At 63.4% G+C, this 381,154-nt stretch carries 332 protein-coding genes, 15 tRNA genes, 1 other RNA gene and 4 pseudogenes; 140 read left to right on the top strand and 212 right to left on the bottom strand.

The features are described 5' to 3' along the window. Nucleotides 1-485 precede the first annotated feature (485 nt). The 4 genes and pseudogenes from AC1RKI_RS18285 to AC1RKI_RS18270 form a co-directional block, all read right to left on the bottom strand. Complete coding sequence (locus AC1RKI_RS18285) at nucleotides 486-1,046, bottom strand: NADPH-dependent FMN reductase (RefSeq protein ID WP_061958088.1); 561 nt, start codon at nucleotides 1,044-1,046, stop codon at nucleotides 486-488. A 130-nt stretch (nucleotides 1,047-1,176) separates the two neighbouring features. Beyond that, the gene (locus AC1RKI_RS18280) at nucleotides 1,177-2,259 is read right to left on the bottom strand and encodes an enoyl-CoA hydratase/isomerase family protein (protein WP_492795121.1); all 1,083 of its coding nucleotides are present in this window, start codon (nucleotides 2,257-2,259) and stop codon (nucleotides 1,177-1,179) included. 82 nt (nucleotides 2,260-2,341) lie between these two features. Next, nucleotides 2,342-2,974 (bottom strand): methyl-accepting chemotaxis protein, encoded by a 633-nt coding sequence (locus AC1RKI_RS18275; protein WP_409364604.1) that lies wholly within the window; start codon nucleotides 2,972-2,974, stop codon nucleotides 2,342-2,344. Nucleotides 2,975-3,364: 390 nt separating this feature from the next. Continuing rightward, a pseudogene (locus AC1RKI_RS18270) lies at nucleotides 3,365-3,907 on the bottom strand (Tar ligand binding domain-containing protein); the annotation flags it as partial. Between the two features lie 217 nt (nucleotides 3,908-4,124). Between AC1RKI_RS18270 and AC1RKI_RS18265 the strand changes: the two are divergent. Beyond that, a complete protein-coding gene (locus AC1RKI_RS18265) occupies nucleotides 4,125-5,039 on the top strand; it encodes a sterol desaturase family protein (protein WP_492795119.1) in 915 nt (304 codons plus the stop codon). 87 nt (nucleotides 5,040-5,126) lie between these two features. Here the strand turns inward: AC1RKI_RS18265 and typA are convergent, their stop codons facing one another. After that, on the bottom strand, nucleotides 5,127-6,947 hold the full coding sequence (gene typA, locus AC1RKI_RS18260; RefSeq protein WP_061958085.1) for a translational GTPase TypA: 1,821 nt from the start codon (nucleotides 6,945-6,947) through the stop codon (nucleotides 5,127-5,129). Between the two features lie 195 nt (nucleotides 6,948-7,142). Here typA and AC1RKI_RS18255 point away from each other — a divergent pair, with 195 nt between their 5' ends. The 4 genes from AC1RKI_RS18255 (at nucleotide 7,143) to AC1RKI_RS18240 (ending at nucleotide 12,181) form a co-directional block, all read left to right on the top strand. Beyond that, on the top strand, nucleotides 7,143-7,658 hold the full coding sequence (locus tag AC1RKI_RS18255; protein WP_490714900.1) for a MarR family winged helix-turn-helix transcriptional regulator: 516 nt from the start codon (nucleotides 7,143-7,145) through the stop codon (nucleotides 7,656-7,658). A gap of 79 nt (nucleotides 7,659-7,737) precedes the next feature. Continuing rightward, nucleotides 7,738-9,267, top strand: a complete 1,530-nt coding sequence (locus tag AC1RKI_RS18250) for an AdeC/AdeK/OprM family multidrug efflux complex outer membrane factor (RefSeq protein WP_150982155.1) — start codon at nucleotides 7,738-7,740, stop codon at nucleotides 9,265-9,267. A 53-nt stretch (nucleotides 9,268-9,320) separates the two neighbouring features. After that, nucleotides 9,321-10,550 (top strand): HlyD family secretion protein, encoded by a 1,230-nt coding sequence (locus tag AC1RKI_RS18245; protein ID WP_061958082.1) that lies wholly within the window; start codon nucleotides 9,321-9,323, stop codon nucleotides 10,548-10,550. Between the two features lie 23 nt (nucleotides 10,551-10,573). Further along, nucleotides 10,574-12,181, top strand: coding sequence for a DHA2 family efflux MFS transporter permease subunit (locus AC1RKI_RS18240; RefSeq protein ID WP_490714902.1), 1,608 nt, complete (start codon nucleotides 10,574-10,576; stop codon nucleotides 12,179-12,181). Nucleotides 12,182-12,314: 133 nt separating this feature from the next. On the opposite strand, the gene truB is transcribed toward AC1RKI_RS18240, so the two are convergent. From truB to AC1RKI_RS18200, 8 genes are all read right to left on the bottom strand, one after another. Then, a complete protein-coding gene (gene truB / locus AC1RKI_RS18235) occupies nucleotides 12,315-13,259 on the bottom strand; it encodes a tRNA pseudouridine(55) synthase TruB (protein WP_492795115.1) in 945 nt (314 codons plus the stop codon). Nucleotides 13,260-13,318: 59 nt separating this feature from the next. Beyond that, nucleotides 13,319-13,690, bottom strand: a complete 372-nt coding sequence (gene rbfA / locus AC1RKI_RS18230) for a 30S ribosome-binding factor RbfA (RefSeq protein WP_061958079.1) — start codon at nucleotides 13,688-13,690, stop codon at nucleotides 13,319-13,321. A 63-nt stretch (nucleotides 13,691-13,753) separates the two neighbouring features. Further along, nucleotides 13,754-16,696: a translation initiation factor IF-2 gene (gene infB / locus AC1RKI_RS18225; protein ID WP_061958078.1), complete on the bottom strand. Its 2,943-nt coding sequence runs from the start codon at nucleotides 16,694-16,696 to the stop codon at nucleotides 13,754-13,756. A gap of 85 nt (nucleotides 16,697-16,781) precedes the next feature. Beyond that, entirely contained in the window at nucleotides 16,782-18,257 is a 1,476-nt protein-coding gene (gene nusA, locus AC1RKI_RS18220) for a transcription termination factor NusA (RefSeq protein WP_061958077.1), read from the bottom strand. Beyond that, nucleotides 18,254-18,742, bottom strand: coding sequence for a ribosome maturation factor RimP (gene rimP / locus AC1RKI_RS18215; protein WP_061958076.1), 489 nt, complete (start codon nucleotides 18,740-18,742; stop codon nucleotides 18,254-18,256). Before rimP ends, nusA begins: the two co-directional genes overlap by 4 nt. Nucleotides 18,743-19,067: 325 nt before the next feature. Then, the gene (gene rluB, locus AC1RKI_RS18210) at nucleotides 19,068-20,930 is read right to left on the bottom strand and encodes a 23S rRNA pseudouridine(2605) synthase RluB (protein ID WP_492795112.1); all 1,863 of its coding nucleotides are present in this window, start codon (nucleotides 20,928-20,930) and stop codon (nucleotides 19,068-19,070) included. 28 nt (nucleotides 20,931-20,958) lie between these two features. Beyond that, nucleotides 20,959-21,960 (bottom strand): SMC-Scp complex subunit ScpB, encoded by a 1,002-nt coding sequence (gene scpB, locus AC1RKI_RS18205; protein ID WP_227460132.1) that lies wholly within the window; start codon nucleotides 21,958-21,960, stop codon nucleotides 20,959-20,961. Between the two features lie 543 nt (nucleotides 21,961-22,503). Then, a complete protein-coding gene (locus AC1RKI_RS18200) occupies nucleotides 22,504-23,280 on the bottom strand; it encodes a sulfite exporter TauE/SafE family protein (protein WP_492795110.1) in 777 nt (258 codons plus the stop codon). Between the two features lie 83 nt (nucleotides 23,281-23,363). On the opposite strand from AC1RKI_RS18200, the gene fnr reads away from it, so the two are divergent. Continuing rightward, nucleotides 23,364-24,089 (top strand): fumarate/nitrate reduction transcriptional regulator Fnr, encoded by a 726-nt coding sequence (gene fnr / locus AC1RKI_RS18195; protein WP_061958072.1) that lies wholly within the window; start codon nucleotides 23,364-23,366, stop codon nucleotides 24,087-24,089. Between the two features lie 66 nt (nucleotides 24,090-24,155). Here fnr and AC1RKI_RS18190 read toward each other — a convergent pair whose 3' ends face one another. From AC1RKI_RS18190 to ugpB, 18 genes are all read right to left on the bottom strand, one after another. After that, nucleotides 24,156-24,401 carry a hypothetical protein gene (locus AC1RKI_RS18190; protein WP_061958071.1) on the bottom strand — a complete coding sequence of 82 codons (246 nt, stop codon included), beginning with the start codon at nucleotides 24,399-24,401 and terminating at the stop codon, nucleotides 24,156-24,158. Beyond that, nucleotides 24,398-24,610 carry a hypothetical protein gene (locus AC1RKI_RS18185; protein WP_061958094.1) on the bottom strand — a complete coding sequence of 71 codons (213 nt, stop codon included), beginning with the start codon at nucleotides 24,608-24,610 and terminating at the stop codon, nucleotides 24,398-24,400. Before AC1RKI_RS18185 ends, AC1RKI_RS18190 begins: the two co-directional genes overlap by 4 nt. A gap of 34 nt (nucleotides 24,611-24,644) precedes the next feature. Next, on the bottom strand, nucleotides 24,645-26,138 hold the full coding sequence (gene ccoG, locus AC1RKI_RS18180) for a cytochrome c oxidase accessory protein CcoG (RefSeq protein WP_492795108.1): 1,494 nt from the start codon (nucleotides 26,136-26,138) through the stop codon (nucleotides 24,645-24,647). A 60-nt stretch (nucleotides 26,139-26,198) separates the two neighbouring features. Further along, nucleotides 26,199-27,113, bottom strand: coding sequence for a cytochrome-c oxidase, cbb3-type subunit III (gene ccoP, locus AC1RKI_RS18175; protein WP_492795106.1), 915 nt, complete (start codon nucleotides 27,111-27,113; stop codon nucleotides 26,199-26,201). A gap of 2 nt (nucleotides 27,114-27,115) precedes the next feature. Beyond that, nucleotides 27,116-27,277 (bottom strand): cbb3-type cytochrome oxidase subunit 3, encoded by a 162-nt coding sequence (locus AC1RKI_RS18170; protein WP_492795104.1) that lies wholly within the window; start codon nucleotides 27,275-27,277, stop codon nucleotides 27,116-27,118. Between the two features lie 5 nt (nucleotides 27,278-27,282). Further along, complete coding sequence (ccoO, locus tag AC1RKI_RS18165) at nucleotides 27,283-27,984, bottom strand: cytochrome-c oxidase, cbb3-type subunit II (RefSeq protein ID WP_061958067.1); 702 nt, start codon at nucleotides 27,982-27,984, stop codon at nucleotides 27,283-27,285. 18 nt (nucleotides 27,985-28,002) lie between these two features. Continuing rightward, a complete protein-coding gene (gene ccoN / locus AC1RKI_RS18160; RefSeq protein ID WP_061958066.1) occupies nucleotides 28,003-29,451 on the bottom strand; it encodes a cytochrome-c oxidase, cbb3-type subunit I in 1,449 nt (482 codons plus the stop codon). A gap of 171 nt (nucleotides 29,452-29,622) precedes the next feature. Further along, nucleotides 29,623-29,778, bottom strand: coding sequence for a cbb3-type cytochrome oxidase assembly protein CcoS (gene ccoS / locus AC1RKI_RS18155; protein WP_492795102.1), 156 nt, complete (start codon nucleotides 29,776-29,778; stop codon nucleotides 29,623-29,625). Then, nucleotides 29,779-32,337: a heavy metal translocating P-type ATPase gene (locus tag AC1RKI_RS18150; RefSeq protein WP_150982150.1), complete on the bottom strand. Its 2,559-nt coding sequence runs from the start codon at nucleotides 32,335-32,337 to the stop codon at nucleotides 29,779-29,781. Between the two features lie 134 nt (nucleotides 32,338-32,471). Continuing rightward, nucleotides 32,472-33,569 (bottom strand): cell division protein ZapE, encoded by a 1,098-nt coding sequence (gene zapE, locus AC1RKI_RS18145; RefSeq protein WP_492795099.1) that lies wholly within the window; start codon nucleotides 33,567-33,569, stop codon nucleotides 32,472-32,474. A gap of 84 nt (nucleotides 33,570-33,653) precedes the next feature. Beyond that, on the bottom strand, nucleotides 33,654-35,078 hold the full coding sequence (lpdA, locus tag AC1RKI_RS18140; protein WP_227459253.1) for a dihydrolipoyl dehydrogenase: 1,425 nt from the start codon (nucleotides 35,076-35,078) through the stop codon (nucleotides 33,654-33,656). Between the two features lie 130 nt (nucleotides 35,079-35,208). After that, complete coding sequence (odhB, locus tag AC1RKI_RS18135; protein ID WP_150982147.1) at nucleotides 35,209-36,465, bottom strand: 2-oxoglutarate dehydrogenase complex dihydrolipoyllysine-residue succinyltransferase; 1,257 nt, start codon at nucleotides 36,463-36,465, stop codon at nucleotides 35,209-35,211. Nucleotides 36,466-36,559: 94 nt separating this feature from the next. Further along, nucleotides 36,560-39,412 (bottom strand): 2-oxoglutarate dehydrogenase E1 component, encoded by a 2,853-nt coding sequence (locus tag AC1RKI_RS18130; RefSeq protein WP_061958060.1) that lies wholly within the window; start codon nucleotides 39,410-39,412, stop codon nucleotides 36,560-36,562. Nucleotides 39,413-39,692: 280 nt separating this feature from the next. Further along, complete coding sequence (gene ugpQ / locus AC1RKI_RS18125) at nucleotides 39,693-40,445, bottom strand: glycerophosphodiester phosphodiesterase (protein ID WP_492795097.1); 753 nt, start codon at nucleotides 40,443-40,445, stop codon at nucleotides 39,693-39,695. Beyond that, nucleotides 40,442-41,554 carry a sn-glycerol-3-phosphate import ATP-binding protein UgpC gene (locus tag AC1RKI_RS18120; protein WP_061958058.1) on the bottom strand — a complete coding sequence of 371 codons (1,113 nt, stop codon included), beginning with the start codon at nucleotides 41,552-41,554 and terminating at the stop codon, nucleotides 40,442-40,444. The genes ugpQ and AC1RKI_RS18120 overlap by 4 nt, the downstream gene beginning before the upstream one ends. A 9-nt stretch (nucleotides 41,555-41,563) precedes the next feature. Next, nucleotides 41,564-42,412 (bottom strand): sn-glycerol-3-phosphate ABC transporter permease UgpE, encoded by an 849-nt coding sequence (gene ugpE, locus AC1RKI_RS18115; protein WP_061958057.1) that lies wholly within the window; start codon nucleotides 42,410-42,412, stop codon nucleotides 41,564-41,566. A gap of 14 nt (nucleotides 42,413-42,426) precedes the next feature. After that, a complete protein-coding gene (gene ugpA / locus AC1RKI_RS18110) occupies nucleotides 42,427-43,308 on the bottom strand; it encodes a sn-glycerol-3-phosphate ABC transporter permease UgpA (protein ID WP_061958056.1) in 882 nt (293 codons plus the stop codon). A gap of 87 nt (nucleotides 43,309-43,395) precedes the next feature. Continuing rightward, nucleotides 43,396-44,706 carry a sn-glycerol-3-phosphate ABC transporter substrate-binding protein UgpB gene (ugpB, locus tag AC1RKI_RS18105; protein WP_492795094.1) on the bottom strand — a complete coding sequence of 437 codons (1,311 nt, stop codon included), beginning with the start codon at nucleotides 44,704-44,706 and terminating at the stop codon, nucleotides 43,396-43,398. A gap of 204 nt (nucleotides 44,707-44,910) precedes the next feature. On the opposite strand from ugpB, the gene AC1RKI_RS18100 reads away from it, so the two are divergent. Next, on the top strand, nucleotides 44,911-45,714 hold the full coding sequence (locus tag AC1RKI_RS18100; protein WP_492795092.1) for an HAD-IIB family hydrolase: 804 nt from the start codon (nucleotides 44,911-44,913) through the stop codon (nucleotides 45,712-45,714). Between the two features lie 81 nt (nucleotides 45,715-45,795). Here AC1RKI_RS18100 and ntrC read toward each other — a convergent pair whose 3' ends face one another. The 4 genes from ntrC to AC1RKI_RS18080 form a co-directional block, all read right to left on the bottom strand. Next, nucleotides 45,796-47,352, bottom strand: coding sequence for a nitrogen regulation protein NR(I) (gene ntrC / locus AC1RKI_RS18095; RefSeq protein WP_061958053.1), 1,557 nt, complete (start codon nucleotides 47,350-47,352; stop codon nucleotides 45,796-45,798). An 82-nt stretch (nucleotides 47,353-47,434) separates the two neighbouring features. Next, nucleotides 47,435-48,598, bottom strand: a complete 1,164-nt coding sequence (glnL, locus tag AC1RKI_RS18090; protein ID WP_150982144.1) for a nitrogen regulation protein NR(II) — start codon at nucleotides 48,596-48,598, stop codon at nucleotides 47,435-47,437. A 6-nt stretch (nucleotides 48,599-48,604) separates the two neighbouring features. Continuing rightward, nucleotides 48,605-49,177, bottom strand: a complete 573-nt coding sequence (locus AC1RKI_RS18085) for a hypothetical protein (RefSeq protein ID WP_061958093.1) — start codon at nucleotides 49,175-49,177, stop codon at nucleotides 48,605-48,607. Between the two features lie 136 nt (nucleotides 49,178-49,313). Further along, nucleotides 49,314-50,729, bottom strand: coding sequence for a 3-hydroxylaminophenol mutase (locus tag AC1RKI_RS18080; RefSeq protein ID WP_061958051.1), 1,416 nt, complete (start codon nucleotides 50,727-50,729; stop codon nucleotides 49,314-49,316). Between the two features lie 525 nt (nucleotides 50,730-51,254). On the opposite strand from AC1RKI_RS18080, the gene AC1RKI_RS18075 reads away from it, so the two are divergent. Further along, nucleotides 51,255-51,719 carry a rhodanese-like domain-containing protein gene (locus AC1RKI_RS18075; protein ID WP_150982142.1) on the top strand — a complete coding sequence of 155 codons (465 nt, stop codon included), beginning with the start codon at nucleotides 51,255-51,257 and terminating at the stop codon, nucleotides 51,717-51,719. Nucleotides 51,720-51,796: 77 nt separating this feature from the next. On the opposite strand, the gene AC1RKI_RS18070 is transcribed toward AC1RKI_RS18075, so the two are convergent. The 6 genes from AC1RKI_RS18070 to hrpA all read right to left on the bottom strand — a co-directional run bounded on the left by AC1RKI_RS18070 (nucleotide 51,797) and on the right by hrpA (nucleotide 60,666). Continuing rightward, entirely contained in the window at nucleotides 51,797-52,597 is an 801-nt protein-coding gene (locus AC1RKI_RS18070) for a competence/damage-inducible protein A (protein WP_061958049.1), read from the bottom strand. Between the two features lie 22 nt (nucleotides 52,598-52,619). Beyond that, nucleotides 52,620-53,486: an EI24 domain-containing protein gene (locus tag AC1RKI_RS18065; RefSeq protein ID WP_061958048.1), complete on the bottom strand. Its 867-nt coding sequence runs from the start codon at nucleotides 53,484-53,486 to the stop codon at nucleotides 52,620-52,622. A gap of 67 nt (nucleotides 53,487-53,553) precedes the next feature. Next, nucleotides 53,554-54,549: a sterol desaturase family protein gene (locus tag AC1RKI_RS18060; protein ID WP_490714693.1), complete on the bottom strand. Its 996-nt coding sequence runs from the start codon at nucleotides 54,547-54,549 to the stop codon at nucleotides 53,554-53,556. Further along, on the bottom strand, nucleotides 54,549-55,409 hold the full coding sequence (locus AC1RKI_RS18055; RefSeq protein WP_492795089.1) for a polysaccharide deacetylase family protein: 861 nt from the start codon (nucleotides 55,407-55,409) through the stop codon (nucleotides 54,549-54,551). The genes AC1RKI_RS18060 and AC1RKI_RS18055 overlap by 1 nt, the downstream gene beginning before the upstream one ends. 7 nt (nucleotides 55,410-55,416) lie before the next feature. Beyond that, nucleotides 55,417-56,403, bottom strand: coding sequence for a YVTN family beta-propeller repeat protein (locus tag AC1RKI_RS18050; RefSeq protein WP_061958045.1), 987 nt, complete (start codon nucleotides 56,401-56,403; stop codon nucleotides 55,417-55,419). A 162-nt stretch (nucleotides 56,404-56,565) separates the two neighbouring features. Then, complete coding sequence (gene hrpA, locus AC1RKI_RS18045) at nucleotides 56,566-60,666, bottom strand: ATP-dependent RNA helicase HrpA (protein WP_492795087.1); 4,101 nt, start codon at nucleotides 60,664-60,666, stop codon at nucleotides 56,566-56,568. A gap of 23 nt (nucleotides 60,667-60,689) precedes the next feature. On the opposite strand from hrpA, the gene argA reads away from it, so the two are divergent. The 6 genes and pseudogenes from argA to AC1RKI_RS18015 all read left to right on the top strand — a co-directional run bounded on the left by argA (nucleotide 60,690) and on the right by AC1RKI_RS18015 (nucleotide 67,237). After that, entirely contained in the window at nucleotides 60,690-62,153 is a 1,464-nt protein-coding gene (gene argA / locus AC1RKI_RS18040; protein WP_150982709.1) for an amino-acid N-acetyltransferase, read from the top strand. 102 nt (nucleotides 62,154-62,255) lie between these two features. Continuing rightward, the gene (locus tag AC1RKI_RS18035; RefSeq protein WP_061959127.1) at nucleotides 62,256-62,531 is read left to right on the top strand and encodes an oxidative damage protection protein; all 276 of its coding nucleotides are present in this window, start codon (nucleotides 62,256-62,258) and stop codon (nucleotides 62,529-62,531) included. A 395-nt stretch (nucleotides 62,532-62,926) separates the two neighbouring features. Beyond that, nucleotides 62,927-63,582: pseudogene (gene narJ, locus AC1RKI_RS18030) on the top strand (nitrate reductase molybdenum cofactor assembly chaperone). A gap of 161 nt (nucleotides 63,583-63,743) precedes the next feature. Continuing rightward, on the top strand, nucleotides 63,744-64,916 hold the full coding sequence (locus AC1RKI_RS18025; RefSeq protein WP_150982707.1) for an NAD(P)H-dependent flavin oxidoreductase: 1,173 nt from the start codon (nucleotides 63,744-63,746) through the stop codon (nucleotides 64,914-64,916). Nucleotides 64,917-65,159: 243 nt separating this feature from the next. Then, nucleotides 65,160-66,584, top strand: coding sequence for a GAF domain-containing sensor histidine kinase (locus tag AC1RKI_RS18020; RefSeq protein ID WP_492795085.1), 1,425 nt, complete (start codon nucleotides 65,160-65,162; stop codon nucleotides 66,582-66,584). Then, nucleotides 66,581-67,237 (top strand): response regulator, encoded by a 657-nt coding sequence (locus tag AC1RKI_RS18015; protein WP_492795083.1) that lies wholly within the window; start codon nucleotides 66,581-66,583, stop codon nucleotides 67,235-67,237. Before AC1RKI_RS18020 ends, AC1RKI_RS18015 begins: the two co-directional genes overlap by 4 nt. A 38-nt stretch (nucleotides 67,238-67,275) precedes the next feature. Here AC1RKI_RS18015 and rpiA read toward each other — a convergent pair whose 3' ends face one another. Further along, complete coding sequence (gene rpiA / locus AC1RKI_RS18010) at nucleotides 67,276-67,962, bottom strand: ribose-5-phosphate isomerase RpiA (RefSeq protein WP_061959131.1); 687 nt, start codon at nucleotides 67,960-67,962, stop codon at nucleotides 67,276-67,278. Nucleotides 67,963-68,131: 169 nt separating this feature from the next. Here rpiA and tal point away from each other — a divergent pair, with 169 nt between their 5' ends. Further along, nucleotides 68,132-69,088, top strand: coding sequence for a transaldolase (gene tal / locus AC1RKI_RS18005; protein WP_490714689.1), 957 nt, complete (start codon nucleotides 68,132-68,134; stop codon nucleotides 69,086-69,088). Between the two features lie 85 nt (nucleotides 69,089-69,173). Here the strand turns inward: tal and AC1RKI_RS18000 are convergent, their stop codons facing one another. From AC1RKI_RS18000 to rnr, 3 genes are read right to left on the bottom strand one after another with little or no spacing between them, the layout of a single operon-like run. Continuing rightward, the gene (locus AC1RKI_RS18000; protein ID WP_490714699.1) at nucleotides 69,174-69,917 is read right to left on the bottom strand and encodes an SIR2 family NAD-dependent protein deacylase; all 744 of its coding nucleotides are present in this window, start codon (nucleotides 69,915-69,917) and stop codon (nucleotides 69,174-69,176) included. 2 nt (nucleotides 69,918-69,919) lie between these two features. After that, a complete protein-coding gene (rlmB, locus tag AC1RKI_RS17995) occupies nucleotides 69,920-70,663 on the bottom strand; it encodes a 23S rRNA (guanosine(2251)-2'-O)-methyltransferase RlmB (RefSeq protein WP_061959154.1) in 744 nt (247 codons plus the stop codon). A gap of 48 nt (nucleotides 70,664-70,711) precedes the next feature. Beyond that, the gene (rnr, locus tag AC1RKI_RS17990; RefSeq protein ID WP_492795081.1) at nucleotides 70,712-73,339 is read right to left on the bottom strand and encodes a ribonuclease R; all 2,628 of its coding nucleotides are present in this window, start codon (nucleotides 73,337-73,339) and stop codon (nucleotides 70,712-70,714) included. A gap of 69 nt (nucleotides 73,340-73,408) precedes the next feature. Between rnr and AC1RKI_RS17985 the strand changes: the two genes are divergently transcribed. The 3 genes from AC1RKI_RS17985 to AC1RKI_RS17975 all read left to right on the top strand — a co-directional run bounded on the left by AC1RKI_RS17985 (nucleotide 73,409) and on the right by AC1RKI_RS17975 (nucleotide 74,864). Then, nucleotides 73,409-73,495: transfer RNA gene (locus AC1RKI_RS17985), tRNA-Leu, on the top strand. 262 nt (nucleotides 73,496-73,757) lie between these two features. Beyond that, nucleotides 73,758-74,192: an Rrf2 family transcriptional regulator gene (locus AC1RKI_RS17980; RefSeq protein ID WP_150982699.1), complete on the top strand. Its 435-nt coding sequence runs from the start codon at nucleotides 73,758-73,760 to the stop codon at nucleotides 74,190-74,192. Between the two features lie 60 nt (nucleotides 74,193-74,252). Then, on the top strand, nucleotides 74,253-74,864 hold the full coding sequence (locus AC1RKI_RS17975; RefSeq protein WP_150982697.1) for an NAD(P)-dependent oxidoreductase: 612 nt from the start codon (nucleotides 74,253-74,255) through the stop codon (nucleotides 74,862-74,864). Nucleotides 74,865-74,950: 86 nt separating this feature from the next. Here the strand turns inward: AC1RKI_RS17975 and AC1RKI_RS17970 are convergent, their stop codons facing one another. The 16 genes from AC1RKI_RS17970 to ndk all read right to left on the bottom strand — a co-directional run bounded on the left by AC1RKI_RS17970 (nucleotide 74,951) and on the right by ndk (nucleotide 92,460). After that, nucleotides 74,951-75,520, bottom strand: coding sequence for a phosphoribosyltransferase (locus tag AC1RKI_RS17970; protein ID WP_061959136.1), 570 nt, complete (start codon nucleotides 75,518-75,520; stop codon nucleotides 74,951-74,953). Between the two features lie 137 nt (nucleotides 75,521-75,657). Beyond that, nucleotides 75,658-77,001, bottom strand: a complete 1,344-nt coding sequence (locus tag AC1RKI_RS17965) for an adenylosuccinate synthase (RefSeq protein WP_061959137.1) — start codon at nucleotides 76,999-77,001, stop codon at nucleotides 75,658-75,660. Between the two features lie 183 nt (nucleotides 77,002-77,184). Beyond that, nucleotides 77,185-78,336 carry an ATP phosphoribosyltransferase regulatory subunit gene (locus AC1RKI_RS17960; protein WP_492795078.1) on the bottom strand — a complete coding sequence of 384 codons (1,152 nt, stop codon included), beginning with the start codon at nucleotides 78,334-78,336 and terminating at the stop codon, nucleotides 77,185-77,187. Nucleotides 78,337-78,468: 132 nt separating this feature from the next. Beyond that, nucleotides 78,469-79,371, bottom strand: coding sequence for a protease modulator HflC (gene hflC, locus AC1RKI_RS17955; protein ID WP_061959139.1), 903 nt, complete (start codon nucleotides 79,369-79,371; stop codon nucleotides 78,469-78,471). Between the two features lie 11 nt (nucleotides 79,372-79,382). Further along, on the bottom strand, nucleotides 79,383-80,726 hold the full coding sequence (gene hflK, locus AC1RKI_RS17950; RefSeq protein ID WP_061959140.1) for an FtsH protease activity modulator HflK: 1,344 nt from the start codon (nucleotides 80,724-80,726) through the stop codon (nucleotides 79,383-79,385). A 107-nt stretch (nucleotides 80,727-80,833) separates the two neighbouring features. Then, on the bottom strand, nucleotides 80,834-82,102 hold the full coding sequence (hflX, locus tag AC1RKI_RS17945; protein ID WP_061959141.1) for a GTPase HflX: 1,269 nt from the start codon (nucleotides 82,100-82,102) through the stop codon (nucleotides 80,834-80,836). Nucleotides 82,103-82,350: 248 nt separating this feature from the next. After that, nucleotides 82,351-82,590 (bottom strand): RNA chaperone Hfq, encoded by a 240-nt coding sequence (gene hfq / locus AC1RKI_RS17940; protein WP_061959142.1) that lies wholly within the window; start codon nucleotides 82,588-82,590, stop codon nucleotides 82,351-82,353. A gap of 211 nt (nucleotides 82,591-82,801) precedes the next feature. Then, a complete protein-coding gene (gene der, locus AC1RKI_RS17935; RefSeq protein ID WP_061959143.1) occupies nucleotides 82,802-84,145 on the bottom strand; it encodes a ribosome biogenesis GTPase Der in 1,344 nt (447 codons plus the stop codon). A gap of 221 nt (nucleotides 84,146-84,366) precedes the next feature. Then, on the bottom strand, nucleotides 84,367-85,518 hold the full coding sequence (gene bamB / locus AC1RKI_RS17930) for an outer membrane protein assembly factor BamB (protein ID WP_061959144.1): 1,152 nt from the start codon (nucleotides 85,516-85,518) through the stop codon (nucleotides 84,367-84,369). A 41-nt stretch (nucleotides 85,519-85,559) separates the two neighbouring features. After that, nucleotides 85,560-86,189, bottom strand: a complete 630-nt coding sequence (locus AC1RKI_RS17925; RefSeq protein ID WP_061959145.1) for a YfgM family protein — start codon at nucleotides 86,187-86,189, stop codon at nucleotides 85,560-85,562. An 87-nt stretch (nucleotides 86,190-86,276) separates the two neighbouring features. Beyond that, entirely contained in the window at nucleotides 86,277-87,629 is a 1,353-nt protein-coding gene (hisS, locus tag AC1RKI_RS17920; RefSeq protein WP_492795073.1) for a histidine--tRNA ligase, read from the bottom strand. Between the two features lie 40 nt (nucleotides 87,630-87,669). Continuing rightward, a complete protein-coding gene (ispG, locus tag AC1RKI_RS17915; RefSeq protein ID WP_061959147.1) occupies nucleotides 87,670-88,962 on the bottom strand; it encodes a flavodoxin-dependent (E)-4-hydroxy-3-methylbut-2-enyl-diphosphate synthase in 1,293 nt (430 codons plus the stop codon). Nucleotides 88,963-89,012: 50 nt separating this feature from the next. Further along, nucleotides 89,013-90,059 carry a RodZ domain-containing protein gene (locus AC1RKI_RS17910; RefSeq protein ID WP_150982690.1) on the bottom strand — a complete coding sequence of 349 codons (1,047 nt, stop codon included), beginning with the start codon at nucleotides 90,057-90,059 and terminating at the stop codon, nucleotides 89,013-89,015. After that, on the bottom strand, nucleotides 90,052-90,831 hold the full coding sequence (pilW, locus tag AC1RKI_RS17905) for a type IV pilus biogenesis/stability protein PilW (protein ID WP_492795070.1): 780 nt from the start codon (nucleotides 90,829-90,831) through the stop codon (nucleotides 90,052-90,054). The genes AC1RKI_RS17910 and pilW overlap by 8 nt, the downstream gene beginning before the upstream one ends. Next, nucleotides 90,828-91,982 carry a dual-specificity RNA methyltransferase RlmN gene (gene rlmN / locus AC1RKI_RS17900; RefSeq protein ID WP_061959156.1) on the bottom strand — a complete coding sequence of 385 codons (1,155 nt, stop codon included), beginning with the start codon at nucleotides 91,980-91,982 and terminating at the stop codon, nucleotides 90,828-90,830. Before rlmN ends, pilW begins: the two co-directional genes overlap by 4 nt. 52 nt (nucleotides 91,983-92,034) lie before the next feature. After that, a complete protein-coding gene (ndk, locus tag AC1RKI_RS17895; protein WP_061959150.1) occupies nucleotides 92,035-92,460 on the bottom strand; it encodes a nucleoside-diphosphate kinase in 426 nt (141 codons plus the stop codon). Nucleotides 92,461-92,800: 340 nt separating this feature from the next. Here ndk and AC1RKI_RS17890 point away from each other — a divergent pair, with 340 nt between their 5' ends. Then, a complete protein-coding gene (locus tag AC1RKI_RS17890; protein WP_061959157.1) occupies nucleotides 92,801-93,508 on the top strand; it encodes a Bax inhibitor-1/YccA family protein in 708 nt (235 codons plus the stop codon). A 69-nt stretch (nucleotides 93,509-93,577) separates the two neighbouring features. Here the strand turns inward: AC1RKI_RS17890 and rlmD are convergent, their stop codons facing one another. Next, the gene (gene rlmD / locus AC1RKI_RS17885) at nucleotides 93,578-94,906 is read right to left on the bottom strand and encodes a 23S rRNA (uracil(1939)-C(5))-methyltransferase RlmD (RefSeq protein ID WP_338127432.1); all 1,329 of its coding nucleotides are present in this window, start codon (nucleotides 94,904-94,906) and stop codon (nucleotides 93,578-93,580) included. 180 nt (nucleotides 94,907-95,086) lie between these two features. On the opposite strand from rlmD, the gene AC1RKI_RS17880 reads away from it, so the two are divergent. Further along, entirely contained in the window at nucleotides 95,087-95,941 is an 855-nt protein-coding gene (locus tag AC1RKI_RS17880; protein ID WP_492795067.1) for an endonuclease/exonuclease/phosphatase family protein, read from the top strand. A gap of 16 nt (nucleotides 95,942-95,957) precedes the next feature. On the opposite strand, the gene AC1RKI_RS17875 is transcribed toward AC1RKI_RS17880, so the two are convergent. From AC1RKI_RS17875 to surE, 5 genes are all read right to left on the bottom strand, one after another. Further along, nucleotides 95,958-96,794: a 3'-5' exonuclease gene (locus AC1RKI_RS17875; protein WP_492795065.1), complete on the bottom strand. Its 837-nt coding sequence runs from the start codon at nucleotides 96,792-96,794 to the stop codon at nucleotides 95,958-95,960. After that, nucleotides 96,791-97,954, bottom strand: a complete 1,164-nt coding sequence (gene rpoS, locus AC1RKI_RS17870; RefSeq protein ID WP_061959152.1) for an RNA polymerase sigma factor RpoS — start codon at nucleotides 97,952-97,954, stop codon at nucleotides 96,791-96,793. The genes AC1RKI_RS17875 and rpoS overlap by 4 nt, the downstream gene beginning before the upstream one ends. Nucleotides 97,955-97,960: 6 nt before the next feature. After that, entirely contained in the window at nucleotides 97,961-98,845 is an 885-nt protein-coding gene (locus tag AC1RKI_RS17865) for a peptidoglycan DD-metalloendopeptidase family protein (RefSeq protein WP_061959153.1), read from the bottom strand. A gap of 8 nt (nucleotides 98,846-98,853) precedes the next feature. Beyond that, entirely contained in the window at nucleotides 98,854-99,756 is a 903-nt protein-coding gene (locus AC1RKI_RS17860; protein ID WP_222156502.1) for a protein-L-isoaspartate(D-aspartate) O-methyltransferase, read from the bottom strand. A 133-nt stretch (nucleotides 99,757-99,889) separates the two neighbouring features. Beyond that, nucleotides 99,890-100,642, bottom strand: a complete 753-nt coding sequence (surE, locus tag AC1RKI_RS17855; RefSeq protein WP_150982959.1) for a 5'/3'-nucleotidase SurE — start codon at nucleotides 100,640-100,642, stop codon at nucleotides 99,890-99,892. Nucleotides 100,643-100,871: 229 nt separating this feature from the next. Between surE and AC1RKI_RS17850 the strand changes: the two genes are divergently transcribed. After that, nucleotides 100,872-101,846, top strand: coding sequence for an NADPH:quinone oxidoreductase family protein (locus tag AC1RKI_RS17850; RefSeq protein WP_150982958.1), 975 nt, complete (start codon nucleotides 100,872-100,874; stop codon nucleotides 101,844-101,846). A gap of 105 nt (nucleotides 101,847-101,951) precedes the next feature. Here the strand turns inward: AC1RKI_RS17850 and AC1RKI_RS17845 are convergent, their stop codons facing one another. The 6 genes from AC1RKI_RS17845 to AC1RKI_RS17820 all read right to left on the bottom strand — a co-directional run bounded on the left by AC1RKI_RS17845 (nucleotide 101,952) and on the right by AC1RKI_RS17820 (nucleotide 108,135). Beyond that, a complete protein-coding gene (locus AC1RKI_RS17845) occupies nucleotides 101,952-102,743 on the bottom strand; it encodes an ABC transporter permease (RefSeq protein ID WP_150982908.1) in 792 nt (263 codons plus the stop codon). 30 nt (nucleotides 102,744-102,773) lie between these two features. Continuing rightward, nucleotides 102,774-103,586 carry an ABC transporter ATP-binding protein gene (locus AC1RKI_RS17840; RefSeq protein WP_061960100.1) on the bottom strand — a complete coding sequence of 271 codons (813 nt, stop codon included), beginning with the start codon at nucleotides 103,584-103,586 and terminating at the stop codon, nucleotides 102,774-102,776. Nucleotides 103,587-103,668: 82 nt separating this feature from the next. Next, nucleotides 103,669-104,712, bottom strand: a complete 1,044-nt coding sequence (locus AC1RKI_RS17835) for an ABC transporter substrate-binding protein (RefSeq protein ID WP_492795061.1) — start codon at nucleotides 104,710-104,712, stop codon at nucleotides 103,669-103,671. A 190-nt stretch (nucleotides 104,713-104,902) separates the two neighbouring features. Continuing rightward, nucleotides 104,903-105,883, bottom strand: coding sequence for a Bug family tripartite tricarboxylate transporter substrate binding protein (locus tag AC1RKI_RS17830; protein WP_061960102.1), 981 nt, complete (start codon nucleotides 105,881-105,883; stop codon nucleotides 104,903-104,905). 48 nt (nucleotides 105,884-105,931) lie between these two features. After that, the gene (locus tag AC1RKI_RS17825) at nucleotides 105,932-106,942 is read right to left on the bottom strand and encodes a hydroxymethylglutaryl-CoA lyase (RefSeq protein ID WP_492795060.1); all 1,011 of its coding nucleotides are present in this window, start codon (nucleotides 106,940-106,942) and stop codon (nucleotides 105,932-105,934) included. Next, nucleotides 106,939-108,135, bottom strand: coding sequence for a CaiB/BaiF CoA transferase family protein (locus AC1RKI_RS17820; RefSeq protein WP_061960104.1), 1,197 nt, complete (start codon nucleotides 108,133-108,135; stop codon nucleotides 106,939-106,941). The genes AC1RKI_RS17825 and AC1RKI_RS17820 overlap by 4 nt, the downstream gene beginning before the upstream one ends. A 273-nt stretch (nucleotides 108,136-108,408) precedes the next feature. Here AC1RKI_RS17820 and AC1RKI_RS17815 point away from each other — a divergent pair, with 273 nt between their 5' ends. Further along, complete coding sequence (locus AC1RKI_RS17815) at nucleotides 108,409-109,176, top strand: substrate-binding periplasmic protein (RefSeq protein WP_244785529.1); 768 nt, start codon at nucleotides 108,409-108,411, stop codon at nucleotides 109,174-109,176. Nucleotides 109,177-109,210: 34 nt separating this feature from the next. Then, nucleotides 109,211-110,545 (top strand): GGDEF domain-containing protein, encoded by a 1,335-nt coding sequence (locus AC1RKI_RS17810; RefSeq protein ID WP_084004319.1) that lies wholly within the window; start codon nucleotides 109,211-109,213, stop codon nucleotides 110,543-110,545. Nucleotides 110,546-110,566: 21 nt separating this feature from the next. On the opposite strand, the gene AC1RKI_RS17805 is transcribed toward AC1RKI_RS17810, so the two are convergent. From AC1RKI_RS17805 to AC1RKI_RS17775, 7 genes are all read right to left on the bottom strand, one after another. Further along, nucleotides 110,567-111,472 carry a LysR family transcriptional regulator gene (locus AC1RKI_RS17805; protein ID WP_061960107.1) on the bottom strand — a complete coding sequence of 302 codons (906 nt, stop codon included), beginning with the start codon at nucleotides 111,470-111,472 and terminating at the stop codon, nucleotides 110,567-110,569. 2 nt (nucleotides 111,473-111,474) lie between these two features. Then, nucleotides 111,475-112,089, bottom strand: coding sequence for a recombination mediator RecR (recR, locus tag AC1RKI_RS17800; protein ID WP_150982903.1), 615 nt, complete (start codon nucleotides 112,087-112,089; stop codon nucleotides 111,475-111,477). A 28-nt stretch (nucleotides 112,090-112,117) separates the two neighbouring features. Then, nucleotides 112,118-112,444, bottom strand: a complete 327-nt coding sequence (locus tag AC1RKI_RS17795) for a YbaB/EbfC family nucleoid-associated protein (RefSeq protein WP_061960109.1) — start codon at nucleotides 112,442-112,444, stop codon at nucleotides 112,118-112,120. Nucleotides 112,445-112,516: 72 nt separating this feature from the next. Further along, nucleotides 112,517-115,003, bottom strand: a complete 2,487-nt coding sequence (locus AC1RKI_RS17790; RefSeq protein ID WP_492795057.1) for a DNA polymerase III subunit gamma/tau — start codon at nucleotides 115,001-115,003, stop codon at nucleotides 112,517-112,519. A 60-nt stretch (nucleotides 115,004-115,063) separates the two neighbouring features. Further along, on the bottom strand, nucleotides 115,064-116,896 hold the full coding sequence (locus AC1RKI_RS17785) for an ABC transporter ATP-binding protein (RefSeq protein ID WP_490714676.1): 1,833 nt from the start codon (nucleotides 116,894-116,896) through the stop codon (nucleotides 115,064-115,066). Between the two features lie 111 nt (nucleotides 116,897-117,007). Next, the gene (locus tag AC1RKI_RS17780; RefSeq protein WP_492795054.1) at nucleotides 117,008-118,684 is read right to left on the bottom strand and encodes an L-lactate permease; all 1,677 of its coding nucleotides are present in this window, start codon (nucleotides 118,682-118,684) and stop codon (nucleotides 117,008-117,010) included. Between the two features lie 296 nt (nucleotides 118,685-118,980). Next, nucleotides 118,981-121,458 (bottom strand): adenosylcobalamin-dependent ribonucleoside-diphosphate reductase, encoded by a 2,478-nt coding sequence (locus AC1RKI_RS17775; RefSeq protein WP_492795052.1) that lies wholly within the window; start codon nucleotides 121,456-121,458, stop codon nucleotides 118,981-118,983. Between the two features lie 162 nt (nucleotides 121,459-121,620). On the opposite strand from AC1RKI_RS17775, the gene ffs reads away from it, so the two are divergent. Beyond that, nucleotides 121,621-121,719: signal recognition particle sRNA small type (gene ffs, locus AC1RKI_RS17770), an RNA gene on the top strand. A gap of 193 nt (nucleotides 121,720-121,912) precedes the next feature. On the opposite strand, the gene AC1RKI_RS17765 is transcribed toward ffs, so the two are convergent. The 3 genes from AC1RKI_RS17765 to AC1RKI_RS17755 are packed head-to-tail and all read right to left on the bottom strand — an operon-like array spanning nucleotide 121,913 to nucleotide 128,754. Then, complete coding sequence (locus AC1RKI_RS17765; protein ID WP_492795050.1) at nucleotides 121,913-125,485, bottom strand: UvrD-helicase domain-containing protein; 3,573 nt, start codon at nucleotides 125,483-125,485, stop codon at nucleotides 121,913-121,915. After that, nucleotides 125,482-128,394 carry a PD-(D/E)XK nuclease family protein gene (locus AC1RKI_RS17760; protein WP_492795048.1) on the bottom strand — a complete coding sequence of 971 codons (2,913 nt, stop codon included), beginning with the start codon at nucleotides 128,392-128,394 and terminating at the stop codon, nucleotides 125,482-125,484. Before AC1RKI_RS17760 ends, AC1RKI_RS17765 begins: the two co-directional genes overlap by 4 nt. 60 nt (nucleotides 128,395-128,454) lie before the next feature. Then, on the bottom strand, nucleotides 128,455-128,754 hold the full coding sequence (locus tag AC1RKI_RS17755) for a hypothetical protein (RefSeq protein ID WP_244785541.1): 300 nt from the start codon (nucleotides 128,752-128,754) through the stop codon (nucleotides 128,455-128,457). Nucleotides 128,755-129,215: 461 nt separating this feature from the next. On the opposite strand from AC1RKI_RS17755, the gene trxA reads away from it, so the two are divergent. From trxA to AC1RKI_RS17725, 6 genes are all read left to right on the top strand, one after another. Next, nucleotides 129,216-129,542, top strand: coding sequence for a thioredoxin TrxA (gene trxA / locus AC1RKI_RS17750; protein ID WP_061959701.1), 327 nt, complete (start codon nucleotides 129,216-129,218; stop codon nucleotides 129,540-129,542). 182 nt (nucleotides 129,543-129,724) lie between these two features. Continuing rightward, the gene (gene rho, locus AC1RKI_RS17745) at nucleotides 129,725-130,987 is read left to right on the top strand and encodes a transcription termination factor Rho (RefSeq protein WP_061959700.1); all 1,263 of its coding nucleotides are present in this window, start codon (nucleotides 129,725-129,727) and stop codon (nucleotides 130,985-130,987) included. A gap of 77 nt (nucleotides 130,988-131,064) precedes the next feature. Continuing rightward, on the top strand, nucleotides 131,065-131,931 hold the full coding sequence (locus AC1RKI_RS17740; protein WP_492795046.1) for a M90 family metallopeptidase: 867 nt from the start codon (nucleotides 131,065-131,067) through the stop codon (nucleotides 131,929-131,931). A 171-nt stretch (nucleotides 131,932-132,102) separates the two neighbouring features. Continuing rightward, complete coding sequence (locus tag AC1RKI_RS17735) at nucleotides 132,103-132,360, top strand: type B 50S ribosomal protein L31 (RefSeq protein WP_061959698.1); 258 nt, start codon at nucleotides 132,103-132,105, stop codon at nucleotides 132,358-132,360. Nucleotides 132,361-132,512: 152 nt separating this feature from the next. Further along, complete coding sequence (locus AC1RKI_RS17730; RefSeq protein WP_492795044.1) at nucleotides 132,513-134,300, top strand: ArnT family glycosyltransferase; 1,788 nt, start codon at nucleotides 132,513-132,515, stop codon at nucleotides 134,298-134,300. A gap of 88 nt (nucleotides 134,301-134,388) precedes the next feature. After that, nucleotides 134,389-135,747, top strand: coding sequence for an MATE family efflux transporter (locus AC1RKI_RS17725; RefSeq protein WP_227459230.1), 1,359 nt, complete (start codon nucleotides 134,389-134,391; stop codon nucleotides 135,745-135,747). Between the two features lie 271 nt (nucleotides 135,748-136,018). Here AC1RKI_RS17725 and AC1RKI_RS17720 read toward each other — a convergent pair. From AC1RKI_RS17720 to gltX, 7 genes are all read right to left on the bottom strand, one after another. Further along, nucleotides 136,019-136,095, bottom strand: a tRNA-Asp gene (locus tag AC1RKI_RS17720). 66 nt (nucleotides 136,096-136,161) lie between these two features. Continuing rightward, nucleotides 136,162-136,237, bottom strand: a tRNA-Glu gene (locus AC1RKI_RS17715). 110 nt (nucleotides 136,238-136,347) lie between these two features. Next, a tRNA-Ala gene (locus tag AC1RKI_RS17710) sits at nucleotides 136,348-136,423 on the bottom strand. Nucleotides 136,424-136,591: 168 nt separating this feature from the next. Next, nucleotides 136,592-136,668 (bottom strand) — tRNA-Asp (locus AC1RKI_RS17705). 66 nt (nucleotides 136,669-136,734) lie between these two features. Beyond that, nucleotides 136,735-136,810 (bottom strand) — tRNA-Glu (locus AC1RKI_RS17700). 8 nt (nucleotides 136,811-136,818) lie between these two features. After that, nucleotides 136,819-136,894: transfer RNA gene (locus AC1RKI_RS17695), tRNA-Ala, on the bottom strand. 206 nt (nucleotides 136,895-137,100) lie between these two features. Next, nucleotides 137,101-138,498 (bottom strand): glutamate--tRNA ligase, encoded by a 1,398-nt coding sequence (gene gltX, locus AC1RKI_RS17690; RefSeq protein ID WP_492795041.1) that lies wholly within the window; start codon nucleotides 138,496-138,498, stop codon nucleotides 137,101-137,103. 210 nt (nucleotides 138,499-138,708) lie between these two features. Between gltX and AC1RKI_RS17685 the strand changes: the two genes are divergently transcribed. Beyond that, entirely contained in the window at nucleotides 138,709-139,659 is a 951-nt protein-coding gene (locus AC1RKI_RS17685; RefSeq protein WP_492795039.1) for a patatin-like phospholipase family protein, read from the top strand. Between the two features lie 198 nt (nucleotides 139,660-139,857). Here the strand turns inward: AC1RKI_RS17685 and AC1RKI_RS17680 are convergent, their stop codons facing one another. The 5 genes from AC1RKI_RS17680 to AC1RKI_RS17660 form a co-directional block, all read right to left on the bottom strand. Further along, the gene (locus AC1RKI_RS17680) at nucleotides 139,858-140,538 is read right to left on the bottom strand and encodes a C40 family peptidase (RefSeq protein ID WP_061959273.1); all 681 of its coding nucleotides are present in this window, start codon (nucleotides 140,536-140,538) and stop codon (nucleotides 139,858-139,860) included. A gap of 336 nt (nucleotides 140,539-140,874) precedes the next feature. Beyond that, nucleotides 140,875-142,542: an ABC transporter ATP-binding protein gene (locus tag AC1RKI_RS17675; protein ID WP_150981060.1), complete on the bottom strand. Its 1,668-nt coding sequence runs from the start codon at nucleotides 142,540-142,542 to the stop codon at nucleotides 140,875-140,877. Further along, complete coding sequence (locus tag AC1RKI_RS17670; protein WP_227459227.1) at nucleotides 142,539-143,669, bottom strand: ABC transporter permease; 1,131 nt, start codon at nucleotides 143,667-143,669, stop codon at nucleotides 142,539-142,541. The genes AC1RKI_RS17675 and AC1RKI_RS17670 overlap by 4 nt, the downstream gene beginning before the upstream one ends. Further along, a complete protein-coding gene (locus AC1RKI_RS17665; RefSeq protein WP_061959270.1) occupies nucleotides 143,666-144,715 on the bottom strand; it encodes a microcin C ABC transporter permease YejB in 1,050 nt (349 codons plus the stop codon). Before AC1RKI_RS17665 ends, AC1RKI_RS17670 begins: the two co-directional genes overlap by 4 nt. Nucleotides 144,716-144,742: 27 nt before the next feature. Continuing rightward, on the bottom strand, nucleotides 144,743-146,629 hold the full coding sequence (locus AC1RKI_RS17660; protein ID WP_227459226.1) for an extracellular solute-binding protein: 1,887 nt from the start codon (nucleotides 146,627-146,629) through the stop codon (nucleotides 144,743-144,745). 211 nt (nucleotides 146,630-146,840) lie between these two features. On the opposite strand from AC1RKI_RS17660, the gene fabI reads away from it, so the two are divergent. Then, nucleotides 146,841-147,623, top strand: coding sequence for an enoyl-ACP reductase FabI (gene fabI, locus AC1RKI_RS17655; protein ID WP_061959268.1), 783 nt, complete (start codon nucleotides 146,841-146,843; stop codon nucleotides 147,621-147,623). Nucleotides 147,624-147,694: 71 nt separating this feature from the next. Here the strand turns inward: fabI and AC1RKI_RS17650 are convergent, their stop codons facing one another. Continuing rightward, entirely contained in the window at nucleotides 147,695-148,591 is an 897-nt protein-coding gene (locus AC1RKI_RS17650) for a LysR family transcriptional regulator (RefSeq protein ID WP_492795035.1), read from the bottom strand. Between the two features lie 101 nt (nucleotides 148,592-148,692). Between AC1RKI_RS17650 and AC1RKI_RS17645 the strand changes: the two genes are divergently transcribed. Both AC1RKI_RS17645 and AC1RKI_RS17640 read left to right on the top strand, forming a co-directional pair. Next, the gene (locus AC1RKI_RS17645; RefSeq protein WP_341249457.1) at nucleotides 148,693-150,666 is read left to right on the top strand and encodes an alkyl/aryl-sulfatase; all 1,974 of its coding nucleotides are present in this window, start codon (nucleotides 148,693-148,695) and stop codon (nucleotides 150,664-150,666) included. Between the two features lie 25 nt (nucleotides 150,667-150,691). Then, a complete protein-coding gene (locus tag AC1RKI_RS17640; RefSeq protein ID WP_492795033.1) occupies nucleotides 150,692-152,341 on the top strand; it encodes a GMC family oxidoreductase in 1,650 nt (549 codons plus the stop codon). A gap of 62 nt (nucleotides 152,342-152,403) precedes the next feature. Here the strand turns inward: AC1RKI_RS17640 and AC1RKI_RS17635 are convergent. Continuing rightward, a tRNA-Arg gene (locus tag AC1RKI_RS17635) sits at nucleotides 152,404-152,480 on the bottom strand. Between the two features lie 79 nt (nucleotides 152,481-152,559). Beyond that, nucleotides 152,560-153,807 carry a GGDEF domain-containing protein gene (locus AC1RKI_RS17630; RefSeq protein WP_492795031.1) on the bottom strand — a complete coding sequence of 416 codons (1,248 nt, stop codon included), beginning with the start codon at nucleotides 153,805-153,807 and terminating at the stop codon, nucleotides 152,560-152,562. A gap of 425 nt (nucleotides 153,808-154,232) precedes the next feature. On the opposite strand from AC1RKI_RS17630, the gene AC1RKI_RS17625 reads away from it, so the two are divergent. The 4 genes from AC1RKI_RS17625 (at nucleotide 154,233) to AC1RKI_RS17610 (ending at nucleotide 157,070) form a co-directional block, all read left to right on the top strand. Next, nucleotides 154,233-154,309 (top strand) — tRNA-Pro (locus tag AC1RKI_RS17625). 800 nt (nucleotides 154,310-155,109) lie between these two features. Then, on the top strand, nucleotides 155,110-155,331 hold the full coding sequence (gene infA / locus AC1RKI_RS17620; RefSeq protein ID WP_008641674.1) for a translation initiation factor IF-1: 222 nt from the start codon (nucleotides 155,110-155,112) through the stop codon (nucleotides 155,329-155,331). A gap of 178 nt (nucleotides 155,332-155,509) precedes the next feature. After that, nucleotides 155,510-155,986, top strand: coding sequence for a SixA phosphatase family protein (locus tag AC1RKI_RS17615; RefSeq protein ID WP_150981067.1), 477 nt, complete (start codon nucleotides 155,510-155,512; stop codon nucleotides 155,984-155,986). 241 nt (nucleotides 155,987-156,227) lie between these two features. Continuing rightward, nucleotides 156,228-157,070 (top strand): GNAT family N-acetyltransferase, encoded by an 843-nt coding sequence (locus tag AC1RKI_RS17610; RefSeq protein WP_084004202.1) that lies wholly within the window; start codon nucleotides 156,228-156,230, stop codon nucleotides 157,068-157,070. An 87-nt stretch (nucleotides 157,071-157,157) separates the two neighbouring features. On the opposite strand, the gene ppx is transcribed toward AC1RKI_RS17610, so the two are convergent. Further along, on the bottom strand, nucleotides 157,158-158,690 hold the full coding sequence (gene ppx / locus AC1RKI_RS17605; protein ID WP_061959278.1) for an exopolyphosphatase: 1,533 nt from the start codon (nucleotides 158,688-158,690) through the stop codon (nucleotides 157,158-157,160). A gap of 112 nt (nucleotides 158,691-158,802) precedes the next feature. On the opposite strand from ppx, the gene ppk1 reads away from it, so the two are divergent. After that, on the top strand, nucleotides 158,803-160,923 hold the full coding sequence (gene ppk1, locus AC1RKI_RS17600; protein WP_084004201.1) for a polyphosphate kinase 1: 2,121 nt from the start codon (nucleotides 158,803-158,805) through the stop codon (nucleotides 160,921-160,923). A 151-nt stretch (nucleotides 160,924-161,074) separates the two neighbouring features. On the opposite strand, the gene phoR is transcribed toward ppk1, so the two are convergent. From phoR to AC1RKI_RS17545, 11 genes are all read right to left on the bottom strand, one after another. Further along, nucleotides 161,075-162,430, bottom strand: a complete 1,356-nt coding sequence (phoR, locus tag AC1RKI_RS17595; protein ID WP_492795027.1) for a phosphate regulon sensor histidine kinase PhoR — start codon at nucleotides 162,428-162,430, stop codon at nucleotides 161,075-161,077. 131 nt (nucleotides 162,431-162,561) lie between these two features. Beyond that, complete coding sequence (gene phoB / locus AC1RKI_RS17590) at nucleotides 162,562-163,269, bottom strand: phosphate regulon transcriptional regulator PhoB (RefSeq protein WP_492795025.1); 708 nt, start codon at nucleotides 163,267-163,269, stop codon at nucleotides 162,562-162,564. A gap of 34 nt (nucleotides 163,270-163,303) precedes the next feature. Continuing rightward, on the bottom strand, nucleotides 163,304-164,008 hold the full coding sequence (gene phoU / locus AC1RKI_RS17585; RefSeq protein WP_061959260.1) for a phosphate signaling complex protein PhoU: 705 nt from the start codon (nucleotides 164,006-164,008) through the stop codon (nucleotides 163,304-163,306). A gap of 65 nt (nucleotides 164,009-164,073) precedes the next feature. Continuing rightward, complete coding sequence (gene pstB, locus AC1RKI_RS17580) at nucleotides 164,074-164,862, bottom strand: phosphate ABC transporter ATP-binding protein PstB (RefSeq protein ID WP_061959259.1); 789 nt, start codon at nucleotides 164,860-164,862, stop codon at nucleotides 164,074-164,076. A gap of 55 nt (nucleotides 164,863-164,917) precedes the next feature. Beyond that, nucleotides 164,918-165,817, bottom strand: coding sequence for a phosphate ABC transporter permease PstA (pstA, locus tag AC1RKI_RS17575; protein WP_061959258.1), 900 nt, complete (start codon nucleotides 165,815-165,817; stop codon nucleotides 164,918-164,920). Further along, complete coding sequence (gene pstC / locus AC1RKI_RS17570) at nucleotides 165,814-166,779, bottom strand: phosphate ABC transporter permease PstC (RefSeq protein WP_061959257.1); 966 nt, start codon at nucleotides 166,777-166,779, stop codon at nucleotides 165,814-165,816. Before pstC ends, pstA begins: the two co-directional genes overlap by 4 nt. A 116-nt stretch (nucleotides 166,780-166,895) precedes the next feature. After that, nucleotides 166,896-167,927 (bottom strand): phosphate ABC transporter substrate-binding protein PstS, encoded by a 1,032-nt coding sequence (pstS, locus tag AC1RKI_RS17565; RefSeq protein ID WP_061959256.1) that lies wholly within the window; start codon nucleotides 167,925-167,927, stop codon nucleotides 166,896-166,898. Between the two features lie 313 nt (nucleotides 167,928-168,240). After that, the gene (glmM, locus tag AC1RKI_RS17560) at nucleotides 168,241-169,587 is read right to left on the bottom strand and encodes a phosphoglucosamine mutase (RefSeq protein WP_061959255.1); all 1,347 of its coding nucleotides are present in this window, start codon (nucleotides 169,585-169,587) and stop codon (nucleotides 168,241-168,243) included. Nucleotide 169,588: 1 nt separating this feature from the next. Further along, nucleotides 169,589-170,458 carry a dihydropteroate synthase gene (gene folP / locus AC1RKI_RS17555; protein WP_492795021.1) on the bottom strand — a complete coding sequence of 290 codons (870 nt, stop codon included), beginning with the start codon at nucleotides 170,456-170,458 and terminating at the stop codon, nucleotides 169,589-169,591. Nucleotides 170,459-170,576: 118 nt separating this feature from the next. Next, nucleotides 170,577-172,478: an ATP-dependent zinc metalloprotease FtsH gene (gene ftsH / locus AC1RKI_RS17550; protein WP_150981073.1), complete on the bottom strand. Its 1,902-nt coding sequence runs from the start codon at nucleotides 172,476-172,478 to the stop codon at nucleotides 170,577-170,579. Between the two features lie 199 nt (nucleotides 172,479-172,677). Further along, entirely contained in the window at nucleotides 172,678-173,349 is a 672-nt protein-coding gene (locus AC1RKI_RS17545; protein ID WP_061960255.1) for an RlmE family RNA methyltransferase, read from the bottom strand. 144 nt (nucleotides 173,350-173,493) lie between these two features. Here AC1RKI_RS17545 and AC1RKI_RS17540 point away from each other — a divergent pair, with 144 nt between their 5' ends. Then, nucleotides 173,494-173,997 carry a YhbY family RNA-binding protein gene (locus tag AC1RKI_RS17540; protein WP_061960254.1) on the top strand — a complete coding sequence of 168 codons (504 nt, stop codon included), beginning with the start codon at nucleotides 173,494-173,496 and terminating at the stop codon, nucleotides 173,995-173,997. Nucleotides 173,998-174,068: 71 nt separating this feature from the next. On the opposite strand, the gene AC1RKI_RS17535 is transcribed toward AC1RKI_RS17540, so the two are convergent. From AC1RKI_RS17535 to gloB, 15 genes are all read right to left on the bottom strand, one after another. After that, entirely contained in the window at nucleotides 174,069-174,572 is a 504-nt protein-coding gene (locus AC1RKI_RS17535) for a DUF4149 domain-containing protein (RefSeq protein ID WP_492795018.1), read from the bottom strand. 11 nt (nucleotides 174,573-174,583) lie between these two features. Next, entirely contained in the window at nucleotides 174,584-175,060 is a 477-nt protein-coding gene (gene greA, locus AC1RKI_RS17530) for a transcription elongation factor GreA (protein ID WP_061960252.1), read from the bottom strand. Between the two features lie 231 nt (nucleotides 175,061-175,291). After that, nucleotides 175,292-178,540 (bottom strand): carbamoyl-phosphate synthase large subunit, encoded by a 3,249-nt coding sequence (carB, locus tag AC1RKI_RS17525; RefSeq protein WP_150981074.1) that lies wholly within the window; start codon nucleotides 178,538-178,540, stop codon nucleotides 175,292-175,294. A gap of 67 nt (nucleotides 178,541-178,607) precedes the next feature. Further along, on the bottom strand, nucleotides 178,608-179,288 hold the full coding sequence (gene leuE, locus AC1RKI_RS17520) for a leucine efflux protein LeuE (RefSeq protein ID WP_061958880.1): 681 nt from the start codon (nucleotides 179,286-179,288) through the stop codon (nucleotides 178,608-178,610). Nucleotides 179,289-179,323: 35 nt separating this feature from the next. Further along, complete coding sequence (carA, locus tag AC1RKI_RS17515; protein ID WP_150981075.1) at nucleotides 179,324-180,472, bottom strand: glutamine-hydrolyzing carbamoyl-phosphate synthase small subunit; 1,149 nt, start codon at nucleotides 180,470-180,472, stop codon at nucleotides 179,324-179,326. A gap of 363 nt (nucleotides 180,473-180,835) precedes the next feature. Further along, a complete protein-coding gene (locus AC1RKI_RS17510; protein WP_492795015.1) occupies nucleotides 180,836-181,249 on the bottom strand; it encodes a RidA family protein in 414 nt (137 codons plus the stop codon). Nucleotides 181,250-181,276: 27 nt separating this feature from the next. Continuing rightward, the gene (locus tag AC1RKI_RS17505; protein ID WP_227459217.1) at nucleotides 181,277-181,699 is read right to left on the bottom strand and encodes an acyl-CoA thioesterase; all 423 of its coding nucleotides are present in this window, start codon (nucleotides 181,697-181,699) and stop codon (nucleotides 181,277-181,279) included. Further along, on the bottom strand, nucleotides 181,696-183,363 hold the full coding sequence (locus tag AC1RKI_RS17500) for an AMP-binding protein (RefSeq protein WP_492795013.1): 1,668 nt from the start codon (nucleotides 183,361-183,363) through the stop codon (nucleotides 181,696-181,698). Before AC1RKI_RS17500 ends, AC1RKI_RS17505 begins: the two co-directional genes overlap by 4 nt. Nucleotides 183,364-183,389: 26 nt before the next feature. Further along, nucleotides 183,390-184,565 carry an acyl-CoA dehydrogenase family protein gene (locus AC1RKI_RS17495; protein ID WP_492795011.1) on the bottom strand — a complete coding sequence of 392 codons (1,176 nt, stop codon included), beginning with the start codon at nucleotides 184,563-184,565 and terminating at the stop codon, nucleotides 183,390-183,392. A gap of 9 nt (nucleotides 184,566-184,574) precedes the next feature. After that, the gene (locus AC1RKI_RS17490; protein WP_061958886.1) at nucleotides 184,575-185,426 is read right to left on the bottom strand and encodes an enoyl-CoA hydratase family protein; all 852 of its coding nucleotides are present in this window, start codon (nucleotides 185,424-185,426) and stop codon (nucleotides 184,575-184,577) included. 64 nt (nucleotides 185,427-185,490) lie between these two features. Next, nucleotides 185,491-186,285 (bottom strand): SDR family NAD(P)-dependent oxidoreductase, encoded by a 795-nt coding sequence (locus AC1RKI_RS17485; protein ID WP_341248663.1) that lies wholly within the window; start codon nucleotides 186,283-186,285, stop codon nucleotides 185,491-185,493. A gap of 2 nt (nucleotides 186,286-186,287) precedes the next feature. Further along, nucleotides 186,288-188,663, bottom strand: a complete 2,376-nt coding sequence (locus AC1RKI_RS17480; protein ID WP_492795009.1) for a bifunctional salicylyl-CoA 5-hydroxylase/oxidoreductase — start codon at nucleotides 188,661-188,663, stop codon at nucleotides 186,288-186,290. A 166-nt stretch (nucleotides 188,664-188,829) separates the two neighbouring features. Further along, entirely contained in the window at nucleotides 188,830-190,731 is a 1,902-nt protein-coding gene (locus tag AC1RKI_RS17475; protein WP_227459213.1) for a propionate--CoA ligase, read from the bottom strand. A 369-nt stretch (nucleotides 190,732-191,100) separates the two neighbouring features. Continuing rightward, nucleotides 191,101-192,798 carry a transglycosylase SLT domain-containing protein gene (locus AC1RKI_RS17470; protein WP_061958890.1) on the bottom strand — a complete coding sequence of 566 codons (1,698 nt, stop codon included), beginning with the start codon at nucleotides 192,796-192,798 and terminating at the stop codon, nucleotides 191,101-191,103. 185 nt (nucleotides 192,799-192,983) lie between these two features. Next, on the bottom strand, nucleotides 192,984-193,784 hold the full coding sequence (gloB, locus tag AC1RKI_RS17465) for a hydroxyacylglutathione hydrolase (protein WP_492795006.1): 801 nt from the start codon (nucleotides 193,782-193,784) through the stop codon (nucleotides 192,984-192,986). Between the two features lie 11 nt (nucleotides 193,785-193,795). Between gloB and AC1RKI_RS17460 the strand changes: the two genes are divergently transcribed. The 4 genes from AC1RKI_RS17460 to AC1RKI_RS17445 all read left to right on the top strand — a co-directional run bounded on the left by AC1RKI_RS17460 (nucleotide 193,796) and on the right by AC1RKI_RS17445 (nucleotide 196,051). Beyond that, nucleotides 193,796-194,596, top strand: a complete 801-nt coding sequence (locus AC1RKI_RS17460) for a class I SAM-dependent methyltransferase (protein ID WP_061958892.1) — start codon at nucleotides 193,796-193,798, stop codon at nucleotides 194,594-194,596. A 24-nt stretch (nucleotides 194,597-194,620) separates the two neighbouring features. Further along, nucleotides 194,621-195,058, top strand: coding sequence for a ribonuclease HI (rnhA, locus tag AC1RKI_RS17455; protein ID WP_061958893.1), 438 nt, complete (start codon nucleotides 194,621-194,623; stop codon nucleotides 195,056-195,058). Between the two features lie 64 nt (nucleotides 195,059-195,122). Beyond that, entirely contained in the window at nucleotides 195,123-195,848 is a 726-nt protein-coding gene (gene dnaQ, locus AC1RKI_RS17450) for a DNA polymerase III subunit epsilon (RefSeq protein ID WP_061958894.1), read from the top strand. 128 nt (nucleotides 195,849-195,976) lie between these two features. Next, nucleotides 195,977-196,051: transfer RNA gene (locus AC1RKI_RS17445), tRNA-Val, on the top strand. 505 nt (nucleotides 196,052-196,556) lie between these two features. On the opposite strand, the gene AC1RKI_RS17440 is transcribed toward AC1RKI_RS17445, so the two are convergent. The 5 genes from AC1RKI_RS17440 to AC1RKI_RS17420 all read right to left on the bottom strand — a co-directional run bounded on the left by AC1RKI_RS17440 (nucleotide 196,557) and on the right by AC1RKI_RS17420 (nucleotide 202,589). Beyond that, entirely contained in the window at nucleotides 196,557-197,504 is a 948-nt protein-coding gene (locus AC1RKI_RS17440) for a restriction endonuclease (protein WP_492795003.1), read from the bottom strand. Between the two features lie 752 nt (nucleotides 197,505-198,256). Further along, the gene (locus AC1RKI_RS17435) at nucleotides 198,257-198,652 is read right to left on the bottom strand and encodes a hypothetical protein (RefSeq protein ID WP_150981085.1); all 396 of its coding nucleotides are present in this window, start codon (nucleotides 198,650-198,652) and stop codon (nucleotides 198,257-198,259) included. Nucleotides 198,653-199,028: 376 nt separating this feature from the next. Then, a complete protein-coding gene (locus AC1RKI_RS17430; protein ID WP_492795001.1) occupies nucleotides 199,029-200,630 on the bottom strand; it encodes a rhodanese-related sulfurtransferase in 1,602 nt (533 codons plus the stop codon). Beyond that, nucleotides 200,627-201,250 carry a cysteine dioxygenase family protein gene (locus AC1RKI_RS17425; RefSeq protein ID WP_492794999.1) on the bottom strand — a complete coding sequence of 208 codons (624 nt, stop codon included), beginning with the start codon at nucleotides 201,248-201,250 and terminating at the stop codon, nucleotides 200,627-200,629. The genes AC1RKI_RS17430 and AC1RKI_RS17425 overlap by 4 nt, the downstream gene beginning before the upstream one ends. A 130-nt stretch (nucleotides 201,251-201,380) precedes the next feature. Next, nucleotides 201,381-202,589: an acyl-CoA dehydrogenase family protein gene (locus AC1RKI_RS17420; protein ID WP_492794997.1), complete on the bottom strand. Its 1,209-nt coding sequence runs from the start codon at nucleotides 202,587-202,589 to the stop codon at nucleotides 201,381-201,383. Between the two features lie 246 nt (nucleotides 202,590-202,835). On the opposite strand from AC1RKI_RS17420, the gene AC1RKI_RS17415 reads away from it, so the two are divergent. The 5 genes from AC1RKI_RS17415 to AC1RKI_RS17395 all read left to right on the top strand — a co-directional run bounded on the left by AC1RKI_RS17415 (nucleotide 202,836) and on the right by AC1RKI_RS17395 (nucleotide 208,085). Beyond that, nucleotides 202,836-203,927, top strand: a complete 1,092-nt coding sequence (locus AC1RKI_RS17415; protein WP_061958898.1) for an LLM class flavin-dependent oxidoreductase — start codon at nucleotides 202,836-202,838, stop codon at nucleotides 203,925-203,927. A 70-nt stretch (nucleotides 203,928-203,997) separates the two neighbouring features. Then, complete coding sequence (locus AC1RKI_RS17410) at nucleotides 203,998-205,011, top strand: ABC transporter substrate-binding protein (RefSeq protein WP_061958899.1); 1,014 nt, start codon at nucleotides 203,998-204,000, stop codon at nucleotides 205,009-205,011. A gap of 15 nt (nucleotides 205,012-205,026) precedes the next feature. Then, the gene (locus AC1RKI_RS17405) at nucleotides 205,027-206,070 is read left to right on the top strand and encodes an ABC transporter permease (RefSeq protein ID WP_061958900.1); all 1,044 of its coding nucleotides are present in this window, start codon (nucleotides 205,027-205,029) and stop codon (nucleotides 206,068-206,070) included. Next, nucleotides 206,064-206,888 carry an ABC transporter ATP-binding protein gene (locus AC1RKI_RS17400; protein WP_061958901.1) on the top strand — a complete coding sequence of 275 codons (825 nt, stop codon included), beginning with the start codon at nucleotides 206,064-206,066 and terminating at the stop codon, nucleotides 206,886-206,888. The genes AC1RKI_RS17405 and AC1RKI_RS17400 overlap by 7 nt, the downstream gene beginning before the upstream one ends. A gap of 3 nt (nucleotides 206,889-206,891) precedes the next feature. Then, on the top strand, nucleotides 206,892-208,085 hold the full coding sequence (locus AC1RKI_RS17395; protein ID WP_492794994.1) for a c-type cytochrome: 1,194 nt from the start codon (nucleotides 206,892-206,894) through the stop codon (nucleotides 208,083-208,085). 37 nt (nucleotides 208,086-208,122) lie between these two features. Here the strand turns inward: AC1RKI_RS17395 and waaC are convergent, their stop codons facing one another. Both waaC and AC1RKI_RS17385 read right to left on the bottom strand, forming a co-directional pair. Further along, nucleotides 208,123-209,148: a lipopolysaccharide heptosyltransferase I gene (gene waaC / locus AC1RKI_RS17390; protein WP_492794992.1), complete on the bottom strand. Its 1,026-nt coding sequence runs from the start codon at nucleotides 209,146-209,148 to the stop codon at nucleotides 208,123-208,125. Between the two features lie 181 nt (nucleotides 209,149-209,329). After that, nucleotides 209,330-209,935: a cysteine hydrolase family protein gene (locus AC1RKI_RS17385; RefSeq protein WP_492794991.1), complete on the bottom strand. Its 606-nt coding sequence runs from the start codon at nucleotides 209,933-209,935 to the stop codon at nucleotides 209,330-209,332. Nucleotides 209,936-210,023: 88 nt separating this feature from the next. On the opposite strand from AC1RKI_RS17385, the gene AC1RKI_RS17380 reads away from it, so the two are divergent. Continuing rightward, nucleotides 210,024-210,884: a LysR family transcriptional regulator gene (locus tag AC1RKI_RS17380; protein WP_061958904.1), complete on the top strand. Its 861-nt coding sequence runs from the start codon at nucleotides 210,024-210,026 to the stop codon at nucleotides 210,882-210,884. A gap of 285 nt (nucleotides 210,885-211,169) precedes the next feature. Further along, nucleotides 211,170-213,136 (top strand): annotated as a pseudogene (locus AC1RKI_RS17375) (sensor domain-containing diguanylate cyclase). A gap of 90 nt (nucleotides 213,137-213,226) precedes the next feature. Here AC1RKI_RS17375 and AC1RKI_RS17370 read toward each other — a convergent pair. The 6 genes from AC1RKI_RS17370 to AC1RKI_RS17345 all read right to left on the bottom strand — a co-directional run bounded on the left by AC1RKI_RS17370 (nucleotide 213,227) and on the right by AC1RKI_RS17345 (nucleotide 219,354). Further along, on the bottom strand, nucleotides 213,227-214,957 hold the full coding sequence (locus AC1RKI_RS17370; RefSeq protein WP_061958915.1) for an ABC transporter substrate-binding protein: 1,731 nt from the start codon (nucleotides 214,955-214,957) through the stop codon (nucleotides 213,227-213,229). Between the two features lie 133 nt (nucleotides 214,958-215,090). After that, nucleotides 215,091-215,399, bottom strand: a complete 309-nt coding sequence (locus AC1RKI_RS17365; protein WP_061958906.1) for a DUF2160 domain-containing protein — start codon at nucleotides 215,397-215,399, stop codon at nucleotides 215,091-215,093. Between the two features lie 30 nt (nucleotides 215,400-215,429). Further along, on the bottom strand, nucleotides 215,430-216,260 hold the full coding sequence (locus tag AC1RKI_RS17360) for a carbohydrate ABC transporter permease (protein WP_150981095.1): 831 nt from the start codon (nucleotides 216,258-216,260) through the stop codon (nucleotides 215,430-215,432). Beyond that, nucleotides 216,253-217,137 carry a carbohydrate ABC transporter permease gene (locus AC1RKI_RS17355; protein WP_061958908.1) on the bottom strand — a complete coding sequence of 295 codons (885 nt, stop codon included), beginning with the start codon at nucleotides 217,135-217,137 and terminating at the stop codon, nucleotides 216,253-216,255. The genes AC1RKI_RS17360 and AC1RKI_RS17355 overlap by 8 nt, the downstream gene beginning before the upstream one ends. Beyond that, complete coding sequence (locus AC1RKI_RS17350; protein ID WP_251165140.1) at nucleotides 217,134-218,234, bottom strand: ABC transporter ATP-binding protein; 1,101 nt, start codon at nucleotides 218,232-218,234, stop codon at nucleotides 217,134-217,136. Before AC1RKI_RS17350 ends, AC1RKI_RS17355 begins: the two co-directional genes overlap by 4 nt. A gap of 1 nt (nucleotide 218,235) precedes the next feature. Then, nucleotides 218,236-219,354 carry an ABC transporter ATP-binding protein gene (locus AC1RKI_RS17345; protein WP_061958916.1) on the bottom strand — a complete coding sequence of 373 codons (1,119 nt, stop codon included), beginning with the start codon at nucleotides 219,352-219,354 and terminating at the stop codon, nucleotides 218,236-218,238. 158 nt (nucleotides 219,355-219,512) lie between these two features. Here AC1RKI_RS17345 and AC1RKI_RS17340 point away from each other — a divergent pair, with 158 nt between their 5' ends. Further along, entirely contained in the window at nucleotides 219,513-220,283 is a 771-nt protein-coding gene (locus tag AC1RKI_RS17340; protein ID WP_227459200.1) for a DeoR/GlpR family DNA-binding transcription regulator, read from the top strand. A 79-nt stretch (nucleotides 220,284-220,362) separates the two neighbouring features. Here the strand turns inward: AC1RKI_RS17340 and purU are convergent, their stop codons facing one another. Both purU and AC1RKI_RS17330 read right to left on the bottom strand, forming a co-directional pair. Further along, the gene (gene purU / locus AC1RKI_RS17335; RefSeq protein ID WP_492794988.1) at nucleotides 220,363-221,229 is read right to left on the bottom strand and encodes a formyltetrahydrofolate deformylase; all 867 of its coding nucleotides are present in this window, start codon (nucleotides 221,227-221,229) and stop codon (nucleotides 220,363-220,365) included. 56 nt (nucleotides 221,230-221,285) lie between these two features. Next, a complete protein-coding gene (locus AC1RKI_RS17330) occupies nucleotides 221,286-222,155 on the bottom strand; it encodes an NUDIX hydrolase (protein WP_492794986.1) in 870 nt (289 codons plus the stop codon). 33 nt (nucleotides 222,156-222,188) lie between these two features. On the opposite strand from AC1RKI_RS17330, the gene glpK reads away from it, so the two are divergent. From glpK to AC1RKI_RS17315, 3 genes are all read left to right on the top strand, one after another. Then, nucleotides 222,189-223,721: a glycerol kinase GlpK gene (glpK, locus tag AC1RKI_RS17325; RefSeq protein ID WP_244785612.1), complete on the top strand. Its 1,533-nt coding sequence runs from the start codon at nucleotides 222,189-222,191 to the stop codon at nucleotides 223,719-223,721. A gap of 35 nt (nucleotides 223,722-223,756) precedes the next feature. Further along, entirely contained in the window at nucleotides 223,757-225,370 is a 1,614-nt protein-coding gene (locus AC1RKI_RS17320) for a glycerol-3-phosphate dehydrogenase/oxidase (protein ID WP_150981099.1), read from the top strand. A gap of 103 nt (nucleotides 225,371-225,473) precedes the next feature. Next, nucleotides 225,474-225,857, top strand: coding sequence for a hypothetical protein (locus AC1RKI_RS17315; RefSeq protein ID WP_061960205.1), 384 nt, complete (start codon nucleotides 225,474-225,476; stop codon nucleotides 225,855-225,857). An 81-nt stretch (nucleotides 225,858-225,938) separates the two neighbouring features. On the opposite strand, the gene AC1RKI_RS17310 is transcribed toward AC1RKI_RS17315, so the two are convergent. The 3 genes from AC1RKI_RS17310 to AC1RKI_RS17300 all read right to left on the bottom strand — a co-directional run bounded on the left by AC1RKI_RS17310 (nucleotide 225,939) and on the right by AC1RKI_RS17300 (nucleotide 227,012). Next, nucleotides 225,939-226,160 carry a hypothetical protein gene (locus AC1RKI_RS17310; RefSeq protein WP_061960197.1) on the bottom strand — a complete coding sequence of 74 codons (222 nt, stop codon included), beginning with the start codon at nucleotides 226,158-226,160 and terminating at the stop codon, nucleotides 225,939-225,941. A gap of 122 nt (nucleotides 226,161-226,282) precedes the next feature. Then, entirely contained in the window at nucleotides 226,283-226,714 is a 432-nt protein-coding gene (locus AC1RKI_RS17305; RefSeq protein ID WP_492794983.1) for a YXWGXW repeat-containing protein, read from the bottom strand. A gap of 94 nt (nucleotides 226,715-226,808) precedes the next feature. After that, nucleotides 226,809-227,012 (bottom strand): hypothetical protein, encoded by a 204-nt coding sequence (locus AC1RKI_RS17300; protein WP_061960199.1) that lies wholly within the window; start codon nucleotides 227,010-227,012, stop codon nucleotides 226,809-226,811. Nucleotides 227,013-227,389: 377 nt separating this feature from the next. On the opposite strand from AC1RKI_RS17300, the gene yfiR reads away from it, so the two are divergent. From yfiR to yfiB, 3 genes are read left to right on the top strand one after another with little or no spacing between them, the layout of a single operon-like run. Beyond that, nucleotides 227,390-227,887: a regulatory sequestration protein YfiR gene (yfiR, locus tag AC1RKI_RS17295; RefSeq protein ID WP_492794981.1), complete on the top strand. Its 498-nt coding sequence runs from the start codon at nucleotides 227,390-227,392 to the stop codon at nucleotides 227,885-227,887. Then, entirely contained in the window at nucleotides 227,884-229,164 is a 1,281-nt protein-coding gene (gene dgcN / locus AC1RKI_RS17290) for a diguanylate cyclase DgcN/YfiN (RefSeq protein ID WP_061960200.1), read from the top strand. The genes yfiR and dgcN overlap by 4 nt, the downstream gene beginning before the upstream one ends. A 22-nt stretch (nucleotides 229,165-229,186) precedes the next feature. Beyond that, nucleotides 229,187-229,696: an outer membrane lipoprotein YfiB gene (yfiB, locus tag AC1RKI_RS17285; RefSeq protein ID WP_099047674.1), complete on the top strand. Its 510-nt coding sequence runs from the start codon at nucleotides 229,187-229,189 to the stop codon at nucleotides 229,694-229,696. A gap of 43 nt (nucleotides 229,697-229,739) precedes the next feature. On the opposite strand, the gene AC1RKI_RS17280 is transcribed toward yfiB, so the two are convergent. The 3 genes from AC1RKI_RS17280 to AC1RKI_RS17270 form a co-directional block, all read right to left on the bottom strand. Continuing rightward, nucleotides 229,740-230,015, bottom strand: coding sequence for a hypothetical protein (locus AC1RKI_RS17280; RefSeq protein ID WP_061960202.1), 276 nt, complete (start codon nucleotides 230,013-230,015; stop codon nucleotides 229,740-229,742). Nucleotides 230,016-230,087: 72 nt separating this feature from the next. Then, on the bottom strand, nucleotides 230,088-230,936 hold the full coding sequence (locus tag AC1RKI_RS17275; protein ID WP_227459194.1) for a D-amino acid aminotransferase: 849 nt from the start codon (nucleotides 230,934-230,936) through the stop codon (nucleotides 230,088-230,090). A gap of 8 nt (nucleotides 230,937-230,944) precedes the next feature. Beyond that, entirely contained in the window at nucleotides 230,945-231,184 is a 240-nt protein-coding gene (locus AC1RKI_RS17270; RefSeq protein WP_492794978.1) for a hypothetical protein, read from the bottom strand. An 80-nt stretch (nucleotides 231,185-231,264) separates the two neighbouring features. On the opposite strand from AC1RKI_RS17270, the gene bcsB reads away from it, so the two are divergent. From bcsB to AC1RKI_RS17205, 13 genes are all read left to right on the top strand, one after another. After that, nucleotides 231,265-233,502 (top strand): cellulose biosynthesis cyclic di-GMP-binding regulatory protein BcsB, encoded by a 2,238-nt coding sequence (gene bcsB / locus AC1RKI_RS17265; protein WP_084004333.1) that lies wholly within the window; start codon nucleotides 231,265-231,267, stop codon nucleotides 233,500-233,502. Nucleotide 233,503: 1 nt separating this feature from the next. Then, nucleotides 233,504-234,679 (top strand): cellulose synthase complex periplasmic endoglucanase BcsZ, encoded by a 1,176-nt coding sequence (gene bcsZ, locus AC1RKI_RS17260; RefSeq protein WP_492794976.1) that lies wholly within the window; start codon nucleotides 233,504-233,506, stop codon nucleotides 234,677-234,679. Continuing rightward, on the top strand, nucleotides 234,661-238,455 hold the full coding sequence (locus AC1RKI_RS17255; RefSeq protein WP_492794974.1) for a cellulose synthase subunit BcsC-related outer membrane protein: 3,795 nt from the start codon (nucleotides 234,661-234,663) through the stop codon (nucleotides 238,453-238,455). Before bcsZ ends, AC1RKI_RS17255 begins: the two co-directional genes overlap by 19 nt. Before the next feature lie 14 nt (nucleotides 238,456-238,469). Next, nucleotides 238,470-240,257, top strand: coding sequence for a cellulose biosynthesis protein BcsE (gene bcsE / locus AC1RKI_RS17250; RefSeq protein WP_492794972.1), 1,788 nt, complete (start codon nucleotides 238,470-238,472; stop codon nucleotides 240,255-240,257). A 2-nt stretch (nucleotides 240,258-240,259) separates the two neighbouring features. Next, complete coding sequence (locus AC1RKI_RS17245; protein WP_150981107.1) at nucleotides 240,260-240,460, top strand: hypothetical protein; 201 nt, start codon at nucleotides 240,260-240,262, stop codon at nucleotides 240,458-240,460. Continuing rightward, nucleotides 240,457-241,236: a cellulose biosynthesis protein BcsQ gene (gene bcsQ, locus AC1RKI_RS17240; RefSeq protein ID WP_150981108.1), complete on the top strand. Its 780-nt coding sequence runs from the start codon at nucleotides 240,457-240,459 to the stop codon at nucleotides 241,234-241,236. Before AC1RKI_RS17245 ends, bcsQ begins: the two co-directional genes overlap by 4 nt. Continuing rightward, the gene (gene bcsA / locus AC1RKI_RS17235) at nucleotides 241,233-243,818 is read left to right on the top strand and encodes a UDP-forming cellulose synthase catalytic subunit (RefSeq protein ID WP_492794970.1); all 2,586 of its coding nucleotides are present in this window, start codon (nucleotides 241,233-241,235) and stop codon (nucleotides 243,816-243,818) included. Before bcsQ ends, bcsA begins: the two co-directional genes overlap by 4 nt. 31 nt (nucleotides 243,819-243,849) lie before the next feature. Then, nucleotides 243,850-245,412: a cellulose biosynthesis protein BcsG gene (bcsG, locus tag AC1RKI_RS17230; protein ID WP_061959755.1), complete on the top strand. Its 1,563-nt coding sequence runs from the start codon at nucleotides 243,850-243,852 to the stop codon at nucleotides 245,410-245,412. 8 nt (nucleotides 245,413-245,420) lie between these two features. Beyond that, nucleotides 245,421-245,669: a BcsR/BcsP family cellulose biosynthesis protein gene (gene bcsR, locus AC1RKI_RS17225; RefSeq protein WP_492794968.1), complete on the top strand. Its 249-nt coding sequence runs from the start codon at nucleotides 245,421-245,423 to the stop codon at nucleotides 245,667-245,669. A gap of 149 nt (nucleotides 245,670-245,818) precedes the next feature. Next, a complete protein-coding gene (locus AC1RKI_RS17220) occupies nucleotides 245,819-247,072 on the top strand; it encodes a SpoIIE family protein phosphatase (RefSeq protein ID WP_244785627.1) in 1,254 nt (417 codons plus the stop codon). A 32-nt stretch (nucleotides 247,073-247,104) separates the two neighbouring features. Beyond that, nucleotides 247,105-247,677 carry a SiaB family protein kinase gene (locus AC1RKI_RS17215; RefSeq protein ID WP_061959761.1) on the top strand — a complete coding sequence of 191 codons (573 nt, stop codon included), beginning with the start codon at nucleotides 247,105-247,107 and terminating at the stop codon, nucleotides 247,675-247,677. 24 nt (nucleotides 247,678-247,701) lie between these two features. Then, nucleotides 247,702-248,091, top strand: coding sequence for a DUF1987 domain-containing protein (locus tag AC1RKI_RS17210; protein ID WP_061959752.1), 390 nt, complete (start codon nucleotides 247,702-247,704; stop codon nucleotides 248,089-248,091). Between the two features lie 32 nt (nucleotides 248,092-248,123). Then, nucleotides 248,124-248,840, top strand: a complete 717-nt coding sequence (locus AC1RKI_RS17205) for a GGDEF domain-containing protein (protein ID WP_150981113.1) — start codon at nucleotides 248,124-248,126, stop codon at nucleotides 248,838-248,840. Here the strand turns inward: AC1RKI_RS17205 and AC1RKI_RS17200 are convergent. Together AC1RKI_RS17200 and AC1RKI_RS17195 are read right to left on the bottom strand one after the other, a co-directional pair. Beyond that, on the bottom strand, nucleotides 248,837-248,962 hold the full coding sequence (locus tag AC1RKI_RS17200; protein ID WP_263289587.1) for a hypothetical protein: 126 nt from the start codon (nucleotides 248,960-248,962) through the stop codon (nucleotides 248,837-248,839). The genes AC1RKI_RS17205 and AC1RKI_RS17200 overlap by 4 nt on opposite strands. Before the next feature lie 136 nt (nucleotides 248,963-249,098). Then, complete coding sequence (locus tag AC1RKI_RS17195; RefSeq protein ID WP_061959751.1) at nucleotides 249,099-249,302, bottom strand: hypothetical protein; 204 nt, start codon at nucleotides 249,300-249,302, stop codon at nucleotides 249,099-249,101. A 176-nt stretch (nucleotides 249,303-249,478) separates the two neighbouring features. Between AC1RKI_RS17195 and AC1RKI_RS17190 the strand changes: the two genes are divergently transcribed. Further along, a tRNA-Ser gene (locus AC1RKI_RS17190) sits at nucleotides 249,479-249,569 on the top strand. A gap of 125 nt (nucleotides 249,570-249,694) precedes the next feature. Continuing rightward, nucleotides 249,695-250,288: a hypothetical protein gene (locus AC1RKI_RS17185; RefSeq protein WP_492794964.1), complete on the top strand. Its 594-nt coding sequence runs from the start codon at nucleotides 249,695-249,697 to the stop codon at nucleotides 250,286-250,288. Nucleotides 250,289-250,295: 7 nt separating this feature from the next. On the opposite strand, the gene AC1RKI_RS17180 is transcribed toward AC1RKI_RS17185, so the two are convergent. After that, nucleotides 250,296-252,347: a VC_2705 family sodium/solute symporter gene (locus AC1RKI_RS17180; RefSeq protein ID WP_061959749.1), complete on the bottom strand. Its 2,052-nt coding sequence runs from the start codon at nucleotides 252,345-252,347 to the stop codon at nucleotides 250,296-250,298. Nucleotides 252,348-252,449: 102 nt separating this feature from the next. Then, on the bottom strand, nucleotides 252,450-254,432 hold the full coding sequence (gene acs / locus AC1RKI_RS17175; RefSeq protein WP_150981115.1) for an acetate--CoA ligase: 1,983 nt from the start codon (nucleotides 254,430-254,432) through the stop codon (nucleotides 252,450-252,452). Between the two features lie 295 nt (nucleotides 254,433-254,727). On the opposite strand from acs, the gene AC1RKI_RS17170 reads away from it, so the two are divergent. The 4 genes from AC1RKI_RS17170 (at nucleotide 254,728) to murI (ending at nucleotide 258,880) form a co-directional block, all read left to right on the top strand. Continuing rightward, nucleotides 254,728-255,651 (top strand): DMT family transporter, encoded by a 924-nt coding sequence (locus AC1RKI_RS17170; protein ID WP_492794962.1) that lies wholly within the window; start codon nucleotides 254,728-254,730, stop codon nucleotides 255,649-255,651. A 103-nt stretch (nucleotides 255,652-255,754) separates the two neighbouring features. Then, a complete protein-coding gene (locus tag AC1RKI_RS17165; RefSeq protein WP_492794960.1) occupies nucleotides 255,755-256,318 on the top strand; it encodes a TIGR00645 family protein in 564 nt (187 codons plus the stop codon). 139 nt (nucleotides 256,319-256,457) lie between these two features. Then, nucleotides 256,458-257,981: a fumarate hydratase gene (locus AC1RKI_RS17160; RefSeq protein WP_061959746.1), complete on the top strand. Its 1,524-nt coding sequence runs from the start codon at nucleotides 256,458-256,460 to the stop codon at nucleotides 257,979-257,981. Nucleotides 257,982-258,049: 68 nt separating this feature from the next. Further along, nucleotides 258,050-258,880: a glutamate racemase gene (gene murI / locus AC1RKI_RS17155; protein WP_150981118.1), complete on the top strand. Its 831-nt coding sequence runs from the start codon at nucleotides 258,050-258,052 to the stop codon at nucleotides 258,878-258,880. On the opposite strand, the gene AC1RKI_RS17150 is transcribed toward murI, so the two are convergent. Beyond that, nucleotides 258,870-261,185, bottom strand: a complete 2,316-nt coding sequence (locus AC1RKI_RS17150; RefSeq protein ID WP_227459186.1) for an AAA family ATPase — start codon at nucleotides 261,183-261,185, stop codon at nucleotides 258,870-258,872. The two genes, murI and AC1RKI_RS17150, sit on opposite strands and share 11 nt — an antisense overlap. Nucleotides 261,186-261,632: 447 nt before the next feature. Here AC1RKI_RS17150 and AC1RKI_RS17145 point away from each other — a divergent pair, with 447 nt between their 5' ends. The 4 genes from AC1RKI_RS17145 (at nucleotide 261,633) to AC1RKI_RS17130 (ending at nucleotide 264,106) form a co-directional block, all read left to right on the top strand. Further along, nucleotides 261,633-262,292, top strand: a complete 660-nt coding sequence (locus tag AC1RKI_RS17145; RefSeq protein ID WP_222156570.1) for an energy transducer TonB — start codon at nucleotides 261,633-261,635, stop codon at nucleotides 262,290-262,292. Nucleotides 262,293-262,345: 53 nt separating this feature from the next. Continuing rightward, on the top strand, nucleotides 262,346-263,080 hold the full coding sequence (locus tag AC1RKI_RS17140; protein ID WP_150982065.1) for a MotA/TolQ/ExbB proton channel family protein: 735 nt from the start codon (nucleotides 262,346-262,348) through the stop codon (nucleotides 263,078-263,080). A gap of 32 nt (nucleotides 263,081-263,112) precedes the next feature. Continuing rightward, nucleotides 263,113-263,526 carry an ExbD/TolR family protein gene (locus AC1RKI_RS17135; RefSeq protein WP_061957917.1) on the top strand — a complete coding sequence of 138 codons (414 nt, stop codon included), beginning with the start codon at nucleotides 263,113-263,115 and terminating at the stop codon, nucleotides 263,524-263,526. A gap of 256 nt (nucleotides 263,527-263,782) precedes the next feature. After that, entirely contained in the window at nucleotides 263,783-264,106 is a 324-nt protein-coding gene (locus tag AC1RKI_RS17130) for a hemin uptake protein HemP (protein WP_150982064.1), read from the top strand. 181 nt (nucleotides 264,107-264,287) lie between these two features. Here the strand turns inward: AC1RKI_RS17130 and AC1RKI_RS17125 are convergent, their stop codons facing one another. Both AC1RKI_RS17125 and AC1RKI_RS17120 read right to left on the bottom strand, forming a co-directional pair. Further along, nucleotides 264,288-264,695, bottom strand: coding sequence for a heme-binding protein (locus AC1RKI_RS17125; RefSeq protein ID WP_061957915.1), 408 nt, complete (start codon nucleotides 264,693-264,695; stop codon nucleotides 264,288-264,290). 221 nt (nucleotides 264,696-264,916) lie between these two features. Next, nucleotides 264,917-265,258 carry a hypothetical protein gene (locus tag AC1RKI_RS17120; protein WP_492919055.1) on the bottom strand — a complete coding sequence of 114 codons (342 nt, stop codon included), beginning with the start codon at nucleotides 265,256-265,258 and terminating at the stop codon, nucleotides 264,917-264,919. Between the two features lie 187 nt (nucleotides 265,259-265,445). On the opposite strand from AC1RKI_RS17120, the gene AC1RKI_RS17115 reads away from it, so the two are divergent. Next, nucleotides 265,446-265,532: transfer RNA gene (locus tag AC1RKI_RS17115), tRNA-Leu, on the top strand. A gap of 43 nt (nucleotides 265,533-265,575) precedes the next feature. Here the strand turns inward: AC1RKI_RS17115 and AC1RKI_RS17110 are convergent. Further along, the gene (locus AC1RKI_RS17110; RefSeq protein ID WP_150982063.1) at nucleotides 265,576-266,667 is read right to left on the bottom strand and encodes a YeiH family protein; all 1,092 of its coding nucleotides are present in this window, start codon (nucleotides 266,665-266,667) and stop codon (nucleotides 265,576-265,578) included. A 101-nt stretch (nucleotides 266,668-266,768) separates the two neighbouring features. On the opposite strand from AC1RKI_RS17110, the gene AC1RKI_RS17105 reads away from it, so the two are divergent. Continuing rightward, nucleotides 266,769-267,689: a LysR family transcriptional regulator gene (locus AC1RKI_RS17105; protein WP_150982062.1), complete on the top strand. Its 921-nt coding sequence runs from the start codon at nucleotides 266,769-266,771 to the stop codon at nucleotides 267,687-267,689. 14 nt (nucleotides 267,690-267,703) lie between these two features. Here AC1RKI_RS17105 and AC1RKI_RS17100 read toward each other — a convergent pair whose 3' ends face one another. The 5 genes from AC1RKI_RS17100 to AC1RKI_RS17080 all read right to left on the bottom strand — a co-directional run bounded on the left by AC1RKI_RS17100 (nucleotide 267,704) and on the right by AC1RKI_RS17080 (nucleotide 271,515). Then, nucleotides 267,704-268,945, bottom strand: a complete 1,242-nt coding sequence (locus AC1RKI_RS17100) for a cation:proton antiporter domain-containing protein (RefSeq protein ID WP_084004064.1) — start codon at nucleotides 268,943-268,945, stop codon at nucleotides 267,704-267,706. 392 nt (nucleotides 268,946-269,337) lie between these two features. Beyond that, nucleotides 269,338-269,411, bottom strand: a tRNA-Cys gene (locus AC1RKI_RS17095). A gap of 373 nt (nucleotides 269,412-269,784) precedes the next feature. Then, complete coding sequence (gene arsH, locus AC1RKI_RS17090; protein WP_011871430.1) at nucleotides 269,785-270,507, bottom strand: arsenical resistance protein ArsH; 723 nt, start codon at nucleotides 270,505-270,507, stop codon at nucleotides 269,785-269,787. Beyond that, the gene (arsC, locus tag AC1RKI_RS17085) at nucleotides 270,500-270,922 is read right to left on the bottom strand and encodes an arsenate reductase (glutaredoxin) (RefSeq protein ID WP_009876563.1); all 423 of its coding nucleotides are present in this window, start codon (nucleotides 270,920-270,922) and stop codon (nucleotides 270,500-270,502) included. Before arsC ends, arsH begins: the two co-directional genes overlap by 8 nt. Further along, the gene (locus tag AC1RKI_RS17080; RefSeq protein ID WP_017516107.1) at nucleotides 270,919-271,515 is read right to left on the bottom strand and encodes an MFS transporter; all 597 of its coding nucleotides are present in this window, start codon (nucleotides 271,513-271,515) and stop codon (nucleotides 270,919-270,921) included. The genes arsC and AC1RKI_RS17080 overlap by 4 nt, the downstream gene beginning before the upstream one ends. 11 nt (nucleotides 271,516-271,526) lie before the next feature. On the opposite strand from AC1RKI_RS17080, the pseudogene AC1RKI_RS17075 reads away from it, so the two are divergent. From AC1RKI_RS17075 to AC1RKI_RS16975, 21 genes and pseudogenes are all read left to right on the top strand, one after another. Then, nucleotides 271,527-272,348: pseudogene (locus tag AC1RKI_RS17075) on the top strand (STY4528 family pathogenicity island replication protein); the annotation flags it as partial. A 331-nt stretch (nucleotides 272,349-272,679) separates the two neighbouring features. Beyond that, nucleotides 272,680-273,459 carry a PFL_4669 family integrating conjugative element protein gene (locus tag AC1RKI_RS17070; RefSeq protein WP_011871436.1) on the top strand — a complete coding sequence of 260 codons (780 nt, stop codon included), beginning with the start codon at nucleotides 272,680-272,682 and terminating at the stop codon, nucleotides 273,457-273,459. Then, the gene (locus tag AC1RKI_RS17065; protein ID WP_011871437.1) at nucleotides 273,456-273,983 is read left to right on the top strand and encodes a DUF3158 family protein; all 528 of its coding nucleotides are present in this window, start codon (nucleotides 273,456-273,458) and stop codon (nucleotides 273,981-273,983) included. Before AC1RKI_RS17070 ends, AC1RKI_RS17065 begins: the two co-directional genes overlap by 4 nt. Nucleotides 273,984-274,056: 73 nt before the next feature. Next, nucleotides 274,057-274,497, top strand: coding sequence for a single-stranded DNA-binding protein (locus AC1RKI_RS17060; RefSeq protein ID WP_009876576.1), 441 nt, complete (start codon nucleotides 274,057-274,059; stop codon nucleotides 274,495-274,497). Nucleotides 274,498-274,776: 279 nt separating this feature from the next. Continuing rightward, complete coding sequence (locus AC1RKI_RS17055; protein WP_009876577.1) at nucleotides 274,777-276,798, top strand: DNA topoisomerase III; 2,022 nt, start codon at nucleotides 274,777-274,779, stop codon at nucleotides 276,796-276,798. Between the two features lie 922 nt (nucleotides 276,799-277,720). After that, the gene (locus AC1RKI_RS17050; protein WP_009876578.1) at nucleotides 277,721-277,933 is read left to right on the top strand and encodes a hypothetical protein; all 213 of its coding nucleotides are present in this window, start codon (nucleotides 277,721-277,723) and stop codon (nucleotides 277,931-277,933) included. 21 nt (nucleotides 277,934-277,954) lie between these two features. Next, nucleotides 277,955-278,347 (top strand): hypothetical protein, encoded by a 393-nt coding sequence (locus AC1RKI_RS17045; protein WP_009876579.1) that lies wholly within the window; start codon nucleotides 277,955-277,957, stop codon nucleotides 278,345-278,347. 214 nt (nucleotides 278,348-278,561) lie between these two features. Continuing rightward, nucleotides 278,562-279,299 carry a DUF5983 family protein gene (locus tag AC1RKI_RS17040; protein ID WP_009876580.1) on the top strand — a complete coding sequence of 246 codons (738 nt, stop codon included), beginning with the start codon at nucleotides 278,562-278,564 and terminating at the stop codon, nucleotides 279,297-279,299. A 96-nt stretch (nucleotides 279,300-279,395) separates the two neighbouring features. Beyond that, the gene (locus tag AC1RKI_RS17035) at nucleotides 279,396-279,674 is read left to right on the top strand and encodes a hypothetical protein (RefSeq protein ID WP_011871439.1); all 279 of its coding nucleotides are present in this window, start codon (nucleotides 279,396-279,398) and stop codon (nucleotides 279,672-279,674) included. 345 nt (nucleotides 279,675-280,019) lie between these two features. Then, the gene (locus AC1RKI_RS17030) at nucleotides 280,020-280,949 is read left to right on the top strand and encodes a DUF3577 domain-containing protein (protein WP_009876582.1); all 930 of its coding nucleotides are present in this window, start codon (nucleotides 280,020-280,022) and stop codon (nucleotides 280,947-280,949) included. Between the two features lie 152 nt (nucleotides 280,950-281,101). Then, entirely contained in the window at nucleotides 281,102-281,929 is an 828-nt protein-coding gene (locus AC1RKI_RS17025; RefSeq protein ID WP_492794949.1) for a DUF932 domain-containing protein, read from the top strand. A gap of 95 nt (nucleotides 281,930-282,024) precedes the next feature. Next, nucleotides 282,025-282,714: a DUF3275 family protein gene (locus tag AC1RKI_RS17020; RefSeq protein WP_009876584.1), complete on the top strand. Its 690-nt coding sequence runs from the start codon at nucleotides 282,025-282,027 to the stop codon at nucleotides 282,712-282,714. A 94-nt stretch (nucleotides 282,715-282,808) separates the two neighbouring features. Continuing rightward, nucleotides 282,809-283,150 carry a hypothetical protein gene (locus AC1RKI_RS17015; protein ID WP_011871442.1) on the top strand — a complete coding sequence of 114 codons (342 nt, stop codon included), beginning with the start codon at nucleotides 282,809-282,811 and terminating at the stop codon, nucleotides 283,148-283,150. A 104-nt stretch (nucleotides 283,151-283,254) separates the two neighbouring features. Next, complete coding sequence (locus AC1RKI_RS17010; RefSeq protein ID WP_009876585.1) at nucleotides 283,255-283,662, top strand: hypothetical protein; 408 nt, start codon at nucleotides 283,255-283,257, stop codon at nucleotides 283,660-283,662. A gap of 16 nt (nucleotides 283,663-283,678) precedes the next feature. Next, a complete protein-coding gene (locus tag AC1RKI_RS17005) occupies nucleotides 283,679-283,939 on the top strand; it encodes a hypothetical protein (RefSeq protein WP_009876586.1) in 261 nt (86 codons plus the stop codon). Between the two features lie 76 nt (nucleotides 283,940-284,015). Beyond that, entirely contained in the window at nucleotides 284,016-284,666 is a 651-nt protein-coding gene (locus AC1RKI_RS17000) for a hypothetical protein (RefSeq protein WP_009876587.1), read from the top strand. Between the two features lie 40 nt (nucleotides 284,667-284,706). Beyond that, nucleotides 284,707-285,840, top strand: a complete 1,134-nt coding sequence (locus tag AC1RKI_RS16995) for a DUF6094 domain-containing protein (RefSeq protein ID WP_254912368.1) — start codon at nucleotides 284,707-284,709, stop codon at nucleotides 285,838-285,840. 50 nt (nucleotides 285,841-285,890) lie between these two features. Further along, complete coding sequence (locus tag AC1RKI_RS16990) at nucleotides 285,891-286,211, top strand: hypothetical protein (protein WP_009876589.1); 321 nt, start codon at nucleotides 285,891-285,893, stop codon at nucleotides 286,209-286,211. 89 nt (nucleotides 286,212-286,300) lie between these two features. Continuing rightward, a complete protein-coding gene (locus tag AC1RKI_RS16985; protein WP_009876590.1) occupies nucleotides 286,301-286,606 on the top strand; it encodes a hypothetical protein in 306 nt (101 codons plus the stop codon). Between the two features lie 137 nt (nucleotides 286,607-286,743). After that, entirely contained in the window at nucleotides 286,744-289,023 is a 2,280-nt protein-coding gene (locus AC1RKI_RS16980; RefSeq protein WP_011871444.1) for a helicase-related protein, read from the top strand. Between the two features lie 138 nt (nucleotides 289,024-289,161). Beyond that, entirely contained in the window at nucleotides 289,162-289,941 is a 780-nt protein-coding gene (locus AC1RKI_RS16975) for a competence protein CoiA (protein ID WP_017514159.1), read from the top strand. A gap of 66 nt (nucleotides 289,942-290,007) precedes the next feature. Here the strand turns inward: AC1RKI_RS16975 and AC1RKI_RS16970 are convergent, their stop codons facing one another. Next, the gene (locus AC1RKI_RS16970) at nucleotides 290,008-291,822 is read right to left on the bottom strand and encodes an ATP-dependent helicase (RefSeq protein WP_020924957.1); all 1,815 of its coding nucleotides are present in this window, start codon (nucleotides 291,820-291,822) and stop codon (nucleotides 290,008-290,010) included. Next, nucleotides 291,809-293,572, bottom strand: coding sequence for an ATP-dependent nuclease (locus AC1RKI_RS16965; RefSeq protein WP_134315833.1), 1,764 nt, complete (start codon nucleotides 293,570-293,572; stop codon nucleotides 291,809-291,811). Before AC1RKI_RS16965 ends, AC1RKI_RS16970 begins: the two co-directional genes overlap by 14 nt. A 243-nt stretch (nucleotides 293,573-293,815) precedes the next feature. Here AC1RKI_RS16965 and pilL2 point away from each other — a divergent pair, with 243 nt between their 5' ends. From pilL2 to AC1RKI_RS16930, 7 genes are read left to right on the top strand one after another with little or no spacing between them, the layout of a single operon-like run. Continuing rightward, complete coding sequence (gene pilL2 / locus AC1RKI_RS16960) at nucleotides 293,816-294,415, top strand: PFGI-1 class ICE element type IV pilus protein PilL2 (RefSeq protein ID WP_020924956.1); 600 nt, start codon at nucleotides 293,816-293,818, stop codon at nucleotides 294,413-294,415. Beyond that, nucleotides 294,412-295,062 carry a hypothetical protein gene (locus AC1RKI_RS16955; RefSeq protein ID WP_009876593.1) on the top strand — a complete coding sequence of 217 codons (651 nt, stop codon included), beginning with the start codon at nucleotides 294,412-294,414 and terminating at the stop codon, nucleotides 295,060-295,062. The genes pilL2 and AC1RKI_RS16955 overlap by 4 nt, the downstream gene beginning before the upstream one ends. A 14-nt stretch (nucleotides 295,063-295,076) precedes the next feature. Next, the gene (locus tag AC1RKI_RS16950; protein WP_009876594.1) at nucleotides 295,077-295,802 is read left to right on the top strand and encodes a TIGR03759 family integrating conjugative element protein; all 726 of its coding nucleotides are present in this window, start codon (nucleotides 295,077-295,079) and stop codon (nucleotides 295,800-295,802) included. Continuing rightward, nucleotides 295,784-296,374, top strand: a complete 591-nt coding sequence (locus AC1RKI_RS16945) for a transglycosylase SLT domain-containing protein (protein WP_009876595.1) — start codon at nucleotides 295,784-295,786, stop codon at nucleotides 296,372-296,374. Before AC1RKI_RS16950 ends, AC1RKI_RS16945 begins: the two co-directional genes overlap by 19 nt. Next, the gene (locus AC1RKI_RS16940) at nucleotides 296,371-296,919 is read left to right on the top strand and encodes an integrating conjugative element protein (protein WP_009876596.1); all 549 of its coding nucleotides are present in this window, start codon (nucleotides 296,371-296,373) and stop codon (nucleotides 296,917-296,919) included. Before AC1RKI_RS16945 ends, AC1RKI_RS16940 begins: the two co-directional genes overlap by 4 nt. Before the next feature lie 4 nt (nucleotides 296,920-296,923). Beyond that, entirely contained in the window at nucleotides 296,924-299,110 is a 2,187-nt protein-coding gene (traD, locus tag AC1RKI_RS16935; protein WP_011871448.1) for a type IV conjugative transfer system coupling protein TraD, read from the top strand. Further along, entirely contained in the window at nucleotides 299,107-299,856 is a 750-nt protein-coding gene (locus AC1RKI_RS16930) for a TIGR03747 family integrating conjugative element membrane protein (protein WP_009876598.1), read from the top strand. The genes traD and AC1RKI_RS16930 overlap by 4 nt, the downstream gene beginning before the upstream one ends. 29 nt (nucleotides 299,857-299,885) lie before the next feature. Here the strand turns inward: AC1RKI_RS16930 and AC1RKI_RS16925 are convergent, their stop codons facing one another. From AC1RKI_RS16925 to AC1RKI_RS16915, 3 genes are all read right to left on the bottom strand, one after another. After that, nucleotides 299,886-302,510: an AAA family ATPase gene (locus tag AC1RKI_RS16925; RefSeq protein ID WP_492794941.1), complete on the bottom strand. Its 2,625-nt coding sequence runs from the start codon at nucleotides 302,508-302,510 to the stop codon at nucleotides 299,886-299,888. A 100-nt stretch (nucleotides 302,511-302,610) separates the two neighbouring features. Beyond that, nucleotides 302,611-303,663, bottom strand: coding sequence for a DUF3800 domain-containing protein (locus AC1RKI_RS16920; RefSeq protein ID WP_011871450.1), 1,053 nt, complete (start codon nucleotides 303,661-303,663; stop codon nucleotides 302,611-302,613). Between the two features lie 151 nt (nucleotides 303,664-303,814). Then, on the bottom strand, nucleotides 303,815-304,489 hold the full coding sequence (locus AC1RKI_RS16915) for a hypothetical protein (protein WP_011871451.1): 675 nt from the start codon (nucleotides 304,487-304,489) through the stop codon (nucleotides 303,815-303,817). Nucleotides 304,490-304,593: 104 nt separating this feature from the next. Between AC1RKI_RS16915 and AC1RKI_RS16910 the strand changes: the two genes are divergently transcribed. The 17 genes from AC1RKI_RS16910 to AC1RKI_RS16830 all read left to right on the top strand — a co-directional run bounded on the left by AC1RKI_RS16910 (nucleotide 304,594) and on the right by AC1RKI_RS16830 (nucleotide 319,667). Continuing rightward, nucleotides 304,594-305,496 carry a bacteriophage abortive infection AbiH family protein gene (locus AC1RKI_RS16910; protein ID WP_017514686.1) on the top strand — a complete coding sequence of 301 codons (903 nt, stop codon included), beginning with the start codon at nucleotides 304,594-304,596 and terminating at the stop codon, nucleotides 305,494-305,496. 136 nt (nucleotides 305,497-305,632) lie between these two features. Next, nucleotides 305,633-306,013: an integrative conjugative element protein, RAQPRD family gene (locus AC1RKI_RS16905; RefSeq protein ID WP_009876602.1), complete on the top strand. Its 381-nt coding sequence runs from the start codon at nucleotides 305,633-305,635 to the stop codon at nucleotides 306,011-306,013. Beyond that, nucleotides 306,010-306,243 (top strand): TIGR03758 family integrating conjugative element protein, encoded by a 234-nt coding sequence (locus AC1RKI_RS16900; RefSeq protein ID WP_009876603.1) that lies wholly within the window; start codon nucleotides 306,010-306,012, stop codon nucleotides 306,241-306,243. Before AC1RKI_RS16905 ends, AC1RKI_RS16900 begins: the two co-directional genes overlap by 4 nt. Before the next feature lie 16 nt (nucleotides 306,244-306,259). Continuing rightward, nucleotides 306,260-306,619 (top strand): TIGR03745 family integrating conjugative element membrane protein, encoded by a 360-nt coding sequence (locus tag AC1RKI_RS16895; protein ID WP_009876604.1) that lies wholly within the window; start codon nucleotides 306,260-306,262, stop codon nucleotides 306,617-306,619. 12 nt (nucleotides 306,620-306,631) lie between these two features. After that, nucleotides 306,632-307,042, top strand: coding sequence for a TIGR03750 family conjugal transfer protein (locus AC1RKI_RS16890; RefSeq protein ID WP_003158639.1), 411 nt, complete (start codon nucleotides 306,632-306,634; stop codon nucleotides 307,040-307,042). Then, nucleotides 307,039-307,728: a PFL_4703 family integrating conjugative element protein gene (locus AC1RKI_RS16885; RefSeq protein ID WP_009876605.1), complete on the top strand. Its 690-nt coding sequence runs from the start codon at nucleotides 307,039-307,041 to the stop codon at nucleotides 307,726-307,728. Before AC1RKI_RS16890 ends, AC1RKI_RS16885 begins: the two co-directional genes overlap by 4 nt. After that, nucleotides 307,725-308,642, top strand: coding sequence for a TIGR03749 family integrating conjugative element protein (locus AC1RKI_RS16880; protein WP_009876606.1), 918 nt, complete (start codon nucleotides 307,725-307,727; stop codon nucleotides 308,640-308,642). Before AC1RKI_RS16885 ends, AC1RKI_RS16880 begins: the two co-directional genes overlap by 4 nt. Then, entirely contained in the window at nucleotides 308,632-310,062 is a 1,431-nt protein-coding gene (locus AC1RKI_RS16875) for a TIGR03752 family integrating conjugative element protein (RefSeq protein WP_011871453.1), read from the top strand. Before AC1RKI_RS16880 ends, AC1RKI_RS16875 begins: the two co-directional genes overlap by 11 nt. Beyond that, the gene (locus tag AC1RKI_RS16870; protein ID WP_003158644.1) at nucleotides 310,043-310,483 is read left to right on the top strand and encodes a TIGR03751 family conjugal transfer lipoprotein; all 441 of its coding nucleotides are present in this window, start codon (nucleotides 310,043-310,045) and stop codon (nucleotides 310,481-310,483) included. The genes AC1RKI_RS16875 and AC1RKI_RS16870 overlap by 20 nt, the downstream gene beginning before the upstream one ends. Further along, the gene (locus AC1RKI_RS16865) at nucleotides 310,483-313,365 is read left to right on the top strand and encodes a conjugative transfer ATPase (RefSeq protein WP_009876609.1); all 2,883 of its coding nucleotides are present in this window, start codon (nucleotides 310,483-310,485) and stop codon (nucleotides 313,363-313,365) included. The genes AC1RKI_RS16870 and AC1RKI_RS16865 overlap by 1 nt, the downstream gene beginning before the upstream one ends. A 13-nt stretch (nucleotides 313,366-313,378) precedes the next feature. Next, complete coding sequence (locus tag AC1RKI_RS16860; protein ID WP_011871455.1) at nucleotides 313,379-314,143, top strand: DsbA family protein; 765 nt, start codon at nucleotides 313,379-313,381, stop codon at nucleotides 314,141-314,143. Between the two features lie 184 nt (nucleotides 314,144-314,327). After that, the gene (locus AC1RKI_RS16855; protein WP_009876611.1) at nucleotides 314,328-314,822 is read left to right on the top strand and encodes a JAB domain-containing protein; all 495 of its coding nucleotides are present in this window, start codon (nucleotides 314,328-314,330) and stop codon (nucleotides 314,820-314,822) included. A gap of 158 nt (nucleotides 314,823-314,980) precedes the next feature. Continuing rightward, the gene (locus AC1RKI_RS16850) at nucleotides 314,981-315,427 is read left to right on the top strand and encodes a TIGR03757 family integrating conjugative element protein (protein WP_011871456.1); all 447 of its coding nucleotides are present in this window, start codon (nucleotides 314,981-314,983) and stop codon (nucleotides 315,425-315,427) included. Next, on the top strand, nucleotides 315,424-316,371 hold the full coding sequence (locus AC1RKI_RS16845; protein WP_009876613.1) for a TIGR03756 family integrating conjugative element protein: 948 nt from the start codon (nucleotides 315,424-315,426) through the stop codon (nucleotides 316,369-316,371). The genes AC1RKI_RS16850 and AC1RKI_RS16845 overlap by 4 nt, the downstream gene beginning before the upstream one ends. Before the next feature lie 69 nt (nucleotides 316,372-316,440). Then, nucleotides 316,441-317,778 carry an integrating conjugative element protein gene (locus tag AC1RKI_RS16840; protein WP_009876614.1) on the top strand — a complete coding sequence of 446 codons (1,338 nt, stop codon included), beginning with the start codon at nucleotides 316,441-316,443 and terminating at the stop codon, nucleotides 317,776-317,778. Then, entirely contained in the window at nucleotides 317,775-318,134 is a 360-nt protein-coding gene (locus AC1RKI_RS16835) for a hypothetical protein (RefSeq protein WP_009876615.1), read from the top strand. The genes AC1RKI_RS16840 and AC1RKI_RS16835 overlap by 4 nt, the downstream gene beginning before the upstream one ends. Nucleotides 318,135-318,149: 15 nt before the next feature. Beyond that, nucleotides 318,150-319,667 (top strand): conjugal transfer protein TraG N-terminal domain-containing protein, encoded by a 1,518-nt coding sequence (locus tag AC1RKI_RS16830; RefSeq protein ID WP_011871458.1) that lies wholly within the window; start codon nucleotides 318,150-318,152, stop codon nucleotides 319,665-319,667. A 13-nt stretch (nucleotides 319,668-319,680) separates the two neighbouring features. Here the strand turns inward: AC1RKI_RS16830 and AC1RKI_RS16825 are convergent, their stop codons facing one another. From AC1RKI_RS16825 to AC1RKI_RS16815, 3 genes are read right to left on the bottom strand one after another with little or no spacing between them, the layout of a single operon-like run. Further along, nucleotides 319,681-320,058, bottom strand: coding sequence for a DUF3742 family protein (locus AC1RKI_RS16825; RefSeq protein ID WP_011871459.1), 378 nt, complete (start codon nucleotides 320,056-320,058; stop codon nucleotides 319,681-319,683). A 27-nt stretch (nucleotides 320,059-320,085) separates the two neighbouring features. Next, nucleotides 320,086-320,544, bottom strand: a complete 459-nt coding sequence (locus AC1RKI_RS16820; protein ID WP_009876618.1) for a type II toxin-antitoxin system YhaV family toxin — start codon at nucleotides 320,542-320,544, stop codon at nucleotides 320,086-320,088. Continuing rightward, nucleotides 320,544-320,861 carry a type II toxin-antitoxin system PrlF family antitoxin gene (locus AC1RKI_RS16815; protein WP_009876619.1) on the bottom strand — a complete coding sequence of 106 codons (318 nt, stop codon included), beginning with the start codon at nucleotides 320,859-320,861 and terminating at the stop codon, nucleotides 320,544-320,546. Before AC1RKI_RS16815 ends, AC1RKI_RS16820 begins: the two co-directional genes overlap by 1 nt. 305 nt (nucleotides 320,862-321,166) lie before the next feature. Here AC1RKI_RS16815 and mobH point away from each other — a divergent pair, with 305 nt between their 5' ends. Continuing rightward, nucleotides 321,167-323,011, top strand: coding sequence for a MobH family relaxase (gene mobH / locus AC1RKI_RS16810; protein WP_009876620.1), 1,845 nt, complete (start codon nucleotides 321,167-321,169; stop codon nucleotides 323,009-323,011). A gap of 80 nt (nucleotides 323,012-323,091) precedes the next feature. On the opposite strand, the gene AC1RKI_RS16805 is transcribed toward mobH, so the two are convergent. The 12 genes from AC1RKI_RS16805 to AC1RKI_RS16750 all read right to left on the bottom strand — a co-directional run bounded on the left by AC1RKI_RS16805 (nucleotide 323,092) and on the right by AC1RKI_RS16750 (nucleotide 336,857). Continuing rightward, entirely contained in the window at nucleotides 323,092-325,743 is a 2,652-nt protein-coding gene (locus AC1RKI_RS16805; RefSeq protein WP_020924950.1) for an excinuclease ABC subunit UvrA, read from the bottom strand. A gap of 25 nt (nucleotides 325,744-325,768) precedes the next feature. Further along, nucleotides 325,769-327,634, bottom strand: a complete 1,866-nt coding sequence (gene nhaA, locus AC1RKI_RS16800) for a Na+/H+ antiporter NhaA (RefSeq protein ID WP_011871462.1) — start codon at nucleotides 327,632-327,634, stop codon at nucleotides 325,769-325,771. 54 nt (nucleotides 327,635-327,688) lie between these two features. Continuing rightward, on the bottom strand, nucleotides 327,689-329,002 hold the full coding sequence (locus AC1RKI_RS16795; protein WP_023106336.1) for a replication-associated recombination protein A: 1,314 nt from the start codon (nucleotides 329,000-329,002) through the stop codon (nucleotides 327,689-327,691). 51 nt (nucleotides 329,003-329,053) lie between these two features. After that, nucleotides 329,054-330,361, bottom strand: coding sequence for an NAD(P)/FAD-dependent oxidoreductase (locus AC1RKI_RS16790; protein WP_011871464.1), 1,308 nt, complete (start codon nucleotides 330,359-330,361; stop codon nucleotides 329,054-329,056). 16 nt (nucleotides 330,362-330,377) lie between these two features. After that, nucleotides 330,378-331,208 carry an S-formylglutathione hydrolase gene (fghA, locus tag AC1RKI_RS16785; protein ID WP_011871465.1) on the bottom strand — a complete coding sequence of 277 codons (831 nt, stop codon included), beginning with the start codon at nucleotides 331,206-331,208 and terminating at the stop codon, nucleotides 330,378-330,380. A 58-nt stretch (nucleotides 331,209-331,266) separates the two neighbouring features. Continuing rightward, nucleotides 331,267-332,601 carry a DUF3422 family protein gene (locus AC1RKI_RS16780; RefSeq protein WP_023106334.1) on the bottom strand — a complete coding sequence of 445 codons (1,335 nt, stop codon included), beginning with the start codon at nucleotides 332,599-332,601 and terminating at the stop codon, nucleotides 331,267-331,269. A 182-nt stretch (nucleotides 332,602-332,783) separates the two neighbouring features. Then, on the bottom strand, nucleotides 332,784-333,182 hold the full coding sequence (locus AC1RKI_RS16775; RefSeq protein WP_017514589.1) for a VOC family protein: 399 nt from the start codon (nucleotides 333,180-333,182) through the stop codon (nucleotides 332,784-332,786). A 43-nt stretch (nucleotides 333,183-333,225) separates the two neighbouring features. Continuing rightward, nucleotides 333,226-334,335: an S-(hydroxymethyl)glutathione dehydrogenase/class III alcohol dehydrogenase gene (locus AC1RKI_RS16770; protein WP_007182549.1), complete on the bottom strand. Its 1,110-nt coding sequence runs from the start codon at nucleotides 334,333-334,335 to the stop codon at nucleotides 333,226-333,228. Between the two features lie 59 nt (nucleotides 334,336-334,394). Beyond that, entirely contained in the window at nucleotides 334,395-334,670 is a 276-nt protein-coding gene (frmR, locus tag AC1RKI_RS16765; protein WP_007182548.1) for a formaldehyde-responsive transcriptional repressor FrmR, read from the bottom strand. 282 nt (nucleotides 334,671-334,952) lie between these two features. Then, complete coding sequence (locus AC1RKI_RS16760) at nucleotides 334,953-335,843, bottom strand: carbon-nitrogen hydrolase family protein (protein WP_007182547.1); 891 nt, start codon at nucleotides 335,841-335,843, stop codon at nucleotides 334,953-334,955. Next, a complete protein-coding gene (locus AC1RKI_RS16755) occupies nucleotides 335,840-336,448 on the bottom strand; it encodes a GNAT family N-acetyltransferase (protein ID WP_007182546.1) in 609 nt (202 codons plus the stop codon). Before AC1RKI_RS16755 ends, AC1RKI_RS16760 begins: the two co-directional genes overlap by 4 nt. A gap of 1 nt (nucleotide 336,449) precedes the next feature. Further along, nucleotides 336,450-336,857 carry a ketosteroid isomerase-related protein gene (locus AC1RKI_RS16750; RefSeq protein ID WP_017514126.1) on the bottom strand — a complete coding sequence of 136 codons (408 nt, stop codon included), beginning with the start codon at nucleotides 336,855-336,857 and terminating at the stop codon, nucleotides 336,450-336,452. A 154-nt stretch (nucleotides 336,858-337,011) separates the two neighbouring features. Here AC1RKI_RS16750 and AC1RKI_RS16745 point away from each other — a divergent pair, with 154 nt between their 5' ends. Beyond that, nucleotides 337,012-337,917, top strand: coding sequence for a LysR family transcriptional regulator (locus AC1RKI_RS16745; protein ID WP_020924945.1), 906 nt, complete (start codon nucleotides 337,012-337,014; stop codon nucleotides 337,915-337,917). Between the two features lie 150 nt (nucleotides 337,918-338,067). Here AC1RKI_RS16745 and uvrB read toward each other — a convergent pair whose 3' ends face one another. Further along, complete coding sequence (gene uvrB, locus AC1RKI_RS16740) at nucleotides 338,068-340,044, bottom strand: excinuclease ABC subunit UvrB (protein ID WP_020924944.1); 1,977 nt, start codon at nucleotides 340,042-340,044, stop codon at nucleotides 338,068-338,070. A gap of 493 nt (nucleotides 340,045-340,537) precedes the next feature. Between uvrB and AC1RKI_RS16735 the strand changes: the two genes are divergently transcribed. Next, the gene (locus AC1RKI_RS16735) at nucleotides 340,538-341,809 is read left to right on the top strand and encodes an IS4-like element ISPa45 family transposase (RefSeq protein ID WP_020924943.1); all 1,272 of its coding nucleotides are present in this window, start codon (nucleotides 340,538-340,540) and stop codon (nucleotides 341,807-341,809) included. Nucleotides 341,810-342,066: 257 nt separating this feature from the next. Here the strand turns inward: AC1RKI_RS16735 and AC1RKI_RS16730 are convergent, their stop codons facing one another. Then, nucleotides 342,067-342,498 (bottom strand): DUF488 domain-containing protein, encoded by a 432-nt coding sequence (locus tag AC1RKI_RS16730; protein WP_023835768.1) that lies wholly within the window; start codon nucleotides 342,496-342,498, stop codon nucleotides 342,067-342,069. Between the two features lie 484 nt (nucleotides 342,499-342,982). Between AC1RKI_RS16730 and AC1RKI_RS16725 the strand changes: the two genes are divergently transcribed. The 3 genes from AC1RKI_RS16725 to AC1RKI_RS16715 all read left to right on the top strand — a co-directional run bounded on the left by AC1RKI_RS16725 (nucleotide 342,983) and on the right by AC1RKI_RS16715 (nucleotide 346,979). Then, complete coding sequence (locus tag AC1RKI_RS16725) at nucleotides 342,983-343,924, top strand: LysR family transcriptional regulator (protein ID WP_079456380.1); 942 nt, start codon at nucleotides 342,983-342,985, stop codon at nucleotides 343,922-343,924. Between the two features lie 514 nt (nucleotides 343,925-344,438). Further along, complete coding sequence (locus AC1RKI_RS16720) at nucleotides 344,439-345,605, top strand: glutathione-independent formaldehyde dehydrogenase (protein WP_020924942.1); 1,167 nt, start codon at nucleotides 344,439-344,441, stop codon at nucleotides 345,603-345,605. 483 nt (nucleotides 345,606-346,088) lie between these two features. Beyond that, nucleotides 346,089-346,979 (top strand): LysR family transcriptional regulator, encoded by an 891-nt coding sequence (locus AC1RKI_RS16715; protein WP_023103878.1) that lies wholly within the window; start codon nucleotides 346,089-346,091, stop codon nucleotides 346,977-346,979. 22 nt (nucleotides 346,980-347,001) lie between these two features. On the opposite strand, the gene AC1RKI_RS16710 is transcribed toward AC1RKI_RS16715, so the two are convergent. Continuing rightward, nucleotides 347,002-347,295 carry a helix-turn-helix domain-containing protein gene (locus AC1RKI_RS16710; protein WP_009459591.1) on the bottom strand — a complete coding sequence of 98 codons (294 nt, stop codon included), beginning with the start codon at nucleotides 347,293-347,295 and terminating at the stop codon, nucleotides 347,002-347,004. On the opposite strand from AC1RKI_RS16710, the gene AC1RKI_RS16705 reads away from it, so the two are divergent. Beyond that, nucleotides 347,253-348,068 carry a substrate-binding domain-containing protein gene (locus AC1RKI_RS16705; protein WP_017514781.1) on the top strand — a complete coding sequence of 272 codons (816 nt, stop codon included), beginning with the start codon at nucleotides 347,253-347,255 and terminating at the stop codon, nucleotides 348,066-348,068. The genes AC1RKI_RS16710 and AC1RKI_RS16705 overlap by 43 nt on opposite strands. A gap of 118 nt (nucleotides 348,069-348,186) precedes the next feature. Continuing rightward, nucleotides 348,187-349,155, top strand: coding sequence for a Dyp-type peroxidase (locus tag AC1RKI_RS16700; RefSeq protein WP_020924940.1), 969 nt, complete (start codon nucleotides 348,187-348,189; stop codon nucleotides 349,153-349,155). A 37-nt stretch (nucleotides 349,156-349,192) separates the two neighbouring features. On the opposite strand, the gene AC1RKI_RS16695 is transcribed toward AC1RKI_RS16700, so the two are convergent. The 5 genes from AC1RKI_RS16695 to uvrC all read right to left on the bottom strand — a co-directional run bounded on the left by AC1RKI_RS16695 (nucleotide 349,193) and on the right by uvrC (nucleotide 354,658). Continuing rightward, complete coding sequence (locus tag AC1RKI_RS16695; protein WP_009876631.1) at nucleotides 349,193-351,136, bottom strand: tyrosine-type recombinase/integrase; 1,944 nt, start codon at nucleotides 351,134-351,136, stop codon at nucleotides 349,193-349,195. 226 nt (nucleotides 351,137-351,362) lie between these two features. After that, nucleotides 351,363-351,438: transfer RNA gene (locus tag AC1RKI_RS16690), tRNA-Gly, on the bottom strand. 84 nt (nucleotides 351,439-351,522) lie between these two features. Next, nucleotides 351,523-351,598, bottom strand: a tRNA-Gly gene (locus AC1RKI_RS16685). Between the two features lie 180 nt (nucleotides 351,599-351,778). Next, a complete protein-coding gene (pgsA, locus tag AC1RKI_RS16680) occupies nucleotides 351,779-352,378 on the bottom strand; it encodes a CDP-diacylglycerol--glycerol-3-phosphate 3-phosphatidyltransferase (RefSeq protein ID WP_061957912.1) in 600 nt (199 codons plus the stop codon). A 135-nt stretch (nucleotides 352,379-352,513) separates the two neighbouring features. Beyond that, nucleotides 352,514-354,658 carry an excinuclease ABC subunit UvrC gene (gene uvrC, locus AC1RKI_RS16675; protein WP_492794910.1) on the bottom strand — a complete coding sequence of 715 codons (2,145 nt, stop codon included), beginning with the start codon at nucleotides 354,656-354,658 and terminating at the stop codon, nucleotides 352,514-352,516. Between the two features lie 108 nt (nucleotides 354,659-354,766). On the opposite strand from uvrC, the gene earP reads away from it, so the two are divergent. Beyond that, nucleotides 354,767-355,918, top strand: coding sequence for an elongation factor P maturation arginine rhamnosyltransferase EarP (earP, locus tag AC1RKI_RS16670; protein WP_492794908.1), 1,152 nt, complete (start codon nucleotides 354,767-354,769; stop codon nucleotides 355,916-355,918). 124 nt (nucleotides 355,919-356,042) lie between these two features. Next, the gene (gene efp, locus AC1RKI_RS16665) at nucleotides 356,043-356,603 is read left to right on the top strand and encodes an elongation factor P (protein WP_061957909.1); all 561 of its coding nucleotides are present in this window, start codon (nucleotides 356,043-356,045) and stop codon (nucleotides 356,601-356,603) included. Nucleotides 356,604-356,662: 59 nt separating this feature from the next. Here efp and nagZ read toward each other — a convergent pair whose 3' ends face one another. From nagZ to AC1RKI_RS16560, 21 genes are all read right to left on the bottom strand, one after another. Then, nucleotides 356,663-357,712, bottom strand: coding sequence for a beta-N-acetylhexosaminidase (gene nagZ, locus AC1RKI_RS16660; RefSeq protein ID WP_061957908.1), 1,050 nt, complete (start codon nucleotides 357,710-357,712; stop codon nucleotides 356,663-356,665). Continuing rightward, nucleotides 357,709-358,146, bottom strand: a complete 438-nt coding sequence (gene acpS, locus AC1RKI_RS16655; RefSeq protein ID WP_492794906.1) for a holo-ACP synthase — start codon at nucleotides 358,144-358,146, stop codon at nucleotides 357,709-357,711. The genes nagZ and acpS overlap by 4 nt, the downstream gene beginning before the upstream one ends. Next, nucleotides 358,143-358,925: a pyridoxine 5'-phosphate synthase gene (gene pdxJ / locus AC1RKI_RS16650; RefSeq protein WP_492794904.1), complete on the bottom strand. Its 783-nt coding sequence runs from the start codon at nucleotides 358,923-358,925 to the stop codon at nucleotides 358,143-358,145. The genes acpS and pdxJ overlap by 4 nt, the downstream gene beginning before the upstream one ends. 27 nt (nucleotides 358,926-358,952) lie before the next feature. Next, nucleotides 358,953-359,837: a DNA repair protein RecO gene (gene recO, locus AC1RKI_RS16645; RefSeq protein ID WP_061957919.1), complete on the bottom strand. Its 885-nt coding sequence runs from the start codon at nucleotides 359,835-359,837 to the stop codon at nucleotides 358,953-358,955. 5 nt (nucleotides 359,838-359,842) lie between these two features. Next, on the bottom strand, nucleotides 359,843-360,781 hold the full coding sequence (gene era, locus AC1RKI_RS16640; RefSeq protein ID WP_061957905.1) for a GTPase Era: 939 nt from the start codon (nucleotides 360,779-360,781) through the stop codon (nucleotides 359,843-359,845). Continuing rightward, nucleotides 360,778-361,548, bottom strand: coding sequence for a ribonuclease III (gene rnc / locus AC1RKI_RS16635; RefSeq protein WP_061957904.1), 771 nt, complete (start codon nucleotides 361,546-361,548; stop codon nucleotides 360,778-360,780). The genes era and rnc overlap by 4 nt, the downstream gene beginning before the upstream one ends. 4 nt (nucleotides 361,549-361,552) lie before the next feature. Continuing rightward, nucleotides 361,553-361,945: a DUF4845 domain-containing protein gene (locus tag AC1RKI_RS16630; protein ID WP_492794901.1), complete on the bottom strand. Its 393-nt coding sequence runs from the start codon at nucleotides 361,943-361,945 to the stop codon at nucleotides 361,553-361,555. Between the two features lie 55 nt (nucleotides 361,946-362,000). Further along, nucleotides 362,001-362,900, bottom strand: coding sequence for a signal peptidase I (lepB, locus tag AC1RKI_RS16625; RefSeq protein ID WP_061957902.1), 900 nt, complete (start codon nucleotides 362,898-362,900; stop codon nucleotides 362,001-362,003). 49 nt (nucleotides 362,901-362,949) lie between these two features. After that, nucleotides 362,950-364,743: a translation elongation factor 4 gene (gene lepA, locus AC1RKI_RS16620; RefSeq protein WP_492794898.1), complete on the bottom strand. Its 1,794-nt coding sequence runs from the start codon at nucleotides 364,741-364,743 to the stop codon at nucleotides 362,950-362,952. A gap of 249 nt (nucleotides 364,744-364,992) precedes the next feature. After that, a complete protein-coding gene (locus AC1RKI_RS16615; RefSeq protein ID WP_492794896.1) occupies nucleotides 364,993-366,480 on the bottom strand; it encodes a DegQ family serine endoprotease in 1,488 nt (495 codons plus the stop codon). Nucleotides 366,481-366,606: 126 nt separating this feature from the next. Further along, on the bottom strand, nucleotides 366,607-367,689 hold the full coding sequence (locus tag AC1RKI_RS16610; RefSeq protein WP_227459181.1) for a MucB/RseB C-terminal domain-containing protein: 1,083 nt from the start codon (nucleotides 367,687-367,689) through the stop codon (nucleotides 366,607-366,609). Nucleotides 367,690-367,697: 8 nt separating this feature from the next. Then, a complete protein-coding gene (locus AC1RKI_RS16605) occupies nucleotides 367,698-368,354 on the bottom strand; it encodes a sigma-E factor negative regulatory protein (protein WP_084004062.1) in 657 nt (218 codons plus the stop codon). Between the two features lie 106 nt (nucleotides 368,355-368,460). Then, nucleotides 368,461-369,060 (bottom strand): RNA polymerase sigma factor RpoE, encoded by a 600-nt coding sequence (gene rpoE, locus AC1RKI_RS16600; protein ID WP_061957898.1) that lies wholly within the window; start codon nucleotides 369,058-369,060, stop codon nucleotides 368,461-368,463. A gap of 255 nt (nucleotides 369,061-369,315) precedes the next feature. Continuing rightward, complete coding sequence (gene fabF, locus AC1RKI_RS16595) at nucleotides 369,316-370,548, bottom strand: beta-ketoacyl-ACP synthase II (RefSeq protein WP_061957897.1); 1,233 nt, start codon at nucleotides 370,546-370,548, stop codon at nucleotides 369,316-369,318. 205 nt (nucleotides 370,549-370,753) lie between these two features. Then, on the bottom strand, nucleotides 370,754-370,993 hold the full coding sequence (gene acpP, locus AC1RKI_RS16590) for an acyl carrier protein (RefSeq protein WP_008644813.1): 240 nt from the start codon (nucleotides 370,991-370,993) through the stop codon (nucleotides 370,754-370,756). Between the two features lie 169 nt (nucleotides 370,994-371,162). Next, on the bottom strand, nucleotides 371,163-371,915 hold the full coding sequence (gene fabG / locus AC1RKI_RS16585; protein ID WP_061957896.1) for a 3-oxoacyl-ACP reductase FabG: 753 nt from the start codon (nucleotides 371,913-371,915) through the stop codon (nucleotides 371,163-371,165). Nucleotides 371,916-371,934: 19 nt separating this feature from the next. Continuing rightward, nucleotides 371,935-372,870, bottom strand: a complete 936-nt coding sequence (fabD, locus tag AC1RKI_RS16580) for an ACP S-malonyltransferase (RefSeq protein ID WP_227459179.1) — start codon at nucleotides 372,868-372,870, stop codon at nucleotides 371,935-371,937. 73 nt (nucleotides 372,871-372,943) lie between these two features. Next, on the bottom strand, nucleotides 372,944-373,924 hold the full coding sequence (locus tag AC1RKI_RS16575; protein WP_492794891.1) for a beta-ketoacyl-ACP synthase III: 981 nt from the start codon (nucleotides 373,922-373,924) through the stop codon (nucleotides 372,944-372,946). A 77-nt stretch (nucleotides 373,925-374,001) separates the two neighbouring features. After that, complete coding sequence (gene plsX, locus AC1RKI_RS16570) at nucleotides 374,002-375,081, bottom strand: phosphate acyltransferase PlsX (protein WP_061957893.1); 1,080 nt, start codon at nucleotides 375,079-375,081, stop codon at nucleotides 374,002-374,004. A gap of 191 nt (nucleotides 375,082-375,272) precedes the next feature. Then, entirely contained in the window at nucleotides 375,273-375,452 is a 180-nt protein-coding gene (rpmF, locus tag AC1RKI_RS16565; protein WP_008644820.1) for a 50S ribosomal protein L32, read from the bottom strand. A 122-nt stretch (nucleotides 375,453-375,574) separates the two neighbouring features. Next, nucleotides 375,575-376,192, bottom strand: coding sequence for a YceD family protein (locus tag AC1RKI_RS16560; protein WP_251165257.1), 618 nt, complete (start codon nucleotides 376,190-376,192; stop codon nucleotides 375,575-375,577). Between the two features lie 157 nt (nucleotides 376,193-376,349). On the opposite strand from AC1RKI_RS16560, the gene AC1RKI_RS16555 reads away from it, so the two are divergent. Further along, nucleotides 376,350-376,949 carry a Maf-like protein gene (locus AC1RKI_RS16555; RefSeq protein ID WP_061957891.1) on the top strand — a complete coding sequence of 200 codons (600 nt, stop codon included), beginning with the start codon at nucleotides 376,350-376,352 and terminating at the stop codon, nucleotides 376,947-376,949. A gap of 3 nt (nucleotides 376,950-376,952) precedes the next feature. Further along, complete coding sequence (locus tag AC1RKI_RS16550; RefSeq protein ID WP_227459177.1) at nucleotides 376,953-377,684, top strand: SAM-dependent methyltransferase; 732 nt, start codon at nucleotides 376,953-376,955, stop codon at nucleotides 377,682-377,684. Between the two features lie 69 nt (nucleotides 377,685-377,753). Here AC1RKI_RS16550 and AC1RKI_RS16545 read toward each other — a convergent pair whose 3' ends face one another. Genes AC1RKI_RS16545 through AC1RKI_RS16530 form a run of 4 tightly spaced genes read right to left on the bottom strand, consistent with a single transcriptional unit; the run spans nucleotide 377,754 to nucleotide 381,054 of the window. Then, the gene (locus AC1RKI_RS16545) at nucleotides 377,754-378,920 is read right to left on the bottom strand and encodes a S49 family peptidase (RefSeq protein WP_222156574.1); all 1,167 of its coding nucleotides are present in this window, start codon (nucleotides 378,918-378,920) and stop codon (nucleotides 377,754-377,756) included. A gap of 39 nt (nucleotides 378,921-378,959) precedes the next feature. Then, entirely contained in the window at nucleotides 378,960-379,343 is a 384-nt protein-coding gene (locus AC1RKI_RS16540) for a Rieske (2Fe-2S) protein (RefSeq protein ID WP_150981836.1), read from the bottom strand. Continuing rightward, nucleotides 379,336-379,995, bottom strand: a complete 660-nt coding sequence (locus AC1RKI_RS16535) for an HAD-IA family hydrolase (protein WP_061957884.1) — start codon at nucleotides 379,993-379,995, stop codon at nucleotides 379,336-379,338. Before AC1RKI_RS16535 ends, AC1RKI_RS16540 begins: the two co-directional genes overlap by 8 nt. Before the next feature lie 57 nt (nucleotides 379,996-380,052). Further along, complete coding sequence (locus AC1RKI_RS16530) at nucleotides 380,053-381,054, bottom strand: RluA family pseudouridine synthase (protein WP_341248803.1); 1,002 nt, start codon at nucleotides 381,052-381,054, stop codon at nucleotides 380,053-380,055. Nucleotides 381,055-381,154: the final 100 nt, after the last annotated feature.

Here is a 381,154-nt window from a genome sequence, read left to right as displayed (position 1 = left end):
CTACGCGGGGAGCAACGTCTCCCCGCTTTGCCTTTCTGGGCTTGCCTGTACCGTTTTTAGTTCGTCCAATCCATCATCGGAGCAACCGAGATGCGGCGCGGATTTACAGTCATGCTGATGCAGATATGGCGTTTGGGTAGCAAGGGCGCGACGGGATCGCACGCGAAGAGCCCGAAGTATACGCGAGGTGAATATTCACCGCAGTGCAGCGGATACGCCACATGCATTTGTCGTTGGCAGAAATGCAAAGCGACGCCACGAAGGCGTCGCTTTGCTGACTTGCCGCTCGCAACTTAATGCATGAACAGCCAGATCAGGATGAGAACAAAGGCGGGTACGCCAAGAATCCAAGCGATGATATACGGCATGATGGGCCTCCTTGTCTGTAGTGGTGAGCGTGAGTTCACTATAGAAAGGAGGCGACGTCGCCGATGTCAGGCCCGTCCGCTTTGCATTGTAGGACGGGGCCGACGCGGATCTGCTGGCTAGCGTGCGGCGTTCTTCTCAACCCACGACGCGAATGTCGAGAGGTATTTGCCGAGAAAGCCTCTAGTGGATTCATTGGCGATGCCGCCCTGCTCGTCGAACAGTTTGTCGACGCCGCTGATGTATGCCTCAGGCTGCTGCAGCACAGGGATATTCAGGAAGACCAGCGACTGCCGCAAATGGTGGTTGGCGCCGAACCCGCCAATATTGCCAGGGGACGCGCTGATGACACCGCCGGGCTTGCCATCCCAGGCGCTCTGGCCATAAGGCCGGGAGCCGATGTCGATGGCATTCTTCAGCACGCCTGGCACAGAGCGGTTGTATTCCGGCGTCACGAACAACACGGCGTCCGCGCGCCGGATCCGGTCGCGGAATGCCGTCCATTCCGCGGGCGGATGATCGTCCTCATCCTGGCAATAGTGGGAAAGCTGGCGAATCTCGACGATATCGAGCTTGAGTTGTGGCGGCGCCATGGCTGCAAGAGCCTTGGCCAGTTTCAGGTTCAGGGATTCCTTGCGCAAACTTCCCACCAGTACGGCGACATCACGAGGATTGCTCATTACGGCTCCTTTCCTGTTCACACGATTTCGAAGTGAAGAACGACCAGCCCCGTATCCCGGCATCCGGAAAACCCAGGGCTAGACCAACCGTCACTCTACTCGACTTGCTTTGGCCGCGCCGATGCGAGCGTCAGCCGCCCAACTTGGTCAGCGGATGTTCTTCGCGCCGCCATTTGCTATCGAAAAATGCGCGCACTCGTGCTGGCGTCACGTCATCGAGCCGGGCGGGATTCCACTTGGGCTGATGGTCCTTGTCGATAACTAGCGCGCGGATGCCTTCAACGCCGTCGCCGTGGCGGAATACGTCATACATCATGTCGAGTTCCATGCGCAGCTCGTCTTCCAGCGTCATGGCGCGGGCGCGACGAATCTGCTCCAGCGTGACGCACAACATCAACGGCGAGCGACTGCGCAGCGTGGCGGCCGTCTGTGCGGCCCAGTCACCTTCGGTATCGCTGACAGCGGCCAGGATGTCGTGCATCGTCGGTCGCGCAAACAGCGTGTCGATGCGGTCCGCCTGTCGGGCGAGATTGCTTTCCGCGGGTACGATATCGGCGCGATGCGCATGCGTGGCATCGGCAATGTGCGCAAGTACAGCGTCGCTGCTTTCAAAGGACCGCGCCTGCATCGACGCAACGAGCTCGGCCAGAACATTGGACGGCAAGTAAGCATCCGCCAGTTGCGCAAAAATCGCGTCGGCCGCGCCGATAACAACGCCCGAAAGCCCCAGGTATTCGCCGATGCGCCCCGGTGTGCGCGCGAGGAACCAGCCTCCGCCGACATCGGGAAACAGGCCGATGTTGGTCTCCGGCATCGCCATCTTTGTTCGGTCGGTCACGATGCGCACCTTGGCCCCTTGCGAGATGCCCATGCCGCCGCCCATCACCACGCCGTCCATCAACGCTACGTAAGGTTTGCGATAACGATGGATCAGGAAGTTGAGCGCGTATTCCTCGACAAAGAACTGATCGAGCAGAGGGTCATTGGCGAGATAGGCCTGATGGAACCAGCGGATGTCGCCGCCGGCGCAAAAGGCCTTGCCCCCTGCGCCTGCCACCACCACGGCGTGTACGCCGGGGTCATTCTCCCAACCCTGCAGCGCTTCGGTCATCGCTCGAATCATGTCGAGCGACAGAGCGTTGAGGGCCTGCGGGCGCGTGAGTGTCAGATACGCCACGCCGCCGCGCAGTTGCGTCGATACAAACTCCGTCATTTCGGTCTCCGTTCTTGTGGGCACCGATTTTACGCCACCCATGAGGCCGGAATTCGACGACGGCGATCTTTTCAGAATCGGCTCATGCAAGACGGAATGCGGACATAAGAGACTTCATCCGCTGAGCCTGGTCCTCGAGCGAACCCGCCGCCGCCGCTGCCTGCTCGACAAGCGCGGCGTTCTGCTGCGTCATGCCGTCCATATGCGAGACCGCGACATTGACCTGTTCAATGCCACGCGATTGCTCATCGGAGGCCGCACTGATGCCGCCGATGATATCGGTTACGCGCCGCACCGCCTCGACAATATCCTGCATCGCCTGCCCAGCGTCATGGACCAGCGACGTCCCTTCGCGCGCGCTGCTCACGGATGCGCTGATCAGGGTGCGAATCTCGCGCGATGCGCCGGCGCACCGTTGCGACAGATCGCGCACATCGCCAGCCACCACGGCAAAGCCGCGCCCATGTTCACCCGCACGCGCGGCTTCCACGGCAGCGTTCAGTGCCAGGATATTGGTCTGGAACGCGATCTTCTCGATCACGTCGATGATGTCGACGATCTTGTTCGCGCCTGTATCGATCTGCAGCATCGTGGATTGCACGCGCGACACTGCGTCGTTGCCGCGTTCGGCCAGCGTGCGGGCGTCGATGGCCAGCGTACTGGCCTCGCGCGCACTGTCGGCATTGTGTCGCACCGTGCTCGTCAACTGCTCCATGCTCGACGCGGTCTCTTCTAGCGAGGCGGCCTGTTGCTCGGTGCGTTGCGACAGGTTGGCATTGCCGCTGGCAATCTGCTGGCTGGCCGCGGCGATCGAGTCGGCGCCGCCGCGCACTTCGCCCACCATGGCCGCCAGGCGCGCCTGCATGCGATCGAGCATCCCGAGCATACGACTCGTCTCGTTCTTCGCATGCTCGTCGGCATCCACCGACGCATCGCGACCCGAGGAGCCGAGATCGCCATCGGCCATGCGCGCGAAGCGGGCGATTGCGATATCGAGCGGCTTTACGATCGACGCACGCAGGCGCCAGGCCACCACGGTGCTGAACGCAATGCCCACGCAAAGCACGATAATCGACAGCGTCAACAGTGCGTCATAGCGATGTTGCGAGCTTTCGTAAACGCTCTTTGCGCTCGCCACCTGCAAGCGGGCGAGCTCGGTGTTGACCGCGGTAAATGCGATGTCCAGTTTCGGAATCGTCTCCATCACGGCCTTCATCATCGCGTCGCGATCCCCAGCGTGCAGCGCTGCGATCATTGGCGCCACGCCCTGGCTGAACAATGCCTTGCGCTTTTCAGACACATCGTCGGTCGCGCGCGTCTGCTCCGCGGTGCTCGGAATCGCCAGGTACGCCTGCCATGCCGCGTCGGACTGGCGCGCAAAACCCTGGGCCGTCGCAGCACGCGCCTTTGCGTCAGCGGGATCCGTAGCAAAGGCGGCCTGGTCCAGCAGCACGCGGACGAGCAATTGGTTCGATCGCGCTTCGGCCAGGTAAGTCGCCGCCGACAATTGCTGCTGATAAATCTGGCGCGTGGCATCGTTGCTGCGCGACATGCCGAACCATCCAACCATGCCGACAATCAGCAGCAACAAGTTGGTGACAATCGTAAGGAGCCACAAACGGGCGCCAATCGTGGTGTTGCGAAACATGGGGCGATCTCTCCGTGGTAATGGCGGCCACTCCTCCGTTAGCCGTCGCCCCAATGACGGCAAGCCGAGGGGCGTACTTGATCCCACCGCGGTGATAGTCTGTGCTGCATTTTCGTGATACCTCGCTGGCGCGCTGCATGCGCCACTCGTGTGGCGCCCGCGGCCGTATGGAGGAAAACTTCCATACGCTTTAACCGAAAATATGCACACTGGCGCCATGACGCTCCCCAGCCCTGCTCCTGACACTGACGGTTTCGACCCCGGCCTGATCCTGATGGCCTTCGCACCGGTATTCCTGCTGACGATTGCCTGGGAGGCGTGGTATTGGTCGCGGCGGGACCGCTCGGTGTACAGCTGGCGCGACACGCTTTCGAATGCGTCGCTGGCCATGATGCATCAGGCGTCGGATGCGTTCTTTCTTTGGCTGATGGTCCGCACGGTTTATACGTGGTGTTTCAACCATGGGCTGCGGCTGGTGCCGGAGACATGGTGGTCGTTCGGTCTACTGCTGCTACTGCAGGATTTTCTTTATTACTGGTTTCACCGGGCCAGTCATCGCGTCCGCTGGATGTGGGCGTCGCATGTGACTCACCATTCATCGGAGGGCATGAATTTCTCGACGGCGTTCCGGCAGAGCCTGACCTATCCGATATCCGGCATGTGGATTTTCTGGATCCCGCTCGCTTGGATCGGCTTTACACCAAACTGGGTCATCCTGGCGGTCGGCCTGAATCTGGCCTTTCAGTTCTTCGTCCACACACGGCTGGGACGCCGTTGGCCGCGCGTGGAAATGCTGGTGAATACGCCGAGTGTCCATCGTGTGCATCACGCGAAAAATGCGCAATATATCGATCGCAACTATGCAGGTGTGCTGACGATCTGGGATCGCTTGTTCGGCAGTTTTGTCCCGGAAACCGAGCCGTCGCAATACGGCATCACGCGCCAGATTCGCACGCACAATCCGCTGACGCTGACATTTCACGAATGGCGCGACATGTTTGCCGATGTACGGCGCGATCGGGATTTGCGGTATTTGTGGAAAGCGCCGGAATGGCGGAGCCCGGCATCGCGGTCCGTCGCAGCCGATCTGACTGCCATGCGAGCCAATCCATCCCATACCGGCGATCACTAAGCGGCTCCGCAGAAAACTCAAATACGGCAGGCAATAAAAAACCGCGTCACCAGGACGCGGTTTTTCATGCGGCGAGTTATTACAGCTTTACACCGCTTCGCGCGACGCGCGCTTGCGCTCGTGTTCCTTCAGATAACGCTTGCGCAGACGAATGCTCTTCGGCGTGATTTCAACCAGTTCATCGTCGGCGATAAATTCAACAGCGTATTCCAGCGACATCTGGATCGGCGGCACCAGGCGCACGGCTTCATCGGTACCCGATGCGCGCACGTTGGTCAGCTGCTTGCCCTTGATCGGGTTGACGACCAGATCATTATCGCGGCTGTGAATGCCGATGATCATGCCTTCGTAGAGCGCATCGCCCGGCTTCACGAACATGCGGCCGCGATCCTGCAGCTTCCACAGTGCATAGGCCACGGCGTCGCCATCATCCTGCGAGATCAGCACGCCATTGTGACGTTCGCCCAGGCCGCCCTCGCGCACCGGTGCGTAGTCGTCGAAGATATGGCTGATCAGGCCGGTACCGCGCGTCAGCGTCAGGAATTCGCCTTGGAAGCCAATCAGGCCCCGCGCCGGAATACGATATTCCAGACGCGTACGGCCCTTGCCGTCCGAAGCCATGTCGAGCAGTTCACCCTTGCGGCGGCCCAGCTCTTCCATCACCGAACCCTGGTGGCCGTCTTCGACGTCCACGGTCAGCAGTTCGTACGGCTCGTGCTTGACGCCGTCGATTTCCTTGAACACCACGCGCGGACGCGATACGGCCAGTTCGTAGCCCTCGCGGCGCATATTTTCCAGAAGAATCGTCAGGTGCAGTTCACCACGGCCCGAAACTTCGAAAATCGTGTCGTCGCCGGTGTCGGCCACGCGCAGCGCCACGTTCGACTTCAGCTCACGGTCCAGGCGCTCGCGCAGCTGGCGGCTGGTGACGAACTTCCCTTCGCGGCCGGCCAGCGGCGACGTGTTGACGCAGAAATTCATCGTCAGCGTCGGCTCGTCCACCTTCAGCATCGGCAGCGCGTCCTGGGCTTCCGGGGCGCATACGGTGCAGCCGATGCCTAGTTCCTCGATGCCGTTGATCAGCACGATGTCGCCAGCTTCCGCTTCGGAAACGATCTCGCGCTCCAGGCCGCTGAACTTCAGCACCTGGTTGATACGGCCCTTGATCGGATTGCCTTCCGGACCGAACTTGACCACCACGTCCTGCAGCGGCCGGGCGCGTCCGCGCGAAATGCGGCCAACGCCAATCTTGCCGACGTAGCTCGAATAGTCCAGCGAGATGATCTGCATCTGCAGCGGACCGTTCGGATCGTCGTTACGCACCGGCACCTTGTCCAGCACGGTTTCGAACAGCGGCTTCATGTCGCCGTCGCGCACGTCTTCGGTCAGGCCAGCGTAGCCATTCAGGCCCGAGGCGTAGATCACGGAGAAGTCGAGCTGGTCGTCATTCGCGCCGAGCTTGTCGAACAAGTCGAAAGTCTGGTTGATCACCCAGTCCGGACGTGCGCCCGGGCGGTCGATCTTGTTGATCACGACGATCGGCTTGAGGCCAAGAGCGAGCGCCTTGCGCGTCACGAAACGCGTCTGCGGCATCGGGCCTTCCACGGCGTCCACCAGCAGCAGCACGCCGTCGACCATCGACAGCACGCGCTCCACTTCGCCGCCGAAGTCGGCGTGGCCCGGCGTATCGACGATGTTGATGTGCGTGCCGTTGTATTCGACGGCACAGTTCTTCGCGAGGATCGTGATCCCGCGTTCCTTTTCCAGGTCGTTCGAGTCCATCACCCGTTCGGCGATCTGCTGGTTGTCGCGGAAGGTGCCTGCCTGGCGCAGGAGCTGGTCGACCAAGGTGGTCTTGCCATGATCGACGTGAGCGATGATGGCGATATTACGGATGGCGCGGGTCATTCGGCGTCCCCTGAAGGCGGAGCTATCGGAAAAAATAACCCGACATTCTAGCATGTTGCACCGCGGAACACCCTATCGCTCTTCAGCATAGATCAAGGAAAGTTGTTGCGATTCTTGCAATAACCAATTTCCGTGCTTGAACATCACTTATATCTCTGCTTATATTTGCCCAAGCAAAGATTGCAGTGACAAGAGATGACCTCAACGACACAAGACGCCGAGCCCGTTGATCTGTTCGACCCTGCCTCGTACGAAATCGGCAAGAGCGTCGGGTATCTGCTGGGTCGCGCCAAGAACACGCTTTCGCAGGGGGTTGAGCAGGAAGTCGGCAGCCTGGACATGACCCATGCGCAGGCTAGTTGCTTGATGATGCTCGCCAAGCACGAGGCGACGACCGCCACGGACCTGGCGCGCAACCTCAATACCGATGCCGGCTCGGTCACCCGCCTGCTCAGCCGCATGGAAAAACGCGGCCTGATCGAGCGCACACGCCGCGATGACGATCGGCGCGTGGTGGATCTGTCCATCACGGCCGAGGGCAACGCGATGGTCGAGAAACTGCCGGCGGCGTTCTGCAATGTGATGCGCCGCCACTTCGAAGGATTCACCGCCGAGGAAATCGAAGTGCTGCGCGACATGCTGCTGCGAATCATTGCCAATAACGGCGGCGCGGACGAAGCCGGCTGCCCGTTCGATCGCAACACGGGATAGCCGCGACCGCCGCCGAACAAGTACTACAACAGTCAGTTGCCGATTCCCGATTTCGCAAGACCGCGTCCCAGCTCACACCATGAACCCCGATTACTCATCCGCCACCAGTGCGCGCCGTCACGGTCCGTGGCGCCGCACCGGCAGCCTGGCCCTTACGCTAATGGCTACCGCCGTACTTGCCGGCTGCGCGGCGCTTGGCAATTCGCATAGCACGCAGTCCATGATGCCCGCCGAATCGGTGGCCTCGCCGCAGACTTTCGCCAACGAGCACGGACAGTGGCCGTCGCAGGACTGGGTCGACCAGTTCCGCGATCCGCAACTGCGCGCGCTTGTTGACGAAGCGGTCAAGGACAATCCCAATCTGCAGGTCGCCTTCGCGCGCCTCGAGGCGTCACGCGCCATGGCGGACGCCACGCGCGCGGCCCTGTATCCGAGCGTGGACTTCGAAGGCAGCCTGGTGCGCCAGCGCTTTTCTTCCACCGACCTGTTCGAAGGCACGCCGCTGGCCGGGTCGTGGCAAAACCAGTCGCGCCTGCAGTTCGGGTTGTCGTGGGACCTCGACTTCTGGGGCAAGAATCGCGACGCGCTGGAAGCCGCGCTGTCCGACGACCGGGCCATGGCGGCCGAAAGCCAGGCCGCCCGCCTGATGCTTACGACGTCGATCGCGCGCAGCTACAACCGTCTGGCCGCGCTTTACGCGCAGCGCGATGTCGCGGAGCGGGCCATCGCCCAGCGCCGCGATCTGACCGACCTGTCGCGCCAGCGACTCGCCGCCGGGCTCGATACGCAGGTGGAAACCACCCAGGCACGCGGCACCGTGGCGGCGGCGCAGACCGACCTGCAACGTGTCGACGAGGAAATCGCACTGGCACGTAACCAAATTGCCGCACTGCTTGGCAAGGGGCCCGATCGCGGCCTGCAACTGAGCAAGCCGACCCTGCTGGCCAACGCCACGCCGCAGTTGCCGGACGACCTGACGATCAGCCTGATCGCGCGCCGGCCGGACCTCGTCGCCGCGCGCTGGCGCGTGGAGGCCGCATCCAAGGACATCAGCGTTGCCAAGAAGGAATTCCTGCCCGATGTGACGCTGACCGCGTTCGCCGGCCTGGCGTCGCTCGATCCGGCGAATCTCCTGATGAGCGTCAGCCGCACCTTCGGCGTCGGCCCGACGCTCAAGCTGCCGATCTTCGAAGGCGGGCGGCTGCGCGCCAACCTGAAGGGCAAGTATGCGCAGTACGACATCGCCGCGGCCAGCTATAACCAGACGCTGGTCGATGCGCTGCGCGAAACGGCTGACACGGTGACCAGCATTCGCAGCGTCGACCAGCAGATCAAGACGCAGCGTGAAGCGCTGGAGTTGGCCGAGCATGCTTACTCGCTATCGACCATGCGATACAAGGCCGGCCTTGGCACGCAGCTGACGGTGCTCAACGCCGAGAGCAACGTGTTGCAGCAGCGCAGACTGGCCACCGACCTGCAGGCGCGCCGTCTCGATCTGCAGATGGGGCTCATGAAAGCCTTGGGCGGCGGATACCAGGAAACCGATACGGCCGCGCACCCGGACAGCAAACGGCAAGACATGGGCCAGACCCAGGGCGCCCAGGGCTGACAAGGCCGGGCACATCCACCAGACAAGACGAAAGAAACCGTAAGAGATTCGACATGAGCACCAACCAGCAAGCAGCCCCGGCGGCTGACAACAACGGCAAGCGCAAACGCCTGATCGTCATGCTGACCGCCGCGATCGTGGTGGCCGGCGTTGGCTACGGCCTCTACTGGGGCCTGTACGGCCGTCATTTCGAGAACACCGATGACGCTTATGTGGCCGGCAACGTGGTCCAGGTGACGCCTCTGGTCGGCGGGACCGTGGTCTCGATTGCCGCCGATGACACGCAACTCGTCACTGCTGGCCAGCCGCTGATCCAGCTCGATCGCGCGGACACGCAGGTCGCCATGGAACAAGCCGAGGCGCAACTCGCCCAGGCCGTGCGCGAGGTGCGCACGCTATATGTCAACAACGGCTCGCTGGCTGCCAACGTGGCGATGCGCGAAGCCGACGTCGCCAAGGCGCGCGACGACCTGCGCCGTCGTCAGGCCATCGCCGGATCGGGCGCGGTCTCGAACGAGGAAATCTCGCACGCGCAGACCGCGCTGAAGGCGGCCGAGTCGGCACTGGTCGCCGCGAAGGAGCAACTGGCGTCGAATCAGGTGTTGACCGACCAGACCACTGTCGAGAAGCATCCGAATGTGCAGCGCGCGGCGGCGAATCTGCGTTCCGCCTATCTCGCTTTCGTGCGCTCGACCATGCCGGCGCCTGTCACGGGCTACGTCGCCAAGCGTTCGGTGCAGGTCGGCCAGCGCGTGGCAGCCGGCACGCCGCTGATGGCCGTGGTTCCGCTCGATCAGGTCTGGGTCGACGCGAACTTCAAGGAAGTTCAGATCACCCACATGCGCATCGGCCAGCCCGTTGAACTCGAAGCCGATGTCTATGGATCGAAGGTCAAGTACACGGGCCATGTGGAAGGCTTCTCCGCCGGAACGGGCGCCGCGTTCTCGTTGCTGCCGGCACAGAACGCCACCGGGAACTGGATCAAGGTGGTGCAGCGCCTGCCGGTGCGCATCGCGCTGGACCCGCAGCAACTGAAGGACCATCCGCTGCGCGTGGGCCTGTCGATGAATGTCACGGTCGATGTGCGCAAGGAAGAAGGCGCGGCGCTGGCGACGGCCAATGCCGCCAAGCCGCTGCAGACCGACGTCTACGACAAGGTGGCGCAGGACGCCGATGCACTGATCGCCCGCATCATCGCGGTCAATAACGGCGGCCGCGTGGCAGCGCCGTCGGCCACGGGCGCATCCCGGCCCGCGGCAACGCCCAAGCCCGCCAACACCTGATGTGCACGACTGGCTGATCGCCCATGGCTAATTCCACTACCGCAACGCCGGACGCAGGCGCGGCGCCGACGCCCAAGCCGGCCCCCGCGCGCCCGGCCGCGCATCCGCCGCTGTCAGGCGGCAAGCTGATTCTGGGCACCATCGCGCTGTCGTTGGCGACGTTCATGAACGTGCTCGACTCGTCGATCGCAAACGTGTCGATTCCAGCCATTTCGGGCGACCTCGGGGTCTCGCCGAACCAGGGCACCTGGGTGATCACGTCGTTCGCCGTGGCCAATGCCATCTCGGTGCCGCTGACGGGCTGGTTGACAACGCGCTTCGGCGCGGTGCGGCTGTTCGTGCTGTCGATCCTGTTGTTCGTGATTTCGTCATGGCTCTGCGGCGTGGCGCCCAACCTCGAAACGCTGCTGGCGGCGCGCGTGCTGCAAGGCGCCGTGGCCGGCCCGATGATCCCGCTGTCGCAGTCGCTTCTGCTGGCCAGCTATCCAGCGGCCAAGAGTTCGATGGCACTGGCTTTATGGGGCATGACGACACTGGTCGCGCCGATCATGGGGCCGCTGCTGGGCGGCTGGATTTCGGACAACATGACGTGGCCGTGGATCTTCTACATCAACGTGCCAATCGGCATTCTCACGGCCTATGTCACTTGGGCGATCTACCGCGACCGCGAGACACCGATCAAGATCCTGCCGATCGACCGCATCGGCCTCGCGCTGCTGGTGATCTGGGTGGGGTCGATGCAGCTGATGCTGGACAAGGGCAAGGAGCTCGACTGGTTCCATTCGACCGTGATCGTTGCGCTCGCCGTGATCGCGATTGTCGGATTCCTGTTTTTCCTGGTGTGGGAGCTTTACGAAAAGCATCCGATCGTCGACATCCACCTGTTCAAGGGGCGCAACTTCGCGGCCGGGGTGGTGGCCATTTCGGTGGCGTACGGGCTGTTTTTCGGAAATCTGGTCATCCTGCCGCTGTGGCTGCAGACCATCATCGGCTATACCGCGACCGACGCCGGTCTGGTCACCGCGCCGGTGGGGATCTTCGCGATCATTCTGTCGCCTATCATCGGCCGCGTGTTGCCGAAGGTGGACGCCCGCTGGGTGGCGACCGCCGCGTTCATGACATTCGGCGTGGTCAGTTTCATGCGGGCCGGCTTCACCACAGGCGTGGATACACGTGCGTTGGTGATCCCCACGCTGATCCAGGGCGCCGCGATGGCGATGTTCTTCATTCCGCTGACGTCGATCATTCTGTCGGGACAGCCGCCGGAGAGAATTCCCGCGGCGTCAGGGTTGTCGAATTTCGTCCGGATCACGTTCGGCGCAATTGGCGCGTCGATCTCGACGACAATCTGGGAAAACCGCTCGGCGCTGCATCACGCGCAGTTGGTCGAGCAGATCAATCCTTACAACCCGGCATACCAGTCGCAGCTCGATCACCTGATGCAAATGGGCATGTCGAAAATGCAGGCGATCGGATTTATCGAGCGGAATATCTCGCAGCAGGCCTCGATGCTTGGCGCCAACGATATCTTCTGGATTTCCGGCGTGCTGTTTTTCGCGCTGATCGTCTTTGTCTGGTTGACCAAACGCGCCAAGGGCGGTGGTGGCGCCGACGCGGCCGGCGCTCATTGATTCACCACGAGGCAAAAAAGGGCATCGACGCGAGTCGATGCCCTTTTCTTTTGCCGATTCCGTGGATTTCAACGGCCGGCGATCTCCCGACGTGCGGCACGTGCATTCGCGCCGCTCGACCAACCTGCCTCGATCAGAGCCTGACCAATCGTTCCGGACGGAGCGCGCCATCCTTCATGCGCGCGACGCCGAGCAGTTGGCCTTCGTCGTAGACCCGCGCCAGCGATCCCTCTTCGGGCGCCTGGCCGGCAGGCAAGTCGCGACGCGCGATGCGTTGGCCTTGCAGAAAACGCGCGGCCGAAGCGGCGTCGAGATGCACGGGCACGCAGCGCTGCAGCAGCGCGTCGACGGGCGCCAGCAAGGATGGACGCAGGTCATCGGACTGCGCCTCGATCTGTTCGAGCGTGACAGCGCCGTCCAGCGTGAGATCGCCTACCCCGATGCGGCGCAGGCCTGTCAGGTGCGCCCCGCAGCCGAGCGCCTCGCCGATATCCTCGGCCAGCGTGCGGATATAGGTGCCTTTGCTGCACGTCACGCGCATCGTGAACGATGGCGTCGCGCCTTGCAAATCGGCGTCGAGCAGCGTGATCGCGTGGATCGTGACGCGGCGCGCCGCGCGCTCGATGGTCTGCCCTGCCCGTGCGTATTCGTACAACGGCTTGCCGTCTTTCTTCAGCGCCGAATACATCGGCGGCACTTGGTCGATTTCGCCCGTGAATCGCACGAGCGCGGCGTCTAGCGCGCTCTTATCGCACGTCACCGCACGCTGCGTAACGATATCGCCTTCCACATCGCCAGTGGTCGTGGTCGCGCCGAGCCGCACTACTGCCTCGTAGGTTTTGTCCGCGTCGAGCAGATCCTGCGAGAACTTGGTGGCCTCGCCAAAGCACAGCGGAAGCAGCCCGGTGGCCAGGGGATCGAGCGTGCCGGTGTGGCCCGCCTTGTTCGCACGCAGCAGACGCTTGGCGCGCACCAGCGCGTCGTTGGACGACAGCCCGAGCGGCTTGTCCAGCAGCAGCACGCCATGCACGTCACGGCGCGGCAGCCGGGGCGGACGTTGGGCTTGGGAATCAGTCATTGGGAAAAAAGAAAGCGAAGCCGGCCGCAGCGTGCCGGCTCGCGGAATGCACTGGAGACTTACTCGTCGTCCCTGGCGCGCGTTGAATTCGCTTCGTTGATCAGCTTCGACATCTCGATCGCACGTTCCACGGACGTATCGTGATGGAAATGCAGCGTCGGCACCGTATGGATATGCAGGCGCTTGAACAACAGGGAATGCAGATAACCGGCCTTTTCCCGAAGGATGGCGGCTGCCACCTCGGGCTCGGCGCCGAGCACCGTGAAATACACCTTGGCATGCGCGTAGTCCGGCGTCAGCGACACCGACTGCAGCGTCACCAGCCCCAGGCGCGGATCGCGAAGCTCGCGCTGGATCATTTCGGCCAGTTCCTTCTGGATCTGGTCCGACAGGCGGAGATTACGGGAGGAAATATTGCCTTTCTTGGCCATGCAAAATCGTCGTGAACCGAAGTGAAAACGGCAGGCTGGTGCCTGCCGTTTTTTCGTATCGCCTTACAGCGTACGTGCCACCTCGGTGATTTCGTACACCTCGAGTTGGTCGCCTTCCTGAACGTCGTTGAAGTTCTTGATCGACAAACCGCACTCGAAGCCCTGCTTGACTTCCTTGACGTCGTCCTTGAAGCGCTTGAGCGAATCGAGTTCTCCGTCGTGAATGACCACGTTGTTCCGCAGCACGCGTACCAGCGAGGTCCGCTTGACCATACCGTCGGTGACCATACAGCCGGCGACGGCGCCGATCTTCGGCACGCGGAACACCTGGCGAACTTCCACCTGACCGATGGTCGTCTCGCGCTTTTCAGGCGCCAGCATGCCCGACATCGCCGCCTTGATCTCGTCTACCGCATCGTAAATGATGTTGTAGTAGCGGATGTCGATACCGTTGTGCTCGGCGAGCTTGCGCGCACCGGCATCGGCGCGCACGTTGAAGCCGATGATCACAGCCTTGGAAGCCGTGGCCAGGTTGACATCGGATTCCGAGATGCCACCCACGCCACCGTGCACAATCTGCACACGCACTTCGGCGGTCGACAGCTTCTGCAGCGACTGCACCAGCGCTTCCTGGGAACCCTGCACGTCCGCTTTCACAATCAGCGGCAGCGTCTGGACTTCGCCTTCGGTCATCTGCTCGAGCATCGTTTCCAGCTTGGCCGCCTGCTGCTTGGCCAGCTTGACGTCGCGGAACTTGCCTTGACGGAACAGGGCGATTTCACGCGCCTTGCGCTCGTCCGGCAGCACCAGCACTTCTTCGCCAGCCGCAGGCACTTCCGACAGACCCTGGATTTCCACCGGGATCGACGGACCAGCTTCCTTCGCCGGCTTGCCGTTTTCGTCCAGCATGGCGCGAACGCGGCCATAGGCGCTGCCCGCCAGCACGACATCGCCGCGCTTGAGCGTACCGCTGCTGACCAGGATCGTCGCGATCGGGCCCTTGCCCTTGTCGAGCTGGGCTTCCACCACCAGACCCTTCGCCGGTGCATCGACCGGCGCCTTCAGTTCCAGCACTTCGGCCTGCAGCGATACCTGCTCGAGCAGTTCGTCGATACCGAGACCGGTCTTGGCCGACACCGGCACGAAAGGCGAATCGCCACCGTACTCTTCCGGCACGACCTGCTCGGCCACGAGTTCCTGCTTGACGCGGTCCGGGTTAGCTTCAGGCTTGTCGATCTTGTTGATCGCAACCACGATCGGCACACCGGCAGCCTTGGCGTGCGCGATGGCTTCCTTGGTCTGCGGCATCACGCCGTCGTCGGCGGCTACCACCAAAATGACGATGTCGGTCGCCTTGGCGCCCCGTGCACGCATTGCCGTGAAGGCCTCGTGACCCGGGGTGTCGAGGAACGTGATCACGCCGCGATCGGTTTCCACGTGGTAGGCGCCGATATGCTGCGTAATACCGCCGGCTTCGCCCGCAGCAACCTTGGTGCGGCGGATGTAGTCCAGCAGCGACGTCTTGCCGTGGTCGACGTGACCCATCACCGTCACCACCGGCGGACGCGGCAGCGCTTCGGCGTCCGAGTGGTCTTCACCATCGGTTACCAGCAACGCTTCCGGATCGTCCAGCTTGGCGGCGTACGCCTTGTGGCCCATTTCTTCCACCACGATCATGGCGGTTTCCTGGTCCAGCACTTGGTTGATCGTGACCATCTGGCCGAGCTTCATCATCTGTTTGATGACCTCGGATGCCTTCACGGCCATCTTGTGCGCCAGATCGGCCACCGAGATGGTTTCGGGCACGTGCACCTCGCGCACCACCGGTTCGGTAGGCGCCTGGAAGTTGCTGCGGCCGTCATCGGCATGCTGCTTGCCGCCACGGCCACGCGGGCCGCTGCGCCAGCCGCCGGTGCCGCCAGAAGAGTCGCCACGCGTCTTCAGACCGCCGCCCTTCTTGCCACGGGAGCTTTCGTCCTGCCACGTGCCGGTCTTGGCGCCCTTGCCGCCCTTCTTGTCGGCGGTCGCGGTGGTAGTGGTGGCGGCCGGAGCCGTCACAACCTTCTTGTCGTCCTTCTTCGCTTCGGTGGTCGCGCCGGCCGGCTTCACCGGCTTGTGCAGCGTACCGGTCTGCTCGGCCTTCTTTTCCTCGGCCTTGCGTTCCGACGGCGCCTTCAGCACGCGCGCCGGCGCATTCAGCATTTGCTGGATGGCGCGGGCTTCGGCTTCGGCGGCTTCACGGCGGCGACGCGCAGCGGCGTCCTGGTCGGCGCGCGCCTTGTCTGCGGCTGCCTTGGCGCTGTCCTGCTCGACGCGCGCCTTGTCGGCGGCTGCCTTGGCATCGTCGGCGTTCTTCTGCGCCTGAACACGTTCGGCGGCCAGACGCGTCTTGTCGTCCTCAGCCTTCTTGCGAGCGGTTTCCTCGGCGGCTTCGGCGGCGGCACGCGATGCGGCAGCCTCTTCTTCGGCCTTCTGAGCCAGCAGTTCGGCCTGGCGACGCTGCTCGGCTTCCAGCGCTTCCTGACGGGCGCGGCGCTCGGCTTCCTCGCGCTCGGCGGCCTCGCGGGCTGCCTGGGCTTCGGCTTCCTGACGGGCCAGCGCCTCGGCTTCCGCGCGGCGCTGTTCTTCGTCGCGGCGCGCCTGTTCGGCGGCGGCTTCCACCGATTCCTGCGTATCGGCGCCGTCGCCGTGTGAATCGGCCTCGTCACGCTTGATCAGGACGCGCTTCTTGCGCACTTCCACCTGCACCGTACGGGTCTTGCCCGTGGAATCGGATTGGCGGATTTCAGAGGTCTCGCGCTTGGTCAACGTAATTTTTTTGCGTGCGCTGTCGTCGGCCTGGCCGTGCGACCGCTTCAGGTAATCCAGCAGTCGGGTCTTGTCCGATTCGGTAATGATGTCTTCAGGCTTTGCCTTGCCCACCCCAGCTGCCTGCAATTGTTCCAGCAGTGCAGCAGGGCTGCGGCTCAGTTCTGCGGCCAGTTGGGCAACTGTTGTGCTTGCCATTCAAACCCTTTCAATGCTCGGTTTCTACGTCGGGACAATTTGTATGCGGAAAGCGCGCCAGGGTCGCGAAACCCCGGCGTGTCCCTCAGTTAAACCAATGTTCCCGTGCTTTCATGATCAGCGCCTTGGCGTCATCCTCGCTGACACCGGCCATCTCGACCAGTTCGTCGACGGCCAGTTCGGCCAGATCGTCGCGCGTGTGAATGTTGCCTTCGGCCAACTTGCCGATCAGCTCGGGGGTCAGGCCGTCGAGCGAACGCAGATCCTGCGACACCTCTTCCACCTTTTCTTCCCGGGCCAGTTCCATCGTCAGCAGCGCATCGCGGGCGCGATTGCGCAGCTCGGTGACGGTATCTTCGTCAAACGCCTCGATTTCCATCATTTCACTGATGGGTACGTAGGCCACTTCTTCCAGCGTGGAGAAACCCTCTTCAATCAGGATATCCGCCACTTCCTCGTCCACGTCCAGCTTGGCCATGAACAGCTTGCGCACGACTTCGCTTTCCTCGGCCTGTTTCTGCGCCGATTCTTCCTGCGTCATGATGTTGATCTGCCAGCCAGTCAGCTCCGACGCCAGGCGTACGTTCTGACCGCTGCGACCGATGGCGATGGCGAGGTTTTCCTCGTCGACCACCACGTCCATGCTGTGCTTTTCCTCGTCCACCACAATCGACTGCACCTGCGCCGGCGCCAGCGCGCCGATCACAAACTGCGCCGGATCTTCCGACCACAGCACGATATCTACGGCTTCGCCGCCGATTTCGTTGCGCACCGCGGTCACGCGCGTACCGCGCACACCGACGCACGTGCCGATCGGATCGATACGCTTGTCATGCGCGACCACGGCGATCTTGGCGCGCACGCCCGGATCACGAGCCGCCGCCTTGATCTCCAGCAGCCCTTGCTCCATCTCGGGCACTTCATTTTCGAACAGCTTGATCAGGAAGTCAGGCGCCGTACGCGACAGTTCGATCTGCGGGCCACGCGCAGCGCGGTCCACATTGAGGATATAGGCGCGTACGCGATCGCCGGTGCGCAGATTTTCCTTCGGAATGATCTGATCGCGCGCCAGCAGCGCTTCCACGCGGCCCGATTCCACGATGAGCCCCTTCTTGTCGGCGCGCTTGACCGTTCCGGTCATGATCTTCTCGCCGCGATCCAGGTAATCGTTAAGAATCTGCTCGCGTTCCGCGTCGCGGATGCGCTGCAGGATCACCTGCTTGGCGGCCTGCGCACCGATACGGCCAAATTCGACGGATTCGATCTGCTCTTCGATAAAGTCGTCGAGCTGGATGTCCGGATTCTGTTCACGCGCTTCGAACAGCAGAATCTGCTTGTCCGGTTCCTGCAGGCCTTGCTCGTCCGGGACGACAAGCCAACGGCGGAACGTTTCGTGCTCACCGGATTCGCGGTCGATATGGACGCGGATGTCCACGTCTTCCTCGAAACGTTTCTTGGTGGCCGAGGCAAGCGCTGCCTCCAGCGCACCGAACACCACATCCTTGTCGACGTTCTTCTCGCGCGCAAGCGCGTCGACGAGCAACAGAACTTCGCGGCTCATTGCTTGTTCCCTTTTCTTTGATTTCCCTTGAAGTCGATGACAGGCACCAGGCGTGCCTTATCGACGTCGGATATGGTGAATTCCAGCAGTGCCGGGCCATCCTTGCCCTCGAATTCCAGTCCGATCTTCTCGTCCCCGGCCTCGCCCGTGGGTTCGCGCAGAATACCGACGAAATTCTTCTGGCCATTGACTGGCAGACGCAACGTCACCCTGGCTTCATCGCCCGCGAAGCGGACAAAGTCGGCCAGCTTCTTGAGCGGCCGGTCCAGACCGGGCGACGACACCTCGAGGCGCTCGTAGTCGACGTTCTCGACAGTCAGCACGTGCGTGAGCTGGCGGCTGACCTTCTCGCAATCCTCAATGACGATGCCAGTTTCAGGCTGATCGATATAGACACGCAGAAGTCCGGCCGGGGCACGCTCAAGCTCAACCAACTCGTAGCCCATGCCGATAAGGGTGGTTTCGATCAAATCTGCCAGATGCACTGTAATCCCGAGTAGTGGCTTTCAATACCTTGGCAGGTACCGGACAACACAACGTTCTGAATCGTAGTTCCGAAACGACGACCTGTAGGCTGTCCCGCCTGCCCATCATCCTTGCCAGCGCTGCGCCATGTGACGCAATACAGCCGCAAGCACGAACGGGCGAACCAAAAAAAAATGGGCGCAATGCCCATCATTCGCCCATCCCAGCCAAGGATGATACTTTTGAATAGACTTTGATTATACGCGGATTATGTCCAAAAGGCAAAAGCCGCATGGGATCCGCGGTGGAGAGGCGCCGGCCAGCGGCGCCTCCGCGCCCACTTCGTCAGCGCTGACCGCCGCGGCCACCGCCGCGCGGCCGGCGATTGCTGCCACCGCCACCCTTAGAGGCCTTTGGCATCACATTTCCATTGACTTCGCCACCGCCGCCGCGACGCGGGCGATTTCCGCCCGCATTGCCGGCGTTGTTTCCCGCGCGGCCACCGCGGCCAAGGCCCGGGCCACGCATGCCGCCGGCACCGGCGCCGCCGCCAAACTTCGTCGTATGCGAAGTGAGCGGCGCAGGACCCGATGGGATATACCCCATCGAAGTCTGCATCGGATCCGGTTGACCGCGTCCGCCGCTGCCGCCGGCACCGCGATTGCCACCGTTCTTCTCAAAGCGCGGCAGACCGTCCATGCCGGTATGCATCGGCATCCCTGCAATCGCGGCTTGCGTGCGCTGTTTCCGTCCGCCCACCTTGGTGGCGCCCTTGCCGCCGGACTGCTCCGACTTGGCCGGCGACTTCAGGCCAATGGCGTTCATCAGCGTGCGGACCTCGGTGGCTTCCAGCTCCTGCCAGCGGCCGCGCTTCAATCCACGCGGCAGCAGGAATTGGCCGTAGCGGGTACGGATCAGACGCGACACCGTCAGCCCAACCGCCTCGAACATGCGCCGCACCTCACGGTTCCGGCCTTCAGTCAGCGCAACGTGATACCACTGGTTCACGCCCTCGCCGCCGCCGTCCGCAATTCGCAAGAAATTGGCCTCGCCGTCGTCGAGCTGAATGCCGTGCAGCAGGCGCTGGCGATCGGCCTCCGCCAGTTCGCCCAGCGTGCGCACCGCATATTCACGCTCGATGCCATAGCGCGGATGCATAAATCGATTGGCGATATCGCCGGAAGTGGTGAAGATCAACAGTCCTTCGGTATTGAAGTCCAGACGACCCACGGCCACCCACTTGCCGTTCTTGATGCGCGGCAGGTTGTCGAACACGGTCGGACGGCCTTCCGGATCCGACTGGCTGACAATTTCGCCCGACGGCTTGTGATACAGCAGCACGCGCGGCGGCTTTGTCGACACCTTGCGATGAATCAGCTTGCCATTCACGCGCACCTGATCGGTCGGCAGAATCCGTTGCCCGATATGCGCCGGCAGACCGTTGACGGACACCCGCCCTTGAAGGATCAGCTCCTCCATCTCGCGCCGCGATCCGAGACCACCTTCGGCCAGCACCTTGTGCAGCTTCGGTGCATCGTCGTCCGACGTCAGTTCGCGTACCGGCTTGACCTTGGTCCGCGGAACGACCATCTCTTCCTGGTCGAACTGCCCCGAAATTACGAAGCGGAACAGATCTTCGGCTCCGGCCGCCGACTTTGGCGCATTGCCAGTGCCCGCGGCCGACCGCGGCGACTTTTCGCCCCCGCGTTGCTCGGATTTGTCGTTTGGCCGGCTCTGGCCCGGTTGCGTCTTGCGCTGACCGCCCTTGTTGCGTTTGCCGGGTTGCTGGGCAGCGGGCCGGTTCTCGCCATCGACGAGTGCAGCCTTGCGTTGCGGCGGCTGGCGGCGCCTGCGCTGCCCACGGCCGTCCGCTTGCGTCTCGCCTGCAGCGACTTCAGGCGCGCTGGGCGCCTGTGCGCCAGCCTCGGCACCGGCTGCCGGCTTGCGGCGTCCGCGCTTGCGGGGTGCGCCGGCGGATGCCTCGACAGGCGCTTCGGCAGGCGCGACGTCGACAGCATCGCCCTGGCCCGGATCGCGCCCTTCACGATCCTTCGAACCCTGGCGGCGCGACGCCACCAGATTGCGCAAACCACGGCGAAGCCCCTTGCGGCGCGGCGCTCCATCGGCACCATTGCCAGCATCAGGGGTCGCGCCGGAGTCTCCCGGCACGTCCGGCTGGCGGACGTCTTGCTCAGCGGAATCAGACAAAGTATTCACTATCGATGTTGCATGTTGTTCAGTTGGACACGCGTTCGTCGTCTTCGGCCGGGAGCGGCATGTCAGCGCCCTGCCCTGAACCGTCGGAAACTTCCTCGTCGGAAGTTTCGGTGTCCACGTGGAATCCGTTGGCCTGGGCCAACGGCGCGTTCTCGGCGTGTCCGTTCAATTCGGGACCTTGCGAAACGCGATTGGTTTGTTCGTCCTGCCTGGCGCCGTGACTTTCGCTTTCGGCCGCAAACGGCCCGTGCGCCTGGGAATTCTCTGGCTGATCGACACGAGGTTCCGGGACGGCGCCATGCGAAACCGCGGCCTGCGCCGTGGCGCCCGGCGTATCATGGCCCTCCGCTGCCACGGCGACAGCATCGTCTTGGCCGTCCGCTTCCGGCTGTGTCGCAGGCTTGTCCGGTTCTGCGAACGTTTCCTCGTCGCCGACCGGAGGATTTGCCGTGGCTACATCCTCGAAATCGATGGCCTGCTGGTCGAGCAATGCCGCCTGCGCCTGTGCCTGCGCATCTTCCAGCGGAGGCAGTTCATCGAGTGACCGCAAGCCCAGATCGTCAAGAAACGCCTTGGTCGTTGCATACAACGCCGGGCGCCCGGGCACGTCCCGATGTCCGATCACCTCGATCCAGCTCCGGTCCTCGAGCTTTTTCACCACGTCGGTACTGACTGTGACACCGCGGATCTCCTCGATGTCGCCGCGCGTTACCGGCTGACGGTAGGCGATGATTGCCAGCGTCTCCATGACGGCCCGCGAGTACTTGGGCGGCTTCTCCGGGTTCAGTCGATCCAGGAACTCCCGCATTTCAGGGCGGCTCTGAAAGCGCCACCCGCTGGCCAACGCGACCAGTTCGACGCCGCGCCGCTGCCAGTCCTGGCGAAGTTCATCCAGCAGAACCCGAATGGTGTCTGCGCCAACATCGTCGGAAAATAGCCGCCTCAGATCGCCGACACGCAGCGGTTCCTGCGCACAGATCAGCGCGGTCTCGAGGACGATCTTCGCCTCTTGGGTATTCATGTGATTGCGTGCAGCCTGTCTTTGCACCTGCCCCGAACTATTCCCGGGGCAACGGAGATTGCAGATACAGCGAGGCCGAAGCCACCGCCATCTCATCGTGCAGCCGACGCGCCAGCTGGTTGCGGCGCCGTCGAGCTCCTCGTCTTTTGCATCGATTTGCCGGGTCTGTCCGGCAGGAAGATCGCCCAGACCAGCAGGCTTCGCTGGCCAACGGACCTCTTGCGTCGCGCCTTCTCCCTTCGAGGCGGACATTCGTCAGGGCAAGATGGCCAGGACGGCAAGAAACAACTGATATCGGCACAGGCAACTTTGCCTTGATCTAGCGTCGTTTTCCACATGAGCGCTGGCCGCTTGACCAGGTCATTCGAACCGGATGGGACTGTGGGAGTGGCTCCAGCATGTCCGACCCTGGGAGCCCTGAACTGGCACTCCGTGTAAGGAGCGCCGCTCGACGACGCCACGAGCATGGCGCGATGCGATACCGTGGTTCTCGCGATTGTATGGCATTCCTGCCCCACGCCGCAACCGGCTGTTGTGGCTGATTCAGAACACCAAGCAAAATCCGTGTTGTGCCAACATGTCAGGAAGCCACGCGGCGCGCACCATTCCCGCCAGTCCGAAGCCAATCACCACCAGCGCGGCCACGGTCCTGACGCCACGCTTGCGCAGGAGCTGACGAAGGGCGCCGGAAAGCCCCGAAATCACGAGCAGATTAGGCAATGTTCCGATACCGAACGCCGCCATGACAAGCGCTCCCGACACTGCATTTCCCGCAAGCAACGCAATACTAAGTGCGCTGTAGACCATGCCACACGGCACGATGCCCCAGGCCAGGCCCATGATCCATCGACGCACAAAAGGTGCCGCACCATTATTGGGGAGCGCCTGACGCGCCTCGCCGCGCCACGACCGGGCAAACGCCCGAACGACGACACCACTCCGTTGTGCGACTGCCGTGACAGTTCGCTCGATCCACGTCGCCGTGAGGGTGCGACCCAACAGCAAGAAAACACCTGTCAGCACAAGCAATGCACTGCCGCCCGCGTAAAGCCATCGCTGTAGTGGCAAAAAATCCTGCTTCCATATTACGCCGCCTACCGCCCCCATCAGCGCACCCAGCAACATATAGGTCGTAATTCGCCCAGCATGCATAACGCACAATTCAAACAGCCACGGTTGGCGTTTGCGATAGACGAGAACAGGCGCCTGCTGCTGCAGATTTTGTTCAGCAACAATAGCAATTCCTCCACACATGGCTGCGCAATGCATGCCACCGAGCAGAGCAATAAGGAAAACGCTTAAAAGCACACCAAATGGCAACTGTTCCTCGCTTCAGGGTCACCTGCATTGTAAAATGGCCTCATCGCGCGCCCGATACAAGCGCAGTCAAACGAGCACCTCAATTGCTTACTTCTATACCTGTCACCGAGATGTCACCCCGTTGCTCCACGTGTGCCATGGGTCAGCTTTGTTTGCCCGTCGGGATGTCGCACCAAGACCTGGCGAAGATGGATACGCTTGTGCAGGAGCGCGTGCGAGTCCACAAAGGCGAAACGCTCTACCGAATGGGCGAACCGCTCACCGCCGTCTACGCCATCCGATTCGGCACCCTGAAGACGCACGTCACAATGGAGGACGGGCGAACACAAATTACCGGCTTCCACCTGCCTGGCGAAGTCATCGGGCTGGACGGCCTCGGCGAAATGCAGCATGCGTCCGATGCCACCGCACTCGAAGACACTGAAGTCTGCGTCATCCGCTATGACGACCTGCAATCTTTGTCGAATCATTTGCCTTCGTTGCAGAATCAGTTTTTGCGGCTGATGAGCAAGGAAATAACGCAGGATCAAGTTATGCTGATAACGCTTGGTTCGATGCGCGCGGAGGAAAGACTGGCCGCTTTTCTGATCAACATGTCTGAACGCTTGTCTGCGCGCGGATATTCTTCTACCGAATTCGTGCTCCGCATGAGCCGCGAAGAGATTGGCAGCTACCTTGGCTTGAAACTGGAAACAGTCAGCCGACTGTTCTCCCGTTTTGCCGAAGCGGGCCTTATTCAAATTCGTCAACGACATGTAAAAATAGTCGACATTGCCGGGGTCAAGCAAGTCTACAGCCGATCGTGCTAGCGGCGATCACAAGAGACAAATAATAAGGGCCGCACCGAAATTCCGGTGCGGCCTAGTTTTTTTGACTTACTCGAGTTCATCCGTGTCACTTAAATTTACAGGCATGGTGTACAGGGTCAAGCCGCTCGACAACGCGCAAAACAACCACGCCACCAGGAAGCCGACCGTATATACCGCATGTCGCGACGCTTCCACCGGATGACCGAAGAAGTTCAGCTCTCCTGGGTCCACCACGGAAAAGACCACAGCGGTAGCGGCGCCCCCCATCAAGAACGCGGGCCATAACACCCACATGAGCCAGCGCAGTCTCATGGATTCCTCGCCCGCGTCGATGAAACGCGCTCGGCGTCAATTTTCTGCACAACCAGTCCATGGCGCGTGGCATCGCTAACTGGCACGTCGGCGTAAGTACTTGCCAGCCAAATCGTGATGCCGCACCCGACAATAGCCAACAGCGGACCGCTCATCAGGATCCAGGGCCATGGTTCCTTGTACCAGGGTTTCGCCTGTCTCGTAGTCATATCACTCTCCTCTTCGCGGCTTTGCATTCGAGCATTACAGATTGCGGGGGACAATAAAACTCGTGCTTTGCTTGATCTGCGACACGTCCCTGCCTTCGGCTTCTGCAGTGACCGTAACGCTAATCTTATGGGTGCCCTGTTTGGCATCGTCTATGGGCACGCGCACCCGTATCGGCAATAAGCGATTGGATGTGGGAGACAGCTCTTCGGCAGCATGATCGTACTCGACGACAAGACCCGAAAGTTCATCGCTCTGCGCACTCACACGAAATTGCATCGGCGCTTCCGTGGTATTGATCAACTGCAATCTATATACGTTTTCGATCCAGCGTCCCTCGACCTCTCTGCCCAGCGCACCCCGATCACGAATAATGTCAACCTTGAGCGGCTCACGCATGGCCAATGACCCGAGAAAGCCCGCGACGACCGCCAGCCACAGCACCGAATAGATGATCGTCCGCGGCCGGATCAAGCGTTTGCGCGCCTCCGATGTTGATAGCCCCTGGCGCATTGCATTCTCCGACGTATATCGGATAAGGCCACGCGGGTACGCCATCTTGTCCATGACCTGATTACAGGCGTCGACGCACGCTCCGCACCCAATGCACTCGTACTGCAAGCCGTCACGGATATCGATGCCGGTCGGACACACCTGTACGCAAATGCTGCAATTGACACAGTCGCCCAGCCCTTCCGCGCGATGGTCGACCTTCCGCGAGCGGCTGCCGCGCGGCTCGCCGCGGCCGACATCGTAGGTCACTACGTACGTGTCCCGATCCACCATCACACTTTGGAAGCGTGCATACGGACACATGTATTTACACACCTGTTCGCGCATGAACCCGGCATTGCCCCACGTCGCAAAGGCGTAGAAGAACATCCAGAATGCCTGCCAGGGGCCGATCGCGAAATGCAGAATATCGGCGCCCAGTTCCCGGATGGGAGCGAAGTATCCAATGAACGTGAAGCCAGTCCACAATGCAATCAGCACCCACAGCGAGTGCTTTGTCGCCTTGAGCCGGAATTTGCGCACGCTCCACGGATCGCCGTCGAGCCGAATACGAGCGATACGGTCGCCTTCGACACGCCGCTCGATCCACATGAACATTTCGGTGTAGACGGTCTGAGGACAGGCGTAGCCGCAGAACAAGCGTCCAGCGATTGCAGTAAACAAAAATAAGGCAAACGCGGAGATGACGAGCAGTACGGCAAGATAAATGACATCTTGCGGCCACAGTACCAAGCCAAAGATGTAGAACTTCCGCGCGCCAAGATCGAATAGTACTGCCTGCCGGTCATTCCATTGAAGCCACGGTATGCCGTAGTAGATGACCTGCGTAATGACGACAAGCCAGACGCGCCAACTGGAAAAAGCACCTGTAGTCGATCGCGGGTAAATTTTGCGTCGAACCTCGTACAGCGCTTCCTCTGCAGAATCGACGACGGAATTCGGGGGCGGCACAGGCCGCCATTCACCGGACTTGGTTGAATCTTGCAGGCCGGATTGGGATTCCAGGGGCGCGTTCATTTCTCAGCCCTTCAACTTTCGGGAGGGACAGGTCTGTTGACCTGTCCCGATGCGGTTTTGTTATTGCCCAGATGGCGCGTTGTTGGAAAGACCCCAGACATACGCGGTGAGCATCCGGATCCGCTCCGGCGTCAGGATTTCCTCGTGCGCGGGCATATGGCCGTTGTGCCCCTTCAGAATCGCTTCGACGATCGCCCCTTCCGAGCTGCCGTACAACCAGACGTTGTCGGAGAGGTTCGGCGCCCCAAGGGCCTGGTTCCCCTTGCCGCTAGCGCCATGGCAGGCTGCGCAAGTCGATTTGAACGTGCTTTCTCCACGCGCTGCGCGAATCGGATCGTATGCCAAGCCTGAGAGGGAACGCACATATTGCGCCGTATCGCCCGCGAGCTTCGCATCGATCGCGCCGGCAAGCGGCGGCATCATGCCGTTACGGCCTTTCGTGATCGTTTGCTGAATTGTGTCGGGCTCTCCGCCATACAACCAATCGTTGTCAGTGAGATTTGGAAATCCGCGACTACCGCGCGCATCGGAGCCATGGCACTGCGCGCAATAGTTCAGGAACAGCCGTTGCCCAATCTCACGCGCATCCGGATCCGCTGCAACGCTCTTGACATCCATTTTCATGTACCGGGCATAGATTTCTCGCTGCGCCTGCTCCGCGGCGTTGCGGTGGGCGGCGAGTTCACCTTGGGTGGAGAACTTCAACACACCGGCGTACGATCCAAGACCTGGATACAAAATGAGGTAAACCACGCTGAAAATGCAGGCCAGAAGGAACATCCACATCCACCAACGTGGAAGCGGGTTGTTAAGTTCTCGCAGATCTCCATCCCAGACGTGACCCGTATCGTCCGCCGCATTTACACTTTTCGGCAGCTTGCGTTGGGAGAACAGCAGCCACACACACCAGACAATCCCGATGAGCGCGATGGCCGCGATGTAATAGCCCCAGAAATCGGAAATGAAATCGCTCATGGTTACTGATTCCGGCTTGTATAGTTTGTTTCGTCGGGCAAGGAGAAGGGCAACATGGCCGATTCCTCGTTGGCAGCCTTCCGTCCTGCCGACCATGCCCACCAACAGATGCCGATAAATGTCAGCATCGATAGAATGGTGGCGCCAGCTGTCACGATTACCATGGCTCCTACTCCTTCGAAGATGCAGCGGGACCGGCGGCCTCGCTAGGGCTCGGGGGCGCGGCGCTAGCGGTACTTTCCAGCCGCACATTGCGGCGGTTCAGTCCCAACTCCTGCAGATAAGCCACCATTGCGTCCTCCTCGGTCTTGCCGGAGAGTTGCTCGGGCGCCTTTGCAATGTCCGCATCGCTATAAGGCACGCCGAGGCGCTGCAGCGCTCGCATGCGATCCTGGATCGAATTGGTTGGCAACGGTGTCTTTTCGAGCCACGGATACGAGGGCATCACAGATTCGGGAACGACGTCACGCGGATTGCGCAAATGAATGCGCTGCCAGTCGTCCGAATAGCGACCTCCTACCCGTGCGAGATCCGGCCCGGTCCGCTTCGATCCCCATAGGAACGGATGGTCATAGACCGATTCGCCCGCCGTCGAGAAATGGCCATAGCGCTCCGTTTCCGCCTGCAGCGTCCGCACCTGCTGCGAATGGCAGCCCACACAGCCTTCACGGATATAGATATCGCGCCCCATCAGCCTGAGCGGTGAATACGGCGTGATGCCAGGATCCGGCTGTGTTGTGGAATGCTGGAAGAACAACGGTACGATTTGTACGAGGCCAGCGATGCTGACCACGATGATCGTCGCAATGATCAGCCAGCCGACATTCTTTTCGAGCGTCTCGTGCCGAAAGAAACCTTGATTTTGAGCCATCGTTGTAGTCCTCGGCGATCAATGGGCAGATGCGGGCAAGCTTGCCGGAATCGGCGCATCCACTGCTGGCTTGCCGGCGATCGTGCGTGCGACGTTGTAGGCCATGATGAACATGCCCGCCAGGAAACAGAGGCCCCCCATCAGACGGATCAGGTAGAACGGGTACTTGGCCTTGACCGCCTCCACAAAGGCATAGGTCAGCGTGCCGTCGGGCTGGGTGGCACGCCACATCAGGCCTTCCATTACCCCGGCAATCCACATCGAAGCGATATAGAGGACGACGCCGATCGTGGCGATCCAGAAATGCCACTCGATCAAGCGGGTGCTGTACATCTGCTTTTCCCCGAACAGGCGAGGAATGAGGTAGTAAAGCGAACCGATCGAAATCATCGCGACCCACCCCAACGCACCCGAATGGACGTGGCCAATGGTCCAGTCCGTGTAGTGCGAGAGCGCATTGACCGTCTTAATCGACATCATCGACCCCTCGAACGTCGCCATGCCGTAGAACGAAAGCGCCACCACGAGGAATTTCAGAATCGGGTCGGTACGCAGCTTGTGCCAAGCGCCCGACATCGTCATGATGCCGTTGATCATGCCACCCCACGATGGGGCAAGCAGAATGAGCGAAAACACCATGCCCAGCGACTGCGCCCAATCGGGGAGTGCCGTGTATTGGAGATGGTGCGGACCCGCCCACATATAGGTGAAGTTCAGCGCCCAGAAATGGACGATCGAGAGGCGATACGAATAGATGGGGCGCTCGGCCTGCTTGGGAATGAAGTAGTACATCATCCCCAGAAAGCTGGTGGTCAGGAAGAAGCCCACTGCATTGTGGCCGTACCACCATTGAATCATGGCGTCCTGCACACCAGCGTAAGCGGAGTACGACTTCCACATCGACGCTGGCATTTCGATGTTGTTGACGATATGCAGGACCGCGATCGTAAGGATGTACGCACCAAAGAACCAGTTGGCGACGTAGATATGGCGCGTCTTGCGTTTGACGATCGTGCCGAAAAAGACGATCGCATAGGCGACCCATACGAGCGTGATGAGAATATCGATCGGCCATTCCAGCTCGGCGTATTCCTTCGACGTCGTGATCCCGAGCGGCAGCGTAATGGCTGCAGCGACGATAACGGCCTGCCATCCCCAGAAAGTAAAAGCAGCAAGCGGCCCGCAGAACAGACGCGCCTGGCAGGTGCGCTGCACAACGTAATAGGACGTCGCGAACAGCGCGCTTCCGCCAAACGCGAAAATCACCGCGTTGGTATGCAACGGCCGCAATCGGCCGAATGACAGCCACGGTGTATTGAAATTCAGATCTGGCCAGATCAGTTGTGCCGCAAGCAGAACGCCTACGGCCATGCCGACGATTCCCCAAACCACGGTCATGACGGCAAACTGCCGCACAACGCCGTAGTTGAAGGTGTCGACGCGTGACGACGCGGTGGAGACAGCCATTCAGACCCCCAAGCTAAGTAAGAATAAACCTATTGACCGTGTGACTTTAGAAAAACAACCACCAAGCCGTGTTGACCTCAGTCAATGTCAGCGCACCCCACTAGAACTGTTTGACTGCACTGTTGTCCTGGCAACAAAACCGCGACACCCCGCACAAAACAGATAGCGCTTTCAGCGATCCTGTGGCCTGTCGTTGTCAAGAAGAATGGCCTCTCCAGGGCGATCGAGATCGTCATACTGACCGGAATGCACGGCCCACCACAGCGCCGCAACAACGAATACAACCAGGATTAGACTCATCGGAACCAGCAGGAAAAGGGTTTCCACTCACGACTCCTCTACCCTGACTGGCTTGACACGCAGAAGCCGCCACGCGTTGGCCACGACCAGCAGGGATGACACGGACATGCCGATTCCCGCCATCCACGCCGTCACATGACCGGTAGCCGCGAGCGGGATCGCGATGACGTTGTAGGCAAATGCCCAGCCCAGGTTCTGCCGCATGACGCTGCGCGTGCGACACGCCAGATCGATAGATGCTGCAATCTCGGTGACGCCGCCGTGGATCAGCACTGCATCCGCGCCCGCCTGGGCCAGCGGCGCCCCGCTGCCAATGGCAATGGAAACCTGCGCTTGCGCCAGCAGGGGCGCGTCGTTGATACCGTCCCCCGCTGCCAGCACAATTGCCCCGCGCTTCTGCAACGCGGCCACGTAATCGCGTTTACCCTCCGGGGTCACCGCGCCCATTGCCGTCTCCATACCAAGCTGGCCAGCCCACCACCGCACTGTGGCCGGCGCATCCCCGGAGACGAGGTGGCAACGCACACCCAGGGAGGCCAGCGCCCGAAGCAGTGCACGGGTATGCGGGCGCTCCACATCCGCCAGATGAAAGCATGCGAGGCAACCATCAACGTCGGCTAGCCACACTTCCGTCGCACCGGGACGCAAGTCCGTGGCAACGGAGGCATCCTGAGCTGCCGCTAACTCAGCGACGAACTCGCGCCGGCCCAATCGCACACAACGTCCCTCAATTTCCGCTTCCAATCCCTGCCCCGGGTGGTTCCGCAGGTTCTTTACCGACAGTTCGTCGAAATCAGAACCTTCGATCGCAGCTGCAAATGCCCGCGCGATTGGGTGCTCGCCACCTCGCTCCATTGCGGCCGCAATACGGACACAATGCGATGCATCCAACCTCCCAAATGTCTCCGTGGAGACGAGGGCGAAGCGGCCTTCGGTCAACGTGCCGGTCTTGTCGAGCACGACGTCGGTAACCCGCGATAACGCTTCGAGCGCATGTGCCCGCGTCAATAGCACGCCACGTCGCGACAGTGAAGCGCCCGCCGCCGCCAGTGCCGCGGGCGTTGCAAGCGACAATGCGCAAGGACAACTCACGACCAGAACAGCTACCGTCACCATCAACGCCCGCGATGGGTCGATCCATAGCGTCCAGATCAAGCCTGTGAGAGCCGCCGTGACCAGCAGCGTGCCGACGAACCATCCCGCAACCCGGTCCGCCAACTGCGCCAGGCGAGGTTTTTCCGCCAGTGCGCGATCGAGAACCGAAACGATCTCAGCAAGACGTGTCTGCGCGCCGATTCGATCGACGCTGACCTCAAGAGGACTGACCGCGTTGAAACAGCCCGCGAGTACCTTTTCGCCAACCGCGCGCCTCACGGGTCTCGCCTCGCCTGTCAGCATCGATTCGTCGATTTCACTGGCGCCGGCGACGACCTCCCCGTCTGCCGGAATGATCTCGCCCGCCTTGATTCGAATCCGGTCACCGATTTTCAGTCGCGCCACCGGGATGCGCTCGCCGATACCGCCGGACTCGGCCAGGCGCTCGCAAGTCGCGGGCAACTGACGCGCCAGCATTTCTGCGCCACTGCGCGATGCCTGGCGCACCCGCAACTCCAGATACCGGGCCAGCAACAGGAAGGCGACGAACATCGTGACCGAGTCGAAATACACGTCTCCGGTCCCGCGTAACGTGCCGACCATGCTGGCGATGAAGCCAGCCGCAATGCCGATAGCTACCGGCACGTCCATGCCCATGTGAGCGCGGCGCAACGACCGCAGAGCCCCGGTGAAAATCGGCCACGCGGAATATAGGACCACCGGCAGCGTCAGCACGAAGCTCGCCCAACGCATCAGTTGAAGCTGATCGGGATCAATGGTGGCTTCATGCGTGTAGATCGGCCACGCGTACATCATCACCTGCATCATGCCGAGCATCGCCACCGCCATGCGCATCAGCAAACTGCGTCGTTCCCGGCGATCCTGCTGGTCACTGCGCGAAGCTTCGAACGGCCAGGCGACATAGCCGATGTCGGCAAGCGCGGACAGCAGTCCGGCGACACCGTGCGACGTATCCCGCCATTTCACGACCACGCGACGGGTGGCGACATTGGCGATCACCGATTCCACGCCATCAAGCTGGCTCAAATGCTGTTCGATCAGCCACGCGCATGCGGCGCATCTGATATTTTCGGGCGCCAGCGTAATTTCGGAGCGGCCATCGCCCAGCGGGCGAGTGAACTGTGCGCGGAGCTCGGGAGTGTCATAGGCGGCCCAGATAGGTTCCGCCTTGCGGCGATCATCAGCATCGATGGGTGCGGCGAAGCGGGCGGCCGAGCCATACAGATGGCCGAATCCAGCTGCATGCAAGGTAAGCGCCAGCGTCTGACAGCCACCGCAACAGAATCTTTGGGCACGGCCATCGATTTCGGCCACGAACGATGTGCCGGACTGCGTTGGTTGACCGCAGTGAAAGCAATGAATGGATGGATTCGACGCAGACGAGGGAGCGGTCCCAGCGCCCGGAGAATGGGCGATCGTGGCGACGGAGGACGGTGACGCGAGGGGGGGCGCGGTAGTTAGGGACGGCATGGCTCGCTTTTATTACCCAGTGGATACTAGATAACTCAGCCAGCCCTCGCCTTGATACAAATCAACTTTGGAGGAACCGCGTCAGAATCTCCGCGACAATCTCAAACAACTCGCGCCATAGCAAGACCCTTGAATCAGGTCAGCGAAGTGTCCATCACGCGCCGTTCTGATTCCAGATACTCGCGCGACTGCATCTCGATAATGCGCGACACAGTCCGATGGAATTCGTTGGCCATCTGGCCTTCCGTATAAAGCTCGTCCGCCGGCACTTCAGCCGACATCAACAGCTTGACCTTGTGGTCATAGAAGACATCGATCAGCCATGTGAAGCGCCGGGCTTCGGACGACATGCGCGGCGTCATTTTTGGTACATCGGACAGGATCACCGTGTGGAATTGCGAAGCAATTTCAAGGTAATCGTTCTGGGACCGTGGACCGCCGCACAGCGTCGCAAAGTCGAACCACACCACCCCGTTCGCCTTGCGCAATGCCTTAATTTCACGATGCTCGATATGCAGGATCGGCGACTCGTCAGCTGTGCCAGCAATCGAGACGAAAGCGTCGCGCAGCGCCGCACTTGCCTCGCGATTAAGAGGTGTGTGATAGGCCTGCACCTGCTCGAGCGCGCGCTTCCGGTAGTCGATGCCGGCGTCCACGTTCACGACGTCAAGCTTCTTCTGAAGCAGTTCGATTGCGGGCAGCACCCGGTCGCGATGCAACCCATCCGGATACAGCAAGTCTGGACGATAGTTCGAAGTCATCACAAACTGGACGCCATTGTCGAATAGCTGTTGCAGCAGTCTGTGCAGGATCATGGCATCTGCCACATCGCTGACGTGGAACTCGTCGAAGCAGATCAACCTGAATCGCCGCGCGATGCGTTTGGCGAGTTCGTCGAGAGGGTCGGGCCGGCCTCGCAGCTCTTCCAGCTCGCGATGCACCTCGCGCATGAATTCGTGGAAATGGAGCCTTGTCTTGCGCACCACGGGCACGCAGGAATAGAAACTGTCCATCAGGAACGACTTGCCGCGCCCCACTCCACCCCACATATACACGCCCTTGGGCACCTCAGGATGCACCAGCAGCTTTTTCAGCGTACTGTTGCGCCGGCTTTTGTAGGCCACCCACTCGTCATAGCACTGCTGCAGCCGCGCCACGGCACGCAATTGCGCCTCGTCGGACTGATAGCCGCGTTGTTTGAGTTCGTGCTCGTAAAACTCGGTGACATTCATGTCGAATTCGATCGGGGCTGCAAGTGAAAACGGCGCGCCGTTGATGGCGGCGCGCCGGTGCTCGCTAGATGGCGGGCAAATGCCTTACATGTTGAGCTGACGCTTGTCGACAGCCAATGCAGCTTCGCGCATGACTTCCGACATGGACGGGTGCGGATGGCAAACGCGACCAATGTCCTCGCTCGCTGCCTTGAACTCCATGGCAACCACGGCTTCGGCGATCAGGTCCGAAGCGTTGGCGGCCACAATATGCACACCGAGGATCTCATCGGTCTTGGCATCGGCCAGCATCTTGACGAAGCCGTCTGACGCGCCCATTCCCAGCGCACGGCCGTTGGCCATGAACGGGAATTGACCGGTCTTGTACTCGCGGCCCTCGGCCTTGAGTTGCTGTTCGGTCTTGCCGACCCAGGCGATTTCCGGGAACGTGTAGATAACCCAGGGAATCGTGTTGAAGTCGATATGCGGCTTCTGGCCGACGATGCGCTCGGCCACGGCCACGCCTTCGTCTTCAGCCTTGTGTGCCAGCATCGGGCCCCGCACCACGTCGCCAATCGCCCAGATGCCCGGCACCTTGGTCTGGCAATGATCGTCCACCTCGATGAAGCCGCGCTGGTCCACGCCCAGGCCAACCGCTTCCAGGCCCAGGTTGTCGGTGTTCGGCACCCGGCCGACCGACACGATCAGTCGATCGACTTCCAGCGTCTGGGCTTTGCCGTCCTTGTCCGTGAAGTTGACGGTGACGCTGTCCTTGCCGGTCTTGACTTCATCGACCTTGACGCCAAGGTTGAACTTCAGGCCCTGCTTGGTCAGCAGCTTCTGCGCTTCCTTGGCCACGCCTTCGTCGGCAGCACCCAGGAATGCGGGCAGCGCTTCGAGCACGGTCACGTCAGCGCCGAGGCGACGCCACACCGAACCCAGTTCCAGGCCGATGACGCCTGCGCCGATCACGCCCAGCTTCTTGGGCACGGAGGCAAACTTCAATGCGCCTTCGTTATCGCTGATCAGATTGTTGTCGACGGTAATACCGGGCAGATGGCGTGCCTTCGAGCCCGTGGCGATGATGACCTGCTTGGCCGTCAGCGTTTCGCCGTTCACTTCCACTTGGAAGCCGTCTGCCGTCTTACCCGAGAACTTGCCGTAGCCCTTGAACAGCGTGACCTTGTTCTTGCGGAACAGGAACTCGATACCCTTCGTCATCTTGCCGACGATATCGTCCTTGCGCTTGAGCATCTTGGCCACGTCGACCTTGACGTCGCCCACGGTGATACCGTGGTCGGCCAGGTGGTGCGTGGCGTTCTCGAACTCTTCCGAGGAAGCCAGCAGCGCCTTGGACGGAATGCAGCCTACGTTGAGGCAGGTGCCGCCCAGACGGGCTTCGCCCTTGGGATCGTCATAGGCATTGCCTTCCAGGCATGCCACGTTCAGGCCCAGCTGGGCCGCGCGAATGGCGGCGATATAGCCGCCGGGGCCGGCGCCGATCACCAGCACGTCGAATTGTTTGCTCATGAAATTTCTCTTTGGCTCGTCATGGCGGGCGTCCGGCGCTTGTGGCTCGGGACGCGGCCGACTCCCCGCGTGCACGCACGCGAGGAGGACGACAATCGAAAGACGGGATGTCTACTGAGGTCGGACCAGATTACAGGTCCAGCAGCAGGCGGGCCGGATCTTCCAGCGCTTCCTTCATTGCGACCAGGCCCAGAACGGCTTCGCGGCCGTCGATGATGCGGTGGTCATAGGACATGGCCAGGTAGTTCATCGGGCGGATCACGATCTGACCGTCTTCCACCACGGCACGGTCCTTCGTGGCGTGTACGCCAAGGATTGCCGACTGGGGCGGGTTGATGATCGGGGTCGACAGCATCGAACCGAAAGTACCGCCGTTCGAGATCGAGAACGTACCGCCGGTCAGCTCGTCCAGCGACAGCTTGCCGTCGCGGGCCTTGGCGCCAAATTCAGCGATCTTCTTCTCGATATCGGCCAGGCTCATCTGGTCGGCGTTGCGGAGGATAGGCACGACCAGGCCACGCGGCGAGCCAACGGCGATGCCGATGTCGAAGTAGCCGTGGTAGACGATGTCGTTGCCATCGACCGATGCGTTGATGATGGGGTACTTCTTCAGCGCATGGACCGCGGCCTTCACGAAGAACGACATGAAGCCGAGCTTCACGCCGTGTTCCTTCTCGAAGCGGTCCTTGTACTTGGCGCGCAGGTCCATCACCGGCTTCATGTTCACTTCGTTGAACGTGGTGAGGATGGCGTTGGTCGATTGCGACTGGATCAGACGTTCTGCGATGCGGGCACGCAGACGGCTCATCGGCACGCGCTCTTCCGGGCGGTCGCCCAGCGCGGCGAAATCGACCTGGGCAGCAACCTGCGGCAGTGCCGGCTTGGCCGGCGCGGGGGCCGGAGCAGCCTTGGCAGCCGGGGCCGGAGCCGAGCCAGCGGCCAGCACGTCGCCCTTGGTGATGCGGCCGTCCTTGCCAGTGCCAGCCACTTGCGAGGCCGACAGGCCACCTTCGGCCATCAGCTTGGCTGCCGACGGCATGGCGATTGCGCCGGCGGCGGCCGGAGCAGGAGCTGCAGCCGCCGGGGCTGCTGCAGCGGCAGCGGGCGCCGGAGCGGCAGCGGCGGGAGCGGCGGCGCCAGCCGTCGCTTCCGTGTCGATCTTGGCAATGACTTCATCGGCGACGACGGTATCGCCGTCGTTCTTGATGATTTGCGACAGCACGCCAGCCGACGGGGCCGGCACTTCCAGCACAACCTTGTCCGTTTCGATTTCGATCAGGATTTCGTCCTGAGCAACGGCTTCGCCCGGCTTCTTCTTCCAGTTCAGCATGGTCGCTTCGGCGACCGATTCAGACAGTTGCGGAACCTTGACGTCAACAATAGCCATGGTTTTGTTATTCCTCGATGTATGCGTGTGTGTTTCGTATCAGGCAGGTACACCGCGGCGCGTATCCCTGTGCGCGGCCGCGGGTACCAACGAATTACTTGGTCAGAACAAAGCCCTTGAGCTTGGAGAACGCAGCGTCCAGCAGCGCCTTCTGTTGCTCGTTGTGCTTTGCGTAGTAGCCCACCGCCGGCGAAGCCGAGGCGGGACGACCGGCATAACCGAGCTTCTGGCCTTCCGTCATGTTTTCCATGATGTAGTGCTGAACGAAGAACCAGGCGCCCTGGTTCTGCGGTTCGTCCTGGCACCACACGATTTCGGTCGCGGCCGGGTACTTCTTGAGTTCGGCAGCCACAGCCTTGTGCGGGAACGGATACAGCTGTTCCAGGCGGATAATTGCCGTATCGGTGGCTTCGCGCTCCTTGCGCGTGTTCACCAGATCGTAATAAACCTTGCCCGAGCACATTATGATGCGCTTGACCTTGCTCGCGTTCAGTTCCTCGTTGTCGGGGATCACCGTTTCGAAGTGGCCCTTGGCGAGATCGGACAGCGGCGAGACCGCATCCTTGTTACGCAGCAGCGACTTCGGCGTCATGATCACCAGCGGCTTGCGGAACAGACGGATCATCTGGCGGCGCAGCAGGTGGAAGATCTGGGCTGGCGTGGTCGGCTGCACAACCTGGATGTTGTGGTCGGCGCAAAGCTGCAGGAAACGCTCGATACGTGCCGAGCTGTGTTCCGGGCCCTGGCCTTCGTAGCCGTGCGGCAGCATCATCGTCAGGCCCGAGGCGCGGCCCCACTTCACTTCACCCGACGAAATGAACTGGTCGATCACGACCTGCGCACCGTTGACGAAGTCGCCGAACTGGGCTTCCCAGATCACCAGTGCGTTCGGTTCGGCGGTCGAGAAACCGTATTCGAAGCCGAGCACGGCTTCTTCCGACAGCACAGAGTCGATCACCGTGAACGGCGCCTGGTTTTCGGACACATTCTGCAGCGGGATGTACGTGCCGGCATCCCAGCGCTCGCGAGCCTGGTCGTGCAGCACGGCATGGCGGTGCGTGAACGTTCCACGACCGGCATCCTGACCGGTGATACGCACCGGGTAGCCCGACGCGACCAGCGAGGCGAAGGCCAGATGCTCGCCCATACCCCAGTCCAGCATCTGTTCGCCCTTGCCCATGTTGGCGCGGTCCTTGATGACCTTTTCCACCAGCGGGTGAACCTTGAAGTGATCGGGGATCGTGGTGATGCGCTCGGCCAGGCGCTTCAATTCCGTCACCGGCACCGCAGTGTCAGCGGCGTCCGTCCACTTGCGATTCAGGAACGGCATCCAGTCCACGGCGAACTTGTTCTTGAAGTTCGACAGAACGGGGTCGACGGTGTGCTTGCCGGCGTCCATCGCGGCGCGATAGCTCTTGACCAGTTCGTCGCCGAAATCGGCAGGGGTCAGGTTTTGCGCCACCAGCTTGTCCGCGTACAGCTTGCGCGTGCCCGGATGCTGGCTGATCTTCTTGTACATCAGCGGCTGCGTCACCGCTGGCGTGTCTTGCTCGTTGTGGCCCAGCTTGCGGAAGCAGATGATATCGACCACGACGTCCTTGTTGAATTCCATGCGGAAATCAACGGCCAGCTGCATGGCGTAGACCACGGCTTCGGGGTCGTCGCCGTTCACGTGCAGCACCGGCGCCTCGATCATCTTGACCACGTCCGTGCAGTACAGCGTCGAACGTGCATCGCGCGGATCGGAAGTGGTGAAGCCGATCTGGTTGTTGATGACCAGGTGCATCGTGCCGCCCGTGCCGTAACCGCGCGTTTGCGCGAGGTTCAGCGTTTCCATCACCACGCCCTGGCCAGCAAAGGCGGCGTCGCCGTGCACCTGCACGGGCAGCACTTCCTTGTGACCGGCATCGCCACGGCGTTCCTGACGCGCCTTGGCCGAACCTTCCACGACCGGGTTGACGATTTCCAGGTGCGACGGGTTGAACGCGAGCGACAGGTGGACAGGGCCGCCCTCGGTCGAGACATCGCTCGAAAAGCCCTTGTGGTACTTCACGTCGCCAGCCGGCAGATCGTCGACATGCTTGCCTTCGAATTCGGCAAACAGGTCGGCGGGCATCTTGCCCAGCGTGTTGACCAGCACATTCAGACGGCCGCGGTGGGCCATGCCGATCACGATTTCCTGCACGCCCTTGCTACCGGCGCGCTGGATCAGTTCGTCCATCGCGGCGATGAAGCTCTCTCCGCCTTCCAGCGAGAAACGCTTCTGACCGACATACTTGGTGTGGAGGAAGCGCTCGAGGCCTTCGGCAGCGGTCAGGCGGTCGAGGATATGTTTCTTCTTTTCGAGCGTGAACACGGGCTTGGAACGCGTGGTTTCCAGACGCTCCTGCCACCAGCGCTTCTGCGCCTGGTCGCTCACGTACATGAACTCGGCGCCGATGGTGCCGCAGTATGTCTCGCGAAGATTGTTGAGCAGCTCGCGCAGGCTCATCGATTCCTTGCCGAAATACGTATTGCTGGCATTGAAAACGATGTCGAGGTCAGCCTCGGAGAAGCCGTAGAAGGCGGGATCGAGGTCAGGCAGGGGCGGACGCTCCTGCCGCTTGAGCGGATCGAGATCCGCCCAGTGCGAACCAATGTTGCGATAGGCGGCGATCAGCTGCGTGGCAGCGACGCGCTTGCGGCCCATATCGGAATCGGCCGAGGCAACAATGGTCTTGATGGGGCCCTGCTTGGCGCGCTCGGCAAACGAGGCGACGATCGGTGCGTGGGGAATATCGCGGGCGTTGGAACCATCCACAGCCGGGACATTCTGCATCGCGTCGAAATACGCGCGCCAATTGTCGGGAACCGAGCTGGGATTCTGGAGATAGGCCTCGTACAACTCTTCCACATAGGGGGCGTTTCCGCCGAAGAGGTACGAATTGCTCTGATACTGCTGCATCATGGGGCGCTCACTATTCTCCGGGTATGCCGGAGTTAAGCGGGTTCATCAACCTTCCGCGACACGGCTTGACCGGTTAGCGGATTGCAAACAACTCTTGGGGGTCCTGCGGTAACCACCTTGAACGAACGGCACCCGCTGGGTGCCGCTGGTTGTCGGTCTCGCCGCCAGACCCGAAAGGGCAAGTTGTGCGGGGAAGGACCTAAGTCTTCACTCGCGAAGCATAGCACGTTTGCCTAAAAACCGCGGGGACTTTTCGTGATGCAAAATTCAGACACTCTGTTCAGGTCTTGGCCGAATCGGGCGCGATCTGGTCCACCGCATCGGTAATCAGACCATCGAGTCCCCATGAGACAAGGTCCCGCGCCCTTTGCGGATCGTTCACTGTGTAGCACAGCACCTTGAAGCCGGCCGCATGCGCAGCCGCGATGACCTGGTCGTCCAGTTCGCGGTGATTCGCGTCGAGCGCCACGCAATCGAGCCGCTTCAGCCGTTCCAGCCAGTCTGCTGGCAGTTTATTCAGAAGCAGTGCGCGGGGCAGCCCGGGCGCGACATCCCGCGCCGCGGCAAGCGCCTCTTCAGAAAACGATGACAGCAACGGCGGCACAGCGGCGCCTTTCCACAGCGAAAGCGCATCAAGCGCCACTGCAGCGCCGGTGCGATGCTCCGCGCCGGGCACTGGCTTGATTTCGATATTGACCAGGAATCCATTGGCCTGCGTATAGCGCGCAACGGCGGCCAGCGTGGGAATCGGCTCGCCGGCAAAGGCCGGGCCATGCCAGCTGCCGGCATCCAGCGCCGCCAGCTCCCCCATTGTCAGCGCATCGACGCGCCCGGAACCAGACGTCGTCCGATCCAGCGTGGCGTCGTGCATCAGCATCGCCTTGCCATCGCCCGACAGCTTCACGTCGAACTCGAACATCCGGTAGCCGAATGATGCGCCGTGCCGGATTGCAGCCAAGGTATTTTCGGGCGCCAACTTGCCGGCGCCACGATGCGCGATGAAGCGCGGATACGCCCAATCCTTTCCTGTCATGCCCTGGCCTCGATGCGCTTGCCGTGTTGCATATCGAAGAAATGCAGATGGTCGGCCGATGCCGTGATCGGCAGTTGGTCGCCGGCGCGCACGTGCATCTGGCTGTCGAGCCGTACGACGATCGGCTGCCCGCCCAGCGTGCCATACGCAAAGGAATCGGCCCCCAGTGCTTCCACCACACGCACATCGACCTGTGCGATGGCCTCGTGCGCGGCGCAGGGTTCGACATGCTCGGGTCGCAATCCCAGCAGCGCCTGCTCCGGCAGGTGCAGGCCCATCGGCAGATGTCCAAGCGTTGCGGCGGTCCCGGCCTGCCCTTCCTTTGGCACCACACGCATCTGCGCGGCCTCGCCCTGCCCCGCGCCATTGCGTACTACGGGCACGAGATTCATCGGCGGCGAGCCGATAAAGCCGGCCACGAACGTGCTGGCCGGACGCGAATAGACCTCGAGCGGCGTACCGATCTGCTCCACCCGACCGCCGTTGAGCACCATCATGCGGTCTGCCAGCGTCATGGCTTCGACCTGATCGTGGGTCACATAGAGGCTGGTGGTCTTGAGACGACGGTGCAGGTCCTTCAACTCCAGCCGCATTTGCACGCGCAGCTTGGCATCGAGATTCGATAGCGGCTCGTCGAACAAAAACACGGCGGGCTCGCGCACGATGGCGCGCCCCATGGCCACGCGCTGGCGCTGGCCGCCTGACAGCGCGCGCGGCTTGCGATCTAGCAACGGCGCCAGTTCCAGAATATCGGCGGCATGCCGTACGCGCTGTTCGATTTCGGCCTTCGGCATGCCGCGGATTTTCAGCCCATATGCCATGTTGTCGTACACGCTCATATGCGGATACAACGCGTAGTTCTGGAACACCATCGCGATATCGCGCTCGGCGGGTTCCAGGTCGTTGACCACCTTGCCGCCGATATGAACCTCGCCGCCGGTAATGGTCTCGAGCCCCGCCACCATGCGCAACAGCGTGGATTTACCGCAGCCCGACGGGCCGACTATCACGATGAACTCGCCATCGCCGATTTCCATATCGATGCCGTGCACGACCTGCGCACCACCGACATAAGTCTTCTGTACATTGCGAAGAGACAGCTTTGCCATGGATTGCCTTTACTTTTCCGTTTCCACCAGGCCCTTGACGAACCAGCGTTGCATCAACACCACCACCACGGCCGGCGGAATCATCGCCAGCATTACGGTGGCCATCACGAGGTTCCAGTCGGTGGCCGCATCGCCGGAGCGGGAAATCATTTGCGTGACACCGACCACCACCGGTGTCATCGATTTCTGGGTGGTAATCAGCAGCGGCCAAAGATACTGATTCCATCCGTAAATGAACTGGATCACAAACAGCGCCGCGATACTAGTGCGCGACAGCGGCAGCACCACGTCCCAGAAAAAACGCAGCGGCCCCGCGCCGTCGATACGCGCGGCTTCCGCCAGTTCATCGGGAATGGTCAGGAAAAATTGACGAAACAGGAACGTGGCCGTCGCCGATGCAATGATCGGGATGGTCAATCCAAAATAGCTATCGAGCAGGCCGAGATCCGAGACCACCTTGTATGTCGGCAGAATCCGCACTTCCACCGGCAGCATTAGCGTGACGAAAATCATCCAGAAAAACGTCTTGCGCAGCGGAAAGCGGAAATAGACGATCGCGAACGCCGAGACAATCGAGATGGCGATCTTGCCCAATGCAATGCCCAGCGCCATGATCAGGCTGTTCTTCATCATTGTGGAAACCGGCGCCGCCGATTCGCCCACACCATGGAACAGCACGGTTCGGTAATTCTCGATCAAATGACTGCCGGGCAACAGCGTCATTGGCGCGTCCAGCACCTGCTCCGCCGTCAGTGTCGAGGCAACGAAGGTGAGATACACCGGGAAAGCGACCACCAAAATGCCGGTGATCAGCACCAGGTGCGAAATAAAGTCCAGCACAGGACGACGTTCTATCATTTGACTGCCTCCTGTCAGTACTGGACCTTGCGTTCCACGAATCGGAACTGCACCACGGTCAGCGCGATCACGATCACCATCAGCACCACCGACTGCGCCGCCGAACCACCGATATCCATGCCGCGAAAGCCGTCATGGAACACCTTGTAGACCAGCGTGTTGGTTGAGTTGAACGGCCCTCCGTGCGTCACCGCATCGATGATTGCAAAGGTGTCGAAGAACGCGTAGACGATATTGATGACCAGCAGGAAAAACGTCGTCGGCGAAAGCAGCGGGAAAATGATCGACCAGAAACGCTTCCAAGGGCCTGCGCCGTCAATGGCCGCCGCCTCGATCAGCGATTTCGGAATACTTTGCAGGCCCGCCAGGAAGAACAGGAAGTTGTAGCTGATCTGCTTCCACGCTGCTGCCAATATCACCAATGCCAGGGCCTGCTTGCTGTCGAGCAGATAATTCCAGTCTACGCCCATCGTGCGCAGCGCGTACGACACGACACCGAGCGTGGGGTTGAACATAAACATCCACAACACGCCCGCCACGGCCGGTGCAACCGCATACGGCCAGATCAGCAACGTCTTGTAGCCGGTGGCCGCACGCACCACGCGGTCGGCAAAATAGGCCAGCAACAGCGCCACCGACAGCCCGACCACGGTTACGCCGATCGCGAATATCGCAGTGACCTGAAACGACTCCAGGTAATTCGGATCGTTCCAGAGCGCCATGAAATTGTCCGCTCCGACGAAGTCGAGATTGATGCCGAAGGCATCCTGCTGCAGCATCGACTGCCACAACGCCTGCCCGGCGGGCAGAAAGAAGAAGACCAGCGTGATGACGATCTGCGGCATGACCAGCAGATAAGGCAACCACGGCGACCGGAATACGACGCGCTTTTCCATTATCAGGATTCCGCTAACACAAACAAATGCAAGCGGGCGACGGTTATCCCGCCGCCCGCCTCAGCCCCGGGGCAGCTGCCCGCCGGATTATTCCCTTGCGGTCTTCTGGAAGCGTTCCAGTTGCTCGTTGCCACGCGCGATGGCCGCATCGAGCGCGGCCTTCGGCTCCTTCTTGCCTGCCCACACCGACTCGAGTTCCTCGTCGACGATGGTGCGGATCTGCACGAGATTACCGAGGCGCACGCCACGGGATTTGTCCGTGGTCTTCACCACCATTTGCTCGACCGACACGTCGGCACCCGGATTCTTTTCGTAATAGCCGGACTTCTTGGTCAGCTCATAAGCAGCCATCGTCACCGGCAAGTAGCCGGTAGCCTGGTGCCAGTCGGACTGAATTTCCGGTTGCGACAGGAACGTGAAGAACTTGGCAACGCCCTTGTATTCTTCCGCCTTCTTGCCGCCCATTACCCACAGCGAGGCGCCGCCGATAATGGTGTTCTGCGGCGCGCCGGCAACGTCCGGGTAATACGGCAACTGCGAAACGCCAAACTGGAACTTGGCGTTCTTGCGAATATTCGCCAGCGAAGCCGACGAGCCCGTGAACATTGCGCATTCACCGTTATAGAACTTGGCCTGAGACTCCGACTTGCGGCCGCCGTAGCTGAAATAGCCCTTCTTGACCATTTCCTGCAGATTGGTGATGTGCTTGACATGCAGCGGACTATTGAATACCAGTCGCGCGTCGGTGCCGCCAAAACCGTTGTTCTTGCTGGCAAACAGCGTGTTGTGCCAGGCCGAGAAGCTCTCCAGATGCACCCAGCTTTGCCAGTCGGTGGTGTAGGCGCAATTCGTACCCGATGCCTTGAGCTTGGCCGAATACTGCATGACTTCGGGCCAGGTCTTCGGCGGCGCGGCAAGTCCGGCCTTCTTGAAAGCGTCCTTGTTGTAATAGAAGACCGTGGTCGAGCTGTTGAACGGGAACGACAGCATCTCGCCCTTCGACGACGTGTAATAACCGGCCACTGCCGGGATATACGCCTTCTGGTCGAATTTCTCGCCAGCTTCCTTCATGACCACCGAAACCGGCTTGATGGCGCCTTTCGCGCTCATCATCGTCGCGGTGCCGACCTCGAACACCTGCAGGATTGCCGGCGCGCCGCCGGCGCGGAACGCCGCAATGCCGGCGGCCATCGTCTCGTCGTAATTGCCCTTGTTGACCGGCACGATCTTGTAATCGGACTGGCTGGCGTTGAACTTGTTGGCGATCTCGTTGACCTTGTCGTTCAGCGCGCCCTGCATGGCGTGCCACCACTGAATCTCAACAGCCGCGTGGGCTGTACCGGCCAGCGCAAGACTGGCCACTGCGGCGAACTTCAATGCGAAGCGCGGAAACGACATGGGATTTTCTCCTGAGGCTGTAACTTCGGTCCGACGATTTTTTTGAAAAAGCGACCGACTGTATGCATTTTTTGTGACAGGGATGTTACGCCGCTCTCTTGTCACGGAACACCGGGCAAACCCGCCTTGCAGAAGCGAATGTTGCAGCATATTGACGACTGACAATCGGCCTATGTTGGCCATCCGGGACTACAATTTGCCGCCATGACCGAACCGATCCCATTTTCCGCATTGCCCGATGACGCGCTGCGCCGTGTCCGTGGAATCTTGACCGATATCGACGGCACATTGACCACCGATGGCCGCTTGCCCGCATCGACATATCTGGCGCTGGACCGCCTGTCACGCGCCGGACTGCACGTGATCCCGGTCACCGGGCGCTGCATCGCCTGGGCCGAAATCCTGACGCGCCTCTGGCCCGTTGACGCGATCATCGGCGAAAACGGCGCGTTCTACTCGCATCTGACCCATGGCAAGCTGGTCACACGCTATCTGGACGATGCAGCAACCCGGGACGCCAACCTCTACCGTATCCATGCGCTGGGCCAGGAAATCCTGCGCGAAGTACCTGGCAGCGCGCTGGCGTCAGACCAGGCGTGGCACGCGGCGGACCTCGCGATCGATCACGCGGAAGACGTGACACCGCTTCCGCAAGCGGCGGTCGACCGTATCGCTGCCATGATGCGCAGCGCCGGCATGACCGCGACGGTCAGCTCGATTCACGTCAACGGCTGGTTTGGCCGGCACGACAAGTTGTCGATGAGCCGACTGTGCGTCAAGGAACTACTGGGGGATGACATCGACGCCAGTCGCGACGAATGGCTGTTCATCGGCGATTCGGCCAATGATGTGGCTATGTTCGGGCATTTCCCGTTGTCGGTCGGCGTGGCGAACGTGCGGGACATCCTCGACAAGCTGCCGGAGAAGCCGGCTTACATTACCGAGTCCGCCGGCGGGGAAGGATTCGCGGAGATGGCCGAGCGAGTGCTGCGGGCCAAGGGTTTCTGAGATATTGCGCGGGCCGAGCCCCTCGCCTACACAACGAGGCAAGGGGCAACCGGGCAAGGGGCAACCGGCAACGGCCGCAGATCAATCGAAGCCGAGCTCCTGCAGCTTGCGAGTGATCGTATTGCGACCGATACCGAGTCGCGTCGCGGCCTCGACACGGCGGCCCCGCGTCACGCCAAGCGCGGCTTCCAGCACCGCTTTCTCGAAGCGTCGCGTCAGCACATCCATGACTTCCGTCTGTCCCGATTCAAGCATGGTCTTCGCTTCGCCTGCGAGCAGGTTTTCCCAGCTTTGGGAAAGCGCAGCCGCGGCATAGGCAGGCGCCACCGCCGCAGACGGCGCGACCACCGGCGGACGCGTGGCGAGCATCGTATCGCCCTCGCCCGCATTCATGGCGTAGTCAGCCGCATCCGGCGCATCGTACTCGGGAGCGCCCGGACGCGGATCATTGATCGGACGCGCTACCGACAGGCTGTCGCCATGTCCTGCGTCGATCATCTCGCGCGGCAGATCCTTGACTTCGATCGTCTGCGCCGGCGCCATCACGGTGAGCCAGTTGCAGAGGTTTTCGAGCTGTCGCACATTGCCCGGGAACGGCAGCGTGCTGACATAACCGAGCGCGTCGTCGGACATGCGTTTTGGTTCAACGCCCAGTTCCTTGGCACTTTTCTGCAGGAAATGCCGGGCCAGCAGCGTAATGTCCTCGGGCCGCTCGCGCAGCGGTGGCAGGCGCAACCGGATCACGTTGAGCCGGTGGAACAAGTCCTCGCGGAACAGTCCCTCCTTCACGCGCGTCTCAAGATTCTGGTGCGTGGCGGCAATCACTCGCACATTGGCGCGCAACGGGTTGTGGCCACCGACGCGATAGAAATTGCCATCCGACAGCACGCGCAGGAGCCGCGTCTGCAGATCGAACGGCATGTCGCCGATTTCGTCGAGAAACAGCGTGCCGCCTTCGGCTTGTTCGAAACGACCGCGGCGCATCGTCTGTGCGCCGGTGAATGCGCCGCGCTCGTGGCCGAACAGTTCGGACTCGAGCAGATCCTTGGGAATGGCGGCCGTGTTCAGTGCAATGAAGGGCCCATTGGCGCGCGGACTGTGCTTGTGCAGCGCGCGCGCGACGAGTTCCTTGCCGGTCCCGGATTCGCCCGTGATCATCACCGTCACATTCGATTGCGACAGACGTCCGATCGCGCGGAACACGTCCTGCATCGCGGGCGCCTGGCCCAGGATCTCGGGCGCATCGACTAGCCGGTCGTCCATTTCCTCTTCGCGCAGACTCTCCTCGAGCGCGCGGCGAATCAATTCGACGGCCTTGTCGACATCGAACGGCTTGGCCAGGTATTCAAACGCACCGCCCTGAAATGCCGCCACTGCGCTGTCCAGATCGGAGTACGCAGTCATCACGATGACCGGCAGGCCGGGATGGCGCGCCTTGATGGCCTGCAGCAAATCGAGGCCGGATCCGCCCGGCATGCGGATATCGGAAATCAGGACCTGCGGCTCATCGTCTTCCAATGCCGCGAGCACGTCGCGCACATTGGTAAAACTGCGGGAGAGCAGGCTTTCACGGGCAAGGGCCTTTTCCAGGACCCAGCGGATTGATTGATCGTCGTCGACTATCCAGATCGGCTTCATGTGCGTCGCTTGTCTGCTCGGTGTCATGTGGTCTCCCGTGCTACCCCGCCACGCCTGCCGCATCGGCCAAATCGTACGGCGGTCAATGCAGCGGCAACAGGATACGGAAGTCGGTACAGCCCGGCCGGCTCTCGCATTCGATCAAGCCCTCGTGCTGCTGCACGAAGGTTTGAGCGAGTGTGAGACCGAGACCGCTCCCGCCATCCCTGCCCGATACCAACGGATAGAAGATGCGTTCACGAATGTCCTCGGGGATTCCCGGGCCGTTGTCTATCACATGCAAATCCAATGCCAGCTTGTACAAACGCTTTGCAATCGTGACCTGACGCGCCACACGGGTACGCAACACGATCTGCGCGTCGCCATTTGCGATGCGCTCGCTCAAGGCCTGCGCGGCGTTATGCACGATGTTCAGCACGGCCTGGATCAACTGCTCCATATCGCCGCGCAGGTCCGGCAGGCTCGCATCGTAGTCGCGAACGATATCGAGCCCATTCGGAAACTCGGCCAACACCACCGAACGCACACGCTCCAGCACCTCGTGAATGTTGAGCTCGGAAACGATGTGGGGATGCCGGTGCGGTTCCAGCAGACGATCTACCAGCGTTTGCAGCCGGTCGGATTCCTTGATGATGACCTGCGTGTACTCGCGCAAGGCGCGTTCCGGCAACTCGAATTCCAGAAGCTGCGCCGCGCCGCGGATACCGCCGAGCGGGTTCTTGATCTCGTGGGCCAGATTGCGGATCAGTTCCTTGTTGGCAGACGTCAGGTCCAGAATTCGCTCTTCGCGCTCGCTGCGCACCTTTTGCTCGTTGAGCAGAATCTCGACCAGCACGATGCTGGAAAACCCCTCGATGCCGCCGATCACCACATGCGCATGCAACGGTTCCTGCAGCGGCGGACGCAGAACCAGATCCTGACGCCGCACGTCCACCTGCCGCGCGATCACGGTCTCGATCATCGTGTCGAGTTCTTCCGACGCGCCGAACAGATCCGGCAGGGAGAGCTCCACCATGGCCTTTCGCGACACGGCAAAGCTCGCCTCCGCAGCGGGGTTGGCGTAGACCACGCGCAGCCCGGGCTGGCGCACCATCAGCACAGGATTGGCCACCACATCGAGGCCGGGGTGGAAGATCACGTCGCCAAGCGGCCGCACGTATGAATCGCCCTCGTCCGGACCGACGGGCTCTGGCTTGCGATCCACACCGGTGACTTTGCGCGAGACTCCGCGGATAAGGCGACGCATGGGCTGTTAGTCCTTCAGATTCGAAAGCTCCCGCTGAAGCGAGGCCACGTTTGCCTCGCTGCGGGTAATGTCATCGCGCAGCCGGGCCGTGCGATCCAGATATTTCTGATAATTGCGCTCATTTCCCTGGCGCTCGGGTTCACCGTTGTTGTATTCGGCCCGCAAGCCAGCAAGCTTGCCCTGCTCGCTCTGCAGTTCCTGCTCGAGCACCGCGCGGCGTTCGCTGTCGCGATTCTTCTGCGTGGCGCTGTCGACACGAGGAAAAGCCGCCGGCGAAACCGCCGCGGACTTGGCCGCGCCGGACGCCGCGGGGCCGCTGCGCGTGCCGGGCACGGTCACCACATCGGGCAGGTTGAGCTTCTTGCAGTCACGGCTGTTGCCCGGATTGCCGTTGCGATACTCCGGCACGCCATTGGCGCCCTTGCACATATAGACATCGGACGCCTGCGCGGCAGCCGGCGCGCTCCACGCGGCCAGCGCCGAAGCCGCCAACATCACCAGAACAGGGAATCCCACGCGCATTTGGTGCGGGAGCACCGGGCCGATGCGGCCGAAAATCTTGCTAGAAATCGCTTCCATGAACATCGACATGACGGTTAGGGAAAGAGCCCCATTCTAGCGATCAACTTCGTTTCAAAACAAAAAGGGACAGCCGAGGCCGCCCCTTCCTGGTGCAACTGTTGCCCGGCAACAACCTGGCAACGCACGTGCGCGCTTACAGCGAGTAGTACATGTCGAACTCGATCGGGTGCGTCGTCATGCGGAAACGCGTGACTTCTTCCATCTTCAGTTCGATGTACGCATCGATCATCGAGTTCGAGAACACACCGCCGCGGGTCAGGAACTCGCGATCGTTGTCCAGGTACTCCAGCGACTGGTCGAGGCTCGAGCAGACGGTCGGGATCTTTGCGTCTTCTTCCGGCGGCAGGTCGTACAGGTTCTTGTCGGCAGCTTCGCCCGGGTGGATCTTGTTCATCACACCGTCCAGGCCGGCCATCAACAGCGCCGAGAAGCCCAGGTACGGGTTCATCAGCGGATCCGGGAAGCGCGTTTCGATGCGGCGGCCCTTCGGATTCGCCACGTACGGAATGCGGATAGAAGCCGAACGGTTGCGGGCCGAGTAGGCCAGCTTCACCGGCGCTTCGAAGCCCGGCACCAGACGCTTGTACGAGTTCGTGCCCGGGTTGGTGATGGCGTTCAGCGCGCGAGCGTGCTTGATGATGCCGCCGATGTAGTACAGCGCGAATTCCGACAGACCGGCATAGCCGTTGCCAGCGAACAGGTTCTGGCCGTCCTTCCAGACCGACTGGTGAACGTGCATGCCCGAACCGTTGTCGCCCACGACCGGCTTCGGCATGAACGTGGCGGTCTTGCCATAGGTGTGCGCGACGTTCTGGATCACGTACTTCTGCAATTGCGTCCAGTCGGCGCGCTGCACCAGCGTGCTGAACTTGGTGCCGATTTCGTTCTGGCCCTGGCCAGCCACTTCGTGGTGGTGGACTTCAACCGGAATGCCCAGCGATTCCAGAATCAGGCACATTTCCGAACGCATATCCTGGAACGTGTCGATCGGGGCAACCGGGAAGTAGCCGCCCTTCTTGCCCGGACGGTGGCCGCTGTTGCCATGCTCGAATTCCTTGCCCGACGACCAGGGTGCTTCTTCGGAGTTGATCTTGACCGAGCAACCCTGCATGTCGATGTTCCAGGTCACGCCGTCGAAGATGAAGAATTCGGGTTCCGGACCGAAGAAAGCGGTGTCGCCCAGGCCGGTGCTCTTCAGGTAGGCTTCGGCGCGCTTGGCGATCGAACGCGGGTCGCGGTCATAACCCTTGCCATCCGAGGGTTCGATCACGTCGCAGGTCAGTACCAGGGTGGGTTCTTCGTAGAAGGGGTCGATGTGGGCGGTGCCCGCATCCGGCATCAGCAGCATGTCCGATGCTTCGATACCCTTCCAGCCGGCGATGGACGAACCGTCAAAGGCATGGCCGCTTTCGAACTTGTCTTCATCGAAGTGCGACGTCGGAACCGACACGTGCTGTTCCTTGCCCTTGGTATCCGTGAAACGGAAATCAACGAACTTGACGTCGTTTTCCTTCACGAGCTTCATCACATCTGCAACGCTGTGCGCCATGCCTATCTCCTGGAAATTCGAGGCTGTGTCTGAGAAAGCCATTGTTGGTGCGGTCGATCTTTGCTTCGATCCAGACCACCCCAAAAGGGACGAGGAATGTTAGCAGAAAGCATGCCAACGAAAGCCCCCCATCTGCCGGTAATCGCCCGGACTTCCCGAAAAGCGTGCATCGGCGGACAAGTCCGCACCGCAGCGGGGTTGGCGGATTGCATACAACTTCGCGTCGTTCGCCGCTCAAGCTCGCGCACGCGCGCCACGCCCCACCTGCAACCTCATCAGGAAACACCATAAAGGTGCATTCATCAAGGGAGTGCACTTATATTGTGCATCCCGGTGAATTACGCACCGAATTGGGGTGAGTCGCGTGGCGCACCTACGCAGTTTTTTCGGGACCATCCATTTCGGCCAACGGCCGCGCGCTAGAATAGCGCCGAATTCATGCGCTTCCCAGTGCCACGACGAATGGCGTGGTTTTGCGACGTCGTACGCGGCGCCTGTCCAACTACCTTGACCATGTCACAAAAGATGACTACCCGAGACTCTCTCCTTCAGACTGCCAAGGAACGGCAGCAACAAGGCCAGCTGGCGTACTTCGGCGCTCTGAGCCCCGAAGAAGCGCATGCGCTGCTGCAGGCCGATCCCAAAGCCGTTCTGGTGGATGTCCGCACCCAGGCGGAACTTGACTGGGTCGGCGGCGTCGCCATTCCCGACGAACAGTTTGCCCATGTGGAATGGTCGACTTATCCGGGCGGCACGCAGAATCCTGATTTCGTCGCTGAATTGAAGGCGCGTGTCCCGCAGGACGCGCCGGTGCTGTTCCTGTGCCGCAGTGCCGCGCGCTCGAAGCACGCCGCCCGCATTGCCACCGAAGCGGGCTACCAGTTCGCCATCGACGTGCTGGAAGGATTCGAAGGCGCTCGCGATGACCACCATCACCGCAAGACCGTGGAAGGCTGGTGTTTCCGTGGCCTGCCCTGGCACGGCGCGTAGATCGCGCCACCGTTGGCCTCGAAAGCAAAAAGACGCCTTGCGGCGTCTTTTGTTTTTTGGCGGCGATTCGGGATGCGCTACTGCTCGACAATCTCGAAGCCCATCGCGCGTACCCCTTCGAACAGCATTGCGTAGGCGGCCGGGACCGATTCTGCCAGGCCCTTGACGCCAAGATCGATATGGCGGCGCGCAAAGCGATCGCCGCGGCTGACATCGCCGACCGACGGCAGGCTGAACACACGAATACCCGGATAGGCGGCCTCTACCTGCTCCATCAGCGGCGTCAGCGTGGATTCCGGCGCTTCGAACACATAAAACGCGCGCGCCTGCTCGGCATCGCGATGGAACAGCGGCGCGTAGTAATGGTCGAGCACCCACTCCATCATCGGCCACGCCATGACCGGAAAACCCGGCATGAAATGGTGATCCGCCACCGAGAAGCCGGGAATGCGGTTGTAGCTGTTCGGGATGATGCGCGCGCCCACTGGGAATTCGCCCATCTTGAAGCGATGCTGGTTTTCGGGGCGGTTCAGGTCGGCCTTGACCGGATCGCCTTCGGCCGATTCTGCAATGCGCAGCGCGATCTGTTCGCGCGCATCGGGATGCAGCGCCAGTTCCACACCCAGCGCCGCGGCGGCGCATTGCCGAGTGTGGTCATCGGGCGTGGCGCCAATGCCGCCGGTGCAGAACACGATATCGCTGCTAGCAAACGTGCGGCGCAGCGTGGCGGTGATGCGGTCGCGCTCGTCGCCGATGTATTCCGCCCAGTTCAACGCCAGGCCGCGCGCGTTCAGCAATTCGATCGCCTTGCGCATGTGCTTGTCTTCACGGCGCCCGGACAGGATTTCGTCGCCGATGACAATCAAACCAAAACCCATGATGCCCTCTTGTTTTCCGTATTCAGGATTGCTCGATGCGACGCACGTCGGACGGCGACAGATCGATCACGTCGGGAGCGGGCGACGCCGCCGCAGCGCGCTCCGCGCGCAGATCGGCCAGCGCGCGCAGGCAATAGTGGCCAAACCACAACGCCGAAAAAATGAATATCAGCACGTAGAGCCACAGCGTGCCGGCCAGCACCACCGGGAACAGGAAGATGATGACAGCGGACCAGACCCACAGCAAGGTCGGCGCGGAACCCAGCAGGCCCACCGCCACGCCAATCGCCAGCAGCGGCACACGGTGGCGTTTCATGAGCGTCTTGCGCTCCTCCGCCGTGGCATGCTCCGACAGCGCGTCGTAGGTCATCACCCGATAGGTCAGCCACCCCCACAGCACCGGTGGGATCAAGGCAAAAAATGGCGGAATCAGCCAGAGCGGCAAGGTGACGATCATCAACAACAGAAACACCACCGTGTTGCCAAGCGCCTGAAACACGCTGCCGGCAATGCTGCCGCCGTGCGCCTTGAGCAGATCGGGATAGCTGCGATCCAGATGCCTGACTACGGCCGGCACCGAAAACAGACTGATGAAAATCAGCATCGAGGCGATCACCAGCGGAATCGCCAGCGTGAGCACGAACAGTGGTGCCACCACCGTACGCAGCGACTGCAGGCCCAGCCAGTCGAGCATCGAATAGATCCAGCTGGTGAATGCGGATCCTTCAAGCAAGGTTCGCGCGGTGGTCATGATCGGTTCCCAGCCCCACCACAGCATGCCGCCCCAGATGACGGTCGCGAGAATGAAGGGAACCACGGTCAGCATCAGCATGCGCGGATGCAACTGGCTGACCAGCGCACGGGCAAACGAGCGGAAGATATCGTTCATGCAGTCAAGAGATTGAGGAGAGCCCCGGGAAGCCAGGCAAGCCTAGCACAGCATGGGGCACTGCCCGTCACCCAAGCCGCAGCAGTCGCTTGATGCCCAGCCACTGCTGGGACAGGAAACCGGCGCCGTAGTTGCGGCCCCGCCCCGTCGGCGGCGGCATTTGGTCGCGGATCCCGGTGGGATAGTAGGACTGGGTGAACACGGCCGTGCGGAACAGCATGTCCCACCACGGAAAGATCACCCCATAGTTGCAGCCGCCCAGACGCGCTGGCTTGCCATCCTTGCCCTGGCGCTCGTGACCCAGGCCCACCGCGTGGTGCGTGCGATGGAACCGCGGCGAGACCAGCAGGCGCTCGCCGAGCCAGCCGAAATGCAGACGCAGGTTGGCGTGCTGCAGGCTTTGCAGCAACTGGGACAGTGCGACCAGCAGCACGTACTGCGACGGCTCCACGCCCACCGCAAGCGCGACGGTCGCAAAGACGAAATCCCGCAGAATATCGTCGAGCAGATGGTTGCGATTGTCGCTCCACAGGGTCATCTGCTGCTGGCTGTGATGGACGGCATGCAGGCTCCACCACCAACGGTAGGTGTGCGACAGCCGGTGATACCAGTAGTCGAGCAGGTCGAACAACAGCAGGTAAACGAAGAAGCTGACCAGCGGAACCGACGTAACGCCCGGCCACCAGTCTTCGACATTGACGCGCTGCCAGCCCAGCAGGCGCAAATGTCCTTCGATCGAATCCATCAGCGGCGCCAGCAGGAAGAACATGGCCAGCCGGAACAGACCCAGGCGGTGAATCAAAGTATAGAAAACGTCCGTGCGGATGGCCCGGCGGTCGGTCACCCGCTCGACCGGACGTAGCTTCTCCAGTGGGCCGAGGATCAGCACCATCACCGCGATTTGGACCACGCCCACCAGCAGCCATTCCGTGCCGGTGAATGCGTCTTCGGCATAGCCGCCAAACCCGAGGTTGTAGACCACAGGCAATATGGCGTCCTGAAAGACCGTGGCTTCGATCTGGCCGACCCAGAGATTGAGCCAGTTAGTGAAAGCGTCCCACATTACCGTTTCGACCCCGTTGCAGTGGCTTCCGTCGCCGCTGGCTGCCCGGCGCGCACGGGCCCGCGCTGAGCGATCCAGCCCTTGAATTGCGGATGCTCGCGCAGCGTGGCGAAGCAGAAGCCCTTCTGTTCCAGCCCGCTGATCAATGGCTCGAGCACGGCCGGCGCCCAGGCGTCCTTGCGTGACCAGATGCCGAGATGTGCCATGGTGATATCGCCGTCCCGCAGATCGCGCAAGGCTTTGTCGAGCAGCGCCTGGTTCGGAAATTTCTCGGACGACAGCTCGTCGCCCAGGAATCCGGCCGGCGCCCAGCCCACATGTCGGAAGCCGCATTGCTCCGCCCACGCCAGCGTCTGCGGCGCGGTGCGGCCGCCCGGCGCGCGCCAGAGCGGCACCATCGGCTGCCCCGTCATCGACTGGAATGCCTCGGCGCTGCGACGCAATTCACCGCAGAACGCCGCTTCGTTCATGACCACATCCTTGCCGCCATGCTGGCCGAACTGCGGGCGCATCGTGACTTTGCCGCCCGTCACGCTGCGCAGGTAGACGTGATCGAAAGTATGCGTGCCGAAGGCATGGCCGTCAGCCGCCAGCGATTTCCAGTATGGCGCCCAGCTCGCGTCTAGCGAACTGTCCTTGTTGACGGTTGGCTCGTTGGCCAGAAAGAAAGTGGCGCGGATGTGATGCTTGCGCAGCGTGCGTGCGATCAACTCGGCCTGGCTCATGCTGCCGGTGTCGAACGTCAGGTACAGCGTGCCGGCGCGGCATGTCCGCTCGGCAGGCGCGGACTCCGCGGCAAGGGTCACGGTGGCCGTGATGCCCAGCGCCAGCGCGGCAATGCGGGAAATCGTCCTGCGCATGATGTCCTCAATACAGCGGCGCGCGGGTCTTGAAGTAGATCCCGTGCGGCGACTTGCCGACGCGAATGGTCTTGACCAGCTTGCGGCTGGCCACATCGATCAGACCTACCGACCGCGCCCAGCGGAAGGTCACCCACAGCGTCTTGCCGTCGGCGGTCAGTTCCATATCGTCGGGGCCCGGCAGCAGGCCCGTAATATCACCCACCTTCGACAGCGTCTGCTGGTCGATGATACTGATCGAACCCGACACCCGGTTGGTCAGGAACAGATGCCGCTTGTCGCCCACGGCGCGGAAGTTGTGGGCACCTTTGCCGGTTTGGATCTGCTTGACCACGGTGCGCGTGCGCCAGTCGATCACGGCGACATAGTCGGCGCCCGTCATGCCCACCAGCAGATATTTCTGGTCTGGCGTCACCCAGATGCCCGCCGGGGCCGAGCCGGCTTCCATGGTCCACAGGACGGTCAGCGTGTTCAGGTCGATCGCTGCGATCTGGTTGGAATCCTGCAGCGTGACAAAGGCAATCCGGCTGTCGGCGGTGAAGGCGATGTGGCTGGGCGTCTTTGCAAGCGGAAACTGCCGAGCCATCTTGAGCTGGTGACCGTCCCAGCGATAGACATCCACCCGATCCAGTCGGTTGCCGGTCGCGACAAACCACTTCTGGTCCGGCGAAAACCCGACCTGATACGGATCGTCGATATTGGGCACACGCTGCTGCACCTTGCCCGTCACCGGATCGAGAAACACCAGATCGTTGCCAACCGCGTTTGCGACGATCAGCGACTTGTCGTCCGGCGTGGCGATCAGATGATGCGGCTCCTTGCCGACGGGAAAGGTCTCAATGACTTTCTGGGTGTCCTTGTCGATCAGCGTGACGCTTGCGTCACCAGAATTGAGGATCACCACCACCTCTGCAAGCGCTGGGGCTGACACAAGGGCCAAGGCCAAGGCGCCAACCGAAACCACGCCAGCCGCTACACGACGCAATGCGAGCATAAGACCGTTAATTCAAAGGAATCGGGCATTCTAACGTTTCGCCGCCGGGATGCGATGACGTCGGACACAGAATCTTAAGCGTCCCTTACATTTAGATACATGTGCCCGGTCCATGGCAGCGAAAAGTCAGCCAGGGGCATCGCCGCACTGGCTGTCCGAGAATCAGCGCTGCATCGATTCCCACACTTTTTGCAGTCGCTTCACCGACATCGGCTGCGGCGTACGCAACTCTTGCGCGAACAGCGCGATGCGCAACTCCTCGAGCATCCATCGGAATTCGTCGAGCCGCGCATCGGTCGCGCCCCGGCCTTGCGCCCGGATCTGTTTCTCGGCGCGCTGCCATTGCTGTACCAGCGGCGACATTTCCTGAATGCGCTGGGCGTCGCGCGCCGGATCGCCTTTGAGCTTGTCCACGCGCATCGCCATTCCCTTGAGATAGCGCGGAAAGTGCACCAACTGGTTGTACGGCGTATCGATGACAAACGACTTGGTCATCAGCCGGCCCAGTTGGCCTTCCAGATCCTGATAGGCGGAGCCAAACGGCTTGGCCTGCAGCAGCTTGCGCGGCAGCGCCGCGTATTCGGCCAGGATCGTGCCGACCAGCCGCGCGATTTCCTGCGCCAGCAGCGACAGCCGTGCGCGTCCCTCTTCCTTGCGCGCGTTGAATTCGGCTTCGTTGCGCGGCAGCGGCGCCTGCAGACAGGCGCGCTCCAACGCCATCGAGACGATCTGGCTACGCAGCTCCTCCTGCGTGCCGAGCGTCATGTACTGCATCGACATCTGCTGCAGGTTGGGAATGTTCTTTTCGATGAACTTCACCTGCTCGCGCAACTGCAGCGCGAACAACCGGCGCAGCCCGGCATGGTGTACGCGGATGGCCTCCTGGGGATCGTCGAAGACCTCGACATCGCAATGGTCGCCATGGTCAACCAGCGCCGGGTAGCCGAACAGCGTCTGGTTGCCCTTGCGGATTTCCAGCAGTTCCGGCAGTTCGCCGAATGACCACGACGTGAGGTTCTCGTACTGGCCGGCCTCTGCGGCCGGCACATCGCGCGCGGCAATATTCTGGAACGACTGCTGCGCCAGCCCCCCGAATTCCGCGCGCAACTGGGCCAGATTGCGGCCCACATCAAGCTGGCGACCGTGTTCGTCGATCACCTTGAAATTCATGAAATGGTGCGCCGGCAGCGTTTCGAGCTTGAAATCGGCGCGCTTGATTATCGTGCCGGTTTGCTCGCGGATGTCCGCAATCAGCACGTCCAGCAATTCGCCTTCGCCAAACGGCCGGCGATCGACAAAACCCGCCGCGTAATCCGGCAACGGCACGCAATGGCGGCGCAGCTTCTGCGGCAGCGACTTCAGCAGCAGATGCACCTTCTCCTTGATCATGCCGGGCACCAGCCAGTCCGCACGCTCGGCGCGCACCTGATTGAGCGCGTACAGCGGCACCGTCAGCGTCACGCCATCGCGGTGGCTGCCGGGCTCGAAGTGGTACGACAAAGCCATGTCGATCCCCGCGATCGGCAGCACCTTCGGAAACAGGTCCGTGGTAATGCCGGCCGCCTCGTGGCGCATCAGCTCGTCGCGATTCAGGTAAAGCAGCTTGCGATCCTTGGCCGACTCGGCCTGATACCACTTCTCGAACGCCACCTGATTGTGGATGTCGGCCGGGATCGCCTTGTCGTAGAAGGCAAAGATCAATACGTCGTCCACCAGCACATCCTGCCGGCGCGCCTTGTGTTCGAGGTTCTCGATCTCGCGTACCAGCCGCTGGTTATGCGCAAAAAACGGCAACCGCGTGTCGAATTCACCCTCGACCAAGGCGCTGCGGATAAAGATCTCGCGCGCCTCCGACGGATTCATCGGACCGAAATGCACGCGTCGGTGCTGATAGATCGGCAAGCCGTACAGCGTGCCACGCTCCAGCGCCAGCACCTGACCGGCCTTCTTTTCCCAATGCGGATCGCTCCAGCTGACCTTGAGCAGATGCTTGCCAACCTGTTCGACCCATTCGGGCTCGATCCGCGCCAGCGTGCGCGCATACAGGCGGCTGGTCTCCACCAGTTCCGCGGCAATGATCCAGCGGCCGACCTTGCGAGCGATCAACGACCCCGGCCACAGATGGAACTTGATGCCGCGCGCGCCAAGATATTCGCGGCCCTTGCCATCGGCTTCGTCCAGCTTCAGTCCGACATTGCCCAGCAGCCCCGTCAGCAACGCCTTGTGCAGTTGTTCGAAGGTTGGTTCGCTGTCGTTCAGGCGCCAGCCCTGTTCGCTGACCGTCGTATGGAGTTGCGAATGCACGTCGCGCCATTCGCGCAGGCGCACATGCGACAGGAAATGACTGCGGCATTGTTCCTGCAATTGCCGATTGGTTTTCTTGTGCGCGACGGCGTCCTCGAACCACTTCCAGAGCTTCACCCAGCCCAGGAACTCCGATCTTTCGTCGACGAACTTGCGGTGCGCCTGATCCGCGGCCTCCTGGGCCTCCTGAGGACGGTCGCGCGGGTCCTGCACCGAAAGCGCGCTGGCGATGATCAGGACTTCGCGCAGGCAATGCTGGTCCTTTGCAGCCAGAATCATGCGCGCCACGCGCGGATCCAGCGGCAACTTGGCCAACTGGCGCCCCGTGCCGGTCAACTGATTGGCTTCGTCCAGCGCGCCAAGCTCCTGGAGCAACTGGTAGCCGTCGGCAATGGCACGGCCAAGCGGCGGCTCGATGAACGGGAACGCCTCGATATCGGTCAGCCGCAGCGCTTTCATGCGCAGGATCACCGCCGCCAGCGACGAGCGCAGGATTTCGGGATCGGTGAAGCGCGACCGGCCCGCAAAATCGCTTTCTTCGTAGAGCCGGATGCAGACGCCGTCGGCCACGCGGCCGCATCGGCCCGCGCGCTGGTTCGCGGCGGCCTGGGAAATCGACTCGATCTGCAGCTGCTCCACCTTGTTGCGGTAGGAGTAGCGCTTGACCCGCGCCAGGCCGGTATCGACCACATAGCGAATGCCGGGCACCGTCAGCGACGTCTCCGCCACGTTGGTGGCCAGCACGATGCGCCGGGCGTTCGACGGCTTGAACACGCGCTCCTGCTCCTGCACGGAGAGCCGCGCGAACAGCGGCAGGATCTCCGTGTGCGGCGGGTGGTGCTTGCGCAGTGCCTCGGCGGCCTCGCGAATCTCGCGCTCGCCGGGCAGGAACACCAGCACGTCGCCGGGTCCGAGCCGGCATAGCTCGTCCACGGCGTCGACGATGCCATCGTACAGGTCTCGCTCGCGCGCCTTGTCCGAACGCGGCGCGCCGTCGGCGGGCTGGTCTGCCTGGATCGGCCGATAACGGATTTCGACCGGATACAGCCGACCGCTGACCTCGATGACCGGCGCTGGCTTGCCGTCACGCGCGAAATGCTCGGCAAAGCGCTGCGCATCGATGGTCGCCGACGTGATGATCAGCTTGAGATCGGGACGCCTGGGCAGGATCTGGCGCAGGTATCCGATCAGGAAGTCGATATTGAGACTGCGTTCGTGCGCCTCGTCGATGATGATCGTGTCGTACGCGCGCAGCAGCGGATCGTTCTGGGTCTCGGCCAGCAGGATGCCGTCGGTCATCAGCTTGACCGACGCGCCCGCCGACATCGCGTCGTTGAACCGCACCTGATAGCCGACATGCTCGCCGATCGGCGTTCCCAGCTCCTGTGCGATCCGCTTGGCCGTGGAAGTCGCGGCGATCCGCCGCGGCTGGGTGTGACCGATCAGTCCTCCGCCCGGCTTGCCTTCGCGCGCCGGGCCGCGCCCGATGGACAGCGCGATCTTCGGCAACTGGGTGGTCTTGCCGGAGCCGGTCTCGCCCGAGACGATGACGACCTGATTGGCCAGCAACGCAGCGGCAATCTCGTCGCGCCGCGCCGACACCGGCAAGGCTTCCGGAAAGGTGATCTCCGGCAACGGATTGGCCAGACGCGCCGGCTGCGGCGGACGGGGCGGACGGCGCTCGGCGCCATCGCCGCGCGGCGGACGTTCGGCGCCTTCCTGACGGGCAGCCCGCGGGGGACGTGGCGCTTGCTCGGGGCGACCGCGACGCGGCTCGCCATCCGGGCGAGGCGCGTGCGGGGCGGCCTGCGGACCCAGCGGCGGCGCGCCCTTCGTTGCTGGTCTGGGCGGCCGTGCGCCGCCGCGCGCCTGACGCGGCGCGGCGTTCTGGTTGGCCTGGGAAGTTGCGGCCTCGGCAGGCGTGGCCGGGGCAGGTTTGGCGGGACGTTGTGCTGACATTGGGCGGGATTATAATCCGCCGCATGAATGCCAGAACCGACTCCCCCAAGCAGGACCCCGATCCTGCCGCCGCCCCGCTTACCGCTGAGGAAGCCGCCCCCGAAACGCTGCCTGCCGCCGCCCCCGTTACGCCCATCCCGTCGGCCCTAGCCGGCGTCGAGCTGGCCGAAGCGAGCGGCCCGGACCGTCAGCAATTCGTCGACTGGCTGCGCGCCGTCGCACCGTATATCCACACCTTCCGCGGCAAGACCTTTGTGATCGCGTTCAGCGGCGAACTGGTCAAGGCCGGCGTGCTCAATGCGCTGGTCAACGATGTGGCGCTGCTGCATGCCATGGGCATGAACGTCGTGCTGGTGTTCGGCTCGCGCCCGCAGGTGGAGGAGCAACTGGCGCTGCGCAACGTGCAGTCGCAATACGCCGACGGCATTCGCATCACCGACAACGCCGCGCTGGAATGCGCCAAGGAAGCCGCCGGCGAACTGCGCCTCGACATCGAAGCGGCGTTCAGCCAGGGCCTGCCCAACACGCCGATGGCGGGCGCCCAGCTTTCGGTCGTATCAGGCAATTTCATCACCGCCCGCCCGGTCGGTATCGTCAACGGCGTGGACTACCAGCACACGGGCCTGGTGCGCAAGATCGACGGCGATTCGATGCGCATGTCGCTTTCGCACGGCAAGGTGGTGCTGCTCTCGCCGCTCGGCTTTTCGCCGACGGGCCAGGCATTCAACCTGTCGATGGAAGACGTGGCCAGCGCCACGGCCAGCGCACTCAAGGCAGACAAGCTGATCTTCATCACCGAGGTGCCCGGCGTACCCGATCCGGTGGGCAAGCTGATGAAGGAAATGTCGCTGCGCACTGCGGTGGAACGTTTGCAGAACAATCATCTGCCGCCCGACGTGGCCTATTACCTGCAACATCTGGTCAAGGCCCTGAAAGGCGGCGTGCCGCGCGCCCACCTGATTCCGTTCCAGATGGACGGCTCGGTCCTGCTGGAGCTGTTCCTGCACGACGGCGTCGGGACGATGGTTTCCGACTCCGACCTCGAAAGCCTGCGCGAAGCCACTCTGGACGATGTTGGCGGGATCCTGCAGCTGATCGCGCCGCTCGAAGCCGATGGCACGCTGGTGCCGCGCGGCCGTCACCTGATCGAACGCGATATCGACAAGTTCTCGGTGATCGAGCACGACAACGTGTTGTTCGGCTGCGCCGCGCTCTATGAATTCCCGCGCGAAAACATGGGCGAAATGGCCTGTCTGACGGTGTCGGCCGAAGCGCAAGGGACCGGCGACGGCGAGCGCCTGCTCAAGCGCATCGAACGGCGCGCGCGCACGCTCGGTCTAGACCGGCTCTTCGTACTCACCACGCGTACCGAGCACTGGTTCCTGAAGCGCGGCTTCGTGCACGCATCCGTCGACGATCTGCCGGAAGACAAGCGAAAGCTCTACAACTGGCAGCGCAAATCGATGGTGCTGATGAAAAAGCTGTAATTCCCCGCAAAGACAACAGGCGCCGCAGGGGCATGGCCGGCTGGCGCCGCCCTGTCCTGCCAGCTTGGCTACAATAGCGGCCACACGAACAAGGAGTCCCTCATGGCCCGTACGGTCCATTGCGTCAAACTGAACAAGGAAGCCGAAGGTCTCGACTTCCCGCCGCTGCCCGGCGAACTCGGCAAGAAAATCTGGCAAAGCGTGTCGAAGGAAGCGTGGGCGGGCTGGCTCAAGCACCAGACCATGCTGATCAACGAAAACCGCCTGAACATGGCCGACGTCCGCGCGCGTCAGTATCTGCTCAAGCAGACCGAGAAGTATTTCTTCGGCGACGGCGCCGATCAGGCAGCCGGATACGTGCCGCCTCCGTCGGCCTGACCACCGCCGCACGTCCATCGAGGGTGCCGCCGGCACCCTTTTTGTTTTGCTCACCCCCTTGACCACCATCACGTCGCGGCCATGTCCCGCGGCGCCATCTGGTCGATGAGCGACCGTCACCGCCTCCGCGCAACGCAGTCCCCTCGCCGAATATCGCCCCGCCTATGCCGATGGAACTAGTTCCGCGGACCTAGGATATTTCCCAGCCGCCAGTACGGCCGGCGTATGTTCGCGCCCCAAGCCAACGCCTACTCTGGTCTTACTCTTCCAAGTGACTCCGGACTTCGGCCATGGCCACCGCAATCTCTCCCAGTCGCGTTGGCCTCGCCTTCGCAGATTTCCCCCGCTCACGACGCAAGGCCTTCGCTACCTGAACGGGATCAAGCACATACATCATGACCATTCAACATGTACTGAGCGCTGTGCTCAGCTACCCCGAACAATCGCTGATCGACAGCCTTCCCAACATTGACTGGACCCTGGCCGAATGGCCGCAGGCGCGCGACATGCTGGCGCCATTGACGGCGATGTTGCGAAACCAACCGCTGATCGCTCTGCAGGAAAACTACGTGGCCACGTTCGAGACGGATGCCGCCCACTCGCTGCATCTATTCGAGCATGTGCACAGCGAAAACCACGACCGAGGCCAGGCAAGGATGGATCTGCTCAAGAAATATCGTGGCGACGATTTCGAGCCGGCAGGCAACGAGTTGCCCGATCATGTCCCACTGTTCCTTGAATTTCTGGGCGCGCTGATCGTCGATGGCCAGGAAGAACGCGCCGAACAACTGCTTGGCGAAGCCATCGATGTGCTTGCAGCAATCGGGTATCGCCTTGAACGCAACGCAAGCCCATACGCCGCGGCCTTTACGGTGATGCGCACGTTGACCGACACCCAACCCGAGCCCCAGCGCGATCCGCCCGTGCGCGACATCGATGAAGGCGGGAAACGTTCGGCCCCAGCGCCAGCGGTGTCGAGCCACTGCTGACGGCGCGGCCATCTTCCCGTTCGAGCGTGTTGCGCGGTTCGGACGCGCGCAATACACGTTGAAACGGGACAGATGGCAGATGCTGTATTCGGACCGGGCAGACAGTTTTCTGCCACTGGTTTGTCCATTGCACCGACGGTCGGCGGCACCGGCTTGAGAGTATCGACGGCGTGGTGGCAGAAGCGCGGGCACTCGCTGCGCAAACATTTTTCAGGATGGTTTCATGACACAGCATTGGCTAAAACTGGCGCAACGACGGTTGCTCCCCATTGTGCAAGGCGGTATGGGAATCGGCATTTCTGCGCATCGACTTGCAGGCACCGTGGCGGCCAATCAGGGCATGGGCACGATCGCCAGCATTGATCTGCGGCATCACCATCCCGACCTGATGGCGCAAACTCGCGGCTCGCGTGACAAGGCGCAGATCGAGGCCGCCAATCGCGTGGCACTCGATCGCGAAATCCAGGCGGCTCGCAGGTTGTCAGATGGACGCGGGATGATTGCCGTAAACGTCATGAAGGCCGTCGGCTCGCACGCGCAACTCGTGCGGCAAGCATGCGAAAGCGGCGCCGATGCCATCGTGATGGGCGCGGGCTTGCCGCTCGATCTTCCGGATCTGGCCGCCGACCATCCAAATGTCGCATTGATTCCGATCCTCTCGGAATCGCGTGGCGTGGGGCTGGTATTGCGCCGCTGGATGAAGAAGGGGCGCCTGCCGGACGCCATCGTGATTGAGCACCCGGCGCATGCCGGCGGCCATCTGGGTGCCGCAACAATCGAGGATCTGGGCGACGCGAGGTTTTCGTTCGGACGCGTACTTGCAGAATGCCGCGAACTGTTCCACACGCTGGGGTTGGCATGGAACAGCATTCCCCTCATCCTGGCCGGCGGCATCAACACTCACGAGGATGTGAAGCATTGGCTCAATGAAGGGGCCGCCGCCGTCCAGTTGGGCACAGCATTCGCTGTGACTCAGGAAGGCGATGCGCATCCGGCATTCAAGCAGGTGCTTGCCACCGCCACATCGGAATCGCTGAAGGAGTTCACCAGCGTGGCTGGACTGCCAGCGCGCGCCGTCATGACGCCGTGGCTGTCGCGCTATCTTTCCAGCGAAAGCCGATTGCAGCGCCGCGCCAAACCTCGTGACTGCCTGGAGGGATTCGATTGCCTGCAGGCCTGTGGCTTGCGCGATGGCATTGCCAAGATCGGCCAATTCTGCATCGACCTCAAGCTGGCGCAGGCGGTGCGCGGCGACGTGGAACGAGGCCTGTTTTTCCGCGGCAAAGGCAAACTGCCGTTCGGCGACGCCATCCGCCCAGTAGCCGAACTGATGCACTATCTGATGACCGGCGAAAAACCGGCAGCACTGGCTGCGCCGCCCGCCGCGACGGCCTAGCCCTTCACACCCAAGCCGTCCTTGGAACGCCGCCGGGCAACTGGCAACTGATCGCGCCGTTTATTGAGCCAGCGCAGATCGTTGGTGGGCTGGCTCGCGCAGAATCGCTCACGATACTGTGCCCGCCCCCTTGCGCCAGTCCCTTCCATGCCAAGCCCCAACAACCGCCCCGCATCGCGCGATCCAGCACCAAACGCGCAGCTTCCGCTACCTGACACTGGCCACGTTCAAAAACCCGTCCGGATGACGCCGCTGCGCCATCGACTGCCCAGGCGCATCATCCTGCTGTCATTGGCCTCGGTGCTGGCGGTGCTGACGATGATCGCAGGCACCCGTTATCTTCCCTGGAAGCTGGAAGGCGCCGGCGCGGCCATCGCATGCATGGGCACGATGACCGTACTGCACCTCTGGATCGTCCGTCAGCATCTCGCCGCACGCGTGACGCACAAGACTGCCGAACTGGCGCGCCAGAACCGCGACCTGGAATCGCTTTACGACATGGCGGCCTTCCTCAACCACGCTAACGAGACCAGTGCGTTGGCGCGCGGCTTCCTTGAACGAGTGATGCAGCGGTTCGGGGCCGACGGCGGCACGGTGCGCATGTTCGAAGCACAGCACGGCATGCTGCACCGGGTGGCGTCGATCGGACTCTCCTCCGCTTTGGCGGAGCATGAACGTTGCGGGAACGTCGACGCGTGCCACTGCGGGCACGCCACGCGCAGCGGCGTCGTGTCCATCACGGACCTGCGGGCCGTTTTTCCATCATCGGACGACGCGTCTCCGTGCGGACAGGAAGGATTCCTGTCGATGGCAGCGTTCCGTCTCGATACGCAACGCGGCCCCGTCGGCACCTTCACACTGCACTTCCGCGCGCCACGTGAGCTGTCCGCGTCCGACCGGCAACTTCTGAAAACTATGGCGCAACATCTGGCCACGTCGCTCGAACATGTGCGGCGGTCCGCAAGCGCACGCCAGCTGGCGGTGATGGAAGAACGCAATCTCGTCGCCCAGGGACTGCACGACAGCATCGCCCAGGGACTGAATTTTCTGAACCTGCAGGTGCAATTGCTGGACGCCGCCGTCGAACTAGGCAACGCCGATGAAGTGCGCGAAATCGTTCCGATGCTGCGGCATGGCGTCGAGGAAAGTTATCAGGACGTGCGCGAACTGCTGCATAACTTCCGGTCACGCCTGACCACGGGCGATATGCGGCCTGCCGTCGAGGAAACCGTCTCGCGCTTTCGCCGGCAATGCCGCACCGAACCGACGCTGACAATCGATGACCGGGGACTCCCGCTACCGCCCGAACAACAACTGCAAGTGCTGTTCATTCTGCAGGAGGCCCTGTCGAATGTGCGCAAGCACGCCATGGCGGAAACCGTACGGATCGTCATGCAGAACGGCACCCTGTTCCGGCTCGTCGTGCAGGACGACGGCGACGGCTTTGAACCGACGCGGCTTGGTGCGACAAACACCGGCCACGTGGGTCTGCACATCATGCAGGAGCGCGCGGCGCGCTTGGGCGCAACGCTGGCGATCGACGCCTCGCCCGGCCAGGGCACGCGAATCGAGCTGATTCTGCTCCGCAGCGACTTTGCGCCGCCGCATCACCATGCCGCCTGGCCGGCGCCGCAACGCGCCGCTATGCCCGAGGTCGCTGCGTCATGACCATCCGAGTTCTGCTGGTCGATGACCATACACTGTTCCGCTCGGGAATTCGTGCCCTGCTGCAGCGACAGTCGGATATCGAGATCGTCGACGAAGCGGCGGACGGCGTGGAAGGCCTCAAGCGCGCCAAGCAGCACCGGCCCGATGTGATTCTGCTCGATCTGAACATGCCCGGATTGTCGGGACTAGACACGCTGCAACTGATGGTCGAAGACTTGCCCGACTGCGCGGTAATCATCCTTACGGTGTCAGAGCAGGCCGAGGAATTGGCCGCGGCATTGCGCGGCGGCGCGCGCGGTTATCTGCTCAAGAATATCGAGACGGAAGCGTTGACGAGCGCGATCCGGCGCGCAAACGCAGGTGAACCGGTGATTTCGGAAAGCATGACGTCGAAGCTCGTGCAGCAGTTTCGCGCACAAAAGACATCGCCTGCGCCATCACGCGGCGCGGAGGCCGCACGGCTCACCACGCGGGAGCGCGAGATCGTTCATGGACTGGTGCGCGGAGACAGCAATAAGGAGATCGCGCGCCGCCTGGGCGTAGCGGAAAGCACGGTCAAGATTCACGTGCAGAACATTCTCAAGAAGCTGAAGCTGGCCAGTCGCGTTCAGGTGGCGGTCTATGCGGTCGAGCACGGACTCGCCACCAGCTAGACAGAGCGGCGGGGCCACTAGCCGCTCTGCCCGCGTGATCAGTAGTCGGTGCGCTGGACGCCCTGCTCCGTGCCCAGCAACAGGACATTGGCCCCGCGCAATGCAAAAAGTCCCACCGTGACGACGCCGGGCAACTGGTTGATCCGTTGCTCAAGATCCCGGGGATTTTCGATTTTCAATCCGGCCACATCCAGAATCACATTGCCGTTATCGGTCTTGTAGATGCTGCCTTCCTTGGTCATGCGCAGTCGCGGCTGGCCGCCCAGCGCTGCCAACCGTCGCGCGACAGCGGCGCGTGCCATCGGGATCACCTCGACGGGCAGCGGGAATGCGCCCATCGTGGGCACTAGCTTGCTGCCATCGGCGATGCAAACGAAACGATCCGCCACCGACGCGACGATTTTCTCGCGCGTGAGCGCTCCGCCGCCGCCCTTGATCATCGCGCCCGACGCGTCGATCTCGTCGGCGCCGTCAACATAGACGGGGATGCTGTCAACTTCGTTGAGATCGAGCACCGTGAAACCGTGCTGCTGCAGTCGGCGTGTGGACGCTTCCGAACTGGACACCGCGCCGGAAAAACGTTCCTTGAACGCCGCGACGGCGTCGATGAAAAGATTGGCGGTGGAGCCCGTGCCCACGCCAAGAACGGCACCTTGGGGCACTTCCTGCTTCACGTAGTCGGCGGCGGCTTGCGCGACCAGCGCCTTGAGTTCATCCTGAGTCATGACAACAGCCAGATTGCGTTGGGGGAATCGCGTAGTGTAACGGATTGGCGTGACCCGAGAAGATTGGCGCCCATGGCTTGCTGTCACGGGACGCCCCGTTACAATGCCCTTTCCCGAAGCAATCTCCTTGACCCGTCTCTTTGCACAATTCCCTGAACGGAAGCAGATCATGAATGCGCTCGAACAACTCAAGCAGTTCACGACGGTCGTGGCCGATACCGGCGACTTCCAGTTGATGAAGCAATACACGCCGCAGGACGCGACCACCAATCCGTCGCTGATCCTGAAGGCGGTGCAGAAGTCCGAGTACCGGCCGCTGCTGGAACAGGCCACGCGCGACCATCACGGCAGCGCCGGCATCGACGCGGTGATGGACCAGCTTCTGATTGCGTTCGGCTGCGAAATCCTTTCGATCGTCCCGGGCCGGGTCTCGACCGAAGTCGATGCGCGGCTGTCGTTCGACACACAGGCCACCGTCGACAAGGCTCGCCATCTGATCGGTCTGTACGAACAGCGCGGCATCGCAAGGGAACGCGTACTGATCAAGATCGCTTCGACGTGGGAAGGCATCAAGGCCGCCGAAATCCTCCAGCGCGAAAACATCCGATGCAACATGACGTTGCTGTTCTCGTTGGTTCAGGCAGTGGCCTGCGCTGAAGCCGGCGCGCAGCTGATCTCGCCGTTTGTCGGCCGCATTCTGGACTGGCACAAGAAGCAGGCCGGCGACAAATGGGATGCCGACGCCAATACAGGTGAAAACGACCCGGGCGTGCGCTCGGTGCGCCAGATTTACGACTACTACAAGAAATTCGGTTACGCGACCGAGGTAATGGGAGCGAGCTTCCGCGGCACGGGGCAAATTCTGTCGCTGGCGGGCTGCGATCTGCTGACCATCAGCCCGGAACTGCTCGAACAACTGGCGGCCAGCAATGCCACCGTCGAGCGCAAGCTTTCGGTGGAGCAAGCGCAAGCGGGCAATATCGCCCGCATTGCCGCCGACGAAGCCGCATTTCGCTGGCAATTGAACGAAGACGCCATGGCGACGGAAAAACTCTCGGAGGGAATTCGCCTGTTTGCGGCGGACGCGGTAAAACTCGAAAAACTGGTCGCGGAACTGGCGGCCTGACGGTCGGGCTGGCTGCCCGCGCTCGGGCTCGGGCTCGCAGGCGGGCCGGCCGTTTCCGTGTTCGGAATTGGCCGGTCTTAGCAGCTCACACGCTCTGTTGTGGCCAAAGCAGCGGCAGGCATTCGCCCGCGGCGGCCCGCAGCACCAGGTCCGCGGTGTCATCGAGTGCGGACGGTTGCGGATTGACGACGATCACGCGCGCCCCGTGCTCCTTTGCCAGCCCTGGCAATGCGGCGGCCGGATAGACCAAGCCCGAGGTCCCCACCACCAGGCACAGATCGCAGTGTTGCGCCGCATGATCGGCCCGAAAGCGCGCCACACGTGGGAGATCTTCGCCAAACCAGACCACGCCCGGACGCATCATCGCGCCACACAGGGCGCAATGCGGCGGTTCGCCCGGAACAGGCGGCACGGTATCGCAACGGCCGCAGCCATCCAGCCATTTGTTGGCGAACAAGTTGCCGTGCAACTCCACCACATGCTCGCTGCCCGCCTGCTGATGCAAGCCATCGATGTTCTGCGTGACCAGCGTCACAGACTTGCGCCTTGCCAACTCCGCCAGCGCGTAGTGGGCAGGATTCGGCTTTGCTGCGGCCACCAGCTCGCGTCGGTGCTGATACCACTGCCAGACGAGTGCGGGTTGTCGACGGTAGGCCTCTTCGGTCGCCAGCTCTTCGGGATCGAAGCGCGCCCAGAGGCCCGTCAGCGCATCGCGGAATGTCGGAACGCCCGACTCGGCCGAAATCCCGGCCCCGGTCAGGACGAAGATGTTCTGCGCGGCGTGCACCCAGGCGCGCGCCGCTTCCAGATCGGCCGCGTCCACGACCATCGTCAGCGGGGAAGACGGCGCTGACGCACCGCTTCGTAAAGACACACACCGCTTGCGACGGACACGTTGAGGCTTTCCACCCCACCGGCCATCGGAATCGACACGAGATCATCACAGGTTTCGCGCGTGAGGCGACGCATGCCCTCGCCTTCCGCACCCATTACGATCGCGGTCGGTCCCTTCAGATCCACGTCGTACAGCGCCTTGTCGGTGCCGTCGGCAGTGCCGATCACCCAGATGCCGCGTTCCTGCAATTCGCGCAGGGTGCGGGCGAGATTGGTGACGGTGATGTACGGCACAGTCTCGGCTGCGCCGCTGGCAACCTTCGCAACGGTCGCGTTAAGGCCGACGCTACGATCCTTTGGCGCGATCACCGCATGGGCGCCAGCGCCATCGGCAACGCGCAGGCATGCGCCGAGGTTGTGCGGATCGGTGACACCATCGAGCACCAGCAGCAGCGGCGTCCCTTCGATGCCATCGAGCAGTTCGTCGAGATTCAGCGCGAGCGACACGTCGTCGGCGCGTGCCACCACGCCCTGATGGCGGTCGGTGCCGGCCATGCCGCGCAGGCGCTCGGCATCGACCGGATGCAGGGTTACGCCAAGACTTTCCGCCAGGCGGATGAAATCCTGCATGCGCCGGTCGCGGCGATTTGCTTCGACGTAGATATCGGACACGCTCTTTGCGTTTTGACGCAGGCGTGCATTGACGGCATGAAAGCCGATCAGAAGTTTGTGTTTGGCCATGGCGGGCATTGTACCCGCCATGGCGACACTCAATCGCGCGATGTTCGCCTAGCGCTTGCGTGCAGGGCGCACGCTCTTACCCGCCGGCTTGGCGGTACGCTTGGTCGCGGACTTCTTTTCCGTCTTCAGATGCGCCGGCTTTGGCTTGGCTGCATGCCGCGCAGGCTTGCCGGTCGGCGATTTCTTGGCCGCGCGGCCATGCGACGCATGACCGACATGCGTCTCGCGTGGCTTGAGCGGTGTAATGACCGCTTCAAACACCGGCTGCTCTTCGATCACCCGATCGAGCGTCTCGTCGAACGATTCCTCGGGCTTCGACGTTCCGCCCAGCAACGCTGCCAGTTGCCGGCCCTTCTTGCGCGCAGGCACCGCGTGCGCCGCAGGTACCCGCGGCTGCTCGGGTGCACCGGCGCGCCCCCGCAGCGTCTTGGCCGAAGGTTCCTGGACAAGGCGGAAATCGATCTTGCGCGCGTCGAGGTCGACGCGCGAGACCTGCACGCGCACCCGGTCGGTCAAGCGGTAGCGAATGCCGGTGCGTTCGCCGCGCAACTCGTTGCGGGCTTCGTCGTATTGGAAATAGTCGCTGCCGAGCTCGGTCACATGAACCAGACCTTCGACGTAAAGTTCATCCAATTGCACGAAGATGCCGAACGATGTCACCGCGCTGACCGTGCCGGCGTAGTCGCTGCCAAGCTTGTCGCGCATGAAGTAGCACTTCAGCCAAGCTTCCACATCGCGCGACGCCTCGTCGGCGCGCCGTTCGTTGGCGGAACAATGCAGGCCCAGTTCATCCCAGATGCCTTCGTTGCGCTTGGCGCGCGCGGCCGCATTCTCGGCGCGGCGCTCGGCATCGGCGGCCTGCATGCGGCGCGCTTTCGGCGAAACCTGCGTATTCAGCTCGGTGCCCGGGATAAAGGCCGGCTGATACTTGGTATGTGCAAGAATCGCCTTGATCGACCGATGGACCAGCAGATCGGGATAACGGCGAATCGGGCTCGTAAAGTGGGCGTAAGCCTCATACGCCAAGCCGAAGTGGCCGATGTTGTCGGGGCTGTAGACGGCCTGTTGCATCGACCGCAGCAGCATCGTCTGCAACATCGGCGCATCGGGACGCGACTTGATCTTGTCCATCACTTCGGCGTAATCCGAGGCCTGTGGCTTGTCGCCGCCGCCCAGCGTGAGCCCCGCGGTCTTCAGGAACTCGCGCAGGTTCTTGAGCTTTTCTTCGCTTGGGCCAGCATGGACCCGGTACAGCGCCGGATGCTTGAAGCGTTCGAGGAAATCGGCCGCGCAAACGTTGGCCGTCAACATGCATTCCTCGATCAGTCGGTGCGCGTCGTTGCGCGTGCGCGGCAGGATCTGCTCGATCTTGCCCTGCGCGTTGCAAACGATATAGGTCTCGGTGGTATCGAAGTCGATGGCACCGCGCGCGCGCCGCGCCTTGAGCAAGACCTGGAACAGCTCGTACAGGTTTTGCAGATGCGGCACCAGTTCCGCACGCTTGTGCGCCTCCGGCCCCTTGGTGTTCGACAGCACCGACCAGACCTCGTTGTAGGTCAGTCGCGCCGACGAATGCATCACGGCTGGGTAGAACTGATAACCCTTGAGTTCGCCCTTCGCGGTAATCACTGCATCGCACACCATGCAAAGCCGATCCACATGCGGATTCAGCGAGCACAGGCCGTTCGACAATTTCTCCGGCAGCATCGGAATCACGCGGCGCGGGAAGTAGACCGACGTAGCCCGGTCGAGCGCATCGGCGTCCAGCGGCGTGCCCGGGCGCACGTAATGCGACACGTCGGCAATCGCTACGATCAGACGCCATCCTTTCGCGCGCCCGATCTTGACCGGTTCGCAATAGACGGCATCGTCGAAGTCGCGGGCGTCTTCGCCGTCGATCGTCACCAGCGGAATATCGCGCAGGTCGATGCGATGATCGAGATCGGCCTGCCGGACCTCGTCGGGAAGCGCCTGAGCCTCCTTGAGTGCGGCGGGCGAAAACTGGTGCGGCACGCCGTACTTGCGCACGGCAATCTCGATCTCCATGCCGGGATCGTCGATGTCGCCGAGCACCTCGACCACGCGGCCCACCGGCTGCACGTAGCGATCGGGCCATTCCATCAGCTCGACGCTGACGACCTGCCCGACCTGGGCCTTGCCCTGCGCCTTGGGCGGAATCAGGATGTCCTGCCCGATACGCTTGTCTTCAGGCGCCACCACGAGCACGCCGTTTTCGGACAGCAGTCGGCCAATCACGAAACGATTTGCGCGCTCGACGATTTCGACGATCTGACCTTCGGGACGGCCGCGGCGGTCATAACCCACCACGCGCACCTGCGCGCGGTCGTTATGCATCGCCTTCTGCAGTTCGCGCTCGGGCAGGAAGATATCGTCCTCGCCGTCATCGCGAATCAGGAAGCCGAAGCCGTCGCGGTGGCCTTGCACACGGCCAACCACGAAATTCGGCTGATGCGCCAATTCGTATCGGCCCTTGCGATTCAATTCGATCTGGCCGTCGCGCTCCATTGCGGCGAGCCGTTTCTGGAAACCGTCGTGCTCCTTGCGCGTGACGGCCAAGGCCTTGGCGATATCGCCGGCCGACTGGGGTGACCCCGAGGTTCTCAGTACGCCAAGGATTTCTTCCCGGCTAGGGATCGGATAGTTGTTCTGATTCAATTTTTCTCGAAACTATTTGACAAACGTTTTACGGTCGCTATAATGGCCGCTTCGGTTGTTTCGACACCTGCCCAGGTGGCGGAATTGGTAGACGCACTAGGTTCAGGTCCTAGCGGTGGCAACACTGTGGAGGTTCGAGTCCTCTCCTGGGCACCAAGATTCAGCAAGGAACCCGCAACACACGTTGCGGGTTTTTTGCTTTTGCGCTGCTGAATCCTTCAAATCCTTTTCCTCTCATTTCCGTTGACTCGCTACCGGCCTAAGCCGCCGTTGAGTGTATCAGCTTCAGTGTCGATTCCGGCATTATCTCGCCATCTACGCAACAGCGATTGCGAAAAATACCCTGCCGCGCCCGCCCAAATTGCGGTTGACGTTATCGCGATATGTAACTACCATGGTTTCACATTAAGATTTCCGCATGACTACCAGCAGCCGATTCGCCGTCGCCGTCCATATCCTCACCCTGCTCGCCCAGTCGGACGAGCCCGTGCCGTCGTCGATGATTGCCGGCAGCGTGGGCACTAATCCCGCCCTGATCCGCCGGCTGATCGGCGTACTAACCGAAGCGGGTTTCGTCACCACGACGATGGGCAGCACCGGCGGCGCAGTGCTGGCTCGACCGGCGTCGGCGATCACGCTGCTCGACGTTTTTCGGGCCACCGAGACAACCGCGTTGATTACGCTGCACCAGAGCGCCCCAAATCCCGCCTGCATGGTGGGCCGCGAAATTACTGGAGCACTGCAAACGGTGGCGACTCGTGCTCAGGCAGCAATGGACGCCTCTCTTGCGGCAATCACGATCGCAGGCATGCTCGATGAAGTCGAACAGGCCGCCAGGCGCCGCAAGCGCTGATTTTTTTAACCGGATATGTAACCACTACGGTTTCATATCGTTCAACCAAAAGGAAAGACCATGAAAATCGCCATCATTGGTGCAACAGGTAATGTGGGCACCCGTTTGACCGACGAAGCCCTGCGCCGGGGCCACCACGTTCTGGCGCTCGCGCGGCACGCATCGTCGCTGCCACAGCGCGAGGGCGTCACCGCGCACGATGTCGATGTGAGCGATGCGGCTGCGCTCGCGAATGCGTTGCGCGGCAACGATGTTGTGATCAGTTCGGTGCGCTTCCTGCAGACGACGGCGGCGCAGATCACGCAAGCGGTCAAAGCCGCCGGCATCAAGCGCCTGCTGGTAGTGGGCGGCGCTGGTAGCCTTTATGTCGCGCCCGGCGTGCAACTGGTCGACACGCCGAATTTTCCTGATGCGTACAAGGCAGAAGCATCGGCCGGCCGAGATTTTCTCAATGCGCTGCACGGTGAAGACCAACTGGAATGGACCTTCTTGTCGCCGTCAGCGCTATTTGCGCCAGGCGAACGCACCGGAAAATTCCGCCTCGGCAAGGACGATCTACTGACCGCAGCCGACGGAAAGAGCTGGATTTCGATGGAAGATTATTCCATCGCAATGCTCGACGAAATCGAGCGACCGACGCACGTGCGGCAGCGATTTACCGTCGGCTACTGAAACCACGCTGAAATCGGCCGAAATCACCGATAAAGCTTCGCCCATTTGATCGCACGACCGAAAAAGGCGAAGCCTCAGCTCAGCGCTTATGCGGCCGAGTCGTCTTCGAGCAAGCTGGCGCGCTTGCCGCGCTTGAGCCACGCAGCGAGGTTATGCGGACGAAGCGTGTCGTATTCCTCGAACGGCTGGTGAATCCACGGATTCGACGGCAGGAACGTCACGTGGTAATCGGGCTCCACCTTCGAGCACGCCTTGTACCAGAGCACCGCCGAGCGAACTTCCGTCACCGCGGGATAGCGCTCCTGCAAATGCCGCCCCACGCGCTCGAGCGTGACGCCGGAATCGACCAGATCGTCGACCAGCAGGATCTTGCCGGACAACTCGCCGCGCGTCATCGTGATGTACTGCGCGATATCGAGATCGCCCTGTTGCGTACCTGCGGCTTCGCGATACGAACTAGTGGCCAGAATGGCCAGCGGCACATCAAAAATGCGCGACATCTGATCGCCCACGCGCAGGCCACCGCGTGCCAGGCACAGAATCTTGTCGAACTTCCAGCCCGACTCGTGCACGTTCAGCGCAAGGCGGGCAATCAGGCGGTGGTATTCGTCCCACGAGACCCAAAGGTTCTCGTCGTCATTAATTGGCAGGTTCATGGCGTCTTTTGTTCTATTCGGCTGCAGCAGCGGCCGTTTGATAAAGCATCGGCCCGCATGTCGCGGGCCGAATGGCTTTCGTGAGGCTGCGACGCTCTTGGCGCCGCAGTCAAACTCACTTTGCAGTACCAAGTAAATCAGGCAACCAGGTACGGGTGGCGCAGCAGAATCGTTTCGTCGCGATCCGGACCCGTCGAGATCATGTCGATCGGAATGCCAACCACTTCCTCGATGCGCTTCAGGTACACGCGCGCGGCTTCCGGCAGCGCATCCCAGGTCTTCACGCCAAACGTCGACTCGTTCCAGCCCGGGAATTCCTCGTACACCGGCTTGCATGCCGCGACGGCATCGGAGCCACGCGGCAGGATGTCGACGCGCTTGCCGTCGAGCTCGTAGCCGACGCACAGGTTGATCGTTTCCAGGCCATCGAGCACGTCGAGCTTGGTCATGCACAGACCCGACACGCCGTTGATTTGCACAGAGCGCTTCAGGGCTGCGGCATCGAGCCAGCCGGTGCGGCGCGGGCGTCCGGTTACCGAACCGAATTCCTTGCCAACATTGGCCAGACGCACGCCAACGGCGTCCTGGCGGGCAGGATTGTCGTTGTCGTACAGCTCGCTCGGGAACGGGCCCGCGCCAACGCGCGTGCAGTACGCCTTGGTAATGCCAAGGATGTAGTTCAGGCGGCCCGGGCCGACGCCGGCGCCTGCGGTAGCCGCACCAGCGACGCAATTGCTGGACGTGACGAACGGATACGTACCGTGGTCCACGTCGAGCAGCGTGCCTTGCGCACCTTCGAACATCAGGTTGCCGCCCGCTGCATTCACGGCATACAGCTCCGCGGAGACGTCGGCCACCATGGGCTTCAGACGCGGCGCGTAGGCCAGCATTTCGTCGAGGATCTGCTGATAGTCGACCGCTTCGGCGCCCAGGTACTGGGTCAGCATGAAGTTATGGAACTCGACGTTTTCGCGCAGGCGCTCGGCGAAGTGTTCGGGGTTGAACAGGTCCTGCACGCGCAGCGCGCGGCGAGCCACCTTGTCTTCATAGGCGGGGCCGATGCCGCGGCCGGTCGTGCCGATCTTGGCGGCGCCGCGACGCGCTTCGCGCGCCTTGTCGATGGCCACGTGATACGGCAGGATCAGCGTCGTTGCTTCGGAAATGCGCAGACGGTTCTGCACCTGCAGGCCTGCCGACTCGAGTTCCTCGATTTCACGGAACAGGGCTTCAGGCGAGAGCACCACGCCGTTGCCGATATAGCAGACCGTGCCTTCGCGCATGATGCCCGACGGGATCAGGCGCAGGATGGTCTTCTTGCCGCCGATGATGAGCGTGTGGCCAGCGTTGTGGCCGCCCTGGAACCGCACCACGCCCTTAGCATGATCGGTAAGCCAATCGACGATTTTCCCTTTGCCTTCGTCACCCCACTGGGTTCCGATCACGACGACATTGCGTCCCTGGCTTACTGCGGATGCGGACATGTTGAATTGGTCAGAAGGTTAAAAACGTATTCTACTCTCGTTGCCGGACGGTTCCCGGTTTCGGGCAGCCGTATGAGAGACGTTTGTCGCCGGTTTTGGGCGATCAAAGGCCCCGACGGGCATCGAACGTCATCCGAGAGCACGGAAAGACGAGCCGGCACGAACGGTCGGCCCGCAGCGAAATCAGCGCGGCACCACCACCCACGCGCCGCCCTGGCGCACCAGTTGCCGGTCGCAATTAAACTCGTCGAGTTCGTGCGTATGGCCCGGCAACGACTGGATGACGATTTCGCCGGCGTCGCGCAGCGCAGCAATGGCGCCGCGCAGCGCGGGATCGGCATCCCACGGGGCGAAAACCGCCAGCGCGCGGACTTCCACGGGCGACAGCGCGGCAACTTCGCGCAGGTCCAGCGAAAAGCCCGTCGCCGGGCGCGCACGGCCAAACGCTTCGCCTACCTTGTCGTAACGGCCGCCACGGGCGACGTAGTTGGGTAGGCCCGAAACATAGGCGGTAAACATCACGCCACTGTGATAGTGGTAACCGCGCAAATCGGCAAGATCGAGATTCACGCTCGCGCCTCGCACCTGACCGGCCAGCGCGGCCAGTTCGTCGAGGGCCCGGCCGATCGCCGGGCTGGCGGGCAACGTGGCGCGTGCGCGCTCGATCACCTCCAGGCCGCCGTAAAGCGTGGGCAACGCCAGCAATGCATCGCGCTCGGTTGCGGGCAGATCCCGGGTCAGCTCGCGCAGCGCAGGGACATCCTTGGTCTCCAGCGCGGAGAACATCGCGTCCTCGATTTCGCGCACGGACGGCAGCGCCGCCAGCAGTGCTTCGAGAATGCCCGCGTGACACAGATCGAGCCGGATATCGGCAAGCCCTGCCGCCTGTAGCGCAGCCAGCATCAGTTCCTGGATCTCGACGTCAGCTTCAAGCCCCGCGTGGCCATAGATTTCAGCGCCGATCTGGATCGGCTCACGCGTGGCGTGGAAGCCCGCGGGACGCGCATGCAGCACATTTCCGGCATAACAGAGGCGCGTCACACCCGGACGGTTCAGCAAATGGGCGTCGATACGCGCTACTTGCGGCGTGATATCGGCGCGCAGGCCCATGGTCCGACCCGACAGTTGGTCGACCAGCTTGAGCGTGCGCAGATCGAGATCGTGGCCGGTGCCGGTGAGCAGCGACTCCAGGTACTCGAGCATGGGCGGCATGACCAGCTCATAGCCATAGGTCCGGAACAGATCCAGCATGCGGCGGCGCAACTCTTCGATTTTGCGCGCTTCCGACGGCAGGACGTCGGCGATATTTTCAGGCAGGAGCCAGCGGTTGGACATGTAAGTCTCTTCTATCAAAAACACGGCCGGTAAGGCGTTGGCGCCTCCAGCCGGACAAAACCCCGGGCGGACCGGGGTTTTGTCGAATGTTGCGTTTTAGGGCGCATGCACGCCCGGCGCGCGGCCTACCGGCTACTTCTTGCCGCCCGCAGCGGCTGGCGCGGCGTTACCGCCGGACGAGCGCATATAGCGGAAGAAGTCCGAGTTCGGCTCCAGGACCATCACGTTGCCCTTGTCGCGGAACGTGTTGCGGTAAGCCTCCATGCTGCGCCAGAACTGCGCGAAGCTGGGATCCCTGCCGAACGCGTCGGCATAGAGCTGAGATGCCTTGGCATCGCCCTCGCCCTTGACGATCTGCGCATCGCGATAGGCCTCGGCCAGGACGACTTCGCGCTGGCGATCGGCATCGGCGCGGATTTTCTCACCTTCCGCTGCGCCCGTCGAACGCAATTCGTTGGCGACGCGCTTGCGCTCGGCCTCCATGCGGCGATAGACCGACTCGCTGATCGCCGGCAGCAGGTCCACGCGCTTCAGGCGCACATCGAGGATTTCCACCCCGACGGACTGTGCGTATTCGGCCATCCCGGCGCGGATATTCTGCATGACCTTCTCGCGCTCGCCGGCCACCACATCGGCCACCGTGCGCTTGCCGAATTCTTCACGCGCCACGGAGTCGATACGCTGCGTCATGCGGTCTTGGGCGCCCCGCACGTTGCCGGCGAACGCCACGAAGAACTTGCGCGGATCGGTGATGCGCCATTTGACGAACCAATCCACGACCATCGATTTCTTCTCGGCGGTCAGGAAGCGCTCGCTGGCGGCAACGTCGATGGTCTGCAGGCGGCGGTCCATGAACACCACATTCTGCAGCGGCGGCGGCAGCTTGAAATGCAGGCCTGGTTCGCGCACCACCTGCTTGATTTCGCCAAATGCGAAAACCACGGCGTATTGGCGCTGATCGACGACGAAAAGCATCGACGAGACAACCGCCAGCAGGATAAACAGGCCAATCGCGAAGGAAATCAGTCGGTTCATGACGGCTCTCCTTAGCGAACGTCGCGGTCGCGGTTGCGCATGGCTTCACGCGACCGGATATCCTGCGAACCCACGTCCGGCACAGCCGGTGCGTTCGTACCTGGCGCCGGGGCCGGCGTCGTGGCCGACGACGACTGCACCTGCGACATCAGCTTGTCCAGCGGCAGGTACAGCAGGTTGTTGCCCGATTTGGCATCGACAAGAATCTTGTTCGAATTGCTGTAGATCTGCTGCATGGTCTCCAGATAGATTCGGTCGCGCGTCACTTGAGGCGCCTTTGCATACTCGGTTTGCACGGAACGGAAACGTGCCGCATCACCCTCGGCTTGCGCCACAACGCGCGCGCGATAGGCCTCGGACTCTTCCTTGAGCCGCGCCGCTGTACCCTTGGCGCGCGGCAGGATGTCGTTCGCGTAGGCCTGGCCTTCGCTGATCGCTCGCTCGCGATCCTGGCTTGCCTTGTTCACGTCGTCGAATGCCGCCTGAACCTGCTCGGGCGGCTGCACGCTCTGCACGTTCACCGAAATCACGCGGATGCCGGTCTTGTAGGCCGACAGGATCGACTGGATCGACTTGGCCAGGCCCTGCGCGATCTGTTCGCGGTTTTCGTAGAGCACCGAATCCATGCGGTTGCGGCCGACGATCTCACGCACCGATGTCTCCGCGGCCTGGGTCACGAGTTCTTCGTCGCCACCGCGATCGGTCTTGTTGAAGAACAGATATTCGGTGGCGTCCTGGATGTCGTACTGCACGGTAAAGCGGACGTCGATGATGTTCTCGTCCTGCGTCAGCATCGACGAATCTTTCAGGTTGCTGTCCTTGATCGACGTGGCGCGTCCCACTTCCACAGAACGCACGGCCGACAGGTTCACGACCTCGGCCGACTGGATCGGCCATGGCGCCCGCCAGTTGATCCCGGGGCCGGTGGTGTACTTGAACTTGCCAAACTGCAGAATCACGGCTGTCTGGCCTTCCTGGACCATGAAGAAACCGCTGGCGAGCCAGATGCCGACAACTGCGGCAACAATCACGCCGATGCCGATGTTTGATCCCTTGCCGGCGGGGCGCTGGCCGTTGCCGAAACCCTGGCCGCCTCCGCCATTGTCCTTGCGCCCGAGCAGGCCGCTCAAACGGCGATTGAAATCGCGCCAGAGCTCGTCAAGGTCGGGCGGACCGTCTTGCGGGCGCTGGTTCTGCTGGCGACCCTTGTCTTTATCTTCATCATCCTGTCCGTTACGGCCCCAACGAGGATCGTTCAACGAGAAGATGGCGCGCAGGCGGGGCCAGCGCGCAAACCGCGGGGCGCGGTTGCCTGGCACGATATGCGAGTCAGGATTCCGGGGGAACAGGGACATGAAGAGCACGGGTCCGGGAAAGTTTGGAACAGGGGGATTCTAGCAGCCATCTTGATCACTTTTGCTCAAAATCCCCTAATCAGACAGTCATTCGCTGCCAACCGCGATCAGATTGATCGGTCTGGCCGCCGATCGGGGCCATTTTCGGTCCGATCTTCGACGTCGCCGTCGTGTTCGTCGGCATCCCATTCGCCAGCATCCGGCGGCAGCGGCGAGCCGTCCAGACGCGGGTCGTACGGCGCCGGCGCGTCGGGTTGCGACGCGAGCCATTGCGCCACCTCGACAATCGCTTCGCGCAGGCCGTCGAGTCCCAGACCCTCGCGCGCCGACAGGAACACGCGGGTCGGCACGCCGTCCTCGTCACGCTCGACGCGAGGGCCCTGCTCCAGCAATTCGGGCGTCGCGTCGATCTTGTTCATCACGACGATCTGCGGAATGTCCGATGCGTCGATTTCCGCCAGTACGCGGTTGACCTGCTCGATCTGCTCGTGACGCACGGGACTCGATGCATCCACCACGTGCAGCAGCAGATCGGCATGCACCGTTTCGTCGAGTGTGGCGCGGAACGCCGCCACAAGCTGCGTCGGCAGATCACGGATGAATCCGACGGTGTCGGACAGCACCACGTTGCCGAGACCGTCCAGAAACAACCGGCGCGATGTGGTGTCGAGCGTCGCGAACAGTTGATCCGCCGCGTATGCACGGGCCTTGGTCAATGCGTTGAAAAGCGTGGACTTCCCCGCATTGGTGTAACCCACCAGTGAGATGCTCAGCGTGTCATTGCGCGCACGGGCACGACGCTGGGTATGGTGCTGCCGTTGCAATCGCGCCAGATCGGACTTGAGCCGTTTTGCGCGTTCGTCGAGCATCCGGCGGTCCAGCTCCAACTGGCGTTCTCCTGGGCCGCCGCGCATACCGATGCCGCCCTTCTGCCGCTCGAGGTGGCTCCATGCACGAACCAGGCGCGACGCCTGGTATTGCACCTGCGCCAGTTCCACTTGCACCTTGCCCACGTGGCTTTGCGCCCGCTGCCCAAAGATATCGAGGATCAGGCCAGTGCGGTCGATCACATGGCGTTGCAGAAAGCGCTCGAGATTGCGCTGCTGCGCCGGGCTCAACGCATGGTTGAAGACCACCACGTCGGCGTCCAGCGCATCAGCGGCCTGCCGGAGTTCCTCGGCCTTGCCCGAACCGATGAAGAGCGCGGGATCCGGTCGCGAGCGCTTGCCGGTCAGCGTATGCACCGGCACCGAGCCGGCCGTGCTCGTCAGCAGAGCCAGTTCCGAGAGGCTTTCCTGAAAATCGTGCTTGCCAAAATCCACGCCGACAAGAATGGCGCGCGATGGCTCGGTCTGGGATGTAGCTCTGGGTTGCAAGCGGATGGACGCGTGGCGCCGGAAAAAGTGGTTGGGAAAACTGTTACCAATACAGCAACGACTGACCCGACCGCGACAAGTTGCCGCGCCCGGAGGCCGCAAAGCGCCGGGGCGAAATGGAGTTCGATCGGGAAACGGTTGCTGCGGACGATGCCGGGCTGGTAACGCACAAACAGCCGGACAGCAAAGGCGGGGACATGCAATGCGACGGCCGCATGCAAATACGGCCGTCCACTAACGAGGAAAAATCAGGCCTCGGTGGAATCATCCACACGGAAATTCACCGCGCGCGCAGGCACGACGGTAGAAATCGCATGCTTGTACACCATCTGCGTCACCGTGTTGCGCAACAGGACGACGTACTGGTCGAACGACTCGATATTGCCTTGCAGCTTGATGCCATTGACGAGGTAGATGGAAACCGGCACGTGCTCTTTGCGCAGCGCGTTCAGGAACGGGTCTTGTAGCAATTGCCCTTTGTTGCTCATGGCACACTCCAAATTTATAGATTTAGTGATGGATCATGGGGACGAAAGTCCCCGGTTCAAGTCGGTTGACGCAAAAACGCGTCAGAAAAAAGATCAAAAGCGGTACCAGTCTGGCATCAACGCGCAGGGCTCCCCCTGCTACCGTGAATTTAGCCTCAGTTCCAAACGAACGCAAACGAAACTTGGTCGCAAGGAACGGCACCTTTTTGGCTCAATCCTTCGATTCGGCATACGGGTTTTTGTTCGTACGGAATTCGATGCGCAACGGTGTGCCCTTGAGTTTGAACGCCTCGCGGAAGCGGTTTTCCAGATAGCGCTTGTAGCTGTCGGTGATGTTCTGCAGACCGTTACCATGGATCACGACGATCGGCGGGTTGGATCCACCCTGGTGCGCGTAGCGCAGCTTCGGCCGCGACACGCCCGCACGCTTGGGCTGCTGGAACTCCACCGCTTCCTGCAGGACGCGCGTCAATTGCGGCGTCGGCAACTTGACCATCGCCGCCGCGAACGCGTCGTCGATCGAGCGGAACAATGCGCCGATGCCGGTGCGTTCCTTCGCCGACACAAAGTGGAAATTCGCGAAACTCAGAAACTGCAGCTTGCGCTCGAGATCATGCTTGACGCGGTCGCGCTGATGGCCATCCAGGCCATCCCACTTGTTGACGCCAACCACCAATGCACGGCCCGATTCGACGATAAACCCGGCGATATGCGCATCCTGCTCGGAAATGTCCTGTTGGGCATCGAGCAACAGCACCACGACGTTGGCATCCGCGATCGACTGGAGCGTCTTCACCACCGAAAATTTCTCGATCGCTTCGAACACTTTCCCGCGCTTGCGCAACCCGGCCGTATCGATCAGCGTATAAGGCCGGCCACCGCGTTCGAACTCGACGTAGATCGCATCGCGAGTGGTACCCGGCATGTCGAACGCAATCACACGCTCTTCGCCGATCAGCGTATTGACCAGCGTGGACTTGCCGACGTTCGGCCGTCCGACGATGGCGATCTTGGTGCCGCGCTGGTCGGCCGCGCTCTCTTCGGCCAGCTCCGGCCGCTCCTGAACCGCCAGTTCCAGCGCCTCGTCGACCAGTTCGCGCACGCCGTCGCCGTGCGTGGACGAAATCGCATAGGGGTCGCCCATGCCGAGTTCGTAGAAGTCCGCCGCCACCGACGTGTACTTCATTCCTTCCGCCTTGTTGACGGCCAGCATGATGCGACGCCCCGTCTTACGGAGGTAATCGGCGATCACGCGGTCCTGCGGCGCCAGGCCCAGGCGGCCGTCCACCAGGAAGATGACGACATCCGCCTCGACCACCGCCTGGCGCGTCTGTTTGGCCATTTCGGCGACGATCCCGTCCTTAGCGACCGGCTCGAAGCCGCCGGTATCGATAACAATGAACGGACGATCGCCGATGCGCCCCTCGCCGTAATGGCGGTCGCGCGTCAGGCCCGGCAAGTCGGCGACGAGGGCGTCGCGCGAGCGGGTCATGCGATTGAATAGCGTCGACTTGCCCACATTGGGCCGGCCGACGAGTGCGATAACTGGTTTCATGCGATAAACGGAAACAGGGGGCGGCTCGCGCCGTCCCCCAGCAACTCCGGAGTCATGTTGATCCGACAACCAATGTGCTCAGCGCCACTGGCCTCTTTTCCTGTCGGGCGGATGCGGGGCATCTACCCCAATCCGCTGTTGTTGGCACGACCAGGGATCATGCTACCGGATTGGCACCGCCCATGCGACAGGGGCACGGACGGGCTTGCGTGCGTTGGCGATCAGTTCGGCACGAAGCCGTAGACATCGCCGTCGCGGGTCTGGACCACCAGCGTCTGACCTGCCGTGACGGGTGCGGCACTGATGGCACTGCCGTCGGTCTTCATCCGCGCCAGGATCGTGCCGTCTTCCCGCGAAAGAAAGTGGACAAAGCCTTCGTAGTCGCCCACCACCACCGAGCGGCCCACCGTAGCCGGCGCACCAAGGTTACGGTAGCGCAGATCGGTATTCTTCCAGCGCTCGTTGCCGTTCTGGCGATCGAACGAGAAGACCGTCGACGACTCGTCGCTGGCAAACAGCGAAGTTTCGTCCTGGGCCAGCCCGGCGGGCGAGGAAAAATCCTTGCCCCACTGCGGCTGACCATTGGCCAGTTCCAGACACGATACCCGACCCTGGAAGGTCGTGGCGCAAACCTGCCGACCCAACACCGCGGGCACGCCGGTCACATCGTTCAGGCGCTCGATCTCGGACACGCCCTTGGGATACGAAACCGTGCTTTCCCAGCGCAGCACGCCATTGCCCGGCGCTAGCACGCCGAGCTTGCCGCCCGGAAAGCCCATGACGACGCCGTCGCCGGCGAACACCATGCCCATCGCGGCGCGCAGGTTCAGCGGCGTCTGGGAACGCTGGTAGATCCAGCGGCGATCGCCGGAGCCTGCGTCCAGCCCAATGACACGCGTATCGGTGGTCCGCACGATCACAAGACCGTTGCCAACCAGCGGGGCCGACAGCACTTCGCCGTTGACCTGCTTCTTCCAGAGCTGCTTGCCGCTCTTGTCGAACGCGTAGATCGCGCCCTTTTCGCCCGCCACCGCGGTGATATCGCCATCCGAACCGGGGCCGGACGTCAGGTCGAGATCGGTCTTCGCCTTCCAGAGCGTCTGCCCGCTGGCGGCGTCAAGCGCCATGACCGAACCGTTTTTAGCCGATACGAAAACAGCGTTGCCGGCCGCCACGGGCGCCATGACATACGGGCCGCTTTTGCCCACATCGGCCTTCCACGCCTGCTTGACCGACAAGGTGGCGGAAACCGGCTTCAACTCGGTGGGCTTGTGCTTGTTTTCCTTGCTGAACAGCGAGCAACCGGCCAGCAGGCCGAGACAGGCCCCGGCCAGAAGCGTGCGCGAAGCGGCTGTACGAAGCAATGACGTCATAGGAAGCGGTCCTGAATATTTGAATAAGGTCGGCAACCCGCTCAAGCGGTGCCCAATGCGTCGAGCTTGAACTGGATGATCTGGCGCATGCCAGCCTCGCCCGCGCCGAGCTTTTCCAGTGCGCGGCGATAAGCCGCACGTGCGTCTTCGCGCTTGTCCTGCGCGGCAAGCAGATCGCCGCGACGATCCGCGAACAGTCCCGCGTATTGCGCAGGCTCGTCCTTCAGCAGCGCCAGGCCCTGGTCGTACGCTTTCTCGTCGAGCAGCACACCGGCCAGGCGCACGCGGGCCAAAGGCGCGTAGTTATCATCGCCATGATCGATCACCCACTGCAGCTGGGTCTTGGCGCCAGCCAGATCACCTGCGTCGTACAGCACCTTGGCTGCAGTCAGCGCGCTCATCGGGCCATACGCCGTGCGGCCGAACTTCTCCTCGAGATCAGTGGCTGCGCGCTTGACGCGCTCGGCATCGCGCGACTCCGCGGCCTTTGTCACCTGCTCGTACAGGACGGCGGCATCGGCGGCCTGCGTGCGCTGCCAGTACTTCCAGCCCAACCACCCTGCCAGAGCGAGCAACACCACAATCAACGCCCAGGTGACAGTATTTCCGTACTGGTTCCACCAGGCCTTGAGACTTTCCAGCTGTTCCTGTTCTTCTAGATCGTAAGCCATGTCGAGGCAGCTACCCGCATTGGTTGAAATTGACACGGCCGCTTCCGGTGACGGCAGCGGCCGTGGAACTTGATATCGACGAAAGCGTTATTGCTCGTCGTCCTCGTCGTCAGACTCGATCTGGTCGACCATTGCATCGATGATGAAGTCGACCAGGTTTTCCGCCGGCACACTTGTCTGCGGACCGCCTTCAGCGGCATTGCCGCTGCGCAGTTGCTTGACCTGCACCGTGCCCGCCGCGATTTCGTCCTCGCCAATGATAACGGCAAAGGAAGCGCCGCTTGCGTCCGCGCGTTTCATCTGCGACTTGAAACTGCCGCTCTTGCCGTCGGGCGTGGCGTGAAGCACCACGTCCAGGCCCGCGTCGCGCAGACGTTCCGCCGCGATCATCGCCTGCAGGCTGGCCGCCTCGCCCTGGTGGACCATATAGATGTCGCACCCCGGCGCTTCCGGCGTCAACTTCTCCTCGCGGATCAGCTCGATGATCCGCTCGATACCCATTGCCCAGCCACACGCGGGCGTCGGCTTGCCGCCCATCTGCTGGATCAGCGGATCGTAGCGGCCGCCGCCAGCGATCGTGCCCTGCGCGCCAAGCTTGTCGGTGATCCACTCGAACACCGTCAGGTTGTAGTAATCGAGGCCGCGCACGAGACGCGGGTTGATCTTGAACGGAATGTTGTTGGCCTTGAGGATGCGCTGCACGCCGTCGAAATGCGCGAGCGACTCCTCACCGAGGAAATCGATCAGCTTGGGGGCGTTGGCCGCCATCTCCTGTAGCGCCGGATTCTTGGTGTCCAGCACCCGCAGCGGATTGGTGTACAGACGTCGCTTGCCGTCGTCATCGAGGATGTCCTGGAAGCCCTCGAGATACTTGATCAGTTCCTCGCGGTGCGCCGCGCGTTCGTGCGCCTGCCCCAGCGAATTCAACTCCAGGCGGACGTTGGTCAGGCCCAGGTCGTCCCACAGGCGTTGACACATCAGGATGATTTCGGCATCGACATCCGGGCCCGCAAAGCCAAGCGCTTCCGCACCGAGTTGGTGAAACTGACGATAGCGGCCGCGCTGCGGCTTTTCATGCCGGAACATCGGCCCCGTGTACCACAGCCGCTTCGGGCCGTCGTACAGCAGGTTGTGCTCGATGATCGAACGCACCGCGGCCGCCGTCCCCTCCGGGCGCAGCGTCAGATTCTCGCCGTTCAGCGAATCGGTGAAGGAATACATTTCCTTCTCGACGATGTCCGTCACCTCGCCAATGCCTCGGACAAACAGCTGGGTATGCTCGACGATCGGCGTGCGGATTTGTTGATAACCATAGGCGCGCAGCATGCTGCGCGCGGCGTTCTCGAACATTTCCCACAACGGGGCGTCGGCGGGCAGCATGTCGTTCATGCCCTTCACGCCCTGCAGTGCCTTTGCGGCCTTCGTCTTGTCTTCGCTCATGTTTTCGTCGTTGATTCCAGTGCCTCCCGAGCGCATGCGCTCAGGCCACTGCTTGCTGTGTTGCCTGTTTCGCGCCCGGGCCATAGTGCGAGCGGACATACTCGTCCACGATCGCCTGGAATTCCTGGGCAATATTGTCGCCGCGCAGCGTCTTGACCTTGACCCCGTCGACGAATACCGGCGCCGCCGGCGATTCGCCCGATCCGGGCAGGGAAATACCGATATTCGCGTGCTTGCTTTCGCCCGGACCGTTGACGATGCAGCCCATCACGGCCACATCCATTTCCTCGACGCCTGGATAGGCATTCTTCCAGACCGGCATCTGCTCGCGCAGGTACGACTGGATGCTCGCGGCCAGTTCCTGGAAGGTCGTACTGGTAGTCCGGCCGCAGCCGGGACATGCGATGACCATTGGGGTGAAATTGCGCAGCCCCATCGTCTGCAGGATTTCCTGGCCGACGTAGACTTCCTTCTCGCGCGGCGCGCCCGGTTCGGGTGTCAGCGAAATACGGATGGTGTCGCCAATGCCTTCCTGCATCAGCACCGACAACGCGGCAGTCGATGCAACGATGCCCTTGCTGCCCATCCCGGCCTCTGTCAGGCCCAGGTGCAGCGCGTATTCGCAACGGCGTGACAGTTCGCGATATACCGCGATCAGGTCCTGCACTTGCGAAACCTTGCACGACAGAATGATCTGGTTGCCAGGCAGGCCGATTTCCTCGGCCTTCTGCGCGGATTCGATCGCCGAGGTGATCAGCGCCTCGATCATCACGTTCTGCGCCGGCCATGGCGTCGCGCGATTGGCGTTTTCGTCCATGATGCGGGCGAGCAATTCCTGATCCAGGCTGCCCCAGTTCACGCCGATGCGGACGGCCTTGTCATAGCGGCAAGCCATCTCGATCATCTCGGCAAACTGTTTGTCGCGCTTGGCGCCCTTGCCGACGTTGCCGGGGTTGATGCGGTACTTCGACAAAGCCTGCGCGCACTCGGGAAAATCGTGCAGCAGCGTATGGCCGTTGTAGTGGAAATCGCCCACCAGCGGAACATTCACGCCCATGCGGTCGAGTTGCTCGCGAATCGCGGGAACGGCCGCCGCGGCCTCCGGCGTGTTCACGGTGATGCGGACGATCTCGGACCCGGCACGCGCCAGTTCCTTGATCTGGATGGCCGTGCCGATCGCGTCGACCGTATCGGTGTTCGTCATCGACTGTACGCGCACCGGCGCACCGCCACCGATCGTCACGACGTTATCGCCCCAAACGACGCTGGCCTTGCGCGATACGCGACGCGGCAGCGGACCCGGAATGACCGGCTGGGAAACGTTCTGATTCATTGCATTACCACCTTCATCAAGCATGGTTGACTGCGCTGCCACGGCCCACGCTACTGCAGGGTCAGGCGCGCCACGTTATTCCGGTTGGCGGACTGGAAGTCGACGGGCGCGCCATTGTGCGCCACGGATTCCACGCCTTTCACGTTACCGAGGACGACCTTGTACGGCCCCCCCGCGCCGCTGGACGATACGGTGTCGCCAGCCTTCGCCGTTCCGCCAAGAATGACCTTGCCGGTACGGTCACGCACTTCGTACCAACTGTCGGCGGCAAAACGGATTTGAACAGCGCTGTCGCCCGACGGAGGCGTAGCACCGGAAGAATTTTTTGATACGGCGGGCGCCGGGGATTGAGCCGGTGCCGGGGATTGGGCCGGCGCTAGCGCTCCGCCCGTGGCCAGCGGCATTTCCGCTGGCGCGGGCGCGGCCGAGGCCGGAACGGCTTCCGAAGGTGCCGGCGAATCGTTACCGGCCATCACCGGCGGCAATGCGGCGGTGATCGTGCCGTCGCCATTGCTCTGCCGCGTAGCGGGGTCCTCGGCCGGCCCCGCCGCTACGACGGCAGCAGGCGCCGCGGCACTGTTGCGCGCCTCGTCAAACCACGCCTTCGCGCGATCGAAGCCAAAATATGCGCCAGCCCCCACCAACGCCACGACGCACACCAGCCAGAGCCAACGGCCACCCGCCCCGCCGCCCTTGGAACCGAACCGCTTGCGATCGTCGAACGCCTGGTTGATCGCGCCCTCGTGCCGTCGCGTGATGCCGGTCACGGGCATGGCCTGCGCCTGCGCGTGATAACGCCCCAGCAGATTGTCGATATCGATTTGCAGCGTACGTGCATAGGCGCGCATCACGCCTTTGGCAAACGTCACATCGGCCAGGCTCGACACATCGCCGGCCTCGATCGCCACAAGCTTGCTCGGCGACACCTTCAGCCGTGCGCTGACATCCTCGAGCGACAGGCGTTGCGCTTCCCGACCATCCTTCAGCTGTGCCCCGATTTCGCGGGCCACGGCCTCGCGGTCGGAGTCTCGTGCCGCGCCGCCGCCGACGAATGTCGTCGTTGTAGCCTGGCTTTCGGCGCGCTCTTGATCACTCATCCCAAGCTCCTCTTTCGTATGCTGTCAGCTCACGAGAATCGGGAAACCGATTGCGCAGTTCCGCGATCATCGCGCTCTGCGTCTGGGCGTCGCCCTGCCGATGAGCAATGCGCGCGCCCAGCCAGAGGGATTGCGCGTTGACAAAACGGCTGCCGTTGACGCGACCGACATATTGTTTGGCCTGCGCCATGTCCCCGCGTTGATAGTTCAGTTGTGCGAGCCCCATGATCACCGTGGGATCGTTGCGGTCGTAACCGTAGGCCGCCTGCAGGCTCTTTTCCGCGCCCGCCAGATCGCCGTTGCGCATCTTGCAGGCGCCAAGATTTGTCAGCGGCTTCACCGGCCCATTGACCGACGGCGCTTGCACGGCGCGCTGCAATGTCGCCTTGCCGTCCGCGTAGCGGTTGGTCTGACACAGAAACCAGCCGTAGTTGTTGAGCACATCGGGATCGTTCGCACGCATGTTCAGCGCCGTGCGGAAGCTGTCCTCGGCCAGCGCGGTCTCGTTCATGCCCATGTAGATCAGGGCGCGGACGTGATAGGCATCCACGTTGGTGGGATCGATGCTGATGGCCTGCTTGACCTCGTCAAGCGCGACCGGATACTGACGCGCTTCGAGGTACTGCGTAGCAAGACGCAAACGGATGGCGGCGCGTTTATTCGCGCTGGTCTGATCGGAGGCAGTCTTGATGTCCTGCGTCGGTGCGCTGGGCAACGTACAGGCGGACAGCATCAACAACCCTGTGAGGGCAGCGACTATCAGACGAGTCATGCAGGACGGGCCTCTTTTCGAGCGGGACTTGCCGCGACCGGAACCAGCGGCGTGATCTTGCCGAACTTGCCGCGCTCGGCAAGGCGGGTTCGATCCATGACCTCGCCAGCCAGCTGCCCGCAGGCGGCGTCGATATCGTCGCCGCGGGTCTTGCGGATCGTGGTGACGATGCCCGCATCCAACAGCACCTGGGCGAAGCGGCGGATCTGCTCGTTATTCGAGCGCTTCAGCCCGGATTCCGGGAACGGATTGAATGGGATCAGGTTGAACTTGCATGGCACATCGGCCACCAGCTTCAACAGTTCCCGCGCATGCTCGACAGTGTCGTTGACGCCATCGAGCATGCAATATTCGAATGTAACGAAATCGCGCGGCGCGAATTCCAGATAGCGACGGCATGCCGCCATCAATTCGGCCAGCGGATATTTGCGATTGAGCGGAACCAGCACGTCGCGCAATGCATCGTTCGACGCGTGCAGCGATACGGCCAGCGCCACCGGCAGGTCCTTCGACAGGCGGTCCATCATCGGCACCACGCCCGACGTGGAAAGCGTGACGCGACGGCGCGACAAGCCGTAGGCGTTGTCGTCGAGCATCAGCCGCATGGCCGGCACGACTGCATCGTAATTGAGCAGCGGCTCGCCCATGCCCATCATCACCACATTGGAGATGACGCGGTCGTCCTTCGGGCCACGGCCCAGCTGGGTGCGCATCGCGAATTCGGCCATCCAGAGCTGACCGATGATTTCGCCGGTCGACAGGTTGCGGGAGAAGCCCTGCTTGCCAGTCGAGCAGAATCGGCAATTGACGGCGCATCCCGCCTGGGACGAAACGCACAGCGTGCCGCGCGTTTCCTCGGGGATGTACACCGTTTCCACGGCATTTCCGGCGCCAACGTCGATCAGCCATTTGCGCGTGCCATCGGCCGACAGGTTGTCGGTGATGACGGCAGGCGCACGGATCTCGGCGCGCGTCGCAAGCTTTTCGCGCAGCGACTTGGCGAGATCCGACATGGCGTCGAAGCGGCTGGCGCCGAACTGGTGGATCCAGCGTTGCAACTGCCGCGCGCGGAAAGGCTTCTCGCCGAGCTCGCCGCAATAAGCGGTGAGCGCGTCCGCGTCGAGGTCGAGCAGGTTGACGAGATCATTCATGACGGCAGTTTCCAGCTTTGACAACAGGTTCAGTCGTGATGTCTAAAGACAATCAACGGCTGTAAACGTTCATGCCTGGGAAGAAGAACGACACTTCAACCGCGGCGGTTTCAGGTGCATCCGAACCGTGCACTGCGTTGGCATCAATGCTGTCGGCGAAATCGGCGCGGATCGTGCCCTTTTCAGCCTTCTTCGGGTCGGTGGCGCCCATCAGGTCGCGGTTCTTGGCGATTGCGTTTTCGCCTTCCAGGGCCTGGATCATGACCGGGCCCGAAACCATGAAGTCAACCAGGTCCTTGAAGAACGGGCGCTCCTTATGGACCGCGTAGAACTGCTCGGCTTCACCGCGCGACAGGTGAACCATCTTGGCAGCAACGATCTTGAGGCCGGCGGCCTCGAAACGGGCGTAGATCTGGCCGATAACGTTCTTGGCCACGGCATCCGGCTTGATAATCGACAGGGTGCGTTCGATCGCCATGAAAAACTCCGAAAAATGAAGGGGTTACAAATGGATTAAACGTGCAATTCTAGCACGACCGCATGGCGGATTCGAATATGGCCGGCGATGGTGGACATGGCGCACTCTCGGACATCGGCGCACCGCGAATTTGATATTCATAAATCACATTACAATCGTGAAATGTGGGAACACCCCGCCTGCACGCGCGTCCAAATGTTGGCGTTTTCGGAAAACAACTATTCACAGGGGTAATTGTCAAGACAAGGCCCCTTGCAAATCCGCGGGCGCGATGCCACATTGGCGCTGTGCCGTCGGGTCGTCCCGGCGCCTCACCGTATATCTGATGACAGGAGTCATGATGAACAACAAGCTGAATACCTATGGATTCGGCAATAGTGCAGCGGGCGTCACCGATGTGGCCGTCCGCAACCGGGTCCTCCGCAATACCTATTGGCTGCTGGCGCTGTCGATGGTGCCGACGGTCCTCGGCGCCTGGATCGGCGTCGTAACCGGCTTCACGGCGCTGATCTCTGGCAGCCCGATGATGTCGGCCCTGCTCTTCCTGGCCGTCGCCTTCGGCTTCATGTTCGCGATCGAGAAGACCAAGAACAGCAGCATGGGCGTGGTCCTGCTGCTGGGCTTCACGTTCTTCATGGGACTGATGCTGGCACGCATCCTGAGCATTACGCTGTCGTACTCCAACGGCCCGGCGCTGATCATGTATGCGTTCGGCGGCACCGCCGCGGTGTTCGGCGCGATGGCAACCATCGCCACGGTCAGCAAGCGCGATTTCTCGGGAATCGCCAAGTTCCTGTTCGTCGGCGTGATCCTGCTGATTCTGGCAAGCCTGGCCAACATCTGGCTGCAACTGCCGGCTCTGATGATCACCGTGTCGGTCATCGCCATCGGCATCTTCTCGGCGTTCATCCTGATCGACGTGCAGCGCGTGGTGAATGGAGGCGAGACCAACTACATCACGGCGACGCTCGCGATTTATCTCGATGTCTACAACGTGTTTGTGAATCTGCTTTCGCTGCTGGGGATCTTCGGCGGCAGTCGCGATTGACGTGACATTACAGTCAACAAAAAACCGCCCTCGGGCGGTTTTTTGTTGTGCCGGACGCGGACTCGCCGTTTAGTCGCGCTCGAATACCGCGATGGATTCCACGTGCGAGGTGTGCGGGAACATGTTGACCACCCCGGCGCCCGCCAGACGGTAGCCGGCCTCATGCACCAGCAGTCCGGCGTCGCGCGCGAGCGTGGCGGGGCTACACGACACATAGACGATGCGCTTGGGCAACACGTCGCTGCCGGCCTGATTCAGCTCGCCCAAGGCCTTGCAGACGGCCAGCGCCCCTTCGCGCGGTGGGTCCACGAGCCAGCGATCGAAGCGGCCCAGCGCGGCGATGTCTTCCGCGCTCACCTCGAACAGGTTGCGGCACGCAAACGTGGTCTTGTCGGCCAGCCCGTTGTACTGCGCATTCGCCAGCGCGCGCGTGGTCAGCGCTTCGCTGCCTTCGATACCGGTCACCGACGCACCCTGCGTGGCCAACGGCAGCGTGAAATTGCCAATCCCGCAAAACAGGTCGAGCAGTCGATCGGTCGGCTGCGCATCGAGAAGCCGCAGTGCGCGTCCGATCAGCACGCGATTGATCTGATGGTTGACCTGCGTGAAATCCGTCGGCTTGAACGGCATGCGGATGCCGAATTCCGGCAGCGTATAGGCCAGTTCCTGCTCTGCGGGATAAAACGGATAAACGGTGTCCGGCCCCTTCGGCTGCAGCCAGAACTGGACCCGGTGCTGGTCGGCGAACGCGCGCAGCAGGTCTTTGTCCGCGTCGTTGAGCGGTTCGAGGATGCGAAGCACCAGGGCCGTTACCTCGGCGCCCATCGCCAGCTCGATCTGCGGCATGCGCTCGCGGATCGACAATCCCGAAACCAGCTCGCGCAATGGCACAAGCATCGCCGATACATGCGGCGGCAAGATCTCGCAGCGCGTCATATCGGCCACGTAGCTGCTCTTGCGCTCGTGGAATCCCACCAGAACGCCGCCCTTCTTGGCCACGTAGCGCACCGTCAGGCGAGCGCGGTAGCGATAGCCCCAATCGGGACCGGCGATCGGCCGGAACACCACATCGGGCTTCACCTTGGAGAGGTGCCAGAGGTTGTCTTCGAGCACGCGCTGCTTGATCGCCAATTGCGCGCGCGAATCGAGATGCTGCATCGAGCATCCGCCGCAAACGCCAAAGTGCTGGCAACCCGGCTCCACGCGCATCACCGACGGCTGCTTGACCTCGACCAGATGCGCTTGTTCGTAGCTCGGCTTGCGGCGAAAGCTCTTGTAGCTGACGGTTTCGCCCGGCAGCGCGCCTTCAACGAAAATCACCTTGCCTGGGGTGCCGTCGTCGTTCTCCAGACGGCCGACGCCCCGCGCCTCCATGTCGAGGCTATGGATCGTGACAATGGGATCGGCGGGCGGATGCGATGCGCTGGCTGCGGCACCTGGCTGGGCCGATTGGGTAGACGGGGAAGACACGGCTTGAGACACCAGTGGGACCTGACGTATTGTTTTGCGAAAGCGCGATTGTAGTCCAGTCAGGAAGCCGTCACGACAGACATGCGTGGCGCAACGGAGCAGATCACCATGGAACTGATTTCGTGGAACATCCAGTGGGGTCGCGGCGTCGATGGGCGGGTCGATCTGGCGCGCATCGTCCAGACCATGCGCGACATGGCGGACGCAGATGTGCTGTGCCTGCAGGAGGTGACGCGCGGCTTTACGGATATAGCTGGACAGCCGCAACACGACCAGATCGCCGAACTACGCGCCTTGCTGCCTGGCTATCGCGTGATGTTCGCGCCGGGCGTGGACCGCGTGCACGGCGACGGCACGCCGCGTCAATTCGGCAACGTCATCGCCACACGACTGCCGGTGCTCGAGATTTTTCGACATGCGCTGCCGTGGCCTGCCGATCCGGACGTGGCGTCGATGCCGCGTGTCGCGCTCGAAGTCACGCTGATGGAAAACGCCAAGCCGCTGCGCGTCATCTGCACGCATCTCGAGTACTACTCGAAATCCCAGCGCGCCGCGCAGGCCGATGCGCTGCGCCAGTGGCACGCCGAAGCCTGCGCCCACGCGCAACGTCCGGGCAAATCCGAAAAGAGACCCGGCCCCTTCACGCCCGAGCCGCGCCCCGCCTCGGCGATCCTTTGCGGGGATTTCAACAGCAGGCCCGATGACATCGCTTATCGAAGAGTGCTGGAGCCATACACCGGCACCACACTGAACTGGCGCGATGCCTGGTGTCATGCGCACCCCGGCCAGCCCCATGCACCAACCTGCGGCCTGTACGACAAGGAACAGTGGCCGGAACCAGCGTTCGCCTGCGATTTCGTGTTCGTTACTGACGACCTGCTGCCGCGCTTGGACAGCTGCGAAGTCGATGGACAGAGCCGCGCGTCCGATCACCAGCCACTGCTGCTGAAACTGCGGCCGTAAGAAACGCCGCGCCCGCTCACTCGTCGTCTTCGAACTCGGGGCTCATCGGCTGCAGACGGAACGCGCGCAGATACTCCATCCATTGCGCGCCCGGCAGCTCGGCCAGCGTTTCCTGCACGAGCGACACTTCCATGTCGAACTCGCGCGGCGTGAGGCCGCCGCGCATCAACTGAAATCGGCAATACATCAGGTATGTATTGACGACGTCGGTTTCGCAATAGTCGCGGATTTCGCTGAGCTTTTTTTCCTGGAAAGCCTGCCAGACCTTGCTGCCGTCCATGCCCATCTTGCCCGGAAAACCGCATAGCTTGGCCAGATCATCGAGCGGCGCGCTGGCTCTGGGCTGATACATCGCCAGCAGGTCCATCAGGTCCAGATGCCGCATGTGGTAGCGGCTGATGTAGTTGTTCCACTTGAAGTCGCGGCTGTCGTCGTCGCGACCTTCGCCCATTTCCCAGTAGCGCGGGGCCGCCACGCCATGGATCAGGCCTCGATAGTGCAGCACTGGAAGGTCAAAACCGCCGCCGTTCCACGACACCAGTTGCGGACTGTAACGCGCGATCAGTTCGTAGAACTTCTGGATCAATGTGGCTTCGCCATCCTCGAGCGTGCCCAGCGATCCGACGTGGAAAACCGCCGAGCCATCGCGCTGGGTCCGGCGCAGCACGCACGAGATGGCGGCCACGCGCTGCAGGTAATGCGGCAGGAAATCGGAGCCGGTCTTTTCCCGGCGGGCAGCAAATGCATGTTCGGCGACTTCCGCGTCGCTCATCGATGCAGGATGGTCATGCAAACGGCGCAGGCCGTCGACATCGGGAATCGTCTCGATGTCGAATACCAGCACAGGGGTCATAAAACTGCGTCCTTGCGTACACCTTGCGAAGCGAAATGCCGCTTGAGCTTGACCAGCGCCTCCTGCTGGATCTGACGCACGCGTTCGCGCGTGAGACCCATCTCCTCGGCCAGCTCTTCAAGCGTGGCCGGCTCGATATGGTTGAGGCCGAAACGGCGCTCCACCACATAGCGATGTTTCTCCGACAGGCGCGCCAGCCAGAGTTTCATCAGGTTCTCCAACTCGCGGTGAGCCACTTCCTGATCGGGCGCGGCGTTATGCTCGTCGGACAGAAAATCGAGCAGGCTGGAACCGGGATCGAGATCGAACGGCGTATCTAGCGAGGTGGTGTGTTCATTGAGTGCCAGCACGTCCTGCACCTCGTCCGGCGTCTTGCCGAGCAGGTGGGCGATGTCCTCGAGGCTGGCGTCGCGGCCGTCGGTGCCACCTTTTTCAAGATGGCGCTTGGCGCGCAGGACTTGGTTGAGTTCGCGAATCACGTGCACCGGCAGGCGTACGGTGCGCGCCTGGTTCATGATCGCGCGCTCGATGCTCTGGCGGATCCACCACGTGGCATACGTCGAGAAACGGAAGCCGCGCGACGGATCGAATTTTTCGATCGCGTGCATCAACCCCAGGTTGCCTTCCTCGATCAGATCGAGCAGCGGCACCCCGCGATTGAGATAACCCTTCGCGATGCTGACGACCAGACGCAGATTGCGCTCGATCATCACTTGCCGCGCGGAAAAATCACCGCCCTTGGCCAGCGTGGAAAAGTGCAATTCCTCGGGCGCCGAGAGCAGCGGCTTGATGCTGATGCGATTCAGATAGTGCTGGACGGTATCGGCGGCCAGCTCCGTGTGCAGCACGGTGCGGAAGTCGTCAGGCTCGGGCGCGGCTTCGCTGCTGGCCTCTTCCTCTTCGTCTTCCGATTCGTCGTCGCCTTCGTCATCGTGATCGGATTCGTCCGCGCCGTTTGCCTCGGCGCGGCGGCTCGCTCGCGACATGGGGGCGATAGGCTCATCGGTGACGGGCACCATGTCGGAGGCCGGATCGACGCCGAGCACTTCGGCATCGATCTCGTCGTCAGGTTGTCTCGCCACTCCAGCCTTTCCTTCCGGCTGCTTGGGACGACGGGTCCTGCTGACAACTCCGGATGAGACAGTTTTCTGGCGTGGCATGAAACCTCACTGTGGCGGCAGATACCGCATCGGATCGACCGGTTTTCCGTTCTTGCGAACCTCGAAGTGCAGCTTGACCCTGTCAGTATCACTGTTACCCATTTCGGCAATCTTCTGGCCCTTGCGGACCGTTGACTGCTCTGCCACCAGCACCTTGTCGTTGTGACCGTAGGCGGTGAGATACGTGTCGTTGTGCTTGATGATGACAAGATTCCCGTAGCCGCGCAAGGGGCCAACATGAATCACGCGACCGTCATCGGCAGCGGTTACAGGATCGCCTTTTTTGCCCCCGATATCGATGCCCTTGTTGCCCTTGTCGTCAAATTTCCCGATCAATTGACCGGTAGCCGGCCAGGCCAGACGCACGTCGCCAGCAGGCGCCGAAGCACCGGCCGATGCGGTTGCCGCGGGCGGCAGCGCTGCAGGTGCGGAAGACGCGACAGGGGCGCTCGACGATGCGCTCATCGGCGTGCCAACGGGACGCGAGGCGTCGATCGGCTGCGCCTGCACGGTACCCGGTGCGACCGGCACGGTGGCCACGCCCGGCGCCGCGTTGACGTCGGCGCTCGGCGGCACCACGCGCAGCAACTGGCCGACCTCGATCTGGTTGGCATTGGCCATGTTGTTCCACGCGGCCACATCGCGATAGGACTGGCCGTTTTCCAGAGCGATACGGTAAAGGGTATCGCCACGCTTGACCCGATAGTATCCGGGCGGCGCGGGTTCCACCGGCGCAGCGCTGGCCTGGCCCGGCGCGCCACCGGTTGTGCGGTCTACCACGGGGGCGGGCATGGGCGAATTGGCGCAGGCCGCCAGCACGGCCGCGCAAGCAACGACGCTGAGGTGCTGTCCGATTCGTGCGAGATTCTTCGGATTCACGATGTTGTGCATAGTTCGACTCAGATGGTGCCCGATTTTAAAGGCACAAAGAAAACAGCTTCAAGCGCGGTTCGGTGAAACCGATGCCGATTGAGGCGCTCGATCAGCAAAAGTTGCTGGGTGACCGTCTGGCCTTGGGCGCCGCCACCGGTGGCCACCACGGGTGCGATCAGACGCCCACCGATGGCCAGTTGCTCCAGCAGTGCCTGCGGCACTTCCATCCCCGCGGCCGCGAGGATGATCGATGAGAACGGCGCCGCCTGCGGCAACCCCAGCATGCCGTCGCCGTAGTGCAGGCGAATGTTCGGCACGCGCAGCGGACGCAGGTTGGCCTTGGCCTGTTCGTGCAGCGGACGGATCCGCTCAATGGAGAACACTTCCTGCGCCACCAGGCTCAACACTGCAGCCTGATAGCCACAACCCGTGCCGATTTCCAGCACGCGGGACAGTGGCTGCTCTGCCGGCAGCCCTTCGCGCAGCAGCTCGATCATGCGCGCCACCACGGAAGGCTTCGAGATTGTCTGCTGGTGGCCGATCGGCAGCGCCGCATCCTCGTAAGCCTGCGAGGCGAGACCAGGTTCCATGAAGAGATGGCGAGGCACGGTCGCGATCGCGCTCAGCACACGCTCGTCGCGAATGCCGCCAGCGCGCAGGCGCGCCGCCAGTGCCGCCCGTGCGCGATCCGACGCCATGCCGCCTCCGCCCGCCCGCGCCGCGGACGTGCGCGCCTCCACCGCGCTGCCGGGCGCAGGCGGCGCCAGTGGCGGAGCGGCAGGCTTGCGCGGCTTGACCGTGGCCGGCGCCGGCGCGGCCGCGCGCTTGCCCACCGCCGGCAATCCAGCGGTGCGTGCAGGCGCGGGCTTGCGTTCGACCACCGCATCGAGCGGCAGCGGAAAGCGGGATCGGCGCGGCGTGGAACTCATTTCGGTTGCGACGCAAGAACAGGATGAAAAATCAGGCAAGACACGGCGAGACTGCAGACTTCAGCGCGGCGGCGCACATGGCGCGTATAGCAGATGCGAAAGAACGGCCGAAACGCGCCCGACGATGACACGCTCACCCCAACCACTGCGCAATCTGCTCAAGTTGGCCGCGGTGGGTCAGATCCAGTTGCAGCGGGGTCAGCGAGACATAGCCGTTGGCCGTCGCATGGAAATCGGTGCCCTCGCTGGCGTCGCGCGCGTCACCAGCGGGCCCGATCCAGTAATTCGTCTCGCCGCGCGGATTGACTTGCGTGATGACCGGTTGGGACGGATGGCGCTTGCCCAGCCGCGTGGCACGATGTCCGCGCAAATGCTCGTATGGCAAGTTTGGAATGTTCACGTTCAGCAGGAACGGCTCGACTGGCGGTTGTGCGATCACGCGCTCGACGATCTCGCGGGCGACGCGCGCCGCTGCATCGACATGTTCCCAACCCTTGTCGACTTGCGAGAATGCAATGGACGGAATGCCGAACAGATACCCTTCGATGGCCGCGGCTACCGTGCCCGAATAGAGCACGTCCTCGCCCATGTTCTGTCCCTGGTTGATTCCCGAGACCACCAGGTCGGGCCGGTCTTCGAGCAGGCCGGTCAAGGCCACGTGCACGCAGTCCGTCGGCGTGCCGTTAATAAAGCGGAAACCTTTCTGCACACCTTCGCGCGCCTCGAAGACCGACAGCGGCCGTTGCAGCGTCAGCGAATTGGACGCGCCGCTGTGATTCTGTTCGGGGGCGATCACCGTCACGCGCGCCAGGGGCGCGAGTGCCGCATGCAGGACGGCCAGCCCTGGCGCGAGATAGCCGTCATCGTTGGCAAGAAGGATATGCATGGCCGCGATTGTACCTGAGCAAGGCGTCGCTGGCGGCACCGCGCATGCACCGCAAACGGGACAAACGCCCGCCCCTGCGACACGGCCATGCGGCGCCCGAATGGGCGACATGCAGCGATTTTTTCGACAGAACGACCGTGCTTTTCTTGCGCTACACTTGCCCGCAGCCTGCAGGCCTGCCGCGTACATGACAGCTGCACGACATGACCCCATCACAACTGGAGACAAGATGAAAGCCGTACTGTGTAAAGCCTGGGGACCGCCCGACTCGCTATCGCTGGAAACGCTTCCCGACCTGACGCCGGGCGACGGCGAAGTGGTCATCGACGTGAAGGCCGCCGGCGTGAATTTCCCGGATGTGCTCATCATCCAGAACAAGTACCAGGCCAAGCCGGAGTTGCCCTTCTCGCCAGGTTCGGAGCTTGCGGGGGTGGTCAACGCGGTCGGCGCGGGTGTCACGCACGTCAAGCCCGGCGACAAGGTCATCGCCTACCTGGGCAATGGCGCCTTCGCCACGCAGGCCAAGGCGCCGGCGAAAGCCGTGGTGCCGATGCCGCCCGGCATCGACTTCGACGTGGCCGCCGCGTTCACGCTGACCTACGGCACCTCGCACCACGCCGTGGTCGACCGGGGCGAACTGAAAGCCGGGGAAACCATGCTGGTGCTGGGCGCGGCCGGTGGCGTCGGGCTGGCCGCCATCGAGATTGGCAAGGCGATCGGTGCGCGCGTGATTGCCGCGGCGTCGACCGACGAAAAGCTCGCGGTTTGCAAGGAGCATGGCGCGGACGCCGTGATCAACTACACCACCGAAGACCTGCGCGAACGTATCAAGGCGCTGACCGACGGCAAGGGCCCCGATGTCATCTACGATCCAGTCGGCGGCATCTACGCCGAGCCGGCATTCCGCTCGATCGCCTGGCGCGGCCGCTATCTGGTGGTGGGCTTCGCCAATGGCGAGATTCCAAAGATTCCGCTGAATCTGGCGCTGCTCAAGGGTGCGTCGCTGGTAGGCGTGTTCTGGGGCGATTTCGCGCGGCGGGAGCCCAAGGCCAACCAGGCCAACATGGCGCAGATGCTCGGCTGGATGAAGGAAGGCAAGATCCGCCCGCATATCTCTGCGCGATATCCGCTGGAACAGGCGCCCCAGGCGCTCAAGGACATGGAAGCGCGCAAGGTGACCGGCAAGATCGTGATCACTCCGTAACCGTCGCGCCAACGACCGCGGAGCGGCCCGCCCCGCCCCGCCGCGGGCCGCTCCGCGCTTGCGCCCCGCCCGATCGCCCGGGCCGGCGGCGCAAACCGCGGCATCTCAGAGTTTTTCGGTCTCGCCGGACTTCGGCTGCCACTTCATCAGCCGTCTTTCCCCCACCGTCACCATCCAGTCCAGCACCAGTGCAAACGCGGTCAGCACGACAATGCCGGCGAATACGGTGTTGATGTCGAACGTGCCTTCGGCCTGCAGGATCAGGTATCCCACGCCGCGCGCCGATCCGAGATATTCGCCCACCACGGCGCCCACAAAGGCCAGGCCTACCGACGTGTGCAACGACGAAAACACCCAGCTCGTCGCGCTGGGCAGATACACGTGACGCAGCAATTGCTGGCGATTTGCGCCAAGCATGCGCGCGTTGGCCAGCACCACCGGGCTCACTTCCTTCACGCCCTGGTAGACGTTGAAGAACACGATAAAGAACACCAGCGTAACGGCCAGCGCCACCTTGGACCAGATCCCCAGCCCGAACCAGACCGCGAAGATCGGCGCCAGGATCACGCGCGGCATCGAATTGGCGGCTTTCACATAAGGATCGAGCACGGCCGACGTGAACGGGCTCAGCGCCAGCCACAGTCCGACCCCCAGCCCGGCCACCGTGCCAATGCCGAAGGCCAGCACGGTTTCGATCAGCGTCACGCCCAGATGGATATAGATGTCGCGCTCGACGACGAACCAGCTCCAGATGCGCTGCGCCACCACGAGCGGCTCGCCAAAGAAGAATGCCACCTGCTCGGAGCGAGTGGCGAAATGCCACACCAGCAGGATCACCACCAGGAGCAGCAACTGCCAGACGCGCAGCATGCCTTGGGAGTCGGGACGAAATGCCATGATCTTGTTCTTGTCCGGAAAGTCGGTAAATCAGGCCACCTTGCGCTGCTGCGCGTAGCCCTTGAGCACTTCCTCGCGCAGCACGTCCCAGATGGCGGCGTGCAGCTCGACAAAGCGCGGATGATTGCGGATCTCGGCCACATCGCGCGGACGCGGCAGGTCGATGACGAACTCGCCGATCGGATGCGTCCCCGGGCCCGCCGACAGCACCACCACGCGGTCGCTCATGGCGATGGCCTCGTCGAGGTCGTGCGTGATGAACAGCACGGCCTTGCGCTTGGCCGCCCAAAGCTCGAGCACTTCGTTCTCCATCAGCTGACGCGTCTGGATGTCGAGCGCTGAAAACGGTTCGTCCATCAGGATGATGTCGGGGTCCATCACCAGCGTCTGCGCCAGGCTCACGCGCTTGCGCATGCCGCCCGACAACTGGTGCGGATAGCGGTCGCCAAACCCGCCCAGTCCCACCCGCCGCAGCCACTCCTCGCCCTGCGCCGCGGCGTCCGCACGCGGCACGCCGCGAAACTCCAGGCCCGCAATCACGTTGTCCAGTGCGCTGCGCCAGGGCATCAGCGCCTCGGTCTGGAACATGTAGCCGGCGCGCGTGTTGATCCCCTTGAGCGGTTCGCCGAACACGCGCACTGTGCCGGTGGATGGCTCCAGCAGGCCAGCCGATACGTTCAGCAGCGTGGACTTGCCGCAGCCGGTGGGCCCCACCACGGAGAGGAATTCGCCGGGCTGGATGGACATCGTGACATCGCGCACCGCGGTGTAGCGTTGCGCGCGATCTTCGCGCGAGACGAAGGTGCAGGTCACGTTTTCGAGGGAAAGTGCAGGCGTGCTCATGACGGCATGACTCTGAGAAACGTTTCGCCCGCCGGGCGGCGGCGCACGGCGGGCGATGGAGGCGTCCAGCGGGACGGAATGCTTACTTGTACTTGGCGTTGGCCTTCTGCACGAACGTGTTCGTGAAGGTGTTCTCAAGCTTGATCGACTTGCCCTTGAGTTCCGGGTCGAACTGCTGGAGCGTGTTCAGCGCCGTCTTCGGGCCGTCCGCGGGCATCGCGCCATCGGGCGAGATCGCTTCCTTCACCTTGTCCCAGGCGGACAGGTACAACGCGCGATCGCCGAGCAGATAGCTTTCCGGCACGGTCTTGACGATGTCCGACGGACCGGCCTTCTGCAGCCACTTCAGCGCGCGCACCATGGCGTTGGTCATCGCCTGCGTGGTGTTCGGGTTCTGCTCGATAAACTTGGTCGATGCGTACAGGCAGCCCGACGGCATGTTGCCGCCGAACACCGACTGCGTTTCCTTGAGCGTGCGGGTATCCGACGCGATCTTCACCTCGTTCTTCTGCGTCAGCATCGAGATCACCGGATCGAGATTAGCCATCGCGTCGATCTGTCCGGAGCGCATGGCCGACACCGCGCCAGCGCTGGCGCCCACGCCGATGAACGACACGTCGGACGGCTTCAGGCCGGCCTTGGCCAGCACGAAGTTGGCCATCATGTTGGTCGACGAGCCCGGCGCGGTCACGCCGATCTTCTTGCCCTTCAGGTCGGCGATCGACTTGTAGGTCGGCATCGTCTTGTTGGACACCACCAGCACGATCTGCGGCGCGCGGCCCTGCAGCACGAATTCCTGATAATGCTGGCCCTTGGCCTGCAGGTTGATGGTGTGCTCGTAGGCGCCCGACACCACGTCGGCGCTGCCGCCCACCACGGCCTGCAGCGCCTTGGCGCCGCCGGCGAAGTCGACGATTTCCACGTCCAGGCCTTCTTCCTTGAAGTAGCCCAGACGCTCGGCAATGGTCAGCGGCAGGTAGTAGAACAGGTTCTTGCCGCCGACGGCGATGGTGACCTTCGACTTCTCGGGCTTGCCTTGCGCGAATGCGCTGCCGAACGTGAACCAGCCTGCCAGGAACAGCGCCAGCGCGATCAGCAGCTGTTTCCAGAAAGGTTTGTTGTACATATTGCTCTCCTGCCTTTTTTACTTCTGTTTGAACGAGGGCGTGACGCGCCACCGCGGGCGCGCCGCAAAGCGGCTCCCGGCGATGCTACCCGACGGCGGACGTCCCCGCATCGGGGCAACACCTGATGCGGGGACAAGCGCGGCGGCGATGATGCTACGCCTGCGGCCTTTCAAACAGCTTGCCCGCGGATTATTCGGCGTGGATGTCGGCGGACTTGATCACCTTGGCCCAGCGCTGCAGTTCGGCCTTCTGGAATTGATCGAGCTGCTGCGGGTTCATGTAGCGGGCGTCCGCGCCCAGTTCCTCGGCCTTCTTGCGGAAGGCCTCGGTCTTCATGATCTTCTCGATCTCGCTCGTCAGCTTGTCGATCACGGGCTTGGGCGTGCCGACCGGCGCGTACATCGCAAACCAGGACGACACATCGAGATCGGGATAACCGGCCTCGGGCGCCGATGGCACGTCCTTCAGGCTCGGCAGGCGCGTCTTGCTGGTGACCACCAGCGGGCGCAGCTTGCCGGCGGCGATATGGCCCATCAGCGGCGGCGGCGTGGTGATGGTCATGTCGACGTTGCCGCCGAGCAGATCGGTCATGGCCGGGCCGGTGCCCTTGTACGGGACGTGCGTGATCTGGATGCCCGCCATCTGGTTGAGCAGTTCGGTCGATACGTGCTGCAGCGACCCATTGCCGGACGACGCGTAGTTGAGCTTGTTCGGATTGGCCTTGGCGTAGGCCACGAGCTCCTTGAGCGACTTCACCGGCAGCCCGGGACGAACCACCAGCACCTGCGGCGCCGACAGCAGGTTTGCCACCGGCGCGAAGTCCTTGACCGGATCCCACGACGTCTTGGTCAGCAAGGGCGTGATCACGTGATAGCCCGAATATTGCACGAGCAGCGTGTAGCCGTCTGGCTTGGCGCGCTGCACGGCCTGCGCGGCGATCGTGCCGTTGCCGCCCGGCTTGTTGTCGACCACCACCGACTGGCCCAGCGCCTTGGCCAGCGGCTCGGAAATCAGACGTGCCGCCAGATCCGTAGTGCCGCCCGCCGCCGCCGACACGACCAGCATGACGGGTCGATTGGGATAGCTGCCCTCCTGGGCTTGCGCGGCCGCCGTGCATGCCAGACCGGCCATCGCCAGTACGACGCCGGCGCCGATGAGATTGCGCTTCATGTTGTCTCCGATTGTTGTATTGAGGAAATCGTTCGCTGGTGTGCCGCGTTATGGTTGGGGCTGAGGCTGGGCCTGCGCATCGCCATCGGCATCGGCATCGGCAAAAAACTCGGCCATCCATGCGGGCGGCTGATGCGTGCGCAGGCGCGGCCCGGCACGCAGCAACTGGCTGGACACCTCGCGCTGCACCAGTTCCGACACGCCGCCGACCACCGCCAGCAGCGCGCTCAGGTCGACGCCGGTATCGACGCCCATCGACGCAAACATATGCACCAGTTCTTCGGTACTGACGTTGCCGCTGGCACCGGGCGCGTACGGACAGCCGCCCAGCCCACCGGCCGCGGCATCGAATCGCGTGACGCCGGTCTGCCAGGCGGCCAGCGCGTTGGCCAGCCCCATGCCGCGCGTGTTGTGCAGATGGATCGTGAGACCGGTGCTCGGCAGCGCGCGCTGGAACGATGCGCACAGCGCGGCCACCTGGTTCGGATATGCCATGCCCGTGGTGTCGCACAGCGTGATACCGGCGGCGCCCGCATCCGCGAACGTGCGGGCCAGCGCCATCACATCGGCCTCGCCGACCTCGCCCTCGAACGGGCAGCCGAATACGGTCGACAGAGAAATGTTCACCGGCACGTTGGCCCGGGTCGCCTCTGCGATCATCGCCAGCAGTTGCGCCTTCGACTGTTCGCGCGTCATGCGCAGATTGGCGCGATTGTGCGTTTCGCTCGAAGACATCACGAGGTTCACTTCATCGGGATGGCACGACAGCGCACGCTCGAGCCCCCGCAGGTTCGGCACCAGCACCGTGTAGCGCACGCCCGGGACGCGCTCGATCCGGTGCATCACGGCTTCGGCATCGGCCAGCGCCGGGATGGCGCGCGCCGACGTGAACGAAGTGGCCTCGATACGCGCAAAGCCGCAGTGGGCCAGCGCATCGACAAACGTCACCTTGGCGTCGGTCGGGACGATGAACGGCTCGATCTGCAGCCCGTCGCGCGGCGCCACCTCGTTGATTTCGATCTTCGCCGGACCGGCCAGCGGATAGGAATTGGCACTCATGCAATCACTCCACGGGCGCGCAGGTCGGCAATCGCCGCCGCGTCGAAGCCGGCCTGCGCCAGCACGGAATCGGTGTGCTCGCCCAGCGTGGGCGCGCGGTCATGAATGGCGCCGGGGTTGCCGGACAGCTTCGGGATGATGCCTGGCACCTCCACGCTCAGGCCTTTGGCCGAGGTCACCGTCTCGATCACGCCGCGCGCGCGGTAATGCGGGTCCTCGGCAATATCCTTGACCGTATAGATGCGCCCCGACGGCACGTCGGCGCCGCGCAGCACTTCAAGCGCCGACGCCACCGTCTGCGTCCGGGTCCAGGCGGCGATCGCGGCATCGATTTCGTCGACACGCCTGACCCGTCCGTCGTTGCGCGCGAGATCGGGATCCTCGCCGAGATCGTCGCGCCCCATCGCGCTCATCAGCCGGCGAAAGATGGCGTCGCCATTGGCGGCAATCAGCACATAGTCGCCGCAGCCGCATGGATAGGCATTGGACGGCGCGATGCCCGGCAGCGCGCCGCCGGCCGGCTGGCGCACGGCGCCAAACGCCGAATACTCGGGCAGCAGGCTTTCGCTCAGGTTGAACAGCGATTCATAGAGCGCCACGTCGATGACCTGCCCCTGCCCGCCGCGCGCATCGCGCTCATACAGGGCCAGCAGCACGCCAAGCGCGCCGTGCAGGCCGGCGATGGTGTCGCCGAGCGACAGGCCGGCGCGTACGGGCGGACGGCCCGGCTCGCCGGTCAGGTAGCGCAGGCCGCTCATCGCCTCGGCAACGGCGGCGAAGCCCGGTTCGTCCTTGCGCGGACCGGTCTGACCGTAGCCTGAAACCCGCACCATGATCAGCTTCGGGTTGGCGGCGTGCAGCACATCCCAGCCCAGGCCCCACTTTTCCATGGTGCCGGGGCGGAAATTTTCGATCAGTACATCAGCCTCGCCCGCCAGTTTGCGCACCAGATCCTGGCCTTCGCGCTGCCGCAGGTCGATAGCGATCGACTGCTTGTTGCGCGATTGCGCCTCCCACCAGACCGAGGTGTCCTCGTGGAGCATGCGCCACTTTCGCAGCGGATCGCCCTGGCCGGGCGGTTCCACCTTGACCACGTGCGCGCCGAAGTCGGCAAGGGTCTTGGCGGCGAATGGGCCGGCTATCAACTGGCCCAGTTCCAGAACCTTGATGCCATTTAGAATCTGTTGCGCCATGTGGGCACTTCTCCGTAACACTGACCCGTTTCGGGGGATTGGCTTTATTTGGACGCAGTGTGCCCCAGCGACGGCGTGACGCGGAATCGGCATTCCGGAAAGCGGGCTATCTCGGAATGCGAAAGATCGGGACTTACCCTGAGGAGAGGGTCAACTTCTGCCGCAATCGCGCCGTTAATCGTGGCTGGGGTTCGGACCGGGCCGGCGCGCGGCGCGTCGGCGCAGTCTGTAACGGCCCGGCGCGCAGTCCCTTATCCAGCGGCAACCGAAACCATGCAAATTTTCCGCATTCGCAGCCGTGCCTGCCAGGCGCTGTGCATGGCCCTGTATGGCTGGGCCGCCCCGCTGGCCGCGGCGCCCACCACCATCGTGCTCTACTCGGAAGCCGGCCAGCGCCCGCTTTCCTACGAGGAAAACGGCGTGCCGCGCGGCGCCTACATCGACAGCGTGATGCGGGTGCTCAAGCGCATGCCGCCGGAATACAAGGTGGAAATCCGCTTTGCCTCATGGGCGCGCACGGTCGAGGAAGCCAGAAACGGCAACAGCGCCGGCATTCTCGGGGTGTATTACCGTCCTGAGTCGCGCCCGTTCCTCAATCATTCGAAGGCGTTCTACGCCGAAGAGGTCGCCGTGCACTGCAACCGCGACGCGATCGAGAGGCGCACGTTCAAGACCTACCCCGAAGATTTCGCCGGGCTCCGGTTCGGCAACCAGCGCGGTTACCTGGCGCCGGGCCCGCGCTTCTTCGATATGGCGCGGGAGGGCAGGATCGAAGTCGTCGAAGGACACGAATTCCAGGATCTGGTCAAGAAGATGCTGGTGCGCGAGATCGATTGCGTCGTCAATCCGAGCGTGGTGATCAACGAAGCGCTGACGGCGCTGGAAGCGCAGGGGCTGCCCGAACGGATGCGCTACAAGTCCCGGCGCGTCATGACGATCAAGACCGAAACGGTGCATATCGGCTTCAGCAAGCAATACGAGGTCCTGCACCCGGAGCTGGCCACATTCCGGATGCTGTTCAACCGCGCGGCGGATCAATAGAATGCCCCATTGATTCTCCAGGATCACCAAATCCATGCCACTGCCGCCGCCGGCTCAATCGATCCGGAACAGGATGATCGTGCTGTTCATCGTTGTGGTCACCACAACGCTGGGCGCATTTGCCGCGCATCGGCACTGGCAGTTGCGGCAGGACCTCGAACAGCGCTTCGAACGCACCCGCGCCGAAGTCCTGGATAGCCTGCAGCAGAACCTTGCCGAGCCGGTATGGGCGCTGAATGTGGGCATCATGCGCACGCGGCTTGAGTCGACGCTGATGCATGCGGAAGTTTTCGAGGCCTGCGTGTTTTCTCCAGATGGGCGGGAAATCTACGCCGCCGCAGGGCGTCCGGTCATGGCGGGCACTGCGCCATGCACGGTAGCCGGCGCCCATGGCATCCTCGACGAAATCCCGATCTACCCGCCGGACGGCATCGACGCGCAGCGCCGCGAACAGGCCATCGCCAAGACGGTGGTGCGATTTTCCCGCGATGCCATGCACGCGGCGCTGCGCACGGCAGCCATCCAGAGCGTGACCGAGGTTGCCGCCATCGACGTGGTGCTGGTGCTGCTGCTGACGTTTGGCCTGCGCATGGTATTCCGTCCGCTGGAAAACCTGCAGCGCGCGCTATTCCAGCTGGCGTCGAGCGAAGGGGGGCATCTCGACGAACTGGCGCGGCTTGGCCGCACCGAATTCGACAGCGTGATCGACGGCTTCAATCATGTGTTGCGCAAACTGCGGCTGATCATCGCCGAGCGCACCGAAGCGGAAATGACCGTGCGCGCGGCAATCCAGCGCAGCAACAACGCCTTCGCGCAGATCCAGGCGACCCAGAGCGAGCTGGTCGAGAAAAACCGTCAGCTGGAGACGCTGTCGCGCACCGATCAACTGACAGGGGTTTTCAATCGACGGCGGCTCGACGAGGTGCTGATCGACGAGTTCGAACGCCACCGTCGCACCGGCAGCCTGTTTTCGATCATTCTGATCGACGTGGACCGCTTCAAGTCGGTCAACGACAATCACGGCCACCAGATTGGCGATCAGGTGCTAATGGAGCTGGCCGACTGCATGCTGGCCACCAAGCGGCCATCGGACATCGTCGGCCGCTGGGGTGGCGAGGAATTCCTGTTGATTTGTCCCGACACCGGCCTGCAGGAGGCGGTGCAGTTCGCCCAGCTGTTACGCCGTGCCGTCGCAGAGCGCGATTTCTCCGTCACGCGGCAGATGACGGCCAGTCTCGGCGTGGCATGCGTGCAGGAAGGCGACACGATTCACGGCATGATCGCGCGCGCCGACCAGGCGCTCTACCGCGGCAAGAAGAATGGGCGCAACCGCGTGGAATTCGCGCACGACGGCGTGACGGCGCTGTAGCGCAGCCCGGTGCGTGCGCATTCAGAACGGCGCGCGATCTCCGCAAAGATGGGAAATCAGCAGCCGCGCGGATACGGTCAGCCCGGCTGGATCACGCATGCCGATCAGCAGCGAGCGTCGCGCCCACGCATCCTCGAGCGACACCAGGGACAAGCCCATCGATTGCACATGCGGCTCCGCGGCGATGCGCGGCAGCACGCCCACGCCCATGCCAGCCATGACCATGCGGCACATCGCGTCGAAGCTCCGCACCTGGATGCGCAGACGGAACTGGCGTTCCAGACGGCTGCTTTCCTCGAGCAGGCGCGCGGCCAGCGACGTGACCTGCGGCAGGCTGACGAAATCGAATTCGAGCGCATCGGCGTAATGCACCGCGCCGCGCTGCGCCAGCGGATGGTTCGGCGGCGTAATGATGACCAGTTCGTCCTGCCGATACTCGACCGTGACCAGCCCCGCGCACGGCGTGCGATCGGCGAAGATGCCAACGTCCGCCCGGTTCTCCATCAACGCGGCGACGATATCGCTGCTGTTGTGCTCTTCGAGTTCGATGCGGATCGTGGGGTGCTGGCGCATGAACTGCGCAAGGTCATCGGGCAGAAACTGCGTAATGGCCGAGGTATTGGCGCAGACGCGCACCTGCCCGCGCACGCCCGACGCATAATCGGACATCACGCCCGCCATGCGCTCGACATCCTGCAGGATCGTCAGCGCGTGGTGAAAGCATGCCTGTCCGGCTTCCGTCAGTTGCACGCCGGCCGCGTGGCGAAAGAACAGTGGCGCGCCAACAGCGGCTTCGAGATCCGAAATACGCTTGCTGGCGGCGGCCACGGCAAGGTGCGACTGGCGTGCACCGGCCGAGATGCTGCCCTGCCGAGCCACCGCCACGAACAGCCCCAGCGTCACGAGATCGAAGCGCGCGAGATTCATCGTCAGAGCGTGCGGCGATCCATCACGGCGCGCGCAATGGTGCCCGCGTCGACATATTCGAGTTCACCGCCGACCGGCACGCCGCGCGCCAGCCGCGAGACCTTGATGCCGCGCGCCTTGAGCATTTCGCCGACATAGTGCGCGGTGGCCTCGCCTTCGCTGGTGAAATTGGTGGCGACGATCACCTCGGTGGCCGGCCCACCGTATTCGGGGTCGGTGGCGCGCGCCAGCAGGCGATCGAGATGGATTTCCTTCGGGCCGATGCCGTCCAGCGGAGAAAGCCGACCCATCAGCACGAAATACTGCCCGCGGTAGGTAAGCGTCTGCTCGATCATGACCTGATCGGCCGGCGTTTCCACCACGCACAGCAACGATGCGTCGCGCGCCGGATCGCGACACGTTTCGCAGATTTCCTGCTCGGTAAACGTGTTGCAGCGCTCGCAATGGCGAATCCCGTCGGCAGCACCGCGCAACGCGTCGCCTAGCTTGCGCGCGCCGTCGCGGTCATGCTGCAGCAGGTGATAGGCCATGCGCTGGGCCGATTTCGGTCCAACGCCGGGCAACACCTTCAGCGCTTCGATCAGCGCCTGCAGCGAAGTCGGTGCAGCGGCCTTCATGACCGCGCCGCCAGTGCCAACGCCTGCCTCAGAATGGCAGCTTGAAGCCCGGCGGCAGCGGCAGGCCGGAAGTCATCGAGCCCATCTTTTCCTGCGTGGTCGCTTCGGCCTTGCGCACGGCGTCGTTGAATGCGGCGGCGACCAGATCCTCGAGCAGGTCCTTGTCGTCGGCCAGCAGGCTGGGATCGATGGTCACGCGCTTCACATCGTTCTTGCAGGTCATGACGATCTTCACGAGGCCGGCGCCGGACTGGCCTTCCACCTCGATCTGCGCCAGTTGCTCCTGCATCTTCTTCATGTTTTCCTGCATCTGCTGGGCTTGCTTCATCAGCCCGGCCAGTTGACCTTTCATCATGGAATCACTCCTTGGATACGTGTAGGTGGATGGGCGGCGCCGGACTGTCGTACACCGGGCCGCCTCTGGAATTCAGGCGGCGCGTGGCTGGATCGACCCGGGCACGATCTGTCCGCCAAACTCGCGCAGCAAACCCTGCACGAATGGATCGCGGTCGATATTGGCTTCCGCCTCGCGCTGGCGTTCGGCCCGCGCCGCGGCTTCAACCGCCGCAGCGGTATGCGTGACAGCGCCGACTTCACATTGCACGCGCACGTCGACGCCGAAGGTTTCATTGAGCGCGGCCTGCAGCCGCTCGGCGACATTGGCCTCGGCAATCGCCGCGACCGGCACGCGCAGATGCAGCGTACGACCGACCACGCGATGCAGCTCGCTCTGGTGCGCCAGTTGTTGCGCCAGCCCCTTCAAAGGCAGACCCGCGGCAAATGACGGCCAATCGCCGGTAAACACCGGCGGCGTGCCATCGTCGGCCGCACTGGGCGCCACCGGCGGCACGGCGGGCGCCAGCGGCACTGCCGGTGCGGCTTCCGGTTCGGGCCGCCGCGCCTGTGGCGCAGCCTGCGCCGGCGCGGCGCGGCGCGCGCCACGCGGCGCACGTTCCACCGGGTCGGACTCGAAACCGTTATCAAAACCGCCAAAAGTCGGGTCGAACCCCGGATCGGCGTCGTACGGACCGATCACCGGCAGGTCGGGCGGCATGTCTTCCCATGGCGGCACGCTGCTGCCTTCCCATGGCGCAGCCTGGTCCGCAACCGGCGCGGCCGGAGCACGGTCGCGCACCGGCGCCCTGGGGGCCGGCGCGGACGCGGCCGATGCTGCGGACTGCGAGGACGCCGGGGAAGCGGACGGTGCGCTCGGCGCAAGCGAAGCGGCTGGCGCAGTCGTCGGCGCAGTCGGCTCGGTTGATGCCGACGGCGTCGGTTGAATCGTACGCGCCGGATCCGACTGCGGACGAACGGTCTCGCCGGCCGGAATTGACGCCGGTGCCGATGTCACAGCGGGACGTGAGGCCGATGGCGGACGCAGCGGCTGGGCGGGCGAGCGCTGCGCACCTGCCGCGGCGGCGCCAGCAGCCGGAGACGCGCCAGCCCCGAGCGGCCGCGCGGCGCCCTTGCCTGCCGAAGCCTGGCGCGCCGCTTCCAGTGCGGCGCGGGCCGGCGACATCGGCGACCGGCTGGCCGGCGCGGCGGCGGCTGCGGACTCAGCAGCAACGGGCGTGGCAGCGGGTGTGGCGGACGTTGCCGTCACGGCCGGAGCCGCCGGTTCAGCGGTCGTCGGGACGCCCACGCTGTCTGCCACGGGTCGTGACGTCACCGCTGCGGGCATCGGCGCCGGCCCTGGTTCCGCGCGCGCGGCGGACACCATCGAACGGGCTGCGGGCGCAGGCGACGGACTGGCCGGACGCGCGCGCACAGCCTGCTGGCCGCCGCCCTGCCCGCTCGCTGGTGTCGAAGGCGTCGACGACGGACGGAAGGCCAGCATGCGCAGCAGCGTCATCGTAAAACCGGCGTATTCGTCCGGCGCCAGCGCCAGCTCGCTGCGGCCAAGATTGGCGATCTGGTAGAACAACTGGATTTCCTGCGCATCGAACAGGCCTGCCAGACGCCGGACTTCCTCGGCCTCGGGCCACTCGTCCTGCACGGAAGCGGGCACCGCCTGCGCCAGCGCAACCTTATGCAGCAGCGAGCCGAGATCCTGCAGCGCCCCGGCGAACGACAGGCTGCGGTCAGCCATCGAGTCGGCGATGCCCAGCATCGTCGCGCCGTCTTCGGCGGCCAGCGCGTCCAGCAGTTGCACCAGATAGCTCTGATCGATGGCCCCGAGCATGCCGCGCACCGCTTCTTCCGATACCTGGCCCGCGCTGTAGGCAATGGCCTGGTCGGTCAGCGACAACGCATCGCGCATCGATCCATGCGCGGCCTGCGCCAGCAGACGCAACGCACTGCCGTCGTGACCGATGCCCTCTTCGGCCAGGATATGGTCGAGGTGCGAGACGATATGTCCCGGCGGCATCTGCTTGAGGTTGAACTGCAGGCAGCGCGACAGCACCGTGACCGGAATCTTCTGCGGATCGGTGGTCGCCAGGATGAACTTGACGTGTCCGGGCGGTTCTTCCAGCGTCTTCAGCATCGCGTTGAAGGCGTGGTTGGTCAGCATGTGGACTTCGTCGATCATGTAGACCTTGAAGCGCCCGATGGTCGGCGCGTAGACCGCCTTGTCCAGCAGCTGCGCCATTTCGTCGACGCCACGGTTGGACGCCGCGTCCATCTCGATGTAGTCGACGAATCGCCCGCTATCGATTTCCAGGCAGGCCTTGCACTGGCCGCAGGGCTGGGCGGTGATGCCGCCATTGCCGTCAGGGCCAGTGCAGTTCAGTGCCTTCGCGAGGATCCGGGATAAGGTGGTCTTGCCCACGCCGCGCGTACCGGTGAACAGGTAGGCGTGATGCAGCCGCTGCTGTTCCAGCGCATGCGTGAGCGCGCGGACCACGTGCTCCTGGCCCACCAGCGTGGTGAAATCCCGTGGGCGCCATTTGCGCGCTAGAACTTGATAACTCATAGGCGGCGATTGTAGCAAAAGGCGGACCTGAACAATCGGAAGCGACGGGACAAGGCGGCCTCAATCCACACCGACGAAGCCACCCGTCTGATGGGCCCACAACCGGGCATAGAGACCGCCATGTGCGAGCAGCTCCGCATGGGTGCCGGATTCCGCGATATGGCCGCCGTCGAGCACCACCAGGCGGTCCATCCGCGCAATCGTCGACAGGCGGTGCGCGATGGCGATCACGGTCTTGCCCTGCATGAGTACCTCCAGGCTTTCCTGGATGGCGGCCTCGACTTCGGAATCCAGCGCCGAAGTCGCCTCGTCGAGGATCAGGATGGGCGCGTCCTTGAGCAGCACACGAGCAATAGCGATGCGCTGGCGCTGGCCGCCCGACAACTTGACGCCGCGTTCTCCCACCAGGGCATGCAGGCCCCGGTTGCCGTGCGCGTCCACCAGTTCGTCGATGAAATCGTCGGCACGCGCGCGTCGCAGCGCGCCGCGTAGCTCATCGTCGGTACTGTCGGGTTTGCCGTAGCGGAGGTTGTCGCCGATCGAGCGGTGCAGCAGCGACGTGTCCTGCGTGACCATGCCGATCTGGGCGCGCAGGCTTTCCTGCGTGACGCCGGCCACGTCTTGGCCATCGATCAGGATACGGCCAGTTTCAAGATCGTAGAGCCGCAACAGCAGGTTGACCAGTGTCGACTTACCGGCTCCCGAGGGGCCGACCAGCCCGATCTTCTCGCCCGGCCGCACCACAAGATTGACGTTCTCGATCACGCCGCTGCCCTTGCCATAGTGGAACCCCACGTTTTCGAAGCGCACTTCGCCTTGCCGGATCACCAGCGGCTTCGCGTCGGGCCGGTCCAGCACGTGCCTGGGCATGGCAACCGTCTTCATGCCGTCCTGCACCTGTCCCACGTTCTCGAAAATGCCGTTGACTACCCACATGATCCAGCCGGACATGTTGTTGATACGGATAACGAGACCGGTGGCCAGCGCAATCGCGCCCGTGCTGACGATGCCCTGGTTCCAGAGCCAGAGCGCGATGCCCGTGGTGCCGGCGATCAGCGCGCCGTTCATGACGGTAACGGTGACATCCATCGCACTGACCATGCGCCCGGCCATCCGCGCGCGGTCTGTCTGCTCCGCCATGGCGTCGCGTGCGTAGTTCTCTTCGCTGCGCGTATGGGCGAAGAGCTTCAGTGTCGTGATGTTGGTGTAGCCGTCGACGATCCGGCCCATCAGCCGGGAGCGCGCCTCCGTCGCCATCAGCGCGCGCTGCTTGACGCGCGGCGTGAACCAGATCAGCGCGAAGATATAGCAGACGATCCACAGGATCAGCGGGATCATCAGCCGCCAGTCGGCTTCGGCAAACAGCACCAGCGCGCTGACCGCATAGACGACCACATGCCACAGCGCATCGACGGCCTGCACCGCCGAATCGCGCAAGGAGAAGCCGGTCTGCATGATCCGCTGGGCGATCCGGCCCGCGAAATCGTTCTGGAAGAACGACAGACTCTGCTTGAGCACATAGCGGTGATTCTGCCAACGCACCATGTTGGCCAGATTCGGGTTGATGCTCTGGTGCACCAGCACGTCGTGCAGCCAGATCATCACGGGCCGCAACACCAGCGCGACGAACGCCATCCACAGCAGTTCGTTGCGATGGCGGGCGAAGAAATTGCCGTCTGGCGCTTCGCGCGCCAGATCGACCAGACGGCCCAGGAACGTGAACAGCGCAACTTCGACCAGCGCGCCGATCAACCCGACGATCAGCAGGAGCACGAAAACGCCCCACACCTCGCGCAGGAAGTAGGCGTAGAAGCGCCACACGCTGTCGGGCGGCTGCGTGTCCGGAAGCCGGCGAAACGGATCGATCAGTCTTTCCAGGCGGCGGATGGGCATTGCGGCTGTCCTTCGTCGATCGACTTGGCTTGACGGGAACCGCACATGATACGCCCATGAAAAAGCCCCGCTGCGGGAGCGGGGCTTGTGTCGCTGCGCACCGCCGGTGCGTCAGTGGATCACCATCAGCGTGAACGGATGGACATAGGCTTGCAGCGTCACGAACAGGCCGACCATGATGGCCAGCGCGATCGAATGGAAGAAGACGTAGCGCAGGATTTCGCCCTCGTGCCCGTACCATTTCGTGGCCGTGGAAGCAACCACGATCGACTGCGCATCGATCATCTTGCCCATCACGCCGCCCGAGCTGTTGGCCGCGGCCATCAGCGTCGGCGACAGACCCAACTGCTCCGCAGTGGTTTTCTGCAGACCGCCGAACAGCACGTTGGACGCGGTGTCCGAGCCGGTCAGCGCCACGCCCAGCCAGCCCAGCATGGTGCCGAACAGCGGATACAGCACGCCGGTCTGCGCGAAGGCCAGTCCCAGCGTGGCGTCGAGCCCCGAGTAGCGCGTCAGATAGCCGATGCCGAACATTGCGCAGATCGTCAGTAGCGAATAGCGCACGAGCTTGATGGTCTCGAAATACTCCTTGAACAGGCGCGGGATCGAGTAGCCCATCAGCAGGCCGCCGATGATCGCCGACACCAGAATGCCGGTGCCGGCCATCGACAGCACGTTGAAGGCAAAGACGGCGGGTTCGGCGATTTCCTTGGGCACTACGGGCGGGCCCTTGATCACTGCCTTGTCCAGGCCAGGGATCGGGAAGCGCCACTGCCAGATCGCGTCGGCCGCTTTCTTGAACTCGGGAATGCCCCAGATAAACACGAACACCGTGAGGATTACCCACGGCAGCCAGGCCTTGATGACCGAAATATTGGCCGAAGCCGCATGCGCCTGCGCGTCGGCGGCGATGGCTTCCGGGTTGTCGATCTTCGATTCGTCCTTGCGGCCGAGAATGCGCGTGGATGTCCAGACTTCCTTCGGGCGCCAGATCTTCAGGAACGCGGTCAGGCAGCCCATCGAGATCAGCGCCGAAATCACGTCCACCAGCCACGGGCCGTGGAAGTTCGAGACCAGGAACTGCGGCACCGCGAAGCTGACACCGGCCACCAGAATCGCCGGCCAGATGGCCAGCATGCCGCGGAAGCCCGCGAACGCCCAGATCAGCCAGAACGGCACCAGCACCGAGAAGAACGGCAATTGGCGTCCGATCATCGCCGACAACTGCACCTGATCGATCCCCGTCACGGACGACAGCCCGATGATCGGCGCGCCCAGCGCACCGAAAGCAACCGGCGCGGTGTTGGCGATCAGCGCCAGGCCCGAGGCGGCCAGCGGGGAGAATCCCAGGCCGATCAGGATGGCGCCGGTTACCGCCACCGGCGTGCCAAACCCGGCTGCGCCCTCGAAGAATGCGCCGAAGCTGAACGCCACCAGCAGCAGTTGCAGGCGACGATCCTCGGTCACGCCGGAGATCGAGTTCTGTAACACCTTGAATGACCCGTTCAAGGTCGTCAGCCGGTGCAGGAAGATGATATTGAGGACGATCCACCCGATCGGGAACAGGCCCGACACGATACCGAGCCCGGCCGCCTTGCCGGCCATGGCCGCCGGCATGCCGAACACCAGCGACGCGACGGCCACGCCGACGATCAGCGCCAGGCCAGCGGCCAGGTGGGCCTGCATGTGAAAGAACGCCAGCGCCGCCAGCAGCACCGCGACTGGAACCCCTGCAGCGATGGTCGAAAGCGCCATGCTGCCTAGCGGGTCATAGACTTGACTCCACATTATTTGAATCCTCCTCTGGTTATACGGCTGCCTTCCTCTGACGGGCCTGGGAAGCCGGGCTGCTGTTGTCCAGACAGGCGATGCATGCGTCGCCTGACAAGACAGAAAGGGGATTGTAAGGACGGGTTCCGGACTCGCCGCTCAAAATCCGGTCATCGATGTGATGAACCGGATTCACGGATCAGGGTTTGTTCGGGGGCAGACTGGCGCACCTCACATCCTGGCGCGCAGCGTACTCCTTAAAACGAACGTTCGAAATAGGGAATGTGATGGGGAACGGGTGCGCGACCGCGTGGTCAGCCACATTCGCCGACATAACCGCAATTGGCGCACTTGGCGCAGCCGTCCACCTTGTGCAGCGCATGCGCGCCGCACTCGGGACACGGCTTGCCGGTGCCAATGCCCACGGCAAGCTGGCGCGGCGCGGCGGGTTGGGACAGCGCGGCTTGGGAATCCGCCGCGGCTGTGCCGCTCTGGCGCGCCAGGCGGTCCGCCAGCGCGCGCGCCGGCACCTGAGCGCCATCTTCGTCGAGGAATCCGCGCTTGATCAGAATGCGCTGGATCGCATAGCTCAGCGCCGCCACTTCCGAATCGTGGAAGCGAGGCACTTCGGTGCCATCCTGGCGCACCAGCGATCCGTAGCGCACGGTGCCCTTGTCCCACACGACATTGCGCATGTCGGCCAGCGCCTTGGCGATCGGGCCGCCCGAGCGCGCCACCATCGACAGCAGCCGCATGGTCGAGGTGATCCACTGCTGCCCCTCGCTGCGCTGTCCGGCCGGCATGAAGAACTCGATCGGCCGTTCGATCGTGACCGGCTGGCCGTCGATCGTGCCGGACACGCGCATGAAGTTGACCGTCAGATAAACCGTCTTGTGGCCTTCATAGGTGAGGTATTCCACCTTCGACGTGACGCCTTCCAGGTCGCCAAGCGGCCGGCTGCCGAAAGGGCGGATCAGCGGATCGTCGTCGCTAGCCGCCGCCGCCGGCGCAGGCGCGACCGACAGCACGGCGCCCAGCAGCTGGTTGGGCCGATACGTGGCCAGCCCCTTCAGCCCGGCCTTCCACGCTTCCAGATAGAGATTGCGGAACGCCTCGTACGGATAGTCTTCCGGCACGTTGACGGTCTTGCTGATGCTGGTGTCGATGTATGGCTGTACAGCTTCCAGCATGCGCATATGGTCGAGCGCCGACATCTGCAGCGCCGTCACGAAGGCCTCGGGCAGTTGATCCATGTCGCGACCCATATGCCGATACAGTCGCCAGGCGTGATCGGCCACCTCGAAGGTGCGATAGTTGTTGTCCGGCATGCGCTTGCGCCGGTTGTAGGTCCATGAAAACGCCGGCTCGATGCCATTCGAGGCATTGTCCGCAAAGGCCAGCGTGATGGTGCCGGTGGGCGCGATCGACAGTAGATGGGAATTGCGCACGCCGTGCTGGCGGATCGCGTCCCGCACCGCCGCGGGCAGACGGCTGACAAACCCGCCACGCAGATACGCATCGGCGTCGAACAGCGGGAACGCGCCTTTCTCGTCGGCGAGTTCGACCGATGCCAGATAGGCTTGATCGCGCATCGTTTCGGCAATACGCGCGGCCAACTCGCGCCCGGCATCACCGTCATAACGCAGGCCCAGCATCACCAGCGCGCTGCCCAGACCAAGGAATCCAAGCCCGATGCGACGCTTGGCCTGCGCTTCGGCCTGTTGCTCGGGCAGCGGCCAGAACGTGACGTCGAGCACGTTGTCGAGCATGCGCGTCGACACGCGCACGACCTGCGCAAATGCGTCGAAGTCGAAGCTGGCGTGTTCGGTGAACGGCTGCCGCACAAAACGCGTGAGGTTGATCGAGCCGAGACAGCAGCATCCATACGAAGGCAGCGGCTGCTCCGCGCACGGGTTGGTTGCCTCGATGGTTTCGCAGTAATAGAGATTGTTGTCGGCGTTGATGCGCGACAGGAACAGGATGCCGGGCTCGGCGTGGTCATAGGTGGCCTGCATGACCTGATCCCACAGTTGGCGGGCCGGCACACGGCGATACACCCACAGGCCGTCGTCACGTCGATAGGCGCCCGCCTCGATCATGTCCGGTCCTGGCTCGGCGACGTGCACCAGCTCGACTTCTTCGTCGGCCTCCACCGCGCGCATGAAGGCGTCGGTCACGCCGATCGAGATGTTGAAGTTTGTCAGTTCGCCCCGGTCCTTGGCGTGAATGAAGCTTTCGATATCGGGATGGTCGCAGCGCAGCACGCCCATCTGGGCGCCGCGCCGCGCGCCGGCCGATTCCACCGTGGCGCACGATGCATCGAACACCTTCATGAACGATACGGGGCCCGACGCCCGCGAATGCGTGGCACGCACCAGCGCGCCGCCGGGCCGGATCGACGAAAAATCGTAGCCCACGCCGCCGCCGCGACGCATGGTCTCGGCCGCCTGCGCCACCGCCGTATAGATGCTGGGCTTGCCGTCCTTCGCTTCCGACACGGAATCGCCGACAGGCTGCACGAAGCAATTGATCAGCGTGGCCTGGATGCCGGTGCCCGCCGCGGAGTTGATGCGCCCCGCCGGCACGAATCCGTTCTCGAGCGCCCAGAGAAAGCGCGCCGCCCAGGCATCGCGCCGGTCCGCCGGTTCGGCCTCGGCCAGCGCGCGAGCCACCCGGCGCCGCACGTCGTCGACGGTCCGCTCCTCGCCCTTGGCGTACTTTTCCTGAAGGACCTCGACAGAGATGTCTTGCGGCGCCAGAGCGCCCTGGAGAATCTGTTCGTTTGCGTTCATGCCCAACCTGCCTAGATGAGTACGATGGCTGAAATTGCCGTCCGCCATGCTGCCAGCATGGCCACACATCAACCCGGTATCAGATCAAACCGCCGTCGAACAACCTTCGTACAACTACGAAAAATCGGACTGCCGCCTCAGGTTGCGTTACAATGCCGGTCGGACGGGCCTCCTCGCATGGTGGCGCGGTCAACCTGGTCAGGTCGGGAACGAAGCAGCCACAGCCGTTTTCCACCAGTGCCGAGGGTCAGGCTCGTCCCCCTTCCTGTTTTTCTTCGTTTTTCCTTCGCCTTTTCTTCGCAATTCCCCGCTGCAAAATTCCTCCGGCGCAACTCCGCTCCGGCGCAACGTCGCGTCCCGCAAACCAGATTCGCTGGCTGTTCGCAGTATAGGCATCCAGGCATCACAAAGGGCGGCGAACTATTCTGCGCCCGTTTTGCGATGCCGGCACATCTCAGAACAACGACCCTTGTTGCGACGTGGCGATCGGGACCACGGGCGCTGGCGTTGCGCGCAACTGTTCAGCATCGATCCATTCGCCCGCGGCAGTGGCCACGCCCGCTTCGATGCGCCTGTCCGGGAACATCGGTTTCACCGCGGCTACATAGCGTGCCAACTGCGCGCCGTACGCCGCGTGCTCCTGGGGCAGCAGACGTTGCTTGTAGTCGATGATGACGACGCGGTCGGCAAACTCCACCAGCCGGTCGATACGCAGCAGGCGCCCCCAGCCGTCGTAGAGTTCCACCTCGTTGCGCGCCGACAAGGCGTGGTCGGGAAATAGCAGCGGCCGCAGCGCCGGCGCGGCCAACATCGTGCGCAGATCCTGCACCGCAGCCTCGGCCAACTGCTGCCAGCGCTGCCGCGCCTCCGGCGTACCTGCGCCGGTAAGCGGAAACCAGCGCAGCACTGTCGGCACGTCGGGCGACCCGGCGTAGGCGTCCGGATAGCGCGTGATCCGTTCCAGCAAGGCGTGCACCAGCTCACCATGCGCGGCCGCCTGGGCATCGAACACGGTCGATTCGTCGCTGTCGTCCAGCGCAGTGTCGACATCGCCGGCCTCATCCGCATGTCGATAGCGTTGTCGAAAATCGGTGTAACGCACGGTCTCGCCGACATGTGACGCCGCCTGCCCCGAGGTGATTTCCAGCTCGGGATACGCAGCGATTTCGTCGCCGACGCCAGCGGCCGCCAGCCTCACGTACCAGCTTCCCGCAATCTCGGCGCCCGGCGCATCGTCCTTCTCCGCCCTCGAGCTGCGGCCTTTCACGCCGCTCACCAGCAGCCCCTGCTGCGCGCGCGTCATCGCCACATACAGCAAATTCCAGTTTTCCCGCTCGGCCAGCGCGGCCTCGGCGTCAAACATCGGCGCCCGCGCCAGCCCGCGTTCGCTGCGCTTGCCATAGGCCGAAAAATGGCGCGGCACCGGCGATGCGGGCGGCCAGTCGACCAGGATGCCGCCGCGATCGGCAGCGGGCTCGCTGTGGTTGGCGTCGAGCAGCACCACGAAAGGCGCCTCCAGCCCCTTTGCCGCATGCACGGTCAGGATGTGCACGGCGTCGAGCTGATTGTCGGCGCCGTCGTCCGGTTCGGCTTCGGTGTCTTCGACGCCCTCGCCCATGCCGCCTTCGTCAGGACTCTCGTCCTCGTCGCCGCGCCGGATTTCCTGCAGTTCGTCGATAAACTTCGGCAGGCTCGGGTAACGGCCGCCATCGAGATCGAGCGACAGCTTCAGGAACGCATCGAGATTGGCCAACACCTGCTCGCGAATCGCGGAGGGCGCGGCCTGCGCATATCTGCGGCGCACCTCGCCCTGGTAATAGATATGGTCGATCAGGTCGTGGACAGGCTTGTGGGGCGCCAGCGCCAGCCATTCACGCAACCGCTGCACGCCAGCGCGCAAGGGCAAGCTGACGTCTGCGGGCAGCCCACCCGCCTCGATGCGCGCCCACCAGCCGCCCTCGCCTTCCATCGAGGCCAGCGCGATCAGGTCGTCGTCGGTGGCGCCGACGATTGGACTCTTGAACACGTGCGCGAGGTCTAGATCGGATTCGGGCGTCATCAGGAACGCCAGCAGCGCCGACACGTCAAGCGCTTCGAGCGTGCGCAACAGCCCGCCGCGGCGCGGGCTCAGGCAAGGGATGCCCGCTGCGCGCAGCGCGCGTTCATAGTCGGCCAGATAGGTCTTGCGGCGCACCAGCAAATGCATGTCGCGCCAGCAAGCGCGCCGGGTCTTGTCCCCCTCGCGCACCGGCACGTGGTCGCGCAGATAGTGCAGCCACGCCGCCACGCGACGCCCCTCTTCGAAGCGCAGCGAATCGCCCAGCTGGATGCGCGGCTGCGTCAGGGTATCGCGGTGACCGTCGCCGGACGGCGCTTCTTCTTCGGCGGTGTCATCGGGTTCCACCAGCGGCAGCAGCCAGACCGGGCCGCCCGGATCGGTCAGCGCCGTGCTCTGGGTCTCGTAGAGCGGATAGCGGCCTTCGGCGCGCGCGTGGTCGAATACTGCATTGACCCAGTCCAGCACTTCGGGACGATTGCGGCGCGTGCGGTTCGTGCGCAGCACGGTGGCGCCAAAATCGGCTTGCAGCATGTCACGCGCCGCGTCGAACAGGCGCGCATCGGCGCGGCGGAACCGGTAGATCGATTGCTTGGGATCGCCCACCAGGAAGATCGTGGGCTTGTCGGCAAGCCCCTGATAACCAGCGAGCCAGCCCTGGAGGATGCGCCACTGCAGCGGATTGGTGTCCTGGAACTCGTCCAGCAGCAAATGGCGATACCGCGCATCAAGCCGCACCTGCAGGTATGCGGCCGCGTCCTCGTCGGCCATCAGCTTTGCCGCGAGCCATTCGAGATCGGCAAAATCCATCGCGCGCTGTTCGCCCTTGTAGCGGTGATAGCGCGCCAGCAGCGCGTCGCCAAGGCGGTACAGCGCCAGATTGATCGCCAGCACCGCGGCTTCGCAACGGCGCGCGGCGATTTCCTCGAGGCGCTTGCAATGCCCCGCCATCTGCGCCAGCAGTTCGTCGGCCGCCCCTTCGGTACCGCAGACCTTTACCAGCGCGGCGGTGCGCTTCATCGCGCGCGGCTTGCCCGCATCGGTAAAGAAAGCCGCGCGCAGCAGATGGAACGCCCGCGTGGCCGCCTCGCCCGCTTCGGCACCCGCATCGCGCCAGACCCGGATCGCGCGCAATCCCTCGATCAAGCGCGAAGCGTTGGTCTGCTCCGTCTTGCCGCCGCGCCCCAACATCAGCACAATCTGCGCGCATTCCTCGAGCCAGTCGTCGTCGGCCAGCGCAGTGACCAGCACATCGTGCGTGGCGTCGTCGCCGAGATCGGCGGCCAACAGTTGCGCCGGATCGCCCGCTTCGCGAAACGCCTGCCATTCGTTGCGAGCGTGGAACATGCGATCGAGCAGGCTGCGCACCTGAAAATCGCCGATCGCATCGACAAGCTGTTCGTACGTCTCGCGCAATTCGGCGTGCTGTGGTTGCGCCAGCGCGCGCCAGAATGGCGCCCATGCTTCGCGCTTCATGCGCAGCGCATCTTCCCGCAGCGATGCGCCGGGCACGATGCCCGAAGACAGCGGCGCGCCGCGCAGCAGCGTGCCGAACCAGCCGTGGAACGTGTCGATCGCCATGCGGCCCGGCGAAGCCAGCACCTGCGCGTGCAGCAGGCGCGCGCGCGGCAGCGCGGCGCGCGCGGCTTCCGGCGTCAGTCCGCGCATCTCCAGCTGCGCCAGCACCGCATCGTCGCTGCCGCTGGCAAGCTGCGCCAGCACCTCCAGCAGACGCTCGCGCATTTCCTCGGCGGCCTTGCGCGTGAACGTGATCGCCAGCACCTCGTGCGGCGCCGCACCGGCAAGCAGCAGCCGCACCAGGCGGGCCACCAGCAACCATGTCTTGCCGCTGCCGGCGCAGGCCTCGACCACCACCGACCGGGTGGGATCGCAGGCCGCGCGCGTGAAATCGGACTCGCCAACAGGTTGACCATCGCGCAGGTAGGCGTGGATATCGTGACTGGCGCTCATGACTGCAGATCGGGCAAGGCGGTGGATTCCCAGAAGCCCTTGCGGCACAGGCCACGGGCATCGCAATAGGTACAGGCCGCGGCGTCGCCGAATGCGGGCAGCTTCGCGCCCTGGCGCAAACGGCCAACATCGTCGCGCAATTGCCGTTCCAACCAGGTCACGGCGGCCTGGAATTCGGGCAGGTCGACTTCGCGTTGCGCGCCGGGCGCACTGTCCTTGCCGCCCTGCTTCACGCCTTCAAGGGCAACCCAACTGCCGGCCACCGCATCGGCGCGCAGCAACCCGTAGAACGCCAGCTGGCAATCCTCTTCGGCGTCGCCGGCCTTGCGGCGCAGCCGACTGGCCGGTTGGGTCTTGTAGTCGATCACCGCGTGGGCGCCATCGGGCCCCTTGTCGAGCCGGTCGATGCGGCCGGACAAATGCAGCGGCGTGCCGTCGGGCATCGCCACATCGACGCTGGCTTCGATTTCGCCGCCGCGCCAGTGCCAGCCCATCTCCTCTCGCGCCGATTGCCAGGCGACATAGGACGGCAGCACCTCGCACCAGCGGCGGTAGTAGCTGATCGCGTTACCGTCCTCGGCGATCTGCTTGCCGAAGACGGTGTCGGAAATCTGTCGCAGGCGGGCAAGCCGGCGCTGCTCATCGCGTTCGCCCGAGGCGTGGATTTCCTCGTGATATTGCAGCAGCACACGATGCAACAGATTGCCGATATCGCGTTTTTCAAGGTCGTCGTTGAGCTCCTCCAACCCGGCTAGGCCCAGCATGCGCCCTGCAAAGAACTGATACGGACAACGGCGCAGCGTGTTGTATGCCGCCGCGCTCCAGCGCGCCGGCACGCGCTCGGGCGCGGAAGGCGCGGGCATGAACACCGGTTGCGCGGACGTGTCGAACCATTGTGGTGCGCTGTTCGACTCGATCGGCGCACCCGCGCGCGCGCAGCATGCAGACAGCCGTTCGATCCAGCCCGATACGTGATGGGGTTCGCCCCGACTGCCGAAGCGCTGCCACGTCAGCACCACGTCGTCATTGTTAAGCAGCACTTCGGCCAGATCGCGCGCCTGCTGCGCAAAGCGCGCCTCGCGGTCTTCGAGTCCGAGTTCGCGCCGCATCTGGTTCGAGAAAAACATCAGCTCGGCGGCGCTGGACGGCAGTTGTGCATCATCGCACCCCACCACCACTACGCCATCGAAGCGGCGCATGCGCGCGCCGTTGAGCGGCAGGATCGTAATGCGCGACTGGCTTGGCGCCGACGGCTCCTTGTACGCCACCGATTCGAGCAATGCCGACAGCATGGCCCGGAATTCCTGCTGATCGAGCGTGGCCTGGCTGCCGGCTTCGTCATCGCAGACCTCGCCGAGCCGCGCCAGCGCGTCGAGCAGTTGCTGCCCGGCATCGTCGCCAGCCAGCGCGCCACGCATGCCCAGCACCTCGAGCGTGGCGTCCAGCCGGCCGAGCCAGACGGGCAGCGCATGCTGGGCCAGACCGCGCGGCCATTGCGCGGCTTCGTCGGCCAGCGAGGCGATCAACGCGCGGGCGGCGGCCCGCACTTCCAGCTCTGTGTCGCCACCATCGGTCGATTCTGCATCGACGGTCGCCGCGCTATCGCGTTCGGCAAACAGGTGGCGCTGGCGCGCCCAGCCGCCCGTGATCGCGTCGCGACGGATCCGTCGCTCCAACAGCGCGATGGCCTCGCCGCGACGCGCGGCCTCGGGCAGACAGAACGGGCTTTTCAACAGGTCGAGCAACGCTGCGGTATCGCCATCGCGCGCCAGCACGTCAAACCATCGCATCAGTGCGGCGGCCGCGCGCGTAGTCGACAGTTTCCAGCCGGTCTCGTCGCGCACCGGCGCGCCCGCGCGCGCCAGCAGCGCCCGGGTGCGGCGCGCCACCACGCGATCGTGCGCCACCAGCGCCACGTGCTTGCGTCCTTCGTTCAGCCACTGCACGAGCTGGTCGGCGGCGGCCATCGCCTCGTCCTCGAAGCGCGCACTGCCGATCACGCGCACTTGCGGGCGTTGCGCGGGCAAGGTCCGCGGCAGCGCGGGCGCCGGCGCGGCATCGGTGCTTTCGCCACGGCGCGCCTCGGGCCACAGCGCCAGCAACGTGCGATACCAGTCAGCGGGCTCGGCATCGGCGTCTTCATCGCCTTCGGGTGCGGACGCGCCGCCAGTCCAGTCGTACCCGACTTCGAGCGTCGGCACGAGTTCGGCGGCCTGCTGCAAAAACATTGCCTCGATCGGTTCCGGCGGCGTCGGGCCGATCCAGATCACCGGGCCGGCCAGGCGCTGTGCGAGACGCTGCAACGCACGCCGGCGCGCGGGCAACGGATCGTCCGGTCCCGACAACATCTGCCAGAAGGCCAACACGATCTGCGCCTCCTGTCCCAGGAAGCGTTCTGACAAATGCGCATAGGTCCGCTGCAAGGCGCCCTGCAGCAAGGCGGCCCGATCGTCGCCGTCGACATCGTCGTCTTCACGGATCGCCGCGTCCTCGAGCCAGCGCGCGCTCAGTTCGTCGCTGATCGACACCAGCGTCTGGGCCAGCCCCCACGCTGCGCCTTCGGTCTGCGCGCCGAAGGCACGACGCAGCCAGTCCTGCGCGCGGATGGCCTGCTGCACCGCCAGCAGCCGCGCCGCATGGCTGCGTACGGGCTGTGGCTCGATTTCGAGATCGGGAGGCAGGTCAAGCAGCCAGTGGCCAAGCGTCAGCACACGCGGCAGCAGCCGCGGCTGCCCGGCCGCGCGCGCGGCGGCATCGAGCGCCAGCCGCACGCCGGGAATCTGCGCGGCGGTAGGCACGACGACATGCGCGGCCGATGCAACAGGGCCGCAGTGATCGAGAAAATACCAGGTCGCCGTGGCCGCCTGTTCGAGGAACGACGGGCCAGGAACGAAAGTGAGCCGGGTCATGGATGATTGGAGCCGTCGCGATCCCCGGGATCACCCGGTGCCACCGTGGGACGCGCGATATCAGTCGTCGCCACCGCGCTCCAGGCGCGCGCGCAGTTCGCGCGCGGTTTCGAGCAGGCCCTGGTAGCCCGAGCGAGCGTGCTCGGGCAGGTCCGGGTCGCCGATCAGCGCGCCGAGCGTTTCCATCACGCTGTAGACGAGGCCCTTGGCGGCGCCCGTGGCGATGCTGTCCGATTCGACAGCGCTGCTCAGGTGCGCCAGCGCATCGCTGAGATGGTCCGCTTCGGGCGCGCTGTTTTCAGGCGAGTTGGGGGCGGCGGGCGTTTCGGGCATGCCGGGCTTGCGGGGATCGGACGTCATGATCTGGGCCTTTTATCGAAAGATGCAGGGTTGGCGCATCCGCGCGAGCCATTCTACGCGGGTTCGGATGCGTTTCTCTTGAAGTGGATTCTAAAGCATGCGCGTGCGCTGTCGCAGCGGAAAATCGGCCGGGTGGGCGCGATCACGGCGCCGCACCAATTACCTCCGATACGTGCGGGCGATTGAGTGAATCTCTTGGCGCGATTAACACTATTTTCAGCAGCCTCGTCGCGGGCACGGCAGAATGGTCACCGTCTACCCGCAGCAAAACGGTTTTCGGGCCGCCATCGCCAACGGCTTGAATTTCGGCAAACTGGTAAGATATTGGCGTCATTGGCGGTGCGTGTTTGCCACGTGTTGCCGTCCGGCGGACCTGCACGATCTCGTGTAAGGTAGCGGTTCAGCCCCACGGCAGATTTCCGCCTTCATCATAAACTGAGCGAAACCAGAGGTTTTCCGCCATGAGCGATCAAATCAAATATGTGAGCGATGCGTCGTTCGATACCGACGTCCTCAAGTCCGACAAGCCCGTGCTGCTCGATTTCTGGGCAGAATGGTGCGGCCCGTGCAAGATGATTGCGCCGATTCTGGATGAAGTGGCCAAGGACTACGGCGACCGCGTGCAGATCGCCAAGATCAACGTCGACGAAAACCAGCAGGTGCCCGCGAAGTTCGGCATCCGTGGCATTCCCACGCTGATCCTGTTCAAGAACGGCGAAGTGGCCGCCCAGAAGGTTGGCGCCCTGTCGAAGAAGCAGCTGACCGAGTTCCTGGACACGCAGGTCTAAGCGACCTTGCGCCGGGGCCCGCGCGCCCCGGCAAGGCACCGAATCCGGCCGTGCGTGCGCCAGCTCTGGCGTACCGGCCGGTTTGTGCTAAGATGCCACCCAACAACTTCCCCGAGCGTTCGCTCATTCTTTTCCCCCTTCCTTAGGTCTTGCCCGTTCGGGCGCCTCTGTACCCCTTGTCTATGCACCTGACAGAACTAAAATCGCTTCACGTGTCTGCGCTTCTCGAAATGGCGGCTACGCTCGAGATCGACAACGCACAACGGATGCGCAAACAGGAACTGATGTTTGCGATCCTGAAGAAGCGCGCCAAGATGGGCGAAACCATCTACGGAGACGGCACGCTGGAAGTCCTCCCCGACGGCTTCGGTTTCCTGCGCTCGCCGGAAACTTCGTACCTCGCCAGCACGGACGACATCTACATCAGCCCCTCGCAGATCCGCCGCTTCAACCTGCACACCGGCGATTCGATCGAGGGCGAGGTCCGCACGCCCAAGGACGGCGAGCGCTACTTTGCGCTGGTCAAGGTGGACAAGGTCAACGGGCAGCCGCCCGAAGCGGTGAAGAACCGCATCATGTTCGAGAACCTGACGCCGCTGCACCCGAACCGGCCGCTCACGCTCGAACGCGATATCCGCGCCGAAGAGAACATCACTGGCCGCATCGTCGACATGATCGCGCCGATTGGCCGCGGACAGCGCGCACTGCTGGTGGCGTCGCCGAAGTCCGGCAAGACCGTGATGCTGCAGCACATCGCCCACGCGATCGCCAACAATCATCCGGAAGCGGATCTGTTCGTGCTGCTGATCGACGAACGCCCAGAAGAAGTGACCGAAATGCAGCGCTCGGTTCGTGGTGAAGTGGTGGCGTCGACGTTCGACGAACCCGCGATCCGCCACGTACAGGTGGCCGAAATGGTCATCGAGAAAGCCAAGCGACTGGTCGAGCTGAAGCGCGACGTGGTGATCCTGCTGGACTCCATTACCCGTCTGGCGCGCGCCTACAACACGGTGGTGCCGGCCTCGGGCAAGGTGCTGACCGGCGGTGTCGACGCCAACGCGCTGCAGCGCCCGAAGCGTTTCTTCGGCGCCGCGCGTAACCTGGAAGAAGGCGGTTCGCTGACGATCATCGCCACGGCGCTGATCGAAACCGGCAGCCGTATGGACGACGTGATCTACGAAGAGTTCAAGGGCACCGGCAACATGGAAGTGCACCTGGAACGCCGTCTGGCGGAAAAGCGCGTCTACCCGGCCATCAACCTGAACAAGTCCGGTACGCGCCGCGAGGAACTGCTGATCAAGCCGGAAATCCTCCAGAAAATCTGGATCCTGCGCAAGTTCATCTCCGACATGGACGAAGTCCAGGCGATGGAATTCATCCTCGACAAGATGAAGCCGACGAAGAACAATGCGGAGTTCTTCGACATGATGCGCCGCGGCGGCTAACGCCACCTGGCAGTTGCCACGCAAGCGGAAAGGCGTACCCTCTGGGTGCGCCTTTTTCATTTCCGACCCGACCCATTATGTTCGGCAAACTTTCCAGCTTCCTGCGTGCGCGCTCGCGCGAGCGCAAGCTTGCCCAGTACGCGATTCCCGACGAACTGTGGACGCGCACCGTCGCCGCGCTGCCCTTCGTGCAACGCTACGACGCCGACGACCTGCACACGCTGCGCGAACTGGCAACTCTGTTTATCGCCAACAAGGAATATTCGACCGCGCACGACCTCGAACTGACCGACGACATGGTGGTTAGCGTGGCCGTGCAGGCTTGCGTGCCGATCCTGAAACTGGGCATCGAGTGGTATCGGGGCTGGCGCGGCATCGTGCTGTATCCGGGCGAATTCCTGATCCGCAAGACCGTGGAAGACGAGATCGGCCTCGTCCATGGCGTCGAGGAAGAAGCCAGCGGCGAGGCATGGGAGAACGGCCCGGTGATCCTCTCATGGCAGGACGTGAGCTTGCCCGGCGCGGGCATCGACAGCGCCCGCGAGCTGCCGGTCGACACCTACAACGTGGTCATCCATGAATTCGCCCACAAACTCGACATGCTGAACGGCGAACCGGATGGCGTACCGCCGTTTTCGCGCGTCCTGCATCCGGGCATCGATGCAGAGCAGTGGGCCGAAACCTTCCTGGGGGAATACGATACGTTCGCCGACGCATGCGAAGCGGTCGCCGACGCCGACTGGGACCACCCGCACCGCCTGCCGCCCCGGCTGCACGTGATCGACCCGTATGGATGCGAGGCGCCGAGCGAATTCTTCGCGGTGGCTTCCGAGGCCTTTTTCGTCGATCCGCGCGCCCTCCGCGAGCACTGGCCCACGACGTACGCCATGCTGAGCCAGTTTTATCGCCAGGATCCGGCAAAACATGACGTATCAGCCACGTAAAGCGTTTTTACCACCGCTATCGCGAAAGCTACGGACTTATTGCCCAAGTCCTTGTTTATCTGCCATAATTCTGGTTTGCCCGTAATCGGCAAGTGGTTCGCTCGTCGCAAGCGTTTGCCTGCGACATTCGACGATCGAGCGGACTGGCTACCCAACCTGAAAGGAAGCACCATGAAAGAAGGCATTCACCCCAATTACCGCGAAGTCCTGTTCCACGACGTGTCGAACGACTTCAAGTTCGTGACCCGCTCGACGATCCAGACCAAGGACACGATCGAACACGAAGGCAAGACCTACCCGCTGGCCAAGATCGAAGTGTCGTCGGAATCGCATCCTTTCTATACCGGCCAACAGAAGATCATGGACACGGCCGGCCGCGTCGAGAAGTTCCGCCAGAAGTTCGGCAGCAAGCTGGCCGCCAAGAAGTAATCGCCCAGCTCTACCGAGCGAACGCGCGCGCAGGAACAGATGCTCCTGCCCTGCGCGACCTGACAGAGAGGCAGCATCGGCTGCCTCTTTGCATTTGTGGCCCACAATAGCGGCTTGTGTACGCTTATGGTCGCCGTCCCGCCTCTGTCCCGATGTCCCAAGCCAAGACCTCTCCCGTCCACCTGACCGCCGCCGCGACCGGCGCGCTGCCGCGCTATCTTTTGCTGGCGATCTGCATCATCTATGGCCTGGCAGGTTTGTTTGGGCGGGATCCATGGAAGAACGAGGACGCGGCCGGGTTTGGCGTCATGTGGCAGCTTGGCGACGGCAACGTGCAAGACTGGCTGATGCCCAACATCGTGGGCCGGCCCGTCAGCGAGGACGGCCCGCTGGTCTTCTGGGTGGGCGGGCTGATGATCCGGCTGTTCGGCGGGTGGCTGGGCGCGCCGGACGCCTCGCGGCTCGCCACGGCGCTGTTTTACTTCGGCACCTGCGCATTCATCTGGTATTCGACGTATCTGCTTGGCCGACGTGACGAGGTGCAGCCGTTTGCCTTTGCTTTCGGCGGACAGCCCGACGCGCGCTCGTACGGCCGTGCGCTGGCCGACGGGGCCTTACTGATTTTCCTGGCCTGCGTGGGCCTGGCCATGCGTGGCCACGAGACCACGGCGCAAGTCGGTCAGGTCTGTTTCATCGCGTTCATCCTCTATGGCATGGTGCGCAGCCTGGATAAACCCGTCCAGGGCAGCCTCTGGTTCGGCGTCGGCCTGGGTGCGCTGTGCCTGGCCAGCGGACCGATCCTGGCCGCGGCGCTGTTGGGCGCGTCGTTGGTCGCAGGTATAGCATGCAGGCCATTACCGCTGAAGCGGCTGGTCGCGATCGGCTTGCCGATTGCACTCGCGATCGTGGGCGCCTGGATGGCTGCCGCTTATTTTGGCGCGACGGTTCCCGACGATGCCGTGGCCTATATCCGCGAGTGGTCGCGCTACGACCGCCACACCTACGGGGCGCCTTCGCTGCTCACGGCAGGCTTTATCGCGCGCAACTTCTTCCTGTTCAGCTGGCCGGTTTGGCCGATCGCGGCGTTTGCCTGGCTGTCGTGGCGCGGGATGCGCCGCGCCGCACACGTGGCGTTACCGCTGGCGATCCTGGCCATGCTGTTCGTACTGCTGGTGTTGCAGCGCAGCCCCGGCGACGTACAATTCATCCTGCTGCTGCCGCCGATGGCCATCCTGGCGGCGTTTGCGCTGCCCACGCTGCCGCGCGCGGCGATCAATGCGATCGACTGGTTTGCCCTGCTGTTCTTCACGATTTTTGGCGGCTTCATCTGGTTCATGTGGATCGCCAAGACAACCGGCTGGCCTCCCAAGATCGCCAACAACGTGTTTCGCCAGATTCCGGGCTTCCAGCACACCTTTACCCTGAGCGCCGTCGCGATAGCGATCGCGGTGACACTGGCGTGGATCCTGATCGTGCGCTGGCGGCTGTCGCGCGCGCCAAAGCAGATCTGGCGCCCGGTGGTGATTTCGGCGGCCGGCACGACGTTGATGTGGGTCATCGCCATGACCCTCTGGCTGCCGTCCATCAACTACGGCAAGACCTATCGCGATGTCGCGCAGGCCGCCGCACTGGCCCTGCCGTCGACCTATCGGTGCGTACAGCCGATCCGCATGGGCGATGCGCAACTCGCGTCCTTTGCGTACTTCGGACAAATTCGCTTCGGCGGTCCAGCCGACGCATGCGATGTGCTGCTGCGTCACGATGCGGTGGACTACGGCGCGCCGAGCAATATTTCCCATTTCGAATGGCGGCTGATCTGGGAAGGCCGCCGCCCGGCCGACCGCGACGAGCGTTTCCGCCTGTATCGCCTGGTGGACACCTCGCATGCTGCGCCACCGCGCCCGTCAGCCGCGCAACGCCGCCTGCCGCGGCAGGAATGACGGCCGTCGCGCGCCGCCACGGCGCCGGCCTGTCAAGGCGCCTTGACCCTGCTGGCCAGAATCGGCCAGCCGCCGATCCGACCTCCCCATGAGCAGCGCGCTGCAAGATCTTCGCCGCATCGTCCATCTGGCCACACCGGTACTGGTGGGGCAACTTGCCGTAATTGCGTTCGGCGTCATCGACACCATCATGGCAGGCCGTGCGTCGGCCACTGACCTCGCCGCGGTGGGGCTGGGCGGATCGATCTACGTGACGGTCTATATCAGCCTGATGGGCGTGTTGCAGGCCCTGGCCCCGACGGCAGGCCAGCTGTACGGCGCGGGGCGCATCGAGGAAATCGGCGTCGAAGTCCGCCAGGCCGCGTGGCTGGGCTTGGCGCTCGCCATCCCCGGCATGCTGCTCCTGTTGTTTCCGGGACCGTTGCTGGCATTCGCAAAGGCGCCTCCCGAGCTGGTGGAAAAGGCGTCGCGGTATTTGCATATCGTGGCCTTCGGGCTCCCGGCGGCGCTCGCGTTCCGCATCTACATGGCGCTGAACAATGCCTTGTCGCGCCCGATCATGGTGACGGTCCTGCAGATTGCCGGGCTGATGCTGAAGGTGCCGCTCAATGCCTGGTTTATCCACGGTGGACTTGGCGTCGATGCGATGGGCGGCCCCGGTTGCGCACTGGCATCGACGATCATCAGCTGGACGTGGTGCGCGTCCGGCCTGGCGATCCTGCGCCTGGGCAGTGCTTATCGTCCGCTCGGCATTTTTGCGCGATGGGAATGGCCGCGCTGGCAACGGATTTGGCCGCTGCTGCGCCTCGGCGTGCCAATGGGACTGACTTACCTGATCGAAATCACGTCGTTCACGCTGATGTCGATCTTCATCACACGGCTCGGCACGGACACGCTCGCCGGCCATCAGATCATCGCCAACCTGAGCGCAGTGGCGTACATGATGCCACTGTCGCTTTCGATCGCCACGTCGACGCTTGTAGCGCAAGCGATCGGCGCGCGCGATCTTGCCGGGGCGCGGCGCATCGGCTGGCGCGGCATCCGGTTTGGCGCGAGCATCGCCCTGGTCACGGGCACCCTGCTCTGGCTATTGCGCGAGCCGCTTCTGAACGCCTATGCGAAGGATCCCACCGTCGTGGCAAAAGCGTTGCCGTTGATGCTGTTTGTCGCGTTCTATCAAGCGTTCGACGCCGTGCAGGTCATGAGCGCATTTATTCTGCGCGCCTACAAGATCGCGTTGATTCCGACGCTGATCTATGCCGGGTCGCTGTGGGGCGTGGGATTGGGCGGCGGTTATGTGCTCGGCTTCGGACTGATCGAGTCGATGCCGGCATTCACGCGTGGCGCCTCGGGTTTCTGGCTCGCCAACAGCGTCAGTCTCGCCATTGCCGGCACACTGCTCGTGCGGTATTTCCGCAAGGTCAGCCGGGTGCCTGAGGTACGCTAGATGAGTTGATGCGCCAGATCGGGCGCACGCGAGCGTGGCGCTCTCGATCGGATGTACGGGTGGAACGGGCGTTGCCGGGACGTGGTGGGACGGATCCGACACGGCGCGCATGAACTTGCGCAGGCGGTTGCGATGGCGGCGGCCGGACTTGCGCCGGTGTGGCAGCCCCGAGGCGCCATGTGATCGACATACGTTCGCCGATCACACTTCCGCAGGAATCACACTTCCGCAGGACGAAAAAAAAGCCTGCTATGCAGGCTTTTTCAAAAGTTGGCGGAGCGGACGGGGCTCGAACCCGCGACCCCCGGCGTGACAGGCCGGTATTCTAACCAACTGAACTACCGCTCCTTGTTTCGTTGCTACCCGAAGCTTCGCTCCGGACAGCCAACTGGACGTTTGATTACGTCCAATATTTGGCGTCCCCTAGGGGATTCGAACCCCTGTACTCACCGTGAAAGGGTGATGTCCTAGGCCTCTAGACGAAGGGGACAGAAATCTGTTGCGAGCAACGTTTCCGTCTATTGCTACGAAGTCCGGCATTTTAACAGAACTTTTTCGCAACCTGAAGCGCTTTTTTACTGCTCAAGCGCCTCGGAATTCTGGTGGAGCTAAGCGGGATCGAACCGCTGACCTCTTGCATGCCATGCAAGCGCTCTCCCAGCTGAGCTATAGCCCCATAATACTTCCGAGTATTTCCTGATCGCATTTTCTTGCGAAGCCGCGATTATATTTCGATTTTTCGAAGCTGACAACATTTGCTTCAGGTAATCGAAAAAGCGATTATTCAATAATCGCTTCCTACCCAAATAAAAACCCGCTTGGTTTCACCCAAGCGGGCTCAGTCTGGCGGAGCGGACGGGACTCGAACCCGCGACCCCCGGCGTGACAGGCCGGTATTCTAACCGACTGAACTACCGCTCCTTTGTCGGTTGCCACCCGAAGCTTCGCTCCGGACAGCCAACTGGACGTCTGATTACGTCCAATATTTGGCGTCCCCTAGGGGATTCGAACCCCTGTACTCACCGTGAAAGGGTGATGTCCTAGGCCTCTAGACGAAGGGGACAGAAACTTTGGTGGAGCTAAGCGGGATCGAACCGCTGACCTCTTGCATGCCATGCAAGCGCTCTCCCAGCTGAGCTATAGCCCCGAAGTTACTGCCATTTACTGCATCCTGCCGCCAGATTTACTGCATTTCCGGCGAAGCGGCGATTATAAAGCAATCACGCCGATTTGCAAGCCCCTTTTCGATTTTTCAACCGATCTGCTTGACTTGCGTCGCGCAGCAGGGAGAACGAGATTATGCTGAAGTCTCGGCTTGAGCGCAAGCCCCCGCAAAGACTTTTCCGCACATTTTTAGATGGCAGCCAGACGGCGCAGAACCGTTTCGCGCCCGAACAATTCCAGCACCGCGTCGATACTCGGCGTCTGCAACTGCCCTGCCACCAGCAGCCGCACCGGCATCGCCAGCTTCGGCATCTTCAGGCCGAATTCCGCCAGCACGGCCTTGAACGTCGCGTTGATCGCTTCACGCTTCCACTCAGGCAGCGAAGTCAGTTGCGCGGTCAGCGCCTGTAGCGCCGGACGGATCTCGTCGGTCAGGTGCTCGGCCTTGAGCGCCGCATCGGGCTGGGGCTCGCCGCGATAGAACAGCATCGCGGTTTGCGCGACTTCCTTGAGCGTATTCGCACGGTCCTTGACCAGCGCGATCACGCCGACCAGATCGGCGCCTTCCACCTTGCCGCCGAGCGCCTCGATGAAGGGACGGGTCAGATCGGCCAGGCGCGCGTTGTCGCCGGTCTTGATGTAGTGGTTGTTCAGCCAGGCAAGCTTCTCTGGGTTGTACTGCGCCGGCGACTTGCCGAGATGATCCAGATCGAACCATTCGACAAACTGTTCGCGCGAAAAAATCTCCGCGTCGCCGTGCGCCCAGCCAAGGCGGGCCAGATAGTTCAGCACCGCCTCGGGCAGATAACCTTCGTCCCGATAGCCGGTCACCGCCATGGCGCCATGGCGCTTGCTCATCTTCTCGCCCTGCTCGTTCAGCACGGTGGGCAGATGCGCGTAGACGGGCACGTCGCCGCCCAGCGCACGGATGATATTGATCTGGCGCGGCGTATTGTTGACGTGATCGTCGCCACGGATGACGTGGGTGATCTTCATGTCCAGATCGTCGACGACCACGCAGAAGTTGTACGTCGGCGTGCCGTCCGGCCGCGCGATCACGAGATCGTCGAGTTCGTCGTTCGAAATCTCGATGCGCCCCTTGACCGCATCGTCCCAGAACACGCTACCGCCAATCGGATTCTTGAAACGCACCACGGGCTTCACACCAGCGGGCGGTTCGGGCAGCACCTTGCCCGGCTCCGGCCGCCAGAAGCCGTTGTAGCGCGGCTTTTCGCCGGCAGCGCGCTGGGCTTCGCGCAGCGCGTCGAGTTCCTCGGTGCTCATATAGCAGTGGTAGGCGAGGCCGCTATCCATCATCTGCTGGACGACGGCGCGATAGCGGTCCATGCGCTGCATCTGATAGAACGGGCCTTCGTCGATATCCAGATCGAGCCAGGCCATGCTTTCCAGGATCACATTGACGGCCTCTTCCGACGAACGCTCGACATCCGTATCCTCGATACGCAGGATGAAATCGCCCTTCATGCGGCGCGCGAACGCCCAGGGATAAAGCGCAGAACGGATGTTGCCCAGATGGATGAAGCCGGTCGGGCTCGGCGCGAAACGAGTACGGACGCGTTGTGTCATGGTCGGGGAGAAACAAAAAGGCCCGCGCACAGGTGCGCGCAGGCCGGATTTCATTGAATGCCGCATTATACGCCCTGCCCGCACTGCACCCGGGCCACGGAATCATTTAAGCTGCGGCCAGTCTCAGACGGGTCCGCATGCCGAATCCTAAGGCCGCGCGACCCGCCGATGCCTTTTGCATCACTTTCAGCAAGCCTCTCATCCCTTTCGATGCAACGACGAAATTTCCTGGGCGCTTCGGCGGCAATGCTGCTGGCGGCCTGTTCATTCGGCCCGAAGCCAACTGTGCCGCCGGCAACGGGCACGACTACCAGCGTGCCGCCAACCCCCGTGCCTGCACGGCCGGTCCGCATCGGCCTGGCGCTCGGCGGCGGCGCAGCACGCGGCTTCGCGCATATCGGCGTGATCAAAGCGCTCGAAGCCCAGGGCATTCATGCCGATATCGTGACCGGCACCAGCGCAGGATCGGTGGTCGCGGCGCTGTACGCAACGGGCATGGATGGATTTCAGTTGAACAAGCTGGCACTGACCATGGATGAAGCGGCGATCGCCGACTGGGCACTGCCATTCGGCACAAAGTTTGGCGGCTGGGTCAAAGGCGAAGCGCTGCAGAACTACGTCAATCGGCTGGTGAAGAATCGCCCGATCGAGACCATGAAGCTGCCACTCGGCATCGTCGCAACGGACCTGAAAACCGGCGACCGCATCGTATTCCGGCGTGGCAACACCGGCCAGGCCGTGCGCGCATCGAGCAGCGTGCCGGGCGTGTTCCAGCCGGTATCGATCGGCGGCCACGATTATGTCGACGGCGGCCTCGTCGAGCCGGTGCCGGTCGACGCGGCGCGCGAGATGGGCGCGGAATTTGTGATTGCCGTGAATATTTCGGCAGATCCCTCCAGCCAGAAGAACAGCGGGCAAGGCGGCGTGCTGCTGCAGACCACCGCGATCATGGGCCAGTCGATCAACAAGATGGCCCTGGCGCGCGCCGACGTGGTCATCCGCCCGGATCTGCCCGATATGGGCGGCAGCGATTTCGCGTCGCGCAACCGCGCGATCCTGGCCGGGGAGCAGGCCACCGCCGCGGCCTTGCCGGCCCTGCGGGAAAAGCTCGCGGCGGCCCGGACGCGCCCCGCCACGCCGGGAACGGTCGCCACGCAGTGATCGCCAAATAGGCAACCGTTGTCATATTCGACCACCGCCTGACGGAGATTGACGAAAACTGACGGAAATCGTCAGTCATGTGACACGGCATGTCAGCCGTGGACGTCCATTGCGGCACGGCATCTGACTGGCGCGAAGCAATAAAAAAGGACTGCCCGAGCAGTCCTTTTCATATCTGGCGATGTCCCAGGCGCCAACTCAGCCGCCGAGCATCGACCTGCCTTGCGCGTTGGGATCGTAACGCTTGAGCGTTTCGATGATGCTGCCCGTGTTCTCGGTCGAGACGCGCGCGGAATCGTCGATACGGCGGGCGCCGTTGTAGCGCGTCACCCAATACGACGCACGCATGTCGTCGACACGGATCTTGCTGCCGGTAGACGGCGCATGCACGAACTTGTTGTCGCCAATATAGATACCGACGTGCGAGAACGTGTGGCGCATCGTGTTGAAGAACACGAGATCGCCCGGACGCAGTTCGTTGACGGCCACGGTGGTGCCCACCTGGCTCATTTCGACGGACCGGCGCGGCAACATGAAGCCGAAGGTGTCGTTGAACACGTAGCGAACAAAGCCGCTGCAGTCCAGACCCGATTCGGGGCTGTTACCGCCGAAGCGATAACGCACGCCAATCAGGCCCAGCGCGTTCATGACCAGATCGCCAGCCTTGCTGGCAACGTTGCTGGTGGAATTCATGACCGACGACAGCAAGCCGCGCTTGCCTTCCGGATGTGCATCGGCGCTTTCCACGCGAGCCTCGATCCGGGCGTCGGGATCCTTGAATACCGTATCCGCCAGCACTCCATTCGACACAGTCGCACCGCAGGCAATGGCAATTCCGATAGCGGCGCGCGCCAGGGAATGAAGTACCGTCTGCTGCATTGGTTCTCCTGATGATCGGACAAATCTGACCGGCAAATCAGACAAAGCCGGACAGCGTGAAAACATCAGGGCGGATCGTACGCAAAAAGTACGCCAGCAGAACTGCACCAGCCGCGTGCATCAACGACCTTCCCCAAGGTCAGCATGCGACGGACGAACCACCCCCGAAAACTTATCGCGCGATATTAAAGGACCGGGCTTTGACGTGTCAAAGATGGTTACAAATTTTCCTCAATTCGCTAGCAAATCAAAGAATTAGCATCAAAAACGTATCTTGATTCTTGGAAACCGAATATTGAGTATGTGTTACGCGCATCTGCCGGCGGGCGGCAGGAATCACATCATCCGCGCGGCACCAAGCTGGGCGGCGGCCATCAATTTGCGCGTATACGGATGCTGCGGCGCACCAAGCACCGTTTCGGTTTCGCCCGATTCCACCACTTCACCGTTTTTCATCACGATCACGCGGTGCGCCATCGCCCGAATCACCGCCAGGTCGTGGCTGATGAACAGATAGCTGAGGTTGTACTTGTGCTGAAGTTGCGACAGCAATGCCAGAACCTGCTGCTGGATCGATACATCGAGCGCCGACGTGGGCTCGTCGAGCACCAACACCTGCGGCTTGAGGATCAACACGCGGGCGATGGCGATCCGCTGGCGCTGCCCGCCGGAAAACTCGTGCGGATAACGTCCCAGCGCCGTGCGGTCGAGCCCGACTTCACGCAGCGCCTCGATGACACGCTCCCGCATCGCTTCTGGCGACAGCCCGGGCTGGTGCAGCGCCAAGCCCTCGCCCACGATCTGCTCGATCGTCATGCGCGGCGATAACGATCCGAACGGATCCTGGAACACCACCTGCATGCGCGAGCGCAGCGAACTACGTTCCTTTTGCGTGCACGCATCGAAACTGCGCCCGAGAAACTGGATCGCCCCACTGCTCTTGCGTTGCAGCGCCAATACCGCGTGCGCAAGCGTGGTCTTGCCCGATCCGGACTCCCCGACGATGCCCAGCGTTTCGCCCTCGCGCAGTTGCAGCGTGACATCCTTCACCGCGGCAAACGCTTCCTTCAGGAACCAGCCGGCAAACCCGGAGCGCTTCTTGTGATAGTTGACGCAGAGTGCGTCGGTTTCCAGAAGCACAGGCGCCAGCGGCACCAGCGGCAGGACTTCGCGCCTGGGATGGCTGTCGATCAGCTTGCGCGTGTACGGGTGGTGCGGATTGGCGAAAACCTCGGCGGTCTCGCCGGTCTCGACCAGCACACCCTTTTCCATCACGCCCACCCGCTGCGCAAACGCACGAACCATATTCAGGTCGTGCGTGATCAACATCACGGCCATGCCGAATTCCGCCTGGAGGCTGCGCAGCAGATCCAGGATCTGGGCGCGGATGGTGACGTCCAGCGCTGTGGTCGGCTCGTCGGCGAGCAACAGCTTCGGGCGACAGGCCAGCGCCATGGCGATCATGGCGCGCTGACGCTGCCCGCCCGACAACTGGTGGGGAAAACTGTTGAAACGGTTGGCCGCATCGCTGATGCCCGTGCGCTCGAGCAGCGCAATGGCACGCTCGCGAGCCGCGCGCCGATCCAACCCCTCATGCAGCGCAAGGGTTTCCACGATCTGGTTACCGATCGTGTACAGCGGATTGAGCGCCGTCATCGGCTCCTGGAAAATCATCGCGATTTCCGATCCGCGGATCCGGCGCACTTCGCGATCGCTCACCTGTAGCAGGTCCTTGCCCTCGAACCGGATCGCGCCTTGATAGGTGGCATCCTCCACCAGCCGCAGCATGGCCAGCGCCGTGACGGTCTTGCCCGAGCCCGATTCACCCACCAGCGCATATCGCTCGCCAGCGCGCAGGTCGAAACTCACGTCGCGCACCGCGCGCGTCGCGCTCTCGCCTTCGCCAAACGTCACGGACAGATGGTCCACGCACATCAGCAGCGTACCGGGCGCGGGCGGCGCGACCGGATGCAGCGGATCGAAAATCGGCGTCACCGCGCTCATGGCGTCACCTCCGCGGCGCTGCCGGCAGGTACTTTCGGCTCTACCCGGCCGCGCAACTGCGCGAGACCCAGGCGGGTGTCAAAAGCATCGCGCAGCGCGTCACCCATGAAGGTCAGCAGTAACAGCGTGATCACCAGCACCGCAAAGGTCGACAGCGAAATCCACCAGGCATCGAGGTTTCCCTTGCCCTGCGCCAGCAGTTCGCCCAGGCTGGGCGTGGTCGGCGGCACGCCCAGACCGAGGAAATCGAGGCTTGTCAGTGCCAGGATCGCGGCGCTCATGCGGAACGGCAGGAAGGTGATGACCGGCGTCAGGCTATTGGGCAGAATATGGCGCCACATGATCTGGACATTCGACAAACCCAGCGCGCGCGCCGATTTGACATAGTCGAGCGAGCGGTTGCGATAGAACTCGGCACGCACGTAGTCTGACAATCCCATCCAGCCGAACAGCGACAGCAGGATGATCAGCAACGCCAGGCTCGGTTCGAAGATCGACGCGAAAATGATCAGCAGATACAGCTCGGGCATCGAACTCCATATCTCGATGGCGCGCTGCGAGAACAGATCGAAACGGCCGCCGAAGAATCCCATCAGCGCGCCGGTGAGCGTGCCAATCAATACGCCGATAATCGTCAGCGCCATGCCAAACAGCACGGAAACGCGGAAACCATACAGCAGCCGCGCCAGGACGTCGCGCCCGCGGTCGTCGGTGCCGAGCCAGTTGTCGGCGGACGGCGGCGCGGGATTTGGTTCCTTCGCGAAATAGTTGATCGAATCGTAGGAATAACGATTCGGCGGGAACACCGCGAAGTTGCCGTGCGTGGTAATTCGGTCGCGAATATAGGGATCGAGATAATCGGCCGGCGTGGCGAAATCCCCGTCGAACGTGGTTTCCGGATAGACCTTGACGATCGGGAAGTAGTACTCGCCCTTGTAGCGCACCACCAGCGGGCGATCGCTGGACAGCACTTCGGCCGCCAGACTCAGCAGGAAAATCACCACAAACAGGATCAGGCTCCAATAGCCAAGCCGGTTGCGGCGGAAACGCTGCCAGGCGCGCTGGCGCGGCGAAAGCGAATGTGGCAGGGCTTTGCTGCCGGCGACACTTGCGGTACGCAATTTCATCGGTGCATCCCTTCGAAATGGATGCGAGGATCCACCATTACGTAGCAGACATCCGAAATGAGCCGCGTCACAAGCCCGATCAGCGTGAACAGGTACAGGGTGCCGAGTACCACGGGATAATCGCGGCGCAGCACCGCTTCATACGAAAGCAGGCCCAGGCCATCCAGCGAGAACAGCGTCTCGATCAGCAGCGACCCCGTGAAGAACGCGCCAATGAACGCCGCCGGAAATCCGGTCACGAGCGGAATCAGCGCATTGCGAAACACGTGTTTCCAGAGCACGCGCCGTTCCGACAGGCCCTTGGCGCGCGCGGTCAGCACGTACTGCTTGCGGATTTCCTCCAGAAACGCGTTCTTGGTCAACATCGTCACCACGGCGAAACTGCCCACCACCGACGCGGTGATCGGCAGCACAAGGTGCCACAGGTAATCCATTACCTTACCCATCAGCGAAAGCTGGTCCCAGTCGTCCGAAGTCAGCCCGCGCAGCGGAAACCACTGCACGAACGTGCCGCCGCCAAACAGCACCAGCAGCAGCACGCCGAGCACAAAGCCCGGGATCGCGTAGCCCACCAGCACGATCAAGCTGCTGATCACGTCAAACCGGCTGCCGGCGCGGATTGCCTTCGATATGCCGAGCGGCACCGATATCAGGTAGGTCAGGAAAAATGTCCAGAGCCCCAGGCTGATCGAAACCGGCATCTTGGACTTCACCAGCTCCCACACACTGCGGTGCTGGAAATAGCTCTGGCCCAGATCAAATCGCGCAAAGCGCTTGAGCATCATGAAGTAACGTTCGATGGGCGGTTTGTCGAAGCCATAGAGCGCCTGGATCTCCTTGATCTTGTCCGGATCCACGCCCCGCCGGCCGCGATATTCCGCGCCCCCGCCACTGGCTTCACCGCTCGCGCCGCGCCCTTTCATTTCAAGCATCATCTGCTCGACCGGGCCGCCCGGCACAAACTGGATCACGACAAACGTGAGCGTGATGACGCCGATCAGCGTCGGGATCATCAGCAGGATTCGCTTGAGCAGATAGGCAAACATTGGCCGTCCGTTGTATGGATGTCTGGATTACCGGGTCTTCGGCGCGAGGTCGTTGCGCCACCAGTTGGAAAGGATCCAGCCCTCCGCGGTGTAGTAGTACGGCAGGCGCGTCGGATAGGACAGCTCCTTGCGATACGCCACACGGTGAAATGCGCTGTACCAGTTCGGTACGATGTAATAGCCGTGCATCAGCACGCGGTCCAGCGCGCGACCGGCGGTCACCAGTTCCTCGCGCGATTCGGCATGCAGCACGTCGTCGACGAGTTTGTCCACCGCCTTCGATTTCAGGCCAAACAGGTTGTCCGATCCGGGCGTGCCGGCCGCCTCCGTGGAAAAGCGGTCGCGCAGTTCATTGCCGGGGCTTTGCGAATCGGGAAAGCGTATCGACACCATGTCGAAATCGAAATCCTCCAGCCGCTTCTGATACAGCGCGAAATCGGTGGTGCGCTGATGCACCTCGATGCCGAGCTTTTCCAGGTTGCGCACGTAGGCGGTGATGACCCGGCTCATCGCGCCGCCATCGTCGAGGAACTCGAACACCATCGGCTCGCGCTTGGCGTTGCGCAGCGCACCGTCCTCGTAGGTCCACCCCGCCTGCGCCAGCAGACGGCGCGCCTCGCGCAGGTTGTCGCGCAGCGAGCGCGGCGCATTGGTGGTTGGCTGCACCACATCGGGGCCGAACACCTCCGGCGGCAGATCGGCGCGCAGCGGCTCCAACAGTTGCAGTTCGCCCGGACCAGGCTTGCCGTCGAAGGTGGTACTGGCGGCCAGTTCGCTATTCGAGAACCAGCTGTCGAGCCGCTTGTATGCGCCGTAGAACAACTGCCGGTTGAGCCATTCGAAATCGAGCGCGAGAATCAGGGCCTTGCGCACGCGCACGTCCTGGAACATCGGCTTGCGCATGTTCATCACAAAGCCCTGCATGCCGGCGCCGTTGCGATGGGGAAACTCGGTCTTGATCAGTTCGCCATTGCCGAAGCGCGTGCCGACATAACTCTTGGCCCAGTTTTTCGAGCGATATTCGACAATCGCGTCGAATTCGCCGGCCTTGAAGGCCTCGAGCTTGGCGGTCTCGTCCTTGTACAGACGGTAGACCACCCGACCGAAATTGAACGTGCCACGCCGCACCGCGAGCTTCTTGCCCCAGTAGTTCGGATCGCGCTGGAACACGATGCCGCGACCGGCATCGTAGCGTTCGATCTTGTACGGACCGCTGGTGATCGGCGCCTCGAACGTCAGCTTCTCGAATGGCACCTCGGCGGTCCACTTCTTCGAGAACACCGGGAGCGAGCCGACGATCAGCGGCAATTCGGCATTCCGTTGCTTGAAATCAAATCGCACCGTGCGCTCGCCGGTCACCACCACGCCTTTGACGTCGGTGCACATGCTGCGATAGCCCGGGCTTGCAGACTTGCTCATCAGCATGTCGTAGGAATATTTGACGTCCGACGCGAGTACGGGATCGCCATTGACGAAGCGCGCCTCGGGCCGGATATGGAACGTGACCGACAACCCGTCGGGTGCCAGCGTGACGTCGTCGGCCAGCAACCCATACGCACTGGCGGACTCGTCGGCGCTGCCGATCAGCAGCGATTCGAACATCAGTTGCGTCAACCCCGGCGCCGAGGTGCCCTTGAGCGTAAACGGATTGAATTTATCGAAGCTGGTACGCCGGTCCGGATTGGCCAGCGTCAGCGTGCCGCCTTGCGGTGCGTTGGGATTGACGTAATCGAAGTGGGCAAAATCCGGCTGATACTTGAGATCGCCATGCAGCGCGAAACCATGCGCGGCGTTGGCCGCTACGGGAAAACCCGCAGCCAGCACCATCGATAGTGCCAACCCACTTTGCACGACCGCGCGACGACAGAAGCACTGCCCTGCCGCCCAAAGCGGCCAACGTGCATGAATCAGCATCCGGTTGCAGACCTCCACAATGCCCGAGACAGCCCGGCGGCTTGTGGCCGGGCGAAGTTGTGCGACAATTTTACATGGGTTCGGGCGGCGACCAGCCATCCGGACATTCCTCTACGCGGCGCAATTCCCAGCGGGTGACATTCCCCGCCGTGCACCGGACACGGGCCTGTGCACGAAACATGCCCGTCCTCACTATCATCTTGGAGAACTTATGGGATTTCTGGCAGGTAAGCGGATCCTGATCACGGGCTTGCTTTCGAACCGTTCGATCGCCTACGGCATTGCCTCGGCCTGCAAGCGCGAAGGCGCGGAACTGGCCTTCACGTACGTGGGCGAACGCTTCAAGGACCGCATCACGGACTTCGCCAAGGAATTCGGCTCCGACATGGTTTTTGAATGCGACGTCAGCAGCGACGAACAGATCGCCGCCACCTTCGCCGCTCTGGGGCAACGCTGGGAAAAATTCGACGGCTTGGTGCATTCGATCGGCTTTGCGCCGCGCGAGGCGATCGCCGGCGATTTCCTGGAAGGCCTGTCGCGCGAAGGTTTCCGCATCGCGCACGACATCTCGGCCTACAGCTTCCCCGCACTGGCCAAGGCCGCGCTGCCGCTGCTCAACGACAAGGCGTCGCTGCTGACGCTGACGTACCTGGGCGCGGAACGCGTGGTGCCGAACTACAACACGATGGGCCTGGCCAAGGCGTCGCTGGAAGCCAGCGTGCGCTACCTGGCCTCGGCGGTCGGCCCGAAGGGCATTCGCGCCAACGGCATCTCGGCCGGTCCGATCAAGACGCTGGCCGCGTCCGGCATCAAGGACTTCGGCAAGCTGCTCAAGCACTTCGAAGACGTAGCGCCGATGCGCCGCAACGTGACGATCGACGAGGTCGGCAACGTGGCCGCTTTCCTGCTGTCCGACCTGGCCAGCGGCGTGACTGGGGAAATTACCTACGTCGACGGCGGCTACAACATCGTCGGCACGGCGGTCGAGGAGTAAGGCCGCACGGCCGCCATCCGGGAGGCCGCGCCTGCTCGGATCGCCAGAGCGCCCCGCCCGGGGCGCTTTTTTCATGCCCGCGCCACGGTCTCGATCACGGCCACCGCGCGCGCCGCCGCCGGGGAAAGCGTGCGCTGCGCCAGCCGCACGATTGCAAACTGCATGGTGATGTCCGGCAGCTCTGGAATGTCGAGCGCGACCAGCGTGCCCGCCCGCAGTTCTTCGCGCACCGCCCGCGCCGGCGCCAGCAACAGCGCGTCGGCATGGCGCACGAGATGCGTCAGCGCCCGGAAATCGTTGCTTTCGACCTGAAACGGCACGTCCTCGCCCGGTTTGCAGCGAAACAGCTTGCGCACCCGCTCGTGCGTCTCTGGCGGAAACACCACCGACACCAGGGCCGATTCGCGCAGCGCGGCAAGGCCCACCGGGCCAAGCGTCAGTGGATGCCCGGCACGCGCGAACACCCCGCCCGGGTCGGGCGGCAGGCGCACGGTTTCCAGTTCGGCGGCCGTCGGCGCCGTGCTGTGCTCGATCACCACGAAGTCGACTGCCTCCCGATACAGCGCCTGCAGCAACGCGCCGGGGTGGCTGACCTCGGTGCCGATCCGCAGCTTGGGCCATTGGCGGTGCAACTGGCTCAACAGCTCGGGCAGCAGGATCGCCGCCGGAAACGCGCCGAGCCCGATCTGCACGCTGCCGATCTCATGCTGCCGGACCAGCGTCAGGTCGCGCTCCAGACATCCGGACTCGAACAGCACGCGACGCGCACGCTCGGTCACCATGCGGCCCACCGCGGTCAGCGTCACGCCGCGCGCACCACGGTCGAACAGCGCCACGCCGGCTTCGTCTTCGAGCGCCTGGATGCTGCGCGTCAGCGCAGGCTGGCTCAGGTGCACGCGCCGCGCAGCCGCTGCCATCGATCCTTCTTCCGCAACCGCCACCAGGTGTTCCAATCGCTTCAGATTCATATATGCGTCGTCTGCATTGTTGCGATACGTATTTTGCAATTGAATTATAGATCCGGCGCGCATCCAATAGACGCCTCGTCTATCACCAAAATCTGAATTCCATGCGTATTGCCGCTTCCGCCTTGATGGCCGCCGCCACCGTGACGATGACCGCCGCATTGGCCGGCCCCCAACCAGCGTCCCCGCTTACCGAACAATCGAACGCGGCATGGCTGAACAAGCTGCCGTTCGCCGACCGCGCCGATTTCGAGGACGCGCGGCGCGGGCTGGTGGCGCGCTTCCCGCAACGGACGATCACGACGGCGGACGGCAGGGTCGTATGGGATTTCCAGGCCTATGCCTTCGAGTCCGCGGCCTCCGCGCCGAATACCGTGAATCCGAGCCTGTGGCGGCTGGCGCAGCTCAACAACGAAGCCGGGCTGTTCAAGGTGACAGATCGCGTCTATCAGATTCGCGGCGCCGACCTCGCCAACATGAACATCATCGAAGGCGACAGCGGCCTCATCATCATCGATACGCTGCTGACCGCCGAAACCGCGCGCGCCGCGCTCGATCTCTATTACGCGCACCGACCGCGCAAACCCGTGGTCGCAGTCATCTATACCCATAGCCACGCCGATCACTTCGGCGGCGTGCGCGGCATCGTCGACGAAGCGGACGTAAAGAGCGGCAAGGTCGATATCCTTGCCCCGCAGGGCTTCATGGAGGAAGCGGTCAGCGAAAACGTGCTGGCCGGCAACGCCATGAGCCGCCGCGCGCAATACATGTATGGCACGCAGTTGCCGAAGAGTGCGTCGGGCCAGGTCGATACCGGCCTCGGCAAGGCCACGGCCCGCGGCACGATGACGTTGCTGGCGCCGACCTCGCTGATCACCAAGGCGATCGAGACGCGCCGCATTGATGGCGTAGATTTCGAATTCCAGCTCACGCCGGGCACCGAGGCGCCCGCGGAGATGAACATCTATCTGCCGCAATTCCGCACGCTGTGCATGGCCGAAAATGCCGTACGCACGCAGCACAACCTGCTGACGCTGCGCGGTGCGCAGGTGCGCGACGCCAAGGCGTGGTCGTATTTCATCGCGCAATCGCTGCTGCGCTACGGCGAGCGCACCGATGTGCTGATCGGCCAGCACCACTGGCCCACGTGGGGACGCGCGCGCATCGTCGAAATGCTGTCCGACCAGCGCGACATGTACGCCTATCTGAACGACCAGACGCTGCGGCTGCTGAACCAGGGTTTCACGCCGCTGGAGATCGCCGATCAGTTGAAAACACTGCCACAGCCGCTGGCCAGCAAATGGTATGCGCGCGATTACTACGGATCGGTCAGCCACAACGTGCGCGCGGTCTATCAGCGCTATCTGGGCTTCTATGACGGCAATCCCGCGCACCTGAACCCGCTGCCGCCGGAGCAGTCCGCCAAAAAGACCATCGAATGGATGGGCGGCGCCGATGCCGTGCTGGCAAAGCTGCGCGACGCATACGCCCGCGGCGAATATCGGTGGGTCAGCCAGATCGGCAACGAGCTGGTTTTTGCCGATCCATCCAACGCCGCGGCGCGTGCGCTGCAGGCCGACGCGCTGGAACAGCTTGGCTACCAGAGCGAAAACTCCACGTGGCGCAATATCTATCTGACCGGCGCGCAGGAATTGCGCGATGGCGTGGCGAAGCCCACGTTCGCCGCCACCAGTTCGTCCGATCTGGTGCGCGCCTTGACTGTGCCGAACTTCTTCGACTTTCTGGCCGTACGCCTGAATGCCGACAAGGCCGCCGGCAAAACCATGACGCTGAACTGGCAGTTCACGGACCTGGGGCAGCGCTATGCGATGACGCTGCGTAACAGTGCGCTGACATATGTTTCAGAAGCCCAGCACGCGCAACCCACCGCCACGGTCATGCTGACCAAGGCCACTCTGGACCAGATCAGCCTGAAGCAGCTGACGCTGCCGCAAGCCATGCAGTCCGGTGCGATCCGGATCGACGGCAACCCGCAGGCGGTGGCAGGCTTGTTCGGCATGCTCGACACATTCAGTTCGAATTTCAATTTGGTGACGCCGCACGGCTACCAGCCTTGACGAGCCGCCGGGGGAGACAACATTCATGAGCGACACAAGCTTCGACTACATCATCATCGGCGCCGGATCGGCTGGCTGCGCGCTGGCGGGACGGCTGGCCGACCAGCCCGGCGTGACAGTGGCCCTGCTCGAAGCGGGCCCCGACGATCACCATCCCACCGTCTGGACGCCGCTTGCCATCGCCCGCACCGTGCCGCGGCCCGGCCCGCGCAACTATGGGTTTCGCACCGTGCCGCAGGCCGGACTCAATGGCCGCGAGTCGTACCAGCCGCGCGGGCGTGGCCTGGGCGGCAGTTCGTCGATCAACGCGATGCTCTACATCCGCGGCCATCGCAGCGATTACGACCGCTGGGCCGCGCTCGGCTGCGAAGGCTGGGGATACGACGACGTACTGCCCTACTTCCGCCGCAGCGAATGCAACCAGCGCAACGCGGGGCGCGACGACCTCTGGCATGGCGGCAGCGGCCCGCTGCATGTCAGCGACCTGCGCACGCCGAATCCGTTCTCGCAGCGCTTCGTGCGCGCTGCCGCGCAGGCCGGCGTGCCGCTCAACGATGACTTCAATGGCGCGGAACAGGAAGGCGTCGGCCTGTTCCAGACCACCCAGTTCAATGGCGAACGCTGGAACGCGGCGCGCGCCTATCTGCATCGCGGCAATCGCGGCGACCTGACCCACAACGGCGGGCGCAAGAACCTCACCGTGATGGTCGATACGCAGGCGCTGCGCGTGGTGTTCGACGGCAAGCGCGCAACCGGCGTGCAGGCGGTGCGCGGCGGTCAGACCGTGACGCTGCGCGCGCGCCGCGAAATCATCGTCAGCGGCGGCGCGTTCCATTCTCCGCAATTGCTGATGGCTTCCGGGATCGGCCCGACCGCGCACCTGCGCGATCTCGGCATCGACATCGTGCACGATCTGCCCGGCGTGGGAGAAAACCTGCAGGATCACCTCGACGTCATCATCGGCAAACCGGTGCATTCGTGGCACCTGTATGGCTATTCGCTACGCGGCGTGGCGCGCATGGCCGGCGAAGTGATGCGCTACCGCTTGCGCCGGACCGGCATGCTGGCGTCGCCGGTGGCCGAAGCGGGCGCCTTCGTCAAGACCCGCCCCGGGCTTGACGCACCGGACTTGCAACTGCATTTCGCCCCGGCGCTGCTGGGCAACACCAACGTGCTGCGCAAGGGTCGGCCCGGTCACGGCTATTCTTGCCACGCGTGCGTATTACGTCCGGAAAGCCGGGGCACGGTGCGACTGCGCTCGGCCGACATGCGCGATGCACCGCTGATCGATCCACGCTTCCTGTCGGCGCCTGCGGACCTCGACGGCATGGTCGCCGGCGTGAAGCTGATGCGCCGGATCTTCGCCCAGTCCGCACTGGCAGAAGCCGGCGGCACGGATCCGCTGGCGGCGCTGCTGGGCGATGGCGAAGGCGACGACGCGGCGATCCGCGACTTCATCCGCGAACATGCCGATACGATTTACCACCCGGTGGGCACCTGCAAAATGGGAAGCGACGACATGGCGGTGGTGGATCCGCAACTGCGCGTGCGGGGCGTGGAAGCGTTGCGCGTGGTCGATGCGTCGATCATGCCGACGCTGATCGGCGGCAACACCAATGCGCCGACGATCATGATCGCCGAACGCGCGGCCGATCTGCTGCGCGCGCGAAACTGACGGGCGTTGCGCCTGCGCCGGTTTGTCGTCACAGGAGTGCGCACGCGCGGCGCACCAGGATCTGGCCCGCCCTAGAGGATTCGAACCTCTGACCGCTCGCTTAGAAGGCGAGTGCTCTATCCAACTGAGCTAAGGGCGGCGTGTGCTGGACTTGCCGTTGCGGCAAGGCCAGCATTCTACCCCAGCATGCCTGCCGGGGCACTCCGCAGGGAATGACTTCAGGACGATTCGCGTTCGCGCACACGGGGCCGGCGCGGCATGCCGACGGCTTCGGTTGTGTCGACCGACGATACGCAGTTGCGGCCCATCAATTTGGCATCGTAAAGCGCGCGATCGGCCCGGCGCATGACATCGTCGGCGTTTTCGCCGAAACGGCGCTCGGCCATGCCGATACTGACGGTGTAGGCGATCGCGTCCGGTTCCGACGGACATGGCGTGGAACGGACCAGTGCGCTTAGTTTCATGCTGATGGCGCGCCCAGTTTCCAACGGCGTGCCCGGCATGACGATGGCGAATTCCTCACCGCCCAGCCGACCGATCACGGCGCGCTCGGGAGCCGCCTTGCGCAGCAGTCCGGCAAAATGGCGCAACACGCTGTCGCCAGCGAGATGACCGTAGAGATCGTTGATCGCCTTGAAATGGTCGAGGTCGATGAAGGCGACGCTGAAGACCGTGCGTTGGCGTTCGGCTCCCTTGCAGGCAGCTTCGAGTTCCTCCCAGAACGCGCCCCGCGAAAGCACGTCGGTCAGGTCGTCGTGGCGCGCGCGCCGCTCGATGATTCGGCGCAGCCGGTCATGTGCCATCAAGGCAAAACTGACCGACAACCCAACCACGCCAAATACGAACCAGACCGTCATGCCGGCCCGCTCGTCGGGCTGCATCCACGGGTGGTGACCGAACAGCGTCGACCATGCGGCGGACGTCTGCGCCCCGGCCAGCGCGGTACACGCCAGCGCCACGAGGATCAGCGACAGCACCGCGAGTCGCCCGGTGCCGCGCTTGGCCGGCAGGCGCGGCACGGCGGCGCGGATGATGTCCAGCAGCAACATCATCTGGATCAACGCCGCGGCCAGCGCCAGGGCCTGCGTCAGTTCCGGTGCCGCAGCGGCACCGGGCACGCCCATTTCGCCGGCCAGTTGCAGCCCCACCGCCAGCAAGCCAGGCAGATTAAGCGCGGCCAGTACGATGCCGCGCCCGCGCTTGCCAGCGAAGTGTCGCGTGCCGTAGGCCATCATCGACAATCCCGCCGTCAGCGCCACCCCTGGCAACGACGCCAGCGGCCACTGCGGCCGGTACGCCTGCGCAGCTAGCAGCACCACCGCGAGGGTGACCACGAGGTCGCCGAGCGCCCACGATGTGAGCCCGCTGCGTTCCATTCCCGTGGACCGCCGCAACACGGCACAGACGATCGCCATCTGCAGCGCGAACAAGCCTGCGATCAGCACTACCACCTGCGACTGAAACATCTTTATTCCCGTTCACAAAGGCGCTGCCAGTGCTCCGCACGGCACTGGCGCCGCCTTCAGATTGCGGCTTGCGAACAGCCGTCCTTTTTTGTTGCCGCATCCCGGTTGCCCGAATGCTCCGTGCACGCACGGCTGGCTGGGCTCAGGCACGACTCAGGCTGCCCGCGTCGCAAGCGGGGCCGGTGTGCCATTGTTGTGATAGTCGGGAGCAGGTCCGGGTGAATACTGCAAACTTGGCGCGAAGCGCCGATCGGACCTTTGCGGTGTGCGGATTATGTCAGCGCGACGTACCAAGTCAAGCCAATTGCTATCCCGCCTGAAGCGGGGGGTCGCCACTGCGTCTGCCACGCCACTTCGCCGCCGCGCACATTATCTTCACTTCGCAATTGACCTTTGCGCCCGCATCGCGATAGAATCGCCGGCTTCGGAGCGTAGCGCAGCCTGGTAGCGCATCTGATTTGGGATCAGAGGGTCGTAGGTTCGAATCCTATCGCTCCGACCATATTTGCAAGCTGTTTTAGGTAGCCGGATCAAGGGCTTACGTTGAAAGACGTGAGCCCTTTTTTCTTTTGGAATCTGCGCCGGCCGGATTTATGCGGATGGAAAATGTCAAAACCGCACGCCGATTTTCAGATTTGGCCGGTGCAATATGGCGCCGGCATTTATCTCTCGGCGAAGACATCCCCTTACGCGACGCTTGCGCCACCTTTGCTCGATTTTTAGCGACGTTCCCACGGCGCTTTTCCGCCGATTCGGCGCCGCCGCCTGTCGCGCGCCGCACATCGACATGACAGGACGGCGACATCGGCACATTTGCGGCGTCGTGTGGTTTTGCCGCGCGCAACGGCGCAAAGCTGGCGGCGCGCCTGCGCGCGCCGGGCGGGCATGATATAATCCCGCGTCAGTTTGGGGCTGTCTGAGCATGCCCTGTAACCGGGTAAGCGCCGCTGCGGCTGCTGAAAACCGATTGTTCAGCGCTGGAATCATCGGCGTCTCGAGCGCACCGGAACCCCGGAAACACCTTGCCCGCCCGTCCCCGTGATGCAACCGGACGCGCAGCTTCACACGCGACCGCAAGCGGCAAGGCAATCGTCTGGGTCATCCGCGCCCCTCCACGATTTACCTGATGCGCCTGGCAGGTTCCGATCCGCCACGCCTGTCACCTTGCCTCCGGCATGGCCCGCGCGGTTGCCGCTTATGCGGCGACGCCTGTGCCCGCCCGGCCAGCCGAAGGTCAACCGAAGCGCCCACAGGATATTGACTAACTCATGCAGCCTTCGGGGCTGTCAAAAGGAAAACAGATTGGCTAAGGAAGAACTCATCGAATTTGGCGGCGTGGTGTCGGAAGCCCTTCCCGACAACCGTTATCGCGTCACGCTGGAAAACGGCGTGGAAATCTGGGCATATGCCTCCGGCAAGATGCAGAAGCACCGCATCCGTATTCTGGCCGGCGATCGCGTCACCCTTGAAATGTCGCCCTACGACCTGACCAAGGGCCGCATCAATTTCCGCCACAAGTCCTGAGTTAGCGCCTTTTGGGCGATGCACCGCTGTCATGCGGATGACATTGCCAATGCCGACACTGACGGGCTATCCATGGGTTGCACCCATTGGATAGCCCGTTTTGTTTTCTGACGCTTCGCCTTGCGACGGCCGTCACACGTCACCATACTCAAGGCTCGACGAAGCCCCCTGCCCCGACATGAATCTGATTCTGTGGCGCCATGCCGAAGCCGAAGACCTGCCCGACGCCCTCAGCATCTCGCGCAGCGCCGATCTGCAGCGCCCCCTCACGCGCCGCGGCCGCAAGCAGGCCGACGCCACCGCAGCGTGGTTGCGCGGGCACCTGCCCGCCGACTATCGCGTGGTTTGCAGCCCCGCGCTGCGCACGCGCGAAACGGCAGCGGCTTTGTCGGGGCACGCTGAAATACTCGACGACCTCGCGCCGGGCGCCGACGTGGGCGCGGTACTTGCCGCGATCGACTGGCCGCAGGGCCACGAACACACCGTGGTGGTCGGTCATCAGCCCTGGATCGGCCGGCTGGCCAGCCTGCTGATGGCGGGCCATGAAATGAACTGGAGCGTGAAAAAAAGCGGCATCTGGTGGCTGGCCGCCCGCACGCGCGAAAGCGAAGCACAGGTAGTGCTGCGCGCCGTCATCCAGCCCGATTTGTTCTGATTCGATTTTCCGCTCCGCCACAACCTCGCTCGCGGGTTCGCTGATTTTCGAGCAATCGATACGCATCGATGTCTTTCGACGAAAAACGATAGCAAGTGACGCAAACGGGACTGATTATAAGAATTCCTGCGTGCGAAACCGATATGACCGTCACGGAATCGTCACTATCGTTTCACTGCGCTGTCACCCGGCCTCACTACATTGTTTCGAAGCCGTTTCGTCACCGAAAGGACACACACTGATGCGAGACCTTCCGACGCCTACCCAGCCGCTCTTCGACTCCTTGCCCACTGGCCTTTCCGGTCAGTCGGCGCGGAGGCGTCTTCCTCGTCAGCAACGACAAACCGAAGCACAAGTTACGGCGCCTGCTTTCAGCGTGGCGTGGGCACGTCATCAAGACGAAGTAGCTGAAGCGCAGCGTCTGCGCTACAAGGTGTTCGCCGAAGAAATGGGCGCTCGCCTGCAATCGTCGGTGGCCGACACCGACGTCGACATGTTCGACGCCTACTGCGACCACCTGATCGTGCGCGACCAGGAAACGCTCAAGGTGGTGGGCACCTACCGCGTGCTGCCGCCGCATCAGGCCAAGCGCATCGGCTGCCTGTATGCCGAGTCCGAGTTCGACCTGGTGCGCCTGGCGCATCTGCGCCCGAAGATGCTGGAATTGGGCCGTTCGTGCGTCCACCGCGACTACCGCTCGGGCAGCGTGATCATGGCGCTGTGGGGCGGACTGGGCGAATATCTGCAACGCTACAATCTCGAATCGATGCTGGGCTGCGCCAGCGTGCCGATGAGCGACGGCGGCCACTATGCGGCGAGCCTGTATCGGCAGTTTGCGGAAAAATCGCTGGCGCCGATCGAATATCACGCGTTTCCGCGCGTGCCGTTACCGGTGGAAGACCTGAACCAGACGCTCGACGTCGAACCGCCGGCGCTGATCAAGGGTTACCTGCGGCTCGGCGCGAAGATCTGCGGCCTGCCGGCCTGGGATCCTGACTTCAACGTGGCGGACTTCCTCACGCTGCTGCGCGTGCGCGACATGAATCCACGCTACGCACGGCACTTCCTGGGGCTGAACCGCTAAGCGCCATCGGCCAAAAGAAAAAGGCGGCTTCCGCTCGGAAGTCGCCTTTTTCTTTTCTGGCGCCGAAAGACGGCGCCATCACCATGCTCAGACGTAAACCACCTTATAGCGCTTGCCCACGCGTTCCCACTCGTCGGCTTCCTGCGCCAGGCTGTATTCGACCAACGGATTGACGTCGATCCAGCTCTTCGGCAGCCGCACCTCGAAGCCTTCGTGGAGCTCGTCGGAACGTTGCCGGACGTGGATCTCGGGCAATTTCATGTCGCCACGCCGACGGCACAGCACGAACGCCAGCCGCAAGCTGAACAGCATGCGCCAGTCGACAAACTTGCCGCTGCCGGACAGTTTGCCGAGCTTGCCGGCATGGCCGAGCAACAGCGTTGCCAGACGCGCCTGATCGGTCTTCGAAAAACCCGGCATGTCCGCGTGCGTGGCAATGTAGGCCGAATGCTTGTGGTAGCCGCTGTGCGAAATCGACATGCCGATCTCGTGCAGGCTGGCGGCCCAGCCCAGCAGCGCCAGATTGTCCTCGCGACGTTCGTTGCGCGGCTCGGGGAACTGCGCCAGCAGGTCGCGCGCTGCCTGCCCCACGCGCGTCGCCTGGGGCCGATCCACGCCATAGCGGCGCATGAACTGGTCGACCGTGACGGTGCGCATGTCTTCGTGATGGCTGCGGCCAAGCAGGTCGTAGAGCACACCCAGCCGCAGCGCGCCATCGGTGACGTCCATCCGGTCGATATCGAGTTCGGCGAACACGCCGAGCATGATCGACAGCCCGCCAGGTAGCACCGGAATACGGTCCGCCTTCAAACCGGCCAGCTTCACGCGGTTGGTGTTCTCGGCCTTGATCAGCGCGCGTTTGAGCCGTTCCAGGCCCTCGCGCGTGATGCCGTGCTCGCCCGGGTTGTCGTTCATGCCGTTCAGCTCGATCAGCTCGGCCAGCGCGCGCGCCGTGCCCGACGATCCCACCGCCTGTTGCCAGCCGGCCGCCTTGTACTGGCGCACCAGCACCTGGATCTCGCGGCGCGCGGCCAGTTCGGCCTGCTTCATCGCGTATTCGTCGACGTTACCGCTCGGGAAAAAATGGCGGCTATGGGATACGCAGCCGATATAAAGGCTTTCCATCAGCTTCGACTGATATCCGCTGCCAATGATGAATTCAGTAGAACCGCCGCCGATATCGACCACCAGCCGATTGCCCTGGCACGCCGGCGCATCGTGCGACGCACCGAGATAAATCAACCGCGCCTCTTCGCGCCCGGCGATGACTTCGATCGGAAACCCGAGCGCCGCTTCCGCCTCGATCAGGAAATCCGACGCATTCTTGGCGACGCGCAGCGTGTTGGTGGCCACCGCGCGCACCTGTTCGGGCGTAAAGTCGCGCAGGCGGTCGCCAAAGCGGCGCAGCGCGTCGACGCCGCGGCGGCGCGCCGGCTGATCCAGGTATTTGTCGGGCGTCAGGCCGGCAGCCAGCCGCACGGGCTCGCGCAGCGCGTCCACCTGGAAGATCTGACTGGCCGGACCCGAGGCCGTGGGCGTTTCATCCACCCGCCCGATCATCAGGCGGAAGCTGTTGGAGCCCATGTCGACGGCGGCCAGCAAGCGGGGATTTTGTGTCATTGCGTTCGTGTTACGCGGCATAGGCCCATTGCGGGGCCAAACTTGGAAGAATATGTCTCTGTCATGTCCGCTTCATGACAAAATCAAAGTGTCATCAAACTGACACGATTCTATGAAAAAGTCGCCACATCGCCAAAACAAGGTCATAGACATGTCGACGACGCCGCCCGGCACGCTGTTGAATCGCGAACTGGGCATTCTGGAATTCAACACGCGCGTACTCGCGCAAGCCGCCGACCCGAATGTACCGCTGCTGGAAAGGCTGAAGTTCATCTGCATCGTATCCAGCAACCTGGATGAGTTCTTCGAAATCCGCATGGCCGGGCTCAAGGAACAGATGCGCGACAACGCATCGGGCCTGACGCCCGACGGCCTCTCGTTCCAGCAGACCTACCAGCTTGTCACAGAGCGCACGCAGCGGCTCGTGGCCTCGCAGTATGACATGCTGCAGAACGTGATTTTCCCGGCGTTGGAAAAAGAAGGCGTGTTCTTTCACCTGACCGGCACCTGGAGCGACGGCCAGCGCGAATGGGCGCGCGATTTCTTCGTGCGCGAGCTCGGCCCGGTGCTGACGCCGATTGCGCTGGACCCCGCACATCCGTTTCCGCGCGTCCTCAACAAGAGCCTGAATTTTGTGATCGAACTCTCGGGCAAGGATGCATTCGGCCGCGAGGCGGACCTGGCGATCGTGCAGGCGCCGCGCGCGCTGCCGCGGGTGGTCCGCATGCCCGAGGAACTGTCCGGTTATCCCTACGGCTTCGTGATGCTGTCGTCGTTCATGCAGGCCTTCGTGCATGAACTGTTCCCCGCCATCCAGGTGCAAGGCTGCTACCAGTTCCGCGTGACGCGCAATTCGGACCTGTTCGTCTCGGAAGACGACATCACCGATCTGCGCGAAGCGCTGCAGGGCGAGCTGCCGACGCGGCATTTCGGCGACATGGTGCGACTCGAGGTGTCGTCCGACACGCCGCCGGCTCTGGCGCGCCGGCTGCTGCTGGAATCGGGCTTGACTGAGCACGATCTATACCGCGTCAGCGGTCCGGTGAATCTGGTGCGCCTGATGCAGATTCCCGATCTGGTGGACCGCCCCACCCTCAAGTACCCGCCGCATGTGCCAGCCGTGGTCAAGGCATTCCCGCCGGGTAGCAACATGTTCGACGTGATCCGCCAGCGCGACGTGCTGCTGCATCACCCGTACGAAAGCTTTGCATCGGTGCTCGACCTGCTGCAGGCGGCCGCCAACGATCCGAACGTGGTGGCGATCAAGCAGACCGTGTACCGGACTGGCAACGAATCGGCGGTGATGGAAGCGCTGATGACGGCCGCCCGCAACGGCAAGGAAGTGACGGTAGTGGTGGAGCTGTTGGCGCGCTTCGACGAGGAAACCAACATCAACTGGGCCGAACGCCTGGAATCGGCGGGCGCGCATGTGGTGTACGGCGTGGTCGGCCACAAGTGCCACGCCAAGATGCTGCTGATCGTGCGGCGCGAGGCGGCCGGGCCGAAGGTCAAGCAGGCGATCCTGCGCCGCTACGCGCATCTGGGCACCGGCAACTACCATCCGCGCACCGCGCGCCTGTACACGGACTTCGGCCTGCTGACGTCCAACGAGAAGGTTTGCGAGGACGTGCATCACGTGTTCCAGCTGCTCACCGGGACGGCGGGCACAATCCGGCTGAACCATCTGTGGCAGTCGCCGTTCACGATGCACAGCAATCTGGTCGAGCATATCCGCGCCGAGGCGCGCAACGCGCGGGCCGGCAAGCGTGCACGCATCATCGCCAAGATGAACGCGCTGCTGGAACCGACGATCATCGACGAGTTGTACAAGGCGTCGCGCGCCGGCGTAAAGATCGACCTGATCGTGCGCGGCGTCTGCGCGCTGCGCGCGGGCGTGCCGGGGCTGTCGGAAAACATCTCGGTACGCTCGATCGTCGGACGCTTTCTCGAACACCATCGCGTGTATTACTTCCGCGCCGATGGCGACGACGTGCTCTATCTTTCCAGCGCCGACTGGATGGACCGCAATCTCTTCCGGCGCGTGGAAGTCGCGTTCCCGATTCTCGACCGCAATCTCAAGGCGCGCGTGATCAAGGAAGGTCTTCAGGTCCATCTGCGTGACAACGCCTCGGCCTGGGTCATGGAGCCGAACGGCGAATACGTGCGCAAGCCGTCGCGAGCCAAGGTGCAGCGCGTGAGCCAGCAGGAACTGCTGCTGAAGTTCGGGACTTGAAGCCGCGCCGCGCGCCCTGCCGCTGCGAGCCGCGTCCTGTGACGCGGCTCTTTTACTTTGGGCCGGGCGCTGAAAATAAACGGGGAAAGGGAAAGAGGGAAAGAGTGAAAGAGGGAAACAGGCGGCGCGCTGGCACGCCGCCGCCCGTGCATCAGGCGGCGTGGCGCGATGCGTCGTCGGGTTGAGGCAAGCGTGGCTGGGCGCCGTCGGTATCGTAACCGCTGCGATCCACCGGGAAGACGATGCGGAACGTACTGCCGCGACCCACTTCGCTTGTGACGCGCAGTTCCGCATGGTGGCGCGATAGCACGTGCTTGACGATGGCAAGACCCAGGCCCGTGCCGCCGGTATCGCGCGAGCGGCTGCGATCGACACGATAGAACCGCTCGGTCAGGCGCGGAATATGCTCGGGCGCGATGCCCAACCCCGTATCGCTGACCGAAAACACGGAATGACCGTCGGTGAAGGTCATGCGAATCGCGATGCGGCCGCCGTCGGGTGTGTAGCGCACCGCGTTGGAAACCAGATTGCCAAGCGCCGACAGCAGTTCGTTTTCGGCGCCGCGCAACACAACCGCCGTATCGATTTCGGCCTGGATCTCGTGACGGCCTTGCGACAGCGCCTGCGCGTCGTGCACCAGATGCGCGGCCAGCCCGGCCACGTCGACGCGCTCGTGCGACGGCGGTTGCGCATCGCTTTCGAGCTTGGCGAGGGCCAGCAGGTCTTCGACGATATGCTGCATGCGCATCGATTGCACCAACATCATGTCCAGATAACGCAGGCGATCTTCCTCCGAGACCGGCAGGTCGCGCACGGTTTCAAGAAAGCCCGTCAGCACGGTCAGCGGCGTCTTCAATTCGTGCGACACATTGGCGACGAAATCGCGGCGCATCGCTTCGGTGTTCTCGAGCTTGGTGATGTCCTGCGTGAGCACGAGCTTGCGGTTTTCGCCGTAGGGCAGGATTTGCACCGACGTGATGTTGCGCTTGTGCTCGCCCATGTCGCGCATGATCAGTGGTTCGTCGTAGCGCTCGCGCGTCAGGTAGTGCACGAATTCCGGCCGGCGGATCAGATGCGTGATGCGCTGGCGCACATCGCGCCGCGCGTTCAGCCCGAAATGCTGCTCGGCCACGCCGTTGCACCATTCGATCTGGTCGGCGTCGTCGAGCATCAGCACGCCATAGGGCGACGCCTGGATCGCCTGGATGAAGCGCGTGTGCTGCTGCTCCACCTGCAGCACCTGGGTGCGCCAGCGCTTGACCAGCCGGTGCAGCCGGTAATACACCTCGCCCCACAGGCCCAGCGCGCTGGGGATTTCTCCATATGCCGGCGCGTCCAGCACGTGCCACAGCCGGTTAATCTGGAACAGGTAATAGCCAAGCAGCAGGAACAGCGAAATACAAAGGAACAGCAGGCCGGTGACCGGGCCGGCAACGGCGTACAGTCCAGCGGCGATCACCACCAGACTGACAAGGATGGCCGCGGAGCGGGCCCAGATGACGTTCATGCGAGGGGAAGAAGTTCAGACGACGGTCGCAGTGCGACGAAGTTTGCCACGAAAACGGGCATAACGCGGCCCCGGCACGATTCCATCATCGGCCGGCGCGACCCTCGCGGCACCGCTGCCGGCCGCGCCGTTCAGTGGCTCGGTGCGCGCGCCAGGCGATAGCCGCTGCCGCGAACCGTTTCGATCATGTTGCTATAACCGCCAGGCGTCAGTGCGGCGCGCAGGCGCTTGATATGGACGTCGACCGTGCGCTCTTCCACGAAGACGTGATCGCCCCATACCTGGTCCAGCAATTGTGACCGGCTATGCACGCGCTCCGGATGGGTCATCAGGAAATGCAGCAGACGGAACTCGGTCGGGCCGAGATCGAGCTTGATCGGCCCGCCCTCGTCCTGGCCGGTCACGCGATGCGTGGCCGGATCCAGCCGCAGGCCGTTGATCGCCACCACGTCGTCGGTCAGCTGCGGCGCGCGGCGGCGCAGCACGGCCTTGATACGCGCGAGCAGTTCCTTGGGCGAAAACGGCTTGGTGACGTAATCGTCGGCGCCAGCCTCCAGCCCCATCACCGTGTCCTGTTCTTCGCTGCGCGCGGTCAGCATGATGATCGGGATCTGCTTGGTGCGATCGTTGGTACGCAGTTCCTTGGCGAAGGTCGCGCCCGATTTGCCCGGGAGCATCCAGTCCAGCAGCACCAGGTCGGGCAACACATCGCTCATCAGCGACAGCGCCTGCTCGGCGTTGTAGGCGCGAATCGGATAGTGTCCCGCGTGCTGTAGATTGACGGCAATGAGTTCGGCAATCGCCGGTTCGTCTTCGACAACGAGAATACTGCTTGGCATGTATTGGTTCTCCGCTATTCAGTCCGGCGCGTTATCAGCTTAACGCTTCGCGCTCCATGTCTTCGCGTGAGGCATGACGGACGTCGGTGCCCTTCACGATGTAAATGATGAATTCTGCAATATTCTTCGCGTGATCGCCGATCCGTTCGACGGCCTTGGCAATGAACAGGAAATCCAGCGCGACCGAGATCGTACGCGGATCTTCCATCATGTACGTGATCAGCTTGCGCACGAACGCGCGGAATTCATCGTCGATCGCCTTGTCGTCCTTGACGATGCGCGCCGCGGCCACGGTATCGAGCCGTGCGAACGCGTCCAGCGCCTGGCGCAGCAGCGTGATGGCCATTTCGCCGGACAGCTTTACTTCGGCGTAATTGATGTTGTGGGCGGCCGCGTCTTCCATGATGTGCTTGGTCCGCTTGGCAACCTTTTCCGCTTCGTCGCCGGCGCGCTCGAGGTTCGTGATCGTCTTCGAGATCGCCATCACCAGGCGCAGATCGCGCGCGGTGGGCTGGCGGCGCGCGATGATGTTGCCGCAGTCCGCATCGATCTCCACTTCCAGCGCGTTGAGCTGCTGCTCGCGCGTGATGACCTGATCGGCCAGATCGGCATCGAAGTCCGCCAGCGCGCGCATGGCCAGTTCGATCTGCGATTCCACCAGGCCGCCCATCTGCAGCAGCTTGGTGTTGATCGCGTTGAGGTCGGCGTCGAACTGGGTCGACAGGTGCTTGTCAGTCATGGGTTTCTCCTGGCCGCTTTCCGTATGCTAGGCGTGGATGGTGAAGTCCTGCAATACAACTGCGCTCAACCGAAACGGCCGGTGATGTAGTCTTCGGTTTCCTTGCGATGCGGCTTGATGAAGATTTTCTCGGTCTCGCCGAACTCGATCAGCTCGCCCAGGTACATGTAGGCGGTGTAGTCCGAGCAGCGCGCCGCCTGCTGCATGTTATGCGTCACGATCACCACCGTGTACTCGTCCTTGAGTTCGGCGATCAGTTCCTCGATGCGGCCCGTCGAAATCGGGTCCAGCGCCGAGCAGGGTTCGTCCAGCAGCAGCACTTCGGGGCGAATGGCGATGCCGCGGGCGATGCACAGCCGCTGCTGCTGTCCGCCGGACAGGCCGTAGCCAGACTGATGCAGTTTGTCCTTGGCTTCGTTCCACAGCGCCGCCTTGGACAGCGCCCACTCCACGCGATCGTCCATCTCCGAGCGCGACAGCTTCTCGAACAGGCGCACGCCGAAAGCGATATTGTCGTAGATCGACATCGGGAACGGCGTCGGCTTCTGGAACACCATGCCGACCTTCGCGCGCAGCAGCGAAATGTCCTGCTTGCTGGTCAGCAGGTTCTCGCCATCCATGTTGATTTCGCCCTCGGCGCGTTGCTCCGGGTACAGCGCAAACATCTTGTTGAAGGTGCGCAGCAGCGTCGACTTGCCGCAACCCGACGGGCCGATGAACGCCGTGACCTTGCGGTCCGGGATCGACATGTTGATGTTCTTCAGCGCGTGGAACTGGTTGTAGTAGAAGTTCAGGTTGCGCACGTCGATCTTGGCGCGCACGGTGTCGGGAATATCGATGACGGTAGAGGTCATGCTGATGTCTCGCTTGAATTCGTTGGTTGGCTGCAGGCGTAGCGCGCGGCGCCGGTTATTTCTTGAACAGCATGCGCGCGACGATATTCAGCGCAAGCACACCGACAGTAATCAGGAACACGCCTGCCCAGGCCAATTGCTGCCATTCCGTGAACGGGCTCATGGCGAAGCGGAAAATCGTCACCGGCAGGTTGGCCATCGGCTTGTTCAGATCGGCGCTCCAGAACTGGTTCGACAGCGCGGTGAACAGCAGCGGCGCGGTTTCGCCGGCGATACGCGCCACGGCCAGCAGCACGCCGGTCACGATGCCCGCGTACGACGACTTCACCGTGATCGACATCACCATCTTCCACTTGGGCGTGCCCAGCGCCACGGCCGCTTCGCGCAGTGCGTTGGGCACCAGGTTCAGCATGTTCTCGGTAGTACGCACCACGATTGGAATCTGCAGCAGCGCCAGCGCGCAGACGCCGGCCCAGCCCGAGAAGTGGCCCATGCGCGTGACAACCAGCGCATAGACGAACAGGCCGATCACGATCGACGGGGCCGACAGCAGGATGTCGTTGATGAAGCGGATGAAGCTGGCCAGCGGCGACGTCTTGCCATATTCGGCCAGATAGATGCCGGCGAGGATGCCCAGCGGCGTGCCGACCAGCGTGGCCACGCCCACCAGCACGAAGCTGCCGAAGATGGCATTGGCCAGGCCGCCGCCGGCCGTGTTGGGCGCCGGCGTCATCTGCGTGAACAGGTCGATGGACAGCCCGCCCACGCCCAGCGAAATGGTGGTCCAGAGAATCCACGCCAGCCAGAACAGGCCGAACGCCATCGCACCGAGCGAGGCGGTCAGCGCGATCAGGTTCATGCGGCGCCGCGAACCCTGCAGGCGCTCGCGCACTGCATCGGAATCGGGACGGACGGCGGGAATCGACGAGGTAGACACGGCTTGAGCTTGGTTCATTTGCCACCTTCATTCTTTGCCAGACGCATCAGCAGCACCTTGGACAACGCCAGCACGACGAAGGTGATGAAGAACAGGATCAGGCCCAGTTCCATCAGCGCGGCGGTGTGCAGGCCTGCGCCGGCTTCGGCGAATTCGTTGGCCAGCGCGGAGGTGATGCTGTTGCCCGGCGAAAACAGCGACGCGTTATCGAGCAGGTTGGTGTTGCCGATCACGAACGTGACCGCCATGGTTTCGCCGAGCGCGCGGCCCAGGCCGAGCATGACGCCACCGATCACACCGGCGCGCGTGTACGGCAGCACCACGCGCCACATCACTTCCCACGTCGTGCAGCCGATGCCGTAGGCCGATTCCTTGAGCAACACGGGCGTGACTTCGAATACGTCGCGCATCACCGAAGCGATGTACGGAATGATCATGATCGCCAGGATCACGCCTGCGCACAGCAGGCCGATGCCGAGCGGCGCGCCCTGGAACAGCTTGCCGATCACCGGCACCTGTCCGACCGTATTGGCCAGCGGCTTCTGGAAATATTCGCCGAAGATCGGCGAGAACACGAGCAGGCCCCACATGCCGTAGACGATCGACGGCACTGCGGCGAGCAGCTCGATGGCGGTGCCGAGCGGTCGGCGCAGCCAGGCCGGCGACAGCTCGGTAAGAAACAGGGCGATGCCGAAACTGACCGGCACGGCAATGATGAGCGCAATCAGCGAGGTGACGAGCGTGCCGTAGATCGGCACCAGCGCGCCATACACGTCGGCGGGGGGATCCCATTCCGAAGTCCACAGGAACGAGAAGCCAAACTGCTTGATCGATGGCCACGCGCTGATGGCCAGGGAGACGATGATGCCGCCCAGCAACAGCAACGTCACGATGGCGGCGCCGCGGGTCAGGCCGCCGAACAGGATGTCGCCAAGGCGGCTGGGAGGCCGGACGGCGGGAAGATCGGACGAAGTCGCCATGATGGATCAACCGGTGGGTGAATCGATGCCGCGGCGGCAAACCCGCCGCCGCGGCTGCCTGTCACGCTGTCATCCGGGGACACCCCCGGGCGCGGTGACAAAGCACGCTTCTGGGATCAGTACAGCGCCTTGCCCGAAGCGTCCTTGATGCTGCTCTTCCACGTAGCGCGGATCTGGTTTACGACTGCTTCCGGCAGCGGCACGTAGTCCAGGTCCGAAGCCATCGCGCCACCGCTCTTGTAGGCCCAGTCGAAGAACTTCATGACTTCCTGGCCCTGCGCTGCCTTGTCCTGCGTCTTGTGCAGCAGGATGAAGGTGGCGCCGGCGATCGGCCATGCCGACTTGCCCGGCTGGTTGGTCAGGATCTGGTAGAACGACTTGTTCCAGTCGGCGCCGGCTGCGGCGGCCTTGAAGGCGTCGTCGCTAGGCTGCACCACTTCACCTGCCGCGTTCTTCATCGTCAGGTACGTCATCTTGTTCTGCTTGGCGTAGGCGTACTCGACGTAGCCGATCGCGCCATTCAGACGCTGCACGAAAGCGGCCACGCCTTCGTTGCCCTTGCCGCCCGTGCCGCCGCCCGGCCAGTTGACGGTGGTGCCCTCGCCTACCGAGCTCTTCCAGTCAGGGCTGACCTTCGACAGGTAGTTCGTGAAGATGAACGTGGTGCCCGAGCCATCGGCGCGACGCACCGGCAGGATGTCCTGGTTCGGCAGGTGGGCCTTCGGGTTCAGGGCCTTGATCGCGGGGTCGTCCCACTTCTTGATCTTGCCCAGGTAGATGTTGGCCAGCACTTCGCCAGTGATGGTCAGCTCGCCCGGCTTGACACCTTGCAGGTTGATCACGGGCACCACGCCGCCGATCACGGTCGGGAACTGGACCAGGTTGCCCTTGGCCAGTTCGTCGTCCTTCAGCGGGGCGTCGGACGCACCGAAATCAACGGTCTTGGCGCCGATCTGCTTGATGCCGCCCGACGAACCGATGGATTGATAGTTGACCTTGTTACCCGTTGCTTTTTGGTAGGCGTCCGCCCATTTGGAATACACGGGCGCCGGGAAAGAGGCGCCAGCACCGGTAATTTCCGCCGCGAACGCAGTACTCGCCACAACAATCGATACGATGCCTGCAACGGCAGTCTTGACCAGCTTCATATGTCCTCCAGAGAACATTGGTTGGGAATGACAAATTTTTGACAAGGCGAACTTTATGCTCCCTATATGACAGTTCCATGACATCGCCAAATCTTCTTCCGGCGTGATTTGAAAACACCGCTATTCGCGGCCCCGTCACAAAGTCGACTTGCTGCCGTGCTTTATTAGCCACCCCAATGCGCTATGCCGAGACTGTTGCGCCACGCCCCAATTGCTATTCGCGTGACGGTGAAATATGGCGGTTAATTGCCAAATCGAAGAAAAAAAGGCCACGGCTCCTTGCCGTGGCCCTTTGGTGCGTGCGGCGCCTGCGTCAGGCTGCGCGCAAGGCGTTCGCCAGCGTCTGGGCGGCGCGCTCGGCGGTTTCCACCTGCTCGGCTTCTACCATCACGCGCACGACCGGCTCAGTACCCGAGGCGCGGATCAGCACGCGGCCACGGCCTTCCAGTTCCGGCTCGATCTTCTCGCGCGCGGCTTTCAGGCCGGCATGGCTTTCCCACTCAAACCCCTTCTCCACGCGCACGTTGATCAGCGTTTGCGGGAACAGGCTGACGCCTTCAAGCAGTTGCGCCAGCGTCTTGCCGCTACGGCGCAAGGCCGCCAGCACCTGCAGCGCCGACACAATGCCGTCGCCGGTGGTGTGCCGGTCCAGGCAGAGCAGATGGCCCGAACCCTCGCCGCCCAGTTGCCAGCCGCGCTTGTTGAGTTCTTCAAGCACGTAGCGATCGCCGACCTTGGCGCGCACGAATTCCACGCCTTGGCGCTTGAGCGCCAGCTCCACGGCCATGTTGGTCATCAGCGTGCCGACGGCGCCCTCCACCTTCTGGCCGGCGGCCAGGCGGTCGCGCACGATCAGGTACAGCAGCTCGTCACCGTTGTAGAGCCGGCCGCTGGCGTCCACCACCTGCAGGCGATCCGCGTCGCCGTCGAACGCAAGGCCCAGATCGGCGCGATGCGCGCGCACCGCTTCCACCAGTTTTTCCGGCGCCGTTGCACCGTAGCCAGCGTTGATATTGCGGCCGTCCGGCTGGTTGCCGATTGGGATCACCTCGGCGCCCAGCTCGTGGAATACGTGCGGCGCGATGTGGTACGCCGCGCCATGCGCGCAATCGACCACGATGCGCAAGCCATGCAGGTCCTGCTCGTACGGGAACGTGCTCTTGCAGAATTCGATATACCGCCCGGCCGCATCCTCCATACGCTTGGCACGGCCCAGATCCTCGGAACGCACGCAGGTCATCGGCTCCTCGACCAACGCCTCGATCCGGGCTTCGACTTCGTCGGGCAGCTTGTCGCCCGACGCCGAGAAGAACTTGATGCCGTTGTCGTAATACGGATTGTGGCTGGCCGAAATCACCACGCCGGCCGCCAGGCGCAACGCGCGTGTCAGATAGGCGATGGCGGGCGTCGGCAACGGGCCGGTCATCCGCACGTTGACGCCCGCCGCCGTGAAGCCGGCTTCCAGCGCGGCTTCCAGCATGTAGCCGGAAATTCGCGTGTCCTTGCCGATCAGCACGGTCGGCTTGCCCTGCGCGGTTTTCTGTCCCAGCGCGAGCACCTTGCCCGCGGCATAGCCCAGGCGCATCACAAAGTCCGGCGTGATCGGTACTTCGCCAACCCGACCTCGCACGCCGTCCGTCCCAAAATACTTGCGTGTCATTTCATTCTCCCTGTTGCCCCGACGAGGCAACCGATTCATGGCGAATCGCCCACCAGACCTTGAGGGCGTCCACGGTTTGTTCTACGTCGTGCACGCGCACGACAAATGCGCCACGTTCTGCGGCGCAGACTGCCGCCGCGACGCTTGCCGCCACGCGCGCCTGCGGCGGCTTGCCGCCCAAAATGGCGCCAAGCGTCGATTTGCGCGACAGGCCGGCAAGGATCGGCAGCCCATCGACAGCGAGCCTGGGCATTTGCCCGAGCAGGCGCAGATTATGATCCGGAGTCTTGCCAAACCCAAAGCCCGGATCAAGCAGGATGCGCGATTCGTCCACGCCCGCCGCACGCAGGGTTGACACGCGCTCGCCCAGAAATGTCGCGACTTCGGCCACGACGTCGGCGTATTGGGGGTCTTCCTGCATGGTTTGCGGGTCGCGCTGCATGTGCATGACGCACAGCCCGGCCTGCCCCGCCGCGACGGCCTCGACCGCCCCCGGCATGCGCAAACCCCAGATATCGTTGATCAGATCCGCTCCGCCCGCCAGCGCAGCCCGCATGACCTCGGGCTTGTAGGTGTCGATCGACAACGGTCTGCCGCAGCCTGCCAACGCCTCGACGATCGGCATCACGCGATCGAGTTCCTGATCGAGCGGCAACGCCGCGGAACCCGGCCGGCTCGACTCGCCGCCGACGTCGATGATGTCGACGCCTTCGGCGATCATCTGCTCGGCATGGCGCAACGCCGCGTCGCGCGAAGCATGCTGGCCGCCATCCGAAAAAGAATCGGGCGTCACGTTGAGGATGCCCATCACCAGCGGGCGTCGATTGCGGGCGAACCGGAAACGTCCGCATTGAAAAAACTCGGTTGGCAAGTTCGATGTCCTGAAAAACAAAAAGCCGGTGCACTCGGGCACCGGCTTTGGAGGCTATCAGAATCCGCCGCGCTTGAAACCGTTACAAACGGTCTGTTACGTCGCGGACCCCGAGCGATTACACCGTGTCGTCGATCCGCGCCGTGGCTGGCGCGTTGGTCGGCGCCACCGGGGACCCGCCCGACGGCGTGCTGCCGCCACCGCTCGGGCCCTGCAGGCCACGCGGCGGGCGCGGCGGCTTGCCGGCCATGATGTCGTTGATCTGCTCGGCGTCGATCGTTTCCCATTCCATCAGCGCGTTGGTCATCGCTTCGACCTTGTCGCGATTCTCTTCGAGCAGGCGCTTGGCCAGCGCGTATTGCTCGTCGATGATGCGACGGATCTCGGCGTCGACCTTCTGTTGCGTGGCTTCGGACACGGTCTTCGACGAGAGCTTGCCGAACATGCCGTCCTGCTCGGTATCGACGTAGACCATCGCGCCCAGCGAATCGCTCATGCCGAAGCGCGTGACCATGTCGCGGGCAATCTTGGTGGCGCGCTCGAAATCGTTCGACGCGCCGGTGCTCATGGCGTTGAGGAACACCTCTTCCGCAGCGCGGCCACCGAACAGGATCGCGATTTCCTCGAGCATGTTGTCCTTGTACTTCGAGTACTTGTCATGCTCGGGCAACTGCCAGGTCACGCCCAGCGCCCAGCCGCGCGGCATGATCGTGACCTTGTGGACCGGATCGGCCTTCGGCAACAGCTTGGCTACCACCGCATGGCCCGATTCGTGATAAGCCGTCGCCTTGCGCTCTTCCTCGCGCATGACGGTCGACTTGCGCTCCGGACCCATGTAGATCTTGTCCTTGGCGTCCTCGAAATCCTGCATGTCAACCACGCGCTTGCTGCGGCGGGCGGCAAACAGCGCGGCTTCGTTGACCAGGTTGGCCAGGTCGGCGCCCGAGAAGCCCGGCGTGCCGCGCGCGATCACCGAAGCGTCGACGTCGTTGCCAATCGGCACCTTGCGCATATGCACCTTCAGGATCTGCTCGCGGCCGCGGATGTCCGGCAGGCCCACGTAGACCTGGCGGTCGAAACGGCCCGGACGCAGCAGCGCCTTGTCCAGCACGTCGGCCCGGTTGGTCGCGGCAATCACGATCACGCCCGAGTTGGCCTCGAAACCGTCCATCTCGACCAGCATCTGGTTGAGCGTCTGCTCGCGCTCGTCGTTGCCGCCGCCCATGCCGGCGCCACGATGGCGGCCGACCGCGTCGATTTCGTCGATGAACACGATGCAAGGCGCCTGCTTCTTGGCGTTCTCGAACATGTCGCGCACGCGGGCCGCGCCCACGCCGACAAACATTTCAACGAAGTCCGAACCCGAGATGCTGAAGAAAGGCACCTTGGCTTCGCCGGCGATGGCGCGCGCGAGCAGCGTCTTGCCGGTACCCGGAGGGCCAACCAGCAGCACGCCGCGCGGAATGCGTCCGCCCAGCTTCTGAAATTTCTGAGGATCCTTGAGGAAGTCGACCAGCTCGACCACTTCCTCCTTGGATTCGTCGCAACCCGCCACGTCGGCGAAGGTCACGGCGTTCTGGTTTTCGTCGATCAGCCGCGCACGGGATTTGCCGAAGGAGAAGGCGCCGCCTTTTCCACCGCCCTGCATCTGCCGCATCATGTAGAACCAGAACACGATGATCAGCAACGTCGGTCCGAGGTAGTACAACGCCTGCACCAGCACGTTGGGCTCGTCGTCGGCCTTGCCGGTCACCTGGACGCCGTACTTCATCAGATCGCCGACCATCCAGATGTCGCCCGGCGAGATGATGGTGTACTTCGACCCTTCCTTGGGCGACACCACGAGGTTGCGGCCTTGCACGTCGACACGCGACACCTTGCCGTTCTTGGCGTCATCCATGAACTGCGAATAGGTGACCCCATCCTGGGCGCGCGGTTTGTCGAACTGCTTGAAGACGGTGAACAATACCAGCGCGATTACGAGCCAGATTGCCGCCTTTTGAAACAGGTTGTTATTCAAGGCCGAACTCCTTTGCAATTGCCTTGCCAACGGATAACTGCATTGCATTGTAATGCAGTGCCCGCCCCCGCAGGGAAATCTGAAACTATGGGACTGATAGTGCCCGAGCCGGCGGGTTCCGGGCAAGTCGGGCCTGGATCGCCGCAAAAAGCCAAAAAATCCGTCCCGGAGGCACTTGACGCGTACTGCCGACCTCTTGTCAGTCCACTGACTTCAAGTAACGCCCAAGAATGAAGGTTTCTGAAGACTTGTCGCGCGACGCCTTGGGCTTGCGGCTGGCGACCACCTTGAACTGACGTTTGAACTTCTCCACGATCTGGCTGTAGCCGGAGCCGTGGAAACACTTTACCAGCAGCGACCCCTCCGGTTTCAGGTGAGCCTGCGCAAATTCGAGCGCCAGATCGCACAAATATTCGATCCGCGCCGCATCGGCCGACGCCACACCGGACAAATTGGGGGCCATATCCGAGATAACAAGATCGATTCTCGATCCTCCGGAGGCTTCCAGCACGACCCCTTCCAGCTCCCGGAACACTGCTTCGTCACGGAAATCGCCCTGGATGAACGTCACGTCGGCCACCGGCTCCATCGGCAGGATGTCGATGGCGATCACCGCTCCGTCGATCTTGCCGTCCTGGGCGCGCGGCGACGCCGCCAGCCGGTTGCGCGCGTACTGGCTCCAGCTGCCCGGCGCCGCGCCCAGGTCGACGATGACCTGGCCCGGCTGGATCAGCTTGTCCTGGTCGTCGATCTCCTTGAGCTTGTATGCCGCGCGCGCCCGGTAGCCCTCGCGCTGGGCCATCTTCACGTACGGATCGTTGATGTGGTCGTGCAGCCACGACTGGTTGAACTTGTTCTTGCCCTTGGCCATGAATGAGATTTACCTCTTTGCGGGAGCCCTTGCGTCACCTGCGGTGATCGCATCGCGGCTTTTTCTCCCGATCTTGGTGATCTTTGCCGCCTGCCGGCGACATTTTGGCGGATAATACGCGCCAATCCGATATTTGCGTTCCCAATGCCCGCCCTACAACTCGTTCCCGCACAACGCTCCGATTTGCGCTCCCGCGCGCACGGCCTCAATCCCGTGGTCATGATCGGCGCGGAAGGCCTGACCCGCTCGGTCCTGGCCGAAATCGACCGCAGCCTGGCGGCCCACGACCTGATCAAGATCCGCGTGTTCGGTGACGAACGCGATACGCGCATTGCCATCTACGAATCGATCTGCGACGAACTCGACGCCGCACCGATCCAGCACATCGGCAAGCTGCTGGTGATCTGGCGCCCGGGTCCGGCGCGCCTGGAAGAAAACCAGCCCGAAGACCTCGGCCCGGGCCGTCGCCGTCTTGGCACCGGCACTGCGCCACGCACGGTCACGGTGCGCAAGCCTACCGGCTCCAGCCAGCGCCGTCCGAAAAGCACCCAGGTCCGCGTGCTCGGCAACGAGCGGGTCACCCAGGGCGGCAACGTCAAGCGCGCTCGCGCACGGCCGTCCAGCCAGAAGAAGAAGGCATTGGGTTGATTCCCGGCCGGCTAGCCGGTTCCCGTCGATCATGAAAAAGGCGGCCATGGCCGCCTTTTCTTATGCGGGCGTCACTCTCCGGCGCTGCGCGGCGCACTGGCGCGCCAGACCAGCACCAGCGCCAGCAGGCTCTGCGCCAGATAAAAGACGCTCGACACGCCGTGCAGCATGCCGAACTGGCTCTTGTAGGGCGATTCGGACACGCCCAGGTTCATCGCCTGCGCCTTGACCTTGAGCCCTTCCATGAACGGCTGCACGCCAAAATAGCCCGCCAGCACGCACACCAGCATGCTCAGGACGATCCAGCGCAATGCGCGATAGCGCGCGGCGCCGCGGCGGATCAGCACGTTGCACAGCACCAGTTGCAGCACGCCGATCGTCACGCCCAACATCGCCTCATAGCGAAACAGATGGCCCGCCACCATCCCGGCCGCCTCGCGGCTCGGCAATACGGCAAACAGCGTGGGCGCCACCATGTAGCCCACCGTCCACAGGCTGCCGGCCCAAGCCACTGTCAGCAGCAGGAAGATGCGATGCGGCAGCGGCGGCAGGTTCGAGTAGGAAGACGAAAACACGTCCGTCCCGATCAGATGTAGCGAACGGTGATGACTTCGTATTCGCGCTCGCCGCCGGGGGCCAGCACGACGGCCACATCGCCTTCGAACTTGCCGATCAGGGCGCGCGCGATCGGCGAGCTGACCGAGATCTTGCCGCTGTCCAGGTCCGCCTCGTCGTCGCCCACGATCTGGTAGCTCACGGGCTTGCCCGATTCCAGGTCTTCCAGGTCCACGGTGGCGCCGAACACGATGCGGCCATCGGTGTCGAGCTGGGTCGGGTCGATGATCTGCGCGGCCGACAGCTTGGCTTCCACTTCCTGGATGCGGCCTTCGATAAAGGCCTGCTTTTCCTTGGCAGCGTCGTATTCGGCGTTTTCCGACAGGTCGCCCTGGGCGCGCGCCTCGGAGATCGCGTTGATCACCGCGGGACGTTCGACGGCCTTGAGGCGCTGCAGTTCTTCCTTCAGGAGCTCCGCGCCACGCTTGGTAATCGGAATGGTGCTCATTGTCTCGTTCAACAAAAAAATCAGCCGCAGCGGAGCTGGAGCCATGCCCCGGCAAATCTTGCCGGACGGCACTTCCGCTCAACCGCGGCTTTCAGATGGGACTCCACGGCACATCGGCCCGGGGAGTCGGCGAATTCGACGTAGTGTAGGCCAGAACCGCCGCCGGTTTCAACCCGGCGGCGGCGCCACGCCCCGGTGCGACTGTGCGCACCGCAGCATGGCGATCGGCCTTCAGGCCAGTTGCTTGTGCAGGCCCTGCAGGTCGTAGACCTCCAGGCTCTGCATGTGCTTGAGGCCTTCCACCGCAGCATTGGCGCCGGCGATGGTGGTGTAGTACGGCACACGGTTGGCCAGCGCGGCGATACGGATCGAGCGCGAATCGGCAATCGCCGTGCGCGTCTCGTCGACTGTCGTGAAGACCAGGGCCAGTTCGCCGTTCTTGATCATGTCCACGATATGCGGGCGGCCATCCTTGACCTTGTTCACCACGCGGACGGGAATGCCGGCCGCCTCGATGGCCGATGCCGTGCCGCGCGTGGCGACGATCGGATAACCCAGGTCGTGCAGCATGCGTGCCACCGTCACGGCGCGCGGCTTGTCGCTGTCCTTCACCGTGATCAGCACCGTGCCCTTTTCGGGCAGGCGCGAACCGGCTGCCAGCTGGCTCTTGAACAACGCCTCGCCGAACACCTTGCCCACGCCCATCACTTCGCCGGTCGAGCGCATTTCAGGTCCTAGGACCGGATCGACGCCCGGGAACTTGTTGAACGGGAACACGGCTTCCTTGACGCTGAAGTACGGCGGCACCACTTCCGCGCCAATGCCCTGCGAATCGAGCGACTGGCCGGCCATGCAGCGCGCGGCGATCTTGGCCAGCGACAGGCCGGTGGCCTTCGACACGTACGGCACGGTACGCGAGGCGCGCGGATTGACTTCCAGCACGTACACCACGTCCTCGCCGTCCTTCTGCTGGATGGCGAACTGCACGTTCATCAGGCCGATCACGTTCAGCGCCTTTGCCATCGCGGCGGTCTGGCGCTTCAGTTCGTCAACGGTGGCCTGCGACAGCGAGTACGGCGGCAGCGAGCACGCCGAATCGCCCGAGTGCACGCCCGCCTGCTCGATGTGCTCCATCACGCCGCCGATAAACACGCGCTGGCCGTCGCACAGGGCATCGACGTCGCATTCGATCGCGTCGTTCAGGAAGCGGTCGAGCAGCACCGGCGAATCGTTGGACACCTTCACGGCCTCGCGCATGTAGCGTTCGAGATCGCGCGGCTCATGCACGATTTCCATGGCGCGTCCGCCCAGCACGTACGACGGGCGCACCACCAGCGGATAACCGATTTCCTCGGCCAGGCGCAGCGCCTCGTCCTCGGCGCGCGCGGTGCGGTTGGGCGGCTGGCGCAGACCCAGGTCCTGCAGCAGCTTCTGGAAGCGCTCGCGGTCTTCCGCGGCGTCGATCATGTCGGGGCTGGTGCCGATGATCGGCACGCCGTTGGCTTCCAGGTCCAGCGCCAGCTTCAGCGGCGTCTGGCCGCCGTACTGGACGATCACGCCGACAGGCTTTTCCTTGTCGACGATTTCCAGCACGTCTTCCAGCGTCAGCGGCTCGAAGTACAGGCGGTCCGAGGTGTCGTAGTCGGTCGATACGGTTTCCGGGTTGCAGTTGACCATGATGGTCTCGTACCCGTCTTCGCGCAGCGCCAGCGCGGCGTGCACGCAGCAGTAGTCGAACTCGATGCCCTGGCCGATCCGGTTCGGACCGCCGCCCAGCACCATGATCTTGCGGTTGCCGGTCGGCTGCGCCTCGCATTCGCCATGCTCGGCTTCATAGGTGCCGTACATGTACGCGGTGTTGGTGGCGAATTCCGCCGCGCAGGTGTCCACGCGCTTGTAGACCGGGCGCACGTTTTGCGCCACGCGCGCCTCGCGCACGGCCTTGGCGCTGGTCTTGAGCAGCTTGGCCAGACGGCGGTCCGAAAAGCCCTTCTGCTTGAGCAGGCGCAGCTCGGCGGCCGACAGGCTGTCCAGCGTGCGGTTGCGCACCAGCCCTTCAGTCTTCACGATGTCTTCGATCTGGGCCAGGAACCACGGATCGATGGCTGTCTCGGCATGTACTTCTTCCAGCGACATGCCAAGGCGGAACGCATCGCCGACGAACCAGATGCGGTCCGGACCGGCTTCGCCGATTTCCTCGACCACTTCGTCGCGGTCGGTCGACTTCTCGTCCAGGCCATCCACGCCCACTTCCAGGCCGCGCAGCGCCTTCTGGAACGACTCCTGGAACGTGCGGCCCATCGCCATCACCTCGCCGACGGACTTCATCTGCGTGGTCAGGTGGCTGTCGGCCTGCGGGAACTTCTCGAACGCGAAACGCGGCACCTTGGTGACCACGTAGTCGATCGACGGCTCGAACGACGCTGGGGTCTGGCCGCCGGTGATTTCGTTCTTGAGTTCGTCCAGCGTGTAGCCCACGGCCAGCTTGGCCGCAACCTTGGCGATCGGGAAACCCGTGGCCTTGGAAGCCAGGGCCGACGAACGCGACACGCGCGGGTTCATTTCGATCACGATCATGCGGCCATCGGCCGGATTGATCGAGAACTGCACGTTCGAGCCGCCGGTGTCGACGCCGATTTCGCGCAGCACGGCCAGCGATGCGTTACGCAGGATCTGATATTCCTTGTCGGTCAGCGTCTGCGCCGGCGCCACGGTGATCGAGTCGCCCGTGTGAATGCCCATCGGGTCCAGGTTTTCGATCGAGCAGATGATGATGCAGTTGTCCGCGCGGTCGCGAACGACTTCCATCTCGTATTCCTTCCAGCCGAGCAGCGACTCTTCGATGAGCAGTTCGCGCGTCGGCGACAGGTCCAGGCCGCGCTTGCAGATCTCTTCGAATTCCTCGCGGTTGTAGGCGATGCCGCCGCCGGTGCCGCCCAGCGTGAACGACGGGCGGATCACGATCGGATAGCCGGTACCGCCGGTTTCCTGGGCAATGCGCGACTGCACGGCCACCGCTTCATCCATCGAGTGGGCGATGCCGGACTTGGCCGAACCGAGACCGATCTTGGTCATCGCGTCCTTGAACTTCTGGCGGTCCTCGGCCTTGTCGATCGCCTCGGGCGACGCGCCGATCAGTTCCACCTTGTACTTGTCCAGCACACCGTGGCGATGCAGGTCCAGCGCGCAGTTCAGCGCCGTCTGGCCGCCCATCGTCGGCAGGATCGCGTCCGGGCGTTCCTTTTCGATGATGCGCTCGACCACTTCCCAGGTGATCGGCTCGATATAGGTCACGTCGGCCGTGTTCGGGTCCGTCATGATGGTCGCCGGGTTCGAGTTGACCAGGATGACCTTGAAGCCCTCCTCGCGCAGCGCCTTGCAGGCCTGCGCGCCGGAGTAGTCGAATTCGCACGCCTGGCCGATGATGATCGGGCCCGCGCCGATGATGAGGATGCTCTTTATGTCTGTGCGTTTTGGCATTGCACGCTCTCTTTGTTGGCCGGCGCGCGTGTTCCCGCGCGTCGTACCGGATATCAGGTTTTGACCGTCAGCTCAGGGTGGCCGTGGCCAGCTTGGCGCCGAAGCCGATGAACATCGCGCCGACTCCGCTCGACATGCCCGCGGCAAGGCGGCGTCGGCGTCGGAACGCTTCGGCCAGCTTCGCGCCCACGAAAATGATCGAGGTCAGGTAGGCGAAGCTGCAGATCTGGCAGACCAGTCCAAGCGCCACGAACGACAGCGCCGGATACGCGAACTGCGGATCCACGAACTGGATGAAGAACGAAATGAAAAACAGGATGGCCTTGGGATTGAGCAGGCTGATCACCAGCGCCTTGGTGAACGGATTGGCCGACCGGTCCACCGGCGCGGCTGCTTCCGGCGCGGCGTCGTCGGCCTTGGCGCGCTTCGACCAACTGCGCAGCGCGCCGCGCAGCATCTGCAAGCCGATCCAGGCCAGGTAGCCCGCGCCGACGTACTTGACGACGTGGAACAGCCCGGGGCTGGCCTTGAGCAGCGACGCCACGCCCGCGGCCGACAGCACCATCAGGATCGCGTCGCCAAGGAACACTCCGCACGCGCCCTTGTAGCCTTGGCGCACGCCGCGCTGCGCGGCCACCGACAGCACATACATCGAGTTCGGCCCCGGCAGCAGCACGATGAAGATCGTGCCGAGCGCGAAGGTCCAGAAATCGGTAATGCCCAAGCTGGCGTGCATAAAGGCGTTCATGGCGAGTCCTGTCTCCTGTTTCCCGTTTCCCGTTCTCAGGCGGCGGCCTTGGCGCGCGCGTCCTGCATCAGCTTGGTGAAGCGGTCGAACAGGTACGCGATGTCATGCGGACCGGGCGATGCTTCCGGGTGGCCCTGGAAGCAGAACGCGGGCTTGTCGGTCAGCGCGAAGCCCTGCAGCGTGCCGTCGAACAGCGACGTATGCGTGACGCGCGCGTTGGCCGGCAGCGTCGATGCATCGACCGCGAAACCGTGGTTCTGCGACGTGATCACCACGCGCCCGTCATCGTGGTCCTTGACCGGGTGATTGGCGCCATGATGGCCCGTGCTCATCTTGAGCGTCTTCGCGCCAACGGCCAGCGCCATGATCTGGTGACCCAGGCAGATGCCGAACGTGGGGATGCCCCGCGCAATGAACTCGCGCGTCGCGGCGATCGCGTAGTCGCAAGGCTCCGGGTCGCCGGGGCCGTTCGACAGGAAGATGCCGTCCGGATTCAGCGCCAGCGCATCGGCGGCGCTGGCTTGCGCCGGCAGCACCGTGACCTTGCAGCCGCGTTCGGCCAGCATGCGCAGGATGTTGAACTTGACGCCGTAATCGAACGCCACCACATGGAACTGCGGCTTGTCCTGCTTGCCGTAGCCCTCGCCCAGCTTCCATTCGGTCTGGGTCCATTCGTACGGTTCCTTGACGGACACGACCTTTGCCAGATCCATGCCCGACAGGCCCGGGAACGAGCGCGCCAGATCGATGGCCTTCTGGACATTGTCCTCGCCGGCCAGGATGCAGCCGTTCTGCGCGCCCTTCTCACGGAGAATGCGCGTCAGCTTGCGAGTGTCGATGCCGGAGATCGCCACCACCTTTTCCTGCTTCAGGTAATGGGCGAGCGTGTGTTCCTTGCGGAAATTGGAGGCCAGAATCGGCAGATCCTTGATGATCAGGCCGGCGGCATGGACTTTCGTGGCTTCGACATCCTCAGGATTCACACCGTAATTGCCGATATGCGGATACGTCAGCGTGACGATCTGCCGGGAATAGCTCGGGTCGGTGAGAATTTCCTGATAACCGGTGATGGCGGTGTTGAACACCACTTCGCCGATCGTATGGCCGGAAGCGCCGATGGAATAGCCACGAAAGACCGTGCCGTCTGCAAGCGCGAGGATGGCGGACGGAAAAGACGGTAACACGGGTAGGCTCCTGCTGGACTCACCCCGTGACCGACCTGCTCAACGCCTCGTGCTCCGTGGGCGGCCCATCGAAGGGCCGGCAGGCGCATGGCATTTTCATCACTTTTGTGCGGTGCATGAAAACGCCGCGCAAACGGAGCGGCGGAAGGTGGAATACGGTAGGCGCTAGGGTGAAGGGTTCTGAAAGCGAAACTTTCGAATTATATCCCGCCGCACCCAATTTCTCAAGTTATCAATAACTTACGATGGACAGTGGCGACGGGCGACGCCGCCGCCACGGCTCGCCGGCCTATGCCGCGACCGGCTCCGCCAGCGCCGCCCGATCCGCGCCCGATCTGCGCGCGCGTGTCGCCTGATGGTCGATCAGGCGCCCGGCGGCACCACCGCCGTGACCTCGATCTCCACCTTTGCGCGCGCCTCGACCAGGTCGGCCACTTCCACCGCGGTCATGGCCGGAAAATGCCGACCGACGATATCGCGATAATGCTGGCCGATCGCCTTGTAGGCACCGACGTATTCCGCCTTGTCCTTCACGTACCACGTCATGCGCGTAATGTGTTCGGCACGCGCGCCGCCCTGCTCGAGCACCGCCACGATATTGCGCAGCGCCTGTGCCACCTGCAGCGCGAAATCATCGGTCTCGAATTCGCACTGCCCGTTCCAGCCGATCTGCCCGCCCAAAAAGATCAGGCGGCTGCCCACCTGCATCTCGGCCATGATGCCGTTGGCGTATCCCTTGGGCGGCGCCCAGTCGGGCGGTTGCAATGTCTTCAACATGATGTGATTTCCTGAAAGGTTGTCGTGTCAGGCTGCCGCCAGATAGCGCCCCATTGCGGTGCACACCGCGTCAGGCAGCGCTTGTGGATGCATCGTGCGGGTATCGACGCAGACCAGCCGCTGGGTGATTTCCAGGCGCGTGTCGTCGTCGCCGCCGGCAAAGCGGATCGCCACCACGACACTGCTGCGGCCGATGTGCGTCACGCGCAGTTGCCGGGTCAGGCGCTCGCCCAGCCGGCTTGGCGCGACGAACCGGCATTGCAGTTCGGCCGTGGGAACGCCGGCATGCGCCGACAGGTGCATCGCATCGAACGGCCAGTCGAGCGCCTCGTCGAACCAGTCCTCGATAAGGTCGTTGAGCATCTCGAAATAGCGCGGATAGAACACGATGCCCGCCGCGTCGCAATGCTTGAAGCGCACGCGCACCGGCTTGCTGAACGCCACGCTCATGATCGCGCATCCTCGGACGCCATTTGCCGCAGGCGGAAGCGTTGCAGCTTGCCTGTCTCCGTGCGCGGCAGCGCGGTCACGAATTCAATGCGGCGCGGGTACTTGTACGGCGCGATCTCGCGCTTGCAGTAGTCCTGCAACGCGCTGCGCGTCGCATCGCTCGCGTCCACGCCGGGGCGCAGCACCACGTAGGCCGTCACCACCTGCCCGCGCTCGGCGTCCGGGGCGCCCACCACGCCGCATTCGGCCACGTGTTCGTGGCGCAGCAGCGTGCCCTCCACCTCGGGCCCGGCGATGTTGTAGCCGGCCGAGATGATCATGTCGTCCGAGCGCGCCTGATAGAAGTAGTAGCCGTCGGCGTCGCACACGAAGGTATCGCCCGGCAGATTCCAGCCGTCGCGCACGTACACGGACTGGCGGTCGTCGTCGAGATAGCGGCACCCGGTTGGTCCGCGCACGGCAAGCTTGCCGACCGTGCCCGGCGGCACAGGCTTCATGTCGTCGTCGACGATGCGCGCCTCGTAGCCCGGCACCACGCGGCCCACCGCACCAGCGCGCACGTCGTCGCCGGCGCTGGACACGAAGATATGCATCATCTCGGTGCCGCCCAGCCCGTCCGTCATCTCGATGCCGGTGGCCGCCTTCCATGCCTGTCGCGTGGCGTCGGGCAGCGCCTCGCCGGCCGACACGCTTTTCTTCAGGCTCGACAGGTCGAACTGGCCGGCGAGCGTCGCCATCTGTCGATAGAACGTTGGCGCGGTAAACACAATCGTGGCGCGATGCGTCTGGATCAGCTTGAGCAAGGTTTCCGGCGTCAGCTTTTCGGCCAGCGCGGTGGACGCGCCGATCCGCAACGGAAAGCACAGCATGCCGCCGAGCCCGAACGTAAACGCCAGCGGCGGCGTGCCGCAGAAGATGTCGTCCGGCGTCGGCTTCAGTACGTGCCGCGGGAACAGGTCGCACATCGCCAGCACATCGCGATGAAAATGCACCGTGCCCTTGGGCTGGCCCGTGGTGCCGCTCGTGAAGGCGATCAGGCAGATGTCGTCGGCTGCGGTGTCGCACGCATCGAACGTTTCCGGCTTGCTGTCCATCGCCGTTTCCAGCGCGTCTTCGCCGGTGCCGTTAAAGTAGCGCACCGACACAATCGTCGGACAGAAATGCTCGCTGTCCGCACGCCGATTGGTTTCCAGTTCCTCGCGCAGCCGGTCGTCGCACAGCGCCGCACTGACCTGCGCCTTGTCGATGATCTGGCGCAGTTCCTTCGCACGCAGCAGCGGCATGGTCGGCACGGCGATCAGCCCCGCCTTGAGCGTTGCCAGCCAGCTTGCCGCCATCATCAGGTTGTTCGGCCCGCGCAGCAACACGCGATTGCCGGGCACCAGCCCCATGTCCTCCACGAGCACATGGGCGATGCGATTGACCAGCGCCGCCAGTTGCGCGTAGCTCACCGTCTCGATCCGGTCGTCGCGCTCGTGACGCACCGCCACGCGCGCGCCGTTCCCCTGTGCTACATGCCTGTCGACCAGTTCCACCGCGGCGTTGATGCGCGCGGGATAACGCGTGTCGTCATTGAACTGGAACACGGGCCAGGCATTCCGCGGCGGCAGGCGATCCTGCGCGAATGTATCGATATGGGCCGAGGCAACATTGGGGGCGACCATGCTTGTCTCCGGTTCGTGTGGGATGGTCAGGCGTGCTGGCGCGCGGCGAGCGTTTCGCGCGCGATGATCAGCTTCTGCACTTCGGTGGCGCCTTCGTAAATGCGCAGCGAGCGGATCTCGCGATACAGGCTTTCCACGCGCGTCCCCACCTTCACGCCAAGCCCGCCGAACATCTGCACCGCGCGGTCGATCACCTGCTGCGCGTTCTCGGTGGCGACCATTTTGGCCATTGCCGCTTCGCGCGTGGTGCGTTGCTGGCGGACATCGCGCAGCCACGCGGCGCGATAGGTCAGCAGCGCCGCGGCGTCGATTGCCGTCGCCATATCGCCGATCGCCGCCTGGGTCAGTTGCAGGTCGGACAGAACCCCGCCGAACATCGGGCGCGAAGTGGCACGTGCCAGCGCATCGTCAAGCGCTGCGCGGCCGAATCCCAGCGCCGCCGCCGCCACCGACGCGCGAAAGATGTCCAGCGTCATCATCGCCACCTTGAAGCCCTGCCCCGCTTCGCCCAGGCGGTGGCCCACCGGCACGCTGCAGTTGTCAAAGCGCAGCGTTGCCAGCGGATGCGGCGCGATCACGTCGATGCGCTCGGCAATCGTCAAGCCCGGCGCATCGGCATCGACCACGAACGCCGAGATGCCGCGCGCGCCGGGCGCTTCGCCGGTGCGCGCGAACACGCAGTAGAAGTCGGCGATGCCGCCGTTCGATATCCACGTCTTGGCGCCGTCCAGCACATAATGCGTGCCGTCTTCGGAAAGCCGCGCGCTGCATTGCATCGCCGCCACGTCGCTGCCTGCCTCCGGCTCCGATAGCGCAAACGCCGCGATCGCCTCCCCTTTGGCTACGCGCGGCAGATAGCGTTCGCGCACTGCGTCGCTGCCGGCCAGCGTGATGGCGCCGGAGCCGAGCCCCTGCATCGCAAAGGCGAAATCGGCCAGTCCGTCGTGACGCGCCAGCGTTTCGCGCAACACGCACAGCGCGCGGGAATCGAGCGCCGGCAACGCGCCGCCGAAAGCCTGCGGCACGCAGTAGCGCAACCAGCCGGCCTGACCGAGCTTGCGCACCAGCGTGCGGCACGCCGCATCGGCGTCGTGATGATCGATGTCGCGCACATGTCCGGCGCACCAGGCGTCGAGCTCGCTTTCGAGACGACGGTGAGCGTCGTCGAAAAACGGCAGATCGAGATAGGTCTTGTCACTCATGCGCGCTCCTCAATCGCCTTCGAAAACCGGCTTTTGTTTGGCGACAAACGCGTCATAGGCGCGCCGGAAATCGCGCGTCTGCATGCAGATGGCCTGCGCTTCGGCCTCTGCCTCGATGGCCTCGTCGACGCCCATGTTCCATTCCTGATGCAGCAGCTTCTTGGTCACGCCGTGCGCGAAGGTCGGGCCCGCGGCGATCTGCGCGGCCAGCGCCTGCGCCGCGCCGAGCACGCCGTCCGACGCATGCAGCGCATTGAAGAAGCCCCAATCCACGCCTTCCTGCGCGGTCATCGCCCGCCCGGTGTACAGCAGCTCGCTGGCGCGGCCCTGGCCGATCATGCGCGGCAGCAGCGTGCAGGCGCCCATGTCCGCGCCGGCCAGCCCCACGCGCACGAACAGGAACGCCGTCTTCGCCTCGGGCGTGCCGAGCCGCAGGTCCGAGGCCAGCGCCATCATCGCCCCCGCGCCGGCGCAGATGCCGTCGACCGCGCTGACAATCGGTTGCGGGCACGCGCGCATGGCCTTGACCAGATCGCCGGTCATGCGCGTGAAGTCGAGCAGTTCGGGCATCGTCATGCGCGTCAGCGGGCCGATGATCTCGTGCACGTCGCCGCCGGAGCAGTAGTTGCCGCCCGCGCCAGTCACCACCACGGCCTTGATGTCGGTGGCGTAGCAGAGGCCGCGAAACAGATCGCGCAGTTCGGCATACGAATCGAACGTCAGCGGATTCTTGCGCTCGGGCCGGTTCAGCGTGATCGTGGCCACCTTGCCATCGGCCGACACGGACCACAGGAAATGCTTCGGCTGGTAGTTGGCGAAAGCGCGCTTGTGGTGGCGCATGTCCAGTGCAACATCGCTCATTGTGGGTCTCGCTCCATGATCTCGTTCGATGGTTGATGCGTGTCGATGCGTGGCGTGGCGCCGTTCAGCCGGCCATCACTTCGCCGCCCGCCACCGGGATGGCCTGCCCGGTGATGGCCGACGCCTGCGGGCGGCACAGCCACGCCACCGCATCGGCCACCTCATCGGGCTGCACCAGGCGCTTTTGCGGATTGCGCGCGGCCAGTTCGGCGCGCGCCTGCGCTTCGGTGCGGCCGGTCTTTTCGACGATATTGGCCACGGCGTCGCGCACGATGTCGGTTTCGGTATAGCCCGGGCACACTGCATTGACGGTGATGCCCTTGGTGGCCAGCTCCAGCGCCAGCGCGCGCGTCAGCCCGATCACGCCGTGCTTGGCCGCGCAATATGCCGTGACATAGCCATAGCCGATCAGTCCGGCCGTGCTGGCCACGTTGACGATGCGACCCCAGCCCTGCGCGACCATCGCCGGCAACGCCGCCTGCGTGCACAGGAATGTGCCGGTGAGATTGACATCGAGCATGCGTTGCCAGTGCGCCAGATCGGTCTTGCCGAAGGGCGCGCTGTACGCCTGGCCGGCGTTGTTGACCAGCAGCGTGACCGGCCCGCGCGCTTCGGTGGCCAGCGCGAACGCGGCATCGACCGCATCGGCGTCGGTGATATCGGCAGTGGCCGTGCCCAACGCCGCGCCGTCCACCGCGAACGGCTCGAGCGCCTGCATCGCGGCATCCAGCACGGTGCAATCGCGACCGACCAGCGTGACGCTGGCGCCCGCATCGAGCAGGCGGCGCGCGATCGCCGCGCCAATGCCGCGCGCGCCACCGGTCACCAATGCATGACGGCCCTGCAGATCGTATGTCATGGTCACTTTCCCGCCGACTGCGCGTACGATGCGGCGCGCGCAAGATTGGTTTCGAGCTGCCGCTTGCCGGCGACGTACTGCTTTGGCCATGTCACGTCGCGATAGCCGAGCTTGGCCGCTTCGTGCAGCGTCCACGCCGGATCGGCCAGATGCGGGCGCGCAATCGCACACAGATCGGCGCGGCCGGCGGCGACGATGCTGTCGACATGATCGGCCTCGAAGATCGCGCCGACGGCGATGGTAGGAATGCCAGCCTCGTTGCGGATGCGATCGGCAAACGGCGTCTGGTACATGCGGCCATAGACCGGCGCCTGGTCGGGGCTGACCTGGCCGGACGAGCAGTCGATCATGTCCGCGCCCGCCGCTTTGAAGGCGCGCGCGATGGCGACGGCGTCGTCGGCGTCGATGCCGCCTTCCACCCAGTCATGCGCAGAAATTCGCACCGACATCGGCTTGTCTTCAGGCCATACGGCGCGCACCGCGGCAAATACTTCGAGCGGAAAGCGCAGCCGGTTGGCCAGCGATCCGCCATATTCGTCGCCACGCACATTGGTCAGCGGCGAAATGAAGCTCGATAGCAGGTAGCCGTGCGCGCAGTGCAGTTCCAACCAGTCGAAACCGGCCTGCGCCGCGCGCCGCGCATTGGCGACAAAGTCATCGCGAACGCGATCCATGTCGGCGCGCGTCATCTCGCGCGGCAATTGCGAAATCCCGGGCAGGTATGGCAGCGGCGAAGCGGACTGGAGCGGCCAGTTGCCGTCGGGCAGCGGATGGTCCATCTTTTCCCAGCCCAGTTGCGTGGAGCCCTTGCGGCCCGCATGACCGAGCTGGATGGCGATCTTCGCGTCGCTGTTGGCGTGCACGAAATCGACGATGCGCTTCCAGGCGTCGCGCTGGACGTCGTTCCACAGGCCCGGGCACCCCGGCGTGATGCGCGCGTCGGGCGAGACGCATGTCATTTCCGCGACGACCATTCCCGCGCCGCCCATCGCACGCGCGCCCAGATGCACGAGGTGAAAGTCGCCGGGCACGCCGTCGATCGACGAATACATCGCCATCGGACTGACAACCACGCGGTTCTTGAGCGTCACGCCGCGCACCGTGAACGGCGTGAACATCGGCGGCAGCACGGCCTGCGCATCCGCGGTACGCGACGCCAGCGCGTCTGGCGGCACGCCGGCCTGCGCCGCCAGCCACTGCTCGAACCCCTGCACATAGCGCGCATCGCGCACCCGCAGGTTCTCGTGCGAGATCCGCTGCGAGCGCGTCAGCAGCGAATAGGCGAACTGCTCCGGCGCCATGCCCGCGTAGCGCTCCACGTTCTCGAACCATTCGGTCGAATTGCGCGCGGCATTCTGGATTTTCAGCACTTCCACACTGCGCGTCGCTTCGTAACGCGTCAGCGCTTCCGGTAGTCCATCGACGCCGACCGCGCCCTGCTGGCCGATCGCATCGGCGAGGTCGATCGCATCTTCGAGCGCCAATTTGGTGCCCGATCCGATCGAGAAATGCGCGGTGTGCGCGGCGTCGCCCATCAGCACCACGGGCACGCGGCGGCCGTCGGCCAGCGTATTCCAGTGCACCCAGCGGCGGCATATCACACGGGGAAAGCGGATCCAGATTGCCGAGCCGCGCAGGTGCGTGGCGTTGCTGATCAGCTTGTGGCCATCGAGATAGCGCGCGAACAGCTTCTCGCAGTACGCCACGCCCTCTTCCTGGCTCATCTGTTCGATGCCGGCCGCACGCCAGACCGCCTCGGGCGCCTCGACGATAAACGTCGACGTGCTGTCGTCAAAACGGTAGGCATGCGCCTGGAACCAGCCATGCTCGGTTTTTTCGAACGCGAACGTGAACGCGTCGAACAATTTGTGCGTGCCGAGCCAGACAAAGCGGCACTGGCGCGTGTCGATATCGGGCTCGAACGTCGTTGCGTAGCGCGAGCGGATGCGGCTGTTGATGCCGTCGGAGGCGATCACGAGATCGGCGTTGTACTGCTGCGCCAGCGCCTGGTCGTCGCTGACATCGGTCTCGAAAAGCAGCTTGACGCCAAGCGCCTCGCAGCGCGCCTGCAGGATATTGAGCAGCCGCTTGCGGCCGATGCCGATGAAGCCGTGTCCGCCCGAGCGGATGGTGCGGCCACCGATATGGATGTCGATGTCGTCCCAGTGGTTGAACGCGGCGTTGATCTCGGCCGCGCTGACCGGGTCCGCCTGCTTGAGGTTTTCCAGCGTGGCATCGGAAAACACCACGCCCCAGCCAAACGTGTCGTAGGCGCGGTTGCGCTCGACCACCACTACGTCGTGCGACGGATTCCGCAGCTTCATCAACAGGCCGAAATACAGACCCGATGGGCCGCCACCAATACAAAGCACGCGCATTGTCAGTCTCCTGCACCCGATCCGGCGGGTCATCCGGGCGATGCCTGACCGGCATCTAGATCATGGTTAAATATTTTATGCTTAAAATATTAGGCCGCATGACGGCGTCTGGCAAGCGGAAATTTGCGCCGACACCGCGCGCGGCGTCGGCGCCCTCCGGCAATGGCTAGCCCTGGCGCTCCGCCATCGCCGCCTTTACCTGCTCCAGCGCGGTCGGGTCCTCGATCGTCGTCAGATCGCCCGGATCCCGCCCTTCCGCCACCGCCTGGATTGCACGGCGCAGCAGCTTGCCCGAACGTGTCTTGGGCAACGCATTGACGAATACCACGCGTGCCGGTCGCGCCACGGCGCCCAACTGCTGCTCGACGGTTTTCATCAGCTCGCCCTCGAATGCCAGCCGGTCGGCCGCGCTGCCGGTGCGGCTGGCGTCGCGGGCAATACAGAAGCCCAGCGCCACCTGCCCTTTGAGCGCATCGGCGACGCCCACCACGGCCACTTCGGCAACACCGGGATGCGACGACAGGCTCTCTTCGATCTCGCGCGTGCCCAGCCGGTGCCCCGCCACGTTGATCACGTCGTCGGTGCGGCCGAGGATAAAGATATAGCCGTCGGCGTCGCGCACGCCCCAGTCGAACGTCGAATAGCACTGGCGGTTCGGCACCGCCGACCAATAGGTGCGCACGAAGCGCTCGTCGTCGCCCCACACCGTGGTCATGCAGCCGGGCGGCAGCGGATAGTCGATCGCCACCACGCCCTTTTGATTGGGCTGGCATTCCTCGCCGGTGGTCTCGTCGACGATGCGCAGGTCGTAGCCGTAGGCGGGCACGCCCGGCGAGCCCAGCTTGGCCGGCAACGCCTCCACGCCACGCTGGATCGCGATGATCGGCCAGCCCGATTCAGTCTGCCAGTAGTTGTCGACCACCGGCTTGCCGATGCCGTCTTGAATCCAGCGTGCAGTCGGCTCGTCGAGCGGCTCTCCGGCCAGGAACAGCAGGCGCAGGCTGGACAGGTCGTGCCGCGTCAGCAGCGCCGGATCTTGCTTCTTGAGCACGCGGATGGCGGTGGGGGCGCTGAACATGATGTTCACGCCGTGCCGCGCGACGATTTCCCACAGGATGCCGCCGTCGGGGCGGATCGGCGTGCCCTCGTACATCACGGTGGTCATGCCGGCCAGCAACGGCGCGTAGACGATATAGCTGTGACCGACCACCCAGCCGATGTCCGAGGCCGTGAACATTGTGTCGCCGGGCTTGCCGCAGAAGATGTATTCCATCGACGTGGCGAGCGCGACAGCATAGCCGCCGGTATCGCGTTGCACGCCCTTGGGCTTGCCAGTCGTGCCGGAGGTGTAGAGCACGTACGACGGCTCACTCGATTCCAGCCAGACGCACGGCACGGTCTGGCCGACCATCCTGTCGCGCCACGCCGCGTAGTCTTCGTCCCGGCCTTCGGTGCGCGGCATGTCGGCCAGTTGGCGGTTCACCAGCAGCACCTTGTCCGGATGATGGCCTGCCAGCCGGATCGCCTCATCGAGCAGCGGCTTGTATGGCACGACCTTGCCCGCGCGCGACCCGGCGTCCGCGCTGACGATCACCTTGGGCCTGGCATCGTCGATACGGGCGGCGAGGCTGACCGACGCAAAGCCGCCAAACACCACCGAATGCACCGCCCCGATCCGCGTGCACGCCAGCATGGCGAACATCGCTTCCGGAATCATCGGCATATAGATCAGCACACGGTCGCCGCGCGCCACGCCCAATGCCTGCAGCGTGGCGGCCATGCGATTCACTTCGTCGTGCAGTTGCCGGTACGTATAGATGCGCTCGGTGCCGGTCTCGGTGGACACGTAGACCAGCGCGCGCTGGTCGCCGCGCGTCGCCAGATGCCGATCGATCGCGTTATGGCAGATATTGGTGCGCCCGCCGACGAACCATCGCGCGAACGGCGGCCGGCTATCGTCCAGCACGCGCTCGAATGGCGTCTCCCATTCGATGCGCGCGGCCTGTTCCGTCCAGAACCCGGTCTTGTCGGACAGGGATCGCGCGTGCAGCGCGCGGCTTGCCGTCATGGTGTCTCCTCCGCTTGTCGTATGTGATGAATGCGGTGCGGATGGCGTCGGCAAACCCGGAGTCGTCTCGTTCGGCTACCGATTGCAGCGCGCCGGGTCCTTGATCATCAGGGCGCGAATGCCGGCCATCTTTTTTGGAGAATCTACCATGACCGCATCGCGTCCCAAGCGTTCGGCATCGCAAACGGCCTGCGGGTCATCGACGCCGAAAGCGACCAGCTTGACGGACCGATGCGTGCGATGACGGGCGAGCGTCTTCGCCCAACGTTAAGGTCAAGGGTTGATCAGGTGCAATTGCGGGGAAATTCGGCCCCGGCTGGCAAGCCGGGGCGACATACGGACGGATCAGTGCAGGTTCAGCGCGGCGTTTCAGCGCGCATGCGTGGTCTTGGTCTTAGCCGTCGAGGCCGCCTTGACCGGCGCCGCTTTGGCCGCCGCCTTGTGCGGCGTCGCCTCGACTACTACGCGCTTGCGCGGCTCGGCCTTGCCGGCCTTGCCCGATTTTTCGACCTTGGCGGATTTGTCGGCCGCCTCGGACTTCGTCGCTTTGGTCGACGCCTGCGCCTTGCCACGCCCCTTGGCACTGTGCGCCGGTGCGTCATCGCCGTCGTCGCCGCGCTCGGCGCGCGCAGCCGCGGCGGAATTGGGCCGCAGCATCAGCACCAGGCTTTGCCCAGCAACCAGTTTGCTGCCCGAGAGCTTGTTCCACGACTGCACCTGCCGCGTCGAGACACCGTAGCGGCGCGCCACTGTCGCCACCGTGTCCTTGCGCCCGGCCTTGACCACCACGCGCTTGGCATCCGGCACATCGGGCTCGACGACCAGCATCGCGGTGTCCACCAGCGATGCGCTGATGTCCTGATCGTGCCGCTCGGTACGCGGAATCATCACGGTCGAGCCGGCCTTCAGGCGCATGCCCTTCGGGATGCGGTTAATCTCGCGCAGCGTATCGACATCGACATTGAGCCGTGCCGCCAGGGCCTCGACGCGCTCGCGGCTGTCGACGGTCACTGCCGTCCAACTGGACAGACCGCCACGGTAGGTATTGAGGTTGTACTGGAACCGTTCGGCGTTATCGAACGGCAGCAGAATCTGCGGATTGGCCGCGCCCAGGATCACCGGCCGGTTGAACGACGGATTCAGCGCCTTGAATTCGTCGAGCGGCATGTTGGCCAGCTTGGCTGCCAGCGCCACGTCGATGTCGCGCGACGTGGTCACCGTGACGAAGTACGGGTGATCGGGGATCTCCGGCAGCTTCACGCCGTAGGCGGCCGGATTGGCGATGATGTTCTTGACCGCCTGCAGCTTGGGCACGTAGTAGCGCGTCTCGTTGGGCATCGTCAGGCTGGCGTAGTCGGTGGGCAGCCCGCGCGCCTGGTTGCGTGCGATGGCCCGCGACACGGCGCCCTCGCCCCAGTTGTAGGCCGCCAGCGCCAGTTGCCAGTCGCCAAACATGTCATAGAGCCGCGACAGGTAGTCCAGCGCGGCATCGGTCGACGCCAGCACGTCGCGCCGCTCGTCGCGGAACATGTTCTGCTTGAGGTTGTACGACTTGCCGGTGCTCGGGATGAACTGCCACATGCCGGCCGCCTTGGCCGTGGATTCCGCCTGGGGGTTGAACGCGCTCTCGACGAACGGCAGCAGCGCCAGCTCGGTGGGCATCTTGCGACGCTCGAGCTCTTCGACGATGTGATAGAGATAGCGGCTCGACCGGCCCACCATCCGTTCCATATAGTCCGGCCGCGCGGCATACCATTGCGTGCGGTCGTCGACCAGCGTGCCTTCGAGGTCCGGCATCGCGAAGCCCTTGCGGATGCGGTCCCAGATATCGGACGACGGGCCGCGTAGCCAGTCGACGCTGGTCTGGTCGACATTGACGACGGTGGTGCTGGAGAGCGTGCCGGCCTTGCCGGTGCTGTTGAGCGTGTTCAGCGGGTCCTTCTTCGGACCGGTTTCCAGGGCGGTCGGTGTGCCGGCCATTTCACCGGCGGGCGGCGTGGGTGTGCCGGCACAGGCTGCAAGCAGCGTGGCACACGCAATTACCGCCAGAAATCGACCAAATCGCATTAAGTTCTCTGAAAGTGACGCCAAAAAAATTTGGGCTGATGCTAGGGAAAAGGTGACTTCGCGTCAATGAGATTTTCCCCATGATGCAATTTGATGCTGCCGCTTCTGCCCAGTCAGTGCGCTGACGCGCGGCGGAAACGGCGGGCGCGGCGAAACGCCCGCAATGCCGATGCGCCCGTAACGTCTTACCGGAAGTTGTCTTTCCAGCCGCGCAGCGCGCCGAATGCCGCCGCATCACTGCCAAGATCGCCGCCCTGTGCCGCAAGCGCCTTGCGCACCGACGCTTCGCGCGAGCGCAGGAACGGATTGACCGCGCGCTCGTGCGCCACGGTGGTCGGCACGGTCGGCGTATCGGCCTGCCGCAACGCATCCACGCGCGCCGACCACGCGGCCAGGTCGGCATTGGCTGGCTCCACTGCCTGCGCAAAGCGGACATTGCTGCGCGTATATTCGTGCGCGCAGTACACGCGCGTATCGCCCGGCAAGGCCGCGAGCTTGTCCAGCGACGACAGCATCTGTGCGGGCGATCCTTCGAACAGCCGGCCGCAGCCGCTGGCGAATAGCGTATCGCCGCAGAACACCACGTCGCCCACACCCGGCAGATCGCCCACGTAGGCGACGTGTCCGGCGGTATGTCCCGGTACATCGAGCACGCGCAACGAGACGGCGGGATGCGCGATGGTCACCGTATCGCCCTCGCGCACCGCCTCGGTGCGGTGCCCGATGCGCTCGCCGGCCGGGCCGATGACGGGCAGCGGCGCTCCATCGGGCGCTTTCGGATGACGATCGAGCAGGTCCGCGACGCCGCCCTGGTGATCGCCATGGTGATGGGTGATTACAATAGCGCCCAGTACCAGTCCGCGTTGCGCCAGAAAGCGCTCGACCGGCTCGGCCTCGCCGGGGTCCACCACCGCGGCGCTATGCCCGTCGTGGACGGCCCAGATATAGTTGTCCTGAAAGGCGGGGATCGGCTCCACTTTCAACATGTGTGCTCCTTATGTCCAACCGACCGATTATAGATTGGGAAGAATGGCTGGCCTCGCCACCCGGGCAGTACATGCTCCAGTGGGAGGCGCAGCAGTATGACCGGACGGTGGCGGACATCTTCGGCTATCACGCGGTGCAGTTGGGCCTGCCGCACATCGACACGCTGCGCGAGAACCGCATGCCGTTCTCGGCACTGGCGCTCGATGGCCGCGCCGGCCCCCACGGCCCGCGGGCCACGCATCCCGATGCACGCCAGCTGCTGTGCCGGTTCGACGAATTGCCGTTCGACACCCAAAGCATCGACCTGCTCACCCTGCCGCACGTGCTGGAGTTCTCGGAAGATCCCCACGAGGTGCTGCGCGAGGTCTCGCGCGTGCTGATGCCCGAGGGCCGCGTGGTGGTGACCTGCCTGAATCCGATGAGCCTGTGGGGCGCGCGCCAGGGCCTGAACCGGCTGGGCGCCACGCCGTTTCTGCCCAGCGACGCCCAGACCGTCGGCTTCGTGCGGATCAAGGACTGGCTCAAGCTGCTGGGATTCGAAATCATCCGCGGCCGCTTTGGCTGCTATTGCCCGCCCTACCGCACCGAGCGCTGGCTGCAGCGCGCCGCGTTCATGGAAAAGGCCGGTGACCGCTGGTGGCCGATTTTCGGCTCGGTCTACATGATCTCGGCGGTCAAGCGCGTGAAGAACATCCGCCTGGTTGGCCCAAGCTGGAAGACTTCCAAGCCGGCCCTGGCCCCGGTATCCGCACCCGTTGCAACGCCCACCGGCACGCACGGCAAGACACACCAGACAGCGTCCGACGATTAACGCCGGACGCACAACCTCCATCACATGCAAGAAGTCACGATTTATTCCGACGGCGCCTGCAAGGGCAACCCCGGCCCAGGCGGCTGGGGCGCCGTGCTCGTCGCCGGCGATCACGAAAAAGAACTTTTTGGCGGGGAAAATCCCACCACCAACAACCGCATGGAACTGATGGCCGTGATCGAGGCGCTGCGCGCGCTCAAGCGGCCGTGCGTCGTCAATATCTATACCGATTCGCAGTACGTGCAGAAAGGCATCAGCGAATGGATCGTGGGATGGAAGGCGCGCGGCTGGAAAACCGCCGACAAGAAGCCGGTCAAGAACGCTGACCTGTGGCAGATGCTCGATGAAGCGCGCCAGCCGCACCTGATCGAATGGCACTGGGTGCGCGGCCATGCGGGCCATCCCGGCAACGAACGCGCGGATCGGCTTGCCAACCGCGGCGTGGAATCGCTCAATACCTGAATCTGAAGCGGCGCGACCGCATGCGGCCCGATGGGCCGTCAAAGACCGTTTACAATCCCGCCCCATGCGACAGATCGTCCTCGATACCGAAACCACCGGCCTGAACCACGCCACCGGCGATCGCCTGATCGAAATCGGCTGCGTGGAACTGCTGAACCGCCGCCTGACCGGCCGGAACCTGCACTTCTACATCAACCCGGAACGCGACGTCCCCGAAGACGCCGTGGCGATTCACGGCCTGACCGCGGACTTCCTGGCCGACAAGCCGAAGTTCGCCGAGGTCGTCCATGACATCCGCGCGTTCGTGCAGGACGCCGAACTGATCATCCACAACGCCGCGTTCGACATCGGCTTTCTGGACATGGAGTTCACGCTCCACGGCCTGCCGCCGTTCCGCGAACACGTGGCCAACGTGATCGACACGCTGCGCGAGGCGCGCCAGATGTTCCCCGGCAAGCGCAACTCGCTCGATGCCCTGTGCGACCGCCTGGGCGTGAGCAACGCGCACCGCACGCTGCACGGCGCACTGCTCGACGCCGAACTGCTGGCCGAGGTCTACCTCGCCATGACGCGCGGCCAGAACTCGCTGGTGATCGACATGCTCGACGGCGGCACCGCCCAGGGCGAATCCCGCGCCATGGCCGACCTGTCCGCCCTCACCCTGCCCGTGCTGCTGGCTACCGACACGGAAATCACCGCGCACATGGGCGTCCTCAAGGACCTGGACAAGGCCAGCGGCGGCAAGACAATCTGGAAACCCGAAATCCCCGCCGACGCCACGATCCAGTAACTGCCCTAGCGCGACATAGAACTTTTTCGACGAATCCCCGAAAAAGGGCTTTACAAGATACTGCGACCTCGGCATAATCTCGCTTCTCCGCTGCACGACATCAGCAACAACGGTGACGGAGCAGTAAGGGGTGGTTAGCTCAGCGGTAGAGCACTGCCTTCACACGGCAGGGGTCACAGGTTCAATCCCTGTACCACCCACCAGAATTTGGTGGTTAAGAAGGGCCTCAGGCAAAAGCCGAGGCCCTTTTTCCTTTCCGGGTGCCGGCAGTTGACACTGCTGGGCTGGGTACAACGATGGGTACAGCGGCCTCCAACGAAGTTTCTGGAGGTTTTGCTCATGGGTACAACCCTTCGCCGGGAAGACAACAAGGGGAACATTTCCTACCAAGCCAAAGTGCGCAAGGTCGGATTCCCCATCATCTCGAAGACATTCCCCTTTAAAGACGAAGCAGCGGCTTGGGCCGCCGAGACCGAATCGAGTCTTGGCAATGGCGCAACCGAGCGAACACTGTTGAGTTCTAAGACTTCAATGGCGGACCTAATCGACCGCTATCTCACCGAAGTCACTCCCCGCAAGAAAAGCGCCGAAACCGAGAAGCACCGCATCTGGGCCATCCAGCGGAGTCAAATATCGAGGTACACCGTGGGTACACTCACGAGCGGCGCCGTGCCAGGGTTCCGCGACGACCTGCGGTTTAGTTCGGGGTTATACAGCGCGGGGCAGCCTGACGCGGCAAGCGGGATAGTTTATGCACCCCCAAAACGGCACGGCCCTGCCTTCGCGCTTCACCATCTTCACGCCACAGGCGGCACACGTCGGCGTTCGGTAGTCCCCCTTAAATGCCTGCACCAACAGCATTGTCTGTTTGTGCTGGTCCAACGCGCGAATCCGCTCGATGATCGCCGGGCCGTCAAGCAACTGGATACCGGCCCGCTCCGCCGACTCTTGCACCGGTCGCCCCACATAGCCAGACAGGGACCAGAACACGCCCCTGCGCACCTTGTGCTCATGCATTACGCCAGCCAATGCGCGAACCTCAACCACCTTAACTGGTTTGCTCCAAGCCTTGCATTGCACGACGGCAACCGGGGCGTCCCGCCCTGCTTTGTATAGCGTGGCGTCGATTCCACCGTCCGGGCCATGCGGCACTGTCTTGACGGTGAACCCCATCGCCTCGTAGTAGCCGACACAGAGCAACTCGAATCGCTTCCACTCCAGAATCTTGAGCGCGTCTAGTGTCCAGCCATTGATTTCGGGCTTCTCTGCTAGCGATACTGATCGCCGGGAGTCGGTTGATTTACCGGACGCACTGGCTCGCTGCCTTGGCTCCGAGGGCGTTGGCCTGGCCTGTCGCGGCTGTCTTACAGATGAGCGCTGCGTTCTAAGCTGCGGCCCCTCCCCTGCGTTACTGTTGTTCTGCCGCCTCTCGCGGATGAACGACAACAGCCCCAAGAATGCGAACATCGTTGCTGGAACCCAAGCCAGCGACTGGCTCATCATCACGATGCCCGCGAGGAAGGGATTCGATGCGAACGAAGCGGGCAAGGCCCAGCGAAAGACAATGTACGCGCCCACGGCCAGGGCTGCGGACACCCACCAGGGCGAATCCAACAATACGTCGCTCAGCGACGGCTCCTTTCTCCTACGTCCCATCGACCCGACCTCATTTATCGTTCTGTGTTCGTGCGAGGCGGCACTCGGGCCGAAGCCCGCTCCACCCCCTCTACGAATCTAACCGAGAACGCTTTCCGGTCTCGTTGCTCTCTCCCAACACCCCACTACTGGTGGGAGCCGATGAGAGAGCGACGGGCCGCGACACGGTGCCACGGCTTTTTTTGCTAGTGCCCTCCCGGAACGCCTTGTCGAGAGCATCAAAAAGCACCCTCCCCCGCAAGGGGCCTGAGCAGAGTGCCGGACCGGGGCACGCCGCGCATCTTCGCGCCATGGGATATGGGAGCTATCGGGTGAGAGGCATGTCCCTTGCCGGCCAGGAGCGGACACTTGCGAACCTGTTCCGGAAGCGGACATTCAGAGTACTGATGACTCGCCCCACTGCAGGGCCCGGCGCTCCAATCTGGAGACGCCAGGGACCGTGGTAAGCGCCTCCTCTTAGTGGGCGTCGTAAGATGTCACCCATCTGTGATACATCTGCATGCCTACATGCAGCAACCGTACAGGGTATGGCACGCTACCGGACTGACTGCAGATCGCTCGCGACTAGCCAATCTCAAAGCTCCTGTACTGCGCCTGAGGCGTGGTGTTGTGGAGACTGACCGTCGTCGTCTTGCCATTGTCAGGTCGCAATGGAAACTGGGAGCCACAGCCGGCAAGCGCCGCTGCGGCCAGTAGGGGAAACAAGTAATGTTGCATCGGTCTTGGGTAGTGGTGAAGGTGCCGGCGATGCATTACAGCTTCGCCATCGCAAACAGCACCACAGCGGCAATCGGTGTGGAAACCAGCGATATCAACGCGCTTTGCTTAAGCGTTGCCTTCAGCATGACCACAAAGCCCATAGAGAACGCCACGAACGTGACGACCGATCCGGCAAGCGTGGAAAGCGTGGAAATCGATCCGCCAGTCAGCTTGGCAAACATCGCTGCCGCAATCGCATTGAAGAGAATTGCCACGAGCACGGCCTTGAGCGATTCGATGACGGTGGGATCGTTACCCGTGGCCATGCGCGCCACGATCTTGACCACGAATCCGATCACCACACTGGCAACCACCATGGCGATGGTGACCTTGGCCGGCAGCAGCATCGCGAGGAAGATAAATCCGGCAATCAGCAGAAGAAGGACCATCGTTGGAATCCCGTCAGGAAAAAAGCAGGCAGCACGCTAGCATGACGGCCGGAAACGTGGATGGTCGGCGTAGTGGGGTGTGTGGAAGTGATACACCCTCTGATGGAGGGTTGTGGGGGTGAAAGCGCAAATGCCTGCCATTCAAGGCGGATTGTCACGTCTCACAGTTGTTGAGTTCTGTCTCACAGTTAGTGCGTTGGATTCTCAAAGTTAGCTTTTCATGCATCGATTTGGACGCTGTACCACCACCAGCTTATAGCCCCCACCACCCTACATTGCCAAAAAACCCGGACAGCTAACGCTCTCCGGGTTTTTTGTCGTTCATCTCCTACCGAGCACCACTGGCCGCCCGCTCACGCGGCCTTGCCAACAGCCCTCACACCACCTCAAAGAAATGCGTCCGGTCGCGATCCAGTTGGGCGATCAGGCCGAATTCCCAGTCGAGGTAGGCCTGCATGGCGGCGGCGGCGTTGTCGGTGCCTTCATAGGGGCGGCGGTAGCGGTCGGTGCGCGGGACGGCCAGGCGTGTTTCGCCCTGCTCCACGGGCAGGCCTGCGGCGATCCAGGCGGTGGTGCCGCCTTCGAGTACGAAGACTTCGGCGGACGTCAGGCGTTTCAGGTCGTCCGCCGCAAAGCGCGCCAGCAGGCTCGATCCGCAGGTCAGTACATAGCGGCTGGCAGGAGGGATCGCGCGCAGCGCTTGCGGCAGTTGGGCGCGAATCGCGAACCATGCGCCGGGGACATGGGCTTTGACGTAGTTAGCGCTGGCGGTCACGTCGATCACGGCGACGTCGCCCTGCTTGAGCCATTCGGCAAGCGTCGATGGCGCGACGGTGTCGACAGCGGGCGTCGCCGGTCTGTCCGGCTCGGGATTTCCGCGCTCGCTACGCAGTGCGTCGGCAACCGGTTCCACCACGTACACTTCCCAGCCCATCTGCGCGAGCCACGATGCGCTCATGTTGGCGCGCACGTCGTCGTCATCGGTCAGCACGATGCGAGCGCCGCGCACGGGCGCCTGATGGTCGGTTTCCTGCACCAACTGGCCGCCGGGTGCGCTGGCGAATCCTGCCAGATGACCTGCGGCGTACTCCTCTGGCGTGCGCACGTCGAAGCGATATACGGTGCGTCCGGGCGCCTCCAGCGATGCCAGTGCGTCCAGCGCGATACGGCGCACGCCCGCGCGTTCGGCGATGGCCCTTGCGCCCTCGCGCGCCGCAGCGCGATGCGCCGCGCTCACCTCGGCCGGGGCGCGTCGGTCGGCGCCGTGCGACAGCGTCTGCCCGGCCAGCGTCCAGCCGATCGTGCCGTTGCGCAGCGCGGCCACTGGGTTCGGGATCCCGGCGTTGATCAGCGACTGCGTGCCGATAATGCTGCGCGTGCGGCCCGCGCAATTGACCACCACCTGCGTCTTTGGGTCGGGAGCCAGTTCGCGGATGCGCAGCACCAGTTCGGCGCCGGGCACGCTGGTCGACGTCGGAATATTCATGGTCTGATATTCATCGAAGCGACGCGCGTCCACGATCACCACATCCGCCTTGCGGTCGATCAGCGCCTGCACTTCGGGCGCCGAGAGCGACGGCGTATGACGCCGCGCTTCCACCAGCTCGCCGAACGATTTGCTTGGCACATTGACGTCGCGGAACACTTCGCCGCCCGCGGCGATCCATGCATCGAGCCCGCCGTCCAGCAGCGATACGTCGGTATAGCCCAGCGCGCGCAGCTTGTTTGCCGCGCGCGGCGCAAGGTCCTCGCCGTCGTGCACGCCGTACACCACGATGCGCGTGTCGCGGCGCGGGATGCGGCGCCACGCTTCGAGTTCGAGCTTGGACAACGGAAAGTTTGCGGCCCACAGCGGATGCGCCTGTGCGAACGGGTCTTCCTCGCGCACATCGATCAGCGCGATTTCGGTGCGATCGAGCAGCGCCTGGCGCACTGCCAGGCTGGTCGTCTTCGGGAACGAGTGAGTGGCTTCAGTCATGGCGCAGCGACGGGATCTTTCGAGCGATCCCAGAGATTGGGCAACGTGGAATTGGAATAGCCGGAGATGAACGACTTGCTGCCGCCGACTTCCGGATAGACATGGCGACGCACGGCGCCAATATTTGCGCCGTACACGTGGATGCTGATCGATACGCGATCGTCGAAGGCGTTGTGCACGCGGTGGATATCGCCCACCGTCGGGGACACCGCTTCCACATGCCCGGGCTCCAGCCGCACCGCATCGCCCGCGGGACGCGGTACGCCTTCGGCGTCGATCGCATAGGGCTGCGAATATTCGGCCCCGCGCAACATGCCGATCAGCCCCCAGACCGTATGGTCATGAATCGGGGTGCGTTGTCCCGGCCCCCAGACAAAACTGACGATCGAAAACCGCTCGGCGGAATCGCAATGCAACAGCATCTGCTGGTAGAACTCGGGATGCGGTTGCGCGTAGGCGTCGGGCAACCAGTCGTCGCGCGATACCAGCTTGGCCAGCAGCTTGCCGCCGTGGTCAAGAATGCGCGCTTCGTCCGGCTGCTGGTCCAGCAACGCGGAAAACGCCGTGATGAAATCGCGCAGCGGCGTCAGCGCGCGCGCAGCTTCAGGCTGATCAGCCATGGTTGTCTCCAGATATGTTCGGCCGTCTATGTGGGCTACTTCCGGGCGGCTTGCGGACGACTTGCCAGCCGCCGTCCGCGCGGCGAATCGCCGATAACCATAGCACGAAGCCGGCGCCGCCGTGGACGGCTCAGATGCCCAATGCGGCGCGGCCCGCGGCGGTCAGGATGGAATCGTTCTGCGGCGTATGGATGCGGCTGCAAAGCACGTCGCGATAGTGGCGTTCGAGCGGATTGTTGCGGCTCAGGCCGTGATTGCCCGACAGCTGCAACGCCAGTTCGAGCGTGCGGATCGCGTTCGACGTCACGGTGTACTTCACCAGTCCGCTGTCGGTGGATGATGGCGGCGCGCCGGCGTCGGTGCGCGCGGCGGCATCGTCCAGCAGGATCTGGTTGGTGCGCAGCAACGCCGTCATTTCGCCGATCGATTCCTGCACGCGCGGCAGCGTGGCCAGCGGCTTGCCGAGACTGCCAGGCACGCGCTCGCGCGTGAACTGCACGATCCAATCGAACCCCGCGCGCGCCACCGCATCGTAGAGCGTGCCGAGCAACGTCACCATCCACGCCTGCTGGTCGGCATTGGCGTCGATGTCGGCTTGGCTGGCGCCGGCCGGTGCCCATGCCGACGGCGGCCGGATATCGACGGCGTTTTCGAACGGGATCCAGACGTCCTCGAACACGGTCTCGTGGCTGCCCGATGCGCGCAGTCCAAGATGATTCCAGCTTTCGATCACGCGGATGCCGTCCGACCCGACTTCATCCCGTGGCACCAGGAACACGCCGACACGCGGTTGCGGCTCGTGCGTGCGCGCCCACACGGCCAACCAGCGCAGCGCCGGAATGCCGGTGGTGTAGAGCTTGTGCCCGCGAATCCGCCAGCGGTCGCCCACGCGCGTGGCGACCGTCTCCGGCAGCCCGCCGCGCGCCGGCGACCCGAGTTCGGGCTCCACGCGCAGCGAATTGATCAGCGCGCCGTCCTCCACCGCGCTCTGGAACACCAGCCGCTGCAGCGTATCGGGCCAATGCGAATCGGCACGCCCGATCGCGCGGTGCTGCAGATACGTCATCGTCAATACCAGCGCGGTAGCAGCATCGCCACGTGCAATCGCGCCAATGATCTGGCGCGCCTGCGCAAGCCCGGCACCGCCGCCGCCATGCGCGGCCGGCACCACCTGCGCCACCAGCCCGTAGGCATGCAACTGCGCGAAGTTCTCGTGCGCAAAGCTGCCGCTGGCGTCATGCGCGGCCGCGGTGGCGGCAAAACGCGCTGCCAAGTCGGCCAGCACCTCGGACAAGCGCGCCGCGGGCGTCGGCAGGCGATGCAGGGATGACGAAGACATGGAATTCCTTCGAAAGGCGGATAAGTCGCCGCATAGCGTACCGCCGCGCCCCGCTGCACCGAACGACGCATATCGCATATCGAGCAACGGTTTTAGCGCATAAGGTGCCGCGTTTTTATTCGTTTGGCCGCACGCTCGCGCGGCGTACGTTGCGTGCTTCGGCCCGGCGCACTGCCGCCAGCATCCATCGCGAACCCAACGCGACCGCACCGCGAACGAATTGCGAACGAACCAGGAGAACCGAGCATGAGCGTCGACTTCATCGGCATGATCCAGTCCCAGAAACAGTCCGAAATCCATCCGCCGTCCGGCCCGGTGATCGATCGCGACTACGTGCGCGCTTTTGCGCAGGCGCACGAAGCGGCCGGCTTCGATCGCATTCTGGTGCCGCATCACTCCACCGGCCCGTCGGCCACGCTGACGATCTCCTACGCGGCGGCCGTGACCGAGCGCATCCATTTCATGCTCGCCCATCGGCCCGGCTTTACCGCGCCGACGCTGGCCGCACGGCAGATCGCCACGCTTGACCAGTTCAGCGGCGGCAGGCTCGGCGTGCATTTCATCTCGGGCGGATCGGACGACGAGCAACGGCGCGACGGCGATTATCTCGATCACGACCAGCGCTACGCGCGTACCGACGAGTACCTGGCCATCCTGCGGCGCATCTGGACCGAAGCCGAGCCCTTCGATCACGAAGGCCAGTTCTACCGCTTCCAGCGCGGCTTTTCCGAAGTCAAACCCGCGCAACAGCCGCACGTGCCGATCTATTTCGGCGGCGCATCGGACGCGGCCATCGCGGTGGCCGGCAAGCACGCCGATGTCTACGCGCTATGGGGCGAATCGCTCGATCAGGTGCGCGAGCTGACCACGCGCGTGCGCGCAGAGGCCGCGCGACACGGGCGCGAGGTGCGCTTCTCGGTGTCGTTCCGCCCGGTGCTGGCCGATACCGAGGAAAAGGCATGGCAGCGCGCCGACGAGATCCTCGAACGGACGCGCGCACTGCGCGTGCAGGCCGGTTATAGCCGCGGCGGACCGCAGCAAAGCGAAGGTGCCCGACGCCTGCTGGCGGCGGCGGACAAGGGCGATCGCGTCGATCAGCGCCTGTGGACGGCCATCGCGCGCGAGACCGGCGGACGCTCCAATTCCACCGGGCTGGTGGGCACGCCCGAGCAAGTGGCCGACGCGCTGCTGGCCTATTACGAGCTGGGCGTCACCACGTTCCTGATCCGTGGCTTCGATCCGCTCGAAGACGCGATCGACTATGGTCGCGAGCTGATTCCGCGCGTGCGGGAACTGGTCGCGCAGCGCGATGCGCAAACACACCGCCGCGCCGCGTGACGCCACCGCGCCGGCATAGCGTCCATCCACCGGCGCCCGATACGAAAAACACAACGGGAAACGGGAAATCATGAGCCAAGACACCTTCAAACCCAACACGCGCCGCCGCGACGTCCTGCGGCTGGCGGGCGCCGCGACGATTGCCGCGCCGGCGCTGATTTTGGGCCGCCAGGCGTGGTCCGCGCCGCGCAAGCTGACGTTTGCCTGGAACCAGAATTCGTTCTGCCTCACGCCGATTGTGGTGGCGCAGGAAAAAGGCTTCTTCGAAAAGAACGGCCTGCAGGTCGACCTGATCAACTACAGCGGATCAACCGATCAGTTGCTCGAATCGATCGCCACGGGCAAGGCAGATGCGGCGGTCGGCATGATTCATCGCTGGCTCAAGCCGCTGGAAGCCGGCTTCGATGTGAAGATCATCGGCAGCTCGCATGGCGGCTGCGTGCGCCTGGTGGGATCGAAGGCCGCCGGCGTGACGAACCTGCAGGCGCTCAAGGGCAAGACGGTCGGCGTCAGCGACCTTGCGGCGCCCGGCAAGCATTTCTTCACGATCCTGCTGGCCAAGAACGGCATCGATCCCGATCGTGACATTACGTGGCGCCAGTATCCGGCCGACCTGCTCGGCATCGCGGTCGACAAGGGCGAGATCCAGGCGATTGCCGACGGCGATCCCAATCTCTATCTGCTGGAAAAACGCACGAACGGCGCTTACGTCGAGCTGGCCACCAACCTGAGCGGCGAATACGCGCGCAAGGTGTGCTGCGTGATTGGTGCGCGCGGCGAACTGGTGCGCAACGATCGCCCCGCTGCCGCGGCGCTGGCGCGTTCGATCGTGCAAGCCACCGACTACGTCAACGAAAACCCCAACGAGGCGGCCAAGGTGTTCGCCAAGTATTCGCCCAAGATCAGCGTCGACGATCTGCGCAAGCTGTATGCGTCGCTGACCTACACGCACCACCCTACCGGCGTCGACCTGCAGGAGGAAATCGCGTTCTATGCCGGCGATTTCCAGCGCATCGGCGTGCTCAAGAAATCCACCGACACCCGGCGACTGGCGCAGCATGTCTACGCCAATGTGCTGGGCTGATACCGGAGCGTCGCAATGACCACGAGCCAACAGTCGATCCACCCGCCGCTGCTGGGCGACGGGCAACTCGCGCAGCCGGCGACGCGCGGCACGCTGCGCGTGTGGCGCACCGGTCTGGCCGCGGCACTGGCCTGGGCCGTATTCGGCGCGGTCACATGGCGCTGGCCGAACCATCTGGTCGGCTTCAACGACTGGGCCTACACCGAGGAACTGGGCGTGGCGATGCTGGCGGTGGCGGCGGCGCTGGCCACTGTGGCCCTCGCTGGCGCGCATCTGCGCGCCCTGCAACGTGCTCAGCGCGCGCTGCGCCATGCCGGGCCGTGGCTGGTGGCGCTGCCGCTGGTATTCACGGCATGGGAAATCCTGACCGCCAAGACCGCCACGCTGCCCACGCCGTTCTTCGCGCCGCCGCAGGCGCTGATCGAGGTCTATCTCGACGACTGGCGGCGTCTGGGCGACAGCGTGCTGAATACGCTAAAGCTGCTCGCACTGGGCGTCGCGTACGGCGGCGTGGCCGGTTTCCTGATCGGCGTGTCGATCGGCTGGTCGCGTCGCATCGGCTACTGGGTGCATCCGGTGCTGCGCGTGCTTGGGCCGCTGCCATCCACCGCGCTGCTACCGCTTACGTTCTACTTTTTCCCGTCGAGCTATTCGGCAGCGATTTTCCTGATCGCGCTGGCCACCGCGTTTCCGGTGGCAGTGTTGACGTGGTCGGGCGTAGCTGGCGTCAACAAGAGCTACTACGACGTGGCGCGCACGATGGGCGCATCGGAATGGTTCCTGGTGCTGCGCGTGGCGATTCCGGCCGCGCTGCCGCAGGTGTTCGTCGGCCTGTTCATGGGGCTGGGCGCGTCATTCTCGGTGCTGGTCACGGCAGAAATGATGGGCGTGAAATCGGGCCTCGGCTGGTATCTGACCTGGGCGCAGGGTTGGGCGTCCTACGTCAACATGTATGCGGCGCTGATCGTCATGGCGCTGCTGTTCTCGGGCGTCATCACATTGCTGTTCGTTGTGCGCGATCGCGCGCTGTCGTGGCAGAAAGGGACCGTCAAATGGTAACGGCGCAAACATCACCGGCCGAGCCGCCACTTCCGCTGCACGCGCAGCAGACCCCGCAGGCACGCGGCGCGAGGATCGATATTCGTGGCGTCAGCCATGCATTTGGCGATGGCGACCAGCGCTTGCCCGTGCTTGACGGCGTCGACCTGCAAGTCGCGCCCGGCGAGTTCGTCGCGCTGCTGGGACCGAGCGGCTGCGGCAAATCCACGCTGTTGAGGCTCGTGGCCGGACTCGATGCGCCCGATCAGGGACAGATCCTGCAGGACGATGCGCCGATCGACCGGCCCGATCCGTCGCGCATCGTGGTGTTTCAGGACCCCACGCTTTACCCTTGGCGACGCGTGCGCGACAACGTGGCGCTGGGTCTGCAGGCGCGCGGCCTGCTGCGCCGCGAAGGTCATCGCGTCGACGCCGCGCTGCGGCGCGTGGGACTCGAAGCCTTTGCGCGCGCGTTTCCGCATCAGCTCTCGGGCGGCATGGCGCAGCGCGTGGCACTGGCGCGCGCGCTGGTCAACGACCCGCGCCTGCTGGTGCTCGACGAACCGCTCGGCAAGCTCGATTCGCTGACGCGCCTGGCGATGCAGAGCGATCTCGTCGATCTGTGGCAGCGCGCCGGGTTTTCGGCGCTGCTGGTCACGCACGATGTGGAAGAGGCGCTGTTCCTCGCGCAACGTGTGATCGTGTTCAGCCAGCGACCCGCGCGCATCACGGCCGAGATCCAGGTCGACCTGCCCTACCCGCGGCATCGCGGCGATCCGCGCCTGACCGAACTGCGTCATGAAGCGCTGCGTCATCTCGGTCTCGATGCCAGCTGGTAGGCCATGAACGGGCCGCCGCCCCAGGCGTGGCTCAATGCACTGCTCTCGTTGATCCAGCAGGCGCAGCTTGGCGTGCTGCGGATTTGGCACGCGCTGGGCTGGACGGGCGAACTGCACGGCCAGCCCGCATGGCCTTGGGCGCAGCGCATTGCTGGCGAAACGCTGCTGATCGATCTGGGTCTGGCGCGGCAGCTTGCCCTGACCCTCATCGCCATCGCTTTGGCCGCGGCATGCGCACTCGTCGCGGCCATCTGGAAGCGGCATCGGCTGACTGCGCTCGCCGTCGGCGCGCTGGCGCTCACGATCGCACCGTGGCCGTCGACAGGCCTGCTGCTGACCCCGGCCGCGCCCACCAGCTTCCACATCAGTCCATCGGGTTTTGCGGTGACGTCGATCGCCACGGGCGCGCGCGTCTACGCGCAGCATTGTGCCGCGTGCCATGGCGACGACGGCCGCGGCGAAGGTCCGCTGTCGGCGACGCTCATGCGCTGGCCGCCCACCTTTGCCAGCCCCCTGCTTGGCCGTCGCGCCGAAGGCGAGTTGTTCTGGCATATCGCCCACGGCATGCGCGACGCGCGCGGACACGCGACGATGCCGGCATTCGCCGCGCAGCTTAGCGACACCGACACGTGGGCAGTGATCGACTACATGAAGGCGCTTGCGGCAGGCACCGGCGCGGCGCAGCAAGGCAGTTGGCCGATACCGTTGCGGCTGCCGGAGGTTGCGGTGCGCTGCGGACGGGAAGCACCGCGCGCGCTATCGCAATGGCGGCGCGGACAGCGCGTGCGCGTTGTGATGATCGATGGCACAGTTGCCGAGCAGCCGTTCGAGGATCCGCGTTTTCTGACCTTGCTGGTCACGCCGGACGGTCGCGCGCCCGGCGAAGCGGGGCAATTTCGCGCCGACTGCGTGGCGGAGTCTGCCGATGCGTGGCGCGTGTATGCGCAGATTGCCGGTGTCGATGCCGCGCATCCGGCCGGTACAACGCTATTGGCGGATCGTCAGGGCTGGCTGCGCGCCCGCGCGGACGGCAAACGTCGCGAATGGAGCGACGCCGATCTGCTGTGCACGGCCGGACAGCAGACCGCCGCCCAGGCGGCCGGCACGTCGTCGGTGGGCGCTGATGGACTGACCGCTTTGCTGCTGCGCATCGATGCCGAACCAGTGCGCTTCGTGCAGGGCGGATTCGTGCATTGAACCGCGACGCCGCGCGTCGCGGTCGTCTCGCGAAGGTTCAGCGCGGGTCGGCCGAAGAGAGATCCGGGGCGTGCGGCGCAAATGCGTCTGGCGTGCTGGCGTGGCCGGTCACGTAGTCGATGGCGCGCAGCACCTCGTCGACCGACGGCGGCGCGCCGTTATCGCCCACGGACACGGACTGGCCGGGCTTGTCCACCCCGAAATGCGGGCGCGAGGTGGCCGTGAACAGCATCACGGTAGGCTTGCCCAGCGCATCGGCCAGATGCACGAAGCCGGTGTCCATGCCCACCACCAGCGCCGCGGCGTCGACGCGCTGCGCACATTCCGTGATCGACATGCGCGGCAGCACTTCGGCGTTGGGAATGGCGGCGGCAAGCGCCTTGGCTTCGTCCTGCTCCTTCGGCGATCCCCACGGCAGTTGCACGCGATAGCCGCGGCGCGCCAGCGTATGGCCGATTTCCACCCAGTTGGCCTGCGGCCATTTCTTGATGTCGAGCGAGGTGGCGTGGAACAGCATCGCGCGCGGCACGCCGTCGGCGTTCAGCGCCTCGGCCGGCGCGGGGAATTTCAGTTCGGCCGATTCGTGCGGCTCGATCTGGTAGCCCAGCGCGTTGGCAACCACCATGCGCATTTTCTGGCGACAGTTGGCGTCGCCATGCGGCCCGAAGATCTCGGTATAGGCAAACACCGCTTTCGCCTCGCCAAGATATTCGGCGGCATAGCCGAGGCGGCGCTTGGTGCGCGCCAGACGCGCGGCGATGGCGCTCTTGAACACGCCATGGACGTCGATCGCCACGTCGTAGGGCTCGCGGCGCAACTGACACAACGCGGAGAGGATGCCGCGCAGATCGCGCCATTTGCGGCCGTTCTTCTTGAACTGGCGCAGCGGCGGCGCGATCACGCGATCCACGCCGACGGCCCAGCGCGGAATATCCGCACAGGATGCATCGGCGATCCAGTCGATCTTGGCTTCGGGATAGGCGCGTCGCAGGTCGTACAGCAACGGCAGGGTGTGCACCATGTCGCCGAGCGACGTGATCTTGATAAGAAGAATGCGCTTCATGAACGGGGCGTGGGTATGCAAACGCGGCCGATCGGGCCGCGTTCGAAAGGCGCTAGTATGCCCCAACTCCTGGGCGCGTCGGGCGGATCAGGCCGTCATCGGCCACCGGCATCCCTCGGCCGCCGGCGCGCTGCCGTGCGCCTCATGTGTCCCCTGCTTCCCGTGCTGCCGCTGCGACAAATCAGTCGTGCCAGACCGAGGCATCGGGCACCACGGTGGCAAAGCGGTCGTTCAGCGCCGCCAGCGTGACGCGATGCAGTTCGGCCGCAGGCAGCGGCGCGCCGCCGAGCGGATCGGGCAGGTCGCGCGTGGCGCAGCCGTTCGCCACCAGCGTGACGCGATAGCCATGATCGAGTGCGGAACGCACCGTGGCGCTGATGCACATATGGGTCTGGAATCCGGCGACGATCAATTCCTTGCGGCCCAGCGCGGTCAGGCGCGCGGCGAGGTCGGTGCCCGCAAAGCTGTTCGGCAGGCTTTTTACGACCGTCTGCTCGCCGTCCCGCGACGTCAGTCCTTCGATGATGGACGCATGCGGGCCGGCCGGATCGAACGCGCCACCGGCCTTGCCGTGATGCACCACGTGGATCACCGGCGTGCCATGGCGGCGCGCCAGCGCGAGCAGTTCCGCACAGCCCGCCACGGCTTCCGGCATGCCGGTCAGCGGCAGCTTTCCATCGACGTATTCGCGCTGGTGATCGACCAGGATCAGCACGGCGTCGGACCACGCTGAGGGCTTGCGGCTGGCGCCGGCGGCATCGAGCAAGGTGAACGGGGCGGTTGGCATATCGAAGTCTCAGGTTTGGATAGTGACTAGGCATGCATGCTAGAGCGCGGTAACCTGTGCGCCAATTCCCCACTTGCTCACACTCGCTGTGCAAAAAAGCACAATCTCCTGGGACGATCTGCTGACCCTTTCCACGCTGATGCGCACCGGCAGCTATTCGGCCTGCGCGCGCGAACTCGATATCACCCACGCCACGGCGATCCGGCGCATTCGGCGGCTGGAGGCGGCGCTGGGCAAGCCGGTGGCCACGCGCGCCGACGGCACCTTCGTGCTGACCGCGGCAGGCCGCAACGCGCTGACCGCGGCGCGACAAATGGAACAGTCCGCCGACCGGCTGCTGCGGGAGATCGAAGGGACGGCGCCCGGGGTGTCGGGCATGGTGCGCGTGGCCGCCACAGCGTCGCTGGGCAGCCATTTCCTGACGCCGCGGCTGCCCGCGTTCTATGTCGGCAATCCCGATGTGGAAGTGCGGCTCGAGGTGGACAACCGCGTGACCAGCCTGGCCAAGCGTCGCGCCCACATTGCGGTACGGCTGGCGCGGCCGAAGGAAGACACCATGGTGGCGCAGCGTGCGGGCACGATCCATTTCGGCCTCTACGCGCCCGCAGACATGCCTGCGGCGCTGGCGGATTCGCGCGATACGTCGATGTGCGGCCTGCTCGACGAGGGGTTTTCGCTGCCCGAAGTGGAATGGCCGCTGGCGCAGGCGCGCCGCTTTTCGTTCCAGTCGAACAGCTTGCTGGCCGTCCGTGAAGGCGTGCGCGCCGGCCTGGGCGTGGCGCTGCTGCCCCACTACATCGGCGCCGGCGAGCCCGGCCTCGCGCTGATCCGCAACGTGCCGGAAGTGGTGCGCGAAATCTGGCTAGCCTATCCCGTCGAGTTTCGCGGCGCTTCACGCTTTCGGCCGGTCATCGACTGGCTTGCCCAAACCCTGGCCGAATGCCCTTGAGGCGCCATGTCGGCCCGGCGTGAGCATGAAGTGTCGCGGCCGTGCCACGCGGCAGTGCATTCGGAACGCCCGCGCTGCGCCTCTGGTTGCCTGATGTGCGCCGACACACACCGGCCGGGCGCCAATGCCGTCGAGATAAACACAAGTTCTGCTACGCTTTGATCCAGTTGCCGACGATATCGCTATCACACGGGCTGTTGTTGCAGAAAGCCCAGGCAACAGGGTACGGGTCAGTGCAAAGGAAATAAGAAAAAGAGCTTCATGCGGCACTCTTTGAAGTACCGGATGGCAATCGCGGCGGCGCTTGTGGTCACGCTGGTGGTCGTGGTGCGGGGCAGTTTTTCCCAGTACTACGCCTACACGCGCCTGAACGAGGTGATTCAGGATCAGCAGGACACACTGGTCAAGCTGTGGTCGCCGACCAACTGGACGAAAAACTCGAAGCGCGTGCGCTCGTGTTGCGCCGGCTCGCGCGTACGCTTGCGCCGGTTCTCGATCACCCCACCGGCCAGTTGCGCCGCCTGGCGGCCGACACGGTCGACATGCCCGAGCACTTCAACGCCGTCTTCATGGTCTGGCCCGATGGCTCGCTGGCATTCAGCACCGCGGTGCCGGACGGCACGAAAATGACCGTGGGCGATCGCGATTACTTCCGCAGTATCGCCAACGGGGCCGACTTCGCCGTGTCCGACCTGCTGCAGGGCAAGCATTCGGCGGCGCCCGGCGTGATCCTCGCCGTGCCGTTGCGCGATGCCAATGGCCACTTGCTCGGTGTGGTGGGCGGCGCGTTGAATCTGTCGTCCCAAAATTTCCTGCGCGAGCTGGCTCATCACCGCGTCGGCGTGACCGGCTTCTACTGCCTGGTGTCGGCCGGCCCGAATCCGCGTTATGCGATGCATCCCGATACCTCCAAGGTGCTCACGCCGGCGCGGGCTGTGGGCGAATCATGCGGCGCCGAACGGCCCGCATCGGCCTGGGAAGTGCTGTCACCTCAGCAACCGGTGGTTGCGCGTCGCCTGCTGGAATCGAACGGCTGGGAGGTGATTTCCGTGCTGCCCGCGGCCGAAGCGTATGCGCCGCTGCTCGAAGCGCGCCAGCGCTCGATATTCGTCGCACTGGCGTCGCTGCTGCTGGCTGCGCTGGCGATGTGGGCCACCATCCGCCATCTGCTCGCGCCGCTCGAACACTTGCATCGCACGGTGCGCCGGCTGGGCGAACATCCCGGGGCGATGGCGGACCTCACGGTCAAGCGCAACGACGAAATCGGCGAGCTGGCCGGTGCGTTCTCGGAAGTGATGACGCAATTGTCGGAGCGTGAGGCGGCGCTCAAGGCCGCCAAGGACAGCGCCGCCGCCAGCGAAAAACGGCTCGAGGCGATCGCCAATCACGTACCGGATTTCGTGGCGTTTATCGACGCCAGCGAGCGCTTTGCCTTCGTGAACCGCGCCTATGCGAGGCATTTCGGCCTTCCCGCCGAGCAGATTGTCGGCCTGTCGCTGCGCGAGCTGTGGGGCACGCCCGAATACGTGGCCAACAAGCCCTATCTGGACCGCGCATGCGCCGGCGAGTCGATCACGTTCACGCGCGAGAGCGCGGACGGCGCGGCTTGGGAAGTGACATTCCAGCCGGCCTGGAATGACGCGCAGGATGTTGTCACCGGCCTGCACATGTTTGCCCGCAACGTCACCGGCGAGCGCCAGAAGCTGCGCACGCTCGAAGCGCAGACGCTTTCCGACCACCTGACCGGGCTGCTCAACCGCAAGGGCTTTGACCGGCGCCTGCAGGAAACCATGGCGCGCGCCGATGCCTGCGGCCATCACGCCGCGCTGCTGCTGGTCGACCTCGACGACTTCAAGGCCGTCAACGACACCCGTGGCCACCCGGTGGGCGATCAGTTGCTGATTGCCTACGCCGAACGCTTGCGCGCGTGCGTGCGGGCCGGCGACGCCGTGGCGCGGATCGGCGGCGACGAGTTCGCGATCATCCTCGACAATGTGTCCAATCCGAATACCGTCGAGCGCATCGCCCGCACCGTGGTGCACGCCGCCATGCGCCCGTTCGAGATCCACGGCGAACAGATGGTGTCGACCGCCAGCGTTGGCAGCGCGATGCATCGCGCGGGCCAGGGCACATCGGTGAGCGAACTGTTCATGCGTGCGGACATGGCGCTTTACGACGCCAAACGCCAGGGCAAGGCGTGCCACGCGGGCACCCTCTCCCGAATCGTCGCGCAGACGGCCAGCGACGCTTGAGCGGCACGCGCTGACTTGATAAAAAAAAAACGGTGACGCATGACGCGCCACCGTTCTCACCGCAAGCCGGACACCGGTCCTGACGAAGGATCAGCGCACGCGCCCTTCCTTCCACGCCTGCAGCAGCTTGTCATAGGCGATGGTTTCGCCCTTCGGCTTTTCGTTGTCGAGCTTCTTCCACGGCGCGTGTTCCGACGACAGCCACTTCGACGGATCGCTCTTCGGATTGAGCTTCGGCGCGCAGTTAGCCATGCCGGCGCGCTGCAGGCGGCCCATCACCTGATCCATTTCCTCGGCCAGGTTGTCCATCGCGGCCTGCGGCGTCTTCTCGCCGGTGACCGCAGTGGCGACGTTCTTCCACCACAGCTGCGCCAGCTTCGGATAGTCGGGCACGTTGTTGCCGGTCGGCGTCCACGCCACGCGCGCCGGGCTGCGGTAGAACTCGATCAGCCCGCCATACTTGGCCGCATTCTTGGTCAGGTAGTCGTGATGGATATCGCTGTCGCGGATGAAAGTCAGGCCCGTCAGCGACTTCTTCAGCGACACCGTCTTCGAGGTCACGAACTGCGCATACAGCCACGCGGCCGCCAGCCGGTTCGGATCGGTGTTCTTGAAGAACGTCCACGAGCCCACGTCCTGATAGCCGTTCTGCATGCCCGGCTTCCAGTACGGACCATAGGGCGACGGCGCCATGCGCCACTTCGGCGATCCATCGGCATTGACCACCGGCAGGCCCTTCTTGGTCATGTCGGCGGTGAAGGCCGTGTACCAGAACACCTGCTGCGCGACCTGGCCCTGCGCCGGCACGGGGCCGGCTTCGGAGAAGGTCATGCCCATGGCCTGGGGCGGCGCGTACTTCTTCATCCAGTCGATGTACTTGGTCAGCGCGTACACCGCTGCCGGACTGTTGGTGGCGCCGCCGCGCGACACCGAGGCGCCGACCGGCGTGCATTTGTCCTCGGCTACGCGGATGCCCCATTCGTCGACCGGCATGCCGTTGGGCAGGCCCTTGTCGGCTGAGCCTGCCATCGACAGCCACGCATCGGTGAAGCGCCAGCCCAGCGACGGATCCTTCTTGCCGTAGTCCATGTGACCGAACACCTTCTTGCCATCGAGCTCCTTCACGTCGTTGGTGAAGAAGTTGGCGATGTCCTCGTAGGCGGACCAGTTGGTCGGCACGCCCAGGTCATAGCCGTACTTGGCCTTGAACTTGTCCTGCAGGTCCTTGCGCGCGAACCAGTCCGCGCGGAACCAGTACAGGTTGGCAAACTGCTGGTCTGGCAACTGGTACAGCTTGCCGTCCGGCGCCGTGGTGAACTTGGTGCCGATGAAGTCCTTGATGTCGATGCCGGGGTTGGTGAATTCCTTGCCCGCGCCGTTCATGTAGTCGGACAGCGGCAGGATGGCACCGTAGCGATAGTGGGTGCCGATCAGGTCCGAATCGGAAATCCAGCCGTCGTAGATCGACTTGCCCGACTGCATCGACGTCTGCAGTTTTTCCACCACATCGCCTTCCTGGATGATGTCGTGGTTGACCTTGATGCCGGTGATTTCCTCGAACGCCTTGGCCAGCGTCTTCGATTCGTATTCGTGCGTGGTGATGGTTTCGGAGACCACGTTGATCTGCGTGACGCCCTTGCCCTTGAGCTTGGCGGCGGCGTCCATGAACCACTTCAGTTCCGCCATCTGCTTGTCCTTGGACAGCGACGACGGCTGGAATTCGTTGTCGACCCACTTCTTCGCCGCGGCCTCGTCGGCCAGGGCGGCATGTCCGCATGTCAGCGCGGCCGCAAAGGCCAGGGCTGACATCCCCAACTTCACGCGCTCTTTCATCAGTGTCTCCTCAGGAACCCTTCCCCGGCTCTTTAACTGGGTTGCGGCCCCGGGGAAGGGACAAAGATCTCGCAGCCCATGACAGAAAACGCGCTCCACCGCGCCGGCGCCGCCGGCGTCATCAGCCCTTGCGCATGACGATCGCCAGCGCCACGGCGGAAATCGCCACGCTGATCCAGATCGACGGCGCTTCGGCCAGTTGCAGCCAACCCTGGATCTTCTCGCCCAGCCCCACCCATGCCAGGTTGATCCACGCGGCGCACATCAGGCCGATAAACAGGCGGTCGCCGCGCGTGGTGGGAATCGGCAGGAAGCCCTTGCGCTCGGTGGTCGGCGCGCGCACTTCCCAGATCGTCATGCCGATCAGCATCAGCACCACCAGCGTGAAAAACACCGCCACGGGCGTAGTCCAAACCATCCAGCTCAACATCGCTCGCTCCCTTGCAAACGGCGTCAGACGTCACACGCGGCCCATCGCAAAACCCTTCGCGATGTAGTGCCGCACAAACCAGATCACGATCGCGCCGGGCACGATGGTCAGCACGCCGGCCGCAGCCAGCACGCCCCAGTCCATCCCCGAGGCCGACACCGTGCGCGTCATCGTGGCGACGATCGGCTTGGCGTTGACCGATGTCAGCGTGCGCGCCAGCAACAGCTCGACCCAACTGAACATGAAGCAGAAGAACGCGGCCACGCCGACGCCGGCCTTGATCAGCGGCAGGAAGATCGTCAGGAAAAAGCGCGGGAACGAATAACCGTCGACATAGGCGGTCTCGTCGATCTCGCGCGGCACGCCGGACATGAAACCCTCCAGGATCCACACCGCCAACGGCACGTTGAACACCAGGTGCGCCAGCGCCACGCCAAGGTGCGTATCCATCAGCCCAATCGTGGTGTAGAGCTGGAAGAACGGCAGCAGGAACACCGCCGGCGGCGTCATGCGATTGGTCAGCAGCCAGAAGAACACGTGCTTGTCGCCGATGAACTGGTAGCGCGAGAACGCGTAGGCCGCCGGCAGCGCCACGCTGATCGAGATCACCGTGTTCATCGCCACATAGATCATCGAGTTGATATAGCCCGAATACCATGAGGCATCGGTGAATATCGTCACGTAGTGTTCGAGCGTAAAAGTGGCCGGCCAAAGCGACAGCGTGGAAACGATCTCCTCGTTGGTCTTGAACGACATGTTCACCATCCAGTAGATCGGCACGATGGCGAACAGCAGGTACAGCGTCAGGAACACCGGACGCCACCAGCCGGGGCGCTGCCCGGGAAGATTGCGGTCAGCCATGGGGCATCTCCTCGGCGCTTGCGGTGCCGGCGCGTTGCATCCAGTTGTACAGCACGAAACACGTCAGCAGGATGATCAGGAAATAGACGATCGAGAACGCCGCGGCCGGTCCCAGGTCGAACTGCCCCACCGCCTTCTGCGTCAGGTATTGCGACAGGAACGTGGTGGCATTGCCGGGCCCGCCGCCGGTCAGCACGAAGGGCTCGGTGTAGATCATGAAGCTGTCCATGAAGCGCAGCAGCACCGCGATCATCAGCACGCCGCGCAGCTTGGGCAACTGGATGAAGCGAAACACCGCGAAGCGCGACGCGCCGTCGATCTGCGCGGCCTGGTAGTAGGCGTCGGGAATCGCGCGCAGGCCCGCATAGCAAAGCAGCGCCACCAGCGGCGTCCAGTGCCAGACATCCATCACCAGCACCGTGACCCACGCGTCGATGGCGCTACCCGTGTAGTTGTAGTCGAAGCCCATGCCCTCGAGCGCGGCGCCAAGCAGGCCGATATCGGTGCGCCCGAAGATCTGCCAGATCGTGCCCACCACGTTCCACGGAATCAGCAGCGACAACGCAATCACCACCAGCGCCGCCGACGCCTTCCACCCCTTGGCCGGCATCGCCAGCGCCAGCAGAATGCCCAGCGGGATCTCCACGCACAGCACGGCCAGCGAGAAACCAAGCTGCCGCAACAGCGCATCGTGCAGCTCGCCATCGCGCAGCACCGTGGCATACCATTCGGTGCCGACAAAGACGCGGCGCTCTGGCGAGATGATGTCCTGCACCGAATAGTTGACGATCGTCATCAGTGGCAGGATCGCCGAGAACGCCACGCACAGCACCACCGGCAGAATCAGCAGCCACGCCTTCTGGTTCACGGGCTTCATGGGACCAGTTCCTCGTTGATGTAGAAGCAGGTGTGACGATTGAACATCGTCAGCCACGCGGTGTCGCCCGCGCGCAGCGTGGCGGCTTCCGTGCCCAGCCGGGCGCGCACCATGGCGCTTGCGCCATGATCGACGGTCGACGTCACCAGCCAGTACGTGCCGATGTCCTGCGCGCGGTCCACGCGCACCGGAATCGCCCGTGGATCTTCGGCGGGCGCCAGTTGCAGGTACTCGGGCCGCACGCCGATCTTGAACGATCCCGCCACCTGCAGCGCCGACTGCGTGGCCGCGGGCAGCTCGGGCAGGTAGCGCCGCCCGGCCACTTCGATGGCGCCGTCGCGCCATTGCGCGGGCAGAAAATTCATCCCCGGCGATCCGATGAAATGGCCGACGAAGGTATGCGCTGGGCGCTCGAACAGCGCATCGGCGGCGCCCACCTGCACCGCCTTGCCGCGCGACATCACCACCACCTGATCGGCAAACGTCAGCGCCTCGGTCTGGTCATGCGTCACGTAGATCAGCGTCAACCGGAACTCGTGATGAATCTCCTTGAGCTTGCGGCGCAACTGCCATTTCAGGTGTGGGTCGATCACGGTCAGCGGCTCGTCGAACAGGATGGCCGACACGTCCTGGCGCACCAGACCGCGGCCCAGCGAGATCTTCTGCTTGGCGTCGGCCGCCAGCCCGCTGGCGCGACGATCGAGCGATGACGACAAATCGAGCATTTCCGCCACGCGCCCGACGCGCTCCCTGACCTGCGCGGCCGGCACGCCGCGATTGCGCAGCGGAAACGCGAGGTTTTCGCCGACCGTCATGGTGTCGTAGATCACCGGGAACTGGAATACCTGGGCGATGTTGCGCGCCTGCGGCGAAGCGTCGGTGACATCGTTGCCGTCGAAACGGATCGTGCCCTGCGACGGGCGCAGCAGCCCGGAAATGCAATTGAGCAGCGTGGTCTTGCCGCAGCCCGAAGGGCCGAGCAACGCATAGGCGCCGCCGTCCTCGAACGTAAAGTTCAGCGGCAGCAGCGCGTAGTCCTCGTCTTTCTGCGGATGGGCGACATAGGCGTGCGCCAGATCGAGATCGATGCGTGCCATGTCAGGCTCCCGGCTCGGTGATCGGCGTGCTGACCACAGCGGCCAGCGCGCCCGGCCGGCGCGGCGCGTGGATGCGAAGGCCCGCCTGGTTGAACAGGTAGAGCTGGCCTGGCTCGATATGCAGCGACAGCGGCGCGCCAAGCTCGAGGTCCAGCACGCCGGCGAACTGCGCAACCAGGTTGCCGGCCGAGGTGTCGAGGTGGACGAAGGTGTCCGAGCCCGACAGTTCGGCCAACGCCACTTTGCCCGGGATCTCGACGGCGTCGGGCACCGACCTGAGCCGCAGCGCGGCAGCGCGCACGCCCAGCGTGACTGGACCGTCGGGTGCGTCGACGCCCGGCAGCGGAATCACGATGTTGCCGGGCAGCGTTACGCGTCCGGCCGACAGCACGCCTTCGACGAGGTTCATCGGCGGATCGCTGAAGGCGCGCGCCACGCGCAGCGACGCGGGATAGTGGAAGACTTCCGGCGTCGGCCCGTATTGCAGCAGTTCGCCCGCATCGAGCACGGCCGTGTAGCCGCCCAGCAGCAGCGCTTCCGCTGGCTCGGTGGTGGCGTAGATCACGGTGGCATCGCCCTGGGCGAACAGATGGGTCAGCTCTTCGCGCAGTTCCTCGCGCAGCTTGTAGTCGAGATTGACCAGCGGTTCGTCGAGCAGCATCAGCGGCGCGTTCTTGGCCAGCGCGCGCGCCAGCGCCACGCGCTGCTGCTGGCCGCCCGACAGTTCGGACGGATAGCGCGCCAGCAGATGTTCGATATGGAGGCGGCCGGCCAGGCCGCGCACGCGTTCGTCGATCTGTTCGCGGCTGTCGCGACGCAGGCGCAACGGCGACGCGATGTTGTCGAAGACGGTCAGCGATGGGTAGTTGATGAACTGCTGGTAGACCATCGACACGTTGCGCTCGCGCACCTGCACGCCGGTGACGTCGATGCCGTCGACCATCACGCGCCCGGCGCTGGGCTTGTCCAGCCCTGCCATGATCCGCATCAGCGATGTCTTGCCGGCCTGGGTGGTTCCCAGAAGGATGGTGACGGCGCCTGGCGTGGGTGCCAGTGACATCGGGTAGAGATAGGCTTGCGACCCCACTTGCTGCGCAATGCCTTCCAGGCTCAGCTGCATCCAGTCTCCAATGTTCTTGTACTTGCTCAGCCACATCGAAAAACCGCAGCCGAGGCGCACTTTTCAAATCATCCCGCTCGTTTTAGCGCAAAAACGAACATAAAACAATACTGCAGCGCATCATTTGTTTTCGTTTCTGTTTGAACTAGAATGCCGGCATGACGCTTAATCCCCGCCAGACCGCCCTGCTCGAGGAAGTTCGCAGCCAGGGCTTCGCCTCCATCGACGAACTCGCGCGCAAGTTCGGCGTGACGCTGCAGACCGTCCGGCGCGACGTCAACCTGCTGGCCGAAAACGGCATGCTGGCGCGCTTTCATGGCGGCGTGCGGATGGAAGGATCGACCACCGAGAACATCGCCTATCGCCAGCGGCAGGTGCTCAATGCCGAAGGCAAGGCGCGCATCGCGCGTGCCGTGGCGGCCGCGGTGCCCGAAGGATGCTCGCTGATCCTGAACATCGGTACCACGGTGGAAGAAGTCGCGCGCGCGCTGATCCATCATCGCGGGCTGCGCGTGATTACCAATAACCTGAACGTGGCCAACATCCTGGCGGACAACTCGGACTGCGAAGTGATTGTGGCCGGCGGCGTGTTGCGATCGCGTGACCGCGGCATCGTCGGCGAGGCGACGGTGGAATTTATCCGTCAGTTCAAGGTGGATATTGGACTGATCGGCATCTCAGGCATCGAGGCCGACGGCACGCTGCGCGATTACGATTTTCGCGAGGTGAAGGTGGCGCGAACGATCATGGAACATTCGCGCGAGGTGTGGCTCGCCGCCGACGCCAGCAAATTCAATCGCCAGGCGATGGTGGAACTGGCGCCGCTGTCGAGCATCGACAGGCTGTTCACGGACGAGCCTCTGCAAGCGCCGTTCGATACGATGCTGGCCGAAAGCGGAGTGAAATGTGTGGTCGCCGACCAGGAATGAAGCGCGCCCACTGCGCCGGCTGCCTCCGTTATGCGCGGGCAGCCGTTGCGATGCGCCGCGTCGGCGCGGCGGCGGGCAATTACTTGAAGACCACCGTCTTGTGGCCGTTCACGAGGATGCGGTGTTCCGCATGCCACTTGACCGCGCGGGCGAGCGCCACGCATTCGACGTCGCGGCCGACGGCGGTCAGCTGATCGGGATCCATGCTGTGATCGACGCGCTCGATTTCCTGCTCGATGATCGGGCCTTCGTCCAGGTCGGCCGTCACATAGTGCGCGGTCGCGCCGATCAGCTTCACGCCGCGGTCGTGCGCCTGGTAGTACGGCTTTGCGCCCTTGAAGCTGGGCAGGAACGAGTGGTGGATGTTGATCGCGCGGCCCTGCAGCTTGCGGCACAGGTCGTCGGAAAGCACCTGCATGTAGCGCGCCAGCACCACCAGGTCGATGTTCTGGTCGCGCACCACTTCGAACACGCGCGCTTCCTGCGCGGCCTTCTGCTCGGCCGACGCATTCATCAGCGGCAAGTGGAAGAACGGCACATCGTACGAGGCGGCCAGCTGATAGAAATCGCGGTGGTTCGACACGATCGCGGCGATCTCCACGGGCAGGCCACCGGCCTTGGCGCGGAACAGCAGATCGTTCAGGCAATGGCCGATCTTGGACACCATGATCATCACGCGCGGCTTCACCGTCGCATCGAAGACCTCCCACTGCATGCCGAACTGATCGCCCACGGGCGCGAACGCGGCGCGCAGTTCCGCCAGGCCCGGGCCGCCCGCGGCCGTGCTGAAATGCACGCGCATGAAGAAGCGGCCGGTGAAGGCGTCACCGTACTGGTCGGAATCGACGATATTGCAGCCGTGCTGGAACAGCAGGCCGGAAACGGCGTGCACGATGCCCGGCTGGTCCGGGCAGGAAATGGTCAGGATAAATCCGGTGGTGCTCATCTTCGGAAAATCGGGCGAATCTTGATTGGGCGAGCCGCGCCGGCGATGCGTGCAAATCAGGTCTGGACGGCAGTCCAGCCGCGCCGGCGGAGGGCATCCAGCGTCACCAGCGTGGCATCGACGGTCATGGCGAGGTCCGCCATGATAGCAAGCAATGACGCCGGGTCGATATGGCGATGCTCGGCCACCTCGCCGTCGCGGTTATGGGGGACGAAGCCGGCAGGCAGGATCAGGTCATACGCATACACGCGCTCCCACTGCACGCCTTCGGGGATTTCGCGCAGCACGTCGATCACGCCATGCGCTTGCGCCTGCGCCGCCAGCGCGGGCGGGATGCCCGATTCCTCGTCACATTCGCGCACCAGCGTTTCCAGCGGATCGCTGCCCGCAGGCATGCCGCCGGCCACGAGGTTGTCCCACATGCCCGGATCGACCGCCTTGGTTTCGCTGCGGCGCGAGATCCACAAGGCGCGCTGCCCGTCGACGATGCCGTTCATATGCGAGGCGAACGTCAGCAGGCCGAAAAAACGGGCGGCTGCGCGCTCGATCACGGCAAACGGCGCGGCATCGAGCGCCGGAGTGACGGCGAACAGCTCATTGCGCCAGCCGCGCACGTGGCCGGCATCGGCCAGTTGCCGCGCCAGCGCGGCCAGCGCGGCGTTGCGCGCTTCGACCGTCGTGCAACCGGGCAAGAGCGCCACCGCGCCGTCTGGGTCGACCGGGCCGATCACGTCGCCGGCCATGCCGGTCAGGATTTGCGCATGCCTGCGCGGCAGCCATCCCACCTGCACGCCCTCCACCGTCAGGCGCCAGTGCGCGTCCGGATCGAATGGACTGCGCGCGGCGACGCCGGCCAGGATGGCGCCGACGATATCGGCATCTGCGGAAGCGGAAACAGGCATTGGCTTGGACACGAATTCAGACATGACAACGCGACTCAACAATTCCGGATGGAACGCATGACATCCACGCATACTTCCCACCAGCCCCAGTACGTGCTGGCCTTGGACCAGGGCACCAGCAGCTCGCGCGCCATCCTGTTCGACCGCGCCGGCAATGTGGTGCGCATCGCCCAGCGCGAATTCCGGCAATATTATCCGCATCCCGGGCACGTCGAGCACGACCCGTACGAAATCTGGCAATCGCAGTTGGCAGTCGCGCACGAGGTGCTCACCGAAGCCAACGTCAGCGGATCGCAGTTGAGCGCGATCGGCATCACCAACCAGCGCGAAACCACCGTGCTGTGGGATCGCAAGACCGGCGAGCCCGTTGGGCGCGCGCTGGTCTGGCAGGACCGCCGCACCGCGCCGATGTGCGAAGACCTGCAGGCGGCCGGGCATGGCGACACGTTCCAGCAGAAGACCGGGCTGATCATTGACGCCTATTTCTCGGGTACCAAACTGCGCTGGATGCTGGATCACTACGATGGCGCCCGCGAGCGCGCCGAACGCGGCGAACTGGCGTTCGGCACCGTCGACAGCTGGCTGATCTGGCAGCTGACCGACGGCATGCGGCACGTCACGGACGTGTCCAACGCGTCGCGCACGCTGCTGTTCAACATCCACGATTTCCGCTGGGATGACGAACTGCTCGGCATCCTGGACATTCCGCGCAGCCTGCTGCCCGACGTGGCGCCGTCGAGCGGCGAAGTTGCCCGCACCGCGGCGCGCCTGTTCGGCGTGGAAGTGCCGATCGCCGGCATCGCGGGCGACCAGCAGGCAGCCACGTTCGGCCAGGCCTGCCTGCTGCCGGGCATGGCCAAGAACACCTATGGCACCGGCTGCTTCATCCTGATGAACACCGGCTACAAGCCCGTGACGTCGCGCAACCGGCTGATCACCACCATCGGCTGGCAGATCGGCAACGACACCCAGTACTGCCTCGAAGGCGGCGTGTTCATGGGCGGCGCCACGATCCAGTGGCTGCGCGACGGCCTCAAGCTGATCCAGAGCGCGCCCGAGGTGGATCCTTTGGCGCGCCAGTGCGAAGACACGGGCGGCGTGGTGCTGGTGCCCGCCTTTGCCGGACTGGGCGCGCCGCACTGGGACCCGTTTGCGCGCGGCACGATGGTGGGCATCACGCGCGGCACCGGCGGCCCGCATATCGCGCGCGCCGCGCTCGAATCAATCGCGCTGCAAAGCGTGGACGTACTGGACGCCATGCAGAAGGATGCCGGCATTTCGCTGGCCGAACTGCGCGTGGACGGCGGCGCTTCGCGCAGCGACCTGCTGATGCAGATGCAGGCGGATCTGCTCGGCACGCCAGTGGTACGGCCACGCGTCACGGAAACCACCGCGCTGGGCGCCGCGTACCTGGCCGGACTGGCCACCGGCTACTGGACCGACCCCGAGGAAATCACTCGCCAGTGGCAGGTCGAACATCGCTTCGAGCCAAGGCTGTCGGACGACGAACGCGCCCATCGCATCGCGCGCTGGCATCGCGCCGTGGATCGCGCGCGCGACTGGGCGCGCGATGACGAAGCCGGCCATTGAGCCCGCGCACTCCTGAATTGACTGTGATCGCATCCATGCAAATTACCGTTCCTCCGATCCAGCCGCCCTCGCGGGCCGATCTGCTCACGACGCTTGCACGCGAGACGCGCTGGGATGTCATCGTGATCGGCGGCGGCGCCACGGGCCTCGGCACCGCGGTGGACGCCGCGTCGCGCGGCTATCGCACGCTGCTGCTCGAAGCCGCCGACTTTGCCAAGGGCACGTCGAGCAAGGCCACCAAACTCGTGCACGGCGGCGTGCGCTACCTGGCGCAAGGCAACATCGGCCTGGTGCGCGAGGCGCTGCACGAACGCGGCCTGCTGGCGCGCAACGCGCCGCATGTGGTGTGGCCGCTCGGCTTTGTCGTGCCGGCCTACCAGATGTTCGACCAACCGTTCTACGGCATCGGACTCAAGGTCTACGACATGCTGGCGGGCAGCCTGAACCTGTCCGGCAGCCGCTGGCTCAATCATCGCGAAACGCTGCAGGCCGCGCCCACGCTGGCCGAACACGTCGGCGGGCGTCCGCTGCGCGGCGGCAACCTCTATTTCGACGGTCAGTTCGACGACGCGCGCCTGGCCATCGCGCTGATGCGCACGCTATTCGACGTGGGCGGCACCGCCGTCAATTACATGCGCGTGACCGGCCTGACGCAAAGCAATGGTGTGATCACCGGCGTCACGGCGCAGGACGCGCTCGGCGACGCTTCGTTCGCGCTGCGCGCGGACTGCGTGATCAACGCCACCGGCGTGTGGGTGGACGCCGTGCGCCAGATGGAAGACGGCCAGGCGCGCACCATGGTGGCGCCGAGCCAGGGCGTGCACCTGACTATTCCGCGCAGCTTCCTGCCGGGCGACCGCGCGGTACTGATCCCGAAGACCGACGATGGCCGCGTGCTGTTCCTGGTGCCCTGGAACGGCCACGTGATCGTCGGCACCACCGACACGCCGCGCAAGGACCTGCCGCTCGAGCCGCGCGCCGCCGGCGACGATGTCGATTTCATCCTGGAAACCGCTTCGCGCTACCTGGCCCGCGATCCGTCGCGCGCCGACGTGACCAGCGTCTGGGCCGGGCTGCGGCCCCTGGTAAAGGCCACCGGCGAGGCGTCCACCGCGTCGCTGTCGCGCGAGCATACGATCGTCGTATCGAAAGCGGGGCTGATCACCGTGACCGGCGGCAAGTGGACCACCTATCGCAAGATGGCCGAGGATGTGGTGGAAACGGCGATCCAGCGTCAGTTGGTGCGCGCCGCGCCGTGCCGCACTGCCGAACTGCCGCTGCATGGCGCACTGGGCATGCCGGAGGACCTGCCCGACCCGCATACCGGATCGCCGGATCGCTACTACGGGGCCGATCTGCCGCTGGTGCGGGCGCTGCCCGGCGCGGACGCGATGATCGTCGGGGCGTCCGGCCTGACCGAGGCGCACGTCCGCTTCGCGGCGCGCTACGAGCTGGCGCGACGGATCGAGGACGTGCTGGGCCGGCGCAACCGCGCGTTGTTTCTCGATGCCAGGGATGCGCTGGCCGGCGCGCCGCGCGTGGCCGCGATCCTGGCCGAGGAACTTGGGCTTGACGACGCCTGGCAGGCCAGCGAAATCGAAGCGTTTGGCGCGCTGGCAAAGGGCTATATGCTGAACGGAGCGGCCTGAGCGGTGCCGCTGAGCCGGCGGCCGGGCGGCGGATCGGCACGCCGCGGCGCCCATGGTGCGGGACTTCGGCGATAATGCCGGCTATTGCATCAGGGAGAACACCATGGACGAGATTGACGATCTGTCCGATCTGCCGATGCCCCGGTTTATCTGGGGCTTCGCCGTCGTCGCCAATAAAGGCGGCGAAATCATGCACGACGAATTCGAGTATCTGACGCACACGCGCAGCCCGCGCTTCACGTGCCGCGTGGTGGAACTCGAAGACATGCCCGCGGACAGCGAGGAATCCGGCATCGACGGGCGCGTGGTCCACTATGACGAGCCGGACCGCCTGTTCTACATCACCGATGCCGGCATGGCGCTGGTGAACTTCCAGTTGTTCGACAAGCTGCCCGACAAGGCCAAGCTCAAGAAGGTCTGCGACGAAGCCATCGCCAACTGGATGCTCCGGCGCGAATTCCTCGATGACGAGGAAGACGAAGGCTGAAAGCAAAAAAAGCACCCTCGGGTGCTTTTTTCTTGCCATGCGCCGCGCGCCGGCCGGGCCGCCCGCATTATTCGTGACGCCCTAGTCCTTCACTTCGATCATCCCCGACGCGACGCGCTCGATCTCGCAATAGACCGGCATCGCCTCGAGCGGCCCGGTGCAGCCAACCGCCGCGGCCTGGCTTGCGCTGGCGCCGGGTGGCAGGAACACAAACGCCATGCCCGGCTGGAATCCCGGGTGCCGGCGCAGGCTGTCGTTAAGGATGTCGAGATACTGTGCACGCGAAAAGACCTGCTTGGCCATGTCGAGTCTCCCGGTAATCGGCTTAGCCCGGGCATCCTAGCATGGCCTTGCGCGCGCCTGTCACCGCATCGTGAGAACCGCGCGCCGAACGCTTCAACGCGCTTTCCTGACGCGCTGAGCGTTCAGCACTCCCCCTTCTTGGCGTGTCCGGGCGGGCAGTGATAGCCCTTGGGCCCCGGGCCGCGCCGATCGTCCCCACCATGCCCGTGATAGCGATCGTCATCCGGCCCGTGGTTCCAGCGCTCGGGCTGCATCACCCAGCCATTGCTGGCGCGCACCCAGCGCGGCCCTTCGTAGGCATAGCCCGGACGCTCGGGCACCCAGCGCCCAGCCTTCCATGCGTGCTTGTGATGGTGATCGTCCCATTCCCAGTAACCTGGCGCCCAGATATAGCCGGGACGCGGCGCCGGCACGGCTTCGTAGATCGGCGCAGGCGGGGGCGTGCCAATGCCGATGTTGATGTTGACCTGAGCCAGGGCGGCCGGCGCGAAGGCCACCGCCGAATACAGCAGCGCGGCGCCAGCGGCTGCGCGCAGGAAGGTATGACGATTCATAGGACCCCTATTCTTGTAGCTGGTACGAGCAGCAGTCTACCCACCGGCCAGGAGGTGGGTGTAAGAAAGGGTATCGGAAAATTACGAGCCCGGATCAATGATCGCCGGCCATCGCCTTCAACTGGGCGTCGCCCGCCACGCGCGCCGCGTCGGAAGTGGTGAAGGTGTCGTCGGACACAATGGTCCTGCGGATCTGCTGGGCGCCAAAATCCACCAGCGAAATCACCCACACATAGCGCCCGGACTGGGGCGCGGTGTGCACGAAAGCCTTAAGTTGCGGTCTGGATTCAGTCACCATGGTGCTTCTCCGTACAAGACAAACGCGTCCAAAAACTCTAGCACATTCGTTTTAAGCTCTCCGGCCGGTATACAGTCGAAAGCAGTCGAGAGCGCCGGCACCATGCGGGCGTAGCGGTTTGTCGCTACAGTTTTGCCCGATCCCTGCCGACATTCCAATGGAGCCCTTCGCCCACCCATTTCTGCGAATCGTCCGACAATCCGCCTGCCCTCCAATTGCTGCGTACCGCGTTTCGCCTTCCTCCTGTTGCGTGCCGACTCGCCCGACCGGCCTTTGCGGCGGCGCTGGTTGTCGTGCTCGCCACGCCTTACCCAGGCGCGGTGTGCGCGGCGCCGACATCCGTAGCGCCGCCGGCGGCCCCTGGCGCGCTGGCCTCCGTGGCCCCGCCAACGGCCGGCGCGCCGCCCGCGTCCCCCGCGTCCCCTTCGCGCCCGGAATTGGTCGCGCGCGTGGTCATGAGCCTGCTCAGCTATGCAAGGTGGCCGAACGAGCGCGAATCGCTGCGCCTGTGCATCGACAACAGCGCCCGCTTTGCCGGCAAATTGATGGAAGGCGGCACGCTGTCGACCGGACGGCTGGTGGAAACACAGCGCGTGGACATGCTGGCCGACCCGATGCCCGCCGATTGCGACGCGCTGTACCTTGGCCCGATGACCGAGGCGCGCCGCAAGAAGCTGCTTGCCGACTTCGTTGGCCGGCCCGTGATGGTGATCGCGGAGGAAGACTTCGAATGCGAGGGCGGTAGCATGTTCTGCCTCAATATTCGCGAAAACCAGGTGTCGTTTCGCATCAATCTCGATGCCATCGCGCGCAGCGGCATTCACGTCCACCCCGGCGTATTGCAACTGGGACGCCGCAAGGCGCAGGGCTCATGAATCTGCGCGGCCGCCCACCCTCCCCGCTCCAGACTGCCCAGCCCCGGCCGACGCTGTACGGCACGCTGCGCCGCATCCATCTGAGCGTGGCTTTGATTGCGGTGCTCACGGCCGGGCTGTCTCTTACGGCGCTCGGCCTGACCGCGCTGCGCGCCTACGCCGATCACAACCTGCGACTGGTGGCGCGCTCGATCGCCTATACCGTCGAGGCCCCGGTGGTGTTCGGCGACAAAGCGGCCGCGGCCGACACGCTTTCCGTCATCGCTGCGGTGGAAGACGTGGCGGCGGTGACGGTTTTTGATCGCGATCGCCAGCAACTGGCGGCGTGGCAGCGCTCCGGCCAGGACCGCTTCCCGGGGTGGCGCCGGCTGGCGGGGGAACTGCTGAGTTCCGGCGAAGTAGAAATGCCGGTCGTCCATCAATCGCAACAGGTGGGTAGCGTCCGCGTGGTCGGGGATCCGGTCGCGCTGCTGCATTTCCTGCTGCAAGGCACGCTAGGGCTGATTGCCTGCCTGTTGCTGACTGCCATCGGCGCCCACTACATGTCCAGCCGCATGCTCGTCGACATCGTCGATCCGCTGCGCAACCTGATGCGCGTGGCGCACGCGGTGCGATCCGAACGCGCGTTCGGCCAGCGCATGCCGCCGGCGCGTATCGAGGAACTCAATGCGTTGTCGGAGGACTTCAACGTCCTGCTGAACGAACTGGAAGCGTGGCAGAACCAGTTGCAGCACGAGAATCGCTCGCTGGCGCACCGCGCCACGCATGACAGCCTGACAGGCTTGCTGAACCGCGCCGCCTTCACCGACGCACTGGACCTGGCCGTGCGCACGGCGGCGTCGCGCAACCAGTATGTCGCGCTGCTGTATCTCGACAGTGACGATTTCAAGGGGATCAACGACCGCCACGGGCACGCGGCGGGCGACGCGGTGCTGTTCGGCATCGCCCAGCGCATCCGTGCCTGTGTGCGCGACACCGACAGCGTCGCGCGGCTGGGCGGCGATGAATTCGCCGTGCTGGTTGGCGCGTTGCGGCTGCCCGACGACGCCGTGCGCGTTGCCGAGGGCATTCTGGACGCCATGAATGTGCCACTCAAACTACCGGACGGCACCGCCATCATCGCGCCGCTGTCGATCGGCATCGCCATTTTTCCGCTGCATGCGCGCAGCGGCGCAGGTTTGATGCATGCCGCCGACGCCGCCATGTATGGCGCGAAGCGCCAATCCGGCGCCACCTGGCGCAGCGCCGAAACCGCCCCGCCGGAACCGCATGTCTGAACGCCACACCCGATCGAACTCCATGACGAAGCACCGCATCACCCGCCGCCTCTTTATCGCCTGCACCTTCGGCGCCACATTGGCGCTGACCGGTTGCGCCAGCGCGCCCGAACCCGCGCGCGAGAAACTCACGCCCGCGCAGGTCGCGTTGCTCAAAGACGAAGGGTTCAAACTGACCGACAACGGCTGGGAGCTTGGCCTGCCGGACAAGCTGCTGTTCGGTTTTGACGAGGACATCATCACGCCGGATCGGGAAAGCGCATTGCTGCGGCTGGGGCGCGCGCTGCACGACGCCGGCATCGAAGCGCTGCGCATCGACGGACACACCGACGATTCGGGCAGCGCCGACTACAACCAGCAGTTGTCCGTACGGCGCGCCGAAGCCGTGGCGCGCGTGATGGCCTCATGCGGATTTGGCCGCGATCACCTGCAGGTGCGCGGCATGGGCAAGTCGCGTCCGATTGCCGACAACCGCACTGCCGCGGGACGTGCCGAAAACCGCCGCGTGGCGATCATCGTCACCATCGACTGACACTGGCGGATCTTGCTGGCGGACCTCGCGCACCGCCCCGGACTCAGTCTCCGAACGGATTCGGCACCTTGCCGACGGAGTCCTCGACCAGATCGAATTCGTCGCGCACGTCGTCCACCACCGCGCGAATCGCCGCTTCATAGCCGCGCGCGTTGCCAAAGCGCAGCATGTCCCAGTTTCGCCCGCGCGCGTCGCGCTCGTGTGGCGTGGGGTCCGGAACCTGCACGCGCGCGCCATCGTTGACGATCTCGTCGATCTCCTGAATGCGTCGGCTCACCTCTTCCTTGATGACGCGCCGGCTGCGTTCGCGCTTGGACATGTGAGAGCCTCCAGTCGGTGGTTCGTCCGCGGCCATGCTAGCACGCAGCCGCCGACTTGGCGGCGGGTCGCCTTAGAGCGCGGCCTTGGCTGCCTGATACGCCGCATAGAGCCGCTGGAACACCGGGCCGGGCGTGCCAGTGCCGATGGTCTGGCCGTCGATCGACACCACCGGCAGCAGCTCCTTGCTGGCCGACGAAATCATCACTTCGTCGGCGCCGAACACTTCATCGCGGGCGATGCGACGCGCTTCGATCGAAATGTCCATCGCCTGGCACAGCTCTTCCATCAGGCCGTAGCGGATGCCTTCAAGAATCAGGTTGTCCTTGGGCGGCGCGCAAACGCGGCCGTGCTTGACGATCCACACATTGGACGACGACGCTTCGGTCAGATGTCCATCGCGGAACTGGATGGCCTCAGTGACGCCTGCCTCCGCCGCGACCTGCGCGGCCAGCACATTGCCCAGCAGCGAAGTCGACTTGATCTGGCAGTTGAGCCAGCGGCGGTCTTCCATCGTCACGCAGGCCACGCCCTGCTCGACCGACGCGGCCGGCGGCAGCGCCATCGCGTTGGTCATGATCAGCACGGTGGGCGTGACGTCCTTCGGGAAAGCGTGCGCGCGCTTGGCCACGCCTCGCGTGACCTGCATATAGATCATCTGGTCGGCCAAGCCGTTGGCCTTGACCACACTGTCGATCCGGGCGAGCCATTCCGCCTCGGTATAAGGGTTGGGGATGCCGATCGACGCCAGGCTGCGCGCCAGGCGCGCCAGATGCTGCGCGCCGCGGAACGGCTTGCCGTTGTACAACGGAATCACCTCGTAGATGCCGTCGCCGAAGATGAATCCGCGGTCCAGCACTGGAATGCGGGCCTCGGAAAGCGGCAACAGTTCGCCATTCAGAAAGACGACGGGTTCGGACATGACGGCTCTTATGGGAATGAACAATGCCCGGATTCTTCCACATGGCCGGTGTGTACTTTATGCAAAGTTGGCATGCCCAGGGCCGAATTTACGGGCCATGCCGCGAGCGGCGCGTTATGCAAGTCAATTCTTTTTAGGGCTGCCACGCGTATGAATTGAATTTTTCTTAATTCACGGAATTCTTTCCCGAACGCCTTGCTGCGCGCGGAAATCAGCGTGCTATATTCGTCACGCAGTATTTTCCACACGCAAAATCTGCTGCGTGATCTTCACAGGGCGTGCCGATATGACCGAACGTGTGTCTGGCCTTCGACGCATTTTCCATCAGATGGCCTTGCTGTTTCTGGTCATTGTCCCCTTCGTCGTTCCGCAAGGGTCTGCCGCGCAGGCCATCGCACCGGCCAGCGCCTCCGACGCGGCCGCACCGCCGCCCGGGCGCGCACAGGTGCTGACCTTCGCACAGATGGGCGCGAACTACACGATCCCGCTGCGCGGCATCGATCCGGAACGCACGGTCAACGTCGGCGTCCGTCTCGACGAGGTGGTGACCGCGGCCCGGCTCAAGCTCGTATTCACCTATTCGCCGTCGCTCGTCTATCCGCTGTCACACCTGAAGATCCGCATCAACGACGAGGTGGTGGCCACGCTGCCGCTCGACCAGGAGCACGCAGGCCAGCAGATCTCGCGCGAGATCGACATCGATCCCCGCTACTTCACCGACTTCAATCGCATCAACGTGCAGATGATCGCGCACTACACGCTCGATCATTGCGAAGATCCCTATCACTCGAGCCTGTGGGCCGACATCAGCCCCACCAGTACGCTGACGCTGACCAAGTCCACGGTTACGTTGCCGGACAATCTCGCACTGTTGCCGGCGCCGTTCTTCGACCGTCGTGACAACCGGCGCGTCACGGTGCCATTCGTGCTGCCCGCCAATGCCGATCCGGTGACGCTGCGCGCCGCTGGTGTGGTGGCGTCGTGGCTCGGGGCGCTGGCAAGTTATCGTGAACTGCGCTTCCCGGTTACGCGCAGCGCGCCGGCCGACGCGCATGCGATTGCGCTGGTGCTGCCCAACGCGCAGCCCGATGGCGTCCATCTCGACAAGATCGAAGGGCCCACGGTCATGGTCATGCCGAACCCGGCCGATCCCACGCGCAAGCTGCTGGTGCTGGCGGGGCGCACCCCACAGGAACTCGAAGTCGCCGCCAATGCGGTCGTGCTTGGCAAGGCCGGTCTGGCCGGATCGACCGCCGCCGTCAAGTCGGTCGATCTCGGCAAGCCGCGCCGCCCGTATGACGCGCCGGCGTGGGCGCCATCGGATCGCCCCGTGCTGTTCAAGGAACTGGTCACCGATCCGCAGCAGCTGCAGGTGTCGGGCGCTAATCCCGATGCCATCCGCGTGAACATGCGCGTGCCGGCCGACCTGTTCGGCTGGAACGATCGTGCGGTGCCGCTCAGCGTCAAGTATCGCTATACGGCGCCGTCCACGTATAACGATTCGACACTCAGCGTCGATGTCAACGACCAGTTGGTGCGGTCGTACCGCCTCAAGCCGCTGACCGTGCAGACCGACGAAAACTTGGTCAGCGTGCCGCTGCTGTCCGGCGGCAGCGCCACAGTCAGCAACGAGATACTGATTCCGGCGTTCCGGGTCGGCAGCAACAACCAGATGCAGTTCCGTTTTCATATCGATTCGCAAAAGACCGGCTTATGCTCGTCGTCCGCGGCAAATGTCGGACGGGCCGCCATCGATCCCGATTCGTCGATCGATTTCAGCGGATTCCTGCACTATGCCGCGCTGCCGAATCTCGCTTTCTTCGCCAACAGCGGCTACCCGTTCACACGCCTGGCCGACCTGGCCGACACCGCGGTCGTGATGCCCGATGCGCCGACGGCCATCGACGAGGAAGCGCTGCTGACGGTGCTCGGCCATATGGGCAAGTGGTCGGGCCTGCCTGCGCTGCGCGTCGCCGTCACGCCGGCCAAGGCGATCGAATCGGTCAAGGATCGCAACCTGGTGATCGTCGGCACCGGCAGCGCAGCGCAGGTGCTGCACGGCTGGGGCAAGTCGCTGCCGCTGCTGATCGAGCGCGGCAAGACCGAGATCGCGTTGCGCGACCAGCGCACGCATGCGTGGTCGGACTGGCTCAGCGGCATCGAGGCCGAGAACATCTCGCCGGCCGGGCGCGCGATCCTCACGGCCAACGGGCCGCTGGCGGCGCTGATCGGCTTCGAATCACCTTACGCCGCGCAACGCAGCGTGGTGGCCCTCACCGCATCGAGCGATGACCGCGTGCGCGACGTGCTCGACGTGCTCGAAGATCCCGGCAAGGTGGCGCAGATCCGTGGCGATCTCACCGTGATCCGGCAGCGCGACCTGGAAGGTCTGCGGCTGGGCGAGACGTATTTCGTCGGCAATCTGCCGTGGTACGCATGGCTGTGGATCCGGCTGTCCGCGCATCCGGCGCTGCTGGCGATTGGCGGAATGCTGGCCGGCCTCCTGGTGGCGCTGACGCTGTTCTGGGCCCTGGGCCGGCTGGCAGCGCGCCGCAACGGAGGCTGACATGTTGCGGGCAAGGGTCTGGCTGGTGCGTGCGTCGATGCGCGGCGCGCTGGCGTGCTGGTTGGCTGGCGTCGCGCTGACCAGCGCCGCCGCCACGTGTCCATGGCCGGACTGGGACGCCTTCCGCCGCGACACCATCAGCCAGGATGGCCGCGTGATCGACGCCAGCACCGATCAGCAAGTGACCGTCTCCGAGGGGCAGGCCTACGGCCTGTTCTTCGCGCTGGTCGCCAATGACCGCGCCACGTTCGACAGGTTGCTGGCATGGACGGAAAACAATCTCGCGCAGGGCGACCTGATCGCCCATTTGCCCGCGTGGATCTGGGGCAAGCGGACCGAAGGCGAACAGGCCGGCGCATGGGGCGTGATCGACCGCAATCCCGCATCCGATGCCGATGTGTGGATCGCCTATACGTTGCTGGAAGCGGGCCGCCTCTGGAAGGAACGCCGCTACACCGCGCTTGGCACATTGATCGCGCGCCGCGTGCTGCGCGAGGAAACCGCCGTCCTGCCTGGGCTCGGCCGCACGCTGCTGCCCGGCCCCGTTGGCTTCCAGCCCGCGGCCGACGTCTGGCGCCTCAACCCCAGCTATGTGCCGCTTCCCGTGATGCGCCGTCTGGCAAAACTGCTCGGCGACGACAGCAACTGGAAGACACTGCTCGACACCTCGGCGCGGCTGGTCGTCGACACGGCACCGCGCGGCTTCTCGCCCGACTGGGTCGAATATCGCAAGGGACGCGGCTTTTTCCCCGACACGCAGACGCAGGCCGGCGGGTCCTACAACGCGATCCGCGTCTATCTGTGGGCCGGCATGATGTCCCCGGGCGACCCGCTGCGCACACCGGTCCTGCAGGCGTTTCGGCCGATGGCCGATTACGTCCTGCAGCATGGCCACCCGCCCGAGCGCGTCGACACGCAGGCGGCAACCTTCGGGCCCAACGCCGGCAACGCCGGATTCTCGGCCGCGGTCGCGCCGTATCTGGCGGCCATTGGCCAGACCGACGCGGCACGCGCGCAGGCCCAACGCACGCGCGCGATGGCCGCGCAACAGCCGCTCGGCTACTACAGCCAGGTGCTGGCGCTTTTCGGCCTCGGCCATCTCGACCAACACTTCCGCTTCGAGGCGGACGGCACGCTGGTGCCGGCTTGGGAATCCACATGCCGCGCCGCGCGTTAGCCCCGACGCTGGCGCTGTGCCTGGCCAGTTCCGCATTGCCGGCTATCGCGGCGGATCTCCCGCCCGCTTCGCGCAGCGCGCAATCGAGCGAGATGGCCCAATTGCTGGCGGCGGCACGCATGTGGGATGCAAAGAATCGCGCCGACATGGCGCGCGGCATTCTGGAAAAGGCGCTGCTGATCGACCCGAGACAGCCCGAAGCGCTCAAGCTGATGGGGCTGATCGAGATCCGTTCGAACCGCCCCGCCGAAGCCGAGAAACGGCTGGCCCAGTTACGCGCCGCGGCGCCCGACAGCGCGGCCACGCAGGAGTTGGAAGACGCCTATCGCATTGCCACGCGCGACAAGCGCGAGATGGCGACGATCAGGCTGCTGTCGCGCAGCGGCAAGGATGACGAGGCGGCGCAACGCCTGCGCAAGCTGTTCCCACGCGGCGCGCCCTCCGGCAGTCTGGCGCGCGATTACTACCGCATCCTGTCCGGCACGACGCAGGGCCGGCCGCAGGCGATCGCCGAATTGCGGCAGCGCATCCGCGCCAATCCCAACGATCCGTATCTGAAGCTGGCGCTGGGCGATCTGCTGACCGACCGCGAGGCCACGCGTCAGGAGGGCCTCGCGCTGCTCTACGAAGTGGCACAAAAAGCCGATGGCGATCGCACCACGGCGATCGATATCTGGCGGCGCGCGCTCTATCGTGTCAACGACGACCCCGCGTACTACGTCTGGTTCGAGCGCTATCTGAAGGAAGTACCCGACGACAAGGCGGCGCAGGAAACGCTGGCCGAACTGGGCAAGAAGGTCACGGCGCAGCGCAAATTGCAAGCCGACCCCGCGTTCCAGGCGCGTCAGCGCGGCCTGGCAAACCTGGAACGCGGCCAGCTCAAGGACGCCGACATCGCACTGCAGAAGGCTTACCAGAAGCGCCGCAACGATGCCGAAGTGGTCGGCGGTCTGGGACTGGTGCGGCTGCGCGAAGGGCGCCATGACGAAGCGCGCGAACTGTTCACGCGCGCGCAGCAACTCGACCCGAGCAGCAAGTGGCGCGGCCTCATCGCCACGGCCACGTTCTGGGGCACGCTTGCCAAGGCGCGTGAAGCGAATGCGCAAGGCAAGCCCGCCGAAGCGGAAACGCTCGCGCGACAGGCGCTGGCTCAGCAGCCCGGCAACGAAAACGCGCAGGTCATCCTGGCCGACGCGTTGATCGCGCAGAACAAAAACGACGAAGCGGAAACGCTGCTGCGCCAGATGCTGGCGCGCCCCAAGCCGGACGTCGGCGCGCTGCGCACGCTGGCAGCGCTGCTGCAGAAGGAAGGCCGCGGCGACGAAGTGGAGCCGCTGATCGCCAGCCAGGAAGCGCGCATGCAAGGCGCGTCGGACGACCTGCGCGCGATGCGTGCCGATCTGCTTTCCGTGCAGGCCGAGAGCCTGCTCGCCCAGCAAAAACGCAGCCCGGCGATCCGCAATCTGGAAGCGTCGATCCGCCTGCGCCCCAACGATCCATGGACACGCTTCACGCTGGCGCGCGTCTATCGCGACCTGAAGCTGCCGGCGCTGGGCCGCAGCGTGATGGATGACGGCATGCGCGCGGCGCCCAACAACGACATGCGCTACGCCACCGCGCTGTACCTGAACAGCCTCGATGACATCGATGCGGCCAGCACGGTGCTGGAGGCCGTGCCGCAGGCAGAGCGCTCGGAAGGCATGCGCGGGCTGTCCCATAACCTCGCCGCACAACGCCTGCTGCGCGACGCGCGCCAGCGCGTGGCCCAGGGCCGCGACGACGAGGCGCGCGCACTGATGGATCAAGCCGCCGCCGAAGCTGCGGAGGACCCGCACATGCTAGCGTCGATCGGCCGCGAATGGATCGCGCTGGGCGAACCCGACAAGGGCCTCGCGCTGGTCAGCGACTGGCTGGCCGCGCACCGCGAGGCGCCACATGTCGATATCCGCCTGCGCTACGGCGAATTGCTGGCGGCGGCGGACCGCGACGACGATCTGCGCCAGTGGATTGCGGAATCGTCGGCGCTGCCGGACGTGTCAGCCGAGGAGCGCGCCGATCTGGCCGATCAGTCGCTGCGTCTGGCGATGCGCGAGGCTGACCGGCAGATTGACGCCGGCGACCTGCGCCGCGCACACGACGTGCTTTACGCCGTGCCCGCTGCGCAGCAGACCGACCGTCGCTGGCTGCTTGCGGTGGCGGACCTGCGCGAAGCGGCCGGCGATTATCGCGGCGCAGCCGATGCCGCACGAGAGGTGTTGGCCACCCAGCCGCACGACGCGGGTGCGCAACTGACGCTGGCGCGGCAGTACGAACGCATGGGCAAGACCGATCAGGCGCTCGAGATCGTGCGTACCGTGCTGGCGGAAACGCCGGACGACGACATCGATACGCGACTGTCGATCGCGCGGCGCTTTACCGCGATGCGGCGCGAGGACGAAGCGAGCGAAGTCGTCGATGCGCTGGATGCACGCTTTCCCGAGCGCGCCGATATCACCGTGCAACGCGGACGCGTCGCGCAATCGCGCGGCGACTTCAACGATGCGGCCGCGCTGTATCGCACCGCTCGCGGCCTGGAACAGCGCGAAAGCGTGCCCGCCGGCGCCGACGGCACACCCGCGCAGCGCGCACTGGCGGGACTGGAAGCGCGACGCCAGGGCGAAGTGGCCACCGCCGTCATGCAATCGAACAAATCCGGCGACGACGGCATCTCAAAGCTGCATGCCACCGAGATTCCGCTGTACGTGCGCATTCCGCACGGCTACACCGGCCACATGTTCTTCCACGCCGACACGGTGTTGCTCGATGCGGGCACGTTGCAGGCCAGCCGCCGCGTCAGCGATCTGCCGTTCGGCAAGATTCCGGCGCTGGGCAACGCCGGATTGGGCGCCATCGGGCAATCCGAAAAAGGCGTGGCGCTGGCCGCCGGTTACGAATACGACGGCGCCTACAACAGTTGGCGCGCCGATATCGGCACCACGCCGCTCGGATTTCTCGAAACCACCGTGGTGGGCGGATTCCGCTATCGCGCCGATCTGGGCGTGCAGTCGGTGACGGTCGACATTTCGCGCCGCGCCCAGACCAGTTCGCTGATTTCGTATGGCGGTGCGCGCGATCCGGTCACGGGCGAGACCTGGGGCGGCATCGTGCGCAACGGCGTGCATCTGCGCTATGCGCGCGATGTAGGCCGGGTCGGGCTGTTTGCCGATGTCGGCGCCGGCCTCTACACTGGCGACAACGTCAAGACAAATCGCGAGATCACGGTGCGCACCGGCTTCGACGTACCGGTCTATACCCAGCGCGACCAGCGCGTGTCGAGCGGACTGGTCGTCAACTACTGGCACTACTCCGACAACCAGCGCTTCTACACCTTTGGCCACGGCGGCTACTACAGCCCGCAACGCTACGTGTCGGTCGGCATTCCGCTGGACTGGACCGGCCGCTACGCCAAGTGGTCGTGGAGATTTCTGGGATCGGCGGGCTGGTCGTTCACCTACGAGAACGACGCGCCCTACTTTCCCACCCGCCCGGATCTCCAGGCGCTCAGCGGCAACGCCACCTATGGCGGCGGCTCTGGCGGCGGCTTCAGCTACACGCTCGGCGCTACGGTCGAATACACGTTCGCGCCGCACTGGGTGGTCGGCGCCGGTTTCTCGATCGACCGCTCACGTGATTACGCGCCTAACCGCGCCATGGCATGGCTGCGGTATCTGTTCGACAAACGGCAGATGCCGGTGCCGTTCCCGCCAACGCCGGTGCGGCCATATTCGGCATATTGAGTTTTGGGCCACTGATGAACGACGCCACTCGCCAACCCGCCCAATCCGCACCCGCTCCGTTGCTGGCGCGGCTACAGGCGCGCGCAACGCTCGCCATCGAGGGACTGCCCGCGGCGCTGGCAACGTTGACCGCCGGTCGCGCGCATGTCGTGTACGCCAGGCCGTCGCCCGCGCGCGATGCGCTGTTCTGGCAGACCGCCGCGTCGGCGCTGCGCGGCCCGGCCTCCGTGCTGTCGACGCGCAGCGCGGCGGAGATCGCCACGGCGCTGCGCGAGCATGGTCTCGATATCGATGTGAACCGCGCCATGCACGCACGCGCCAACCTGTGCGCATTGCGTCCGCAACAAGGCCGCCCGGGCATCGACGTCCTGCTCGACGCGCTGCAGGCGCTGGTCGATCAATGCGGCGCGCGCGGCACGGCGTTTCTGATCGAAGGCGCGGAGGCGTTTTTCAGCTGGCACGACGCCACGGCGCTGGCCGTGGAGGGCGCGCGGCTGGGCGACTGGTGTGCGCAGGAACGCTGCAGCCTGCTGCTGGTAGTGACGCCGCCCACGCTGGAGCCGGGACAGGCGCCATCCGACCTGCATGGCTTTCACGGCCGCTTTGCCGGCGCGGTGCAGCTCTCGCAGCAACAAGGCCAATACACGTGGGAAGTGGCGTTCTGGCGTGACAACCAGGCCGTGGTGGCCGGCGAGGTGATCCGCCTGCGCTTTGCGCCGCAGGAACACCGCCTGATGGTAGCGTCCGATACTTTTAGCGATGCCATCGAGGAAGCCGGCATGCTCGCGCCCGACGAGAACCGCGTGATCGTCAGCCGCGAGGCGGTGCTGCGTGAGCGCCATATCCCGGAAGATTGGCGCGTGGTCGACAGCAACGAGGCGGCAGTCGCCACCGCCAGCAAGTCGGTCGCCGCGACAGTAATCCTCCATTACGCGGGCAGTCGAGACCTGGAAACGCTGGCCGGCCAGGTGCATCGCCTGCGCCGCACCGCGGGGCGCGCGCTCAAGATCGTGATCCGCGAAGACCGCGAGGCCATGCGGCAACACTACGAATTATTGATGCTGAATCTGGGCGCCAATGCCGTGATTGCACAGCGCACGCCGTTTGCGCGCATGCAGGCGATGATCGACGGCTTGCAAGGCCAGGTGTTCTCGCGGCCTATCCTTGCCGACTATCGCAATGCCTTGTCCGCCGTGCTGACCACCACGACCAGCGGCTATGTCACCGCATCCACCTTTATCACGTTGGTGCGCGACGCGGTCGAGCGCAGCCGGATGATTCGGCTGCCGCATGTGTTGCTGCAACTGCCGTTGTTGCCCGAAAAGGCGCATATCGACGCACTGCGTGCTTGCCAGATGAACCGGGCCGGCGACCTTTGCACGGCCAGCAGCGACAGTCTCTACGCGTTCTTCTTCGCGTGCCGCATGGACGACGTCGACGCCGTATGCCAGCGCGTGTTCAAGCGACCCATGGCCGATCTGTTCCAGGGCGATCTGCGCAGTGGCGACAACGAATCGATCGCCGCCGTGCTGGGCCGCTTGGAGGCCGAGATCGCCGCATATCCACCGCCCGACTACAGCACCTGGCTGCCGTCGCCGGCCGCGCAGGAATCGTCCTCCCACATCGGCACCGGCGCCGACGCGGCCACAGAGCTCGACACCCCGCCGGGAGCCCCACCCGCGCCGCAGCCGGTATCGCCGCCCGTATCGCTGCCCTTGATCGCACCGCGCCGCGTCGGGCCACGCCCCGGGCCGCGCGCGCTACCCGAGCACCATCCGGTGCCGCTCAAACGACAGGACTGACGATGCCCATCTTTCTCGGCTACTTCGTTTGGGGACTGATCCTGGCCGCACCGCTGGCATGGCTGGCGTGGCGCTTCGACCTGCTGCGCTGGCTGCCGCGCTGGACCGCACCGCGCCCAAGGCGCGCGGTGCGCCTGCCGCCGCAGCTTGACGCCCTGGTAATCCGCGGCAAGCGCCAGTCCAATGGCGGAGGCCCTCGATGAAAACCGTGGCAATCGTCTCCACCACGGGCGGCGCCGGCCGCACCACGCTGACCGCCGAGCTTGCGGCGCTGCTGGCGTGGCGCAAGCACGCGGTGCTGGCGCTGGAATGCGACCCGCGCAATGTGCTCGGCTTTCATTTCGGGCTGCGCGACATTCCCGCCGCCGGCCTCGGCAGCCATCTGCAGGAAAACCCTGGCGCCGCATGGGCCGGCACGGGCCAGCGCAGCGACGACGACGTGCTGTTCGTGCCATGGGGCGACGACACGGCCATCGGCGTGATGGAACGCCTGCCCGCCAACTGGCTCGCGCGGCGCATCGATCAGGTCGACCTGCCGGCACGCGCGGCGGTGCTGGTCGATACGCCGCCATGGCCGTCGGCAGGCGCCAACCAGGCCATCGATGCAGCCGACCTGGTGCTGGTGCTGACGCCCGCGCAACCGGAAACCTGCCTGACGCTGCGACGGCTGGTGGATGCGCTGGCGTCGCGCGGCAAGACGGTCCGCTACCTGGCCACGCGACTGATGCCGGCGCGGCAACTGCAGGTCGATATCGTTGCCATGCTGCAAGCCATGGTGGGGCAGGACATGCTGCCTTATCACGTGCACGAGGACAGCAGCGTCGCCGACGCCCTGGCGCGCAGCGAGAGTTTCTGCCGCAGCACGCCGCATTCGCAGACCGCGCACGATTTGAACGGGCTGGCGTCATGGCTGTCCGCGTGGCTGGAATCGAACGACACGCGCGCGGCTGACGGCGATCCAGGCGGGAGCCAGTCATGAACGCAATCGCAAGCGGATGGCGACAATGGACCACCGCGGCGCGCGCACGCATTGCGCGCCGGCTCGGCGTGCAGGCCGACACGGGGAGCGCGCCGCATTTCGGGGACTGGCTGCTGCGCCTGTTCTTCCGGCCGCCGCGCCCCGGCAAACGCGACATCCCCGCGGAATGGAGCGCGCTGATCTACCGCCGCGCGAAGCTCCGGCTCGGCATCGGCAAGCGCGCGCATAGCGGTACGTGGGTCTGGCGGCTGTTCGTGCGGCCGCCCAAGCCGCGCGTGCGCCTGGCGGCCGATCCGCGCAAGCAACGGACCGAACAGGAACCTGCGCGCACGGGTTGGCTGCGCCGGGCGCTCGATCGCGTACTGGAGCCGCTGTGGCATCGCGTATCGCGCCTGCGGCACAAGATCGTGACGCGGCTGCCGCGGCCGAACTGGAATCGCGTGGGCTATGTATCGGAAGCGTTTTCGGCGCGCGTCGGAAAGATTCCGTTCGTGCTGCCGGTGTCGCTGGTGCTGGCCGCGATCGCGGTGGTGGCGGTCAGCACGACGCCGCTGCCGCTCAAGGAGCAGCTCACGCTGTTCGCCGTGGTGTGGATCGCGCTGGCCGTGGTGCGTCGCATTCCGGGACGGCTGGCGACGCTGACGATGATCGCCATTTCGACCCTGATGGCGGGCCGCTACATCTGGTGGCGATCCACGCAGACGCTGCAGTTTTCCACCGCGATCGAAGCGGCGGTTGGCTATGTGCTGTATGCCGCCGAAGTCTATACGTGGATCGTCCTGGCGCTGGGCTATCTGCAAACCGCGTGGCCGCTGCATCGCAAACCGAAGCCGCTGCCCGCCGATCCGCAACAATGGCCAACCGTGGACGTGTTCATACCGACCTACAACGAGTCGCTGAACGTGATCCAGCCCACTGTGTTCGCCGCACGCAGCATGGACTGGCCTGCCGACAAGCTGCGCGTGTACATCCTCGACGACGGTCGCCGCGCGCACATCCGCGAATTCGCCGAAGCGGCTGGCGTGGGCTACCTGACGCGCACCGACAATCGGCACGCCAAGGCCGGCAACATCAACGCTGCACTGCCTAAGACCGGCGGCGACTATATCGCCATCTTCGACTGCGACCACATCCCCACACGCTCATTCCTGCAGATGACGATGGGCGAATTCCTGGCCGATCCGAAGTGCGCGCTGGTGCAGACGCCGCACCATTTTTTCTCGCCCGATCCGTTCGAGCGAAATTTCGATACGTTCCGGCGCGTGCCCAACGAAGGCAGCCTGTTCTACGGGCTGATCCAGGACGGCAACGATTTCTGGAACGCCACGTTCTTCTGCGGCTCGTGCGCGGTCATCAAGCGCGAGCCGCTGCTCGAAATCGGCGGCATTGCCGTGGAAACCGTCACCGAGGACGCACACACCGCACTGAAGCTGCACCGGCTGGGCTACAACAGCGCCTACCTGCGCACCGTGCAGGCGGCGGGACTGGCCACGGAAAGCCTGTCCGGCCATATCGGCCAGCGCATTCGCTGGGCGCGCGGGATGGCGCAGATCTTCCGGCTCGACAACCCGATGTTCGGCCGTGGGCTGAAGTTTTTCCAGCGGCTTTGCTACAGCAACGCCATGCTGCACTTCTTCTACGGCATTCCGCGGCTGATCTTCCTGACCATGCCGATCGCGTACCTGTATTTCGGGCTGCATGTGATCAACACCTCCGCGCTGCTGATCACGGCCTATGTGGTGCCTTACCTGCTGATCGCCAACATCACCAATTCGCGGCTGCAGGGCCGCTTCCGGCATTCGTTCTGGGCAGAGGTCTACGAATCGGTGCTGGCCTGGTATATCGTGCTGCCCACCACCGTGGCGTTTATCAATCCGCGCGCGGGCAAGTTCAACGTGACGGCCAAGGGCGGGCAGATTGCCGAGGATTACCTGGACTGGACCATCTCCAAGCCCTACCTGGTGCTGCTGGGGCTGAACGTTATCGGCCTGGGCTGCGGTATCGCGCGCCTGCTGTTCTGGGGCACCGAGGAGCCGGCCACGGTGCTGATGAACATGGCCTGGGCGTTGTTCAACCTGATCATGCTGGGCGCGGCGGTGGGCGTGGCGCGCGAGGCGCGGCAGGTGCGCGTGTCGCACCGGATTCCGATGCGCGTGCCCGCCACGCTGTTGCTGCCCGACGGCCGCACGCTCGCGTGCAAGACGGAAAATTATTCGATGGGCGGACTGGGCGTGGTATTGCCGATCGATGTGCCATTGCCCGAAGGCGCGCGGGTTGGCCTGTGCCTTTCGCGCGGTCCGCGCACCTATCACTTCCCGGCGGTGGTCACGCGCCACGTCAATCGCCATCTCGGAGTTCGCATGGACAACCTGACCATCGAGCGTGAAACGCAGTTGATCCAGTGCACCTTCGGCCGGGCCGACGCATGGATCGACTGGCTCGACGACGAACGCGTGGACGCGCCGCTGCGCAGCCTCAAGGAAGTGATCGAAATGGGCTACCAGGGCTTGCTGCGCCTGTACGACGCGCTGATGGACGCCGTGGATCTGGTCGTCGCGCGGCGCCGCTCGCGCGTGCCCTGACTGCGACCGAATCCGCCTGTATCGAGACGACATGGGACTCTGGAATCTCTACTTCCTCACCAAGCTGTACTTGTTCCATACCGGGCAGATGAAGCCGGTTTGGATCCTCAACATCGCCCTCGCGCTGCTGTTGGTGGCGCCGATGGAATCGCGTCCGCTGCGGGTGATCCGGCAAATCCTGGCGATCGGCGTTGGCGCCGCGCTGGCGTGGCGCGAATCGACGCTGCCGCCGTTCGAGCGCGTGATCTCCCAGTTTTCCAATATCAGCGAGTTCACGCCCGCCTATCTGGTCGAATTGCTGCAACGCCTGGTGTCGATCCAGATGGTGGTGGCCGCGCTGCTGGTGCTGGGCGTCTATCTGCTGGTGAATCGCTGGCTGCGTACCACCACGTTCGTGCTGATCGCGTTGCTGGCCATGCCGTTCTGGTATGGGCTCGGGATTGGCACGCGCGGCGCTAGCGCGGCCGATGTGGCGCGCGCCGCGGACAGCCCGCGCGCGGACATCAACGCCACCAACAACTACGACGCCATCCTGGCAGCGTTCCGGCAACAGGAAGCGTCGCGCAGCGTCACTGTGGCGCCGTTGACGGCAAGCCCCGATGCCCAGTTCGACGTCATCCTGCTGCATATCTGCTCGCTGTCGTGGGACGACCTCGATGCGGCCAAGAGCCTGAATCACCCGTTGCTGTCGCGTTTCGATTACCTGTTCAAGAATTTCAGCTCGGCGGCCAGCTACAGCGGTCCGGCCGCGATCCGCGTGCTGCGCGGCGCGTGCGGACAGGAAGAACACAAGGCGCTGTACGATCCGGCGCCGGCCGAATGCCATATCTTTGCCGATCTGGCCCAGGCAGGTTTCACGCCGCATGTCCTGATGAACCACGATGGCCGGTTCGACAATTTCCGCTCGATTGTAGAAAGGGAAATGGGCGTGGACGGCCTGCATCCCGAGCCGACCGACGGCGTGCCTGTGGCGATGCGGTCGTTCGACAATTCCCCGGTGCTGGGCGATTTCGACACCTTCGATCACTGGTATCGGCAACGCCTGGCGCAGGCCGACAAGAAGCCGGTGGCGCTGTACTACAACACGGTGACGCTGCACGACGGCAACCGCCTGCCCGGCAAGCGCCTGACCAGCCTGGAATCGTATCCGTTGCGGCTCAAGAGCCTGCTCGACGATGTCGACCGCATCATCGACACCATCGCCAAATCCGGCCGCAAGGCCGTGGTGGTCTTCGTGCCCGAGCATGGCGCGGCACTGCGTGGCGACAAGAACCAGATCTCCGGCCTGCGCGAGATTCCCACGCCCAATATCATCCATGTGCCGGTGGGCGTGAAGCTGGTGGGCCTGCCGAGCAGCGAGACGCCGCAGCCGGTGACCATCGACGCGCCCATGAGCTTCCTGGGACTGTCGCAACTGGTGTTCAACCTGGTCGCCGACAGCCCGTTCCGGCAAGGCGCGCCCGCGCTGTCGCAATACGCGGCGGACCTGCCGCAGACCCAGATGGTGGGCGAGAACGAAGCCACGGTCACGATGAAACGCACCGAGGGCTACGTGATCCACACCCCGGACGGTGTCTGGGTCGAACAAAAATAGGCATCGTCATGGCCAAGCCAATCACCTCGCGCAAGGCGGCCATCGCCTACAACGACATCGACGCGCTGGCGCAATACGTCAGTGGCTTCGACGGCAGTCACTACTTCGACCAGCAGGGCGAAGTGGAAACGCGCCAGGCGGCGCAGCGCTGGCCGCTGCTGGCGCGCACGATGGGCTTGCAGTTGCGCGAGGACGGCGCGGCGCTGGCCGCCACGGACAACGCCGCGCCTGCGCGCACGGCCGACCGGGAGCCGTGAGGGCGGCGTACACACCCGGCCGGAACGCTAATGCCGCCACCCCTCGCGAGTAGGGCCTTAGCCGTTGATTTGCAAGGGAATTCGTCACGGAATCGACATAAAGCGTGCCTAGACTCTGGGCCACTTTCCAATTCCCTGCTCTCCTCGTCATGTCCGGCTTTCTGGTGGATCCTTCCGCTGCCCGACCACGCTTCCGGCAGCCATGCGCAGAGGATCTGGCCGTGCCTACGCCTTCGGTCACCACGGACCATTCCAACCAGGACGTGCTGGAAGTCTTCGCGATGCATCGCGAGCTGGCCTGCCTGCCGGTCACCGAGCAAGGCAGGCCCATCGGCTTGATCAACCGGTCGATCTTCCTGTCGCAGATGAGCAAGCCGTATCACCGCGAGCTCTACAACCGCAAAAGCTGCATCGCCTTCATGGACAAGGAGCCGCTGGTGGTGGACGCGTCGATGAGCATCGATGCGCTGACCTTTCGCACCGTCGAGTACGGCGAAAAGGCGCTGGCTGATGGCTTCATCATCGCGCGCGACGGCCAGTACATCGGCCTGGGCCAGGGCCTTCAGCTGATGCGCGTGGTGGCTGACATGCAGGCCGAGCGCAATCGTCAGATCATGCACAGCATCGACTACGCCAGCACGATCCAGCGCGCGATGCTGCGCACGTCGCGCGAATCCCTGGCGGCCACGCTGCCCGACGCCGCGCTGGTGTGGGAGCCGCGCGACGTGGTGGGTGGCGATTTCTATCACTTCGCCGCGTACCCGGACGGCTGGTTCGCCGCGCTGGCCGACTGCACGGGGCATGGGGTGCCAGGCGCATTCATGACGCTGATCGCGTCGTCGCTGCTGACGCAGGCGCTGGAACAACTGGGCCCGCGCGATCCCGGCGCGCTGCTGATGGCGGTCAATCGCGGCATCAAGCAGATGCTGGCGCAGAATGACCGCGAGCCGCGCCAGGTACTGGACGCCTCGGCGTCGGACGACGGCATGGACGCCGCATTCTTCTGGTTCGACAACGCTACCGGCGCGCTGACGTTTGCCGGCGCGAAATCGTCGCTGTTCGTGCTGCAGGCCGACCCCGCCGACACCGAGGGCGAGATCATCAACGGCGCCCGCATGGGTGTGGGCTATGTCGACACGGCCATGGATTTTGCGTGGGAAAACCGCACCGTGCCGACCCGCTCCGGAACCCTCGTGTTCGTCACCACCGACGGCTTGATCGACCAGATCGGCGGCCCTCGCGAGATCGCGTTCGGCAAGCGCCGCATGCGTGAAGCGATTTGCGCCCAGCGCCACGCGTCGGCCGCGCAGATCGGCGAAGCCGTGCTCGATGCGCATCGCGCGTGGCAAGGCGCGCAGCGCCGCCGCGACGACCTGACCTTCTTCTGTTTCCGCGCGCAATGAACCTCGCCGCATCGCGCCAGACCGCACCGCACATGACCGCCGCCTACTCGATTGACAAGGAATATGAGCCGTTCTTCCAGATGGCTCGGGAACGCAACGTGATCTTCTACTACGTCGGCTATTTTTCGCAGAACATCATTGCCGCCATGTCCGATGCGGTGCGCCTGCAACTCACCGTGAGCGGCGTGGATGGCACCACGCGGCGCAAGCTGTTTTCGTCGTTCGTGGAAATGGCGCAGAACATCGTGCACTATTCGTCCGATTCGCTCACGTCGCCCTCGCAGCCGGACGGCCAGCTGCGGCACGGATCGGTCTGCATCAGCATGGTGGACGAACACTACCGCCTGATGTGCTCGAACCCGGTTTCCTCGGCGCGCGTCGAACAATTGCGCGGCACGCTCGAGAAAGTCCGCACCATGACGCTGGACGAAATCAAGCGCGCATACAAGGAAACGCTGCGCGCCGACGCACCCGAAGGCAGCAAGGGCGCGGGGCTTGGCATCCTGACGATGGCACGCGATGCCAGCGCGCCCCTGGAGTACAACTTTCAGCCGATCGATACGGATCCGGTCTCGACGATGTTCCAGTTGGTCGCCACCATCTGATCCGCCGATCGCACAGAGCCAGACATGGAAAACCTGTTTATCGCCGCCACGCCAAGCTCGCCCGAGTTGAGCTTCGACTTCGCGCGGCACACGCTTTCGCTCAAGGGCGAGTCCTACCCCGAAAACGCCGCGGTCTTTTACGGCGAAGCGCTCGGCCGGCTGCGCAAGTACCTGGCCGAGTGCGACGACATGGACATCACCGTGAACGTTGCGCTGACCTATTTCAACAGCTCCAGCACCAAGATGCTGTTCAGCATGTTCGACGCGCTGAACGAAGCGGCCGAGAACGGCAATCGCGTGACGCTGCACTGGTTCCACGACGAAGACGACGACACGATCCTGGAATTCGGCCAGGAACTGCACGACGACTTTCCCGCCATCGACTTTGTCGACGAAATCACCACCAGCAGTTGAACGCGCCGCGCGAAGTGCCTCCTGCCGCAGCCATGTCGGAACCTGACCTGTTCGAATCGGAGAACAGCGTGCTGGCGCATGCCAAGGCCGTGTTCTGCGACGTCGACGCCGGCGAGGACGCCTACCGGCATACGCTCGGTCAACTGATCAGCTATTACGAACGACTGATGCGCGAAACGCGGCGGCTGATCCGGCGCAGCGACCGCGAAGAGCTGGAAATGAACCGGCTCAACCATCGGCTGCAGGAACTGGCGCAGGAACTCGAATATCGCGCCACGCATGACACGCTGACCGGTGCGCTGAACCGCGGCGCCGTGATCGACCGCGCCACCGCTGCGCTGGCGCGCGGCAGCCTCGCGTTGATCGTGCTGGACATCGACCATTTCAAGCGACTGAACGACGATTTCGGCCATCCGGTCGGCGATGCGGTGATCTGCGGGGTGACGGCGTGCCTGAAGGATACGGTCTGCGCCGAAGGCGTGATCGGCCGCGTGGGCGGGGAAGAATTCGCCGCCCTGCTGCCCGACTTCATGATCGACGAGGCCATCGCACTGGCCGAACGCATGCGCGAGGCCATCGCCGCATACCGCTTCCCGTCACCGGTGAACCGCCAGGTCACGGCCAGTTTCGGCGTGAGCTGGTCGCCGCAGGGCCGCACCTTTGAACATGCCTACGGCCGCGCCGACGAAGCGCTTTACGAAGCCAAGCGCAGCGGCCGCAATCGCGTGACCCGCGCCATCCTGGGCTAGCGCCCGATCCTGTCGGGATGCGTGGCGTAGTACGCCAGCACCAGCGACGCGGTAAACGCCATGCCGGCGATCGTGAAGGCCAGCAGCGTCGGCAAGGCAATGCCCCGTTTTTCATTCGACATGCGCGTCTCTCCCATTGTGCGAAGACCTACGCTGCATGGTAGTGGACGATCGCCAAGATTGCGAATCGCGATGCGGACCCGGCAGGCTTCGGCGCGCGACGGTGCGCACTGCCTCGCGGGCCATCGACGCCTATCCCTATGGCGACACAGGTGCACGCGACACCGCGGTCGCCCCGGTGGTGGGCGCCAGGACCTGTACGGCGTCCCGTGGCTCGGCGGCCTGATCGGGCGACATACGCGGCGGTTCTGGCGCGGGCGGCAGCAGATGATTCACCTGGCGCGACATGCAGCCAGTGAGCATCAGCAACATCAGTAAACCCACAAGCTTGCGTGGCAGCATGTTTCGACCTCCAAGGCGACGTCGTGAAAGCGCTCCCCCGGAAATCGTTATAGATGCATGCCACCACGTCGGCAACGGAACTTGCTGTCTGCCCGATGCAGCGCCGGCCCCGATTTTTCCGCTTCACCTCCGCCTCTGGACACCCGAAATGACTCTGCTATAATCGCGGACTTCCCGGAGAGATGGATGAGTGGTTTAAGTCGCACGCCTGGAAAGCGTGTATAGGTTAATAGCCTATCGGGGGTTCGAATCCCCCTCTCTCCGCCAGGACACCCATAAGAAAGCCCCACAAGTTGCACAAACTTGCGGGGCTTTTCTTTTTGGCCCGACGCGCGGCCAGGGGGGGTGGGCCACACGACATGCGCGGGGCCGATCCTTTCAGGAGCCGCCACATGATCGAGTACGTCTACAAGCTTGATATCCGAGACCCTTCCGTAATCCTCAAAGAAGGATTTTCCGGCGGGGCTACCAGCCACCTTGATCCACGGATCTACGGCAGCCAGACGATCCAGGCATGCCGGTCAGTGCTCGGACTCATTTCGTTCGGACTGGAGCGGATCAATGGCCGCAGCGGCGAGCGCGTCGAGCGTCCGCAATATCTTCCGCCGCGCCTTCGGCCCATCGGCAACGGGGTCCTTTACGCTTACCGTATCGACGTTCGCGGCCTCGAACACATCGAAGTCACGCCCGAACTTGGCTTCTCATATCCGACGACGCTGAACCACGCGGGGCACTTCAGCAACGGCGAGGACATCCGGCAACTGAACTATTGCTCGCCGCTGATTCCCTCGTTCCGCGGCCAGCGCGAGCCGTTTCGCGACATGGGCCGCGAAGCGAAGGTGTATCTGAAGGCGGCCCGCCACGCGCTGCGGCGCGCGAGGTATATCGAGGAAGTGGTGGTGCGCGGGCCGATTGCGCCGCGCCGCATCCAGCTGTATCAGGTGCTGCCCGCCACACCGGTCGGCCAACGTGTCGCCAACCGCTAGTGCACTGTCAGCCCTTGCGAAGATAGTTGACCAGCCGGTCGATCACCGGGGCGTTGCGCGGCGTGATCAGGCTGACCAGGATCGCCGCCGCGAATCCGGCCGGCACGCCGAACGCGCCCGAAGCGATCGGATCCACGCCAAACCAGCGGTCGCCAAAAATGCCGGTCATCCTGGTAAAGAACGGGTAGTTGACGAAGATGTAATAGACCGCCACGCCGAGTCCGGTGGCCATGCCGGCGACCGCGCCCGCCGCGGTGGTCCGCCGCCAGAAGATCGCCAGCACCAGCACCGGAAAAAAACTTGAAGCCGCCAGCGAGAACGCCGCGCCGACCAGGAACAGGATGTTGCCCGGCCGCAGCGACGTCACATAAGACGCAAACAGCGCCACGCCAAGCAGCACGATCTTCGCGGTGGTAACGCGGCGCTGATGGCTGGCCTGACGATCGATCATGTGATAGTAGACGTCGTGCGACAGCGCATTGGCGATGGTCAGCAGCAAGCCATCGGCGGTCGACAGTGCGGCGGCCAGCGCGCCCGCCGCGACAAGGCCCGAGATCACATACGGCAAACCCGCGATCTCCGGCGCGGCAAGCACGATCATGTCGGGCTGGATCAGAATTTCCGCCCACTGCACGATGCCGTCGGCATTCATGTCCCGGATCCCGAACACCGGCGGATCGACCTTCCGCCATTGCACCACCCATTGCGGTAACTCCGCGTACGGGATGCCGACCAGATGCTGGAAGAATTCCACCTTGACCAGCGCAGCCAGCGTGGGCGCCGATACGTAGAGCAGCGCAATACAGAACACGGCCCACGCTACCGAATTGCGCGTCTCCTTGACCGACGGCGTGGTGTATAGCCGCGTCAGGATGTGCGGCAGGCTGGCGGTGCCAACCATCAAGCAGAACACCAGCAGCACGAAATTAAGACGCCGCGTCTTGCGCTCCTGTTCCGATGCGGCGGGATAGGGTTCGGTGGACGACGTCGAAGGCTGGCTGCGCGCCAGCGCATGCTCGCGCGCCTGGCTCCACTGCTGCTGCGCGTCCGCCGCATCGGTCGGAAAGGCCTGCCGTTCGCGCTCGACGGCCTTGATCTCGCGTAGCGGCGCATTGCGCGCGCGCAGTTCCTGCAGCCGCGCGTCCAGTGCCGCCCGCTCTTCGTGGAACGACTGCGGCAGACGGGCGATGCGATCCTGCAGGTCGATTGCCTGCTGGCGGAATATCTCGCGCACCTGTTGCTCGGCCGGATCGCGATCGATACGCTTTTCCTCGGCGTCGATCTGCCTGAGAAGCCCGCCGTAGCTCACCTGCGGCACCACCTGCTGATGATGCTTCCATGCGATCAGAGACACGGCCAGCAAAAACGCCACGATCAGCATGATGTACTGCGCCACCTGGGTCCACGTCACCGCGCGCATGCCGCCCAGGAACGAGCAGACCAGGATGCCGGCGAGCCCGAAGAACACGCCGACGGCAAACTCGACGCCGATAAAGCGTGTGACGATCAGCCCGACGCCCTGGATCTGCGCCACGAGGTAGACGAACGAACACAGCGACGCGGCCAGCACCGCGATGGCCCGCACGGGAATATTGCCGCCCGGCTTGCCGTTGCCGTAGCGCGCGGCCAGAAAATCGGGAATCGTATAGCCGCCGTACTTGCGCAGGTATGGCGCCAGCAGGAACGCCACCAGGCAATAGCCGCCGGTCCATCCCATCACGTAGGCCAGCCCCTCGTAGCCCGACGCGAAGATGATGCCGGCCAGGCCGATGAACGACGCGGCGCTCATCCAGTCCGCGGCGATCGCCATGCCGTTGAACATCGCCGGCACGCGCCGGCCCGCCACGTAGTACTCGTTCAGGTCCGAGGTGCGGCAAATCAGCCCGATGCAGGCGTAGATCGCGATCGTGACAAACAGGAAGACATAGCCGAGCCACAGCGCATCCGCGTTCGAACGCTCCAGCAGCGCCATCATGCCGACGAAGCCGAACAGCCCGAGCGTGAACAGGCCGTAATAAAGCATCAGCCGTCGGCCAAAGCGCGACTGGGTGTCAGCCATCAGAAAAAGGAGTCATCGAGCAGACAAATGTGCCCGCGCCGGACAGCGCCGGGGCGGGCACAACGGTTGTCACGCAAGCGCCAAGCGCGCATGACCGGTGGATTACTGCGCTTGCTTCAGTTGGTCGAGGATGGCCGGATTCTCCAGCGTCGAGGTGTCCTGCGTGATCTCCTCGCCCTTGGCCAGCGACCGCAGCAGGCGACGCATGATCTTGCCGGAGCGCGTCTTGGGCAGGTTGTCGCCAAAGCGGATGTCCTTGGGCTTGGCGATCGGGCCGATTTCCTTGCCCACCCAGTTGCGCAGTTCGGCGGCAATCTTTACGGCCTCTTCGCCGGTCGGACGCGAGCGTTTGAGCACCACGAATGCGCAAATCGCTTCGCCGGTCGTGTCGTCGGGACGACCAACCACGGCGGCCTCGGCGACGATCGGGTTGGACACCAGCGCCGATTCGATTTCCATCGTACCCATGCGGTGGCCCGACACGTTCAGCACGTCGTCGATGCGACCCATGATCGTGAAGTAGCCGGTGTCCTTGTCACGGATCGAACCGTCGCCGGCCAGATACAGCGTGCCGCCCAGTTCCTCGGGGAAATAGCTCTTCTTGAAGCGCTCCGGATCGCCCCAGATGGTGCGGATCATCGACGGCCACGGACGCTTGATCACCAGAATGCCACCGCTGCCATTGGGCACGTCCTGGCCGGTTTCATCGACGATGGCCGCCATGATGCCCGGCAACGGCAGCGTGCACGAGCCCGGCACCAGCGGCGTGGCGCCCGGCAGCGGCGTGATCACGTGGCCGCCGGTTTCGGTTTGCCAGAAGGTATCGACGATCGGGCAGCGTTCCTGGCCGATGTTCTTGTAGTACCACATCCACGCTTCCGGATTGATCGGCTCGCCAACCGTTCCCAGCAGACGCAGGCTCGACAGGTCGTACTGCTTCGGGTGGATCTTCTCGTCGGCCTCGGCAGCCTTGATCAGCGAACGGATCGCAGTTGGCGCGGTGTAGAAGATGCTGACCTTGTGGCGCTGGATCATGTCCCAGAAGCGGCCCGCGTTCGGGAAAGTCGGCACGCCTTCGAACACGACCTGCGTGGCGCCGGCGGCCAGCGGCCCGTACGCGATGTAGGTGTGGCCGGTCACCCAGCCGATGTCGGCGGTGCACCAGAACATGTCGTCGGGCTTGATGTCGAACGTCCAGCGCATCGTCATCAACGCCCACAGCAGGTAGCCGCCGGTGCTGTGCTGCACGCCCTTGGGCTTGCCGGTCGAACCCGACGTGTAGAGCACGAACAGCGGATGCTCGGCGCTTACCGGCTCGGCCTCGCAGTGATCGGGCTGGCCGGCGGCGACATCTTCCATATAGCGATCGCGGCCCTCGGTCCAGTTCACCTTGCCGCCAGTGCGGCGATAGACCACCACATGCTTGACGGCCTCGCAGCCGCCCAGTGCGAGCGCTTCGTCCGCAATCGCCTTGAGCGGCAGCGCCTTGCCGCCGCGCATCTGCTCGTCGGCGGTGATCAGCGCCACGGCACCGACGTCGACCAGGCGCTCCTGCAGCGACTTGGCGGAAAAGCCGCCGAACACGACCGAATGGGTCGCGCCGATCCGCGCGCAGGCCTGCATCGCCACCACGCCCTCCACGGACATCGGCATGTAGATGACAACGCGATCGCCCTTCTTGATGCCGAGCGCCTTCAGGCCGTTTGCAAAGCGGCTGACCTTGGCCAGCAGATCCTTGTAGCTGACGTGCGAAACGCTGCCGTCGTCGGCTTCGAAAACAATCGCGGTCTTGTCGCCAAGGCCCTTCTCGATATTGCGTTCGAGGCAATTGTGGGACGCATTGAGTTCGCCGTCCTCGAACCATTTGTAGAACGGCGCGTTGCTTTCATCGAGCACCTTCGTGAACGGCTTGTGCCAGTGCAGCAGCTCGCGGGCATGGCGCGCCCAGAAGCCCTCGTAGTCCTTGGCGGCCTCGTCGCACAGGGCGTTGTAGGCCTCCATGCTCGGAATGGCGGCGTTCTTCGCGAACGACTCAGGGGGATTGAAAACGCGATGCTCCTGCATCACCGACTCGATGGCGGACATGGGTGTCTCCTGTTTGGCTTTGACTGCTTTGCGTGCAAGGTACGCCCGGCGCCTTACTTAAACCTGACGGTCCAACCCGACGATCATGACTGACAGGGCAGCCGATGCCGCAGTCATGCTGCGTCGCAACAGATCCGTCGAAAGGTCGACCGCGGCGGGAAAGCGGGGGCGCAAGTGCAGTCGGCTCTACTAAGTTAGCACAGCTATAATGCGCCGGTCGCGAATACCCGAACAGCGCGCACGCCCATTCATCGCGCCTGTCGCGTTATCCCTTTCTTTCCTTCCACGCCACCCTTTGCCGATCCACGCGCTCCTACTGATTGCGGCCATGGCCCTCGTCGGCAGCAATGTCGGACTGGGCAAATCGATCATCGCCGAAGTGCCGGTGCTGCTGTTCGCGCTGCTGCGCTTCCTGGTGGCCATCGTGTGCCTGTCGCCGTGGTATCGGCCCGCCCGGATGCGCCAGGTATCGCGCGGCGAATGGCTCAACCTGTTCCTGATGGCGTTCTTCGGCACCTTCATGTTCACGCTGCTGATGCTGGGTGGCGTGCGGCTGACCAGTGCGATGGCCGCCGGCGTGATCACGAGCACGATCCCGGCCACCGTGGCGATCCTGTCGTGGCTATGGCTGCGCGAACGCCTGTCCAGACGGACAGTGTTTTCGGTATTGCTGGCGGTGGCCGGCATTGCGGTGCTGAACATTGCGCGCGGTGGCGATCATGGCGCGCCGCAAGGCACCGCCAGCAACCAGGCGCTGATCGGCAACCTGATGATCCTGGGCGCGGTGTTATGCGAGTCGATCTACGTGATCCTGTCGCGCCGGTTGTCGCAGACGCTTGCCGCGATCGAAATCTGCGCATACACGCATCTGATCGGAGGCGCATTGATGCTGCCGCTGGGCATCGTGCCGCTGCTGACATTCGATTTCGCCGGCGTGGGCTTGACCACCTGGGCACTGCTGCTGTGGTACGCGTTGTCGGCCAGCATCTTCTCTTTCTGGCTCTGGATGAAGGGCATCCGCCATGTGCCCGCGCAGTTGGCCGGCGTGTTCACGGCAGTGTTGCCGGTGGCCGCGGCCGGATACGGCATCGCGGTGCTGGGCGAGCGGCCGGGCTGGGCTCACGGCGTGGCCCTCGGTTGCGTGTTGGGCGGCATCGCGCTGGCCAGCTGGCCCGGACCGATCGCGCGCCGCGCGCTGGGCGACCAGTCGGTACGGTGACGAACCGTTATCAGGCGGCGCCGCCGGGTGTTATCGGACGCACGGTACAATCGAACCACACTTCGATTGTCTTAGGACATTACCAATTCCCGCGTCCCATCCCATGGCAGACACTCCCAACCGACCGCTTCGTCCGATTCCCCGCATTATCTTTGCTTCGCGCTGGCTGCAACTGCCGCTATATCTTGGCCTGATCGTCGCGCAAGGGGTCTACGTCTATCACTTCCTAGTCGAGGTCTGGCACCTGCTGTCGCACGTCACGTCCTTCGACGAGACCAAGATCATGCTGGTGGTGCTGGGGCTGATCGACGTGGTGATGATTTCGAACCTGCTGATCATGGTGATCGTGGGCGGCTACGAGACCTTCGTGTCGCGGCTCGGCATCGACAATCATCCCGACGAGCCCGAATGGCTCGATCACGTCAACGCCGGTGTGCTGAAGGTGAAACTTTCGATGGCGCTGATCGGCATCTCGTCGATCCATCTGCTCAAGACGTTTATCGACGCCGAGCAGCGCAGCTCGCATACGATCATGTGGCAGGTGATCATCCACGTTGCGTTCCTGCTCTCGGCGCTGGCGATGGCCTGGGTGGACCGCATGGTGTCGTATCCGCACCCGGCGGGCGCGTCCGGCGGCGTGCCCGGCGCGCCGCAAAACGCACACTGACTTCGCGACTGGCGGGGCGAGGGCTGCCACCGCCGCAATACCCGACCAAATGTGTCGACGGCTGTATGCATTGCAACAGCCGTCGCCGCCACGGTGTATCATCCCGGGCTGTGTTTCACCGCTGCCCTCCCCCCACAAAATGACAGTCATCAAGCAAGAAGACCTCATCCAGAGCGTCGCCGATTCCCTGCAGTACATCAGCTATTACCACCCGATGGACTACATCACCAGCCTGGGCCGCGCCTACGAGCTGGAGCAGAGTCCGGCCGCCAAGGACGCGATTGCACAGATCCTGACCAACAGCCGCATGTGCGCCGAAGGCAAGCGCCCGCTGTGCCAGGACACCGGCATCGTCACGGTCTTCGTCAAGGTGGGGATGGACGTGCGCTGGGACGGCGCCACGATGGGCTTGACCGAGATGATCAACGAAGGCGTGCGCCGCGGTTACACGCACCCGGACAACGTGCTGCGCGCGTCGATCGTCAGCCCGCCGGAAGGCGCCCGCAAGAACACCAAGGACAACACGCCGGCCGTGATCCACTACGAAGTGGTGCCGGGCAACACGGTGGACATCCAGGTGGCGGCCAAGGGCGGCGGTTCGGAGAACAAGTCGAAGTTCGTGATGCTGAACCCGTCCGACTCGATCGTCGACTGGGTGCTGAAGACAGTGCCGACGATGGGCGCCGGCTGGTGCCCGCCGGGCATGCTCGGCATCGGCATTGGCGGCACCGCCGAAAAGGCAATGGTGATGGCCAAGGAATCGCTGATGGAATCCATCGACATCCAGGACATCATCGCACGCGGCCCGAAGGACTGGATCGAGGAACTGCGCGTCGAACTGTATGAAAAGGTGAATGCGCTCGGCATCGGCGCGCAGGGCCTGGGCGGCCTGGCCACGGTGCTCGACGTCAAGATCATGGCGTCGCCGACGCACGCGGCTTCCAAGCCCGTGGCGATGATCCCGAACTGCGCGGCCACCCGCCACGTTCACTTCACGCTGGACGGCAGCGGCCCGGCCAAGCTGGAAGCGCCGGATCTGTCGGCATGGCCGAAGGTGGAATGGGCGCCGAACACGGAAACCTCGAAGCGCGTCGATCTCAACACGCTGACGCCCGAGGAAGTCGCCTCGTGGACGCCGGGCCAGACGCTGCTGCTCAACGGCAAGATGCTGACCGGCCGCGACGCCGCGCACAAGCGCATCGCCGACATGCTGGCCAAGGGCGAAAAGCTGCCCATCGATTTCACCAACCGCGTGATCTACTACGTCGGCCCGGTCGATCCGGTGCGCGACGAGGTAGTCGGCCCGGCCGGCCCGACGACGGCGACCCGCATGGACAAGTTCACGGAAACCATGCTCTCGCAGACCGGCCTGATCGCGATGATCGGCAAGGCCGAGCGCGGCCCCGTGGCGATCGAATCGATCCAGAAGCACAAGTCGGCCTACCTGATGGCCGTGGGCGGCGCCGCCTACCTGGTGTCGAAGGCGATTCGCGGCGCCAAGGTGCTGGCATTTGAAGACCTCGGCATGGAAGCGATCTACGAATTCGACGTCAAGGACATGCCCGTGACGGTGGCCGTGGATAGTTCGGGTACGTCGGTGCACAAGACCGGCCCTGCCGAATGGCAGGCGAAGATCGGCAAGATTCCGGTCGCAACGGCCTGATCGACCGGTAGTCTTTTACCCTCGGAAGCCGGACAATTGCTGTCCGGCTTTTTTACGCGCGCGATTTCGTGGACTCTTCTCCTGTCGGCATTTTCGACTCCGGTCTTGGCGGCCTTTCGGTCCTGCGCGAAGTGCGCGCGCTGCTGCCGCATGAGCCGCTGATCTACCTTGCCGATTCTCGCTACGCCCCCTATGGCGACAAGCCCGAGCGGTTCGTGACGGCGCGCACCTTGCAAGTGTGCCGATGGCTCGTCGCGCAGGGGTGCAAGGCGCTGGTGATAGCCTGCAACACGGCCACGATGCATGCCGTGCAGGCGCTGCGCAGCGAATTGAGTGTGCCGGTCATCGGCGTCGAACCGGGATTGAAGCCCGCGGCGGCGATCAGTCGCAGCAAGGTGGTAGGTGTGCTGGCCACCGCCAACACCCTGAAAAGCGAGAAGTTCTCTCGTCTGCTGGCGACGCTCGCGCCGGAAAGCCGCTACTTGTGCGCGGCGGGCCACGGGCTGGTTGCGCTGATTGAGCAAGGCGACGTGTCCAGTCCGGCCATTCGCGAAAAACTCGACGCCTATCTTGGGCCCATGCTCGAAGCCGGCGCCGACACATTGGTGCTTGGCTGCACGCACTACCCGTTCCTGTCGGCCGCGATTCGCGAGATGGTCGGGGACAGGCTGACACTGATCGACACGGGCGCCGCAATTGCGCGACAACTGGCGCGCAAGCTGGCCGAATTCGATATGGCGGCCGATCCTGCCAACGCGGCCGGCATTCGCTATCTGTCGACGAAGGATGCGGCGCATCTGCACGAGATGGCCGCGGCGCTGCTGCAGGTCGAGGCCCGTGCCGAAACCGTGGTCATCGAACCCGCACCCGCGCTGGAAGACGGACCGCTTACTGCGTGAAGCCGACGGGCTTGTGATGCCGCACGTCCGGCTTCACGGCGTGCTCCTGCCGCAATTGCGCCAGGAATTCATCGGGCGTCAGCGCTTCGCCAAGAACCACGGACTGTCGCTTGACGGTGGCGAAGTCTCCGGGCGTCAGGCAATCCATCGCATCGAGATCGCGGCGAATCGCGTCGGTCATGCGGCTGTCGTCGCCATCGAGCGCCTCGTCGACGAACATCGCCACGCGCTGCGTAGGCTTGAGCGGCAGGAAGCGGATCTTGAAGGAAAAGCGCCGCAGCGCCGCTTCGTCGATCCGCTCGAACAGATTCGTCGTGCAGACGAAAATGCCGTTGAAACGCTCCATGCCCTGCAGCATCTCGTTGACTTCGGACACTTCGTAATTGCGCACGGCCTGCTGGCGGCTCTGCATGAAACTGTCGGCCTCGTCGAGCAGCAACACCGCGCCATCCTCTTCGGCGCGCGCGAACATCGCCGCAATCTGCTGCTCGGTTTCGCCCACGTACTTGCTCATCAGGTCGGACGCGCGACGGATCATCAGCGGCAGATCGAGCGCGGCCGCAATATGCTCGGCCAGCGCCGTCTTTCCCGTGCCGGGCGGGCCATAGAAACACAGCGTGCCGCGCCGCCGCGCGCCCAGCGCCTGCACGATCTTGTCGACGGCGTAGCGCGATTCCAGATTGAGATTGTCGAGCCGGTAATGCGTGACGACCGGACGCGCCTCGGCCTCCGGGCGCAGCCCCATCGCGCGATCGGCATGTTCGAGCTGGCGCAGAATCAGCGCTTCGAGCGGTTCGTCGACATCGGGTCGCGCCAGTTCCACGAACCGCGCGGCCGATTGCACCTGGGCCGGCGTCAGCGTCTTGCGCGCGGCCAGCGTGGCAATGAACGCATCGCTGACATCGAGGCTGCCCAGATGTTTGCGGATGATGTTCTCGCGCACCAGCGGCGGCGGAATCTTCAGCTCTAGGTGAAACTGGAAGCGGCGCAGATATGCCGGATCGATCTGCCGGATCGAATTCGATATCCAGATCACCGGCACGGGATTCTGCTCAAGCGTCTGGTTGACCCACGCCTTGCCGTTGACGGACCCGCGCGTGTCTTCCTGACCGAACAGGCTCATCAGCTCGCGCGCGCTGCCCGGAAACACGTCCTCGACCTCGTCGAACAGCAGCGCGGTGCGGGGGCGTCCGCGCAGGAACGCCTGGGACACCTGCAGCGAGCGATAGCGGTCCTTGCCCGAAAGACTGTTGCCGTCGCGATCGAAGCAGTCGACCTCGTAAAGTTCGCACGCCGCTTCGCGCGCAAGCAATCGCGCAAACTCGGTCTTGCCCGTGCCTGGCGGCCCATAGATCAGTACGTTCACGCCCGGCGCATTCTGGCGCGTGGCATTGCCAAGCAACGCGGTCAGATAGCGCACATCGGTTTCGACATGCGGATAGTCCGCGGTACCTAGCGTCGGCGGCGCGGCCGGCCGCGTGAACACCGCCATCATCTCGGCTTCGTTGGCGTAATTGCCCAGCAGTACGTGCAGCAGCCGATCGGACAGCCGCATCAGGTCGCCCAGATCGGTCACGCTGTTTTCGGGCAGCGGTTGCTCGATCAGGTTCAACGTCTCCAGACGCGACCCGGGGCGCAGCGAGACCGCGATATCGGCAGGACTGGCGCCGGTGAGGCCCGACAGGATCTGGAATGCCTCCTGGCTGTGCGCGACCTTGCAGTCGACCATCACCGCTCGGAGGTCGCGCTTGTACTTGGCGAGCGCGGCGTAGAGCAGCAGCTTGCGCTCGTGGTCCGGCAGGTTGAGCACATGGCTCAGCATGTCGATATTGCGCACGAGCAGCACGCGCTCGCCGTCCAGCCGCGCGGCGATGGCGGCCGACGACGCGGCGAATACCGCGAACATGTCCTTGGCGTGATGCTTGACGTATTCGTCGAGGTAATAGAACAACGCGCTTTCGTCGAAGGCGCTGTTCCATTGACCGTGGCGTTCCAGAAAGTCCTCGGGCGACAGCCGCGAGGCGCCCTTCCACGCGGGCATATCGGCGCATCGCGCCGACAGGAATCGCTGCACGCGCAACACCACGCCGTAGGGCCAGACCATCTCCTGCGCGCTGACGGTCAGGACATCGTTGATATTGCTGCGCAAGTTGAAGCGCGGGCCCAGTGCGCAGACCACGCGCAAGGCAAACTGGGCGCACATCCAGTCGAGGGCCGACGTTCCCGGCGCGCCGGGCGACGCGCGAAGCAACGTGGTGCGGTCGTCCATCGTGCGGTCGTCTTCAGCAAAACGGGTGAAATCCATGACTGGCTCCCTTCGCACAGGACTTCGGACGTCCGGACCGCAGGGATCGCCCAACCTATGCCGTGTCTGCCGCAATGGGGTTTCTGTTTATCGTAGCGCGGTTTTCCGGCCGATGGGCGCCGGGCGCGCTTTTTGGCGCGGCCTAGGCCACGTTACGCCGGCCCGACGTAGCGGCCGCCATTGATGTTCCGCCCGAATGAAGCGGATGCAGAAGAATCGCCCGCATTGCACAATGCGCAACAAATAAGAATCATTATCGTTTATACTGCTCGCTGATACGCTGCCCAAGAGTAGCGCTCCCCTGGCAACCCCGTTTCACGGCTGTGTTTTTCTGGAGCGTTATCATCATGGAACTGCTATTGAGCCTGCTGGTCGGATGTGGCATCTCGCTGATCCTGTTCTACCGCAAGTGATTGCGCCATTTGGCGAGCATCTGTCGTTCCTCTCATGTTCGATCAACGATTTTTCAAGATCACCGTCGCGGTCCTGTTGTTTCATGCCGGATTGCTGTATCTGATCCAGTCCGGTCTGGCGCGCAAGATGACCGAGGCCGTCATCGCCCCGGAAATCATCGCCCGCATCATCCCGATGGAACCGCCTCAGCAGCAGAAGGCGCCGGAACCGCCCAAGCCGCAGAAGACACCCGAGCCGCCCAAGCAGGTCAAGGTGGTCACGCCGCGTCCGGCGCCGCCCAAGCCGCAACCGACGCCGGAACCGGTGGCATCGCTGCCGCCGTCGCCGACCGCGATCGAGGCGCCCCCCGCCCCGCCGGCCCCGCCGGCGCCCGCGGAACCGCCCGCCCCGCCGCCGGCCAATGCCGCGCCACGTGCCGTGGGCATCGACGAAATCGAATGCTCGCGCCCGCAGGCCGTATATCCGCGCCAGTCGCAGCGCATGGGCGAATCGGGCACGACGATTGTGAATCTGACCATCGACGACAAGGGCAAGGTCGTCAAGGCTGTGGTGAAGAAGTCCAGCGGGTCGAGCCGACTCGACGACGCCGCAGTCGAAGCCGTAAAGGGCATGCGTTGCAAACCCTTCATGCAGAACGGCCGCGCGATTGCGGTGACGCCGGATCAGCCCATCGTCTGGCAGTTGGCAAACTGATTTTTCCCGGATCTTTCCGACATATCTAAACACTGACCTTTTCAGGAACCACCATGCAGGACCTCGGACTCTCCCACCTCTGGTCGCAAGGCGATTTCGTCATGCGTGCGACCGCCATCATTCTGCTGATCATGTCGCTGTTGTCGTGGATCGTGATCCTCACCAAGGCGTGGGATCTGGTTCGCCTCAAGAAGATGGCGCATGGCGCAGAAAAGCGTTTCTGGCATTCGGACGACTTCGACCATGCGCTCGACACGCTCGGCTCCAGCGACGCGAACCCGTTCCGCGTGCTGGCCATCACCGGACGTGAAGCCGCCCAGCACCATCGCGCCAGCCAGCCGCAACTGCACGATGCGCTGGATATTTCCGACTGGCTCACCCGCTCGCTCAAGAGCGCGATCGATGAGGCCGTATCGCACATGCAATCGGGACTGGCCGTGCTGGCATCGGTCGGCTCGACCGCGCCGTTTGTCGGTCTGTTCGGCACCGTGTGGGGCATCTATCACGCGCTGATCGGTATTGGCGCGTCCGGCGTGCCGACCATCGACAAGGTGGCGGGTCCGGTTGGCGAGGCGCTGATCATGACCGCCTTCGGCCTGGCCGTTGCGATTCCCGCCGTGCTCGGCTACAACGCGCTAAGCCGCGGCAACAAGGGCGTGATCAGCAAGCTGAACCGCTTTGCCCATGACCTGCACGCATACTTTGTGACTGGCGCCCGCGTGCGTCCCACCAACGCCGCCGCCCGCGCGTCCGACGACGCGTCGGTGCGCCTGGCCGTCAAGAACTAAGCGCTGATTTCTCGCGCCTGAAGGAAAGCATCATGGCATTCGGCACGCTCGACGGAGACGATGACGAGGTGATGAGCGAAATCAACATGACGCCGCTGGTCGACGTCATGCTGGTGCTACTGATCATCTTCATCATCACGATTCCCGTCATCAATCACGCGGTCAAGATCGACCTGCCGCGTGCGACCAACCAACCCAACGACGCCAAGCCGCAAAGCATCAACGTTTCCGTCGATGCGCAGGGCAAGGTGTACTGGAACCAGGAAGAAGTCGATCAGGCCCAGCTGGAGCAGCGGATTGCCGCAGCGGCCCAAGTGCAGCCTCAGCCGGAGTTGCACCTGCGCGCCGATCGCGATGTCCGTTACGAGCGTGTGGCCGAGGTGATGGCCGCCGCGCAGCACGGCGGCCTCGGCAAGATCGGTTTCATTACCGAGCCGAAGCACTGACCGGCTTCGACGCTGCCTCACCGGATATGGCGCCCTAGGGGCGCCATTTTTTTGGCTTGCGCGCTACATCGACCTGTCGAAAAGACGTCAGGCGATCGACCGGGGATAGCTGCTGTAACGAGGCGTGAATTCGCTTGTAATGATAACGGTTCTCATTTATGATCATTTTTATCGTGAACCGGCGCCTCGGTTTGCATTGAATCCGGCACACCGCGTGACAACGCGCTTTTACCGAACACTTCCAACGGAGAAGACCATGAGCACCTTGAGCCTGCCGCTGTCGCAACCGCGTGAAGTCACGCGCCGGCGCCTTTCCTTGCGCCGCGTGGAAGTTGCGCCGCAGGCCCGGCGGGAAGCGACCACTGCGTCGTCGGCCATCGAAAGCGTCAAGTCCGCTGTCGCCGGCCTCCCCGCGCGCCTCGAAGCCTTGATGCGCCAGTCTGCGGCACAAGGCGATGCCGCCCAGGCCGTGCCGCTCGATGCGATCATGCGAGGCGCCAACACGCTGCCGATCCTGCATAACGGCGAGATCTATACCTTGCGCGTGACGCGCTATGGAAAGCTGATTCTGACCAAGTAGCCGAGGGCGGGCGCCGATGTCTGGCGATCTGGCTTGGGTGGTCGCCCCCATCGAATTTCGGGCAACCAATGGTTAGCGTGGCGCGCCATGCGCGCGAGCCTGACGCCCTTGATGGCACAGCACCATAACAATTCGCCCCGCGGCGTTGCGCTCGCGGGGCGTTTGCATTTCAGCGCAGCAATCAGACGCCCAGCGCTGCGATGCCGGCGCGCGCGATCTGCGCGTCTTCGGTCGACTTCACACCGGACACACCCACGGCGCCAACTACCTGATTGTTGACGACGATGGGAACGCCGCCTTCAAGCATGCCGCTCAGCACCGGCGCCGTCATGAACGAGTAGCGACCGTTGTTGATCATTTCCTCGTAAATGCGCGATTCGCGGCGTCCCAGCGACGCCGTGCGGGCCTTCTCCGTGGCGATGTAAGCCGAGATCGGGGCCACGCCATCCAGGCGCAGCGAGCCAAGCGGATGACCACCGTCATCGACGACCACAATCGTGACGGCCCAGTTGTTTGCCAAAGCCTCAGCCTCGGCGGCGACCAGCACCTTCTTCACGTCATCAGCCGTCAGTACGGTCTTTTGCTGCATACCTCTCTCCATCGGTTCAGTCAGGGGTTGAGGCCGCAGTATATCGCGCCGGGCCTATATGAAATGCCGCCGCCACCCCACAGGGAAGGTGAAAGTCCTTCACCCGCCGCACGTCTTGACGGGCAAGCTGCTCGGGCGCCGACGTGCCGAGCCAAAAGAAAAAGCCCCGGATCGGGGCTTTCCTGGCGCGGTAACTGCGCTCGGGCACACTACAAGAGGAATCAGCGGTGCCAGTGGCCGTGACCATGTCCGCGGCCGTAGCCGTCATAACCCCGCCATCCCGGGCCGTAGTAGTAGCGCGGGCCTCCGCCGTAATAGCGTGGCGCACCGTAATACACCGGAGCCGGACGCACCACCACCGGGGGCGGACCGTAATAAACCGGGGCCGGAGCCACCACCACGGGCGGCGGCGCGTAATAGGCCGGCGGCGGCGCGTAGTACGCAGGACCTCCGACCACCACGCCCGGCACGCCAATCGCCACGTCGACGTTCGCGCGGGCCATTGCGGCGCCCGAAGCCAGCGCGGCGGCCACACCGAATGCTGCGAACAACCAACGTTTCATGATCATGCCTCTTGGTGATGACTAGGAGAACGCCTCCTGATGATGGCTATTTTACGATTTCCTCGACTTTCAGGTGCAACGGCGCTAGCGACATTGTTACCGGCGGTAACAGCCAGATCACTTTTACGTCGTATATCGTGCAGCTTGCTTCCTGCGACCGATGCCACGACAATACCGGGCTTGCCGTGCGGCCGTGGAGAAATTGGTAGACTCAGCAGACTTAAAATCTGCCGCCCTTCCGGGCTTACGGGTTCGATTCCCGTCGGCCGCACCATCTTCCTCGACCTTCCACCGCTATCCCGGCGTCGCCGCGGATGTCACACCATCAGTGCGCAAAGTGCAGCGCCAAGCACCATCAAGAAGATAAAGAGCGTGGCGGCCAGCGCCAGCGGCTTACGCCCGGCGCGTAGCAATTCACCTAGACGGGTATGCAGCCCGATAGCCAGCATCGCGCAGGCCAGCATCCAGTTGTCGAGTGCAGTCAGGGCTGACTTCCATTCCACTGGAACGAGCGCCGCGGAATTCAGTGCCATGACGGCAACGAAACCGACAGCAAACCACGGCACCGAGCGCAGCAGACCGCGCAGATTGCGCGTACCGCCGGCCTCTTGGGACCAGCTCGTGCGCGGCCACAGCGCCATGATCAGCAGCAGCGGGCCCAGCGCGAGCACGCGCACCATCTTTGCCACCACGGCTGCATCAGCCGTCGTATCGCTGATCATCTTGCCCGAAGCGATGACCTGCGCCACCTCGTGAAGCGTCGCGCCGGTGAAGATGCCGAAGGCGCGCTCACCGATCGCGAAATGCCAATGCTGCGTGGCCAACTCATAGATCCACGGATACAACAGCATGCCCAGTGTGCCGAACAGCACGACCGTGGCCACCGCCACCGCAGTCTGGCGATCATCGGTGCGAACGACCGAGGACACGGCGATTGCCGCTGCCGCGCCACATACGGCACTGCCGGCACTTACTAGAATGGCTTCGCGACGGCTAAGCCCGAAGAAGGACGAGCCGACCCATGTGCCGAACAGCAACGTCGCCACGAGCATGATCAGAGGCACCGCCACACCGCCGATGCCAAGTGCCGCGATCGCGCCGAAAGTGAGACGCAATCCATACAACGCGACACCCAAGCGCAAAAGATGATGACGCGCCACCTGCATGCCCGGCGCGAGCGGCGTCAGCCAGTGCTTCGGCATCGTATTGGCCGCAACCATCCCCGCGCACATGGCCAGCGTCAACGCTGACAACCCATATTGCGAAACCGCCGGATGATCCGCCAGCACCTGCGCGAGCCATGCAATGGCGCCAAGCGGGATGAGCGTCAGGATGCGCTTGCGCCACAAGGCCAGGGCGGACGAAGGAATGACCGCGGGGACGGACGAAGAGGCTGGGGTCGAGGACATGGCGCAACTGTTGTTCTGATTGATGCATGCAGCGTACCCTTGCGCCGCTAACCCGCTAAACGGGTAATATCGGTATATGTAATCAGTTATATCGATATGACATGGACCAACGCCCGCTCCGCCTGACCCTGCGCCAGCTCCAGGTGTTTGTCGCTGTGGCGCAGCATGGCAGCACAATCGCGGCGGGCAATGCGCTCGCGATGTCGCAATCGGCGGTCAGCGCATCGTTGGCAGAACTTGAGCGCGCTCTCAACGGCGCACTATTCGACCGCGTGGCAAGGCGGCTGGCCATCAACGAGGCCGGTCGGCAGTTCTTCCCCCGTGCGCTATCGCTGCTCGATCAGGCGCACGAACTGGAACGATTTGCGTCGGAGGGCGGCGTCCAGTTGCGCATCGCGGCAAGCAACACTATCGGCAGCTACATTCTTCCATCGCTGCTGGCGGGCTTCCGCCACGCGCAAACCGGCCCCTGTGCGCTGGACCTCCGTATCGGAAACACGCGCGATGTGCTGCAAACGCTGATGAATTTCGAAGCAGATATCGGCCTGATCGAAGGCACCAGCCACGAGCGCGACCTCCGCAGCGTTCACTGGTGCGACGATGAAATGGTGGTGGTGGTCGGGCCGTCGCACACGCTGGCCACCGCTGCGCCGAAGAGTGCCGAGTCGCTTCATGCGATGCTCAGGGAGGCGGACTGGATTGTGCGCGAACCAGGCTCGGGCACGCGGGAGATCATCGAAGCGCGACTGGTGCCTGCGCTCGGCGCACTCCGCTTTGCGCTGGAATTGGGGAATGCCGAGGCCATCAAACGCGCGGTGATGAGCGGCTATGGCGTCAGTTGCCTGTCATTGCATGTGGTGGGCGATGAAATCGAACGTGGCAGGCTTGTCGCGATACGTCGCGGGCTCCCCCGCGTGATCCGTCCATTGCAGATCGTCGTCCATCAGGACAAGTTTCCGACCCAGGGCCTGCTTGCCTTCACCGAATACCTGCGCCAGGCGGCACCCGTTGCACAAACTTAAGAGCCGCCTCCCGCTCAAGCCGGCTGCGGGTCGCCTTGCTTATCGCCATCTCCACGCGCCATATGGCGATCGAGCAGATGGAACAATACCGGGTTGAGCAGGATCGACAGCAGCGCGCCGGCCAGAATCAGCGCCTGCCCGCGTTCCGGAAGGATGTTCAGGTAGACGCCGAGGCTGGCCAGGATGAACGAGAATTCGCCGATCTGTGCCAGGCTGACCGCGATGGTCATACCGGTACGATTGCTATGGCCGAACGCGCGCACGATACCGAGCGCTGCAACCGACTTGCCAACCAAGATGATCAGCAGCGTAGCCAGCACGCCCCAAGGGTCGTTGATCAGCACCATCGGGTCGAACAACATGCCGACCGACACAAAGAACAATACGGCAAACGCATCGCGCAACGGCAGCGATTCTTCCGCGGCGCGATGGCTGAACTCGGATTCCGCCAGCACCATGCCCGCAAAGAACGCCCCGAGCGCAAACGACACGCCAAACAGCGAATAGGCGCCAAACGCCACGCCCAGCGCGGTGGCAAGAACGCCGAGCCGAAACAGCTCCCGGCTGCCGGTCCATACGATGCGCTCCAGCATCCACGGGATAAAACGGCGACCGATCACCAGCATCACGACGACGAAAGCGGCAACCTTGCCCAACGTCGACAGGATTTCGACCAGCACGTCCATGGTCGAGGGCGATGCTGCCTGCGCGCCGTGCCCTTCGCCGCCGCCGAGCAGGCCGGCCATGGCCGGCAGCAGCACAAGGGTCAGCACCATCGCAAGATCTTCCACGATCAGCCATCCCACCGCGATGCGACCCTGCGGCGATTCGATAAGATCGCGCTCCTGCAACGCGCGCAGCAGCACCACGGTGCTGGCCACCGAAAGCGCGAGGCCATACACAAGCCCCTGCCCCCACGACCAGTCGAAACCCCACGCCACCAGCATGCCAAGCGCCGTGGCGATGGCGATCTGGACGATCGCGCCTGGAATGGCGATCTTCTTCACCGCCATCAGGTCCTTGATCGAAAAATGTAGACCCACGCCAAACATCAGCAATATGACGCCAAGTTCCGCCAGTTCGGGCGCCAGCGCCTGGTCGGCCGTATAGCCGGGCGTGTGCGGCCCAACCACGATGCCGGCGCAAAGGTAGCCAATCAGCGGCGGCAGCTTGAATTTGTTGGCGATCGCTCCCAGGATGAACGCCAGCACGATACCGCCGACGATTGTGCTGATGAGCGGGGTGGCGTGATGCATGCGTCTGGGGATCCTTTCCGATTGTCTCGATTCAGTTGGCGGCCCCCGCAGAACCCACGCGCATCCGCGCGAAGCCGCACAGGGACGCGGAGGGATACGGCGGAGAATTGGGTGATACGGGAAGAGCGACCGTGGACCGCGGACGCGAGGAGAATCGCTGTCATCCACGGCAAGGGAAGTGCATCGGAACACAACTACGCGTGACGGCTTGCACACGCCAGGCGCGCTCCAGATGCGTACGGCATGGCGTAATGTAACACGCGCACCACGTCGGTCGCGTTGAGAACATTCGCAAAATGCCCGGCGATCTTTGTCGCGAAGTTTGCCGCGGTTCTGCCGAATCGTACGCAAAAAAGCAAAACGGCGCCACAAGGGCGCCGTTTGCTTGATGCTGGAGGCGGAGGTCGGAATCGAACCGGCGTACACGGCTTTGCAGGCCGCTGCATAACCACTCTGCCACCCCGCCAGGTGACTGATCCCGGATTGTATCCGCATTCGTCAGGTATCGCGATGTCGATACCTGCGTGCAATGCAAACACAATCCCGAGAATGAAAAAGGGAAGCGTCGCTTCCCTTTGGGATTGGAGCGGGAGACGAGTCATGCACTAGAGCGATAAGTCTCTGTTTCCCAATCACTTTCTCCGCTGTGGTGAGCAGCGAAGGCCTGAATTATAGCCTTGTTTTTCGCCCTCGGCAACAAAGTTCATCCAACGACTTCCATTGAAGTCCAAGGACTGCTCTTTTCGCAGTCGCACCGCCCTACGATGCTGTCGCGATGCAATGGGGCCTCCAGTGGCCAAGGCCGTCGTGCGGCGATAGGCGAATGGAATCAGGGGTTATCAGATTACCGCCTGCTGCATGCGCTTGGTCAACGCCTCGGCGCTTTCCTTGCGCTCGCTATACCTGTCCACCAGATACGGCGACGCATCGCGCGTGAGCAGCGTGAACTTCATCAGTTCCTCCATCACGTCCACAATGCGGTCGTAGTAGGCCGACGGTTTCATGCGTCCCGCTTCATCGAATTCTTGATACGCCTTGGCGACCGAGGACTGGTTGGGGACGGTCAGCATCCGCATCCAGCGGCCCAGCACGCGCATCTGATTGACAGCATTGAAAGATTGCGAGCCGCCCGACACCTGCATCACTGCCAGCGTCTTGCCCTGAGTCGGACGCACCGCGCCGACTGACAGCGGAATCCAGTCGATCTGCGTTTTCATCAGGCCGGACATCGCGCCATGGCGCTCCGGCGAACTCCACACCATACCCTCGGCCCACTGCGCGAGTTCGCGCAGTTCCCTGACCTTGGGATGATCCTCGGTCGCGTCATCCACCAGCGGCAGGCCCGACGGGTTGAACAGCCGCGTCTCGCCGCCCAACGCCCGCAGCACGCGGGCTGCCTCTTCGGCGGCCAGTCGGCTAAACGAGCGTTCGCGCAGCGAGCCGTAGAGCAGCAGGAAGCGTGGCGCATGGGTGGAACGTTCGGGTGCCAGTAGCCGTTCCATGTCCGGCGGCTGGAGCAATGCGGCGTCGATGTTCGGCAGGTCGAGACGGGATTCAGACACGACGGCCCTCCACATCCACTACCGGCTCGCCGTCTTCCTTGTTGAACGCGCCGCGCTGCGGTTGCGGCAGGATGTCGAGCACTGTTTCCGACGGGCGGCACAGGCGCGTGCCCAGCGGCGTGACCACGATAGGTCGGTTGATGAGGATCGGATGTTGGAGCATGAAGTCGATCAATTGCTCGTCGCTCCACTTCTGATCTCCCAGGCCGAGTTCCGCATACGGCGTGCCTTTCTCGCGCAGCACCGCGCGTACCGGGATGCCCATCGCGGCGATCAGCGCCTTCAGCATGTCGCGGTCGGGCGGTGTCTTCAGATATTCGATGACAGCCGGTTCCTCGCCGCTGTTGCGAATCAGGCTGAGGACGTTGCGTGACGTGCCGCAATCGGGATTGTGGTAGATCGTGATGTGGCTCATGTCGAGGTGCCTTCGTTCGAGAGAAGCATGGATTGCTGGCGCAGATGCCTGATCACATAGCCGAACAGGATCGCGCCCGCCGCGCTGATGCCGGTCAGGGCCAGCAGCGTGCCGGGATAGCCGTTGCCGGCGGAATACAGCAGCGAGGCCACGAAGGGGCCGGCGGCCACTGCGATCTGCACGGGTGTCGCCATCGCGCCGCTGATGGCGCCATAAGCGGCCCGACCGTACAGCTCGGCGGGCAAGGCGCCTCGTACGATCGTCATGACGCCATTGCCGATGCCGTAGAGCGCGGCAAACACGACATACACCGGCAGCCACTGCTCGGAAGCAAAGAGCAGGAGCAATGACAGCGGCAGCAGACTGATGGCCGCCATGCCGACCTGGCGCGTGCTGGCCCGCTTGCCGACCGTGGCTTGCACCACACGGCCGAGTACCTGCATTGGCCCGATCAGCGCACCGACCCAGGCCGCATTTGCGGCAGAGATGCCATGTGCCTGCAAGACTGGGATCATGTGCAGCGACATCGCCGCGAACACCAGTGCATTCAGCGTCACAGCCGCCGTGACGAGATAGAACACCGGTTCGCGCATGACCGCGGTGAGATTGCGGGACCGGGCGCATCCTCGGCAACCTCTACGTCCTGCACGATGAGCCCCTGACCCCGTTCGAGGCGATGCAGCTCGACCCGGACTACCTGCAGCTCGTCAGCCAAGCCCTGGGCCATTCGGCCAGGGCCGTTCAGGTCGTGGGCTTGCACACGCTCAATGAGATCGCCGAAGACCCGCTGCTGTCTGGCCGCATGCTGCCCTCGCGGCTGCAGGTCCTTGCCGAACGCCTCGCAAGCCAAGGCATTGGGTCGCAGGAGAGTTATCCACAGGAGGACACGGTTCACGATTCCGAAGAAGGGGCGCCGAGCCTTCTTCGGAATTCTGATCGGCCCTCTTCGGATTCCGAAGCAGGGCCAAAACACGCAGCAGACGGCGCTCTTCGGAATCCGAAACAGGACCGTACTGTACGTAGTAGTCGTATTAATGAAGTACGTACTACCGCGCGTGAGCGTGGGCAGGCGCGCGCGATGCCGGGAGTTCGTCTGCCTGATCGCTTTCTCGGCTTGAAAGATGAACAGCAGGCCGGCGCCATGGTGGCATTGCAGCAGGTCGATGCCCCGCTACGCCAGGCCGTGCTGGACGAATGGGCGGATCGCTGTCGTGGCAGCACCATCCGCAACCCGGCAGGCTACCTGTTCGGCATCATCCAACGTGCCATCCGTGGCGAGTTCAACGCATGGGCCAGGCAAGCTGGGTCAGCACCGCCACCTGCCCCTGCACGAGATGCACCGCCTGAGCCACCGCGCAATGTAGTTCCGCCCGAGGTAGCCCGGCAGCACATCGACCGGCTGCGCGACCTTCTGCGCAGTAGCTGAGCGCGACGAGCGACAAGGGCGTGAAGCAGACGCCCGTGGCCGTCAGTAGAGCTATCCCCTGGGGATAGATGTGATGCAAGGCGTAACACCGAAAGACACAGGCTGGGTGCTTCTGTCCACGGTGCTGCAGTGGCGTCCGGTTCCTGAGCGCACCCACCATCTGCGCGAGCAGCGCTCTGTGGCGTTTGATGGAGCTATCCCCTGGGGATAGCTCGCATTGCGGGCCGCCACCACCACGACAACCGGGGACCAGTTCATTTCGGTTTGTTGACTGACTGCCTTCCGCTGCATGCCGATCCTGACCGCTCCTTTTCCCAAGCGAGCGGACACCATGGCAACCAACGAACCTCTGCAACTCAATCTCGGCTCTTTGCGCAGCGCGATGTCGCTGACGCTTCACACCCACCACGCATCGCGCATCTGGCATGGCCGCGCCGCCGCCGAGGGGCGACCCGGCATCGTCGGCCTGAACGGCTACATCGCCGTGATGAACAAGATGAAGCGCGGCTCGGAACAGGATGACCCGTACAGCGACTGGTGGATGTTGCGCATCGAGGAAAAGCTCGACCAGGCCAAGACCACGTTGCAATCGCTGCGCGAGCAGGTGGACCAGGCATTGGCCGGCGTGCCAGCGGCGTTGAGCCTGGGCGAGAACCTCAACGTGCAACCGGTGAAGCTCCCCTTGTTCGTGAACGCGCAGCTCGGCTTTGCCGCGGTCTATCTCCTGGCCGACTATGACGACATCGCCCGCAAGCTGATCCTCGCCCATCACACCGCGCTGATCGATCGCTCGACATTGGAGCGGTGGCTCAACGAAGGCGCTCACACGCTGCGCAGCCTGTTCAGCCTGGCCCAGCAGTACCGCTACTCGGGATGCACCCGCGACGACTTCGCGGCCAAGAACGCCGCAGCGCGGGCGGCGCTGGAGAAGTTCGGCGACTTGCCGCAGGACGTGCTCGAAGGCGCTCGCCGCTCGAAGTTTGCGCCGCCCGTCGTGCGCCGCGGCCTGCAACAGCGCAGTGATAGCGCTGCCGCAGCCGCACCTCCCAGCGACGAAGGCACTGCCGCCGATCCGGCCGAGGCCAGCACCGGCGAGGACGAACAGGCATGAGCGACCCGAACCGCGAACCTCGCTACTTCCGTGGTCTGGAACAGCCAGCCTTCATGCGGCTGGAACACGCGGCCTCTCTAAAAGGCCTTTTAAAGCCTTTTAAAGGTAAAGGGGACTTCGAGGCCTGGGCCAGCCAGTGCTTCGCCATGCGCGACGAGTTGATTGCCCTGGCGCAGCGACAGGTGCTGCCACAGGCGTGCGGGCATCCCTTCCACCTGCTTCCCGTCGAGCTGGCCCAGCAGATAACTGGCGCGGGAACGACGTTCCTTCGCTGGCGCAAGCACGACCGCTCGGCCATGGGCGTGGCGCTGTGGCAGGAACTGGTGGCGAGCACCAGCACGCCGGTCAACCTGCTGGCCGACCTGCACGCGATCGAGTTACAGCGCATCACGTTGAACATGCAGATCAGCCTGCTGCACACCTTGGGCAGGCAGGCGCAGGAATGCGCCAGCAAAGCGGCCGAAGCGGACAACGCATACCTGCGCCGGCTCAAGTCCACCCCAACCGCAATGCGCGATCGGTGATTGCGCCAGACATCCCAGCACGCACCCGGCGCCGATGAGGCACGGGTATTTCAACCACCACGGAGATCACATCATGAGCACGCATTTTTCTGGCGAAGGCAATATCGGCTCGCCACCGGAGTACCGCGAATTCCCCAATGGCAACGACGAGCCCAACCGCCTGCTGCGCCTGAACGTCTATTTCGACAACCCCGTTCCCAAGAAGGATGGCACCTTTGAGGACCGTGGCGGCTTCTGGGCGCCGGTGGAAATCTGGCACCGCGACGCCGAGCACTGGCAGCGCCTCTACCAGAAGGGTATGCGGGTGCTGGTCATCGGCCGCATGGAGCGCGAGCCCTGGACGGACAACGAAGATCAGCCACGCGAGACCTGGCAAGTCAATGCGCGCAGCGTAGGCATCTTGCCGTACCGCATCGAGTCTGTGGTCCTCAGCCCGAAGCCACAGGAGGCAGAACCGAAGCCGCAGGCCGACCAGGAATCGACCGCGCCGAAAGAGACGAAGCGCCGGAAGTGACCCGGCATGGAGGGCGGCTGCCGCAGCGCTTCGCCGCCCTCCATGCGCCGCGAGCTATCCCCAGGGGATAGCTCCATCAACGTCCACCGACTTCCACGCGTTCCCGCGAATCGCCGCTCCCGAACCGCATACCTCCGGCCACTCGCCATTACCGCACAAGCCCTTCCATCCCGTGAAAGCGGTCGCCGCCGCGTGCCGCTTGTTTGCTGCTGCCCCCGGTGGTGCTCGGCATCCTCGATCCCAGCAACTCCATGAACCATGGGAATCGGATGAACGGATATGCGGCTGTTCTTGTGCGAGAAGCCCTCCCAGGGCAAAGACATTGGCCGGATTCTCGGCGCCACACAGCGCGGTGAAGGCTGTCTCAACGGTTCCGGCGTCACCGTCACCTGGTGCATCGGCCATCTCGTAGAAGCCGCTACGCCCGAAGCCTACGACGAGCAGTTGAAGCGCTGGTCCATCGAGCAGTTGCCCATCATTCCCCAGCATTGGCGGGTCGAGGTCAAACCGAAGACCGCCACGCAATTCAAGGTCGTCAAGGCGCTTCTGGCGAAGGCGACCCAGCTTGTCATCGCCACCGATGCCGACCGCGAAGGCGAGTTGATCGCCCGCGAGATCATCGAACTGTGCGGCTACCGCGGCCCCATCGAGCGGCTGTGGTTGTCGGCACTCAACGATGCGTCCATCCGCGCCGCCCTCGGCAAGCTACGGCCCTCAGCCGAGACGCTGCCGATGTACCACTCGGCGCTGGCGCGATCCCGTGCGGATTGGCTGGTGGGCATGAACCTCAGTAGGTTGTTCACGGTGCTGGGGCGGCAGGCCGGCTACGACGGCGTGCTGTCGGTCGGCCGCGTCCAGACCCCGACGCTCAAGCTCGTCGTGGACCGCGACCGCGAGATCGCAGCCTTCGTGTCCGTGCCGTACTGGGCCATCGTCGTGTCCCTGTCCGCAGGTGTCCAGGCTTTCACCGCGCACTGGGTTCCACCCAATGCCTGCACCGACGACGCAGGCCGCTGCCTGCAGCAGCCGGTCGCACAGCAGGCCATGCAGCAGATCCGCGCTGCGGGCAGCGCCCACGTAGTGTCGGTTGAGACCGAGCGCGTGCGCGAAGGCCCGCCGCTGCCGTTCGACCTGGGCACCTTGCAGGAGGTGTGTTCAAAGCAGCTCGGGCTGGACGTGCAGGAAACCTTGGAGATCGCCCAGGCCCTGTACGAGACGCACAAGGCCACGACATACCCCCGCTCGGATTCCGGCTACCTGCCCGAGAGCATGTTTGCCGAAGTGACCACCGTTCTCGACAGCCTGCTTAAGACCGATCCCTCGCTGCGCTCGATCATAGGCCAGCTCGACCGTTTGCAGCGCTCGCGCGCCTGGAACGATGGCAAGGTCACGGCCCACCACGGCATCATCCCGACGCTCGAACCGGCGAACCTCTCCGCCATGAGCGAGAAGGAACTGGCCGTGTACAGGCTCATCCGGGCGCATTACCTAGCGCAGTTCCTCCCTCACCACGAGTTCGACCATACTGTGGCCAAGCTTTCGTGCGGTGGGCAGAACCTTGCGGCCACGGGCAAGCAGGTTGTCACGCCGGGCTGGCGCCAGGTGCTGGCCGAGCCGCAGTCCGAGGACGGCGATGGCGACGGCGACACCGCGGCCCGCGCCCAGGTGCTACCGGCGCTGCACGAAGGTCTGGCATGTCAGGTGGCCGATATCGATCTGAAGGCACTCAAGACGCTGCCGCCCAAACCGTACACGCAAGGCGAGTTGGTCAAGTCTATGAAAGGCGTCGCCAAGCTGGTGTCCGATCCCCGCCTGAAGCAGAAGCTCAAGGATACGGTCGGCATCGGCACCGAAGCGACCCGGGCCAACATCATCGGCGGCCTGATCGCCCGCGGCTACCTCGTAAAGAAAGGGCGCGCCATCCGCGCCTCGGATGCGGCTTTCACCTTGATCGATGCCGTGCCTGCGGCGATTGCCGACCCCGGCACCACCGCCGTCTGGGAACAAGCGCTCGACATGATCGAAGCCGGCCAGCTCACGCTGGATGTGTTCATCGGCAAGCAGGCCGCATGGATTTCGCAGTTGATCGCGCAGTACGGCAACGCGTCCCTGTCTATCAAGGCTCCCCAAGGGCCGACATGCCCGCAGTGCGGCGCACCCACGCGCCAGCGCAGCAGCAAGAGCGGCCCGTTTTGGTCGTGCAGTCGCTACCCGGACTGCAAAGGCACGCTGCCGGTCGAATCCGGCAGCTCCAAGCGCGCCGCCTCGCGCCCGCGCCGTAGCGGCCGCAAAGGCTCCTGACCGATCCCGTTCCCCGTGAGCCGTGCCCGCCTTCGGCGGCGTGGCCCGTGTCCCGCATGCCCTGCGGGACGCCCAGCGCGCAACGCCTTCTTGATTTGTGTGCGCGTCCCGCCCAGCCGTCCCCGGCCGCGGGACCTGAAGGTAGCTTCTCTGCGAGCCGCACCACGCGCGTTCTGTTGATCTGCGTTTCTTCCGCCCTCTGCGAAGGGTCTCCCGGTGGCTTGCCAGCGTGCACGAGCCACCGGGAGACCCTTCGTGGTCAGCGGTAATCGGTGCCGGTGCCCGCCGGTGCAAAAACGGGCTCCCTTTGTGCGCGGATGTGCGCCAGACGATGCCGGCCCCAGCCACGACATGGGCCGGGTGTGATTGCTGAGAGCAGACGGTTCTAGCGACGACCGGGCCTGCCAATCAGCCCACGGGTGGCTCCTCTTTCCTCCCGAGCCGAAGGCCGCAGGGCCTTCGGCGCCTTTTTCCTGCCCATCAACGTCCCGGTCCGGCCATTGGCCTGGGCCACACGAACAGGAGAGATGACATGCACCCTCAATATTGCGCGCAACTGCTGTACGGCAGTGTGTGCAGCGGCATCGATCCAGCTTCTCCTACCCGTCCTGACAGCCCCGCACTTGCTGCGGGGCTTTCTTTTTCCACGTTCGCCAATCGGGGCTGTAGCAGGTGCCGATTTCCGGCTGACGTGGCTCGACTCGCGCACGAAGCTGCCTGCATGTGTCGCTGATCCGTCAGCACCATGCCAGCAGCCAGGGTTTCCAGGCTGCCGCGGATTCTCTCCGCGCCACCCGCCAGTCCGCCATCGCATCGAGTCTGCGGACGCGCGTCCTCGTGACGCCGATGCTTTTTCTCAACCGCATGCGGGAGCTGCCATCCCGTGAGGGACAAGGCCCTCGCTTCTCCAAGGAGCCCATCCATGTCCCAGCAAGCCTCTTTCGGCCAGTTGGCCTTGATCCATTGCGGCAAGTTCCTGCCGCTCGAAGTCCTGCATAGCGCCGCCGGCCACTACATCGGCACGCGCGATACCGAAGGTCCCGTTTCGCGGGAATCCAGCGAGTACTTCCGCAGCTATGTCGCGGCTCAACGTGCCCTAGAAAGAGGCGGCTGGTCCCAGCTCGCCACGCCCTGATCCAACTGGAGGAATCACGTCATGAACCAGCTTTTGCCACAGGAAGTCGTCGATCAGATCATGCGGGAAGAGCAGCATTTCGCCGCCGCGCCCCAAGCCTTCTTCGAGGCCTGGAAGCGCGGTGTCGAGATCGCTGGCCCGCAATGGTTTGGCGACGGCACACGCGAAGGCCTGAACCAGGCCAAGAGCAAGTGGGATCTGCGTCCCGACATGCTGCGTGCCAACGACGCTCTCGGCGTCCTGAGCAGCGGAGAACGCATGTTCCTGTCCGCCATGTTCAGCTTCTACAACGCGCGCGAGGGCGGTGCCATGCTCAAACGCTGCCACTTCCAAGGACTGTCGGACTTCGACGGTCTCGATCTGCAACGCCGCAAGGTCATCGCCGACCTGCTGGTGAACTACAGCGGTTGGTGAGCCGGCTTCCGGAATATCACCACCTTGTCGTTCGCCACCCCATGAGGGACATGCGCCCACCAGGCCATGTCCCTCAATTTTCCCTCCGTCAGCCAGCGCGGATTGGCCCAAAGCCATCGATCAGTGCCGCCTGACGCTTTTTCGACTTTCAACCCACCGGGGTCCAGTTCCCGGTGGCGGGGATTGGCTCCATTATTCAATCTGGAGAAATCCTATGACCCAGAATCCCAACCCCTTTGTACGCGGCTACTGGAATCTGAAAATCGTCCGAACGCTGTGCATCAGCTACGAAGACGGAAGCCCGCATGTGTGGCGAAACATCCACGCGAGCCAACAGCACCTCTCCGACGAGGAGCTGGTTTCTTCCCCCTGCATCGTCACCAGCGACTTCGCGGTGGTCAGGAATGGCACTGTGCCTGTCAGTGCCGAACTGATGGCCGAATGCGATGCCATTGAAGGCGTCAGCGGCGAAGGCGTGGTGGGTGCGGTGGTTTATGCCATCCATGGCGACGACCTGGACGGTCGCCCGGTCCACGTCGGTGATACCTATTCGGCCGAGGCCGCGCGAGACGTGGTGCAGCGGTTGGGTTTCGAGACCGGCTATTACAGCCGATGCTGGGAAATCAGCAGCGCGCACATCAGCCAGGAAACCGGCCAGTACCTGGCCAGCCTAGCGGACCTTGCGACACCGGAGGCCTTTCTGTTCATCGCCTTCCGGGTTCCATACAGCCCAGCGATCGGCGTCAAGCTGATTTCCACGCCCTGGACAGACAAGAACCTGGAGTATGCCGAGGGCATCAGTGCGGAGCAGCTTCGGCAGGAACACCGGGACAAGGGCATGCCTGACGACCTGGCGAACATTCTTGAATTGGCCGGCCAGGCCGATGTGCGCATCCTCATCCTAGACGCTGACGCACCCGCGCTACTGGGCCTGCCACTGGCCGAGATCTAGCAGACGCGCGACGCGCAAGCCTTCCCCTTTATCCCCCACATGCCAGCCCGCCTCCCACCAGGAGCTGGGCCGGTTCAATTCCATAGGAGCAATCTCATGTTCCCCGATCTCATCTCGCCTACGCCTGACTTCGAGAATCAGCTTGGAGCCTGCGTTAACGCCATGAGCCAGAACGACGCCATCGGCCAGATTCTGGTGTTCGAGCGCATGAGCGGCACGCTGCACATGCGCCATATCGACAGCGCCGATCTGATGGACACCGACATTGACGACTACGAAATGGTCGTGTTTGACGGTGGCAATACAACCGGCGACACGTGGAAACACGTGTTCTTCCCACGTCAGCGCGAACACTATTTCGTGTACGAAGCCTGACATCTCCAGCCCCTTTCGAGGGGCTTTTTCTTGCGCTGAACCGGGCTGCGTGGACAAAGGGAAACACCCGGATGCCAATTGATTGCTGCCGCGCGCGCAAGGGCCGCCCATGCTGACCCCATGCCTGCTGACGTTGTCAGCGACATGCCAGGCAATCATCGGTCTTCGAGGTTGCGGCGCAGTTTCCACTGCGTGACCGAGCCAGCTCGCACCGCATCCATACGCGAGCGGCCACCAGTCTCTGGTGGTGGATGCTTTCGCCTTATCAACCCACCGCGGGGTTACGCACCTTTCCCCGCATGCGTGGGCTCGGTGTGTCTCCGCTTTTCCCAATGGAGATTCACCATGAACACCACGTCCAACGAGAAATCGTATTTCGACCTCCACACATCGGGCATCGGCTACATCCAGCGTGTCCGTGAAGTGCCCGTCAGGGGCGGCCGCCGTGCGCAGCCCTTCCTGGCATGCACCATCGCCGCATTGGTCGGCCCCGCCAGGGACCCCAGCTACCGCTACTTCGATGTCAAGGTCTCGGGTGCCGAGGCCAAGAAGCTCGTTCAGCGCTACATCGGCGTTGACGATTCCAAGCAGCGCCCGCTGGTGCGCTTCCGCCTCGGCGACCTTTGGGGCGATGCGTACATCCGCGACAAGGGCGAAAACCAGGGCAAGGCCGCCGCGTCCCTCAAGGCGCGACTGCTCAAGGCCGAGCCGATCGAGCGGGCCGAACTGGCTTCAATCGAGCAGCACGAGCTGATTACCCGTGGCATCGGCTACCTCAACCGTCCGAAGGACGTCACCCCCAAGGATGGCGATCCGTTCCTGTCATGCTCCATCGCCGCATTGGCCGGACCTGTCGATGAACCGGAATATCGGTACTTCGACACGATCGTCGCCACCCTCGGGGCCGAGCATCTGGTTCGCCGATGCGTGCAGGCCATCGAAGGGGATCGCAAGGTGCTGATCGCCTTCCGTCTCAACGACATGAAGATCGATCCGTACATCCGTACCAAGGGCGAGCACGCTGGGGCACCGGCCGCAAGCCTGGAGTCGACGCTGATCCACATCGGTCTGATCAAGATCGATGGCACCCAGGTCTATCCGATGAGCCAGGCGCAAGCCGAGGCGCCAACGGTGGAGGACGCACCCGCGCCCGAAGCCGACAACGCCATCGACACTGCCGCCGACGCCGTTTCCGACCTACCCGTCGAGTCCGCCGAGCGCGAGCCCGAGGGTGAAGTCGAGGAGCAGGAGCCGGCCTTGGTCGCTTCGTTTTGATCCGGCATGGCCCCTCATGGGGCCTTGTCGCTTCTCCTCCCTAGCATCCGCCGCGTCCCCAAGACGCCAAAGGTGCTTGCGTCTTTTCATCCCCCGAGTCCCGCGTGGTCACACGACCGCGCGGTTACCGCATTTCTCAAAGGAGATCAGCCATGTCTCTGGCATCCCGTTTTGCTCCGCAATCCCCGATCCTGCGCTCCGATCGCCCACTCTCGGACGACCGTATTCGTGCCGTTGTTCCCTCGATCTTTGCCGACGCTCCGCATGGGAGCCGGTCCGATCGGTATGCCTACATACCGACCTCGGTCGTGCTGACCAGGTTGCGCCAGGAGGGTTTCGAGCCCTTCATGGTGTGCCAGACGCGCGTGCGCAACGAGGATCGGCGCGAGTACACCAAGCATCTCATCCGACTTCGCCATGCAAGCCAGATCAACGGCGACGAGGCGAACGAGATCATCCTGCTCAACAGCCACGACGGCACGAGCAGCTACCAGATGCTTGCCGGCATGTTCCGGTTCGTCTGCCACAACGGCCTGGTCTGCGGTGACACCACCGCCGACATCCGCGTTCCTCACAAGGGCGACGTGGCAAGCCAGGTGATCGAAGGTGCCTACGAGGTTCTCGAAGGCTTCGAGCGCGTGCAGGACGCGCGCGATGCGATGCGCACCATCACCCTCGATGAGGGCGAAGCGGAAATCTTTGCGAATTCCGCGCTCGCACTCAAGTACGACGACCCGGCCAAGTCCACCCCTGTCACGGAGAGCCAACTTCTGGCGCCCAGGCGCTGGGACGACCGCAAGAACGGCCTGTGGGCCGTCTTCAACCGCGTCCAGGAGAACCTCGTCAAAGGGGGACTGAATGGACGCTCGGCCAATGGCCGCAATCAACGCACCCGTCCGGTGCAAGGAATCGACCAGAACCTGCGCCTGAACCGGGCGTTGTGGCTGCTGGCCGAAGGCATGCGCCAGCTCAAGGCGTGATGCCAAGCGGACCTCGCCCAGCTCGGGTGAGGTCCATTTCCTCTCATCCACCGGGCGCCGTCGGCGGCCCGCTATTCGTCATCAGGAGAACCAACATGGCAACCACATCGGCGCCCGAGCAATCGGTATCGCCCATCATTGTTCCGGGCCAGCTCACGCTGCGCACCATACGCGGCAAGAACGGCCCGTTCACCGTCGGCCGCCTTGTCACCCCCATCGGCAAGTTCGCGGTCAAGGATGCGGAGCTGGAGCAGTACCCCGAAGGAAAATACGACGGGGAATTCATCATCCGCTACATCTTCCCGAAGTCCTATCCGGTCGGCGACGGCATGCGGTTCGAGATCCGCGCCAACCTGGACGGAATGACGCTCAACGGAATCGACAAACTGAGCCGCGACGAAGCCCGAAGCTTCGCCACCCAGGACGTCGATCCACTCGATGAAGAGCTGGGGACGCAGCCTGCAGCAACGCCGGCCAAGTCTGCCAAGGCCTCCACGCCCGCCAAGCACGCACCCGTGCAGGCGTCGGCGGATCCTCTGGTCGATACCACGCCCTTCGGTGTGGATGCGCCGACGCCCGCTGCGGCGGCTGCCCCCGGCAGCACCGAAGATGGCGACGCCGCTCTGTTCGGTCTGCTGTGGCCGCTGGGCGAGTCCGTGAAATTGGATTCGACCATCGACCGCCGCGCCCTGCGCGCGCAGATCGCCCGCCTGGGCGAACTGGGTTTTGCGTTGGACTTCAAGACGCAGGAGTGGAGCCGTCAGGCCGAACTGCAACCTGCGTGATCGCAGACGCCGCATCCGCGGTGTTCTTCATCCACCCGCCGGGGTTCCTTCCCCCTGCGGGGGAGGCCTCGGCCATTTTCTGGAGGTCTCCATCATGTCCACCATCGCTTTCGATGTACCCCGTTCCGCGCTGGATGAATCCGCATGGCGAGCTGTTTGCAAGACAGCCGCCGAGCACGCCCAGCGTGGTTGCGGCCTGTCCTGGGATCATTGGGTCACGCTTTTCAGTTCGGAGATCGACGCGCAAGCTAGTCGGTTGCCGGAAAGCCAGCGAGCTCAGGCCCTGGAAATCGCAGCCCACGAATGGGACTACGCAACACCCGCCGAGCGGCAGGAAGCCCAGGACTGGAATGCGGAGCATGGCTATTGCTCGCATGGGATCGAGTTCGGCTACTGCCCGGCCGGTTGTGATCGCGACGATGACGACTGGGACTAAGGGCAAAGCATAGGTTCCTTCGCCGCACCTGCGGCTTTTCATCACCCGCCGGGAGGCCCTCCCCGTGGGGAGGCCTCCGGCTCTACTTTTCCAGGAGGCCTCTCATGGGCTGGTATTTCTCACCCCAATCGCGGTCTGAACTGATCGCGGAACTGATCGCACCGCAAGAGACCGAGCGCGCCAGCGTCAAGGTCATCGCCCACGCGCTGCGCGGCAACGTCCTCTGGTCTGTCGCGGAAGTGACGGCCAAGGTCGAAGGCGTACATCGTGATCTCGCGCCGGGCCAATCCCTGCGCTACATCCGCTGCGATCTGCTTGAACGCAGCGGCGGCCAGTGGGGTTACAAGCCGCTGGACGAGTCCATGCACCCGTACTACTACTCGTGCCCGCTGTCCTATCTGGACCTTGCACCGGAGCAGTCTGCCGAATGGCGTGCAGGCGTTCGCGCCTACCACGCTCGGCGACGCACACCCACGGCTGTCACGGCACCCGCCGCAACGCTGATGGTCTGAGCCAGGAGGAACCGACATGGACCTGATCCTCGCTGCGCTCTCCCCCTCGCTGCTGGCGCTCGTTGAAGGGAGTTTGTCCAACGACGAAGTGTCCTCCGACGAGGAGATGCTGGAGTACTTCATCAGCAACGGCCTCACCGAGAAACAGGCGCGGCAGGCACTGACCTACCGCGACCAGTACCTCAACAACATCTACCTGGACGGCTTCACGCCGATCACCGCGGTGGACGAGGTGCTTCACTTCAACCCGCACACCCGGCAGTTCGAGCCGGACTGAGCGGTTTTCTTCCACCCCCAGGGGCAGCACTTGCCCCAGCGGGCGGTGCTGTTCCCGTTCATCCGAGGACACCACCATGCCCGCACACACTTCTTCCACCACGCTGTACCGCATCGACGAATGCCCGGATGTGATGGCCGACGCCTGCGTCGGCGACGACCAGGGCAACCTGATCTTCCTGTCGATCTGGGCGCGGGACACCGCCGTCCAGCAGTTCCTCGCTCGCCTGACCCTTGGGCGCGACGAGCAGGGACTGGACCAGTTTCACGTCATCACCGACCAAGGCGGCAGCGTCCCGGTGTTCATCGGCAACGTCGATCGCCTGGAAAAGCGCATCACGCGCGCCTACCGGCGAACGCTGTTCGGTTCGCTGTCCAACGTGTGGCTGTTCGACCGGCGCTGCGTCAAGCCCGACAAGGCCAACGCCAGCGCGCTGGCATTGCTGCCACGCGACAGCGCCCACCGGCTCGACCGCCTGTGGACGCTGGTGCGGGACACGTGCCCGTTGCCGCTGCTCGACCACTGGCGCGAGACCGTGCTGGAACTGCTGCAAAGCCGCGAGATGCTGGGCCGCCTTCCGTTCGCCCTCGGGCCGCTGGAAGGCCATCGGCTCGCCATCGACGTGCCGACGCTGACCCTGGCGCTGGGCTCCCTGATCCGCAGTGACGTGCTCACCGCCTATCCATACCCGGCCAAGATCTGGACGCCGGAAGTGGTAGCGGCCTGACCCACCCTCGGAGGCACGCCTTGGTGTGCTTCCGTCTTTCATCCCCGCCAACCAGGAGACTTCCATGGCCCTCATGTTCCCGCGGCTTGCCCGCAATTTCGTGAAGAACGGGTATTTCCCGACTGATGAACCCACGCTCGAAAGAGCCCTCAACGCACTGATGCCCAGCGACGGGCCGATGTGCATCCTCGATCCCTGCGCCGGCGAAGGCGTAGCGATCGCCGAAGCCGCCCACGCCCTCGGGCGCGAGCAGGCCAAGGCGTTCGCCGTTGAGTTCGACGCGGAGCGGGCACGCCATGCCCGCGGCCTGGTCGATCACTGCCTGCACGCGGACCTGATGGACACGATGGTCTCCAAGCAGTCGTTCGGACTGCTCTGGCTCAACCCGCCGTATGGCGACCTGTCCAAGGACGTCAACGGCAACATCGGCTATCAGGGCCAGGGTCGTGCCCGCCTCGAAAAACTGTTCTACCAGCGCAGTTTGTCGTTGCTGCAATACGGCGGCGTGCTGGTCTTCATCGTCCCCGGCTACGTGCTCGACGCGGAGCTGGTCGGCTGGCTGACGCGCCACTACACCGACCTGCGCATCTACCGAGCGGTGGAGACGCAGTTCAAGCAAGTTGTGATCTTCGGCCGGCGGGTGCGCCAGCGCGAGCAGGCCTCGGATGGCGTCAAGGCCGTGCGCAATCTGCTGCTGCAGGTTGGGCAAGGCGAGATCGAAGCTGACGAACTGCCGAGCGAATGGCCGTTCCTGCCGTACATCGTCCCCGCCAGTCCGGCCGAGCCGGAGCATTTCTTCCGCGTGACGATGGAGCCCGAGCAGTTCGCCGACGAGGTTGGCAGGCTGCAAGGCCTCTGGCCGTCGCAGGACACGCACCTGGGGGCCGCGCAGCAGTCGCTGCGTCCACCGGCGCGGGCCTTGTCCCACTGGCATCTCGCCCTGGCTCTGGCCGCAGGCGCGATCTCGGGGGTTGTGCGCTCCAAGACGGGGCGCGTGCTCGTCGTCAAAGGTGACACCCACAAGGACAAGACGCTCCAGCGGGAATTCACCGAACGCGAAGACGGCTCCATCGCCGAGACCCGCATCCTCACCGACAAGTTCGTACCTGTCATCCGCGCGTGGGACATGACGCCTGGCTCCCCGACACGGGGCGACGTCTTGACCATTCGTTAATCCACCGGACGCGCTGCTGTCCTGCTGTACCACATCGAAGGAGAAACACCATGTTCCCAAATCTGTTCAAGCGGCCCGCGCCGCAGAAGCAACCGTTGTTCGCACCGGGCTCGCTGAAGTTGAGCGAGAAGGTGCATTGGTTGGCCCGCAAAGGCCTGATCGACCCCTTGACCTATGTCCAGCGCCATGTGCGCGGTGACTGGGGCGAGATCGACAAGGCCACCCGCAAGGCCAACGACGTCGCACTCCAACAGGACAACCTGATGATCTCCTACTACCGGATCACGCCGGAGCTGGTTCTGATCGTCAAGACCAGCGAAGACCACCAGACCACGGTTGTCCAGCTTCCCGAAGAGCGCGACATGATCTGAAGTCACCCATCGTCATCCCAGTCACCTGACGGAGCCACTTCACTCCGCCAGGGGTGTCGTGGCTCAATGAATCCATCAAGGAGGAATCCATGGCATCCCGACACATCGAAACCTACTGCCAGGACCTGCTGTTTCCGGTAGGTGCACTCATCCTCAGCGAAGGTATCGACCGCCTGGTCCGCGCCGGTCGTCTTGACCCGATTCCGTACTTCCGTCGCCATGTCCGTGGCGACTGGGGGGACGTCAGCGACGGGCAATGGCAAGCCAACGGCATCGCACTTCAATCGGGTGCTTTGCTGGAATCGCACTACGTGATTCATCGTGCGCTGCGCATTCGCATCGTCACCGATGCGAAACGCCATCTCACATCCATCGTGCTGCCGTCCGAAGACTAAGCACATTTCACCAGCAGGCCGCCAGCGCCTGCGTTTTCCATCCACCGTCGGCCGTGTGCCGATTGATCTTCCCACCCTGGGGCAGGCCATTGCCCCTTTGGGGGTGGTGCATGCCCCATTTTCTTTGGAGCATCACCATGTCCCTCGATCTCGAAAACACTACCGCCGAAGCCACGCCCGTACAGGGCGAACTGCTCGACGCGGAATCCAACCCTCTGACCCTGAGCCTTCAGGATTTTGTCGGCGAGTTCGGCGACGAACTGCTCGACGCCCTCAACAGCGCCAATCCGCCGGTCTATACCGGCCAGCCGCAGGCGCATCGTCAACTCGTCGTCGCCAGCCTCAAACGCAAGCTATTCCAAGCCCAAGCCGAAGTCGTCCATGCCGCCGCCGAGCTGCTGATCGACCGTGGCGAACACGCCGCGATCGTCAACGGCGAGATGGGTTGCGGCAAAACGACCGTTGGTATCGCCACAGCCGCCGTGCTCAACGCCGAAGGCTATCGCCGTACCCTGGTTCTTTCTCCACCGCACCTGGTCTACAAGTGGCGGCGCGAGATCCAGGAGACGGTGGCAGGCGCCAAGGTCTGGGTGCTCAACGGCCCGGACACGCTGGTCAAGCTCATCAAGCTGCGCGAGCAGTTGGGTGTGCAGCCCACGGGCCAGGAGTTCTTTGTCCTGGGGCGCGTCAGGATGCGGATGGGATTCCACTGGAAGCCTGTCTTCACCACGCGGCGCACCCGCCATGGCGACGTGGCAGCGTGCCCTGACTGCGGCACGGTCATCACCGACCTCGACGGCGAGCCGGTCAACCCGGTCGCGCTCGAAGCCGAGGAGTACCGCAGGAAGTGCAGCCATTGCGCCGCGCCCCTGTGGACATTGATCCGCCCGCGCAGCCTGTCCGGCAGCGACCAGTCCTCGGCCGTGCTGAAAGCGTTGAAGCGCATCCCGACGATCGGGGAAGTCACCGCGCAGAAGCTGATGCAGAAGTTCGGCGACGGGTTCCTGGCGTCGATGCTGGGCGACAACATCCATGAGTTCATCAACCTCATGGACGGCAACGGCGAGCTGGTGTTTTCCGACCGTCAAGCCACGCGCATGGAACGTGCGATGGCCAACATGGAGTTCGGTTTTGGCGAGGGCGGCTATCAACCGTCCGAGTTCATCAAGCGCTACCTGCCGCAAGGCACGTTCGACCTGCTCATCGCCGACGAGGCCCACGAGTACAAGAACGGCGGCAGCGCCCAGGGCCAGGCCATGGGCGTGCTGGCGGCGAAGGCTCGCAAGACCTTACTGCTGACCGGCACGTTGATGGGCGGCTACGGCGACGATCTGTTCTACCTGCTGTTCCGAGCCCTTCCCGGGCGGATGATCGAAGACGGCTATCGCCCGACCACGAGCGGCAGCATGACCTCGGCCGCGATGGCGTTCATGCGCGATCACGGTGTCCTGAAGGACATTTATTCCGAGAGCACCGGGACGGCGCACAAGACCGCGAAAGGCACGAAAGTCAGTGTCAGAACGGTCAAAGCTCCGGGCTTCGGCCCCAAGGGCGTGCTGCGCTGCATCCTGCCGTTCACGATCTTCCTCAAACTCAGAGACATCGGCGGCAACGTTCTGCCACCGTATGACGAGGAGTTCCGTGAAGTCGCGATGGACACGGCGCAAGCCGCGGCCTACCGCGATTTGGCGGGTCGGCTGACCGCGGAGCTGAAACAGGCTCTGGCGCGACGCGATACAACCTTGCTGGGTGTGGTCCTCAACGTGCTGCTGGCCTGGCCGGACTGCTGCTTCCGGTCGGAGACCGTGGTGCATCCGCGCACACGCAATACCTTGGCGTTCGTCCCGGCTCAGTTCAACGAGTTCGAGATCAGCCCCAAGGAGCGTGAGCTGATCGACATCTGCAGGGAAGAGAAAGCACAGGGCCGCAAGGTTCTGGCCTACACGGTCTATACCGGCACGCGCGACACGACTAGCCGGTTGAAGGTATTGCTGGAGCAGGAAGGCTTCAAAGTGGCGGTACTGCGCGCAAGCGTGGATGCCAGCCGCCGCGAGGACTGGATCGCCGAGCAGTTGGACCGTGGCATCGACGTGCTCATCACCAATCCCGAGCTTGTCAAGACGGGATTGGACCTGTTGGAGTTTCCGACGATCGTGTTCATGCAGTCGGGCTACAACGTGTATTCGCTCCAGCAGGCGGCACGCCGCTCTTGGCGTATCGGGCAGAAGCTGTCCGTGCGCGTGATCTACCTGGGCTACGCCGGCTCCTCGCAGATGACCTGCCTGGAGCTGATGGCCAAGAAGATCATGGTCTCGCAGTCCACTTCGGGCGATGTACCCGAATCGGGGCTCGATGTCCTGAACCAGGATGGTGATTCCGTCGAGGTCGCATTGGCCCGGCAATTGGTAACTGCGTGATCTGCTGTCTGCCGGCATCCTTTCGGGGGTGCCGGCATTTTTCTAGGAAATTGCTGCTCGGAGGATTCGATCACCGCCCCGGTCCCAGCGCGGGGAAGGCTAAACTGATCAGACAATACCGAGATTCAAGGAGGCACTATGGCTATGGTGATCGAAGCAGCATATGCAGATGGTACTGGTGCAGCCAACGCACTGCATATGTCTCAGGCGCAGTGGGAAGAGTTGCAACGGGCGTACTGCGTCGGTGATCTGCTGATGCCTTGCTGCAACGCTCCAGCGATTCCCAAGGTTAGTGCTAATGGGTACCCCTTCTTCGCGCATCTAGGAGGTGCGTGCAGTACTTCCGAAGAAAGCCAATGGCACCTGGCGGCCAAGATACTTGTGCGCAGCGTGCTTGAAGATCTTGGATTCCGTGCCTCGGTTGAAATGCCGGGTTCGGGTGATGCAGGTCGCTGGCAGGCTGATGTCTGGGGTGAGCGCAATGGGGTTAGGTTGGCTGTCGAGATCCAAAGATCGTATCAGTCGCTCCGTGACTACCGTAAACGCCAAGAGCGGTACCGCGAGGCGGGCATCAAGTCTCTTTGGTTGCTGCGGCAGGAGCGATATAGCACTCTCACCAAGAGCATGGGAAAGGAGCGTCTGCGCACCGAGTTTGGGGGCAAGTTCCCTTCGGCCGGCCACTTCGGCCCGTGCCTTTCTGACCTGCCGGTCGCGATGCTTGAGCTAGATCCGGCCCCAACGGTCAAGGGTGCCGGATTCTTCAACGCAACCCTTCCAAACATACTTGAAGCAGTGCTTAGTGAGCGCTTTCTTTGCATCAACGGTCTATGGTGTATCGATAACCTAGACTCGATGAATAACGCCGCCAGACTCGCGCGCGAGCGTTTCGCAGCCAATCGCTTGGCTGCAAAGATGTAGCTCGACTGTGGTGTTGCTCGACATGCGCCGACGCAGCACCGACACTCCAGATTCCCGGGTTCACACTCAAATGCCAGCGGCACGCATTCGCGCCTCCAGCTCATCAAGGAATGGCGAGCGCCCAAAGCGCATAGGGCCATAGCGGCCATCAACGAAGCCCGAATACAGCATGTGGACCTCGTCGCGAGCACGTGTGAGTCCCACATAGAAGAGCCGGCGACTTTCGCGCAACTTCTCTGGAGTTTCATTGCGCCACGGCAGATTTCCGAGGTCGAGTCCAACCATGATGACGACGTCGTACTCACAGCCCTTTGCGGAATGCAGTGTCAGCAGATTCAGGTGATCGGGCGAACCGTCCCGACCGCCCAAACTCGTGATGTCTAGCGAAGCCAGTGCACCGCCTTCAGCGAGCGCTGCCGTCATGCGATCCAGTTGCTCCTTCTGATCAGCGAGCGCCAATTCAGCCGCCAGCAGATGATCCACTACACCGTTGCGCAGCGAAGCAACAAATTCTCGCGCAGGTTGCTGGTCAGCACGCAGCTCCCATAGCAAGGCGGTTAGCTCTTGCTCTTCGCGCTTGGCCTGTGAATCGTCCAAGCTCGCCCGATGAAATGCGCGATAGCGGTCGAGTAGTCCACGCAATTGTGGGCGTCCAACACGCCAGCCACCCGCGCACCACGCCGCACAATCTTCTACCCAACTTGTTAGGGCAACCTTGCGGTAAGGTGCTGCGGTATCCACACGGATGTGATCGAGACCACCGGTTGCCACAGCTTCAGCCACGATATCGCCTGCGCGATAGTCTTTGTATAGGATCGCGATATCGCCCAGTGTTCGTCCCGGCTTGGAGGCTAAGGCCGCCGGAATGATCTGCGCGACGGCGTGCGCAGCCTGGTCCGCCATACCACCCGGGCGCAGGACAAATTCGATGGTCGTTTGTCGCGCAGGATCGCTCGCTTGATAGCCTCGGGCTTCTCCAAGCGCCATCTCTGACGCAGTCACGATCCCTGCACCAGAACGGTAATTTAATTGAAGCTGGACAGGCTCAATGTCTCTGCGAGCCGCCAATTCCATGAGCAACGCGCCATCAGCTCCCGTAAATCCATATATCGACTGATCCGCATCCCCGACAGCGAAAAGTCGGACACCCCCGTCGAAGGCAAGGCGTTTGACGATGCGATGCAGTGCCACGCCTAAATCCTGGTACTCATCCACCGCGAGCACGGGGAATTTTGCCTGAACCAGAGGTAGTACCCAGTCGTGCTCGGCGATCAAACGCTGGCCGAAGACAACCATGTCATCGTAGTCAATCAGCCCCTCGTCGCGCAGAGCGGCCTCGTAGGCCTCGGCCCAGGCAGCGAGTTCCTCCTCGCTACGCCAAGCGACGCTATTTCGATTGAGCACGGAACGGCGATGCCGCCCGAGGTCAATAACTTTGTACGGATGGTTCTGGCCGAAAAGCGCATCTCCAGTTTGCTTCAACAACCGATCACTGACTCGTTGAGTGGCTACCGAAAGTGGGAAAGATATGGGCAGGCCGGCCAGGCGTCCATACGGCATCAAGAGATGACGCAGACAGAACCCATGGACCGTACCAATGAAAAGATTAGGTGCCTGCTGAAGTCCCAAGTTTTCAATTCGGCGAGCGAGTTCGCGAGCGCACTCCTGGCTATAAGTGATGCACGCAACGCCACGAGGGGCCTCGACGTCTTCGGCCAGGATGCGGGCGAGCTTTAGGACGAGTGTCTTGGTCTTACCGCTCCCGGGACCAGCGAGTACCACACAATGTCCTTGAGAGTTGTAAGCTGCCAACTGCCCTGGATTTCCAGCCAACTCGGCAGCCTGCGCCAGGTAGGCTGTACCGACGTTACGCGACGGCATCGCGGATATGCTCCAGCGCAGAGCGAATGTAGGCCGGGCAAACGTCCTCAGACACCGACGGCGCAAGTGCCTGTGCAAATCTCCCCTTGCCAATCCGTTCAATCAACTTCAGCAGCCGGTCTTCATCGACCTGATCCGGATCATCCACCCACTCTTGCAATGCGTCCCGGGTGACTTGCCTCAGCGGCAACTCCTGCTCGATTACCGACTTCATCGCCTCGGTCATTCCGGCGGCAAATAGGTCGGATTCCAGCGTGCTCTCGTTGACGAAGTATCCAAACTCTGCGGCGTATTTGAGCACCTCATCTATATCCAGGTCATCGTAACCATATTCGTCATCGACCTCGTTTAAGAGATTAATTAATCGCCTGTGGGCTAGTGGAGGTTTGCCATTGACCGGGTCGCGATCTGTCAAAATTACATGTGGAATATTTAGCCCTTTAGGGCCCAAAAGCTTCACATAAGGAGTGAAGTTCGTCCCCCCGACCGAGCACACAGTGATTCCAAGTATGTCGAAAGGAATCCCGAGGGCGTCGGCGAACGCGGGAATGATGAAGCGCTCGGCGTCCCCTTCAACCAGAATCACTCCCCGGGAAAATAATATTTCTCCGCGAGTGACGTCGATGTAGCGCTGGAGGTCGTCTTCATCCCTCTGTGTGAAAGGTGTGTTCGCGGTCGAAACCGCGACGGTTTTCCCGTCCGTTGCGTTATGACGCAGGAGAACGATGGACCTAATCGGTGTAACGCTTGCGATATGCGGCGAGTGAGTAGTGAGAATTGTCGTCAGTGGAGGGGCTTCGTCCTCATCTTCCGCTCTTGTGCCGAGAAAGTAGCGATAGACAAGACGCTGGACATGCGGATGCAGGTGCGCTTCGGGCTCCTCGACGACGAAGAATGTGTGGTCGCGCTCCCCCTCGGAGACGAGACGGTCGAGTTCGAGGCTCTTCAAGGCCAGGAAGATCAGATTCGCCGTTCCTAGGCTGGCATCGCCGACACCGCGAACACCGTTGTCGATAAGCAGCCGAAGGCTACGCAGCAATGCATCCACTCGTGTAGGTGCAAGTCCGAGCGATACCGGGACAGCATGTTGCCCCCCGGCGATTGCGATCAGCCGTTCGCTGATCCGTTCTGCTGTCGCTACCACTTCCTCGTGTCCAGCCAGCTCTCGCTGTGCTTGGTCGACCTGATTCTGAATCTCCTCACGGGCGTCATCATCCAACGACGCGGCAAGATCCTCAATGAGTGGCCTCAATGGCGAATTGCGCCAGCTCGCAAGGTCCTTCTCAGCGTCACGCAGGGCTACCTGAACATCTATTGGCAACATCCGGCGAAGTGCGCCGCCGATACGCATTTCGGGATCGTTGCCACCGAAGATCACATACTCATAGTCCTTCAACGATTCCGGGGCGCGCCCCAGGCCCGCCTTAGGCTGGAAGCGGTAGGTGAGTCGGGCCACCATGGGTGGGCCAGGATCAATCACGCAATCGTTGAGGTGAGCCATCAGCCGGGGATCGTTTGTGAAGTCCGTTAGATCCACAGAGACCTCAATGGTCGCACCAACCTTGTCTTCGCCAAGTCCGTCCCAGAAATGTTCAAGCCCCAGTTGTCGATCGCGTTCAGACAAGCCCGGATCAAGGATCAACTGCAGGCCGCGAATGAAATTGCTCTTGCCAACCTTGTTCTCTCCCACGATGACGATACTTTCCCCCGTCTCGACATCAACATCCGAGAAATTGGCGAAATTGATCAACCTGACCCGAGAAACCCTCATTTACGCCCCCGTCCACTGGTGTTTTAACAAATAGTAGCAGTCAAGCGGCCGGCCTCCATCCGCCGACCGCGACTGAGCTTTTCCGTTTCGGCGCCCTCAAGGCCGCTTTTGTTCGACTAGACCGCTGCCGGCAAATCGGACGCAGCGTGGTTCGCATTGTTTGCTGCTGCCCCGGGCCTTAGCGGCGATGGTGAGGGCTCGTTGTTTCAGGACGCCGAGCTTATGTGCCCCTCTCCACCTTGGTTTCACCATCCCGAACGCCGCCTGCTGGCAGGAGTCCTCGGCCTGCTCTGGTCGGTGCTGGCTGGCGGCTGCGCTACGACGACTGCGCCGCCCGCACCTGATGCCATCGAGGAAGTGTTGGCCACGCCCGAACCCGAGGCGCCCGAGTACATCCCCGTCGTGCGCTACGGTCGCTACACGCTGGTCGAGCTGGCACCCAGAGCGGCGCAACGCGACCTGCTGTTGCAGACCATCGACGTGTCCATGCCCGAAGATGCCCGCGCCACCGTCGGCGATGGGCTGCGGCATGTGCTCAAGCGCAGCGGTTACAGCCTGTGCCAGACGGCGCACGCGGTAATCGAGCTGTACGCGCTGCCGCTGCCGGCGGCGCACCTGCACCTCGGCCCCATGACCTTGCGCGATGCGCTGCTCACACTGGCTGGCCCGGCCTGGGAACTGCACGCGGATGATCGCGCACGGCAGATTTGCTTCGAACGGCCCGCCGACAGCGCGGTCATCGAACCCGCATCCGAGCCACCCGCCGCCGAGGCGGTGCAGACGTTCCCGCTGGAGCCTTCGGTTTCGGGAGGCCAGCCATGAGCGCCCCACAGTCTGCCCGGCGCCCGGCCGCCGTCGTGATGGTGCAGAGCCTTCTGTGGCTCTGGCTGATCGGCCTCAGCGTCTTCGTAGCCTTGGGCTACCAGACCATGAACGACCAGGCCGACCAGGAACGGCTGGATTCCCGCCTGCAACGCCTGGAAGCCCGGGCGGCGGGCCTGGTCGAGTCGATCGAGGCCATCCAGCAGCGTTCGGCCGTCGCAACGGCGGCAGACCTCAAAGACACCCGCCAAGTCTTGGAAGCACGCGCTGCCCAGGTTGAGAAAACGCTGAGCGGCTATGCCGCTGCCGACGACCTTCAGGCGCTGCGCGCGGAGGTCGAGCAGATCAAGGCGCGCCAGACCGCTGCGCCCGTTCCGCGCGCCGCAGCACCCGCCCAGCCGCGCGCATCGGGCAAGGCCGCCGCCAAGCCCGAACCGCCGCCGCTGCCGTTCCGCGTCGTCGGCGCCGAATTGCGCGCTGGCCAGCGCAGCGTGTCCGTTGCGCCGAGCAGTGCGGACTTCACGCCTGACCAGCTTCAGGTGCTGCTGCCAGGTGATGCGCTCGGCCCGTGGCACTTACAGGCGATTGAGGGCAACACCGCCGTGTTCCAGGCCGGCAACCAGACCCGTCGCGTGGCGATTCCCTGACCGGAGCACACCACATGAATCCGTCGATCATCCTTTCCGCGCTCCTGCTGGCATCCGCCCAATTGCCCGCCTGGGCGCAGCAGCCGGTCACCGCCCCGGCCCGCAATGCGCAGAACCAGGAGCGTCCGCTGGTCGCCCGAACCCCGGACGACCAGGTAGCAGGCGACTGGGGCCTCCAACCGCAGGAATGGGCGCTATACCGCGAGCTGATGGACGGGCCGCTGGGCATCTATTCGCCTAACCTGGACCCTCTGTCCGCCCTGGGCATCGAGGCCCGCACCGACGAGGAACGGCGGCGCTACGCAGAACTGCAGGTGCAAATCGAAGCGCGCCGCGTCGAGAAGCTGCTTGCCTATCAACGTGCCTACGACGAAGCCTGGCAGCGCCTGAACCCCGGCATGCAACGGGTGAACCTGCCTGACGACAAACCCAGCGGCGGCGCAGTGCGCGGCGGCGGCCGCACGGCGGTGTTCGTCAAGGACGGCTGCGCGGCCTGCGGACAGCTCGTGCAACGCCTGCAATCCTCAGGTACCGAGTTCGACCTGTACATGGTCGGCAGCCGCCAGGACGACGCGCGCATCCGCGACTGGGCCAAGCGCGCACAGATCGACCCGACACGGGTGCGCAGCGGCACCATCACGCTCAACCACGACGGCGGCCGCTGGCTGTCGCTGGGTCTGCCCGGCGATCTGCCCGCGGTCGTGCGCGAGGTGAACGGCCAATGGCAGCGCCAGCCCTGACGGCGCGGTTTCGCGTACTGGTGATCGCTGCTGGCCTGTACGCCTGCGCCGTCCATGCCCAGGAGGTTCCGCCTCCGGCCTATCAGCTTGCCGCCCAACGTGCGGGCATTCCCTCCACGGTGCTCTACGCCGTGGCCTTGCAGGAGAGCGGCATCCGGCGGAACGGACGCATCGTCCCGTGGCCGTGGTCCCTCAACGTCGCCGGCCAATCGCGCCGCTATGCGACCCGCGCCGACGCCTGCGCCGGTTTGCAGCAGGCGATGCGCTCCACGCCGCACACGCGCATCGACGCGGGCCTGGGTCAGATCAACCTCGGCTACCACAAGCACCGCTTCACCAGCCCGTGCGACTTGCTCGATCCGTACCGCAACCTCGCCATCGCCTCCGAGATCCTGAAGGAGCAGCACATCCCGGGGGAGAACTGGCTGCTGGCGATCGGCCGCTACCACCGCCCCGCGGGGGGCGAGCCCGCAGCCCGCTACCGGCGGAGCGTTTCCCGCCACCTCGCCCGCGTGCAGGGCACGCGCCCAACCGCCGCGGTCCTCGCCGCGCGCCAGGAGACCACCCCATGACGAAATCCCATCTGGCCCATCTCGCGGCGAAAGGCCTGCTCGTGCTGCTGGCGGGTCTGCCGCTGGCCTCGCGTGCCGGCGAGCCGCTGATCTTGGTCGAAGACCGTGGCGGCACGTCGGCGCTGCCGTACTACGAAGCCCTGAGCCTCCAGCCGCGCGCCAACACTCCGGCCCGATCGCCCATCCCTGCGACTCAGATCCCGGCCACGCCGGCGGATGAGGCCGCGATGTTGCCGGTGCGCAGCGCCAAGCTCACGCCCGGCACCGTCGCGCGGCGGGTGATCGAGGCCCCGGGCCTGCGTCCCTTCGTGGTCGTGGGCGACGACGAGGCTTCCCAGGCCTGGTTGCGCCGCCATGCAGCCTCATTGCGCGAGCGCGGCGCGGTCGGTCTGGTGGTCAACGTCGAGACCGTGCAAGGCCTGGCGCGGCTGCGCGCACTGGCGTCCGGCGTGCCGCTTGCGCCCGTGTCCGGCGACGACTTGGCCGAGCGCTTGGGCCTGCGGCACTACCCGGCGCTAGTCACGGCCACCGGCATCGAGCAATGAAGCCATGTCGGGGAAACAGCCGGTCGAGGTTCTGCTTCGCCCAGCGGTGGAGCTATATACCGTCGCGGCGTGTGCAGGCGCCGCGTTTCTGTCCCTGGTGGCCCCGTGGTCGCTCGCGCTGAGCCCCGCCATGGGTGTCGGCAGCGCGCTGGCGTTCGGAGCCTATGGCGCGATCCGCTACCGCGATGCCCGCGTCATCCTGTGCTACCGGCGCAACATCCGTCGCCTGCCGCGCTACGTGATGACCAGCAAGGACGTGCCGGTCAGCCAGCAACGTCTGTTTGTGGGACGCGGCTTTCTGTGGGAGCAGAAACACACCCATAGGCTCATGCAGACGTACCGGCCAGAGTTTCGGCGCTACGTCGAGCCGACGCCGGCCTATCGGCTGGCCCGGCGCCTGGAGGAACGGCTGGAGTTCGCGCCGTTCCCGCTGTCCCGGCTATCGAAACTCACCGGCTGGGACGTGCCTTTCAATCCGGTGCGGCCGCTGCCGCCAGTGGGCGGCCTGCCGCGCCTGCACGGCATCGAACCCGACGAGGTGGACGTCAGCCTGCCGCTGGGTGAGCGCGTGGGCCACTCCTTGGTTTTGGGAACGACAAGGGTGGGCAAAACACGTTTGGCCGAACTCTTCGTCACTCAAGACATCCGCCGGAGGAACGCCGCGGGCGAACACGAGGTCGTGATCGTCATCGACCCCAAAGGAGATGCCGATCTCCTGAAGCGGATGTATGTCGAGGCCAAGCGCGCGGGCCGCGAAGGCGAGTTCTATGTCTTCCATTTGGGGTGGCCGGACATTTCGGCACGCTACAACGCCGTAGGCCGATTCGGTCGCATCTCGGAAGTCGCCACCCGCATCGCGGGGCAGCTCTCCGGCGAAGGCAACAGCGCAGCCTTCAGGGAATTCGCGTGGCGCTTCGTCAACATCATTGCCCGCGCCTTGGTGGAACTGGGGCAGCGCCCGGACTACATGCTGATCCAGCGGCACGTCATCAACATCGACGCGCTGTTCATCGAGTACGCCCAGCACTACTTCGCCAAGACCGAGCCCAAAGCCTGGGAGGTGATCGTCCAGATCGAGGCCAAGCTCAACGAGAAGAACATCCCGCGCAACATGATTGGGCGCGAGAAGCGCGTGGTGGCGCTGGAGCAGTACCTATCCCAGGCCCGTAACTACGACCCGGTGCTCGACGGCCTGCGCTCGGCGGTTCGCTACGACAAGACGTATTTCGACAAGATCGTCGCGTCTTTGCTGCCGCTGCTGGAGAAGCTCACCAGCGGGAAGATTTCCCAGCTTCTGGCGCCGAACTATTCCGACCTGGCCGACCCCCGCCCGATCTTCGATTGGATGCAGGTCATCCGAAAGCGCGCAGTCGTCTATGTGGGCCTGGACGCGCTATCCGATGCCGAGGTCGCCGCAGCGGTCGGCAACTCGATGTTCAGCGATCTCGTTTCGGTGGCAGGCCATATCTACAAGCACGGGATCGATGACGGCCTGCCGGGCGCATCGGCTGGCACGCGCGTGCCGATCAACGTCCACGCGGATGAATTCAATGAACTGATGGGTGACGAGTTCGTGCCGCTGATCAACAAAGGCGGCGGCGCCGGTCTGCAGGTCACCGCGTACACGCAGACGCTTTCGGACATCGAGGCCCGTATCGGGAACCGCGCCAAAGCGGGTCAAGTGATTGGCAATTTCAACAATCTGTTCATGCTGAGGGTCAGGGAGACGGCCACCGCCGAACTGCTGACCCGGCAATTGCCGAAGGTCGAGGTCTATACGACCACCATCGTCTCCGGCGCGACCGACAGCTCGGACATCCGCGGCGCGACGGACTTCACCAGCAACACGCAGGACCGCATCAGCATGTCCAGCGTGCCGATGATCGAGCCGTCGCACGTCGTCGCCTTACCCAAGGGCCAATGTTTCGCATTGTTGCAGGGCGGCCAGCTTTGGAAGGTTCGCATGCCGCTGCCGGCACCGGACCCCGATGAGGTCATGCCGCAGGATCTGCAACAACTGGCGGGCTACATGCGCCAGAGCTACAGCGAGGCCACGCAGTGGTGGGAGTTCACCAGTTCCCCGGCGTTGCAGGACGGGGCCTTGCCCGACGACCTGTTGGATGATGCCGCTGCGGCCGAACCTGGCCCGGTGGCCACCGACGACAGCGCCGGCAATGAGGCCTCGCCATGAAGGATGCCGCCTCGACCGCGCAGCGGGAGCAGAACCAGCGCCAAGGCCTGATCGTCGGCACCATCACCTTGCCGTTCCGGCTGCTGGGGGTGCTGATCGGCTCGCTGCTGTTCTCCATTGTCGTGGAGTGCGTCGGAATGCACCTGTTCTGGAAGGACGAGGGCTGGCGACACTCCCAGCAGATGTTGCAGTACGAGTTGGGGCACCTGTCCAACCACTTCACGCGCAGCGTGGTCGTGCAGGAACCGGGGCGCACGGCGCACGAGCTGGTGGATACCGGATACGAATGGGTGTTCGTGCGCTCGGGCTTGCTGGAGCGCATGAGCCAGACCGCCGAGCGCGCCCGTGCACCCAGCCACGGGCAGACACGCAACTTTCGCTACTACATCAGCCAGGCCTATGTCTGGACCGAGAGCTACCTGATCGCCGCAGCCTTCACGACGCTGACCTTCCTTGTGCGCCTGCTGGTCCTGGTGCTCACGTTGCCGCTGATCCTCACCGCGGCATTCGTCGGCCTGATCGACGGCCTAGTGCGGAGGGACGTGCGCCGGTTCGGCGCGGGCCGCGAATCGGGCTTCATCTACCACCGCGCGAAAGCAAGCCTGATGCCGCTGGCCGTTCTGCCCTGGGTCACGTACCTGGCCTTGCCGATCTCGGTGCATCCACTGCTGATTCTGCTGCCGAGCGCCGCCTTGCTGGGGCTGGCCGTGAGCCTGACCGCGGGCAGCTTCAAGAAATACCTTTAGGCGAATGCTGTCCCGCGTGGCTGTAGTGCTCATCGGTTCTGCAGAACATCTAACGCAGCGTCCAACGCCGTAATCGATTCGACAATGACTCTCACTAAGGAGCGGTCGAACTCGTGGTCTCGCTGGGAATCGTGGACACCGCTGTTGAGACACCCCCATTCAATGCTTCCTGCACCAACACCAAGCAGCCGGGTCAAAGCGACAACGACGTCTGGCGCGCCAGCATGCTGCGCGGAGATGCGATCGACGGCTGATCTCAACTTTGCGCATTTGTTGTTCAATTCCCAGGGGGAGCGTGGCCCGCCTAGCTTGAGTTCGATGCGCCCATCTGCTCGCCGGCCCAGCCAAGTCCAGAGACGGTCAGTCAGACTCTCCAGCGCGGGCCGCGCCTGGCGCAGCGCCTCACGCTTCTCATCGGCTGCCAACGCCTGCTGGGCCAACAGGACGTAGTTCTTCGTCGGTGGATCGCTGTCAACGCGCAGCTCATGCTCGCCCTGGTGCGGGAGGAACTTGTAGCGCTTGATGGACCCGGCCCGCCGGGCGCCCAATTCCTGCTGGATCCGGTGCAGAAACTCCTCGGCGTGTGAGGTGAGGATGACCTGCTTGCCGACGAGCAAGCCATCCTCGAAGAAGGTACGCCAGATTCCGTCACGATGGTCATCGTCGATCGCGTTGACGACGTCATCGAAAATGACCACGGGGCACCCCTGCGCGATGTTCTTCGCCAGCAGAATCGCCAGACCCAGGCACTTGATATGCCCTTCGCTGAAGACCACCAGCGCGTCATAGCGCACGCCAGGCTCACCGGTGAACTCTACTTCGATCTTGCCGTTTTCGGCGACAGGCAGCCACAACGCGTGCAAGAGGTCGCCAGGCGGATCAGCACGATTGAATGCGTTGTACAGATTGCGTGCCTGTTCTCCGAGGCCCTGGAGCAGCACGCCCGGCAATGCGGCCAAGTAGGCTTGGATTTCGGGCAAGAAGCCGTCGTAGGCGGCCTTGACCCGCAGGTGGTGCGCGACTACCGGCACTTCGGTTGCGACCGACTCGATCAACTCACGGTTCGCCTCGTCAAATTGGGCCACGGTCTGGCGGGCAGCGGCCATTTCTTGGTCGGCTGTCATGCGTATGGTCCGCAGCCGTTCGATCTCCAGCCGGTGCTGGTCCAGTGCGTCCCGCTCCCGGGCCAGCGCCCCGCGCAGGGCATGCGCTTCGCGGGCTTGCGCGTCGGCGCGCTCGATGATTTCCGTGACCTGCAGCAGAGCGTTCCAGGCACGCCGGTCGCCATCGACCCATGCGCCAAGCCAGGCGCCTGTCGAGGTAGGCGGCAATGGAGGCAGGCCTGCTGCCTGCAACTGTGCAGGACAAGCGTTTGCGCCAACCGCGACTACCCGACGCATCTCGTCCCACAGCGCCCGCACCGCCTCGCTCAACTGCGTCCGTAGGCCGGCTTCCTGCTGCTGGAGGGTGGCCAACTGCGCGAGCTGCTCCAGGCCCGTGCGGGCCTTGGCGAAAGGATCCTGTGCGACAGCAGCCAATCCGGTTCCGCATGCGGGACAGGTGGTCGCCCCGTCAGTCAAGGCCAGCACAGCCTCGTAGAGCTTAGCGTACGACACTTCCCCAGCACGCGCCGAAAGCTGTCCGGTGACCGCCTGCCACAGGCCTTGAAGGTGATAAGCCTCATCCAGCAGCGTCTGCAGCCGCGCTTGGCTCACCTCATGAACGGCAGGTGGGACGGCAACCAGTTGCGCCTGGACGTACGGCAGCCGCCCTTGCTGCTCCGGTGTGCCGAGCAGCCAGTCAACGCAAGCCTGGTACGTCGCGCCGGGCGACATTCGTTGCGCCAGCGCTTGCTCGGAGTTCTCCACCGCCGCGATCTTTTGCGGATAAGCAGCGATCGTCTGTTCAGAGTTCGCCAACTGCAAGCGCCGCTGCGCGAGTTGAGTAGCCTGGGCGCCGACGAGCATCAGGTCTTGGTCGAGCGCGGGATTGAAGCCGCGCACGAAGTCGCTGAACTGATCCACGCCAAACAAGGTAGCGATGAGCTGCCGCTGATCGCCCGGAGTACGCGCCGCGATGCGGGCGAAGTCATCGAGGCGGTTCTTTTCGATGAAGCAGAAGCGGTACTCCGCTTCGTTGGGCTGCACAGCCTGGGCCTGGTCTGGTGCTCCGGAAGACAGGACGGGCGCGACATGGCGACGCAACCGGGCATTGTTGCAGTATGTCCGTTGGTCGACCCGCTTGACTTGGGCCTCGCTGATGGAGCCGAGCATCGCCACTTCCAGCGCCTCGCAGAAGCTGCTCTTGCCGGTACCGTTGGCGCCATAGACCAAAGTGATGTCGTGGCTGAGGTCGAATGTCTCTTGCCGCATGAATCCGCGAAACGGTCCCACCTCAAGCTGGCGCAGGCGCCCCAGCGCCGGCCCGACTTCGGGTCCGTGGCCATCTCCCTGGTACGCGACCGGCATCTGCGCCAAATGGGCGACGGCCAGTGGCGCCATGCGGGTGGAGCGTCCACGGCGCGCTGCACCAACTTCAGCCAGAGGTTGCAGGTGATCAAGCACCAGATGCGCGAGCCGGCACACGTCGTCATGCACCTGGCGTTGCGCCAAGTGCGCCAAGAAGCGGTGGTACTCCGAATGAATGCTTGCCATGCAGCCCCCTCTACACAGGAAGACGCTTCGATGGCGTCCTTGATGATGTTGATCGGTCGCCAGCGCAGTAGGCACAGGCGGGTCATGCTTCCATTCGCTATTACGGTTTGTGGAAGTTCTCAGCAAAATAGTCGATGACCTGCCCCGCTTGGGATCCCTGACGGAAACGCTTTTGCTCCTCGAAGTCGATCGAGGGCAGCATATGGATCAGTTGATGATCGGCGTACAGCGCCATGACCTTCTCGGCATCCAGTACCCCGGCGCGTTGTCCGGTAAGCGTATTCGCCGCTTCGATGGCCGCGCCGATCATCACGTCCGCCACTTGCACTGCAGGACTGTGCTTTGAATCGATCTGAGTCACGGACTGAAGCTTGAGCGGAAAGGTGATGCTGGCGATCTCCGATTGACGAAACGTGATCGGTTTCTCATGGCGGATGTACCGCTGCAGCAGGTCGTGATAAGTGAGCAGGTTCTTGGACTGATCGTGCTCGACCCGATACGGGCCGTCAGCCATGATTTCCATCCGACTGACCAGGGACTGCAGCACCACGAAAGCAGCATCGGTGTTGACGCCCGGCGTGACGATCGCCTTCAGGCATTCAGGGGCAGCGAACTGCGCAAGCGGGCCAAGCGCTTCCGGCAGTTCCCACCAGCGCGATGCGCACGCCGCATCGATCAGGTTCCCAAGCGCCTCCGAGCTCTTTTCCTTCACCGCGCGCTGGAAGCTGACCAACAGCCGGTCGAGCGCGCCTTTGCCGAGGAGCGTCGGTCCAACCGTATACAGCAGCGACGCAAGCGAGTAGTTCTGCCCGTCTTCGTAGAAGTCCATGCCGCGCTCGTAGTAGAACGGCTCGACCGCGTAGTCCAGGAACATCAGCAGCAACAGGTAGCGCTTGTCGCAGACGTAGGTCACGCACTTGTGGTCGGTTAGCAAGTCGCGCTGCAGCGCCATCAGACGGGGGTGATTGGCTGGGCGCCGAGCCAACGCCCGGTACTTGAGTTCGTCCGCCTGAAGCTTGGGAAAGTGCTCCCGGATCAGGCGCCCGGCCTCGTCATCCTCAATGGCGATGGCCGTCGCTCCTTGGAACCGCTGCTCAGGGTTCATCAGGTCAAAGCCGGTATAACCACTTTCATCGATCCGGAAGCATTCCATTCAACTCTTCCCCTGGACAATGGACACTCCGATCCTGTCGGCCAATTCGAGCACGGCATCGTAGGCACCGACGTCGTTGTGCGAAGGCTCAGACGCGGCCGAGGATGGTTCACTAGGTGGCTCGCCATCGGCGGGCAGATTGGCGCATCGCTTAGTCATGGGTCATTTCAAGAATTTCATCCACAGCGGCCGCAATGACACGGTCCGGTGCCGAAGCGAGTAGATCCTGGGGACGATTTCCACCCAGGAAGCTGTTTTCGGAGCGGAACCAATAAGCCATGCCCCAGCCGTCTTTGTGTCCTTCGAAGGTTTCAATCACTTTGGCCAGCGATTTCAGTGGACGGAAACCAGCGTCACGATCCAGCCCGTAGTCCGGAAAGTAATCGATGCCACCGTGGTTGATAGCGAAGATTTGGCGTTGCTTCTTCCACTTATTGGGCTGAGCGCTCGGGTTCCGGGTGCTCAGTTCCGCGAGTTGTGCGATGTTCGCGGCGGTCAACCAGTCTCCACTTTCCAACACCGCCTTACGCGCCTGCACCAGCAGGCTCGCTTCCTTGAGCAGCCGGGGCGACAGCGGATTGCGCGGCACGAGCATTTCTGCCAGCCGTTCGAGCGATTCGCGGTCCTGACGTTCAAGCAGCACCTCGAACATGGATGAAGCGACGTTGGTGAAGTTTTCCGCCAATGCCGCGAAAACACTGGGCTTGATGTGGTCGAACGCCACCACCAGCACGTGGTCAGCCTGCGACCGAGCGAGTTGAGCCTGAATCTCTTTGGGCGTACCCACAAGGGTCGACACGCCGAGACGGTCTGCAACGACGCTCATGACTGACTCCTCAAATGGGTTATTTACGCTATTTGATATTACTATATCGACCATAACCTTCAATGCCCAGACACTTCGGATTCTTGGGACCTAAGGAGCACACCGTGCACCCCACCACGCTTTATGTAGTCGGCAATGGATTCGACCTGTGGCACGGCATTCCATCGGGCCTCGGACAGTTCAAGGAGTATGTCCTGGCCACAGACCGGGACATTCATCGCGAGGTCGAGGACTACCTTCCAGCCGGAGACGACTGGTGCGACTTGGAATTAGCCCTGGCTGAACTGGATGCCGATATGCTGGTCGACAACTTGGGGCACTTCATGGGGGCCTATGGTGCCGAGGACTGGAGTGATTCAGGGCACCACGACTTTCAGTACGAGGTGGGGAACGTCGTCGAGCGACTGTCCAAGGGGCTTCGGACGCGCTTTGCCGAATGGATCCGAGACTTGCCCATCCCGACACACGACACCGCCCCGCGACGGCTTGCGACGCTGGATCCACAGGCGCTGTTCCTGACCTTCAACTACACGAGCACGTTGGACACTCTCTATGGCATCGATCTGGCACGTGTTCTGCACATCCACGGCCGATCCGATGCGGCAGACGATGAGTTGGTCTTGGGCCACGCCTGGAATCCCCAATCCCGCCCCTCGCTCAACGACCGTCCGGATATCGAGGAGATCGATACCCGGGTGGCTGAAGCCAACGACATCATCGACGACTACTTCTCAGCCACCTTCAAGCGTTCCGAGGAACTGATCGCCCAGCATAGGACGTTTTTTCAGGCGTTGGGAGCCATCCAGAAGGTCGTCGTGCTTGGCCACTCTCTGTCCCCCGTGGATGCGATCTACTTCCAGGCGCTCCTTCAGCAGCCCAGCGTTGCCGCGGCGCGATGGACAGTCGCATGCCGCAGCAAACAAGAGTGGCCTGATAAGGAACAACGGCTCGTCGCCCTGGGTTTGTGGCCGGGTGCTGGACAGCCATCTTCTTGGGACGCACTGTAGAACAAAGCGTCGTTCGCTCCTGTATTTGCGGATCGCTGCGCACCTAATCCGGTCGGCCCCAGTTCCTATTGTTTGTGGCCTAAAGCAGCCCTGATCTCCACGATCAAGCCATTGCTGATTTCACAGGAATGGCGCGATGTTGGCTCCGATCTGGCTGCGCGCCGCGCATCGCGGCGTGCCCACTTTTCTCGTGACGGCCCTCCTGCTGGGCCAGTCCCCGATGGCGTTGGCCGAGCCCCCCACGCAGCGCCAGGAACTGGTCGCGGCGCTGCGCCAGCTCGACGCGCTGGAGCGCACCGTCGCCGACAGCGCCGCGCATGCCCCCATCCAGCCGGGAGAGCGCTACCACTTCGATTACCCGCGGCTGCTGGCTGACCTAGCGCGCGTGCGCGCCGGTATCCAGGCCCACCTCTCACCTTCGCGTGCCCAGCCGCGCGACCCCTCCGAACTGGCCGGCGACTACCGCACTGAGCGGGCCGTCGAGCCATCGCCGACGACCGCGGAGGTCAAGCCATGAACGGCGCCCAGGTCTCGGCATTTCAAGCCAACAGCGGCATCGCGCCTTCCGCGATGGCGACCGTCTTGGTCGGCGTCGTGTTCGCGGTCCTGCTCGTCTGGGGCGTCTGGGCCATCCGAACGGCCTACGTGGGGTGGTCCGAGAGCCACCTCAACCAGCGCCAGTTCCTCGGCGTCTGCATCCGCTTCGTCGCGATGTACCTCGTCCTGAGTTTCTTCCTCCTCTCCTGACCTGAAAGGCCTGACCATGCAAAACCGCATCCTCACTTCCCGTTTTGTCCAGCGCGCCACCGTGGCTCTGGGCGCCGCCGCGCTGCCCGCGCTGTCGTTCGCGCAGGGGTTGCCGCAACTGGAGAACCCGACCCGCGGCACGGGCAACGGCATCATGGAAACGATCAGGAACTACGGCTACGACATCATCATGCTCGTGGCCCTGCTGGTTGTGGCGTCGATGTTCATTGGCGTGTGCTACCACGCCTACGGCACCTACGCGGAAATCCACACTGGTCGCAAAACCTGGGGCCAATTCGGCCTCACGGTCGCCATCGGCGCGGTGCTGCTCGTGATCGGCATCTGGCTGCTCACCGAAGCCACCGGCATCCTGTAAGGCGAGGCCGGTATGTCCGAGCAGCAGCACGTCCGTGCTGACGGGACGGTCACGTTCCTTCCGCACCGGCTCAACCGCCATCCCGTTGTCGTGCGCGGCCTCACCGCCGACGAGCTGTGGATCTGCTGCGGCCTGTCCGGCGCCGCCGGCCTGCTGGTCGGTGCGCCGCTGTCCTGGGTGTTCCGCACGATCGCGCTCGCGCCCACGTTCGTCGTGCTGGGCGTGGCCTTCGGCGTGTTCATCGGGGGCGGCATCCTGCGTCGCCTCAAGCGTGGGCGTCCCGACACCTGGCTGTATCGGCAACTCCAGTGGCGCATCGCCACGCGCTATCCGCTGGTGGCGGGCTGGGTGGGCGGCCATGTGCTGATCTCACGCTCCGGCTTCTGGACCACCCGAAGGTCTGCTGCAAGGGGGGCACGATGAGCCGCTTCAAGAACGAGATCACCCATCTGCAGGCGCACATCAAGACGCTTCGCCTGGGTGCTGGCGCGCTGGTCATCGTCGCCCTGGTCATGGGCGGCGGCTGGTGGAGCGCTCCGCGCGACCTGACCATCCACGTCCCGCCTGATCTGCGCTCCGGCAGTACCCGCAAGTGGTGGGAAGTGCCGCCCGAATCGGTCTATGCGTTCACGTTCTACGTGTTTCAGACCCTCAACCGCTGGCCGACGAATGGCGAAGAGGACTATGCGCGTAATCTCCACACGCTCTCGCCGTACCTCACCCCATCCTGCCAGGCCTTCCTGCGGGCGGACTACGACTATCGCCGCTCCACGGGCGAGCTGCGTCAGCGCGTGCGCGGCATCTACGAAATCCCCGGTCGCGGCTACGGTGACGACCCCACGGCGCGCGTGCGCGTGGTGTCCGACCGCGACTGGGTGGTGACGCTGGACATCACCGCAGACGAGTACTACGGGGCGGAACAAGTCAAGCGGGCTTTGGTGCGCTACCCCGTGAAAGTCACGCGGGTGGACATCGATCCCGCTCGCAATCCGTTTGGCCTGGCGCTCGACTGCTACGAGGGTGCGCCCCAGCGCATCAGCACACCGGAGCCGTCGCGCCCGGCACCTGGCGGCCTGTCTCCGCAAGCGCCTCAAGGAGAAACCCCATGAAGCACCTTGTACTCGCACTGCTGGGGCTGCTGGCCGTCGCCTCGGCTCCTTTTGCCCAGGCCGTGGAGATCCTTCGCTGGGAACGCATGCCCCTGGCCGTGCCCCTGCGTGTCGGGCAGGAGCGCGTCGTGTTTATCAACCGGAACGTCCGCGTGGGCGTGCCCGCGGGCGTCGGCGAGCGCTTGCGGGTGCAGAGTGCGGGCGGCGCGGTGTACCTGCGCGCGAGCGAGCCGATCGAGCCCACACGGCTGCAATTGCAGGATGCCGACACGGGCGCGCTGATTCTGCTCGATATCGCGGCCGAGCCGGCCAAGGACGGCGAAGCCGAGTTGGAGCCGGTGCGCATCGTCGAGGGCGACAGCGCCCCGACGCGCTATGGCGATCAAGCCGACGGAGCAGACGACGCCCCGGCGCGCGCCCAGGACCAGGCAGGCGCGCGGGCAGCGCGGCGTGAAACCCCGGTTCCGGTCGTGCTGACGCGCTTCGCCGCGCAGAACCTCTACGCACCGCTGCGCACCGTGGAGCCGCTGCCGGGCGTCATGCGGGTGAACCTGCGCCGCGATCTCGACCTCGGCACGCTGGTGCCGACGCTGCCGGTGCGCGCAGTTGCGCTCGCCTCGTGGCGTCTGGAAGACCAGTGGGTCACAGCCGTGCGCCTCACCAATAGCAGCGGCGGCTGGATCACCCTGGACCCGCGCGTGTTGCAGGGCGATTTCCTCACCGCCACCTTCCAGCACGAAGCACTCGGCCCGCGCGGGACGCCAGAGGACACGACCGTCCTGTACTTGGTGACGCGGGGGCACGGCCTCGCGCAATCGCTGCTGCCGGCGATCAACCGCTTCGACCCAGCCGTGCATCTGCCGCAGCCCGAAGCCGAGGCCACCGACGACAAGGAGGCCCGCCATGCGCAGTAACGGACTCCTGAAGTGGTTAATGATCCCCGTGGCCCTGCTGGTGCTGTTCGTCGCCATCCGGCTGTTTTCGGGTGGAGGCTCGTCGGCGCCGCCCGCTGCGGATGCCGGCGCCAAGCTCACGCCGGAGGAGATGAAGGCGCTGGGCATCGAGGGCGATACCCCCCGCGATACCGTGGCGACGCTCGTGGCGCAAGTGAAGCAGTTGCGCACCGAACTGCAGACGGCGCTGTCCGACAACAAGTCCCAGCGCGAAGAGAACCAGCGCCTGCGCCAACGCGAGAACTCGATCGACCAGCGCATCAATTCGGCGCTGGAGACCGAGCGCTCCAACCTGCGCCGCGACCAGCAGCAGGCAGCCAGCGAACGCCAGCAGACCGAGGGACTGCTCGCCGACCTGCAGCGGCGCCTGGAAGGCATCGGCGGGCGCGGCGGCGGCCACGCCGATCTACCCGTGGGCCTGGGGCTGCGTAACGGCGACGAGGCAGGCATGGAAGGCGGCGTGCGCTGGGTCGAGCCGGACGACGCGAAGCCCGCTGATGGGCGTAACGGCAGTCGCGGCACGGGTGGCGGCATGAGCTTTCCGACGAGCTTCGGCCCCGCGCAGAGCACGCTGGAAACCACGGCACAAACCGTGGCGAACGCGGGCGCCCGCGCCGCAGGCGTCAAGAGCGCCAAGCCGGTCTATACGGTGCCGACCAACTCGACGCTGATGGGATCGGTGGCAATGACGGCGCTGATCGGCCGCGTGCCGATCGACGGTACGGTCAACGATCCGTATCCGTTCAAAGTCCTGGTCGGTCCCGACAATCTCACGGCAAACGGTATCGACATTCCCGACGTGGCGGGCGCCGTGTTTTCCGGCACGGCCTCGGGCGACTGGACGCTCTCTTGCGTGCGCGGCCAGGTGCGCAGCATCACCTTTGTGTTCCATGACGGGACCATTCGGACGATTCCCGAAGACCGCGACGGCAACCAGCAGAACAACCAGCAGCAGAACTCTCAAAGTGGGGGCCTGGGCTGGATCAGCGATCCCTATGGCATTCCCTGCGTCAGCGGAGAGCGGCGCAGCAACGCCCAGCAGTACCTCGGTTCGCAGGCGCTGATCACCGCGGCGGGTGCTGGCGTGGCCTCGCTCATCGACAGCGACAGCGGTCAGATGTCCTACGTGGGCGCAGACGGTTCCATCGGCAGCGTCGGCATTTCCAGCAACGAGGCCGTAGGTCGCATCCTGGCCGGTGGCGTGCGCGACATGGCCGATTGGGTGAACAAGTTGTACGGCCAGGCCTTCGCCGCCGTCTATGTCCAACCCGGCGCAAAGGTCGCCGTCCACCTCGAAAAGCCGCTCGCCATCGATTTCGATCCCGAAGGTCGCAAGGTCGATCACCGTGCAGGAGAAAGCCATGCTCTCGAACTTGAATAAGGGCCTGGCGCTGGCCCTTGCCGTCGCGGTGCTCGGCGGCTGCGCCACCAGCAAGGAAAAGCTGCTGCCCCACGGCGACAGCACGATGATGGACATCTGGCAGCAGAACGCCGGTGACGGCGGCGGTGGCGCCGGCCAGGTGGCACGCAGGCAATTGCTCGACGCGCGCCAGAGCCTGCGCCGGCCGCTGACCGAGATGGATGTACAGGCCGCGCCCGCCGAGCAGATGCGCTACACGCGCACAGCGCGCAACGAGGTCTATCGCCAGTTCCAGCGCCTGCCGAATCCCGACCTGGTGATGTACGTGTACCCGCACCTGGCAGGCACGGACCCGGTGCCCGTGCCGGGCTATACGACGGTTTTTCCCTTGTACCAGCGCGTGCAGTACGCCATGCCGGGCGAGCGCGTGGAGGACTACTGATGCGCTGGAAACTCCCCTGGCACAAGTCGGCCGCGCCGAAGCTGGCCGCATCCGGCGCAGGCGATGACGAGCGGCCGGAGGGCTGGCAACGCCACGTCGAGGCCTTGCGCCAGGCCGGCATCCCAGAACCCGGCACGGCGGTCCATGGCCGCAGGCCGGCGACCGTGGCCGACGAGCAGGCGCTGTACGACGTCGCGCCGTCGTTCGCGGAATTCCTGCCCTGGGTGGAGTTCCTGCCCGATTCGAAGTCCATGCTGCTGGAAGACGGGCAATCGGTCGCGGCATTCTACGAGCTGGTGCCGCTGGGCACCGAGGGCCGGGAACCCGGCTGGCTCGCGCATGCCCGCGACGCCTTGGAGAACGCGCTCCAGGACTCGTTCGATGAACTGGACGAGAACCCCTGGGTACTCCAGCTCTACGCCCAGGACGAACCCAGCTTCGACCAGTACATGCAGACCCTGCGCGACTACGTGCAGCCGCGCGCCCGCAATACGGCTTTCACCGAGTTCTACCTTCGCTTCTTCGGACACCACCTGCGCGCGGTAGCGAAGCCGGGCGGGCTGTTCGAGGACACGGTGGTCACGCGGCTGCGTTGGCGCGGCCAGACGCGGCGCGTGCGCATGGTCGTCTATCGCCGGGCCACCGGGCAGGCGAGCCGCCGCGGCCAGACGCCCGAGCAGATGCTGAACATCGTCTGTGATCGCCTGTGTGGCGGGCTGGCGAACGCCGGCATCCAGGCCCGGCGCATGGTCGCGGCCGACGTCCATGACTGGCTACTGCGGTGGTTTAACCCGCGTCCCACGCTGCTCGGCCCTGGGGTCGAGGACCGCGAACGCTTCTATGCGCTGGCACGCTACCCCGACGAGACAGAAGACGGTGAGATCGAGCTGGCGAGCGGACGGGATTTCAGCCAGCGGCTTTTCTTCAGCCAGCCACGTTCGGACGCGGAGCACGGCACCTGGCACTTCGACGGCATGCCGCATCGTGTGCTGGTCACTGACCGGCTGCGCATGCCGCCCGGCACGGGGCATTTGACTGGCGAAACTCGCAAAGGCGATGCGATCAATACGCTGTTCGATCAGATGCCCGAGGACACGACGATGTGTCTGACCATGGTGGCGACCCCCCAGGACATCCTCGAATCGCACCTGAACCACCTGGCGAAGAAGGCAGTCGGCGAAACACTGGCATCGGAACAGACGCTCAAGGATGTGCAGGAGGCCCGCTCGCTGATCGGCAGCGCGCACAAGCTGTACCGGGGAACACTGGCGTTCTATTTGCGCGGCCGGGATGAAGCCGAACTGGACCGGCGCGGCCTTGATCTGGCGAACGTGATGCTTAACGCCGGTTTGCAGCCCGTGCGCGAGGACGATGAAGTCGCGCCTTTGAACAGTTATCTGCGCTGGCTGCCGTGCTGCTACAACCCGAGCCAGGATCGACGGAACTGGTTCACCCAACTGATGTTCGCCCAGCACGTGGCGAACCTCTCACCGGCCTGGGGCCGCAGCCAGGGCACGGGCCATCCGGGTAATACGTTCTTCAATCGAGGCGGCGGGCCGATCACCTTTGACCCGCTCAACCGCCTGGATCGGCAGATGAACGCGCACCTGTTCCTGTTCGGCCCCACCGGCTCCGGCAAAAGCGCAACGCTCAACAACCTCTTGAACCAGGTCACGGCCATCTACCGGCCGCGCCTCTTCATCGTGGAAGCCGGCAACAGCTTCGGCTTGTTCAGCGATTTCGCCAAGCGCCTGGGCCTGACTGTGAACCGGGTCAAGCTGGCCCCTGGCTCGGGCATCAGCCTGGCGCCGTTCGCCGACGCGCGTCGGCTGATCGAAACGCCGAGCGACGTGCAGACGCTGGATGCCGATGTGCTGGACGAGGACATGCCACCCGATGCATCGGCCATGGAAGCGGACGAGCAGCGCGACGTACTCGGCGAGTTGGAAATCACCGCACGGCTGATGATCACCGGCGGCGAGGATAAAGAAGAGGCCCGGATGACGCGGGCCGATCGCTCGCTCATCCGCCAGTGCATCCTCGACGCCGCCGAGCATTGCGTGGCCGAGAAGCGCACGGTGCTCACGCGCGACGTGCGCAACGCGCTGCGCGAGCGCGGCCAGGACCCAACGCTGCCAGAGATGCGGCGCGTGCGGCTGCTGGAGATGGCAGATGCCATGGACATGTTCTGTCAAGGCACCGATGGCGAAATGTTCGACCGCGACGGCACGCCGTGGCCCGAGGCCGACATCACCCTGGTCGATCTGGCGACCTATGCCCGCGAAGGCTACAACGCGCAGCTTTCCATCGCCTACATCAGCCTGATCAGCACGGTGAACAACATCGCCGAGCGCGACCAGTACCTGGGCCGCCCGATCATCAACGTGACCGATGAAGGGCACATCATCACCAAGAACCCGCTGCTCGCGCCCTACGTCGTGAAGATCACGAAGATGTGGCGCAAGTTGGGTGCCTGGTTTTGGCTCGCGACGCAGAATATCGACGATCTGCCGCGCGCCGCGGAACCCATGCTCAACATGATCGAGTGGTGGATCTGCCTGTCGATGCCGCCGGACGAGGTAGAGAAGATCGCCCGGTTCCGCGAACTCTCGCCCGCGCAGAAAGCGCTGATGCTTTCGGCGCGCAAAGAGGCGGGGAAATTCACCGAGGGCGTCATCCTCTCCAAGAGCATGGAAGTGCTGTTCCGCGCCGTGCCGCCGAGCCTGTACCTCGCGCTCGCGCAAACCGAACCCGAAGAGAAGGCAGAGCGCTACCAGCTCATGCAGCAATACGGCTGCACCGAGCTGGAAGCAGCTTTCAAGGTCGCCGAGAAGATCGACCAGGCACGCGGCATCGAGTCGCCGGCCTTGGAACTGTCGTAAGCCGGAGAACACCATGGAGCAGAAGCGTCCTTCCATTCCGATACAAGTCCAGGCGTTCCGCCGTCGCCACAGGCGGCCCCGCTGGCCTTGGGCCTTGACTGCTGCGCTGGTCGCGCTGCTGCTGATCTGGCTCGTGTCCCGGTCGCCCGGCGAATCCTCATCGCAGTCGCCCACGCCGGCTAGCACGGCGCAGATGGCCGGGCCGCCCTGGAAAATGGGCAACCCCGAGGGCCGTTTCACACTGACGCTCTATGCCGATCTGGAATGTCCGTTCTGCCGGGAGTACTTCCCGCAGCTCAAGCGCTGGGTCGGCAGCAACGCCGACGTGACCCTGCAATGGCATCACCAGCCGCTGGCTGCGCACGAGCCGGCCGCGTTGGCCGAGGCGCGTCTGGTCGAGTGCGTCGCCGAAGCCGGCGGGCATGCTGCCTTCTGGCGAGCCGTCGAGTGGGTCTATGCCCACACGCGCAGCGACGGCCTGGGACTGCCCGATGGCCTGCGCTACCCCGAATCGACGCCGGCCGTCGAGCAGTGCATGGCAAGCGAGCGGGTCGACGCGGCCATCCGCGCCCAGGCCGCGGAAGCCACGAAAAGCGGCGTGACGGCCACGCCGTCGCTGCGCCTGCTCGATCGCCAGACGGGTCAGTCCATCCTGCTGCAGGGACCGATCGAAGGCGATGCCTTGCTGTCGGCCATGGACATGCTGTCCGCTGATGAACCACCCGCCACACCCGCCACCGAAATGCCTGCCGACGTTGTCGGCGACATGCCCAGGTAGCCCGCGGTCCTTGAGGCTACGGCGCAGTCTTCTGCGCTGACCGCTCCCCGTTCGCTCCGCATCCTGGCCGCGAACAATCACCTCTGCGTGGTGGTGGATGCACCTTGTTCCGTTGTTCTCATCCCCAGGAGGGCTTGCCCTCCCAGGGCGTGCGCCCTCTGATCTCATCATCCGGAGGTTCGCCATGTCTCTCGTCGTCAATGACTCCTGCGTGGAGTCGCTTTCCGCTGTCGCAGCCCAGCGTGAGGACTGGATCATCCAGCAGGCTATCGCGCTGCTGGAGAGACGGATCTTCAAAGTCGGACCGTGCCTCAGCCGACCGGCCGCCGTGCGGGACTACCTGCGTCTAAAACTGGTCGCTGAGCCCAACGAGGTATTCGCAATCGTTTTCCTGGACAGCATGCACCAAGTGTTGGCCTACGAGCCGATGTTCAGGGGCACGATCAATTCGACTGCGGTCTATCCCCGTGTCGTCGTGCAGCGTGTATTGGAGCTGAAAGCCGCCGCAGTGGTCTTCGCGCACCAGCACCCCTCGGGTGTCACTGAGCCGTCGAGCGCCGATCGTGCGCTGACCCAGCAACTGCAGGCAGCGCTGGCGCTGATCGATGTTCGGGTACTGGATCACATCATCGTTGGCCAGGGGATTCCGTACTCCTTCGCGGAGCACAGCTTGCTGTAGCGCATCGTTCATTGATCACAACGGGGGCTTCGGCCTCCGTTTCTTCCTTGCCCCGAAGCAAGCAGGTATGCGGGGTGTCCGCGATGCGCATTGTTTGTGGGGGCTGCACCGGATTCGGCGTTTGACTATGGCCCTGATCAACTTCCGGGGCACGTGTCATGCCAGCATCTTTTCCCAGGTTCGCGCCAAGCTGGCGAGCCCTTGGCCTGGCCGTTGCACTGCCGGTGTCCTTGGGTGTCTTTAGTCCGGCCACATTCGCTGCCGATGTGCTGGTCATCACCGACAGCCGCCATCCGGTCAAGACCATGGGCGGCGAGCGGCTGATCGAGCTGGACGAAGCGCACCGGATCGAAGCGGAGCTTTCTGCGGAACTGCCCGCCGAACCCGAGCAGGCGACCGCCATCGTCAAGCGCCGACTGAACAGCGGCGGCACCGATCTCCAACGCCGCATCGCTTCCGCCTACCAGGGCGTCACCGACGCGTGGAGCCTGGGCATCACCAGCATCCCGGCCGTCGTGGTGGATCAACGCTACGTCGTCTATGGCGAACCGGATGTGGCCCGCGCAGTCGCTCGCATCGAGCAGCACTGGAGGGCCCAGCCGTGACCCGCCCATTCGACCTGATGCGCCGCCTGCGTGCTGGCGTGGCGTCCGTTCTGCTGCTCAGCGCCACGGGCAGCTACGCGCTCAACACCGCAACCATCGTCGGCTCGGTGGCATCGCCAGACTGCCTCGAATACCGCGTCGTCGGGATCTGCTACTGGCTCTACTGCACCTGGACGGGCTGTACGGTACGCACGTCCATCAAGGTCCGCCACTACATCCCCGATGCGATCGTCTCCAGCTACAGCAACACCGGCGAAAACCCCTGGATCGAAGTCCGGCCGATGAGCACGCCCAACCCATCCGCCCAAACCGGCGGGGACGGAACGACGAACGAGGACCACGAAAACAACCTCGCCAAGTTCAAGAACGCGGACGTCATCGGGCACCCGGGCGTCGAGGTGTTCAACCAGTTCGTGTCGTCCTCGGGCTACTTCTGCGAGGGTGCGGGCACGGCGTTCATGCCGTACTTGCTCGGCACCCTGGACACGCTGGCCTGGCGCTACAACGTGCCCGAGATGGCCTACCCGGAGGCGCTAATTCCCGGCATGCGTGAGGTCGGTGCACGCACCACGATGAACCTCTGGGGCAACGTGTATCCCCGCGGGGGTTTCCTGCACCAGACCGACGACCACAAGGCCAGTGCAGTGGTGGCCCAGCGCGCAGGCGATGTCGTCACGCGCCGGGGACAGATCCACGTTTATCAGCCGCTGCTCGCCAACTCCCGCGATGGCTACTGGCCGGCTGGCGCGCTCATGGAGAGCGATGCCTCGACGGGCAAGTGGCAGGAACTCACGCCAGTCCTGTCCTCGTCCTGCTCGGTCTTCCCGCGCAGCGGCGCCCTGACACAGGCCCGGCAAGGCGATTACGCCTGGGCGCTGTGGCGGCCCTATGCGTGCTGCGAACGCCGGGGCCAGGTGTTTCTCGGCAGCGTCGATTTCCTCTGAGGTGGTGCCATGAAGTTCCGTCCTGCATTCAATCCGTTCTCCCGCCGGGTACGTCGCACGAGGATCGTCATGGCGGTGGCCGGTGCGCTCGCGCTGACGAGCGGTGTGGCCTGGAGCCAACTGGGCTACCAGACCGGCGGCAGTGTCATCGGCGATGACGTCATGTACTCGATCGGCGGCGGAAACGCCGTGTCGATGGGACGTGCGGCTGGCATGCGCTCTCTCGGGGTCGGCGTGGGCTGGAACAGCAACTTGATCTGCGGTGACATGAGCATCCAGACCACGTTGAAGAATCAGCTCAACGGCGTCACCAACGGCTTCCAGCAAATCATGTCATCGGTGATCCAAAGCGCCACCAGCGCGGTGGCGTCGTTGCCGGCACTGATCATTCAGCGGGCCGATCCCGGCCTCTACAACCTGCTCACCAATGGCGTGTTGCAGGCACGGCTCGATTTCGACCGCTCCAAGCTGACGTGCCGTGCCATGGCGGAGAGGATGGCCGAGACGGCGGGCGGGCAGCTCGGCTGGAGCCAGATGGCAGAAGGCTTGGCGCTGCGCGATGCGGTGTCGAGCACGGATGCGGTCTCGGCCGTCGAGCAGGCCGAGACGCGCCGCGGCAATGACGGTGTGCCGTGGGTCGGGGGCAGCAACGCGGGAGGCTCCGGCCAGCCCGCGATCAAGGTCGTCGGCGATGTCACCCGCGCCGGCTACAACCTGGTCAACGGCCGCGGCGTGACCGATACATCGTCCATCGCACCGACCAGTTGCAGCAGTCTCTCGTGCCAGACCTGGACCTCGCCGCAGGCCGCCGTCGAGTGGGCCACGCGCGTACTCGGCGAGAAGGAACAGCGCACTTGCGATGCCTGCACCAAGACCGAGACGACGCCCGGCGTAGGGCTGACGCCGTTGATCCAAGAAGAATACGACGCCAAGCTGCAGGCGCTCCAGGATCTGGTGTCCAAGGCGAAGAACACGACGCCCGAGAACCTGCGCGAGGCTGGCAGTGCATCGCTGCCCATCACCCGCGGCGTGATCGAGGCGCTGCGTGACGAGCCGGACCAGCACCTGCTGTCGCAGCGCCTGGCGTCCGAGGTCGCGCTGTCCTCCGTGCTGGAGAAGGCGCTGTTGCTACAGCGCACGCTGCTCACGGGCAAGAAAGAGCCCAACGTCGCGGCCAACGAGCTTGCGGTGGAGGCCGTGAACAAGGAGAGCGATACGCTCGACCGCGAGATCCAGAACCTCAAAACGGAACTGGAACTGCGCCGCGAGCTGGCCAACAACTCGCCGATGGCCATCATTCAGCGCCATAGCACGCGCGCTTCGGGTTCGCGCGGCATCTACGAGGGCGATCCGGTGCCCGACCGTCTCGACCAACTCCAGAAGGGCAATCCGGGAGGTCGGCCATGAGCGAGGCTCGCATGACTTGGCGTCCACTACGCTGGCTGTTCAGCCGGCACGCGGCGAAAACCCTGCTATGGCTTGTGCTGGTCGTGGCCGCCGCCGTAGGGGCCAACGTCGCGGGCATCTACCTGGTCGGCAGTGTCGCGGCCTGGGAGCGGTGGCTGGCGGCGTCCGCAGGGTATTTCTTCATCTGGCGACTGTGCCTGTACGGCGGTACGGCCTATGGATGGGTCTGGATGCGCCGTCGGCTGCTGGCCCGCGAAGACAGCACGCAGGCGCGACGTCGGCTGATCCGCGCAGAGGTCGCCGGCGTCCTTGCCATTGTGGCGCTCGAAGCCAGCCTGTTGATGCAGGCCGCTTGAGGGGAGATCGAGGCAATGACGCTTTTCACGACCGACTACCTGGAGTACTACCTCACCCTCGTGTCCTGGATCGTCAACAACGGCATCTGGGCCGTGCTGGTGTCCAGCGGGGTGTTTGCGCTGCCCTTTGTGGCGATCGTCATCCAGGAATGGCTCAAGGCCAGAGCGGAGGGCGCCGACGAAGGCAACAAGGGCGTGCTCTCGGCGGCGCGCATCGAGAACCGAGTATTTGTGGCCATCGTGGTCGTGATGTTCGCCGGCATTCCGTTCATCGACGTCGACCTCAGCACTATCCAGTACGACAGCTCGCGCTCGGCGCAGTGCCAGGTCAGCGTGCCGCAGCCCGCGCAAACTGGCTGGTCGCAGTCCTTCAGCACCATCAGCAACCAGTCGGCGAAGGTTCCGGTCTGGTGGGCTTTCATGCACGCGCTTTCGCGCGCCGTCACGAGCGCCTCGGTGGCTGCGATCCCGTGCGGCACGGATCTGCGGCAGATGCGGATGGAGATCGATGCCACACGCATCGACGACCCGGTGCTGGCCCAAGAAGTGGCGGATTTCACGCACGATTGCTATGGACCGGCTCGCGCCAAATTGTTCATGGCGCGGCCGGAGCTGGACGAAACGCAGATGAACGATGTGACCTGGATCGGTTCGAGGTTTTTCACGGACACGGGCGGTTACTACGACAGCTACCGCTCTAGCACGGCGCGCGAGGCATGGCCCTATGACGACACCCGCGACGCTGGGCTTGCGCAGGTTGCCAATGGTGGCGGCTACCCGACCTGCAGGCAGTGGTGGTCCGACGGCAGTAACGGACTGCGCGCGCGGCTGCTGGGGCAAGTGGACCCAAGCCTGCTGAATCGCCTGGCGGGCTGGGCTGGATTCCTGAGCCGGGCCGAGGTGGACGACTCCGTGATCCGCGCCATCGCGTCACCGCGGCAGCAGAAATTGAACCAAGGCAGCGTCTATACGGACTACGGCGGTCAGATCGACAAGACATTGCCCAATGTCGTCAACCGTGCCACCAGCGATGTTGGCTTGGCGGTTGGGGCTCTCGCCGCCTTCCCGGCAATGGACGTAGTGCGCCAAGCACTGCCCATGGTGCTCGCGCTGCTCAAGATGGCGCTCGTGATCTGCATTCCGCTAGTGCTGGTCGTGGGCACCTATGACCTGAAGATGGTCGTCACCGTCAGCACCGTCCAGTTCGCGCTGTTCTTCACGGACTTCTGGTTTCAGCTCGCACGCTGGATCGACAGCACCATCCTCGATGCGCTCTACGGGTGGGGCTTTGGCTGGAACCGGCCGCATACCAACTTCGACCCGCTGGTGGGGCTGAACAATGCCTTCGGCGACATGCTTTTGATGTTCGTCACCGGCACGATGTTCTTGGTCCTGCCGACTTTCTGGGTGGCAGCGCTTGGGTGGGTCGGAGTAAAAGCCGGGGTAATCGCTCAGAACCTGGCTGTCGGTTCCAAGGAAGCACGCGACAGCGCGGGATCAGGCGTAAACAAGGTTACCGGCAAGGTGCTTTGATCGGTCGCCCATTTCAGTCGTTGAACGGATCGTTCGGGTCGTGCGGGTCGATCCGCTGACCGCTGGACGAATACAGGCCAAAGCCTGCCTCGCCGTTTCGCAGTTCGTCCGGTTGCGTCCAGCGATCATCATTGACCGTCGAATTGCTGGCCGTCCATGCTGCGGCAACCCCAACCAGAAGCACCAACGCCAGCCAGAACGCGGCGTAGAACAGCAATCCCAGCGCGACCAGCTTCACTACCCATACGAGCACGGTGGCCCCGGCAAGCGGCATCCCCTTGGAGGCGAGCCAACACGACAACCTTCGCTCGCCGCGCGCATAGGCGCGCCATCCACGGCCAACGCTGCGGCCGAGGCGTTCTGCGGTGCTGATGCGGGTTGTCGTGTTCATGGTCGTCTCCTGCTACATGAGGAATGCCTATTCCAGTTTGCTCCAATCCTGCTTGCTTGCCTGCACCAATACGTTCCAATCGTCTGGTGGATTTCCACGTCCGAGCATTTTCTCGAACACGGCATAGGGATCTGACTTGCTCCCCGAAGACCGCAAGGTCTGCTCATCATTGACCCAGGCGTACACGATGACCTTGGCCTTCGAGTCGTACCGGAAGAACAACCGGAACCGCCTTCCGATCTTGGCCCTTCGCCAGTGCCGGTGGGCCAGCCCCAGGGTGTTGCCCTGGCGGTACTCGTCGCGTGCCGGATCACCGGGCACCACATCTAATATCAACTGGTTCAAGGCCCGGAAGAGCTTGACGTTGGCGTTGGACTCGAAGCCCTCCGGGTCGTTCTCCTGCGCGCGCCGTGCGGCTGCGTGCAGCTTCTGCAACTGCTCGATCACACAGTCGTGGAACAGCAATGCCCAGCCATGCCGTTGCATCAGAGTTCCACTTCGCCGTCGATTTCCTCGTCCAGCTTCACGCCGTGACCCGCTTGCTCCAGCATGGCGCGAGTTAGATCCTCGGGCAGACCATGGACGTTCCGGCCCGCCTCGATGTCGCGGGCCAGCAGACTCAGGAACGCACCGATGGCGGGGTCCTCGTGCTCGGCGTCGGCACGGGTCACGACGACTTCTCCGTCACGCAGGTCGAACGCAACCTTGCCGCCGGCATCGACACCGAGCGCCTGCCGGATGGGCTTGGGCAGCGTGATCTGGCCTTTGGAGGTCAGCGTGGCAACTTCATGAATGGCAGGCATGGCCGTTCTCCTAATAGCGATGCCCTGATGGTAAGGAATATTCCTTACCATGTCAATATGGGGTCTCATGGCGTCCTCCCGAGTCCAAGAATCGGCCCATCGTAGGGCGGGAACACCAAGCCTTCACGCATCAATCCGGCCCGCCGAACCTCGCATTGGCCGTGGACGGTCAATGCCCCACGCCCTATACCCAAATGGTTAAAGGCTAAAGGGCCGAAAGGGCAAGGGAATGGGGTGCAAGGGGAAAGGCCCTACCTCGAAAAGGCGAAAAGGCCCCCCGCTCGGCCCACCACCAGGACACCCGCATGCTCTTTCTGTTCCAGCGGAAACGACCTCCGGTCGCTGCCGCTCCGTCGCCAGCGCCCGCCCTCGATCTCCCGAAAGGGCTGCTGCGGCCCGAGTCGGCCGCATCGCTGCTGGCCACGCCGCGCCGGCAGAAGCTGCTGGAATACATCTGGCAGCGCACCTCCCTCTCGCGCAAGCAGTTCGTCACCCTGTACCGCACGCCGCTGGAACGATATGCCGAGCTGGTCCAGCAATTTCCCGCTTCCGAAAGCCACCATCACGCTTACCCGGGCGGCATGCTCGACCACGGCCTGGAAATCGTCGCCTACAGCCTGAAGCTGCGCCAGTCCCATCTGCTGCCCATCGGTGCCAGCCCCGAGGACCAGGCGGCGCAGTCCGAGGCCTGGACCGCCGCCGTCGCCTACGCGGCACTACTGCACGACATCGGCAAGATCGCTGTCGATCTGCACGTCGAACTCGCCGACGGCAACACCTGGCATCCCTGGCACGGGCCGCTGCTCCAGCCGTACCGCTTCCGCTATCGTGAGGATCGTGAATACCGCTTGCATAGTGCTGCAACAGGTCTGCTCTACCGCCAACTGCTCGATCGGCACGTCTTGGACTGGCTCAGTGGCTACCCGGCGCTATGGGCCCCGCTGCTCTACGTCTTGGCCGGACAGTACGAGCATGCCGGGGTCCTGGGCGAGCTTGTCGTGCAGGCTGATCGCGCTTCTGTGGCTCAGGAGCTGGGTGGTGATCCGGCCCGCGTCATGGCAGCACCCAAGCACGCACTGCAACGCAAGCTGCTCGACGGGCTGCGTTATCTGCTCAAGGAAGAGTTGAAGCTGAACCAGCCGGAAGCCTCCGATGGCTGGCTCACCGAGGATGGTTTGTGGCTGGTGAGCAAGACGGTTTCGGACAAACTGCGCGCACACCTCCTGTCTCAGGGGATCGATGGCATTCCTGCGAACAACACCGCCGTGTTCAACGTGCTGCAAGACCACGGCATGCTCCAGCCCACCTCGGACGGCAAAGCGGTCTGGCGCGCGACCGTGACCAGCACGACCGGCTGGTCCCATTCGTTCACCCTGTTGCGTCTCGCTCCCGCGCTGATCTGGGAGTCTGGCGAGCGACCAGCACCTTTCGCGGGCACGGTAGAGATCGACGCGACGCCCGCGGAAAACGACGCCTGCATGTCGGCTCCCGCGCCTACCGTCTCGGTGAACCCAGCGCAGGGAGGTCAAGAGCCTCCGATTTGGGAGGGCGACAGCACCACCATCGTTTCACCGCCCGCAGCCCAGCCCGTGCCCGACGTCATGGAGGATTTGCTCGCGATGGTGGGCTTGGGTGAGTCGGCCGGCGTTGGCCAGGATGCCGAGGAGTTCCTCCACACCCCCGCGCCAGCAACAGCCGCGACGTCCATTCCATCGCCTGCACCTGCACCCGCGCCTACGCCTGGGTCATCGGCAACGAAGCCATCCGGGGAACAGTTCATGGTTTGGCTGAAGCAGGGAATCGCCTCACGACGGCTCATCATCAACGACGCGAAGGCACTCGTGCATACGGTGAATGAGACGGCCTACCTGGTCAGCCCGGGTGTGTTCCAACGCTATGCGCAGGAGCATCCCGAAGTGGCCGCACTCGCCAAGCAGGAGAATCAACAGGATTGGCAGTGGGTGCAGAAGCGCTTCGAGAAGCTGCAGCTACATCGAAAGCAGCCCAATGGCCTGAACATTTGGACCTGTGAAGTCACGGGCCCGAGGAAGTCCCGCCGACTGCATGGCTACCTCCTCGAAGATGGGTCCTTGGCACTCGCCGAAATACCGCCCAACAATCCCTATCTTGCTCTGACTCAGGAAGGATGACGCGATTCGGGCATTGATCGCCACCGTCGTGTGGCGACGATCAATGCCCCGCGAAAATTGGCAACATTTGGCGAACTGAGCTACTCGGCCCGCGCCAACTCCTGTGCAAGGAACGGAGCGGTTCTGCTGCCAGACGTTCGGGCCACCTGCTGAGGGGAGCCCGCCACCACGATGCTGCCGCCGGCAGCGCCTGCACCAGGCCCCACGTCGATCACCCAATCGGCCTGGGCCACCGCGCGCATATCGTGTTCGATCATCACTACGGTATTGCCGGCATCGACCAGGCGCTGCAACTGCACCAGCAGCCGGTCGGCGTCCGACGCATGCAGCCCGGTAGTCGGCTCGTCGAGCACGTACAGGCTTCGGCCGCGCTGGCTGCGCTGAAGCTCGGTCGCCAGCTTGATGCGCTGCGCCTCGCCACCGGAAAGCTCAGTGGCTGGTTGTCCCAGGCGCAGATAGCCCAGTCCGATGTCGCGCAGCAGTTGCAGGGGCCTTGCCACCGCGTCTTCACCCGCGAAGAATTCGCTGGCCTCGTCCACGGTCATCTGCAGCACCTCGGCGATGTTGCGCCCGTTCCACTGCACCTTCAGCGTGGCCTCGTTGTAGCGCGCGCCATGGCAGGTCGGGCACGGCGCGTACACGCTGGGCATGAACAGCAGTTCCACGCTAACGAAACCCTCGCCCTCGCAAGTCTCGCAGCGCCCCTTGGCGACGTTGAACGAGAACCGTCCGGCATCATAGCGGCGGCGTCGAGCATCGGGCGTGGCAGCGAACAGCTTGCGCACATGGTCGAACAGGCCCGTGTAGGTGGCCAGGTTCGACCGCGGCGTGCGCCCGATCGGTTTCTGGTCCACCTGCACCAGACGCTGTACGGCGTCCACGTCGCCCGCCAGATGGCCGCCGGTCGCTTCGATCACTGCCGGCCCTTCGCTGGTGGCGCTTTCGGCTACATCGTCTTCCGGCTCGTGGCCCAGGTGCAGCAGCACCAGCTCCGGCAGGGCCTGCGCGACGAGGCTGGACTTGCCCGAGCCGGAGATGCCGGTGACGGCCGTCAGCACGCCCAGCGGAATGCGCGCATTCACGCCATGCAGGTTGTGGCGGTGAATGTCCTGCAGCTCCAGCCAGCCGGTCGCTTCGCGTGCCCGGCTTCCCGGCGCGGGGATCTCATCGAACAGGTAGCGTGCAGTACGCGATTCGGCAATCTTGCGCAGGCCATCCGGCTCGCCGCTGTAGAGCACGCGGCCGCCACGCTCCCCAGCATCCGGCCCGACATCCACCAGCCATTGCGCGCGGCGCATCAGGTCCAAGTCGTGCTCCACCACGAACACCGAGTTGCCGGCGTCGCGCAGCCGGTCGAGCGCGTCGTACAGGGCCTGGCTATCGGAGGGGTGCAGGCCCGCGGAGGGCTCGTCGAGCACGTACACGACACCGAACAGCAGGGAACTCAATTGCGTGGCCAGCCGCAGGCGCTGCAACTCGCCGGCCGAAAGCGTCGGCGTGGCCCGGTCCAGCGTCAGGTAGCCCAGGCCCAGCCCACGCAGTTGGCGCAGGCGTGCCATCACGCCACCGGCCAGGCGCTGCGCGGCGAGGCGCTTTTCTTCCGATAGCGCCGAGGTGCGGCGCACGTCGGGCGATACCGCATGGACGGCGCGGCCGGAGGCCGCGCGTTCGGCACGGTCGCGTCGGGTCGCTTCCTTGTCCGTAGCCGCCCCCGCTGCATGGGCGCGGAAATCGCCCTGGGCGATGGGTTCGAGCAAGGCCGCCAACTGGTCCAGCGGCATCTGCATGAACGCGCCGATGTCCACGCCGGCGAAGGTGACCGACAGCGCCTCGGGCTTGAGCCGCTTGCCGTGGCAGGTGGGGCACGGTTTGCCCTCCATGAACCGGGACACGCGCTTTCTCATCAACGCGCTCTGGGTGTTGGCAAAGGTGTGCAGCACGTAGCGCCTGGCGCCGGTGAAGGTGCCCATGTAGCTCGGCTCCATCTTGCGCTTGAGCGCGGCGCGGGTTTCGGCGGGCGTGAAGCCGGCGTACACCGGCACCGTCGGTGTTTCCTCGGTGAACAGAATCCAGTCGCGATCCTTCTTCGGCAGGTCCTTCCACGGTCGGTCAACGTCGTAGCCCATGCTGACCAGGATGTCGCGCAGGTTCTGGCCTTGCCAGGCGGGGGGCCAGGAGGCGATCGCCCGCTCGCGGATGCTCAGGGAGGGATCGGGCACCATGATGGCCTCGGTCACCTCGTACACATGGCCCAGGCCGTAGCAGGTCGGGCACGCTCCCTGCGGCGTGTTGGGCGAAAAATCCTCGGCGTACAGCATCGGCTGGTTGGCCGGATAGGCGCCGGCGCGCGAATACATCATCCGCACCAGGCTGGACAAGGTGGTCACACTGCCCACGGAGGAACGCGCGTTGCTGGAGCCCCGCTGCTGCTGCAGCGCCACCGCCGGCGGCAGGCCGTCGATCGCATCGACGTCCGGCACGCCGGCCTGCTCGATCAGTCGCCGCGCATAGGGGGCCACCGACTCGAAGTAGCGTCGCTGGGCCTCGGCATAGATGGTGCCGAAGGCCAGCGAGGACTTGCCGGAGCCGGAGACACCCGAGAACACCACCAGCGCGTTACGCGGGATGGAGACGTCCACCTCCTTGAGGTTGTTCTCGCGCGCACCGCGCACTTCCACCATGCCGCTGGCCGCAGCGGTACAAGAGGATTCACCGAAAGAATTGTTTGGCAAGTTTTTATCCTGTAGTTCGTCCCGCTCAGGACGGGACTTCCTGAGTTCGGGTGCCGCGGCGGCTGGCTTCGAGCACTGCGGTGACAGTGCGGGCGTCGTAGCTGCCGCGCAGACGACGACCCTCGACGAAGAACGTCGGCGTGGCGTGCGCACCGCTGGCGACCGCACTGGCGAGGTCGCGCTCGACACGCTCGATCACCGCAGGGCTGTCGAGATCCGCGATGAACCGTTCGACGTCGAGCCCAAGCTCGGCGGCGTAGCCGATCAGATGCTCGCGCTCCAGCGCATGCTGACGGGTGAACACGAAGTCCAGCCACGGCCAGAACATCCCCTGGTTCGCCGCTGCCTCGGACGCCCGCGCGGCAATCGGCCCGTGCGGGTGGTGCGGCAGATGGCGCACCACATACCGCAGGTCGTCACCGAAGTGGGCGCGAAGATCGTCCCACGAACCGGTGGCGTGCGCACAGTACGCGCACTCGAAGTCCACGTACTCGACGAGTGTGAGCTGGGCGTCCTCCGGCCCGCGGATGTGATCGATCTCCGGATCGACCGGCGGCTCAAGCACCATCGGCAGGTCAGCGGTCTTCTCACCCCACCGCTGGGCGGCGACCTTGAAGATCAGCCACCCGAGCAACGTGGCGAACACCATCGACACGAGCACGCCGACCGTCGCCTGGCGGCCCAGGTCGGAGGTCGTGCCGAACGCGAGCCCGATGATCAGCAGCGACACGGTGAAGCCGATCCCGGACAGCGCCGCCCCACCGAACACGCTCCCCACCCCGACGCCCTCGGGCAGCCGGCCCAGGCCGAGACGGACGGCGACGAGCGTGGTGAGCCCGATGCCCAAGAGCTTGCCGAGCACGAGCCCTGCGATGACGCCCCACGTGACTGGCGAGCCAAAGGCCTCGGCGAGCAGCCCGCCACGCACGTCCACCCCGGCGTTCGCCAAGGCGAAGATCGGCACGATCAGCAGCGCCGTCGGCAGCCGCAGGAACTCGTGCAATCGCTCGTTCACCGAGATACCCCGGGACAGCCCGCAGTCCACCGCGCGGGCCGATGCGGCACTCGGCGACTGCCAGAAGTCACGGAACAACTGTCTTGCCGCAACGACCCCGTGACGTTGCGTCGCATAGGCGGGGATCAGCAGCCCCGCGGCCATCCCGGCGAGGGAGGCATGGATGCCGGAATACACGGTTGCGAACCACAGCACGATCACGATCAACACATACGGCGTCGCCCGCCACTGGCGGGTGCGCCCCAACAACCACAATCCAACGAGGCTGGCGAGGGCGATAAGCAACGGGACGATCCGGATCTCCTCGCTATAGACGATGCCGATGATGGACACTGCGAGGAAGTCATCGACCACGGTCAGGGTGAGCAGGAACACGCGCAACTGACCCGATAGCCGCGGGCCGACGATCGCCAAGGTGCCCAGCATGAACGCCGTATCGGTGCCGACCACCGCACCCCACCCGTGCAGGCCCTCACTTCCGGCTAGTTTCACGATCAGGACATACACCAGCGCGGGAAGCACGACTCCCGTGACCCCCGCGATCAGGGCGAGGCGGGCACGGCTGCGGTCACGGAGCGATCCGTGGGCGAACTCCTGACGCACCTCCAGTCCGATCAGGAAGAAGAAGACGACCATCAGGCCGTCGTTGACCCAGTGATGCAGATCCATGTGTAGGCGCAGTGGCCCGAAGTTGAACCCGACGTCTAGGTGCCACAACTCGAAATAGGCGTTAGATAGCGGCGAGTTCGCCCACACGAGCGCCACAACCGTGACGATCACCAGCAGCACCGCAGCGCCAGACTCCGTGCGTAGATAGTGGGCAACGCGTCTCCGTCTGATATGCGCCGAGGACTCACCAAAAGAAGAGGCTGGCATGTGCTTATCCTGTAGTTTGTGAGATCACGATGGGCAGGTTTCGGAGGCGACCGGTCAGGCGTCCGCCTCTGGCAGCGTCCCATCATCCAGCGAGCGCAGCCAAGTAAGCCATTCTCCCAGCCTGCGCTCAACACCTCTGTCCGTTGGCTGATACCAGCCCGGCCGCGCCACGCCCTCGGGAAAGTAGCTTTGCCCAGCGGCGTAGCCGTTGGGCTCGTCAGGAGCGTAGCGGTAGCCTTCGTGATACCCCATCTGCTGCATCAGCTTCGTCGGCGCATTGCGAAGATGGAGAGGCACAGGCAGGGAGCCGCTGTTCTTGACGAAGGTCTTCGCCTTGTTCCAGGCGGCATAGGCAGCGTTCGACTTGGGGGCGGCAGCAAGGTAGGTCGCCGCGTGGGCAATCGGTATTTCGCCTTCGGGGGAACCCAGCCTCTCATAAGCCAGCGCGGCATTGAGCGCCAGTTGCAGCGCCTGCGGGTCGGCATTGCCGATGTCTTCGCTGGCCACTACCACCATGCGGCGGGTCACCTGGCTGACGTCGCCGCTACCGTCAAGGATGCGGGCCAGCCAATACAGGGCCGCATCAGGGTCGGAGCCCCGTAGCGACTTGTGGAAGGCTGAGAGCTGCCAGTAGAACTCGTCACCGCCCTTGTCGAACCTGCGCAGCGATGGACTGGTGGACAGCTTGGCGGACTGGCCATCGACCACGGTCTTGCCAGCGCCCGACGCCGCATTCGTCACCTGCTCAAGCAGATTGAGGAAGCGCCTGCCATCGCCATCGGCAAAGCCCTTGAGCAGATCCAGCGCGTCCGCGTCCAACGTGACGCCCTGGAGATGCGGCAGTGCGCGTTCGTAGAGTTGGTTCAGTTCGTCGCTGGACAGCGGTTCGAGGGTATAGACCTGCGCGCGCGAGAGCAGTGCGGAATTGACCGCCAACCCCGGATGCTCGGTCGTCCCCCCCACCAGGGTCAGGAGCCCCGACTCGACATGGGGCAGCAGGGCATCCTGCTGCGCCTTGTTGAAGCGATGGATCTCATCGACGAAAAGCACCGTCGATCGACCATGGTTGTCCAGTTCGGCCTGGGCCTCGTCGATGGCTTGCCGGATGTCCTTCACCCCGGCCAGCACGGCCGAGATGGCGATGAATCGGCTGTCGGTCGCACTGGCGGCCAGGCGCCCTAGGGTGGTCTTGCCCACGCCTGGCGGCCCCCAGAGGATGAACGAGTGCAACTTGCCCGCCTCGAACGCGAGACGCAGCGGCTTGCCGGGGCCGAGCAAGTGCCGTTGCCCGACGAATTCGTCCAGCGTCTTGGGCCGCAGGAGTTCGGCCAAGGGAGGCTTGGGCTTTGTCGTGAATAGATCGGTCAAGTTCCTCTCCCTGGCATTTCTGATAGTTGACGTTCCGATAAGGTGGGCACCTCAATCCAGAGAGCCGGATTTATCCAACGCCGTGGGCTCTTTGTCGGCAATCGCATGCATGATGATGCGAGAGCCGCGGTAGCCGATGCTGTGGTTCCATACCCAGCTCAAAGCGACACTGAGACGATTTCGCGTGCCGATCAGAAAGTAGATGTGCGCCAGCTTCCAGATCCACCACGCAAAGGCACCACGCAGCTTCACCCGCCCCATGTCAATCACCGCCAGGCTGCGGCCGATGGTGGCCAGGTTCCCCTGATGCCGGTATTTGAAAGGCCCGTCAGCGGGCTTGCCCTTCAAACGCCGTCCAATCAGGTTAGCGACGTACTTCCCTTGCTGTTTGGCGGCCGGGGCGATGCCCGGCACGGGCTTCCCATCGGCCATGGTGCACGAGGCTGTATCGCCGATGGCGAAGACCTCCGGGCGACCGGCCACCGTCAGGTCAGGGCCAACGACCACTCGACCAGCACGATCAGACGCAGCGCCCAACCAGCGAGCCGCGGGAGACGCCTGGACTCCGGCGGCCCAGACGATGGTCTTGGCCGAAAGGGGCTTGCCGCCATACACCACGCCGTCGGCCGAGCATTCGGTGACCGGAGTACCCAGCACGACCTCGACCCCGAGTTTTTCGAGTGCCTGGCGCGTATAGGCCGAAAGATCCTCTGGAAAGACCGACAACAGACGCGGGCCAGCCTCGATCAGTACAACCCGCGATGTGCTCGGGTCGATCGAGCGGAAGTCACGCGCCAGCGTGTCTCGTGCCAGCTCGGCGATGGTTCCGGCCAATTCAACCCCGGTGGGACCACCACCGATGATGACGAACGTCTGCAGCGCGGCACGCTGCTGAGGATCGCTCGTGCGCTCAGCTTCCTCGAAAGCCGCGAGGATTCGGCCCCGAATGGTCGTGGCATCTTCCAGCGTCTTCAACCCCGGCGCGAAAGCCCCCCATTCGTCGTGTCCGAAGTAGGCATGGGTAGCACCTGTCGCGAGCACGAGCGTGTCGTAGGTTTGCCGCATTCCATTGTTGAGAATGACCTGACGCGCGTCCTGGTCGATACCTTCCACTTCCGCCATCAAGGTGTTCACTTCCGGGCGATTTCGGAAGAGATAGCGAATAGGCCAGGCGATCTCGGATGTCGAAAGTGACGCACCTGCGACCTGGTAAAGCAAGGGTTGGAACAGGTGATGATTGCGCCGATCGATGATCGTCACATCGACCTCGACACCAGCAAGCTGGTTGGCAACCTCGATCCCGCCGAAGCCCGCTCCGATAATGACGACGTGATGTCGGTTTTTGGAGGTCTTTGTCATGACCTGATCTCCTCTCTCAGCGTTTCAGCGCCGATGCGTGGTGTGCCATATGCTCGCCAATGAAGCTGGCAATGAAGTAGTAGCTGTGGTCGTAGCCTGGGCGCAGATTCAACGTGAGCGGGTGCCCCGTCTCGTCGCAGGCTTTGCGCAGCAGGTCGGGCTGAAGCTGGCTCTCCAGGAACTCGTCGCCCAAGCCCTGATCAACCAGCAACGGCAAACGCTCCTGCACGGTGCGAATCAGCTCCACGGTGTCGTACTGCTTCCACACTTCCCGATCGCTGCCCAGGTACGCCTCGAAGGCCTTGTGCCCCCAGGGAACCTGGGTGGGGGCGACGATGGGCGAGAAGGCCGAGACGCTTCGATAACGGCCCGGGTTGCGCAGGGCGATGACCAGAGCGCCGTGTCCTCCCATGGAATGGCCGCTGATGCTCCGCTCCGCTGTCACGGGAAAGTGGGCCTCGATCAGCGCCGGCAATTCCTGCACGACGTAGTCGTACATCCGATGATTCGCAGCCCAGGGTTCCTGTGTGGCGTTGACGTAGAAACCCGCCCCCTGTCCGAGGTCATAGGCAGGATCGTCGGCAACGCCTTCGCCGCGAGCACTGCTATCGGGCGCGACGACGGCAATGCCATGTTCGGCCGCGTAGCGCTGGACGGCGGCCTTGGTGATGAAGTTCTGCTCGGTGCAGGTGAGGCCTGAAAGCCAGTACAGCACCGGCACCTTGCCGTGCTGTGCCTGCGGAGGCAGATAGACGCCGACCTTCATCGTGCAACCGAGCGTCGTGGATTCATGCTGATAAACGTCCTGCCAACCATCAAAGCTGGCGTGATGTTCGATGCGTTCCATGTAGTTCTCCTATGTTCAAAGGAACGGCGCAGCTCTCGCGCGCCAGGACGGCAGCTCGTCAGGAAGATTTCTCTTCCGCTGCCGTGTCGCCGTGGGCGTGTCTGATCCTGCGCACGATCCACCAGATCGTCAGCATCACCGCAGGCACCAGAACCGCCATCACCGGCGCCACGCTGTCGTGAACCATCGGAATGCCCTTGAGCAAATAGCCGAGAAGACTCACGACGTAATAAGAAATTGCCGCGACCGACAGGCCTTCGACGGTTTGCTGAAGGCGCAATTGCATCTTGGCCCGGTTGTTCATCGACGCAAGCAGATCGCGGTTCTGGCGTTCAAGCTCGACGTCGATCCAGGAACGCAGCAACGCGATGGCCCGGGTCAGCTTGTCGGAGAGCTTGGTCTGGCGCTCCTTTACGGATTGGCATGTCCGCATGGCGGGAGCGATGCGACGCTGCAGGAAATCCGCCCAGGTGCAGTACCCGGATACGGCCTCTTCCGAAAGCGCTGCCAGCCTTTCCTCGACGATCTCGTAGTAGGCACGACTGGCGCCGAAGCGATAGAGATTCGCCGCAACGCCAGCTTCCAGTTCGGCAGCCAGGCCGGTCAATTCGGACAGCAGCACGTCGCTGTCGCGCCGTTCCACCAAGCTCGTACACATCTCGTCGGTGATCGCCGCAAGGCGCGACTCCATGCGCCGCAGCTCCGACGTCATCGACCGCGTCAACGGCAAGGACAGCAACGCCAAGGTACGGTAGGTCTCGATCTCCAGCAGACGTTGAGCCAGCGCACCCGCCCGCGCCGGGGTCAAATCGCGGGCAAGGACGAGGATCTGCGTCAGGCCATCCTCATCCTGTCGGAAGTCGGTGAGGATGGCGGCAGAGCCGTTCTCCACCAGCGAGTAGCACAGGCTGGCAGGATCGAAGCGATCGGCCTCCTTCTCCGTTTCCGGCGTCCATGGAAGAAGTCTCAAACGGATGCCGGATACGACCGGGCCGGGAGGAACAAATCCATGCTTGAACGGATTTTCGCCGCACGGCTCTCCCGTCTCGGAATCCAGCGAAGCGCACCAGAGATACGTTGAGAACTCGGTGTGCTTTTCACAGTGCAGGTCTCCCTCATCCCATGTCATGCCGTGAAGCGGCGTAGCGTGGTCGGGCTCGGCAACGCCGAAGCGATGAGACAACTCACTCATCGCCATCTGATCCCTGGCCTGATCGCCTTCGGTCATGAAAGCGAGCTGCAATATGCCGCGGGGGGCCTGAATCAACAGATGCGGGCGCGCATGCACTTCACCCACGGCCGCAGCACGATCGGCATAGGCCGGCATGCCGTACACGGTGGCGGTCGGGGCGGGTTGTACGGTCGTCGCATTGATGTTGGCCGGCTCTTGCATAACGACCTCATTTCTCATTGGTTGAAAAACACGCTTCAAAGCAAATGCCCGCAGCCATGCGTTTCGCACATGGCTGCGGGCCGATCTTCATGAGCAGGCACCGCTCTACACGGTCCGTCTAATAGGCTCGCCGTATAGAGGCTTGTGCTGGCCCTTTCAGAACGCCCTCAGCTTCCTTGCTTTCAGACGAAGGTGTACGAGCAGACCTTGTTGCCCGCCGGATCACGCAGGTAGGCCGCATAGGCACCCGGCAGGTGACCACGTGCGCCAGGCTGGCCCTCGTCGGTGCCGCCTGCGGCAAGGCCGGCAGCATGGAAGGCATCCACTTCGGCGGGAGTGGCGGCCGCAAAGCCGATCGTCACGCCGTTGCTGGAGGGCGCTTCACCATTGCCCGGACGGGCGATGATGAAAGCCGGCTTTTCGCGACCGAAAAGTACCCATCCGTTGTTGAAAGGACCGAGGTTCTTGATGCCAAGAGCACCCAGAGCGGCGTCGTAGAACGCGACCGACTTCTGAAGGTCGGCAGCGCCGATAAAAATGTGCGAAAAGATGCCATCGCCAGAAATGACAGGAGTGGACATGATTAATTTCCTTGGTGGTTGGTGTTGAATGGGTAGTGGGCGGTCAGTAGTGGATCACCGTGCGAATCGACTTGCCTTCATGCATCAGGTCGAAGGCCTTGTTGATGTCGTCGAGGCCCATGGTGTGGGTGACGAACGGGGCGAGATCGATCTCGCCTTTCATTGCGTCCTCCACCATGCCGGGAAGTTGAGTGCGGCCCTTGACCCCGCCGAAAGCCGAGCCCTTCCAGGTGCGACCGGTGATCAACTGGAACGGGCGCGTCGAAATTTCCTTGCCTGCACCAGCCACGCCGATGACGATCGACTGGCCCCAGCCACGATGTGCTGCTTCTAGTGCCGAGCGCATCACGTTGACGTTGCCGATGCACTCGAAGGTGTGATCGACACCCCAACCGGTCATCTCGATGAGAACCTCGTGAATCGGCTTGTCGAAGTCCTTCGGGTTGAGGCATTCGGTCGCGCCGAAGGTACGAGCCAGCTCGAACTTCGCTGGATTGGTGTCGATGGCGATGATGCGACCTGCCTTGGCCTGGCGTGCCCCCTGAATCGCAGCGAGCCCGATGCCGCCGAGGCCGAAGATGGCCACAGAGTCACCCGGCTGAACCTTGGCCGTGTTGTGAACAGCGCCGATGCCGGTGGTCACACCGCAACCCAGCAGGCAGACATGCTCGGGATTGGCGTCCGGGTTGATCTTGGCCAGCGAGACTTCGGCCACCACCGTGTATTCGCTGAAGGTCGAGCAGCCCATGTAGTGGTAGATCGGCTGGCCGTTGTAGCTGAAGCGGGTGGTGCCATCGGGCATCACGCCCTTGCCCTGGGTGGCGCGCACCGCGACACACAGGTTGGTCTTGCCGGACTTGCAGAACAGGCACTCGCCGCACTCGGCGGTATAGAGGGGAATGACGTGATCGCCAGGCTTCACGCTGGTCACACCTTCACCCACCTCCACGACGATACCCGCACCTTCATGACCCAGCACGACCGGGAAGAGACCTTCGGGGTCGTCGCCCGACAGGGTGAAGGCGTCGGTATGGCAAACGCCGGTGTTCGTGATCTTGATGAGCACCTCGCCCTTGCGCGGCGGCTCGACGTCGATCTCGACGATTTCCAGCGGCTTTCCTGGCCCGAAGGCAACTGCTGCACGTGATTTCATGATGTCGCTTCCTTTACTAGCTAACTAAATTTGCCCTCACCGAGGGCACCCTGGTGCCTCTACCGCAGATAGGAGCGGACGATAGAGATGGTCTCGTCAATGGACTTGTTCTGCGAATCGCTCCTGATTTCGCTACTGGGAAACTCTTCCCGCAGATAGCTCTCCAGAACGGTTGCCATCAATCCGTTGACTGCCCCACGAACGGCCGCAAGCTGCTGAAGAATTGCAGGGCATTCCGCACCTGCATCGAGCGCTTGCTCAAGAGTCGCTACCTGACCTTTGATGCGCCGGATGCGCGTCAGGGCTTGCTTCTTTTCTTCCGGGCTGTGTGGCATCGAACACCTCTCTACTTGGGTACACCGCCGCATTATACAATACTCCACCATAGTATATGCGGCCGAACTTCGCCACAAATTCTGTGCTCTTCGAGCACTATTACAGGCTAGTACAGATTTGTTCCCAAGAAGCGCAAAACATTCAAATCAATGAATATTTCTTGCATGTATCGACAGCATCGGGGCAAGTTCAAAACCGGTCAAACTGGAAAAATCTATGCGCAGATAGATATGGCCTATCTAAGCCAACTCATCGAGCTGAAGCTATCAAGATGAGACCGGCTAGGCGACCTGACGACCCGAGTACCGAGCCTTCCTCAGTGCAGGCAACATCTGGCCGTCCCAGTCACGATCGACCGCAACCTGGGCCTGTTCCTGGTTTCGTTCGAGGGCTTCAACGTCCAGATCAGCAATCGCCCATGTCTGCGTGCCGCAAGTCGTCGCGAGAATGCCATCCTCCGGGAATCCGCGATCCATGGGTGCATAGATCGTGGCCTCGCCAGTATTCGTGTCCAGCGCCGGGCTCCAGTCAGCAGCTCCGGTCGTCACGGCCTGCGCGATGAACATTCGGTTCTCCAGTGCCCGCGCCATGCAGCCCACACGGACCCGGGTTGCACCTGCTTGGGTGTCGGTACAGCTCGGGACCAGCAGCAGGCGCACTCCCGCCTCTCGCTGGGCTCGCACGGGCAATGGAAACTCACTGTCATAGCAAACAGCGATGCCGGCACGCACGCCTTTCAAATCGAACACCTTCAGTTCGTCGCCACCCTCGATGACGCCGGCGTCTTTCTCGAACCCCGTCAACTGCAATTTGTCTTGGTAGTCGCGTGTGCCGTCAGGCGCAAACCACCAAGCCCGGTTGCGGTAGCGGTCCAATCCAACCTGGGTCAAAAACGTACCGGCCTGAATGGTCATGCACAACTCGCGCGACAGGTCGGCATACAGTGCCAGCCACGCAGGCTGCAAGGCCTGCAGCGCGGCCAGAGAGGCGTTGAAATCATGGCGGATGCCAGGCTCGAACGTTGCAGCCAGTTCGAGGGATAGATACTCGGGCAACACGGCCAGTTCCGCCCCGCCACGGCGCGCCTCCTCCAGAACCAGCCGCTGCCGCGCAGCAAATGCCTCGAAGCCCGCGGGCTGACCCACTGAGTATTTCGCAACTGCTACTTTCATTTCGCGTTCTCCAGGGAGTGCAGCCACATCGTGAGCGTCTGCTCGGTTTCGCTCGGCTCACCCACCTGCTTCCAGGGCAGCGTAACCTTCATGTCCGACTGCCGCACGTAGCCGCGACGGGTCCAGAAGGGGTCATTACTGCGGTAGTTGGAAGGACGCCGGAGATCGTCGTCTGCACGATCCACCGACGCGAACGATGCCCACTGCATGCCGCCCAACGAACGGGCATGCGCTTCGCGCTCGTCAAAGAAGCGATGGCCCAGGCCAAGGCCCCGGAAGGCCGGGAGCAGGACTGATTCGCCACAGTAAAACACTGCCTCCACCGGGATTCCTCGATCGGCGAACGGCACATGGAAGGCCGGCTCCGCATCGCCGAGCGGCAACCCCGTGGACGCACCCACGACCACATCATCAGCGAGCGCGAGTACCAGCAGGCTGTCTGCCGAACGGGCGTACATGGCGAGGTAGTGCTTCTCGTATTCGGTGTCGCCCTCGTACAGGTAAGGAAAGCTGCGGAAGACGCTCGCCCGCAGGCCTGCCACGGCATCGAACCATTCGGCAATGTCCGGGCCACGACGAACCAGCACCTGCACGTCGCTGGTCATTTCAGGCGTCCCCTCCAACCTGTGCGATCCAGTCGCCGAGGTTGTAGTAGTTGGTGACACGAGCGATCTTGCCATCGCGGATCTCGAAGAACGCGCCGCCCGGCAGCACGTAGCGCTGGCCCTGGGCTTCCGGCAGCCCGTCGTCCGTCACCTTGTATTCGCCATGCACCACGTACTCCGCGCCTGCACGCAGGCCGTCGGCGCTGACCATCACCACGATCCCGCGCAGTTGCTCGCCATAGCAGCGGTCCATGCGCTGCAGGAAGGCGCGGAAGGCTTCGCGACCGACCTCACGAGCGCCCTGGTTCAAGTCGTGCGCGACGTCATCGGTCAACATTGACAGCATGGCCTCGCGGTCGCCGCGGTTGAAGGCGTCGTAGTAGGCAGTGATGAGAGTCGCAGCGTTCATTCGCGTTCCTTGTTGGGTTGTTCGGAGCGGAGCATTCCGGGGTGTTGTCAGTCTGGGCAACCGCGCTCTCCTTGTATATGGAATTGTTGCGATTTTATAATTCCACAATCTGGAACAATTAACGAGCAGCGAAACCGGCCATGAGGCGTGCGTCATGAACAAAGAAATGGAACTACTGCGCATCTTTCGGGTGGCGGCCGAAAGCAGCAGTTTTCGCGATGCGGCCGTCCGGCTGGGGACTTCTCCGCAAGGTGTAACCCGTGCCATCCAGCAACTGGAGCAACACTACGGCGAGGTGTTGTTTCATCGAAGCACGCGCCAGGTGCGCATCACCGCCTTCGGCGAAGGGCTGCTAGACCAAGTGCGCCCCGCATTGGAGCGGTTCGAGGATCTGTGGCGAACGCCTAGCTCCGACCAGCAGGCCTCTCTGTCCGGTACGGTTCGCATCACCGCACCGCACAGCTTGGGCACCAGAGCGGTGCTACCGGCACTGGAGCGCGTGGCCGCGCGTCATCCCGGCATCACGCTGGATGTGCGCCTGTCCGATCGCATCAGCAATACGGTTGACGAAGGGATTGACGTCGGGATCAGGGTCGGATTCATGCGCGATAGCCGCTTCGTCGCACGCAAGGCCGCCGACATGAGACTCCCCATCGTTGCCGCTCCGCGCCTGATCAAGAAAGTGGGCGTACCTGCAAACATCGATGCGCTAAGCAGCCTGCCAGTTACCGTGGCCTTGGATATCAATACCGGCCGTCCCTGGCCTTGGCACTTCAAGGCGGGACGCCAGTGGACACCTACCGCACCCACTCTCGTCGCCGACAATGCCGACATGGAAATGGGAGCGGCGCTGGCCGGGATCGCGTTCGCGCAACTGGCGGACTACATGGCCGCCCCCTACATTGCCAGCGGGAAGCTCGTGCGAGTGCTGGAGAACGAAGAACCTCCGGCATGGGGGTTGTACGTCTATCGGCCTCAGCGTGGCCCCATTCCGGGAAGGGTTCGAGCGGTATTTGATGAAATGCTGGTCGCCGTTGGATCGTTGCCAGCTTTGCGCTGACACGTCGCAAGACGCTGTAGGGCACACATCTTGGAAAGCGGGGCACTGAGCCTCGGCGGCTCACCCCTCCGGTTGAATGATGAACCGACCGTCTGCCCGCTTGCCCCAGATGCAGATCGGTCGGCCATGCAACCCAATGCCGGCGAACGATTAGATGTAAATGAATTGCCGGTACAACCCATCCAACTGACGACGAATGTCTTCGACGCGCTGCTCGTCACCGGTATCGGTAAATTCGAGTAGCTGCTGTTCCTTGGCAGTGATCTGATCGCAAAGGTCGGACAAGTTCTCGCAGAAAGCCTCGGAATGAACGGTGGGCTCCTCCGTATTCGTCTCTTCCCCTGCTAGTTTTCGCACAGACGAGGCTGGAGAAATCCCATTTTCCTCGTTAAAGGCAATTTGAAGCTGCCTGCGCCTATTGGTCTCATCGATCGCCTGCTTCATCGCCGGCGTCACCGCGTCGGCGTACAAGATCGCCTTGCCGTTTTCATTCCGAGCGACTCGACCGATCATCTGAATGAGCGCATGGGCCGAACGCAAGAACCCTGCACGGTCTGCATCGAGAATGGCAACCAATGATGCCTCTGGAATATCCAGCCCTTCGCGCAAAAGACTAATCCCAATCAAAACATCGAACTCTCCTGCGCGCAGGCCATTGATGATCTCAACACGATCCTCCGCTTTTATGTCCGAATGCATGTAGCGCGCTCGAATCCCGTTGTCCGTCAAGAAATCCGTTAGCTCTTCTGCACTGACCTTCGTCAGCGTAGTCACAAGCACTCGATTCTTTCTCTTCACGCACTTCGATATTTCGGCAAGCAGGTCATCTATGTATCCATCCGCTTTCCGCACTTCAACCTTGGGGTCAAGCAGTCCCGTTGGCCTGATAACCTGTTCGACAACCCTGCCTTTCGACACCCTCAGCTCGTAGTCGCCCGGAGTAGCGGAAACAAAGATGGTCTGAGGCTTGACCTTCTCGAACTCGTCAAAGTTCAATGGCCGGTTGTTCTTCGATGAAGGCAAACGGAACCCGTAATCGATCAGCGTGTCCTTGCGCGCCTGATCCCCCCGGTACATTGCGGATATCTGTGGCACCATGACATGAGATTCATCGACGAACAGCAGCCCGTCTTTCGGCAAATAATCCAGCAACGTGATCGGAGGAGAAGCTGCGTCTCGGTCGCTGAAGTAGCAGGAATAATTCTCCATCCCCGAGCAATAGCCGACCTCGCGCATCATTTCCACGTCATGCGTGATCCGCTCGTACAGCCTGATTGCCTCGACCAAGCGATTATTCCTGTTCAGCTCGGCAACCCGCTCTTCCATATCAGCGAGTATCTTTTTGGATGCAGAATCTATTTTGTTCGTGGGCGGCGCGAAAAGCGTTTTTGGCGAAACCAAATAATGGTCTATCTCTCCCAACGTCTTGCCGGTAACAGGGTCCATCCATTGGACAGACGCAACAGTGTCATCCAACAGTTCCACCCGAACCGCCCTGTACTCGGAATCAGCGGGGAAAATGTCAATCACATCACCTTGGACGCGGAACGTTGCACGCTTGAGAGTGCGCTCCGTGCGATCATATTGCAGCAAAGCCAAGCGACGAATTAGCTCTCTCTGGTTTAGTTTGACCCCAGGGGACAGAGCGATCTGTAGCGCTCGGTATGCATCTGGATCACCCAGGCCGTAGATTGAAGACACCGAAGCGACGACGATCACGTCACGACGCTCAATCAAGGATTTGGTCGTGGACAGGCGCAGGCGCTCAAGGTGGTCATTGATGGCCGAGTCCTTTGGAATGAAACGATCGGTGCCCGGCATATAGATTTCGGGCTGAAAATAATCGTAGTAGGAAACGAAGTACTCGACCGCGTTCTCAGGAAAGAAGTGCTTCATTTCACCATAAAGCTGCGCGGTCAACGTCTTGTTAGGAGCCAAGATCAACGTAGGCCGCTTCAGACGATGAATCACATTGGCCATGGTGAAGGTCTTACCTGAGCCGGTGATACCTTTCAGCGTCTGGTGCGTCGCACCTTCTTCTATGTCCGACAGCAGGCGCGCTATCGCCTCTGGCTGGTCCCCCGCCGGCGTATAGTTGGAGTGCAGAATAAACATACCGGTTGACATTAGATATCTCCTAATTGAGCTACTTCAATTTGTCCTGATGTATCGGCTATTCCAGAAGACCTATAGCAGTACCAAACTGGGGTGTAAATGACGGCGATCCTGCCGCGCCCCACCTGGGCGTAGGCGTCGCCAACATGATAGCCCAGCACATGGGCGGGCTTCCCAGTGCATATCCGCCGATCGCCACGACGTCAGCCAGCGGCCCGTCTGCCAATGCACCTGGAGCCACTCGCCTCGTTGAGCGCTGACATCGAGCCGTGGCGGGCGAGGTTGCTCTGTACGCCCAATGTGTGGCGCCGGCTCCCGCCGATACGCGCCTTTGTCTCTCTCAGCCCTCCAGACGAGGCGTTGGAAACGTGGAGCTACGTCAATGTCATCAACTTAAGGAATTTTTCCTATAAATATCATATAATTAGCGCTAAATTCAGCGCATAGGAGAAACCCTTTTGGCCCCTCATTCCACACCGTTTGACACCGCCCAGCAAACCCTGGCTTGAAAATTGTACAAAAAATAACCAGTCAGCTCGATTGTCCCGACTTCATCGATACCCACCGCCAGCGCCCTCACGACTTTACCCGCCGACGCCAACTGACCTTCAAGAACCTCGTCCTGTTTTTGCTCAATCAGCCACGCACCGCCCTGCAAACCGAGCTCGATCAGTTCTATCGCGTGCTCAACCAGGCCTCGGCCGAGACCCAGGTGGTCACCGCGCAGGCCTTCAGCAAGGCGCGCGGCAAGCTCAAGCCCGAGGTCTTCGAGAGCCTCAACCAAACCCTTCAGCAACAGCTCGACAGCCTCGGGCTGCGCCAGACGTGGCGCGGGTTACGGGTACTCGCCGTGGACGGCTCGACCGTCCATTTACCGCTGGAGTCGGTCATGACGCGCTTTTTCGGCTGCCATAGCGAGTTTCCCGTTGCCCGTCTGTCCATGCTCTACGACGTCGCCGACGGCCAGACGCTACACAGCCTGATCGTGCCATCCGCAGTCGGCGAGCGCGATTGCGCCCATCTGCACCTCGAGCATCTGCCCGCTGACAGCCTGACGTTGTTTGATCGCGGCTACCCCGGACACTGGCTGTTTGCGCTGTTCGAGCAGCACCGGCGACATTTCCTGATGCGCCTGCCGTGTGGCTACAACGCGCAGGTCAAACAGTTTCTCCGCTCGGGGCAGACAGAAGACACGCAGTTCTTCTCTGCCAGTCATCCCGAGGCGCGCCTGTTCTGTACCGAGGCCGGCGTCGATCCCGCGGGCCGGGTCGAATTGCGCCTGATCCGGGTCGAGCTAGCCAGCGGTGAAAGCGAAGTGCTGCTGACCTCCCTGCTGGATCGACAGGCCTTCCCGGCCGAGGTGTTCGCGGATCTTTACCACCGCCGCTGGGGCATCGAAACGGACTACCGCCGCCTCAAGCAGACCCTCTGCCTCGACAACTTTAGCGGCCGTAGCGTGACGGCCGTGAAGCAGGACTTTCATGCCGGGCAACTGCTGAAAAACCTAGCGCTGCTGATGCAACATCTGCTGCAACCGGTCATCGAGCAGCGCCACAAAGGCCGCAAGCTGCGCTGGAAGGTCAACTTCACCCAAGGGGTGTCACGCCTCAAGAACACCCTGGTCGACCTGCTGGTACGCCCCGGTGTGCAGGGGCTGGCCAACGTGATGGAGTTGATGGCCAACAGCCTCAGCGCTGTGCGCCCGGGCCGCAGCTTCCCGCGCCAGCGTATGCGCCTGGCCAGTCGCGGCTGCGAGGGCTACAAACCGACGCGCTAAGAACAAGCAGCACCCGAACTGCACCGCAAAAAAGCTGGCCAGACAGCGGCCGGCACGCGCTCGCCCGGAAAACGAGAAATCCCGCCCGCCGAGGCGAACCGGCATCCATTAAGCTGGCGTCTGGGTCGCACATGCGCTGAACTGGGGAGCAAAACCAGTGAAGGCACTGCTGCAACCGCGCGTCCAAGCCCCGGGATTTCTTGCCCCGGCCAGGGCTGGGGGCTTAAGTTGATGACATTGGGAGCTACGTCGCCCCTCTAAAGATGCACGATCTCAACATTCGGCCATTTGCCTGCAAGGTACTCGGCCACTAGCCTCCGATGGCAGTGATGGGGCTTGTCTTCGCTGCAAAGCAGGCAACTGTTATCAATCTTTTCTTTATCGATTGACTCAATCTTTCGGGACGACATTAAATCCAGAAATTTACTGGCGTAGATATCCCAATCTCCCCCTTTTATTTTATATTCCTCGAACATGTCTTTGGTTGGAGCAAGTGCTGGTAGATGTTCATATTCCATCCCACACAACGCCTCGGAAAAATATCGAAGATCCTCGCGTTTAGCGAATCCGGCCAATTGCGAAACATTATTCAGGCGAACATCGACAAGGCGCTTGGCACCAGAAGCACTTAACTTGGTGAAGAAGGACCGCGCGGAGGTCTTAGTGAATCCAATCGTGAATATCTTCATCTGCCTTATTCCCCTCGTTCCTTCATCCATAAATGGCTGTTATTGAGCTACCGCCAGGCATGCCCGTCAATCGCAGCTAAGGAAACGCTGGGGGCATGGTGTACTAGCTGCGCCACAACGGCCATGGCAGGCTCCATTCTCTCGCCGCTTCAACGGCCACGACCCGAACAGCTCAAGAGCTTAGCACCGCCTTTTGCGGTTGCGTGCCTCACCACTCACGCTTACTCCCTTCCAGAACGCGCCAACTGCTAAGCTACATGAGGACGACTCGCCCACAGCGCAAAGCACCTGTGTTCGCGCTATTGGCTGTCCCGTGCGTTGTGGTGCTGACCGTCGATGACGAGTCGAACCTACTGTATGGACACTGCGCGCGGCAGCCTTTCATGCGTGCCAGCTACGTGCCCAAGGTTGGACGCGGATCGAAGCGTGCGCAGGGTTTTTCGTGAAAGTATAAAATCCAATCAACTTTATCAGAAGAAAATATATGATCGTAAGAAACTTTGAATACTTGCTTGCTTTGCACCGTGAAGGCCATTTTGGCAACGCGACCAAAAGCTGCAATGTTTCTCAGCCGACACTCTCCGCGGGCATTAAGCAATTGGAGGAAGACATGGGTGTCGAGATCGTGCGTCATGGCCGACGCTATGACGGCCTCACTTCTGAAGGGATGCGCGTACTGTCTTGGGCTCAGCAGATGTATGACGACTGCAAAGGGCTGGAGCGAGAACTCTCCGCACTACGGCGAGGTATAGAGGGGCAATTCCGGCTAGGGATACTCCCAGGAACTGCCGGTGTAGCGCCCACATTAAGCATCGCCCTTGCTGAAAAAACACCCTTACTTCAACAATCAGTTCTGGTTTCCGGCGCTTCTTCCCTGCTACAGGCGATTCGAGAAAACAATTTGGATATCGCACTCATGCATTTGGAGGATATCCCAGGGGAAGACTTCGATACTCACCTTCTGTACCGTGAACGCATTTTCCTTTTTCACGCCGCGAGAACACAGCAACCCCGAAGCACAACGTGGGACCATGTTCTCAATAGACAACTCTGCGTGCTGAACTCGGCAGTACCTGAACCCATTCAAGATAGGCTGATGCAATGTACCGCGCAGACTATTCGCACTGATTCAATTGACGTGCTATCGGCACACGTGGCGACAGGAAAATATTCGGCAGTTCTTCCGCAATCTCTCGCCGGCCAACTCGCGCACATTCCAAATCTCCACGCAATCGCAATCAATGGACCAATGTCGCACTCAAATGTCGGATTCGTTGCTGGGAAAAATGCGTTCGAGGCACCGTCATCGCGTGCATTGCTCGAAATGGTGCACACCCCCGAACTCGCCGCCACTCTTCAATCCGTTATATCGATCCATCGTCGGTTCCAGCCCAAAGCAGACTCATCTCAAAGCCCCCTGAAATAGCGAGTCTTGAAGAGCAACTCTGTATTGCTTCAACCAGGCGAAGATTGCAGGCATGCCGTGTGCGCCGCTAACAGGCGCCACGTGCTGAGCAACCCATCGAAGGCCACTAGGTCCAGGGGCAACTCGGGGGGCAGGAGTACCTGCTGCATGCGGCCTCCTCATGTCTCGCTGGGTCGAGCTGACTGTTCCTAGATCAAGCTAGGAGGCGCGATGTAGCGATGATCGTTGCCCTCTCCCGGCTAGGAGACGAGCACGGCTCGACGATCCCGCGTAGATAGATCGTGCCTATCTGCACATAGATTATTCCAGTTTGACCACTTCTGAGCTTGATCCGATGCTGTCAAGACCGCAGAAGGAGACGCGACCAACGGCTAGGCAATACCACGATCGTTCTTCTTGACAGCGGTAAATTTCGTTTCCCACTTCGATTTAGAAGATGGAAACATTAACGCACAGAGGTGACGAAATGACTCCGACCGGTAACCGAATCGTGACTTTCGAGAAGCCCTTGGAAATGAAGGTCAACACCTTCAAATTTCCAGAGCTGATAACCCCTCAAGGGAAAAGCGCACCCCATGGCGCTATCCTCAAAATAGTTACCACAAATATCTGTGGCAGCGACCTTCACATTTATCGCGGTTCGTTTGCTGTTCCCAAGGGAATGACCATGGGCCATGAAATGACCGGCGAAGTGATCGAAGTGGGATCAGACGTCGAAGTCGTGAAGAAGGGCGACATCGTTTCCGTTCCCTTCAATGTGGGGTGTGGGCGTTGCTACAACTGCAAGCATATGCGCTCCGATGTATGCGAGAACACCAACCCCGAAATCGACTGCGGAGCCTACGGGTTCAACCTCGGTGGCTGGACGGGGGGGCAAGGTGATTATCTCTTCGTACCGTATGCGGATTTCAATCTCCTTCGCTTCCCTGACAAGGATGCCGCCATGGAAAAAATCCGCGACCTGACCCTTCTCTCTGACGTATTACCCACAGCTTTCCATGGGTTCGCTGGCCCAGACTGGCCAGCCGCGCCGGCCTACGTCGTCGGCGAAAACATCCTGATCTTCGGTGCCGGGCCGGTCGGCAGAGCGGGTGCCGCCTGCGCCAGACTTCTGGGTGCAGGCGCCATCATCGTTGCCGATTACATTCAAGAGCGGCTGGACCTTCTCAAGCCACACGGCGTGGAAACCATCAACCTTTCCGACGGCGTGCCGATCGAGGAGCATCTCGAACGCATTACCGGGCACAGGGAGGTGGATCGCGTCATCGACTATGTTGGTGTGGACTGCCGCGGGTTTGGCGCGGAGGCTGACAAGATCGTGGAGAGCGCTGTTACCAACGCAATGCTCAAATATGTCCGCTTCGGCGGAATGACCAGTACGGTCGGTGTGTACTGCGCAAACCCGATCTCGAAAGACCCGAAAGCCAAGAAAGGCCATATGGATCTGGAATGGTCCAACGCCTGGATCAAGTCGCCGCGAATGTCGGCTGGTCAATCTCCGACGGCCAACTACAACCACGCGTTAATGCGGGCGATACTGAACGATCGCATGCCTTACCTTTCGCCGATGATGAACACTAAGTTCATCAAGCTCGAAGACGCGCCCGCCGCGTACAAAGAGTTCGACGCGGGTTCTGCATACAAGTACGTCATCGACCCGCATGGTTCAGTGCGGCATTAAGCATCCGGCGCGGGCTAAGCATCAGGATGTCTCACACTTTCTGGTGAGAGGCATTCTGGTCCCGCCAGTCTCCGGGCAGCAACTGGAGCCGGCGAATATTTTCGCCGGCATTTGCCGTCTGCCCCAGGGTACTTGCCTTGGCTCGGACCAGGAGCAGAGCCTCAGCAATCCGCAGGTGATGATCAACCGCAAGCGTGTTCAAGCGCTTGGTTCGCAATCGGCCAAGGGTCAGACGGGGACGATGCACGGCATCCATTGACGTGCGTGGCTGGAGATAGCCTTCGTCTGATCCTTATCACCCCACGGACTTGACAGGCTCGCCTGGTGTTGTGCCTGCCTCGGGCCATCGCACGGTCAACCCAGCCCTGGCTCATTCAGCCAGAAGTTTCCAATGATGTGGCCGAACTCGCCGCCGCCAGAATGGCAGTCACTTCTATAGGGAGATAGCACAGTGTTGGATAAGTCGGAACGGGAGGGTGGCCTATGGAGCTGCGCCATCTTCGCTGCTTCGTAGTTCTTGCTGAGGAGCTACATTTCACGCGGGCGGCTGAGCGCCTGCATATCGAACAACCACCGCTATCACGAGCCATCAAGGAACTTGAGGACGAGTTGGGCGTAGTGCTCTTCGACCGAAACCGACGAGGAACAGTTCTAACGGCGGCGGGCGCGGTCTTCTTGCAAGATGTTCGCCGTCTATTCACAGTGCTGGAACAGGCTCGTGAAAATGCCAAGGCTGTGGCATCGGGCTTGCGCGGTAGCCTGCGCATCGCTGTATCAGATGGGGCTATCGATCCACGGCTGTCGGCATTTCTGGCTCGTTGCCGCGCCGAGGAGCCGGAGATCGAAATACGCTTGTCAGAAGTGCCTCTGGCAGAGCAAGTGCGTGGCTTGCGTTCGGGCGACTTCATGATCGGGTTCGCGCACACGGGCGATGTCGGCGACGGTATCGCTGCCGAACCAATCTGGCACGACCCGCTGGTGATTGCGGTGCCAGCTCGTCACTCATTGCTCACCTACAAGGAGGTGCCACTTCAAGAACTTCAAGGCCATCCACTTGTCCTGTGCGACCCGCAGGTATGCGAGGGCTATTGCCGCGAACTCAAGCGGCTGCTCAACACGTTGGAGCACAAGCTGAATGTTGTCGAGGAAGTGTCCTCGCTGGACATGATGCTCACGTTGGTCGGCGCCGGCTACGGCATCGGCTTCATGACGGCGACCAAGATTCCCATCTCCCAACGGCCGGATGTGGTGATCCGCCCCTTGGCGATGGATTCTGCCGTGATCACCACCTACCTGCTTCGGCCCGACGGCGGCAATTTATCGGCTTCGGTGGAGCGATTTATCGTTCGCCTTCGCGACTCTTCGGACGGTTGACGGAGCCTGGCAGGCTAGACACTCAGGGATCAGTGTCGGCACGCAGATTGCGTTCGGTCGCCGTCATCAGGTCAGCCGCGCTTATTCCAAGTGCCGTAGAAATTTTCAGTATGAGCGGAAGCGTGGGCACGTGCTCACCACGCTCGATCTTACCCATGTGAGAACGCGAAATGCTTGCCCGAGATGCGAACTCGTCTTGCGCGACTCCTTGAGCGACGCGCGCAGCGCGCACGGCCTGTCCGAAGGCTAACGCCGACTCGGATTCATACGTCGATGTGCCAGAAGGACGGCCTGGCTGAATTGTTGATTTCTGCATTAGCAGAAGCGTCAAACAATCTGCCACAATTAACCACGTTAAAGATAACGACGTTAAACTTCACTCTTTCCTGCAACGCTGGTTTGCCTTTCTGGACAGATCGCTTATTGGGGGCCCTCATGCATGACGCCACCAGCCAGTTTTCCCATTTCAGGCTTGCTATCGCGCCCGGAGTGCCATCCTCTTGCCTCACAACGCTTCTTGCCCTACAGCGCGCGGAGGAACCAGAAGTCACCATCACGTTCTTTGAGACCTCAGCCGATGATCTGTTGACGGGCCTTGAGGAAGGCCGCTACGACGCTGGAATGACGCTTCGGAACGCTGGTGCTCCGGCCGTGAAAAGCCAACCGCTCTGGGTGGAGAACGTGGCTGTTGCAGTGCCGCTGGGGTCCCCCTTAGTTGCCCAGGCGAAGATCACGCTTGCCGAGCTTCTGGACTATCCGGTGTTTCGCTGGCCGGCGGAGGCTTGCCTACTGCTGGATCAGCGACTGTCCTTTCTTCCGTTGAGCCAGCAGAGCATTCAGCACGTGACTTCGTTCGAGATGATGGCGCTTTGGGTGACCGCTGGCTACGGAGTGGGGCTCTCCGCGCAATCGCGCATTGAGCGTGCCCATGCGTGGGGGATCACTATGCGACCGCTTTCAGACGGCCCCTACGAGATCGTGACATATCTGCAGCGGCCCCACGGACGAGCCAATGTTGTTTCTGAGCGGTTCGAGCACAGGGCAATGTTGGTTGCCAGGGACAGGGCGGCTTGCTCGAATACCCCATAGCCCGCTCTCGCCGAGGCTGCGTGCGGGTAATTGCAGCGGCACGCGCCTGTTAGCGCGCCAGTGATAGCGCTTCCATCTCTGGCAATATGATGAATTAACATGGTCTTTGGAGGCACGAATGGTTGGAAGTGGTTGGGATCGAGTACCAATTGACTCGCAAAGCATCGATGCGCCGCTGTCGCGCGCGGCGGTGTTTCTCACGTTGACAGTCGCCGAGGGCCACGAGGCCCTTCAGGCGGTCGCCGGCGTCTTGGACGGGCTGGACGACCTGATCAAAACGGTGGGCTTCCGCGATCTCAACGGCCGGCTGTCGTGCATCACTGCACTGGGATCGGCGCTATGGGACCGTTTCCAGACCGGGAAGCGCCCGAAGGAACTACGGCCCTTCGTGCCCATCGAGGGTGCCAAGCACACCGCGCCTGCCACGCCCGGCGACCTGTTCTTTCACATCCGTGCCGAACGCGAGGACCTCTGTTTTGAATTCGAGCGCCTGCTGCTGGACCAACTGGGCAGCAGCGTGACGGTGGCCGACGAGGTGGTCGGTTTTCGCTACTTCGACTCCCGCGACCTGCTTGGCTTTGTCGATGGCACGGCCAACCCGACCGGGCACGACATCGGCGCCTCGACGCTGGTCGGCAGTGAAGATCAGGCGTTCGCCGGCGGCAGCTACTTGGTGGTGCAGAAGTATCTGCACCAAATGCAGCCGTGGGCTCGGCTCGCCAAGGACGAGCAAGAGCGGATCATCGGCCGGGAGATCGTCAGCAATGTCGAATTGCCCGACGCGACGAGCGGCCAGAAATCGCACAAGACCCTCGCCACGATCGTGGACGACGACGGCACCGAGCACGACATCCTGCGCGACAACATGCCCTTCGGCCGCCCCGGCCAGGGCGAATATGGCACCTACTTCATCGGCTACTCCAGGCATCTGTGGGTGACGCAGAAGATGCTGGAGCGCATGTTCCTCGGCGATCCGCCAGGCATGCACGACCGCCTGCTCGATTTCTCGACGGCGCACACCGGCGCCGTGTTCTTCGCTCCCGCACCGCGCACGCTGAGCGAACTCGTGGAGGCGGTGCAAGCGTAATGCAGGGGCCGCAAGGCCCCTGCAAGGTTTGAGAGCCCTATGCTCCGTCTAGAACTACTGCGCTATCCACCAGCCGACGAACGCTTTGCCGCACATCCTCGGGGATGGGGTACGGGGCAATGGCCTCGGGCATATCCGCATAGTGCTGGTAGTCGCCCATGATGACCTGGATGATCGCCGGCACGTTGGTCGGCGTGACCGCATCAATGGCCGCGCGGTCCCCCAGGTCAGGGTGCGGCTGGGTCAGCATGCGGTACAGATCCCACGAATCCGCGTGCGGGCACTGGTTCATGAGCACCTGGGCCAGCTTGTGCTTGAGCGGCACCAGTTGCCAATCGGGAACACGCTGCCCCCGATTGCCCAAACTGATGGACAGCAACTTGCCCGCTTTCAGTTCGCGGTTGATCTGGTCCTTGGACTTTCCGGCCAGCTTGCCGAACAGCGGGACCGGCAAGCTGCTTGGAGACTCGTAGATGGTCAGCATTTCCTCGCGCTCGCGCTGGATCGCGGACACTTCCGGCTCTGGGGCATGCGTCGGAGGCGGCGGTACCTGAGACAGCCGCTGGAACGTGATGCCGCCGTTGCTCGGGGTTACGACAATAGGCGTGGCCACGACGGGCGGGACGCCGGGAGGAGTGGGCTCGGCCATCGCGAGGGTCGCATCCACCGCTTCCTCCACTTCTGCCATCGCCGGCACCCCGTCGATACGGATGGTCAGATGCGCGCTCGCGGCTTCCACTTCGCCCTGTTCGAGCAGGTCGAGCCGATCGGCCCAGTCCTGCATCATCCGACGGCGCGGCTCAACGTACTTGGCGTGGTTGTAGGACGAACTCACCTTGTTGGGGTCGGAATGGGAAAGCTGCGCGTCCACCCAAATCTTCGGGTAGCCAATCTCGTTGAGCGCCGTCGAGATAGTGCCGCGGATGCCGTGGCCGGTCAGGCGCCCCTCATAGCCCATGAGCTGCACGGCCTTGTTGAGGGTGTTCTCGCTGATGCGCTTCTTGAGTTCGCTGCGGTGTGACAGCAAGTACTTCTGCGCCGGCCGCATCACCCCCAGGAGATAGCGCACGATCTCGATGGCCTGCAGGGATAGCGGCACGATATAGGGGGGCACATCCTGCGGCCGCTTCCCTGCCTTGCGCATTTCATCCTGGAGCTGCTTGACGATCTGCGGTGGGATGATCCACAAGCCCCTGTCGAGGTCGAACTGTTCGGGTTCGGCCAATCGCAGTTCGCCGGTGCGCACCCCGGTCAGGAACAGCAGCCGGACGCCAAGCTGGGTCTGCCAGCCACGGGGGTTGTAGAGCCGGAGCTTCTGGAGGAACTCGGGCATCTCGGGCAGGTGCAGGTAGGGATTGTGGGCTACGGGGGGCTTGGGCTCTGCCACCACGTCCAGGTCGGCGGCCGGGTTGACTTCCAACCCCTCGGCAATGACCAGGGCATAGCGGAACAACTGGTTGAACCAGGTGCGGACCTTCTCGGCGGTGGTGAACGCCTTGCGTTTCTCGATCGCCGCCAAGACGCCCAGGAGTTGGGGGCGGCGAATGTCGTAGATCGACATTCTTCCCAGGGTGGGCAACACGTCCTTGTTGAAGATGCGCAGGATCTGCGACAGCGTGCTTTGACGGCCTTCCTTGAGTTCCTTGCGGCGATGCTCGACCCAGGCATCGAAGACGGTCTTGAAGGTGTATTCGCCCGCCAGCTTGGCCGCGTGCCGTTTCTGGTCGCGCTCGACCTGAGGATCGATCCCCCTGGCGAGCAGGGCCTGGGCCTTGTCTCGCTCGATCCGGGCCTCGCGCAGGCTGAGAGCAGGATAGCCGCCCAGGCACAGGCGCTTTTGCTTGCCCAGCCAGTAGTAGCGGAATTGCCATGACTTGCCGCCTGCGGCTGAGACCATCAGGCCCAGGCAGTCGTTGTCGGAGAGGGTGTAGCGTTTTCCGGTGGTCTTCGCCTGCCGGACGGTCAGATCAGAGAGCGCCATTTCGAGACTCCTAAGTAATGACTTAGGCCCTATGCTCGTCATGGTCCCCGCTCAGCCCCAGCAACTATCCGGTAGCCGACCCACCCGTATTCTTGTGCCTTATTTGGTCACTCAAAAACGGTAGCTGTGGGTGGATTTCCGTGGCACTCGCTGGAATGAAAAAAGGAGCCGAAGCTCCTTTTTTCAATGACCTACAGACCCCAGTAGAAGTCTGTGGATCAAAATTTGGAGCGGGAGACGAGTCTCGAACTCGCGACCTCAACCTTGGCAAGGTTGCGCTCTACCAACTGAGCTACTCCCGCGTACAACTTTTATTACCGTGGCAGTCTGACTGCCATTCCGCCGATCCAGCCGATACGCTGCCAGATCACCGGATGCTTGTGTCCTGGAGCGGGAGACGAGTCTCGAACTCGCGACCTCAACCTTGGCAAGGTTGCGCTCTACCAACTGAGCTACTCCCGCAGGGCCCTGCATCTTACCGAAAAGCAGACTATCGCGCAACTTCTTTTAACTACGCAGCTTTATGCTGGCAATTCACGCTAAGTGCTACTTATCTTGCTGCTTTCGATTTCGCCGTCAGCAGCGAGAACGAGATTATTGCAAAGGACGAACCGGCTCGTCAACAACTTTTTGCAGCAAGATTCATTTTTGTGCCCGCGCTTCGCCTAGCGCATCGCTGCGCTCGCGAATCTGCGGCCAGGCCAGCTTCATGTAATAGAACATCGACCACAGCGTGAGCACCGCCGCGAGATAGATCATCCAGCCGCCCAGCACCGAAGCGTCGATGCCGAAAAGCGTGTCGTTGAACAGCAGCAGCGGGATCGCAATCATCTGCACCGTGGTCTTGAGCTTGCCGAGGAAATTCACGGCGACGCTCTTGGACGCACCGATCTGAGCCATCCATTCGCGCAGCGCCGAAATCGTGATCTCGCGGCCGATAATGACCAGGGCGATCAGGTCGGCGACACGCCCCAGCGCCAGCAGCGACAACAGCGCCGCGGTGACCATCAGCTTGTCCGCCACGGGATCCAGAAACGCGCCGAACGACGAAGTCTGGTTCCAGCGGCGGGCCAGGAAGCCATCCAGCCAGTCGGTGACGGCCGCGATAATGAAGAACGATGCCGCCGTCACGTTCTTGGTATGCATTGGCAACCATGCCTCGGGCAGGTAATAGACTCCCACGACAAGCGGGATCATGGCCACACGAAGCCAGGTCAGCAGGATGGGAATGTTCAGTGGCATGGGCAGTACGATTTTGTGCCGAGAATCTGGCCGGTCCGCAGTGACGTCGCAAGACGAATGGCGCGATTGTCGCCGATTTCTGCTTGAACCCGTAATTTTCAGGGCGAAAGCCGCACGGAACATGCGGCGGGCGCATCAGTGCAGCTGGCGGTAGATCTCTTCCGCCAGCGTGCGCGAGATGCCTTCCACACTAGCCAGTTCGTCGATGCTGGCGGCCATCACGCCGCGCAGGCCGCCGAATCGCGTCAGCAGCTTCTGGCGTCGACGCGCGCCGATACCCTCGATCTCTTCCAGCCGGGACGTGTTGCGCGCTTTGGCCCGCTTCGCGCGCATGCCGGTGATGGCGAATCTGTGCGCTTCGTCGCGGATCTGCGCCACCAGCATCAACGCAGCGCTGCCCTGCCCCAGTTCCAGCGACGGGCGGCCATCGGCGAAGATCAGCGTTTCCAGCCCGACCTTGCGGCCCTCGCCCTTCGCCACCCCCACCAGCAATCCGATATCGAGACCAAGTTCCTCGAACACCTGTCGCGCCACCTCGACCTGCCCCTTGCCGCCGTCGATCAGCACCACGCGCGGCATGCGCGGCACGCCGTCGCCAGCCCCTTCTCCGTTGGGATCGCCGCCGTCCTCCTGGATCTGCTCCACCAGCTTCTGATAGCGACGCGTCAAGACCTGACGCATTGCCGCGTAGTCGTCGCCGGGTGTGATGTCGTTGATATTGAAGCGGCGGTATTCGCCGTTCTGCATCTCATGGTGATGGAATACGACGCACGACGCCTGCGTGGCCTCGCCAGCCGTGTGGCTGATATCGAAGCACTCGATGCGCAGCATCGCCAGGTCTTCCATGTCCAGACCGATGGTTTCGGCTAGCGCCCGGGTTCGAGCCTCCTGGCTGCCCTGCTCGGCCAGCCGGCGCGCGAGCGCCAGATTCGCGCCCTGGGTCGCCATTTCGAGCCACACCTTGCGCTGTCCCTGCGGCTGGCGAACCAGTGCCACCTTGCGCCCCGCCTGCATCGACAGCGCCTCGACCACGGCGCCATCGGCGGGCAGATGGCTGACGACGATGATTGGCGGCGCAGCCTGGTCAAGGTAGTGCTGAATCATGAAGGCGGACAGCACGCGCGCCGCGATACGGTCCACCGATAGCGCCACGCTCTCCACCGCGCTGCCCGCGTCGCCGCCGGACGGCTCCGCCGCAGGCACGGGATCCGCGTCCGCCAGCGATCCGGCCGCTTCGTCACCGGCGTCGTCGCTCTCCTCGACAATCATCGCGGCCTCGTCGGCATGCTCCGGAAAATAGGCCTTGTCGCCGAGATGCCGGCCGCCGCGAACCATGGCGAGGTTCACGCACGCGCGGCCGCCCTGAACTGCGACGGCGAGGATGTCGATATCGCGCGCCTGCCCCACTTCTTCTACGGCTTGCCGCTTCAGGACCGTCGACAGCGCGGCAATCTGATCGCGCACCGCAGCGGCTTGCTCGAACTGCAACTGCATCGCGTGGTTTTCCATCTTGCCCTGCAAACCTTCGAGCACTTCGCTCTCGCGGCCTTGCAGGAACCGCGCGGCGTTACCGACATCGCGCGCGTAATCTTCCTGACTGATCGCGTTGACGCACGGCGCCGTACAGCGATGGATCTGATGCAGCAGGCACGGGCGCGTACGATTGTTGAAGACCGTGTCCTCGCATGTCCGCAACTGGAACACCTTCTGCAGGATCTGCATGGACTCGCGCACGGCGTGTGCACTGGGGAATGGCCCGAAATACTGGTGCTTGCGATCGGTGGCGCCGCGGTAATACGCCATGCGCGGAAATTTGTGCCCTGTCAGTTTGAGAAACGGATAGGACTTGTCGTCGCGAAACAGGATGTTGTAGCGCGGCGCCAGCGCCTTGATGAGATTGTTCTCAAGCAGCAGCGCTTCGGCCTCGGTACGCACCACCGTCGTTTCGATGCTGGCGATCTTGCCCACCATCATCGCGATACGCGGCGACAACTGCGTCTTGTTGAAATAGCTCGACACCCGCTTCTTCAAGTCGCGCGCCTTGCCGACGTAGAGCACCTGACCCTGGGCGTCGATATACCGGTAGACCCCGGGCAACCCCGGCATGCGCGCGAGAATCGGCCGCGGATCGAACTCCGGCGCATCGGAAGGTTCCGTATCGGCGGCCGCCATATCGGCACGCTCCGGCAAATCGGCAGTCGCTGGCGGATGTGGGAGCGGCTCGGGCGAGGTTGGACCAGATACGGGATCGATCGGAGGGGCGGGTTCCTGCACGGGCATGGAGTCAACTGGACAAATGTGGCACGCCAGACATGGCAAAGCCTAGAATCGCAAGTTTAGAGCAATTCGTCCGTGAGACCTTTCTGAAAGCGGACCTTCCTCCACGCCATGCCAATCCGCTCCTGGGACATTTTCTGTACTGTCATCGACAACTTCGGCGATATCGGCGTTTGCTGGCGACTGGCGCGCCAGCTGGCGCAAGAGCACGGCCATGCGGTACGTCTGTGGGTCGACGATCTTGGTAGTTTTGCCCGGCTTGCGCCCGAGATCGACGTGACACGCCCGTCGCAACGGCTCGGCGGCGTCGAGGTGCACGCCTGGGATCCACAAGGGGGCGCCCCCTTTGACGCCCCGGTTCCGCATGACGTTGTGATCGAGGCATTTGCGTGCCATCTGCCCGAGCCGTTTCTCGCGGCGATGGCCGCCGCGCCACGCAAGCCGGTCTGGATCAATCTTGAATATATGAGCGCGGAAGACTGGGTCGCGGAGCATCACGGCATGAACTCGCCGCATCCGAGGCTGCCGCTGGTCAAATACTTCTTCTTCCCGGGATTCGCCCACGGCACGGGGGGTCTGCTCAGGGAGTCGATGATTGGCGCTTCCCGCGACGCGTTCCGTGATAGCGCGGCCGCGCACGCCACGCTGTGGCATCGCCTTGGCGTCCAACCGATGCGCGACTCACTGAAGGTGAGCTTGTTTGCCTATACCAATCCGGTCATGACAGCGCTGCTGGAGCAATGGCGCGATGGTTCGACGCGGATCGAATGCTTCGTGCCCCAGGGCCCGGCTGCCACGCAGATCGAGCAATGGCTTGGCGCGTCGCTCGCGCCCGGGTCGACGCATCACCGCGCGAACCTCGTCGTGCACGGCATTCCGTTTGTGCGCCAGGAACACTACGACGAGTTGCTGTGGGCGTGCGATGTCAATTTCGTGCGGGGCGAGGATTCCTGCGTGCGCGCCCACTGGGCCGCGCGGCCGATGATCTGGCAGATCTACCCACAGGATGACAACGCACATCACGTCAAGCTGGACGCGTGGCTGCAGCGTTTTGGCCGCGCCGGTGTTTCGCCCGAAGCATCCGCCGCACTGACGGCGTTTTCGCACGCCTGGAATGGCTACGGCGCGACGCCCGACTGGGCGTCGCTGCAGGCACAATTGCCAGCGCTGAACGCAGGAATGGACCGCTGGCAGCGGCAATTGCAGCACTTGGGCGACCTCGCGGCGAATCTCGTGGCCTTCAGCGAAAATCAGGTAAAATAGCCGGTTGATTTGATGGCGAGCCAAGTTTCATGGCCCAAGAACCTGCTGCCGGCAGCGCGCCTTCGCCATACCGATTCCCGGGCATACACAGATCCCGGATCTTTTTTTCAGGAAGACATTTCAGATGAAAATCGCACAGGAACTCCGCGTCGGCAACGTGTTCATGATCGGTTCCGACCCGATGGTGGTGCAAAAGGCCGAGTACAACAAGTCGGGCCGTAACGCAGCTGTCGTCAAGATGAAGTACAAGAACCTGCTGACGGACGCCCCGGGCGAATCCGTCTTCAAGGCCGACGACAAGTTCGAGGTGGTTGTGCTGGAGCGCCGCGAGTGCACCTATTCGTACTTCGCCGACCCGATGTACGTGTTCATGGACGCCGACTACAACCAGTACGAAGTCGAGAAGGACAGCATGGGCGACGCGCTGAACTACCTCGAAGACGGCATGGCTGTGGAAGTGGTGTTCTACAACGACAAGGCCATCTCGGTAGATATGCCGACCACGCTGGTGCGTGAAATCGTCTACACCGAGCCGGCCGTCAAGGGCGACACGTCGTCGGGCAAGGTCCTCAAGGGCGCCAAGATCAACACCGGTTTCGAACTGCAAGTACCGCTGTTCTGCAACATCGGCGACAAGATCGAAATCGACACGCGCACCGGCGAATACCGCAGCCGCGCCAACTAAGCTTTAGGGCGATCGCGATAACAAGGGCAGCTTCGGCTGCCCTTTGTTTTGCCCTTCATTCACGCAATCAGTTCGAGTTCCTTCAGCAGGCGCTGGGCGGCGCGGTACTCGCCTTCCTGCTGCAGCTTGTTCCAGTCGAGCGGCTTCTTGCGGCCAAACAGCTTGCGGATGCGGCGCTGCGAGGTCTTGTCGATCGACACATCGAGTTCGCTCAGCAACTGGTCCGCCCGATCCGGATGATTGCAGATCAGCACCATATCGCAGCCAGCACTCAACGCGCTATGCGCCGCCTGCGTCACGGTTCCCGCCACGCTGGCGCCTTCCATGCTCAGATCGTCGCTGAAAATCACGCCTTCAAACCCGAGTTGCGCACGCAGGATGTCCTGCAGCCAGAAGCGCGAAAAGCCTGCCGGATTCGGGTCGACCTTCGGGTAGATGACGTGCGCCGGCATCACCGATGCCAGCGCCTGCCCCATCCAGTCATACGGGCGAGCGTCATGCGCCAGGATTTCGTCGAGCGTGCGCTCGTCGACCGGGATCGCCACATGGGAGTCTGCCTCGACGTAGCCGTGTCCCGGGAAATGCTTGCCGCAATTGGCCATGCCAGCCAGCAGCAGGCCGTGCGTCAAATGATTGGCGAGCATCGTCACCACGCGCGGATCGGCATGAAAGGCGCGATCGCCGATAACGGCGCTGCGCCCGAAGTCCAGATCCAGCACCGGCGTGAAGCTCAGATCGATATCGCACGCACGCAGCTCGGCCGCCAGCACATAGCCGCAGGCAATCGCCGCCTTGGTGGCCAGCAGCACGTCACGGTCCCATAACCCGCCCAGCCGCGCCATCGCCGGCAGATGCGTAAATCCATCGGTCTTCGCACGCTGCACGCGGCCACCCTCGTGGTCGATGCAGATCAGCACGTCGTCTCGCACTTCGCGAATCGCACGCGTCAGTGCGGTCAGCTGGGCTCGCGATTCGAAATTGCGCGCAAACAGAATCACGCCGCCGGTCAGCGGATGCGCGATACGGCGCTCGTCTTCAGCGTTGAGCTGCTTGCCGACAACATCGAGCACCACGGGGCCCGGGCGCTTGCCCGACACTTTCTTGTTCATATCGATTCGGTTGAAACAGGTTCAGATGGCAGACCGGCAGCGCCGATCCGCTCCGCGATGGCGAAGGCAACCGCGTATTCATGTTCATCACTGACACTGACGCGAATGGTGAGTCCGCGTTCCCTCACCCAGTCCGCCAGTTCACCTGTGCACTGCGGGGTGGGCTCGCCGGAGGGCAAGTTCAGTAGCTCCATCGCGCGCCATGTCATCGGCCAGCGCATGCCCAGGCCGATCGCCTTGGAAAAGGCTTCCTTTGCCGCGAATCGCGTCGCCAGGAATGCCAGCCCCCGCTTTTCCGAGCGAGCCTTGCGCGCGTGGTAAATCTTGAGCTCGCGCGGGCCCAGCACCTTTTCGGCGAAGCGTCCGCGCGTGCGATCCATCACGCCCTGCACGCGATCTATCTGGATGATGTCGGTACCGACGCCGTAAATCACGCCGATTGCCCAGGGACTGGATAGCGCGTGCCAAGACGCGCCGCAACCATGATGGCCTTCATCTCGCGCACCGCATTTTGCCAACCGGCAAATACCGCATGGGCGACGATTGCGTGGCCGATGTTCAGTTCCTTGATGCCCGGAAGCGCGGCAATGCGCTGCACGTTGGTGTAGTGGAGGCCATGACCGGCATTCACGATCAGGCCATGTTTCTGGCCCGCATCGACACCTTCGGCAACCCGCTGGAATTCGGCATCCTGCTCTTGCGCGTCTCGCGCATCGGCATAGCGACCGGTGTGGATCTCGATGACCGGCGCTTTGCACGCCGCGGCGGCGGCAATTTGCTCGGCATCGGCATCAATGAACAGCGACACGCGGATACCGGCGTCCGCCAGCTGGCGGCAGGCGGCGCTGACCTGTTCGAAATGGCCGACCACATCGAGGCCGCCCTCGGTCGTCACCTCGGCGCGCTTTTCTGGAACCAGACAAACGTCCTGCGGCTTGATGCGGCAGGCGATGTCGAGCATTTCGGACGTGATGGCGCATTCGAGATTCATGCGCGTCGCCAGTTTCGGCCGCAATGCATGTACATCGGCATCGCGAATATGGCGGCGGTCTTCGCGCAGGTGCAGCGTAATCAGGTCGGCGCCCGCTTCCTCTGCCTGGAGTGCGGCCTGGATCGGATCCGGATAAACCGTGCCGCGCGCATTGCGCAGCGTGGCAACGTGATCGATATTGACGCCAAGGTCGATGACCCCGGGATTCGCGTGGAAGATCATGCCGACTTACTCAAAGGATTTCGGGAATCAAAGGTATTGCAGATCCATCAGGATCTGCCGCGTTTTCAGCGGCTCGCCCTGCAGATAATAATGCAGCAGAAACCGCATCAGGGCACGACTTTGCGAGACGGTCTGGGCGCGTGCGTAGTCGTCCTGCGCCATGTCCAGCAAGGTCTGACCCGACACGACCGGCCAACTGGACGGATCGCTGCCCTGGGCGCTGCGCACGCCCCGCTCGGGCTGATATACGTAATCGCGCCCCGGCTGCACGCGCTCGCCGGTGTTGGCGCACTGGTCGAAGGCCACGGCGAATCCGGTTTCCTGCAGCAGCACGCGCTCGAAGCTGCGCAATGCGAGACTGGCCGCCTCGCCGTGCGCCAGGCGCGTAAGCGTGATCATGTAGTGCTTGAACAGTGCCGGATGCGCGTCTTCACGCGGACAGAAGCGCAAGATCAGCTCGTTCAAATAAAAGCCGGACAGCAACGCGTCGCCCGCCAATGGCAGCATGCCTCCAACGTACTCAGCCTTGGTCAGCGTCTTGACCTCGCCGCGGCCGGTCCATGACAGGGAAATCGGGTGGAAATGCTGCAACACCGCGCGTAGCGCCGAATGGGGACGCTTGGCCCCCTTTGCGACCATCGCCATGCGGCCGTGGTCCCGCGTGAACACATCCAGAATCAGACTGGTTTCGCGATACGGATAGGCGTGCAGGACAAATCCGGTCTCGTTCGTGACGCGCAGTTCGGACCGCGCAGGCACGATCCGCATGGCGCGGTCCATCATCTCGCGCCCGGCGGCAACCGCTGGATTGAGCGTCGACACCGAACCCGATCCCAGCACTTCAGCCGCTTCCTCGGCAATTGGATCGACGCTGCGCGCACGCGGCGCGGCAGCGCGGCGCACGTCAGGCATCTTGCTCACTCGTAGCCGTACGCGCGCAGTCCGGCCTCGTTATCGGCCCAGCCGCTTTTGACTTTGATCCACATTTCCAGGTAGACCTTGCCGTCGAACAGCTTTTCCATATCGAGCCGTGCTTCGGTGGAGATCTGCTTGAGCTTGCTGCCCTTGTTGCCGATGATCATCGCCTTGTGCGCGTCGCGCTCGACGAGGATGGTGGCAAAGATACGACGCAGGCGCCCTTCCGTTTCGAATTTGTCGATCACCACGGTGCTGGTATAAGGCAGCTCGTCGCCCGTCCAGCGGAAGACCTTCTCGCGAATGATTTCCGAGGCGAGGAAGCGTTCGCTGCGATCGGTCATCGCGTCGACGTCGTACATCGGCTCGCCCTCGGGCAGATACGGCCGAATGATCGCCAGCAGCCGCTGGATATGATCGTGCGTCTTGGCCGACATCGGCACCACTTCCGTGAACGGGAAGCGCTGCCCCATCTGCTCCAGGAACGGCATCATCACTTCGGAGCGACCTTCGCCGATGCGGTCGAGCTTGTTGCACACCAGCAGCACCGGCGTGTTCTTCGGCAGCAACGCGAGCACCTTCTCGTCGTCGGCGCCGAAGTAGCCGGCCTCGACGACAAACAGCACCACATCGACCGACGAAAGCGTCGATGTCACCGCGCGATTCAGCGAGCGGTTCAAGGCGCTGGCATGGCGGGTCTGGAATCCGGGCGTATCGGCGAACACGAATTGCGCATCATCGGTAGTCTGAATGCCAACGATCCGGTGCCGCGTGGTTTGCGCCTTGCGTGACGTAATGCTGATCTTCTGGCCGACCAGCGCGTTCATCAGCGTGGACTTGCCGACATTCGGACGACCGACAATAGCCACGGTGCCACATCGGAAATCCGTGACACCGGAGGGTTCCGCCGCTTCCTGCTGCGGTGGGAGAGATTGGGTCATTCCTTCAACCTGAGAGACAACTGGGGATCTGGTGGCACCGGCTGCTTGCGCGTCTTGCCGGTGCGTTCGGCGCGACTGCGCTTGAGCAGTTGCGGCACGAGCTTCTGAACTTCTTCCAATGCGAGCTTGGCGGCTGCCTGCTCGGCAGCGCGCCGCGACGCGCCCGTGCCAAACACGCGTACTTCCAGTTTAGGCACGATGCACTCGACTTCAAATTGCTGGCTGTGCGCCGCCCCGTGCGTGGCAACCACGTTGTATTGAGGCAGGGCGATCTTGTGGCCCTGCAGATACTCCTGGAGTAACGTCTTGGCGTCCTTGCCGAGGGTGCGCGGGTCCACCTGCTCCAGAATCGGGATATACAGCTTGCGGATCAATCCACGGGCGGCATCGAATCCGCTGTCGAGAAAGACCGCACCCACGATCGCCTCGAGCGCGTCGGCCAGTATGGACGGGCGACGGAATCCGCCGCTCTTGAGTTCGCCCTCGCCGAGCCGCAACGAATCGGAAAGCTGCAGCATCTGGGCGATCTCGTAGAGCGCCTGCTGCTTGACCAGATTGGCCCGCACGCGCGACAGATCGCCCTCGTCCAGCTTTCCGAACATGCCGTACAGCATGTCCGCCACCGCGCAATTCAGAACCGAATCGCCCAGGAATTCCAGACGCTCATTGTGCTGCGCGCTATGACTGCGATGCGTGAGCGCCTGCTGCAGCAATTCGGGCTTGCTGAATCGGTAGCCGAGACGTTGCTGCAAGGCGTCGAGGGTCATGTCTTTACTGCGTTCCCGTATAGGTAATCAAAAAACTTAACGGACCATAGATCTGGACTTCGGTCCGATATTCGAATCCGATGGCTCGAATCCGTCCGGACTCGTCTTCCATCACATCCAGGTCTTCGCCCTTGATCGAGTGAATATTGTCGATCTGGGCCTGCTTGTCGAAATTGGCGGCGATTTCCTTGCGGTTGCTCGAACTGTCGCGCGCATACGTCACCGCACGTTTGACAGAAAAATACTCGAGCATGCTGGGCAACGATTTCAGCCCCGGCAACACCACCGCCAACACAATGGCAATGACTACCAAAAATGACCACAAGGAAAAGCCATGTGCACTTTTAGACACATAGACCCGGGCTTTTCCCCTGCTTCCCAAAAACTGCTGACCCATATTGCGCCTGCCCTCTTTTAATGAGTGTTTTGCGCCGCGCAGTGTCGCCGGATTTTTATTTGAACGACCCCACGCGCCCGAAATTGCCCAGGTTCATCCAGATCAGGAACGCCTTGCCAACAATGTTTCCGGCTGGCACGAAGCCCCAATATCGGGAATCCAGGCTGTTGTCACGGTTATCACCCATGACGAAATAGTGACCCTCCGGCACTTTACATGTCACGCCCTGCTGATTGTAAGTGCAGTTCTCGCGGAATGGAAAATCGGGATCCGCGCCTGCCACAAAAGCGGGACGCTCGACATCGTTCAGGATGCCATGTTCCGGACCGCCTGGCAGCGTCTCGGTGAAATGCTTCGAATATGCCAGGCGCTCTTCGTCAAGATAATCGGGCAGCGCGCTGTACTCCGCCGGCTTGCCATTGATCGTCAGCTTTTTGTTTTCGTAGCGCACCACATCGCCAGGCACCCCGATCACGCGCTTGATGTAATCGAGCGATTCGTCTTTCGGGTAACGAAACACCATGACGTCGCCACGCTGGGGATCGCCAACGTCGATGACCTTCTTGTTCAGCACCGGCAAGCGAATCCCGTACTCGTATTTGTTCACGAGAATGAAATCGCCAATCAACAGCGTCGGTATCATCGAGCCGGATGGAATCTTGAACGGTTCGACCACGAACGAGCGCAGCACAAACACTGCCAGGATCACGGGGAAGAAGCTGGCCGAATATTCCAGCCACCACGGTTGCCGCAGTTTTTCTTCGGCCAGCTTGGCACGGGAACGATCCAGTTCGGCGCCGCCCTGCACGTTCGCGAGATTCTGGCGCTGCGCATCGAACTCGGCTAGCGCCAGGCGCGCAACGCCACGCCTCTGACGTTCGAACACGAGCTTGTCTGCGACCCAGGCAATGCCCGTAATGACCACCAGCACAAAAAGGATCAGTGCAAAATTCATAACGGCTATCGAAGGATGTCGAATTGTTGGTATCGCCGGAACTGCGCGCTTATTTGTCGTCCACCTGCAGGATCGCCAGGAAGGCTTCCTGTGGGATCTCCACGGTGCCTACCTGTTTCATGCGCTTCTTGCCGGCCTTCTGCTTTTCCAGCAGCTTCTTCTTGCGCGAGATATCGCCGCCGTAGCATTTTGCCAGCACGTTCTTGCGCAGCGCCTTGACGTTTTCACGCGCGATGATGTTTGAACCGATTGCCGCCTGGATGGCCACGTCATACATCTGACGCGGAATGATCTCGCGCATCTTGGCAGCCACCTCGCGACCGCGGTATTGGGAATTGGATCGGTGCACGATCACCGACAGCGCATCCACCTTGTCGCTGTTGATCAGAATATCGACCTTGACCACATCGGACGGACGATACTGCTTGAACTCGTAATCCATCGACGCGTAGCCGCGCGAGACGGATTTCAGGCGGTCAAAGAAATCCATGACGATTTCCGCCATCGGGATCTCGTAGGTCAGTTGCACCTGCTTGCCGTGATAGCTCATATTGATTTGCGAGCCCCGCTTCTGCGTGCACAGAGTGATCACGGAACCCACATAATCCTGCGGCATATACAGGTTCACGGTGACGATCGGCTCAAGGATCGCCTCGATCTTGCTGGGATCGGGCATCTTGGCCGGATTCTCCACCGTCACCATGGAGCCATCGCGCAGCTGGACCTGATAGACCACGGTCGGCGCCGTCGTGATCAAGTCCATGTCGAACTCGCGCTCCAGACGCTCCTGCACGATTTCCATATGCAGAAGACCCAGGAAACCGCAACGGAAACCAAAGCCGAGCGCCTGTGAAACCTCCGGCTCGAACTGCAGCGAAGCATCGTTCAGGCGCAGCTTTTCCAGCGACTCGCGCAGTGCTTCGTATTGATTCGATTCCACCGGATACAAGCCGGCAAACACCTGCGGCTTGACTTCCTTGAAGCCCGGAAGCGGTTCTTCTGCACGACGCGCGATCGTGGTGATCGTATCGCCGACCTTTGCGGCCTTCAGTTCCTTGATGCCTGCGATCACGAAGCCAACTTGCCCGGCCGTCAGCGCATCGCGCTGGACAGACTTGGGCGAAAACACGCCGACCTGTTCCACCAGGTGCTGGGCGCCGGTCGCCATCAGCAGGATCTTGTCCTTGGTGCGAAGCGTGCCGTTGACCACGCGCACGAGCATCACCACGCCCACGTAGTTGTCAAACCACGAGTCGATAATCAGCGCCTGCAACGGCGCCGTAGCATCGCCCTTGGGCGGCGGCACCTTGGCGATCAACGCTTCGATGACATCTTCCACACCCTGCCCGGTCTTTGCCGAGCACGGTGTCGCATCGCTCGCGTCAATCCCGATGACGTCTTCGATTTCCTGCTTTGCGTTATCGGGGTCGGCCTGCGGCAAATCGATCTTGTTGAGCACCGGCACCACTTCCACGCCGAGTTCAATCGCGGTGTAGCAGTTGGCAACGGTCTGGGCTTCAACCCCCTGCGACGCATCCACGACCAGCAACGCACCTTCGCACGCCGACAGGGAACGGCTGACTTCGTAGCTGAAGTCCACGTGTCCCGGTGTGTCGATCAGGTTCAGATTGTAGATTTCGCCGTCGCGCGCCTTGTAGCTCAGCGCAGCCGTCTGTGCCTTGATGGTGATGCCGCGCTCTTTCTCAATGTCCATCGAATCGAGCACCTGCGCTTCCATCTCCCGATCGGACAGCCCGCCGCAGCGCTGAATGATCCGGTCGGCCAGGGTGGATTTGCCATGGTCGATGTGGGCAATGATCGAGAAATTACGGATATGGTCCATCTAGTGTTCTGGGAGACGCCGACGCTGCCCAGCGAACCAGGATGGCGCGGGAGCGGCAAAAAAGGTGGGGCGCATAACTTGCGCCAATCCGCGATTTTACCGGATTTTCAAGGACTTCCGGCGTGCGAATGTTGTCAGGCGGCGCCCGAGGCGACTCGCCAGGATGGCGGGTGACGCACCCGCTCAAAAACAATCGCGCCGGAGGAGGTCCGGCGCGATCGATGGACGACTAATTTGCAGAATGCGACGTCAGCGCGTCTGAGGGCGCAAGGTCAGAACCTGCGTGGCGTCGCCACGCCGGACGAACACCGCCGCCATCTTGCTCTTGTCCAGGCTCTTTACCAACTCGTTGAACTGCCGCGCACCGGTTATGTCGGTATCGCCAATACGAAGAATGATGTCGCCCGGTCGAATACCGGCGCGAGCGGCGGGACCATCGGCAGTATCCACTTCGACGCCGGACTTGACCTTCAGCTCGCGCAGGCGCGCTTCCGAAAGATCGTTGACGATCAGACCCAGCGCGTTCGGTTTTGTCGCCTGCTGCTGCTCTTCGTTGCCATTGCCGCGGCGCTCGCCCTTGCGTGCCGCCGTCTTGGCGCCATCCGGCTCGAGTTCGGTCACGGTAATGGGCACTTCGCGCGTCTGGCCCTTGCGCCAGACCTGCAGCGGCACACGGGTGCCGGGCTTGGTATCGCCCACCATCCGCGGCAGATCTGAAGCCTTTTCGATATCGCGGCCGTTGTACTTCAGGATGATGTCGCCCGCCTCGATGCCCGCCTTTTCGGCCGGCCCGCCCGGTTCGACGCTGCCCACCAGTGCGCCGCGCGCACGGCCAAGTCCGAGCGAGTCAGCGACTTCCTTGGTCACGTCACCAATCGCCACGGCGATCCGGCCGCGTGTCACCTTGCCGCTGGCCTTCAGTTGCTCGGAGACGCGCATCGCCTCGTCAATGGGAATCGCGAACGAAATCCCCATGTAACCGCCGCTGCGACTATAGATCTGCGAGTTGATGCCGATCACCTCGCCGCGCAGGTTGATCAGCGGACCGCCAGAGTTGCCCGGATTCACGGCCACATCAGTCTGGATGAACGGCAGATAATCGCCGGTGTCGCGGCCCTTGGCCGAGACAATGCCCGCCGTCACACTGTTGTCCAGCCCGAACGGCGAGCCGATCGCCAGCACCCACTCGCCGGGACGGATCTTGTCCGAATCTCCGAGCGCCAGACGCGGCAGGCCAGTCGCTTCGATCTTCAGTAGCGCCACATCGGTGCGCTTGTCCGAGCCGATCAGCTTGGCCTTGAATTCACGCTTGTCCGGTAACGTCACATAGATGGTCTCGGCGTCCGCCACCACATGCGCATTGGTCATGACATAGCCATCCTGGCTGATGATGAACCCCGAACCGACGCCGCGGCTTTGCTCCTCGCCCTGCGGCGGCTGTTGCGGCTGACCGCGCCGCGGCGGCGTGGGCATGCCCGGCATCGGCACGCCGAAGAAGCGACGGAAGAATTCCGCCATCTCGTCATCTTCAGGCGAGTTGCCACGCGAGCGAATACGTTCAGTGGTTCGAATATTGACCACTGCGGGACTTGCCTTTTCGACCAGATCGGTGAAATCGGGCAAGTTGTAGTTGGCGGCAGCCGCCTGGGCATGGCCCAGTTCGGAAACGGCCGGGCCGAGCACAAGCATGGCAACCATGACCATGGCACGCGCCAGGGCTGGAGATCTGGAAATCATCAACGAACTCCCGGGAGAAATCTGCGAAAAACGAATGCTTCGCGGCGGGCGGGACGCGGCTTGCGAAGCGTCATGTCCAGTGGCCGGCGCGGGACTCGACATCCCCGCCGTCACACCCGAATCTGTTCAGTGTACTGTCTTGGGAGGCGGCCGATACTCGACGCCAGCCGCAAACTGCTTGACCGTTGCGGCCGGCACTTCACCCACCACAGTTATCCAGAAATCGGCGACCCGGCGCACCACGACCTGCGTGGCGCCAAGCGACGCGATGCCCTCGCGACGCGTGCGTTGCTCGGAAACGGGCTCGATGAAGACGGACAAGCCGGTCAGGCCATCGCTGTAGACCACCTGCAATACTTCGAACACACCAGCGGGCTTGCTGCCCTGTGCAGGCGCCCGTAATTCGCCAAGCGGCCGGCGGACCTCGCGGATCTTCTGGAAGCCCTTGATCGGTGTATTGATCGCCCAGCCTTCCTCCACAATGTTTGCGGGCTGGTAGGTGACCTCGTAGTGATTCCAAGAGCTTGCACTCTTGATCGCGCCGAGAATGCGCTGCTTCTCCGACGGCACGCCAATGTCCACTTGCGAGAACGCGACCTGCTCAAGCACCTTGCCGCTTTCGCCAATGGTCTGCGCGCGCATCAGCAGGCCGGAATTCTTGTCGGCCCATAAGCGGACCGCGTAACGGGCCGAGTCGTGAGGCTCTAGCGCGAACACTTCGCATTCGACGCCAGCGACACGTTCGCCGGGCAGCTTGCGCATGTCGTACAGATCCAGCACATCGCCCTTGTTGGTCGCGAGCAGCGCTGGGAAGCGATCCTTTGCCTCCTGCTTCTCCACCACGACGAGCTTTGCCTCGGGAATCAGACTGTGCACGACATCGTTTTGACGCAGTACTTCACGCGGCTTGCCGTCTAGGGTCTCAAGGCGTTCGTACTCGTTGTGAACGAGATCGCTGTAATGCTGGATGCGCGAGGCATGCATAACGCTGCCGCGCTGATAGATCAAGGTCCCGACGTAGTTTTCGCGTTGCGCCGCACGGTGGATCTTGTTGAGCCACGCGGTGGCGTCGCGGCGGGTCAGCGTATCGTCAGACGGCTGCGCTGTGGCAGCGGCAGCAGTCAGACACAAGGCCAGAAAAAAGGACCTGCGCAGGCCCTTCCTTCCGTGTACGTCCGCTACGTTGGCGGACGACCGTCCTTTATGCATGTCCGGCATTATTCCTGCGAATTATCCTGGGAGAAATTGGCGCCGTTGGCCACCGCCCGCATGGTCGGCACAAACGCATCCGTTGCAACAGAAGTACGATGGGCGCGCAGGTATTCATCGAGCCGCGGATCCCGGATCATCTGCGCATTGTCAGCAGAAACCGTCAGGATCCCGCTCGCCGCCGGCGCGGCCTGCACACCGGCCTTCAATGGCGCTGCGGAATTCTGCTCGACACGGGCCACGATGGCATCGGGCGCGCCTGCGTCGCCAGGACCGCGCATCTGCGGCACTACGACCCAGCTCACCGCCGCAACCGCGGCCGCGATGGCCGTGCCGGGGACGACACGACGCACCCATGACGGACGGACCAGCAAACGATGACGCCCCGCGGCGGCCACCGCTGGCACGAGCACGTGAGGCTCGGCATCGAGACGCGCGGAAAAGCGGGAAAGAAAATCTTCAGTCGAGCCCGCGTGCGTGAGTTCTTCGGAACGCAAGGCGTCACCGATCAACTGGTACATCGACCATTCGGCCATACCGGCATCGCCCTTGGCATGTCCGATCGCCGCGTCGACTTCGTGCGCAGCCAATTCGCCATCCACCAGAACAGAAATCTGTTCCGCCGCTTCCATTACATGAACCGACTGCTTATGAGCCTGACCCATTTCCAACCCCAAGAAATTCCATTGAACACCGATAAATCCCGTCTCTACCGCTTGTCGTTTATCGATGCAGGAATAGGCTGCAACGCTGGCTGCACGACATTCTCACTTACCACCGCTTTCCCTCTGCCGTTCCCAGCAAGGGCCGCAATTTGTCGGCGATCGCTTCGCGCGCCCGAAAAATTCGCGAACGCACCGTACCGATCGGGCACCCCATCGCCTCCGCGATCTCCTCGTAACTGAGACCTTCGATCTCGCGCAGCGTGATGGCAGTGCGTAATTCTTCCGGCAATGCCTCCATCGCGCGGTTCACTGTATCGGCTACCTGGCGCGTGTGGAGCATGGACTCCGGCGTATTGATATCCCTTAGTTGCTCACCGTCCGCAAAAGTTTCAGCCTCTTCGGCATCGATGTCACTCGACGATTCCGGGCGGCGCCCCTGCGTGGCAAGGTAGTTCTTCGCGGTGTTGACGGCAATGCGGTACAGCCACGTGTAGAAGGCGGATTCACCCCGGAACTGGGGAAGCGCGCGGTAGGCCTTGATAAAGGCATCTTGCGCCACATCCTCCACCTCTGCGGGGTCCCGGACAAGGCGCGAAATCAGGCGAATGATCTTGCGGTGATACTTGGTCACCAGCAGTTCAAAGGCCCGCTTGTCGCCCTGTTGGACGCGTTCAACTAGAAGCTGATCGGCTTCGCGCTCGCTCACGAATGGTTCACCTGCTGCAGTGTATCTCTTGGTTTTGTCGTCACGACAAGCGTTGTATTTTACCTACGATCATGGCGGCCCCGGGTGCCGCGAAGCGCATGGTGTGACTGTAGCTTCGCACTTAGGTTCCGGCATCGGAGGGTTGGTTGCACCGTCGTGCAACCTTTCTCTGTCAGAAATCAACCCGACGGCAACGCGAATTGGCCGGGGCGGGCAACAAGGCCCCGGCATCCTGACGATCGTCTCTTCGCAGGATCAGACGCGGCGGAAGACCAGCGTGCCGTTGGTGCCGCCGAAGCCAAAGTTGTTTTTGACTGCGACGTCGATCTTCATGTCACGCGCCGTGTTTGCCGCGTAATCGAGATCGCACTCCGGGTCCTGATTGAAGATATTGATGGTCGGCGGCGACACCTGGTTGTGGATGGCCAGCACCGTGAAGACGGATTCGAGACCGCCCGCGCCACCGAGCAAGTGCCCGGTCATCGACTTGGTCGAATTGACCACCATCTTGTAGGCATGATCGCCAAACGCCAGCTTTATGGCATCGGTCTCGTTCTTGTCGCCCAATGGCGTCGACGTGCCGTGCGCGTTCAGATAGCTGACTTCGTCAGGATTGACGCCAGCGTTCTTGAGCGCGGCTACCATGCAACGGCGCGGACCGTCGGTGTTCGGCGCGGTCATGTGGAACGCGTCGCCGCTCATGCCAAAACCGACCAGTTCGGCATAGATGCGCGCGCCACGCGCCTTCGCGGACTCGTATTCTTCCAGCATCATCACGCCGGCGCCCTCGCCCAGCACGAAACCGTCGCGGTCCTTATCCCACGGGCGCGAAGCGGTTGCCGGATCGTCATTGCGCGTCGACAGTGCGCGCGCCGCGGCAAAGCCGCCGATGCCCAACGGCGAGACCGTCGATTCTGCGCCGCCGGCCAGCATGGCGTCGGCGTCGCCGGCCTGGATCAGACGGGCGGCAAGGCCGATGCTGTGCAGGCCGGTGGTGCAAGCCGTCACGGCCGCGAGGTTAGGACCCTTCATGCCGTGAATGATCGACAAGTGGCCGGAGATCATGTTGATGATCGAGCCGGGCACGAAAAAGGGCGAAATGCGACGGGGACCGCGGTTATGCAGTTCCATCTGCGTTTCTTCGATCATCGGCAGGCCGCCAATGCCCGAGCCAACCAGCACGCCGATGCGCTCGGCGTTGGCCTCGGTAATCTCCAGGCCGCTGTCTTTCAGCGCCTGCGAGCCTGCAGCGATGCCGAAATGGATAAACGTATCCATATGGCGGGCTTCCTTGGCCGGGATGTATTCCTCGGCGTTGAAGCCCTTCACTTCGCCGGCGAAATGCACAGCCAGGGCGGAGTGATCGAATTTGGTAACGGTGGCGATGCCGGACTTGCCAGCGACCAGATTGGCCCAGCCTTCGGCAACCGTGTTTCCGACGGGAGACACAAGGCCAAGCCCAGTGACAACGACGCGACGACGGCTCACTATTTTTTCCTACGAGTGCGTGAAACAGCTTCGAATTGGCTCAGCATTTGCGGCCCCCTGCCGATACATGAATATCAGGCCGGGCCGGGCGAAGGCGTTTCGATTCTGCTTCTTCGAACAGACGAAAGCCACAGAAAACGGCATGACAGGGCTACAGCAGCCCCATCCCTGCGCCTTCTGTGGCTCGGAATGCGAAGATGACGGCTTAGGCCTTGACGTGCGCGGTAGCGTAGTCGATGGCTTGCTGCACGGTCGTGATCTTCTCGGCTTCCTCATCGGGAATTTCCATGCCGAATTCATCTTCCAACGCCATCACGAGTTCAACCGTGTCCAGCGAGTCCGCACCGAGATCATTCACGAACGACGATTCGTTCTTGATATCTGCCTCGGCCACGCCAAGCTGTTCAGCCACGATTTTCTTGACGCGTTGTTCGATATTGTCCATGTAACCCTCCAGGGAAGTTCGACAAAAAGTGGGCGCATTTTAGCAGGTTTGGACCAAAATGAAGCCGCCTGCCAAGCTTTGCAAGAATCGCGCCCGTTTGGTTTCAAAAACAAAAGCTTCAGCCGGCTTCTTTCAGCTTCTCCATCGAAACTGAAGGGAGCCGACACACTCAATTCATGTACATGCCACCGTTCACGTGCAGCGTAGTGCCCGTGATATAAGCGGCCTGCGGACCGGCAAGGAAAGCCACCGCATTGGCGATGTCTTCCGGTTGACCAAGGCGGCCCAAAGGAATGCGCGTCTTCAGTGCAGCATGCTGCTCCTCCGACAGAACCTTGGTCATATCGGTGTCGATGAAACCGGGCGCAACGCAATTGACCGTCACGTTGCGGCTGCCGATCTCAGCGGCCAGCGCGCGGCTCATGCCTTCCACGCCCGCCTTCGCGGCGGCGTAGTTCATCTGGCCGGGGTTGCCGGTAGAGCCCACTACAGAAGTGATGTTGATGATGCGGCCGGCGCGGGCCTTCATCATCGGACGCAGCACGGCGCGCGCCAGGCGGAACACCGCGGTCAGATTCGTGTCGATGACCGCCGTCCAGTCGTCGTCCTTCATGCGCATGGCGAGTTGATCCTGCGTGATGCCGGCATTGTTCACCAGCACGCCCAGACCACCGTGGGCCTTGACGATCTCATCGATCACGGCTTCGCATCGCGCCGCGTCGTTGACATTCAGAACAACGCCGTGGCCTTTCAGGCCCTCGGCAGAAAGATATTCAGCGATGGCCGCCGCGCCCGCTTCGCTCGTGGCCGTACCGATCACCGTAGCACCCTGGCGGGCGAGTTCCAGCGCAATCGCGCGGCCGATGCCCCGCGAGGCGCCGGTCACCAGCGCCACCTGATTGTCCAGAGTCTTGTTCGTCATATTCTGTGGTTCCTTCGCTTTACTTCAGCAGCGCCAGCGTGTCCTGCAGCGACGCCGGATCGAATATTGCACCGCCTACCAAATTGCCGTCGATGCGTTTGGTCATGCCGGCCAACACTTTGCCGGGACCGCACTCGACCACATGCGTGACACCTTCGGCGGCCATCTTCTGCACGCACTCGACCCAGCGCACCGGCGCAGCGGCCTGGCGCACCAGCGCATCCTTGATCTGTGCCGGATCGCTGACAATGGCGACATCGACGTTGTTCACGAGCGGAATCGACGGTGTCGAAAATGCGAGGTCTGCCATGCGATCGCGCAGTCGATCCGAGGCCGGCTTGAGCAGCGACGAATGAAACGGCGCCGAAACCGGCAGCGGCAGCGCGCGCTTCGCGCCCTTGCCCTTGGCGATTTCACAGCATTTTTCCACCGCGGCCTTGTGACCGGCGATGACGACCTGGGCCGGGGCATTGAAGTTGACTGCCTCCACCACGCCGGCGCCGGCTGCCGTCGCCTCGGCGCAGGCAGCGCGCACGTCGTCGTCGGACAGACCGAGGATCGCCGCCATGCCACCTTCGCCGACGGGCACGGCTTCCTGCATCGCCTGCGCACGGAAACGGACCAGCGGCACGGCATCGGCAAATGGAATCACGCCGGCGGCAACCAGCGCCGAATATTCGCCCAGGCTGTGGCCCGCCACCAGCGCCGGCGGCGGTCCGCCCGCATCGAGCCATGCGCGATACACGGCCACAGCAGCGGTCAGCATGACCGGCTGGGTGTTCGTCGTCAGATTCAGTTCCTCTGCAGGGCCTTCGGCAATCAGCTTGCCAAGGTCCTGGCCGAGGGCGCTGGAAGCTTCCTCCAGCGTGGCGCGAACTACCGGATTGTCGGCAAATGCATTGAGCATGCCGACCGACTGCGAACCCTGACCGGGGAAAACGAATGCGAATTTCATCGGAAATCCAGTCCTAGCTATTCATTGTGTCGAACGGTGCGCGGCATTTGCCACGCCACGCGCCGGCCGCATATTACGTGCGCAGCAGCACCGCACCCCAGGTAAAGCCGCCGCCCACGCCTTCCATCAGCACGGTCTGACCCGGCTTGATACGGCCGTCGCGCACCGCCACATCGAGCGCCAGCGGAATCGAGGCCGCCGACGTGTTGCCGTGTTCGTGCACCGTGGCGATCATGCGTTCGCTAGGCAAGCCGAGCTTCCTGGCCGTGCCCTGCATGATGCGGATATTTGCCTGGTGGGGAATCAGCCAGTCGATGTCTTCCGCGCTCAACTCGGCCGCAGCAATCGCTTCGCGCGCAACCTTGTCGAGCACATTTACGGCCAGCTTGAACACCGCCTGGCCATCCATGTGCAGGAAAGCGTTACCGGTAATGGCGCCGCCCGATACGTTGCCCGGCACGCACAGGATGCCAACATGGCTGCCGTCCGAATGCATGGCCGACGACAGGATGCCGGGCTCGTCCGACGCGCTCAACACCACGGCGCCAGCGCCGTCGCCGAACAGCACGCAGGTCGTGCGATCGTTGAAATCCAGAATGCGCGAAAAGACTTCGGTGCCGATCACCAGCACGTTCTTGTGCGAACCGCTGCGGATAAACTTGTCCGCGGTCGACATCGCATAGACAAAACCCGAGCACACCGCCTGCAGGTCGAACGCCGCGCAATGATTAGTAATGCCAAGCTTGTTCTGCACGATGCAGGCCGTGCTGGGAAAGACGAAATCGGGCGTGGAAGTGGCGACGATGATCAGGTCGATATCCTGACGCTCGATGCCGGCGGCGGCGATGGCCTGCTCCGCGGCCTTGACGGCCAGGTCACTCGCCGTGACATCGGACTCGGCCCAGTGGCGCGCCGAAATGCCGCTGCGCGAGACGATCCACTCGTCGCTGGTTTCGATGCCCTTTTCGGCAAGCTGCGCCGCCAGGTCGTGATTCGTGACGCGACGCGGAGGCAGGTAGCTCCCCGTACCGATGATTTTTGCGTACTTGGTCATGAAATTGTCGGATCGTGGTGTCCACCGGCCGCTGAATACGAACGCTTCAGCCGCGCACCCTTGGCGGGCGCACCGCTTCAAGCGGCACGGGTATCGGAATGAGGGTCCGGTGCGTCTGTCTCCGGGCCGCCGGTCGCGGCGCCTGCGGCGCCGGACTTGTTGGCAAAGGCCTTTGCAATGCGTTCGATGACGCCATTTCTGGCCGCATCATACCCGCGTTTGATCGCCCACTCAAAAGAATGGGCATCGGCAGATCCGTGGCTCTTGATCACCAGCCCGCGCAACCCCAGAAGCGACGCGCCGTTATAGCGCGCCGGGTCCAGCCGGCGGGCAAGGCGCGACAGCACGGGCATGGCCACGGCCGCAAGCAGCTTGGTGAACCACGACCGCGTGAACTCTTCCTTGATCATGCTGCCGATCATCTTGGCCAGACCTTCGGTGCTCTTGAGCGCCACGTTGCCGACAAAGCCGTCGCATACGACGATATCGGTCGTGCCCTTGAAGATGTCGTTGCCTTCCACGTTGCCGTAGAAGTTCAGCTCCGAAGCGCGCAACAGTTCTCCGGCGGCCTTGACCACCTCGTTGCCCTTGATGACTTCTTCGCCGATATTGAGCAGGCCAACGGTGGGATGATCCTTGTGATCGACCACGGCAACCATGGCCTCCGCCATCCGCGCGAATTGGAGCAGATGCTCCGGCTCACAATCGGCGTTGGCGCCAAGATCGAGCACCGTGGTACCCCAGCCCTGCTCGTTTGGAATGGTCGTGGCGATGGCAGGACGCTCGATGCCTTCGAGTGTCTTGAGCACATAGCGCGACACCGCCATCAACGCGCCGGTATTGCCGGCGGAAATGCAGGCGCCGGCCTTGCCTTCCTTGACCTGGGTGACGGCAACGCGCATCGAAGAATCCTTCTTCTTGCGCAGCGCCACTTCCACCGGGTCATCCATCGTGATGACCTCGGTTGCCGACACGATGCTTACGCGCGGATGATCCGATGCGTGCAGCTTCTTGAGCTGCGCGCCGATGGCCTCGGGCAGGCCGACCAGGATCATCTCGGCGTCGTCGTGACGGGAAAGAAAACTGATCGCCGCCGGCACCGTCACGGAGACTCCGTGATCGCCGCCCATGCAGTCGATAGCGAGCTTGATCGTCATTGTTTCCTGATACGGAAAGCGCGCCGGCCTCCGCCGCATCGGTGCGCGCAGACGCAACCAGCCGGACGCGCGGATACGTTGCCGCGCGGGCGCCGAGCGCCCAACAAAAAAGCGGCAACGAGCTTGCCGCTTTCCTGTTTCATACCTGACAACGTGCGCGAGCGAGACACAGGGTCACGCCAGACGACTGATCAGTCGTTCTTGGTCTTGATGACCTTGCGACCACGATAGTAGCCGTTCGGGCTCACGTGGTGACGCAGGTGGGTTTCGCCGGTGGTCGGCTCGACCGCCAGGGGCGCAACCGACAGATGATCGTGCGAACGGTGCATGCCGCGCTTGGACGGCGACTTCTTGTTCTGTTGAACAGCCATGATGACTCCTTCGAGAATTTTGCGATATTAACACACGCATCCTGCACGAGGCGTAGCCGGGGCCCGGCCGGATGCTTGACTAGCTACGGTGAAAACGCCGCATCGGCTGCTGTCGCGCAGCGTCAATGCTTCGTCTTCAGGCCAGCCAGCGCCGCAAAGGGCGATGGCCGCTTTTCTTCTTCGGGTGCAGCCTCAGGCTCCACCTCGCCGTCCGCACCGGTCACGAGCGATTCGTGCACCACCGGGCAGACCACATGCTTCGGTGCGGTTGGCAAAGCCAGCAGCACTTCGTCTTCAATCAATTCCAGGGTCGAGAACTTCTTCGACCCGACCAACACGTCGAGTTCGTCGTCGTCCATCGGCGCCGCGTCGGCGGCGGCTTCACTGGCGACAACCTCGAAACGCATCTGTGTGGCGATCGGTTCTGGATATACCGTCAGGCACCGCTGGCAATCAAGCCAAACCCGGCCGTTCACCGTCACATCGATGAATAGCCGTTGCGACACCGGCGCGCCGGGGGCCACCGCTTCCTCGCGAACAAAACCGGTCAGCGTGTACGCAAAGGCCTCGTGCGGCGCGCTTGCTGGCGCATCCGGGGCCGTCTCGGCTAAGATGCGCGGCAAATCGCGCACCTGCACCTCGCCCGCCACATTGCCACCCTTGCGGCAGAAGGCAAAGAGATCGGTTTCACGCAGATCGAATGCTGGGGCGGACGCCGCAGACTGGGTCAGCTGACTCATAACGGCTGATTCGCAGAAAATGCCTTGTTTGCCACACTGTGCGGCAACCGAATGTGCCTGTGCAGCCAAACGCGCGATTATACGTTACGAATTGAAGCGTCGTCAAAGTATACCGGCGACGTATCCTCGTCAAAGCAGTTTTCCGGCCACTATCTCCATGTCCTCCGACGCCCGCCCTCCCCTGATCCTCGGGTCCAGTTCCCCCTACCGGCGCGAGTTGCTGTCGCGCCTGCGCATTCCGTTCGAAACGGCGTCGCCCGATATCGATGAGTCGCCGCTCGCTGGAGAGCGACCCGACGCCACCGCGCTGCGCCTGTCGCGCCTCAAGGCGGAGGCCATCGCAGCACGTCACCCCGGCGCGCTGGTGATCGGCTCCGATCAGGTGTGCACACTGGACAACGTACAAATCAGCAAACCTGGCACACATGAAAAGGCGCTGGCGCAATTGCAGTTGATGCGCGGCAGAACTGTGACTTTTCACTCCGCGCTATGCCTGCTCGACACGCGAACCGGCGCATCGCACCTGGCCGATGTGCAGACGCACGCCACGTTCCGCGACCTTTCCGACGCCGAACTGGATGCCTATCTGCGCGCGGAGACCCCGTACGATTGCGCGGGCAGCGCCAAGGTCGAGGGATTGGGCATCGCGCTATTGTCGCGGGTGGAATCGGACGACCCCACCGCCCTGATCGGCCTGCCGCTGATCGCGTTGACCGGCATGCTGCGTCGCGTTGGCTACACGTTCTTTGGAGCCTGACCGATGCGCGGCACCCTTTATCTCATTCCCAACACGCTCGGCAAACGCGACGAGTTCGATCCGGTCATGGACGTGATTCCGGTCGGTGTCCAGCAGATAGCTGCCCGGCTCGACTACTTCGCCGCCGAAAACGCCAAGACGGCACGCGCATTTCTGAAAAAACTCGGCGAAACCGCGCCCCTTGCGCATGCCATTCAGCAGATCGAGATACGTGAACTGAACGTCAACACCAAGTCCGCTGCGATCGCCGCGCTGCTCGACCCGATCGCAGCGGGACGCGACTGCGGGCTGCTGTCCGAAGCCGGCGTGCCGGCCATCGCGGACCCGGGTGCCGATCTGGTGCGGCTCGCGCATGCACGGGGCATCACGGTGCGCCCGCTGGTGGGCCCGAGTTCGATCCTGCTGGCGGTAATGGGATCGGGCCTGAATGGCCAGAGCTTCGCGTTCAACGGCTATTTGCCGGTCGATGCCGACGAGCGCGCAAAGCGGCTGCGCGATCTGGAGCAGCGCTCGCGCAAGGCGCAGCAAACGCAGGTCTGGATCGAAACACCTTATCGGAATGGCGCGCTTCTGGAAGCGTTGCGGCAGCATTGCGCCGGCGCCACATTGCTGTCGATCGCGGTGGATCTGACGCTGCCCACCGAAACGATCGTCACCTTGCCGATCTCGGCATGGCGGCCCGATCGTATCGATCTGCACAAGCGGCCGGCCATATTTTCGCTACTGGCCCAATAGTAAGCAAAAAAGCAGAAAGCCCCTCGGATCCGGGGGCTTTCTTCCATCAAATGCCGGTACCCCGATCGATCAGCGGATCACCTGGTTGCTGCTGCTCATCAGCATCATCTTCATTGCAGCAGAGCCCATGGCCGCGCCAAAGCGCTTGGCCACCCGCTCGGCAATGTTCTCCTTCACCGTGTAGTCGACGATGTCTTCGGCCTTGAACAGGTCGCGCGCCACGTAGTCGGCGTTGCCCAGGCCGTCGGCCAGCCCCAACTCCACAGCGCGCTCGCCAGACCAGAACAGCCCGGAGAACATTTCCGGATCGTTCTTGAGCCGATCACCGCGGCCTTCCTTGACCACATTGATGAACTGCTGATGGATTTCCTTGAGCATCGATTCCGCGTACGCCTTCTGGCGCGGCACCTGCGCCGAGAACGGATCGAGCATCCCCTTGTTGGCGCCGGACGTGTACAGCCGGCGCTCGATGCCGAGCTTGTCCATCAGGCCTGTGAAACCAAATCCGTCCATCAACACGCCGATCGATCCGACGATGCTTGCCTTGTCGACATAGATCTTGTCGGCCGCGGCCGCCACGTAATAGCCGCCCGAAGCGCACATTTCTTCCACCACGACGTAGAACGGCTTATCCGGGTAGATCTTGCGCAAACGATGCACTTCATCGTTGATCATGCCAGCCTGAACCGGCGAGCCGCCAGGTGAATTGATCTTCAGGATCACGCCGGCAGCGCTGGCATCGGCGAAGGCCGCTTGCAGCGAGGCGTTGATCGACTCCGCACTGGCCGGCGTGCCGGCGGCGATTTCACCGTCCAGCGTGACCATGGCCGTGTGGCGGCCGGTCGTGCTGGTCAGCGCATCGCCCTTGAAATCGATCACAGCAAACACGATCAGGCCGATGATCGCGAGACCGACGAGACGAAAGAAGATCTTCCAGCGCCGCGCCGCGCGCTGTTCGCGCAGGCTGGCCATCAATACCTTTTCGAGAACGTCCCGCTCCCATCCGCCCGCGGCTTGACCGCCGACCGGCCCGGGCGCCTTGCCGGACATCCGTGCACGGCGCTCCTCGGCTTCGCGGCGCGCGGCGGCGTCGCCCGCCTTCAGATCGTGCTCCAAGGGGTAGTCCGCGTGCTGCACCGTCTCCAGCTTCTCGCCGCTTGCGGCGCGCTCCGAGGCGTTCTCGTCCGATTGACCCGGAGGATTGGATTGCGATGGCGGTTTTTGCTGTTCTGTCATGCAAATGAACTCAAATGTCAGACGACAAACCCGATCCCGCTAATCGGCATCGGGTGGAAAAAAAGGCGCCTCGGGGAACCAGAACACAGCCCCCTCGATTTCCTCGACTCGGAGTTTCGCCAACGTGGCGCCACGGCATGGACCGCTCACGCAAAGGCCGGTATCGGGCGCGTACGTCGCGCCATGTGTCGCGCACATCAAGTATAGGCCCGCGCTATCGAAGAACTGCCCTTCCTGCCAATCCAGTTCCATCGGAACATGTGCGCACTGGTTCAGATAGCCGTGGACCGCACCGTCGTATCGGATCACAAATGCGCTGATTTCGCGCGATCCGAACCGAACGGCAAACCTGACGCCGGCGCCGCCGTCGACCAAAACCTCGGCGGCGCACAGATGACGCGCCCCGTGCTGCATGTCAGGCATGTTCGAGCAGCCAGGCCTGGAGATCGGCAATGGATGTGGCGCAATGCACGGGCGACATTGCGCGCAGCGAATCGGCGGGGTGGGCGCCGTAGCAAACCCCCAGCCCATGCGCGCCGGCATTCTGCGCCATTTGCAGGTCGTGCGTGGTATCGCCGATCATCACCGTACGACCGATATCCTGGCCGAGCTCGCGCGTAAGCTCGTGGAGCATGGCCGGGTGTGGCTTGGAAAACGTCTCGTCGGCGCAACGGGTGGCGTCGAACAGCTGGCCGAGGCCGGTGCTGGCCAGCGCGCGCTCGAGTCCCACGCGCGTCTTGCCCGTCGCCACACCGAGGAAATAATGCTCGGTATGCAGCGCCTCCAGCATCTCGCGCACGCCGGGAAACAACACCAATTCGGCATCGCGGGTCAGGAAGTGATAGCGATAGCGCTCGGCAAGCCGCGGATAATCGGCGGGATCGAGGGTCGGCACGGCATATGACAGCGCATCCTTCAGTCCCAGCCCGATGACGTGGCTGGCCGCGCTGTCATCCGGCACCGGCAGCCCAAGGTCGCGGCTGGCCAGTTGAATACATTTGGCGATAGTAGGCGTGGAATCCATGAGGGTTCCATCCCAGTCGAACACGATCAGGTCGAAGCGCTGCCTGGCCATTGAGGTCCTTGGTCGATGCGAAAAATGTGACTGCTACAGCGCGGCAAATGCGGTCTATCAAGACGCGTCGCCGAGTTGCTGCAATTGTTGCAGAAAATCAACACATTCGGCGGGCAGTGTCGCCGACACGGTGATGGGCTCGCCAGTGGCCGGGTGCGTAAAGGTCAGGCGGTGCGCGTGCAGGAACATCCGTTTGATACCGGGTCGCGCGCCACTGCGCGAGAGCGCCTTGTTGAGCGCAAAGTCGCCGTACTTGTCGTCGCCGACGATCGGAAATCCGCTGGATTGCAAATGCACGCGAATTTGATGCGTGCGCCCGGTTTTCAGTTCGGCTTCCAGCAACGTATATCCCTGGAAAGCTTTCACGCGGTTGAAAACGGTATGTGACGGCAAGCCATCCGCCTGCACGCGTACGCGGCGTTCCCCTTCGGGCGTGCTGTATTTGAATAAGGGCAACTTCACATGCTGGCGGGCATTCGGAAACTCCCCCGCGACACAGGCGAAATATCGCTTGTCCATGGCGTTGCCGCGGATCTGTTCGTGCAGGTTGACCAGCGCGGCACGTTTCTTGGCCAATACCAGGACGCCGGACGTTTCCCGATCCAGCCGGTGCACCAGTTCCAGGAATTTTGCTTCGGGACGGCTGCGGCGCAGTTGTTCGATGACGCCGAAAGCCACGCCCGATCCGCCATGCACCGCAACGCCCGCGGGCTTGTCGATCACCAGCAACTGGGCATCCTCGAACAGGATCGGAAATTCGCCGGTCGGCACGAACTGGGCCGATTCGGCCGGCTTTTCCGCCACGCGCATCGGCGGAATCCGGACAATATCACCCAACTGCAAACGATAGGTTGCGTCTATGCGCCCCTTGTTCACGCGCACTTCGCCCGAACGCAAGACACGGTAGATATGGCTTTTAGGTACGCCCTTGGCAACCTTCAACAGAAAGTTGTCGATGCGCTGCCCTTCGGATTTTTCGTCCACCGTGACATACGCCACCTGGAGGCCGCTGGGGCGCGATTGCGGCTCCGTTTCAATTTGATGGCGTAACTCATTCATTTTCAATATAATTTCCCGGCCGTTCCCGGCCAAAGACCGGTGACGCACGACCTGTGTAGCGATGTTTGGCGCGAACCCGATCGAAATGCCAGCCATATTT

Source organism: Cupriavidus sp. GW822-FHT06G04, from assembly GCF_058799075.1.
This window is presented reverse-complemented; position numbering and strand designations above follow the sequence as displayed.

Excerpts from the sequence above, each read along its gene's own strand:
- AC1RKI_RS18285 (WP_061958088.1), bottom strand. The coding sequence starts at position 1,046 with ATGAGCAATCCTCGTGATGTCGCCGTACTGGTGGGAAGTTTGCGCAAG.
- AC1RKI_RS18280 (WP_492795121.1), bottom strand. The coding sequence starts at position 2,259 with ATGACGGAGTTTGTATCGACGCAACTGCGCGGCGGCGTGGCGTATCTG.
- AC1RKI_RS18275 (WP_409364604.1), bottom strand. The coding sequence starts at position 2,974 with ATGGAGCAGTTGACGAGCACGGTGCGACACAATGCCGACAGTGCGCGC.
- AC1RKI_RS18265 (WP_492795119.1), top strand. The coding sequence starts at position 4,125 with ATGACGCTCCCCAGCCCTGCTCCTGACACTGACGGTTTCGACCCCGGC.
- typA (WP_061958085.1), bottom strand. The coding sequence starts at position 6,947 with ATGACCCGCGCCATCCGTAATATCGCCATCATCGCTCACGTCGATCAT.
- AC1RKI_RS18255 (WP_490714900.1), top strand. The coding sequence starts at position 7,143 with ATGACCTCAACGACACAAGACGCCGAGCCCGTTGATCTGTTCGACCCT.
- AC1RKI_RS18250 (WP_150982155.1), top strand. The coding sequence starts at position 7,738 with ATGAACCCCGATTACTCATCCGCCACCAGTGCGCGCCGTCACGGTCCG.
- AC1RKI_RS18245 (WP_061958082.1), top strand. The coding sequence starts at position 9,321 with ATGAGCACCAACCAGCAAGCAGCCCCGGCGGCTGACAACAACGGCAAG.
- AC1RKI_RS18240 (WP_490714902.1), top strand. The coding sequence starts at position 10,574 with ATGGCTAATTCCACTACCGCAACGCCGGACGCAGGCGCGGCGCCGACG.
- truB (WP_492795115.1), bottom strand. The coding sequence starts at position 13,259 with ATGACTGATTCCCAAGCCCAACGTCCGCCCCGGCTGCCGCGCCGTGAC.
- rbfA (WP_061958079.1), bottom strand. The coding sequence starts at position 13,690 with ATGGCCAAGAAAGGCAATATTTCCTCCCGTAATCTCCGCCTGTCGGAC.
- infB (WP_061958078.1), bottom strand. The coding sequence starts at position 16,696 with ATGGCAAGCACAACAGTTGCCCAACTGGCCGCAGAACTGAGCCGCAGC.
- nusA (WP_061958077.1), bottom strand. The coding sequence starts at position 18,257 with ATGAGCCGCGAAGTTCTGTTGCTCGTCGACGCGCTTGCGCGCGAGAAG.
- scpB (WP_227460132.1), bottom strand. The coding sequence starts at position 21,960 with ATGAATACCCAAGAGGCGAAGATCGTCCTCGAGACCGCGCTGATCTGT.
- AC1RKI_RS18190 (WP_061958071.1), bottom strand. The coding sequence starts at position 24,401 with ATGAGACTGCGCTGGCTCATGTGGGTGTTATGGCCCGCGTTCTTGATG.
- AC1RKI_RS18185 (WP_061958094.1), bottom strand. The coding sequence starts at position 24,610 with ATGACTACGAGACAGGCGAAACCCTGGTACAAGGAACCATGGCCCTGG.
- ccoG (WP_492795108.1), bottom strand. The coding sequence starts at position 26,138 with ATGAACGCGCCCCTGGAATCCCAATCCGGCCTGCAAGATTCAACCAAG.
- ccoP (WP_492795106.1), bottom strand. The coding sequence starts at position 27,113 with ATGAGCGATTTCATTTCCGATTTCTGGGGCTATTACATCGCGGCCATC.
- AC1RKI_RS18170 (WP_492795104.1), bottom strand. The coding sequence starts at position 27,277 with ATGGTAATCGTGACAGCTGGCGCCACCATTCTATCGATGCTGACATTT.
- ccoO (WP_061958067.1), bottom strand. The coding sequence starts at position 27,984 with ATGGCTCAAAATCAAGGTTTCTTTCGGCACGAGACGCTCGAAAAGAAT.
- ccoN (WP_061958066.1), bottom strand. The coding sequence starts at position 29,451 with ATGGCTGTCTCCACCGCGTCGTCACGCGTCGACACCTTCAACTACGGC.
- AC1RKI_RS18150 (WP_150982150.1), bottom strand. The coding sequence starts at position 32,337 with ATGCCGTCCCTAACTACCGCGCCCCCCCTCGCGTCACCGTCCTCCGTC.
- zapE (WP_492795099.1), bottom strand. The coding sequence starts at position 33,569 with ATGAATGTCACCGAGTTTTACGAGCACGAACTCAAACAACGCGGCTAT.
- lpdA (WP_227459253.1), bottom strand. The coding sequence starts at position 35,078 with ATGAGCAAACAATTCGACGTGCTGGTGATCGGCGCCGGCCCCGGCGGC.
- odhB (WP_150982147.1), bottom strand. The coding sequence starts at position 36,465 with ATGGCTATTGTTGACGTCAAGGTTCCGCAACTGTCTGAATCGGTCGCC.
- AC1RKI_RS18130 (WP_061958060.1), bottom strand. The coding sequence starts at position 39,412 with ATGATGCAGCAGTATCAGAGCAATTCGTACCTCTTCGGCGGAAACGCC.
- ugpQ (WP_492795097.1), bottom strand. The coding sequence starts at position 40,445 with ATGACAGGAAAGGATTGGGCGTATCCGCGCTTCATCGCGCATCGTGGC.
- AC1RKI_RS18120 (WP_061958058.1), bottom strand. The coding sequence starts at position 41,554 with ATGGCAAAGCTGTCTCTTCGCAATGTACAGAAGACTTATGTCGGTGGT.
- ugpE (WP_061958057.1), bottom strand. The coding sequence starts at position 42,412 with ATGATAGAACGTCGTCCTGTGCTGGACTTTATTTCGCACCTGGTGCTG.
- ugpA (WP_061958056.1), bottom strand. The coding sequence starts at position 43,308 with ATGGAAAAGCGCGTCGTATTCCGGTCGCCGTGGTTGCCTTATCTGCTG.
- ugpB (WP_492795094.1), bottom strand. The coding sequence starts at position 44,706 with ATGTCGTTTCCGCGCTTCGCATTGAAGTTCGCCGCAGTGGCCAGTCTT.
- AC1RKI_RS18100 (WP_492795092.1), top strand. The coding sequence starts at position 44,911 with ATGACCGAACCGATCCCATTTTCCGCATTGCCCGATGACGCGCTGCGC.
- ntrC (WP_061958053.1), bottom strand. The coding sequence starts at position 47,352 with ATGAAGCCGATCTGGATAGTCGACGACGATCAATCAATCCGCTGGGTC.
- glnL (WP_150982144.1), bottom strand. The coding sequence starts at position 48,598 with ATGCGTCGCCTTATCCGCGGAGTCTCGCGCAAAGTCACCGGTGTGGAT.
- AC1RKI_RS18085 (WP_061958093.1), bottom strand. The coding sequence starts at position 49,177 with ATGGAAGCGATTTCTAGCAAGATTTTCGGCCGCATCGGCCCGGTGCTC.
- AC1RKI_RS18080 (WP_061958051.1), bottom strand. The coding sequence starts at position 50,729 with ATGGCGCACAGCGTTGCAGATGTGATGAAGCTCGTGAAGGAAAACGAC.
- AC1RKI_RS18075 (WP_150982142.1), top strand. The coding sequence starts at position 51,255 with ATGACTACCCGAGACTCTCTCCTTCAGACTGCCAAGGAACGGCAGCAA.
- AC1RKI_RS18070 (WP_061958049.1), bottom strand. The coding sequence starts at position 52,597 with ATGGGTTTTGGTTTGATTGTCATCGGCGACGAAATCCTGTCCGGGCGC.
- AC1RKI_RS18065 (WP_061958048.1), bottom strand. The coding sequence starts at position 53,486 with ATGAACGATATCTTCCGCTCGTTTGCCCGTGCGCTGGTCAGCCAGTTG.
- AC1RKI_RS18060 (WP_490714693.1), bottom strand. The coding sequence starts at position 54,549 with ATGTGGGACGCTTTCACTAACTGGCTCAATCTCTGGGTCGGCCAGATC.
- AC1RKI_RS18055 (WP_492795089.1), bottom strand. The coding sequence starts at position 55,409 with ATGCGCAGGACGATTTCCCGCATTGCCGCGCTGGCGCTGGGCATCACG.
- AC1RKI_RS18050 (WP_061958045.1), bottom strand. The coding sequence starts at position 56,403 with ATGCTCGCATTGCGTCGTGTAGCGGCTGGCGTGGTTTCGGTTGGCGCC.
- hrpA (WP_492795087.1), bottom strand. The coding sequence starts at position 60,666 with ATGTCAGCACAACGTCCCGCCAAACCTGCCCCGGCCACGCCTGCCGAG.
- argA (WP_150982709.1), top strand. The coding sequence starts at position 60,690 with ATGAATGCCAGAACCGACTCCCCCAAGCAGGACCCCGATCCTGCCGCC.
- AC1RKI_RS18035 (WP_061959127.1), top strand. The coding sequence starts at position 62,256 with ATGGCCCGTACGGTCCATTGCGTCAAACTGAACAAGGAAGCCGAAGGT.
- AC1RKI_RS18025 (WP_150982707.1), top strand. The coding sequence starts at position 63,744 with ATGACACAGCATTGGCTAAAACTGGCGCAACGACGGTTGCTCCCCATT.
- AC1RKI_RS18020 (WP_492795085.1), top strand. The coding sequence starts at position 65,160 with ATGACGCCGCTGCGCCATCGACTGCCCAGGCGCATCATCCTGCTGTCA.
- AC1RKI_RS18015 (WP_492795083.1), top strand. The coding sequence starts at position 66,581 with ATGACCATCCGAGTTCTGCTGGTCGATGACCATACACTGTTCCGCTCG.
- rpiA (WP_061959131.1), bottom strand. The coding sequence starts at position 67,962 with ATGACTCAGGATGAACTCAAGGCGCTGGTCGCGCAAGCCGCCGCCGAC.
- tal (WP_490714689.1), top strand. The coding sequence starts at position 68,132 with ATGAATGCGCTCGAACAACTCAAGCAGTTCACGACGGTCGTGGCCGAT.
- AC1RKI_RS18000 (WP_490714699.1), bottom strand. The coding sequence starts at position 69,917 with ATGGTCGTGGACGCGGCCGATCTGGAAGCGGCGCGCGCCTGGGTGCAC.
- rlmB (WP_061959154.1), bottom strand. The coding sequence starts at position 70,663 with ATGGCCAAACACAAACTTCTGATCGGCTTTCATGCCGTCAATGCACGC.
- AC1RKI_RS17980 (WP_150982699.1), top strand. The coding sequence starts at position 73,758 with ATGACTACCAGCAGCCGATTCGCCGTCGCCGTCCATATCCTCACCCTG.
- AC1RKI_RS17975 (WP_150982697.1), top strand. The coding sequence starts at position 74,253 with ATGAAAATCGCCATCATTGGTGCAACAGGTAATGTGGGCACCCGTTTG.
- AC1RKI_RS17970 (WP_061959136.1), bottom strand. The coding sequence starts at position 75,520 with ATGAACCTGCCAATTAATGACGACGAGAACCTTTGGGTCTCGTGGGAC.
- AC1RKI_RS17965 (WP_061959137.1), bottom strand. The coding sequence starts at position 77,001 with ATGTCCGCATCCGCAGTAAGCCAGGGACGCAATGTCGTCGTGATCGGA.
- AC1RKI_RS17960 (WP_492795078.1), bottom strand. The coding sequence starts at position 78,336 with ATGTCCAACCGCTGGCTCCTGCCTGAAAATATCGCCGACGTCCTGCCG.
- hflC (WP_061959139.1), bottom strand. The coding sequence starts at position 79,371 with ATGAACCGACTGATTTCCTTCGCGATTGGCCTGTTTATCCTGCTGGCG.
- hflK (WP_061959140.1), bottom strand. The coding sequence starts at position 80,726 with ATGTCCCTGTTCCCCCGGAATCCTGACTCGCATATCGTGCCAGGCAAC.
- hfq (WP_061959142.1), bottom strand. The coding sequence starts at position 82,590 with ATGAGCAACAAAGGGCAATTGCTACAAGACCCGTTCCTGAACGCGCTG.
- der (WP_061959143.1), bottom strand. The coding sequence starts at position 84,145 with ATGAAACCAGTTATCGCACTCGTCGGCCGGCCCAATGTGGGCAAGTCG.
- bamB (WP_061959144.1), bottom strand. The coding sequence starts at position 85,518 with ATGACGTCATTGCTTCGTACAGCCGCTTCGCGCACGCTTCTGGCCGGG.
- AC1RKI_RS17925 (WP_061959145.1), bottom strand. The coding sequence starts at position 86,189 with ATGGCTTACGATCTAGAAGAACAGGAACAGCTGGAAAGTCTCAAGGCC.
- hisS (WP_492795073.1), bottom strand. The coding sequence starts at position 87,629 with ATGAGCGAAGACAAGACGAAGGCCGCAAAGGCACTGCAGGGCGTGAAG.
- ispG (WP_061959147.1), bottom strand. The coding sequence starts at position 88,962 with ATGAATCAGAACGTTTCCCAGCCGGTCATTCCGGGTCCGCTGCCGCGT.
- AC1RKI_RS17910 (WP_150982690.1), bottom strand. The coding sequence starts at position 90,059 with ATGAGTGATCAAGAGCGCGCCGAAAGCCAGGCTACAACGACGACATTC.
- pilW (WP_492795070.1), bottom strand. The coding sequence starts at position 90,831 with ATGACTCGTCTGATAGTCGCTGCCCTCACAGGGTTGTTGATGCTGTCC.
- rlmN (WP_061959156.1), bottom strand. The coding sequence starts at position 91,982 with ATGAATGATCTCGTCAACCTGCTCGACCTCGACGCGGACGCGCTCACC.
- ndk (WP_061959150.1), bottom strand. The coding sequence starts at position 92,460 with ATGGCGATCGAACGCACCCTGTCGATTATCAAGCCGGATGCCGTGGCC.
- AC1RKI_RS17890 (WP_061959157.1), top strand. The coding sequence starts at position 92,801 with ATGAACAACAAGCTGAATACCTATGGATTCGGCAATAGTGCAGCGGGC.
- AC1RKI_RS17880 (WP_492795067.1), top strand. The coding sequence starts at position 95,087 with ATGGAACTGATTTCGTGGAACATCCAGTGGGGTCGCGGCGTCGATGGG.
- AC1RKI_RS17875 (WP_492795065.1), bottom strand. The coding sequence starts at position 96,794 with ATGACCCCTGTGCTGGTATTCGACATCGAGACGATTCCCGATGTCGAC.
- rpoS (WP_061959152.1), bottom strand. The coding sequence starts at position 97,954 with ATGCCACGCCAGAAAACTGTCTCATCCGGAGTTGTCAGCAGGACCCGT.
- AC1RKI_RS17865 (WP_061959153.1), bottom strand. The coding sequence starts at position 98,845 with ATGCACAACATCGTGAATCCGAAGAATCTCGCACGAATCGGACAGCAC.
- AC1RKI_RS17860 (WP_222156502.1), bottom strand. The coding sequence starts at position 99,756 with ATGAGTTCCACGCCGCGCCGATCCCGCTTTCCGCTGCCGCTCGATGCG.
- surE (WP_150982959.1), bottom strand. The coding sequence starts at position 100,642 with ATGCATATCCTTCTTGCCAACGATGACGGCTATCTCGCGCCAGGGCTG.
- AC1RKI_RS17850 (WP_150982958.1), top strand. The coding sequence starts at position 100,872 with ATGAAAGCCGTACTGTGTAAAGCCTGGGGACCGCCCGACTCGCTATCG.
- AC1RKI_RS17845 (WP_150982908.1), bottom strand. The coding sequence starts at position 102,743 with ATGGCATTTCGTCCCGACTCCCAAGGCATGCTGCGCGTCTGGCAGTTG.
- AC1RKI_RS17840 (WP_061960100.1), bottom strand. The coding sequence starts at position 103,586 with ATGAGCACGCCTGCACTTTCCCTCGAAAACGTGACCTGCACCTTCGTC.
- AC1RKI_RS17835 (WP_492795061.1), bottom strand. The coding sequence starts at position 104,712 with ATGTACAACAAACCTTTCTGGAAACAGCTGCTGATCGCGCTGGCGCTG.
- AC1RKI_RS17830 (WP_061960102.1), bottom strand. The coding sequence starts at position 105,883 with ATGAAGCGCAATCTCATCGGCGCCGGCGTCGTACTGGCGATGGCCGGT.
- AC1RKI_RS17825 (WP_492795060.1), bottom strand. The coding sequence starts at position 106,942 with ATGAGTGCCAATTCCTATCCGCTGGCCGGTCCGGCGAAGATCGAAATC.
- AC1RKI_RS17820 (WP_061960104.1), bottom strand. The coding sequence starts at position 108,135 with ATGGCGCAACAGATTCTAAATGGCATCAAGGTTCTGGAACTGGGCCAG.
- AC1RKI_RS17815 (WP_244785529.1), top strand. The coding sequence starts at position 108,409 with ATGCAAATTTTCCGCATTCGCAGCCGTGCCTGCCAGGCGCTGTGCATG.
- AC1RKI_RS17810 (WP_084004319.1), top strand. The coding sequence starts at position 109,211 with ATGCCACTGCCGCCGCCGGCTCAATCGATCCGGAACAGGATGATCGTG.
- AC1RKI_RS17805 (WP_061960107.1), bottom strand. The coding sequence starts at position 111,472 with ATGAATCTCGCGCGCTTCGATCTCGTGACGCTGGGGCTGTTCGTGGCG.
- recR (WP_150982903.1), bottom strand. The coding sequence starts at position 112,089 with ATGAAGGCCGCTGCACCGACTTCGCTGCAGGCGCTGATCGAAGCGCTG.
- AC1RKI_RS17795 (WP_061960109.1), bottom strand. The coding sequence starts at position 112,444 with ATGATGAAAGGTCAACTGGCCGGGCTGATGAAGCAAGCCCAGCAGATG.
- AC1RKI_RS17790 (WP_492795057.1), bottom strand. The coding sequence starts at position 115,003 with ATGAGTTATCAAGTTCTAGCGCGCAAATGGCGCCCACGGGATTTCACC.
- AC1RKI_RS17785 (WP_490714676.1), bottom strand. The coding sequence starts at position 116,896 with ATGCCCATCCGCCGCCTGGAAAGACTGATCGATCCGTTTCGCCGGCTT.
- AC1RKI_RS17780 (WP_492795054.1), bottom strand. The coding sequence starts at position 118,684 with ATGTGGAGTCAAGTCTATGACCCGCTAGGCAGCATGGCGCTTTCGACC.
- AC1RKI_RS17775 (WP_492795052.1), bottom strand. The coding sequence starts at position 121,458 with ATGAACGCAAACGAACAGATTCTCCAGGGCGCTCTGGCGCCGCAAGAC.
- AC1RKI_RS17765 (WP_492795050.1), bottom strand. The coding sequence starts at position 125,485 with ATGAGCGCCAGTCACGATATCCACGCCTACCTGCGCGATGGTCAACCT.
- AC1RKI_RS17760 (WP_492795048.1), bottom strand. The coding sequence starts at position 128,394 with ATGACCCGGCTCACTTTCGTTCCTGGCCCGTCGTTCCTCGAACAGGCG.
- AC1RKI_RS17755 (WP_244785541.1), bottom strand. The coding sequence starts at position 128,754 with ATGACGTCCGATCCCCGCAAGCCCGGCATGCCCGAAACGCCCGCCGCC.
- trxA (WP_061959701.1), top strand. The coding sequence starts at position 129,216 with ATGAGCGATCAAATCAAATATGTGAGCGATGCGTCGTTCGATACCGAC.
- rho (WP_061959700.1), top strand. The coding sequence starts at position 129,725 with ATGCACCTGACAGAACTAAAATCGCTTCACGTGTCTGCGCTTCTCGAA.
- AC1RKI_RS17740 (WP_492795046.1), top strand. The coding sequence starts at position 131,065 with ATGTTCGGCAAACTTTCCAGCTTCCTGCGTGCGCGCTCGCGCGAGCGC.
- AC1RKI_RS17735 (WP_061959698.1), top strand. The coding sequence starts at position 132,103 with ATGAAAGAAGGCATTCACCCCAATTACCGCGAAGTCCTGTTCCACGAC.
- AC1RKI_RS17730 (WP_492795044.1), top strand. The coding sequence starts at position 132,513 with ATGTCCCAAGCCAAGACCTCTCCCGTCCACCTGACCGCCGCCGCGACC.
- AC1RKI_RS17725 (WP_227459230.1), top strand. The coding sequence starts at position 134,389 with ATGAGCAGCGCGCTGCAAGATCTTCGCCGCATCGTCCATCTGGCCACA.
- gltX (WP_492795041.1), bottom strand. The coding sequence starts at position 138,498 with ATGACACAACGCGTCCGTACTCGTTTCGCGCCGAGCCCGACCGGCTTC.
- AC1RKI_RS17685 (WP_492795039.1), top strand. The coding sequence starts at position 138,709 with ATGCAACGACGAAATTTCCTGGGCGCTTCGGCGGCAATGCTGCTGGCG.
- AC1RKI_RS17680 (WP_061959273.1), bottom strand. The coding sequence starts at position 140,538 with ATGCAGCAGACGGTACTTCATTCCCTGGCGCGCGCCGCTATCGGAATT.
- AC1RKI_RS17675 (WP_150981060.1), bottom strand. The coding sequence starts at position 142,542 with ATGAGCGCGGTGACGCCGATTTTCGATCCGCTGCATCCGGTCGCGCCG.
- AC1RKI_RS17670 (WP_227459227.1), bottom strand. The coding sequence starts at position 143,669 with ATGAAATTGCGTACCGCAAGTGTCGCCGGCAGCAAAGCCCTGCCACAT.
- AC1RKI_RS17665 (WP_061959270.1), bottom strand. The coding sequence starts at position 144,715 with ATGTTTGCCTATCTGCTCAAGCGAATCCTGCTGATGATCCCGACGCTG.
- AC1RKI_RS17660 (WP_227459226.1), bottom strand. The coding sequence starts at position 146,629 with ATGCTGATTCATGCACGTTGGCCGCTTTGGGCGGCAGGGCAGTGCTTC.
- fabI (WP_061959268.1), top strand. The coding sequence starts at position 146,841 with ATGGGATTTCTGGCAGGTAAGCGGATCCTGATCACGGGCTTGCTTTCG.
- AC1RKI_RS17650 (WP_492795035.1), bottom strand. The coding sequence starts at position 148,591 with ATGAATCTGAAGCGATTGGAACACCTGGTGGCGGTTGCGGAAGAAGGA.
- AC1RKI_RS17645 (WP_341249457.1), top strand. The coding sequence starts at position 148,693 with ATGCGTATTGCCGCTTCCGCCTTGATGGCCGCCGCCACCGTGACGATG.
- AC1RKI_RS17640 (WP_492795033.1), top strand. The coding sequence starts at position 150,692 with ATGAGCGACACAAGCTTCGACTACATCATCATCGGCGCCGGATCGGCT.
- AC1RKI_RS17630 (WP_492795031.1), bottom strand. The coding sequence starts at position 153,807 with ATGTTTCAGTCGCAGGTGGTAGTGCTGATCGCAGGCTTGTTCGCGCTG.
- AC1RKI_RS17615 (WP_150981067.1), top strand. The coding sequence starts at position 155,510 with ATGAATCTGATTCTGTGGCGCCATGCCGAAGCCGAAGACCTGCCCGAC.
- AC1RKI_RS17610 (WP_084004202.1), top strand. The coding sequence starts at position 156,228 with ATGCGAGACCTTCCGACGCCTACCCAGCCGCTCTTCGACTCCTTGCCC.
- ppx (WP_061959278.1), bottom strand. The coding sequence starts at position 158,690 with ATGACACAAAATCCCCGCTTGCTGGCCGCCGTCGACATGGGCTCCAAC.
- ppk1 (WP_084004201.1), top strand. The coding sequence starts at position 158,803 with ATGAAAAAGTCGCCACATCGCCAAAACAAGGTCATAGACATGTCGACG.
- phoR (WP_492795027.1), bottom strand. The coding sequence starts at position 162,430 with ATGAACGTCATCTGGGCCCGCTCCGCGGCCATCCTTGTCAGTCTGGTG.
- phoB (WP_492795025.1), bottom strand. The coding sequence starts at position 163,269 with ATGCCAAGCAGTATTCTCGTTGTCGAAGACGAACCGGCGATTGCCGAA.
- phoU (WP_061959260.1), bottom strand. The coding sequence starts at position 164,008 with ATGACTGACAAGCACCTGTCGACCCAGTTCGACGCCGACCTCAACGCG.
- pstB (WP_061959259.1), bottom strand. The coding sequence starts at position 164,862 with ATGACCTCTACCGTCATCGATATTCCCGACACCGTGCGCGCCAAGATC.
- pstA (WP_061959258.1), bottom strand. The coding sequence starts at position 165,817 with ATGAACCAAGCTCAAGCCGTGTCTACCTCGTCGATTCCCGCCGTCCGT.
- pstC (WP_061959257.1), bottom strand. The coding sequence starts at position 166,779 with ATGGCGACTTCGTCCGATCTTCCCGCCGTCCGGCCTCCCAGCCGCCTT.
- pstS (WP_061959256.1), bottom strand. The coding sequence starts at position 167,927 with ATGAAGCTGGTCAAGACTGCCGTTGCAGGCATCGTATCGATTGTTGTG.
- glmM (WP_061959255.1), bottom strand. The coding sequence starts at position 169,587 with ATGACACGCAAGTATTTTGGGACGGACGGCGTGCGAGGTCGGGTTGGC.
- AC1RKI_RS17545 (WP_061960255.1), bottom strand. The coding sequence starts at position 173,349 with ATGGCCAAGGGCAAGAACAAGTTCAACCAGTCGTGGCTGCACGACCAC.
- AC1RKI_RS17540 (WP_061960254.1), top strand. The coding sequence starts at position 173,494 with ATGCCCGCCCTACAACTCGTTCCCGCACAACGCTCCGATTTGCGCTCC.
- greA (WP_061960252.1), bottom strand. The coding sequence starts at position 175,060 with ATGAGCACCATTCCGATTACCAAGCGTGGCGCGGAGCTCCTGAAGGAA.
- carB (WP_150981074.1), bottom strand. The coding sequence starts at position 178,540 with ATGCCAAAACGCACAGACATAAAGAGCATCCTCATCATCGGCGCGGGC.
- leuE (WP_061958880.1), bottom strand. The coding sequence starts at position 179,288 with ATGAACGCCTTTATGCACGCCAGCTTGGGCATTACCGATTTCTGGACC.
- AC1RKI_RS17510 (WP_492795015.1), bottom strand. The coding sequence starts at position 181,249 with ATGTTGAAGACATTGCAACCGCCCGACTGGGCGCCGCCCAAGGGATAC.
- AC1RKI_RS17505 (WP_227459217.1), bottom strand. The coding sequence starts at position 181,699 with ATGAGCGTGGCGTTCAGCAAGCCGGTGCGCGTGCGCTTCAAGCATTGC.
- AC1RKI_RS17500 (WP_492795013.1), bottom strand. The coding sequence starts at position 183,363 with ATGGTCGCCCCCAATGTTGCCTCGGCCCATATCGATACATTCGCGCAG.
- AC1RKI_RS17495 (WP_492795011.1), bottom strand. The coding sequence starts at position 184,565 with ATGAGTGACAAGACCTATCTCGATCTGCCGTTTTTCGACGACGCTCAC.
- AC1RKI_RS17490 (WP_061958886.1), bottom strand. The coding sequence starts at position 185,426 with ATGAGCGATGTTGCACTGGACATGCGCCACCACAAGCGCGCTTTCGCC.
- AC1RKI_RS17485 (WP_341248663.1), bottom strand. The coding sequence starts at position 186,285 with ATGACATACGATCTGCAGGGCCGTCATGCATTGGTGACCGGTGGCGCG.
- AC1RKI_RS17480 (WP_492795009.1), bottom strand. The coding sequence starts at position 188,663 with ATGCGCGTGCTTTGTATTGGTGGCGGCCCATCGGGTCTGTATTTCGGC.
- AC1RKI_RS17475 (WP_227459213.1), bottom strand. The coding sequence starts at position 190,731 with ATGACGGCAAGCCGCGCGCTGCACGCGCGATCCCTGTCCGACAAGACC.
- AC1RKI_RS17470 (WP_061958890.1), bottom strand. The coding sequence starts at position 192,798 with ATGCGATTTGGTCGATTTCTGGCGGTAATTGCGTGTGCCACGCTGCTT.
- gloB (WP_492795006.1), bottom strand. The coding sequence starts at position 193,784 with ATGTTGAAAGTGGAGCCGATCCCCGCCTTTCAGGACAACTATATCTGG.
- AC1RKI_RS17460 (WP_061958892.1), top strand. The coding sequence starts at position 193,796 with ATGTCCAACCGACCGATTATAGATTGGGAAGAATGGCTGGCCTCGCCA.
- rnhA (WP_061958893.1), top strand. The coding sequence starts at position 194,621 with ATGCAAGAAGTCACGATTTATTCCGACGGCGCCTGCAAGGGCAACCCC.
- dnaQ (WP_061958894.1), top strand. The coding sequence starts at position 195,123 with ATGCGACAGATCGTCCTCGATACCGAAACCACCGGCCTGAACCACGCC.
- AC1RKI_RS17440 (WP_492795003.1), bottom strand. The coding sequence starts at position 197,504 with ATGGGACGTAGGAGAAAGGAGCCGTCGCTGAGCGACGTATTGTTGGAT.
- AC1RKI_RS17435 (WP_150981085.1), bottom strand. The coding sequence starts at position 198,652 with ATGGTCCTTCTTCTGCTGATTGCCGGATTTATCTTCCTCGCGATGCTG.
- AC1RKI_RS17430 (WP_492795001.1), bottom strand. The coding sequence starts at position 200,630 with ATGACTGAAGCCACTCACTCGTTCCCGAAGACGACCAGCCTGGCAGTG.
- AC1RKI_RS17425 (WP_492794999.1), bottom strand. The coding sequence starts at position 201,250 with ATGGCTGATCAGCCTGAAGCTGCGCGCGCGCTGACGCCGCTGCGCGAT.
- AC1RKI_RS17420 (WP_492794997.1), bottom strand. The coding sequence starts at position 202,589 with ATGTCTTCGTCATCCCTGCATCGCCTGCCGACGCCCGCGGCGCGCTTG.
- AC1RKI_RS17415 (WP_061958898.1), top strand. The coding sequence starts at position 202,836 with ATGAGCGTCGACTTCATCGGCATGATCCAGTCCCAGAAACAGTCCGAA.
- AC1RKI_RS17410 (WP_061958899.1), top strand. The coding sequence starts at position 203,998 with ATGAGCCAAGACACCTTCAAACCCAACACGCGCCGCCGCGACGTCCTG.
- AC1RKI_RS17405 (WP_061958900.1), top strand. The coding sequence starts at position 205,027 with ATGACCACGAGCCAACAGTCGATCCACCCGCCGCTGCTGGGCGACGGG.
- AC1RKI_RS17400 (WP_061958901.1), top strand. The coding sequence starts at position 206,064 with ATGGTAACGGCGCAAACATCACCGGCCGAGCCGCCACTTCCGCTGCAC.
- AC1RKI_RS17395 (WP_492794994.1), top strand. The coding sequence starts at position 206,892 with ATGAACGGGCCGCCGCCCCAGGCGTGGCTCAATGCACTGCTCTCGTTG.
- waaC (WP_492794992.1), bottom strand. The coding sequence starts at position 209,148 with ATGAAGCGCATTCTTCTTATCAAGATCACGTCGCTCGGCGACATGGTG.
- AC1RKI_RS17385 (WP_492794991.1), bottom strand. The coding sequence starts at position 209,935 with ATGCCAACCGCCCCGTTCACCTTGCTCGATGCCGCCGGCGCCAGCCGC.
- AC1RKI_RS17365 (WP_061958906.1), bottom strand. The coding sequence starts at position 215,399 with ATGTTGAGCTGGATGGTTTGGACTACGCCCGTGGCGGTGTTTTTCACG.
- AC1RKI_RS17360 (WP_150981095.1), bottom strand. The coding sequence starts at position 216,260 with ATGGCTGACCGCAATCTTCCCGGGCAGCGCCCCGGCTGGTGGCGTCCG.
- AC1RKI_RS17355 (WP_061958908.1), bottom strand. The coding sequence starts at position 217,137 with ATGAAGCCCGTGAACCAGAAGGCGTGGCTGCTGATTCTGCCGGTGGTG.
- AC1RKI_RS17350 (WP_251165140.1), bottom strand. The coding sequence starts at position 218,234 with ATGGCACGCATCGATCTCGATCTGGCGCACGCCTATGTCGCCCATCCG.
- AC1RKI_RS17345 (WP_061958916.1), bottom strand. The coding sequence starts at position 219,354 with ATGCAGCTGAGCCTGGAAGGCATTGCGCAGCAAGTGGGGTCGCAAGCC.
- AC1RKI_RS17340 (WP_227459200.1), top strand. The coding sequence starts at position 219,513 with ATGACGCTTAATCCCCGCCAGACCGCCCTGCTCGAGGAAGTTCGCAGC.
- purU (WP_492794988.1), bottom strand. The coding sequence starts at position 221,229 with ATGAGCACCACCGGATTTATCCTGACCATTTCCTGCCCGGACCAGCCG.
- AC1RKI_RS17330 (WP_492794986.1), bottom strand. The coding sequence starts at position 222,155 with ATGTCTGAATTCGTGTCCAAGCCAATGCCTGTTTCCGCTTCCGCAGAT.
- glpK (WP_244785612.1), top strand. The coding sequence starts at position 222,189 with ATGACATCCACGCATACTTCCCACCAGCCCCAGTACGTGCTGGCCTTG.
- AC1RKI_RS17320 (WP_150981099.1), top strand. The coding sequence starts at position 223,757 with ATGCAAATTACCGTTCCTCCGATCCAGCCGCCCTCGCGGGCCGATCTG.
- AC1RKI_RS17315 (WP_061960205.1), top strand. The coding sequence starts at position 225,474 with ATGGACGAGATTGACGATCTGTCCGATCTGCCGATGCCCCGGTTTATC.
- AC1RKI_RS17310 (WP_061960197.1), bottom strand. The coding sequence starts at position 226,160 with ATGGCCAAGCAGGTCTTTTCGCGTGCACAGTATCTCGACATCCTTAAC.
- AC1RKI_RS17305 (WP_492794983.1), bottom strand. The coding sequence starts at position 226,714 with ATGAATCGTCATACCTTCCTGCGCGCAGCCGCTGGCGCCGCGCTGCTG.
- AC1RKI_RS17300 (WP_061960199.1), bottom strand. The coding sequence starts at position 227,012 with ATGGTGACTGAATCCAGACCGCAACTTAAGGCTTTCGTGCACACCGCG.
- dgcN (WP_061960200.1), top strand. The coding sequence starts at position 227,884 with ATGAATCTGCGCGGCCGCCCACCCTCCCCGCTCCAGACTGCCCAGCCC.
- yfiB (WP_099047674.1), top strand. The coding sequence starts at position 229,187 with ATGACGAAGCACCGCATCACCCGCCGCCTCTTTATCGCCTGCACCTTC.
- AC1RKI_RS17280 (WP_061960202.1), bottom strand. The coding sequence starts at position 230,015 with ATGTCCAAGCGCGAACGCAGCCGGCGCGTCATCAAGGAAGAGGTGAGC.
- AC1RKI_RS17275 (WP_227459194.1), bottom strand. The coding sequence starts at position 230,936 with ATGTCCGAACCCGTCGTCTTTCTGAATGGCGAACTGTTGCCGCTTTCC.
- bcsB (WP_084004333.1), top strand. The coding sequence starts at position 231,265 with ATGGCCTTGCTGTTTCTGGTCATTGTCCCCTTCGTCGTTCCGCAAGGG.
- bcsZ (WP_492794976.1), top strand. The coding sequence starts at position 233,504 with ATGTTGCGGGCAAGGGTCTGGCTGGTGCGTGCGTCGATGCGCGGCGCG.
- AC1RKI_RS17255 (WP_492794974.1), top strand. The coding sequence starts at position 234,661 with ATGCCGCGCCGCGCGTTAGCCCCGACGCTGGCGCTGTGCCTGGCCAGT.
- bcsE (WP_492794972.1), top strand. The coding sequence starts at position 238,470 with ATGAACGACGCCACTCGCCAACCCGCCCAATCCGCACCCGCTCCGTTG.
- AC1RKI_RS17245 (WP_150981107.1), top strand. The coding sequence starts at position 240,260 with ATGCCCATCTTTCTCGGCTACTTCGTTTGGGGACTGATCCTGGCCGCA.
- bcsQ (WP_150981108.1), top strand. The coding sequence starts at position 240,457 with ATGAAAACCGTGGCAATCGTCTCCACCACGGGCGGCGCCGGCCGCACC.
- bcsA (WP_492794970.1), top strand. The coding sequence starts at position 241,233 with ATGAACGCAATCGCAAGCGGATGGCGACAATGGACCACCGCGGCGCGC.
- bcsG (WP_061959755.1), top strand. The coding sequence starts at position 243,850 with ATGGGACTCTGGAATCTCTACTTCCTCACCAAGCTGTACTTGTTCCAT.
- bcsR (WP_492794968.1), top strand. The coding sequence starts at position 245,421 with ATGGCCAAGCCAATCACCTCGCGCAAGGCGGCCATCGCCTACAACGAC.
- AC1RKI_RS17220 (WP_244785627.1), top strand. The coding sequence starts at position 245,819 with ATGTCCGGCTTTCTGGTGGATCCTTCCGCTGCCCGACCACGCTTCCGG.
- AC1RKI_RS17215 (WP_061959761.1), top strand. The coding sequence starts at position 247,105 with ATGACCGCCGCCTACTCGATTGACAAGGAATATGAGCCGTTCTTCCAG.
- AC1RKI_RS17210 (WP_061959752.1), top strand. The coding sequence starts at position 247,702 with ATGGAAAACCTGTTTATCGCCGCCACGCCAAGCTCGCCCGAGTTGAGC.
- AC1RKI_RS17205 (WP_150981113.1), top strand. The coding sequence starts at position 248,124 with ATGTCGGAACCTGACCTGTTCGAATCGGAGAACAGCGTGCTGGCGCAT.
- AC1RKI_RS17200 (WP_263289587.1), bottom strand. The coding sequence starts at position 248,962 with ATGTCGAATGAAAAACGGGGCATTGCCTTGCCGACGCTGCTGGCCTTC.
- AC1RKI_RS17195 (WP_061959751.1), bottom strand. The coding sequence starts at position 249,302 with ATGCTGCCACGCAAGCTTGTGGGTTTACTGATGTTGCTGATGCTCACT.
- AC1RKI_RS17185 (WP_492794964.1), top strand. The coding sequence starts at position 249,695 with ATGATCGAGTACGTCTACAAGCTTGATATCCGAGACCCTTCCGTAATC.
- AC1RKI_RS17180 (WP_061959749.1), bottom strand. The coding sequence starts at position 252,347 with ATGGCTGACACCCAGTCGCGCTTTGGCCGACGGCTGATGCTTTATTAC.
- acs (WP_150981115.1), bottom strand. The coding sequence starts at position 254,432 with ATGTCCGCCATCGAGTCGGTGATGCAGGAGCATCGCGTTTTCAATCCC.
- AC1RKI_RS17165 (WP_492794960.1), top strand. The coding sequence starts at position 255,755 with ATGGCAGACACTCCCAACCGACCGCTTCGTCCGATTCCCCGCATTATC.
- AC1RKI_RS17160 (WP_061959746.1), top strand. The coding sequence starts at position 256,458 with ATGACAGTCATCAAGCAAGAAGACCTCATCCAGAGCGTCGCCGATTCC.
- AC1RKI_RS17150 (WP_227459186.1), bottom strand. The coding sequence starts at position 261,185 with ATGGATTTCACCCGTTTTGCTGAAGACGACCGCACGATGGACGACCGC.
- AC1RKI_RS17145 (WP_222156570.1), top strand. The coding sequence starts at position 261,633 with ATGTTCGATCAACGATTTTTCAAGATCACCGTCGCGGTCCTGTTGTTT.
- AC1RKI_RS17140 (WP_150982065.1), top strand. The coding sequence starts at position 262,346 with ATGCAGGACCTCGGACTCTCCCACCTCTGGTCGCAAGGCGATTTCGTC.
- AC1RKI_RS17135 (WP_061957917.1), top strand. The coding sequence starts at position 263,113 with ATGGCATTCGGCACGCTCGACGGAGACGATGACGAGGTGATGAGCGAA.
- AC1RKI_RS17130 (WP_150982064.1), top strand. The coding sequence starts at position 263,783 with ATGAGCACCTTGAGCCTGCCGCTGTCGCAACCGCGTGAAGTCACGCGC.
- AC1RKI_RS17125 (WP_061957915.1), bottom strand. The coding sequence starts at position 264,695 with ATGCAGCAAAAGACCGTACTGACGGCTGATGACGTGAAGAAGGTGCTG.
- AC1RKI_RS17120 (WP_492919055.1), bottom strand. The coding sequence starts at position 265,258 with ATGAAACGTTGGTTGTTCGCAGCATTCGGTGTGGCCGCCGCGCTGGCT.
- AC1RKI_RS17110 (WP_150982063.1), bottom strand. The coding sequence starts at position 266,667 with ATGTCCTCGACCCCAGCCTCTTCGTCCGTCCCCGCGGTCATTCCTTCG.
- AC1RKI_RS17105 (WP_150982062.1), top strand. The coding sequence starts at position 266,769 with ATGGACCAACGCCCGCTCCGCCTGACCCTGCGCCAGCTCCAGGTGTTT.
- AC1RKI_RS17100 (WP_084004064.1), bottom strand. The coding sequence starts at position 268,945 with ATGCATCACGCCACCCCGCTCATCAGCACAATCGTCGGCGGTATCGTG.
- arsC (WP_009876563.1), bottom strand. The coding sequence starts at position 270,922 with ATGAGCCACATCACGATCTACCACAATCCCGATTGCGGCACGTCACGC.
- AC1RKI_RS17080 (WP_017516107.1), bottom strand. The coding sequence starts at position 271,515 with ATGCGCGAACCGGTGTTCTATCTCGTCACGGCGGCTGTGACGCTGAAT.
- AC1RKI_RS17070 (WP_011871436.1), top strand. The coding sequence starts at position 272,680 with ATGGCAACCAACGAACCTCTGCAACTCAATCTCGGCTCTTTGCGCAGC.
- AC1RKI_RS17065 (WP_011871437.1), top strand. The coding sequence starts at position 273,456 with ATGAGCGACCCGAACCGCGAACCTCGCTACTTCCGTGGTCTGGAACAG.
- AC1RKI_RS17060 (WP_009876576.1), top strand. The coding sequence starts at position 274,057 with ATGAGCACGCATTTTTCTGGCGAAGGCAATATCGGCTCGCCACCGGAG.
- AC1RKI_RS17055 (WP_009876577.1), top strand. The coding sequence starts at position 274,777 with ATGCGGCTGTTCTTGTGCGAGAAGCCCTCCCAGGGCAAAGACATTGGC.
- AC1RKI_RS17050 (WP_009876578.1), top strand. The coding sequence starts at position 277,721 with ATGTCCCAGCAAGCCTCTTTCGGCCAGTTGGCCTTGATCCATTGCGGC.
- AC1RKI_RS17045 (WP_009876579.1), top strand. The coding sequence starts at position 277,955 with ATGAACCAGCTTTTGCCACAGGAAGTCGTCGATCAGATCATGCGGGAA.
- AC1RKI_RS17040 (WP_009876580.1), top strand. The coding sequence starts at position 278,562 with ATGACCCAGAATCCCAACCCCTTTGTACGCGGCTACTGGAATCTGAAA.
- AC1RKI_RS17035 (WP_011871439.1), top strand. The coding sequence starts at position 279,396 with ATGTTCCCCGATCTCATCTCGCCTACGCCTGACTTCGAGAATCAGCTT.
- AC1RKI_RS17030 (WP_009876582.1), top strand. The coding sequence starts at position 280,020 with ATGAACACCACGTCCAACGAGAAATCGTATTTCGACCTCCACACATCG.
- AC1RKI_RS17025 (WP_492794949.1), top strand. The coding sequence starts at position 281,102 with ATGTCTCTGGCATCCCGTTTTGCTCCGCAATCCCCGATCCTGCGCTCC.
- AC1RKI_RS17020 (WP_009876584.1), top strand. The coding sequence starts at position 282,025 with ATGGCAACCACATCGGCGCCCGAGCAATCGGTATCGCCCATCATTGTT.
- AC1RKI_RS17015 (WP_011871442.1), top strand. The coding sequence starts at position 282,809 with ATGTCCACCATCGCTTTCGATGTACCCCGTTCCGCGCTGGATGAATCC.
- AC1RKI_RS17010 (WP_009876585.1), top strand. The coding sequence starts at position 283,255 with ATGGGCTGGTATTTCTCACCCCAATCGCGGTCTGAACTGATCGCGGAA.
- AC1RKI_RS17005 (WP_009876586.1), top strand. The coding sequence starts at position 283,679 with ATGGACCTGATCCTCGCTGCGCTCTCCCCCTCGCTGCTGGCGCTCGTT.
- AC1RKI_RS17000 (WP_009876587.1), top strand. The coding sequence starts at position 284,016 with ATGCCCGCACACACTTCTTCCACCACGCTGTACCGCATCGACGAATGC.
- AC1RKI_RS16990 (WP_009876589.1), top strand. The coding sequence starts at position 285,891 with ATGTTCCCAAATCTGTTCAAGCGGCCCGCGCCGCAGAAGCAACCGTTG.
- AC1RKI_RS16985 (WP_009876590.1), top strand. The coding sequence starts at position 286,301 with ATGGCATCCCGACACATCGAAACCTACTGCCAGGACCTGCTGTTTCCG.
- AC1RKI_RS16980 (WP_011871444.1), top strand. The coding sequence starts at position 286,744 with ATGTCCCTCGATCTCGAAAACACTACCGCCGAAGCCACGCCCGTACAG.
- AC1RKI_RS16975 (WP_017514159.1), top strand. The coding sequence starts at position 289,162 with ATGGCTATGGTGATCGAAGCAGCATATGCAGATGGTACTGGTGCAGCC.
- AC1RKI_RS16970 (WP_020924957.1), bottom strand. The coding sequence starts at position 291,822 with ATGCCGTCGCGTAACGTCGGTACAGCCTACCTGGCGCAGGCTGCCGAG.
- pilL2 (WP_020924956.1), top strand. The coding sequence starts at position 293,816 with ATGTGCCCCTCTCCACCTTGGTTTCACCATCCCGAACGCCGCCTGCTG.
- AC1RKI_RS16955 (WP_009876593.1), top strand. The coding sequence starts at position 294,412 with ATGAGCGCCCCACAGTCTGCCCGGCGCCCGGCCGCCGTCGTGATGGTG.
- AC1RKI_RS16950 (WP_009876594.1), top strand. The coding sequence starts at position 295,077 with ATGAATCCGTCGATCATCCTTTCCGCGCTCCTGCTGGCATCCGCCCAA.
- AC1RKI_RS16945 (WP_009876595.1), top strand. The coding sequence starts at position 295,784 with ATGGCAGCGCCAGCCCTGACGGCGCGGTTTCGCGTACTGGTGATCGCT.
- AC1RKI_RS16940 (WP_009876596.1), top strand. The coding sequence starts at position 296,371 with ATGACGAAATCCCATCTGGCCCATCTCGCGGCGAAAGGCCTGCTCGTG.
- traD (WP_011871448.1), top strand. The coding sequence starts at position 296,924 with ATGTCGGGGAAACAGCCGGTCGAGGTTCTGCTTCGCCCAGCGGTGGAG.
- AC1RKI_RS16930 (WP_009876598.1), top strand. The coding sequence starts at position 299,107 with ATGAAGGATGCCGCCTCGACCGCGCAGCGGGAGCAGAACCAGCGCCAA.
- AC1RKI_RS16925 (WP_492794941.1), bottom strand. The coding sequence starts at position 302,510 with ATGGCAAGCATTCATTCGGAGTACCACCGCTTCTTGGCGCACTTGGCG.
- AC1RKI_RS16920 (WP_011871450.1), bottom strand. The coding sequence starts at position 303,663 with ATGGAATGCTTCCGGATCGATGAAAGTGGTTATACCGGCTTTGACCTG.
- AC1RKI_RS16915 (WP_011871451.1), bottom strand. The coding sequence starts at position 304,489 with ATGAGCGTCGTTGCAGACCGTCTCGGCGTGTCGACCCTTGTGGGTACG.
- AC1RKI_RS16905 (WP_009876602.1), top strand. The coding sequence starts at position 305,633 with ATGTTGGCTCCGATCTGGCTGCGCGCCGCGCATCGCGGCGTGCCCACT.
- AC1RKI_RS16900 (WP_009876603.1), top strand. The coding sequence starts at position 306,010 with ATGAACGGCGCCCAGGTCTCGGCATTTCAAGCCAACAGCGGCATCGCG.
- AC1RKI_RS16895 (WP_009876604.1), top strand. The coding sequence starts at position 306,260 with ATGCAAAACCGCATCCTCACTTCCCGTTTTGTCCAGCGCGCCACCGTG.
- AC1RKI_RS16890 (WP_003158639.1), top strand. The coding sequence starts at position 306,632 with ATGTCCGAGCAGCAGCACGTCCGTGCTGACGGGACGGTCACGTTCCTT.
- AC1RKI_RS16885 (WP_009876605.1), top strand. The coding sequence starts at position 307,039 with ATGAGCCGCTTCAAGAACGAGATCACCCATCTGCAGGCGCACATCAAG.
- AC1RKI_RS16880 (WP_009876606.1), top strand. The coding sequence starts at position 307,725 with ATGAAGCACCTTGTACTCGCACTGCTGGGGCTGCTGGCCGTCGCCTCG.
- AC1RKI_RS16875 (WP_011871453.1), top strand. The coding sequence starts at position 308,632 with ATGCGCAGTAACGGACTCCTGAAGTGGTTAATGATCCCCGTGGCCCTG.
- AC1RKI_RS16870 (WP_003158644.1), top strand. The coding sequence starts at position 310,043 with ATGCTCTCGAACTTGAATAAGGGCCTGGCGCTGGCCCTTGCCGTCGCG.
- AC1RKI_RS16865 (WP_009876609.1), top strand. The coding sequence starts at position 310,483 with ATGCGCTGGAAACTCCCCTGGCACAAGTCGGCCGCGCCGAAGCTGGCC.
- AC1RKI_RS16860 (WP_011871455.1), top strand. The coding sequence starts at position 313,379 with ATGGAGCAGAAGCGTCCTTCCATTCCGATACAAGTCCAGGCGTTCCGC.
- AC1RKI_RS16855 (WP_009876611.1), top strand. The coding sequence starts at position 314,328 with ATGTCTCTCGTCGTCAATGACTCCTGCGTGGAGTCGCTTTCCGCTGTC.
- AC1RKI_RS16850 (WP_011871456.1), top strand. The coding sequence starts at position 314,981 with ATGCCAGCATCTTTTCCCAGGTTCGCGCCAAGCTGGCGAGCCCTTGGC.
- AC1RKI_RS16840 (WP_009876614.1), top strand. The coding sequence starts at position 316,441 with ATGGCGGTGGCCGGTGCGCTCGCGCTGACGAGCGGTGTGGCCTGGAGC.
- AC1RKI_RS16835 (WP_009876615.1), top strand. The coding sequence starts at position 317,775 with ATGAGCGAGGCTCGCATGACTTGGCGTCCACTACGCTGGCTGTTCAGC.
- AC1RKI_RS16830 (WP_011871458.1), top strand. The coding sequence starts at position 318,150 with ATGACGCTTTTCACGACCGACTACCTGGAGTACTACCTCACCCTCGTG.
- AC1RKI_RS16825 (WP_011871459.1), bottom strand. The coding sequence starts at position 320,058 with ATGAACACGACAACCCGCATCAGCACCGCAGAACGCCTCGGCCGCAGC.
- AC1RKI_RS16820 (WP_009876618.1), bottom strand. The coding sequence starts at position 320,544 with ATGCAACGGCATGGCTGGGCATTGCTGTTCCACGACTGTGTGATCGAG.
- AC1RKI_RS16815 (WP_009876619.1), bottom strand. The coding sequence starts at position 320,861 with ATGCCTGCCATTCATGAAGTTGCCACGCTGACCTCCAAAGGCCAGATC.
- mobH (WP_009876620.1), top strand. The coding sequence starts at position 321,167 with ATGCTCTTTCTGTTCCAGCGGAAACGACCTCCGGTCGCTGCCGCTCCG.
- nhaA (WP_011871462.1), bottom strand. The coding sequence starts at position 327,634 with ATGCCAGCCTCTTCTTTTGGTGAGTCCTCGGCGCATATCAGACGGAGA.
- AC1RKI_RS16790 (WP_011871464.1), bottom strand. The coding sequence starts at position 330,361 with ATGACAAAGACCTCCAAAAACCGACATCACGTCGTCATTATCGGAGCG.
- fghA (WP_011871465.1), bottom strand. The coding sequence starts at position 331,208 with ATGGAACGCATCGAACATCACGCCAGCTTTGATGGTTGGCAGGACGTT.
- AC1RKI_RS16780 (WP_023106334.1), bottom strand. The coding sequence starts at position 332,601 with ATGCAAGAGCCGGCCAACATCAATGCGACGACCGTACAACCCGCCCCG.
- AC1RKI_RS16775 (WP_017514589.1), bottom strand. The coding sequence starts at position 333,182 with ATGTCCACTCCTGTCATTTCTGGCGATGGCATCTTTTCGCACATTTTT.
- AC1RKI_RS16770 (WP_007182549.1), bottom strand. The coding sequence starts at position 334,335 with ATGAAATCACGTGCAGCAGTTGCCTTCGGGCCAGGAAAGCCGCTGGAA.
- frmR (WP_007182548.1), bottom strand. The coding sequence starts at position 334,670 with ATGCCACACAGCCCGGAAGAAAAGAAGCAAGCCCTGACGCGCATCCGG.
- AC1RKI_RS16760 (WP_007182547.1), bottom strand. The coding sequence starts at position 335,843 with ATGAAAGTAGCAGTTGCGAAATACTCAGTGGGTCAGCCCGCGGGCTTC.
- AC1RKI_RS16755 (WP_007182546.1), bottom strand. The coding sequence starts at position 336,448 with ATGACCAGCGACGTGCAGGTGCTGGTTCGTCGTGGCCCGGACATTGCC.
- AC1RKI_RS16750 (WP_017514126.1), bottom strand. The coding sequence starts at position 336,857 with ATGAACGCTGCGACTCTCATCACTGCCTACTACGACGCCTTCAACCGC.
- AC1RKI_RS16745 (WP_020924945.1), top strand. The coding sequence starts at position 337,012 with ATGAACAAAGAAATGGAACTACTGCGCATCTTTCGGGTGGCGGCCGAA.
- uvrB (WP_020924944.1), bottom strand. The coding sequence starts at position 340,044 with ATGTCAACCGGTATGTTTATTCTGCACTCCAACTATACGCCGGCGGGG.
- AC1RKI_RS16730 (WP_023835768.1), bottom strand. The coding sequence starts at position 342,498 with ATGAAGATATTCACGATTGGATTCACTAAGACCTCCGCGCGGTCCTTC.
- AC1RKI_RS16725 (WP_079456380.1), top strand. The coding sequence starts at position 342,983 with ATGATCGTAAGAAACTTTGAATACTTGCTTGCTTTGCACCGTGAAGGC.
- AC1RKI_RS16720 (WP_020924942.1), top strand. The coding sequence starts at position 344,439 with ATGAAGGTCAACACCTTCAAATTTCCAGAGCTGATAACCCCTCAAGGG.
- AC1RKI_RS16715 (WP_023103878.1), top strand. The coding sequence starts at position 346,089 with ATGGAGCTGCGCCATCTTCGCTGCTTCGTAGTTCTTGCTGAGGAGCTA.
- AC1RKI_RS16705 (WP_017514781.1), top strand. The coding sequence starts at position 347,253 with ATGTGCCAGAAGGACGGCCTGGCTGAATTGTTGATTTCTGCATTAGCA.
- AC1RKI_RS16710 (WP_009459591.1), bottom strand. The coding sequence starts at position 347,295 with ATGCAGAAATCAACAATTCAGCCAGGCCGTCCTTCTGGCACATCGACG.
- AC1RKI_RS16700 (WP_020924940.1), top strand. The coding sequence starts at position 348,187 with ATGGTTGGAAGTGGTTGGGATCGAGTACCAATTGACTCGCAAAGCATC.
- AC1RKI_RS16695 (WP_009876631.1), bottom strand. The coding sequence starts at position 351,136 with ATGGCGCTCTCTGATCTGACCGTCCGGCAGGCGAAGACCACCGGAAAA.
- pgsA (WP_061957912.1), bottom strand. The coding sequence starts at position 352,378 with ATGCCACTGAACATTCCCATCCTGCTGACCTGGCTTCGTGTGGCCATG.
- uvrC (WP_492794910.1), bottom strand. The coding sequence starts at position 354,658 with ATGCCCGTGCAGGAACCCGCCCCTCCGATCGATCCCGTATCTGGTCCA.
- earP (WP_492794908.1), top strand. The coding sequence starts at position 354,767 with ATGCCAATCCGCTCCTGGGACATTTTCTGTACTGTCATCGACAACTTC.
- efp (WP_061957909.1), top strand. The coding sequence starts at position 356,043 with ATGAAAATCGCACAGGAACTCCGCGTCGGCAACGTGTTCATGATCGGT.
- nagZ (WP_061957908.1), bottom strand. The coding sequence starts at position 357,712 with ATGAACAAGAAAGTGTCGGGCAAGCGCCCGGGCCCCGTGGTGCTCGAT.
- pdxJ (WP_492794904.1), bottom strand. The coding sequence starts at position 358,925 with ATGATCTTCCACGCGAATCCCGGGGTCATCGACCTTGGCGTCAATATC.
- recO (WP_061957919.1), bottom strand. The coding sequence starts at position 359,837 with ATGCCTGACGTGCGCCGCGCTGCCGCGCCGCGTGCGCGCAGCGTCGAT.
- era (WP_061957905.1), bottom strand. The coding sequence starts at position 360,781 with ATGACCCAATCTCTCCCACCGCAGCAGGAAGCGGCGGAACCCTCCGGT.
- rnc (WP_061957904.1), bottom strand. The coding sequence starts at position 361,548 with ATGACCCTCGACGCCTTGCAGCAACGTCTCGGCTACCGATTCAGCAAG.
- AC1RKI_RS16630 (WP_492794901.1), bottom strand. The coding sequence starts at position 361,945 with ATGGGTCAGCAGTTTTTGGGAAGCAGGGGAAAAGCCCGGGTCTATGTG.
- lepB (WP_061957902.1), bottom strand. The coding sequence starts at position 362,900 with ATGAATTTTGCACTGATCCTTTTTGTGCTGGTGGTCATTACGGGCATT.
- lepA (WP_492794898.1), bottom strand. The coding sequence starts at position 364,743 with ATGGACCATATCCGTAATTTCTCGATCATTGCCCACATCGACCATGGC.
- AC1RKI_RS16615 (WP_492794896.1), bottom strand. The coding sequence starts at position 366,480 with ATGATTTCCAGATCTCCAGCCCTGGCGCGTGCCATGGTCATGGTTGCC.
- AC1RKI_RS16610 (WP_227459181.1), bottom strand. The coding sequence starts at position 367,689 with ATGCATAAAGGACGGTCGTCCGCCAACGTAGCGGACGTACACGGAAGG.
- AC1RKI_RS16605 (WP_084004062.1), bottom strand. The coding sequence starts at position 368,354 with ATGGGTCAGGCTCATAAGCAGTCGGTTCATGTAATGGAAGCGGCGGAA.
- acpP (WP_008644813.1), bottom strand. The coding sequence starts at position 370,993 with ATGGACAATATCGAACAACGCGTCAAGAAAATCGTGGCTGAACAGCTT.
- fabG (WP_061957896.1), bottom strand. The coding sequence starts at position 371,915 with ATGACGAACAAGACTCTGGACAATCAGGTGGCGCTGGTGACCGGCGCC.
- fabD (WP_227459179.1), bottom strand. The coding sequence starts at position 372,870 with ATGAAATTCGCATTCGTTTTCCCCGGTCAGGGTTCGCAGTCGGTCGGC.
- AC1RKI_RS16575 (WP_492794891.1), bottom strand. The coding sequence starts at position 373,924 with ATGACCAAGTACGCAAAAATCATCGGTACGGGGAGCTACCTGCCTCCG.
- plsX (WP_061957893.1), bottom strand. The coding sequence starts at position 375,081 with ATGACGATCAAGCTCGCTATCGACTGCATGGGCGGCGATCACGGAGTC.
- rpmF (WP_008644820.1), bottom strand. The coding sequence starts at position 375,452 with ATGGCTGTTCAACAGAACAAGAAGTCGCCGTCCAAGCGCGGCATGCAC.
- AC1RKI_RS16560 (WP_251165257.1), bottom strand. The coding sequence starts at position 376,192 with ATGAGTCAGCTGACCCAGTCTGCGGCGTCCGCCCCAGCATTCGATCTG.
- AC1RKI_RS16555 (WP_061957891.1), top strand. The coding sequence starts at position 376,350 with ATGTCCTCCGACGCCCGCCCTCCCCTGATCCTCGGGTCCAGTTCCCCC.
- AC1RKI_RS16550 (WP_227459177.1), top strand. The coding sequence starts at position 376,953 with ATGCGCGGCACCCTTTATCTCATTCCCAACACGCTCGGCAAACGCGAC.
- AC1RKI_RS16545 (WP_222156574.1), bottom strand. The coding sequence starts at position 378,920 with ATGACAGAACAGCAAAAACCGCCATCGCAATCCAATCCTCCGGGTCAA.
- AC1RKI_RS16540 (WP_150981836.1), bottom strand. The coding sequence starts at position 379,343 with ATGCCTGACATGCAGCACGGGGCGCGTCATCTGTGCGCCGCCGAGGTT.
- AC1RKI_RS16535 (WP_061957884.1), bottom strand. The coding sequence starts at position 379,995 with ATGGCCAGGCAGCGCTTCGACCTGATCGTGTTCGACTGGGATGGAACC.
- AC1RKI_RS16530 (WP_341248803.1), bottom strand. The coding sequence starts at position 381,054 with ATGAATGAGTTACGCCATCAAATTGAAACGGAGCCGCAATCGCGCCCC.